The following is a 461,373-nucleotide window of genomic DNA, read 5'->3' as shown; positions in this document are numbered from 1 at the left end:
ACTGCCGGCTTATTTTTTTGCCAATGCCTTCTCCTGTGTTGAGCTGTATGTATTGGGTTACTTGTAAAAAGTGTTGAAAATTCTTTTCAGGAATCACAAAAGAAATTCAGAGGCGGGTTTAAAATTTGAATTCTGCTTATAATACATTAATTTTGTATTCCAAAATTTTTTTGCTGTATGGATTATCTGAAAGGACTCAACGAATCTCAATATGAAGCCGTTACCACATTGCAGGGCCCGCTGATGGTGCTTGCTGGCGCGGGTTCCGGTAAAACACGTGTGCTTACCATGCGTATTGCCCACCTGATTACCAATGGTGTCGATCCTTTCAATATCCTTGCTCTTACCTTTACCAATAAGGCCGCAAAAGAAATGAAAGAGCGTATTGCCAAAGTGGTAGGGACCAGCAATGCCAAAAGTTTATGGATGGGTACCTTTCACTCGGTTTTTGCAAGGATCCTCAGAAATGAGGCCCACTATCTAGGATATCCTTCTAATTTTACCATTTATGATCAGCAGGATGCCCTGAACGTCATCAAGAAAGTCCTTAAAGACATGAATATTGATGCGGATCTGTACAAGCCGAAAAAGGTCCAGGCCAGGATTTCTACCTATAAAAATAACCTGATTACCGTTAAGGCCTATTTTAATAATCCTGAACTGATCGAAGCCGATGAAAAGGCCAACATGAGATTCATCGGACAGATCTATCAGCGGTATGTTGAAGCATGCTTCAGGAATGGAGCTATGGATTTTGATGATTTATTGTTGAAAACCAATGAACTTCTTACCCGTTTTCCTGAAGTGCTCGCCAAGTATCAGGACCGGTTCAGGTATATTCTCGTAGATGAGTATCAGGATACCAATCATTCCCAGTACCTCATCGTAAAAGCTTTAGCTTCCAAATTTGAAAATATCTGTGTGGTAGGGGACGATGCACAGTCCATCTATTCTTTCCGTGGCGCGAACATTTATAACATCCTGAACTTTAAAAAAGATTATCCGGATGCCGTAACCGTCTCTCTCGAACAGAACTACCGTTCGACCCAGAACATCGTAAATGCTGCGAATGTAGTTATTGCCAAAAACCTGCAGCAGTTCAAGAAAAACGTATTCAGCGAAAATGAAGAAGGGGACAAGATCAAAGTGTACCGTTCGCTTTCCGATGCTGATGAAGCCAATTTCGTAGCCGGAAATATCTGGGAGCTCAGGAACCGCGACCAGAGAAAGTATGATGACTTTGCTATCCTGTACCGTACAAATTCCCAGACCCGGGCGTTTGAAGATGCATTGAGGCGTAAAAATATTCCCTATAAAGTATATGGAGGTTTATCGTTCTACCAGAGAAAAGAAGTAAAAGATCTTTTAGGGTACCTTCGTCTGCTGATCAATGAAAATGATTCGGAGGCGTTGATGAGAATCATTAATTATCCTGCCAGAGGAATCGGGGAAACTACCCAGAATAAGCTGATCGTTTTTGCGGATGCACAGAATGTTTCCGTTTCTGCCGTACTGAATAACCTTCCGATGTATGCGCCTCAGTTAGGCCTGAACAATGGTGTACTTACCAAACTGAATGACTTCTGGTCCATGATCAAAGCTTTCCAGGTACTTCTGAAAACAGAAACTGCGTACAATGTTGCCATGGAGGTTGCAAAGCGTAGCGGGCTGATCAAGTTCCTGAAAGACGACCAGACCCCGGAAGGGATCTCCCGTGTAGAAAACGTACAGGAATTAATGAACTCCATGCAGGGATTCATTGAAGAACAGATGCAGCTGGAAGACGGTGATCCGAGCTTGTCTAACTTTCTTGAAAATATAGCCCTGTCTGCCGACACGCAGGATAAGACGGCAGAAGAGGACATGGTTTCACTGATGACCATCCACCTTTCCAAAGGCCTTGAGTTCCCGGTAGTACATCTGGTAGGATTGGAAGAAAATCTTTTCCCGAGCTTTATGAGCTCATCTACCCGTGAAGACCTTGAAGAAGAACGCAGACTGTTTTATGTAGCGCTTACCCGTGCCGAAAAGCAGGTGTTCTTCTCTTATGCGGTATCAAGATTCCAGTGGGGAAAAATTACAGATGCAGAACCTTCACGTTTTCTGAGCGAAATCGATGATGAGTATATAGAATTCGTAAATCCGGCGATTGAAAAAAGATTCATCAACAATTCCGGGATTAAGTCCAATATCTTTGATGAGCATCCATCTGAACTGAAGAGTTTCAAAAGAATTGAGAAAAAGACCATTGAACGCGGCGAAACATCTAAACCGGTTGCTGAAGCGAAAAAGCTGAGGCCGATAAGCACAGCTAAGATCGTCAACCCGAGCGGAGCCTCTTCCCAGGATATAGAAGTGGGCGATAAGGTGAGGCATGACCGTTTCGGCATCGGGGAAGTGACGTTCCTGGATGGTACAGATCCGCAGAATATCAAAGCCAAAGTCATTTTCCAGCACGAGGGAGAGAAAAATCTGATCCTTAAATTTGCCAAACTGACCAAAATTTAAAAATTAAAAAACTGATAAAAAACATTTTCTGTCATTTATAAGTCTATTAATTTTGTAGACTAATAAATATGAATTATTTTTGTTGCCGCGAAAGAGCAGATTAATTCATAAAATCAGAAATGTATGACAAATAGAAAGACTATTTTATCAGCGTCTGTGGTGTTTTTTCTGGGCACATTTGCATATGCCCAGAAAAATGACAGCGTGAAAACGGGAAATGTGGAAGAAGTTGTAATTTTAGGATCCAGGGGTGGGGCCAGGTCAAAAGCAGACAGTCCGGTTCCGGTGGATGTTTTTAATCTTAAGGAAGCTTCTGTTACTTTACCGCAGACTAATATCGCACAGATCCTTAATGCTGTTGCTCCCTCATTCACATCAACAATCCAGACCAACTCGGATGGTACAGATCACCTTGATCCTGCGCAGCTCAGAGGATTGGGGCCGGATCAGGTATTGGTGCTCGTCAATGAAAAAAGAAGGCATACCTCTGCATTGGTGAACGTTAACGGTACACCAGGAAGGGGAACTGTAGGGACAGACCTTAATGCTATTCCTTCATTTGCAGTGAGCAGAATAGAAGTATTACGAGATGGTGCTTCTGCTCAGTATGGTTCAGATGCCATTGCGGGAGTCATCAATTTAAGCCTGAAAAGAGATACCGGGAAACTTACCGGCCAGGTAAGCTATGGCGGAAACCTGACGCCTGCTGCGAACGACCACACCGGAGATTTTGATGGGCAGAATATTCAGGTTGACCTGAATTACGGGAACAAAATAGGAAAGAGAGGAGGGTTTTACAATATTACATGGACATCCCAGTTCCGTGATCCAACCTATCGTGCCGGAACCGAGAGCGGAAGCTTATATAATGCATACAATGCTGTTGAACAGCGGGCCCTGAATAACGGAGTAAACCTTTCATCTCTGTTCAGCAATATCAATACGACTCCGAATACCCAGCAGATCATTAATTCCATCCACCAATATGCCCAGCAGGTGGACTATTTTTCTGCCGCTTTCCAGTCACAGATACAGGCTGCCAATTCCATCAGTGCACTTCAGGGATTGTTAGGGCAGGATTTCACCAATCAGGAACTGGCATACAGAGGACAATCGCGTAAAGATTTCAATATGCAGGTGGGACAGTCGAAGCTCAATAACCATCAGCTGTTCCTCAATATGGAAGTCCCATTGAACGATCAGTGGAAAGTATATACTTTCGGCGGTTACAGTTTGAGGCACGGAACATCAGGCGGTTTTTACAGAAGGCCTAACCAGAGCAGGACCTTTACCGGGCTGTATCCTAACGGATACCTTCCGCAGATTGGTACTGATATTCAGGATATCTCCTTAGCAGCAGGAGTGAAAGGAAACTGGAGGGGATGGAATATCGACCTGAGTAATACATTCGGCCAGAATTCATTTGATTATACCATTAAAAATACCGGTAATACCTCCATGAGGTTTGCCTCCCCGAATGAATTCAGGGCTGGAGGATTAAAGTTTTCACAAAATACGATCAACCTGGATTTTTCAAAGAAATATGATGTCTGGAACGGGATCAATGTGGCATTCGGAGGTGAACACCGATATGAAAACTTTACTATTACAGCAGGGGAGGAAGCTTCCTACGCTACTTATGATGTCAACGGAAATGTATGGACGGGCAATAGCCAGCGCCCGACAGATTTCTTTGGAAACCCTCTTACAGGAGGCTCTCAGGTATTCAGCGGCTTCAGGCCGGCAAATGCAGTAGACAAGAACAGGCAATCGGTTGCTGCTTATGCAGATGTTGAGATGAATTTTAACAGATGGCTTTTGGTAGATGCGGCAGCCCGTTACGAGAATTACTCGGATTTCGGGTCTACCTTTAATTATAAACTTGCTTCCAGGATTAAGCTGGATGACAATTTTAATTTCAGGTTTGCCGGCTCTACAGGATTCAGGGCACCTTCCATTCATCAGATTTATTATAATGTAACTTCTACCTTATTTACCAACAGTCAACTGCTGGAAGTGGGGACATTCAGTAATGATTCCGCCATTGCAGGACTTCTCGGAATTCCTAAACTGAAGCAGGAAACATCCAAATCGGCGAGTGTAGGGTTTACCTACAGGATTCCTTCCGTTAATCTGAGCTTTACGGCAGACGGATATTTTACCAGGATTAATAACAGGATCGTCCTTACCGATCAATTCACTAAGGCTATAGTTCCTCAGAAAGCAAAAGATGCCTTTGACCAGGCGGGTGTTAATGCAGGGCAGTTTTTCGCCAATGCGATAGATACGGAAACCCGCGGTGTAGATGTGGTTATTTCGCACCAGAAAAGATTTTCGGACCTGAGGCTGGATAACAATTTTGCGATTAACCTGAACCAGACAAGGAGGGTAGGAAATATCCATTCTAGCGGATTGCTGCAATCTGCAAACCTTGAGAATATTTATTTTTCTGAAAGATCAAGGGTTTACCTTGAGGAAGCGGTTCCAAGGGTGAAAGCGAGTTTATCCCACAACCTGTCATGGAAAGGCGCTGAGTTTTACCTGAGAAATACTTACTTCGGAGCCGTAACGGCAGCAGACCCCGTTGATGTCAATGGTGACGGCATTATCGAATTTAATGAACACCAGAAAATAGGAGACAAAATCATTACGGATATTTCCGCAGCTTACCGGTTTACCAAAAATATTGGACTGACCGTAGGGGTCAACAATATATTTGATATTTATCCTACTAAAAACCTTCCGGCTTCCACCAACAATGACCAGTTTATTTATTCGAGGTCAACATCACAGTTCGGCCAGAATGGGAGGTATGTATTTACCAGACTCAATTTTAATTTTTAGTGTATATTCATTTTTTTGGTTAGCGGGCTCATCTCCTGAGCCCGCTTTTTCATGCTCCTTTGTCAGGATCATACCGCAATATTGTTTATCTTCGTGTTAAAAGAATTGATTATGCGAAGGATACTTACCATGCTGTTTATGTTCCTGATTACTATGCCGCTTCTGGCTCAGGAATATCAGACATTAAATAACATCAGCTATTACGATCAGAAAATCAGCGCTTCGGATGCCTACATCAGTGAGCGGTGCGTATTGGATGTCTATATCCCGAAAAATATTAACAATTTTCCTACGGTGATCTGGTTTCACGGTGGCGGACTTACCGGTGGTGAAAAAGAAATTCCCGAAGCCCTTAAGAATAAAGGAATAGCTGTGGTAGGGGTTAATTACCGTCTGTCGCCCAAAGTAAAAGCCCCGAAATATATTGAAGATGCGGCGGCTGCCACAGCATGGGTATTTAAAAATATAAAGAAATATGGAGGCCGGGAAGATCTGGTTTTCATTTCCGGCCATTCTGCCGGAGGATATCTTGCTGCTATGGTAGGGCTGGATAAAAAATACCTTCAGAAATATGGCCTTGATGCCAATGCACTGGCTGGGATTATCCCGTTCAGTGGACAGATGATCTCTCATTTTACCATCAGAAAAGAAAGAGGTATTGATGAATTGGATGCCAGAATTGATGATATGGCTCCACTTCACTTTATCCGGGCCGACGCTCCGCCTTTGCTGCTGATCACCGGCGACCGGGAAAAGGAACTCTTGGGAAGGTATGAAGAAAATGCTTATATGAACAGGATGATGAAGCTGAAAGGACATAAAGAAACTACTTTATATGAACTTCAGGGTTTTGATCATGTTGGAATGGCTCAGCCTGCATTCCCTCTGCTGCTCAATGAAATCAAAAGGGTTGAAAAGCTAAAAAAATAACCTTTGTATTATAGAGAAAGCTTTGCAGAATGTACTTTTGCAAAGTTTTTGCTTTTAAAAGGCCAATACCTTTAGAAATAAAAACTCAACCGTTATACATGAATTTTAGGTTTAAACATGGCCTCCAACTTCCTTAATTCTTCATTTTAACATGGGAACATTTTACAATAATGCCGTCTGCGATATTTATATTGGCAGGAGTGCCGGTGCCAAATTAATCCAGGATATCAGGAATGCAAAAAAGAATGTGAAGATCGTCTCTCCTTACCTGTCTCCGTCTTTGATTAAGGAACTGATATTCCTTCATAACAAAGGCATTGAAATCAGCCTGATCACGACAGATGAAATTGAAGACTTTTACGGTAACGAAAAGAACATCAATAAGCTGATCATCCAGGAGCAGCAGGTAGATGAGGATGCCAAACAATCCTACGACAGCCTTAAAAACCTTTCGGGTATACTCCTTTTTGTAATGATTGGTCTGGCTATAGTATTGATTCCGCTGATTTTTTTTCTGCAACAGCCCAAATTCGGTTTTGGTTTTATTGCGGTTGTCCTCTTATTTCTGATCAGGAATTATATTGTAGGGGAGATCAGGAATAAGAAAATCTATCATTATACCTACAGGCAACTGTTTCCATTTAAAGTATTTGTTTCACCCGGCCAGGGAAGTGGTTCTATCAACAAGACATTCATTCACAGCAAAATTTACCTTATTGATGACGAAATTGCGTATATGGGTTCCCTGAACTTTACCGCGAAAGGCGTGAAAGAAAATTATGAGACCAGGATAAGGACAACCGACCCCAATGCTGTACACAAAATTGTAGAGGAAGTAAACCGGTTGTTATCCGATTCGGAATTAGCGGAAAGAGATGTACAGTACTGGGGAAGCCAGCTGTATTCAGAACCGATCAATTGATCAATAGTGAATCTGCTTCGCAGTCAATAGTGAATCGTAAACCTGCCTCAAAAATTGACAAGCGCAGCGAATTGACCATTGACTCATTCACAATAAATTACCTCTCCACCAGCTCCTTAACTTCTTCCCCATAAAAATCGGTTACGGTAGTTTTGATTTTCAAAAGCTCATACCATTTCCTGAAGGCACCCACAAATACAACCAGCATCAGGACCATAGCTATAGCAGCTAATACAGCCAGAAGATACTGTTGTTTGGGAATATAAATTTCTGTTACCTGTACATATCCGGCCCAAAAGGTTATGATCGCCATGAATATTCCTGGGAGGGCGGAGCAGAGGGCATATTTTCCCCTGTTCATGCGGATGAGCATGGTAGTACAGACAATCAGCCCACAGGCAGCGAGAAGCTGGTTGCTGATCCCGAATAAAGGCCAGATGCTGCTTACATTTCCCGTATAGACCAAATATCCCCAGGCAAAAGTAAAGATGAGGCTGCTGATAATGATTCCGGGCACCCAGTTTTTATCATTGAACTTAGGTACCACTGAGCCCAGCATTTCCTGTAAGAAAAATCTTCCTACCCTAGTACCTGCATCGATCGCTGTGAGGATGAAAACGGCTTCAAACATGATGGCAAAGTTGTACCAATAAGCCATCAGCTGATCCATATACGGGATTTTATTGAAGATATGGGCCATTCCTACAGCCAGTGAAACTGCACCGCCGGTCCGTCCGTGAAGATCAATGCCTATCCTTTCAGAAAAATAATCGATATCAACACCATGAAGCGATGGGTGAGCTGCCAGGAAAGCGTCATAGGACTCTTTTGGGGTGTTGATGGCAAAATAATCTCCTGGCATCAAGGTACATGCAGCAATCAGGGCCATTAAAGCCACAAAACCTTCCACCAGCATCGCGCCGTAACCTACAAAAAGGATTTCTCTTTCCCTGTTCAGCATTTTAGGCGTTGTACCGGTTGCAATAACGGCATGGAAACCGGATATGGCACCACACGCGATCACGATAAAAATAAACGGCAATACAGGCCCGCCGATGACCGGTCCGCCCCCATGGATGAATTGCGTTAAGGCAGGCATCTGAATGGTCGGATGAATGACGATGACTCCAATAGCCAGCATAATGATGGTTCCTATCTTCAGGTAAGTGGAAAGATAATCCCTTGGAACAAGAAGAAGCCACACCGGAAGTACGGACGCCAGGAAGCCGTACAGCGGGATCGCAATGGAAATCGTGCTGATGTCCCATGAGAAAAGATTATTCATCGTTTCATTCTGCATCAGGTTATGGCCGCCGATGATTCCTGCAATCAATAAAACTCCGCCCAGAATACTTGCGAACGTAACCGAATTTTTCCTGTACCGCATAATCAGCCCCATAATAATGGCGATAGGCATGGTAATTACCACTGTAAAGAGCGACCAGGAAGCTTCATGCATTGCATTGATGCATGCAAGTGAAAGACCGGCAAGCGTCAGGATCAGAATAAATAAAATGGCAAATCCGGCCACTGTTCCTGTTGTTTTTCCGATTTCTTTGGAAGCAATTGTGGCCAGACTCTGGCCTTTGTGCCTCACGGAAGCAAACAAGACAACCATATCATGAACGCCACCACCGAGAACACAGCCGATCAGGATCCATAAAGTACCCGGGAGATAACCGAACTGCGCAGCCAGCACAGGACCTACCAGAGGGCCCGCAGCTGCAATCGCAGCAAAATGATGCCCGAAAAGCACATTTTTATTGGTAGCCACATAATCTTTACCATCAGCAAATTCTATGGCAGGGGTGGTATTATTGTCATTCAGCCTGAGCACTTTATTAGCCATGAATATACCGTAGAAACGATAAGCAATGGCGAAAATAAGTAAGGATGTAAAAACCAGTGTCAGGGCATTGATATTGTTTAGAGATTCCATATCATGTATCTTTTATTTGATAAAATAATGTAACGTATGATTCAGTTTAATGTGAATGCTGTAGGCATCCGGCCAAGTTAACTATTTTAAGTATAAAAACACCGATATGTATATCAAATTAGCAAATTGCTAAATCTATATCAAGGTATATGCTTGATTATTAGTATTTATTATTTGATTTAATATTGTTATGTATAGTTGTTTACAGAATTTAAAGCAAAAAAAATTATCCATTGCTAAAGTGGTAATGCTGTAGCCATCGATTCAACATAGTAAAAAATGGTGTAGAAGTCGTATTGATCAGGTTAAATTATTTTGCAGCAGCTTTTGTTTCTGCTGATTCCGGCTGTGCAGTATTTTTTTTCTGTGAAACAACAAAGTCAACCATCTGGTCTGTAAGGCGCTTAAGGTAGGCTTTATCCGTAGTCCAGAAGCCATGTACGCCTTCTTCTACCACTACAAGTATATTTTTGACCCCGTTATCATTTAACTGATGGCTAAGTTTTTCTGACTGCTGAAGCGGAACGATTTTATCTTTATTGCCCTGCAGGATCAGCGTAGGAATTCCGTGGGAGGAATACGTCACCGGAGAGATGGTTTTGAAGTATTCGATCACTTTCCTTTTGTCTGTTTTGATCTCGTACCCTGAAATTCCGCGGATCAGGTTTTCCCTGAGCTTAACAATTTGTTTTGAAAATAATCCGATCAGGAAAGCCGGAAACCTTCCCACCCTTGTGTGAAGTAATTTATTGAGGTCTGCCGGTCCGAAATTATCAACAACATAATTCACTTTGGCAGAATAAGGTGCCAGTTCCGGTGCACCTTTGAATTGGGTATCATCAGTATAGGCGGCCAGTAGGGAAAGGTGTGCTCCTGCTGAAGCACCGAAGAGCCCTATATTTTCGGTATCAAAATGGTATTTCTCTGCATTTTTTCTCACCCAGCGTATAGCATCTTTACAGTCCTGTACCGGCGCAGGGAAATGGACATCCGGGCTTACCAGCGTATAATCAATGCTGATAACCGCGTAATGCCTTTCAACCAGTTTCAGGATCATATCCTCAATATAAGTATCCGCAGGGATGGATTTATTCCCTTGTACCCATCCTCCTCCGTGAACATAAATCAGTACAGGAAGCTTCTCATCTGCCGCTGTTTTTGGCCTGTAAATGTCCATGGCAATGGATTTGCCGGTTTCACTGGTTTTATAAACGATATTTTCAGACATTGTGGTCCTCGAAGGCAGAAGAGTGCTCACCGGTGCTGGAGCCTTATCCGGACTTTGAGCATGGAAAAAATGAAAGAATGCTGTTAAAACAATAAAAAGCAGGTTTATGGCAAATCTGCGTAAAGAAGTAGCGAAGGCTGATGAATTCATAGAGTACTCTTTGAAGCGTGTTATCGTACTAACTCCTCAAAAAGTCTACCAAAAGTCTGATCAAGGTCTTTAGATTTTCCGGGATGTGGCCGAGAAGTCTGTATGACCGCACTTCTTACGGCAGTCAGCCATCGAAAGCGTTCCGGGATATCCAATGCGGCAATAGGGCCTCCGTCCCGGTCTCCATGGGCGACTTTCTGAAAGCTGACCAAATTCCGGATGATATCCTCATAATCCAGCTTACTGTGCATCAGCCTGAATTTATCGGGACACAGGTAGAATTCAACCCGGATGTATTTTTTCTTCTTTGAGAACATGATCAGTCCGATGTTGAAAAATTCCTCCCGTTCCACTTTGGGTACCAGGCGGATTACGGCATATTCGTAAATATTATCCTCTTGCATGCTGAGCTTCATTTACAAAGATTTGAGAATGTTCCAGACGGGTTTTCATAAACCGGAAATATATGTCACGGATTTCTTCCGGAGACTCTTCCGCATCGTTCCAGTGCAGCCATTCTTCAGGAATAAGATTAACGATATCACGGAACAGGTTTTCATTCAACACAGAATGGGCAAACTGATCCGCCTCATTCAATCTGGAGGCTTTGGGCAGTAACACATGGTCTTTTACATATTTGAACGGTGTTTTTGCAGCGGTATCAAAATTCTGCCAGGAATGATGGAAGTAGAATGATGCTCCGTTATCAATCACCCAAAGTTCCTTATGCCACATCAGCATGTTGGTATTTTTGTAGGTGCGGTCTATATTGGTGATAAACGCATCCAGCCATACGATCTTAGAGGCAAGGAGCGGGTCGATAACAATTCCCGGATCATACGCAATGGCTCCGGAAAGATAATGCAGCCCGAGATTCAGCCCTTCCGAAAACTTCAGCAGGTCCTGTATTTCCTCATCGGCCTCAGTCCTTCCGAAATCAACATCCAGATGGGCAAAGACAAGTTCGGGTATATTCAGCCCCAGTGCCTCGGTTATTTTTCCACCAAGGAGTTCGGAGATCAGCATTTTCACACCGTGTCCGGCCCCGCGGAATTTCAGTACATATTTAAAATCATCATCCGCTTCTGCCAGAGCAGGCAGAGAACCTCCTTCTCTAAGCGGAAGAATATAGCGCATGACGGTTACGGTTCTAAGGTCCAACATAACGCAAAAATAAGGTTTTCCTTTGTGTATATTCCTATTTTTAATATTTTAGATGAAATTAGTGGTGCACCAGAATGGAAACTTTTTTAAGCCTGAGGCATTTTCCGGATTGATGGCAGGTAGCTGCTTCTTCAAAAGCACTTCAAAATAAGATACCGTATGAATATAGTAAAACAACAGAATATCATCCTGAAGAATCCTGAAACCAGGGATTTCCTCGCCGATGCGCTGTATCCCGAATCCGGAAATCAGCTCCCGCTGGTGATCTTTGTGCATGGCTACAAAGGTTACAAAGACTGGGGTGCCTGGAACCTGATGGCAGAAAAGCTGGCTGAAGCAGGTTTCTTCTTTGTCAAATTCAATTTTTCCCATAACGGAACCACGATTCAGGATCCCAACAATTTTGCAGACCTGCAAGCATTCGGGCAAAATAATTATTCCAAAGAACTTTCAGATTTAGGGGTGGTGATTGATCATTTCTCCGCAGACCCGAGGGTAGACCGCCATAAGATCATTCTGATAGGCCACAGCAGGGGAGGCGGTATCTCCATCATCAAGACATTTGAAGATGAACGCATCAACGGATTGATCACTCTGGCCAGTGTTGATACCCTGGAGCGATTTCCTAAAGACAATCAGCTTGAACACTGGAAAGAAAAAGGCGTCTTTCATGTGCTGAACGGACGAACCCATCAGCAGATGCCGCACTATTACCAGTTTTATGAAGATTTCCAGCAGAATTACCACCGTTTTGATGTGGAAAGGGCTACGGAAATGGCCAAAGCACATTTCCTGATCATCCACGGTACGAACGATGAAAGTGTGGATGTAAAAAATGCAGAGCATTTATATCTTCTGCATCCTAATTCAGAACTCTTCCTGATAGAAAATGCAGGACATACTTTTGGAGCCAGGGAACCATGGGAAAACCATGCATTACCCGAAGATCTTGATACCGTTACGAAGAAATGTATTGAGTTCATCCGGGACAAGATGTAACTTTATACATTCAAATATGTCAATGCTGTTTCTAAAATAACAAATAAAAAAGGAGTGAAAATTTTCACTCCTTTTTAATATTGCCGAACGCTGCCAAGCTATGCTTCAAGATTCATCTTATTCTTCCTGTGTGAGCAGTTTCCAAGCTTCCTCAATATTGTTTTTAAGGAGCAGGTTTTTGGCTTCCCTGTGGATGTCTTCATCTGCATAAAAACTTACTCCCGGAAGCTGTTCTATATTGGCCAGCATGCCCAGGTCATTTCCGGTGAATACTCTGCTGTATTTAATGTCATCGGGAAGCAGGTCGAAACCAATCCCTTTTGTTACCAGAGGTTTTGGAACTTCAAACAGGTTATTCTCATTATTCCTGGAATACCAGTTTCCGCCAAGACGGGCAACCATATCCAGTCTTTTCTGATCCAGATTGCCTTCCGCATTAAGGTATTCTTCACGGATATGTATTTTCTGCACTTCACAGATCACCAGGTTACCGGCCCCTCCCTGTTCTCCGAGGGATTTCACCTCCAGGACTGTACATTCAAAATTCACCGGGCATTCTTCAATGAGTTTCGGCTGTACCAGATCTGCATCCTTCATCGTGAGTCCGGACTTTACGAATTCATTGACACCCGTTTCATATTCTGTCGAAGCCAATGAAATTTGCTGTACAATCGGGAAATTTACTGTTCCGATCACCACTTCAGCCACTTCCAGGATATTTTCCAGTGTATGTTTGGTGGTATTATCGCGTACTCTTCTTGATGGTGAAAAAATCAGAACCGGCGGAACCGTACTGAACATATTGAAAAAGCTGAACGGGGATAAATTGCTGTTCCCATTCCTGTCCACCGTAGAAGCCAAAGCTATCGGACGCGGAGAAACAGCAGTCTGCATGATCGTCTGCAGCTGCACTGGGGATAGTTCGGATGGAATTACTGTTTTCATAGTTTTTTAACACTTAAGTTTTTTAAGTTTAAAATTGCATTAGTAATGAGTACACTTAAGTTTTGAAAATCGAAGATTTTCATTCTTTTGGTAAAGTTTGAAAAGATTGAGAAGCAAATGATTGACACCCTTCATAATATACATTAATAACATTGAAATTTATCAGGATAGAGCGTGGGACTTTCAAGAGATTCATATAATTTATTGTTTGAGCTTTATGAATCCGATGAATCTCAGATACAGACTTGATTTCAAGAACAATTAAATCCTCTATAAGAAAATCGCATTTTAATTTACAGTTTATTTCTTGTCCTTTATAATGTAAAGGAATTTCAAGTTCACTTTTGTACTGTAGCTCCAACAGGTCAAATTCTTTTTTAAGGCATTGATGATAAACATCTTCATATAATCCTGGTCCAACCTGTTTGTGAACCTCAATACATGCTCCTATAATTTTATAAGAAAGATCGTTAATGAATTTTTGAGTTATCATCATAAAATGAATACGAAAATCGGAGATTTTCAAAACTAAAGTGAACTTAAAATATTAAGCTTTGAACTTAAATTTACTTAAGTGTTTAAATAAATTAAACTGCAGGGATAATTTTACCGCTTACTTCACCGAAGCCTACACGAACACCGTCTTTTTCTGCCCAGGCTTTCATCGTAACGGTATCGTTATCGTTGATGAATTTTCTTTCTTCGCCATTGCTCAGGATGATAGGATTCTGACCTCTCCAGGTAAGTTCCAGCATAGAGCCGAATGATTTGGGATCGCTGCCGGAAATGGTTCCGCTTGCATACATATCGCCCACTTCTACGTTACAGCCGTTTACGGTGTGGTGAGCCAGCTGTTGGGCCATGTTCCAGTACATATGTTTGTAATTGCTTTCGCTGATGCGGTTTTGGTCTCCGTTTTCAGGTTGGATGTACACTTCAAGGTTAATGTCGTAATTTTTATCGCCTTCAAATTTCAGGTAATCCAGTACTTCAGGGTCCTGCTTAGGAGAGGTGGTTCTGAATGGTTCCAGGGCTTCGAGGGTTACTACCCAAGGCGATACGGACGAACCGAAGTTTTTAGCAAGGAAGGGGCCTAAAGGTACATATTCCCATGACTGAATGTCCCTTGCAGACCAGTCGTTGAAAATAACCATTCCGAAAATAGCCTCTTCAGCATCTTTTGTAGAAATGCTTTCACCCATTTCGGTATTTTTGTTGAGAATGAAGGCCATTTCCAGCTCAAAATCCAGCTGTTTGCAAGGCCCGAACACAGGCTGGTCTGCATCGGCAGGTTTCGTCTGGCCTTTCGGGCGTATAATTTCAGTTCCGGAAACTACAATGGAGGATGCCCTTCCGTGGTATCCAACCGGCAGGTGCTTCCAGTTCGGGAGCAGGGCATTGGCAGGATCACGGAACATTTTCCCTACATTGGTCGCATGCTCAATGCTGCTGTAAAAATCGGTATAATTGGGCACATGGACAGGCATCATCATTTTTACCTTATCAAGATCGTAGAATGCTGCTTCAATCGTTTTCTGGTCTTTGGATAAAATAGATCCTTCCTGAAGCAGTTCCTGGATTTTAGTACGTACTGCATTGGTAACGGGTTTTCCAAGTTCTATGAACTCATTCAGGGTATAGGCTTCAAAGACGTTGTCATCAAGCCCCTCAACCTCTTCAAAATAGGCAAAGTCATATAAAGTGGCAAGGTCAATAACCTGATCCCCGATCCTGGTACAGCAGCTGATGTATTCTTTATTGAATACGGCTACCCCGAAAGGGATGTTATGGATGGAAAAATCTGATTGGGAGGAATACTCTACAAATGATTTCATAAATTTAATTTTTGTTGGATCTGTATCCGTTATAATTCTGGCTGGTAATCATTCAGCATGACAATGTATGGCCTGGATTTGTTGGCCAGCATGGGTTGATCTGATTCCGAACCGGATGGTTGTTACTTATTTTTTGAGCCCGAGTAGGATGCTTCATCAATCCAGCGGTCTCTGGTGTTGACATCGATGAGGTACAGGATATTGTCCTGTTTGGTCAGCAGGAGGGTTTTGGTGACGGGCATCGGAATTTTCTTGTTCTCCAGCTTGTCTGCCCTCAGCGAAACAATGTTATTCTTTCTGACGATATCACCGGTAAAAACATTGGAGCTGCTTTGTCCCGTAGATTTATCGTCGAATACCTCCACATACGTTGCCTGGTTACCTTTGATGACAATAAAGTCTCTTTCCGTATGGTCTTCAGCATCTTTGATGAATATAAACTTTTTATTATCGATATTCTCGTGTTCAAGATGCTGGTTGATTCCTTTTCTTTCTTCAAGTCTGGTAAGGATCTGGTTCAGGGTTCCGTATTGGGCTTTCAAGCCTAATGTTGTCCCGAAAAGCAGGATTCCGATGCATATTTTTCTCATAATCGTGTGTCTATAAAAAAGTTTTGCCAAGATTCTGCATCCTGACAAAACTTATATTGTTATTTAATTAAAGGTTCCCTCTTCTGGCTTGTTCCTTCTCCAGTGCTTCAAACAATGCCTTGAAGTTCCCTGCACCAAAACTCTGTGCACCATGCCTTTCAATGATTTCAAAGAAAAGGGTAGGTCGGTCTTCCACAGGCTTCGTGAAGATCTGAAGTAAGTAGCCTTCTTCATCATGGTCAATAAGGATGCCAAGATCCTGAAGTTTCTTGATATCTTCATCAATATGGCCTACACGTTCCGGAACCATCTCATAATAAGCCTCCGGCGGGGCAGAAAGGAACTCAACACCACGCTTCTTCAGTTCAGTTACCGTGTGGATAATGTCCCTGGTAGCGACAGCAATATGCTGAACGCCCTCGCCTTCATAAAAATCCAGGTATTCTTCCACCTGCGACTTCTTCTTACCTTCTGCCGGCTCATTGATCGGGAATTTGGCATATCCGTTTCCGTTGGACATTACTTTAGACATTAGAGCAGAATATTCTGTGTTGATCTGCTTATCATCAAAAGAAAGGATGTTCACAAATCCCATTACTTTTTCGTACCATTCTACGGTAGGAACCATTCTGTCCCAGCCTACATTTCCCACACAGTGGTCTACATATAATAAACCGGCCTCTTCAGGATTATAGTCGCTTACCCATGGCTCATAGCCCGGCATGAAAGCACCTGAATAGTTCTTTCTCTCCACAAACATATGCATGGTTTCTCCGTAAGTATAAATGCCGGACATTCTTACCTCGCCGTTTTCATCCTTCAGGGTAACCGGTTCCAGGTATGGTTTCCCGCCTCTCTTGGTTGTTTCCTCGAAAGCCTGGTAAGCGTCGTCTACCCAAAGTGCCAGGATTTTTACTCCGTCACCGTGTTTTTTTACATGCTCATTGATCAGAGAGTCAGACTTCAGTCCTGTGGTTAGAACCAGTCTGATTTTGCCCTGCTGGAGTACATAGGAAGCACGGTCTCTTACGCCTGTTTCAGGACCGGCATAGGCCACTGACTGAAAACCGAAAGCGGTTTTGTAATAATGAGCAGCCTGCTTGGCATTTCCTACATAAAACTCAATGTAATCTGTACCATTGATCGGCAGAAAATTCTCGGCCTGAGCAATTTTTTCGGCAAATGTAAGTGTTGACATATTTCTATTTTACTTTTATTTATTGGAATGCAAATTACGAATTTCTGACTAATACGAAAAATATAAACAAACAAACGTTAGGTAAGTATAACGGAGGCTTGATAAAGCGATTGGAGCGTAAAAAATATCCCGATAATCATCGTTGACACAGCTCTTTCATGATTCCCGGTCCGAAAAGATTGCGGATGTTGCATTCACCAAAATTTTGAATCTCATAAATATGAAAGCATCAGGTAAGCCTTGGCGTTATAAACATCACCTCTTACAAAGAGATTTAATGCTTAAATCTTTCAAAGGCTGCTTTCTCCAGCATTTCCCGGTCATCCGGATGGGCGATGCTGATCAGCTCCTGCGCTCTCTGCTTCAGGTTCTTTCCATAGAGGTAGGCTGTTCCGTATTCGGTGACTACCCAGTGAATATGCCCTCTGGTGGTAACTACTCCGGCTCCCGGTTTTAAATACGGGACAATTCGGGAAACCCCTTTTTTGGTTCTGGATGTAATGGCAATGATCGGCTTCCCGTCTTCACTCAGCGCAGCACCCCGCATAAAATCCATCTGGCCACCGATACCGCTGTACTGCATGGTCCCGATAGAATCTGCGCAGACCTGTCCGGTAAGGTCAATTTCAATAGCAGAGTTGATGGCCACCATCTTCTTGTTCCTCATGATGTTGATGGGGAAGTTCACATCACTTACATCTTTAAATGCAAAAATGGTATTATCATCTACGTAGTCGTACAGCCTTCTGGTACCGAAGCAGAAGCTGGTAATTGTTTTATTGTCGTTATAGCCTTTATACTTGTTGTTGATAATGTCATTTTGAATCAGGTCGATCACTCCGTCGCTCAGCATTTCAGTATGGATGCCCAGGTCTTTATGGTTGTGCAGGCATTTCAGGACCGCATCCGGGATAGTTCCGATTCCCATCTGAAGGGTTGAACGGTCATCTATAAGCTCAGCCACGTTTTTACCGACTTCCATCTCTTCCGGGCCTACCTTGGATCCGTAGTCTACTGTAGGAAGTTCTTCTTCATGCCATACCAGTTTATTGATCCTGCTGATGTGGATCATACCGTCACCGTGGGTTCTCGGCATCAGAGGGTTCACAATGGCTACAATAATTTTAGCCGTATCTACAGCAGCCCTTGCCACATCCACAGAAGTCCCCAGAGTGCAGAACCCATGTTTGTCCGGTGGGGAAACGGTAACGAGTGCCACGTCCAGGGGCAGGATATTTTTTCTGAATAAGATTGGGATTTCACTTAGAAAAACAGGGACAAAATCTCCCCGGTCTGAATTGACGGCATCCCTTACCGGAGAAGAAACGAATAAGGAATTGACAAAAAATTTCCCGGCATATTCAGGTTTGGCAATTTCCACATTCCCCTGCTGGGTGATGGAAACCATTTCCACATTGTCGAGCCGGTGGGCCTGCCTGGCGAGTTCATCGATTAAATAATTGGGTGTGCATGCACTTCCGTGAAAAAATACACGGTTACCGCTTTTTACGGTATAAATAGCTTCTTCTGCGCTTATATATTGATCCATAGTAAAACTTTAATAAGTATGTCAGATGTTTTTTTATTCATTTAAAGATAGCTTATATTATTTGTATCCATTATAAATAAGCAGAGATTTTTGTCATGTTTAAGAAAATTTAAGTGAATAAAAAACGATCAGCTGTACGGCAACTGATCGTTAAATCTTATCTATTTTTAAAAACTTTAAAATATATAGGCTCCTGATAATTTATTCCTGTAAACGGTCTTTCAGCGTAGGGTCTTCCTCGTCCAGCCATGAGGTTTTATAAGAAGGATCTTCTACTTTCAAAGCTTCTTCTGTAATTTTAAGTGGACGGAACGGATCTACCATAACGGCATATTCCTCCGTGAATTTTTTCCCGATGCTGCGTTCCATGGCTCCAGGATGCGGGCCGTGCACAATTCCGCCCGGGTGAAGCGTAAAGTCCATCAGGTCGATGTGGTTGCGGCTCATAAAGTCGCCTTCGGTATAAAACAGGACTTCATCGGAATCAATATTGGAATGGTTGTAAGGAGCCGGGATTGACTGCGGATGATAATCGTACATCCGGGCACAGAATGAACATACCACAAAATTATGGCCTTCAAAATTCTGGTGTACCGGAGGCGGCTGATGGATTCTTCCGGTAATAGGCTCAAAATTTTTGATATTAAACTTGTAAGGATAGAAATAGCCGTCCCAGCCTACGACATCAAAAGGATGGGTAGCGTAGATAAAATCTGTAATCTGGTTTTCTTTTTTTACTTTGATCAGGAATTCTCCTTTTTCATCTTTAGGTTCCACGAAAACAGGGGCAATGATATCCCTTTCGCAAAACGGGGAATGTTCAAGGAGCTGGCCGAATTCATTCCGGTACCTTTTGGGTGTGTAGATCGGTGAATGGCTTTCCAGGATAAAAAATACGGTATCATCAGAATGCAGTTCAATCTGGTAAATGGTACCTCTTGGAATGATCAGGTAATCGCCTGTAGAAAATTCAAGGTGGCCGACAAATGTTTTGAGGATCCCCTTTCCGTTATGTACAAACAGGAGTTCATCGCATTCTGCATTTTTATAAAAATATTCCATGGATTTCCTCGGTTTGGACAATCCCATTTTCAGGTCATTATTCACCATCAGAAACTTACGGCTGTCCAGAACATCATCTTCGGGAGTTACATTCATCCCTTTAAACATTCTGGGAGTTACATTCTTGTCAATGGCAATTTTCGGTGCTACGTCTCTGGGTTCACTGATCGATTTGATCTGGGTGGGGCGGTGGATGTGGTACAGCAAAGAAGAAATTCCATGGAAGCCCTCAGTTCCGAAAAGCTGTTCATAATAGAATTTGTCTTCAGGAGATTTGAAAATGGTATGCCTTTTCTGAGGGATATTTCCCGACTGATGATATCTCATTGTATTTGTATATGGAATGTACCAAAAGTAATCATTTTTTATGAATTGGGATAAGCCGCATCCGATATAAAGTTTGTATATATGAAAATATTTGTTAGTTTTGTCTAACAAATTATATTTTATGGTTAGAATATTATTTTTGATGTTGTTGATTTTTCATCATATTCCTTTTCTCAGAACAATGACAGTATTACTTCAATGTATTCCCAAAAGAAGGACTCTGTGAGTTCCGGAAAAAAAATAAAGACCGGGCAGATAGATGATGTTGTGATGACCGGTACCATAAAGGCGGTAAGCAGGTCCAAAAGCCCGGTTCCGGTAGAAATATACAGCCAGAAATTTTTTCAGAAAAACCCAACCCCCAATATTTTTGAGGCGATATCCATGGTAAACGGGATCAAGCCACAGCTGAACTGTTCGGTCTGTAATACCGGCGATATCCACATCAACGGGCTCGAAGGTCCGTATACCATGATCCTGATCGACGGCATGCCCATTGTAAGTTCACTGTCTACGGTGTATGGTCTTAGCGGAATTCCGAACAGCCTGGTAGACCGGATTGAGGTTGTGAAAGGCCCTGCTTCTTCCCTGTATGGTTCCGAGGCTATGGGCGGAGTCATCAATATCATTACCAAAAATGCCCTGACGGCACCCAAATTCAGCACAGATATCATGACCAGCACGTGGAGTGAAAACAATATTGATGTTTCCACAAAATTCAGACTGGGAAAAAATGCCGCTTCTTTACTAAGCCTGAATTATTTTAATTTCAGCCGGAAGATCGATGACAACAAAGACAATTTTACCGACGCTGCATTGCAAAACAGGATTTCCGTATTCAATAAATGGAATTTCAGGAGGCAGGAAAACCGGATGGCCAGCTTTGCACTTCGCTACCTGTATGAGGACCGCTACGGAGGTGAGATGCAATGGAACAGGCAATATCGTGGCAGCAGTGAGGTATACGGGGAAAGTATCTACACCAACAGGGTGGAAGCATTCGGGCTTTATCAATGGCCGGTAAGGGAACAGGTGATTACCCAGTTTTCCTATAACTACCATACCCAGAATTCATTTTACGGGGCCAACCCTTACGAAGCAATCCAGAAGGTGGCTTTCATCCAGACTTACTGGAACAAATCTTTCAGAAAGCATGATCTCATGGCAGGACTGACTTTCAAAAAGACTTTTTACGATGATAACACACCGGGGACACTTTCAGCGGACGGACTAACCAATCAGCCGATGAATTCGCCAATACTTGGAGCTTTTGTGCAGGACCAGTGGGAAATAACAGGGAAACACACTTTGCTGCTAGGCTACCGGTACGATTACGACCGGATCCATCATTCCGTACATTCTCCGCGGCTGGCCTGGAAGTTTTCTCCGAATCCTTATCATGCGCTGAGGTTCAACTTCGGTACAGGTTTCAGAGTTGTCAACCTGTTTACGGAAGACCATGCCGCACTTACAGGTTCCAGGGAAGTGGTAATACGTTCGGACCTTAAGCCGGAGCGCTCTGTAAATGGAAATATCAATTATATCTGGAAAATACCTGCCGGAAATCGTATGCTGAACCTGGATGCCTCGGTTTTCTATACGTATTTCAGCAATAAGATTGTAGGGGATTTCGATTCGGAGCCGGATAAAATTATTTTATGATAACCTGCATGGATATGGAATTTCCCGTGGAGCTTCGGTAAATGCAGAATACAGCTTCAGTATCCCCTTGAGTTTCAATATAGGCATTACATATCTGGATGTATACCAGAAATTTGACAACGAACGCAATAAAGTACAGCAGTTGCATGCTCCGAACTGGAGTGGAACCTATGCATTCACATATAAGTTTCCCAATGCTTTAACCTTAGATTTTACAGGGCAGGTATACGGACCCATGCGTCTTCCGGTGCTGCCTGATGACTACCGTCCCGAATATTCACCCTGGTATACATTGGCCAATATCCAGGTGTCCAAAAGTTTTGGCTCAGGATTCGAAGTCTATTGCGGAATCAAGAACCTGCTGAATTTTACTCCCAAAGATCCGCTGATGAGGCCGTTCGACCCGTTTGACCGGTACGTGAATGACCCGGTAAACAATCCTAAAGGGTATACTTTCGATACAGCTTATGGGTATGCTCCGATGCAGGGGATCCGGGGATTTCTGGGAATTAAATATACCTTGAAATGAAAACTGTCCTGATCGTTTTACTCATAATTCCGTGTTGGGTTTTTTCGCAGATCCGGACGATTTCTTTTTCAGACCTGGAAAGGTTGCGGAAGGAACACCCAAAGCCGGTCATTATCCATCTGTATACCGACTGGTGTACTGTCTGTACAATGGAATGCTTTGAGTTGACTAAGGATGAAAAGCTGGTAAAAGCACTTAACGAAGGCTTTTATTTCATGAGCTTTGAAGCGGAAAAAACAAAAGAAACAATCCGTTTCCAGGGAAAAGACTTTCATTATATTGCTAACGGAAAATCGGGCATTCATGAATTTGCTTTGGCTTTGTCAAGAAACAAAAGTCAGCCGGTTTATCCGTTATGGGTATTTCTGGATCAGGATTTCAATCTGCTGGACTATCATGAAGGGTTTTTAAGTCCTTCCGGGCTCAGGAATAAGTTAAAGGAAATTCCTGAAGCTTATTCAGGTTCAGAGGCAAAGCCCTGATGAAGGGTTCCGTCATTTCAGCAGCACAGCTATAATGGCGAGGATTGCGGGAAGTGCCTGAACAAAAAAGATCTTTTTCGTTGAAGATATAGCCCCATAAATTCCTGCTACAGCAACACATCCTAAGAAAAACAAAGCGACATTGGTCTGCCATTCGGGATCTTTGATCAGGAAAGACCAGATCAGCCCGGCTGCCAGGAACCCGTTGTATAATCCCTGGTTGGCGGCCAATCCTTTTGTGGGCTTAAACAGTTCAGGTGGTAAAGCAGATTTAAAAACTTGCTTTCCTTTGGTTTCCCACGCAAACATTTCCATCCACAGAATGTATAGGTGTTCAATGGCAACCAGGGCGGTAAGTATTTTGGTGACAATTTCCATGATGCTAAGTTTGAATTGTAAAGCTAAAAAAATAAACTTAAGTTTGGGTATTATTTGTAATGGAAACTTTAAAGCAACATCTGAAGCATTTTATCAGCCTAAGCGAAGAAGATTATACGTCTGTATTTTCTTTTTTCAGGGTTATGGAAGTAGGGAAGAAGCGGGACATTATGAAACAGGGTGAGTTGTGCAAATCCCTGTATTTTGTGGAAAAAGGCTGCATCAGGAAGTTTTTTGTCAATGATAAAGGTGTGGAGCAGACTACGGAATTCGCATTAGAGCATTGGTGGATGAGCGATACCTTTGCATATGAGCGGCAGCAGAAAACAGATTTTACCATTCAGGCTGTAGAGCCTTCTGTGATATTGGTGCTGGATTATGAGCAGCAGAAGCTGCTGATTGCCCAGCATCCCGCCATGGAACATTATTTCAGAATGGTTTACCAGCGGGCTTGCGCGGCTGCAGAACGCCGTATCCGCTACCTGTACGAATATTCAAGGGAGGAAATGTACATCCATTTCAGTACTCAATATCCCGGGTTCGTCCAGCGGGTTCCGCAATACCTCATTGCTTCTTTTTTAGGCTTTACCCCGGAATATCTCAGTGAGATCAGGGCAAAATTACGTTCTTAAACCAGTTTAAGTATTTTTCATCTGTTAAGCCTGAACTTTGCCATCATGTTTAACCTAAAATTATAATAATGAGTACAAGAATCAATATGATTGCTACAGACGCCGAGGCCTACAAAGCCATGAGAGGCCTGGAGGAATACCTGCAGACCACATCGCTGAACAACATTCAGAAAGAACTGATTAAAATAAGGGCATCCCAGATCAACGGATGTGCTTTCTGCCTGGACATGCATACCAGGGATGCAGTACAGTATGGCGAAACACCGCAACGGATTTACCTGCTGAACGCCTGGAGGGAAGCTGCTGAATTTTATACTGCCGAAGAGCAGGTGCTTCTGGCCATGACCGAAGAAATTACTCTGATCAGTAAGCAGGGATTAACAGAAGATACTTATGCTAAAGCTGAGGAAATCTTCAGTGGAAAACAGATTGCAGAAATCATCATGGCCGTGATTACCATCAATGCCTGGAACAGGATTGCGATAAGCACGCATCTTCGGGTGCCTAAAGATTAGTATAGATTGAAAAGAGCTTCCTTTGAAGCTCTTTTTTCTTAGAATTATCCGTTTACAGATTACAGTTCAATTGCAGAACATTGGCATTCAGAGGTTGCTCAATTTTCCGCTCCAGCTTCTGATCGTTGACATGGACATAAATTTCCATAGACCCTGTCCCAACGTGAAGAGACAATATATGTCCGCCATATGCATTGAACCGGTCGTCGGTAGCTACCCCATGAATATGAATAGACGGGCCTTTATCATTCCATGCAATGGAACCGGTAAGACTTCCCATTTCCACTTTTCTGAAGGTCTTAGGATTGAATTTTTTAGCTTTGAAATCATAGAATCCGAATTCTACTTCTCTGGCAAAACCGATTCCGCTAAAACTTGCTGAAGGAATATGCTCAGTTCTGGCAAGATGCTCAATTTGGCCAATGACATCATCATTCTGCCTTAATACCATCAGATATCCTGTTGGTGTTTTGATGTAACGGCAACTCTCTTTTTCCTGTACACCCATGCCGGATGATCCAAATAGGAATGTGAACAATATTATTTTAAAATTTTTCATGAAATTAGTGTTTAACTGAGACGATACTGTGTAATATATTATTGATTCACGGGAAATCAGCAAATCGTTTAAATTTTATCATTTATTATTTGATGGATATAATCATCATGTATTATGCTAAATACAATTAAATTTTTTACAATAAGTATACTGTTTTATAGTATTTAGTATTATTTAATTTTTAGTATGTTAAAAATAAATCTTTTTTTTGTGATTTTGTGTTAAATTGATTTTGAATCTAGGCTTTGCTGTTTCAAAGAGTTTCTTCCTTACCAGGTTCCTGTTGCTTCTCGGCATGACATATGTAGCATGGTTATTGTACTAGGGAGGTTAGCTTAATAAATACAAAAACACGAAATGGACAGAAACCTAATGGCACCTGATGAGTTGCAACGTATTCAGGCTCTTCATTCCTATGGTATTTTAGATACACCTTATGAAAACGATTTTGATGATCTCACTGAACTGGCATCTGTTATTTGTCAGACACCGGTGGCATTGATCAGCCTCGTAGATGAAAAACGCCAATGGTTTAAGTCAAACAAAGGATTGGAAGTCAGGGAAACAGACCGGGCATATTCTTTTTGTGCTCATGCTATCCTTCAACCGGAAAATATTATGGTAGTTGAGGATGCCCGTACAGACCAACGTTTTAAAGATAATGTGCTTGTTACCGGGAAAACCAATATTGTATTTTATGCGGGAATGCCCCTCATAGACAGCCAGGGAAATGCATTGGGTACTTTATGCGTGATTGATCATCAGCAAAGGCAACTTAACGAAAGCCAGATCAAAAGCCTGAAAATACTTTCCAAAACCGTGATAGAAAAACTAGAGCTCCGCAGGCAACTGGCCACAATGTCTGAGGAAAAGGAAACCAGGAAATCTAATCCAGTCTATTCTCAACATACCTACACTGCTTTTAATCAAAGCCGGCTTACGCAAAGGGCCATTGAGCAGATGAATGATGCTAATGCGCTGATCATCCAGAATGAGCAGCACCTTCGCCTTGCCGTAGAGGCGGCTAATCTTGGAACCTTTATGCTTAATATCAATACCGGCCATCTTGAAACGAGTGCTTACTGCAACGATATTTTCGGACTGGGTGAAAATGTATGCATTACCATCACTCAATTATTGGATATGCTCGAAGAAGACCGGGGACGAATTCAGAAAGCATTAACAGAGTCTATTTCTTCAGGGCGCATTTTTGATGAAGAGTTCCGCATTGTCAACAGGGCAGATCATAAAATTCGCTGGATTAAGGTAGCCGGAAAAGTTTTCCATAAAGAAACCGCGAAAGGAAACACGTTTTGTGGTACCGTATCCGATATTACAGAATGGAAAAAAATCGAACGTAAAAAAGGCGATTTTATCAACCTGGCCAGCCATGAGCTAAAATCTCCTCTCACTTCCATCAAAGCATTTACCCAGCTCCTTCAGAGGAAACTTAAAGATTGTGAAGACAGTAATATCAGCCATCTCATCCGCAGAAGCGAAAGCCAGGTAAGAAGAATGGAAAACCTTGTGGACGGCTTTTTAAATTTTTCAAAGCTGGACAATGGCCTCCTTACGCTGAATAAAGCACCATTTGATTTTAAAAACTTTGTCTCGGAAATTATCGCGGATCACTATACGCTGAATAAGAATAATCATAACTTTGAACTGATCACTGATGCAGAAACCGTTTTGTCTGCGGATAAGAATAAAATCCAGCTCGTTATTACGAATCTTATGGAGAATGCCATTAAATACGCTCCTTCCGGCACTCCAATTCAGGTAAGAATTTCTTCCGACCATCATGAGGTGAAATTTGAGATCATTGATCAGGGGCCCGGAATTGCCGATCAGGATGCGTTAAAAATCTTTGACCGGTTTTACCGTGTACAGAACGCTGATACAAAACAGATCGCAGGCTTTGGTATAGGATTGTATATCTGTAAAGAAATCGTTGAACTGCACCAAGGCAATATCGGGGTTGAAAGTACTTTGGGAATAGGCAGCCGCTTTTGGTTTACGCTTCCTAAATAGCGGTAACGTTTTTTTAATTTTCTTACCATCATCATGTTCCTTATATGCTTCATACAGGCATAAACAGCAAGAGTATTAAGATCACTTTAAAGGGTCGTTAAGCCCTAGTGAAAATAATACTCTCTAACTTTTAGGCATGATCAGGTATTCCCGACCATCTGTTGTATTCCAGTTCTTCTACATACAATCATTCTTTTCTGTGATATAGGAAGATAAACTTGCAGCATGGCCCAGTTCTTTTTCAAAAACTGATCTTAAATGATCTCTGTAAAGTTTCATATCCCTCTCAACTGCCGCATTTTTTTCCACATCATAAAAATGGAAACTTTCCAGTTTTTCCATGGAAACAAAAGCATTCATCCTGTGGAACCCAAATAAAGGCCCGTCATCCACATGCGTTTCATTGAAAAACTCTCCCGGTAAGGTGAAGGCTGTAGACGGAGCATTCCAGCTGGTAGTCACCATATATTTTCTTCCGCCAAGCATGCCGCCGGTGCCGTAATTGATCTCTGGTTCTGCGGAAGACCTCCCGTCACTCAGATAGATTCCTTTGGCATGCCCTGCCGTAAATACCTCATCAATATATTTTTTCAGGCCGTTAGGAAGCTGGAACCACCAGATGGGAGTATGATAGATAATATAATCTGCCCAGACAAATTTCTGTACTTCTTCATCTTTGTCATATCCTTCATCTACATGGGTCACTTTAACCTCAATATTACCCAAGTCCTTCAATACTTGTATGGTATTTTCTGTGATGGTTTTATTATAAAGGCCTCCTGAGTGCCCGAAATGCTGTGCACCGTTAATAATAAGTACTTTTTTCATTGCTGTTGTTTTAATATGGTGCAAAGTTAAGTTCATTAATAGTATTATAAAAATAATATAATTTATACCTTTATATTATAATTATAATATTTAACGATGGTTAATCTGGAATGGTATAGAACATTTAAAGCTGTTTATAAAACAGGAACGATGACCGGTGCTGCGGATCTCCTGTTTATTTCGCAGCCGGGCGTAAGTCTTCATCTCAGCTCGCTTGAAGCTTATGTGGGATATAAGCTGTTTGACAGAACAGGCAGGAAGATGATTCCTACTGAAAAAGGGAAAGTGCTTTTTAATGCTGTAGCTGAGCCTATATGTAAGCTTGAGGAAGTGGAAAAGAACTTCCAGAAGTCTACGGAAAAGCATACACCGACTATCAGTGTCGGAATGTGTTTTGAAACCTTTCAGACGACACTGGAGCAATACGTTTCCAGTCTGCCGTTCAATCTGATCATCAGGTTCGGGGAATATCCGGAAATGCTGGATCAGCTGGATAAAGGTATTCTCGACCTAATCATTACACCCAAAAGGGGCGTTTCTCTTAACATCGAACATGAAGCTTTCTCTTCGGAGCAGATGATTCTGGTAGGGGGTAAAGAGACTGATGCAGAGGGCTTTTATGATGTTTTGGAATCAAAAGGTATCGAATATGCGGAAGAATGGCTGAAGGAACAGAAGTGGTATGGTACTACCGGGGACATGGAACATCTTTTTCAGTTCTGGATCCTCAATTTCGGACACAAACCGGATTTCCGGCCTAATTATATTGTCCCGAACCTCAATTCCATCATCCGTTGCCTGAAAAGCGGTGCCGGATTATCTGTGGTGCCGGATTTCCTGTGCAAAAATGAACTTGAAAACGGGGAAATAAAGCTGGTGTGGGAGGGCGAAAAGAAACTGCAAAACACTCTGTACTTCGGATGCCGCAAAAAAAATAGCTATCCGGATGAAATTGCGCACATCAAAAAACTATTCAGGCAGGTAATGAGTTGAATCGCATGATGCCTCGCAGCAATTAAAAAAGTACAATGGATAAAAGCACCGGAAATAAACTGAATCAGTAAAAATGGTAACCACCATATAAATTTTTTATCGGAAATTTGTTAGATATACAATTAAACAAAATATTATGCACAAGAAAACATATGCAGGGCAGCCTGTGATTACATTAAACAATGGAGTGGATATTCCTGCACTGGGTTTCGGGGTATGGCAGATAGATGATCTTAAGCAATGCGAAAATGCGGTCGTTAAAGCTATTGAAACTGGCTACAGGATGATTGATACCGCTGCAATCTACCAAAATGAAACAGCTGTCGGGAATGCCGTCAAAAACAGCGGAATAGATAGGGAGCAGCTATTTATTACCTCAAAACTTTGGGTCCAGGACACTTCTTATGAGAAAGCGAAAAGTGCATTTCAGCAGACACTGGATCGTTTGCAGCTGGATTATCTGGACATGTACCTCATCCACTGGCCGTATGCAGACTTTAAAGGAGCATGGAAAGCGATGGAGGAGCTGTATGATGAAGGGAAAATCAAAGCCATTGGGGTCTGTAACTTTACCGTTGAAAAGCTTGAAGAGCTGAAAACAACCGCTAAGGTAAGTCCGGTGATTAACCAGATCGAGCTTCATCCGGTTTTCCAGCAGAAAGAACTCCAGGTATATAACAGGGAGAATAACATTATTACCCAGCCTTGGAGCCCTTTAGGCAACGGGAATTCAGAACTGCTTAACAACAGTTCCCTGAAGTCCATTGCAGAAAAACATCATAAAACCGTTGCCCAGGTGATCTTAAGATGGCATCTCCAGGAGGGCTTCTGTGTGATCCCGAAATCAGTAACGCCGTCCAGGATCGAAGAAAACTTCAATGTTTTTGATTTTGAGCTGAGTGAAGATGAAATGAATACCGTGCGTTCACGGGATACCGGGAAAAGATTGTTCTTTGACCCGAAAGATCCTGAATGGGAGAAAAAAATGCTGAATGCGGTGGCAGATATCTGATCTGACGATTTACGATAGATATTTTTGTAAACTTTTATACGTTTTATTTAAAATAGTACTATGCTTTTCCCGGAAACCATCAGTAAAAAGCTCGGCATATCTTATCCGGTTATCCAGGCACCTATGTTTGGGGTAAGCACCCCCGAGATGGTGGCAGCGTCTGCTGATGCAGGATGTTTAGGTTCTCTGGCGCTGGGCGATTTGCCGGCAGAGCAATGTATTTCTTTAATCCGTAAAACCCGCAGTCTCACAGGAAGGCTCTTCGCCGTTAATATTTTCGTGCATGAGATTCCTGAAATAACAGCAGAATTGCGGGAGAAATATGCTAAAGCGAAAGCATACATTGAAGCTTTTGCAGAAGACAACGGATTAAGCGTGAGCCTGACGGCCCTTGAAGATCTTACCACCAATTCATATCATGAACAGATTGAAGCTATCATTGATGAAGGTTGTGAGATTCTCAGTTTTACGTTTGGGATTCCGGATGAGAAAAGCATTGTCAGATTAAAGGAAAAAAATGTACTGCTCATCGGGACCTGTACAAGTGTAACGGAAGCTCAGATGCTGGAAAAGGCCGGAATTGACCTTATTGTGGTGCAGGGTATTGAAGCGGGCGGTCACCGGGGAACTTTTGCCACAGAAAGCCTGCCCCAGATCGGAGGGATGTCATTATTGCCACAGATTGCGGACCATGTTGATACGGCGCTGATTTATTCCGGCGGTATTTACAATGCACAGACGATGCAGGCAGCAAAGGCTCTTGGAGCAGAAGGCTTCCAGTTAGGAAGTATGTTGCTGGCCTCTCAGGAAAGCGCGCTGCAGCCCTTTGAAAAGGACCGGCTGAAGATGGTAAGTGAAAATGACATAGTGCTGACGAGGACCTTTTCCGGACGTTATGCCCGGGGCATCAGCAATAAGTATATCCGTAAGCTCGAAGGCTCAGGCTTTATTCTGCCATACCCGTATCAGAATAAACTGACAGGCGCTTTAAGAAATGCGGCAAAGCTCCGGCAGGATACGGATTTTGTGAGCATTTGGTTGGGACAGTCCATTCACGATTACAGTAGACAATCCGTTAAGGATATCCTTGGAAAACTTATTGACGATTACAGCAGATTACCATAAATAAAAATCCTTTCAGCGATCATACTGAAAGGATTTTTTATATTTAGAGTACATCATTAAACAGATTAAATCAGTCATCTTATTCAATAAAATGGTTGATGCTAATGTACTTACTTTGTCAGGTCCAGTCCTCCGAAATTCCCTGAACTCATCATCAGGTATACGCCTTGTGTTTTATCGAGGGTATTCCAGTAAGCGTGAAGGTCTTCTGCACGGGTAAATACCTTTAAGGACTCGTTTTTGAATTTTTCCCTGATCAGCTCCGGAGAGATAGGCTCCATCCTTTTGATCTTCAGGGCATCTTCAGAATAAAAAACAACAGCTTCATCCAGGCCATCCATGGCATGGTCATACTGCTCCAGAAAAGCAGGGTTTAGGCTGGAATACGTATGGAGTTCCAGAAATCCGTAGGTTTTTTCTTTCTTAAACTGTTCCGTGAAGGCTTTTACGGCTGCTTTTACCTTGCTAGGTGCATGGGCAAAATCTTTATATAGGATCCCATTGTCGGATCTTTCTACTTTTTCCAGGCGTTTTGAAGCACCCTTGAAGCTCATGATAGCTTCGTAAAAATCTTCATCCATTACCCCCAGCTGACGGCAGATAAGCCTTGCGCCCTCCATGTTCAGCAGGTTATGGGCTCCAAAAACAGACAATGGAATATCACCGATTTCGGTCTTCAGGAATACTTTCCCGTTGCTGATTTCATATTCAGGCGTATGATACGGTATTTTACGGAAATAGTTTTCGGCCTGGTCAACCACCTTTACTACCTCCGGATCTTCTTCGTTATATACGAGTACACCACCTGGCGTAATCGTAGCCACAAATTTCCGGAACTGTTCAATATAATCATCAAAAGTGGTAAAAACATTGATGTGGTCCCAGGCAATGCCGCTCATCAATGCTATATTTGGCTGGTAGAGCAGGAATTTGGAACGGAGGTCGATAGGAGAGGAGAGGTATTCATCACCTTCCAGTACCATGAAATCGTTGTCTTTGGTAATCTTGACCATACAATCAAACCCTTCCAGTTGCGCACCTACCATAAAATCCACATCTTTCTGATGAAAGTTCAGGACGTGGAGAATCATGGAAGTAATGGTTGTTTTCCCGTGCGAGCCTGCAATGACTACCCTGGTTTTGTCTTTTGACTGTTCGTAGAGGAATTCGGGGTAAGAATATATTTTAAGTCCCAGTTCTTTGGCTCTCGCAAGTTCGGGATTATCCTGGTGGGCGTGCATGCCCAGAATCACCGCATCGATATCGGGAGTGATTTTTTCCGGAAACCAGCCCATTTCTTCGGGAAGGATTCCTTTTTGCTGAAGCCTGGACATCGAAGGTTCAAAAATGATATCGTCTGAACCGGTAACCTGATATCCTTTATCTTTTAACGCAATGGCAAGGTTATGCATGGCGCTCCCGCCAATGGCAATAAAATGGGTTCTCAATGAAATTACTGTTTTTTTACGTTGTTATTGATCATTTCCTGGAAGGCATTCATGATGTTGTTCCAATTGGTTTTATAGTTCGGCATTACCAGGCTGGCATCTGTTTTACTGCCTTCATTAGGGCCTTTTTTCACATTCACTGTAGTGGTGATATTATCATACAGCTTTTTGTGGTCTTCCTGTATTCTCCTGAAATTGTTTTGGGAAAGCGTGTGGTTAAGTTTATTCAGGTCATCATTAGAAACCTTAAAGTCCTGTTTGTATTTTTTTCCCTGTCCCTCAAAAGAGTAGTGCGCTTCATTACCTTTAATAAGCAGGTTTTCGTACACCGGCGCAAATCCTCCGCTCCGCGAAAAGCTGATGTCAAAATCTGAATAAACCTTCTGACTGTTGCAGGAAGCCAATGTAATAGCGGCAAACAAGATTCCTGTAATTCTTTTCATAAGTAATATCCTTTATTGGTCTGAATCCTTTTGTTCTGTTTTTTTAGCTTTAAGTTCTTCATCATACTGGTGCAGCACATTGAAGTCTTCTGTCTGTTCAATGGCTGTCATGATCTTAAGAAGAATCTCATGAGCATTTTCTTTGTCATAATCTATTTCAAGCGGGCGCTTGAACTCCATGGTCGGTTTTACCCCTGTTACTTTTACCCTCAGTCCTTTTTTATCAAACGCTCTTCTGAAGCCGTTTATTTTAATTGGGATGACAATAGGCCGCTGGTTTTTCACCAGTTTCGCCGTTCCGCGCCTTCCCTGGGCAAAAGCTGAGGTGGTCCCCTGTGGGAAAGTGGCTACCCATCCGTTATCGAGGGCTTTCATAATATTATCCACTTCGCTCATATCCACCATTCTGTTAACGTTCTTTCCTTCCGCCCTCCACGTCCGTTTTACGGTTACAGCACCCGCTATTTTGAAGATTTTGGGAAGAATTCCTTTATTCATGGTTTCTTCAGCGGCTACGTAATAAAAGTCAATTTTAGGATTCAGGAGGTAGATAGGATTTTTGATGGTGTTCAGATACCCGTTGTTTACGGCACAGAACGCATGGTACATGGCGGCGACGTCTGCAAAATACGTCTGATGGTTGGAAACGAACAGGACATTGGAGTCCGGAAGGTCTACCAGATGCTCGGTGCCGGTTATTTTCAGCTTGTTGAAGCCGTTAAACCTGCGGTAGGAAACAAATCCCAGAATAAAAATAATCAGCCTCTTTAAAAAGTAAGGGGTCCCGAATGCATCGGTAAAAATATTTTTCTTCGCCATCTTTCAATTAAACACAATGATACAAAGTTACATTTTTTTCAGCAACTGGCTGAATTCGCTCAGGATCATCGCAGTAGCTCCCCAGATAATGTACCCGTTGAAATTAATGACCGGTACCTCATGTCCTCCCGCACCCGGCAAAGGCATGATTTCAGGGGTATCCGGGAGGCTTAAGAATGAAGTGACCGGAAACTCGATTACTTCCTGTGCTTCAGATTCCTGCAGAATAAACACCGGATTTTTTTTGGTATAGGAAATATAGGGATAGACATAAAAATTGCTTGGCGGGATGTAGATGGGCGACATTTCCCTTATAATCCGCACATAATGCTGTTCAATCCCGATTTCTTCCGAAGTTTCCCGGATCGCCGTATGGGCAAAGTCGCGGTCCATTTCTTCACGTTTTCCGCCGGGAAGGGAGATCTGACCGCTGTGGCGGTCGTGCACATTAACGGTTCTCTGGATCAGGGGGAAATGCCATTCATCGTTTTTAAGGTACAAAACAATGTTTACCGCAGCAAATTTCGGGTTTTTGGCAATCACTTCGTCATAGGTAAATACCGGACGGTAGGGCGGTGAAAATACGCCGTGGGCATTTTCGCCGGGCAGTTCAGCGCTTTTAATTTTCCTTAATAAATCTTTTCCGAAACTCATACCTCAAATTTAATAATATATATTCTGGAAAAAACAGATAGACACAATAATTACACCATTTTTATACAGGAACCATACGATCTTGAAAATAGGATTTCCGGTAGTTATCATACAACAGTCTTTCAAACGGGTATAAAAAAACCTCCGCATGCGGAGGTTTGATCTGTTTTTTAATTAGAATACCCTATCAGCTCTTCTTTTTTGGCATTGTATACTTTGTATTCTAAATATTTAAAAGAGTCGCGCGGGACTATGGTAACCCATTTTTTATACTTTACAAACCATTTCATCTGGATGCTTTTAATTCCTTTGGTAAGGTAAGCTTCCACAAAAGGATGCACATGGAGGAAAATTTTTCCTTTTTCTTTCTGCATAATGGTTCTCAGGGTTTCTTCCATACGTTCCACAATGACGATCGGAGCCACGATTTCTCCGTCTTTGTTAGGATTTTCTTCCTTGGTTTCGATCTGTTTTTCCGGACGGTTTCTCTGCCTGGTAATCTGGATCAGCCCGAATTTACTCGGGGGTAAAATTTTGTGACGGGCTTTATCGCGCGTCATCTCCTGCTTGAGGTGCTCATAAAGATCTTTCCGGTGCTCCGGGTTAGTCATGTCAATAAAATCAATGACAATAATCCCTCCCATATCCCTGAGCCTAAGCTGTCTGGCGATTTCAGTGGAAGCCATTTTATTGACCCTGAGAGCGTGTTCTTTATTAACTGCTGCTCCGGTGGTAATGTTGTTTCCGGAGTTAACGTCTACTACGTGTAAGGCTTCCGTGTGTTCTATCACAAGGTAAGCTCCTTTTGAGCCGGGAATGTTTACATGCTTCCCGAAGCTTTGTTTAAGCTGCTTTTCTACATTGTAATATTCCAGAAGGGGAATATGGGAATCGTAGAACTGGACGATATTCTTTCTTTCCGGAGCAATAACCTCCAGATAGTTTTTCATTTCGTCCACCATCTGTTCGTCATCACAGATAATGCTCACGAAATCCTGGTTGAAATTATCCCTTATAATGGCTGAGGCTTTGTCTTCTTCGCTTAAAACTTTAGACGGAACTTTGTTTTTCTGAATGTTTTTAAATGTGCTTTCCCACTTTTGAATCAGGTGATTCATATCATTGTGCAGGTCTGCTACTTTTTTTCCTTCAGCTACCGTTCTGATAATGACTCCGAAGCCTTCCGGCTTGATGCTCTCGATGAGCGTCCTGAGTCTTTCCTTTTCTTCAGATGTACTGATTTTTTTTGAAATGGAAACTTTATTGTCAAAAGGGATCAGAACCAGAAAACGTCCTGTAAGGGAAATCTGTGTGGAAATTCTGGGGCCCTTGGTAGAAATAGGCTCTTTGGTAATCTGAAGCAGAACAAGATCATCTTTGGCAATGACTTTGTCTACGGTTCCGTTTTTGTCAATTTCGGGCTGTATCTCGAAATTTTTTAAGCCTGAAGTGCTTTGTTTTTTAGAAATAGTATCTCTCAGAAACTTACGGTAAGTAAGATATTGCGGCCCCAGGTCCTGGTAATGCAGGAATGCGTCTTTATTGTAACCGATGTTTACAAACGCTGCATTAAGATTGGGCGCAAGCTTCTTTACCTTTCCTATAAACAAATCCCCAACAACAAAATCGCTTTTGTCTTCTTGCTCATGAAGTTCACATAGTCTTCCGTCTTCCAGCAGTGCAATCTTCGTAAGATCATCCTCATGCGAAACTATTAGTTCTTTCTTCATTTTTATAAGATAAATTATATAAGATTACGGGAAAAAGGTATGACTTTCATTATTTTCATATAGGGTAATAAATATAGCAATTAATTTAAAATCACCAATACTTTCCCTGGAATGAAGGTTGAAATTTAATTTTCCGGCGCCATCTTATGGTTGCAAATAAAAATATAGTCGGTGAACCTTTAAAAAAATAAAACCACCAACTATATTATTATATTGTAATCTTGAGAAAGAGGAAAGATTATTTCTTCTTATGTCTGTTTGCTCTTCTTCTTTTCTTTCTCTTGTGGGTTGCAACCTTGTGTCTTTTTCTTTTCTTTCCGCTTGGCATAATGTTAAATTTTTTAGTAACTAGTTAATATTCAGTTAATGTTGTTATTTTACTGCAACTTTGTTTTTTACTTTCTCTACAAAAGACTTTGAAGGTTTGAAAGCAGGAATATTGTGAGCAGGAATCTCGATTGCAGTATTCTTAGAAATATTTCTTCCTGTTTTAGCAGCTCTCGTCTTAATAATAAAAGAACCGAAGCCTCTTAGGTAAACGTTATCCCCATTATACATAGAAGTCCTGATCTCTTGCATAAAAGCTTCTACAACTTTCTGTGTTTCATTCTTTTCTGTTCCCAACTTATTTGAGATGGTGTTTACCAATTCTGCCTTTGTCATTTCCTTTTTTAATTTTAAATTTTAGGTGTGCAAATTTAGTTAAAAAAATTGAATATTAGCAAATTAGTGGGAAAATATTTTTCCGGTAAAGAGTTGAGCGCTTATGGTTTACTCAGTGTGAAAAGAGGGTTACTCTACTTTTTACATGCTGGAATTATAGTAGCCGTTTTCTACGCAAAAACGGATCAGGTGAAGTTTGGTTTTTAAACCCAGCTTTTCTGTAAGCCGGTTGATGTACGTGTCTATAGTACGGGTACTGAGGTTTAGTTTTTCCCCTATTTCCTTGTTGCTGAAGCCTTCATAGCAGAATTTCATCAGCTGTATCTCAGTTGGGGAAAGTTCTTCCTGGCTCTTTCTCTGCCGCTCCATGTATTCCTGAACGGCCAGTGGCTGCTGTTCCCATTCCCTGGAATAGGCTTCATAATCGAAGTTTTCTGAGGCGATCCTGCCTTTGACAATTTCCTTGATCAGATTGCTTTTTTTCTGACAGTAATAAATGTTCGGAAGCTTGGACAGGATATCGGCCATGTCTTCCTGGTAGGTTCCTGAATAAGTAATAATAGGGGTTTCTACATTGCTTTTCCTGATGTATTTAATGGCTTCAATACCGCTGAGTACCGGCATGAAGAGATCAATAATGAATACATCTTCCTGTCTTCTGTAGTTCCTGGTGATAAGCTCATGCCCATTGTTGCAGTCGTTCAGAAGCATGTAAAAAGGATTTTCCGTAAGAGTCCTGATCATTATTTTTTTAAAATAAAAATCACTGTCCGCAATAGAAAACCGCACAGAATTACTTAATAATTTATTCACGTTAATAATCGATTTGGTGTGGGTGATTAAAACTGAGGTCTAATTTAAGAAAAACTTGTCAAAATGAAAATTATTATTCGGATAATTAGAGATAGGGCATTTTACTACAAATCAGATGTTGTACAACAAAAATTTTTTTTTTATTTTCACCATGCCAAATAAACTACAAAATATGTCTTCGAATAGGGAGAAAAAATTAAATCAGTCAGACGTCAGGACGGGGATTCTGAAGTTCATCTTGTCCTTCACTGTATTAGCTGTTGTTGCCTTCATCAGCGTCTTTTTCTTTTTCAAAAGCTATGATGTGCAGAGGCAGGGTATCAAGAAGCAGGCGGACGACTACCGCGAACTGCTTACCCGCAGCGATCTTCTCAGAACTCATGTAGACAGCATCATGTACCGTATGGATCAGCTGGACATCAACAAAGTGGATAATGATATTTTTCTCAGGAATTATATCAGTGACAACATACGGGATGCCCGGAACATCATGGGGAAAGACAGTGCAGATAACTTTAAGCATTATGCCATCCTGATGAAGCAGATCGTGCCTATGCTTGCGCTCAAGAACCAGATCATCAATGTTTCAAATAAGGAACAGACCGCACTCAGGGACCTGAGTGAGTGCAGGGGCAAAGTTGGCATTGCCAACAGGGAACTTAAAGTTGATCCTACCAGAAAATTTACCGGAAACCGAAGAAGAAGATAAAATCTGATATTATGCAGGGACACATCACATTATCCAGAAAAGAAAAACAGTATCAGTTTGTGTATCTCATCCTGATGCTTATTGCAGCCTTACTATTCTTAGGCATCATTTTCCTGAATGGGTTTGAATCGCCTTTTTCAGACGAGGACATGATTTCCGTAAGGAACCTTGAAGAAAAAGCCAAGTTCGATCAGCAGCAAAAATTTACCTATAAGCTGATGGATAGTACTTTCTCGCAGATCAACAGACTCAGCGACGAAACACCACAGCCTTTTGAGGAAAATAATATTATGTACGGTATTAACGATATCGCCAATTATTATGAGAATAATAATGGTATTGCCGATATCAGGAAAGACGCTTATCCGCAGATTGCCAAATTCTACAAAATGTATTTTAATGATAAGAAAATCATTGCCAGCAAAACTGAAAACATCAAGAGTTTTGAAAAACAGTTTGAAGAATGCTCCATAGGCTTCAGGGAAAAGAAAAACCAGCTGTTCCAGAGAGAAAATGCGTTGAAAGGCAGGACCCAATAGTCTACTTTACTAAGAATATGTAATAAAACACATCACACTTATATTATGAATTACTTCCAAAAGAACAAAAAAAACATCATTATCGGTGTCATCGCCGTCCTGCTGATTGCAGCGCTGGTTGCTTTATGGCTGCAGAAGAAGGTCATTCATTCTGCCGATGATATTGTAGGAGTTGTATACCCATCATCTGTAAAGGTAGGCGATACGCTGATGTTTGAAGACAAAACCCAGTTTGCCAAAACAAAACGATGGAATTTCGGTGACGGGACCACTTCGGACAAAAGCAGCGGCATACATTTCTATTCCAAACCGGGCTATTATCAGGTGACGCTGATTATTGATAATGAATACACCAAGTCTTTTCCTGTTATGGTTTCAGCACGAAGCATTCCTAAGCCTAAAGATACCATAGTAGCTCCTACAACCATTGATGCACCATCTCAGGCTATGCAGTATGAAAATGTGCAGTTCCGGGCTATCTCGGAAGCGAAGCAGTTTACCTGGAAATTCGGGGAAACAGGGAAAATAGATTCCAAGGACAAGCTGGCTATTTATTCGTACAAAAAGCCCGGTGACTATGTAGTTACACTCTATACCGATGAAAATATCGAACCTATCCTGCATCACATCAAGATTATTGCCGGCTACGATTCCATGGACGAGGAAGTAAGCGTGGAAGATGCTTATGCAAAGATTGATAATGATTTTAAATACCATCTTCAGCAGATTGCCAATGGTAACAGTTTCAATATGCATTACAATTACCTGTTAAGAACCTATCTGTGCAACAATGAAAACACTGTAGTGAAAGTCAATGACAGTAAGGTAAATAATTTCTACATGTACTGTGCAGGCCTGCAGTTTGATAAAAACAACGTCATTCAGACCGTAAAGGTAAATTTTGATGATGCACAGAACTGTGTAACCAAAGTAGATATTAACCAAAGCAAATAATAAACTTCCGGCACTCTCCGGACCTCACCATCATAAAATAAAATCAGGATGAAAAATAAACTTCCTTTAGCAGCATATTATATAGGCGCAGCAGCACTGGTAACCAGTTGCCAGGTAACGCTGCCGGCGAAGAAAACGCCTGAACCTTCGCAGTACGGTCAGATTGACAATGCTACTGTGATCAATGGATTCCCTAATAAATCCGTTCCGTGGATTGCCATTTCCGACCGTGCAAAAAATACGGCTTACCTAGACAAAAGCGATGAGAAATCGTATAAGGAAGTCAGCTTTATGGAGCCTTTGCTGGTCCTGAAGCATAAAGACGGAATGGTAAAGGTGGCAGAATACATTCCGGATGCGCTCATGAAAAAAGTATCTCCGAAATCCGTAAAGACTTACGGATGGATGCCTGAATCTGACCTGCTTTTGTGGAACAACGCCCTTAAAAGCGAAAAGACCGGCTTTCCGGTGCGCGTCGCTGTGGTGCCGAGCAACAGTGATGTCATCAAAAACTCTGAACGCTATTATAAAAATGACTCCATCATGGTGTTCAATTCACCGAGCCTTATTGAGCAGGCCAATGTGAAAATCCCGAACGGACAGATCGTGTATGTATACAAGCAGGCGGAAAACAACAAAAGGTTCCTGGTGGGTAAAAATCCTACTATTGATATCGACAGCATAGGGAAAAACCTGTACGGCTGGGTAAGCTCCAATGTCATTACAGCATGGGGAGAACGTTCCGCTGTAAAAATGAAAAACAACACAGGAATTACAGAAACTACCCTGGGAATTCATGAAGGAAACCCCGGAAGTTCCACTACAGAAGATAGAACGGCAGTTCTGCTTACGGATGTGAATAAAAGAACGCCGCTGGAGAATATTTTTCCCGTAAGCCTGCCTATCTATGAGGTTCCTGCGCCGGATTCCAAGACAAAATATTTCACCAATATCCTGGATTACAGCAAAAACTATGTGTTCAATGTATTGGGAGAGCCTATCAAGTTTGACCGCTACCGGGAAATTACTGAAAAAGACAAAAGGATCAATATTGTTTTCAACCTTGATATCAGTGCACCCAACGCACCCTATGCGCCTATTGTAAAATCATTGCTTCAGGACCTTCAGCTGAGATTTGAAAAACCATCTTATTTCAGCGCTGTGAGGTATGGGGTTGTTCTTTACAAAAGCAATTCCTGCGGCGATAATGTGGCTGTTTCACCCTTGAATACCGATTACAGCAAAATAACCGCTTTCATCGACGAGAAGAGTAATGAAATGAACTGCCCGAGCAACAGCGATTACCAGCCGGTGAGCGAAGGTCTGATGGCAGCCGGAAACCTTCTTTCCAACTTCCCGGATGAAACCAACATTATTATTACTGTAGGAACTTCCTCTGACAGCCAGAGCGGGAACATGTACGGCGTTATCAATGCCCTTACACAGGCACAGGCAAGGCTCATCATGTTCCAGACCAGTGCAAGGTCATCAGATACGTACAACGATTTCGTGCTGCTTTCAGAAAATGTAGTGACCAACACGGCTAAAAATGTTGCCGAGCTTAAAAAACAGAAGATCATCAATCAGAATGATGTACTGACCAAAAATAACTTTAACCTCGTAGAGGGTGATGAAGGATTCTTTTCGCTGAATTACCCTAAGCAGAGCATGTCCCAGGGCTTTGTGATCTTCCCTAAAAAAGGGGATATCGCCACACCTGGATACCTTAAAAAATCTGTGGATAGCCTTATTGCACAGGTGACTCTGGATAATGAAACGCTGGATAAATCACTTAATGATTATTTCCATTCTTCGGTAGGGGCAGGAAAAACAGATGTGGACCTCAAATACAAATATCTGTATCCGGGACTTACGAATCCGGTTCCTGCAGGTATTGCAGCACAGCTGATCAATTATGGAAACCCTTTCCTGGTGAAAGGATACATTCCCAAGGATCTTAAAGACTTTAAACCAGGCCTTGAAAAGGGGATTCTGGTTTCTGAAGATGAATACGACCAGCTGAAGGCCTTCTATACAGAAGTATACAGAAACACGGGAGCCGAACGTGCCGATTTTAACCAGTCAAAGGCTGTTAAAGAATACATCAGTCTTATCCGGAAGTATAATCCTACACTTACAATGCTGAATAAAGCCAACTTATCTGATCAGCCGATGTCAGTTGCTGTAGGAGTTGTGACGGGCTTTGACAATTCAGAAGAAGAATTGATGTCGAAATACAAGCTGAAAGGCTGGAGGAAATCAAAAATCGTAACCAATGAAACGGTAAGGAATTATTTCAAAAATTATAAAACCCTTGCAGACCGGCTGCTTGCCCACAGGAAGGATCCTGCGGTTAAAATACAGCAGAACGGGCAGACCTTCTATTGGCTTAACGAGTATTTTATGCCCACGATGATGCCGGTGGAACAACCCGAATATACTAAACACTAATAGGTTATAAATAGTAAAAAGCAGAAATTATTTCTGCTTTTTTTAATTTTTTAAGGCTAAAATTTTTATCTTTGATCATACTCCAAATCCTATTGATATGTCAGATCAATCATCACTTCATGACGGCAAACACTTTGTCGTACAGAAAGGACAGGCACAATGCGACCAGGGTGACCAGTTCCCGCAATACAAAGTGACGGCCCATCAGCAGCATTACTGGAATGATTCTGATGGAGATGCAGATTATCTTGCCGTTACAGAAGATGACCTCCAGTTCAACCCTTCCGGACCAAGTTTCGGAAAATGCAAACTCAAACCCAGTTCAGGAGGCAACCTTCCATGCTCTTATGCTCCCGCCGGAAAATGGCAGAAAACCTATGACAAAGTGAAAGTCATGGGTAAAAGTATTGTGACGGAAGCTTCTGAGCTCCAGTGCGTGGTAGGAGGGAAGATTACCATAAAAGATCACGGACAGCGCGGGGTAGTGAGCAAAAAAAATGTGCAGAATGCTGACAACAAAACCGTTCAGCACATCAACCCCCTCGTTAAAATGGACGATTATGGGGAAACAGTACAGGAAAGCGATCTTGATGCTTATTAACCTTTAAAATTCTCTTTCATGTCTAAACAGGGTGTTTCAAAAATATCGGGTAATCCTGCTCCTGTAATCGGGGAGCAGACTACTTATATCGTTTCAGACTGGTATCCTGCCACACCAAGCGAAAAACGCAATCCGGCACTGGTTACCTGGGAGTTATTTAAAAAGCGGCCCGATGGCAGTTTTACCACTACCAATATCAAAAAAACCGGAAACGGCAGTTTTACATTCGGACAGGTGGCCGCAAAGCATACTTATCGCCTGGAGGCTTATCTCCATGAGCCGGAAGGCAAAGGTCCAACAACAATTGATATTACGCCACAGCCGGCGGAAGTCCCAAAAATAAGTAAGGTTGAGCTCCGTTACGTTGATGATGTGCCGGGAACCGTCTTCAGTTATCAGGACAAACTGGTGGCCAAAGCCAAATGTGTTAACCTTACAGGTGAAAAACTGCTCTTCACCCTATGGGAAGATGATGCTAAGGGAGATGGACATAATGCCAACAATCTTTTTGTAGAAAGCAAGGAAGCCGTTGTAGACAAAACCGGGGCAGCTACTGCTGAGTTTGTCCTCACCAAAGCGCTGATGCAACAGGCGGCCAAAGGAGAAAGAAATCCTAAAGAACTCCAGTTTTATGTAACTGTAGAATATTACAAAAATAAAAAGCATGCTACCACCAATGTAGATGTGAAAAATCCCGATTACAAAGCTCCTTCTGCAACGCCCTCACCAGCAGCTGCTCCAAAGGGCAGTTCTTCCCCGGCCAAAACTTCCGCTACACCTAAGGCAGCCGGTTCCCCCGCAGCTTCCAAGTCTGCGCCTCAAAAAGAAGAAAAGGGGATCGTAGATTCTATGACCGAATCTGTAAAAAAGAAATTGGGAGAACTCTGGGACTGGGCAGAATCTAATGGGATTGTAAAGCCGGATCAGAAGCCGGCACAGGCTAATCCACAGGGTAAAACAACCAGCATTGTACAGGAACCAAAAACAGAAAGTCTGCTGGATGCTTACTTTGCTAAAGAGGAGTTTATCAAGGAAACAGATGAAGCTGCCGGGCAGTATCAATATAAATTCAGCAATAATAACAATAATATTGATAAAGATAAAGTCGCCGGAATCATTAAGTCTAAAATAGATCCTATTGTAAAGGCTGAGAAGAAATATACCAAGCTGGAAAATATTAAACAGTCGCTGGCTAAAACTTCGTATAAAAAAGATGAAGTCATTTCAATTAATTTGTTTAAGCTTGGCCCTGAATTTATCCGTATCAATAGCGCCCCTCTGGAAGAGGAAGTTTATGTGGTTGCCAAAGGATTTCTGCTGGAGGGGAAAGAAGTGAGCATCAGGATCAGAGAAAAAGAATCAGTTTTTATAGCAAAAGATGCCGATCTTCCTGTACTTGAGGGCAAGGAAAACGGTAATGAAATAACGGTTCTCAAAGCAGTGGTCAAGAACAATCTGGCTAAAGTCAAAATTAAGCTTCGCCCTAAAGCTGATGAAAAACTTACTGAATGGAAAGGGAAATTAAGCGGCATCAAAGACGGTACTCATACCTATACTTTCGGAGGCAACAATGCCACATCCACTGAAGAACAGAAAAACAATGTGGCTAAAACCATTGCCGATAAAATCAAATCCCAGCTTTCCACCCAAAAGAAGTTTGTCAAAACAGAAACTATTGTAAAGGCTTTAACCAATGATGCATACCGTAAAGGTGATACAGTGACTTTTGATGTGTACAAAACGGTAACGGAATACCTTTGGCTTAAAGCAGAATGCCAGGGCAACCTTAAAAAGCATGAAGGGGAATTCCTTAAAAAAGAAGTTGCCTATTTTGTTGTCGGCAAAAGATGTTTCTGTAACCGTGACATTACGCTTCAGGAGTTTGAAGAAATTCTTAAAAAACTCAGGGAAAGTGAAGGCATAGCCAATACGTCCTCCATGTTTACAGCCAATAACTGTAAACTGGATGATAAGACCAATGAAAGTTTTGTGAAAAAACTGAATGAGGCTTTTACCAAATATGAAATCAATACCTGCATCAGGAAAATACATTTCCTGGCACAGGTGTATTACGAAACAGACCGGCTACAGACCACGAAAGAATATAACGGTAAAGACAGCTACAAACCTTATGTGGGAAGAGGACTCATGCAGCTGACATGGAAAGACGGCTATGCTGGATACAAATCCTATTCTGGAGTAGATGTCGTTACCAATTACGAAAAAGTAGCAGAAGAGCTGAACCTTACCGTAGACACAGCAGGATGGTTCTGGCAGCAGGGAAAGCAGCTGAGCAAGGGAAGTACCTGGACAGTGCCAAAAACCTCTTTCAGTGAATATGACGGATCAACCGGGAAGGAATTTCCTAAGCAGGAGTATACGTATGAAGTGGATGGAGTAAGTAAGAAATATGGAGCCGTAAATTTTAATCTCCTGGCAGATGCCGATTATATTGACACGATTAGCTGGCTGGTGAATGGTGGAGGAAACGGAAGGGCAGAAAGAAAAAAATACCTGAAGGAATTAAAAAAGATATTTAAATACCCGGAAGAATGTATTCATGGATTGAAGACCACACCTGCATCAGGCGGAGGTGCTGTAAATATTCATTTTGAAGGTGAAACGGCGTCGGCAGACGGAATTTCGCAAAGGACAAGAACCATCCTGGAAGAAGTGGGTACTGCGTCCAAAAACAATGATATTTATATTACCAGTACCGCAAGAACGCCCGGAGACCAGGCAAGGATTATGTATGGAAATATAAGCAGAACCAGCGTGGCCACGCAAAAAGGAATTTATGCAAATGCAGGAGATCAGGTTATTGATGTCTATGCAGCAGGAAAAAAAGCAGGCAAGTCAGAAGCTGACATCATCTCTGAGATGGAAGCTAAGATCAATGATCTGGGACCCTCAACTGTATCAAAACACCTGGCCAACCCGGAAGTGATGAACACCTTTGACGTATCCATAAGAAGGCTCTCTAACCCTACAGATTTTAAAAGCGAGATGCAGAAAAGAACGGAACTCCATCAGCTGTTAGATGAAAACGGAGCTTACCATATAGAAATAAACCAATGATCAAACCAATATATCCTATTACCACACTGGGAATTTTTTCTCTCTTTATACTGACGGTATCCTGTAAAAAAAATACGGTATCTGCCGCATCAGCCGCAACACCCGAAACGGTTCAGAAAGTAATGGGCAGTGTTCAGGATACGCTTGTTAATAACAGCGGGATATATATTTTGTATCCAGGTGAAAAAGAAGCGGATTCCCTTAAGAAAGCCATGGGAGAAGAACAATTTTATACAGTGGCTGATGACAGCAACTACTATATGTCTGAAATTTCAGGCCGGTTAAAAGAGAAAGCTGTTTATACCAACCTCAAAACAATCCGCTTTCCGAAAGAGAAGTTTATCTTCAACAAGAAAGACCATAAAAATAACTGGATTGTCATAGAATATCGCGAAGGGAACCAGCCATTGGTTTTTTCATTGGTAGATTACTATAACAGATTGGATGGAAATAAGAAAAAGTCCTCTCATTTATCTGCTATAGATGCCTATATGAAAAATGACCAATTATCCATGACTACTATGGATATCAATGGTGACGGTAAAGAAGATAAGATTTTCAGCAATAAACCGGGTACGGGAGATGGGCTCTTTGTTTTTCTGAACCAGGATGGCGGCTATACTTTAGAGTTACAGTCAACCAATTTTTCCCAGGATGGCGGAAACCAGGTGTCCGGAATCAAAAAAGAGGGCAATGGTTTCTCAGTGACTACAGATTTTCCGAAAGGAATTGACCGGTATACTTATTTCATCAGGTATAATAAAAACTTTGTAATTGATAAAGTGGTGCATGAGATTGATTCATGGCAGGATAAAAAAGTGCAGATCTGCACGTTCAACCCGAAAATTGTTCTGCCGAAACCTACTGATGAAATTTTCAGTGAACTTATAGAAAGCGAAAAAAAAGCGCACTGTACTTCTGGAAAGTAAAACTCTGACTTTTATGGTGTAACTTGGTAAGAGTGAGTATTATGAGAACCACACTGTAATTGATTTTCAAATTTAAAACTTAAAAGATTGTCTATCTGTTTAAAAAAAACGCTGAAACTGTTCTTTGTTATGCTTCTTTTTTCCTGCAAAGGAGAGCCTGCTAAAAAAGAAGAATCAAATGATAGTATTGATGCTCGCAAGGCTGTTGTTAAAACACCAGCAGATCAGACGGTGGAAAACTGTTATGATTACCTCACTGAACTGGTAAGGAGCAGCAATTTTCCTTTTTCAGAATGGAAGATCGATAAAAAGAAAGTAAATCTCCTGATTGATGACGATAATGAAGAGGTGATCTCGTGTCAGCTTATTATTGATACCGAAGGCAGCGGGACCATAGGTTGGATAGAATACCGTAAAAAAGACGGCAGGCTGATGAATACGTCAGCCAATCTTGAACAGCCGGCTGAATTAAAATACGATACCAAATGGAAGGATTTATTTGATTCATGTGCATCCAGATATTAAGTATGAAGTAATCTCACGGTACGTTTGACCATTTCACAGATAGCGATAAATACCTTGAATTTACCAGTCAGAAATAAAAATATCAAGATTAATTTACATCAAAATTACCCGTTATATTCCTGTTGTATTCTTGGGATGTTAAAAATTTTTATCTAAATTGGTCTATATTAAAAGATAGTTCTATGATTGTTCATTTTATCCTTCACGGAGAAACGCTTGAAAGTATCGCTGAAGACATAAAATTGGAAAATCCGCTTTATCTTAAAGAATACCACAACCACCGGTGTGCCAGGGAAGATGTTATCGTTGACAGGTTGATTCCCGGGAAAAGGCTCCTCATTCCGGCAAGTTCAGATATTGCCCGGTATAACCTCAGGAATGATGCCCCGTTTAAAAGCCCGGACAGAAATCCTGAAATCCCTTTTCAGCCTCATCAGCTTAATCAGAAATATTCCGTTGGTATCGTAGAAAAGACTTACCGCGAACAGGAAATTTCCCAACAGGCTGTATTTTATGATGCACTCCTGGAATGGATTGATTTTGAAGATGGACATCACCTTTTCCATTATTCCAAGCTCAATTTTTACAACAGGAAAGACGGTATCCTCGGAGATCTTGCCGAAGACTGCATAAAATCGCTGAATCCCATAGAAATAAAAACGGATCTCAATGGAAAGATTGCAGACATACGGATGAGTCAGGAGGTGGCCGACCGTTTCAGGGAGATCAAAGACAGGCTTCTGAACCTGTATCCTGGGCCATATGCTAAAACCTACATTGAAGAGTTTGCTTATGCTGTTCAGAACCCCAAATTTTTCAGCGAGAGAATGCAGGATGACATCTTCATTAAGACTTATTTTGCTCCCGTACGTACTCCATTCAGGAACGGGACATCCAGTTATCCGTTTTCTTTATCAGATTCCGGAATTTCTTTAACGGTAATCCAGGCTGCAGAACTTTCCAGGCAACCTTCTGAAATAATGTTAAGTCAGAAAGCTGAATCTGAGGCTGGATTTCCTGGTGCCGTATATAGCGGGCAGTATACCATCCGCAAGGAAAGCGGACTGGTCTCCGGCATCCGTATAGATTATGGATATGACGAATACGGTTTCAGAAATACAACCCAACTGATCATTGACGAAAAGCCGTAAGCGGATCGTAGAATTACGACATGCAATCGTAGAAATACGACAAATTTTAAAAAATAAATTTAAAAATTTTCAGAAAAAAATCCGCTGATTTATCTTTGTATAAGAATCATCGAATAAACAGTATTAACGATTAAAATTTACAATTATGGCAAACAATTCAAGAGGAATCTTAAAATTCAACGGAGGGGAAGGTCAGAAATTATTAAAACTGAACTACAGTGTTTCCAGATCAACGGATGTATCAGGACGAGTAGCCTCAGATCCTTCCAACGCAATCATTAAGTTAACTGTGGAAGCTACTGAAAAATCAGACATCCTGGAAAGCTTACTGAACGGAAAATACAAACCTACTTCAGGGGAAATCACATTCAACAAATCCCATGAAGAAGGCACCCTGATCACCCTGAACTGGGAAAACGGATATGTGATCCAGCATGAAGTGGACTTCGATGCGATAGATAGTAACAATATGCTGATCAGCTTCGTAGTAAGCGCAGAAAAAATCAATTATGGTAATTCCTCTTACGACGGTATCTGGCCGATGGGATAATTCGGAAATTATAGCAACGATACAAAGACTGTCTCACGGCAGTCTTTTCTCTTTCGTTCCTGTCCCAGCATCTTAATGTTACGTCATATCCCTAAGACATAAATTTTTATGTTTTGAAAAAAACTAATATCTTAGTAAAAGAATTAATTTTTTAAATGATTAAGTTTTATGCTGCTGCAAACATTAAAATAATTCTAAACCATCACCACATCATATAACATTAATTGAAAAAAATACAACATGGGAGTACTGGTCACCAACGAAACGGTAAAACAGCTTTTTCATATTGCGCAGTCTATTGCCAGAGAAAATTATAATGCCACGTACGGCGCTCCGCATATCCTTCAGGCTTTGATGCACAAGGATATCGGTTTAAATGAGTTTTTAAAAAGCATAGATAAGGATCCGGGCTATTTTTACGAATGGGCGGATGTGCGTATTGAAGACTATCCTAAAACTACACATCTTCCCGATGAAGCTGGCCAGGATGAGACGGTTGACCATATCGTGGAAGAAGCAGACGATATCCGCCTGAAACTGGGTCTGGATGAAATCACACCCGTATGTATCCTTACGGCCATTGTAAAGCCTCAGGTGGCTTTTACCCTTCAGCAGCTCAAATCACTTCCGCTGCGGGAACATGAAATATTCAACCTGTACCGGAAAGATACACCTTTCGCTGCCGGAGAAAACGGTGAATTTTCTTCTATTTTCTCTAACGGTTCAGATTTTTCCGAAGCATCTTTTCCTTCCATTAAAAATTATTGTGTAGACAGGACAGCTCAGGCTAAAAGAGGAGAACTGGAAAACATCATCGGACGCGATAAGGAATTGAGAATGCTTGTGGAAATCCTTTGCCGCAGAACAAAGCCTAATGTCATCATCATCGGGGAACCCGGAGTGGGGAAAACGGCATTGGTGGAAGGGTTTGCGATAGAAATCAATAAAGGTAATGTTCCGGAGATGCTCAAGAATGCAACCCTGCTTGAACTGGATACAGGTGCATTGCTGGCAGGCACCTCCTATAAGGGCGAAATTGAAGACCGCCTGAAAAAAATCATTAATGAATGTAAAAAAATAGAAAAGGCCATCCTTTTCATCGATGAGATCCATACGCTTCTGGATCCTAAAGGCAGCATAGGCAATGTAGCCAACCTTCTGAAGCCTGAACTGGCAAGAGGTGAGATCACCGTTATCGGAGCCACCACCCAGGAAGAATACAGGAAAATCATTGAGCCGGAACAGGCATTTAACAGGCGTTTTGAAGTCCTTACCGTTCATGAACCGGATGAAAAAACCTGTGTTAAGATGATTGACGTTCTGCTGGACGGATATAAAAAGCACCACGGAATAGAAGTGGAAAAAACAGCCCTTCCAGAATGTGTTCGCCTGGCAAAAAGATATGCTAAAGGTAAAAAGCTTCCGGATGCAGCCATTGACCTGCTCGACAGAACTATGGCAGCCATAATGATGCTTGACGAGCTTTCTGAAAAAGAACTGGACAGCTGGAAGAACCATTATGACAGTCTTCTTCTGGAAACGTATCCCGATGAGAAGGATCAGGCAGATGAACTGATCTGGACGTACAACCTGTTGAGAGACAAGATCAGCCCGATCCTTTGGGGATCTTTAAGTGAACAGCCTGCACTGGACAATTCAATGCCGGTGGATCAGATCAGGAAAATTATTGACAGCACATACGAAGAGCTCATTCAGCATGCTTCAAAAAAGAGAGAAAAAGTAGACCGGCTGGAACTGGCTGCCGTTATGGCGGCCAAAACCAATATCCCGATCGGAAAAATACAGGCCCAGGAAAAGGAAAAGCTCCTCAATATGGAGTCCATGCTCCTGAAAAGAGTCGTGGGCCAGGATCATGCCCTGAAAATCCTTTCCGATGCGATAGTTGAAAACCGGAGCGGCCTCAATAAACCCGGACAGCCCATTGGTTCATTTTTTCTTCTCGGACCTACGGGAACCGGAAAAACAGAGCTGGCAAAGTCGATGGCAGAACTGCTTTTCAATGATGAGAAAGCGATGATCCGTTTTGATATGTCTGAATTTAAAGAAGAACATTCAGCAGCATTGCTTTACGGGGCGCCTCCGGGATATGTAGGATATGAGGAAGGAGGAATGCTGGTCAATAAAATAAGGCAGCAGCCTTATACGGTAGTGCTGTTTGACGAAATTGAAAAAGCACACCATTCTGTTTTTGATGTGTTTTTACAGATCATGGATGAAGGAAAAGTACATGATAAGCTCGGTAAGGAGGGGGATTTCAGCAATGCGCTGATCCTGTTTACATCCAATATCGGGAGTGAGGAAATTGTACGTCAGTTTGAGGAAGGCAAAATTCCGGAATCTTCAGCACTGATGCAGATTATGTCAGGTTCCGGTAAATTCAGGCCTGAGTTTCTGGCGAGGATTACAGAGATCATTCCGTTTGCGCCGATCACGGAATCCATTGCGGAAAGGATTTTCAATATCCAGCTGAAGTCTCTGCATAACTCATTAAACCGCCTGGGTATTACCTTGAAAATTTCTGATGAAGCGGTGAAAAACCTTGCACTGGGAGGCTTTAGCAGCAAATACGGTGCACGGCAGATCTCCGGAGTGATCAGGGCACAGCTTGCCAGGCCGATATCAAAGATGATCGTAAGGGAAGAAGTGAAATCCGGGCAGACCATCTTTGCAGACTGGGATAACGAAGAAGACAAGTTAAGCTGGAAAGTAGAAGAAGCGTAAGATTACCGAAGAAGCGTACATCGGAAATGCAAAGCTTCTAAAAAATGATCATTTTAATTCGTTAAATAGCTTACAATGAACAGTTTAAGAGTAGTTTTCACAATCATGCTGCTTTGGATAGGCTCAGGGTCTGTCTTTGGGCAGTTCCTTTCTGCTACAGATACGTCAGAGAACAGCGTGCGGCGTTACAAGACCATCATCAATGCCAACAAGGATATCGTGAAATTTATAGAGTATTCTCTTGTTCAAAAAGGCCTTCCGCGTCACCTGAGAAATCTGGCGCTCATTGAATCCAGTTTCAATACGAATGTTATTTCCGGAGCCGGTGCAGTTGGCGTATGGCAGTTTATGACCTCTCACGCCAACCAATATGGACTCTCGGAACAGAACCGGAATGATTTGTATAAAAGCACGAAAACAGCGGTTGTCTCCCTATCCAATCTGTACAAAAAATACAATAACTGGGTAACGGTGGTTGCGGCATACAACTGTGGTGAAGGCAATATTTCCAAAGCTATGCAGGCAGCGGGGTCATCACAATACCATATTTTCTATAAATACCTTCCTGCTGAAACCATTAATCACGTCAATAAATATCTTAATGCATGCTATGCGACCGGTGAGCTGCAGAGTGTGCTGGCAAATTACAATTCTTCTAGAATGAATACCGTATTTCTCGTGAACGGCGGAAGTAAAATCAGCCGTCCAGAACTTGCGGAAACAGATATCAATGCAGGATTTAACCTGAAAGTCATTGCAGATGAACTGCACGTTAATGTAGACCAGCTGCTCGCCTGGAATCCGGGAATCAACGAAACCCTTCAGCGTAAAGGAGAAAGCTCCTTTTACCTGCCTATGGATCTCATGCCTGATTTCCTGATGAGAAAAAACAAGATCCTTTCCAGGTCTATAAAGGAAAGCAGTCCGGTATCCCAATAATCACATCAACCGATCCAAACACTACTTCATATGAAAACAGAATCACAAGATACAGTAAAAAATCCTTCTTTCCGTCCGTCACAGAATGCTGACGGCATTTCGGAAAACCATCACAACGGAATCAACAGGCTGGTAAAGCTCTCCTTAGTGGTTGAGGGACAGGTCATCAGATATTACAAGCATTTCAGACTGAAGCAAAGCACCAGGAGGCACCATGAATTTACCCTTACACTAGCATATGATGCGCTGGGAAACCGCCAGACACATACCCTGGAAGAAGCAAATAAATTCCTTGGAAAGCGACTTACAGCAGTCATTTCCTATAAAGACATTGAAAACAGCCCTGAAAGAACGTTCGTTGGCGTGATTACCGGAGTGGCCTACAGCCAGGAAAACATGAGCCTGGGCAATATTGTGCTTTCAGGTTACAGCCCGACCATTTTACTGGACGGTGCTCCCCATATTCAGAGCTTTGGAGGGGCACAGCCGGTCAATATGAGCATTATTGCCAATGAAGTAATCAAGCAGGGGATTGATATGGAACGGTTTGATGTAAGCATTGATGCTAATGACTATTCACAGATTATCTATAGCAGCCAGTATGACGAAACGCACTACAATTATCTGGCAAGAATGGCGGAAGCCTATGGTGAGCAGTTTTACTATGACGGTGAAGTGCTTCATTTCGGGAAACTTCCTTCTCAGAATAAACCTATCAAACTTACTTATGGCAGTAGTGCCAGTGACGTCAAAGTTGAGCTGAAGGCGGTTCATACCAAACCTAAGTTTTACGGATATAACAGCAGCAGGAATGAAAAGCTTACCTCGGGCGAGACGCCTGTACAGCATGTAAGTGATCTGGCCAAAACCGCCTATCAGAATAACAGCAGGATTTATAAAACACCTGCGCTGAAAGTGGCTCCTATTAAAGCGTCTACCCATGTGGATGTGGAACATTCCCAGCGAAGTGCGGCAGGAAGTGAAGCCGTGAATGTATTTTCAATCTCGGGCAATACCACCGTGCCTTTCCTGCACCCGGGATGTGTCGTGGATGTGCAGATGAGGAAGCCTGATTCCAATGAGACATCCTACTTTACAAGGGTAATGGTTACAGAAGTGTCTCATGAAATAGATACGATCGGTCATTATAAAGGCAGCTTCGAAAGCATTGCTTCAGATACAGGATTCTTACCGAAACCCGATTATACAGTTCCTAAAGCCGAACCGCAGATTGCCACCGTTATTTCCAATGCAGATCCGGAAGGACAGGGCAGGGTTCAGGTACGATTTGACTGGCAGACCAATGATACTACCCACTTCATCAGAATGATGAGCCCTGATGCGGGCGGAACAGATCAGATTACCCAGAACAGGGGATATGTAGCCATTCCGGAAGTAGGAGACCAGGTGATGGTAAACTTTGTCCACAGCCACCCGGACCGGCCATTTGTGATGGGCGGAATGTTCCACGGCGGCGTAGGATTGGGGGGCGGTGCCGATAACCGCGTGAAATCCATCCAGACCAGAAGCGGGCACAGGATCGTGTTCACGGAAGATGAAAGCATCATTATTACAGATAAATCGGGTAACGAGATCCAGCTGGATACTACGGGAAGCAATATTACGATTACCGCACCCGAAACCATGACGTTCAACTGTAAAAACATGAACATCAACGTCGGGATGAATATGATTACCAATGTCGGGATGAATAAATCAGATACCATCATGGTTAATTATACCGAGAGTGTAGGCTCTATGAAATACCTCTCCACCGGTGCTGATTTTATGACCAATGTTGTAGGTAAGATGAGTCACTATGTGAAAGGGGACATGGAAGTTTATGGCGAAAAAGAACATAAAGTGACCAGCATGAAGGGGGTGGAAGTAAGCAGCCAGGGAAAAGTGGAGCACCATGCAGAAAAGGAAGTTCAGAATAACAGTGGAGAGAAATCTAAAAATCACTAGTTATGAGCATCGAGTATATTGTAGAAGGTAAAGTCACCACACAGACAGGAGGCGATTACCGTACGTACGCTAAAGAAGGCATTAGTCATAACAGTGCTGAAACTGTGGAACAGAAAGGGACGGAATCAGGGGTCAGCTATAATAAAGCCCAGCGGATTAACCCAGCGGATAAGCCTGTGAACACTATAGATGTCAGTCTGAACCTGTTTTTTGACGGAACCCTTAATAATAAAACCAATACCCAGGCAGGAAGCCGTCAGGCTGCTCCCGAAGGAAGTTATGCCAATGATTTCAGCAATGTGGCCAAAGGTTATGATGCAATTGATCCCAACGCACAGAACCAGGTATCTTATTATATTGAAGGAATCGGAACGGTAGATATGAAGTCTGATGGCGATACATTCGGATATCCGATCCGTGGTGCAGGGATGGGTATGTATGAAAGGGGCGTGAAAGCAAAAGCCACCAAAGGTTGTGTAAAGGGAGCGGAGGCCATTCAGCTAAAATTTTCAGGAAAAACGATTGATGTCCTTACGGTTAATGTATACGGCTTCAGCAGGGGAGCAGCAGCAGCACGTAATTTTCTGCATATCGCGAGCAGTACGGCAAAATCTGAAGCCCTCACAGATAAGCAGATTATAGTATACCCGCCTACCTATTACGAGAAATCAGATGCAGAGCCCATGCCTTCGCAATATCTGATCATCAATGAACCAGATTCGCCGCTGCTTAAATATGGGTATTTCGGGGCCTGCCTGCTCAGTAAAAACCTGAAAATTAAAAATATCAGATTTAATTTCGTCGGATTATACGATACGGTAGCTTCTTATGGGGTCAACCATAAAGGAACTTCAATATTCGGTTTCAGCATTGTGGATGATGACTCTAAGCAATTGGGGTTGAATGCCGTAAGGAATGCTTCTTTTGTCCTGCAGCTGGCTTCAGCGGAAGAATACAGGGATAATTTCAGCCTCACGAATATAGATAGTGCCGGGATCAGGGGCTTGCAGCTCACTTTACCCGGCGTGCATTCAGATATTGGCGGCGGTTATGTGGATAATGCAGAAGAAAAGGTTTTGTTGTACGAAGAAATTAACAACAGGACGGAATGTGACCGTTTCAGGGATATTCTGATTGAGGAGGGCTGGTTTCAACCTTCCGAAATATCCGTCGAATCCGGTATTGTTCCTGGCAAGGCCACCATCATCAAGTATAAACTTTGGGGGAAACGAAATGTATCCAATGAGTACGGGAAAGTTTCGCTTCATCATATGTTCCATTATTCCAAGAATTTTGATGTTCAGTATGACGAAAATCTTGTATCCCGTCAGAAAATCAATGATCCTTTTATACAAGGAATAAGCAACAAACTAACCAGTGGATATATTGTTGAGTGTAATAACCTGAGAAACCGATATGTCAGTGATTACAACGCTAATAAAAATCCTTCAGCAGGGCAGTACATTGCTGAATCCGGGCGGTATTCTTACCTCAATTCAAACATTGACGTTCAGGATCTGAAAAAACTCAGGAACCATTATCTCCATTGGTCTGCCAATCTGGATGCCATTGGAATGGGCCCGAGGATATCCGGAGCACGGCCTCTGGCAGAACGCAAAAGATATATACTCAATGGATAAATATAAAATTTTTATTTTTTTGCTGGGTATGCTCCAGCTCATTAACTGTCAGGATATGAATAAGAAAGATATGCCTTTGCCGAGTTATAACGTGCAGATTTCGCATCCATGGAATAATTATCTGGTGACTCCGGTGCAAGATGAGATCATTACGCTGGAGGGTATTCCTGCCCATTTGCCGTATGGCAGCTCATCGGGAACATGGGGCGATTCCGGGAAAGGATTTACCGAGCAGGGCGGAACACCGATTGGGGCTGATATCGTTTATTTCTCTAATTATGAGGATACGTTCTATCATCTTAAGGCAGATTTTCCTGAAGAGAAGATTCAGGATCTTGTTCAGAGAGCTTACGCCAATGACGAATCAAAATCCTCTGATAAGCCTTTAAAGGAATTTATCAACATAAGAGATGAGCCTGATTATAATGAACAATACAACAAGTTCGGAATGTCTTATTATAAATTCGGGACCCTCGTTTTCGGTTTTGCTCCGAAAGGAATGGTTGTGGTGTGGTTCCGTTTCGGGTATGTTGAAATACAGTTAGGAGAGTTTCAGGCTGAGGTGGTAAAGGATGACCGGAAATATGCAGACCTGATGTTTTCTAAAATATCTCAGACCAGGCAGGAAATCAAAGCAAAAATGTTTATTCCTGATGCCTCACCGGCAGAATGGAAAAACTATCAGAAAAAATATTCGTGGGCCCCTTACATCAGTTCGGAAAATAAAGGGCTAAGAGTTTTCAGGTTGCAGTCCGAATACTATAATGGGGAAAAAGAAATTATGCTTCGTCCCTGGGTAACAAAGCCTGCACTTAAAGAGCGGGCTGTTCCAAAAGAAATTGCTTTTTTCTGGGAAACCGGAAAAGGGCAGGCATTTGAAGGACGTGCTTTTTTCAGTTGGGAGAAGGTAAACGAACAGTTCAGCAAAGCAGGTAAAGATTTTAAAATGGATATCAGGATAGCACCGGATAACAGCAGTTTTCAGGTAATGATTAATCAGCAGCCTGTTCAGACAGACAGTACAAGGATTTACCAAAGCGATTTTACTTTTAAGGAATCCTACCGTTAACCGCAATAATACAACACTAAACATAACCGGCCCCAATAATGCCGGGTATATTTTTTTTAGATTCATATGTATAATTAAATCCGTTTCTTTCAGACACAGATATTTCTCCGGAAAGAGGATATTTTGTAATAAATTACCGTTCTGAATAATTCAAATGGATGATAATCAGTTTTTTATTGACTGCATTTTCAATAGTAGTAGAATTACGACATCCAATCGTAGTATTACTACAATAAATGAAATTAAGCATAAAAAACTTTTGTCGTAGGAACAGGACCTCTATATTTGTTAACACAATCAGACACCAAGTCACAAAATATTAACGATTAAAATTTACAACTCATGGCAAGCAATTCAAGAGGAATCTTAAAATTCAACGGAGGAGAAGGGCAGAAATTATTAAAACTGAACTACAGTGTTTCCAGATCAACGGATGTATCCGGACGAGTAGCATCAGATCCTTCCAATGCAATCATTAAATTATCCGTAGAGGCTACAGAGCAGTCAGATATTCTGGAAAGCTTGCTGAACGGAAAATACAAACCTACTTCCGGGGAAATCACATTCAACAAATCCCATGAAGAAGGCACCCTGATCACCCTGAACTGGGAAAACGGATATGTGATCCAGCACGAAGTGGACTTCGACGCTATTGATACCAACAATATGCTGATTAGCTTCGTAGTAAGCGCAGAGAAAATCACATATGGAAATTCTGATTACAATGGAGTATGGCCAGGATCAGGACCCAACTAAACAATCAATTAATCATCTTACTAAATTAAACACAGCAGGCAGAACAGTAAACATGTAAAAATGATCTGTTCTGTCCTGTTTATTCCATAACGGCCTGAACATACCAGCGTTATATATTGTATTTTTTATTTGAAGAATTCATAAACAGTGACATGGAAACCATATACTGTCTAATTACTCAAAACGAAAAATTATGATTAAGAATGATGAACCAAAAATAAATTCCGGACCGGATCAGGTACCGGAAAATCCTGTTTTAAAGCCAGTGCAAAAAGCTGATCAATTACATTCAGAGAAGTTTCAGGAACCAGTTTCGTCACCATCATCTCATAATGGCTATCCGGATGCAGCTGCCCAGAATGATCCGGGAATGTTTATGAATGAGGCTTCAAAGATGACAGATCCTATACTGACAGAAGACAGGATCTGGTCTCAGCAGCCCACCTCCAAAATTCATAATGCCGTTGCCATCGCAGAAAGCCAGATATTGGGAATCAACCGTGTAGTCAGGCTGGAAATTGTTATTGAAGGTAAAATAATCAGTCATTTTAAACACTTCAAACTCAGGCAGAGTGCTGTAAAACATCATGAATTTGATCTGATGCTTGCTTATGACAGCCTTGGTAAGCCTGAAAACCATAATCTGGAAGAAGCTCAGAATTTTTTAGGCAAAAGGATCACCGTTATCTTTAGGTATAAAGACCTTGAAAGCAGTCCTGAAAGAAGTTTTGTAGGTGTAATTACCGAAGTGGGTTTCAGTCAGGAAAAAGGCAGCCTGGGAAATATCGTTCTCAGTGGATTCAGTCCTACGGTTCTTCTGGATGCAGCACCCCACATCCAGAGTTTTGGAGGGAAACATGAAGTCAGCCTGAACAGCATTGCAGACCAGGTCATCAAAGAAGGACTTGGACAGAGTAAATTCGATTACCGGGTAGATGCACAGCATGGAAATGTGCCCTACAGCTCCCAATATGAAGAAACGCACTATAACTATTTAGCAAGAATTGCAGAAGCATACGGGGAACAGTTTTACTATGACGGTGAAGTGCTTCATTTCGGGAAGTTGCCTCCGCAGGAAAAGCCCGTTAAGCTGGTATATGGAAGCAGTGTGGCCGACATCAAAATAAAAATGAAGGCACAGCACGTAAACCCTACATTTTACGGCTACAACAGCAGCAAAAATGAGAAGCTGACTACCGGAAGTTCAAAAATCAATCATACTTCAGATATTGCCAAACGAGCATACGAAATTTCCGAAAAGATATTTACCACGCCATCCCTGAGGGTGGCTCCGATAAAAGCTGTATCCTTTATGGATATTGATGCTTCCCAGAAAGGGACTGCCGGGAGCAAAGCTTCAGATGTATTTGTAACCACAGGGAGTACTACGGTGCCTTTCCTGTATCCGGGATGCATTGCCGATGTAGAAATGCGTAAAACAGGTAGCAATGAAACAGCTTATTTTACCAAACTCATGATTATTGCCACAGAGCATGAAGTGGATTCCCGAGGATATTACACCGGAACTTTTGAAGCCATAGCGTCAGATACCGGATACATTCCCCGCCCGGAATTCGAGGTGCCCAGAGCTGAGCCACAGTTTGCAAAAGTTATTTCCAATACGGATCCCTTAAATCAGGGCCGTGTGCAGGTACAGTTTGACTGGCAGAATGGATCTTCGGCCACAGAATTTATCAGGGTAATGACTCCTGATGGGGGAAGCAGTGAAAAAGTGAGCAAAAACCGGGGTTTTATGGCCATTCCTGAAGTCGGGGACCAGGTTATCGTCAATTTCGTCCATCAGCATCCGGACCGTCCTTTTGTGATGGGAGGAATGTTCCATGGGCAGGTCGGCGCTGGCGGCGGTACCGGAAACAACATCAAAAGCCTCAGCACCCGCAGCGGAAATAAACTGGAGCTGAATGATGGCGAAGGGTCAGTATTCTTAACAGATCAGGGCGGTGCGCACATGAAGTTTGATGGTGCAGGAAACGTTATTTATAATGCTAATAATGACAGCACTAAAACCATAGGTAATAATAAAACTGATAAAGTAGGTAATAATAAAAAGCTCGAAGTAGGTTGTGATCATATTGCAGATGTGGGAAATACACATAAGGTTTCAGTAGGAGGTGAGAACAGTGTGTTTAAAATGGATAATAATGGAGTAATTGATTTAACCGGAGTTAAAAAAATAACCCTTAAAGTAGGCAGTAGTGAAATTATTATAACAGGAACTAAGATTACAGTTAAAAGTACTGAAGTAGAAATCAAAGGGAGCGGAAGTTCTAGGGCTCTATTTAATGATAATACTACTATTGAAGGAAGTCAAATTATAGAAAATTAGATAAACAGTGGAACCTCACAAATATTATTTTAAAAATGGAGATACTCTTAGTTCCATAGCTGATGAGATTGGGCTAGCTATTTCTGAAATAAAAAAATATCATAATGAATTTTCAAGACCTCATGAATGGATAAAGGAAGATTATTCTTTGCCTACTTGGTCAAAGTACATTATCATTCCAGACTCTATAGAAACTCTAAAAAAAAGACGGGAAGATTTAACATCTACCAAAAAAGTTAGGCTTGTCCAGGAAGAAACAGAGTGTGATCAGTATATTATCCGACAGAAAATAGACATGCAGGTTTCTGGAAACAGTATGATAGATTCAGAGACTGAAATTATCTGGAAATTTAAAAAAGTTAAAAAAGAAAACTTATTTCAGGTTGATATTCAGCAAAAATCACATCAGATAAAGTATATTAAATCTATTTACCGACAACTTGCAGAATATATGCAGAAATTTAATAAACCTCTGGAACATTTGGTTGTTGAACTTTTTCAGGAAGGAAATGTGAAAACATTGGTAAATCAAGAAGAAATATGGAATGTGTGGAACGCTTTAAAAAAAGAATTAAAGCCTGAGTTGGGTAACACACTTGAAGAAAAAAATATGATTGAAGGTGGGGATAAAGATTTTAGTAATACATTGCCACTTATTAAAAACAGTATTCTTTACAATTTATTTTTCAATGATGTGTTTCATGAGTATTCTGAACTTGATACTTTTATTGAATTGGAAAAACATGAGTACACATCACAGATTTTTGCCAACGAAAAAGTCACTCTCTGTAGAAAAAGGAAGATTGAAAAAGAAGGGAATATTGTAAAGATAAAATTTTATTCTGAATCCGATCCGGCTAAAAATGGGCATTTGAAACATATTTATAACACAAAGCTAAAAGATTTTTTAAAGGAAAATTATGATTATGCACTTTCTTGGTCCGTAGAGTATCATTTTGATGCCTATAATGGAAAGATGTTTCTATGCCATTCAAAAATTAAAGAACAGGCCAATAGAAAATATAGTCATCTAACGGAACATAAAATAGAACTTATAAAAAGTAATAATAATGCCTAAACTACATGTGCCTGATGGAGCGTGGCTTGTCTGCTCCGAGGGAATGCAAAAACAGCAGATAAAAGTAACAAGTCAAGGAAAGGTAACTATTGCAGGTGGCTACCTGAAAGCTACAGTTGATGATAGACCAGGCGGAAATTTTATATGCGGAAAAATGATGCTGATTGGCGCAATAGCAGGTGCCGCTTTGGGCTTGGCACTTGTTGCAGGATCAATTTTAACGGGAGGTGCATTAGCTGTTGCGGCTGTAGCCGCAGCAGGAGCTGCATTAGGAGCTGGTGTTTCCATGATTCCTTCTATTTGTGGAATGCTATTGAACGAATGGACTCCTTATGATAATAATGTTCTTACTGTTGGAAGACATCCTTTGCTAGAGAATTCACAAATTCCCTGTAGGTTAGGAGGAAATGTGATAATCCTTTATTCTGAAAAAGCAGCGGATGAGTTTACTGATATAACTATTGGCAGAACTGCCATTAATACTATAGGGGTTATTGCCCTTTCTTATTTAATGTACCCCGCATTATCAGCAATAGGAACAACAGCAGCTACAGCTAAAGCTACCGTAGCCACCTTTGGTTGGTCAGCTGGAATAAACTATGTTGGAGGGGTTGTATTTACAACTGGAATATCTTATGGAATAGGATATGGAATAGATCAGGGAAAAGGATGGGGATACTCGCAAATTCCCATGGGAGATGGAACAACACTAAAAAATTATGTAGACGGATTTGAATCTGACCCGGAGAAACTTGTTGAGAATCAAAAATTAAAGAATAGCGATGGAGAAAAAGCTTTTTATGAAAATGTCAATGATATCGGAGGAGCCAATGGACCGGGAAGAGAGACGATAGGTGATAGAACTTCACAATATAGTGTGACGGAAAGGTCTACATCAGTCAGATTAGATGATATAGAAGAACATGGTCCAACAGCTTTTGATCAGTCAGGAAGAATTCAAGCTGCTATTGAAGGCAGAAATCCCACCAATACCCAAGGTATAAATGTAATAAATCAGGATTTTGGCGGTCGATATCAGGAAGTTGAAAGAATTTCTGTCACAACGAATTCACAATATTCACCACTTTCTAAATCGGAAATCCCTTCCAAAATGGGGGGTGCTGTGAAAAATACTTACTTGGACCAAAAAGGACTTCCTTCATTTTCAAAAAACGAAGGACCTAAAGGAGGGGGAATTGTTATGGGATTAATTCAAGATGCTTATAAAGGAGTAACTAATTTTATTTTAAAAGGAGAGGCAGAGGATTTAATACAGGCGCTGCAAAATGAGGAAGCAATGGCAAGGGCAAAGATAAATGTATTGGCAGGTAAAGATTAATTTTCATGAAAGTATCTACAGAGTCTAAAATATATCTAATTACATTGTTTCTTGGCGCGCTTTATTTTCTATATTCTATCATTATAAGCACCTATGATTTTATTAATATTAAACATAAAAACTGGGTGAATGCAGAAAATCAAAGTACAGTATATTCAAGCCGCAGAAGCACTACTGTTACTTATAATTTCATAAAAGATAATGTTAAGATCAGTCGTACATATCCAGGGATTCTAGAAGGAATAAATACTTGGATATGGGGCATAGATAAGAAAGCGCTGATACAAAATATATCTTTTTATATTCGTAAAAAGGATGAACAGAAAATTAAATATAATCGGATACACCATCAAAAAGACATTTTTGGAAATAAACTTGATGAAATTGAACCAATCCCATTTTTTGGCTTAAGAACAATAAATTCTAAAGCAAATGCCTTTTTATTAGTATTAGATATATGGAAATATAATTATTCTATTTTAGTCGCATTTGTTTTACTTATCTTACCCTATTTTATATTTTTTATTCTAAAAAAAATTTTTAAAATAGTAATAGAAAAGAATCAGAATAAAGAGATTGAAAAAAAAATTGGAGGATATCAGATTCTCTTTTTTATTCTTCTTGTTATTAATTTACTTGTATAGAAATGAAAAAAGTGATACAAATTATAATTGGCCTTATTGCATTAGGATTTTTGATAGTTATTATTAAAAACAATTTTTTTATCTCTGCTGATACAAAATCATATGAAGAAGGATGGGATGCTTATGAAAAAAATCAGTTTGAAATGGCGATTTTTAATTTTAATCATGTTGATAAAAATAAACATCCCGATGTGTGGGTGGGCTTAGGTTCTGCATATTTAAAGACAGGGGATTATAACAATGCAATTCAGCATTTACAAAAGGCATATAGTCTTAACTATAAAAAAGGAACCGAAGATTACAGTAAACTTCTTGTTTCATTAGGAATGAGCTATCTGTATGCTGGAGATCCGGAGAAAGCAAAATTTTATTTGGAAAAAGCAAGATCATTAGGATATGATACATCTGTCAATTTTAAAATTTTAGACTCCGTTAAGCAAAATAGCTTTAGAAGCAAATAATATTCTAGTTTAATATCATCCAAAGGCTAAGCAAATTAAATAATTAACTGTAATTGATATTAGTTCGGGAAACGTTAATAAATGTTATAAACGTTCACGCAAAAAAAAGAATTTCCTAACTTTAATACTGCAAACTAAATTCACTTAAAGTATGGAAGCGTACAATTTTGAAACGGCAATCAAGCCCTTTTTTTGGGTAGCCTCAGAAAAGACATTTTCAGTATGTTTAAATGCAGGAACGTATAAACCTGAGATTTTTGAATGGAGAAAGGATGAAGGTTTCGAGGGAAATGGATACGACTGGGCATCACTGGCAAAAGTTTTCGTGGAAGAAAAAAGGCCCGACCTGGCAGGAGACATCAAGTTTGATCCGGAAGCCGATATGTTCTGTGCCTATTCTCATAATCCTGAACGTTTAAAAGAATTTATTACCGGATTTAAAAAAACCTGTGAAGATGAAGTCCAGATCCAGGACCTCTTCCTGAAAGCGGAAATAGATTAATACGATACGATAAGGCCCTCATCCGGGGGCTTTTTTTATGGTCAAAATGCAATATCAAATGATATCGGAGAGGGGTTTACTGGATTTCTTAAACTATTCCATCTGTTTACAAAACGGAGCATTATTTCACAAATGATCTCCTCCGAATCTTGGCTTTCGGACTAAGAAAAGAAAACTAATTTCTTATCTTTGTTGTTTATGGACAATATGGACGCAACACAGGATAAAAGGCTCTTTCTTATCGATGCCTATGCAATGATTTTCAGAGGATATTATGCATTGATCAGGAATCCACGGCTTACCAGTGCAGGGCTGGATACTTCTGCTATTTTCGGGTTTACCAATTCTCTGATCGAACTCATCAGGAGGGAAAGGCCTACCCATCTTGCCGTTGTATTTGATGTGGGAGAAGCCAGCATCAGAACAACGGATTTCCTTGAATATAAAGCAAACAGAAGTGAAACACCCGAGGCCATCACGGCTGCTATTCCATACATCCACCGCATCCTGCAGGCCATGCATATCCCGATTTTAGGGGTAGCAGGCTATGAAGCCGATGACGTCATAGGGACAATCGCCTGCAAAGCAGAAAAGGAAGGGTACACTACATTTATGGTAACACCCGACAAAGATTTTGCCCAGCTGGTAACCGATAAAATCAAAATCTATAAACCTGGTCTTAAAGGAAGCGAGGTGGAAATTTTAGGTGTTGAAGAAGTAAAAGCCAAATACCAGATCGAAGATCCTAAACAGGTCATTGATTTCCTGGCGATGATGGGTGACTCTGTCGATAACATTCCGGGACTGGAGGGTGTGGGAGAAAAAACCGCCATGAAATTCCTGAAAGAATACGGAAGCATTGAAAACCTGCTGGCCAATACCCATGAACTGAAAGGAAAACTAAAAGAAAAAGTAGAAGCTTCTGCCGAGCGCGGAATTTTGTCCAAAAAGTTGGCTACCATAATCTGTGACGCTCCGGTAGAATTCCATCAGGAGCAATACGATCTGGAAACGCCTGATTTTGAAAAAGTAAAAGAAGTCTTTGACGAAATCGAGTTCAGAAGGCTATACGATAACCTTTACAGAGCTTTCGCACCGATTGTGAGCGGAAACACCACTGTTACAAACGTTGAAATTACGGTAACCGAAATAACTCCTCAACAGAAAGTAGCGCAGGCCGTAGGGCAGCTGGACCTTTTTGCAACTTATGAAGAGCTTGATCAGGCTGCGGGAAATAAATCAACCATTGAGCATAACGACCACCTGTATCAGTTCGTCGACAATCCGAAAGCACAAAAAATGCTGGTCAGAAACCTCTTGCAGCAGCGGGTGGTATGTTTCGATACCGAAACAACCTCACTCAATGAGCTGGAAGCCGAACTGGTAGGTATGAGCTTCTCATACAAAAAAGGACTTGCTTATTATGTCCCGGTTTCTGAAGATCAGGGAGAAGCACTCCAGACCTTAGAAATTTTCAGGCCTTTCTTTGAAAAGGAAGACCTTGTCAAAGTTGCTCACAATTTAAAATTCGATTATAAAATCCTCAGAAGGTATAATATTACTGTAAAAGGAGCCATGTTCGACACCATGATTGCGCATTACCTCCTGAATCCGGATGGCAGACACGGGATGGACTACCTTTCTGAAATTTATCTGGGCTACAAACCTGTCTCCATTGAAACCATCATTGGTAAAAAAGGGAAGAACCAGGGAAATTTCCGGGATGCAGACCTGAGGACGCAGACGGATTATGCCGCAGAAGATGCCGACGTGACGTTCCAGTTGTATGAGCTTTTTGCGCCACAACTGAAAAAAGAAAATCTGGAAGACCTGTTCTTCAATATTGAAATGCCCCTGATGGAAGTATTGGCAAAAATGGAGCTTGCCGGAATTTCCCTGGATGAAAAATGGCTGGCACAGGAAAGCATAGACCTGGAAAATGACCTCAAGCAGCTGGAACAAAAGATCTTTGAACTTTCCGGGGAAGAATTCAATGTGAATTCCCCGAAACAGCTCGGTGAAATCCTGTTCGAAAAACTGCAGCTGGATCCTAAGGCTAAGAAGACCAAAACCGGGCAGTATGCCACTTCAGAAGATATCCTTCAGAAGCTGGCTGCCAAACATGAAATCATCCAGCATATCCTGGAATACAGGACCTACCAAAAATTAAAATCCACATATGTGGATGCGCTGCCGTCGCAGATTGAGAAATCCGATAACCGCGTCCATACCAACTTTTCACAGACTACAGCGGCTACCGGCCGTCTGGCGAGTGTCAACCCGAACCTGCAGAATATTCCGATCCGCACTTTGAGAGGGCAGCAGATCAGAGGGGCTTTCGTAGCAGGAGAAGGTAAAAAAATTATCTCTGCCGACTACTCCCAGATCGAGCTGAGGCTGATTGCTGAGATTTCCGGCGAGGATAACATGATCAAAGCTTTTCAGAATGGAGAAGATATCCACGCTTCCACCGCTGCAAAACTATTTAATATCCCATTGGAGGAAGTATCCAAAATCCAGAGGAGTCAGGCCAAAACCGTCAACTTCGGGATCTTATATGGCCAGGGCGCCTTTGCCTTAGCGGAGCAAACCGGATTGTCCAGGAGCGAGGCCAAGCAGATGATCGAAGCCTATTTTGAGACGTATTCAAAGTTGAAAGCCTATATGGCTGAACAGGTTAAAAAAGCCCGGGAAATCGGCTATGTGGAAACCATTTTGGGAAGAAAACGCCATCTGAAAGACATCACTTCCAACAATTTCGTGGTGCGTGCCCACGCTGAAAGAAATGCCGTTAATGCCCCGATCCAGGGAAGTGCAGCCGACGTAGTGAAAATGGCTATGATCAAAATCCAGAAAGAACTGGAAAAAGAAAAGTTAAAGACCCGCATGCTGCTCCAGGTTCATGACGAATTGGTGTTTGAGTCTCCACTTGATGAAGTGGAAGTAGCTACCAATATCATCAAGATGGAAATGGAAAACGCGATTGAAACACAGGTTCCGCTATTGGTTGAAGTGGGCGTAGGCGATAACTGGCTGGAAGCGCATTGATAATATTTAAAAATTTAAAGCAAAAATAAAACTTTCACTGCAAGTGAAAGTTTTATTTTTAATATAGTGGATTATGTATCTAACTACGGAATCGTAAAGTAATAATTTAATATTAAAAGCTATATTCAATTCCTCCAACATACGACAGGGAGAAATAATCATTTTCAACCGAAACAGGTTTAGTAACCTGTCCCTGACTCACAAAAATAATGGCATTGATATCAAATTTCAGGTTGATCTCATTGAGCCTGTTGACGAGGATCGGAAGCCATTGCTCAGCAAAAGAATATCCGGCGAATTTTTCATAGATCGCCCTGTTTCCGTCTTCAAAACCGTATTCTATCAGGTCATGATCAAACCAAACTGTATCCTGTGAAGCTGCAAACTGTGAAATATGAATGTCATCAGATTCTTCAAGAAGATAATAGTTCTCATCTTCCTCTACGAATTCATAAAAATCCTCCTCATTGTTGAAATTTCCTACCCAAAAATCTAATGTTTCTGTCTGCATGACTTAATTCTTTCTTATTTAAATTTGTTTTAAAGAGTCAAAGTTATGATAAAATTTACAGATTATTTCTGAAACAGGCATTTCTTCATATCTTCCTGATACATGATCTTTAATCTATGATAATATTTTTTGAACTGCGTTAGTTCTATTGAATAGGCATCATATACTTAAAGCAGAATTTTTTGCTAAGAAGTTTCTGGCGGGAGCTTTGCTCTCGCCAGAAACTTACAAAGTAATATACTTAATAATAGTTTTTTCTCTTTTTAATTTCCTGAAATATAGAAAGCTGTTCTTCAGTTAAATTATAAAGCTGGATTTTTCGTGGACCAGTAATTGAATCAGCATAATAAACCAATTCAACGTTATTTTTACTCAGAGTCAGTTTTCTAAGCATCATAGGGTGTCGAGTATATTTTTTATCGTAATTTGAATAAAAGAGATTGACGGCACGATCAGGAATGAAATAAAGCTTTTTCGGAAAAAGGAATATCGAATTTCTGTTGATCAATAGGGTAAAACTGCACCATTGAATACTCTTTTTAAATGGTCTGCTTTCACGGATCATTTTTCCTGAAATATTTTTAAATTCTCTGGAATCTGCATGCTTATAGTTGGAAAGGATATGTCTTTTCTGGAAGAAAAAGAACAGAGGAGAAAGTACAGTAAAGATTAGACATCCTAATAACAAATATGGGAATATATCGAAAGGCATGGTTAATATTGCTTGTATAGAGTGCTTTTGTAATAATCAGGATTTAAATTTCAGGTTCTTTACTTCTACCATTTCTATCCTTTCAGCCTGAGCTTTTTCGCGTCCAGATTATTTTTCTTTTAGCCATTGTTCTATATTATGACTGGCCTGCTCATCAGTAAGAAATGCAGACTTTTTTATATTCTTCCCGGGCTTCCGCAATCTTTTCTTTTTGAGTATCGGTTAGAGTTTATTCAGCGGTATCCAGTTCAAAATCCAGAATTCTTTTAAGCTCATCAATAATTCTGGGTTGCTGTAACTGAGTGATTCTATGAATCAAATCAATTTTCAAATCTGATACGTTCATAATGCATGGGAATTTGTATCAAATGTAGAAAATTTTATCTAAACCACCGGCAGCTCAAAATAAAAAGTACTGCCCTGATTCAGCGAGCTTTTAACCCCGATTTCCCCATGCTGCTTCTCAATGAAATTCTTGGAAATGGCCAGCCCTAGTCCGGTGCCGTTCTGATGTTCCCCCGGAACTTGGAAATAGCGGTCGAAAATCTGGCGGTGGTATTTTTCATCAATCCCTTTTCCGGTATCTGTAATGCTGAAAGACACAGTGGATTCTTTTCTCTCTACACGGATGGAAATGCTTTCATCCTGAAAAGAATGTTTGATAGCATTGCTCAGAAAATTGTTCATCACCCAGACGGTTTTGTCAAAATCGGCGGCTACGGTATCTCCGTCTTCAATTTCATAATGGGTGATCATCGAAATATTCTTCTGCTCTGCAAGTTTTTCCACATTCTTAATGGCAGCCTGAACCATTTCTTTTGGAGCACACGGTTCAATATTCAATCGGATATTTCCGGTTTCAACCTGTGACAGATTTAGCAGTTCTCCGGTAATATCAAGCAGGCGCTGCCCGTCTTCATTGATGCTTTTCAGCAGTTCCTTCTGTTGCTCGTTAAGTTCCCCGAATTTCTGGTTTTCCAGCAACTGCACACCCATTTTGATCGCTGAAATAGGCGTTTTCAGTTCATGGGAAATGGTTGCGATAAAATTGGTCTTGGCAAAATCAAGCTCTTTGAACGGCGTAATATTTCTCAATAGAATTACCCTCCCGATATATTTTTTTTCTTTCTCGCCCGTTTTTATAATGTTGATCGGAACGACTTCCTGCTCAAAATAATTTTCTTTGTGATCCGCAACGATTTTGATCGGGTCTTTCTGGGGATGATCCATGTTCTTCAGCAGTTCCCGGACCAGATCATTATTAACGGCAACTTCATGGACCGTTTTCCCGATGATTTCTTCTTTATTTAAATTCGTGATTTTCAATGCTTCGTTATTGATCATATAGATGAAATGGTTTTCATCCAGGCCGATGACTGCATCATGCATATTGTTGACCAGGGTCTCAATCCGTTTTTTATCCATCAGCTGTTTAGACAGGGTACTGCTTTCATATTCCTGAAGCTTTTCAGCCATGACATTGAATGACCGGGCCAGGTCGTTGAATTCTTCGCTGCCCTTAAAATGTACCCTTTCACTGTAATTCTTATTGGCAATCTGCCGGATGCTCGACGTGAGCTGGCTGATAGGTTCTGCAATCGTCTGCGGCAGGTTAAAAAGCAGCACAAAAGCGATCAGGAAACACACGGTTCCCAGGCTGACAATCCAGAACGTGGCATTTTCTGCGGTGATAATGGCCATGTCACTTTTTCGCTCAATTCCTTTCATATTGAGTGTCATGATCCTGACCAGGTCTTCGCGGATCAGTTTTTCCTTTTCATCATCCGGATGTTGCAGGTAGCTGTTGAAGTGCAGGTTCAGGCTTTGGGTGGCTTCCTTTTCGCCGGATTCCGTCAGGTTTTTTTCCTGGAGTTCATTGTTTTTCCGGAAAGCCTGTACGGCAGCTTCCCGGTCGGTTTCAATCCTGTCCAGTGCGAGCAGCATGTTTTTGGAGAATTCAATACTGTTGTAATTGGCATTAAGGATTTTCTCTGTGTCAGATTTCAATTTATTGATGTAGACAGATCCCATCACTGAAAGCAAAACGATCAGTAAAAAAAGAAGGCCGACGCCTAAGGTAAGTTTTGTTTTGAGTTTCATCAGTTTGATTCAGGATAAAATAATAATATCGGTCTGCCGTTCATTCAGGCGGTTCATCAGTGCATAGATCCAGCTGTAACCGAAAATCCTCTGCCATAATCTTGCATGAGGCTTTCCCATACATACCGTGGTGATATTGTGTTCAACAACATACTCCAGAATACCGCTGTACACACTGCTGTTCTTAACACGGACGACTTTCGCGCCCAATTCCTGTGCTAAATTAAAATTATTAATCAAATAACGCTGTTTATCCAGGGCGATTTTTTCAAGGCTTTCCGAAGGCTTCTGAATATAGAGAACGGTCCACGGACTGTTATAATAGCTGGCCAGCCGGGCGGTCTTCCGGATGATGTTTTTAGCTATTTTTCCATTGCTGCTGATGCAGGCCAGAAACTTGACCGGCTTGAAATTTTCAGTCCTGATTTCCGTTTCCACTTTCTTTTCCACGTGGGTTGCCACTTCTTTCAGCGCAAGCTCGCGCAGCTGCAGGATATGTCCGCTCTGGAAGAAATTCTGTAAAGCCGTCTGTATTTTTTCTTTTTTATAAATCTTGCCCTCTTTAAGCCTGGTCAGCAGTTCATCAGCCGTAAGGTCTATATTCACTACCTCATCTGCCAATGCCAGAATCTTGTCCGGTACCCGTTCCGCAACTTCAATTCCGGTAATTTTGCGGACTTCCTCATTCAGGCTTTCGATATGCTGGATGTTCATGGCACTGATGACGTTAATTCCGTTGTCCAGGATTTCCAGGACATCCTGCCATCTTTTTTTGTTCTTTGATCCTTCGATATTGGTATGTGCCAGTTCGTCCACGAGAACCACTTCCGGATGAAGGTTGATGATCGCCTGAAGGTCCATTTCCTCCAGGTTTTTTCCCTTATAGAAGGATGACCTTCTCGGAATTTTAGGAATTCCTTCTGCCAGAGCCTGGGTTTCTTCACGTCCATGCGTTTCTATATAACCGATTTTAACATCGATGCCGTTCCGTATCATGGAATGGGCCTCCTGAAGCATCCGGAATGTCTTGCCCACGCCGGCACTCATCCCGATGTAGATCTTGAATTTTCCTTTCCGGGATTTCTGGATCAGTTCTGAAAAATCTTTTGCTGAAGACATGAATTTAATTTTTTTTAATTGTATTTTCTGCATGGCTGCTTGTTGAAGATGCCTTTCAATTTAACCACAAAAGTCACAAAAGCCTTTTTTACACATAAATTATTAAGATATTACTTTTAAAATAAAAGAACGCTTAAGATGAAATCAAAGATTTTCATAGGTAATATCATGTCATCTTTCGTGCATCCTTCATAAAATCGCGGGAATAATTTCTTTAATTTGGCCTATTAGTTTTCTTAATAAGGAGCAGTCTTATCTTAATGGATATAAACCTAACAGGTTTACCAAACCTGTTAGGCTTTAAATCTACTCACTGATCAAAACCAGGCTGCTAAACTGGTGGTAAGGAAAAAGTTTCCTTTCAATAGTTCGTCATTTTTCATGAATATGGCATCCTTAGAAGTGAATCCCCTGGCCTCTGTACGGAATACCACATTTTTAAAAATAGCATAATCCACATTCAGGGAATAACCGTAGGTCTGAAATCCGTTGGGCGTCCCGGTACTGATAATTACTCCGTTTCTGTCACTGTAATATTCCAAGCGCCCGGCTACAGCCCATTGGTCATTCAGCTGATATTTCATCAGGATATTCGGGCTGTACCAAAGGTTGTACTGGTTGCTGCCTTTTTCCTTTTGTTCGGCTCCGATATCAAAACCGAGCGTTGTGGAAAACTGGTCCGTCAGCTGAAAACTTCCGAAGAGATCATGGAAATACCGCATCTTCTTTTCTGCTTTAGCTTTATCGTTTCCTATAAAAGAGCTGCTGTTCAGCGTAATCTTTTCATTAGGTTTATAGGTTACCTGATGTCCGAAAGAAACTGTTTGGTTGCCTTCCGGCTTGGCAATCCGCTGCCATCCGTTCAGGACCAACCCGCTGATGAACCATTTTCCGTTGTCTGTGGTATAAGAAACTTTAGCTCCGGTCTCAAAATAGGGGCTGTTTTCCGCAGCAAAGCTCCTGGTGAGGTTGACGTTGTCCTTCCCGATGGCACTTTCCCAGCCGATATGCGAAGGCATAATACCGGCATCAATCCAAAGATTTTTTGTTTTAGAAATCCTGATTCCAATATTTGCTTCATTCACATAGCGCAATGCATTCTGCTCAGCCGCCAGGTTGTCCTGGGCATAAGTCCCGGCCATCAGAGCCAGGTTAGCACGCATGTTTTCGGTCTGATAGGCGGCTTTAACAAATCCGAGGTTCAGGTTAACTTCATTGTGTCGGTTATACGAATACAGAAAGTTCTGCCGGATGTGGTTGGCCGGTTCATTGAAATCATAGGTATAGAAGAGCTCCGCATAGCCGGAAAAAGTTAGTTTAGGCTGAACGGCTGCTGAATCTGTGGTTTGGGCTTTAGATAAAAATAAACCTAGTAAAAATGTGGTGGTGATGAATTTTTTCATGGGTTGATAGAGTACAGCAAATACTGTACAGATATATTAAAGAAGTGATGGGTTTAAATGAGGTTGGATGCGATTAAAAATAACCGCTAAATAGGAGACGGTCAGATTAATGGTGCTGCATTTCGTCCAGCGCAATATTTAGTTTCAGGACATTGATTTTGGAAGGTCCGAAAACTGATTGTTCAGTCTGCTTCCGGATAAGGGCTTCAACTTGTTCTGCAGGGAGGTTTCTTTCTTTTGCAATCCTTTTTACCTGGTAAAGCGCACCTTCCGGCGAGATATCCGGATCTAATCCGCTTCCGCTGGCTGTAACCAGTTCTACAGGAACTCTTATATCCTTCATTCCGGGATTCTGCATTGTAAGGGTATCAATCCTTTTACGGACAGTTTCTAGGTATTCTTCATTGCTAGGGCCTTTGTTGCTTCCTGCACTTCCTGCTGCGTTGTAATTGACGGCGGAAGGACGGCCATGGAAATAGCTCGGAGATTTAAATTCCTGACCGATATTAGCATAAAACTTCCGGCCTTTGTACTGAATAGTTTCTGCATTGCCCTGAGTAGGTAATATTTTAGCACCGGCATATACAATGCCCAGGTAAATTCCTACAATCACAAGCATGACAAGAGTAAGGCGTAGTGCGGATATGATATGATTTTTCATTTTGATAAAAATTTAGAGTAATGATATGGGGATAAAAACATGATCAGGATAAAATTCATCCATGAATCAGTTGCATCTTTATATTTTAAAAGAACAGGCTGATAACCAGGTCGATCAGTTTTATTCCAATGAACGGGGCAATAATCCCTCCCAGGCCGTAGATCAACAGATTCCTTCTCAGCAGGGCACTTGCACCGATCGGTTTGTAGGCAACGCCTTTCAGGGCAAGCGGAATCAGAATCGGGATGATGATCGCGTTGAAAATGATGGCTGACAGGATCGCGGATTCGGGACTGTGCAGGTTCATGATGTTCAGCTTTTGGAGGGCCGGAATAAAGGTGATGAACAGGGCGGGAACGATGGCAAAATATTTCGCTACGTCATTGGCAATGCTGAATGTTGTAAGCGTTCCGCGGGTCATCAGCAATTGTTTCCCGATTTCTACGATCTCGATCAGTTTTGTGGGGTCGTTATCAAGGTCCACCATGTTTCCTGCTTCCTTGGCCGCCTGGGTACCGCTGTTCATCGCTACACCTACATCGGCCTGTGCAAGGGCAGGTGCATCATTCGTTCCGTCTCCCATCATGGCCACCAGCTTTCCTTCCTGCTGTTCTTTTTTGATGTAGTTCATCTTATCTTCCGGTTTGGCTTCGGCTATAAAATCGTCTACACCGGCTTTTTCGGCAATAAACTTTGCAGTCAGGGGATTGTCACCTGTTACCATAACGGTTTTTACCCCCATTTTCCTGAGCCTCTGAAAGCGTTCCTGGATCCCGGTTTTAATGATATCCTGAAGTTCTATAACGCCCCATACCTGTTCATTCACCGAAACGACCAGAGGGGTTCCTCCGTTTTCAGCAATCCGGGTTACGGCTTCCTGCGTTTCCTGCGGGAATAGGTTCCCTGCTTTTTCTGTCAGTTTCTTGATGGTGTCATAGGCCCCTTTACGGATTCTTGTGTTTTCAAAATCGATACCGGATGTCCTCGTTTCAGCCGTAAAATCAATATACACCGGATTCGGGACCAGTAATTGTTCAGGTTTCAGCTGGCTTAGTTCGATGATGGATTTCCCTTCCGGGGTTTCATCCGCGACAGAGCTCAGGGCAGCGGCTTTAATGAATTCCTCCATTTCGATCGTATGAGAAGGGTGAAATTGGGTGGCCTTCCGGTTCCCGATGGTAATGGTTCCTGTTTTATCCAGAAGCAAGACATCAATATCTCCGGCTGTCTCCACAGCTTTACCGCTTTTGGTGATTACATTGGCTCGTAACGCCCGGTCCATTCCTGCAATCCCGATTGCAGAGAGCAGTCCGCCGATGGTTGTCGGGATCAGACAAACGAAAAGTGAAATGAATGCTGCGATGGTAATCGGCGTCTGCGCATAGTCTGCAAAAGGTTTCAGGGTTACGGTAACGATGATGAAGGTCAGCGTAAACCCGGCTAACAATATAGTAAGTGCGATTTCGTTCGGTGTTTTCTGTCTTGATGCGCCTTCCACCAGGGCAATCATCTTATCTAAAAAAGATTCTCCGGGACGTGTGGTTACTTTTACTTTGATCCTGTCGGAAAGTACTTTTGTACCGCCTGTGACAGAACTTTTATCGCCTCCGGCTTCGCGGATCACAGGAGCACTTTCCCCGGTGATGGCAGATTCATCTATCGTGGCCAGTCCTTCGATGATTTCCCCGTCCATAGGGATCTGGTCGCCGGCTTCACAGAGAAATACATCGCCCAGTTTCATGTCGGCTGATTTTTTAAGGACCGTTTCCACCTGGAATCCGGGATGGTTTTCCATGATCACTCTGGCCGGAGTTTCCTCCCGGGTTTTCCTTAGCGTATCTGCCTGGGCTTTTCCCCGGGCTTCCGCAATCGCTTCCGCGAAGTTGGCGAACAAAACCGTAAAAAACAGAATGATGAATACCAGGAAATTATAGGCAAAACTGCCCTGTGAACGGTCGCCTGTCAGACTGAACAGGCTTACGATGAGCATGACCACGGTTCCTATTTCCACCAGGAACATGACCGGATTTTTAAACATGATTTTAGGATTCAGCTTAACGAATGACTGATGTATTGCTTCGTTAACCAGATCTTTCTGAAACAGTGTCTGTGACTGATTTTTCATTGCTTTGAATAGATGTTATTTGTAGTGAGTGGGGTGAAAGATTTAAAAATTGAAAGATTTAAAAATTTGAAATTGGCGAAATGAGATTTTTAAATTTTTATTATGTAATAACTAATCTTTAAATCCTTTAATCTTTTTAATATTTCAATGCTTTAATTTCTATTTACTAAAATATTGAAGCTGTTCTGCTATCGGGCCCAGCGTCAAGGCAGGGAAGAAGGATAGCGCGGCGATCAGAAGAATGACGGCTAAGGTCATGAATCCGAAGGTTGCAGTATCCGTTTTCAAGGTTCCAGCACTTTCAGGGATGTATTTTTTCTGTGCAAGCAATCCTGCAATGGCTATCGGACCGATAATCGGGATGAATCTCGACAGCAGCAATACTATGCCCGTTGAGATATTCCACCATGGCGTATTATCGCCCAGCCCTTCAAATCCGGATCCGTTATTGGCGGAAGAAGACGTAAATTCATACAGCATTTCACTAAAGCCATGGAATCCCGGATTATTGAGTGTCTTGGTCCCAAATTCCGGCAGATAGGCGGTTAAAGCAGTACCCACGAGAATAAGAAACGGGTGGAATAGGGCGACGATCATTGCGATTTTCATCTCCTTGGCTTCAATTTTCTTTCCTAAGAATTCAGGGGTACGTCCTACCATAAGGCCACTGATGAATACCGCGAGGATGATGAAAATGAAGTAATTCAGGATGCCCACACCGCAGCCTCCGTAGAAACAGTTAATCATCATGGCCAGAAGCTGGTTCATACCGGAAAGCGGCATGGTGCTGTCGTGCATGGCATTTACCGAACCGGTAGATATAACAGTTGTTGCAATACTCCAGTAGGCCGAAGCAGCACTTCCGAAACGGATTTCCTTACCTTCCATCGCTCCGAGATGAGGATCGGTGCCCATTTGGGTGATCAGCGGATTTCCCTGGGTTTCATTGATGATATTGGGCACGGTGAGTGCTACAAAACCTATGGTCATGACAGCGAAAATGGTCAGAGATAATTTCTTCTTTTTCAAATAGAAGCCCAGTGCAAATACCAATGCAAAAGGGATGATCATCTGGGTAACCATTTCAGTCATATTCGTCAGGTAATTGGGATTTTCCAGCGGATGCGCGGAATTGGCTCCGAAAAATCCGCCACCATTAGTCCCTAAATGCTTAATGGCGATAAAGGCGGCCGCAGGACCCCGCGAAACGTCCACTTTCTGTCCCTCCAGAGTGGTGATATGGTCTTTACCCTCAAAAGTCATCGGACTTCCGTTAGCAGAAAGGATGAAGGCGACAACAATACTTAAAGGAACCAGGATCCTGGTCATCGATCTGACGAAAAAATCGTAGAAGTTGCCCAGTTCCGTGGTGGTTTTATCCTTGAATGCCTTGAACAGTACCGCCATGGCAGCCATTCCTGTAGCCGCAGTGACAAACTGCAGGAACATCAGGTAAAGCTGGCTAAGGTAGCTGACTCCGGTTTCACCGGAATAGTGCTGCAAATTACAGTTGACAAGGAAGGATATGGCCGTGTTAAAGGCGAGATCGGGCGACATATCCGGGTTGCCATCCGGATTCATCGGAAGCCACGACTGATTCAATAGGATTAAAAATCCGATGACGAACCAGACCACATTGATGGTGAGCATGGCAAACATATTCTGTTTCCAGGTCATCTGTTTATCCGGATTGATCCCTGAAATTCTGTAGATCAGGTTTTCAACCGGCTGGAAAAGCTTGTTTAAAAACGTTTTTTTATAGCCATACACATCAGCGATGTATTTTCCTAAAAATACACCGATTACGGTAGTTATGGCGAACATGACAATAATGCCTAAGATTTGTGTATTCATGTTTTCAGGCTAAAATTTTTCAGGTTTTATGAGTACGTAGCAGATGTACACGAAAGCCAGGATGGAAAGGAAAAATAAACTCCACATAATTTTCTATCTGATTTATATTTGATCAAAAAATTCAACGGACCTGTAGATCATCCAGAACAGGAATACACACAGGATAATAAGGCACAGCAGCATCATATCGAAACGATCAAGGTTAATACGGTGAATACTACGTACGAAACCATCAGCATACTGAGTACGGCATGGTTCCGTTTCTGGAATGTTTTTCTTGAAATTGTCATTGTATATTATTTATTCTGTATCCTTAATGCCAAAAGGGATTCCATTTCATTAATTATCTTAATAAATAATTGATTAATAATACTTTATGTGAAATTTGGGAGGCGTCAGGAGACAAAAAAGCCTATCAAAATGATAGGCCTGTTATTAAAATGATCATTGTTTCTATCCTAAAGAAACAAATTTATAACTCTTAACTTTAAACTCATAACTCTTACCGAAGTCCGTACTCTTCCAGCTTTCGGTACAGCGTAGCGATACCTATTTCCAGCAAACGTGAAGCTTCCGCTTTGTTGCCCTTCGTATATTGCAGGACTTTCTGGATGTGTTCTTTTTCCAGGGACTTCATGCTTAGGGAGTCGTTTCCGGGGGAATTTTTTTCAGAATAGTCAGGCAGGCTTTCTGCATCCAGCCGATGATCGTTCATCAGAATAAGACTTCTTTCAACAGTATTCCGCAGTTCCCGGATATTGCCTTTCCAGTCATTCTTCCCTAATATTCTAAAGTATTCCGGATCTACCTGGAGGCCGGAAATATGCAGTTTTTGGGAGAAGAGGTCAATGAAGTTTTTAGCGAGGGCCTTCAGGTCTTCTTTCCTTTCGCGGAGTGCAGGAAGACGGATCTCGAAAATATTCAGCCGGAAATACAGGTCTTCCCTGAAATTTCCCTGCCTGATTTCCTCTTCAAGGTCCCGGTTGGTGGCAGCAACAAGGCGGAAGTCTGATTTTGACACTTTGGTTTCCCCCATTTTGATGAATTCCCTGGTTTCCAGGACACGTAATAATTTAGCCTGGAGTTCCACAGGCATTTCCCCGATCTCGTCCAGGAATAACGTGCCGCCATTGGCTTCTTCTATAAGTCCTTTTTTGTCTTTCACCGCTCCGGTAAAGGCCCCTGCCTTGTGCCCGAAGAGCTCGCTCTCCAGAATTTCCCTGCTGAATGCGGAACAATTGATGGCGACAAAATTATTTTTTTTTCTTTCGCTGCCCTGGTGGATGGCGTTGGCAAAAACTTCTTTGCCGGTCCCGGTTTCGCCGGTCAGCAAGACTGTAGCATCAGTTACAGCTACTTTCTCTGCCAGCTTTTTGGCCTGAACAATAAGCGGTGAGATTCCGATGATGGCTTCAAAACCTTTCTGAGCAGTTGTTTTCTGAGCTTTTTTGGCAGCATTATCTTGTGCTTTTTCCATGGCTTTGTATACCAGCGGAATGATTTTTTCATTGTCGTCCCCCTTTACCAGATAGTCGTAAGCCCCGTTTTTCATCGCCTGAACGGCATCGGTAATATTCCCGAAGGCGGTCATCAATATAATTTCCAGGTGAGGGTATTTTGCCTTGATGGATTTCACAAGCTCAACACCAAATGCATCCGGCAGGCGGACATCGCTTAATACGACATCATATTCAGCCTGTTCGAGCATGGTCATGGCCGAACGTGCCGTTGAAGCCTGTTTGACGTTAAAATCTTCCTGGGAGAGGATCATTCCTAAAAGTTTAAGGAGCTTGATCTCGTCATCAATGATGAGGATGTTTCCGGACATGGTGTGTTGATTTGGAAAAACTGATGCAAACTTATTGAATTTATTTTGGATTAAAGTAAATAAGCTAAAGGTTGAGATTGATGTTGATACCTGGAAGCCTTGTCAAGGTTTAAAACCTTGACAAAGCTGAATGATGGGTAAACCGTATTTACCTGACAGGATTTCCACTTACTAGCCCGGATAGCAGCGGTTACCCCGCAGCAGCTTGGGCCTGGCTGCGGCGCGAGGAGTATGAGCGGATAGCCGGAAAAGCTCCCATATATCAGCCGTTAGATTCAGCTGGTTCCGGATTTGGTTTTCATTATGATGATCATAGATGCAATAACAAGAAAAACAGGGACCTTTCCCTTACGATTGCTTACATTTGTAATGCCTCAGGATTGAGAAAAAAATGAAAAGAGTTTATGAAGGATAAAAAATATAAGGAAACGATTCATACCGATCACAATAACTACGAATACATCACCATTACCCATGACGAAAATAATGTAAGGATTTATACCCTGAAGAACGGACTGAAAGTATTTCTTGCCAGGAATACCGATGCTCCGCGGATCCAGACGTATATCCCTGTGAGAACGGGAAGCAATAATGACCCTGCGGATAATACAGGACTGGCGCATTACCTTGAGCATATGATGTTTAAAGGGACTTCTAAAATCGGGAGCCTGGACTGGGAAAAGGAAAAGGTACTGCTGGATGAAATTTCTGAGCTGTACGAACAGCATAAGGCAGAGCCGGATGCAGAAAAGAAAAAAGAAATCTATACCAAAATAGACGAAGTTTCCCAGGTAGCCAGCCAATACGCTATTGCCAACGAATATGACAAAGCTATTTCTTCCCTGGGTGCCACAGGGACCAATGCCCATACCTGGTTTGATGAAACGGTCTACAAAAACAACATCCCGAACAATGAGCTTGAAAAATGGCTGAAAATAGAACTGGAAAGGTTTTCTGAACTTACGTTACGGCTTTTCCATACCGAACTGGAGTCTGTGTACGAAGAGTTCAACCGCGCGCAGGATAATGATTCCAGGCTGGTGCAGTACGAACTCATGGATGCCCTGTTCCCGAACCACCCGAACGGACAGCAGACTACACTGGGCAAGGCGGAACATCTGAAAAATCCTTCCATGAAAGCCATCCACCAGTATTTTGACTCATATTATGTTCCCAACAATTACGCTATGGTATTGGTAGGAGACCTTGATTTCGAGGAAACCATCCAGTTGATCGACCAATATTTCGGGAGCATTCCTTACCGGGAACTTCCCGAGAAAAGCCAGGTGACAGAGCAGCCGATGACTCAGATTGTTCAGAGGACCGTGAAAAGTCCGACTACGCCAAGGATACAGCTGGCGTGGAGAACGGAAAGCTACGGCACACGCGAAGCCATGCTGGCAGATATTGCAGCCAACATCTTAAGCAACAGGGGAGAGGCAGGACTTCTTGACCTGCACATCAACCAGACCCAGAAAATGCTCTGGGCACAGGCTTTTTCCGTAGGTCTGAAGCAATACGGTTATTTCTCCGTGGTAGCGGTGCCCAAAGAAAACCAGACGCTGGATGAAGCCAAAGATATGGTGCTGCAGGAGATCGAGCTGCTGAAGAAAGGAGAATTTCCGGACTGGATGCTCCCGGCCATCATTAATGATTTTAAACTTCAAAGGCTGAAAACCCTCGAAACCGCAGACGGACTGGCCACCAACCTTTACGATACTTACATTAAAGGCAGGACATGGGAACAGGAGCTGAATGAAATGGAGGAGTATGCATCACTGACGAAGGAAGATGTTGTAGCTTTTGCACAGGGATTTTTTAAGGAAAATTATGTTGCCGTATACAAAGAGAAAGGCATCAATGATCAGCTGATCCGCGTTGAAAATCCAGGCATCACGCCGGTGAAAATCAACCGTGATGCACAATCTGACTTTCTGAAAGAGCTCCTGGCAGAAAGAACACAGGACATACAGCCTGAATTTATTGATTATGATAAAGAGATCCGCAAGGATGAGATAAAAGGCAAGCCGGTAAGTTTTGTCAGAAATAAATACAACGACCTTGCACAGGCGCACTTTATATTTCCTATGGGAAGTGACCACGATCGTGATCTGGGTGTCGCAACGCAGGTATTACAGTACCTTGGTACCGACCGTTATTCCCCGGAAGAACTGAAAATGGAATTTTTCAAGATCGGGGTGACCAATGATTTTAAAACCACGCATGACCAACTGCTTATTTCCTTAAACGGACTGGAAGAAAATATAGAACAGGGAATTGCCCTGCTCCAACACTGGATACAGAATGTAAAACCGGACCAGGAAATTTATCAGCAGTTTGTACAAACGCTTCTGGAAAACCGTGCTGCCATGAAGAAAGATAAAAACCGCATCATGACGGCATTGACGACATACACTAAGATAGGTGCATTTTCCAGGTTTACGGATGTTATTTCCAGGGAAGAACTGGAAAACAGCAGCGTAGAAGTCTTCACCGACCGGATGAAAAACCTGTTCAGCTACCCGTATCAGCTGTTTTTCTATGGAAAAGATTTTGAACGTTTCAAGGGATACATTGAAAATTATATCCAGCCTCAAAGCCTTCAGATTCCTGAACCGAAGTTCTATCCTGAGCCGGAAACCACCGGAAATGTCTATTTTACGGATTATGACATGGTGCAGATGGAAATGAGTAAGGCGGGTCGAGGGAAGGAAGTCGACATCCGTGATTTCGGAAAAATCAATGTGTTCAACGAATATTTCGGAAGAGGATTGTCATCCATCGTTTTCCAGGAGATCAGGGAAAGTAAAAGTTTAGCTTATTCCGCCTACGTTTCTTATGCTGCGAATGCTGAACTCGGACACCACGATTATATTACCACCTACATCGGGACGCAGCCGGACAAGCTCCAGATTGCTGTTGATACCATGGATGAACTGATGAATGAACTTCCGGAAGTGCCGATCCAGTTTGAAAATGCACGAAACGCAGCTCTGAAACAAATTGCCTCCACACGGATTAACCGTACCAATATATTTTTCAATACCTTGCGGCTGAAAAAGCTGGGGATCAGCCATGATTTCAGGAAAGATATCTACAGCCAGATCCAGGATCTGAAATTTGAGGATCTCAGAGCATTTTATGATACGACGATTAAACCTATACGGTTCAATACGGCCATTATCGGTAAAAAGGATAACCTGAACAGGGAAGCTGTGGATCAGATGGGAACCTTTACGGAAGTCAGCCTGAAAGATATTTTCGGACACTGATGTAATTGAAATATACAATGTTTCGGCCGCTCCAGAGGAGCGGCCGAAACTATTTTTACAGCAAAATGACAGGTTATTTAACTACTTTCATTTCATCGATCAGCCATTTGGAATCGGCAAATTTGTCGATGATGAAAAGGATGTATTTGGTATCCACCATGATGTTGCGGCTGAAACGCGGATCATAATTGATGTCGCTCATTGTGCCTTCCCACTGTCGGTCGAAGTTCAGTCCCACAAGATTTCCGTTGGCGTCCAGCGCCGGGCTTCCGGAGTTTCCTCCCGTAGTATGGTTGGTCGCGGTGAATCCTACCGGAACATCGCCGGTTTTATCTTTATAGTTCCCAAAATCTTTTTTATCATACAGGTCGATCAGCTTTTTCGGAACATCAAATTCATAATCTCCTGGAACGTATTTTTCCATTACTCCTGCCAGATGGGTCTGGTAGTTGTAGGAAACTGCATCTCTCGGCGTAGAGCCTTTTACCTTTCCATAAGTTACCCTAAGGGTGGAATTGGCATCCGGGAAGAATTTGCGGTTCTTATCCGTAGCCATCTGCTGCGCCATATAGGTTTTTTGCAGGGCATCGATTTTGGTCTGCAAGCTGGCGAACTGAGGATCAGCTTTTGTGGTATACGCATCTCTCATGGTTAAAAACAGCTCGTATACAGGATCTTTCTTTAATGTTTTGATCAGCTTGTCCGGGTTGGAGAATGCTTTGTCAATGTCTCCGCCTTAAAGTAGCCCCGTTTACTTCAGACCGGCCGCTTATGATGGAGTTTTTAGATATATTTTCAATGGTCTGAAGGTTCTGCGCTTCGTTTTTGTACTGGTCAAAGCCTGCCGGTAAAAACTGGGGTGCAGTCTTATTGGCGTACAAAGCAAGGAGCTTGGCTGTTACTTTGGCATCCAGTTCAGGATTGTAATCTTTATAGAACGACTTCAGCCTGGATTTAAATGATGCCGTACTTTTTTCATCTGTCTTTCCGGCTTCGGCTGCAGTGATGTAATTGTAGTATAGATTAGCCAGCATCAGGGTTTCAGCATTCCTGATTACTTCAGAATAGTAGGCATTGTTCAGTGCAAAAGGAGCCTGGTCGCTGTACAGCTTATTCAGCTGGTCCAGCGTGATTTTGATTTGCTCATTTTTACCGGCCAGCGTATTTTCATACGCTTTCTTTTTGGCTACGGCATTAGATTTTTTCAGTCCTTCTACCTCACCGATCCATTTTTTCCAGTAGTTGGCTACAGATGCATATTTGGATGCATACTGGATCCTTGTTGCAGCATCGGTGCGCATTTTCTCGTCAAGCGTTTTCAGGGCGACATCTCTTACAGCAATTTTTGCCGGATCAATTTCTGTCATGATCTTTTCAACCGCAATAGCAGGCAGGTATTCAGTAGTCCTTCCCGGGAAGCCGAATACAAAAGTGAAATCGTTTTCGTTTTTATCTTTAATGGATACCGGAAGATAGTGCTTCGGAACATACGGAACATTATCTGTGGAATATTCTGCGGGTTTATTGTTCTTATCCGCATAGATCCTGAACATAGAAAAGTCTCCGGTATGCCTTGGCCATACCCAGTTATCCGTATCGGAACCGAATTTCCCGATGCTTTGCGGCGGTGCGCCTACCAGACGGATGTCTTTATACGTCTCAATGGTAAAAGCATAGAATTTATTGCCATAATACATGGGTTTTACAGAAACCGACTGGTATGGCTCTATTTTCTGGCTGTTTTTATATGCTTCGATGTTCGCAGCGATTTTCTTTGAAAGTTCGGGTTCTGTAAGTCGTTCCGTGCCTTCAAGGATCTGAGGCGTTACTTCTTTGATATCGACAATGAAATCAACCGTTACGCCCGGGTTAGGCAGTTCTCCGGTCATATTTTTAGCCCAGAAACCATTGGTGAGCAGGTCATTCTGAACAGTGGAATGATTCTGGATCTGCCCGTATCCGCAGTGGTGGTTGGTCAGCAGAAGCCCTTTCGGGGAAATAATTTCTGCCGTACACCCTCCGTTGAACTGTACTACTGCATCTTTAATGCTGGGTTTCTGAGGGTTGAAGATATCTTTGGCAGAGATTTTCATGCCCAGCTCTTTCATTTCTTTTTCATTCAGCTCTGTCGGGATCCACATTCCTCCGTACTGTTGTGCAAAAGCCATGGCAGCCGGAACAAGGAATACAGATAGAAGTATCTTTTTGGTCATAATCAAAATTTTGCCCTAATTTACAAAGAAAAGGTGAATTGGGGGCAGGAGAGGGGAAAGTTATGGGAATGGGTGATGAATTATGATTGATGATTGATGATTGATGATTGATGATTGATAGCGATGGGTATTGGTGTGATAGATTTTCGAATTTCCAAATGGTCAATTTTCCTAGAAGCAATTGAACCTCACAGCGGCTTAATTTTTGTTCATTATTACAAGCACCACCTAAAATTATTGTTATGAAACATCAGATTCAGGTCATGGCGATCGCAGCACTGGTTGCTCTTGGTTCATGTTCCAAAGAAAAACAGCAGGAAGTATCTTCCACAAACCTGAAAACAGATCCGATGGCGATCCAGAGTCCTGTAGATTCCTCCTCTGCCACTACACCTGTTCATTCACAGGCTGAAAAAGTCAATGCCGACTGGTATGGCACCTACGAAGCGGTTGTACCTTGTGCTGATTGCCCGGGGATTCAGACTACTCTTACTCTTAAAAAAGATAACAGTTTCCACCTTCAGGAAGAATACCTGGAAAGAAAATCCAAAAATGAAGATCAGGGAAAATATATGTTGAATGCAGCAACCGGCGTCCTTGAGCTGAAAGGAAATACTGCCCATTACAAATATAAAGTCGGTAATAATACCCTTACCCAGCTGGATATGAACGGACAACCGATCGAGGGACCCAATAAAGATCTCTATATATTCAAGAAAAAACAATAGTCATATAGCAAACAGAAGCCGAGGATTCTGCTTTTTTTTAGAATTCATAACTGATGATTCTGCTGTTGTTCTTCAGTACTTTTATCAACAACTCATGGCTTCTCTTTTTGCCGGTAATGATCCATGTTATACTGAACGTTCCATGTGAGTATTTTTGTTTTGAAATGCTGGCCTTTAGATGATGATGTTCAAAAACCTGTTCACAATACCGAAGGTCTTCCGGATGCGATACGGTGATCCTGTATTCAGTAATCTTATGGTTTTTATCGATGAGCTTCTCCATGTAGGTCAGCATGCTCAATACCAAAAGGACCAGTAAAGTCCCTAACAGCGCAATGTAAATATGACCTGCACCTACAGCCATACCAATGGAAGCGGTCGCCCAGATCGTGGTTGCGGTTGTAATGCCGTCTATTTTATTGTCCCCTTTGAAAATAACACCCGCGCCCAGGAATCCGATTCCGGTGATGATATTGGCGGCAATCCGGTCCGGATCATCCACACCGATCACTACGGAAAGAATGGTAAACAGACAGGCACCGAAGCAAACCAGGATAAAAGTACGCAGCCCGGCCGATTTATTGCGGTACTCGCGCTCTGCACCAATCAGCAGGCCCAATAAAACAGAAATAAAGATCAGCAGCAGTTCATTTTCAACAGAATGTTCCGGTAAGATTTTCATAACATAACTTCATTAAGCTTCTTCAAGATACAATAAAATTTTACCTTGTAAATATGATTACAGTTATATTGAAAAAAGACTGTCCGGTAAAGGACAGTCTTCATAGATATATATTTTAATGCTTATTTTCAGTACAGTTTACTGCTGTTTCTCAATCAGGTCAAGAAACTGCTGTTCATCAAGGATTTCTATTGTTCCAATGCCCTGTGCTTTTTTAAGCTTGCTGCCGGCTTTTTCACCCACCACCAGGAAATTTAGGTTTTTGGATACCGCAGAAATATTTTTCCCGCCGTGTTTTTCCACCATTTCTTCGGCCTGTTCACGGGTAAACAGGGAAAGTTTACCGGTAAACAGGAAGGTTTTTCCATCTAGGATATCGGATATGACTTCATTCGTGCTTTCTCCGCGTTCCAGCTGCACGCCATAGGACTTCAGGCGTTCAATCATCAGGATATTTTCCGGGTTGCTGAAAAAATCAGCAATACTTACAGCAATCTTGGTCCCGATATCCTCCACCTGGCAAAGTTCTTCCAGAGTGGCATTTTTCAGTTCATCAATGGTTCCGAAATTTTTCACCAGCTTTTTGGCAACGGTTTCCCCTACATGCTTAATCCCGATGCCATACAGTACCTTTTCAAAAGGTACATTTTTAGACTGTTCAATACCGTTCAGGATGTTCTGGACAGATTTTTCCGCCAGCCTTTCCAGCGGCATGAGCTGCTCCTTGGTTAACGCATAAAAATCCGCCGGATTTTCAATCAGCTTGGCATTATAAAACTGTTCAATGGTTTCGCTGCCCAGGTTTTCAATATTCAGTGCCTTGCGGGAAACGTAATGGATCATCCTACCGATTACCTGAGGCGGACAGTGAAGCTCATTCGGACAGAAATGGATGGCCTGGTCCTCTACTTTTACCAGTTCTGTTCCGCATTCAGGGCAATGTTTGATATATTCGATCTCCTTGCTGTCCGGACTTCTCTTGTCCGGGTTGACTTCAATGATTTTAGGGATAATCTCACCGCCCTTTTCCACATAAACAAAATCATGTTCGTGGAGGTCCAGTTTTTTGATGATGTCCTCATTGTGAAGGGATGCTCTCTTTACAACGGTTCCGGCCAGTAAAACCGGCCTCAGATTGGCAACCGGTGTAATAGCTCCGGTACGCCCTACCTGGTAGGAAACACTTAGCAGTTCGGTTTCCACTTTTTCTGCTTTAAATTTATAAGCCATGGCCCAGCGTGGGGATTTGGCAGTATAACCCAACTGTCTCTGCTGTTTAAGTGAGTTGACTTTTAGTACGATGCCGTCGATCTCGAAAGGAAGGTTGTGGCGCTCATTGTCCCAATAGGTGATGAATTCTTTTACCTCATCAAGCGTTGTACACAACTTTGCCTGCTGAGAAGTTTTAAAGCCCCAGGACTGTGCTTTTTCCAGCAGTTCCCAATGGGTTTCCGCCGGAAATTCTTCCGAAACAAACTGGTAGAGCACAGACGACAGCCCGCGTTTCCGTACTTCTGCGCTGTCCTGCATCTTCAGGCTTCCGCTGGCGGTATTCCTTGGATTCATGAACGGATCCAGCCCGTCTTCTTCGCGCTGTTTGTTGATTTTGTCGAAATTCTTCCGGGTCAGGTAGATTTCACCGCGCATGAAGAACTGATCGGGAAAATCACCTTTCAGCTTCAGCGGGATATCTGAAATGGTTTTTACATTCGGGGTGATCTCATCTCCCTGGAAACCGTCTCCCCGTGTAACGGCCTGGGTAAGTTTTCCGTTTTCATACAGGATGGAAATAGAAGCACCATCATATTTAAGCTCGGCAACAAACTCCACAGGATCATCAATGGTTTTAATGATTCTTTTTTCCCAATCTTCGAGATCATCAAAATCGTAGGAATTATCCAGAGAATACATCCTGAATTTATGGCGGATGGTAGGGAATACTTTCGTAATTCCTCCGCCTACCCGTACCGTAGGGGAATTTTCATCATAATATTCCGGATGCTTGGCCTCCAGGTCCTGAAGTTCCTGAAGGAGCATATCAAAATCATAATCTGAAATGGTAGGAGCGTCCAGATCATAATAATTCTGGTTATGCTGATCAAGTTCCTGGCGGGAGCCGTTCTATTTTTTGCTGAATGTTTTCGGACATTACGTTCTATCTTTTGAGCAAAAATAATTAAAGTAATTCCATTTAAAAAATAAGGGAATTAAATAATCTCATAAAATTAAAATCTTGTAACATTGACTAATGATTTGATTTTGTTCAGAATAAAAATAGGTGTTCAAAATTATTTAACATCCTGTTATAATTTAATTGAAGAAATGTTAAAATTCCCTTAAACAGGAGCCTTGAATACTGTCATAGCTTTGCACTCAGTTAATTTTTGAATATGAGAAAAGTAAAGATTGTATTGGGATTGTTGTTTTTGGGCCTGGGCACACTGAGTTATGCACAGACTACCCAGGCGGCTATCGTTGGGAAGGTCACCGGCGTCAATAATAAAGCGCAGGATAAAGTTAAGGTTACTATCATCAATGAATCTACCGGTTTCCGGACAGAGACCGAAACCAATTCAAAAGGGGAGTATATATTTAAAGAAATTCCTTTGGGAGGGCCTTATACGGTTATAGTTAACGATGACAAGAAAGAAGGCTACATGCTTAACTTAGGCGACCAGGTAACCGTGGATATGAACCTTGGAAATGAAAAAGCCATTGAAGAAGTGGTTATTTCCGGTAACCTCAAAAATAAAATAGGCAACCTCGGAGCGGCTACGGCGGTTACTGCTAAGAATATAGCGATCCTGCCGGTTAACGGAAGAAACTTTACCAGCCTTACCGAACTGTCACCTTTAAGCGGAAAAGGCGGGAATTTATCCGGTCAGCTGGGCTCTTCCACCAACTTTACCATCGATGGGATGACTGCCAAGAATCCAACTTCTGCAGGTTCCACTACAAGCCGTAGCGGTGCACCCTATTCAATTTCCATAGAAGCTGTAAGGGAATTTAAAATTGTGACCAACCAATATGATGTAACATTAGGAAGAAGCGGAGGAGGAACGATCAGTGCGGTAACGAAATCCGGAACCAATACGTTTTCAGGAAGTGCCTGGGAATACCTGAGGACAGGATGGCTGTCCAGCAAATATGACATCAGAGGGAACGTAAGGACCAATGACTTTTCCACTTCTCAGTTCGGGTTTTCACTCGGTGGCCCGATCATTAAAAATAAACTGCATTTTTTCGCTGCCTGGGATCATCAACTGGACTCCAGACCGCTGATCATTGCGGATGTACAGACAAAAGAGGATGCTTTAAGGTTTAATGTAACCAATGAAACCCTGAACAATATCCTGAATATAGCAAGAGCCAAATATGGTGTGGGAAGTTCTCCGCAGTTCGGGACTTTTGATAAAGTAAGGAATTCCGATGCCGGATTTTTACGCCTTGACTGGCAGATCAGCCCAAAACATTTGCTTACCCTGAGAGATAACTTTACATATGACCTGAATAAGAATGGCCTTGTGGACAATACAGCCATTAACTTTTTTGAATCCTATGGAAACGACAGGAACCTCGATAACAGTTTGCTCTTGACCTTACGTTCTAATCTGAAGCCTAACCTGACCAACGAACTGAAAGGTCAGTACCTGTATACGTTCCAGGACAGCTACCAAAATGACCAGCTTGGTCATCCTGTTCCCAGGGCCATTGTTGAAAGGGTACCTTCTACGATTGACGGAACTAATCTTACGACCAATATTCAGATCGGAGGACACCGCTTTGGCCAGGAAAATTTCAGGAACAACGTATTCCAGATTGTAGATAACCTTTATTATAACACAGACAAGATCAAATACACCTTTGGTGTAGACATGATGTATACACATGCAAAATCGGTTTACGGAAGTGAGGTGAACGGAAGGTTCCAGTTTTTAGGAACAGATAATTTTAACAATCTTACTCCATACAGGTTTTACCGTGAAGTTCCTCTGGTAGAAGATCCGTCAGTAAAATCAGGGATTTGGAACCTGGGTGTTTACGGACAGATTCAGACAAAAATAGCGAGAGGGCTTGATTTAATGGCCGGTCTGAGATTCGATTACGGAGGTTATCCTAAAGCGGAATTCAACCAAAAGCTCTATGATGAAATGGGAATACGTACAGACAACCAGATCCGTTCATTCATTATCCAGCCTAGATTTCAGTTTGACTGGAACATCAACGAAGGCAATAAAGATTTCCTGAGGTTCGGAGCAGGGATATTCTCTTCGGATATCAACAATTATATGATTATCAACAACCTGGTTTTCGATGGCAGGCATTTGGCCACGGTAGATGTTAATCCAACCGCCATAGGCCTCACTCCCGATTTTGTAAGTTACAGGAATGATTACAGTACGGTTCCTTCACTATCGCAATATCAGTTACCGACGATTAACTATACCGGAAAAGACGCTAAGATCCCATTGGTTTATAAAGCCAACATTTCTTATACGCATTTCTTTAACGAAAGATGGAGGGCCGGAATTGCAGGGTATGCGGCATTGGGAAGAAACAACTATTTCTATTATGACAGGAATATGGTGGCCAACCCATACTTTACCCTGGATAATGAAGGAGGAAGAGGGGTATTTGTTCCTTTAAGCACCGTTAATGCCAACGGTACCGTGAACTGGAAGGCGGGCAGGATCAACCAAAACTTCGGACGTGTACTTGAGCTGGTAAGCGACGGTAAAGTGAATCAGTTCTCCTTTGTGCTGGATACAAGTTACCGCTACTTCAAAGATGGTGAAATAACGATGAGTTATACCTGGTCCGATATCAGGGACAATACATCCTATAACGGAAACGTAGCCAATTCCGCCACTTTGTTTACCATGATAGAAAGCGATCCTAGAAACCTGAAAATGACCTATTCGGACAATCAGTTCCGTAATAAAGTAGTGTTATACGGGAACTCACCGACTTTTGCAGGCTTCACGATAGGAGTACGGTATTCAGGAATCGGAGGCACGCGTTTTTCTCTTACTGCAGGAGGAAACGTTAACGGGGATTTCGTGGATTCAAACGACCTGGCTTACATTTTCCCTAACCTTACCCAGACCTTGCTGGATAATCCTGAGGTAGGCAAAGCCTTAAAGAATTACATTACCGATTATAACAATAAAATTGCTGAGCGTAACGGAGGGAAGAACGGATTCTACGGAGTTTGGGATGTTCGTATCGCTAAAAAAATCAAGTTTGAGAAAATCGGCGGCTTTGAGCTTTCTGTAGATATTTTCAACGTAGCCAACCTTCTGAATAAAGAATGGGGAGTCAATAAATCATACGGAAATATGTCGCTGTACAGAATTGCAGGATTTGATGCTTCGGCGAAACAATTTAAGTATAATCTGAATACCAGTGGTCTGGCTCCTTTAAGCGGAAACCCATACCAGATCCAGCTGGGAGCCAAATATACCTTTTAAAATTTAATGTAATTTTCACAATGCCTCCAATGGCTTACGGTTTTTAATTGTTTAATTTTGTATTATGAAGAATTTTATTTTAGGTATCACCCTGTTAAGTACAGTCCTAATGAACGCACAGACTCAGATTATTGCCCACAGAGGGTATTGGCAGACCCAGCCCCCTACAACGGAAAACTCATTGAAGTCACTGCAGAATGCACAGCAGTTAAAGATTTACGGCTCTGAATTCGATGTGCACATGACCAAAGACGGTGTGCTGGTAATAAACCATGATGATCATCACGGGAAAATGGAAATTTCAGAAACAGACTTCAAACAGCTTGAAGAACAGAACCTGTCCAATGGTGAAAAGTTTCCTACCTTAAAAAGCTACCTTAAACAAGGAAAGAAGGATAAAGCCTTGCAGCTGATCATTGAAATCAAACCTGCGAAGACTAAGGCACTGGAAGATGAACTGGTAAGAAAAACCATCGAAATGGTGAAGGATATGAAGCTGGAAAATCAGAGTCAGTTTATTTCATTCAGCCTGAATATCTGTAAGGAAATCAAGAAAATCGAACCGAAATTTAAAGTTCAGTATCTGAACGGTGAGCTTTCTCCTAAACAGATCAAAGAGGAAGGACTGGATGGTTTAGATTACCACTACAGCGTTTTTGCAAAAAATCCAACCTGGATTGCTGAGGCTAATGCGCTGGGACTGATTACCAATGCATGGACTGTTAATGACCCAGCAATTTACCAGCAGCTTAAAAGTCAGGGAATTAAATTTGTGACGACCAACATTCCTGATCAACTAAAGAATAAATAAAATTAAGTTCATATTGTATCTATCCTGTTTCTGAAAAGAAACAGGATTTTTTTATGATCGGTAATGTATTGCATACCATGATTATAGAAGATTAATGCTTAATGAAATGTCAGGTGTATGTGATGTAAATTAAAATTTTAAATATTTTATATTAAAAATACTTAATTATTTTAACATGAAGTCAATCAAAGCAGTATACATATATGTTAAAGATAAATTCATATTTCGTTTAATAATTATTTAATAAATGTTAAAACACTGTTAAAGCCATACTCATAATGTCATTCTAATTTTGCGCAAACAAAAATAATATGCGTAAAGAGACACACAAGCTGTTGGTTTTATCGCTGTTAGGATTGGTCAGCGTCAATCTTTCGGCTCAGCAAAAAATTAAAAAAGACACCATCAAAAACATTGATGAAGTAGTAGTGACTGCTTTGGGAATCAAAAGGAATGATAAGTCTTTGGGATATGTAGCTGAAAAGATCAACTCTGAAGAAATCCTGAGGACCCAGAACAACAACTGGGCACAGTCCCTGGAAGGAAAAGTGGCCGGACTGAAAATACAGACAGCCGGAGCCGGTCCGCTGGGAAGTGCGCTGATTAAGCTGCGTGGAGATATTTCCATGAATATGGACCAGAACAACGCCCTGATTGTCGTAGACGGAGTTCCGCTGAACGGAACCACTACCGGGACCGGTTTCTCTGCTTATGGAGCAGGCTCTAAGGCAGACTTGCCGATCGACTATGGAAATGGCCTTAATACCATCAACCCTGATGATATAGAATCCGTTACCGTACTGAAAGGTTCTACAGCTGCCGCATTATACGGATCCCGGGGAGCTGGCGGAGCTATCATGATCACTACGAAATCCGGGAAAACCAAAAAAGGAAAGATTCAGATTACATTGAATTCTTATTCAAGCTATGATACGGTACTGAAATGGCCGGACTATCAGTATGAATATGGCCAGGGAACCATGCAGAAAGATGCCTCCGGAAACTATTACTACTCATACGGCGCTTCAGCAGACGGTGTCAATACCGGTTCTACCAGCAGTGCATTCGGGCCAAAATTCGCCGGGCAATCTTACTTTCAATATGATCCTACCGTGGAAGGTCAGAGCCTTCAACGTCAGCTGTGGAGGCCGTATAAAGATAACATTAAAGGCTTCTGGCAGACCGGAACTACCTTTTCCAATAACGTTGCGCTGGAAAGTTCCAATGAAAATACTTCATTCAGAACTTCACTCACCTATCTGAAAAATGAATGGATGATGCCCAACACCGGATTCGACAGGCTAAATGCCGCGCTTTCCTTTGATCATAAGCTGAATGAAAAACTAAAAGTAGGGGTGAAATTCAACTACAGCAAAACATCCAGCGATAACCTTCCGGCTACGGGGTACAGCAACCAGTCCATCTCTTACTTCATGATTTTCCAGAACCCGAACGTAGACCTGGCCTGGTACTCGCCGATCTGGAAAAAAGATAAATACCAGATCGATCAGATCCACCCGTTCAGTTCCTATATCGATAATCCTTACCTCATCGCCTATGAAATGCTGAATGGCGTAGATAAGCACTTCATCACCGGCAATGTAAACCTTAATTATAAATTCACGAAGAACTTCGAGGTAATGCTGAGGTCAGGGCTTGAGCTGACAAACGAAGAACGTACCCAGAGAAGGCCGTGGAGCTCTGCAAACTATCTTCAGGGAATGTACCGGGAGCAACATATCAAACAGATGGATATGAACAATGACATCCTGTTTACCTATAAAAATAAGTTCAAAGATTTTGATTTCAGTGCTTCCGCAGGGGGAAACATCCGTTACCTTGAATATACCATGGGCGATTATATGGCAGACGGATTGCTGAGACCCGGAGTTTATACCCTTCCGAACGGAATTGCAAATATCAATAAAATTGCCGCTCCCGGAGACCGGCAGGTGAACAGTACTTACGGATTGGTTAACATCAGCTATAAAAACAGAGTATTCCTGGACTTAACTGCCAGAAACGACTGGAGCAGTACGCTTCCTAAGGAAAATAGGTCTTATTTCTATCCTTCGGCGGCAACATCCGTTATCCTTTCCGATATTTTCAATTTGGCATCCAACAACTTCAACTACTGGAAACTGAGGGCATCATGGTCCAGGGTAGGAAACGATACCAATCCTTATATGTTGGTGAAATACTACAACAACAGTAATTTCAACGGCTCTGTGGAATCTCCCTCCTTATATCCGAATCCGAATCTGAAACCGGAAATGCTCACGAATATGGAAGCAGGGATGGATTTCAGCCTTGTTAAAAACAGGATCAATTATAGCATCACGGCATACCAGAATAATAATAAAAACCAGATCATCAGGATTCCGGCCTTATGGGAAACAGGATACAGCAGCAGAGTGATCAATGCTGGGGAAATCAGGAACCGCGGACTTGAAATGACTTTGAACACCTATCCGGTTAAAAATAAAAATTTCTCGTGGAGCGTTAATGCCAACTGGTCCATGAACAGAAATAAGATCCTGTCGCTTCCAGAAGAGTTTCAGGGCGAGCCTTACATCATGGGAAGCGTAGGAGGTGTGGTGTACTATAATGCGGTAGTCGGCGGATCACTGGGCGATATGTACGGTTACGGGCTCATGTATTCGCCGGACGGGCAGGTAGTTTTTGGCAGCGACGGCCTTACTGCAAAGCCTACCAAAACGAAAAAGATCGGTAATGCATATCCGAAATGGAGAGCGGGTATCCAGAACGAATTCAGGTACAAAAACTTTACCTTGAGTTTTTCATTTGACGGACAGTACAAAGGTATTGGCTATTCACAGTCCCACCACAAGATGACCGAACAGGGTAAGCTTACCCATACGCTGATCGGAAGGGATAATCCTGGTGGCCTGATCGTGGGTGAAGGCGTTGTGCAGAATGCAGACGGATCTTATTCCCCGAATACCAAAGGGATTCCTGTGTCCACCTATTACGCGGATTACTACAGGAGAGCCAACGTTGAAACCAACTCTTTCGATACTTCTTTTGTGAAGCTGAGGGATGCACGGATTTCCTATTCTTTCCCCAAGAGCGTTACCGAACAGCTGAAAATCACAGACCTTACGCTGGCATTGTTCGGAAGAAACTTATGGATGTGGACGAAATTCCCTCTCTTCGATCCGGAAGTCGCCACGCTTAATGACAGCCAGATTACACCGGGAGTGGAAATTGGGCAGCTGCCAACAGCAAGAACGGTAGGTATTCAGTTAAATGTTAAATTCTAAATTTTAAAATCATGAAAAAGTTATTATTCAATATAGTTTTGATCGCAGGTATCGCATTCACTTCAGTTTCCTGTGACAGAAGCCTGGATGAGGTAAATGTGGATTCCAGCAGGATCAGTGATCCGATTGCGGCTAAATTACTGGTTCCGATACAGTATAACCTGGCTTCACTCAATTATATGAGAGCCAATGATTTTACTTTTGATATCATGCAGGTTTCCCTTGACTTCCCCAATGAAGGGAACTCTTTAAGCCGTTATTATATCACTGAGAATACCGGTGCAGGATTCTGGAACAACAGCTACAAATGGCTGATGCAGATCCAGGATATGAAACGCGCGGCTGAAAGGGATAATGATCCTAATTACCTGGCTATTTCTATGGTGCTCAATGCGTGGATTTATTCCAACCTTACAGATACGTATGGAGATGTACCTTTTTCTGAAGCGTCAAAGCTGGATGACGGCATATCGCAGCCTAAATTTGACCGCCAGAAGGATATTTATATAAAACTGCTGGATGACCTTAAAGTAGCCAATGCACTTTTTGTGACCACAAAACCATTGAACGGCAGCGACCTTTTCTATAAAGCTGAAACGGATGCCAACGGAATCCTGAACTGGAAAAAATTCTGCAACTCTCTTTCATTAAGATTGCTGACAAGGATCCTCAGTAAAAATGGGGAGGTCAACGTATATCAGAGGATTCAGGAAATTGTAAGCGATCCTACCACTTATCCTTTGTTCCAAAGCAATAATGATACGGCAAAACTGGATATTTCGGGAGTTTCCCCCTTGCTTCCGCCTATCACCAGGCCGCAGGATTTTACGACCGGAAGAGCAGCTTCAGAATTCTTTGTAGAGACGCTGAAGTCAAACAATGACCCTCGTATGTCTATGTTTTTCTCTCAGGCCAAAAACCTGAGTAATGTCAATATCGGTTATAAAGGAGCTCCTTCCGGCTATCAGTTCGGGACGGTATTCAATTACCAGCCTTCAAACATGAACCAGAATTTAGCCAAAGCATCGCTCAAAATCCTGATCTATCCGTATGCGGAACTCCAGTTTATCCTTTCAGAGCTTGCCTTCAAAGGAATTATTCAGGGAAGCGCACAGACGTATTATGAAAACGGAGTGAAAGCGATCATTGAACAGTGGGGAGCAACCGTTCCTGCCAATTATTTTTCCAATACCAATGTTGCTTACAATGGTACCCTGCAAAGAATCATGCTCCAGAAATATGTGGCGCTGTTTTTTGTAGACCAGCAGCAGTGGTTTGAGAAAAGAAGGACGGGATTTCCGGTATTGCCTAATAACGGAGGTTTACTGAACAACGGAAACCTTCCGCAAAGGCTCATGTATCCTCCGAATCCTAAAATCCTGAATACGGACAGCTACCAGAATGCTGTACAGCAGATGGGAGGAGATGATATCAACATCAAAGTGTGGTGGAACAAATAAGTCACAAACAATTAATTTAAACAAGCAACATGAATAAACGATTTTTAATGCCTTGTCTGCTGATCTCTGCGCTGGCATTCTCACAGGCTTCCGTTTCAGGATATGTATATGAGGACGGGAACAAAAACCAGAAGAAAGAAAACCGTGAAAGAGGAATTGAAGGAGTAGCCGTTTCCAATGGGGTTCAGGTCATATTAACCGATAAAAACGGAAGGTATAGCTTACCGGTTCAGGATGGACAGACCATCTTTGTCATTAAACCTTCCGGATATATGACGCCTGTCAATATCAATAATCTTCCTCAATATTACTACCAGTATAAGCCGAAAGGTTCACCGGCCGACTTTAAATATAAAGGTTCCGCACCAACAGGGGAGCTTCCTAAGGAGCTGAACTTCGGCCTCTACAGACAGAACGAAAGCAAAAATTTCGATATCCTCGTATTCGGGGATCCTCAACCGCACAGTGAGAAAGAGCTGGATTATTTCAGGAGAGCCATTGTAAACGAAGTTAAAGGTACCAGGAAAAATGCGGTGTTCGGAATCAGCCTGGGAGATTTGGTGTGGGACAATCTAGGGCTGCAGAAGCCTTATGCGGATGTGATGAAAGAAGTGGGCCTTCCGTGGTATAATGTGATAGGGAACCACGATATGAATTACGAGGCCAAGGAAGATTCGCTTTCGGATGAAACGTTTGAATCTAACTTCGGTCCGGCCAACTATTCTTTCAATTACGGAAACGTCCACTTCATTGTCCTGGATAACATCCTGTACCCGGACCCGAGAGATGGGAAAGGATATTGGGGAGGCTTTCGCGAAGACCAACTGAAATTTGTTGAGAACGATCTGAAACTGGTGGATAAGAACAAACTGATCGTTGTTTCTTTCCATATTCCTTTGGAAAAGACCAGAGAAGAGAATTTCAGGAATTCTGACCGGCAGAAACTATTCGATTACCTGGCTCCGTTTAAAAATGCCTTATTGCTTTCTGCACATACCCATATTCAGCAGCAACTTTTTTATGGAAAGGAAACCGGGTGGAACGGGTCCAGAGACCTTCATGAATACAATGCAGGAACTACCTGTGGCGACTGGTGGTCCGGAACTTCTGATGACCTTGGGTTGCCGACAGCAACCATGAGGGATGGTACAGCGAAGGGCTATTCTTTCATCAGCTTTAACGATAACGAATATAAGATCAAATATAAAACGGCAGGAAAACCGGAAGATTACCAGGTTAATCTGTATGTTCCTAAAGTGATTCCGTTTCCTTCGAGAACATCGGCAAAAATCCTGGCGAATTTCTTCATGGGAAGCAGAAAGGACAAAGTAGAATACAGGATAGACGGAAATCAATGGGAAGTAATGCAGTATGATGAAACCGTGGACCCAAGCTTTGCCATGTCAGTTTTCAAATGGGATGTTACACCGAATATTTTCCCGGGAAGAAGGCCCTCCAATCCGGAAATGTCAAAACATATCTGGACAGGGGACTTCCCTAAGAAACTCTCTTTAGGGAAACATAAAGTTGAGGTAAGGGCAACAGATATGTTCGGCAACCCGTTTACTGCTTCAGAAGAATTCGAGGTTCAGAACCCGATTCTCATTCCTTAAGTTTTTCATTTTTTACTATACTTTCAAGTGAAACCGGTCCTGAAAAGGGCCGGTTTTGTTGTCGGTACTTTCGAAAGACCCAAAAATGAAGATCTATAGATTCCGAAGTTAGTATAATTCCGGTTTTATCAATGATCAATTGAATCTATAGATTATGAGGTTATGTAAAAAACATCATTGTTAATCTATTTTAAAAAAATCCTTTCGTAAATTTGTGTAAACATGTAAAAATTAGGAATACAATGAACTTAAAAGGTAAAAATGCCATTGTTACCGGTGGCGGAAGAGGGCTTGGAAAAGCGGTTGCGGTTGCACTGGCTCATGAAGGAGTGAATATAGGGATTACCGGAAGAAATGAAGATAATCTTAAAAATACGGTGGAGGAGATTGCCAAGTTGGGTGTAAATGCTACCTATGCTGTTTTCAGCATCGATGATGAGCAGGCTGTCCATAAAGGAATTGCTAGTCTGGCTGAAACCCTTGGAAGCATCGATATTCTGGTAAATAATGCGGGGATCGGAGATTTCGGCAGTATAGAGGAAATGCCTTCCGAAACCTGGGGACAGGTGATCAAAACCAATCTTTTCGGAGTATATTATGCTGCGAAAGCTGTCTATCCTTTCATGAAGGAAAAAGGACAGGGAGACATTGTGAACGTAGCTTCAACGGCCGGACTTAAAGGTGGACCGAATATGTCTGCATATGCTGCTTCCAAAGCTGCAGTAGTATCACTGTCTCAGTCGATGATGGCAGAATGGAGAAAACAGAACATCCGTGTCATCACTCTTACGCCGAGTACCATTGCATCGGATATGAGCATCCAGGGAGGCCTTACGGACGGAAATCCGGAAAAAGTGCTCCAGCCGGAAGACTTTGCAGAATGGGTGAGGGATATTCTGAAAATGAACAGGAGGGCTCTGATTGCCAATGGTTCCATTTTCTCAACCAATCCATAAAACAATTCTCAGAATAAAAAACCAGCGAAACGAAGTTCGCTGGTTTTTTTTACCCTGTATAAAAAAAATTATCAATCATCATTCATCACCTATTAAATTGTCCCCTGCCTATATTCAAAACAAAATCCAGGCGTTATTTGGATTTAAAACTATAAATCAAAAAAGTAGTTTTATTTTTGCAGTAAATTACTCACATGCAAAATTACTTAGAATTCAGTTTCAAAATTTCCCCGCTTCAGCCCTGGAATGAAATCCTTATGGCAGAACTTATCGAAATAGGCTTTGACAGCTTTACGGAAGAGATCGACGGAATTTTGGGATATGTTCAGAAAGAAATATTCAATGAAGAAGAACTAAAGGCCCTGCCTCTTTTTGAAAACGAAAATGTACAGATAGAATATACTTTCCAGGAAATGCCGAATATCAACTGGAATGAAGAATGGGAAAAGAACTTCGAGCCCATCAATATTGATGATAAAGTATTGATCCGGGCGGAATTCCATGAATCCGTTCCCGGAATGCATGAAATCATCATCCAGCCGAAAATGTCTTTCGGAACAGGGCATCATCCTACGACCCACCTGATGATCCAGCAGATGATGGAGATGGATTTTAAAGGAAAGAAAGTATTGGACATGGGTTGCGGAACTTCCGTGCTGGCTATTTATGCCAAGCAGATCGGAGCCGGCGATACAAAGGCTATCGACATTGATGAATGGTCGGTAGAAAATTCAAAGGAAAATGCAGTACGGAATGGAGTAGAACTCGATATTGAACTCGGTACGGCGGATAATCTGGGTAAAGAGCACTTTGATATCATTCTGGCTAATATCAACCGGAACATCCTGATTTCCGATATTCCTACTTATGTCAATGTCCTCAACGAAGGCGGTCTGCTGTTGCTTTCAGGACTGTGTTTCTTTGATGTGGCTGATATCCTGGAAGTCTGCAAAGAAAACGGGCTGGAACTTATGAAACAGCTTCAGCGGGAAGAATGGGTAAGTTTGCTGCTGAGAAAATAACGCTTAAAAGATAACCTGATGAAATCTTTATTCACTTTTATGCTGATAGGCCTGGTGCAGGTAATTTCCGCTCAGGAACAGGAATATGCCTATTCTAACGGAGTCTTTAATTTTGAAGACAACAAAACCCAGAAAGTCTTTACAGAATGGGCACGTGTGCGTCAATCGCCGGATGTCAGGGCTCAGGTGTCAGATTCCCTGCAAACCAATCAGCAGGTTTTAGTTCTTCAAAAAGGAACTTCTGCACTTCAGCTGGGAGAAAGGGCAGCTTACTGGTACAAGGTATCCTATCAGAAAGACGGTGTAGTAAAGGAAGGATACATTTGGGGTGGAAACCTGGCCATAGGTTACCGCAACAAAGACGGATATGATTTTCTCTTCGGGATTTCCAAAACCATTGACAAGGCGGATAAAAAATTCAATCAGGTGTACAAACAGAATATTGCTACAGTCAAAGCCATGCAGGGTAACCACCTGGTCAGCGAGGTAACCTTCGATACCGGTTCTGCTGAAAGCCTGAGTTATGCTACTTTCACTATTGAAAGCAATCACAAACTCAAAGAGGTACTGTTTACACTTAAAGCTTCCGTTTCCGGGGAAGCGTGCGGTATTCCGGGCTATGACCAGTATATCCTCTTCAAAGATCAGAAGCTCATTGCACTTCCTCAGCTGATGAATGTAGGGGATGCCGATGTATATTATCATGATGAAAAATTTATTTTCCCCAATGATAAGGGCGGTGTTCCCAATGCTTTTATCCTGAAAATGGATGAAATGGAGCGGGATGACCAGGACCGGGAAAAGAAGAAGAAATCTTTGAAGACCTACGTTTGGGATGGCAATACTTATACGCTGAAATAAATACTATACATAAAATCCCCTGAAAGGCAGCTTGCTTTTCAGGGGATTTTTTATGGAATAAATGGACGCAATGTCAGCATAGAAGCTTTATTTGGCTTTTCAAAATCGACAATTTCCTTTTCTTTAGGCAATTCATTGGTACGAAAATCATTAAACCTTTCTGGTATCCCAATCGGTATTACCAACTAAAGTTACATAACGATAATGATTCAAATTTTCCAGGAAGATCAGGAAATACGAAATTATTTCAGAGAAGTGACCAATATAATATTTTTATAAGAATTTAGAATATAACAGTACCACATTCGGAATAAACAAACAAAAAACCTCACAACGAGCAGTTGCAAGGTTTAGTGAGCGCGAAAGGATTCGAACCTTTGACCGTCTGCTTAGAAGGCAGATGCTCTATCCAGCTGAGCTACGCACCCTAAAAAGTTGTTGAAAAAAGTCGGGGCGGCAGGATTCGAACCTGCGACCTCCTGGTCCCAAACCAGGCGCGATGACCGGACTACGCTACGCCCCGATTGAAGTCATCATTGTAACAAGAATTACCTTGTTTTTTGTGGGTGCAAATATAGGAGTATTTTGTGAATTCGCAAAACTTTTTTAGAAAATTTAATCGCTAGGGTAAAAGGCAGAAAAATAAACAGAGAAAATAATTTTAATTTATGGTATTTAAATTAAAATAGTTCTTTTAATGAGATTAGATTATTAAATATTTTAATTTATTAATAAATATTTAAACATTGTTAAGTATTATTAATAAATAATTGATTTTGTTAACTGTTTTTTTGCTAGATTTGTAGCGTAAAACTAAGGCTGATATACTATGGAAAAAACTCTTATTCCTTTCTTTACTTGCTGGATACCAATCAGAATCAATTATTTTTCTACAATTTAATTCAGATATAGTAACCATGAAAAATTATCGTATTCAAATTAAACTCTTTACCGGTTTATTATTTTTACATGCTATATCAGCATCTGGTCAGCTCACTGCCTCAGGCGTACAGTTATGGCAAAAAGTAAAGGAAAATTCCCGCGATGCAGCACAATGCAGTGACGGAAATATTCTGAACTTCCATTGCGGACTACCGGATAACCAGCTCAGTGACTACATAAAGCACAGCAGGAATAAAAGTCACACCCTTACTGTAGTCTATGCCTCTAAAGAAGATGAGGTGATATGGTATAACGACGGTGAAAAAATCACTTTAGCAAATAATCAATTTAAAAAAGCATACAAGGATAAAAATATTGAGCTTAAGAAAAAGCCAAGCTTTTTTTCCTTTGCATCGAATGCCGACTCAAAAGCGGCCGGATCAGATAGTGTGAATATACGGTTAGCCAATAATAATGTATATGAAATGATCTTTATTCCCCGTAAAGCTAAAGCGATGGAATTAAATAAAATACATTCTTATCTCTCTATTAAATATGGAATCTCACTTGAAAAAGGCAAATACTATGCAAGTGACGGGAAAGTGATCTGGGATCCGGAAATGCACAAGGGATATCAATTCAGGGTTACCGGATTAGGTAGGGATGAAAATAATGAACTGTATCAAAAGCAGTCCTCTAACCAGGAAGATTCTTTTTTGACCATCGGACTGAATGATATAAAAAAGATCAATGTAGAAAATGGTTCTCCAATAGACAATTATAATTTTGTTATCTGGTCAGATGATAATAAGGCTATCTATTTAAAAAGCGAAGGAAACTTCGATATTTTAGAGCGGAATTGGGAAATCAATTTTATAGGGAATACAATTCCCAGAGAGAATTACCAGGTCAGGATCGATAAGGAAAAAATTAATCCGCGTGCTCTACCTGTTGAATATTGGATGTTTGTAAAAAAAGAAAATGGGGAAACTTTAAAGATAACAGGAAAGGAAGAAAACGATTATATAACATTCAGCAAAGTTGAATTTATGAATGCTTTTGACTCCGGGAGTAATGTATATTTTACTTTTGGAACAAGCCCGTTAAAAAATCATAGGGGTAAAGATGACGGTATACAACCATTAGCCGGAGTTAAAGCTTCAGACAACGACTTTTCATCAATGATCAATATGATCAATCTCTATCCAAATCCGGTTAAAAAAGACCAGAACTTCACTCTGACATTCCCATCTATGGAAGACCTTTCCGTATCGGTATATGATGCAGGAGGAAGGCTGATCATTTTAGATAAAGTGGACAGGAATGCGCGGTCTTACGCAAATCATATGGCGAGCCAGGGATCGTATCTGATTATTCTTACCCACAACGGGAAAATCCTTAAAACATTTAAACTCATCGTAGACTAAAACTATATCATGAAAATTAGAGGCACCAGACTTCCTTTCACGAAGAAGTCATGTTTATTCATTTGCTTTCTTATAGGCATGCTTACTTTTGCAGGCTTTACTAAAGAAGACAGACAGAAATTCAGGAATTTCAAAAAGGATTTCATCAGCCGGTTTATACCTCAAAAGGAGGAAACTGCAAAAGCCGGATATGAAAACTTTTCAGGTCAATCACAGAATAAGGATAAAGATCTTACCATTCGGAAATCTTCTTCACAAAACACGCTGCCTGAATCTGAAAATACGACTGTAGGTCTATCTGATGCACAAAATACAATCTCAGTCCCTGCCAATACTTATTTTTCAAAGGAGAAAGAAGGAACTATAGGGGTTTTTTCGGACAAGGAAGAAGACCGCATTTCTGATAATTTCTTTACCATAGATATTTCCGGGCTTACAGGAAAGGAAACCAAAGCTTATCTGGAATATGATCTTTTCGGACTTGCTTCTCATCAGTCGGTAGCAAGGTCTATCAACAGGAATATTGCTATCGGAGGGAATATGATTGTTCCGAATGCCCAGTGGAGTCATCAGAAAGAGGCTATCGGTACTGAGCAGATTATAAAAGGAATAAATACCATTCTTTTTACCTCTCCATCAGACGGCATTAAATATAAAGTAAAAAATGTAAAAATAGTATTTGAGACCGGTCAAAAGAGGTCTGATATCAACATCAGTACAATTTTGTCCGATGGCAGATTGTATATAAAAGGTAACAATGCTATCGACAAGAATATCAGTGTTAATAATGAGCAGATACCGGTCCTTAACGGTGAATTTGAAAAATATAATTCAGCTTTCAGAATCAGATCAAACCAAAGGTTCATTTCTGATTGGTGAGAATGGTATTGAAACTTCATACAAATTTCCTTCTGAATCAAAATCTTTTAAAACATTCAATGCCGACTACTATAAGGCGAAAGATATTAATATCTCTGAAGGTGATGAGCTTAGTATAGCATATGAGGGCATGAATTTGAACATTGAAAAGGGGACTTCCGAGGCTGCCCGCATTGAGCTTTTAAAATTAAGGTCTAAAGATTTTCCGGCTACATCACAAGGTTTGAAAAATGTGACTCTTGGGAACTCCGCTTACAGACTATCCGTAGTCTCAGGCAAACTAAACAAAAAAGTAAAGCTTACCATGCCCTATGATGAGAAACGTTTAGGGCTTGTTTCACCAAAAGATATCAAAGTATTTTATTTTGATTATGCCAGGAAACAATGGGTGATTGAAAAAGCCTCAGCAGTTGATAGTAAGACTAAAACCGTAACTGTTGAAGGTGATGGAAATACAGATTACATCAATGGTGTTATTTCTGTACCCGAATCTCCGCAGCTCAATGCATTTGCACCTACGAGTATCAGTGGGCTGAAGGCTGCTGATCCTGTAGCAGGAGTGCAATTATTATCACCACCTTCACCCAATCAGAGAGGAGACGCTTCTATGAGCTATCCAATTGTTATGCCTTCGGGTGTTCATGGGATGCAGCCTAACCTCGCAATATCTTATAACAGCAGTAACGGTAATGGCGTAATGGGAGAAGGTTGGAGTATTTCCGGGGTTTCCGGGATAACATTAGATACACGTTGGGGCACTCCCGGCTTTGATCCTAATTATGAAACCGAACTTTATCTGCTGGATGGAGAAATGTTGGTTTATGAAGGGGGGTACCTTCCGCACAGGCATATCAATGGAAATGGTGTGCTGGATGTTACAAGACAGGCTAGGAATACTTCAGGTAAAAAGAATTTCTATCTGAGGAAAAATAACGGATTTACCAGAATTGAAAGATATGGCAGCTCACCAACCTCCTATACCTGGATCATTACCGATACGGATGGTACCAAAAGATATTATGGCGGCGACGGAATGTCTGTAAATAACAATGCAGTTGTAAAAACTGATCAGGGACAGATTGTACAATGGGGAATTACTAAAGAAATAGATGTTCATGATAATAATATCAAATACTATTATGACAATAAAATACTGCAGGCAGGTCAATATCCCGTAACCGGGGATAATTTAAACCTTGCCAACGGGCGGCAATTCCATATAGAGCGGATTACATACACCGGAAGAAATGATAATGACGGACCTTATTCCGTATCTTTCAGTTATAAGGATGCTTCCAGGCCGGACTATTCAATCAGTGCCAAAGAAGGGGTGAAAAGAGTAGAAACAGCCCGTCTGGATAATATTACGGTAAATTACAACGATACGTCGGCATCGCTTAACGGCATAGTAAAAAACTATACTTTTTCCTACCAAACCGGAGCTTTTTACAAAACGTTATTACAATCCATCAAGGGTCCAGGTGTTAATTATCAGCTGGAATATCACAATGATATAGGGAATGCTCTTTTTTCTGCTGACCAGAATGTTCAGGCACCAACTCCGGATGCATTTTCGGGAGCTGTAAGCAGTGCCCTCACACCTTCTAAGATCAGTGCCGACCATAATTTCGAATGGGGCTGGTCCCTGCGTGCAGGAATTGGATTCGGTCTTTTAAGGCCGCATAAAACCGGGGATAAGAATTTTATGGTGAGCGGATTTCTTGGGGAATCTTATCCCGATGTAAAAAAAGGTATCGAACTCATAGATTTCAACGGCGACGGTATTACAGATATTCTTTATCGTAAAAGAAACGGGGACAATGGGCTTAAGATTATTCCGGGAAGCCTCGATGGTAATGGTAATCTTCAGTTTACTTCCGCCGAACAGAATATTTTAAACTTAAAAAGTAATTTCTCCAGGACCACAGGAAGCACCTTTACTACTGGCGGCACCGTGTTGTTTAACTGGTGGAAAATGGGATTTGATTTTACCAAAAGCTGGTCTAAGAGTAAATCTGTTACTCCTGTATATCTTATTGATGCCAATTCAGATGGCCTGCCGGATATTGTTAAGGATAACAAAGTATGGTTTAACCATATTAAAGATAATGGGCAGCCTGAAATGGTAACGACCAGTGATATGACTGAAAATATGGTGCTTAAAGGAAATGTTGCTGTACCTTATACGGAGCCGGAGGAAGATGACGATGATGATGACGGCGAAGAACCCGTAAAAGCAAAAAACGATGTCGTAAAAGTCTGGATTGCTCCGAAAGCGGGATTCATTAAGATTTCGGATCAGATTTCTATGGCAGACCCTCTAAAAGAGGCAACCGCTGTTTATTCAGTAGAGATGAAAGATCCGTTTAATATGCCAAAGAATGGCAGGCTTTTTCTTACTACGCTTACTGGTAATAGCGCACCTGTTTCAGTATATCTTGAACACTACAATGATTATCCTTCAACACCGCTTGGAATAAGCCATTCAGACAGAATCGCAGTGAAATCGGGAGATAAAGTGTATTTCAGGCTGCACAAAAAGAAAGGGACGAATTATGTGGTCAACACCACTCCCAAAATACAATATGTTGATAATTTGGGGTATAATATCGGGGATTCAATGGAAGAAGAGCAGGATGGTTTCCAGCCGAACGCACTGGAGTATCAACAGAAATTCCTGCTGAACAATCTTACCAAGACACTTAAATTTTCAGGATCAGGTACGCATAGTATAGAAGTTCCCGCATTTACAGTTTCTCAGCTGAGGGATGATGTAACGTATCAGATCACTTTATCTAAAGAAGATATTGTAGACCCTGCAACGGATATTAAGGTGTTGTATACCAAAACATACGGACAGACAACAGGTCCTGTATCCATACAGGATGTCAGTCTTAATTTCAATGCTCCTTTAGGAGTTCCGGGAGGATGGCATCTCAAATTCTCCGTGCTGTCAGATTCTTACATGAATAAAGAACTGGAATGGAAAAATATTAAAGTAAATAACGGTCAGACCCAGACATCCGCTTATGATGTTGCAGAATATCCATCGTATTATATTACGGATTTTAAACCGAAATTCCACGTGTCAAACCTCAGTAATCTGCCTCAGGGAAACAATGATTATTCAATATCGGTTAACAAGAACATCGGTTTTTCACCTTCATTGAGCGGTAATTTTACCTACATCATCAAAAAGAACGGCCTTGTGGTGGGCAAGAGAAAAGTCGGAATCACAAATGCCGGAATTACTGAAACAACTATAAGCGGATCTGCAATCAACGGGCTTGATCCAATCCTCTTTTTTACAGGCGATCCGTATCAGTCTGTGCAGCTTCAGGATAAGATCAACATACTGGTATTCTGCAATACACCAATGGACCGCGCGGCTTATGAATCATTGCGCGCTCAGCTTCAGGATCAGGTATTTAACGTATACTACGGATCCTCTTTCCAGCTTGCAGGATCGACTTCAGAAACTTCTGTGAATACGGGAGAGTTTAACGGAATAAGTGCCGTATATCACAACTGGGGGCAGTTTGTATACAATGAAAAGAAAGATGTTAAGCAAGGACAGAATCCGATGTCGCCACCTGACCCTAAGGATGAACCGCCAACAGCTCCGGTAGCATCTAATGGTCCGGATTATACTTTGAACCCGGATACTCCGAAAGACCAGTACGGAGCGTTGATCAACAGTGATTTCCTGGATGCCCCGTTCTCACAGTTTAATTACGATTACTCTTCTTGCTCAGGTATCACGGATCAAAATGAATATACTGAGTGTGTAGGCGACATTATTCAGAATAATTTTCAGAATATAGCCAATACCAATATCATGGCAGGATTTAATCCTATTGTTCCTCTGATCACTTATTATGTAAAAAATGGAAGTGCATCTACTGAAAAATGGGTGAACAATCTTTTCACGGAACAATATTCAATGGCAGCCAGCTTCCGGGATGAAGAAAGCATCACTCCGTTTTTTGTTAATGACGATCCGGATGAACCGGATACGGAATTACAGGGGGATTTAAATACAGAAATGTATGCCATAGAGAAAAAGCAAAAAAGCAAGGCAAAAACTACCAACTGGGGTGCGGGTCTCACTGTAATTTCTCACTCTGTTTCCCAGCTTAGAGGGTACGGAAATATCAATACACAGGATTTCTTTGATGTTAATGGGGACGGGTATCCTGATATCCTTTACCGTGATCAGGCACAGCTTACCAATGCATTGGGCGGTCTTCAGCCTGCTTTAGGCAGGAACCTTGAGAACAATGGCGATTCTCCTATCTCAGATAATGACAGTTTTCAAAGAACAAATACGGTTGCCTTTTCCAACACGGCAGTAAAAACCGTTGGAAGGATGATCAGTAATAAAGATTCTGATGCCAAAGGTGATGAGTCGACAGCCTGGTCAGGAGGATTAGGGTATTCAGATTATCCGGATTCGTACGAAAAAGGAAACAAGTTTTGGGCAGATATTAATGGCGATGGACTGGTAGATCGTGTTGAAAAGGACGGGTCTGATTTTAAATACAAGCTGAATTACGGAACAGGATTGGTCAATAACCCCTATGAAACCTATCCGGGACTTGATACCAATGTCTCAAAACCGGTAGGTTCTGTCTCTGCAAGTATTGGTGGCGGGCTTTCCGGATTGATTTCCCAGGGAACGACATTCAGTTCCGGATGGGGGGTGTCAGGAAATGTAAGTGCGTCAGCATCCAGCGGTACGGGGAAAAGGACCTTCCAGGATATTAATGGCGACGGATTGGCAGATCTTATTACTGTTGATAATAATGGCAATACCCAGGTAAACTATAATATGGGGAATAAGTTCGCACCGGGAACCCCTCTTTCAAAAGTAGGATCACTCATAGATTATGGGAACGAAAGTAAAACATATAACGGTGCATTAACCCTGAATGGAGGGTTTTATGTGAATGCACCGATGATCACGATATTCGGGATCACGCTCTTATATTTCAGGGCAGGATCAGATATGAGCGGGACTTTGGGAACCTCTATCTCAGAAATCAACAAAGGGCTGCGTGATGTCAATGGTGATGGATATCCGGATCTGGTCATCAATAACGGTAATGGACTTCAGGTTAATTATTCCAGGATAGGAAGGACCAACAAGCTTGCAAAGGTAACTGAGTTGAGTACAAAAGGCACGTTCACCATAGATTATAAATTTTCTGCTCCTACCTACAATGACCCTCATTCAAAATGGGTGATGAGCGAAGTGAAGGTGCTTAATCCTGACGTTACTTCATCTACTTATACCCAAGCTACAGCAGATAAGGACAGGGTGACCCGTTTCAGCTATGAAAATTCCCGGTATGACCGCAGGGAAAGAACGGTTTATGGGTTTGAAAAAGTAATTGCTGAGGAAATGAACGGAAGCAGTGTATACAGACGGTCAGTGCAGACCTTTTATAATACTACTTATTTTAATAGCGGACTGATAAGGAGGAGTGAAGTCTTTCCTGCCGGTGTGCTCAGCAACAGTTCAGATCATCTGTATAAGATGTATAATTACAGTAATAATTACAGTCAGATTACAGAAATTCCATCCTCACAATTCGAAACATATGATGTCGGAGGCAAAGAAGGTAACAGGCTTGCCTGGATATTGCCTGTTGGTGGTACACAGACGACCTATGAAAATGGGGTTTCGCTCTCTACGTCTACATCAATGGCATACAATAACAGAGGCCAGCTAATCAATTATGCATATACCAGTAATGTCCCGGCAGGAAATTATTCATCGGCAATTTCATACCATAATTATAGCACCTTACTAAATGCTAATATTTTAGATGTACCGGCGGAAATCAGGGTATTTGATGGTTCCAACAACCTGATCCGCCAGAGAAATACCCAGATTAACCAAAACAACGGTGATATCAGTCAGGTGAATGTTGCGCTGACGTCCTCTGGCACAACAGCCTCTACTGATTTAACGTATGACACTTTTGGAAATATCAAAACCATCACCTATCCTACCGGATATGCTTTAACCTATGATTACGATGCATCCGGAAAATATGTGCTGAAAGTGACCGATAGTTTCCAGGTAGTTTCTTCCGCAACGTACGATCCTAAATGGGATGCTGTGCTGGAAGCCACAGATACCGGCGGAAGCAAAATAAAGTATTCCTATGATGCTATGGGCCGTATAACGACTGTCCTGGGACCAAAAGAAGCAGGTGTGTCTCAGTATACCGTCCAGTATAGTTACTTCAATTCTCCCATTACGATAGGAAATACGCAGCCTAACCTGTACGGTGCCGTAACGCAGAACTATGATCCGCTTCATCAGAATAATCCGATTGAAACGATAAGCCTTTCCGACTTTACGGGCAAAACCGTACAGGTTAAGAAGGATATAGAAATGGCTGGTGACGAAAAAATGTCCGTATCCGGCATTGTTCTGTACGATGCGCTGGGAAGGCCTGTCAAACAGTATCATCCTACCTTTGAGAATAAGGATACGGCAGTCAATAAAAGTATAAAACTAACCACCGCGCAGTACTTTACTTCACGCCAGTATGATGCTCTGGACCGGGTGATTTATGATTTTGATGAAGACGGAAACCTTACTGAGAACCAGTATGCCATAGATAACGGAATGTTTAAGCATATCATCCTGCAGATGCAGAATCAGTCTGTACAGCAGAGAGCCGAAACTTTTGCCAATGCAGAAGGCAGGACCGTAAGGACCAATAATTTCATCGGAAACCAGGCGCTTACCACCAGGTATAATTATAACGGTGCCGGGGAACTCACGTCTGTTGTGGATCCTGAAAACATTACGACCAGCTATTTTTATGACCTGGGCGGAAGAAGGATTCGGGAAGAACATCCGGATCATGGAACCAATGCCTATCTGTATGATGCTGCCGGCCACCTTACCGGAAAAACGACTTCCAACCTTGCCAATTCAGGGATGTCTCAGACTTATATAACATACCGGTACAATGGGAACAGGCTGATGAATATCAATTATCCTAATCTGCCTGACGGAAGTGCCAACCCTAATAATGTGACCTATCAGTACGGGACTTCAGGGTTTTCTACCGGAAGGGTAGCCCGAAAATCAGACGGTACGGGTGATACGGATTACTTTTATGGGAATATGGGGGAATTAATCGCTGAAAGAAGGACAATTTCCGGTTATAATATCCCGACGGTGACTTTTACCACGAGCTATGAATATGACAGCTGGAACAGGCTGTTATCGATGAGGTATGCCGATACGGAGTCGATACAGTATTCCTATGACCTCGGCGGTAACCTTAAAAGGATGGCCAGCAACCAGTTCGGGGATTATATCAGCGTTATTCAGTATGACGAGTACGGGCAGCGTACCAAAGTCATGAACGGTAACGGAACGTATTCATCCTATATCTACAACCCATCGAGGAGGCTTTTGCAGAACAGCATCCTTAAGAAAGATAATTATGCCGTATTTCTGGATAACAATTATGAATATGATCTCGTAGGAAATATTGTAAGGATTGCCAATGGCAGTACAATAACGCCCAATCAGCTTGGCGGAGGATACGATTTTTCCTACCGGTATGATTCACTGAACCGTTTAACCTCTTCACAGGGAATGGTACAGAAAAGCATCAAGGACCAGCATCCGGACCCGAACAGCATCAATGCCAGTTTTGACCTGTCAATGGAATATAATGCTACCAGCGGGATTGTTAAAAAACGGCAGAGTGTAAGCAATCAGGGCAATACGGATCCTTTAAATACGTACGATAACGATTACAGTTATGTAAGCGGTACGCATAAGGTGGGAAGGATTACAGATCAGGCTACCGGTATAGACAATCAGTTCAAATATGATCACAATGGCAATCCCGGGGTAGATATTTTACCGGACAGCAACAAGTTTATGTACTGGGATGAGGAAGACCGTATGAAAGCATTTTATTCTGATGAAGCCGGGGTGTACCAGTATTATGCGTATGATGACAAAGGAGATCGTGCTATAAAATACACCCTGGGTGAGCAGGCCAAATTGTATCAGAACGGGGCGCTGGTAGACGGATCTATGGTGCTGAACGCCTATTCTATTTATCTGAATCCGTTCATGGTAGTAACATCTGACGGTAAGTACACCAAGCATTATTATGCCGGCAGCGAGAGGATAGCCAGCCGCCTTTCCGATAATTCCGGACAAATTAACAAAGCGGCTGATGCTTCATCCAACGGTAAAAGCCAGGACCCTGAGCCGGATTCTGAAGCAGATTTCAAACATTATGCTGAAAAGGCCGGCCTGGATATGCGGAGCATTGATACGGAACTGAAAGCCAGTGCGGCTCAGAATGGCCTGTATTACCTTCATGGGGATCATTTGGGAACCGCGACATTTGTGACGGATGACAATGGTGAGGCAACGCAGTTTTTTGTAAATTTACCTTTCGGGGAAACGTTGATTGAGCAGCAGGTAGCCGGAAAATACAGCAACCCGTATAAGTTTAATGCAAAAGAATTAGACAGCGAAACCGCTCTTTATTACTATGGCGCAAGGTATTATAATCCTAGGTTGAGCATCTGGTATGGGGTGGATCCGCTAGCGGAGAAGTATCCGAGTTGGAGTCCGTATGCTTATACATTTAACAATCCAATAATCTTTACTGATCCAGATGGTAGAGAGCCTTATAAGCCTACACCTAAGGAAGCTGCTGCAATGGCTGCACATGTTTATGGTGACAAAAAAGATAATATTCTGATTGGTGGCTGGAGAGTTTCTAAAAAAGATTTTGGAATTACATTAGAAAATCAAAAGTCAGGGTTTAAATCTCAGGTCTATGAAAGAGTAGTAAATGGAAAAGTAACAGAATATACTTACGCAACAGCTGGTACAGAAGATTTGGCTAAAGATGGTCTTGCAGATGTATCGCAACCATTAGGTGCATCAAGTCAATATTCTTTATCTGCTAAAAATGCTACTACACTGTCAAATGAGTTAGGAGATATGGAGCTTTCTTACACTGGTCATTCATTAGGAGGTGGTCTTGCTGCACTTAATTCAAATCTTACAAGAAGAGAAGCTATAACCTTTAATGCTGCAGGTGTGGGAATAGCTACAAAGTATCTGAATGGGCAAAATAATTCTGATATGAAAGGTTGGTTTGGGGGATTTACAGCAGCCTTCAGGACAGAAGGAAAAATAGATGCTTATATAATGACAACAGATCCACTTAATAATATACAAGATAATAACTATTTGATGCCAAACGTAAATGGAAAAAGACATTATATCTTGCCGACTACTAAAGGGTCCTTTTACAATGGTCATAGTATGGACAATATACTAAAAGAATTTGGTATTAGCCCAGATAAATACAAAAAATAAAATGAGAAAAATCATAATACTATTTTCACTGTTATTGATGGTCGAAGCTTGTAATAAAATCGACCAAGATAAGAAAGTTGATAAGAATAACCTTTTAGGAGCAGATTACAGACTATTTCAGGATACTCCTGCTTGGAATTTAGCTAAAGCTGTTTGGGGTGATGATGTGGATAGAATAGATGAAGAAGTAAAAAAAAATCCTCAAATAATCAATTATCAGGAAAAAAAATATGGAAATACCCTTTTGAATCTTAGTATTTATAATGATAACTATAAGGGCTTCAAAGAACTATTAAAACTAGGTGCAAATCCAAATATTGCTGATTTAATGCATTGTAGCTCTCCTTTGATTACCGCCTGTGAAAGTTTTGATGATAAAACTAAGTATGTAGAGGAACTGATTAGATACAAAGCAGAAGTGAATTTTATAGAATGTGACGAGGGAAAGCAGGAACAGAAAACAAACAGAACACCATTGATTTGCGCTTCTTTCACAGGAAATTTGCGTACAGTTAAAACCCTTATTAGGAATGGAGCAAAAATAAACTTTACTAACAATAAGCAAGCTGGATCAGCACTTGGGATAGCAACTTTATCACGTAATTATGATATTGTTCTATATCTTTTGCAACAAGGAGCAGATTGTAGAATGGTTTTATATAAAAAATATGGAAATGATAATAGTGAAATATCTATTTACATGAAAGAATGGATTAATGATGAAGCTGATCATTCAGTTAAAGAATATTCTGAGATAAAAAAACTTTTGAAGAAAAAAGGATGTTTATAAATTATGGCAGTGTCTATTGCAAAAAATGACTCGCAATTTAAACTTAAATATTTATTTGGGCTCCAGTGACGGCACTATACAAGAAGGCCTTGTGGAAGTAATGGGTCATGAAGAATTATGCATTTGGTAAATATTTGGAAAAACCTAAAAAAGTTGGTCTTAAAAGTTTTGAAGAATATCAACAAACAACCGCTAATGGTAATAATGACCATATTTCTCTAAGGGATCAGGATGTAAGTCATCCTGGATATAAAAAATTTGAAAGTATAAAAAAGGACTTGATAAAAAGAAATCCTAAATACAAACAAATTTTTGATGCAAAACTTAAACATTATGAGAAAAGTTATAAAAGCTATAAGAAAAATTAGAGTTTTAATTTTTGGATTGTTTTTCTTCATCCTTTCTTGTGGAAAGAATAAGGATCAGAAGGTCTTATTAAAGAATAATATTGAATCTAAAAACACTATCCTTTTTACCTATAATTCTGATGGAATTCAATGGATTTTAACGACTTATGAAAATGGGAAAAATTATACATCAAAAAATTATATGATTAAGAAAAAAGATGGATATTATGAAGATGTTGATTTAATTACTAATGACAGTATTAGAGATTATAAAAAAGTATTAGTTCTATATAATGATAATTACACTTATGATATCCCTGTACCTATGCCTTCTTTTGATGGTAAAGTAAAAGTATCTATAAAACAGATTAATCCTAACAAATATTTATATACTTCTAATTCCGGAGGGACAGGTATTCGTTTTTTCTTTGATGGAAATTATAAAATTTACAAAGTTATACGAGTTTTAAGTCCAAAAGATAGTTTGATTTATGAATGAAAAGATGAGTATTTGTACGATAATTTTTTCATATATGAAACTTATACCTTATGATAATATTTGGTTATAAATATTATATAGCCTCTTAAAATTACTTTTTGGAGAGACCAGGGTAATGCATCAGGAGCGAACAGTTTACAGCAACCCGTATAAGTTTAATGCGAAAGAATTAGACAGCGAAACCGCTCTTTATTACTATGGCGCAAGGTATTATAATCCTAGACTGAGCATCTGGTATGGTGTGGATCCGCTGGCGGTATACGATCCTGTAATGCAAAGTCAGTTTTACGGTGATGGTGAGCATAATGGTGGGGTTTATAATCAGGGTAATCTTAATCCATATATTTATTGTTATCAGAATCCCATTAAATATATTGATCCTAATGGGAAGCAGTCATTAAGTTATAATATATATGGAGATAACTCTGAAACGAGATCACAGGTTGCTGGTCAATATTTGGAGTTAACTAAAGAAATTAATATGATTGCAGCAGGCCTTACGGATGGTTTCCTTACAGGTGGATTGGGAACAAGATTTATGCTTGCATACGAAGTTGGGAGTGCTTATCATAGCATGGAAATGCAATCTTACTGGAGAAGCAGAGGAAATGAAACTGCAGCTCAAAAATATGAGCAAGAAGGAGCTGGAGCAACTAAGAATTTAGTGATTTGGGGGGCCTTAGAAGGTGTTGGTGCTATTGCAAGAAAAGCTTTTTCACAATCTTTATTTGATGTTTTACCGACGAATATGAAATTTGACAAAGGTGCTCATGAATTAGCTAAGGAAATTGGAGGAAAAGCTCAAGCTAGATTCAGATATTCAAACAGAGAGTATGATGCTATCTCCGATACTTGGATTGGACAGCATAAGCCTGGGCTTACGAGCTCATTTGGCAAATCTTTTAGAAATCAAGCAAAAGCAACGTTTGAAGATGCAAAAGCTACCGGAAGGGGGGTCTACTATAAATTTGATTCAAAACCTGCACAAGAAGTAATAAATAAGCTAAGTGAATATTCTAAGAGATACAATGTGAAACTTGAAATAAAATATTAATATATGTTTGAATATAAAGGTTGGATTACTTTATCATTTGATTCTTATGAAGAAAATTTTCTTAAATTAAAAGAACAAATAATTTTTTTAGATGAGTGTATTGATAAATATAATAATTCTTCGCAGTTTGCTAAAATTGTAAATTGCAACGAAAATTATGTTCTGTCATTAATCGCTGTAACAAATCATGAGAATGGTATTTTAGAAGATATAAAAGCTTTATTAAGCCTGATTGCAAAAGTTCTACCAGCTTCGTATGGAGTAATTTTCTATAGAGACCAAGAAGGGAGCCACAGCAATAATTATTTTGTAATCAGATTATCAAAGGGAACAGTTGAAGAATTTACAGATGTGATTTTAAGCCCATGTTTGCCTGTTATTGAGAACTAACTTTTATCACGGTATTATTTATTAACTACTGATAGTTCAAAAACGGCTTGTAAGGGGTCAATAAATATCAATTACAAGTGCTATCAGTTTTAATTAAGTAGCAGGTAGCCGGAAAATACAGCAACCAGTATAGGTTTAATGCGAAAGAATTAGACAGCGAAACCGCTCTTTATTACTATGGCGCGAGGTATTATACTCCTAGGTTGAGTATTTGGTATGGGGTTGATCCGCTGGCGGTATATGATCCTGTACTACAAAGTCAGTTCTATGGTGATGGTGAACGTAATGGCAGCGTTTATAACTATGGGAATTTAAATCCTTATGTTTATACTTATCAAAATCCTATCAATTTAATTGATCCAAATGGTAAGCAAACAGCTTCTAGAGCAAATGGAAGAGCTTATAGAGGTATTGGAATTCCGATTCCTAATATAACGACACAGCAAAAAGCACAGGCAGCAATGGCTCCTATGAATGCTAAAGAAGGAGAAGTTTATAAAGCTTCAAAGTATAATCCCAACTTCAGAAGATCATCTGAATTAAAAAAAGCTGTTCGAAATTTTAACGCGAAAAATACCAGATAAACTATGTTATATAAATTTTTTTCCGTAGTTATTTTAGTTTTTCTCTATTCATGTGATGGTAGTGGTTCAATAAAAAAAGAACATTAGAAATGTAAGTTTTGATATCCCGGCAGATTTTGTATTGAACAAAGTCAAGAGTATAGATACAGATATCTATGATATTATTTTTCATGAAAGAAAAATTGGATCTATTTATTATGGTTCTTATTATAAACCTTTTGTAGAAGATTATTCAGTTACTGAAGAAAAAGAAGTTTATAATAAGGTTAGTTCGAGGGGTGCTAAAATTTATTATTCTAAATATTTAGAACAGGATTATAAAAACGGTATTTTCAATGATAACTATTATTATTATGATACGATCAATAAAAATGTTGCTCAAGTAATGCTTCCGAAGAAATCTGACAAAGGATTAATTGGGATTTATTTTGACAGTGTGGATGTTGATAAGAACAAATTTGTCATCATAAGCAATGACTTAAATGAAGAGAATAAAAATACATTTTTAAAAATATTTAAAACAATAAAAATAAAACCAACTCATTGACTAAGTTTTGTTTATCATACGTTTTAAGTATAAAAACTTATATTTAAACGTTGGCGAGGGAAAATTAAAAGTATTCTTTTACTAATACATTCAAATGGACTGTATTAAAATACATATTATCCAAGAGTAAATCATTTGCAATTATATTCAAAAAACAGGCGGCTCCACTAAAGAGTCGCCTGTTTGTTTATAAATATCCAATAAGGCTAAGGCTGTCCACCGCCTCCCGCAGCACCATAAACCTGTCCTGTAGCATAACTTGCATCCGAAGCAGCAAGCTGGACAAATATAGAGGCTAATTCGGCAGGTTGTCCGGGTCTGCCCAGAGGAGTGTCTTTCCCGAAAACCTGTACATTGTCCTGGGTTTGACCGCCGCAGACCTGAAGCGGAGTCCAGACTGGTCCGGGTGCTACGCCGTTGACACGGATGCCTTTTGGTCCGAGCTGTTTGGCCAGAGACTTTACATAACTGGTGGTTGCCGCTTTTGTTTGGGCATAATCATATAAGTTTTCCGACGGGTCATAGGCCTGGACAGATGAAGTCCCGATGATGCATGAACCCGGTTTCAGATGGGGCAATGCAGCCTTGGTAATCCAGAATGGAGCATAAATATTCGTCTTCATGGTCCTGTCGAATTCCTCAGTACTGATATCAAGGATAGAATCATGGCTTTGCTGGTAACCTGCGTTGTTAACCAGGATATCCAACCCTCCGAGCTGCTGTACGGTCTGGGCAATCAATTGTGCACAGAAGGCTTCATTACGGATGTCTCCCGGAATTGCGACCGCCTTACGGCCGGCCTTCTGGATTAATGCTACGACTTCACGTGCATCGGATTCTTCTTCCGGAAGGTAATTGATGGCAACATCGGCTCCTTCACGGGCGTAGGCAATAGCTGCAGCTCTTCCAATTCCCGAATCGCCTCCGGTAACCAGGGCTTTTCTTCCCATAAGCCTTCCTGATCCTACATAGCTTTCTTCACCATGATCGGGTACGGGAGTCATTTTGCTCCCAAGGCCAGGAAACGGCTGCGGCTGCTTCTTAAATGGCGGTCTTGGATATTTAGTGGTAGGATCGGTAAGTCCGGGTCCTGAACCGTTTTTAGGGGTAGTTTTACTAGATTGGGCCATCGCTGCCGGAGCAACTGCTGCAAAGGCCAGGGTAGTAGCTAACTTGCCAATGGCATTTCTTCTGGTAATTTGCTTTTCCATACGTCTATATAATTTGGTGTTGTTGGTAGTAATATCCGAAGATAGTAGCAAGCAGCATTCCAATGTATGATTTATATCGATTTAAAATATTTTTAGCATCAAATTCTATTTTATGATTTAAAATATAAAATAATTACATTGAGGCTAAAAAAAATGAAGTTCAGTTCAGTTGAGTGAAAACTTTTGTAGTGAGTAAATTAAATATTATTGGTTTTAAATTTTGATTCAAATTCGATATCAGCACAGCATAACTTAAGTATCTTTACATCTGATATATTCATGATCAGCTTATTTATTCCATCTGAAAACCTATTCAAATGATATCGTTAGAGCATTTAGGAACAAGAATCTGTATCATCGGTCCCAGTTCAGGAGGAAAATCTACCCTGGCAAAAGCATTGGCAGAAAAATTACAGGCTGAGGTATGCCATCTTGATCAGTTGGCGCACCTGCCGGGAACCGATTGGGAACCCAGGGATCGAATCCTGTTCAAGAAAGAGCATGACCGGTTTCTGTCAGAAAACAATGTATGGATCATTGAGGGAAACTACAGTTTTTTAATGCAGGAGCGGTTTGGTGCTGCTACAGCAGTTATATGGCTGGATTTTAAAGTGACCGGTTCTGTATTGCGGTATATTATTCGTTCATTTAAAAATTCAGATTCGCGGCCGGGAAATCTTGAAGGTGCAACCCGACAGTTTAGCTTCTCGCTGATCCGGTATATAATATTCAGGGCGCCTAAAAACCGAGGGAAATACAGAGAACTGATAGCAAACACTAACGTCCGGTTGCTATATTTAAATTCGTTCCGGGAACTGAAGGACTATTACCGTTTCTGGAAATTAAAAAGATAACCATCAGATATTAGATTCCTATATCAGAAAATCATCAGGCTTATAGTTTCCGACCGCTATGCTTTACTTTGCTTTAGAATATGTTGTAACAAATGCGTTGAATTTCTCTCTATAATTCCTCCCTACAGGAATTGTACAATTACCCATTACAATTTCAGAATTGGTGTAGCCGGTAACATACTTCGGATTAAACAAAAACGAACGGTGGATCCTTATAAAACCGTTCTCTGAAAGCCGTTCTGTTAAATCCGTAATCGTATATTTAGTCAGGTAAACCGTATGGTTCAGGCATAATTTCACATCATTACCCTGACTTTCGATGAATATAATATCATCCGTTCTGATCTTTCTGTTGATCCCGTCGGCTCTGATCATGATCGCACTCTCAGGTTTTTCAATGACTGTATTTCTTGCTACTTTGTCAACAGCCCTGAAAAACCGTTCAAAAGTGATCGGTTTAAGAATATAGTCAACCGCTTCAAGCTCGAACCCTTCAACAGCAAATTCTCTGAAAGCGGTGGTGAAAATCACCTTCGGTTTCACAGCCAGCGATTTCATCAGGTCGATCCCGCTTAGGTGAGGCATCTGGATGTCCAAAAATATCAGGTCTACATCCTGTTGCTGGAGAATTGCATGTGCTTCTATTGCATTCCTGGCTTTCCCGACAAGCTGAAGCTTTTCTATTTTTCTGATATGGTTTTCCAGTAGTTCGATAGCCAGGGGTTCGTCATCGACGATGATGCAGGTAATCATAATTTGGCAGGGGTTATCATTTCTACACTAAAGTATTTTGGATCTTCACGGATATTCAGTTGAAAATTATTCTGATAATACAGCTTCAACTGCTCTTCAATATTTTTCAGTCCTATTCCCGCTTCAGTATCATGTCTCTCCCCGAAGCAGCTGTTTTGAACCCTGAGTACTGACTCCATCTCATCTGCATGCAGCTCCAGCGAGATGTTAAGGCCGCCTTTTGCGTTACCGCCATGTTTGAATGCATTTTCAACCAGCGAAAGGTACAGTAGAGGAGGGATCATATTTTCAGTGGACACATTAACAGCCTTTTCAATGTGAAAATTGCTGCCATAACGGAGTTTTTCCAGTTCCATGTAACGCTCAATGACTGCCATTTCATCGGTAATCCTGATTAATTTTTGCGGTCCTTTGTAAATCACATAATCAAAAATGTCAGCCAGACCGGCAATTGATTCAGGAGTATCTTCGGGGTGGTTAAGAGAAAGGGAATAGATATTATTAAGCGTGTTGAACAGAAAATGAGGGTTCAGGCTGGATTTCAAAACCTTCAGCTCAAGTTCTGCTTTTTCTTTCTGTAACCGTATACGGTCCTGTTTTTCATTTTTATATCGCAGGATATGCATGAAACAGATGAAAATAAACGATATTGTGATTATCGGGAAGGCATAATGAGTCAGCAGGTAATTGAGATCGGTTATGATTGCTCCCAGACTATCCTGAGGCTCGGACGAGAAAAAAGGTTCAGCAGCATAAACAATGAAAATGCGATTGAGGACAGAGAAAAGGTAAACGGCGATAAGTGTATTGATGATAAACAGTACGTATCGTTTACGGTCAAAAAAATGACGGACAAGAAAGTAGTATATCATATTGGCCGTGACGATTTCAAACAGCAGATGACACAGATTATAAAGGATAATTTCCTTTAGACTTTCATCTCCGTTATGGCTGTAAGCCTGGGCCAGTCCGAAAAAGAAAAGAGCCGTCCAGAATACTGCCTGGTAGCCTATCACCGAAAGTGAATGATCTTTTTGTGCCTTTTCCATAGTACAAAACTACAGATTATGAAGGGATAAATTCCGGTAAATAATACAGAAGGATTGAATTAAGGATGAACAACACCATTTTTCATGCAGACGGCTCCCGCATCCAATAAAAGATTTCATTGGCCGCAAAAATATGATCTTAAATGAAAGCCGCTCCGGTTTGAGAAGCGGAACGGCTTTTTATTTTTTATAATGATTAGATTATTTAATTTTAACCAGTTCGACACGGCGGTTTTTCGCCTTATTGTCTTCGGAGTCATTCGCTACCAACGGACGTTCAGCACCAAAACCTTTGGCCGATAGACGTGATTTTGATATGCCTTGACTGATCAGGGCTGCCATAACAGCATTAGCGCGGTCATTAGACAGCTTTTTGTTATGTGCCGCATCTCCGGTATTGTCTGTATGCCCTTCGATGGAAATATTTAAATTGCTGTCTTTCTTCAGGGCTTCTGCAATCTGGCTCACGACATCTTTGCCATCAGCTGTAATGCTTGATTTATCTGTATCGAAATTAATGTACAGGATGGACTTTCCTTTTTCAGCCAGGTCTTTTACGATGTCATCTGCCGTAATCTTACTCATGGTCTGCTTAAACCCTTTTTCCTGTAAGATATTAAGTTTTCCCGAAGCATTAGTAGCAGAATATTGGACAAAGATATTGCCCTGGTCTTTGCTGCGTATCACATACACCTTGATCTGCTCGCCGTCATAGCCAATGTCTCCTTCACCGCCTTTATTAGGATCCTGTTCATGGTACCGGTCATATTCTTCTTTGGTAATGGTTCCGTCAAAAACTTTCACTGCTCCTATGGACTTCAGGTAATCTTCCATGCTTTTTTCAAAGTAGCGCTGCGAAAACTGAGTCCCTTCATCAGCCTGCACAAAGGTTTTGTACAACTTCCCTTCAAAAGGCTTCATCACGCCGTTGATCGGGAAAAAGCATACATCGAAATCTTTTTGTAAAGGTTTGTTCATTTCTTTCAGCCCTTTAGGCAGCGTGAAAAAAGGAAAAGTACCCAGGTCGGCATTGGAGTAAGGGATTTTTTCAATGTCAAATGCAGCCGTGCTGTCACTTTGCGGCTTTTGTTCAGACGCCTGCATTTCTGTTTGGCTGGTTGCATCTGTTTTTTCCTTTGACTTCTGATTGCAGGAGAGGACCGCGATGGCCAGGGCTAATACAAGTGCTGTGTTTTTCATTGTGTATAATTTTGATTGGTTTTTGATAAATTCTAAGCTTGAACTCTATTGAGATCATAGAGTACCCATGAAATGATTATAGGAATAGATTCGGCTGATTATGATATCGGAGCTGCTCATTTTTTCCTGCTTTTCAGCTGAAAAACATTGCCTTCCGGATCGCTACCGTCGCAGAGCCAGAAATCATAGGAATCAAAGGTCTTGATTTCCCTCATATTGATCCCATTAGAGATCATTTCGGCTCTCGCTGCCTGGATATCCTGATCGATTTCGAAAACGATTTTGGTATTGTTGTCAAACTGATGACCGGAAGGTAATGGCTGCAGGTATTGTTCACCCATTTTGTGTAGCCCGATAGAAATATTCCCGGCATTCAGCAATGCCCATACAGGATCTTCCTCTATAACCTCAAGGCCGAAATGATTCGTATAGAATTTTTTTAAATGATCGACATCCCGTACATACAATATCACATCAGACAACCGTGCTTTCATATTTGAATTTGATTTGGTATAACAAATATAATATTTTTGGTTGTTTGCGAAGAAAATTTCATTAGCCATTACTGCTGTACAACTTTAAAAAATGATGTTCCTGCTGCATGGTCCATATTACTGGCGTGAGCCAATATCGCGCTCCCGCTGATCCCCGCTGATCATATGGGTCAGTTCGTTACAGTACTGAATCTTATTATCTTCAATATGAAACTCAGCGATCACCTGAATTACCGCAGTCCTGTTCTCAACAGTTGTTATATTGACGATATGACGGGTAAAGACGATATGATTTTCCTGGACAATCGTTTTGAAATCTATTGAGATGCCTTTAATGGACTGTTTCTGGATTCTCATATGCCTGCAGAACCGTTCGTAATCAAGTTCCTTTCCATCGACGTACTGTCTGTAATTCTTGCTGAAATACTGGTCAACCGTAGCCTGGCTGTAATGTAAATCTTCAACCACGGCTTTAAAACTGTCTTTAATTAAATCTTTATAATTGATCATTTGTCTGGCTAAGGGTTAGGGTAGGGAGATTAGAGATTTATTCCGACTGAGTATTTGTTCCGGCGGTTATTTTATTTCCCTTTATATTGGGCAGGAATGCCGTAATGATGCCCATCAGAGGTAAAAAGGCACATATTTTAAAGACATATTCAATGCTGGTATCATCTGCAATGGCTCCCAGTACAGCAGAGCCGATACCTCCCATACCGAACATGAATCCGAAGAAAAGTCCTGCAACCAATCCGATTTTGTTAGGCAGCAGATCTGTGGCAAACACCAGAATCGCCGAAAATGCGGAAGCAATGATGAGTCCTATTAATACAGCAAAAGCTACTGTCCAGAATAAACTCAGGTAAGGGAGGCAAAGTGTGAAAGGAGCTGCTCCCAGGATGGAAATCCAGATGATTTTCTTCCTTCCGTAGCGGTCGCCCAGTCTTCCTCCCAATAATGTGCCTACCGCCACCGAAGCCAGGAACATAAACAGGTACAGCTGGGAATCCTGCACTGAAACATGGAATTTATCAATGAGGAAGAACGTAAAGTAATTCGTCATGGAAGCCAGGTAAATGTATTTCGAAAATACAAGAGCGAGAAGGACGCTGATGGAAAACATGATTTTTCTTCGTGACAACTGAACAGTGATCACAGTATCTGAATGTGAAACTTTCTTCTTAAAGGATAGCCTTTCAGCATACCAGTTTCCGATCCTCCATAATACAATAATACCAATCAGTGCAGCTACAGCAAACAGGCCTACATAACCCTGACCTAAAGGAAGGACAATCAGAGCAACGAGCAGAGGTCCTATTGCACTTCCAGAATTTCCGCCTACCTGAAAGATCGATTGAGCAAGCCCTTTCTGTCCGCCTGATGCTAACTGGGCAACCCTGGATGCCTCCGGATGAAATACTGATGAGCCCATCCCGATAAGTGCAACCGAAATGAGAATAACGTAATACTGATGTGCTGCCGCCAACAGCAGCAATCCGGCCATCGACAAACCCATACCAATCGCCAGTGATCTCGGATTGGGCTTTTTGTCTGTATAATAACCAACGAAAGGCTGAAAGATAGATGCCGTAAGCTGAAATACCAGAGTGATCATCCCAATCTGAGCAAATGACAAACGGAATTCACCCTTCAGGATAGGATACAGTGAAGGGATGGTAGATTGGATAAGGTCATTCAGGAAATGCGAGAAACTGATCATAAACAGAATAGGGTAGACTATTGCTGTGGTCTGTACGGCATGGGATTTTGAATTTTCCATAATGTAAATGTTTATATTCATCATATCATCTGATGAATTTGATTAAAATTTTTAATATATTCTGTCCACAATAAATTGAGCAATGCGGGCAGCTGTTTCAGAATCTTTCTTTTCAATAGCTTCGTAAAGATCTGTATGGATTTTCTGTGAAAGCTTGAAAAATTCCACTTCATTTTTATGGCTTACTTCAAAAAATTTCATCAGATGCCTGCATGCTACGCTGTAAATTTCTTTTAAAAGCCTATTGCCGCAAGATTCGGCTATCGCCGTATGAAAATTGATGTCAGCCTGATAACATTCCGAGGCATTATTTTCGTCGGCCAGCCTGCCCCTGTCATCTAAATATTGTTTAATAGTCTTCAGATCTTTTTCGCTGCGATAAAGAGCGGCCTTCGCTGCTATTTTTGCATCCAGTATAGAACGGACTTCCTGGATTTCTGCAGCATTGGATTTCTGCATCTGAGAATCCAAAGATTCTTCAGCATTCCTTGACATGATAAATGTCCCAACACCCTGCTGCACCTGTAAAATCCCTTGTATAGATAAGATTTTTATCGCTTCCCGGATGCTGGAGCGGCCGACGCCATAGATTTTCATCAGCTCAGGTTCAATAGGCAATTTCTCACCCACTGCATAGTCACCATTAAGAATCTCATTCGTTAAACGGTCGGCTACTTCCTGTGCTAATGTCTTTTTAAGGATTTGCATATATTTATATCATCATATCATCTGATGAGTGCAAAGATAGTAATTTTTTCGGATAGGATAAAGACATTTTTATATTTAAATAATGTTAATTCCAGATCAAACATATTTAACTTATCATTTGCTAATATAAATTAATCAGTAATCAATTTAAATCTGATTTATAAAAATCTAGTTTTAGAATTAATCAACTTGATTTTTTAATTATATTCTCAATAAATAATCAATTATATCTCATTATAATGAATAAATAAATTGTAAATAGACTGCTGGAAGTGCATATTTGTGTTAATTTCAAGCTAATATTTGCGATATAAATATCTGTAAATGAGTATTATAATGGGAAATAATAATTTGGATAGTTAAAGTTTGTTAAAATATTTATTTCATACTATTTTGAATTATAAAAGAAATTATCTTTGAAATGTTAACAAATAAAATGTTCTATTTATGAAAAACTTTAAAAAACTTACAAGAGAAAATTTAAGAGGTATAAAGGGGGGACGCGCTTGCTCTATCGCTATACAGGGTAGTGATGGACAATGGACTACGCGTACTGGTACTTGTCAGCCTGTTGGGCCTGTTGCCGGTGTTGGTTCTTCTTATTGCGAAACTGGATTAGGGAATATCAATTTAAGTTCAAATGGTGGTGTATCACACTGTAATGATTAATTAACTTTTAAAATAAAATTAATATGAGTAATTTAAAAAAACTTACGCGAGAAAATTTAAGAAATATAAAAGGTGGACGTGCTTGTTCTGTAGCTATACAGGGTAGTGATGGAACATGGGTAACTAGAGAGGGGACTTGTGATGTCTCTTTTGTACCTGTTGGGATGGGGCAGTCAAGTTCACCTGTAGCTTATTGTAATACAGGCCTTGGCTACCATCCTGTTACATCAAACGGAGGAGTATCTCGCTGTAATTAGATATTATCAAATAAATAGAAAAGGATATTTAATATTCTTTATTAGGAGGTATAAAGACCTCCTTTTTTATATTACATTTTTTATGAAAAATTTTAAATTACCATTAATCCTATTGATTTTTTACTCAGTATTTTCTTGCTCAAAAAAAGATAAGCAAACAATTATCAGGGGCTGCATTCCAAATTTGCCTGATGGTATTTTATATTTGTACAAAGATGATTCATCACAAAGAATCGATAGTGTTAAAACTGTCAATGGCTCTTTTGGTATAATTCATCATTGGAAAAGTACATCTATTCCCACTTATCTTGGAATTGATCATATAGATCAAAAAGGGATTTTACGCTCATTCAACTTTCCAACTAATGCGAATTACAAGAAAGGGAAATGGGAATCTCAGTTTTTTATGAGTGATTCTTTAATTCTAATAAATGGTACAATTAAAGATTTCAATTTAAAAGATATAAAGCTTCCAGAAAAATACAGACTGGTTACAAGTCCTGGAATTAAAGCAGGTAGGCAAACAAATGCATTATTTAATATTGATGGAGATCTGTTTGAAAATGTTAATTCCAAGACTATTCAGATTATAAAAGAAAAAATAATTCAATACCCTGATTCTTATCATTTACTGTATAAGATTAATGAAAATAAAAATAGTTTTTCAGCAGAACAGGTTGAAGATTTCCTAAAATCTTTTAAAGGAGACATCGTCGGAAGTAATATTTATAAGAATCTTGATACTTATAATAATAAAAGGTTTAACGAAAATAAAATCTCTCTTCCTTTACTTGAAAATAACAACGGCTCTAGGAAAGAAATTATAAATAAAAAATTTAATAAGCATCTGATAATTTTCTGGGCTAGCTGGTGTGCCCCTTGTCGACAGGAGATTCCTGTTTTGAAAAAACTATATTCCTTATATCATAATGATGTTGAATTCGTTTCAATATCTATTGATACAAATAAGCCGTCTTGGTTTAAAGCATTAAAAGAAGAAGATATGAAGTGGAAACAATTAGTGATAAATAATCTATCGGAAAAGGAAGCTTTACAAATTCGTTTTAAGCTTAATCAAGCGATACCTTATAACGTTTTAGTTGATAATAAATTAAAAATATTATCCTCATTCACTGGTTTATCAACTGAGAATGAGTTAGAAAAATTGATTCAGAAATGAAAAATATACTATAAAAGTGAATATATTTAAGACAATAATAATATAATCAATGCAGTAAACATCGAACCACCAAAAAACAAAAAACCTCACAACGAGAAGTTGCAAGGTTTAGTGAGCGCGAAAGGATTCGAACCTTTGACCGTCTGCTTAGAAGGCAGATGCTCTATCCAGCTGAGCTACGCACCCTAAAAGTTGTTGAAAAAAGTCGGGGCGGCAGGATTCGAACCTGCGACCTCCTGGTCCCAAACCAGGCGCGATGACCGGACTACGCTACGCCCCGAATATAGCTTTGAAAAGCGGAGGGTAAGGGATTCGAACCCTTGCGACACTTTCGCGTCGACAGTTTAGCAAACTGCTCCGTTAACCACTCCGGCAACCCTCCTGTAACTTTATTTTCTAATGATCGTTATTCCGTTATTGCGAGTGCAAATATAGAATAGTTTTCCTTACATACCAAATAATTTTCAGGAAAAATTTGTGTATTTTTGAGGTATATAAACGACCAAAAATAAGACTGATGCGTAAAACATTATATATCATAGGATTAAGTGCTGTGGTTTTTTCCTGTACTTCCCAGCAGAATGTTAAAAAAACTGCATACAAGCGTAAAACACCGGTAACACAGGCAAAAACAGCCGTTACAACCCAGCCTCAGGCGAAACCGAAGCCCCAAATAACTACAGACCATGGCGTGGAATTTTATACCACCAATATTGCTGATATTACCAAAAATGACAACACCATCAGTTACGGATCCATCGTCTCTGCAAAACCCGCAGGTTACAAGGTCACCAAAACCTATTTTCCTGCTATAGCACAAAATTTCAGACAGAAATACCTTATCCTGCATTACACGGCTCTGCCGGAAGATAAATCCATCACCGTGCTGACCCAGCAGGCGGTTAGTGCCCACTATCTGGTCAACGATAAAGAAGACAACCAGATATATCAGCTGGTGGATGAAAATAAGCGTGCTTACCACGCAGGGATCAGTTCATGGAGAAACGATAAAAACCTTAATGATACTTCAATAGGCATTGAGATCGTTAATAACGGATATACGGCAGACAGTACGGCCCGAAGGATTTTCGTGCCATTTAGCGAGGATCAGATTAAAAAAGTGGCAGCCCTGGCCAAAGATATTGTAACCCGGTATCAGATTCCGCCAACCAATGTGCTGGCTCATTCTGATATTGCCCCGACCAGAAAACAGGATCCGGGCCCGATGTTCCCCTGGAAAAAACTCTACGATGAATATCAGATCGGAATGTGGTATGATGAGGCTACGAAAAAAACCTATTATGACCTTGCGTTGGTAGAATTTACCACACGCTACAATGAACCTGCCTTCATCTTCATGATTCAGACAGCATTACAAAAATTCGGATACGGCGTTGAGCCGAGCGGAAAATGGGATGATGCTACCAAGAAAACCATAGAAGCATTCCAGTATCATTTCAGGCCTCAGAATTATGATGGAATAATGGATGCGGAAACCTGGGCTATCCTCCAGGCGCTGAACGTTAAATATCCTAGAAAATAAAGTACTCAAAGCGCATCGTTCGATGCGTTTTTGTTATCTTTACAATACTAATTTTAAATGCGAAAAATGGGAGATTTCAGAAAAGAAAGCGATCTGCTGGGAGTGCTTGAAGTGCCTGCGGATGCTTATTACGGAGTTCAGACCCAAAGGGCTATCGATAATTTTAAAATCTCAGGACAGCTGCTTTCTTCATATCCGGAATTCATCAGAGGGCTGGCTTTTGTAAAAATGGCAGCGGCAAAGACCAATTATGAACTGGGACTGCTGGATGAAAGCCTGTATTTTAAAATAGTTGAAACCTGTCACGAAATTATTGCAGGCCGTTTCCATGAACAGTTTCCCGTGGATATGATCCAGGGAGGCGCCGGCACATCGATTAATATGAATGCCAATGAGGTCATCGCCAACAGGGTGCTGGAAAAAATGGGCAAGGACAAAGGACAGTATGAATTCTGTTCTCCCAATGACCATATCAACCTTTCCCAGTCTACCAATGATGCCTATCCCACAGCCATCAAAATGGGGCTTCTTCAGATGAATGCAGTTCTGGTGGAAAAACTTCAGAAAATTGTAGGGGCATTCCGCGACAAAGGAAATGAATTCAGAGGAATCATCAAAATGGGAAGGACGCAGCTCCAGGATGCCGTTCCGATGACCCTTGGACAGGAGTTTGAAGCTTTTGCCGCTACGCTTGAAGAAGATATTTCCAAGCTGAACAATAATGCCGGACTTTTTGTTGAGGTCAATATGGGTGCTACTGCTATCGGTACCGGGCTTAATGCTCCGGTTGGCTATGCAGCATTATGTGCGAAAAACCTGGCCGAAATTACCGGGTATCCCGTAGTATCAGCACCGGACCTGGTAGAGGCCACTCCTGACACCGGTTCGTATGTGATTTATTCTTCTGCCTTGAAGCGTCTTGCTGTAAAGCTGTCTAAAATCTGCAATGATTTAAGGCTTCTTTCTTCAGGTCCGAGAGCCGGGCTTTTTGAAATCAACCTTCCACCAATGCAGCCCGGATCTTCCATTATGCCTGGAAAAGTAAACCCCGTGATTCCGGAAGTGGTCAATCAGGTGTGCTTTAAAGTGATTGGAAACGATTTAACGGTAACTTTTGCCGCAGAAGCAGGCCAGTTGCAGTTGAACGTAATGGAGCCGGTATTATCCCATGCGATTATGGAGAACATCCATTTCCTATGCAATGCATTGGACACCCTCCGCGAAAAATGTATTGTGGGTATTACGGCCAATAAAGAAGTATGCCTCAATATGGTTAAGCACAGCATAGGAATTGTAACCGCACTGAATCCTTACATTGGATACAAACAATCTACAGCGATTGCGAAAGAATCCCTGGAAACCGGAAAAAGCGTCTACGATCTGGTCCTGGAAAAAGGAATGCTTTCCCAGGAAAAGCTGGATGAAATTCTCGATCCTTCGCATATGCTGAAGCCACATAACAAATAACAATAACAGGATTTGAATGGCGGTCAGTTCTTACTTAAACCGGCAGCTATTCATCTCCAATATGACACTTATCCTTTTACTGTGAGGTTTTTAATTATTATTCCTGCCCATAACGAAGAGAACAACCTGGGCTTTACCCTGAAAGCATTGCAGCAGCAAAGCTATGGGGATTTTAAGATTGTTGTGGTGAATGACGGGTCCACAGACCGTACTTCAGATATAATCAGCCAATTTACCGATACTGATAGCCGTTTCGGAACCATCAGCCTTGAAAAATCCGGTCATCAGCCGGGTTCCAAAGTGGTTAGGGCATTTAAGAAAGGGCTTGAAACACAGAAAATGGAAGACTATGGCATCATCTGCAAATTTGATGCAGACATCATCCCTCCTGAGCATTACCTTGAGACGGTTGCAGAGGCATTTGAGAGACATCCTGATTATGGTCTCGTAGGCGGATTACTGTATGTTGAAAAAGAAAACAATTGGGTATACGAGGGTAATTCCAACAGGCATCATGTAAGAGGTCCGGTAAAGGCTTACCGTAAAGAATGCTTTATGGCCATGGGAGGCCTGAGAGAAACACTTGGATGGGACAATATAGATTCCATACTGCTTGAACATCTGGGCTGGAAAGAAATAGTACTGCCTGAACTGCATGTAAAGCTGATCAAGACCAAAGGTGCGGATTATACCATAAGGCCTGCCGAATATTACGGTAAATACTTTTACTTTTTAGGCCTGAACAGGACCCTTGCCTACATTGCTTCGCTGAAAGAAGCATTTAAAAGCAGGTCGCCTGCTTTTTTAATACAGATTATCAGGGCTTATGAAAGATGCCGTTCCGGTAGAGAAACACTAAAAATATCGCCTGAAGAGCAGAAGGCGATCAATGAACACCGCTGGAATGCCCTTAAGAAAAAGTGGCTGAAAAGTTAAAGGGATTTACGAATAACCGCAATAGAATTTACATTGAAAAAACTCGCCTACATAGAACTGGATACCCATGCGGAAATTGCACAAAACTTTGCGGATGTGATGCAGGGTTCCACAGAGTTTACCATTGACTACTATTTTTCTGAAAAAATATACCGCCAGTTCAGTACCGTGGAAACAGAGAATATGATCCTGTCAGACAGTTCCCTTATCCTGGATCAGCTAAAGACGAAAAAATATGACCTGATCATTATAGGCACGGTCCACCGGTATTTTAATACCTTTAAAACCCTTACCGAGCGCTACCGTACAGCAATCATTGTGCATAACCTTAATTTTTCCGTGGCTTCCTCTTTCGTTTTGCTGAAAAGCATATTCAGTGCAGACCGTATTTACCGCCTGAAATTATTCCTTAAAGAAGGCCTGTTGCTTGCAGGGAAAGTGTATCAGGCTGCGGAAAAACTTCTGGTACTCGATCCGGCTTTATCATCCGGCCGGTATCTTTACCTGCCCCTGTTTTACACAAAGGGAATTCAGCGTTTGGAAGATAAAATCCTTACGATCGTAATTCCGGGAGGGGTTTCACAGCAGCGCAGGGATTACCGCAGGGTTTTTAAGATGATCAGAGAATGGGAAAATACTTTCCGGAACGGTAGTGCCCCTGCTCAGCCTATAGAATTTGTTTTCCTGGGAAAGGCACCAGGATCTTCACTTCATGATCTTACCGATCTTGAAAGGTCTTTGGAAAATATATCCATCCGTTATTTCAGGGAAAGGGTCTCTCGTGCTGATTTCGAAGCCTGGATGCAGAAAGCGGACGTTTTGTGGTGCCCTGTACAGAGAAAAACTGAATTCTTCAGTCAGGAAGAACAGTATGGTACCACCAAGATGACGGGAAACATAGGCGATGCCATTACTTACGGCAGGCCCGCGGTATTTCCTCCAGGATATCCTTCTTCACTTGGATTTATTGTGCCGGAGGAGCAGGGCCTCCTGCAGCAGCTGAATCATCTTAAACAATATGATTTCGATTTTGAAAAGTACTACAGTCTTAAAAAGATCCGCACCGATCTGGAAAATCTTTTGAAAAACCTGACTACCTGAATTTAAGCAGGCTTTTGATGAACTTTGCGTTGATGTAGTCTTCTACGGGAAATATTTTGGTAAAGTAGTTTCCGGTAAAAATCAGGATTAGAACAACAGCCGGTTTGTAAATGAGATTGATGAAATTATTGTCGGCATTCGGTAAAATAATCGCCACGGTAATCGCCAGAGTACAGATAATTGAAACGAAGATCATTTCAATAGACAATGGGGAAACCTTAAACATCAGGTAATTGAAAACAATTTTTATGACGTTATAAGCCGTCAGGGAAATCGCGGTAGATAATGCGATACCGATTAGTTTCAGGTCCGTGTGTTTCAGGAAATAGAGGTTCAGGACAATGGTTAATCCCGCCAGTAAAAGCATCACCACAATATTGAATTTATAATATTTGGAGAGTGAGATAATGTTTCCGTTGAACCCTGTGGCCAGGTCCACAAGCACAGCAGATCCCCAGATCCAGATCACCGGTTCGTATTCTCTTAACAATACGCCGTTTTTAGGCATGAAATGAGTAAGGTAAGGGAATCCGACCATAATACATGAAAATAAAACAGCACCTAAAAAGTAAAGCGTTAAAGATGTCTTTTTATGAAACCGGTCCAGTCCTTCCATGTCACCGTCAATCAGGTTTTTACTGATGATCGGTGCAGAAATATTAAACAGGCCCAGCTGGGGGATGGAAATCAGTGAAATCAATGCATAAAGCGTTGAATAAATACCGTTTTCCTCCATACCTAAAAACTCTCCGATCATGAAATTATTGATGGCAAGATAATTTCCAAAAGTTCCTAAAAAGCCAAAGAAACTATAGGCTGCAAATTCCTTGTAGAAATCATCTTTTTTAAAATAATCTGTACTAAAATCAAATCTGATCTTTTCAAGTTTGTTTGTATAGAAAGCATATCCGGCAAACATAAGTACAAACATTCCGAAAAAGAAAATCAATGCAGTGTTTTCAGGGACGGTTGAATTTTCGGCATATCTCGAAGCCAAGTACATAAAGATCAGAAAAGATCCCAGATTAGCGATTTTCGGAAAAAGGTTATCGAAAATATTTGAGACAACGATTCTTTTATAGTTTGAGATATACTTATTGAAAATAGCACAGAATGAAAGCATTAAAGTAAGAGGAAGGATGATTCCCCTGCTGTTCCAGGCTTTGGTATTCTTAAATCCGGGAAAAAAATAAGGAATAAGAAAAAAAACAACCAGAAAAATGATAAAATTGATAAACACTGCCGCCAGAGAAAGAGATAGCATGTTTTGCCGCTTTCCGTCTTTATCTGTTTTTGGGAAAAATTTTACATTGGCATAAGAAATCCCGAAAACAACAAACGGAACAAGCATTTCAGCAGTAGGCATGATATATCTGAGGGTACCGTAGAACGTCAGATTATTCATGAAAATAAAAATTGAGACGGTACCTAGCAGGAAACCGACATAACCAATAATAGAATACTTAAACCCTTGTCTTGCTACTACACTCATTTTTACTGGCTTTTAGGGGTGAAAATAATATTATTGATGTATTCTTTTTTGTTTTTTTCATCATCTGAATTATCGTGCAGGATGGTCTGGGTGAGCTTTTTCAGCGTAAATGTATCACGGTCCAGGTAACAGGCTTCGTATCCCCAGCTTTCAATAAGAGCAATTTCATCCCATACCGGTGTATCATGATGCCTCTGTTCCATTTCTACCATAAGGGTGGGAGAGAAGCGGGCAATGGTATTTCTGGCCCCGGCCAAGGTCTTCATTTCGTTGCCTTCCACATCAATTTTAATAAAGTCAAGACGCTGAATCGGCAGCTGAGCTGTCCAGTAATCCAGTTTTACTACGGTGACATTCTCAGTATGGCTTTTCTCTTCACCCTTCTCCTTGTATGATGTATTCAGGGTTCCGCGCGATGCAACTTTCTGCCCGTTGATGACCGGCACTTTAAAGGTAGCCGTGGTATTTTCATCAGAGAGTGCTACCGGAAAAATCCTCATGTTCGGGAAAAGTCTCATAAGCCTTTTATGAAGAGCCTCATTAGGCTCAAAGCCGAAAATATTCTCATGCTGAAGATGATCTTCCAACTGATACAGAAAAGTGCCTACATTGGCTCCTATGTCAAAAATTACGGCATCTGCGGAGAGATATTCTTTAATCCATACCAGTTCCGGTTCTACATTACGCACTGAAAAGTTGTTCCGGCTGAGCTGGGAAATGTTTTTAAAGAACCTTTTTTTATAAAAAGCAGGACTTATGTACTGGAGTTTTTCCGCAATTCTTTGGTATAGGGACATATTTAGCCTTTTAACTGGCAGCAAAGATAAACAAAAATGCCAAGAACTGTTAAAGCATCCTTGATATTGCATCAATGTTGCATGCTGTTCAAATGCGATCAGAATTTGTATTTTCCCGCCTGACCCATCAGGATAAAGCAGCATTCAGAAAGTCATTGAGAGGCTTCATGGTTTTATAAATTCCGGCCAGGTTTTTCACGGACTCCACATTCAGGAGTTCTTCATCTTTCAGGTCATATACGACGATAAAGTTTTTGAGCTTAAGGAATTCTGCCATCGGATCATCTTTCTCAAAACCCTGCGGGACCTTCACCAGTTTGCTTTCCTGATCCAGTTCCGGGAAATGTTTTTTGAAATCCGGGTTATTGAGGATCGTAAGGAATTCATCGCTGTATAAAGATATTTCTTTGCGGATCAGTTTCAAAACACCAGCGTCCGGCATGTAGATTCCGCCGGCCATAAAAGATTTTCCGGGTGCTATATGAAGGTAATAGCCGGCTTTCTGGTTTCCTTTCCCCATGCCCATAGAAGCCCCGAAATTGGTTTTGTACGGAGACTTGTCTTTTGAAAATCGTGTATCCCGGTAAATTCTGAACAGAGCCTTCTTGACATCGGTTTTAGCCTGTTCTTCATCAAAAAGGGCCATTTCCATGACCAGATCCTCCAGGAACTCAATGATGTTTTCTCTGGACTGTGTATACAGATCTTTATGGTCATTAAACCATTCACGGTTATTGTTCCGGGTTAATTTTTTCAGGAAGCTGAAAGTATCCGGGGCAAGTTTTGCTGGCATAATATTTTAGTGTTTATATCAAATATAAGCAAAAAGATGATGAATATGAATGACTAAAGCATGTTTTAATTGATGCTTATAATAACGTTATTATTAAATTAAACATAAAAAAATACATCTTTTTTTGCGGATAATTTATAAGTATTTCAGGAAAGAGATGTTAAATTACCATTAATGTAACATCAAATTAAATGATATTCAAATATTAATTGTATCTTTGCAAAAATTTTAAAATATTTAATGAATTTATTTACGGAGACCAATTTAAGTCCTGACATTCTAAAGGCAATTGGCGAAATGGGTTACGAAAGCCCGACAGAAATCCAAAAACAGACTATCCCTTTTATTCTTTCAGATATCCGCGACTTGATCGCACTTGCGCAGACTGGGACAGGCAAAACAGCAGCATTTTCGCTTCCGATTTTGGATATGATTGACGATACGAGTCGCAAAATCCAGCTATTGGTGCTTTGTCCGACACGCGAACTATGTCTTCAGATTACAAAAGACATTAAAAATTACTCCAAATACATGAAAGACATCAAAACTACAGCAGTTTATGGTGGAAGCAGTATTATGGACCAAATGAGATCCCTTAAGGACAAGCCGCAGATTATTGTAGGAACTCCGGGAAGGGTGATCGACCTTATCAACAGAAAAGCACTTGATTTTTCTGCTATTCACTGGCTGGTTTTAGATGAGGCCGATGAAATGCTTTCCATGGGATTCAAAGACGAACTGGAAACTATTTTAAGCGAAACGCCTGAAACCAAGCAGACTTTCCTGTTCTCTGCCACCATGAGCAAAGAAGTGGAAAGGATTTCAAAAAATTACCTCACAAAGCCGCACAGAATTTCGGTAGGCTCCATTAACGAGGTTAAGAAGAACATCAAACACGAATATTATGTTGCCGGGTACCGTCAGAAAAAAGAGGCATTAAAGCGTCTTATTGATTCTAACCCAAACCAATATTCCATTATTTTCTGCAGGACCAGAATGGAAACCCAGGAGGTGGCCGATTTCTTAATGCAGAACGGTTACGCAGCAGATGCGCTTCACGGAGACCTTTCCCAGGCGCAGAGAGACACAGTGATGAAGAAATTCAGGCTGAAAAACATCGACATCCTTGTTGCAACGGATGTAGCTGCAAGAGGACTGGATGTAAACTCTCTAACCCACGTGATCCACTATTCTTTACCGGATGATCCTGAAGTTTTCGTTCACAGAAGCGGAAGAACAGGTAGAGCAGGAAAAGATGGGATTTCAATCTCCCTGATCAAACCTGAAGAAAGCAGAAAGCTGAAGCAGATTAAAGCGGTTACTAAAATTGAAATCAACGAAGGGAAAATCCCTACCGGAGATGAGATCATCAAAGCTCAGGTAGCAGGTGTTTTCGAAAGCCTTTTTGAAATCCACGAGGATTTCTTCGAGTTCGATGATTCCCTGATTCCTGATTTGTCAGCATTCACCAAAGAAGAGCTTGCGCATAAATTACTTCAGTTCCAGCTAAAAGACCTTGCCCTGTACTACAAAGACAGACATGATCTTATGGAACAGAAACTGAGCAGCAGAGACGATGACAGAGGTTCAAGAAGAGACCGTGAGAGAGGCAGAGACCGTGACAGAAGTGAACGCAGCGACAGAGGAGAAAGAAGAGACCGTGGAGGAAAGCCGAGAAAACCGAACGAAGACATGGTGCGCTTTTTCTTCAATCTGGGTAAAAAAGACCAGCTGAAGAAACTGGATATACTGGATATCATCAATAAAGCTACCTCTGGAAAAAGCAAGAAAAGAGCAGAGATCGGAGATATTGAAATCCTTGAAAAATTCTCTTTCTTCGAAGTGGAGAAAACATTTAAGGATAATGTACTCAGCAACATTCCTTCCATGAAATTTAAAGGTAAAGAAATGAGGGCTGAAGTAGCCAACTAAATCTTTAAAAAATATAATAAGAACCAGCTTTTAGCTGGTTTTTTCTTTTGATAATCAGGCGGTAGTGTAATGTTAACAAAACTTAATGTTGTATTCTTCCGTGTCAGGTCCTTTTTTAAGAAATTTGCACAAAATTATAAAAACGATACAATGGGAATTGGTAATATTTTCCACGCTTTTCAGCCCAAAGATAAAATCTTTTTCGTCCTTTTTGAAAAGGTAACAGAAAACCTGGTGGCTATGTCTGAAGAATTCAACAACGGCATCAAGGATTTTGATCTTAATGATGATACCATGTTGAAGAAAATGAGTGATTACGAGCATAAGAATGACGAACTTACGCATGAGATCTTCGTAGAGCTGGGGAAGAATTTCATCACACCTTTCGATAGAGAAGATATCCATACGCTGGCTACCGGACTGGATGATATTGCCGATTACATCTATGCTTCCACGAAATATATTTTCCTGTACAAGTCTCCGGAAATGAAGGCTTATTCAGATTTCTCGCTGCTGATCCACAAAGCTTGTCTTGAGATCCAGATTGCGATGAAGAACCTTAAAGGCTTCAAGAATATGGAGCAGGTAAAGGAAGCGTGCATCAAAGTAAATTCCATTGAAAATATTGCGGATGACCTTCTTTCCAATTCTATGGTAGAACTTTTTGAAACCAATGATGCCATCAATATCATCAAAGTTTCATCCGTACTTAATTATCTTGAGGTAGTAACCGACAAAGCGGAAGATGTTGCCAATACAATTGAGAACATCATGATTAAATACGCTTAAAAGAATACAACAGAAATGGAATTTCCTATTTTACTTACGGTTATTATTGCTTTAGCCCTGATCTTTGATTATATCAACGGTTTCCACGATGCGGCCAATTCAATTGCAACCATAGTTTCTACAAAAGTTTTAACGCCTTTCCAGGCTGTTCTCTGGGCAGCACTCTGGAATTTCGCCGCTTTCTTTATTGCCGCTTACATCATCGGTGAGTTTAAGATCGGTAACACGATTGCCAAAACCGTTAATGAAAATTTTATTACCCTTGAAGTGATATTTTCCGGATTGGTAGCCGCTATTGCCTGGAACCTGCTTACATGGTGGTTCGGGATCCCTTCATCCTCTTCCCATACGCTGATCGGAGGTTTTCTCGGAGCAGCCCTGATGCACGCTTTCATGATGGATTACCATGAGGTTGTCGCTGCGCAGCCCGGACTTGGATTTTGGGATACGCTTAAAGAAGCCGCTCATCAGGTAACGACCCAGAGTGTGGTGAAGTTTGACAAAGTAATCCCTATATTCCTGTTTATCTTTATGGCACCGATCATCGGGATGATTATTTCCATCATCATTACGCTGATCATTGTGCATCTGTATAAAAGGTCAAACCCGCATAAGGCAGACCAGTCTTTCAAAAGGCTGCAGCTGGCTTCTTCAGCACTGTTCAGTTTAGGGCACGGTCTTAATGATGCCCAGAAAGTAATGGGGATCATCGGGGCTGCCCTGATCTACTACCATGTGAATATGCTCCAGGATCCGATCTACCTGAACATCCCTTCTGCAGAGCGTTTTGATTATTTTGCAGAGCATTACCTTTGGGTACCTCTTGTTTCTTTCCTTGCCATTGGCTTGGGAACGATGAGTGGAGGCTGGAAGATCATTAAAACAATGGGTACAAAAATTACCAAAGTAACATCGCTGGAAGGCGTAAGTGCCGAAACAGCCGGAGCCATCACATTGTTTATTACAGATCACTTCGGTATACCGGTATCTACCACCCATACGATTACCGGATCCATTATTGGGGTGGGATTAACTAAGAGGGTTTCTGCCGTAAGATGGGGGATTACCGTAAGTCTTCTTTGGGCATGGGTATTAACCATTCCTATTTCCGCTATCGTGGCCGGGATAACTTATCTCTTGGTAGTATTTCTTTCTTGACACAAATTTAAATATCAAACAAAAAACTTTGTCCATCTGGGCAAAGTTTTTTCGTATAAGTAGTTTTGACTGGTGATATACACTTCTTTTAAAAAGTGAAAGTTAAGCCGATATGCAAAAGGAAATGACAAGCGGTTGGCTATCATGTTTTTTTTGCCATAATAAAATGATCAAAGTATGATTTTCAGAAGATTTTTTGATTATAAATGTTATTAAATGCTTCTTTTGGGTTCTTTAAAAATCGTATTTTTGCTTAAACGATTAGATTGTATGGAATTTTTAGACCGATATCAGCAGATTGTTGCTGAAGCTATTGCCAGATATACCTTTAAAGACAAGCCGGCAGAGCTGTATGAACCCATGAACTACATCATTTCACACGGAGGTAAACGGCTCCGTCCTATTATGGTGCTCATGGCATGCGATTTATTTGGCGGCGATCTTAGGCAGGCCATTAAACCGGCACTGGCTATTGAGTTTTTCCATAATTTTACGCTGATCCATGATGATATCATGGACGAAGCACCATTAAGAAGAAATAAGCCCACCATTCATACCCTGCACGGGATTAATGTGGGAATCCTTTCCGGAGACGGACTGATGCTGAAAGCCTATAAGTTTTTTGAAGACCTGGAACCCGATATTTTTAAAGCCTGCATCAGGATCTTTACCCATACCGGACTGCTTTTATGCGAAGGTCAGCAGTATGATATCAACTTTGAAACCCAGGAAGATGTTACCTTTGATGATTACATCAGAATGATTACCTATAAAACGGGGGTATTAAGCGCTTCGTCATTTGAAATCGGTGCCCTTATTGCCAAAGCAGATTTTAAGGATGCTAAAGCAATATTCAACTTTGGGAAACATATTGGTATTGCCTTCCAGATCATGGATGATTACCTGGATGTTTTCGGAGACCAGGCACAGTTCGGTAAAAAACATGCCGGAGACATCTACGAAAACAAGAAAACCGTGCTTTACCTTCTGGCGAAAGAACATGCGACAGAGGAGGAACGTAAGGAACTTGACTATTGGTATTCCAAAAAAACGGACAATATAGATAAAGTTTACGGAGTAGAAAAGATATTCAGGAGAGCAAAGGTAGACGAAAAGGCCCTGCGCCTGATTGAAAAGCATAACGAAATAGGACAGAGCTACCTCGAAAAAATTGATATACCGGAAGAAAAGAAAAAGCCGTTTGCAGAACTGGCGAATTATCTCTTGAGAAGAGAGAGCTAATCTTGTTTTGAGAATGGAGCAGCCTCTCATTTTTACAGGGTAAAAATTACAGAATAAAATAATGAAATTCCGTACTGAAGTAGAATTTAGGGAATCCCAGAAGAAGATTCAGGTTGAAGATAAAATATTTTCAATCGGTTCCTGCTTTGCTTCGGAAATGTCGGACCTGTTCCGCCGGGGGCAGATACAAACGCTTAGCAATCCTTTCGGGACTATATTCAATCCCTTTTCTATTGCGAATGCTGTAAAACGGCTGCACGATTCTGAATTTTATACAGAAGAAGATCTGATTGTCTTTAACGAGGAATACATCTCGCTGGACCACCATACAGGTTTCGACAGCCGGTACGTCCATCAGACCCTGGATAAGATTAATCATCATATTACGGATGGAAACCAGTTCCTGCAGGAAACGCGCTGGGTACTCATTACGTATGGGACTAATCGTTTATTTATGAGTTCCTGCCAAAACAGAAGCTGGTCGCCAACTGTCACAAAATCCCGCAGAAATTCTTTGAGAAGAGGCTGCTGACCCACCAGGAAATTGTTGATGCCATCTACAATACCGTACTAAACCTTGATGATATCTGTAAGGACGATGTACAGATCCTGTTTACCGTATCTCCGGTACGCCATACCAGAGACGGCATGGCTGAAAACCAGCTGAGCAAAGCCAAGCTTATAGGAGCAGTCCATGAAACCATTGAGCAGTTTGACAACTGCCATTATCTTCCTGTGTATGAGATCATGATGGATGACCTGAGAGATTACCGGTTTTATAAAGAAGACATGATCCATCCCAGCCTTCAGGCGGTGATGTATATCTTTGAAAAATTCGGTGGCGCATGGTTTGCGGAAAACACGAAAACATTCATCAAGGAAAATTTCAGCATCCATAAGGCTCTGGCTCATACAACAGCAGATGAAAAAGACCCGAAGTATATTGAATTCAGAGAAAAGCTGACCCTCAGGATAGATCAGCAGCAGAAAAAAGTAAAACATAAAATATTCCTGTAGACAAGTATGCCGGCAATAAAAAATATAGAAGGATTAACAATAGACCAGGTCAATCAGGAGCTGGCTAAAGGGGCAAAGTTCATTATGTTTTCCTACACGATATCCATTATCTTTCTTACAGTGAGGAAAAGAAGTGATATTTATTTCATCAAAGCTGGTGAATCCACAGCATCTTACAGCTGGAAATACAGTCTGATCAATTTCCTTTTCGGATGGTGGGGAATTCCTTTCGGCCCGATCTTTACGATTGGAGCATTATACACGAATTTTACCGGAGGAAAGGATGTCACACAGGATGTACTCAACCAGGCTAATTTATAGTACTATTCTGGGATTGGAATATTTTAAGCTTACGTGATGATTGATTTTACGACCCTTGATTACCTGAAGGAAGGAAATGAAACTCAGAGACGGGCATATGAAGTGCTGACCAGGCACCGGATTTTTGAAAAATTAAAAGAGTACTCACCTGTTTTGGCCGGAACCGTTCCTATCGGGATCGATGTAGAAGGAAGCGATCTGGATATTATCTGTCAGGTAGATCTTACCTGTGAAGAAGATTTTTTAGATGAGCTGGCGTTGAAAAAGATTGTCCCTCCATATGTGGAAGTAGCTGTTGAGACTATGGTTATCAACGGAGAGAGATCCATTGTTTTAAATTGCATGCTGGAAGGTTTTCCTGTTGAGATTTTCGGACAGGATATACCGCCGATTCGGCAGAATGCTTACCTTCACATGCTTGCTGAGTACCGTATTTTAGAAGAGAAGGGGGACGGTTTTAAACAAGAAATAATACAATTAAAGAAACAGGGCATCAAAACAGAACCCGCTTTTGGGCTGTTGCTGGAATTGGAAAATCCTTACGAAGACCTGTTAAAATTTTAAAGAAATGATTGATACACATACGCATTTATATGCAGAAGAATTCGATGAAGACAGGAAAGAAGCTATTCAGAGGGCTGTAGACAAAGGAATTACAAAGTTTTACCTGCCCGCAATAGATTCCGGATCTCATGTCAAAATGCTGGAACTGGAAGCGGAATATCCTGGAAAAGCTTATGCAATGATGGGATTGCATCCCTGCTATGTTAAGCCTGAAAGCTGGGAGGAAGAATTGCAGACGGTTAAAAATTATCTGGACAGCAGGAATTTTCCGGCTGTGGGTGAGATCGGTATCGACCTGTATTGGGATAAAACCACGCTGGACATCCAGATAAAGGCCTTTGAGAAACAGATCGACTGGGCTATAGAAAAAGACCTTCCAATCGTAATCCATACCAGGGAAAGCTTTGATGAAACGTTTGCAGTTCTGGAAAGAAAAAGGCACCCGAAACTGCGTGGGATTTTCCACTGTTTTTCCGGAATGCTGGAGCAGGCAAAGCATGCCATAGAGCTCAATTTCATCCTTGGAATCGGTGGAGTGGTCACATTCAAGAATGGTAAGATCGATCAGTTCCTGCGTGAAATCCCTTTAGAAAATATCGTTCTTGAAACGGATTCTCCTTATCTAGCTCCTGTGCCGCACAGGGGTAAAAGAAACGAAAGCAGTTATCTGGATCTTATTGCCGGTAAGCTGGTGGATATTTACGGAAAAGACTTTTCGGAAATTGACAGGATTACGACGGAGAATGCAGTCAAAATCTTCGGTTAATCACAGATAGATCTTCAGATAAACAATCAGCCTTCCATCCGGAAGGCTGATTGTTTATTTTTTTCTCGTGAAATTTTTATTCTTGGGCTTTTTAAAACCTACGGAAGCTTTATCCTTTACCGCCGGCTTTGGTGGCCTTTGCATTCCCGCTGCCATTGGCTTATTATTGGAGTCCCTTTTCTGTGCTACAAGATCGTCCGTATGGAAAGGATGGTCCTTAATTACCGGTATCTTTTTTCCAATCAGCTTTTCCGTATTTTTAAGGTTGACCAGGTCCAGCCCGTCCACGAAGGAAATAGAACTTCCTTCTGCTCCTGCACGCCCGGTTCTTCCGATACGGTGAACATACGTTTCCGAAACATCAGAAAGCTCAAAATTAACCACATATTTAAGCTCATCGATATCAATTCCCCTGGCTGCAATATCCGTGGCTACCAGAACCCTTGTTTTACCGGATTTAAAGTTATTCAGGGCGTTCTGGCGCGCATTCTGGGATTTGTTCCCATGAATGGCTTCTGTAGTGATATTATCTTTCTGCAGCTTCCGTGCAATTTTATCCGCACCGTGCTTGGTCCTAGAAAAGACCAGTACAGAATCTGAAATATCGTTCTTTAAAATATGGGTAAGGAGATTCAGCTTGTTTTCCTTTTCAACAAAATATACCGATTGCTTAATGGTTTCTGCTGTGGAAGAGACAGGCGTTACCTCTACTTTCACAGGATTATCTAAGATGGATCCTGCCAGTTTCTGGATCTCTGCAGGCATGGTAGCAGAGAAAAACAAGGTCTGTCTTCTTTGCGGAAGCAGCTTGATGATCCTTTTCACATCATGTACGAATCCCATATCGAGCATACGGTCCGCTTCATCCAATACAAAAATTTCAAGATTCTTAAGGCTGATGATTCCCTGGGCAATAAAATCCAGCAGCCTTCCCGGCGTTGCCACCAAAATATCCACTCCTTTTCTCAGGGCAGCTTCCTGGTTTCCCTGTTTTACACCACCGAAAATAACCAGGTGTTTCAAAGGTAGGTATTTTCCGTACGCCTGTATATTTTCTTCAATCTGTATAGCCAGTTCCCTGGTAGGGGTAAGAATAAGCGCTTTAATATGTTTTCCGGGAGTTTTTCTCTGAGTTAAATTCTGAAGGATAGGAATGGCAAATGCTGCTGTTTTTCCTGTCCCTGTCTGGGCACACCCTAAAAAGTCCCTTCCTTTAAGAATTTCAGGAATTGATCTTTCCTGAATAGGGGTAGGGTTGGTGTATCCTTGTTCCTCAATTGCCTTAGCAATAGGTTCTATGAGTTGTAAGTCTGTAAAAGTCAAATGAATTGTTTTATCATTAAAAAATTCCCTCATTTTGAAGGAATTGGTTTTGCAAAGGTAGCTTAATATTTTTAAATGGAATTACTTCACACGGGTCCACTGCTGATTCTTTCTCAGATTTTCGAAAAAAGTGTAGAGTTCAGAAAGTTTTTCGCTGCCTCTTTTCCCGTAATCTTCAATGTTTTTGGAACTTCCGTCAGCAAAACGGACTCTCAGATAAGAAGTGGGTAAATCAGTAACATTGTGGCTTCCGTACCTGTCATTCAGGGATTTTACGTTCAGATCGTCCAGTAAAGTAATCAACTTATGATAGTCAGCTTCCTTGATGGTTCCTTTGAATGTTCCTTCACGCGGCTTGGAAAAGTCATTTTTTGAAGGGCGGTCGCTGAAATTAAAGTGTTCCGCTTCAAATACCGCAGTACGGTTCGCATTGATGGTCATTTTGAAAACCGGGCAGAATCCGAAACATGGTGTTGCTTCATACTCAATTGTGGAATATTTTGAAGTCGTCTTTTGTGAACCGCAGGAAAACAGAAGTACAAATGCACAGAGGCTTAACAGATATTTCATAATTTAAATTTGAATGATCTGCTTCAATAAATGTTCCAAATAACTAATACAGGACTGTGATAATGCCACAGTGGTTTAATAAAAAACCCGGACGAATCTCCGGGTTATATAAATTTAACTGCTTATCAGACTTTTATCCATGCAGCTGCTTCCAGATGGCATCCTTCAGCTCTACAAGGCCTTCACCTGTAACACCGGAAAAAAACAAAGGCTGTTTGTTTTCCGGGAATTCCGCAGCGATTTCTTTTTTAAGCTCATCATCCAGAAGGTCAGATTTGGATACGGAAACAATAAAATCCTTATCCAGAAGTTCCGGGTTGTATTCTTTCAATTCATTCTCAAGGATTTTGAACTCCTGAAAATGGTCTTCGGAATCTGCCGGAATTAAGAATAAAAGGATTGAATTCCTTTCGATGTGGCGCAGGAAACGGTGTCCCAGTCCTTTGCCTTCGGCAGCACCTTCAATGATTCCGGGAATATCCGCCATGACGAAAGACTTATAATTTCTGTAATCTACAATGCCCAGGTTAGGGGTCAGGGTCGTAAATGCATAATCCGCGATCTTGGGTTTAGCTGCAGAAACTGCGGAAAGGAGCGTGGATTTTCCGGCATTCGGAAAACCTACAAGGCCTACATCCGCTAAAATTTTAAGTTCGAAAACCACGTATCCTTCCTGTCCCTCCATACCGGGTTGTGCGTACCGTGGAGTCTGGTTGGTGGAAGATTTGAAATGCTCATTTCCTTTTCCTCCCATTCCGCCTTCCATCAGGATGATTTCCTGTCCGTCTTCCAGGATTTCGCCGATGATCTCACCGTCTTCGTTTTTGGCAATAGTTCCGATAGGAACCTCGATATATACATCTGCGCCATAAGCGCCGGTTAACTGATTTTTTCCTCCGTTTTCCCCGCGTTCAGCTTTTACGTGACGCGTGTACCGGAGCGGAAGTAAAGTCCATTCATTGGCATTCCCCTTCATGATGATGTGGCCTCCGCGGCCTCCGTCACCTCCGTCCGGTCCTCCCTTGGGAATGTATTTTTCACGGCGGAGATGGGCAGAACCTGCGCCTCCGTGGCCGCTTTTACAATGAATCTTTACGTAATCTACAAAATTTGACATTTTTTATCCTTAATGAGTTATGAGTCCTGAAGCATGAGGTATGAATTGTAAAAAACTTATAACTCATCACCCATAACTTTTACTTATTTTACTTTTTCCACTTCAGCAAAAAGCTTTTCGGAAATTTCGTTGATATCACCAACGCCGTTCACTTCCACATATTTCCCCTGCTGTTTGTACAGCTCGGCTACTTCCGCTGTTTTGGTATAATATTCTTTGATCCTGTTTTGGATGATCTCTACATTGCTGTCGTCTGACCTTCCGCTGGTTTCCCCTCTTTTCAGTAATCTTTCAACCAAAATCTTATCTTCCACAACCAGGGAGAGGCAAATATCAATCTCATCATTCAGCTCATCCTTAACAATCTTTTCCAGAGCTTCTGTCTGGGCAACTGTTCTTGGATATCCATCGAAAATAAATCCATTGGTATCCGTTGGTTTTCTGAGCTCATCGATCAGCATATCCGTGGTAACCTGATCCGGAACCAGCTCACCTTTGTCAATATATGATTTTGCGAGTTTTCCAAGCTCAGTATCATTTTTCATATTGAATCTGAAAAGGTCGCCTGTTGAAATCTGTTTCAGATTGAATTTCTCGATCAGGTTTTGTGCCTGGGTTCCTTTACCGCTTCCCGGAGGGCCGAACAGAACAATGTTTATCATAATGTTGTTTCGCTTCTGGCAATAGGCAGCGGGCTTTTGACTTGCTGCTTTTTGCTGTTCAGCATTTTAAATTAATATTACTTTTCTTCGATTTACTTTTTAGGGGTCAACAGCCGGTAACTGTTTAATGATTGATCTGTCCTTCTTCCAACTGGTACAGATTCGGCAGGTTTCTTCCCAGTTCATCATAATCCAGCCCGTAACCCAGAACAAATTTGTTCGGAATTTCTTTTCCGATGTAATCCAGCTTGAAATCTTTCTTATAAACTTCAGGTTTCAATAGGAATGAAGCCAGCTTTACAGATTTAGGGCGCTGTGTCTCCTTGAAATATTTAAACAGGCTTTCCACCGTATTTCCTGTGTCCACAATATCTTCTACCAGGATGATGTGGCGGTCTTTTACATCTTTCGTCAATTCCATTTTCTGGTAAACGATGCCCGTAGACTCTGTACCCACATAAGAACTCATCTGAATAAATGCAATCTCACATGGTCCCGGATAATGTTTCAGAAGGTCTGAAAAAAACATGATGACTCCGTTCAGAACCCCTATGAAAACAGGAACTTCATCCTTATAATCTTCATAAATCTTTAAAGCTGTTGCCTTTACAATTTCCTGAATCTCGGTATCTTCCAGATAAGGAACAAAAGTTTTGTCGTGAACTTTAATACTTTCCATAAAAATTTTAGTAGGCGGCAAAGTTACGGATTTTTGATCAAAGTTTTAATGACTTGGGAAAGAAGGATGTAATCGTAAAAACCCATAGCCCATGCCAATACTGAAAAAAATCACTATATTTGTCTTATACATAACCCAAAAAATCAATCATGTAGGATATCGTTTCTTTCAGATTTAATTATGGAGCAGCATTACGGCTGCTGAAGTTCAACTTTAATTAAGAAAGAAATCATGTTTTTTCTACATAACATATCCTTTGGGTTTCCGGCAGGAAATCTGCTTTTCGATTCCATCAACTTAACCATACCTTCATCTTCTAAATCAGCTTTGGTGGGCAATAATGGTATGGGAAAATCTACCTTGCTAAAAATGATGTCCGGAGAACTCGCTCCGCTGGAAGGAAGTGTACATGTCCAGGGAGTGCTTTTCCATGTTCCGCAGATGTTCGGAAATTTTGATCATCTTACAGTGGCCGAATGCCTTAAAATTGACCATAAACTTAAAACTTAATGCACTTCAAAAAATTACAGAAGGTGAAATAAATGAGCTCTATTTTGAACTCCTGAACGATGACTGGGATATTGAAGAACGCTGTAAACAGGCATTGGAATACTGGAAAATGGACCCCATTAGTCTCCATCTGAAACTTAAAAGGCTCAGTGGTGGTCAGAAGGCCAAAGTTTTCCTGGCCGGAATACAGATCCACCAGCCCGATATTGTCCTGCTCGATGAACCGACTAATCACCTTGACCCGGAAGCCCGGAATATCCTGTACAACTGGTTGGATAAAACCAGTGCAACCGTAGTAATGGTAAGCCACGACCGTACTTTGCTCAATCTGGCAGACACTGTTTTTGAACTGAGTAATCAGGGGATTGCTGCCTATGGCGGGAATTATGATTTTTATGCGGCACAAAAAGAAGTTGAAGAGGAAGCGTTGCAAAATGATATCCACTCCAGAGAACGTGCTCTGAAGAAAGCCAAAGAAAAAGAACGCGAAACGCTGGAAAGGAAACAAAAGCTTGATAACAGGGCAAAAGGCAAACAGGAGAAATCCGGTGTTGCCAGGATTATGATGAATACGATGCGTAACAATGCGGAGAAAAATTCTTCCCGGCTGAAAAGTATCCATGCAGACAAAATCAGCGATCTTTCCGGAGACCTGCGCGATCTCCGCTCTGGAAGGAAAAATGTGGAACAGATGAAAGTCAGCTTCCATGATCCGGACCTGCATGAAGGGAAACTGCTGGTTTCAGCAGAAGGAATTAATTATACATATGACCGGGAAAATCTTTGGAAAGAAAACCTGAGTATAGAGATCCGCAGCGGCGACAGGATTCAGATTAAAGGCTCAAACGGTTCAGGAAAGACCACACTCATCCGATTATTGTTGGGAAAGCTACAGCCATCCATCGGGAAAATTTCAAGGTCAGATTTTAATACGGTATATGTTGACCAGGAATACTCCCTGATTGACAAAACCGCAACCGTTTATGATTTTGCCCGACAGTTCAATGATACTGCTTTGCAGGAATCCGAAATAAAAACATTGCTGTCGAGGTTCCTGTTCGGCAAGGAAACCTGGGATAAAAGATGTGGAGTGCTGAGCGGGGGAGAACGCCTGCGGCTTTTGCTGTGCGCATTATCCGTAAGTAGGAAAGCACCCGATATGATCATCCTCGATGAGCCTACCAATAATTTAGACCTTCAGAATGTAGACATCCTGACGAATTCCATTAAAGAATACCAGGGAACACTGCTGGTGATTTCGCATGATGAGATTTTTGTGAAGGAGATTGGAGTGAGGCATGAGGTTGTATTGAAGTAGTAAGGGTATATGTCCGCAATATCTAAACCTCACAGGTTTCAAAAACCTGTGAGGTTTAACATGCTATTTCCAATGGAATGATCAAAATAATCGCCTGGTAAGGGAGAGATGTTTTTTAAACATTGCTTTTTAAATTTAAATATGCCAATTCCTATTGGTGGCCACAATTGATTTAACAGCATGGAGTTATCAGAATAATGATTTTCATTTCACCCAAAAATAAATTCCCCCTCAAATTTGCCCACACAATTTTTTAAAAGTAATTTTGCATGAATCTAAAATAAAAGTAAAATATGTCAACTTACGTAGTTGTAGGTCTTCAGTACGGAGATGAAGGGAAAGGAAAAATCACAGATGTTTTATCGGCCAAATCAGATTATGTGGTGCGCTTCCAGGGTGGAGACAACGCAGGTCACACAGTATATGTGGGCGATGAAAAATTTGTGTTGCACCTTCTTCCGTCCGGAGTCCTTCAGTGCAAAGGGAAATGCATCATTGCCAATGGAGTAGTGGTGAACCCTAAATCTTTCATTAAAGAGGTAAATCAGATCGAAAGCAAAGGCCTGAAAACAGACCACATTTTCATCAGCAGGAGAGCGCATGTTATCATGCCATACCATATTCTTCTGGATACCTACCGTGAAGAAGAGCATGGAGGGACGCAGATCGGGACGACCAAAAAAGGAATCGGACCTTGCTACGAAGATAAAATTGCGAGAGTGGGCATCAGAATGATCGATCTTCTGAACCCTGAAATTTTAAGAGACAAAATAGAGAAAAACCTGAAGGTTAAAAATTCCCTGTTTGAAAAATATTACGGAAAGCCCGCTCTGGATGTTGAAGAAATTTACAATGAATTCCTGGAAATCGGAAAACAGCTTCAGGACAGGATCGTAGATACAGAACTGGAGCTGAACCAGGCGATCCAGGAAGGTAAAAATGTTCTGTTTGAAGGAGCTCAGGCCCTGATGCTGGACATCGACTTCGGAACTTATCCATACGTAACGTCATCTTCTCCTTCTACCGGAGGAGTATGTACGGGAGCAGGGGTTCCACCGACTTCTCTTCAGAACCTTATCGGGGTTGCTAAAGCTTATTGTACAAGGGTAGGAAATGGTCCGTTCCCTTCTGAACTGGATAATGAGCTTGGGGAAAGCATCAGGCAGATCGGAGGCGAATTCGGGGCAACAACCGGAAGGCCGAGAAGAACAGGATGGTTAGACCTGGTTTCCCTGAAACATGCCTGCATGATAAATGGAATCAATAACCTGGTGATCACTAAACTGGATGTTCTTACCGGAATTGAAAACCTGAAGATTGTTACCCATTACAAAACAGAAGATGGTAAAATCATAGACTATTTTACTTCTTCCACTGAAAAACTATACAATTACGAACCAATTTACCAGGATCTTCCAGGCTGGAATGAAGATATTACGAAAGTACGAAGCTATGATGAGCTTCCGGATACGGCTCAGAAATACATTGAGTTTATTGAAAAATATCTGGGAATTAATGTTTACTTAGTTTCCGTTGGCCCTGAAAGGAGCCAGAACATCATCAGAAAAGAATTATTCTAATACAGAATACCATATTTTAATCATATGTATAAAGACTGCTGTGAGGCAGTCTTTTTTTATTTATCATTGTCATGGTACCTGATTTAATTATCCCGAATTACAATATCCGCTTATATTCATATTATTTACCACATAGTTAAATTTTCAGTATTATTGATTATCTATTGTTTTGTTATGTTTTTATTAATATATTGGCTTATGTTTTGATGCTGTCATAGTGTTATTGAATGACCTGTGATAAGTTGATAATTTGTATAACCCGTCTAAAATATGTATTGTGATGAAAAACCCGTTTAAAAATGAAGAGTTCCGTTTTAATGAACTGCTCTTTGAACACCGCAACAAAGAATATGGTGCATATGTATTAAGAAATGAATCCGACAGAATATTAACTAAAGCTCTCTTTGCAGGAGCAGGTCTTTTGGCTGCCATTTCTTTAACACCATTGGCTATTAATGCATTTAAAAGTTCTGATGGAGAAAGTATAACTACAGTATGTCCTGTCGGTCCTTTTAATATTAAGGAAATACCAGATGTTGTTGTGCCTATAACACCAACACCTCAGGCTGCACAGCAAAAGAAAGTTAAAACCGTTGATAAAACCGTACCAGACCCCAAAGCGCAGGTGACCAAAGAAAAAGTGGTTGAAAAAATTGAGGGGGCAGTCGCAGGAACCAGAAATAATAGTGAAGGTGAAACTGCTCCGGCAAATACCTATGTACCGCCGGCTCCGGCCATCAATACAGGACCTGTTTCCATTCCGGCAGTAACCACTCCCATTCCTGAAAAAGTAGACCCGAATGCGGTTTCTACTGTGGTTGATGTGGAAGCCAGTTTCCCTGGCGGCATAGATTCTTTCAGGAATAAAGTACTGAATAACTTCGATGGTTCAGGAATCGAATCAGACGGTGTCGTAAAGACCATGATTACATTCATCGTGGAACGTGACGGATCTATCTCTGCGATCAAAGCAGACGGTAAAAATGCAGATTTCAACAGTGAAGCATTAAGAACCATCAAAAACATCAAGGGAAAATGGATTCCGGCCAAAGTAAAAGGCCAGGCGGTAAGAAGCTATTTTAAATTCCCGATCTCCATGAAGTTTGAAAATTAACACTCCAGACCAATCTTGATACTTATCCACAAAGAATTTTTTTTGTGGATAATTTTTTTTAGGGCTAAAAGGCTTGTTAACAATATTTTAACTCATTTTTCGTTTTCATCGTTCACGAGGAGCAAAGAAAAAAGTGTATTTTTGAACCTTAAAGTTCTAATAATGGCAAAAATCATAGGGATCGCTAATCAGAAAGGAGGAGTCGGAAAGACAACCACAGCTGTTAATCTGGCTGCGGCATTAGGGGTGTTGGAAAAGAAAATTTTAATTATTGATGCTGATCCTCAGGCAAATGCAACTTCCGGACTGGGAGTTGATGATGTTCAGTATTCAACCTATAACCTTCTGGAGCATAGTGTGGATACCAGAACCTGCATCAAAAGAACCGCAACTCCGAACCTGGACATCGTTCCGTCGCATATTGACCTGGTTGCAGCAGAGATTGAACTGGTAGACAAAGAAGACCGGGAATATATGCTTAAAAAAGCATTACAGCCTGTACGTGATGATTATGACTACATCATCATCGACTGTGCGCCGAGCTTAGGTCTGATTACCGTTAATGCTCTTACAGCGGCTGATTCCGTAATCATTCCGATCCAGTGTGAGTATTTTGCATTGGAAGGACTGGGTAAACTTTTGAATACCATTAAGAACGTTCAGAAAATCCACAATAAAGACCTGGATATTGAAGGTTTGCTGCTTACGATGTACGACGGAAGATTAAGGCTTTCCAACCAGGTGGTGGAAGAAGTAAATGCCCACTTCCCTGAAATGGTTTTTGAAACCATCATCAGCAGAAACGTAAGGCTGAGCGAAGCCCCGAGTTTCGGAGAGAGCATCCTGAATTATGATGCAGAAAGCAAAGGTGCCATTCAGTACATTCAGCTGGCAGAAGAAGTACTGCTGAAAAATGAAAATTTAGTAAAGAATTAATAAACAGCTGATAGCACATGCTATCGCTTTACATATACTATGAAGGACAAAAAAAGAGCGATGGGGCGTGGTCTGGGTGCTATTCTTAGCGCCGAATCCAAAGCGACGATCAACTCAGCTACCGATGAAGGTGCCGATAAGTTTGTAGGGAATATTGTAGAAGTAGCTGTTGAGGATATCTATCCGAATCCCACTCAGCCAAGAACCTATTTTGATGAGAAAGCATTGAACGAACTGGCACAGTCGATCAAAAATTTAGGCGTGATCCAGCCAGTTACCCTGAGAAAGGACGGTGAAAAGTTTGAAATCATATCCGGGGAAAGAAGGTACAGGGCCAGTAAAATGGCAGGCCTTGCCACAATTCCCGCATACATCCGTCTGGTAAACGATCAGGAGCTGCTTGAGATGGCTTTAGTGGAAAATATTCAGAGGGAAGACCTTGATGCTGTAGAAATTGCCCTGACCTACCAGAGATTGATGGATGAGATCGGCCTCACCCAGGAAAATCTTAGCCAGAGAGTAGGCAAGGACAGAAGCACCATTACCAATTCCATAAGGCTTTTAAGATTAAGTCCGGATATTCAGAACGCCATCAGAAGCGGAGAAATCTCTGCCGGACATGGCCGTGCGATCATCAGTCTGGACAATGAGGAGCTTCAGCAAATCCTTTTTGAAAAAATCATTAAAGAACATTTAAACGTACGCCAGTCTGAACAGGCTGCTGCCATACTGAAGAATCCTAAGTCACCGGCTGCCAAGAAAGCGGCAAAGGCAGAATTGCCGAATCACTTTAAAAGGGCTGAAAAAGCCATTGCCGACCTTCTGGATGTAAAAGTGGAGATCAAAACAGCCGGAAACGGTAAAAAAGGGAAAATAGTCCTGGACTTTAAAAATCAGGAAGAGCTGGACTATATTCTGTCCCATATCAAATAAATGAATAAAGCACTCTTTATATTCTTTCTCTGTCTGTCTGCCTTCGGCTATGCCCAGGTTAGGCCCAATGATACGATCCGGGTGGAAAACCATCCGAAGGACAGTGTATCGGTTGAAAGAAACAATACAAAAACAGAATCAGCTGTAGTGGCTGACCTTGAAAATGCCAACGGACCTACCGGTAAGACCGTGAAACTGAATCCTACGAAAGCGGGTCTGTATTCTGCCGTACTGCCGGGACTCGGCCAGTTTTATAATAAAAAATACTGGAAAATCCCTATTGTATGGGGTGCTGTGGGAACCGGGGTAGGAATTGCAGTCTGGAATGATAAGCAATACCGCAAATACAGGGAGTATTACATTGCAAAACTGAATGGTACGCCTAATCAGTTTGTGGATGAACATCCTTGGCTCGATAAGGTGGCTTTGGGAAATGCACAGGACAGGGCAAAAAGACAACGGGATTATGCCATTGCGATTTCAGGGCTGATTTACATTCTCAATATTGTGGATGCTGTGGTAGATTCTCATTTATATGAAAGCCGCCATGATCCTGACCTCACCTTCAATCCGGCAGTAATCCAGGATCAATACGGGATAAATCCTCCAAAGACAGGAATAAGTTTAAGTTACAGATTTTAAGGCCGTAGTAATAATTACGGCCTGTTAAAAATAATAGGACAATGAAAATAGCATTAGTGGGATATGGTAAAATGGGCAAAATCATAGACGGGATTGCCACACAGAGAGGACATGAAGTCGTAGCCCGGTTAAAAGAAACCCCAACTGCTGAAAACCTGAACAACCCTGATGTGGTGATTGAATTCTCGCTGCCGGAAGCCGCTTTCAAAAATATCAAAGCATGCCTGGAAAATAAAGTTCCCGTAGTTTGCGGAACTACAGGGTGGCTGGAAAAAAGAAAGGAGATAGAAGACCTTGCCGTTCAGAATGATACCGCATTCCTTTATGGTTCCAATTTCAGCCTTGGTGTCAATTTGTTTTTTGCCCTTAATGAAAAACTGGCCGGGCTGATGAAAAACAGGGATGAATACGCCTGTCAGCTTGAAGAAATCCATCATATCCATAAAAAGGACGCTCCCAGTGGTACTGCTATATCCATTGCAGAAGGAATTATCCAGCATCATCCCAAATTCGATGCCTGGAAACTGGAAGAAACCCAGGACAATCAGTTGGGGATTTTTGCCATTAGGGAAGATGAGGTTCCGGGAACGCACAGTGTGTTTTACAGGAGCGAAGTGGATGAGATTGAAATCAAACATACAGCATTCAATAGAAATGGGTTTGCTCTGGGAGCAGTGATCGCTGCTGAGTGGATCCGGGATAAAAAAGGAAATTTCGGAATGAAAGATGTTTTAGGACTTTAATCCTGTAACAAACACCTGATTCCGGGGACTAATATAAAGTTGCTAACACAAATTATAACAGACAGGCACAAAATTTATGAATTACTTTTTAACTTATGCAGTATATGTTGTTATTTTATCCCTGCTGATGGGGATTTCAACATGGAAGCTGTTCAAAAAAATGGGCTATAATCCGGTTTTCGCATTTGTCCCGTTCTATAATTACTTCATCATCCTGAAAGAAACCAAACACCCGAAATGGTGGGCTCTTCTTTCCTATCTTCCGATTGTAGGACCAATCATGATGTCTGTTTTCCATATTTATCTCATGAAGAAATTCGGAAAAAGCCTGACACAGCAACAACTGCTTACGGTATTCCTTCCGTTTATCTATATGGCCGTGGTCAATTATTCCAAAGACACTGAGCTGGAAGATGAAAGCATGAATGATATGTTTCTTACTGAAGAGGAGAAAAATGCCAAAAAGAAAGATTCATTTATCGGATCAATTACTTTTGCCGTAGTCTTTGCCACCATCATCCACGTATTTGTTACCCAGCCTTTCGGGATTCCTACAGGATCTATGGAAAGGACGTTGCTGGTAGGGGATTTCCTTTTCGTTAATAAATGGAGCTATGGCTACAGGCTTCCGATGCGTCCGGTAGCAATACCTTTCCTGCAGGGAACTATTTTTGATACAGGCCAGCCAGGAAATCCCAAAGACGACCCTAAATCTTATGTAGATGCGGTGAAACTTCCTTATGAAAGAATATTCCAGTTAAATAAACCGCAAAAGAATGATATCGTTGTGTTTAACTATCCTCAGGATTCCGTACATACGGCAACAGACAGGAAAGATCCGTATGTAAAAAGATGTGTTGCCGTTGCTGGTGATACTTTTGAAATGAGAGGCGGAAGACTGTTTGTGAACGGCAAGCCGGAAACAGTGCTTGGCGATCAGGAGGTGCAGCACAGATATATAGTAACAACAGGAAGCCAGCTGGATATTCCTTCCCTGTACAATATTTATGGTTTTTTACCGGTTCAGGAACAACAGACTGATAAAGGTTTCATTTACGGTTTCCAGGGGCTTACCGACAAGGTTGCAGCAGACATCAAAGCTCTTCCGCAGGTGATCGATATCAAAGAGGATATTCAGGAGAAAGGACTTGCTGCTGTATTCTACAGAGATGAAGCTAAAAAGAAGATTGATACCACACAGTCTATCTTCCCGATTAATAAACCTTGGAACCAGGACTGGTATGGACCCCTTAAAATTCCTAAAAAAGGAGATGTGGTAGCCATCAATAAAGAAACCCTTCCTGAATACCGTTGGATTATTTCTGAATATGAACATAATAATCTTGAAGAAAAAGGCAACCAGATTTTTATCAATGGCCAGCCTGCAACCACCTATACCATCAAACAGGATTATTATATGATGATAGGAGATAACAGGGATGCTTCCTTAGATGCCAGGTTTTTTGGTTTTGTTCCGGAAGAAAATATTGTAGGAAAACCCATGTTTACCTGGATGAGTTTACAGGGAGCATTCAAAGATAACAGTTCCTCTTATCAGGCTCCGTTTAAGATCCGTTGGGACAGGATGTTCAAAGCAACAAATACCGGCGAATCCAATAAAGCCTCTTACTGGTGGATTGCAGCGATGATCCTGATCCTGTTCTTCGGATGGGAATACTTTGTAAAACTGTTCAGAAAGAAAAATACAGGAGAAGATTAATCAGTTAATTAAATTATAACAGAATGAAGTATTTGAAGAAATACTTCATTTTTGCATCATGCATATGAAGAATATATTATTACCGGTATTTTACCTGCCGCCTATTTCGTGGTTCTCCGTGTTTTTAAATCCTGAGAATAAGATCGAGCTGGAACAGTATGAACATTTTCCTAAACAAACCTACAGGAATAGGGCCAATATCTATGGCGCTAACGGGAAACTGCCTTTAATCATTCCCATCAGGCATAACGGGAAAAGAGTACTGAAGGATATTGAAATGTCTGATTCTGAAGACTGGAAGTCCCTGCACTGGAAGTCCGTTAAGACGGCATACCAGAGCTCGCCCTACTTTGAGTATTACGAAAACAGGCTAAAAGAAATATATGACTACCAGGGGAATTCACTCCTTGGTTTTAACCTGAATGCCCTTCATATCATCCAACAGATACTGAAAACAGATCAGGCATATATTTTGAATGAAGAATACATCAAAAATCCGGAAGGAATACATTTCAGGGACCGTTTTTCAGCGAAGAATCCCTCGGATTTTGCTATGGAAGAATATTATCAGACGTTTTCAGATAAACTGGGGTTTCTGGAAGATCTGTCTATTTTAGACCTGATCTGTAACAAAGGACCCGAATCTGTTACTTATATTAAAAATATTAAACAATCTTATTAACATGAAAAAGATTTTGTTGGCTGCTGTTTTCCTTACAGGTTTCAGCTATGGTTTTGCTCAGCAAGCACAGGAAAAAAAACTCGATCCTAATGAAGACAAGGATCTGATGACATGGTACCATAAAGATTTTGCTACTACAAAAGTATATGGAATCAATACCCAAAATGCATACAAATTCTTAGAGTCCAAAGGTCTTAAACCTAAAACCGTTATTGTAGGTGTTTTAGATAGTGGCGTTCAAATTGACCATCCGGGACTGGTGAAAAATATCTGGACCAATCCTAATGAAGTTCCCGGAAACGGAAAAGATGATGACGGCAACGGATACATTGATGACGTTCATGGATGGAACTTCATCGGCGGAAAAAACGGCGATATCGATGTTGATAATATGGAAGTAACCAGAGTGGTTGCCAAATACAAACCTGTTTTTGAAGGTGATGACTCTGCTAAAAACAAAGCCAATCAGGCTAAAATGCCGGAAGAATTTGCGATGTACATGAAAGCTAAAGAGCTTTTTGCCGATAAAAGCATGGAAGCAAAGCAAAGTCTTCAGACGTATACGATGATCAATATGCTCATCCCTAATATGGTGAAATTGCTGAATGGTAAGGCGGTAACTCCTGAAACCGTAGCTGCTATACCGGCTCCTACCGATCAGAAAGATGCAATCGCATTGAATGTTCTAAAGCAGGTTGCCCAAAGCCCGGATTTTAAAGGTAAGTCATCTGCGGAATTTGAGAAATCGATCTCTGAACAGATGAAAGAAGCTATTGATCATTATGAACCTCAGAGCAAACAATACGATCTTAGTTATGATCCAAGAAAAGAGATCGTAGGAGATAATTATGACGATTACTCTGAAAGAAAATACGGAAACAACCATTATGAAGGCCCGGATGCAGAGCATGGAACTCACGTTGCAGGTATTATCGCGGGGCTTCCTCAGGGGAAAGAAGTACAGTATGGCGTTGCCTCCAGAGTAGCGAAGATCATGTCTGTAAGAACAGTGCCGAACGGAGACGAGAGAGATAAGGATGTGGCGAATGCCATCAGGTATGCCGTGGACAATGGCGCTAAAGTGCTGAACATGAGTTTCGGAAAACCACTTTCTCCGGGTAAAAATGTCGTTTGGGATGCATTTAAATATGCACAGGATAAAGGAGTCCTTTTAGTAAAGGCAGCAGGTAACGAAAATGAAGATGTGGCGGAACATATTGCATATCCTACTAATTTTAAAAATGCTACAGACGAAAAACCTTTTGTAAACAACGTTTTGGTTGTAGGGGCAAGTACCAATAATAATGATGCTTTACGCGCAAGCTTCTCTAATTATAACAAAAAAATGGTAAATGTATTCGCGCCGGGAGAGCAGATTTATTCTACGGTCCCAAAGAATGAGTACAGATATCTTCAGGGAACATCAATGGCTTCTCCTGTAGTTGCGGGTGCAGCAGCAGTTCTTCTGGCCTATATGCCTGAACTGAAGCCTGACCAGATCATTGAAGCCCTGGTGAAATCAAGCAATCCTAGTACGGTAAATCAGTTTAACGACTATTCTCAGGCCGGAGGCGTGATCGACCTTGAGAAAGCTGCAGAATATGCTTACACACATTTCTATAACGGTAAATCCGGATCTGCTAAAAAAGCAACAAAACCAGCCAGGAAGGCGGTAAGAAAATAATTCTGATTCTGCTTTAGAAATTTCAACATAAGAGTCCGGGGAAACCCGGACTTTTTTATTTCGTTAAATTATTTTGGCACGGTTTTTTGTGAATGTATATTAACTATAATAAACTAGAGTATGAAAAAATTATTTCTTGCAGGAATATTGGGAACATCACTTTTTGCCGTGTCTTGTTCCTCTGTTAACAGAGCTGCAAATTCTCAGAATCAGAGAGCTGAATTTTTAAATATGAAGGGAGACTGGGAAATTGTAAGTGTGGATTATGATAAACAATATAAAATCAAGCCTTTTGATGAAGGAGCAGATATCCAGTGCTTCGTAGGCAGCCACTGGAGATTGATTCCAAATAATTATACGGGAGCTTATACCTTAAGAGGAGGCGGTTCATGCCCTTCTGTTACACAGCCCATAAAATTTGAATCCAAAGGAGGCAATACTTTTATGTTTAAAAAGATTGCTGCCGGAACCAAAGCCAAACAAAATACAGTAGGGTATTCCCTGAATATTATTGACCAAAGCACAGATCAGTTTTCATTGGAACAGAATGTTCCATTTGACGGAAACAGTGTAAGGGTCGTATATCATTTCCAGAGAACAGGAATGAAATAAAAAGAGTAATAATAAAAATTATAAAGATGAAATTAACTAAAACATATATCGGAGCACTTTTCATGTCTTCAGCATTATTGCTAACAAGCTGTGAGACCATCCAGAATTCTAATCACCAGCAAAGAGGTACTGCGGTAGGCGTAGCTTCAGGGGCAGTTATCGGGGGTGTATTAGGGAATAATGTAGGAAGAGGGAAAAATGCGGCTTTAGGTGCTGTACTTGGAGGAATCATCGGTGGTGTAGCCGGTAATGTAATCGGTTCCAAAATGGACAAGCAGGCTAAAGAAATTAAGGAAACTTTACCTGGGGCTGAGGTAGAAAGAGTAGGAGACGGTATTAAAATTACTTTAAGCGAGAGCATCGTAAATTTTGCTTTTGACTCTTCAGATCTTACTGAAGCAGCAAAAACCAATCTGGATAAGCTGGCTCAGGTTTTGATCAATAATCCTGATACCAATATCAATATCTACGGACATACCGACAGCAAAGGTTCAGATAGCTATAACATGAGCCTTTCTGAAAGGAGAGCGAATTCTGTAAAATCATATCTGATGGGCAAAGGGATTTCTTCATCCAGGTTATTTGCTAAAGGTGAGGGTGAAAGCATGCCTGTAGCCAGCAATGATACTGAGGCAGGAAGAGCTAAAAACAGAAGAGTTGAATTTGCCATTACAGCAAATGAGAAAATGATTAATGACGCCCAACAAGGACAGTAATTAATTCACATATAAATATTTTCCAAATAACCGCTTCGGCGGTTTTTTTTGTATTTTTATACAGAAAATTTATTTAAATCCTTATTTTTGTATCTGAAACCACATAAATGAAGAAATATGTAAAGCTGCTCCGGATGGAGCAATGGGTGAAGAACCTGTTTGTTTTTGTTCCCCTATTTTTTTCAGGCAATATTACCAATATTGATCTTCTTGCCAAAAGTATTGTTGCATTCGTTATTTTTTCACTTACGGCCAGTGTGGTTTATATCCTTAATGATTATAATGATATTGAAGCAGACCGGAAACACCCTGAGAAAAGAAGGCGTCCGCTGGCAAGCGGTGCCATATCGAAAAAACAGGCTGTTGCGATTCTGATTGGCTTGCTGGTACTTAACAGTATGGCCATATTTATTGCTCAGATGTATTTCCATCAGAACCTATGGAAGTTTACAGTAATTATAGGTTTTTATTTTGTTATGAATATTGCCTACACCTTCAGGCTGAAGCATGTGGCAATTGTAGACATCTCCATCATAGCGGTAGGCTTCGTGCTCCGAGTGCTGTCAGGCGGATACATTACCGGGATCAAGACTTCACAATGGGCTATACTGCTCACCTTTGTACTCGCATTGGTACTGGCGATAGGAAAAAGAAGAGGAGAACTGATCAACGCTCAGGTTTCCGGCAAGACACGGAGAGCCCTCGACGGATATAATGTTCAGTTTGCAGATATCACCCTTTCTATTTCCATCACCCTGGCTATCGTATGTTATCTCATGTTTACCTTATCACCGGAAGTCCAGATGCGGTTTCATGAGAGGGTATTTTATACGGTCATCTTTGTGGTTTTTGCTTTTCTGCGGTATCTTCAGCAGACTCTGGTTTACAACAGGACTGAATCGCCAACCAAAATTGTTTACAGGGACCGGTACATTCAGGTAACCTTATTGCTGTGGGTTGCTGCATTTTTAATTCAAATCTACTTTAAAAAATGAAGCCGAATTTTATACAGAAAGTCACCAACTGGGGCAATTTTCCGGTAGTGGAGAAGGAAATGAAATCTGAAGACAGCTTTAGTAAAATAAAGGAATTTATACTTGGCCATAATGAAGTGATCGCAAGGGGAAACGGCAGATGTTACGGGGACGCTTCATTGGGTGAGCATATTTTTTCAACCCAAAAACTCAATAAATTCATCAGTTTTGACCGGCTGAACGGAATCATCGAGTGTGAATCCGGAATATTGCTTTCCGAGGTGCTCGAGATTGCTGTTCCGCAGGGCTATTTCCTGTATGTGACACCCGGAACCAAATTTGTAACGGTAGGTGGTGCTATTGCCTCCGATGTTCATGGCAAGAACCATCATGCCGAAGGGTGTTTCTCAGAATATGTCATAGAATTTCAGCTTATGACGGAAACCGGTACCATAATTACCTGTTCAAGAGAGGAGAATCAGGATAAATTTTGGGCAACGATTGGCGGAATGGGACTTACAGGCATCATTCTGACAGCAAAGTTTAAACTTAAAAATATAGAAACCGCATATATCCGCCAGGAAAGCATCAAAGCTGAAAACCTGGATGAGATATTCCGCCTTTTTGAAGAAAGTGAAAGCTGGACGTATACGGTAGCCTGGATCGATTGTCTGCAGAAAGGACCCAATATCGGCAGAAGTATCCTAATGCGCGGAGAGCATGCCTTTCAGCATGAACTGCCGCAGAACCTTCTTGGAAATCCTTTACGGCTTAAGAAAAAATTCGAGCCTTCTGTCCCGTTTTACTTTCCGGGATTTGTATTGAATTCCCTTACGGTTAAGATCTTTAATCTGCTGTACTATAAAAAACAGTCTAAAAAGGAACTGAAGAACTTTATCGATTATGAGACGTTTTTTTATCCTTTGGATGCAATCCATAATTGGAACCGTATTTACGGGAAGTCAGGATTTATCCAGTATCAGATGGTCATTCCGAAAGAAAATGGAAGAGAGGGAATGAAGAAGATCCTTGAAACCATTGCCAATAGCGGAAACGGATCCTTTCTGGCAGTACTGAAACTCTTCGGGAAAAATAATCCGCAGGCTTACAACTCTTTTCCGCTGGAAGGCTATACGCTTGCACTTGATTTTAAAGTCAATTCAAAACTTAAGAAACTGGTGGAAAAGCTGGATGACATCGTACAGGAATTCGGAGGCAGGATTTACCTCACCAAAGACAGTATGAGCCGCTCATCCCTTACCGGATATCTTAAAAATATTCATAATCCTAAATTTGTGTCTCTTCAGCACAAAAGAATCATAAACAACCAATCATCATGATAGTTCTGGGAAGTACATCCGAGGTAGCACAGGCTTTTGTGGAAAAAGCCCTTCAGGAAGGTGAAAAATTCGAAAAAATTTATCTTCTGACCTCTAGCAGGGAAACAACGCAGCGGTTTGCCAGGCATATTGATGTGAAGTTTCTTCAGCAGTCTGAAGTCATTGAGCTGGACCTGATGAAGGAGATTGATTACAATAGGTTCGATGCCATTCATTCCCAACTGCTGTTCTGTGCCGCGGGATACCTGGGTGAAGGCTCTGAAGAAGGATTGTATGACAACAGGAATACTGAAAAGATCATTAACATCAACTATTCCCGTCTTGTTCCGGTCATCAATTACTTTGCACAGAAGTTTGAAAGCCGGAGGTCCGGGACCATCATCGGGCTTTCTTCAGTAGCCGGAGACCGTGGCAGACAGAGCAACTTTATCTATGGCAGTGCAAAAGCCGCATTCAGTGCTTACCTGAGCGGGCTCAGGAATTATCTTTTTGAAAAGAAGGTCCATGTGATGACGGTTAAGCCCGGGTTTATGGCAACAAAAATGACGGAAGGCATGTCTCTGAATCCTGCCCTCACCGCAACCCCTAAACAGGCGGCGGCACATATTTTCAAAGCCTATAAAAACAGAAAGAATATTGCGTACGTTTTGCCGGTATGGGCCATCATCATGTTGATCATCAGGAATATTCCTGAATTCATATTCAAAAAACTAAAACTATAAATCATGAAAAAATTATATTGCTTTGATTTTGACGGAACCATTACCTATAAAGATACAATGTTCATGTATCTCAGATTCTATGATCCTGCCAGGTTCAGGATGCAGTTTCTGAGGCATGTGCCCCTTTTTATCCTGCTTAAATTAAAGCTGGCAGAAACTGAAAAAGTGAAAAAAAGCTTTATCGGTTCCATCCTTAAAGGCCAGACCCAGGAAAAGATTGAAAAAAAAGCACAGCAGTTCTTTGAGCAGCACTATCCTAAAATCGTAAGGGAAAATGCGCTGGACTTTATCCACAATATGGATCGGGAAAGTACAAGGAGCCTTCTGGTTACAGCTTCACTGGACATATGGGCAAAACCCTTTGCGGAAGCCCTGCAAATGCAGCTTATTGCTACCAAAGCGGAATTCCGGAACGGTGTGTTTACCGGGAATTTTATCGGCAAAAACTGCAATGGTAAAGAGAAGCTGGTAAGGATTCAGGAAGTAATTCATGATGCTAAATTTGATAAAATTATCGCTTTCGGAGATACTTCCGGAGATAAATACATGCTCAGGTGGGCAAATGAAGGTCATTACCAATTTTTTCACTAATTTTGAATGATAAAAATGGGTTATGAAAAAACTGTTTGCCATAGGTTTAGGAACGGTCATCAGCTGTTCCGGTATGCCTTCAGATAAAACTTCGCCAATGCAGGACAATGCGCAGATCATCGTATCAGAATCACAGGGAGGCACGGGAAGGCCGGGATTTACCATTCTGAAAAATGAACAGGAATTCCAGTCAGTAATCCGTAAAAGCCAGTTTGGAATTGTTGAAGCGGGAACTGATGTGGCAAGCAAGATCCCCGCATTTCCAAAGGACAAAACAGTTGTTCTGTATAATCTTGGGACGTTCAATTCCGGAGATCATACCGTAACACAGGTCAAAAGTATTTCTATACGGTACAAGGTACTTTATGTGGAGGTGCCTCAAAAAGAATCCGGCGGAATGGAAATCCAGGTGATTTCCCATCCCTGGTTTATCTTTGCCGTTCCTTCAGGATATCAGTTTAACTCCGTAGAATTAAAATATTCAAAGTAAAATGAATAAAATATATTTAGATAACGCTGCAACTACGCCTCTTTCAGAAGAAGTTATCGATGCCATGGTAGATACCATGAAAATGAATTTCGGGAATCCGTCTTCAACCCACAGCTTCGGGCAGGAGGCTAAAATCCTCATCGAAAATGTAAGAAGGCAGATTGCAGATTATCTTCATGTAACCCCTGCGGAAATTATCTTCACTTCCTGCGGGACAGAATCCAACAATATGATCATTAAGTCCAGTGTGGAGCACCTGGGCGTTGAAAGGATCATCAGCTCTCCTCTGGAACACAAATGTGTTTCTGAAAGCATCCTGGATATGAAAAACAGGAAAGGAGTAGAGGTAAATTATATCCGTCCCGATGAGAAAGGGGATATTGACCTGGGCAGGCTTGAAGAATTACTGAAAGGCTCTGATAAAAAGACCCTGGTAAGCCTGATGCATGCCAATAATGAAATCGGAAACCTTACGGATATTAAGAGAGTAGCAGAATTATGCAGACAGTATAATGCCCTGTTCCATTCAGATACGGTACAGACAATGGCTCATATGAACCTGGATTTTTCTGAGATCATGGTAGATTTTGCATCATGCAGCGCCCATAAATTTCACGGGCCGAAAGGCATTGGTTTTGCCTTCATCAGAAAAGCAACCGGCTTAAAAGGTATCATTACCGGAGGACCTCAGGAAAGAAGCCTCAGAGCGGGGACAGAAAATGTAGCAGGAATCGTAGGGCTGGGCAAAGCATTGGAGCTTTCCCTTACGCATATGAACGACTATAAAGACCATATGCAAGCTATAAAGGATTATGCGATTGAAAAACTAAGCGCAGCAATACCGGGAATTAAATTTAACGGTAGGAGTTCTGAAAAAAATAATAGCCTGTATACGGTTTTAAGCGCATTATTGCCCTATAAAAACCCGCTTATCGGTCTGCAGCTCGATATGAAAGGTATTGCGATTTCCCAGGGAAGTGCATGCTCCTCAGGTGCTTCAAAACCATCCATGGTGATGATGATGGTTTTAACGGAAGATGAGATGGATGCGTGTACGCCATTAAGAATCTCATTCAGCCATCTGACGACTAAAGCTGATATTGATTCACTCACTACTGCCTTAAAAGAAATCTCAGAAAATTTCGTTATAGAAAAAACAAATGTTGAACATAGATAGTCTTATTTCTTAAAAATCGTAATTTTGATTCTGCAATTAAGACCATCTTAATCTGATCTAATATTAATTTAAATAAAAATAAAAAAATGGCTTTAGAAATTACAGATAGCTCATTTCAGGAAACAGTTTTAAAATCTGATAAACCGGTATTGGTTGATTTTTGGGCAGTATGGTGTGGACCGTGCAGAACTCTGGGACCAATCATTGAAGAAGTGGCAACAGATTTTGACGGGAAAGCTGTAGTAGGAAAAGTGGATGTGGACAACAACCAGGAAATTTCCATGCAGTATGGGATCAGAAATATTCCTACAGTACTGATCTTTAAAAACGGAGAAGTAGTGGATAAGCTTGTAGGCGTAGCTCCTAAAGAAGTAATCGCTGAAAAACTAAGCGCACACTTATAAAAAAATAAGTTTGATAATGAACGCCTTCCGCTTTTGGAAGGCTTTTTTTTGTGAAATAATTTGCAGGGAATGAAAAAAGATGTAATTTTGCAATCACAAAAAAGAAACGACGTTCTTATTTTCAACAACAATGATCCGGTAGTTCAGCTGGTTAGAATGCCGCCCTGTCACGGCGGAGGTCGCGGGTTCGAGTCCCGTCCGGATCGCAAAAGTTTTTCAATTTACTTTTAAAACAAAATTGATCCGGTAGTTCAGCTGGTTAGAATGCCGCCCTGTCACGGCGGAGGTCGCGGGTTCGAGTCCCGTCCGGATCGCAGAAGTTTTGTCAATTTCTTTTAAAAAAAATTGATCCGGTAGTTCAGCTGGTTAGAATGCCGCCCTGTCACGGCGGAGGTCGCGGGTTCGAGTCCCGTCCGGATCGCAACTATTCGATTACAATAGTATACGTGCTGTAAAACATAGATTTTACAGCACTTTTTTTATGTAGTCGCGGAAAAATCATTCTATGCTTAATCATTACATGATTAATAGGGAATATTCAATGCTGTTACATTCTTTATTTCATCCAGTACAAATGAGCTCTGCATCTTAACAATCCCCTGAACCTTTGTCAGTTTTTGAAATGCAAAGATATTATAGTGGTCAAGGTCTTTGAGTATAACCTTGATCAAAAAATCATACATCCCACCGGTGGAATAGCATTCCACTATTTCTTCAATATTTTTGATTTCCTCCTGAAAACGCCTGATATGTTCATCATCATGCACTGCCAATGATACATTGCAGAAAGCAATTAGTGGCAATCCCACTTTCTTGTTATCCAGTAAAGCAACATACCTTTTGATGTAACCTTCATTTTCAAGACGTTTTATACGTTCGTAGATAGGCGTTTTTGATATATGCAGCAGGTCTGACAGTTCTTTGATGTTCAGTTTTGCATTGTTCTGTAGGGCATTCAATAGCCCCGCATCGGTTTTGTCCAGTTTTGCCATGGTATATTTTCCTGTTTTTGATATATGTTAAATTTTAATTTAGGATTTTTGGATCAAATCTCACTTTAAATTAGGAATATTTCCTGATTTTATTATCACTTGTAGTATAAAAGACTGATAATAGTAAATTTACAAAAATATAAATTATCAATATGGATCATATAAAACCAGAAATGAATATAAAAAAATGTGTGCTGATCATTGATCATACACAACCTACTGGAATTATTGCCAATACTGCAAGTGTTCTTTCCATTACACTGGGCAAATGCACGGAAAATATTATAGGACATGATGTCTACGACAGACAGGGAGAGAAGCATCCGGGGATAACACAGATCCCCATTCCGATACTGGGCGCTACAGCTGATAAAATAAAAGAAATCCGAAAAAACATCTTGTCGCTTCCTATTGAGGACATGGTAGTGGTAGATTTTTCTGATATTGCCCAGCAATCCAAAACCTATGATCATTACGAAAGCACAATGCTTATGGCAGATGAAAACCATATTCGTTATATTGGCATAGCCCTGTATGGTGATAAAAAAATAATAAACAAAGCCACCGGAAATTTAAGCCTGATCAGGTAATATATAAGATCAGGGCATGTTCTCTTAAGATATACAGCTGAATAAGTGATTGATTATTAAAGCTATGATCTTTAGAAATCTTTGTTTTTTTCAGCCTTGGGAAATTGTAATTCACAGTATTTTAATGATAACAATAACTCGTAATTATCAATTGGCAGCGGGCGTTATTACGATATTTTCAATAGCACTTTTTATATTGGCATTTAGGTCTGATATTTGTAATATGTAGCGAAAAATATTTCGTCTTATCGTAGCTATGAAAAACATATCTGTAAAAAAAATATCACTATCAGCCCTGTGTATGATGGTTATGCTTGTTTCATGTAAAAAAGAGGTAGAAAAAATTAAAGATGCCGTACAGGATACCTCTTCCTCTGTTACGCAGGATTATGAGGATAAAAAAGACTCAGCGGTTGTAAAAAAAGATTCAGTAATAGAAAAAGAGTCTATGCCGCCGGCAATGCAGGAGAACGGTTTTTATAATGCCTTTGTGCTTCCAAAAAGTAAAAAGCTGAAGGATTCTATGTTTGCCGTATTCAGTAAGAAATATACAGAAAAAGAGCGGTACGCTATTTTAGCCCTGAACCGTCTTGATTCCAAGAACAAGTGGAATGCTGATACGCTTGTGGTACCGAAAGAGATAGATACCACATTGATGGCATATTCACCATTTCCTATGCAGCTTGATGTCCTTAGTAATGTGAAGAAATTCATCGTCTTTTCTTATCCTATTCAGGCTTATGGTGTATATTCCAACGGAAGCCTTGTAAAATGGGGCCCGACAAGTATGGGTAAAAAATCCGCTCAGACGACGCGTGGGCTTACATTTGCCAACTGGAAAAAGAAACTGGCCATCTCTACCGTGAAAAGCGAATGGAAACTGCCTTATAACTTTAATATCTTCAATATGGGCGGTATCGGATGGCACCAGTATGACCTTCCGGGGTATCCTGCTTCGCATTCATGCCTGAGATTACTGATGAAAGATGCCCAATGGCTCTATTCTTATGCGGATACTTGGATCTTGAATCCTGGCGGTGCCACAACAAAAGCCAAAGGAACAGCAGTGATGGTGTACGGGGACTATCCATGGGGGAAAAGAAAACCATGGAGAAAACTCTTGGATGATCCCAATGCCAACAATATCTCTGTGGAACAAATGACCAAAATGATAGAACCCAATATTGAAAAGATCCTGAAAGAACAGGATAACAGGGAAAAAGTAGCGGACTCCATCAAAGCAGCCAGAGCAGAAGTATCGGCAAACAGAGAAGCTGCTGATACGGTTCGGCAACCGGCTGATTAAGCATTGGTTTCAAAAGGAAGAGTGGATTCTTCGGCAAATCTTCTCAGTTTTTTCATTTCTTCTCTTCCTTTGTATTGTCCGAACTTAGCTGCGGCATAAGTTAATCCAATGCAGAACAACATAACGAAGGAAGCGGATAATGCCCATGGATACTCGTGGCTGTTGATCTGTTTTTCTACATAGTACATGGAAAAAAAAGTCATCCAGAGAACGGAAAAGAAAAAATAGAGGAACATAAAAAATGTCCAGACTGAATGGCTGGGACCAAAGATCCCCCGGATCACCGTTTTGTCATCTTCCTGTTCAATTCTTAGTGCCAGGTTAGGTTTCCAGTAATGGTCATATTCGGTTTCAACACAAATGGTAGCTACCTCTTGATTGATATTGCCCGAAAACTCGTCTTTATGCTCGCCAAGGTATTTTTTCAGGTTCTCTGAATACTCTTCTTTATCCAGATCGGTAAACATTTTGAATCTGGGACGGGTCCTTATTCTGTCTATGGTTGTTTCTTCAGTCTTCATGATGATTTCTGTTGGTAAAGGATACTTATGGCATACGTGCAGCTCGCCTTACGAATGCACTTGAATTAGTATAACAAAAAACATTCCCGTCTCTGAGAATGTTTTTTGTATTTTAAGTTTGCCCGTCTTATTTTGAAAAGAAATCCATCAGGTCCATATAATTTTTCTGGTTGACCCCGTGGCCGCTCATATATTCCCTGAACGTAAAGTAACAGCCGAGATCATACAGCAGGTCTGCCGCCTTGCGTCCCCATTCCAGCGGGATGACAGCATCATCTGTCCCATGTGAAACAAAGAAACGAAGCCGTTCGAGCTTTTTCTTATCTTTAACAATATGTTCAAGAAGTTTCTCTTCAGGATAGCTGCTAAGGCAGGCAACATGGCTGAACATTTCAGGATAATGCAATGCCAGTGCATAACACAGGATTCCTCCCTGGCTGAAACCGCATAAATGTGTTTTTGAGCTGGTGAGTCCATAATCATTAACGACTTTAAGGATACTTTCCAGCACAGCGTTTAAAGATTCTTTGGCCTGCGCTACGTTGACAAATTCATCAGGGTTATTAAAGTTGATATCATACCATGAATACCCTTCAAACTGGGTGGCATGGGGAGCCCTGAAACTTACAATAAGCCAGTCTGCAGGTAAGGTTTCCCTGAAGCTGAAAAGGTCCTGTTCATTACTTCCATATCCGTGCAGCATAAATAGGACAGGGGTGTCCTGGGTAAGCAGCTCCGGCTCTCTGATCAGATAATCTAAATTCATAGGAGCAAAGATAAATAATAATCGGATTACCCAGATATAACTACAAGAACCACTCTTGATCACTGTTTGGATTTATTTTTAACTCTTTGTAAATGAAGCGTTTTATCTGAAAATTTTTGTACGATAGAGGGGATGGATATTTTTATTGATTTAATATTAATAGGAAATCTTTATTGGAATATTTTCATAAAACGTATTTTTATATTGATAAAAAAGCTATATTTGGAACATTAAAAAATCTATTTGGAGAAATGAAGCAATTTTACAAATCAAAAAGTTTACTCAGACTTTCTTTCCTGTTCGCCGTCTTATTTTCTGTAGTTTCTGTAATGCATTCATGTAAAGATGATAAAGAAGATGAATTTACGGACCATCTTGTAAAGTTTGAATCAAAAATAGTGAACGGTACAGGTAGTGGAACTGGGACTTTCAAAACTGTGGTAACGCAGGTGGGGACAAGCCAGAATACTATTTTTGATCCTACCGGTACTACCTGGAGCAGTGGCGATATATTTGTGAATTCAAGCCAGTCTCAGCTGAACCTTGCTGCCAACGCAGTTCTTCCGAATGCAGATTCCAAGCTTATTGTGACCATCTGGGTAGACAGTGAAGTAGCGAAAAGTGATACCGTAACAGGATCAGGAACTAAAAATGCAGCTGTTGCTTACAGTTTCCTGGAACTGTAAAAATCAGATTATAAAAGAAAGAATAAAATATTAAAGACCGCATGAGTGCGGTCTTTTGTTTTGTATGAAAGTTTCTGCGTGGCTTCGGAGAAGCCGCGCAGAACTGATTATATTGCTTTGATGATAAAATAGTTTTTCTTCCCTTTTTGCAGTAACAGGAATTTATTGTCAATAAGATCATGTTCGCCGGCTAAAAACGTATCATCGATCTTTTGTTTGTTAACGGAAATTGCATTACCCTTGATTTCACGTTGGGCTTCACTCTTAGATTTTAGAAATCCTGATTTTTCTGAAAGAAGATCAATGACAGGTATGCCCAGTACATCAGCCTTTACTACTTCTTTCTGGGGCACTCCGTCAAAAACATCCAGAAAGGTTTCCTCATCCAGGTTTATGAGATCTTCGGCGGTAGAACGCCCGAAAAGAATTTCAGAAGCTTTTAATGCCTTTTCATATTCTTCCCTGCCATGAACCCATACTGTAACTTCTTCAGCAAGCTTTTTCTGAAGTTTTCTTTCATGAGGAGCTGTCTTATGATCTTCGACCAATGATTCAATTTCTTCTTTATTTAAAAAAGTATAAAATTTAATAAACCGTTCAGCATCTTCATCAGTAGCATTAAGCCAAAACTGGTAGAACCTGTACGGTGAAGTTTTCTTTTTATCCAGCCAGTAATTTTCACCGCTTTCAGACTTTCCGAACTTGGAGCCGTCTGCTTTGGTAATTAAAGGAACAGTGAGTGCAAAGGCTTCTCCCTGTGCTTTCCTTCTGATCAGTTCTGTTCCGGTAGTGATGTTTCCCCATTGATCTGAACCGCCCATCTGAAGTTTTACCTGGTTATTCTGATACAGATGAAGGAAATCATACCCCTGGATAAGCTGGTAAGTAAACTCCGTAAAGCTCATTCCGTCTGCACCGCTCTCTCCGGAAAAACGTTTCTTCACAGAATCTTTTGCCATCATGTAATTTACGGTAATGTTTTTACCTACATTTTTGGCAAAATCAAGGAAGGAGATGTTCTTCATCCAATCGTAGTTGTTCACCAGCTCTGCTTTGTTCGGTCCGCTCCCTTCAAAATCCAGAAATCTTGAAAGCTGTTTTTTCAGGCAGTCTACATAATGCAGCAGTGTTTCTTCGTCCAGAAGATTTCTTTCGGAAGATTTCCCGGAAGGATCCCCGATCATCCCGGTTGCACCGCCTACCAATGCTACAGGCTTGTGGCCGTGCTGCTGGAAGTGGGCTAAAATTTTAATCTGAATAAGGCTTCCGATATGTAAAGAATCGGCGGTAGGATCAAAGCCGATATACGCGGTAGTGACTTCTTTATTCAGTTGCTCATCGGTTCCGGGCATCATGTCGGCAAAAAGACCACGCCATTTCAGTTCTTCAATAAAGGAGTTCATTGTATTTTCTTTAAAATTTTACTGGGCAAAGATAATAAATTCGGCGGTACCGCACTGAAGCGCATGCAGGAAAGGCATAAATTACACTATTACATAAGAATGCCTGAAGGCTGGTAGACTCTTTGCACTTTCTGGTAATTAAACTATATTTGTTTATAATGAATGACGAACAACTATTCCTGCTGATCCGCAAAGCAAAAGAGAAAGACCAGAAAGCCCAGACGAAGCTGATTAATATCTTCTGGGTAGATGTTTTTTCTTTTGTCATGAAAAAGGTGAAGGATGAAAACGATGCAGATGAAATTACGGTGAATGTTTTTTCTAAAGTCCTTTCCAAGCTGGATATGTTTGATCCTCATTTCCAGTTCAAGACCTGGATACTTACCATTGCCCAGAATACCGTCATTGATTTCTGGCGGAAAAAGAGCCGCGACAATCAGGGTCCGACAGAGAATCTTGAAGAAGTCAGGAATCAGTATGCCAAATCCCCCGAGGAGCTGATGATCTCAGATGAAGAGCAGAAAAAAATAATCAAGACCATTGAATCTCTGGATGCGAATTACCAGGACATTATCAGGCTCCGTTTTTTTGAGGAAAAAAGCATTAAAGAAATTGCTGATGAACTGGGGATTTCAGTTGCCAATACCAAAGTAAGGGTCATGCGTGCAAAGAAAGTCCTCGCCGAACTGCTGAAAAATAATGAGTTTGAAGATTCCTAGTGTCATAATTACCTCATTTCTTACAATATGATACCAGCCTGAAAAATGAAATTATCTGTTTCATCAATAGGCCTCTTTGATGCTTTCGATAAAAAAATGCTTAACTTTGACCTTCAATTCTAGAGATGGAAAATTCAGTTCAAGATACTACCGTACAAAAACCAAAATGGATTCGCGTAAAACTTCCTACCGGAAAAAATTACAGAGAACTCAGAACTTTGGTTGATAAATATAAACTCAACACCATTTGCCAAAGCGGAAGCTGCCCTAATATGGGGGAATGCTGGGGAGAAGGAACCGCAACATTTATGATCTTGGGGAATATCTGTACCCGGAGCTGTGGATTCTGTGGAGTGAAAACCGGCAAGCCGATGGATGTTAACTGGGATGAGCCTGAAAAAGTGGCCCGTTCAATCAAGTTAATGAAGATCAAACATGCTGTGCTTACTTCCGTAGATCGTGACGACCTTAAAGACATGGGTTCTATCCTTTGGGCAGAAACCGTTAATGCAGTCAGGAGGATTTCACCGGGAACAACGATGGAAACACTGATCCCGGATTTCCAGGGTATTACCAAACACCTGGACCGGCTGGTAGGCGTAGCACCGGAAGTTATTTCGCACAATATGGAAACGGTAAAAAGGCTGACCAGGGAAGTAAGGATTCAGGCTAAATATGAGAGAAGCCTTGATGTATTGCGTTACCTGAAGGAAGCCGGGCAGAGAAGGACTAAAACCGGGGTGATGCTTGGTTTAGGAGAAACCCGTGATGAGGTATTCCAGACCATTGAAGACATCAGAAATGCTGATGTAGACGTTATTACACTTGGGCAATACCTTCAGCCTACCAAAAAACACCTGCCGGTAAAGAAATTCATTACTCCGGAAGAATTTGATGAATTCGGTGATTTTGCAAGAAGTTTAGGATTCAGGCATGTGGAGAGTTCTCCTTTGGTAAGGAGTTCTTACCATGCAGAAAAACATATCCATTAAAAATAAAACGCTCCTCAACGGAGCGTTTTTCTATTGAGTTATCGTCTCATATGTTCTTTCCTGAATTCTGAAGGAGTCTGCTCCATATGCTGCTTAAATAGTTTATTGAAATATGAAAGGCTTTCAAAACCTGCCTGGAAACAAGCTTCCGTAACAGAGTTGCCTTTCAGGAGCGAGATTTTAGCCTGGTTGATTCTGTAATTATTAACAAAACCGGTAAAGGTCATATCCGTCTGTTTTTTGAAATACCGGCAGAATGCAGGCGTGCTGAGGCCAATAATCCTGGCAATTTCATTAACATCAGGTTTTTTGTCATAATGCTCATCAATATAATGGTAAATCGTTCCCATCCGGATCTTGTCATTCATAAACCACTGTACCCGGGTATCTTCCTGGTTAAGCACTTTAACCTCTTCGGAATGAGCGAGGATCTGCAATATTTCAATCAGGCTCATCACGGCTTCAAAAGGGTTCTGGGATTCCATAATGCGCAATTTCTGAACCACGGTTTCTTTGGTGGCTCCAAAAAAAGAAAGTCCAAGGCATGACCGGTCCAAGAGTTCCTTTACCGCACTGAACTCTGCCATAGCGGTCAGGTTTTGGGTAAATTCTTCCTGCATCTGGAGCACCAGCTGCCGGCATTCTGTCTGGATGCCATAATCAAAGTTAAGATGCGGAACATTGGAGCCTATCAGCAGGAGGTCGTGATCGGTAAACTTTGAAATATCTTTTCCTACGTGTCGGATTCCATTGGAAGCTTCCACATACACCAGTTCGGTTTCAGGATGGTAATGCCAGTAAAAACAGTTCTTAAGAGATGGTGAGAATAGTTTAAAGGATTTACCTTCTTCAAAATCTATGATTTCCTTTTGGATCTTCATTGGCTCTCTTTTGATGTTTTATTAGGTTAAATTTAAAATAAAAGATTAATACAGAGCAAATTTTTATCATTAGCGGTGGAGTAGAAACCATAATTTCTGTCGATTTTTGCAGTTTGAAATACAATATTACGAGTCATGGCAACCATAGATAAAAGAATTATACCGCTTGCAATAGGTGGATTAGGCATTGGGACAACAGAGTTTACCATTATGGGACTGCTGCCCGATATAGCCAAGACATTACAGATCAGCATTCCGGAAGCCGGGCATCTGATTTCTGCTTATGCGCTTGGGGTAGTTATTGGTGCTCCGATACTGATAGGATATTCGGTAAAATTTCCTCCTAAAAAAGTACTGATGTCCCTTATGGTTATTTTTACCGTTTTCAACGCTTTGTCTGCCATAGCTTCGGATTATTCAATGATGCTGGTCATCAGGTTTCTTTCCGGCCTGCCGCATGGTGCCTTTTTCGGAGTTGGAACTGTAATGGCTTCCAGGATGGGCGGAAAAGGGAAAGAAGCTTTTTATATTTCTCTGATGTTTACAGGCCTTACCATTGCTAACCTGGCCATGGTGCCTCTGGTAACATACATAGGGCATACGTTTCACTGGAGGTGGTATTTTGCCATTGTTGCCGTGATAGGTTTAATCGCTTTGTTGTTTCTGAAATTGTGGCTTCCGGATCTCCGGACCAATCAGAATACCCACTTTATGGAAGAGCTTAAATTCCTGAAAGGCAAGCAGGCGTGGCTGGTACTTATGATTACAGCCATCGGTTTCGGAGGTCTTTTTACCTGGTTCAGTTATATTACGCCCCTGATGACGGTAGTAGCTGGAATCAAAAGCAGCCAGATGGCCTATGTGATGGTGATTGCAGGAGTGGGAATGGTGGCCGGAAACCTGGGCGGTGGAGTATTATCGGACAGGATGAGCCCTGAAAAAACCTGTTCCCTTTTGCTTTTTCTGATGATGTTTTCATTGGCCGGAGTATTTTTCTTCTCTCAATACCAGAATATAGCCCTGATCCTAACTTTTGTGTGCGGAGCATTATCCATGTCAGTCGCTTCACCTATTAATATCATGATGATGAAAGCTGCACCGAAAAGTGAAATGATGGCTGCAGCGTTTATGCAGGCTGCCTTTAACATTGCGAATGCTATGGGTGCTTTCCTCGGTGGTATCCCGTTGGAACATGGCTATACTTTCAATTATCCGTCTCTTGTGGGTGTGGTAATGACAGGAATTGGGCTGGCCATTAGTCTCCGGTACAAATATGTGTATGCATCAAAATCAACATCAGATATCAATGCATCAGGTAATCCTACGTATAACCGGCAACATTAAGATAATTTGTATGTTATGCTCAGCACTAATTTAAAAAAATAATGATAATTTCATTTAAAGTGAATTATTTTTAAGTATATTTGTATATGAAACTAATAACGATGGAAGCAGGGACATGATAATTTTTTGTCCTGGTTTAAAACCCTAAGCAGAATAATCTATCATACAATACAAGCTTATTCTGATGGCCATTAAAAAATCCGTCTCAGTTTTGCCTGAAACGGATTTTTTATTTTAATCTGTAACTTATGCTTCTACTTCGTTACCATTTGTACACCAGTAAAGTGCATTATATAAATTTTCTTTCGGAAAGGATTTGCATTCACCCGGCATCAGTACACTGAAGGCATCTGTAAAGTTCTGAACACCCTCTTTGTCGGTCACAATAGCAGTACGATTCCATTTTGTGAAATTCTTTATGCCTAACAGCGCATCTTCAATCCATGCACCCATAGTAAATTTATCCAAATCCGTATCCAGATACAATAAATAATTAAGCTCTCCATACTGATCTACCTTCTGTTGAACACGAGGAATAACCAGCTGTTCAAAATCTTCTTTCGTTACTTCTCCGGTTGCATTAAAAGCCGCAACATTTTCAGGAGCTTCGGGAATAATCTTTATCATATCGTTATTATTTAATGTGGTTTGATTTTAGATCACATAACAATAACTAAGCCAAGTATAATGAAACTATCTTCATAATAAATAATTTTATATGATAACATTAATATAGAGGTAAAATGTTATGAATTATTGATTTTTTTTAATACTATTTTATGTATTTATGAATGTGTTTAAAATCAGCAGGTTACATGAAATACCGGTAAAATTTCGGGTCCTGAAATACTTTCCAAAAAACAACCGATTCACCTCGAAAAAGATGAAAAGGCATCCGAATACAATTGTAATCATTATTTTTGTTAAAAATTGACTCATGAAGAAGTTCATGCTAATGGCTGTTATCAGCCTGGGGATGATATCCTGCGCTACTCAAAATAAAAAAGATACTATGGATTTACCGAAGGAATGGAAACACACCACAAACATCTATGAAGTAAACACAAGGCAATATACCAAGGAAGGAACCTTTAAAGCCTTTGAAAAGGAAATGCCCCGATTGAAATCCATGGGGGTGAAAACACTCTGGTTTATGCCTATTACTCCTATTGCCCAGGAAAATAAAAAAGGAAGCCTCGGAAGTCCTTACGCTGCATCAGATTATACGTCCATCAATCCGGAATTCGGAACCATGAATGATTTCAAGCATATGGTCAACGAAGCCCATCGACTTGGTTTCAAAGTCATTATTGACTGGGTAGCCAATCATACGGGCTGGGACCATATCTGGACCAAAACCCATCCTGAGTTTTACCTCAAAGATCCGGACGGATCGTTCCACCGGGCTTCAGGAATGGATGATATCATTGAACTGGACTACAGTAAAAAAGAAGTCCGCCGGGCCATGATTGATGCCATGAAATTCTGGGTACAAGAAACAGGAATTGACGGTTTCAGATGCGACCTTGCTTCATGGGTTGAAGCCGATTTCTGGGAAGAAGCACGCCCGGAACTGGACCAGGTAAAACCTCTTTTCTGGCTGGGAGAATTTGATGAACTGGAAAATCCGGAGCACGGGAAAGTTTTTGATGCCAGCTACTCATGGAAATGGATGCATGTATCCGAAGATTACTATAAAAAGAATCTTCCTTTACAGGATCTGAAGGATTTGCTGATTAAGTACTCCAATATCGGTGACAGCTCGATGAGAGCATGGTTTACGGCCAATCATGACGAAAACTCCTGGAATGGAACAGAATATGAAAAATATGGCGTGATCACCAAGCCTATGGCGGTGTTTTCAGCGACATGGAATGGTGTTCCTTTATTATATTCAGGACAGGAATTACCCAATATGAAAAGGCTTGAGTTTTTCGAAAAAGACCCTATTGAATGGACCAATACATATCAGATGGCTGATTTCTATAAAACCCTTCTTGAACTAAAATCATCCAATCCGGCATTGCGCGGCGGCGATCCTGCCGTCACCACTTATCTTCTCAATACCACAGCGAATGATAAAATCCTGGCTTACCTGAGAAAAAATGGCAAAGATGAAGTGCTGGTAGTGCTCAATATGTCTAAAGAACCTGTGAATTTTAGCATTCAGGATGATCATGTATCAGGGAGTTTCAGGAATGTATTTGATAAAACCAAAAGAGATTTCGGTACCGGAAAAGACTTCAGTTTCAAAGTTTCAGATTATGCTGTCTTTGAAAAATAGAATTAGTACTGATAAAAATACTAAAAAGCAGGCAGCCGATGGCTGTCTGTCTTATTTTATGAATGATGAAATTAAATTAATTTAGTACATTTATAATGATTATAAACATATGGATAAGTCAATAATACGCGAAGTCCTGGGAAATAAAATCTCAGATAAGATAATCCATCTTGAACGGCTTATTGAAGAAGCCAGAGCTTCCAATAATGACACCAAAAGCTCCATGGGTGATAAATATGAGACCAGCCGGGAGATGTTGCAGCAGGAAATCAATAATCTCCAGAAGCAGCTGAACGAAGTACTGAATCAGCAGCTAGTATTCAGAAGGATTGGTACAGAGCCTTGTTCCCAGGGGCAGAACGGCGCTTTAGTGAAAACCAATAAAGGACTTTTCTACATTTCTGTCTCAGCTGGTGATTTGATGGTGAATGGGAAAAAAGTAACGGCTGTTTCACAGGAATCCCCATTGGCAAAAATGATGTTTGGCAGGAAAATGGGAGATACCTTCGAGGTTAATACCATCGAACAGACTATTCAGGAAATCTGGTAATCAAAATCCTTTGCGGTATGAAGATAAAAATCATCCTTTCCATCATTTTTATGGCACTTTTTGTGTACTTACCCGCACAGGTTAAAGCTTATGTTTCGGGGCGGACTTATGATATTCAGTCTGTAGATATTAGTATCGATAACCTTATCATCAGCATCAATGGTGAAGGACAGATCATCAGGTTTTATCCCAATCCTTTAAACGGGACATTTGATTATTATGACGACCAGCTTTCTGACCGTTACCGTGATGGGAAACTGAAAAGCATCGGCAATGTTAAAATAGAATATTGGGATATGCCAGACAAGGATGATCCCAAGTACGGCAGGATTAAGAAGATTGGAAACGTAGACGTACAATATTGGGAAGATACAATATCCGAAAAAGAAAAACTCGGCAAAGTGAAAATGATTGGTTCCATAGCCATTGATTATTGGGGAAATGACCTTACCGATAACAGCAGGCTCAGGAAAATAAAATCCATCGGCAATATTATGGTTGATTACGGACTAAAAGATTTCACTGATCAGAGCAAATACAGAAAGCTTATCAGGTTCGGACCGGTAAAATTAGATTACTGGAATGACAATATTGTCTCCAAGAATAAATTCGGCCGGCTGAAATCCATTCAGGGGAATACCGAGGAAATAACAGTTATACTGTTATGAACCAATGACATGAACATATAACAAATCGCATAAATTTTTTAATAATGGGAATACTTGAAAACAAAGTAGCGCTGGTTACGGGTGCCGGATCAGGGATTGGTCTCGCTGTTGCTGTAGCCTATGCCAAAGAAGGAGCGAAAGTTATTGTTTCCGACATTAATGAAGAACACGGGAACAAAGTGGTTGAACAAATCAAGTCAGATGGGGGTGAAGCATCTTTTGTAAAAGCAGATACATCAGATCCGGCACAGGTAGAAGAGTTGGTGAAAAAAACGGCAGAAATCTACGGAAGGCTGGATATAGCCTGTAATAATGCCGGAATCGGCGGTGAGCAGAATCTTACCGGCGATTACAGCATCGACAGCTGGAAAAAAGTACTGGACATCAATCTTGATGGGGTGTTTTACGGCTGTAAATATGAGATCCAGCAAATGGAAAAAAACGGCGGAGGGGTGATCGTCAATATGGCTTCTATTCATGGTACTGTGGCCGCTCCGCTTTCTTCAGCATATACCACGGCAAAACATGCTGTTGTAGGTTTAACAAAAAATATCGGGGCTGAATACGGACAGAAAAATATACGTTGCAATGCTGTAGGTCCTGCATATATTGAAACTCCGCTTTTGGAAAATCTTAGCAGTGATTTAAAAGATGCACTGGTCTCAAAGCATCCTATGGGAAGATTAGGCAAGCCGCAGGAAGTGGCAGAACTGGTTCTGTTTTTGAGCTCGGATAAGGCTTCTTTCATGACGGGAGCCTATTATCTGGTAGACGGCGGCTATACTGCTGTTTAGATTGTTGGTCACATCCTATAGATCAAAGCATTCTTGACCTGAATGCTTTTTTTATGACTTCTCATACCGGAAAATACGGTAGATTTTTCTAAATTTGAGCATTAAAACTCCTTCTGAATGCAAAACTACTTAGATCTTTTACAGCATATTTTAGACCGCGGAACTGATAAAACGGACCGGACCGGAACCGGTACGAAGAGTGTATTCGGATACCAGCTGAGATATGACCTGTCTGAAGGATTTCCGCTGGTGACCACCAAAAAAGTACACCTGAAATCCATCATCTATGAATTGCTCTGGTTTCTGAAAGGAGATACCAACATCAAATATTTAAATGACCACGGGGTGTCCATCTGGGATGAGTGGGCTGATGAAAACGGTGATTTAGGACCTGTATATGGTGCACAATGGAGAAGCTGGAACGGTGCAGACGGAAAAGTGGTGGACCAGATCACTGAAGTGATTGAGCAAATAAAAAAAAATCCGGATTCCAGAAGGCTGATCGTTTCTGCATGGAATGTGGCTGAAATTCCCAATATGGCATTGGCTCCCTGCCATGCTTTGTTCCAGTTTTACGTGGCAGACGGAAAATTATCTTTACAGCTGTACCAGAGAAGCGCCGACGTATTTCTTGGCGTTCCGTTCAATATTGCCAGCTATGCCTTACTGCTGATGATGGTAGCACAGGTTTGCGGACTTGAAGTGGGAGATTATGTACACAGCTTCGGGGATGTCCATATTTATAATAACCACTTTGAACAGGTTAAAAAACAACTATCCAGAGAGACCAGGCCGCTTCCGACCATGAAGCTGAACCCTGAAATTAAAAATATCTTTGATTTTGATTTCGAAGACTTCACTTTAGAGAATTATGATCCGCATCCGGGAATTAAAGCTCCGGTTGCCATATAGCAGTTGACTACATTATTACAATCATGGAAAAGGTCAAACTTTCTTTACTGGTACTTTTATTCAATATCATTGGACATGCACAAAATTTTGATGTTGTCCCGTTAGGAATCTACGGCGGTGAACAGGAAGACAATCTGTCAGCGTACCTGCTGGGCGCCCCTGAAGAAAAAGCCTTTTTATGTCTTGATGCCGGAACCGTCAATGCAGGTATCCGCAAAGCCATTCAGCTGAAAAGCCTTGACGGATCTGCAGAATCGGTATTAAAGGACCAGATAAAAGGATATTTTATTTCTCATGGACATCTGGATCATCTGTCAGGACTGATCATCAATTCACCGGCTGATTCCAAAAAAAACATATTTGCCTTACCTCCGGTTATCCAGATCTTACAGAACCATTATTTTATATCGGATACCTGGATCAACTTTGCCGATCAGGGACAAAAACCAGCGCTTGGAAAATACCATTATAATGAGCTGAAGGAAGGAACAGAAATTTCAGTACCTGAGACGCCGTTTTTTATAACAGGCTACGAGCTGAGCCATGTTAACCCTTATAAGAGCAGTGCTGCACTTGTGAGAAGAGGGGATCATTATATTCTTTATCTTGGCGATACAGGAGCAGACCGCATTGAAAAGTCTGATCATCTCGCAAATCTTTGGTCGGCAATAGCACCTCTTATTAAGAAGAAACAACTAAGCACCGTATTGATCGAAGTTTCTTTCCCAAATAGCCAGCCGGAACATCTGCTGTTTGGGCATCTTACTCCCAAGCTTCTGACTGAAGAACTGACTGAATTGAAACAAAAACTGGGATACGCTTCCCTTGAAGGACTTACCATCGTAGTGACCCACAGAAAACCGACGAAAGATAATCCTGAAATCATCCGAAAAGAATTATTGGAGAACAATATCCTGAAAGTACATTATGTTTTTCCGGAACAGGGCAGAAAGATAAGTCTTCCATAAATGATTTAAAACAGATAAAGAACCCGCATTATTTGTGGATCATCAAGATACAAGATCTGTTTTATAGAAAATAGACAAAGATGAAAGCCAGAGATTTAAAGACTCCTGTAACATCTTATGAAATTTTTTAACTTATCGGTAAACCTGAACAACATGTTTAAAAAGTTACTTCTTATTTCCGCTATAGGCCTTTCCGGTATTGCATTTTCCCAAAATACAGTAAAGGAAAAACTAAGCAACTATCTGGATTCTTTATGTCTGCACCATAAAGTGATGGGAAGTTTTGCTTTTGTAGATAAAAATCAGGCAAAATTTGTAAAAGTGGTAGGCCTCTCTGATGTAGAACACCAGCAGAATGCTAACATGAATACACAGTACAGGATCGGGTCTATCAGCAAAATCTTTACCGCTGTACTGGTTATGAAAGCTGTGGAGGAAAAGAAAATTTCTTTAGACGATAAACTGTCCGGGTTTTATCCGGAAATTCCCAATGCACAAAAGATTACCATTGAACATATGCTGCAGCATAGATCCGGTATCCACAACCTGACGGACGAACCTGAATATATGCAGTATTATACCAAGCCTCACACAGAAGCTGACCTTATTGGTATTATAAAAAAATACAACAGCGATTTTGAGCCGGGTGCAAAATTTGAATACAGCAATTCAAACTATATCCTTTTAGGGATAATCCTCGAGAAAATATACAAAACATCGTATGCAGAACTGGTCAGTACCAAAATTGCCCGGCCGCTGAAACTAACGTTAACGAAAGTAGGAGGTGCAATTGATCCTTCAAAAAATCAGGCTGAATCTTACGAATATATAGAAGGAAGATACAGGAAAATGCCGGAAACGGATATGAGTATTCCGGGAGGAGCCGGAAACATGGTGTCTACACCTGTTGAGCTGCTGGAGTTTATCATAGGGCTTGAAAAGGGAAAACTGATTAAAAAGGCAAGCCTGGATAAAATGAAAAGTTTTAAAGATGGCTATGGCTATGGTCTGATCAAACTGACCTATGATAAAAGTTCCGGATTTGGCCATAATGGCGGGATTGATGGCTTCCGTTCGGCCGTATATTATTTCCCGGATCTTAAGGTTGCTGCCAGTTATATTGTGAACCAGTCCAGTATAGATCCGGATGACATTTTTGATAATATGATGGCTGCTGCTACAGGAAAGGATTTTAAAATACCAAGTTTTGCCGTCATACAGGTCCCGGAAGCTGAACTGAAGAAACTCACCGGGAATTATGCAAGCCCCGGTGTTCCCCTGAAGATCAATATTTTTATTCAGAACAAGGTCCTGATGGCCCAGGCAACCGGGCAGAGTGCATTTCCTTTGGATGCTATTTCCGAAACCAGTTTTAAATATGACATGGCAGGCATCGTCATCAACTTCCATCCTGAAAAGAAGCAGTTTGATATTATTCAGAGAGGAGCTAAAACCACTTTTACGAAAGAATAAATATGAAATATTTAAAAATCAATACCGAGAATACAGCTGACCATGAAGCTTTGAAAAATGCCATTTTACAATTGAAAGGTGTAAGTTCAGCGGAGATCATCGATGATGAAAATCCGGAAAGCGAACTGAAAAAAGCTTTTGCCAAGACCAAGGAACAGCTGAAAAAAGGCGATTACGAAACACTGGTGAATGATATTTTCGATATTCTAACTAAAAATAATGCTAAATAATAAATGAAAAAAGCGATTTTATCCATTGCTGTACTGGGCGGACTTTTCTTTTCTGCACAGCTTTACGCACAAACCGAAACTTCCGGGAGGGAAAAAGTATACCGGGCTACCCATACCAAGGTTACGGAACTTAAACATACCAAACTTAAAGTAAATTTCGATTATCAGAAGGAACAGATGAACGGGGAAGAATGGCTGACTGCTTCGCCTTTCTTTTATCCGACCAATGAGCTCACATTGGATGCGAAAGGAATGCTTATCCATGAAGTGGCTCTGGACAACAACGGAAAAAAATCTCCTCTCAAATATGAGTATAAGGATGATCTATTAAAGATCATGCTGGATAAAACCTATCAGAAAAATCAGGATTATACCGTATACATCAAATATACAGCCCGCCCTAATGAGGTAAAACAGCAGGGAAGCGCTGCTATCAACGATGCAAAAGGACTATATTTCATCAATGCACAGGGCAAAGAGGCGGACAAGCCTACCCAGATCTGGACGCAGGGTGAAACCGAATCTTCATCTGCCTGGTTCCCAACCATCGATAAGCCCAACCAGAAAACCACTCAGGAAATCTATATGACGGTACCTGACAAATACGTAACACTTTCCAACGGGATTTTAAAGGATTCCAAAAAAGAATCAGACGGGTTGCGGACCGATCACTGGGTGATGGATAAGAGGCATTCAACCTACCTGTTTTTCATGGGCGTAGGCGAGTATGCAATTGTAAAAGACAAATGGAGAAATATTCCGGTCGATTATTATATCGAGAAAGAATATGAGCCATATGCAAAACAGATTTATGGCAATACCCCGAAAATGATCGAATTCTTTTCCAAAAAGATGGGTTATGATTATCCGTGGGCTAAATATGCCCAGATCTCAGGAAGGGACTATGTGAGCGGTGCTATGGAAAATACCACGGCAACCCTTCACGGAAGCGGAGTTCTGCAAAAACCCGGGCAGCTTATCGATGAGAATGCTTGGGAGGATACCATTGCCCACGAATTATTTCACCATTGGTTCGGGGACCTGGTAACGGCAGAAAGCTGGAGCAATCTTACCGTAAATGAATCTTTTGCCAACTATTCCGAATACCTCTGGAATGAATACAAATACGGAAAAGACCAGGCAGATTACCACCAGATGACAGATGTCAATATGTACATTCACAATCCCGGTGATTTCAAGAAAGATCTGGTGAGGTTCAATTATGATTCCCGTGAGGATGTTTTTGATCTCGTAACCTACCAGAAAGGCGGCGGAATCCTTCATATGCTGAGAAACTATCTTGGAGATGATGCCTTCTTTGCCGGTATGCAGGACTACCTTAAGACCAACGAATACCAGAATGCGGAAGCCCATCAGCTGAGGCTTTCTTTTGAGAAAGTTTCCGGTAAAGATCTGAACTGGTTCTTTAATCAGTGGTATTTCGGAAGCGGAAATCCGAAGATCAAATATTCCTATACTTTTGAACCGGTTAAAAAACAGGTGGCGGTAACCATCGAGCAGACTCAGGATGAGCCCTTCCAATTCCCGCTTGCGATTGATGTCTATGATAACGGGAAGCCGAAAAGATATAATGTCTGGGCTAATGCACAGGCCAAAAATACCTTTAATTTTGATGTTTCGAAAAATCCTGACCTGGTCAACATCAATGCAGACGGTGTATTGCTGGCTGATATTACCGATACTAAAACGCCGGAACAGTATCTGATGCAGTTCCAGGGATCTAAAGAATTCAAAAGCCGGTACAATGCGTTGAATGGAATCAAAGATCAGGTAGGCAAAAATCCGGCAGCAACGAAATTGCTTGCGGCCGCCCTTAAAGATCCGTTCTTCAGGACCAGGATCAAGGCACTTCAGCTGATGGACCTTTCCAATGCAGAACAAATGAAAGCAATGGGCGCAGAGGTTGAAAAATTAGCCACGAACGATCCCAAGACACTGGTACAGGCAGCCGCCATTGCAGCACTGGCAAAAACCAAGGATAAAAAGTACCTCCCTGTTTTTGAAAAAGGAGTAAATGCCGTTTCCAATGCTGTGAAAGGAAGTTCAGTTGCCGCCATTATCGGTATAGACCCCCCAAGAGCGGGTTCACTCGCAGACAAAATTGATCTGGAAGGGGCTCCGGACAGCATGGTGGAAGCCCTGCTTCCGGTTATCGTTAAAAACAAAGTGACCGCTCAGATGCCGAACATTGCACAGTATGCTGCATTTTATCCGTTCATCAAATTTCAGAATCCTGAACTGGGTAAAGTGGCGGAAGAAGGCTATAACTGGATCATGACTTCCGATAACCTCAAAGCAACGGAAAGCATTACCAGAATTCTCGGTCAGGCCAAAGGGCAGATGGGGGATAACCCACAGGTAAAGATGATGATTTCCCAGATGCTGAAAGACGGGCTGAACAAAAAAATGGAACTTCTGAAGCAGAATCCGCAGAACGCGGCCAGCATCAATAAACAGATTGATCTTCTCAATAAAGCTATTGCAGATTTTAAATAGCGGAAAACAATATCTGAAGCACTTCTGAAAAGGAGTGCTTTTTTTTGGCCATAACAATCCGTAACATCATATTACTAAAGACCGGTGTCAATCAATATTGCTTGAAGAAATTCATTAACATCGTGTACGTAGGTAAGGGTGATGTTTTAAATTAACCTTCAATTTTTTTCAATCTGTTAAATATCATAACGGGTTAAACATTTACATTTTTTAAATTCGTATAAAATTTGTGAAAATATGACTTTTGGAATTGAAGCGGCGAGTTATTATGTGCCGTCACTCTATCTTGAGATTAAAGAACTGGCAGAAAAAAGAGGGATTGAGCCCGCTAAACTGGAGAAGGGTCTGGGACTGCATAAAATGGCTTTGCCAGACGTTCATGAAGATGCCGCTACCTTTGCCGCTGAAGCTCTACTAAGACTGATCAGGTACGAGCAGATCAATCCGAAAGATATTACAAGGATTTACCTGGGAACCGAAAGTGCCCTTGATGCTGCAAAACCAACCGCTTCTTATGCCATCCAGATGGTAGAGCAGGTGTTACAGGATCAATTCGGGGAACGGTGTTTCAGAAACTGTGATGTGGTGGATATGACATTTGCCTGCATCGGCGCTGTGGATGCTTTGCACAATTCTCTTGATTTTGTACGGGCTAATCCTGACCAAAAGGCCGTGGTCATTGCCAGCGATTACGCAAAATATGAACTGGCTTCATCAGGAGAATATACCCAGGGCGGTGGAGCTGTTGCTCTTCTGATTTCTTCAAAGCCTGATCTTATTGAGATCCATAACCAGTGGGGGGTGGCAACCGAAAGTGTATTTGATTTTTTCAAGCCGAGACGTCAGTTCCTGAAAGAAAACCTAAGCAATGCGCCTGAAACATTCCCAGATAAAATAGAAATTTTTACGGATGAACCCGTTTTTGACGGTCAGTATTCCAATCAGTGCTACCAGGACCGGATCAGGGAGGCTTACCGGCATTACCAGAAGATTTCCGGCAAAGAAAAGCCTTATGAAAACTGGAAGTACCTGATTTTTCACCTTCCGTATGCCTTCCATGGCAAAAGGGTCTTCACGGAAATTTACAGCATGGAAAATGGCCTGCCTTACAGCACACCTGAAGAGCAAAAAACGGTGGCAAAATCTGAAGAATATACCCGCTTTATCAATGATAAAATAGAAAAAACACAGCGGGCCTCTTCCGAAATCGGAAACATGTATACAGCCTCTATCTTTATGGCACTTCTGTCCGCACTACAGACTTCCTTTGATGAAAATGAAGAGCTGGCCGGACAGGAAATCGGTTTTCTGGGGTATGGAAGCGGATCAAAATCCAAGGTATTTGCCGGAACAGTCTCACAAAACTGGAGAAATGCCGTTTCAAAATGGGATCTATTTAACCATTTAAAGCAGCGTACTGCCATAGATTTTAACACCTACGAAAAGCTTCACAGAAAACAGCTTGGTCAGTCGGTGAACCCGGATTATAAGGGTTTTGGATTGCAGTCTGTGGAATATGATAATCCTGTGTTGGTGGGAGCGAGGTATTATGGGTATCAACGTTAATACTTACTTCTGAAAAAATGTAAACACCTCTGATTCAGAGGTGTTTATTTATTTTTAACATCTTTAATGTAATTTTAATTTCTCTTCCAAAACTGTTAAAATATTGTATATGATCATAAAATATGTTAATTTTGCACAAGTAAAAATCATGAGTAGAATATAATGAATGTTGAATACATAGGGATTGGAATATTAATTTCTAGTTTTTATCATTTCTATTATGATTAATAAAATAGTAATAATTTATATAAAGTACACGATAAAATGAAAAAACAATTATTGGCTTTGAGTCTATTAACTTCCATATTTACAATGGCTCAACAAGCAGACAGGGTCTTTGTGCATGATTCAAGAAATACAAATGATCTGCCTTCGGCATACAGCCGCGAATTAAGAGCGGAATTTAAAGACAGGAGTGTGATAGGTGTGCCGGGTTCAGGGACATATTCCGGGATGCTGACTATCTCACCATGGCAAGACAGTTCCGGAAATAAAAATCATCAGCTAAATTTTAATGATGGAGGGGTGTTTTTCAGAAGTGGCTTACAAACCGACAACTATTGGGGGACCTGGAATAAACTTGTTATGGAATCTAATGAAGGAAAAGTGAGAATTGGTCTTAATGATACAGATACTACTTCACCTGCTTTGTTAAGAGTTTATAGCCAGGATAATTCAATGATTGAACTTGCGAATGCATATGGAAAATTTCAAATTGCTAAATCATTCTGTAATGGATGTTATGGGGGAAATATCGGTGATACAGTATTAAGGAATAATACCGGCTCCCATACTATAATTCTTGCATTGCCCAATAACAATAACGACGGTAGTTCTTACATCGGTATACAGGATGGAACCCGGGGTACCTGGGTAAAGTTCCTGAATAACGGAACAGCCAGGATTGATGGGAAAGTCTATGCTAAAGAAGTTGAAGTTAAAGCTGATGTTTGGGCTGATTATGTATTCGATAAGCATTACAAACTTAATACATTGGAAGAAATCGAAAAGCATATTGCTGAAAAGGGTCACTTACCCAATATCCCCTCTGCAGCTGAAGTAGAGAAAGATGGAATTAATCTGGCTAAAATGGACGCTAAGCTTTTAGAAAAAATAGAAGAGCTGACATTGTATTCCATTGAACAGAATAAGCAAATAAAGAAACTTCAGCAGGATAATGAGATGCTGAAGCTGCATGCTGAAGAACTTAAAGAACTGAAAAGACAAATCCAGGAACTTATTTCAACTAAAAAATAATACCATGAAAAGAAAAATATTATCTATTTCCTCTTTATTGATCGGATTCTTAGGTTTTTCCCAGACTGAAGTCTATTTTAAATACGATGAAGCAGGAAACCAGCGCTACCGCGGAACCAATGCCGCAGCAAAAAAAGCCCAGGATGTTCAGCTTGCTGAACGGTCAAAGACACAGAAAACCACTATAGCTGCAGTAAAACAGGATCCGGTCATTGATGAGAAATCATTCTGGAAGCAGATCAGGCTGTATCCGGTTCCGGTCAATGACGTTTTAACCATAGACTGGACGGAAGAAGTAGATGGGCTGATAGAATCAGTTTCCCTCTATCAGCACAGCACCGTACACTGGAAATTCCAGCAGCAGAACCTTCCGGATCTGAACAGGAAACTGAAAATCAATATGACCGGTTACGACTGGGGAATCTATGTCCTTCATTTCACCTTGAAAGATGGAAGGGTTTTCAGCAGAAATATCACTAAGCGATAAGAAAAACTTTTAACGAAATTAAATAATAACAACAATGAAAATGAGATTATTTTCATCATTTATACTGTCGTTGTGTTCAGTCCTGGCCTTTTCCCAGACCATCCTGTACCAGGCAGAAAGCACTACCCGGACGGTCCAGGATCCTCAGATAGTGGTATTAGCCCAGGGATTTCGGGCATCAGGAGATGTGTCGAATCCTTTCATAGCCAAAATTGGTCCTGCTACGGAGAATCCCGGCGGTGGACCTGTGGATTCAAACGCAGGAGCCAACAATCCTTCCGGGACGACAGCTCCTGATGGACAGAGTTTCCATGATACAAAAGGGAATATAGAAGTCAATGGAGGAGGACAATTACAATTTACTTTGCCAATTGCTTTGCCACCAGGGGTGAAAAGTGTAGCACCTCAGGTTAACCTTGTTTACACCAGCGGTTCAGGAAACGGGATTGCCGGATACGGCTGGAATCTATCCGGAACCACTACAATTACCAGAATTGGTAAAAATATTGAAAAGGATGGTGAAATAAGAGGGATACAGCTTGATTATTCGGATTATTATAGTTTTAATGGTCAGCGATTGATTTTAAAGTCAGGTGAGTATGGAAAAGATGGTGCTGAGTATGTAACTGAGAAATATTCCAATATAAAAATTAAATCCATTGGAACTGTTACGGGACAATTGTGGCAAGGACCTGAATACTGGGAAGTGACTTTTGAAGATGGCTCGCAGTCATGGTATGGAGCAATAGCTTCTGGAAATAGTACTGCAAGAACACCTTTAGAATATAATATTGTCAAGTGGAAAGATGCACAAGGAAATTATATTTCGTATCATTATTCTCAGGCTGCCTCTACTAATGTTGCTGTTGTTTCAGATATAGAATGGGGAGGAAATGAAATAACAGGCAAGCCACATTTTAATAAAATTGAATTTAGTTATTTTAATGAAAGAACTTTAAATGAAATCAATTATTTAAATGGAATTAAATTTACACAGAATAAACAGCTAAAAGAGATTATTGTAAAAACTAATGACAATCTATTTAAAAGATATGCTGTAGAATATGTCAATAATGAAACTAGCTATCAGTTTGCCAATAAGATAACGGAGTATAATTCCAATGATCAAGCTGCTAATCCCATTACAATAGAGTATGAACCTTATCAGTCCGGTAATGAAGAAACTACCAAAGAGAACAGTATCGCTACTAACAATACAAAAAAGTATGGCGATTTTGATATGGATGGTATTACAGATTACCTTGAATATATCCCTAATCCAGGAACATCTCCATCGGGTCCTGTAGGAGTTATAAATTTTAAAAATTCAGTTTATAAGGATGTACCAGTTACGCCATTACAATATGAGCTTAACAGGTTTACGGCTGGGGAGTTTGCAAAAGCTACAGCAATAACCTTCACAAAAGATGGTTATGTAAAAAATAAAGTAGGTATAGTAATACCGCATAAAGTAGAAACTTCGGACTCTGACAAACCAAATTTTGAATTACTAATATATACCGTTGATACTTCAGAGAGTAAATTTAAATTAGAATATTCAAAAGTAATACCTTACAGCATATACAATCCTGGCGGTACATTAAGTGGAGGTTCCGAATGTACTGCATTAGTACCACTCAATGTAACTTATTTGGATAGTTATGATTATGATGGGGATGGTATTTCAGAACTAATGATAGGATTTAACAGAAAAAACAGATGTACGAGTGCGCCACAGTCTAATAAATCTTATAATAGTTCTACTTCTGACACAACAGAATTTTCTGAATCACAACCAGCTACTCTGAAACCTGAAATCAATTCCTCTAATACAGAATTTGGAGATGATATTGCTTCAGGGACAGAAACTGGAGGAAATGAGACAAATATAGCTCCACCAGATGGCAGTACTGTAGATATTTTCACATATTATTCATCATTTTTAGTTGATATTGATGAAAATACTGATATTAATAATAGTATCTATAAATATGAGGAGGGAATAAATGTGAATAATTCATCCGATACTAATAAAAATAATCGTTTTGCCGATTTAAATGGAGATGGAATACAAGATATTATCCAGATAAAATCTGACGGAACGATCACTGATGTTTATAATTATCGTAAACAGTCCGCCGGAAGCTATTTGAAAATAAGTATTGGAAACTTTTCAGGACAAAAATTTGAAGGAATTTCTTCCGGAGCTTTATTCGGAGATTTCAACGGAGATAACAAAGTGGATGTTTTGGTTCCTCAAGCTAATAAATCGTATAACTGGAACGTATATATTTCTGACGGTAGAAAGTTCAATCAATCCTCAATAAACAATTTTATTTATTATAGCTCCGGTGGTGAAGTTTTAATGGAGAGCAGCCATAATAATTTGGAATCAGGAGGAGGTTGCTCATTTTCTGAGAGCAGATATTTTCAATATAATGTTGCTGATTTGGATGCAGACGGCAAATCAGATGTTATTGTTAGTTATGTGTTTATCAATAATCATGAGTGGAGCTCACATCATGATCAGGAGAAAACTGTTTTACGGACTTTTGTCTATTCAGTTAATAAAACAACAACAGACAATTCTGCAAGTTTTGCTAAGAAGTTTGTGTCAAGTGCAGGTGGAGATTATAATGTGAGTTTATTAGATTCACCTATTCAAACAAATGGAGATTTACAGTTTTATAGAGTAAGAGACTGGAGAAGAGAATATGCTGAAAAAGTTATCCCTTTTGGAACTTTAAGTTTAAACCGAACTAACCAACAGATCATATCAATAGGTAGACCAGACGATTGTTCGGGAGTAGTAGGTTGTGCTTACAACTATGTGACTCAATATGGGTATGCCTACACTCCTGCTTTAGCAAGAATAAGGTCTATCAAACAAAATGAAATTGTAACACAGGTTTCTTACCAAGATCTTGATCCTAAAGTGGATAGTAACTTTTACAGACCTGTCAAAAAGGAATTATTTCCTTATTTTGAACTGGAACAAATACCTTTGTCAGTAGCTGTATCCCAATTAAGGCAAGAAGGAAAAAAGCAGGATTTCCGGTACAGAGGCTTTATAAACCATTTTACAGGTAAAGGTATGATAGGTTTCCGTCAGGCAGCCCGTTCTTCATGGTACGCCGATGGTTTTGAAAATACAAAAATTTGGTCAGGAACAGAGATGGATCCTTTGCAGGAAGGACTTCCAATAAAGGAATGGTCTATCAGAACAAATAATGAAAATCAAATATTTCCGACGGATATTTCTGAGAATAATACACAATTGTTAAGTTTTAAGTCTACATTATATGATAATTATAAATTATTAAATGGGCAGGTCATAACTGGAACTATTGCAGACTCTGATAAACCGAAAATTGTAATCGCTACTGTTGTAAAAAGTACAAAAACAAAAGACTTTTTAACTGGTGTTTTTACAACAGGAAGCATTAGTTACGGAGATTATTACCTTCCGGCACAAAGTATTACCAATATTAATAACGGTTTTGCGATAGCCACTTCTAATTTTACGTATACACACAATTTAGCCGGAATTGGCCCGGATTATTTTGTAGGCCGTCAGGAATCCAAAACAGAAACGGTACAGGCATACGGTGATACCAAATCTGAAAAAGAAGAATATATTTATGAAAATAACTTATTGAAAACATTAAAAACATGGAATAGGGATAATTCAGGGTATTTGCAGGAGACGTATAATTATGATGGTTTTGGAAATGTTACAAAAAAAGTAATCAGTAATAGTATCGATTCCCAAACACAAACTACAACAACTGAATATGATGCAAAAGGAAGGTTTGTGATAAAGAAAACTGATAATTTAGGATTAGAAATCAATATTACCTATAATGATTGGGGGCAAATTTTAACACAAACTGATCCATTAGCTAACACTCTTACCAATACATACGATGCCTGGGGCAAGCTCCTGACATCTAAAACCAATGTAGCAGGAACAACAACTTACCAGTATGACAGAGACAACAATTCCAATGTTATAATTATTCAAAATGACCCTAATGGCAATATCTCTAAGAAGTATGCAAATAAGTTAGGACAGGATTATAAATCGTCTACTAAAGCGTTTGGGCAGGGCCAGTTTATTTCAAAAGAGATTCAATATGATATTTTAGGCAGAAAACTGAAAGAATCAGAGCCGTATTTTGAAGGACAAAATGCCAGCCAATGGAATATCATTTCTTATGATGATTCTGTATTCCCTGCAAAAGTAACTGCTACCGCATTCACCGGGAAGCAGATAGAAACTTCTGTTTCTGGTTTAACTACTACTGTTAAAGAACTGAATGGTTATGGTAGGACAACATCCAAAACTGCAGACGCTTTAGGGAATGTCATTTCTTCCAGTGATAAAGGAGGAACTATTCAATTTGCTTATAATGCAGCCGGAGACCAGATAGAAGCTAAATATGCTGAGAATACTGTAGTAACCAAGTATGATTCTTGGGGAAGAAAATCTGAATTCAATGATCCATCTAATGGATTATATAAATATGAGTATGATGGTTTCGGGCAGCCTAAGAAAATCATCAGTCCAAAAGGAAACAAGGAATATACTTACAATAATTTTGGTCAGTTGATTTCTCAAAAAGAACAGTCAACAACAGACGGAGGTCAGGCCACAGATAAAATTATTTCTTATACCTATGATAATAAAGGCAGAGTAATTTCAAAAAGTGGGACTTCAAAAGGGAAAGCGTATAGTTCGAGTCTTTCCTACGATCCACAAGGAAGATTACTGTCTTCATCAGAAAGCAGCAACGGAAAATATTTTATCGAAAAAGGAATTACTTATGATGATAAAGGAAGGATAATTTCTTATGAAAAGCAATTATACTCTTCCGGAACCCTTACCAAAGTTCAGATAGAAAATGTATACAGTGCATGGAACGGAGAACTTTATCAGATAAAAGACAAAAACTCTGGAAAAGCATTATGGGAGCTTGAGGAAACCAATACCAAAGGTCAGGTTTTAAAGGCTAAGTTAGGTGCTGCTGATATCAATAATACCTACGATTCCAACGGCTTCTTAACTAACGTAAACCACTCATCAGTGGTGAAGCCAAGTATCCTTCAACTTTCTTATTCATTTGATGCTATAAAAAATGAATTGAAAAGCAGGGTAACAGGAGGGGATTTTAATATAACTGAACTTTTTGACTATGATGATAATAATAGATTGGTCAACTGGACGAATCCAGTAACAGGAATTAAACCATCAAGTAATCGAAATGTCTATGATGTTAAAGGTAGGATCATGGAGAATGATCAGGTGGGAACCATGAAGTATGAAAATTCTGCTAAAATCTACCAACCTACCGGAATGACCTTGAATGTAGCTGGAGAACAGAATTATAACAATGACCTAATCCAGAGCATTGTCTATAATGAAAACAATGATCCTGTTTTCATTGATGGAATGAAAGGGGATGTAGCTTTTCAGTATGGACTCACAAGTATGCGGCAGATGGTTACATACGGTGGTAGTTTCAGTACTGATGGGGAAGGAAAGTTCACAAAGTACTACAGTGAAGACGGAAGCTATGAAGTGGTAAGAGACAATACGACCGGTCAGGAAAAGCATATCATTTATATCGGAGGAACACCTTATGAATCTAATATTGTATATTTAAAGAACTTTACGGAGAGCAGCGGTTTTTACAAATTTTTACATAAGGATTACATCGGAAGCATCCTAGCCATCAGTGATGAAGCAGGAAATAAGCTGGAGCAGAGGCATTTTGATGCATGGGGTAATTTCACCCACCTACAGATAGGAAATGGAGCAATTGTCACTGATAAAAACATCATTGATCAATCATCATTAATCATTGATAGAGGCTATACCAGCCATGAACATTTCGCAGAGGTAGGAATCATCCATATGAACGGTAGATTGTATGATCCTTTATTAAGAAGATTTTTAAATGCAGATGAAAACATACAGGAACCTTACAATACCCAAAACTACAATAAGTATGGATATGTAATGAATAATCCACTGATGTTTAATGATCCTAGCGGAGAGTTTATTGTGGAATCTGCACTTTTATCAGCTGTAATTATAGGAGCTATGGTAGCATCATTTAGCTATACGATCATGGTTTCTATTACAGGACAGAATTGGGATTTGGGAGGATTCTTAAAATCGACTTTATTCGGTGCGGCTTCTGCTGCTGTTACTTATGGCATAGGAAGTGTATTTGTCAACTCAGCAGGTACAGCAACCCAAATTGCAACAGAACTTGGAAAATTAGGAACTATATTTGTTCAAGGAACAGCACATGCTTTAGCGCAGGGCATATTATCCTTAGTACAAGGACAGGGCTTTGGAAGTGCTTTTGTTTCAGGTTTTTTAGGAAGTATAGGGGCGTCAGCATTTACTGCAGTTGCCGGGAAGTTTGCAAACAGTGCCGTAGGAACCATAGCTTCGGGAGCAGTTTTAGGAGGCGTTGGTTCTGAGCTTACTGGGGGGAATTTCTGGCAGGGAGCTTTAATTGGAGGAGTTGTTGCTGGGTTTAACCACGTAATGCATACAATAGATTTCTATTCACCTAAAGAAGTGTTAACACAACATTGGGATGCAAGATATTCTAAAGATGATAAAAGGTGGGTCCTAAACAAGGTAGCCGAAGGATATCAAACAATAAATGAGTCAGGTGCTGCTGATGGGTACCAAGTGGTAAATATATATGGCTCCGGAGGAAAAGTTGTTGGTTCAATAAAAGGGAATGATGCTCTATATAGATTCAATGTTGCAACTAAAGGAAATTATACCAATGTTTACAATATGAAAATTCAAGCTATGTCTACCGTTACTCTAGGACAAGGTATTAAATATTCAGGAACTGCTGTTGGTTTTGTGTCAAAACAATTATTACTTCCAACAAGAGGAGGTTCAGCACCTGGAGTATTTATTGGAGAAGGAATGTGGTGGACTGGATTTGGAATAGAGTCTTGGGGTAATTACCAGCTAGGCAATTATAATAAAATATGGAAAGGGATCTTAATGAAAGGAGCTATTAAGGGAGGTCCTAAAGCATGGAAAGAAATTCAGAAACAATTAAAGTAAACTGGATGTGCAATTACATAATTCAAAATAGTATTTTTTTATTTTTTATTTTTCTTTATATATTTTTTGTTTTAGATTTTAAATTTAGAAAATCTGATTTTGATTATAAAAAATATTATAAAAAAAGGAAAAAGCAGTCAGTATGGTCTTGGTTTACAGATGTAAATGGTTGGCAAGCTGCAATATTTTCATTCATATTTACGATAGTCTATTTTTTTATAGGGCGTGGAGTTATAACAGATATCTTAAGTATCTTTAATATTAACTTATGTAATTAAAAAAGTAACAAATATTTTCTCTATTAAAACAAAACTCCCTTATTGGCGTGAGCATCCCCAGTTCATACCAATAAGGGAGTTTGAAAAAATTAATAAATAGATTTAAATTGCAAATGCCATTCGAGCAAGATGCTCTTGCTAGATGATGCAAAGAAAGCATTAATAGTTGTAAATGTGAAAAAGGGATTAGATCAAGATTTGACAATATATCTATTAGAAAACAATGAACATGGATGAGTTTTGAAAACAAGTATTAGTTCTAAAAGCACAGTTTGACCTTTTCCCAAAAAACCGGATCAATTAAAAGTAGAGATTTTTCGAGAAATAATTAATTTTAAATAAAGAAAAATCTAATGAAAAAGAGCAGATTTACAGAGAGTCAGATTGTATTTGCTTTGAAACAATCTGAGACGGGAGTAAAAGTTGAAGAAGTTTGTAGAAAGATGGGTATAAGTGAGGCAACTTTCTACAATTGGAAGAAAAAATTTGGAGGTTTGGGAATTACAGAACTTCGTCGTTTACGCCAATTAGAGGAAGAGAACAGTCAACTCAAAAAATTGGTAGCCGACCTAAGTCTGGATAAGCAAATTCTTCAGGATGTGCTGAAAAAAAAGTTCTAAAGCCGGTTCAGAAGCGTGAACTGGCGAGGGTTATACAAGATGCTTACAGAATTTCACAGAGAAGAAGCTGCCGCCTGATATTTTTACAATCCAGTGTTTATTATTACCATCCACATCGAAGGGATGATACAGCACTTAGAATGCGACTGATAGAATTATCTAACATCCGTATTCGCTATGGTATTGATCGTTTACATATTCTGCTAAGACGTGAGGGTTGGAAAGATAATCATAAACGCGTTTACAGAATCTATTGTGAAGAAGGGTTAAATCTGAGACGAAAACTAAACAAAAGAATAAAATCCTCACGATCCAGAGTTCCTACTAATGGTACAGCCTCTACTTTACATGAATGCTGGAGTATGGACTTTATGAGTGATGCCCTCTTTGACGGTAAGAAGTTCAGGATTTTAACTTTAGTGGATAATTATAGTCGAAAATCATTGGCAATCCATTGCGGAATTTCCCTCAAAGGTGAAAATGTTGCAGAGATATTAAAAAATGTTACCTTTGAACAACAGGCTTCTCCTAAGCGGATTAAGATTGATAATGGTCCTGAGTTTATCAGTAAAGCATTAGACAGATGGGCTTATGAAAAGAAAATAGAGCTGGATTTTTCCAGACCGGGAAAACCTACCGACAATGCATTTATTAAGAGTTTTAACGGATCATTACGGGAAGAGTGTCTTAATGTTAATTGGTTTCTTTCCTTAGAAGATGCACAGCAAAAGCTGGATATTTGGAGGGAAGATTACAACACCTACAGACCTCATAGCTCGCTAGGGAATTTGACACCAAATGAATTTATCTCTAACAGTCAAAAAAAACAAATTTCTCTACTTTAGACTGTTCCATATATCGGGGGGAGGTCACTTTTATTGATACATTTCAAAGGTAGTATTTGCAAAGCTATATGACCGTAAAAATGCTCTTATTGCTGCTGACATGCTTAATGATCAGGTAGTCCCTTTCTTTGAGCAGCAGGAACTTCGTTTACTCAGAATTTTAACAGACAGAGGAACGGAATACTGTGGGATAAGAGAACAGCATGAATACCAGCTCTATTTGGCCATTGAAGACATCGATCATACGAAGACCAGGGCTAAAAGCCCTCAGACCAATGGCATTTGCGAACGTTTTCACAGGACTATACAAGACGAGTTTTATGCCATAGCTTTCAGAAAGAAAATTTACAGAAGCATTGAAGAACTGCAATTAGACTTAAACAGCTGGCTGTCGTATTACAACAATGAAAGAACGCATACAGGAAAACATTGTTACGGTAAGACACCGATGCAGACGTTTTTGGATAGTAAAACTATAGCAAAAGAGAAATTATTGGAAACACTTGCTGAGGAACAAAAAATCCTTACTTTTGGAAGTAAGGACAGTATTGGATAACTGACAATTATTTTTAAACCCTAACTGTCAGATAAAGTCGTGGCTATTACAGTTGATAAAACTCAGATTTTATCAACCAAGTGATATAGCCCCAATAAAAAGATCGCTCATTTCATAATGAGCGATCTTTTTATTGGGGCTATTGAATTTTATAAATAAACTATCGTTTTATTTCAGACTTTTTTTCTGTTTCTGTTGTTGCTTTTTGAGTTGATGTGTAAGTTACTTTTGAAATATCAACAGTCATTTCTTTTAACCGTTTTGCTACATTATCAGGCATTTCTTGTTGATATCTTCCTCCAATTACTTCAGAAAGAAACTTCTCTATTTCAGCGTACATCGCTATTTTGTTTACCGGCTTATGGAAACCATGACCCTCGTCATCAGCAAGGATGTAGTTTACCTTTTTGCCTTTATCACGAAGGGCGATTACGATCTGATCGGCTTCGGCCTGTTTTACCCTTGGGTCATTAGCGCCCTGAACAATCAATAAAGGTTTATTGATCTTATCTGCACTAAATAAAGGACTAGCATTATACATACGTTTTTTACCTTCTTCAGTTCTTGGGTCACCTATCATACCATACAGGAATGCACGTCCGGATTCCCAGTAAGCAGGAACAGAATCCAATAGGGTAAACAAGTTGCTTGGTCCTACAATATCCACTCCGGCAGCATATACATCTGGAGTGAATGCTAGACCTGCAAGAGTTGCGTACCCACCATAACTTCCCCCCATAATAGCAACCTTGTTTTTATCTGCAATTCCCTGATCGATCAAGTATTTTACACCCCATGTAATATCATCTTGCATTAGTTTTCCCCACTGAAGATCTCCACCATTCAGGAATTTTTTACCATATCCGCCGCTTGCTCTGAAGTTGGGCTGTAAAACAGCATATCCTCTGTTGGCTAAAAACTGTACTGCTGAATTGTATCCCCAGTAATCTCTTGGGCCTTTTGGACCTCCATGTACAAAAACAACTAGTGGAACATTCTTTCCTGTTGATCCTACAGGTAATGTCAGATAAGCCTGAATGTCAAGTCCGTCACTGCTTTTATAACTGATAGGGTTCATAGCAGCAAGAAACTTTTCAACTTTTTTCAATTCTGTTCTTGGAGTATATTGGAAAGTTAATTCCTTTGTTTTTGCATCAAACAAATAAGCATCAGAAGCATATTTGTCTCCTCCTACAGAGATCAGGAATTTAGAATAATCATTGGTAGAGCTCGCAAAACCAACTTCTCTTCCTGGGAATTTACTTTGCAGGAATTTATAATTAGCTTCCCATGTTTTATCTTTCCAGTAATATTCGGTTTTATCTCCTGTATAAGAGGTATAGACTATTTTTTTTGTATTTCTGTCCAGAAAAAGTTCTCCGAAATCTAATTTATCCTTAGGGTCACTTTCTATCTTAGTGATCTGTTTAGTTTTCGGGTCCATCAGGAATAGTGTAGACTTATCCAGATCTCCTTTATTGGTTATCAGATAAAATTTAGAATTATCCTCGTTCCAATTGGAGATGTAAGCATTTTCTGTTACCAGTGTTTCATAAATAGGAGTTAGTTTATCGCCCTCTTTGTAAAAAAACTGTGTAGTTCCTTTATTATCTGTTTTGGAAAGAACTCTCAATTTTTCATCCCAATCAAAATCATAGCTTGTGATACGGTCTTTATTCTCGTAGATCTTTTTCAGTTCACCTGTAGAAATTTTCAGGGAATATAAATCATGCCATGCTTTATCACGGTTATTTAATCCAACCATCAAGAGATCCGGATCTTTTCTGCTGGCTAAGTAAATCTGCGCAGTGACCTCTTTAAGCGGTGTTATATTTCTGGATTCAGGAACTCCTTTTGTTACTTTTGTCATAGGATCTACTGCAAAAATATTCATATTTTCATCACCATTATTATCTTTTACATATAAAATGTATTTTCCATCCTCCGTCCAGAAATACCCATTTAAAGGGCGTTTGCTGTTTGTTAATGGACGTGCTTTCTCAAAGGGTTCATCAATTTGTTTTACCCAGATATTCATAATTCCTTCGTATTCTTTTGTAAAGGAAATCCATTTTCCGTCCGGACTTAACTGTCCTCCGCTAATTTCCGGGTTTCCAAAAAAAAGTTCTCTATCTAGTAAAGGGACTTCCTGCGCCTTTGTGGTCACTAGACCTACAAATAAGACTAATAAATAAAATATTTTTTTCATTTTCTATGTTTTATGGTATAGCATTGTCATCAATGTCTGTGACTCTATATCTTATATCTTATTTGTTGGTATTAATTTATAAATGTTACAGCATCGGTCGGAACTTTTGCATAATTTAAAATAAAAATGCTTAAAGAACGGATTAAAAAGTCTTTGATATGTACAAAAGAAGATAGAATTGGAGATAGAAATCCAAATTAAAATATACTCAAAGAAAAGAAATAAAATCATATCTAATAGCGACAAGAAATATCCCTCAAAGTAGACAAAATTGGGCAACTATTTATCGTTTAATTAAATCAATAAGTCATTCCTCAATAGCTGAATTGTAATGTAGAATTAGAAATTTAATTGTTATTGTTATTTTGATTTGTAAATTATCAAATAATTGTATAATTGACAATCGAATTTTTCTGTTCGCTGGTGGAATTATATTTAATTTGTGACGTTCCATGATAAGATGCTCTGGCTGCAACTTTTAATCAACCATGGATGGATCACTACGCTTGGCATTAAGATAGTTACCTCCGTGATTAGATTCTTTAAAATAGAAATATACTCATAACACTATGAAAGAACAACCTGCTTCATTCTACACTGGCTTTTTGAATAAAATCAGGTCAATCCATTCGTTGTCTGAGGATGGCGAGCGAAAATTGCTTGATTGTGTAAGGATACGTCATATTGAAAAAAATGATTCTCTTTTGAACCCAGATCAGGTTTGCAAGAATATTTACTTCATAGAACAGGGATTTGCCCGGTCGCTATGTTTTAACAAAAGCAAGGAAATCAACTTGAATTTTCATTTAAAAGGAGACTTTGTAACTAATTTAACCAGCTTGCGTAATGGAACACCATCGAAATACGAAATCCAGATGACCGAAAAATCCGTTGTTCTGAGTTTTGAAAAGCAAACCCTACAGCAACTTTATGAGGTATCGCTGGAAATTGCGTGCTTTGGTAGAATGCTGCTGGAACAATTATTGGCAGAACAGGAAGAACAGACCAACCTATTTAAACTTAAAACGCCAGCCGAAAGGTATGCTTTCCTTTTAAAGAGCCGTCCCTTGTTATTTCAAAAGGCAACACTAAGCCAGATTGCCTCCTATATTGGTGTTTCAAGGGAAACGTTAAGCCGCATACGAGGACGTAAATAATTCAAATATGTGACAATTGCCGCACATTTTTTTTAGTAAGTCTTTTAGCTTTGCTAAAAAAAAGATATGGATACTTTAAAAAGCAAAAGGGAATTAATACAACAGTTTATAACTGATATATGGAATGAAAGTCGGTTTGATCTATTAAAAAATTATATTCATGCTGATTTTGTAGATCACTCGCTGCCTGCTAACCTGCCCCCGAATGCAGAAGGTTTAAAAAGCTGGATCATAGGTACAGGCAAATCTTTTAAACATCGGTCCGTAATAGAAGAGCAGGTAACGGAAAATGATAAATCGATGATTAAATTCAGAATGTATCTGAAACATATCGGAATCTGGCGTAATATTGAACCGGCTGGTGCAGAAGTGTCAGTTATTGGTTATCGATATTTTAAAATTAAAGAAGGTAAGATTATCGAACACTGGGCATTGCTCGATGGCAATTCTATTGAAAATCAACTCAAAGATGCAGCGATGGGCTGCAAGTCTCAGGATTAGGGTAATGAGTAATCATTTTGATTGAGTAGTAAATAACCGGTTATGTACTACGGAATAGGAATATTGTTCAGATTAATGTATGTATAGCAAATTTTGAAAAATCAATATATAACATGAATTATGTAGAAAATAATAGTCAAACGAATCGTTGTAAATATTAAAATCCCTGAATGCCGCACGTGCCAGTAAGGATTTAGAAAAAGAAAAAAAAGATTTAAGTTCTATCACATCCTCCTCTCCCGATAGCTCCCCGGCGTCACGCCTACCCATTGCTTAAACACCCGCGTAAAATAATTCGCATCTGAAAAGCCGGTCTGGAAAGCCGTTTCTTTGATGCTGTTCTGGGTGGCCAGCAGTTCTTTGGCGCGGTTGATGCGTTCCTGTAAAATGAAATCGTTGGGGGAGATGCCCAGCTCTTCTTTGAAAAGCTTGAAGAAATTGGATTTGCTGACGTAAACAAATTCAGCAATCTTTTCTATGGTCAGTTTCTGATGGAGGTTTTTGCGAATGTAGTCGACGGCTAAACTGATGCGGGATTTATTCCTGGTGATATTCTTTTCCACCATGCTTCTGGCCTGGGTTTGCATCAGACGGATCAGCAGCTCCTTAAGAGCGAAATCGGCCATGATATCCTTTTGAGAATTATCGTCCATGGCGATGCGCATAATATTGTTGGTGGCAGAGGCAAGAGAAGGGTTGTTGAACAGGAAATATTCATCCAGTTGAATGTTCCACTGCGAGGTTTCGTCAATTTTGGGAAGGTGATAGTTCAGGTTCTGAAGAGAATTTTCGATAAAATCGGGATTAAGGCTTAGGGAAATGCATTGTGATGGGGTTTCATCCGCTTCGGGAAAATCAATGACCATAGTTTCACCGGGAGCAACGAGGATGCTTTCACCGGGAAAATAATCGAAATAGCCCGTTTTATCTTCCAGTTTCATGTGCTTCTTACCGCGGAGCATCGCGGTAAAGGCAATATGGTCAAAATGCAGTTTTACGCCGTAAGCAGCCCTGTGAGTTTCATAAATGCTGAATTCGCAGTTGTTAAGGTTGAACGTGGTTCGGTGTTCAATCAGAGTGGATAGCTGCTTTTCCGCTTTCAGTGCGGGTCTGTTGAGTAAAACCTTATTAGAATTCATAGCGAAACATTTTAATGGTGATATTAACCCAAATATAAACAATTTTAACACAGTAGTTTTGTTAATGAAATGATAAAATTGATGGGTGCAATACGATTGTGAAGTTTTTCTGTACGATTATGCTATTTGTTTTTTCACGAGATGTGTAATTTGGTTACAATATAAAATTAAAATTCAAATAACACAGTTATGAGCACTACGACAGAACAACAATCCGGCACACTTTTACAGTGGCCTGAATTCAAAGGAAAATATGACAACTATATTAACGGACAATTTACGGCGCCGGTAAACAGGCAGTATTTTGATGTCGTTTCTCCGGTAGACGGTAAAGTATTTACGCAAGCGGCACATTCTTCTAAGGAAGATCTGGAACTGGCAGTAAATGCTGCGGAAAAAGCTTTTCAGACCTGGAAAGACACTTCTTCTACCGAAAGAAGTATTATCCTGAATAAAATTGCAGACCGGATAGAGCAGAACCTGGAGTACCTGGCTACCGTAGAAACTATTGACAACGGTAAAGCGGTACGCGAAACCCTGGCTGCGGATATTCCGCTGGCGATTGACCATTTCAGGTATTTCGCTTCCGTAATCCGTGCTGAGGAGGGATCACATAACGAACTGGATAAGGATACCGTATCCCTGATTGTCCACGAACCGCTGGGCGTTATTGCACAGATCATCCCGTGGAATTTCCCGATCCTGATGGCGGTCTGGAAGCTGGCTCCGGCACTTGCAGCAGGAAACTGCGTCGTACTTAAACCTGCTGAAAGCACACCGATCTCCATTATGGTTCTGATGGAACTTATTGGGGACTTGTTGCCGGCAGGAGTTGTTAATATAGTCAACGGTTTCGGAGCAGAACTGGGAAGAGCGCTGGTTACTAATCCTAAAGTGGCCAAAGCAGCATTTACCGGATCTACCGCTACCGGAAGGCTGGTGATGCAGTATGCTACGGAAAATATTATTCCGGTAACCCTCGAATTGGGAGGAAAATCTCCAAACGTCTTCTTCAGCTCGGTGATGGACGCTGATGACGAATTCCTGGATAAAGCTATTGAAGGTGCGGTATTATTTGCCCTGAACCAGGGGGAAATCTGTACCTGCCCGTCCAGGCTGCTTGTACAGGAGGATATTGCAGATGCATTCATTGAAAAAGTGATTCAAAGGGTAAAAGCCATTAAAGTAGGGAATCCTTTAGATAAAACCGTAATGATGGGAGCGCAGGCTTCTCAGATCCAGAAAGATAAGATTCTTTCGTACATTAAGCTTGGGAAAGAAGAAGGAGCGGAAGTGCTTACCGGAGGAGATGTGAATCATGTAGGAGACGGACTGGAAAACGGATATTACATCCAGCCGACCATCTTTAAAGGGAATAACAGAATGAGGATCTTCCAGGAGGAAATCTTCGGGCCGGTATTGGCGTTTACAACTTTCAAAGACGAGGAAGATGCTGTAAAAATTGCCAACGATACCATTTATGGTTTAGGGGCTGGAGTCTGGACAAGAGATGCGCATCAGCTGTACAATATTCCGAGAAAGATCCAGGCGGGAAGGGTTTGGGTGAACCAGTACCATTCCTATCCGGCGGGAGCACCGTTCGGAGGCTATAAGCAATCGGGAATCGGTAGAGAGAATCATAAAATGATGCTGGATCATTACCGTCAGACCAAAAATATGCTGATTTCTTACAACAAGAACAAATTAGGTTTCTTTTAATTTTTAATAATCGATGGCGTGTCCGTCTTCCCCGTCTTGCAACGGTGAAGGCGGCCGGGCTATCCAGGGCTCCACTTTGTTCCGGTGCTTTGCACGCCCGCTTTCAGCGAGCCCCTTTCTATCCCTCACGCAGACAGCTATGTTTCCTTGCCTGAAGAATTCAGGTAAGCAGGAGCTGAAGTGAAAATTTTTAAAGGAAAACGATCAGATTCATATAAAAACTGAATCGGAAACAGTTTGATTTTAACATCAGCAACTGAAAAAAAGTACAAATTAAAACTAAAATCAAAAAAATTAAACTATGATCCCAAAAACAATGAAAGCCGCCCTAGTTCAGGGCTACGGGCAACCTTTAAAAATAGAAGAAGTTGCTGTAAGAGAACCTGGTAGATATGAGGTGTTGGTGAAAGTAATTGCCTGCGGCGTTTGCCATACTGATTTACATGCAGTCGATGGCGACTGGCCTGTAAAACCAAAAATGCCATTAATTCCAGGGCATGAAGGAGTAGGCATTGTCGTTGCCTGTGGTCCGGAAGCCCAGGTAAAAGAAGGTGATGCTGTAGGTGTTCCCTGGCTATATTCTGCCTGTGGATGCTGCGATTATTGTATTACAGGCTGGGAAACCCTGTGTGAAGCTCAGAAAAACGGAGGCTATAGCGTAGATGGTGGCTTTGCGGAATATGTAATTGCCGATTCTAGATATGTAGGACATTTGAAACCGGATGTCAACTTTTTGGAAATTGCCCCGATTCTGTGTGCCGGAGTTACAGTCTACAAAGGATTAAAAGAGACCGAAACAAAGCCGGGAGAATGGGTTGCTATTTCAGGGATCGGAGGATTAGGGCACGTTGCGGTTCAGTATGCCAAAGCCATGGGAATGCATGTGGCAGCTATTGATGTGGCGGATGATAAGTTGGAATTGGCAAAAAAGCTGGGAGCTGATCTTGTGGTAAACGCAAAAAATACAGATCCGGGAGAGTACCTCCACAAAGAAGTAGGCGGAATGCACGGTGCATTGATTACAGCCGTTTCTCCCATCGCGTTCAAACAGGGAATTGATGTATTGAGAAGGAAAGGGACTATTGCCCTGAACGGATTGCCGCCGGGTTCATTCGAGCTTCCGATCTTTGATACGGTACTGAAAAGAATTACCGTAAGAGGATCTATCGTAGGAACAAGAAAAGATCTTCAGGAAGCGTTGGATTTTGCAAACGAAGGCCTGGTAAAAGCAACGGTAACTTCTGCAAAGCTGGAAGATATCAACGAAGTTTTTGATAAAATGAAGAAAGGGCAGATTGACGGACGGATCGTTCTTGACATTGCCGGAAGTTCAAATTAATTGATATAAAGGTTTTTAAGAGTTCCGGTGAAATGAAATTTCGCCGGAATTTTTTAACTTTAGAAAACAAGAAATTAAAAATATAAAAATGGAAACTAAGAAAGTATCAAGGCTTTCAGCCACTGAAAAGGCATTGGAAGTAATCTGGGAGCTTGAAAAAAAAATACGGAGACCTGATGTTTTATCAGGCGGGCGGATGTTGTGAGGGAACCCAGCCCCAGTGTTTTGAGAAGGGAGGTTTTTTCCCAAGGATGAACGATGCCATGATCGGAACGATCAACGGTCATGAATTCTGGATCGACCGCGACTTATTCGAATACTGGAAATATTCACACTTCACGCTGGATGTCACCGATGGTTTCGGACCGGGAGGCTTTTCCCTGGAAACCCCTTTAGGTAAAACATTTCGGGTGGAATACCGACTATTTACCCCTGAAGAATATGAAAACCTGGAACAGGTAAAAAGAAGTGAATAGCTCTAAGACACTACATTCAAAATCCATAATCCAAAATTTCTTAACCATCCACCTTTACAAACCTGTTCACGAACATGGCAGCCACCACCTGTCCCACGGCATTCAAAACCGTAGCAAGAGGATCTACGAGCGTTCCGATGATGATAACGGCCGGAACCGCTTCCTGCGGTAGCTTATAGACTGAGATCATCAGCATTTCCCCAATATATCCGCCATTAGGAATACCTCCGGCGACAATGCTTACAAAAACGGTAATTCCGAGCGCCAGCAGTAAATTTGTTGGCTCAAAAAAATCACGGCCGATAATCATAAACGCAACATAAATTTTAATGATGGAAGACATGGAGGATCCGTTTTTATGCAGGGTAGTACCGATAGGGATGACCAGGTTTGAAATCGCATTAGGAACTCCTATTTTTGCTGCAGCCTGAAGATTGGCAGGCATGGTGGCAAAGCTGCTGCAGGTACTCAGGGCCGTCAAAGTAGGATAGGCAGCATTGCTCCAGAAATTCCTGATTCCGCTTTTAGCATCTGAAATAAAAGCATAGAGGGAGAAAAATACAAAGAAATAAACAATTCCTGCAACATAATACAGGCCGAGAGGCTTGGCATAAAATCCAAACAGTTGCGGTCCCAGAGTTGCCACCTGATAGGCAAAATACGCACCCAGCCCAATAGGTGCCAGTTTCATAATGATCAGCAGCAGTTCTTTCATCACTTCATAACCAGACGCCATAAATTCCCTGAATAAATGTCCCTTCTCACCCGATTTTCTGGCGGCAAAACCCGTGAGGAAAGCAAAGATAAGCAGGGCAAGCATATTCTTGCGGGAAAACAATTCTGTAAATTCACCCACTGTAAAGAAACTGACGATCCTATTCCCCCAGCTGTCTTCAGAAACCGTTTCCACAAGCGCTTCCGCACTCCCGCTGATTCCTGAAATCGGAAACAGATAAACGGCACCTATGGTAAAGAGAGCCGCAATGAGGATGAATAGAAGAAAAGTGAGAATCATAGTCAGTACAATTTTCCCGAATTCAGATTGCTGTTCAAGGGAGGCAATAGAATTGGCCACGGCAAAAAAGACCAGCGGGACGACACTTACAAAAAGAAGGTTCAGGAAAATATCGCCCAAAGGTTTCAGGTAAGTTACGGTTCCCGGAGCAAATATTCCTATGATGCTTCCCAACATAATGCCGGATAACAGCCAGAGAATCCCGGAATAGTTCTTTAATACCTCTTTCATATACTGCTTTTTATCAAAGATAGCTTTATTTAACACTTCTGTAGAAGATTCCAGCATCAAATTTGCTGAATTTAGAAAAACACTGTTCTATGGCTTATATAGATTACTATAACATTCTCGGCGTAGATAAGAACGCCACCCAGGATGACATTAAGAAAGCTTACCGGAAACTAGCCAGGAAGCTTCATCCTGATCTCAATCCAGGTGATAAAGAAGCAGAAAGAAAGTTTAAAGAGCTCAATGAAGCCAATGAAGTATTGAGCAATCCAGAAAACCGTGCAAAATATGATAAATATGGCGAGCACTGGAAACACGGTGAAGAATATGAAAAAGCACAGCAGCAACAGCAAAGGCAGTATCAGGGGCAGAATTTTGGAGGAGGCTTTTCAGGTGCCGATTTTGGAGAAGGTGAAGATTTTTCAGACTTCTTTCAGAGCATGTTCGGTGGCGGCGGAGGTTTCGGAAGAAGTTCACGGGGAAGCGCTTCAGGTAAATTCAAAGGCCAGGATATACACGCTGAGCTCAACCTGAGCCTTAGAGACGCTGCAGTTACCCATCCCCAGACATTTGAAATCAACGGGAAGAAAGTAAGGATCACCATTCCGGCGGGTGTTTATGACGGGCAGCAGATTAAACTGAAAGGACACGGCGGACCAGGAGTTAACGGCGGACCGGCCGGAGACCTTTATATTACGTTTACCATTCCTCCTGACCCTGATTTTGAAAGGGTAGAGAATAACCTGAAAACAAAAGTGACCATTGATCTGTGTACCGCAGTGCTCGGAGGCGAAGTAAATGTAAAAACCCTTGAAGGAACTGTTAAACTTAAAGTAAAACCAGGAACACAGAACGGGACAACCGTTCGGCTGAAAGGAAAAGGATTTCCCGTATACAAGAAAGAAGGGCAATATGGAGATCTCCTGGTGACCTATGATGTAAAAATACCGACCCATCTTACCGATAAGCAGAAAGAACTTTTTGAACAACTGAAAAATTCCTGAGCCATGACTGAAAAAATATCGAGGGAAGAACTCGTAAAAATATACAATATAGAAATTACATTTTTTAACGATCTGGTAGATAATGGTTTGCTAACCGTAAAGACGGAAAACAATACGAGCTACCTGATGTACGAGGATCTGCCAGCATTTGAAAAATTTGCCAACTGGCATTACGACCTGGAAATCAACCTTCCGGGGCTGGAAGTTATCCATGACATGCTGAAAAAACTTGAGGATATGAAACAGAAAAACCGTGAGCTCATGGCCAGGCTGGCTGCCATTGGCAGTCGGTATGAAGAAGGATAATTGGTAATTGCCTAATTTATACCGCGGTCAGTCATCACAAATTTCAGGATCATGAATCTTTAGTGGACAATAATCGGTTCATATCAGCCCAATTGGTTAGCTTTGCAGGTACAAATAATCGTATGACTGAAGAAAAAGTAATTGTACTGAACCCTGAACGGGCATATTTTGAAGAAATTTATTTCAATGGTAATCAGGGAAGCCTGTTTTTCTCGCCAACAACAAAGGGGAAAACGGTAACTACCATACTCACGGCGCTGATCCTTTTGATTTTATTTCTTTTCAGGGATGAATTCAGTAAGGAGAAATCGGGAATTTTATATTTCGTCAGCTTCCTGTTTCTGTTATGTGCCGTTTTCCTGTCCGTCAGCATCAATAAAGTGTCAAGATGGAAAAAACAGGTCAATGCTTACCTGGATATTTTGGACCGATGCAAAATATATGAAATCAGGGTAAACGGAAATTTTTTTACCGTTAATATTGATGGTGAAAAAGAAACCAGCGAATGGAAAGATTTTACCGCTTTCGACATTCAGCCAAAATATATAGCGCTGGAGGGCAAATACAATTATATGTTTCCGGTAGCATCCATGAGTAAGGAGGATCATCAGTTCCTAAAGAAAATAATAGCGGAAAATATAGTTGATAAATAAAGAAATAAAAAAAACAGAGTACAAATCGATGTACTCTGTTTTTTTATGATAAGTATGGGGATCAGTCAAGCCAGCCCATTTCTCTCATCCATTCATCATTATATACTTTTCCTACATATCTTGAACCATGGTCGTGAAGCAAAACAACGATAATATCATCTTTTGTGAACTGGTCTTTCATCTGTACCAGTGAAGCAATGGCGCTTCCGGCAGAGTAGCCGCAGAAGATCCCTTCTTCCTTAGCCAGTTTCCGGGCATAAATAGCTCCGTCTTTATCTGTTACCTTTTCAAAATGATCAATGATGGACATATCATAATTGTCAGGGATGATATCTTCCCCGATTCCTTCTGTGATATAAGTGTAGGCATGATCATAATGAAGTTCACCGGTCTCATGGAATTCTTTCAGGATAGAACCGTAAGTGTCCACACCAATAACCTTAATATCAGGATTTTTCTCCTTAAAAAACATGCCGCACCCGGTAATGGTACCTCCCGTTCCGGCACCAACCACAAAATGGGTCAGTTTGCCTTCCGTCTGTTCCCAGATTTCCGGTGCAGTAGACTCGTAATGAGCGGCTCTGTTGGATAAATTATCATATTGGTTAACATACCATCCGTTTTCTGTTTCAGTAGCCAGTCTTTTGGAAACCGAATAATAAGAACGCGGATCTGTAGGTTTTACGTCAGTGGGACATACAATAACTTCAGCACCTACGGCACGCAGGATATCGCATTTTTCTTTGGACTGTTTGGAATTCGTTACAAAAATACATTTGTAGCCTTTGATGATGGCGGCAAGGGCAAGCCCCATTCCGGTATTTCCGGAAGTCCCTTCAATAATGGTCCCGCCTGGCTTCAATCTGCCGTCTTTTTCGGCATCTTCAATCATTTTCACAGCCATCCTGTCTTTTACTGAGTTCCCGGGATTGAAGGTCTCCACTTTGGCAAGAACCAATGCAGGGAAATCTTCTCCAAGGACCTTATTCAGCTTTACCAGGGGCGTATTTCCTATCGTTTCAAGAATATTGTTAGCGTATTTCATAAATGGTCATATAACGCTGCAAAGATACGGCTTTAAATTATAATGAAAAACCAGAGAGATGCTGATGATCAGTCAGAATCATTATGATATGAATTGGGAGGCTCAATCAAGACATCTTATATCATGACGAAACCTCAAATTCTAAAAATCAACACTCTAATATCTGAAGTCTAAAGTCTGATATCTAAAACCTAATTATACTTAATTGCCTTTACCGGAGAAATCTTGCTGATCAGATAGCTGGGAACGATCAGGGCAAGGCCGGAAATGATCAGGATTCCCAGAGAGATTGAAATGATAGCTACAGGATTAAGGTCCACCGGAACGGTGCTGACATAATAGTTTTCAGGATTCAGGCGGATGATGCCCAGGAATTTCTGAATCAGCAGCAATCCGAGGCCGATCAGGTTACCGTATAGAAGCCCCGGGATCATGATGATCAGGGTGTAATTGATAAAAGTAGCACGGATCTGCGCATTGCTTGCTCCCAATGTTTTAAGAAGCCCGATGGAGTTCGTTCTTTCAATAATCAGGATTAAAAGGACCATAATGATATTAATGACCACAACAATCAGCATGATGATGATGATCAGGGCGATATTCGTATCGAAGATGCTGATCCAGTCAATAATTTGAGGATATTTTTCAGTCGCTTTTTCAGCATAGTTTTTATAGCCGATGAGTTTTTCAACATCAGGAAAAACGGTGTCAATATCATCGATATTATTAAGGAAAATATCAATGCCACCTGCTTCATTCGGCTTCATATCCTGTATCTTCCTCACCTGATTGATGTCACCGATCACAAACTGGTCATCGATCATTTTGATGTCGGTTTTATAGATGCCTACCACTTCAAATTTCCTGTAAACAGGTTTCTGGTCTGTTTTTGAAAATATGGTAACAATGCTGTCCTTTACTTTCAGGTGAAGATCGTTGGCAACCTTCTGTGAAATGGTAATGCCATTGTTGTAGCCCTGTTCCGTTATCTTCGGCGTAGTTCCTGCAATAAGAAATTTTTTGAAGCGCAGGCTGTCGAAATCTTTTCCGACCCCTTTAAAAATAACCCCGGCAAAATTATGCTCATTACGCATGATCCCGGTAACCATAGCGTATTTCTGAACGCTCTGTACATCCGGCAGTTCCTTGATCTTATTGATTTCAAGGCCCTGGTTGTCCAGAACGGAAGTGTTATAAGAAGAGTTGGACCGCGTAGACTTTACGGTAATGTGGCCGCTGAAATCTGCAAGCCTTTCCTTTATGGCTTTCTTTGAGCCGAAACCTGTGGAAACCGTAATCAGGGAAACAATGATTCCCAGCGCTACGGAGAGCCTGCCGATAAAGATAATCACCCTTGAAAGGTTATTTTTGTTATCTTTGGAAAGGGCTATTTTTCTGGAGAAATATAAGGGAAAGCTCAAGTTTATGAATTTAGATTTCAAAATTAAAAATTTACTTTTTATTTGCCTAATTTTTTTAGGAGTATTCAACCAATATTATTCTCAGGCTCAGAAGGAATCAAGCTTTAAAACAGGGGCAGATCAGCCGGAAAAATATATTCCCCTGCTGAGAAATAAAACAGTTGGGGTAGTAACCAACCAGACCGGACTGATGCTGGACAGAACCCATCTGGTGGATTTCCTGATCAAAAATAATATCCGTATCAAAGCTATCTTTGCCCCTGAGCACGGTTTCCGGGGAGATGCGGACGCGGGGGAAACGGTAAAGAACGGGACCGATGCCAAAACCGGTATTCCTATCATTTCCCTGTATGGAAACAATAAAAAACCAACGCCTGAGCAATTAAAAGGAATTGATATTGTTGTATTCGATATTCAGGACGTTGGCGTCAGGTTTTATACCTATATTTCAACGCTTACCTATCTTATGGAAGCTGCGGCTGAAAACCATGTTGAAGTGATGGTGCTGGACAGGCCCAATCCCCATGACGGATATACAGACGGACCTGTATTGAAACAAAAGTGGTCTAGTTTTGTAGGCCTCCATGAAGTTCCGGTAGTATACGGACTCACCATTGGTGAATACGGAAAAATGGTGAACGGTGAAAAATGGCTGAAAAATGGTATTCAGGCTAAGTATACCCTGGTATCGATGAAAAACTACCATAAAAAACAGCGCTACGCTATCTCAGATAAGCCTTCTCCTAATCTTCCGAACGATAAGTCAATCAATCTTTATCCAAGCCTGTGCTTTTTTGAAGGTACCCAGGTTTCTGTGGGTAGGGGAACGTCTCTGCCTTTTCAGATTTACGGCTCTCCATGGACGAAAGGTTTGCCTTATTCATTCACTCCAAAGCCCAATTCCGGAGCTAAAGACCCTTTCCTGAACGGTAAATTATGTTATGGTGAAAACTTGTCTGAGTATCCTGAAGACCTGCGTGAGCTGAACATGGAATGGGTGATCAAAGCGTACCGCCATTATAAAAATCCTGAACAGGACTTTTTCCTGAAAAACCTTTGGTTTGATAAGCTTGCAGGTACAGATGAACTGAGAAAGCAGATTATTGCAGGTACATCGATTTCAGATATTAAAAAATCCTGGCAGCCCGATCTTAAAAAATTTGAAAAGATCAGGAGTAAATATATCGTGTATCAGGATTAATCAAAATTCTGAGGAGGCTGGTTATCATTCTTGCCCCGGTTGTAAATGATAAGTCCTATGGATAGCCCGATTACCCCTGCAGAAGCCGTTAATAACGCTCTTTGAAGCTTGTCAGGGAGATCATTCCCAATGTAATTCATCAGGAACAGGATGACAAAGGTGATGGCACAAATGATCAGGTGTTTTTGTCCGAATAGTTTCATGTTACTTAAGTTTATAGGAAATCATTACACCCCCTCTGTAGGGCAGGATTTCACCGCTTTTATTGAATCTCTGTGCAGAATCGTAGCGCCTTCCGGTGCTTCTTTCATAACCTTTGTAAAAATCCTGTGACGTCCCGGCTGTAGCATAGACATCAATATTCCATCTTTCTGAAAGATTAAACTGGTACCCGGCCGTAATTCCCAAAATTACTGAATACCCTTTCTGATACAATTCTGAATTTTCGAACTTTTCACCGGTAATTTCATTTATATAAGTCTTAGATTTCCAGTAATTCCACTTCTGTAATACAAAAGCTGAAGTTGCTATATTGGCTCCAACATACCAATGCTTGAAGGCTTCATCAAAATAATACCTGCCCTCCATGGAAACCGAATAGTACTGAAACTCATGACCTGCAAATGATTTCCAAGGGGAAATAAAGACATCTCCCTGTAACGTATATTTTTTGCTGAGCTGGTATTCCATGCCTGCATTGAGAACGCCTATCGGAATAAAGAGTGCATTTCCTTTGATATAAAGGCTTTTGGCCGGTTCCTGTTCCTGAGCCTGGATTTGTCCGGATAAAAGAAGTGTTAAGACTGCTGTTATGAAAGTGTATTTCATCCTGTGTTATTTGATCTGATTAAGTAAATCTTCTGAAAGAGAGGCATCCTTACCGGACTGGATCGCCATTTTTTTTGCCATCTCTGCATAAGTTCTTGCCATTTCCATATTTCCGGTTAAAAAATACAGTTTCGCAAGGATATAAGTATTCTCAGATGTTTCTCCTCTCATGACAGATTTTTCCGCCCATTCAGCCGCTTTTTTAAGGGATGCCTGATTCTTTACATGTTCTGAAAACATCCATGCCGCTTTGAGCAGTTCATTTGGCTCAAAGGAATCTGAATTTTTATAGTATTCCAGGGCTGCCTTTTCATATTCAGGAAAATTGGCATTCTGCTCATAATAAGCCAGTTTGGTCTGGTTAAGTTTTATAGTAGCATCATACGTACCTACCAGAGGCTCGGCTGCTTTCATAAAATAAGCACTGTTGATGGTTTTCGTTTTATCATCAATAGACTGTTCCACGATTTTTGCCAGTTTCAGCTGATTATCGAACTGCTTATAAGTATCTTCCGGAAGCTGTTGGATGATTTGGGCTTTTCTCGCCGTGAAAACTTTATAGTTGGGATCTTCACTTGACTTCAGGAAAAAGAGCAGGTAGCCGATATCTTCTTTAGAAAGTTCATCTGTGGCTTTTTTATTTTCAAAATATCGTTCAGATGCCTTTTTAGCAAAATCAAAATCGGAACTGGAGTTCAGTTTCATGATGTTGATCAGGAATTCAGGGTCTTTTTCCCCTTTGGCAAACCTCTCTTTTAAAGACCCTTTTTTATTGTTGGGTGCATTAACGTCCTGTGCCATAGACAGGAATAAACTTTCCTCCATGTATCCGAAGTTTTGAGAAACCAGTTCTCCGTCTCCGTTCAGGAAAAGATAGGTAGGGTAGGAGCGTACTCCGAATTTGGCAGCAATTTCCCTTCCTTCTCCTTTTTCCATGTCGAATCTCGCATTCACAAAATTGGTATTGAAATAGTCTCCGACAGATTTCTTGGTAAATACATTCCTCTCCATCATCTTACAGGGACCGCACCAGGAAGCATAGGCATCAATAAAAACAATTTTATTCTCTTTCTTCGCTTTTGCAATAAGATCTTTGAATGGTACATCCTGAAACTGGATGGATTCCTGGGAAAATATCAATACCCCTATAAACAGAAATAATCCGGAGATGATCTTCTTCATTGTTCCAAATAAATTAAAGGGCGAAGATAATTAATTTCCTTGTAACCCCCTACCCGGTATTATGTTAATTATTGTTAGGGTTTTCAGAGTATGAATTTTCTTATTAATTGAAACCATCAGGATCAATGTTGGTTTTTCAGTTTTTTATGTTCTTTACCCCATGCATCCAGTTCATCAAGAACCGGGATTAATTTTTTCCCTATTTCCGTTAATTCATATTCGGTTCTCGGAGGAATTTCTGCATATACTTTTTTAGAAATCAGTTGTTCTTCCTCCATTTTTTTCAGCTGCATGGTGAGCATCCTTTCACTGATGTTCGGCATCATGTTTTTGAGTTCAGAGAACCTTAGCCTGCCTTGTCTGAGACAATAGCAGATAGAAAGAATCCATCTTCCGCTGATCAGGTTTACTGCATAGATTTCTGAGCAGCTCCGTTCTAGATTTTTCTTATTCTCATGGTTGGTAGAAGACTCCTTAATTTTCATACTTACATTTTTGTTCGTTTCATACAATTTGCCGTCGTATTGGAAGCTGTTTTTTGATTACATAAATTTACAAAATAAAAGTCACAGGGATAAAACCCGAAAGTACATAATTTTACATTTAAAAAAACACAAGCATTATGGATTTAAGCAGAATAGACCCGAATCTGAAAGAAAGCATAGACCAGTTTCCGTTCTCACTGGAAATTGATGAAACAGAATTCCTCCATCGTCCTGAACTGGTTCAGGAAGAAAAAGAAGCCCTGGCCAAAGCATATCTTTTTAAAGGACCGGATACTATTAAAGTAAAAGATATTTTTGTAAAAAGTTCCGGTGATGATCACCAGATAAGGCTTCATATTTACCAGCCGGAAGGATTTGACAGAAACAGAACCATTATTTATTTTCATGGGGGAGGCTATATTTTCGGTCTTCCGGAGCAGGTAGACAAGCAGATGTTTGAGCTTGCAGAAAATCTTCATGCCACCATTATTTCTGTAGATTACAGGCTATCTCCGCAGTATAAGTTTCCGGTTCCTGTGCAGGATGGCTTCGATGCGTTGCAATGGACGATAACAAGCGGTGAACAGCAGCTGGGAATCGATCCTGAGAATATCACTGTTTTCGGAGGCAGTGCCGGTGGCCATCTTGCTGCTGCAGTTACCCAGATGGCAAATGATCAAGGAATCAAGAATATAAAACACCAGTTTTTACTGTATCCGGTGATCCACAACAGGATGGATACACCTTCCATGAAAGAATTTACGGATGCGCCGATATGGAACCGGAAGTATGCTGAAATTGCGTGGGCCCATTTTTTAGGGAATGAAGATAAGGATAAAAGTATACGATATGCAGACCTTACCTATTACGATGATTTCCAAAACCTTCCGAGAACGACTATAGTAGCTTGTGAACTGGATCCCTTAAGAGATGAAGGTATTGAATTCTCCCAGCTGCTGTACCAGGCGGGGGTTCATACTGAACTTTGGGTGATTCCCGGAGCGATTCATGTCTTTGATCTTTTTGAAGCACCTCTGACTGACCGGTATAATGAATTTCTTTACAGCCGTATGTTCTGATTAATATTTCAAAATAAATTACAATGGGCACACTAAGTGATAAGAAACCGGCTCTGATTCTGATCGATGTTCAGAAGGGTTTTCTGGATGATGAGTACTGGGGAGGCAACAGGAATAATAAAAATGCAGAAAAAACCTGTGGAAGGCTGCTGGAAAAGTGGAGGGAACTTAAGCTTCCGGTTTTCCACATCAGGCATAGTTCTTCAAATAAGCATTCCAGGCTTCATGAGTCACATCCCGGATTTCAGTTCAGCGATGAAGTATTGCCCCTTCCCGGTGAACCTGTCATTACCAAAAATGTGAACAGTGCATTGATTGGGACCGATTTGAAAGAAAGGTTAGACGCGCAGGATATCCACACTCTGGTCATCGTGGGAATTACCACGAACCATTGCGTTTCAACAACAGCTAGGATGGCTGGGAACTTCGGGTATGAAACCTATGTGGTTTCTGATGCAACGGCTGGCTTTGACAGGATTGGGATTAACGGTGAAAAATATGATGCCGAGCTGGTGCACCTTACAGCGCTCGCCAATTTACATGGTGAGTTTGCGACGGTTTGGAATTCAGAAAAGGTGTTGGCGGAATTGGAGTAAATTGGTTTTGATATGAATTATGGTTTTGTTTCTTTGAAAAATGGTATTTCTTCCTGCTTTGTTTGAAACCTTCTTTTCTGTAGTGGATTAATGTTTCTTATTGATTTTAACATCACTTTTATAGAACTCTTATATCTAAGCTATGATATAGTCTATGTATAGTTCAACGGATTGCAAGTGGTTTGATAGCATAGTTAAAAGGGTAGAGATTTTTTTATAAAAAAGAGTTTAAAACACTCTGAAATCAATAGTTCTTAAATCAGCAAGAACTAAATCAATCATCAATACCTTTTCCAAGTATAATTTTATCATAAAATTTTGCTATTCTTTCCTGCCTTGTTTTTGATTGCTTTGCCTGGCCAAAATAAAGTAAATATCCTTTTTGCCTTCCTGGGGTTAAATTATAGAAAGCATTTGATAAATTTTTATCTTCATTCAATGCTTTTTGAAACTCTTCTGGAACAGTATATTCTGAAACAGGTTTTAATTCTACTTTGTCACCTCTTTTTTCAACTTCAATTGCATCTTTTATGAAATTTTCAATAATTATTTTTTTGGAAATTATTTCGTCGACATTTTTAAATCTCAATTGCCTGGCAGACTGAACATTTTTTGTTTGTTGTATCAAAAGACCTTGCTGATCTTTTAAAAGGACGCCTTTATGAAAAAGCAAAGCACAATAATCTTTAAATCCGTGAATCAGAACTATATTATTGCCCAAATATGTATAACACGGATGCATCCACTTAAAATCTTCCTTGAGTTGTTTATTCTCAAGTATAATTTCACGGAGGGTATTATATTCTTCTTTCCATCTACTGGATGTATTAAAAAAACTTTCTACTTGTATCATAGTTTTAAGGAATTATTTTACGATTATCAGGCCTAAAATACCACGAGAAGACCGTTACAGTTAACAGAATTAATGATGGTATTGTTTCAGTAAAGTCTTTCCTGCAATTAAATGAGAAACTATTGCACCGGACATTGCGAAAAAGAATCCTGCATAATCCCATTCTTAATTAATTTCATTGTTGTTAACAGAATAATAATAACTCCTAATATCTTCCAAACTCCTAAAATTGATAAAAGATAAGAGGATAACCTAAAATCTGTTACTATTTTATTGTAACCACCGATCTGAAACAATTGTTGAATTCCTCCAGTCAACATTCCTAATGATAAAAGTGTTGTAGAAATCCAATAAATGATGTTTTTTTTTTCTCCATATCAGAGTTGTTCACTTATTATTTTTTGTAGATTGTTGTGAGCCATATTTAAGCCCATTTCAAATGGCAGTTTAAGTTGTTCTGCTCTATGTTCTTTGGACTGATAAATAATGTGGATAGTTATTTTACTTGTATCATCAGTAAGTTTTTCAAATCTTAAAAACTCAAGTTGAACACCAATAGGCATATTGGCCATTTCAAAAGTTCTAATTATTATATCATTCTCAATATATTCGTGAATTGTACCATCTGCTTTAAAAACAACATTTCCACCTCTTGAAGTTTCAAATTCATAACTTCCGTGTTTCCGACTTTCCAGTTTGATAACTTTCGTACCCATCCATTTTTCTAATAATTCTTTTTCGGAGTTTGCTTTGAACAGGAGTTCAACAGGGAGTTCAAAATCTCTTACAATTGGTAAGGTCCTGAGCATCTTCAGCTGCAATAATTTTAGTTTTTAGATCCATATTAAATCTGTTTATGATTTTTCATTAGATTTTCTAAAGAATTAAATTTGTCATCCCACATTTTCCTGAAAGGTTCAATGAAATCTGCAATTTCTTTCATTTTATTGTGGTTTAGTTTGTAATATACTTCTCTACCTTTCTGTTCCTGGGTAATAGCATCACATTCTGAAAGCACCTTTAAGTGCTTTGAAACGGCTTGTCTTGATATTTCAAAATTTTCTGCTATTGTATTGGGAGTCATTGATTGAATTGAAACCAGTAAAATAATTGCTCTCCTGGTAGGATCAGCAATGGCGTGAAAGATATCTCTTTTCATAATGTGCAACTATATGGTTGCGAATATACGTGCAACCTTTCGGTTGCGCAAATAAATTCTAAATTTTAATATTAACAAATCTTAATTGCTTTAAGGTATATTGCTATTCTTAATACATTTCATATCATGACCTTTTAAACATGATGTTCAATTGCTCTACACCATTGTTGATATGTATTTATGAAGAATTAGGTTACTTACAAAGTAAAAAAATGACGGGTCATCTAAAGATTTAGACAATTTGAATTTTTTTTGAAACGTCCAATAAACAAAAAACCCTTAAATACTAAGATTTAAGGGTTTGCAAGAAATTGTTGTGTTTCTCGTGGTTTCTCCAGGAATCGAACCAGGGACACATGGATTTTCAATCCATTGCTCTACCAACTGAGCTAAGAAACCATTATAGTTTAATGTGTTACTTTATTGTTTTAAAGTGTTGCAAAAGTATGATATTTTACAATACCTCGCAAGTGATTCGTCCAAAATTTTGGTAAAATGAAGCATTGCCGCAGTTTGCTTGCTTCAATGCTATAGTTTTCAGAGGATTGAAAATCGTAGAATTACTACACTTTTTAAAATTTAACTGCAAATTATAGCTCCCTATTGTAATTCCATCTAAATTTGATGCTATACAAAATGAACAATCACAGAATATTAACCATTAAAATTTACAGATCATGGCAGAAATGAATTCAAGAGGAATTTTAAAATTCAACAACGGTGAAGCACAAAAGCTCCTAAAACTTAATTACAGCGTATCGAGATCCACGGACGTATCAGGACGTGTCGCCTCAGATCCCTCTAATGCTCTCATCAAGATTACGGTAGAGGCTACTGACAAATCAGATATCCTTGAAAGCCTTCTGAACGGAAAGTATAAACCTACGGTAGGAGAAGTAACCTTCAATAAATCCCATGAAGAAGGAACTTTAACGACACTGAAATGGAATAATGGCTATGTCATCCAGCACGAGGTAGACTTCGATGCTGTGGATAACAACAGTATGTACATCACTTTTGTGGTAAGCGCAGAACAGATTGACCTGGGGAACTCTTCTTATGATGGAGCATGGCCTAACAGATAAATCGAAATACAAAATTAATACATCAGGCAGAATGGATACAGTGTTCATTCTGCTTTTTTATTGTTGACAGGCTTTGGTGTACTACATACAGCCGTAAAGAAAACAAAAAAAACTCTGATTAATCAGAGGATTTCAAGTGGTTTCTCCAGAAATATATTGATCATCATTTATCTGCCTGTTATTTATTTGTAATCGTCCCAACTTGGTAACCATTCTAAAAGATAGATTGTTTTAATTTTTGTTTATATTTTTCAGGACTTACATTTCCTAACGCTTCGTGCGGCCTGTTACAATTATATTTAATCTATTACTGATTTGCTTTTCCTTCAGCATCCTGTAAGTTTTTAAAGACATACATATTAAGAAGCTTATTTCTACAACTTTTATTTAGTCTTTCAATAAGGCTATTTTGCGCAGGCTTCCCAGGTTTTATAATTTTCATCGTTTTTTGAGATATAATTTTATCTATTAGTACTTGGAAAATCTGATTTTTCTAAAAGCAATTGGTGATTTTTTTCAACTTCTGAGTTTTCTATTTTAAATATATTCTCAATAAAAACGAATAAAATTCAAAAATAAACATACTGTAAATCAATAAATTAAACTTAAACATCAAAAATAAAAAATAAAAATATGTCAGGTTAACAATAAACCCCCGACTATACTTACGAATGAAATTAATATTAACATTTAAAAATTAAGAAAATGAATTCAAAAACAAAATCAATCTTAGTAGGTGCAGCAATCTTAGGTTCTTTTACCACTTCTGCAAAAAGCTTTTCAAGTCTTGGAAATGGATATGAAGTAAGGACTTCTTTATCTGGTAATTCAGTAGACTTAAAAAATATTTCTGATGGGAAATGTGGTGATAAAAACTCCAAAGACGGGAAATGTGGTGAAGGAAAGTGCGGTGGTAAAAAAAGTGAAGGAAAAACCAAAGACTCAAAATGTGGAGGAAACAAAGCTCAAGGGAAAACTAAAGATTCTAAATGTGGTGAGGGAAAATGCGGAGGAAAAACAACTACAGGAAAAGCGAAAGCTACTCCAGCTACAACTAAAAAGTAAGTAATGTTTGCATCTGAGGGATTAGTTTTCTCTCAGATGCATTTTAAAATTAAAAAATTATGGTTGGTATAGGGTATAGAAAAGATTTTTCTGAAGAATTTATCACAGGAAAAATATTAAATCCAGACTTTATAGAAATAGCTCCAGAAAACTGGATGGAAATTGGAGGGTATTGGAAAAGACAATTGGATATCGTAAGAAATCAATATCCCCTTTTCTGCCACGGTCTTTCTCTTTCCATTGGAAGCCCGGAACATCCGGATATTGATTTCCTGAAACGGATTAAAACTTTTTTAAATGAAAATGAAGTTGTTTTATATTCTGAACACCTTTCTTTCTCTAAAGTAGATAATGCCCACTTATATGATCTTCTTCCGATTCCTTTTACCCAAGAAGCATTAGATCGTGTCGTAGAAAATATAAGTATAGCACAGGATGTTTTAGGAAGAAGGCTTATTTTGGAAAATGCAAGTTACTATACAGTTCTTGAAGCTGAAATGTCTGAAATAGATTTTATCCGTGAGATTATGGAAAGAGCCGATTGTGAAATGTTATTGGATGTGAATAATGTATATGTAAACGCATTTAATCATCAATATGACGCTAAAAAATTCATCAAGGAACTTCCTCTTGAAAGGGTAAAATATATTCATATGGCCGGACATTACCAAGTAAATGAAAATCTTATCATTGACACCCACGGAAGCGAAATTATAGATCCGGTGTATGATCTTATGGATTTTACGGTTTCCAAACTTAAAGGAGATGTTCCTGTGTTACTGGAAAGGGATTTCAATATTCCTGAGCTGGAAATCCTTCAAAAAGAAATTGAACAGCTAAAAAGAATAAAAAAGAATGCCTTACAAAAACAACATGTCGAGTCAGAGTAATGAGCCATTTTCTGCACAGAGGAAGCTTGGGTATTTTTGCAGAACGAATAAAGATATGCCAACAACTTCTCTGCAGGATAATACCCAATATTACAGAGATCTTGTCTTTAATGTGGTAGAAGATACTCTGGAAACATCTTTTCCTATTGCCAGAAAAAACCTGGGAAAGAAAAAATGGAAAAAATTAGTTCAGCATTTTTTTAGTAATAATGCATGCCAGACCCCTATTCTCTGGAAACTTCCTCTTGAATTTTATGAGTTTTATCAAAAGGAAGCACTTCCGCTAAAAGAGCAAATCCCCTATTTTCTGGATCTGCTTCATTTTGAATGGATAGAAACTGAAGTATACATGATGCAAGATATTTTGGTAACAGAAAAATTTTCTAAAGACACAGAGTATGCTAATAATATTCTTGTAGGAAATCCGGAAATTAAAATTTTGACACTTCAATATCCTGTACATTTAAAAAGAGGTAAGAATATATCTGAAGAAGATTGTGGACAATATTTTGTGAGTATTCATCGAGGCTATGATGATAAACAAGTCTATTTTAATGATCTTTCTTATCCCTATGTAGAAATGCTGGTAAGGATTCATGAAGAATATTCTACGATTGAAGATCTAGAAAACATACTGGCCAAATATGAAAACGAAGCATCAATTATTAAGGAAAAAACAACAGCATTTTTAGACTTCTGTCTGAAACAACAGATCATCTTAGGATTAAAAAAAACATCACATGAAGAATAAGTATAATCATTTTTTAGACCAGACAAAAAGTTTTGTATTGCTTTTTATAAGACTTATTTTAGCATACGGATTTTTGAATCCTGCTATGATGAAATTACAAGATATTGATTCTATTGCCGAATGGTTTCAATCTATAAACATTCCAATGCCTGTACTTAGTGCCTACCTTGCCACCAGTACTGAGGTATTAGGTGTTATTCTTTTAACCCTCGGATTATTTACCCGATTCATAGGAATCCCTTTAATTATAACGATGATCGTGGCTATTTTCAGTGTACATTTGGAAAACGGTTTTGAAGCAGGTAATAATGGCATTGAGATTCCATTATACTATATTGTTATGTTGCTGGTATTATTGGCCAATGGTAGCGGAAAAATAAGTGTCGATCATTTATTAGAAATGAAAAATTTAAATAAAATTAATCGGGAAAATGTAGATGCTATTTAAATTTCAATCAATAAACCTGTTTAAACTTTATTTTTAATGTAAAATGAGAATTACTATCGCTAAGGTGAATAAATGCTAATTCATTAAAATTTAACTCGTGAGTACGTTTTCCAAGAAGCTGATGTGGTGTTTCATATTATTGAATATTTTTAGTTCGTTAATTTTGAAACTCATCTCCCGGATTCCAGTTTAGTCTGGCCATTATAAGAAAACAAAAAAACCTCTGATGAATCAGAGGCTTTCAAGTGGTTTCTCCAGGAATCGAACCAGGGACACATGGATTTTCAATCCATTGCTCTACCAACTGAGCTAAGAAACCATTATATGGTTGTTGTGTTACTTCATTGTTTTAAAGTGTTGCAAAAGTAATACGTTTTTGGATATGAAGCAAATATTAACGGCACTTTTTTAACAGAAATTAAAAACCTACTGATTCTCAGCCGGATTATTTTCCTGTTCCTTCCGGATCTGCTCGCTCATCTCTTCCAATACAGGTTTAATCGTACTTTCGGGAAGGTCACTGATCCTGATGTACATCAGCCCGTCTATCGCATCATTGAAATTCGGGTCTACATTAAAGGCAATTACTTTGGCATTCTGCTTAATATATTTTTTAATCAGGACAGGAAGCCGGAGTTCCGGTTCCAGGTCATCAATGATCTTATCCAGTTTATTGAGGTCAGATTCCATTTCATCGAAGAACAGGTGCTTATCGCGATCACGGAGCTTGACCTTATATTCGTTTCTCGGGGTAATGTATTGAGCTACCGCAGAATCGAAATAATTCGAACGCATGAATTCGATCATCAGGGACTTTGAGAATTCAGAAAATTTATTGGATATGCTCACTCCGCCCATCAGGAACTTATGATCCGGGTTTCTCAGGCATACATGCACAATTCCCCTCCACAAAAGAAACAGCGGAAGAGGTTTTTGCTGGTAATCCTGGCAGATATAAGCCCTTCCCATTTCAATGACTTTCTTAAAGAAAGGATGGATATCCTGCTCAAATTCAAACAGGGAACTCGTATAAAAACCTTTAATACCGGATTTCTTCATCACTTCTTTACCCAGAGCCATCCGGTAGGCTCCTACCAGGCGTTCTGCTGTATTGTCCCAAAGGAAAAGGTGGTGATAATGCTTATCGTATTCATCCAGGTCAAATGGGAGGTTGCTGCCTTCTCCTACGGCGCGGAAAGTAAGTTCACGCTGGCGTCCTATTTCCCTCATAATGGAGGGGATCTCCTCATAGTTGGTAAAATAGACTTCATAGTTTCCGTTCCTGAAAAGCATTTTATCTGTATCTTTCAGCTTACGGATGTCCTGAAGTATATCTTCTTTCGGGGTTTCATCAATAATGTTCTGGACAATATTCTCCTCTTTCAGCAGCGGGAATTTTACCGACAGGTTTTTCAGGTTGATAGCCTGTGCCAGGGATTTCCTTTTTTCGTAATAGGATTTCATCATGTACACCTTACGTTTCAGGAACTCTCCCAATTCTTCAATGGTTTCCATTTCATCCATGGCTTTTACCGAAATCGGCTTACCGAAACGGATCCTGATAGGATCTTCACGTTCATTCATCATTTCCGCAGGCAGCATCAGCGTCTGCAGGTTCGGATGTAGTTTGGACAGCTGATAGAATAGACGGCTGTTTTTGGCGTGGAAATACATCGGTACCACCGGTACCTTGGCCGCACGGATCAGCTTTAACGCCGGTTTTTCCCAGTCTTTATCCAGGATTTCACCGTAAGGATTGTTCTTATTGGACACTTCCCCGGCAGGGAAGATTCCTACACAGCCTCCGTTCTGTAAATGCTTAAGGGTTTCCCGCATGCCGGAAGCACTGCTATAAGCTTCCTTTCTTCCTTCAAAAGGATTTACGGAAATCACATACGGTTCCATGGGCTTTATTTTTTCCAGCAGGAAATTGCCCATGACTTTGAAATCAGGCCGGACTTCAGTAAGAATCTTGCACATTAAAATTCCGTCAATAGCACCCAGGGGATGGTTGGAAACCAAAATAAAGGGTCCTGTTTTGGGGATTTTTGCAAGATCTTCTTCAAAAGCGATATAGCTGAGGTTTCTTTCTCTTACAAATGAGTCGAAAAAGTCTTTTCCTTCCTTGTCCTTCAGAGTATTGTACAGCTTATTGACTTCGTTGATTTTGGCAATACTCATGATGGCAGAGGCTATAGGGTTCTTGAGAAACCCTAATTTGCTTAAACCGGAAGCTTTGATCAGATCGTTTTTCGAAATTAAACTCATGTGTGTTTAGTCGCTATTAGTTCTATTGTGTTACCATTTGAAGCGTATTTTTGGAAATCTGTTCCAGTAACACGTTTTTTTCCTGGTAAAATTGATCGATATGGTCCATTTTCGCGTTTCTTACCGTAAACAAAGATACATTTTTAATCATTTCTGTTTTAAATACTTTCTGAAGCTCAAGATTCAGCTCGTCAGCAGTATTGAATTTATCTTCCAGGCATAACGCAAGTGAGATGGCAGAATTCTGCATCAGGGACACTTTAATTTTATATTTGGACAGGTACCCGAAAATCAGGCTCATATGGTCTTCTGCAATGAATGAAAAATCACGGGTGGAAATTTTCAGCAGGGTCTGATTCTCCTTTAAGATATATGATTCTTCACTCAGGTTCTTTTCAGAAGCACCTACTTTGGTCCCTTCTTTTGTAGGGTCAATGAAAGATTTTACGTAAAAAGGAATGTTTTTTTGCTGTAAAGGCTGTAGAGTTTTAGGGTGGATCACACTTGCCCCGTAATAAGCCATTTCAATAGCCTCCTCATAAGAAATATGGGACAATAACGATACATTCTGGAATTTTCTAGGGTCACCGGTCATTACTCCCGGTACGTCTTTCCAGATCGTCATGGCTTCAGCATTAAGGCAGTAGGCAAAAATAGCAGCCGAATAATCTGAACCTTCACGCCCCAGAGTTACGGTGAAATTATTGTCATCCGATCCTATGAATCCCTGCGTGACATAGCAAATATCCCTGCTTAAGGTAGAAATGAATTCTTCCGTTTTGTCCCAGTCTACAACACCTTCACGGTAAGAATTATCTGTTTTCACATAATCCCTTGCATCCAGCCATTGGTTCGTAAACTGAATTTCATTCAGGTATTCACTTACAATTTTAGTGGAAATCATTTCCCCGCAGCTTACTACCTGATCGTAAACAAAGTCGTAGTTGGGAGATTTATTCCTTCTCAGGAATGAATCTATATCATCGAAAAACAGATTGATTTCAGCAAAAACGGCATGGCCGTCGTTAAAAAGTCCTTCTGCAATTCCGATGTGTTTATGTTTTATCTTTTCAATTTCGGCCTGATAATTATCTTTCTTGAAATAAAGTTCTACCACTTTTTCAAGATCATTTGTTGTTTTACCCATAGCAGAAATAACCAGCAGGCATTTGGAAAACCCCTGGCTTTTAAGCACCATAGATACATTCTTTACACTTTCGGCATCTTTCACTGATGCACCGCCAAACTTGAAAATTTTCATTAAAATATTAAAAATAAAATTGTTAGATAAAAATAGGTGTTTTTTTTTCGGTTGTCAAAATTATACATTTACGTTGAGATATGAAAATGCAGGCTGAAAACTCAGAATTAAGATTTTATTAAAATGTAAACCGGCCGGATGTCGGGAGTTTTTACTTTCTTAGCAGGTTAAAAGGTAAATGCTGACCTGAAAAAAATAGTGAAAGTGATGATTTTTAACTATGTATGTGGCTGAAAAACAGATAGTAATGTCTTTTATTCTAAAAAATTTCCATATGTTATAAATTTTACGAAATTTGAGGCAAATCATAAAAAGTAAAATATGCCAGATCAGATACTACAGACGTTAGGGGAATTCATCATTGACAAGCAGGACGATTTTCAGTATTCAACCGGAGAGTTTTCACGGCTTCTCAGCGCGATAAGGCTGGCTTCAAAAGTAGTTAACCGGGAAGTTAACAAGGCCGGTATTGCCGATATCATCGGAAAGGTGGGCAGCGAGAATATACAGGGAGAAGAGCAGCAGAAGCTTGATGTGATGGCTAACGATATTTTTATTACCGCTCTGTCCCAGAGAGAAGTGGTTTGTGGGATCGCCTCTGAAGAGAACGACGATTTTATCGATATCAAATGCATGGGCAACGGCCACCTGAGCAAATATGTTGTTCTGATCGATCCGCTGGACGGATCTTCCAATATTGACGTTAATGTGTCCGTAGGGACAATCTTTTCTATTTACAGGAGGGTAACAGAGCCGGGAACGCCGGTTAAGCTCGAAGATTTTCTGCAGAAAGGAATTAATCAGATCGCAGCAGGATATGTAGTTTATGGTTCTTCTACCATGATTGTATATACAACCGGTAACGGGGTGAATGGCTTTACGCTTGATCCTTCCCTTGGAACCTATTATCTTTCGCATCCGAATATAAGATTCCCTAAAAGCGGTAAAATATATTCTATCAACGAAGGAAATTACATCAAATTCCCGCAGGGAGTAAAAAATTACCTTAAATACTGTCAGATGGAAGAAGGGGACAGGCCGTATACTTCAAGGTATATCGGTTCACTGGTAGCCGATTTCCACAGGAATATGCTTAAAGGCGGCATCTATATTTATCCGTCTTACTCACAGGCGCCGAACGGTAAGCTGAGATTACTTTATGAGTGCAACCCGATGGCCTTCCTGGCAGAACAGGCAGGCGGCAAAGCTACCGATGGGTTCAGGAGGATTATGGAAATTGAACCTACCGAACTTCATCAGAGAATACCTTTTTTCTGCGGGAATATAGAAATGGTAGAGAAGGCAGAAGAATTTATGAGAATTGACAGTGTGAAGGAATGAGAGCAGACTATTTCAGATATATGTTAAAATTTAAACGCCCGGGAGGAACCTCCCGAGGCGTTTTACATGAAAAGGAAACCTTTATCCTTGAAGTTTCAGACGGAGAAAGAAAAGGCATAGGGGAGTGTGCGCTTTTTAGAGGCTTAAGTTTCGATGACAGGCCGGATTACGAAGAAAAACTGCAGTGGTTATGCCTCCATATTCAGGAGCATCCGGATGTCCTGCATGAAAGGCTGAAAGATTATCCATCCATATGGTTTGGCTATGAGCAGGCTATGCTCAACCTGAAACATGGCGGCAACCTTTATTTTCCAAGTGCATTTACCCGGAGGGAAGCATCGATCACGATCAATGGCCTGATCTGGATGGGGGATATTCAGTTCATGGAAGAGCAGATAAAGGATAAGCTTGATCAGGGTTTTCATTGCATCAAGCTTAAGATAGGAACCGATTGGCGGTCGGAGCACGGGATACTTCAGGAGCTTAGGGGCAGATTTTCAAAAGACATACTGGAGCTTAGGGTAGATGCTAACGGAGCATTTTCAAAGGAGCAGGCACAAATAGTATTGCAGCAGTTGGCAGACCTTGATATTCATTCTATTGAACAGCCTATTAAAGCCGGGAATTGGGCGCATATGGCTGAGCTCTGTGCTGATACTCCTACGCCTATAGCACTGGATGAGGAACTGATCGGAATTACAGATACAGAGAAAAAAGTGGAATTGCTGGAAACCATAAGGCCGCAATATATCATTTTGAAGCCTGCCCTTGTAGGAGGATTCAGAGGGAGTGATGAATGGATTGAACTGGCAGGAAACCGGAATATTGACTGGTGGATCACTTCTGCTCTGGAGAGTAATATCGGTCTCAATGCCATAGCACAATACACCTATACTAAGAAAAGCAATAAGCCTCAGGGCTTAGGCACGGGAGGCTTGTTTACAAATAATTTTAATAATTATTTGAACTTGAGTGGGGAGCATCTGTATTTTAGGTAATAAATTTTTCGGAAAAATGTGTTTCATCTTTCGTCAATCCAGCCGTTAAATTTCGTTGGTCACGAAAATGGCTCGTTTAATGTTTTCTAAGAAATGTGAAAACTTTAGCTTAAGATTTTTCATTATTTGAAATTTTGGTTTACCATGTAATTCTCTACGAAAGGAGAAGTTGCAATATCTGTGCCAAGGCTTAATATTGAGTGTATTATTAATATTAATGTTACAAAGATTAAGCCATTTTTAACGAAAGATTTAGTCGGATAAGATATTCATGATCAGAGGATTATTAAGTTTACGTGCTTTTCTGGGAAAAAATCCCTGTTTAATGAGTTTTGTTGCCTTAAAGCCCATAAACAGGAGCTTTTTAAGGTATAAGATTTTTTGAAGTATGATTTTTATCAGTTTATTTTTTGTGTCACTCTAAAAGGGCCATACTGTCTTGATATGTCACATAAATTAGAAAAAATGATTGTTGATATGACACGGCTTTATGAGCCTGCAACACTTCTTCCGTTCTGCAAGTATACAAGAAGGTTTTTATAAACCCTAAATTTTCCATAACTTTGTGAACCTTTTTTACATAAGAAGCTAGTAATGGAAGAAGAAAAAAAATCCCTCAATTTTATTGAGCAAATCATAGAAGATGATCTGGCAAACGGTCTGGACAGAAATCAGATCCGTTTCCGTTTTCCGCCCGAGCCTAACGGTTATCTGCATGTGGGCCATACAAAGGCCATCTGCATCAACTTCGGTCTCGGCGAAAAGTACAATGCTCCCGTAAACCTTCGTTTTGACGATACGAACCCTGAAAAAGAAGAACAGGAATTCGTGGATTCCATCATTAAAGATGTGGAATGGTTAGGTTTTAAATGGGATAAAATCCTGTACACATCAGATTACTTCCAGCAGCTTTATGATTGGGCTGTACAGCTTATTAAAGATGGAAAAGCCTATGTGGATGAACAGCCGTCTGAATTGATTACCGAACAACGGAAAAATCCTGCGGAGCCCGGAGTGGAATCCCCTTACAGGAACCGTCCTGCAGAGGAATCTCTGGATCTGTTTGAAAGAATGAAAAACGGTGAGTTCGAAGAAGGTTCCATGTCACTGCGTGCAAAAATAGATATGGTTTCGCCTAATATGAACATGCGGGACCCTGTAATGTACAGGATTCTGAAAAGGCCTCACCACAGAACCGGGGCAACATGGAAGATTTATCCGATGTACGATTGGGCACATGGAGAATCCGATTATATAGAGCAGGTTTCACATTCACTGTGCTCGCTAGAGTTCGAGAACCACAGGCCGCTGTACAACTGGTATCTGGAGCAGGTGTATGACGATTCCAAAATTGCTCCTAAACAGAGGGAATTTGCCAGGATGAACGTTTCGTACATGATTACATCCAAACGCAAGCTGCAAAGGCTGATTGCCGAAAAAGTGGTGAACGGCTGGGACGATCCTAGGATGCCTACCATTTCAGGGATGCGCAGAAAAGGATATACGCCCGCTGCCATCAGGAACTTCATAGAAAAAGTAGGGGTTGCCAAAAGAGAAAACCTGATTGAGATCCAGTTACTGGAATTCTGTGTACGTGAAGACCTGAATAAAGTAGCCAAAAGAGTGATGACGGTAGTGGACCCTGTTAAACTGGTCATTGAAAATTACCCGGAAGGAAAAGAAGAATGGCTGGAGACGGAAAATAATCCGGAACAGGAGGATGCAGGAACAAGGGAGATACCGTTTTCAAGAGAATTGTATATAGAGCGTGAAGACTTCAAGGAAGAAGCTAATAATAAATTCTTCAGGCTCAAATTAGGAGGCGAAGTACGTCTGAAATCTGCTTATATCATCAAAGGTGAAAGGGTAGAGAAGGACGAAAACGGAGAAATTACGACGATTTACGCTACTTACGACGAAAAGTCCAAATCGGGAAGCGGAACGGAGGAAAGCCTCAGAAAAGTTAAGGGAACCATTCACTGGGTTTCAGCGAAACATGCCATCCCGGTAGAAGTAAGAAATTACGACAGATTATTTACCGTAGAGCAGCCTGATGCTGAAAAAGATGTGGATTTCCTCAACTTCATCAATCCTGAGTCTGTAACCTCGGTACAGGGATTTGCAGAACCGGGACTGAAAGAGGTAGCTGTAGGAGAACCCCTTCAGTTCCAGAGAATTGGATACTTCACAAAAGATCAGGACTCTACCGGAGACAGATTGGTCTTCAACAGAACTGTGACTTTAAAAGACTCTTATAAGCCGGAGTAAAAAATATTTATATCAGTATAAATGGACAGGGCTTATTTTAAGTCCTGTCTTTTTTATGGGGAGAGACTTTTTGGGCAGCTTTTTCCGTCTCCCACTCCCGCTTTTTTTATTTGCCTTAGCGCAATGCCATATAATAAAAAAGAGCTCCGTTCAAGCCGGGCTGCGGCTGTCAGGCTTGAATACTTAAACACAATAAATGCAAATGATTAAAAATAAAAATTATGAAATTGATACGTCTATACACCAACTCCTTTAAAGGACTTTCTACCGAAAGCTGGATGCTTGCACTGGTGATGCTGATCAATCGCTCAGGCTCCATGGTACTGCCTTTCCTGGGTGTTTACATGATCAACCACCTTCATTTCAGCATAGAAAATACAGGAGTCGTACTGAGTTTCTTCGGCATCGGCTCCGTAATCGGTTCCTGGCTGGGTGGATTCATTACCGATAAAATAGGCGAGTATAAGGTGCAGTCCCTCAGCTTGCTGCTGAGTGTTCCCTTGTTCTGCCTGATTCCTGTCTTTAACACAGAAGCAGGCGTAGCAGCTATCATCCTGCTCCAGAGTATTGTCAGCGAATCCTTCCGCCCTGCGAATTCCGTGGCCATCACAAAATATGCGAAACCTGAAAATATTACCCGTGCATTCTCCCTGAACCGTATGGCCGTAAATCTGGGCTTCTCTATAGGGCCGGCTTTGGGCGGTATTTTGTCGGCGATCTCTTACGAGTTCCTGTTCTTATGCAATGCACTGGCAGCACTTCTGGCCGGCATCCTGTACATTATTTTCTTCAGGAAGCGTAATAAGCTGGCCAGGCTGAAAGTTAAAAAAGTATATGAAACTGTTGAACTGAAAAAAGAAAGCTCACCCTACCACGACGGCAAATTCATGGTATATTGTCTCTTGTGTATGGTATTTTCCATTTGTTTCTTTCAGCTGTTCAGTACCCTTACGATTTTCTATAAAGATTCCGCCCACCTGAGCCAGCAGAATATTGGCTATATTCTGGGTTACAGCGGGTTCCTGGTGGTATTGCTGGAAATGGGATTGGTACAGGTAGCGGAAAAATATTTCAGTCTGGCTGCAACGATGTTCCTGGGAGCATTGATCTGTGGTTTGTCCTATGCGCTTTTAGGTTTTAGTCATCATATGGTTACCCTGGTGGTTTCCATGAGCCTTCTGTGTGTGGGAGAAATCTGGGCACTGCCCTTTATGTCGACCATCACAGCATTACGTGCGGGGAAAAATAACAAAGGAGCCTATATGGGGCTCAACGGAATATCCTTTTCTATTGCGTTCATTATTACCCCTTCCTTAGGAACCTGGATTGCTGAAAAATTCGGCTTTACAGTGCTGTGGATCGGAACCGGATTGGTATTAATCATTGTTGCCATTGCATTTTATTGTGTTGTTCCGTGGATGCTCCGTCATAAAAGAGTCGTACACGATTAATCTGCCAGATTTACCATTAACCCTTTAATTTTAAGTACTTTAAAGGATTAATGGTATTTTATGAAAGGAATAATAATGCAATTCAATTCAATTACCTTTAATTTTAACGATCAATGGTGATGATGATCATGTCTTTTCTCTGCTGGATATTGACCCGTTGCCCTTCCTTAAATCCTGACCGAATAAGCCATTTTCCGGTAAGTCTTATTTCAGGAACAGTCACCATACCATAAGTGCGGATTTGATATTTTTTCTGAACTTTTAATTTTCTTGATCTAATCATTGTCATATAATTATATGACAAATATAAAGACAAATAATGATATGTCATATAAAAATATGACGTTTTTGTCAGCAAATTGGCTGACATTTGAATCATGACCAGAGATCAACTAAAAAAAGCATTAGGTGCGCGTATCATTGAACTTCGTGAACAGAAGGGCTGGAGCCAGTCTGATCTTGCCCGTGCCTGCAACAAAGACCGTCAGGCAATTGAAAAACTGGAAAACGGTAAAGTCAATCCTACCCTGTATACTTTGCTGGAATTGGCCAATGCGCTGGAAATTTCCTTGCCTGTACTGGTGAGATTATCCTGAAAATAAGATCATTCTTGACTGCCAACAATTAATATATCGCTTATATTGTTAAAGTCTGTTGATAATTTGCTCTTATCATCATAATAAGAACGGTTTTTGCTCATCTATAGCGATGACAAAACTATACCTTCTGCTTACTGTATTTTCCGGTTCTGTCCTGTATGCTCAGGAAAAAGATTCTGCCACACTGATATCGGAAGTGCGTATCGATGCCTACAAGAAGCCGGTTCCGTTCATGGCCTCTACCAAGTCGGCCGCCGTTATTTCAGGAAACTTACTAGATCAGAACACCCCGGAAAGATTGCTGGAATCCTTTAATCAGGTTCCCGGAGCCAGAATGGAAGAGCGATCTCCGGGCAGCTACAGGATTTCCGTCCGTGGCAGTACACTCAGGTCTCCGTTTGGAGTGCGGAATATAAAAGTTTACCTGGATGATTTCATCCTGTCCGATGCTTCAGGGAATACGTATTTCAATATGATTTCACCGGAGCTGATCAACAGGATGGAAATATATAAAGGCCCGGAAAGCGGTGATTACGGAGCGGTAACGGGTGGCACTGTTCTTCTTCAGACCCGTAAGACAGAGCATGCGTCTGCCGGTGCCGCAATTGGCAGTTACGGAATGTTCAACCAGAATATAGATGTTTCCAGGCGGCTCGGTAAGCACTTTATAGAGGTCTTCCAGAATTATTACCGTACAGATTCTTACCGTGAGCAATCTGCCGTTCAGCGGAAACAGATATTTCTTAAAGATCATTTCCAGTATTCAGAAAAAGGAAATGTAAAAGCAATGGTACTTTTGGGCGATCTTAACTATGAAACGCCGGGCGGACTCACGCTGGAACAGATGCAGACCGATAGAAAGCAGGCGAGGCCTGCTACCAAAACAGCACCGGGAGCAAGGGAACAGAACGCGGGCATCCGCAACCGGATGATTCTTGCCGGATTGTCCCATGAGTATCAGTTCACCCCGGAATTGTCCCATTTTATAATGGTTCAGGGATCTTATGTAGATTTCGAAAATCCTTTCATTACCAATTTCGAAAACCGTTTTGAGAAGAATGTTGCTTTAAGGACTCATTTCAATTATGAAAAAAACTGGGAGAACATATCATTGGCCTACCGGCTGGGCTTTGAAGGCGGACTGAACGATATTCTGGTAAAAAACTACGACAACAATAGGGGATCTGAAGGGAATCCGCAGAGTTTTGACCGGATTAAAAACAGGTCTGGGTTTTACTTTGTCTCACAGAAGCTCAATATTCAGGACAAACTGTTCACAGATGTTTCCCTAAGCCTGAATTCCAATACTTATGAATGGGAACGTCTCTTTCCGCGCAGCGAACAGGGGAATGTACATTTTAAGAACCAGTGGCTGCCGAATTTCGGACTGACGTACCTGATAACCAAAAGGCTTTCGGTCAGGGCTAAAATCGGGAAAGGGAATTCCGCGCCGACCAATGAGGAAATCCGGTCTTCCAATCAGGAATTCAATCTGGGACTTCACTCGGAATATGGCTGGAATAAGGAAATCGGGATCCGGAAAGAGTTCGGGAATGCCGTTTTTGTAGAAGGCAGCTATTTTGATTTCAGGCTGAATGATGCCATTGTAAGAAGGCAGAACGAAGCCGGACAGGAATATTTTGTGAATGCAGGGGGAACCGTCCAGAAAGGGCTGGAACTGCTTCTGGAATCAAGAGATTTTAATCTGAGAAATCGTTTTCTGAGCCATTTCAGGTTCCGGTTTTCAGGAAGTTTCTACGATTTTACTTTTAAAGAGTACCGTCAGAACCAAAACGACTTTTCCGGAAATGATTTGACAGGCGTTCCTAAAACTACGGTCAGTTCCTTACTGAACTTCACCTTTTTCAATAAATTGTCCGTTGATTACTCCCATTTTTACACTTCAGGAATCCCTTTGAATGATGCCAATTCGGTCTGGTCGGAATCCAGTTTCGTAGGCAATATCCAGTTTAGATATACGCTCTATTTTGAAGGCACAAAAGTGAGCCTGCAGTTACAGGTTCAGAATCTTTACAATGAGGATTATGGTTCAGGGTTCGACATTAATGCCTTCGGAAACCGGTTTTATAATCCGGCAGCAAAAAGGAATTTTGTTTTCGGTGTGAATATCGGGTTTTAGTACAAGATTAAATTACCTAAATTTTTTGTAAGTAAATCCTGATCTGCATGATAGAGAGATCAGTTTGATTTTGAAATAATATCATTTACAATCATCTCCGCATGTATCCTTGAGTTTTCAATAAACCACAAATGGGTATCCTTGCCTCCGCAGACAACTCCTGCCAGATACAGGTTCTTTACATTGGTTTCCATCGTTTCCGGATGGTAGAAAGGATTTAAACAATCGCCCTGCAATTCTATCCCGGAATTTTTGAGGAAATCAAAATCAGGAAGATAGCCGGTCATAGCCAGTACGAAATCATTGTCGATTTCCTGAAGAATTCCGTTTTCATCCCCGAAAATAACAGAATGCTCTTTAATTTCTACAAGTGCCGAATGAAAATGCGCTTTTATGCTGCCTTCTGCGATCCTGTTTTCAATATCCGGTTTCACCCAGTATTTCACGTTTGGGGAAATTTCTGCATGGCGGATGATCATGGTGACTTCAGCTCCTTTTCGGTATGTTTCCAGAGCGGCGTCTACTGCTGAGTTGCTTGAACCCACAACCACAATTTTCTGCTGTGCGTAAGGATAGGGTTCAGTGTAGTAATGCTTTACTTTCGGCAATTCCTCTCCGGGAATCTCCATCAGGTTGGGAATGTCGTAAAATCCGGTTGCGATGATTACATTTTTAGCCTGATAAGAAGTTTTTGTTGTTTTGATTTGAAAATAACCGTCATGTCGCAGCACATTCAGCACCTTTTCGTACAGATGGATGTTGAGGCCTTTCTGACGGGTAATGCCCTGGTAATATTCCAGCGCTTCCTGCCTTCCCGGCTTGGTTGCAGCAGAAATGAAAGGGATCTCACCGATTTCAAGCTTTTCTGCGGTGGAGAAAAACTTCATGTATAACGGATAATTATATAGGGAATTGACAATTGTGCCCTTTTCTATAATCAGATAGTCCAGGTGATGTTTACGTGCTTCCAGTGCACAGTTCAGGCCTATGGGCCCGCCTCCGATAATGAGGATATCCAGCATTTCCATATCACAAAGGTACAATGTATTTACAAATTACAGAACATCTGCTGCAAGAAGTAATCCCCAAAAATTGTAAAGACCAACGATACTTTTAGCACCTGTAATGCTTCATAGATGGCATCGGATTTGGTGCTTTATAGCAAACAAAAAGCAAATGAAAAAAATACTCATGTCACTAATCATCGCAGGAAGTATTCTGGGGTGTAAAAAAGCGCCGAAAAAGCCTGCAGAATCCCAACAAGACAGCACTCATGTCCAGCAGAAGGTTTCAGGAGAAACCCAGAAGGATGATAATAGGAAAGAAGCCATTACCCAACTGAATAAAGAGATTCTTGAGATTCTGAAAAATAAGCAATATCATAAACTGTCTGCCTATATTCATCCTGAAAAAGGCATTACCTTCTCTATGTATGCCTTTATAAGTCCTCAAGAGGACAAGCATTTCTCCAGGGCAGAATTCGAAAAGTACCTGCCAACTAAAACCCTTTTCACCTGGGGCGCCATGGACGGATCCGGGGATCTGTATAAAGCAAGCATCAGTGATTACCTGTCTAAATGGGTTTATTGCAAAGATTTTACCACCGGGAAATTAACCTATAATGAATTCGGCGTTGTGGGGAATTCCTTAAATAACCTCAGAGAAATATACAAAAATGCTGATTTTACAGAAAATTATATCAAACCACCTGATGAAGAGCATCCAATGGACTGGAATACGCTTCGTATGGTATTTGAACCATATCAGGGAAAATACTACCTAATTGCTATCATCAATGATCAGTGGACGATTTGATTCAGGACTTCTGCCAATGTTCCGGTTAAATGTTTCCTTGAAAACTGACTGATATTACGGTTTTTTTCAGGGACAATACCATTTTTCCAGTTGTTATACTGGTCAAGGATAAAGCTTTTCACACTTTCAGTGCTATTATAGCTGAAATGCTTTCCTGACTGGCTTTCATCCAGGATTTTAGCTACATCGGCATCTTCCGGTCCGAAAGAGATGATCTGTTTCCCTGTAGCGAGGTACTCGAAAATCTTTCCGGGAATAATGCCTTTGGAGGGTGGATCGGGGAAATTCGTAATCAGGAGAAGGTCAGCATGGTTCATTTCTTCTACCGCTTTATCATGTGAAAGATAGCCTAGGTTGGTTATATGGTTCTTAAGATTTGAGCTCAGCAGGGCATCTAGAATCCTGTCATCGATCTTGCCGGCAAATTTCAATTGGAAATTACGTGTAAAATCAGGCTGTGTTGCCACGAGTTCCATAAGTACCTTCCAGAGGACCTCAGGATTGCGGAGCTGTTCTAGGACACCGATATAACTCAACGTAAACTTGTCTTCAGAAGCTGTTTTACCAGCGTTTTTTTCTCTTCTTTCTGCATCGCTTTCATCAAATCCATTGGTAATGCATAAAGCATGGGCTCCCTTTTTACGGAAATTTTCTGCATCGCTGTAGCTGGTGGCTAAAGTAAGGTCTGCCTTTGCGAAAACTTCCCGTTCGAGCCGCCGGTGTTTCATGTCAGAGCGGGAGGTAAGTTTAAGGTGCTTATAGTACGAAATTTCCGTCCAGGGGTCCCGGAAATCAGCAATCCATTTCAGGCTTTCAAACTTTTTTTTAAGTCCTAAACCGATAAGATGAAGCGAGTGGGGCGGTCCTGAAGTGACCACTACATCAATTTGATGCTCTTTTAGATAGCGTTCCAGGAATTTTACAGAAGGATTGACCCAGAATACCCGTGCATCGGGAATAAAGAAATTCCCGCGCACCCAAATCGAAAGCCTGGACTTCCAGCTTTGGTTTTTGCCGACGTCAAACTGGCCGGCTTTGAATTTTTTATTGTTCTTATTCAGCTTTTCTGCCAGCTGATAAGGTTCCCAGATTTTGGTTCTGATGGTTTCGATGCCGGGAGGAACATCATTAATCAGGCTCTCGTCTACCAAAGGATAACTTGGGTTTTCAGGAGTATAGATGACCGGTTCCCATCCGAACTCAGGAAGGTATTTGGCAAATTTCAGCCATCTCTGTACCCCAGGTCCGCCTGCAGGGGGCCAGTAATAGGTGATGATAAGAACTTTTTTCTGCTGCATAATGATAAAACACGGTTGTGATTCCCATGATACGGGGCTGTCATTTTCATGAAGCCCCGCATTATAATTTATATTTTTTCTTCAACGGTAATTTTCCGGTCTTTATTTTTCTTCATCCAGAAAATTCCTCCTGCACTCAACAGGATAAACAGCCCGAAGCAAAGCAGGGATATCCATTTTCCTTTTTCAATCACCTCAGGTTCAAATATCATTCTGATATTGTGGGCTCCGGCTGGCAGATAGACGGCGCGTAACAGATAATCCGCCTTGATATATGGCACTTCTTTTTCATCCACAAACACTTTCCATCCGTGAGGATAGTAAATTTCAGAAAATACAGCTAATTGAGGTGTTTTAGACTGCGATTTGAACTCCAGTTCATTCGGTTGGTATTTCGTCAGATTGATGAAGGCAGCCGGGTCTGCCTGAACAGGTTTGCCGTCGAAATATTTTCTGTCTGAAGCGGCAACAACCGCCGTTTTTTTGCTGTCGATAATTCCGATGGACTTGATCTCCTCATTCGGGGTATTGACAAATTTAATGTCGCTTACCAACCATGCATTTCCATTGGCTTTAGGGTTTGGAAGTGCCTGAGGCTGATCCGGTCCTCCTACTACCCAGTATTTGGCATTGAGCAGGTTCAGGACATTCGGTACCTTTACCGAATCCATCACCTGGAAATATTCATTGATCACATCATCATATCTCCTCAGTTTTACCGCATGGTAACCTCCGATGGATGATTTGAAATAAGAGGTATTGGTTTCGCTGAAGGTGCCCAAGATATTATTGAAGATACGGTAGTGGGTCTGATCCTTTTCTGCAATGGTTTCCAGGGTTTTATTCACATTAACATGCGCCAGTAGAGGCTCCAGGTTAGGATTCCCCTGTACCTTTTCCTGAAGAAGCTCGGACGTCTCTGTCTGGAAAGGATTTTCCGCGAAAATTTTATCTACATAGTTTTCATCATTCAGGTAGCGCTTGTTAACAGTCCATAAATCAAAAAGGCTTACTGCCCCGATAATGATCAGCGCCACATTCTGGCTGAGCTTGTTTTTCAGCACCATGAACAATGCAGCAGCAGCTATGGCCACATAGAAAAATGCTTTAATTGCATCTGTCCTGAAGAGCTTATACCGTTCTTCCACCAGGTAATCCAGAAGGAACGGCGGGAAGTACATCTTTTCATTGGCCGTATGGAAGCCCAAGAGAGATTTCCCGAAGAATAACAGGATCAGCAGCAGGCCTAAAGTGGCTCCGCTGACATACAACAGAATCTTCTGCTTGTATTCCTGGGTCAGTTTTTCATCCGTGAAAAATTTATAGAGACCAATCATTGCAATCAGCGGGAAGAGAAGTTCTACCACCACCAGAATGGATGAAGGAGCCCTGAATTTGTTATAAAACGGCACGTAATCTATAAAGAAATCTGAAAGAGGCATGAAATTGCTTCCCCATGCCAGAAGAATAGTCAGTACCGAAACTCCGAGGATCCAGTATCTGTATTTCCTGTTTGCAAAGAAAAATCCTAAAACCGCAAGGAAACAGACAATGGCGCCCTGATATGCTGGTCCGGAAGTCCCGGGCTGTTCTCCCCAGTAGGTCATGCCGCTGAAACCTTTAGAGATCCGGTCCATTTCAGCCTGAGTGGATACATTTTCCTGCACCAGCTCCTGTACATGGTTCATCATTTCTTTCCCTTCAGGCTCCTGTGTACCGCCTCCCATTAATCTCGGGATGAAGAGGTTCAGGGTCTCCAGCTGGCCGTAGCTCCACATCAGCATGCTTTCTTTGTCCATGCCGGATTTGCCGGACGTATTGCTTTCATTCGTCAGGATCTGCTTTCCCCGTACTGTTTCTTTTATATATTCAGAATTCGCCATGATTCTCTGGGAGTTCATTCCAACCCCGATCAGGCCTGCAGCGGCAATAATTCCCGAAGAAATAAGGAAATGTTTCATCGGCGTTTTCTTCTGGATGGCCCTGATCAGTTCCGAAAGGAATAAAAATCCTAAGGCTAAAAACAGGTAATACGTCATCTGTGGGTGGTTTGCTGCAATCTGAAGTCCCATGAACAGGGTAGTCACAATAAATCCCCAGATGTATTGTCTCCGGATATAAACTAACAGTATCCCGGCGAGAAGAGGAGCGAAATATTCAATGGTATTGACTTTACCATTATGCCCGGCAGCGATAATGATATAGAAATAAGTGGAAAGCCCGAAAAAAGTAGCTCCCAGGAGAGCATACTTCCAGTTTCTTACGGCTACCATTCCTAAAAAGAAAAATCCGGCAAAAAGCAGGAAAAGGTAATTGACAGGTCGTGGAAGGAAATTCAGCCAGCTGTCGATCTTTTTGATCACATCGCCTTTAAACTGGCTTCCCATCTGATAGGTAGGCATTCCTCCGAACATAGAGTCGCTCCAGTAAGTTTCCTTTCCGGTATCGGCACGGTAGTCCAGAAGCTCCTTGGCACCACCCCTGTACTGCACGATGTCATGCTGAAACAGTTGTTTTCCGCTAAGCACAGGATTGGCGTATACAAAAGCAAGAATGATGAATACCACCAGACTAGCCAGGATGAAAACCAGATTTTTATTTTTTTTAAGCATACATTAATTTAATTTGAGAACCCCTTCAGAATCCGAAACTCTGAAAGGGTTGGGTTATTTATTTTTTCTCTTCCTTTACTTCTTCATAATCCACCGTTTCCGCATCCCAGTTCAGGCCTTTATCCTTATTTGAGTTTTGAATATCCTGCTGCTGTCTGTCTCTGGTGTTCTGGTTCTGGTTAAACATATAGCTGTGGAACTTTTTAAAGAAAATCCTTTTCAGGATGTTCCACACAAAATAAATAATGATGGTAATAAGTACCAACTCAAAAATATACTTCATGATTTTGATTGTCTGTATTATTTTGCAGACGGATTTACCATCACGGAAGAGTTGGTGACACTCTGCATAGACTGTGACTGCTTCCCGTCTGAGATGGTTTCTACCTGCGTTGTTTTAACATTGATGTTCTGATTGGTAATCCAGCCCGTGTTTTCATCAAACTTTATTGTTCCGTTCTGGGTCAGTTCGCTGCTCAGGCTATGGGTAACCGGCCCCTGTGCCTGTTTTTCGGTTTTCTTAGGAATACCGCCGGTTACAGAAATTTCTGCAATACCGTTTCCAACGCTCTTCAGCACATAGTTGGAAGTCACTTTAATTTTCCCGCCGGCATCCGCATTTTCAGAAGTAGACCATTTTTCTCCGATCTTCACTCCCTTTTTAGGAATGATCGTAAGGTTTTTATTGAATTGGTCCCGCAGTACTTTTTCATTGAAGGTCTCTTTCAGGCTGGCAACAATGCCTGCCTTCTGGTCGGCATCCTTGATCAGTGTTCCTACTGCATTAGCAACCTTCGTATACACAGGCTCGAAACCGGTAATAGAAATTACTTTTCCTTTATCGTCCATTTTCATGCTCAGCTTGTTTCCGGTAAGCGCACGGTTGATGTTCCAGATCATTTTAAGGTCATCTTCTTTGGGAATCGGCTGCTTGGTATCCACAACCACGGTTTTGCCTTGAGAAGTCTGGGAATTCCTTTTGGCAATAAGATTGAGGGTAATGTCATAAACATTGCCTTTGACATCATTTACCGTAAAAGTCATTTCATCGGTAGACTCACTGATTCCGTTCAAGGTTTTACCTTTAGGATCGGTCATGGTTTTTACATCTCTCTGATAAGTAGTGAGTGGATACGTCTTTCCTTTTTCAAGCTTAAAGGTCTGCCTGTAGATGCCTGCTGAATCCTTGATGGCGGGATTGGCTTCCACTTTGGCCACAGAATCTGCGGGAACTTCTACCGTAATGGTCTTTCCGGTTTTGGGATCTACTTTGGTGATTTTGGCGGTTTCCTTTTTACATGATACCAGAGCTATGGATATAAGCGCGATTGCTGCTATGTTTTTCATTAAACTGTTTTTGCTTGTTGTTGATTAATTGATTTTTACCGTCTTCTGTCTTACGGCTTCATAAAGAATGGCCCCGCAGGCTACGGATACATTCAGTGATTGGGTTTTTCCTTCTATCGGCAGTTTTATTTTTTCATCCGAATGGTGAAGCACTTCCTTGGAAATCCCGGTTTCCTCATTCCCCATAACGAGGGCGCAGGGCTGGGTGAAGTCTACATCATAGATCACCTTCTGTGCTTTTTCGGTGGCTGCATATACTGAGATCCCGCTTTGCTGAAGGAAGTCTACCGTATGAGCAAGGTTCGACTGCTTACAGATTTTAACGTTATAGATGGCTCCTGCCGAAGTCTTGATCGCATCAGAATTAATTGGGGCTGCGCCTTTTTCAGGGATAATGACGGCATCAATGCCCACACACTCTGCCGTACGGCATATCGCACCGAAATTCCTCACATCGGTAAGCCTGTCCAGGATCAGTAGAAAAGGGGTTTTTCCCTCTTCGAAAAGCTGAGGTACCAGGTCCTCAATTTTATGGAACGGCACATCTGAAATAAATGCCACCACACCCTGATGGTTTTTTCTTGTAAAACGGTTCAGCTTTTCTACCGGAACATAGTTCGGACGGATTTTATTCTGGGCCAAAACAGCCTTTAGTTCTGCATAAATAGGTCCCTGCAGCGCGTTCTGCACGAAGATTTTATCGATGGTTTTTCCTGCTTCAATAGCTTCGATCACGGGACGGAGCCCGAAAATAAAATCGTCTTTTTTATCGTTGGTCGTATTCATTAATTTCTCTATAAAAGTTGTCCTGATTTGTAATTTTATACCTGTTTCTGTTTCCGGAAGTCTTTTGGACATCTATCATATGGAATATCAAATGGTATTACAGGAATTTTAAATTTTAAAAGTGTACTGAGTTTTTTTGTGTACTAATATTTTTCTCCCAAAATAGCCCTCTTCTGAGCCATGGCATAGCCGTAGTGCAGGCTTTCGTGCATATTATTGAAAATAATAGCATCCTGGATACTTTTCAGGTCCATTCCGAAACTTGTGGTGTAAGGTGTGTAGTCCGAAAAAAAATCACTGTCGTAATCTTTCATAAGGATTTTGGAGGTTTCCGTCAGCAGGAATTCAAGGTCCTCGACTTCAGATTTCTGAACATTAAGATTGGGAAGCGTGCCTTTCTTGTAGGTTTCGATCCAGTACTTATCTATTCTGAAAGGGTTTCCGCTCAGGTAATAATGCAAAAGCTGCTGTGTGGCCACCGTATGGGCAATGTTCCAGTAGATATTATTGTTGAAACCGTCCGGAATCAGCAAAAGATCTTCATGAGAAGTATTCTGTAAAATATCCAGAAGGTTTTTTCTGACCTGTCTGTGGGCCTGAAAATGATAGTTCATTTTGCATAAATTTAATCACCAAAAATAGTTTAATAAACTGGAAATGACAATTTTTGAACCTGGGTTTCCTGTAAAATTTATAGATTTTTATGAAAAAATGAAATTATCGTGTCGTATTGGGTTCTATCGATTGTTCCTGAGCTATTATCGATGCCGGAATATTTAACAAACTTTAACTAGAAAATGGCATTGATTATGTTGATTAATGCAAGTATTTATCAGAAATTTACCCATTATTTTAAAACGAATTATGTCAGATACATATCAGGCTGAAGATATCCGTCAGTTGACGGAAAAAGTAAAGGAAAAAAATTATCTCTTTACCCTGCTGCGCCAGGAAATCAATAAAGTGATTATCGGCCAGCAATACATGATAGACCGCCTGCTGGTGGGGCTTTTGGGTAACGGCCACGTCCTGCTGGAAGGGGTGCCGGGGCTCGCTAAGACTCTGGCGATCAAAACCCTTGCCGACGCGGTTCACGGAGAATTTTCACGGATACAGTTTACTCCCGATCTGCTGCCTGCGGATGTGGTGGGAACCATGATCTACAATATCAGGGATAATGACTTCTCTATAAAGAAAGGTCCTGTCTTTGCCAATTTTGTATTGGCAGATGAGATCAACCGTGCGCCGGCTAAGGTACAGTCGGCACTTCTGGAAGTCATGCAGGAAAAGCAGGTGACCATAGGAGATGAGACTATGAAACTGCCCAAGCCTTTCCTGGTATTAGCAACACAGAACCCGATCGACCAGGAAGGAACTTATCTTCTTCCTGAAGCACAGAGCGACCGGTTTATGCTGAAGTGTAAAATAGATTACCCGGAATTTGAAGATGAAAGAACGGTCATGAGGATGGTATCAACATCGCATCAGCCTAATGTGAATCCGGTGATTGGCCTTCAGGATATCGTTGAGGCCAAAGAGATCATCAACCAGATTTACCTGGACGAAAAAATAGAAAAGTATATTCTGGATATGGTATTTGCTACCCGTTATCCTGAAAATTACGGTCTTTCAGAACTGAAAAACTATATCGGATTCGGAGCATCTCCAAGAGCATCCATCAATCTTGCCATTGCTTCGAGAGCATATGCTTTCCTCAGGGGAAGAGCATTTGTAATTCCGGAAGATGTGAAGGAACTGGCCAAAGATATTCTAAGACACAGAATAGGGCTTACTTTTGAAGCGGAGGCGGAAGAAATCTCAACAGAGGAAATTATTAACCGGATCCTAGCGAAAATTCAGGCGCCGTAATGAATGAAGTCATCATAAGAAAGGCGGTCCGGGAAGATTGTGCTGCAATGCTGGATCTCATCAAAGAGCTTGCTGAATTTGAAAAAGCCCTGCATGAAGTTACCCTTGACCTGGCCCAATTCACTGAGGACGGTTTCGGTACATCGTCGGTCTGGGACGCTTTCGTAGCTGAGTTTAACGGAGAGATTGTCGGGATTTCATTATACTACAACCGGTATTCTACCTGGAAAGGGAAGAGGTTGTATCTGGAAGATCTGGTGGTAACGGAAAGGATGCGCGGGAAAAACATCGGAAAACTGTTGTTTGATGCTACACTGGAATATGGTAAGTCCAACCAGTACACCGGAATGGTTTTCCAGGTGCTGAACTGGAACGAGCCGGCTATTACCTTCTATAAAAAGTATGATCCGAAATTTGATGACGAATGGCTGAATGTTTCCATAGAATTTGATAACAGAATATAAGTCAGGCTTAGTTTTGAACGCCGTATTTGACCATGCAGATTAAAGATATTGTAAAAAAAGTAAAGCAGATAGAAATCCGTACCCGAAAAAAGACGGAGGCTACTTTGATGGGGCAGTATCACAGTGCTTTTAAGGGACAGGGGATGACTTTTTCAGAAGTGCGTCCTTACCAGTTCGGAGATGAGATCCGGAGGATCGACTGGAATAAAACGGCCCGTTTCCGCGAGCCTTTCGTGAAAGTGATGGAAGAGGAAAGGGAACTGACCATGATGCTGGTGGTAGATGTTTCAGCCTCCATGGATTACGGAACCAAAACCCAGCTGAAAAGGGAATATGTGGCAGAGATTGCTGCCAGTTTAGGATTTTCTGCAGCCGGGAACAATGATAAAGTAGGGCTGATCCTGTTTGCCGATAAAGTATACAAAGTAATCCCGCCCCAAAAGGGAAGAAAGCATATCCTCTCCATCATCAGCACCATTTTAACGGCTGATTATGTTCCTGCCGAGTCTAAAGTAGACAAAGCCCTGGAATACATGATGGGTATCTTTAAAAAGAAATCCCTGGTGTTTCTCTTTTCTGATTTTGAGGATGCGTACGACTCCAAAATGCTGAGGGTGGCTTCCAAGAAGCATCAGTTGTTGGGAATGCGTATTTATGATGAAAAAGACAATGCTATTCCGGATGTTGGCTATGCACTGCTGTATGACTCAGAAACAGGTAAACAGGTTTGGGCCAATACTTCAAGCGCACGCTGGAGGTACACCTTTGCCGAAGCACAAAAGCAGAAATTAAAGGCCCTGGAAGAGGATTTTGCCAATAGTTCAGCCAGCTTTATGAATATCAGTACAGGTACGGATTACTCCAGGATGCTGTACAATTATTTTCAGAAAAAATAAAACCTGTATCTAACGGATGTAATATCTGATATTGAATCTTAGGACAACAGGTATATTGTTTAAAATGTAATACAACCATTGAAGAAACTATTATTTATATTTTGCTTTCTTATCTGCGCTCAGGTATTTCCGCAGATCCTTTCTTCCCATCTCGAGAAGAAGACCATTGCCTTAGGTGAAGTTGACCATTTCACGGTAAAGATTGATAATCTTAACGGAAGACAGGTAACAGCTGCTGCCAAGAACGAGCTTCTGCCTTTTCATTTTGAGGAAACCAAAGACAGCATCGGTCAGAATGCAAACAGCTACGAGAGAAAAATTGAGTTTGCCGTATTTGAGGAAGGTAAATTTACCATTCCGGAACTTGAATTTAAAGTAGGTGACCGCGTTCTGAAAACCATTCCTTACGAAATTGATGTCATTAATACTGCCCAGAAGGGAGATCAGATCAACGACATTATGAAAAACAAAGAGGTAAACCTGGAACTTAAAGATTACTGGGAACTCTATAAATTTTATGTGCTGGCTGCCATAGCCCTTATTGCCCTGATTATTGTCATTGTTGCCTTTGTCAAGTGGGGCAGAAAAGTAAAAAGTTCACCGGTTGTGGCGACCAACCAGACTTTAAAGGAACTGGATTCCCTCAAAAAGAAAAAATATATTGAAGCCGGAAATTACCGTTCCTTCTATGTTGAGCTTATCGATATCTCCAGGAACTTCATTACCCGGCAGTACCATCTGCCCGCGGATGTTTTGCTGACCGATGACCTGATTGCCGTAATGAAAAAGAACAATACCATTTCGATAGAAAATGAAAAAGTAGTGGAGGATATTTTCCTGAGGGGGGACCTGGTGAAATTTGCCAAAACCTTCCCGGATCAGGCAACCATGGAAAAAGATTTGGCGGACATTACCGCATTTGTAAAAAGATCATCCAAAGATCTTGAATTTGAAAACTTAAGGAAGGATGTTTAATTTCGAGTTTTACAGTCCGTGGTTTCTGCTCCTCTTCATCCTGCTGATCCCAGTGCTATTCAGGGATATCAGCAGCCGGAAGAGAAAGGGCGTTAAAGTGCCTACGGTTAAAAATATGCAGGCAAGCGGAGGCATACAGGCCGTATTGTTTTTCCTGAAACTGTCTAAGTACATCATTCTCTCCGCACTTATTATTGCCATGGCGAGACCGCGAACCTTTACCATTTCGCAGGACCGTGATGATACCAAGGGAATCGACATTATGCTGTCTGTAGACGTATCGCTGAGTATGCTGGCTAAGGATCTTACACCTGACCGTCTTACGGCTCTTAAAGATATTGCCATCAAATTTGTTGAAAAAAGGCCCAACGACCGTTTAGGCCTGGTAACCTATTCAGGAGAGGCCTTTACCAAAGTACCGGTAACATCGGATCACCAGGTGGTCATCGATGAGCTTAAAAACCTGAATCCTTTGGAGCTTCAGCCCGGAACAGCTATCGGAGAAGGGCTTTCTGTGGCGGTTAACCACCTTAAGAACAGCAAAGCCAAAAGCAAGATCATCATTCTGATGACGGATGGGGTAAACACGATAGAAAATGCCATGTCGCCGCAGCTGGCTGCGGAACTGGCCAAAAATAATAATATTAAAGTATATGCTATCGGAATCGGGACCAATGGGTATGCATTGATGCCTACCCAGCTGGATATTTTCGGTGAACTGGTATTTACCGAAGCCGAAGTGAAAATTGACGAACCTGTTCTGAAGGAAATTGCCCAGATGACAGGCGGAAAATATTTCAGGGCTACTTCAAACAGCAGCCTGGAAGAAGTATACAACGAAATCAACCAGCTTGAAAAATCAGATGTAAAAGTTTCCAAACTGTATAATTATGAGGAATATTTTAAGATTTTCCTCTGGATTGCTTTGGCAACTCTGGTTCTGGATGCATTCATGCGATGGTTGTTTTATAAAATTTTAAGCTGATGGAGTGGTATTTGGGAAATTACTGGTATGTATTGCTGCTGTTGCTGTTGCCGCTGCTGGCTGTTCTGATGGTGCGGTACCTGAAGTGGAAAAAAAAGAGGAGGGAAGTCTTTGCCGACAGCAGGTTCCATGAGCAGCTGTTTGAGAAAAAATCCGGTTTCACGAAATTTTTTCCGGCTTTGTATCTTATCGCCACCCTGTTCCTTATCTTCTCAATCATTGATCTTCTGAATGGTTCCGAAGTGGTAAAAACCAATCAGAGGCTGAACAATGTGATTTTTCTCCTGGATGTTTCCAATTCCATGAATGCAGAAGATATACAGCCAAGCCGCCTGACTGAAGCCAAGAACCTGATGGTGGGGACTATGCAGAAAATGAAGAACGATAAAGTGGGCATTGTCATCTTTGCCGGTGAAGCCAGTTCCATCATGCCACTTACAACAGATTATAATTCAGCAGAGACTTATATTGATGCCATTGAGACCAATTCCATGCAGATCCAGGGAACAGATTTCCTGAAAGCCATACGCATTGCTGCAGATAAATTTAAAAATGTTGCGAAAGGCTCCAGGAAAGTGGTGCTGTTGAGCGACGGGGAAGATAATGAAGGAAACGAAGGAGCCGCAATACAGCTGGCTAAGAGAGAGGGAATTACCATTAATTCCGTGGGAATAGGATCAGATGAAGGAGCTCCGGTACCTGAATATGTCTTTGGACAGCTGATGGGGTATAAAACGGATATGAACGGCCAGACCGTAATTTCCAAAAGACAGACCGGTGCGCTGAGAAAAATGGCTGATGCAACAGGGGGGACTTATATCGACGGGAATAATATCAATGAAGCACCCGAAAGAATTATTGATGCTTTGTCCAGGAATGCCTCTTCATCGGAAACGCTGGTGAAATCTCAGAATGCCAATCACTATTATCAGTATTTTCTGGCGGTGTCTATCTTTTTCTTTATGCTGATTTACCTTTTTAATCCCAAGAGAGATCTCAATGTCTGACAAAGGATATATTCGCTTTTACTTTAACCCAACTTTAACAAATAATCCCCTGTTTATTAACATATAAAGGAATAATTTTGCACAAGATGAATACTAAATTTATTTTTTTATCGTTTCTTATTGCTTTGGTGTTCCCAAAATTTCTTTTTGGGCAGAAAAGCTATAAGACATTGGTATTCGAAGGGAACCAGAAATTCAACGGTAAAGATTATTCCGGGGCATCCGGAAAGTATTTGGACGCTCTTAAATCCAACCCCAAAGATTTTACGGCTCATTATAACCTTGGCAACGCTTTGTATAAACAGAAAAAGTATGACGAAGCCAGGGCTGAGTTTGAAAAAGCACAAAGCCTGGCCCAGACCATTCCTGATAAGGCGGCAGCACTCCATAACTTGGGTAATACGTATATGCAGACCAATAATCCTGAAAAGGCGGCGGAGTTTTACAAGCAGTCCCTTAAACAACAGCCTTACAGCGAAGCTACCCGGAAAAACTATGAGATTGCCATGCTGAAGGATAAAGAAAACAAACAGAAGAAAAATCAGCAGCAGAAATCCGGCAAAGGAGGCGGTGGGAAAGATCAGCAGCAAAATGGTGATCAGAATGGAAATCCTAAAGACCAGAAGCAGGATCAGGGCAAAGGACAGCAGAATAAAGGTCAGGGCCCGCAGGGAGATAACCAGGACCCTAAAAAAAATAATGAGGGCAGCATGCCTAAAGAAGTGGAAAATTCCATCTTGAATAAAATCGGCGAAAAAGAAAAAGAAACCGCCAGAAGAATATTAAACAAAAACTCTTATTCGGTGCCTGAAAGCAACGAAAAAGACTGGTAATGCAGTACAGATTAACTTACATACTTGCTCTTCTCCTATCCGTAACCGCTTACGGACAGGTGAACTTTACCGTAACACCTGATAAAACTGATTATAACGGAAAGGACATCGTTAACCTGACCATCGTACTGGAACTTAACGGAAGTGAGTATAATCAACAGACTCCGATCAGGCTTCCCGACCTGTCAAAATTCAACATGATTGGGACAGGATCTGTCAACAGTGGTTATATGGATCCGGAAACGAATACCGTAATCACCCAGTATGTCACCCGTGTGGCGCTGGAACCGAAGAAAAAAGGCAAGGTGAAAATTGGGTCTGTCCTTGTAACCATCAACAATAAGATCTATAAAACGGAGCCTTTTGACATTATGGTGCGGGATGTGGAGAAAAAATCCCTGGCAGCATCCGGCGATGTTTACCTCAATATGGAAATACAGGATAAGGAGGTATATCAGGATCAGCCAACCATCGCTGTTTTAAAGGTCTATTCAAGAAATATGGACAATTTCAGGAAGGTGAAAAATATCCGTCTTCCTCACCAGGATAATATGGACGTGCAGCCTGTGAGCTTTGCCAGATCTGAAATTGATCCGTCAGCTCCCGGAAACCTGTCTTCCCAGGTGGTTGCCATGTTCATGATTTTTCCTAATGAGTCCGGTTCAGTTGAAATTCCGGCGGTAACCGCATCGCTCAGTTCGTACTCCAATAAGAATAAACTCACCTCCAATAAAGTAAAGCTCAGCGTCAAAAAACTTCCGGAGGGATCTCCTGAAGGCTTTAAAAATGCAGTGGGCGACTTTAATATCAGCGTATACAATGTTACCAAAGAGAAGATTGAGGCTAAAAAGCCGGTGAATGTAGTGGTAAAAGTAAGTGGTGAAGGCAATCTGACCAATATGGAACTGCCCAAAATACTTCCTTCGCCTGATTATGAAGTTTTTGCCCCTAAGATCACTTCCAATGTTGTTCCTGGAAATGCAGGTATCAAAGGGGAGATTCTGGCCAATTATATTGTGATTCCGAGGAAGGCAGGATCGCTTTTGGTAAAAACGGAACCATTTTCATTCTTTAATCCTGAGCATAAGGAATATGTGGATCTCGGACAGAAAATTCTGACCTTGAATGCCATGTCCCATGAGCAGGTACTGGAAGCCCGTACAACGGTGGAAAAGGTGAACGAATATACCAACAATCTGCTTGAAACCGTAGATACACCGGTACTAAAAACGACTTCATTTAAAGTAAAAGAAAAAGATAAATTCCATTGGAATATACTTCTGGTCAACTTGTTAATCCTTTTAGGATTACTGGCCGCATACCTTATATTCAGAAATTGGAAAAAGAAGCAGCGTAAGAATGAAAAAGCTGCTCCGGCAGATTCCCTGGGTTCTGTGGCAGAAACTGAGGAACAGATCAGGGAAACTATGAAGACTGATATCAATGACTACTTCAGTTATTTGGAAAATCTTAAAGATAGCGGCGATTATCAAAGATTTTTTCAAACGGCAGATGAGCTGGATGCTGAAGTAAGAAAGCAGTACGGACAGGATTCTACAGAGGATATGAGGACTTTTCTGGAATCGCACAAAGGCACTGTTTTAGCAGAAGAATACAGGATTCTCTTACAAAAGATACAGATTGAAAAGTATGCTCCCGTAAAATCTGCCGACGCATTGGATGATCTGCTGACCGGTATTGTTAATTTCTATTCACAGATTAGCAAATAATCAGTTTATTTTCATATTTTTGCGAAATCTTTAAAACAACACGATGGAAATTTTTAATGGTTTTTCAATAAAAGAAATAGTCACCTGCTTTATGGTGCTTTTTGCCGTCATTGATATCATCGGTTCCGTACCTATTGTAGTAAGCCTGCAACAGAAATTCGGACAGATAGAGGCCGGCAGGGCAGCGATTACAGCAGGTCTTATCATGATAGTGTTTCTCTTTGTGGGAAATAAAATCCTTAAGTTAATCGGAGTAGATGTCAACTCCTTTGCCATCGCCGGTGCATTTGTGATTTTTGTCATAGCACTTGAAATGATCCTCGGCATTGAAATCCATAAAACCACCGAAGTAAAGGCGGCATCCATCGTTCCCATCGCGTTTCCGCTGGTAGCAGGGGCCGGAACATTAACTACAACATTATCGCTGAGAGCTGAATTTCATGATATCAATATTATTTTAGGTATTATTCTGAATACAATTTTCGTATATTTGGTGCTGAAATCGGCGAAGTGGATGGAGAAGAAAATGGGAGAGGCAACATTGGCAATCCTTCAGAAAGTTTTCGGGATCATCCTGTTGGCTATTTCAATCAAATTATTTACGGCAAACTTTGCACAGCTTGTGCAGAATTATATTAATTTTTAAAAATCATGCAGAAGATTTATAAAGTATTTTTGGTAGTGTTCGTTGTTTTTACAGCGATTAACGTTTACGCTTTAGACTGGCAATCGGATATGTTATCCGAAGACAACTCAAAATTCGTATTTTCAATTGCGTCAGCAGTGATCGGATTAATTTTGCTTTTCGTTTTACATACCTGGAGCAAGGTAGGAGTTAAAAAATAATCGGAATATTTTTATATATTGACCTCTTTCAGCCTGAAGGAGGTTTTTTTTATGACCATGATCCACCGCCGCTATTCTGTATTAACATAAAAAAAACAGACATTTTAGCCTGATTTATTTGTTAAACCTTTCATACACTATGGGTGTAAATAGCCTATTTATACAAGCACCAGATTTTTTAAAATCGCTTCAGATTTAAGCTCTGTTTCCCTCCATTCTTTTTCAGGGGAACTCTGGCTGGTTATACCGCCTCCTACAAACATATGAACCGAATCTTTGAATAGTTTTGCACAACGCAGGTTAACGTAATATTGTACGGTCTCATCGTTTTCAATCCTGATATAGCCGGAATACAATTCGCGGGGATATTTTTCAATACGCTCAATCTGCTCTTTACAGAAGGCTTTCGGAATTCCGCATACCGCAGGGGTAGGATGGAGGTCTGCAATCAGCAGGTCCAGATCTTGAGGCCTGATTTTAGCTCTAAAATCGGTTCTCAGATGTTTGATATTGCCTGAAATATGATCGTAGGTGTCTGAAGTTATGACTTCGCTGGAATAATGGTCTAGAATCGCTTTGATATAATCCGAAACCGGCTTTTGTTCTTCAATTTCCTTTTCAGTCCACTGCTCTGAAACCGGAAGGGTCCCCGCCAGGCTCATGGTTTCAAATTCGTGGGTAGATTGATTGAACTTTCCAAGAACTTCAGAGAATGCACCCATCCATGAATGTTCACCGTGAATAAAAATATACCGGAAAGCATTGGGATATGATTTACAAAGGTTTTCAAAGCTTTTTTTCAGATCGATTTCCCTGAAATCCGCAAAAATTTTCCTTCTGGAATACACCAGTTTTGGAAGATGGTTTTCTTTGATAACTTCAATTACTTGTTCCAGCTGGTTAAGATATTCAGGTTTGGTTTCGGAAATGTATCCACTTTTATCTTCGGGTAAGAATTTGCTTGAAATAACTGTATCAGCAAACTCTCCGGTACTTATTTCAACAATACTGCCGGTAAAATCAATTTGGCTTAAACCGTCAAAAGTATTAAAACTGATATTTTTTTTCTCGAAACTTTCGTCAGCAGAGTACAGTTTTTCATCGAATGGAAATTTGAAATAGACCACGAAACAAGAAGGATTTATTTATGGATAATTGCATTCGTCATCGTAGTATGGCTGATCAGCTGTCCTTTCTCATCTCGGATCTCAATCTCTGAAACATGCATGGATTTACCTTTCCTGATGAACCGCACAAAACCGGTGACTATTCCATCTTTTTTACTTCTCAAATGATTGGTGTTGATATTGGTTCCTACACCATAATATTTATCCCCATCGATAAAGATATTGGACAGGCTTGATCCGAGGGTTTCGGCGAGTACGCAGCTTGCTCCGCCGTGCATGATCCCGAAAGGCTGATGGATTCTTGGTAAAACAGGCATGGTTGCCGTTAAGGTTTCATTTTCAAGATCAATATCCGTAAACTTAATATCAAGTGCTTTTGGGAATGTTTCGTCACCCCAATCGTTGATGTATGCCAGTATTTCTTCCTTGGTACCCTGCATGGTTTTGTATTTAAGTCGTTTGAGCGTTATGAGTTGTGTAAGTGATGAGTAATAAGCACTGAGTAATTGTTAGAATTATATTACAACTTTAATGAGCTATAATTCATAATCCAAAATTCAAAATCTGATATCTAACATCTAATTCCCCATAATATTCGGGTTCCAGTTGGCCGGAACTTTCGGAACAATATCATTCTTAATATAGTAATCCTGTATTTCTGCCATAATTTCCTCGTACGGAACTGAAATAATACGTTCATATGGAATAGTATACCCCAGATAAACCGTTTTCCGCTTAAAGTCTCCGGCGGCCAGAACAATGGGAACTTTAGCAGCCAGTGCCATATGATAGAATCCTTTTCGCCATTTCGGGACCCAGCTTCGTGTTCCTTCCGGGGTAATCACGAGACTGAAGTCATCTTTTTCAAACTGTTTGGCTACAAAGTTGACCAGGTCATTTTTCTGGGTCCTGTCAATGCCTATTCCGCCTAACCCCCTTACCGCACTTCCGTACCATGCTTTGGTATGGGCGTCTTTAATGATGATTTTAAGCGGCTTTTTCAGGGACCAGTAGGCAAGATTGCCGAGAATGTATTCCATATTATGTGTATGGGGTGCAACAACAAGGATGCACCGGTTGAGTACATTCACATCGCCCTGCAGAACGACTTTCCAGCCCATAAGCTTCAGCATCAGTTTGCCGATCAGTGTTTTCATAGATCTTACATTAAAGCAAAAAAGTATAACCAAAGTGGTTATACTTTACAAATATATTGAAATATTATTTCTTAAAACAAACCGGTGATGAAATCAACGATTTTTATAACGATTTCTAATGCGACCTGTACCATTGTGATGATGTTTTTTTTGTTTGGATTATTAATTTGTACGAAGGTAAAACTATTTGGTGAAATATCAATAGGAAAACGGCAGTTTTTTTATTTTTCTGAGAGAAGAAGGGTGTGAATTTCAAACGGTTGCTATCCATTCACACCTTCAAACCACTCTCTGCCGGTTATTATTTGGTTTTTATGGAGATTTCATTTTTTCCCTCATTTAATTTGATATCTACATTTCCGTTTTTAAAACTTTTCTTGATATTGGTTTTAATGGAATCCATTACTTTATTGGCTTCGGATTCAGGTACTTTTTTACCGTTGATAATGATGCTGTCCTTATCATCTGAATTGTATTCGATGGTAGATCCGTTCACCGTAATTTTATCTTTTTCAATCTTGATGTTGCCATCCTCGTCTGTGTCCTGGTCATGATCATTGATTCCGTCTGCATTGAGATCTCCGTCGAAGCTGATGCCGTCATTTTTTGCAGGAATCACAACCGTTTTTAAAGGAAGTACAAGTTCATAGTCAACATTGTAATCTCTGAATCTGTGTTCGTACGGATATTTGATGTAGTTCGGAAGGACAATTCTGTTGTTTATGATATCAACAGGAACACTTACATTCAGTGGGAGATTGTATCCTTTAGCTTCTTTTTTGATGATCAGATAAGGCGTCTTCACGTCGGCTTTTCTTGTCACATCAAGGTGGATCCAGTCTTTATGGTATACCGAGGCTTTATCGGAATAGAGATCATCGTCGTACGCTGTGAAGTTCTGTGGAATGGTTACCTGCTTAACATCTACATATAATGTATCTGACTTTGTATTAATGGCAATCTCTTCGGTATCTTCCTTATGTCCTTTGAAGATCATCTCTCTTTTGGCCATACTGACGCCGAAATAGCTTCCCAGGGTAATCAGAGCAAGGAAAAGTGCTCCCAGTACCCAGCCTATATTTTTCAGTTTTGTCTTTGGAGAGAAAATTTTAATGCTCAGCAGGCTGAAGATAATAGCCGGGATCAGGCAACCGATGATCATGATCGCTACAAGAACTTTATCCATACCATCATCATCCATAAAAAACCGAATCTCATTAGCGCCCGGGAAATTGGAATTGATCCCGAACAGCCCGAACAGTACAAAAGTACCTACAATGCTGCCTACAGCCAAAATAACAAAGATTCCGCCGATAATGTATTTCAGTACATTCCAGATTCCGTTGCCGGCATTGTTGATGTAGGGTTTGTTTTCAATATAGATCTCTCCGACCCTCTGGGTAGACTCGTTGGCAAATTGTACCAGCTTGTTGGACTCATTCTTAAGATTGTCGAAGTTCATAGGCTTTCCCTTCATTTTCAGGAAATCAGCAGCGGTTTCTGCTTTTGGAAGGACTGCCCAAAGGATCACGTATAGTAAGAACACCAGGGTAGAAGAAACAGCTGCTGTAAAGATTCCGAGGATGAAAATTCCCAACCAGATCGCTCTCATTGCGGTAATATCCATTCCTACATAGTGCGCAAGCCCGGCACATACCCCGGCGATTTTCTGTCTCTCCGGATCCCGGAACAACTGGCGTCTATAAGTGGCTTCGGTTCCTGCTGTATAGGTTTTGCTGGTATTTTTTTCAGAGTAATAAGCCTCTTCCTGTTCCTCGATCTTTTCAGGGGTCCCGATCTGGGCAATTACCCTTTCTACGTCTGTATCATTGATGACTTCGCGTTTGGACATGGAATCCCTGAAGATTTCCACCATCCTGATTTCGATGTCGTGCATTACCTCGTCTGCTTCTGCAGCATCCAGGGAGCTTCGGAGAGCATTGAGATAATCGCTGAGTTTTATATAAGCATGCTCTTCTATAGTAAAAGAAAAACCTGCGAGTCCTATTGAGAGTGTCTTGTTCATAGCTTTTTTTTTAATGGTTTTGAGTGATTTGGTTAACTGAGTTGGTCAGATCATTCCAGGTATTCTGGAGTTCGTCTAAAAACAGTTTTCCTTTTTCTGTAATCTGATAATATTTTCTGGGTGGTCCGCCGGTAGATTCTTCCCAGCGGTAAGAGAGGAATTCCCCGTTTTTCAGTCTGGTCAGAAGAGGGTAGAGGGTTCCTTCCACCACGTCCAGTTTTCCTTTTTTCAGTTCATCAATAAGATCAGACACATACATTTCCCGGTGATTGATGAGACTCAAAATACAGAATTCCAGAATCCCTTTCCGCATTTGCGCTTTGGTATTTTCGGTATTCATTTTTAATAAGTTTTAATGAGTTATATTTCAGGCTCCGGTTCCTAGCTAGTTGAACCTTCTCTGATTTTACATTACAAAGATATATAATTAAAATGGTATTATGCAATACAAAGTAGTGAAAAAATAATTTATTTTTTATTAATTATTTGATAATCAATGATATAAATTTTTATGAATTTTAGGAAGACTCCGAAATGAATTATTTAGATTGGATTTTTTACAATTTTTCCGGATACTTTTATGGGTCTTAAGGTGACCAAAGCCTTTTTTTCAACCTGGTCATGAGAAGATTTAAAGCTGTACAGCTGATAAAATTTACGGACAATCAAAACCATTTCCATCATGGCGAAATGTTCGCCGATGCACAGCCGTGGTCCAGCTCCGAAAGGGTAATAGGCAAAATTCCTGGCATTCTCATCATCGAAACGTTCAGGAATAAACGCTTCCGGATCAGTCCAGTATTTAGGGTTACGGTGCAGGCCGCCGATGTACAGAATAATCTGGGTGCCTTTTCCCCACGAATAGTCTTTGAAATGGTCGTCCTCAAGTGCTTCACGGTCAATGCCCCATGCCGGCGGATGCAGCCGCATCGCTTCTTTAATGATATTGAGGGTATAGGATTTTTTCATGAGCGAGTCCGGAGTGAATGCCGCTTCACCCAATGTGGAAATTTCATTCCTTAAAGTTTGTTCCGCTTCCGGATGCCTGCTGATTTCAAAAAAGATAAAGCTTAAAGCATTGGCTGTGGTTTCGTGCCCGGCGATAAAAAGGATGAGCATTTCGTCTACAAGCTGCTCATCGGTCATTGGAAGCTGCGTGTCCTCATATCTGGCATGGATCATCATATCGAGCAAATCGTTTTTCTCTTCACCGGATATGCGCCTTTTATCAAGAATTTCCTGAATGATCTTTCTGGCGCGCTCACTTTTCCAGATGTTTTTCCGGGTAATCCCAAAGCATATCCATTGCTTTTGTATAAAAAGGTAAGCGGACTTCCCTGGTGAAAACCTCCTGGATTTCAGTAATGATCATACCCAGTTCACGGACTTTAGCCTGATCGATATCGGAACTGAACAGGGTTTTGGCTACAATATCAAATGCCAGCTGATGGAAAAAATGGTACAGATCAGTTTCTTCATGCGCTTTAAATAACAGCATGGACCGATCAATTTCTTCGTCCATAATAGAAACCAGGTTGCTGATCTTAGCCTTGCTGAAGCCCGGCTGTATGAGCCTCCGCTGTTGAAGCCAGTCTTTCCCGTTGTTGGTGAGCAGCCCTTTACCCAGGTATTTTCTAAGGGTTACCGACTGGATTTCAGATTTATAATAATTCCTTTGGTTTTGCTTAAGGATGTATTCCACAAACTCCTGGTCCTGGCTAAAAATAAACTTTTTATCGGCAAAAGAAGCATTGATAAAATAATGGTCACCGGCAATGCGATGGTTCCTGCTGATAACTTCCAGCGGATGGTTAACCCCTTTCAACAGCGAGTATAATTTATTGAATCCTGTAATTTCTGTAGGGTAACGGAAGGGTGCCGGCATATAGAATATTTGTTACCTAAAGGTAAAGAATATATGTGATACCCTCAAATGAATTATTTTTGCAGAATGAAAATACAAAAGGAAATTGATTTTATCTTAGCCGTAGATGCTTTGAAAAATGTACAGAGAAGAAATTATAATGCTGATGATTCCCGCCGGGAAAATACAGCAGAACATTCATGGCAGATCATTATTCTGGCGCAGATCCTTTATCCGTATGCGAAATGCAGGGCTGATATTGACCTTCTGAGAGTGATCAGGATGCTTTCCATCCATGATCTGGTAGAAATTGAAGCCGGAGATACATTTTTGTTTGATGAAAAGGCAATGGTAGGGAAGTTTGAACGCGAAAAACAGTCGGCCAAGAATATTTTCGGGATCCTGGATGAGCCTATCCGGTCAGAATTTTTCAACCTCTGGCTGGAGTTTGAGGAAGAGCAGACTCCGGATGCCATCTTTGCCTGTGCTATAGACAGAATTATGCCGTTCATCCTGAATTCCCATACTTCAGGGAAAAGCTGGACCGAAGCCGGTGTTACAGAAAAGCAGGTGAGGAATATGCTTGAAAATGCCATCGGAAGAGCTTCCGATGAAATGGGTGAGGCATTTGAAATGCTGCTGACGAAGTGTCTGGATAATCAAAAGATTATTAGAGAACTGTAAGACATAAATTCCGGCGGCCATCGGCCGCCGGAATTTAATTGTACCTATAAAATAGGGGTCGGTTTCTTGAATTCATCAATGGATACGAAGGTGAAATCCCCAACAATAGCCTTTTCACGCTCATAGGAATACATCTGCTCCGTGTAGATTTCAACGCTTACCTTCATACTGGTTGTCCCCACATGTGCTACTTTACCAATCAGTTCAACGATAGTCCCGGCAGGAATCGGTTTTTTAAAATCGATCTTGTCGCTGCTTACCGTAACGACTCTTTTCCGAGCAAAACGGGTGGCGGTGATAAAGGCTACTTCATCCATCAGCTGCATCGCAGTCCCTCCGAAAAGGGTATCGTAATGATTGGTGGTGTTAGGGAAAACGGCTTTGAAAATTCTGGTTTCCGATGCTTCAATTCTTTCTTCTGTTGTCATTATTGCATTATTATATTTAGCGAAGAAGCCGTTGAGCAGAATAATGACAGCAGGAACATAGGATGTTCCCGTAAGCATTCATCAGATCAATCAACTTCAGATCGCGGAAGTTTTTCGTATAAAGGAAAGGCAGGTCTCCTGGCTTGTACCGTCTTTATTCCCTTCCCATGCCTCTGCACAGTGGATCATCAATAAAGATTTTAAGTACTTACAGTTGCGCGACAGCTCGTGATTTGCACACGATTCCCTTTTCATCTGCGTTAAGCAGAACCGGTTCCTGTGATGAATAAGCGATAAAACTTTTCAGTGCAAAAGTACGGATAAAACGTGAAAGGCAAAGGTTATTCAGGATTTTTATAGATGATCTGACTGATCACCCTTCCTTCTTTGATGGTCCACAGCGTAGTATAGCGGTTTTCGCCTGATCCGTTGATCATATAAAGGAAGATATGGTCATTATCAATGGAAGTTACACCTACATTATTGAAATCCATGGTAGGCTGGAACATATTTTTAATGGCTTCCCGCACAAATACAGAACCTCTTCCGGGCTGCTGAACGCGGATGGATTTGATTTCCGTCATGCCTTCCGGAAGCTGGCTGCTGATACCCCATGGCTTTACTTTATCGATGGTCAAGATGTTTCCGTTGGCATCTTTTTCCTGCTTTCGGTAGCCGGCATTGGAAGGATACACATCAATAATCACTTTCGTCCTCTGGGCTGCTGGAATCTTAGGATTGCTGTTATCCGTAAAAATGAGCGACCTTCCGTTTTTGGATTTGGATGGGGTAAACTGGGGAAGCTGGTCGATAAAGGCAATACGGTCTTTATTCACCATTCCTTCCTTATCCAGGGTTTCGTAGCGGACAAATGGCTTGTCGTCATCCTGTTTTTCAGGATATTTGATCCAGATCCACTCCGTTTCCCCGGGTGCGGGTTTTACATATACGAAAACATCACCTTTACGCATCCGGATCTTATCGACAATCTTGCGGTAATTGTCTTTAGGTACCCGTACCATGGCGTATCCTTCTTCAGCTTTTACCACTCCGAACGGTACTTTAGACTGCCCCTGTATAAAAGCCAGGGAAAAAATGGTGAAAAAGGAAGCGTATAATGTTTTTGTTGCGGAATTCATCATGAATCTTTTTAAAGCTCAAAGATATAAAATTAAATGCTCTCCGGCAGATACTTATTCTTCTGTGATTCTGCAAAATCTTTAACAGGCTTGAGGATTCCGCAGGAGAGAAGATACACTTCATCCGAAATATCCCAGACCTACTGAAAATGATAATCTGAAATCATAATTCTTTCTTGTTATGAGCGTTTTATATGGTTTAAGGATAAGATACACACTGGAAGCTGATCAAAAAATAAAAGAGTGCTCGGAAATGAACACTCTTTTTAATTATACATTAGCAGGATCTTGTCAAAGTAAAAAAACTTCATCATGTCTGAATTAAGACATTTCAAATTCTTAATTTTTCAACACGATTATATCCGCTCCAGTTCGTCAGAATTAATCGTTGTCTTAAAAGTCCCGTAGTTAACGATTACCTTATTTTTAGAAACTTTTTCAATGGTTCCGACACTCGTACTGCCTTTGATCCGTACCCTTTGTCCTTCTTTCATCCATAAAGCCCTTTCGGTCTTGATTTTTTCTTCCAGTTTTTCATTGGTCTCAGCAATCCTTTCCTGCACATCTTCTTTTTTCAGCTGCTGGGTAATTTTCCGTTTCACGATCTGCAGGCGTTTGGATTCATCCTTATCGGCACCTACTTTTCTGAATTTTTCCTGCTCCAGGATTTTCACAAAATCTTTTACGACATCTTTTCTCGATTTTCCTTTGATATAGCTGTCGATGAACGCTTCAATCTTATTCCCGAACTGAAGCTTGCGGTGTTCTTCCTCATAGAGCTTCTGGAAGTTGAACAGCTTCTGCTGGAGCTGATCATTGAGCTTTTGCAGGTTGTCCCGTTTATCTTCCACGGATTCCTTTCTTTCCGCGAGATCAGATTTCAGTTTTTCAACTTCAAATTTTTCCTGCTGGAGCTTAACAATCGTCTTATCCAGGTTTACAATATCATGTTCAACCTTTTTCTTGGCAGAATGAATGATGAACCTGGGGATTTTATTCTTTTCAGCGACTTCAAATGTGAAGGAGCTTCCTGCCTGCCCCACTTCTAACTTATACATCGGTTCCAGGGTTTCTTCATTGAAGAGCATGGCTGCATTTTCTGCATTCGGAAGCTGCTCCACCACCAGTTTTATATTGGTGTAATGCGTTGTAATGATGGCAAAACTCTTTTTATCATAGAAAAATTCAAGGAAGCTTTCTGCCAACGCTCCGCCTAATTCAGGGTCAGATCCGGTACCGAACTCATCAATCAGCAAAAGGGTATTGGCGTCTGCCTCACGAATGATGCCGCCCATTTTTTTCAGTCTTGAAGAGTAGGTAGAAAGATGGTTTTCAATCGACTGGTTATCCCCGATGTCAGTCATGATCTTTTCAAAGAAAAACATCTCTGATTTCGGATGCACGGGAACCAGGATTCCGCTCTGGATCATCAGCTGCAACAGTCCAACGGTTTTCAGGGTGATGGATTTTCCTCCTGCGTTCGGTCCGGAGATACAGATGATCCTGTTGTGATCTGTCAGGGTAAGGGTCTGCGGGAAAATCGTTTTGTTTTCTGCTTTGTTTCTCAGGAAGAGCAAAGGATGGAAAGCTTCCCTTAACCGCAGGGTTTTATGACGGTTGATTTTCGGCAGAACGCCATTGATCAGTTCGGCAAACTTCGCTTTTGCTCTGGTTAGATCAAGGTCGAAGATATACATCTGATACCTCCAGAGCTGAGGCTGGAATTCCGAAAGCTCTGCCGTCAGTTTCCTGAGGATTTTATCGATTTCTTTCTTCTCTTCTTCTTCACTTTCCTTCAGCTTGAAATAATGCTTGACAACACTGTCCGGCTGGATGTAAGTTATAGAACCGGTTTTTGAAAGTCCGAGCACTCTTCCCGGAACCCTCTTTTTAAATCCTGATTTTACAGCTAAAACCCTCTGGTCTTCTATAATCGTTTCGCGGATATCATCCAGGAACTCACTCTGTCCGTAATTGAATAAAGCCCGATTGAAGTTTTCCTGAATGGCTTTTTTAGCATGCTGGATTTCCGTCCTCAGTTCTTTCAGGATAGGAGAAGCCTCACTTTTCACTTCACCAAAACGGTTAAAGACCTTATCTACTTTATCTATAATTTCTTTTTTGAACTCCAATACCGCAGCATCGCTCATTAATGTGGGAAAGGTTTCCGGCATGGTAGGGAAAAACTTCTGAAGCTTCCCGATCTGTTCCGTAAGCGTTTTTATCTTGATGAACGCGCTGTTTTCCAGGCGGTAATTTTCAATCAGCATCAGTTTCAGCTCATTTTCGATATCTTCATATTCATCGAACGGTATCGCATTTGAACTTTCAAAACTCGACAGGTATTCTGAAGTTTTTTTCAGGGAAAGTTCTGCCTCATCAATCGTCATCGGCAGGAGCTGAAGAATTTTCCCTCTCGTTTTCGGAGAATAGGCAAATGGAGCAATTTCCGCGAGCAATTGCGGAAACTCTAATTCGTTTAAATCTTCTTTATTTATATACACAGTACAAATTTAGTGAGAAAATATGAATGTTAATTTGAAAATGCTTTAATTTGAATTTTTGGAAACCCCTCAAAATGATTAATCCTGAAAGCGTACGCCATTTAATCTTATGAAACTGCAAACCGAACGTTTAGTATTGAAAGAAATCAACGAAAGCCATACTGAAGATATCCTGAAAATCCGTAGCAATGCAACCATTAATCGCTTTGTGAAAAGGAACTCACCTAAAAACAATTACGATGCATTGCAGTTTATTTTAACCATTAAGGAAAGAACCAAAAACGGGCAGACCTTTTATTTTGGGATTTCATATAAAGACCAGCCCAACATAATCGGCACCATCTGCTTCTGGAATTTCTCTGAAGACCGCACCACCGCTGAGATAGGATATGAGCTTCTTCCCGAATATCACAGGAAAGGTATTATGTCTGAAGTTCTGGATGCTGTTTTGCCTTACGGGTTTGATTATTTACAACTCAAAGAAATTTTGGCCATCACCCATTCGCTGAACGAAGCCTCAAAGGCTTTACTGCTGAAGCATCATTTTGTTGTGGAAAAAAACAGCAAGGACGAGGATTTTCCGGAACATCAGGTTTTCAGCCGTAAGAAAATACAGGGTAATTTTTAAAATCAGTATATTTGTTTAAGTACAAATTGACATCCAATGAATCTGTCAACCGAAAGAAATGAGCTGATAAAACCGATCAGTACTCTCCAAAATATTTTTATCATTGCTAAACAGAATGAAATCATTAATAAGTTATAAATACCAACAGATTTTTAGATGTCACTGCTATGGTTGCTGATCAGTATGGAAGCTCAAACCTTCTTATAAAGGCAAGAAAATTGATAAGCATTACAATGACCGTAACTTTCGACGAATATTTTAAATTAATAAACCAACCAATAGAATTTAATTTTCAAATTAATTCATCTTCAAATTTTCAAATATACCTATGACCTGGACAGATGTTTTAGCCCCGATAAAAAATACGCCTTACTTTACAAACCTTTGGGAAAAAGTAAAACAGGAATATGCATCCACCAAAGTATTTCCTCCGAAAAACCAGATTTTCAGGGCACTAGAAATTACTCCTTTTGATGATGTGGAGGTCGTTATTTTAGGCCAGGATCCTTATCATAATGACTATCAGGCTAATGGTTTGTGTTTTTCCGTTTCCGAACAGGTTGCGGCACCGCCTTCGCTGAAAAATATTTTTATAGAACTGAAAGATGACCTGGGCGTTGTAAGGACTTCCAAAGAACTGGACGACTGGGGCAGGCAAGGCGTCTTGCTTTTGAATGCTACGCTTACCGTACGGGCACACTCACCCAATTCGCATAAAGATCTGGGATGGGAGAAGTTCACCGACTTCATCATTAAGGAAATTTCAGACAAAAAAGAAAATGTCGTATTTGTTTTATGGGGTGCGTTTGCACAGAAAAAAGCCGAACTGATTGATCCGGCTAAGCATTTTATCCTGAAATCTGCGCACCCGTCTCCGTTTTCCGTACACAGGGGATTTTTTGGGAGCAAACCTTTTTCAAAAATCAATGAATATCTTGTTTCAAAAGGAAAGAAACCTATTTCTTGGTAGCATTTGTCGCAGACTTCTGAATGATGATTCCGATTTTATATTTACCTCTTAAAGCACTGGTGCCTTCTGCCGAGGTAGGATAGGGGTTAATCGTATGCAGTGAAATGGTATATCCGTTAAAGTCGGCAGACTGGTGGTAGTTCCTTCCCGGATTTTCCGTACTGGCCAGGTTAAGGATAACCGGGCGGGTAGCGGTACCCATGACTTCTACCTGAGCTACAGCAACGCCGGCCCAGATGCAATTCACGCCCTCCGGACAGCGGCTGTCTTCAGAAACTCCTTTGAATGTGACATTCATGTCATATTCTTTCAGGAACTTGTTTTCACCTTCCGAAAGATTGATCAGGGCATTATCTTTTGCAGAACTACTGTTCATAGCTGTTTGTGGAGTATTAATTGAAGAAGCATTTTTTGCGTTGGCTCCTTTCCGTGTATTGCAGTTCAGTACGGACATCAGGCCGATACTGAATAAAATGGTTTTAGGAATCATACTCATCAGATTATGTTTAACATATCCAGGATAACCACCAAAAACATTGCCACACCTACCACCAGACTGAAACCGGTGCCATAAATGAATCCTATAAGAGCTCCTTTGGTTGATTTTAAAGCTTTATTCATGTCTTTGCTGTCGTGGAGCAATTCACCAATGAATACTCCGGCAAACATCCCGATTAGGAAACCCAGTGGAATCGGTAAAAACATTCCCACAATAGTTCCGATCACAGATCCTATACTTCCCCAGCGTGTTCCTCCATATTTCTGGGTGGTTTTGGCCGGAATGACGTAATTCAATACCACTGAAATAGCAGTCAGGGCTCCGAAAACCCAGATATACAGCATCGGCAGATCAGCATCAGTCCCGAATTTATAGATCAGCAGTCCGCAAATGCTCAGGAGCAGACCGGGCAGCACAGGAAGAAAAGTTCCTAACATGCCCAGAAATAAAAGGACCAGGCAGAGAATATCAATAAGTATAGTGTCCATAATATGTAAGATATCTTAAATGGTGCATAATTAACTGAATCCGCTACCAAAATAATTCCAAAAATAAAATGCAGATCATGCTTTACGATGTTTTGAATGGTATCCAGATAGCCGGGCAAACCTATGAAATCATAAAATTCCACTGCAATTCATGTCATGCAGGTAATTTCGAGAAGATTTGGAAAGACTTTTGCTGCAATATTTAGTTGTTAAGATTTGTAAATTTGCTCTTATGAAAGACGAAATACAGGATACCAAAGATTTTTTCCAGGACTTAAGCTACCAGTTATATGAATACATCAGCCGCATATCGCCTTCGGGTCTGGACTGGTTTTTTCACATGATTACAAAATTAGCATTGTTACTGGCTGTCTTTTTTGTGATAGATTTTATCTGTAAACCTGTGATCAATATTATCTTCCGGTTTTTTCATGATGAGCAGAAATATCCTATCATCAAGTCCATTTATGATTCCAAGATTACCAATTCTGTAGCGCATCTTATTGCCTTATCTGTAGTGGCAAGCATTAATCCCTCAATTTTTCCGCCACGATCGATTCCTAATACCAATATATTCATCATCAGGTCAGTCAACCTCGGTTTTGTACTGACGCTTGCGGGAATGCTGTACAGATCGCTCACCGCTTTCAGGGGATATTTTATCATCAAACAGGATTTCTACAAAATAATGGCGTTGAATGCCATTTCAGAAACCGTAAAAATACTTGGGATCTTCATATTTTCTGTGGTAGGGATCTGTGTTATCTTTGGTATAAAAGGTACCACTATCGTAGGGAGTCTTGGAGCCATAACGGCTGTTCTGGTACTGGTTTTCCGGGATACGATCCTGGGATTTGTGACCGGAATTCATGTAGCTACTTCCAAGAACCTTAAAGTAGGAGACTGGGTAAGCATTCCTAAATATAATGTGGAAGGGAATATTGCCGAGATCAGCCTCCTGACCACCAGGATCAATAATTTTGATAAAACTTTCTCCACCATACCAACGTATGATCTGCTGACCACCGAGATCAAAAACCTTCAGTACATTTCTGAGAATAACGCCAGGAGAATTAAGAAATCTATCTATTTTAATATCAATTCTTTTAAATTCCTTACCGACGAGGATATCGAACGACTGAAATCGATCAATCTTATATCTGATTATCTTACCAAAAGTATCCTGGAACTGAGGAAAGAAAAAGAAAATATGCAGCACCCTGAAGAGATTATTAATGGACGGCAACTGACCAATATAGGACTCTTCAGGTATTATGCGCAGAAATATATTGAGCGGATTCCTGAATTGGATAAAGAAGGTCCGATGATTGTACGGCAGCTTAACATAACTCCACAGGGACTTCCGTTAGAAGTATATTCCTTTACGACAGATACGGAATGGATCAGGTTTGAGCAAATCCAGTCGGATATCTTTGACCATCTGCTGGTGGCTTCAAAAGAATTCGACCTTGAGGTGATGCAGGTTAAAACCTAGATGGCAAAATCTGTACTCAGTATGATAAAAACATTCACTCTATCAAAGATTAAGGATCTGCTGATCATCGATACCGTTAAATGTTTGCCAAAAAAGCCCACTTTAAGTTGGCTTTTTTTTATTTTTGTACCATGACAAAGTTAAGCGTAAACATCAATAAAATTGCAACCTTAAGAAATGCAAGAGGGGGAGAGACTCCCAGTGTTACAGAAGCTGCCGTAAAAATTCAGGAATTCGGGGCACATGGAATCACCATTCATCCTAGACCCGACGAAAGGCATATTACCAGGAAAGATGTTTATGACCTGAAACCTTTGGTGACTACAGAGTTCAATATAGAAGGCAATCCTCACCGCCCGTTTATTGAGATGGTCCTGGAGGTAAAACCCGAACAGGTGACGCTTGTTCCGGATGCTGATGATGCAATTACTTCCAACGCCGGATGGGATACCAGAAAGCACCTAGATTTTCTTACCGATATTATTGCGGAATTTAAGAATGCAGGCATCAGAACTTCGATTTTCCTTGATCCGAATCCGCAACTCGTGGAATATGCCGCCAAAACCGGAACAGACAGAATTGAGCTGTATACGGAAGCCTACGCCAGAGATTATTCAGCAAATAAAGAAAAGGCAATACAAACTTATTATGATACTGCTGTAGTGGCGTCTGAATATGGATTAGGCATTAATGCCGGCCATGATCTGAGCCTTGACAACCTGAAATATTTTTCAGACCATATCCCAAACCTGCTTGAAGTATCTATCGGTCACGCTTTAATTTCTGAAGCATTGTACATGGGTATGGAAAATACCGTTCAGGCCTATCTGAAAAGACTGGCCAGGTGGTAGGCTGCGGACAGGATTAAATGTCAGACATCTGACATCAAACTGAAATTCAAAAATCCAACATCTAGTATCTAACATCTTGACAAAACATAATGGAAATTTTACATTCAAAAATATTCGGTGAACAATTAACTTCAACCCCGCTCCTTGTTTTCCACGGGCTTTTCGGCATGCTGGATAATTGGGGAAGTTTCGGAAAAGAAATGGGAGAACTGCTGCCCGTACATCTGATTGACCTCAGAAACCACGGCCGGAGTTTTCATTCAGAAAATATGTCCCATGACGACCTGGCTGGAGATATTGTAGCGTATATGAACCACTACGGGATCGATAAAGCACATGTGCTGGGCCATTCCCTGGGAGGGAAAGCAGTGATGCAGTTTGCCATCCGGTATCCTGAAAAAGTTGAGAAGCTGATCGTGGTGGATATTGCCCCCAAAGCTTACCCGCCGCACCATCAGGGTATCATCAAGGCGTTGGAAAGTGTCGACTTTAATACCGTAAAATCACGGACGGAAGTTGAAAATGTATTAAGCCAGTACATTCATGAAAAATCAACCATACAGTTTCTGACCAAAAACCTGTACTGGGATGATGATAAGAAACTGAACTGGAGGTTTAATCTTAAAACACTGTCTGAAAAGTACAATGAATTTGTGGCCAACGCCATAAAGTTTGGGGTCTTCAACGGAGAAACCTTATTTATTGCCGGTGAGAAATCCAACTATATTCTTCCGCAGGATGAATTTGCCATCAGGCAGCAATTTCCTAAAGCTAAAATAGTAACCATTAAAAATGCCGCTCATTGGGTACAGGCTGATAATCCGGTAGATTTTAGTCATGTGGTCAAAGAATTTTTAAACTTAAATTAATAATATTCCTATTTTAATTATATTAAGTTAAAATTTTATTAAAGTATGGGTTTATTTCTCGGCGTATTGAAAATTTTGTATATTAGGCCAATCAAATTACAAAGTTTTTAATACCGTGAAAAAAACTAAGAAACCATTTTTTGCCTCTTTCCTTGAAAAGCAGGTGAAAGATTCTCAGACGATTAAAGGAGGCTCCGGAACGGGAGTTCTTAAAGACCAGGTGACGGGCGTACAGAATGACGATATTACCAGCCCGGGAAATGACACTGTATCGATGAAATATCCTTCGGACAGTGATGAATCGGGAGGATAGACCTCTAAAAACTATCAAATCATTTTAAACCAACCAAATCAAAACATTATGAAAAACAAGAATTCAAAGAAAAAGCCCTTCTTTGCTTCATTTCTTGAGAAGCAAATCAAAGACCCTGAAACTGTAAAAGGAGGAACAGATGTCAGCATTCCTGAAAGGGATGTCATAACAAAACCTTCCGTAGACACCGTAACATCCCCTAAAGATGATATGATGCATACCATGAAATATCCTTCAGACGGTGATGATGATTCCGCTACTTTGTAACAGAGAATCATTCAACTGATGATCTGAACAATGATATCAAAGGAAACTTATCCATTAAGTTTCCTTTTTTTAATAACAATGGTAATATGATTCTCTGCATCACCCATTCCGGCGATTATTACAACGTCGATCTTTTCTTTGCCTATCTGAAGTCTAAAGGCATCCCTTTTTTCAGGCTTAACTCAGATCACCTCAATCATCTTCAGAAGATCAGCATCGGTCAGGATTCATTTGAACTTACTGATGAGGATGGTAATACCGTGCACTCCGATGACATCAAAGGAGTCTGGAACAGGAAAACCTGGGGTGTTCAAGCCCCTGAAGAAATGGAAGAAGAGTATAGGCCTGTGTTCATTAATGAATACAGGAATCTGACGTACAATCTCATCACTTCCCTGGAACATCTCCCGTGGATCAATCCTTATGAATCTGAAAGGAAAACAGACGGCAACAAAATGTACCAGCTCAGGGTAGCACAGAAAAACCAGCTGAACGTTCCGGAAACACTCTTTTCCAATGATGCTGAAAAGATTACATCTTTTTTTTACCGCTGCTGCAATGGCAAGGCGGTAGCCAAGCTTCATGGGGTAATGTCAAAATCCATGACCGGAGAACAGATGCTTTCCACGATGATCATTGAAGAAGACAGTCTTGACAGCATTGAAGATATCGCATACTGCCCGATGATCTTTCAGCCGTATATAGAAAAAGAGTATGAGCTGAGGATTGTCTATGTGGACGGAATATTTTTCACCGGTAAAATCAATAACGCTGACCATGCAGACTGGCGGGTGGCCAACAGCAATTATTTCTGGTCTGCCTACACGCTCCCGGAAAATATCTGCCAAAACCTGACTGCTATGATGCGCGAACTGGTGCTTTGTCTGGGCGCTATAGATATGATCCGAGGAAAGGACGGAAACTATTATTTCCTTGAGGTTAATCCTCAGGGAGAATGGGGAATGCTGCAGAAAGAGCTGGATTTCCCTATTGCAGAAACCATTGCCGATTACCTTATCAAAAGAATAAACATCCATGAATAACAAAATTTTAATCATTACCCATACGGGAGATAATTTTTCCATAGAAAAAGTAACAGAATACATAGAAAATAACGGTTTTGAGGTCATTCGTTTCGACGTAGACCTTTATCCCATACAGAACAGACTTTCCACCCTTTTTGAAGACGGAAAGTGGATCAGTGTCCTGGAAACTTCCGAAACAAAGTACCGGTTGGACGACATCGCTGCTGTATGGTACAGAAGAGCCTACAATATCGGCAGCGGCTTGAAAGAGGAAATGGATGCCAAATTTTATGGCGCTGCCATGGGTGAGATCCGCAATACCCTTTTCGGTTTCCTGGAGTCCATAGATGCGTACTCGCTGGGTAAACCAAGCGTATATCGGAGACTCGACAGCAAAGAAGAACAGCTGAAAATTGCAGACAAAATAGGGCTTAAAATTCCTGAAACCTGCATGACCAATAATCCTGAGCAAGCCAGGCAGTTTATCCTTAAGCATAAAAATGTCATCGGGAAAATGCAGACCGGATTTGCCATTTACGAAGATGGGGTAGAAAATGTGGTATTTACCAATGTTATTGATGAAGATAAGCTTGAGGAATTGGATTCGCTACAGTATTGCCCGATGCAGTTCCAGACCCGCATTGAAAAGAAAAAGGAACTCCGGGTGACCATAGTAGGGCAGGATATTTATGCATTTGAAATAGATTCCCAGAAATCTGAAGCCGCTAAAATCGACTGGAGAAAAGATGGGATCAACCTTATCGACCAGTGGGTGGAAACACAGCTTCCAAGGGAGATAGAACTGAAGCTGCTCGAACTTCTGGACGTCTACCATGTAGATTACGGAGCCATTGATATCATCCTTTCTCCGGAAGACGATTACTACTTTATAGAAATCAATGCAGCCGGGGAGTTTTTCTGGCTGGACAATCTTACTGATGGAAACCAGATCTCCAAAAGTATCGCCGATCTACTCTGTGATAAGGCTCCAAGGCGTAATAACAGTGTTTTGGCTTAACTTAAATACTCCATTTATAACATAACCTTTCTTCGGAAAGGTTTTTGTTTGATATAAGAACAGTAAATCGTATTATTGCTGAAATTCAATTGCATTTTGCATTAAAAATCGCAAATTTGCAAACGGGTATTGTATTAGTGATAAAACTTATGAAGGCATACACGCGATATGCAGCAACAGGAAAATAAATCTAACTACATAAAAGAACAAGAAATGGTTTTGGTAACGGGTGCAACCGGAATTCTGGGAAGGGTAGTGGTTCTTGAGCTGCTTAAGAGAGGGAAAAAAGTCCGTGCAGCGAAACGTTCCGGAAGCAATCTAAAGGATGTAAAAAACTCCTACCGCTTTTATACGGAGGATCCTGATGCCGCATTCAGTGCTATTGAATGGGTAGAGCTTGATTTTGATGACCTTACATCACTTCAGACAGCGCTGGAAGGTGTGGAGGAAGTATATCACTGTGCGGCAAAAGTAAGTTTTAATCCCAAATATGAAAAGGAGATGTACCATATCAATATTAAAGGTACAACCAATCTTCTGTATGCCTGCGAACAGTCATCTGTAAAAAAGTTTCTGTACATCAGTACCATAGCAGTTCTGGATGGATTTAATGAAGAGGGTGAGCTGGACGAAGGTTCAGATTTCAATGCCAAGGAAGAACATTCTGCCTATGCCATTTCCAAACACATGGCAGAAATGGAGGTATGGAGAGCCTCTGCGGAAGGTTTACAGATAGCAATTATCAATCCCGGGATGATTATCGGCAGCGGCGGATGGAACCAAAGCAGTGGCCAGCTTTTCTCGGTATTTGAGAATAACCGTTTCACTTTTCCTGGTGGATCTGCCTATGTGGATGTCCGGGATGTTGCTGAAATAGCTGCTGAACTGATGGATAGAAATATATTCGGGGAAAGGTTTATAGCCATTTCCGGAATGAAGAAATATGAAGACATCGGAAAGATCATCAGGAAAAGGCTGGGACTGAAAGAGCCGGTAGTGCTTAAGAAAAGGCAGCTTGGTGTAGGAAGGATTGTCAACGTTTTATTGGGGTGGCTTATTCCGCCTTTACGCATGGTGACCAAATCCAATATTGCATCCATAACGTCATTCAATACTATATCCAACCAGAAAATAAAAGACAGACTTAATTTCCGCTTTATCCCCGTTGATGAAAGTCTGGAATTTCATTTGAACAATTATATTAACGATAAAAAAAGCTGATCCTATACATGAATCTTGCAGAGGCTATTATTGCCCATAATGTAAAAAAGCATCCCGTAAAATCAGCCATTGGGTTTAAAAAGAAGGAAGAACCCTGGAAAGAACTGAGCTGGAAGAAGTTTTCCGAAATTATTTTTAAAACCGCCAATGCCTTAAAAACCGCAGGAATTCAGGAGAATGATAAAATTGCCATCTATTCTGACAATTCTGCAGAATGGATGATTTTTGACCTTGCTTCCATGGTGATCGGAGCAGTTTCCGTTCCGGTATATTCTACCAATAATGCCGGACAGGCAGAATATATCATACAGGATTCAGGAGCTAAAATAATTCTGGTGGGTAACCAGGCACAATATGATGCCTGCCTGGAGCTTCTACAGAAAGATGATAATGAGCTTCAGGCTATTATCGTTTCAAAAAAAGCAGTCTGGATTAAAAAAGAATTCAGCAGCTATTACCTGGAAGATTTCATTTCCAAAGCTTCTCCCAAAGCAGAGATCTGCAAAAAGGAAGAAAATGACGTAGCAACACTTATTTATACTTCAGGCACCACAGGAACCCCAAAAGGTGTCATGCTGACCCATGGGAATTTTAAAAAGGCCCTGGATGCTCATTTTGAATTCTTTAAGTTTAAAAACTTTGAAGAAGAACTTTCCCTGGCCTTTTTGCCGTTGAGCCATGTTTTTGAAAGAAGCTGGACATTATTATGCCTGTATGGCGGAGCAAGGGTCTATTTTCTGGAAGATCCCAAGAATATTGCCAAAGCGCTGGAAGAGGTAAAGCCCACTATGATGTGTTCTGTGCCGAGGTTCTTTCAGAAGATCTATGCAGCAGTACTTGATAAAGCGGAAAAGAGCTCTCCTTTGAAAAAGAAAATATTCAATTGGGCACTCGCTACCGGCTGGGAAGCCTCAGAATTCAGGAGAAATGAAAAACCCCTGCCTTTAGGACTTAAAATCAGGCAGGCAGTAGCTGATATGCTGGTTTTTAATACAATTAAAGATAAGATGGGCGGTAGGTTGTGGTTTCTGCCTTGTGGAGGTGCCTCACTTTCTCCTGAAGTAACCCAGTTTTTTGAATCTGTGGGAATCCATATAACCGTTGGGTATGGGCTTACAGAAACTACAGCTACATTAACACTCTTTCCTTTAACGCATTTTGGACACGGGACCAGCGGAAAGCCTTTGCCGGGAGTGGAAATCCGTTTCGGGGAAAATGATGAGATCCAGGCCAGAGGAAACGGGATCATGAAAGGCTATTATAAAAGGCCTGAAGAAACCCGCAATGCATTTACAGAAGACGGATGGTTCAAGACCGGAGATGCCGGGAAATGGGATGACCACGGAAACCTGATCATTACAGACCGTATCAAAGACCTGATGAAGACTTCCAACGGCAAATATGTTGCACCACAGCAGATTGAAAACCTCCTGACCAATAACAATTTCATTCAGCAAATTATCCTTATTGCAGAAGGCCGCCAGTTTGTCTCGGCCCTGATTGTTCCTGATTTTGAATTCCTGAAGGACTTTATCCGTGATCATAATATTCCGTTCACCAGCTGGAAAGAGATCGTGAAAAATGAAACGGTCATCAGCTTCTATAAAGAAAAAACAAAACAGCTGCAGCATGACCTTGCTGAATTTGAAAAGGTCAAGAAGTTCACACTGATGCCTGCTGAATTTGAAATCAACAGCGGCGAAGTAACCCCTACCCTAAAAGTAAAAAGAAACGTAGTTCTGGATAAATACAGGGATATCATTGAAGATATGTACTCATAACCTCAGAACTCCAAATGATCAATTATCCTCAAAATATGACGACCACACAAGAATTTCTGGGAAAACAGGATTTCAGTATCTCCTCAAAAACAGTTTCAGGCAGCTGCCCGTCCAATATTGCCCTCATCAAGTATTGGGGCAAGTACGAACATCAGATCCCTGCCAATCCCAGCATCAGTTATACCCTGAACCATTGCAGGACTAATACGGAAATTGAATTTTCAGCAGGAGAGCCTTTTTCGGTTCAGACCTACCTTTCCGGTACGGAAGAAGTGAAATTTGCAGAAAAAATAGAAAAATATTTTAAAAATATAGAATCATACCTTCCGTGGATCCTGAAAGGGAAATATACCATCCGGACAGAGAATACTTTTCCCCACAGCTCTGGGATTGCCAGTTCGGCTTCCGGTTTCGGGGCTATTGCCAAATGCCTGATGGCACTCGATGAAGAATTTTCTGGGAAAATTTCTGAAGATGCATCTTTAAGAAAGGCTTCATTCCTGGCCCGCCTCGGCAGCGGAAGTGCGTGCAGAAGTTTGTATAACGGGCTGATTGTATGGGGAAATTCAGATGAAGTGGAAGGAAGCTCGGATCTATTTGCCGTTCCTTATCCTGAAACGGAAATCCATGATGTTTTCAGGGATTTCAATGATTGGGTACTGCTGATCCATGAAGGTCAGAAGAGTGTATCCTCAACAGTAGGACACGGGCTGATGAATACCAATCCATACGCAGAAAGAAGATTCCAGGAAGCAAGGGAAAATTTTATCCCGATGAAAGAAATCCTGAAAACAGGGAATATGGAACGCTTTATCACCCTGGTAGAACACGAGGCACTGACACTCCATGCAATGATGATGATGAGCGAACCGGCATTCATCCTGATGAAAACAGGTACCCTGGAAGTTATCAATAAAATCTGGGATTTCAGAGCAGAGAGCGGGTTGCCTTTATTTTTTACCTTAGATGCCGGTGCCAATGTTCATCTGTTATTTCCGAACAATGGCTCGGAAGACAGGATAAAAGCATTTATAGAAGCTGAACTGTTGAAGTACACACAGAAAAACGGAGTGGTAAAGGATGTCATGAAATTCTAGATCCGGCGTCCGGCAGGATATAAAAATAAAAAAAGCAGGTCACTCTACAGGCCTGCTTCATTATTCTATTTTAATCTTCGGTAACAACAGCATCCCGGTTGCCGTCTTCCTTCTTACCTTCTTCAATCATTTCTTCAGCTTCGGCTTCTTCTTCAGCGGTGGCTTCTTCAATCTGTTCTTCCTGCTCGGTATTCTGGTGGTCTATGAAAAATTCACAGTATACCGGAAGATGGTCTGATCCGAAATTCTCCATGGTGGTCAGCTTGCGGATAAAAATATCCTCGCTGTGGAACATCAGGTCGATCGGGAATCTCAGGAGCTTATACTTTGCATGGAAAGTAGAAACGAAGGCGCGCCCGATCCTTGGATCGATCAGTTCACTGGTTTTCCTGAACAGGATAGAAGACCTGGACCAGGCAACATTATTGAAATCACCGACTACAATGGTTGGTTCTTTTATTTCCTGAACTCTTTTTGCGGTGCTCAGCAGGTCGCCATCCCTTTCTTTAGATGTTTCTTCTTCGGTAGGGCTCGGTGGTGGCGGGTGGATCCCGAAGAATACAAATGAAAAGCCGTCCTCAGTTTCCAGATGCGCTTCGATAGTCGGAATGTCATCGGCAACAAAATAATGTGTTTTTGCATCCTTGATTCTGATCTTGGAATAAAAATGCATGCCGTAGGTATTTTCCAGGGTAACCTTATGATGGAACGGGTAATCCTGTTCCAGTACGCGTAATGCTTTTTCCCAGTCGCCATTGCTTTCCATGGTGAGGAAGATTTCAGGCTTGCATTTTTCAATCAGCTGAATGAAACGTTTATATTCGGTATTGAACTGGTAGACATTTGCGGAAATAAAATGGATGTCCCTGGAAGAGTTCCTGCCTTTACCCGATCTTTTGACAGGATACAGCGGTGTGTATTTGATCAGGATGATTCCATGATGAATGAACATCAGGATGAGCAATCCCTGAAAATACCACAACAGGGGTGAAGGAGAGACCAGGAAGCCCAGCCCGAAAGTAATAAGGGTAAAAAACGTAATCTGTATTTTCCCGAATTCCGGAACCCGAAAGATCCAGTGGGAATTCTGTATTTTAGGAAGTAAGGTTAAAATAAGAAGCAGTATCGTTAATCCTGCGTAGACGTTCCACATATGTTTAATTATGTGCATAAAAGTAACTTATTTTTATAATTTTTCAAAAAGATTTTCATTACTTTTATTCCCATCAATACTTTCTGCCGTGCATTTAAAAATCCATCACATTGCCATCATCTGTTCAGATTATGCTGTCTCTAAGAAGTTTTATACGGAAATACTGGGCCTGAATATCGTGCGTGAAGTTTACCGTGAAGAACGGCAGTCTTACAAGCTTGATCTGGCCATAGGAGACCAGTATGTCATCGAACTTTTTTCTTTTCCGGACCCTCCGGAAAGGCCTTCAAGGCCGGAATCCTGCGGTTTGAGGCACCTTGCTTTCTCCGTAGAAAATGTGAGCAATACGCGCACAGAGCTCATTAAGAAAGGTGTAGACTGTGAAGAGGTCCGCATCGATGAGTTTACGGGAAAAGCATTTTTCTTTATTCAGGATCCGGATCAACTGCCCCTGGAATTTTATGAAAGATAAATAATTAGCTTGCGTAGCCTGTGAAAAAGCTGATTACCATAATGGCAAGGACCACCGAAGAAATGAATACATACACATAATCTTTTTCCTTGAGGTAACCAATCCAGGCAAAAACAATTCGCATGAGAGGGGTGAGGATCAGCAGCAAAATGCCCAGCTGGATGATGGCCATGCCTTCACCTTTACCCAGTGAATGCCAGAATTCTCCCCATATTTTCTCAGATGAAGAGCCCATCTGAAGCGAGGTGTATTTTTTAGGCATCTTAAAACCTTCCGTAAAAAGCTTGATAAACCCTACCAATGATGTGATCACAGATAGAATGACTCCCAGTCTCAGAAGATTGCCTACGGAACGGTTCAGGTCTATATCAGTAAAATCTTTTCTCATCTGAAGCTCTGGTTAATTCCGTTATACATCATATATATAGACAGGATGGTGATGACGATCGCAAAAAACGTCTTTAATTTCTTGGTTTTGGAGACCATCAGGGTCTTTGATCCGATGAAGCTTCCTACTACGACACCAATCAGTACCGGAGCTACGATTACCGGAACGATTTCGCCCCGCTGGAAATAAATCATCGCACTGGCTACAGCCGTTACACCGATCATAAAATTACTGGTGGTGGTAGACACTTTAAAAGGGAGCTTCATCATATTGTCCATAGCAAGAACTTTAAGTGCTCCTGATCCGATGCCAAGCAGTCCTGACATTGCTCCCGCAAACATCATCATTAAAAAACCGGGTACTGTATTCCTGGCAGAATAACTTTTTATGATGCCTTTATCCGGAAATGTTCCGTACAATTTCAGCTTTTCTTCCAGGCTCCCTTTAATAATGGGTTCCTGATGGTCCGGCTTTCCTTTAAGATTTAATATTACCGTCAGAAGAAGGATGCTGGCAAAGATAATCCCGATGGTATTCGGATTCAGCATTCCGGAGACCAGTGCGCCTACAATAGCGCCTGAAGTAGTCGCGATTTCGAGGAACATGCCGATCCTCATGTTGGTGAAACCTTCCTTGACAAAAGCAACGGCAGCACCGGAAGAAGTTCCGATTACTGAAATAAGGGAAGCCCCGATTGCATAATGCATAGGTACACCGAAGCCCAGCGTAAGAAGAGGAATGATGATGACACCTCCGCCCAATCCCGTAAGCGAGCCCAGCAGTCCTGCCGAAATAGCTCCCAGGAATAGAATGATGATTTCTGACATGCTACAAATATAAAACTATTGTGGTAGTCTGCCAAACGTTTAAAAAAGATAAATTTGACGTATTTTTGCACAAATGAACGGCAAATGAAACTATTCTATATCATTCTGGGAGCCACCCCAAAAGGCAGAAATATCGAGCAGCATGACGTGTTCTTCGGGATTGCGGAAAACCTCAAAGACCTGGTTCCTGAGATGAAAAAGTTCTGGCAGGAGGCAGATGGTAAAATCCATATCGATGCTTATCAGGAAGTGCGCTTTGCAGACGGATATGAGTTAAAAATTACAGAAAGAACAGGAAAAGATTCAGACGACCAGTTGTACTTTATCAACCTTGGCGGTTATAAGCCCGGATACTTTGAGGAATTTCATGAGCAGCATCTCATGGTAGGCAAATCTATGGGGGAAGTTGTGAAACGTGTCAAGAAAACCGAATTTTACCAGACGATGGGTTTTAAAGGTGCAGAAAGCCATATCGATGAAAAACATGGAGTAGACATTGACGATATCTTCAGGCTAAATGACATTCTGCCGGAAACCATGAAAGAAAAGTATTCTATCGTACTGGAAAAATCTGAAGAACAAAACCAGAATAATGTCATGCACTTAGGCTACCTGAGAATTGAAAAGCTGCAATGATCTGATGCATGTTTATCACCTTTACTATTAAATCAATACAAATATAACAGATACAGAACAATGAAAATAGGAATTTTAGGCGGAGGGCAGCTCGGAAGAATGCTTATTCAGGAGGCTTTGAAATATGATGATCAGTTTTACACTTTAGATCCGGCTCCGGATGCGCCCTGCCATACGATTTCCCATTTTACACAGGGGAATTTCAATGATTACCAGACGGTAATGGATTTCGGAAAAGACAAAGAAGTAATCACCATTGAAATTGAGCATGTGCATGCAGGAGCGCTGGCTGCACTGGAGGAACAGGGAGTAAAAGTAGTTCCCAATTCCAAAATCATTACCATCATTCAGCAGAAAATCCTCCAGAAAGAATTTTATAAGGCCCATGATATTCCAAGCCCTGAATTTCAGGTAGTCCGGGATTGGAACGAAGACATCACCATGCCACTGCCTTTTGTACAGAAAATGAATACCGGAGGATATGACGGTAAAGGAGTACAGGTCATCCGCACAGAGGAGGATCTGCAAAAGCTCTGGAAAGAGCCGTCTGTCCTGGAAGCTTTAGTGGATATTGATAAAGAGCTTTCTGTGATTGTTGCCAGAAACGAAAACGGGGAAACCAAGACTTTCCCGGTTACTGAAATGGTGGCTGACCCGAAGCTGAATCTTCTGGATTTCAATATTTGTCCTGTACACCTGAATGATGACATTGCCGGGCAGATTGACCATATCACAGCAAAATTCCTGGAAGCAGTAAATTCCCCGGGATTATTTGCTATTGAATTATTCCTGGATAAGGAGGGTAAAGTATGGGTAAACGAAACGGCACCAAGGCTTCATAATTCAGGGCATCAGAGCCAGGAAGGAAATGCCAATTCCCAGTTTGAACAGATGTACCGGGTGGTTAAAAACCTGCCTCTGGCTGATACTGATACCATGACCTATAGCGGTATGCTGAATCTGGTGGGTGCGGAAGGACACAGCGGAAAAGTAGTTTACCAGGGAATGGAAGAAGTGCTGAAACTGCCGAAAACCTATGTGCACCTTTATGGTAAGACAGAAACCAAGCCGGGAAGAAAAATGGGGCACATTAATGTGCTGGCTGAGTCCAGGGAAGAACTGATGGATAAGCTTGTTAAGGTCAAGGAAATGGTAAAAGTTATCGCCGGATAAGATTAACAAAGGCTGCCTGAACAGGCAGCCTTTGTGTTTTTACATGACTGATTTTTCGGTCAGCTATATCAGTTTATTTGAATATCTTCTTAATGACGTTCCCAATTTCCATAAAATCACCGTGGTTGCCTACCGAACGTTTCTCTGCATATTCCTGGTTATATTCAGAAAAAGGATAGATCAGCAGGTAATTGTTGTTTTTCAGGTATTTGTTCAGGAGCTCAGGGATAAATCTCATCCGTGGAACATAAGATGCCATGCCTCTTTTGGCCATCAGGATAATAAGGGCTTCGTTTTCTTTCAGTCCGGCTGCCGTCTGTTCCCCGTCGTGCCATGTATTCATGATGATGAATTCAGCCTCAATATTCGCTTTTTTAATAATCTTCTGGAGGATTTCCAGGATAACTTCAGGCGCGTAGAACGTCATGGTAGCCCCTGAGTTTCGGGCGATATTCCAGACCCTGAGCAATGCATGGAAAAAACCGGGTTCCAGATGCCCGTTTTCCGGGATCATGACCGCATATTTCTTAATGGTGGATAAAGGCTGTGCCGCATGGTACACCAGGACATTCACATCATCATTCTGAAGGTAGCCGTTATACAGGTTATACACAAACGAAGGAGAAAAGCCTTTGACATCTTCCAGGCCGATGATCAGATCCGTAATATTCTGTTCTTTGATGACATTATTCACCCCGTTGATCACATCGTTATCATATCTCTTCAGTGCCTGAAGTTTGACATCGGCTGCTGCTGCCGTATCGGTAGCCTGATGAAGAATCTTTTCCGCATTCTTCACTGAAGACTCATTTTTATCTTCATTGATTACATTCAGGGCAAAAACATGGTCTGTATTGGAGTGTGCTTTGATCAGCATTCCCAGGTTAACCATTCTTTCAACTGTTTCCGGATGATTAACGGCCAGCAAAATGTTTTCCTCTTCATGGCTGTTACCGGACACGGTATCTTCATTATCGCTTTCCGCAATTTTCTGGGCACTGGCCATGGATATGAATGAAGAGATAGTACATGAAACCAAAATAAGAAGAATACTTCCGTTCAGGACATGCTCATTCAGCAACCTTACCGGTTCACCGGTTTCCGTTTCAGACAGGATGATGTTGTATCCTACCATTACAGAGGCCAGTGTTGCGGCCGCCGAGGCAGAGCTTAAACCGAAGATCAGTTTTCCTTCCTCTTTGGAGAGTCTGAATGTTTTTTGGGTTGCTACGGCAGAAAGGTACTTACCGCCGATCGAAGCAATCAGCATAATAGCTGCTACTTCAAGCGTTTCCCAGCTTTTGAAGAATACTTTGAAATCAATCAGCATTCCTACGCTGATCAGGAAGAACGGGATAAAAATAGCATTTCCAACAAATTCCACCCGGTTCATAAGGGAGGAGGTGTGCGGAATCAACCTGTTCAGGGCAAGGCCTGCGAAAAAAGCTCCGATAATGGCTTCCACACCAGCCAGTTCAGCGAGCATCGCCGCCAGGTAAATCATGACCAGTACAAAAATATACTGGGAGATCTTGTCATCTACTTTTTTAAAGAACCATCTTCCGATAATGGGGAAGATCAGAAGTACGATCAGCCCGAAAACAATGAAAGAAACGGAGAGCTTCACCCAGAATTCCGTTCCGACCTCTCCCTGGGACATCCCTACAATCACGGCCAGTACAAGTAACGCAAGGATATCGGTGATCATCGTACCGCCTACCGTAATATTTACCGCCAGGTTTTTGGAAATCCCGAGTTTGCTCACCAAAGGGTAGGCAATCAATGTATGGGAGGAGAATAGGCTGGCAAAGAGGATAGAGGTCAGCATAGAAAATCCCAGAAGGTAATAAGCACCTAAATATCCCAGCACAAAGGGAACCGTGAAAGTATAGATTCCGAATGTCAGGCTTTTCCATTTGTTTCTTTTAAAATCCCCCATATCAATTTCAAGCCCTGCAAGGAACATGATGTAGAGGAGTCCGGTTGTCCCTGTCACAACAATACTGCTGTCCCTGGAAAGGATGTTGAAACCGTTCGGCCCTATTACAGCCCCCGCAATGATCAGCCCGAGGAGATGCGGAACTTTGATTTTATTCAGCAGCAGGGGAGCGGCCAGGATAATGATTAAAACAAGCAGGAATTTCAGGACCGGGTCTTCTATGGGAAAACTCAGATTATGTATGTTCAGTAAAATCATAGGTGTTTATTTTGCAGCGCGTACCAGTTCAACGGAAAATTTAGCCATGCAGTTGTTGTCTGCGGCAATTGTTCGTGTTCCTTTGATCTTATTGGCAGAAATATCATTCAGGACAACATTCATATCCACCATTTTTTTTGAGGTTGAATCGGTTTTAAAATTGAGTCTTATTTCATTTTTATCCATCTTTCCGGAGTAGATCCGTACCAGGTTATTGTTGTTGATAATTTTCGTTACCAGCTGGGTGGAATCACTGTCGAATTCCCAAGTATCCGTACGCTGGTCTCCAATGACGTAATCGCTGCAGTTGGATTCCGTACAGATGACCTTTCCGATCCATGAACCGGCAATTTCAGGAGGCCATGAAGCAATGGTCACAGAATCTTTTTTGGCGAAAATACTGTCCCTCATTTTGATGAGCGACTGGTATTCCGATTCTTTCTGGGCAAAAAGTTTCTCTTTCTCCAGCAGCTGCTGCTCTCTGGCTGCAAGGCTCGCTTCTTTGTCTTTATCACGGCAACTGATGATCAGGAGTCCAAAAGTGAATAAAATAAGTATTGTGCTTTTTTTCATATTATAAAGGTTGATGCATCAATATAAGGAAAAATATACAGAAATGAAAATCATGAGCGGGCTAATCTGATCTTCTGCTGCTTGAACATGGAGCGTTTATAATTGATCACAAAGACGCCCAGGATGATCAGGACAGCGGCAACAATAAATTTCCACGTAATTTTTTCATCAAGTATCAGCCAGCTTAAAAATATTGAAATCACGGTATTAATATAAGCCAGTATGGAAACCTGTACGGCAGAAATTTTGGTAAGCGCATAGTGAAAAGCAAAAAATGCCGCTACAGAGCCGAATACCGCGAGATAAACCATCGCTGCCACGCTTTTGAAACTCCAGTTTCCGAAATTATAATCTTCAGAAAACAGAAAGGCAAAAATAATCTGGAGTATTCCGGCAAAAGAAAACTGGTAAAACAGGTTGAGGAAAATGTTTTCTGTCTGTATATTGAGTTTTTTGGTAAAGATAGTCCCGGATGCCCAGCCGGCGATCGCAATGAAAAGAAAGATGATTCCTTTGGCATATGCCGGATTGGCCAGGTCACGAACTCCATGCCAGAAGATAAACACAATCCCGCTGAAACTCAGCGATACCCCAACCAGCGATTTTAAGGTAATTTTCTGTAAGCCGAAAGCAGCGCTCCCAAGAAATACAATAATAGGGGAGCAGGCACTGATCAGGGATGTGACGCTGCTGGTTACGGTTTCTTCCGCTACTGTTGTCATTCCGTTGGCGACTACAAGCATCAGCAGTGAAAAAATAATCTGGTAGCCAAGGTTTTTCCATCCGATCCACTGAAGCTGTTTCCTGTATAAAAGGATAAAAAAGATGACGACTGCCGCCAAAAACTGACGAATACCGGCAACAAACCAGGCCGGAATGGTTTCTACGGCTACCCGTATCGACAAAAATGTTGTTCCCCAGACAATGGCAACGGTGAGAACGGCAAACAGGAGTTTGTAATCTTTCAAAATAGTATGGAATTGGTGTGTTGTAACGGAATGATTCAATTTTTAAACCAAAAGGGGCTTCAACAATAAGTTTTAAGCCTTTTGCAGGTCCGGCCTATAATTTTTATCTTTGAGCTTCTAATATAATTAAAGATGATAGGAATAATTATGGGAAGTCAGAGCGACTTGCCGATCATGGAACAGGCCGCAGGTTTTTTGCAAAGCCTGGATATCCCGTATGAACTTACAGTAGTTTCTGCACACAGGACACCGGAACGTATGTTCGATTATGCCAAAACGGCCCAGGAAAGAGGGTTGAAGGTGATTATAGCCGGAGCAGGCGGAGCTGCACACCTTCCGGGAATGGTGGCAAGCTGTACCACGCTTCCTGTGATCGGGGTTCCTATCTTATCCAGCAATTCCATCGATGGTTGGGATTCCGTGCTTTCGATCCTGCAGATGCCGGGTGGAATTCCTGTAGCTACCGTAGCCTTAAACGGTGCTCTGAATGCCGGCATCCTGGCCGCCAAAATCTTGGGTAGCGGTGATAAGGCAGTTGCAGCTAAACTGCAGCAATACCAGGATTCTCTGAAAGACAAGGTGTTGGGAACTGTAGATGATATCAAAACAAAGCATCCTAATCGTTACGATCAGTAGAGATATATTAACTCCGGCCCCGCCAAAGGCGGGGCCGGAGTTAATATAATATTCAGGAAAGAATTCCCACCGTAAGGTAAGCCTAGATGTTATTCCTGAAGCATATTGTCACGGGTATTTTTCTGGACGGCGATAGCTCCGAAAATAGCCAGCAGGAAAGCGAAAGCGTAAAAGCCTTTTTCACTTGGGAGAATCGTGGCATTCCACAGACCTATTGCCAGAAGCACAATAGACGAAAGCGTGGCAAACCAGCATATTCCGTAATAGATATCGGTTACCGGAATGTTTTCCAGCCGGTCCCGTACTGCTTTCTGCAGGGAAACAACGGCAAAAAGTCCGTACAGCAGGATCGTAAAATAATATCCTTTCTCATTCAGTTGCATCTCTGCTCGGGCAAGGCCTATGATAAAGCCGATCATTCCGGCTCCAAGGGCAATCCAGGATGCTGCGATAAACGCATTTGATACTCTTTGTTTTTTCATTAGTTAATTATTCAAAGGATCAAATATATTATTTTTATCTGATTGTTGTCAATAACTGAAATTATGGAATTTTATTGTACAGGATTATTTTTAGAAAAGATGGAGGATTGTTACATCCGGATTATAGGGCTTTATATAGCAGCATGAATACAAAAAGCCCTCCATAAGAAGGGCTCATATTTTTATCAACTATTGATTGATTAGTATCTGTAATACTCAGGTTTGAACGGTCCGTCTACGGTTACCCCGATGTATTTAGCCTGCTCCTCAGTAAGGGTTTCAAGTTCTACCCCTAATTTTTTAAGGTGAAGGGCAGCAACTTTTTCATCCAGATGTTTCGGAAGAGTGTATACTTTATTCTCATACTGATCAGAATTAGCCCAAAGCTCGATCTGAGCAAGTGTCTGATTAGAGAAAGAATTGGACATTACAAAGCTTGGATGCCCTGTTGCACATCCTAAGTTCACCAGTCTTCCTTCTGCCAGGATGATGATTTCATTTCCGTCTACATTATATACGTCCACCTGTGGCTTTACTTCATACTTGGTAGAACCGTAGTTTTCATTCAGCCATGCCATATCGATTTCATTATCGAAGTGTCCGATATTACAAACGATGGTCTTGTCCTTCATTTTTTTGAAGTGAGAGCCCTGAACGATGTTAAAGTTACCGGTAGTGGTAATGATGATATCTGCATTATCAACCACAGTATCCAGTTTTTTCACTTCATATCCCTCCATTGCAGCCTGTAGTGCACAGATCGGGTCGATTTCCGTTACGGTAACGATAGAACCGGCACCTCTGAAAGAAGCTGCTGTTCCTTTACCTACGTCTCCGTATCCGCAAACAACCACTCTTTTACCGGCCAGCATTACATCGGTAGCTCTTCTGATGGCATCTACCGCAGATTCCCTGCATCCGTATTTATTGTCGAATTTCGACTTGGTTACAGAGTCATTAACGTTAATCGCAGGCATCACCAGCGTACCGTTCTGCATTCTTTCATATAATCTGTGAACTCCCGTTGTTGTTTCTTCGGAAAGGCCCTTGATATCTTTGGTCAGTTCAGGATATTGGTCAAATACCATATTAGTAAGGTCACCTCCGTCATCCAGGATCATGTTCAGCGGCTTTCTGTCTTTCTCCGAAGAATAACGTCTGCTCAATACACCAGTCAAATTCTTCTGCATTCATTCCTTTCCAGGCATACACAGGGATTCCCGCAGCAGCGATGGCAGCGGCAGCATGATCCTGAGTAGAGAAAATATTACATGAAGACCAGGTAACTTCAGCTCCTAATGCAACCAGTGTTTCAATAAGCACGGCAGTCTGAATGGTCATGTGAAGACATCCTGCGATTCTTGCTCCTTTAAGAGGTTGCTGAGCTCCGTATTCTTCACGGATTGCCATCAGGCCAGGCATTTCAGCCTCAGCAAGAGTGATTTCCTTTCTTCCCCATTCTGCCAGGGAAATATCCTTTACTTTATAAGGAACGTATTGCGTTGTTGTTTCCATCTATATGAAATATTTTTCGCAAATTTACGAACTAAAATCCTGTTGACCAAAAATATGCCGCTCTACCGAGATTTTTCAGATGACAATGCTACGATCCTGGTCTGGAAGTATGATGAAGCCGAAAACCTGGATCCGGACGAACTGCTGGAACCCGAAAATGCTGAAAAAGTAAAAGACTACCATCCTAAAAAACTTCTGGAGGTCCTCATGGTGCGTAAGCTGCTTCAGGTATTAAAACCAGGAGCCAAAATCCTGTACAGGGAACGTGAACCTTTTCTTTCTCCCAAGGATGCAGAGATTTCCATTACGCATTCTTTCCCTTTTGCCGCTATTGCCATCTCTAAAAATAAAATCGGGATCGATCTGGAACGGTTTACCTCAAAAATACTCAGAGTGGTGGATAAGTTTACCTATGAAAATGAGCGGGACTTTATTCCGGCGGGTCAGGCAGAAACGTACTATACCATTATCTGGAGTGTCAAGGAAAGCATGTACAAAATTCATCATTCCAAATACTGGTCCCTTAAAAAGAACTATGAAGTGAGGCCATTCCAGCTCAAGCATCTGCACCAAATCCGATGCAGGGTTTATGATGAGGTCTTTTCCGATGAATTTAAGGCACGGGTTGAGTTTTTTGATGATTACTGCTTCACGATTGTGGAAGAGTAGCGTGGGATTCGTTCCTGTATTTTTCAATGACTTTTCGCTGTTCCCTTGCAACGTCATAAATCAGTTCCAGAATATCATGAATATTTTTAAGTTCGGTAAGATGGGACACTTTATCAGGATCTCTCCGGTCAAAAACTTCACGTTCCAGGATTTCATTTTTACGCTGTATGAGCAGTTCTTCAATTTCATCATCCGGCATCAGGCGGCTTTCCATCTGAAGTGCTTTATCAATATCTTCCCCGTTTAGCAGTGTGAAGATCTGATGCATTTCTGCCTCGATCTTTCGACTCCAGCTTTCTGCATCGATTTCGGGATACTTTTCCTTGTTTTTGGAATATTGTGACAGCGAGGCGATGTAGGCCGTTAGAAGATGTGAAGTGGCAACAAACTGATGGACAACTTCCAGTTTTTTACGCTGGTTTTTAGGCTCCGAAATCATCCTCTGGAAGTTATCGGAAAGGTTCGCCAGTGAAATGATGGCATTTTTACGTTTTACCTTATAATCCTGCATATTGAACCCATCGGTTAAAAATTTGGACATCACACTCTGGAAATAGATCAGGTTGCTCTCCACGCATTTTTTCATCAGGTCCAGGTTTTGGGTATGCTCCCAGACCGGAAGTATGCTGTATGAAACTAAAAATGCAATGATCCCTCCTATAGCCGTATCCACAATCCGGTCCTTGAAGATAATATTGATGTGCCCAGGGCTTAAAAAATTGAAGCCGAGAAATACATACATGGTCATAAACAGGACTGCCCAAAAATACTGTATCTTAAGAAGGCTGAAACAGAGGATCATACTTACCATCAGAATAGCAAACAATACAGGGCCTGAACTTACAAAATACAAAATTCCATAAGCAAGCACCGCTCCGACCACGGTGCCGTAAAGACGAAGCAGGTTCCTCTTTTTTGTGATAGAATAGGCAGGTTTCAGGATGGCAACCGTGGTAATAAGGATCCAGTACGTATGGCCGATCCCGATGAACTGAAAAAGTGAAAACAAATATCCGATCAGCAGGGCAGTAGTAACCCGTACAGCATGCCGGAAATGGGAAGAAGATAAGGAAATATTGTTCCTGAGGACTTTAAAATTGATCTTTTCTTCATTGGGAACAAAGTTCTTGATATCCAATCCTGTAGACAGGCTTTTGGCCAGCTTGATGTCCTGGGAAAATATTTTATAAATATCACTGATATCCTTGGTAATCTCATTAATGCGTGCTAAAATCTGTCTCAGGATCATGAAGTTTTCCAGGGTACCGGCATTCATCTGTTTGTTCCTGAGTTCAAAATAATGGGAGTTGATCTTTTGAAGTTCCAGTTCAAGGTTTGATACCGGTTTCGCTTTGGTCCCGATTTGCAGTGAAAGCCCTATGTTCGTAATTTCGTTGGAAAGAAGAATGAGATAATCATGAATGTTTACCAGGATCATGCTGTCTTCAAAGCTCTGCTGAAGCTTCTGGTAATTACTTTCCGAGGTCATGAGCTTTTCGTGCAGGTCCATGGAGCTTAGGAACATCAGCATCAGGAGGCGGCTTGTTGTTGTGGATTCATTAACAATCGTCCTTGTCCTGAATACCGTTTCCCGCGTGTCTTCCTGAAGGTTTTTAATTTCAATCTGCTTTGCAATAACCTGGGAGCTCAGCTTATCAAAGTCCGGATTTTTCTGGTAATAACCGGCTTTTATTTTTAGAAACTCACTCAACTGAAGGTAATTTTCACCAATCATCTGGCTGGCTAGTTTATAGGGCTGAATGGTAGTTACAATAAGGAAAATGATCAGGAACCAGATACAGCCTGCCGCAAAAATCAGAAGGCTTCTCGCGATATTGCCGCCTGTAAGATGGCCATCAATGAAAATTGCCATGACGACCAGCGCAAGGGAACCTACTGCCGCAAGCCGCTGCCCGTAGATTCCGATCAAAGAGAAAAACATTCCGAATACTATAATTTCCAGGAGCACCAGGATTTTAAAATTCATGACCAGGCTGGCAATCAGCGCCACAACCAGGAAGCAGGCTACCGCAAAGCTCAGGGCATTCCTCCTTCTGATAAAAGGCCCGGGCTGGTCTGTAAGAGCTACGAATATTGTTCCCAGAGGAAAAAGGTAGTAGTCTTTCAGTACCCCGAAATGAACGAGAACCAGGGAGGGAAGAACCGCTGCCAGGGTAATCCTGATACCAGAGTATACAGACTGGCCGGTAACGAATTTTTTGAGTTCCGCTGAATAGTTCATCGTGCAAAAATACTTATTGATATATAAATGTTCTTATAAAAATAAGACTTTATCTTTTGTCTTCCCATATTGTCCGGACATTTTCCTGAATTAATCTGTCAGATGCAGTTTCGGATGCTTGTAAAGCATTCAGGCAGATCATATAAAACAGAAAAGCCTCATCTGATGAGGCTTTGTATGTTTAAAAAGTATTTTGATTAATAATCTACATTAGATGTTTCGTCTCCGATATTCCAGGTAAGCCCGAAACGAAGAGTATTATCCAAAGCAGTATTGATCTTGGACATGTTGATCAGGTAGGATACATCCAGACCGAATGAACGGTATTTCAGCCCGATACCTGCAGTGGCAAACTGTCTCGCTCCCTGCTGCTCGCTTTCGTGGAAATATCCTCCTCTTACGGAGAAAGCATTGTCATAAGAGTACTCCAGTGCACCGCTGTACATGATACTGTTTTCGTTTTTGAATGATTTTCCGATCCCGGCAATAGGTCCTACGTTCGGAATGGCATACATCGGCTGTCTGGTATTCGGGTCAATGCCCACATACTCCGATCCCGGAACCAGGATCTTGGAACCTTCAACGCTTAATCCCACACGGTTTACATCATCCAGGTACATGTCATAACCTACCCCCAATCTTGCCATGGTAGGAAGATAAGATCTCGATTCTTCATTTCCTGTATAATCCAGTTTCGGACCCAGGTTCTGGATGGCAAAACCTGCATTAACCTTACCATCATAACCTCCAAAGCTGGAGAATCTTGGGGAAGTATAGTATCCTGAAACATCTACTGCAAATGAATTAGCTGGCTTAAGCGTGGTATCTGTGTTGAATCCTCCGGCTAAGTCGGAACGGATATATCTACCGGTTACCGCCATGGAATAAGAATCGGAAAGTTTCAGCCCGTACGCGATGTCAATGGAAAATTCGTTCGGTTTTGAAGTTCCCATGGAAGTTACGTCATTACCTACCAGCTGCGTAAGATCCACTTCTCCCATATTGAAGTAATAAATACTCGCAGAGATGGTAGACCTTTCTTCCTGGCCAAGGAATTTGTGAAATGCTCCGTACAATAAGAATACATCATTGGTAAGTTTGCTCATGTACGGCGTATAGCTTACACCAACAGAAGAACTCGTTCTGCTAAAAGGGTATTTTGCTGCATTCCAGAATTGAGAAAATGCGTCCGGAGAAGTTACAACACCCTGGTCTCCCATACCTCCAGAGCGTGCATCCGGTGCAATTCTTAAAAATGGAGCCCCGGTAAGTACCGGTCTTACTTGACTTAAGTCCTGGGCGTAGCTTAGAAAACCAGCACCTAACCCAAATCCTAAAAGCAGTTTAGTAGTTAAATTCATATGTTGTCTTTTATATATTATCAGTCTTTTATAATTATTCTTAACTATTATTATTTTAATTTATTTCAAAAGTACCATTTTTTCTACAGCTGTAGCACTTCCTTTGCATTTTTCCTGATTCTGACTTTTTGCAAATATCTTAAAAATATACGTACCTTTTGCTACTGTTGATCCAAAATCATCTCTACCATCCCATTCAATAGCCTGTCTTGGCGTTCTGAAGCCCTGAAGGAAGGGTTCTGCCATCACGGTCTGGGATATGGTTTTCACCAGTTTTCCGGTAATCGTGTAGATCTGAACATTCACATCCAGGATATCATCACAGTTATGTTCAAACTGGATGTACGTCTTATTGGTGAACGGATTCGGCCAGTTGAGCGGACGGTTGATGATCAGGTGCTGGTCAGCCTCATCCTTAACTTCAAAATTTAACGTAGCAGAAGTCGAATTATTGTTGATGTCCCAAACTTTAAAAGTAAGTTGGTGCTGTCCTAAAGCTAAATTCCTGAAAGGATAGGTTACATTGCCCTTCTGATAATCTGCAAGGCTCGGACTCAGACACCCGTTTCCTTCGCCTGAAGTATAAAAATCATTCAGGACAATAGTATTGATAATCTGGCCATCCAGATATACGGTAATGTCATGTCCGATCCCGGACCCTGTAGAGTTGATCCCTGTATCATCCGTTACACAGGCAAGCAGGGTAGGGTTCTGATCCGTAATCCCGCCGTCTGCAAAATTGGTATTGTTCATATACAGTTTTACCTTAGGCGGCTGGTTGTCATTAATTCCGTTAGGATTAATGTCTCCCACCTGTACAGACATATTATTGAAAACGTCAGACGATTTGTTATCCGCATAGCTTAGGATTCTTCCCTGTCCTACCGCGTAATTGATGTCTTTCGGAACATAAAACTCTATGGTAAATACTCCGTTTACCGCCATGCCGGATGCTTTTACAATGGCACTTCCTTCTTCGGTATACTGAAGAACCGGTGTTAGGTTACCGTCATTATTCAGGGTTGTCTTGTTAAGCCTTTTATCGAAGATGTTAATTACCACACGTCCGTTGAAGCCTGTATTTATGGTACCGTTCGTATTGTTGATGTGACCTTTGATCTTAACGAAGTCAAGGCCTCTGATCAACCCCGGAACGGGCGTTTCAATATTATCGATGACTAAAAGCCTTCTGGGACGGCTGAGTTTCATGGCGGGATCACCCAGAACATTTACTTTCAGGTGGTTTCCGTCACTTCCTTTCTGTTTCTTGGCGTTCAGGTGAGCATAGCCCAGGGTATCGAAGTCATCATTTGTTAGTTTAAAGATGTTCTGGGTATACAGATTGGTAAAATCAATTCCGTATCCTACGGCAATAGCCCGGCTGGAGGTAATCATCGTGGCCGGTCCGCCTTGTTTCAGCTTGATGAACTGTTCGCCGGCAGACGCTGTTTCCGGGTCATCCCAAAGGGTGAATTCACAGGTAATGGTGGAAACAAAAGGGAATCTGCTGTAAACATTAGAGAAATTATTGGAATTCTGAATTTCATCCAGCGTTAAAACCCTTTCCTGCGCCCATCCGTTGATTCCTCCGTGCCCGAAATAGAAAAGGTAAAGGCTGTTGCCGATATCGTTGGATATGGCCTGGTTTACCTGAGGATAACGTTGTCCTCCTGCGGTGCTCTGGGCCTGGAAAGCATCCAGGTACAGCTTTCTGATATTGTATTCCTTAAGGTTGGTATTCGTAGGCTGTTCAAAAATATCCACCAGTGAATTGTTCATCACTGTATGGAAAGGAACTCCGCCATCATTATCATCATCCACTACAAAATCCAGCTTCATCCTCCATTCGCCGAAAGGGGTCGACTGTCCGGAAAGAGAATTGTAATAAGCAAGCGTCTTGTCTATCATATTTCCTGCCTCCGATACATTGGCAGCAGGAATCCTGCCCACAGGAAGGTCCGGAAGGTTATTGCTGATGTAAACAGAAGTTTGCGGCTGTGTCATGACAATATAGTCGTCCGTAACAAAAGAGCTTACAAAATCTCCCGATTCTTCACTCTCATAGCTCGGGACAACATTGGTGTTGCCGGAAATCCTGTTTTTATAATCGTAAGAAGCATCACCGAGAATCAGGACGTATTTCAGGATGCCTGCAGGGGTATTCAGTTTTGTTACAAAATCCCTGATAGCGGTAAGATCTCTGCTTCCGCTGCCGAATTCATTGTAAATTTTATCAATATCAACGATCTGGACGTTATAATTGTTTTTTGTCTGATGGTAGTTGGCCATCCTCTGGGCCTGGCCCATCATTTCAGGAACGGTAATGATCAGATAATCCACATTCTGCAAAGCGGAAAGGTTCTGATTGTTGATTCTCCCTACAAATTCCGGACTGTACGCAGCATCAGATTTAAATGCTACGAATTCATTGTTGAAATTCTGGTTGGTCGCTGCATATCCGAAGCTGAACGTGGCATTATTACTAGCCTTGTTTACTTTCCTGGTTGCATTGGTGATATCGGTTACATCCCAAACCTGCTCAATGCCGGAAGCATTGGCAATGCTGAAACCGTATAAGGTATTGGAGCCGCTTGCCAGGGAAAAGTCCCTGAAACTCATCTGTGAGCCGTTGAAACTGAGGTTATCCTTATACTGCACTTCTACATAATCTAGATAAAAGGAGCCGTTTGGATTGACCGTTATATTAGGATTGAGGTTAAAAGTGATCTGATTTCCGCTTAAACTGGAAATTGTCCCGGCATAGCGTACCGGAAAAAAATCATAATTGACATTGGATCCGTTGGCCGGAACAGCAATAGTGGTTGTATTCTGATTGTTAATAGTAAATTCAATACTGTTTTGCTGAGCCTTATAGCCCACTACCTGAGCGCGGTAACGGATCTGGTCGCCGCCCTGGATGGCAGAATTGGTGGTGAAGCTTACCGTTTTGCTTGTCGTAAAGGGCGTTTCATCTACCCATAACCTGCCTACCTTCATCAGGTTTTTCTTGTCGTTGTCTATGAACTGGTAATTGTCATACCTGGTGATCAGCGGAGTAGTAGGGAGGTTGGCATCTGCAATCTGAACCCTTTTACCGGCACCTTTGTCAAAATTAATATAGTAGTAAGCGTAATCTTCGTAGATGTTTTTAAGATGCTCGGCATTGTCATTACGGGTATCATGTCTTTTAATACCGTTTCCGTTGGACGTATTGTAGAGGTTGTAACCGTCAGGGCCCTGAGCGTAGAACAATGCGTAATCGTTATCATTCCAGACGCCGTCATCTTCTCCCACTACCTGGATGGCGTTTTCCTGCAAGGCACTGTATTTAACGTCCTGGTTATATTCAGGGAGCATGACGCCCCCGTTTCCATAGATTCGGAAATTTTTAGGGTTTACAGAAGAAGGATTGATGCCGTTGGCACTCAGAAACTGTGAGGTGATCTTAAAAATTCCTGATTTATCTACCTTTATTTTATAGAAATTCCCGGAAGACAGCGGATTGTTGGTCGTTCCTACTTTCGCTGTGTTGCCGGAAGGAATGGACTGGGCAGATTCTGAAACATCGAATGAGGATAACCTTTGTATCCTTCCTTTTACATTTTTAAATAAAGATACGCTTATACTGGCATACCGTTCTCCGTCAAGGTAGTAATAGGCGACATCGGCAATATCATGATCGGGTAAGAGGTCTTTTTGAATTTCAAAAATGTCCTTAGGGGAAACACTCTCCCAGGAAGGATTTGAAATTTTCAGCTGCTTTTCTCCAACCTTTTGTTTTGTTACGATAAAAATGTTATTTTGGCTGTAGGAAAAACCTTCGTTTTTGAAATGAGGAAGATTGATTTTTGTGTCGCCGAAGTCCTGAATTTTTGAGCCGTCCCATTCGATAGATGTTCTTTGGCTCCAAAGTGTTGATACGGAAGTAATTAGAATTAAAAACGTAATTTTCAGTTTCATGTTTGTTATTGAAATTGCTAAATTACAAAATAAACGAAAATTTTAGAATTAAATTATAAGACAATAAAATTAATTTGTCAACGTTTTTCAAAAAAATCAAATCTTTATTTGATTTATTGAATAATTTATTTTTTCTTTGTACTTTGAAAATATTTATATCGACTATGAAAAAACTAAAGTTGTTTTCATTAATTGCATTAAGTTCTACACTTGCATTAACCAGTTGCGGAGGATCTAATAATGGCGGCGGTACTAAAAAGTTTGTCAGCAAAACAGGTTGGAAACCAAACGAAAAACAAGGTTGGTTTTTTGCAGGAAAGCAACAAAAGCAGAAAGGGTGGCCGGGAATGGTATATGTAGAAGGTGGAACTTTTACAATGGGATTAGTGAAAGATGATGTTATGCACGATTGGAATAACTCGCCGCGCAGAATGCAGGTAAGTTCGTTCTTTATCGGGGAAACTGAAATTACTAACTACGAATACCGCGAATACCTAACATGGTTGAAGTATGTGTTCCCACCAAGCGATCCAAGCTTTAAAGAAATCTACAACGGTGCTTTGCCGGATACTTTATTGTGGGATAACAAGCTATCCAGAAACGATTACAACGAAACGTACTTCCGTTCTCCGGAATTCGATTACTATCCGGTAGTAGGGGTTTCATGGACTCAGGCCAACAGATACTGCGAATGGCTTACAGACAGAGCTAACGAAAAGGCTCTTATGCAGGCGGGTATCATTGCAAAAGACCTGTACATGAACGAATCCAACAACCAGGGAGGTACAGCTTTCAACATGGATAAATTCAAGTCGAATGATCCTGAAATCCAGGGCTATATCAATGAGAAAAGGCTCCAGCAGAGAACAGGTATGAAAACTACCAACCAGAGGCTTCTTGCTGCCAACAGAGCACCTTCTGCCGCTATGGTAACCAAATTCAGACTTCCTACCGAAGTTGAATGGGAATATGCAGCGCTTGGTTTAGCTAAAAACAGAGAATACAACCAATATTTAGGTAAAAAACCTGAAATCGATCAGTTGAGAGGTACTAAAGGAAGAAACAAAGGGATGTTCCTTGAAAACTTCAAAATGGGTGCCGGTGATTATTCCGGTATCGCAGGATGGAAAAACGACGGTTCTGCAAGAACTTCAGACGTAAGAAAATACCCATCCAATGACCTTGGTATCTATGGTATGTACGGAAACGTTTCAGAATGGACGGCCGATGTTTACAGACCAATCATTGATGAAGATTTCAGCGACTTCAACTACTACAGAGGAAACATGCCTCAGGCTATCGTAAGAAACGGAGACGGTACTTACAAAATGGTAGACGAGAGCAACATTAAATACGATACTTTGGACGACGGAAGACTGGTTTACAGAAACCTTCCTGGACAGTTTGAAAGACAGACTATTGCTGACTTCAGAAACTACAGAGACGGAGACAGACAATCCTCTCTTGAGTACTATAGAGCGTCTGATTCTTCTGCGTCTTTTGATATGTACAATTCTCCACAGAGAAGGTTTATCGTAGACGTAAGCGGAAAAGTAGTGCTTCAGAAAGATACCAAAAACAGAACTTCTGGTATATCTAACGACATCAGAGTAATTAAAGGAGGTTCTTGGCAGGATACGGCTTATTGGCTGGATCCGGGTCAGAGAAGATACAAAGACGAGAATAAAGCTTACGGCTGGATTGGATTCCGTGTAGCTCAGGATGCTATGACGAATGACAAGAATAGAACGAGAAGATAATATTATCAAAATACTTATGAAAAACCTTCCGGATTTCCGGAAGGTTTTTTATTTTTGAGCCATGAATGCAGAACAGTTTTATCCGTTATTCCTGGAATCCGGAAAGGTAACCATAGACAGCAGGAAAATAGAGCAGGGCGACATTTTCTTTGCTTTTTCCGGGGAGAATTTCAATGCGGCTGAACTCGCGGAAAAAGCTGTTGACGATGGTGCTATAGCCGTTATTGTGGAGCAGCAGCAATTTGAAAACCGTCAGAGGAATATCTATTATGTTCCATCCACGCTGGAATTTTTACAGGCGCTTGCCGTTTACCACAGGCAGCAGCTGAAGATCCCGGTGATTGGTCTTACAGGAAGCAATGGAAAAACAACGACTAAGGAACTCATTCATGCTGTACTTTCCCAAAAATTCAACGTCCAGTATACATCAGGAAACCTGAACAATCACATCGGGGTTCCCTTAACCCTGCTTTCCATAAAGCCGGAACATGAAATGGCCGTCATTGAAATGGGGGCAAACCATCAGAAGGAAATAGAATTTCTCTGTAGCATTGCACAGCCGGATTTCGGATATATTACCAATTTCGGAAAGGCCCACCTGGAAGGTTTCGGAGGGTTTGAGGGCGTCATCAAAGGCAAATCCGAGCTTTATGATTACCTTAAAAGCCACAATAAGGCCATCCTGGTGAATGAAAGCGATGCCATTCAGAAGGAAAAGACAGCAGGCTATGCCCACAGGATTACATTTGGTACGGAAGATTCAGACTATGTATTCGGGTTGCTTACTGAAGAGCAGTTTGTAGGCCTCAGTTATCAGGGAGTGCATGCCATTTCTAAGCTTACCGGTGTTTATAATTTTACCAACCTTTGTGCCGCTGCTGCACTGGGATTGCATTTCGGGATTGCTTTTGAGACGATCAAAGGAGCTGTGGAAAGTTATACACCTACCAATATGCGTTCGCAGATCGTTAAGAAACCTGGTAAGACATTGGTTTTGGATACTTATAACGCCAATCCGAGTTCAATGGCTGCGTCTTTGCAGAACTTCATTACTTTTGAAGGCAGCAAAACCATCATTATCGGAGATATGCTGGAACTGGGAGAGGAGAGCGGACAGGAACACCGCAGCATCCTGGACCTTGCCCGGCAGCTTGGCTTTGATCAGATAATTACCGTAGGGAAAAATTTCAGATCCGTTAATCATGATGCGGCAGCTTTTGAAAGTACGGCAGAACTGATGGAGTATCTGGCAGAGCATCCGGTTCAGTCGGATAATGTCCTGTTAAAAGCTTCCCGTGGAATTGCCCTTGAAAAAGCGGCGGATCTTATTTAATCCTTATTTCGGAATTCTTCGATAATCAGTCTGATATTCTGAAATGTGCTCGGGAAAACCTCATTTTCGATCTGTTCATTGTTTTTCCAGGCTACTTCTGTAATGCCTTCCTCAATCTGAGGGGTTGAAGTGTCTTCGCCGCTGAAGCTCATTTCAAACCAATGTGTACACTTGAGGATCTTTTCGCCGTTTCTTTCCACATAGACGTGATAGGTGGTATTGATAAAACGGATCAGGTTTACGTTGCGCAATCCGGTTTCCTCTTCAATTTCACGCACTGCAGATTCTTCACGGGATTCTCCTTTTTCCATTTTACCTTTGGGAAGGTCCCATCTTCCGAGCCTTTTGATAAAAAGGATTTCACCATGCTGGTTGCTTACGATACCGCCGGCTGCTTCTATAATTCTGAACAGTTTGCGGAACTCGTCCCAGATCTCATCGATAGATTCGCCATATACATTTAGCTCTTTTACCGACGTATTCTCCAGGAGGTCCAATGCCATTTCTAAAGTTGTGAAACTTTCATAGCTAAGCTTTTTTTCCATTTCCTCAGGCTGCCTAGACAGTAATAATTTTTTTTCGTTCACAAAAACTTTATACATTTGTAAGAATTAAGAATTAAATACAAAAATAAAAAATGAATTTAGAAGGACGAAAAATAATTGTCAATAAATCATCTAAAGAATTAACCGAATTACTGAAATCACCTGAAAATTATAAAAACTTTATGCCGGACGGCCTTCAGAAATTTGAAACCAGAGAAGACGGCTTCAAATTCGGACTTCAGGGCATGCCGGAAATTGCACTGAAGATAGATGAGGTAACCGATGAAAAAGCTGTATTGAAATCCGCGAGTTCCAGCCTTGACTTTGCCCTTACGGCAACCTTAAAGCCCCTGAATGAAAACCAGACGGAAGTGCAGATGCTGTTTGAAGGAAAATTTAACCCCTTCATCAAAATGATGGTAGAAAAGCCGCTTCAGAATTTTATCAATACCTTAACGGATAAGATCGAAGCTTACCAATAACCATAAAACCTTCATCGATGAAGGTTTTATTTTTTTTATATAGAGGTTATATCAAATACAGTTGTTTCCGGTCTTATTTTTTAAAAAGCCCGGCTTTCAGGTCTGAACCTATTGATCCTTCTGCTAGCTGAAGGTAATTCCGTTTACTCTGATCTTTTTCAATAATTACGGTTCCGGTGGTCTGTACGTTTTTCATTTCCAGAAAATCTGTAGGAGTGGCGTCACTGTCGCTCAAAGGCCCACTTCCATATCCTGCCAGTTTTTTATAATTGGTAAAAATACAGTCAGAAGCTTTATACCGCCGTGTGCTTCCTTTTTCCCTTATCCATATGGTACTGGTATCAGCAATGATGTTATGATGAAAGTCGAAATCATCACCATAAGTCCCCTGCGTTGTCCAGACCCCGCAGAAATAACCGCCATACACTAACGAGTCACGCATTGCGCTACGGCTGCCTGTTTTTCCGTCGTTTTTCCAGAAAACAACGGGAATCTTACAGTTGAAAAATACACAATGATCAATCACCAGGCCATAACCATTGGCTATAACGCCTACATGCAATGGCAGTATATCTGCATTCCCAACGAAGAGGCATTGTGTTACCAGCAGATCATCCAGTTTCTTTCCATCGCGCCATACCGGATAAGACCGGCGTAAATTATGACCATCGATATACGTATAATCAGGGCTGCCGGTAAACCGAAGGCCTTCGATTGTAACATGGCTTACTTCTGGCTGTATGCCTTTTGCCTCTTCTCCGCCTACCCCAGGCTCAAGAGGTACAGCTGTTATGATAACTGGCATTTTTTCCGGTGTCCAATCCGCATCATCCGGCATAACTTCAGCACGAATAATAAGACGATTCGTAAAGCTGTACTTATCATTGTTAAACAGGACTGTCTGGGTGAGCAGATGGATGCCCTCTGAAAGGATGATCGTGGTCGCTCCCTGTTCTTTATTCAGGTTAACACGCCTCGCTGCCTCTGAAAGGGTTTTTAATGGCTGTGCTTTTACACCTGAATGGGTGTCGTTTCCGGTCCGGGGATTAACATATAATTGTTCTGCCTTTAACCAGAGCAGGTTCATCACGAAAAATAAAAGACTAAGCCTTGTAGATTTTATCATATTTCCTTTTTTTCGTAAAATTAGGAACAGATATGCCCTGCAAAAAGGTCATTTTATCTTTAGAATTGTCATTTTATATTTTTTCGGTACTGTTGGGGAGTTGTATGGGTGAATTTTTTGAAAAAGCGGTTAAAATTGGATGGATCTGAGAACCCGAGTTCATAGCTGATCTCTTTTGCAGATTTATTTTGATGCAGCTGTTTCTTTATTTCGGATATCAGCTTATAATGGATCATTTGCTGTGCCGATAATCCACTGAATTGCCGGCATATCTTATTGAGGAATCCCGGGCTTACGTTAAGCATTCTGGAATAAGCCTCAACGGTTTGGTCCCGCAGGAATCTCTTTTCCAGTAAAGAACGGAATCTGTAGAAATCCGGATGGACATAGGTATCCCGTTGGACAGAGTAAATCTCAGCGTAATAACGGTTAAGGACGATAAGCAGCTGGTATAAAAGTGACCTGATCAAATGATTGCTGTCATTCTGAATCTGCTTGAATTCCTGTTCTATTTCATGTAAAAGTTCCAGACATTTCCCAAATGAAGTTTTGCAGATTTCCATTTTGGCAGGATGTGAATACTGATGGAAGTACTGAAAACGGTACAGAAATAGTTCGTCCGAAAAAAAAAGATGGAGAAAATCTTTTTCAAAGAACAAAGTATAACCTTTTACCTTATCCTCAATTTCCCAGCGGCGGACCTGACCGGGACTGGTGAAAATAATAACTTGTGGATGTATTGATATTTTATTTTCGTCCTGTATAAAGGTTCCTGAACCTTCCTGGATAAAAATGATTTCATAAAAGCTAAGTTGGTGCGATGTACTGTCTAAAACATAATTTTTTAATGTTTCAATGCGCCCGATATCGATTAACAGTTCGGAGCCGTACTTATAGGGCAGAAAATGATAAGTTTTGATGTTGGGGATTGATGCCATGGCATATACCATTTCTTGCTGAGCAAATGATTTTGGTAAAAATACAAATTTTCATGATCCGAAGTATTAATAACACAAAATTGACTTTTTGTGCTGGCCGCAGCTTTCCTTCTAAGCCATCAACCCTGAGCAATGATCAGACCTACTTCCCGTAGCAGAAGACAGGACATTAACCTCGTTAATCATTTTTAAAACGCCCATAAAGGCGAATATCAAAGCTTCCTTGTAATCGATGATCCCTTTTTCCGGGATGATGACTTCGGCTTTTGTTTTTGCCTTTATTTTGTCCATCAGAAATGTGTTGTAAGCACCTCCGCCCGTAACCAGAATATCTTTTATATTGTTTGTGTTGATGACATGGGCGATCTGCTGAGCGGCATGTTCCGTAAAAGTAGCCAGGGCATCTGTGATTTCCATATTCCCGAAAGTGGGGAATATATGCTGATGGCACCATTCTATTCCTAATGATTTAGGATGCTGCTGATGATAGAATTCCAAGGCATTAAGTTTTTTAAGCAAATTTTCATCTACTTTCCCTCTTTCCGCCAATGCTCCGTTTTCGTCAAAACTTTTGTGAAGCTGCTGCGCGAGATGATTTAAAACAATATTCACCGGAGCGATATCAAAAGCAATTCTCTTTCCTTCCGATGATAAGGAGATGTTGGAAAATCCACCAAGATTCAGGCAGGCGTCGTATCCGGAAAAAAGCAGTTCATCACCTATAGGAACCAGCGGGGCGCCGTTTCCTTTCATCAGGACGTCCTGGGTTCTGAAATCATAGATGACCGGTAGGCCGGTTTCCAGTTTGATGGCCCTTCCGTCACCGATCTGTAAGGTAAATCTTTTCTGAGGCTGATGGAAAACAGTGTGTCCATGGGATGCGATCAGGCTGATGTTTTCAAGCTGATGCTTATCAATGAATTCCTTAGCCTTTTTTCCAAGGTAAAAGCCGTATTCCGAATGCAGTTCAAGCAAATCTTCAGAGGAAAGCTGAATGGCGTTTCTAAGTTTGTTTTCCCAGTCTTCAGAATAGGCCACCGTTTCGGCCTGAAGGATTCTGAAGGTCCAGGTGGTTCCTGCTTTTTCAAATTCGGCAAAACAGATATCCAATCCGTCTAAACTCGTTCCGGACATCAGTCCTATAGCCTGGAAGATCATACCCGGAATTATCGTTTGTTTTCTGAAAGTTGTTTTGCACTGAAATTCCCGGTATTATCGAAGAACGTATATTCGGAAAAATCGTCTTTGGCGGTCATTCCCTTAGCGCCCACCAGGGTAGAACCGTCTTCCATGGTCACGTATACCGTATCATGTGTATAAATCCGGTTTTTTCTCTGGTCCCAGTACACGCTTTGCATGGCAAACCGCTGTCCTTCATTGGTGGTGATCCTCACATTGCCCTTGGCTTCATAGAATTTTTTATATTCGAAAATGCGGGCATATTTTGCGGTAATCTTTCCCGGAACCTTAGGTTTTTTCTTGTCGAAAAATTCAATGTCGATCCCTTTTTTGGCCACGATATACGGGCTGTCAATCAGCTCATATTTTTCTATGATCGGAGCAAAGGCCTTCATCGTTACAAACCCTGAATCCCTTTTGGTGATATGGGCATTGTTGATGATCTCTGAAGGAAAGTTCCGGCTCTGGTTGTCTTTGGATTTGGTAAGGTCTTCCTCACAGGACATGGTCATAAAAAATATAGCACAACTGAAAAGGTATGCTATATTTTTTTTTATGAATATGTTTCTCAGGAATTTCATCTTAGTTGAAGAGTGATTTTCTGAACCATTTGTCGGCAAAATTAAATCCTACCTTGATGTTGATGTAATTCTGATTGATCAGGTTGTTTTTAAGTGTACCTCTTTTTCCCACTTCCAGACCGAGCTCAAGCCCGCTCATACGGGTAATGCTGCTGTTTTTAAACGGAAGAAGGACCCCTCCGGTAACTCCGAATTTATTGATGTTGGTTCCGGCAATCTGGAGATTTCCTTTTTCATAAAAAGCTCCGTAACGGTATACCACTCTCGAAAAGTAACTTCTGAAGTTGTTATAGTTCGGCAGAAACCATCCTCCGGCAGAAATCCTGTATGAATCCTGCAGATCCAGGCTGCTTCCGAAATAGGCAATGCTTTCGCCTTTTTTATAGTCTCCCTGAACGGAAAGGAACCATCTGTTTTCTTCACCATACCCTAAACCAAGGGATGCCTGAAGAGGCAGAAGGTTTTTGGAATTCGTGCTTTTCTGCTCGATAATGCTTTCGTTGCTTTTGGTAGTCGCAGCAGCATCAGAATAGAAATAGGTGCTGTTGACGTAATCCGTCGTCATATTGCTGGTATTCCCGAAAGTAGTGGTGGCACCGATGGTAAATTTACGGTCGGTACGGGTATTCAGGTGCTGGTAATTGGCTCCTAACGTAAAGTTGAAATTATGGATGCTGTTGCTGGTTTCGTAACCATTGATCAGCTCTGCATTGGAGTACGCCAGCTCATTAAGGTCATTAAGCTTCCCGAAATATAAGTTCGCTCTTGCCCCTACGGAAAACTGGTCGCTTACCTTATAGGAAAGTGCGGCCTGCGCCGTATTCAGGGTTCCGCTTCCTCTGAACCTGTTGGCTACAATATTACCGTCAGCCAGTGTCTCAGAATGTATGATATCATAGCTCTTTGAGCTGTATGGCTGATAGGAGAATCCCATTTTCACTTTTGGTGACAGAGGGAATGCCAGTGCAATATTGGAAAGATACGTAGAATGTTTGGTAGCCTTCGTATTATTATAGTTGGTCTTGAAATAATTGTTTTCATTGGTTGCTTCCAGCCTGATGCTTGTAAGATCAAAATTGGCGTTATTTGCAGGGTTGGCAAAATTGAAGCTGCTGCTAAAATCGCTGATAAAAGCGGTAGATATACCTCCCATAGAGGAAGTTTCGATCGTATTATCATATTTTACATCTCCGATTCCGTATGTTGCATAGGGTGAATTACTGATACTCTGTGCATTTAGGAAATACCCAACTGATATGAATGATAGTACAAAGATTTTTTTCATTCTTTATTTTTAAAATAATGCGCAAATATCTTAAATATTAATGAATTGTAAAAATTTCCTGAGGTTAAAGTTTGTTAAGGGGGCAAAGCGGTGAATAGTATGTGATCAATCAGCTTCACCGGCAAGAATGTAATGGGATTATTATCCATATTATGATTATAAAAACCGGACTTGAATTTTTAGTAAATAGATAGAAGCAGTTTACACGACCAGGTAGAGTCAAGTGCTTTTTTAACAGTTAAAAAAGCCATTTATAAATAAATCGATTCAGATCATGCCGTCCAGGAAAACATTCCAATATCACGAGGGAACATGTAGAGCTTTCAATAAGCCACCAGATTATTTTAAATCATGATGGATTCACTTATAAAATAAAATTAACGCATAATAAACAGCAAATTTTTATCTTTGGGCCATGAATTGGGAGCACATTGCCGGACAGGAGAATCTGAAAAAGCTTCTCCGGGACAGTATCGATGAAAACAGGGTTAGCCATGCCCAGCTTTTTGTAGGAAAAGAAGGGTACGGAACCTTTCCTTTAGCACTGGCCTATGCCAGGGAAATCCTGCAGCGTGAGCATGAGCATGCTGCTTCAAAAGTGGAGCATCTCAATCATCTTGACCTGCATTTCAGTTTCCCGGTTTATACCGATAACAAAAACTCCTTAAGCAAAAGTAAGTTCGAGTCCTTCAGGGATATGATGATCAGTTCTCCTTATTCAAGCTATGACGACTGGACGGCTTTCCTGGATTCGGAAAACAAGCAGCTTTTTATCTCGGCTGATGAAGTGGATGATCAGAATCAGAAATTCTCCCTGAAAAGCTTTGAAGGAGGTACAAAGATCCTGATTGTATGGCGGGCTGATAAAATGAATGTGGCTGCGGCCAATAAATTCCTGAAGTTCCTGGAAGAGCCACCTGCTAAAACCGTCATTATCCTTACCGCAGAAAGCAGTAACGATATCCTGCCGACCATCCTTTCACGGACACAGATCGTAGAAGTACCAAGAATCACAGATGAGGACCTTGAACAGTATCTTACCAGCCGTCACTCCGTGAATGCAGAAAAAGCAAAAGAAATCATCCATGAAGCTCAGGGAAACATAAATGATGCCCTTAAGCTGCTGCGTTCAGGAAGTAAAAATGAAGAATTCGAAAGGCTGTTTGTCCAGTGGGTGCGGGATGCGTTTCAGGTAAAGAAGAAGCCTCAACAACTGAGGAGCATCATCTCCTGGGCAAGGGATATTGCAGGGTGGAACAGGGAAAAGCAGAAAAATTTCCTCGATTACTGTTCAGAAATATTCAGACTGGCTTTGCTTCAGAACTACCAGTCGGAAAACCTGGTGTACAAAAAGATCAATGCCAACGGTTTTAACTGGCCCGGATTTTCAAAATTTATCAGCGGTGCGAATATTGAGAGCATTCTGGAAGAGATCAATACCGCAGATCTGCACCTTACCCGTAACGGAAATCCTAAAATTATCTGGACGGACCTTGGAATAAAGCTGTCCCGCTACATTCATAAAAGCACCTGAAAAAATTATCTTTTTTAATCATCATATCATCAGGACAGATTGTTGTACTGATGTTTAACTGCTTTTTAGTCAGTTTTTTATATGCGATGCCTGATTTGTGTTTTCATCAATTATTTTTTGGATTGATTATTGAATAGCATCGATTAGCTCTGGCTTTAATCCATATTATATTTTAGTTTAAGCATTGATTTTCATAGTATAATATTAAATAAAAATTAAAAATAAATTAAAAATCAATCAATCGTTTGATTTTATTTAAATCTTGATTATCTTTGCACCCGGAAAATAGAAGTATAATATAAATGGTATCAAAAGAAGAAAATATACTGTTTGCTGCAGAGCGCCTTTTTGCCGAAAAGGGGTTTGAAGGAACCTCCACCCGGGAAATAGCCAAAGCAGCTAATGTAAATATCTCTATGATCTCCTATTATTTCGGTTCTAAGGAAAAGTTGTATGAAAAGCTTGTGGAATACAGGATGAATGAAGGGCAGTTCCTTTCTAAGGATATCATGGAAAGGACCGATATCGATGAATGGGTAAAAATAGAGAAACTGGTAGATCAGTTTACAGAAAGGGTAAAGGTACACAAGTGCTTTTACAGGATCATGCAGCGGGAACAGCTCCATACCAAAAGCCTGCAGATTATAGAATTTCTGAAACAGACGAAATTGAGTTTTATCGGACTGTATTCGCAGATACTGGAAGCGGGGCTGAAGAACGGGGTATTTACCAAGCGGCCTCCCATTTACCTGTTGCATTCTACCGTGAGCGGAACTCTGTTCTATGCATCGAATGCCAAGGAAATGTATAAGGAATTTTTAAACAATACTGATGATGAAGATGTTTTTGATGAAAAATATTACAGCGAACTCAATACACACATTAAATACATATTAAAAGACCTTTTAGGTTATGAAGAAAATAAATAACTCCGTTATTGCACTGGCCCTGTTTGTGGGCGTCGCAAACACAAATGCTCAGGAGAAAAGAACCCTTACCCTTGACGAAGCTGTCCGATTGGGTATACAGAACAGCAAAAACCTGAAAATCGATGCTGCAAAAATCGAAGAGGCTACGGCAGATCTTCTGGAAGCTAAAAACAGGCAGTTACCGGAACTGAAAGTATCCGGAAAGTTATATGTACCTCCCTCTGAAACCCAATATCAACATTAAACTACCGGGTGTTGCCGGAGGTGGTCCTGAAGTCCATCAGGTTGCCTACGGGTCGGCTAACCTTAGTATTCCGATCTACAGCGGTGGAAGAATAAAATATGGGATTGAATCTGCAAAATACCTTGTAGAAGCTTCCAAGCTCAACACCGAAAGTGATAAAACAGCTATCGCTTATAATGTTGCCGAGGCTTACAATAACCTTTTCAAAGCCAACCAGGCGATAAAGGTACTGGAAGAAAACCTTACTGCATCACAGCAAAGGGATGAGACTTTCCTTAAGCTTGAAAACAATGGTGTCATTGCGAGAAATGACCGTTTGAAAGCCAATCTTCAGACGTCCAACATCGAGCTCCAGCTGCTGGAAGCCAAAAACAACTATAATATTGCCAATATCAATATGGACCTGTTGTTAGGGATTCCGGAAACTACCGAAATAGAAGTAGACCAGAACTATATCGAGAGAAGGCGAAGATATTAAGCCGGTAGAATATTATATCAATACCGCAAGGGAAAACCGTAAAGATCTTCAGGCCCTGGAAAAACAGAGACAGGCTGCTGCGCTCGGAACAAAATCCGCAAAAGCAGAGAATCTTCCTTCCATCGCCTTTACAGGAGGTTATGTGGCGGCAGATATACCTAAGTTTCTGACCATTTACAACGCAGTGAACGTGGGCGTGGGAATTTCATATAACCTGTCTAATATCTGGAAAGAAAACTCATCATTAAAACAGTCTAAAGCCCGTGAAATGCAGCTGGCAGCAACCAATGAACTGCTCAATGATAACATTAAGCTTGATGTTAACAGAGAATACCAGAATACAGATTATTCCAAAAAGAGAATTGCTGTCTTCGAGAAATCTGCTGAGCAGGCCAATGAGAATTACAGGATTACCAAAAACAAATATGACAACGGCCTTGCCACTATGACAGAACTATTGGATGCAGACGCAGCACAGATCGCGGCCAATGTAGGGGTGATCAATGCAAAAGCAGATGCAGCGCTGGCCTACAGAAAACTATTACAGACAACAGGAACTTTAACAAATAAATAAAAAATCAAGAACGATATTCAACAATGGAAAATAATACTACACCATCAGCGGAACCAAAAAAGAAAAAAAGTCTGGTTTTCCCTATTATCCTGGCGGTTGTTTTAATCGGAGGAGGAATTTACGGGTATAATACCTACACTTATAGACAGTCTCATGAAGAAACGGATGATGCACAGATCACTTCCAATATGGCGCCGGTAATTTCTAAGATATCGGGTTATGTAACGGAAGTGAAGGTGAAAGATAACCAGTTTGTAAAAAAAGGGGATACTTTAGTGATCTTGGACAATAGGGATCAGAAAATGGCGCTTGAGCAGGCTGAGGCAGCACTGTCAACCGCAAAAAGCAATATCTCCAATGCCCAAGCTTCCACTACAGCAACTTCCAAGAACATAGGTTCTTCACAGGCAGCGGTAACTACAGCCAATGCACAAATTGAAGCTGCTAAAGTCAATGTTTGGAAAACCACTCAGGATCTTAAGAGATATGCCAACCTTGTAAAAGACCATTCTATCACCGAGCAGCAGTATGAGCAGGCTTTAGCGGCAAAACAGACCGCCGACAGACAGCTGCAGGTTTTAATTGACCAGAGAAACCAGATCGCACAGCAGACCAATATCGCCTCTTCCCAGACGGCAGCCAGCTCACAACAAATCAGCGTAGCAGGTTCGGTAGCTAAACAACGTGAAGTAGATGTGGAGAATGCTAAGTTAAACCTCTCATATACCGTTATCCTGGCTCCTGAAGACGGCTATGTCGGAAAAGTTCCTATCCAGGCCGGACAATATCTACAAGCCGGAGCACAACTTTTTGCTTTGGTTAAAAATGACCAGAAGTGGGTAGTGGCCAACTTTAAAGAAACCCAAGTTGATAAAATGGTAGAAGGACAGAAGGTGAAGATAGAAATTGATGCTTTCCCTGATCAGGAATTTGAAGGAGTAGTAAGCTCATTCTCACCTGCAACAGGAGCTACGTTCTCTATTCTCCCTCCCGATAATGCCAGTGGTAACTTCGTCAAAGTGGTGCAAAGGCTTCCTGTGAAGATTGATTTCGTGAACCTTGACAAGAACATTGCTAAAAGGCTGAGAACCGGGATGAACGTGAAAGTGGAGGTTTCCCTTAAATAGTATGATGTATTGATGTAATAAAGTATTTATGTATTCATGACCGGCTCATTCCTTATCCTGCGCTTACAGCAGTATTGATAGGAATAGATGATTATAAATACATTGTACATTGTTATACTTTACATTGCCAAAAAAAATACATCGTATAAAATTATGCAGGATTCATTAGTAGAATACGGAGCCCGGAGGGTGATCATCACGATTACCGCTATTCTGTGTGCTTTGCTTGAAATTGTAGACTCTACCATTGTGAATGTGGCGCTCAACGAGATGAAAGGGAATCTTGGAGCTACGCTTTCCGAAGTGGGATGGGTTATTACCGCCTACGCTATCGGTAACGTAATCATTGTGCCGATGACCAGCTGGCTGTCACAGCAGTTTGGGAGAAGGAACTACTTTGCAGCGTCCATTATCATCTTTACCGTCTTCTCATTTCTCTGCGGAAATGCAACCAACATCTGGGAGCTCGTGTTCTTCAGGCTGATGCAGGGGATAGGAGGAGGAGCACTCCTGGTAACTTCACAGACGATCATTACGGAATCTTACCCGATTGAGAAAAGAAGTATGGCGCAGGCCATTTATGGGCTGGGAGTAATTATCGGCCCTACATTGGGCCCGCCGTTAGGAGGGTATATCGTAGATAACTACAGCTGGCCGTATATTTTCTATATCAATATTCCAATCGGGATTGCAGCTACCTTGATGACGCTTCAGTTTGTAAGAAGCCCGAAATATGCAGAAAAACGTAGAATATCGGATGTAGACTGGATCGGGATTGCTTTACTGGCAGTTACCGTAGGCTCTTTGCAGTTTATCCTGGAAAGAGGACATGAAGAAGACTGGTTTGAGAGCGGCATGATCATAACCTTTACTGCAACTGCAGTCATAGGATTTATTCTCTTCCTCTGGAGGGAGCTTACTTTTAAATATCCTATTGTGGAACTGAGGGTGCTCAAAAACGGGAACCTCCGGATCGGTACTATAATGTCTTTTGTGCTCGGATTCGGGCTGTATGGTTCCACCTTTGTTGTTCCGCTTTATACCCAGAGTATTCTGGGCTGGACAGCCCTCCAATCGGGTGCATTGATGATCCCGGCGGCACTGACTACCGCTTTCATGATGCCGATTATTGGAAAGCTCCTCACCAAAGGGGCCAAACAGCAGATCCTGGTAGCCCTCGGCTTTTTCATATTCTTCATTTACAGTTTCTGGGGATATAAAATCCTTACCCCGGATACCGGGAAGGATGCTTTCTTCTGGATGCTGATCGTAAGAGGAGCCGGATTAGGGTTATTGTTTATCCCGATTACCTCACTTTCACTGAGTACGCTGAAGGGGCAGGAAATCGGTCAGGGAGCTGCTTTTACCGGAATGATGAGGCAGTTGGGAGGTTCCTTCGGGATTGCGGCAATCACCACGTTCATTGCCAATGAAAGCCAGAAACACAGGGTCAACCTGATTTCCCATCTGGATGAAAACAGTTTTGATGTGCAGCAACGTCTGAACGGATTGAAAGCAAGCTTTATCGCGAAAGGGATGACGCCGGATGCGGCCATGAATGCAGCATATAAGATGATGGATCTCTCTGTAACCAAACAGGCTACCGTACTTTCCTATATGGACGTGTTTCTGTATCTGGGATTGGTATTCCTGATCTGTATCCCGTTCATCCTATTTATTAAGGAAAGGAAAAGCAAAGAAAAAATAGATCTCAGCAACGTACATTAACTTTATGTAACCTTATAATAAACCTCCGATACATCTTTCGGAGGTTTTTGTTTACATGGACGAGTCCTTAAGACTGGCCTTATGCATCGTTCCCCATTTGTCCAGTTCTTCTATTACGGGTTTTAATTGATAGCCGATTTCCGTCAGTTCATATTCAACTCTGGGAGGAACTTCCGCGTAAACGGTTCTTGTGACAATTTTATCTTCCTCCAGCCTTCTCAGCTGAAGCGTAAGCATCCGTTCGGTAATGTTCCCCAGACTCTTTCTCAGTTCCCCAAACCTCAGTTTTCCGTTAATAAGATAGCAGCATATAGCAAGCGACCACTGTCCGCCAATGAGCATTGATGCATAAAGTTCAGGACACTCTTCTGTAAGGGCTTTCTTATTGGCAAAATTTGTTGATGTCTCTTTTATTTTAGTCATTACTTACATTTTTTATAGTACCGTACAATGGGTTGCCTATGTTGAAAATGTAAGTTACATCTATTATTTTTGAAATAGAAATTTAGAATATGAAAACATTGATCATCGTTATCCATCCAACTATGGAGATTTCTGTTATTAATAAAAGGTGGGTTGAAGTATTGAATCAGTTTCCGGAGAAATATACAGTATATGAATTATACAAAGCCTATCCGGACGGAAAGTTTAATGTTGAAAAAGAACAGAAATTAATTGAAGCCTATGATAGAATCATATTTCAGTTTCCGTTATATTGGTTCAGCAGTCCGCCATTCCTGAAAAAATGGTTTGACGAAGTACTTTTATATGGCTGGGCCTTCGGAAGCAGGAGTGGCTTTAAAATGCAAGGAAAGAAAATCGCTTTAGCTATATCAGCCGGGATTGATGACGAGGATTTCAGTGCTGCAGGCAAGTATAAATATACAATGAAAGAACTGCTAAGACCCTTTGAACTGACTTTTGAATACGTGAAAGCCGATTACCGCGAGCCATTCGTATATTATGGTCTGGAACAAAACCCTTCATCAGAACATATTGAAGCAAGCATTCCTCTGTATCTGAAGTATATTGAAAAATTATAAAGTCAATAATATGTGCCGCTTCATGAACCGGCAGGCCAAAAAGAAGTATTCAGGTAATTTTGAATGAAGCAGATATAAATTGTACAGTTTTTATGTGCACGTAAAATCTCCGCAGCTTGCAGAAATACCAACTGCAAAATTCCCCTCCCTCGGAGGGGTGGCGAAAATTCAGAGAAATTTTGACGGGGTGGTTTTTAATAACGATTAAAGTGGTGTGATCCACTTAGGAAAAATAATCTGCTAATCTACGAGAAATTAAAAAACCACAAAAGTCACAAAAGTTTTTTTGACACATAAGAATCTTAAGAATCCAGCTTTGAAAACAGAAGAACACATAAGGTTTTAAAAACCTATGGTTTTTATGTGTACGTAAAATCTTTGCAACTTGCGGAAATACCAGCTGCAAAATTCCCCTCCCTCGGAGGGGCGTCAAAAATTCAGAGAATTTTTGACGGGGTGGTTTTTAATAACGATTAAGGTGTTGTGATCCACTTGGGAAAATAATCTGGTAATCCACGAGAGTTTAAAAAACCACAAAAGTCACAAAAGTTTTTTTGACACATTAGAATCTTAAGAATCCAGCTTTGAAAACAGAAGAACACATAAGGTTTTAAAAACCTATGGTTTTTATGTGTACGTAAAATCTCCGCAGATTGAGGAATACCATCTGCAAAATTCCCCTCCCCTCGGAGGAGTGGCGAAAATTCAGAGAATTTTTGACGGGGTGGTTTTTAATAACGATTAAAGTGGTGTGATCCACTTGGGAAAAAAATAATCTGCTGATCCAAGAGAAATTAAAAACTATAAAAGTCACAAAAGTTTTTGACACATGAGAATCTTAAGAATCCAGCTTTGAAAACAGAAGAACAAAGAAGTTTTTAAAAATCTACATTAAATTATCCTACTGACTGATAGTTGTCACAAACTCATCTTATCTTTGTTTCAAATTAATAGTTACAAATGAGTTATTGTTCAGCCATAGAAAATATGCAGCCTGAAAGCAGGAAAGCACTTCATAAAAAGTACCACGATTATCACTACGGGTTCCCGATTCATGATGATAATGAATTGTTCGGAAGGCTCGTCATGGAAATCAACCAGGCCGGACTGAGCTGGGAAACAATCTTAAAAAAAGAGGAAGGATTCAGGGAAGCGTATCACAATTTTGATATTCAAAAGGTAGCTGCGTATGAGGAGGCAGACCGTGAACGGCTGCTTTCCGATCCGGGCATTATCAGGAACAGACTGAAAGTGAATGCGGCTATTGAAAACGCCAAAACTATTTTGGCATTACAGGAAAAATTCGGTTCCTTCGGGAAGTGGCTGGACCATCACCACCCTAAAACGCTGCCGGAATGGATGAAGCTGTTCAAAAAGACCTTTAAATTCACCGGAGGGGAAATCGTCAACGAGTTTTTGATGAGCACCGGATACCTGAAAGGCTGCCATGATGAAAGCTGCCCGGTTTATCATGATGTTTTGAAGCAGAAGCCTAAATGGGCGGAAATATAGTGCTTATAAGTATTTTGAAGACTTTGGTAATCAATGCAAGTGCGAATCCTGATCACCTTATTTTACCTGGCTTTTGATCCTTTCTGTTACCATAGCAATTATTCTTTTGTTGAATGTTTTGCTGTCCGAAATATAACTTTCCAGTTCCTGCTCTGTCAGCATGCCGATACTGACTCCGATTAGTGTGTTTTTCAGTACCGTATCTTTCTGCAGGCTTTTTTCAATCAGATGGTGTTTTTGTTCTGTAGTCAGGGAGCTGAATGCTGGTATCTGCCGGGAGGCATAGCTTGAAAACAATCTCAGATAAAGATCGTTCTGAAGTTTCAGGACCGGTCGCAGGACCTGATTCTGGAAATGCTCTGCCGGAGTACTCGATTCATTATTAGCTATAGATAAGGGAGTTCTTAAATCGGGCTTACTGATCATAAGGTGAAATTTATAGTCAATATACGAACTCTTTGCCATTCAGCCATTATCCGACGGTTGGGGTATCTGCTTCCTTCATGATCTTTTTTTCCTTCATGGTCAGCATCATCCTCTCATACTTGTATTTCTCCCAGTCAAACTGGCTGAGAAAGTCCAGGGCCGCCTGGAAGCCACGGTTAAAAAGTTCCTCCTTTTCCGGTCTCTTCATAAAGAAGTTCAGCCAGCTGCTTTTGCCGCAATTTACAGTCTGAATGCTGAACAGGTGATAAAAGGTATGCTTGGTAAGAAACGATTTATCATTGAATCCTCGTAGGGTGTCAATGATATTTCCGGCATAAGAAAAAGGAGTCTTTAAAATCTGTTCGCTGGTTTTTCCTTTTTCAGAAAGGATATCGGAATCACTGGTGAGCTGTACGCCGAATAAGGGCATCCTCGGGTAAAAAACTTCCTCCGCATGGAACAGGTCGATCGGGAAATTGGAAATGCTGCCGCCATCGATGAAAATCCCCACAGGATAAATGTCTTCCGGTTTTGTGTTCATCCAGAATTTCCAGGCATACTTTACAGAATCATCATCCTTAATAATTCTCTTCTGGAAAGGTTCAAAAAAGAACGGGACCGACATGGAAGCACGTACGAATTCTGCCGGGCTGATATGTTTCAGCTCTTCCTCAGACCAGTACAGGTTGGCCATTGTGGGAAGTTCCACCTTTATTTTGGCATTGATGTCTGTAGTTACTACAATGTATTCAGATTTCAGCTGATAGAAAGGATTATTCTTATAGTAATCATTATTTACGGCGCTTTCATAAAAAATCCTGTACCGGGTCTGGTCGATATGTTCCAGATTATTGTTTTTAATTTTTTCAATATTTTGAAGGGCGATATTGTAGTACTCATACCCGTTTCCGTACCGGTAATTCACATTAAGATCATATTCTTTCTGAACGAATTTCCTGTTCAGGTCAGCGACAGTTGTAATGCCGAACCCATCCAGGGTTTTCCGGATTGTATCCAGGAAAATATCACCGGGATTCAACCCGCTGTTATGCTTTCTGAAGCTGTTGTAAAGCATCTTGATAATCAGAGAAACGATTAAAACCGGAATCAGCGGAATCAGGAACAGCAGTTTGGCTTTTAAAGGTGTTTCCGAAGACAGGGCAAAGGGAATACTGATCAGGGTAATCATAATCACTGCTGCGATTACAGCATTGATGGTGAGGAAATGTTTATTATTGAGCATGGCCCGGACAGTTCTTTTGATAAAGGGCCGGCCGTCCATGAAGTCTGCAAAGTTCCAGCTAAACAGGATATCCCTGATGATTTCGCTTTTCATATCTGCTTTGGTCCTGCATGCGGCGATAAGCATTGTGTTGATAGCTCCTGCGCTCGTGCCTGCCACTTTCAGGAAACGGATCCCGAAAATTTCCAGTCCGTACAGGTAGCCTACCAGTGCTGTTCCCCATACACCACCACCTTCCTGCACAAATTCTACATATTGATGGCCTTCAGCATCCAGGATGTCAGAAAATTCCTTGCCTGAAATGGCGCTATGCAGTGCCGCCAGTTTTTCTTTGGATGCTTTGGAAAGGATATTTCCGTCAAGGATGGTTTGAAGTTCTTCGGTAGTCATAGTTTTTTGGTGTTAGGTGGCGAACGTTAATATGAAAAGATTTCTGCCGCGGTGCCATGAGAAATTAAGTCCTGCCGCATAATTACCATTGCTTCCGCCGGGCATAAATAAAGGTGATGATCACAATCAGCGCCATGAGCCCAAGCGTAAAATAGTAACCGTATTTGTGGTGGAGTTCAGGCATATTATCGAAGTTCATCCCGTATACCCCAGCAATAAAGGTAATTGGTAAGAAGTATACCGAATAAACCGCCAGGACTTTCATCACTTGGTTGGCTTTCTGATCAGACAATGCCAGGAACATAGAAATAAGATTGGTAATCTGGATGTTGAGGTGTTCAAAATCTGCAACCACATCCTTATGCTTGTCTTTTAAATCGATCACTTCTGAAATCTGGAGTTCCAGCAGCCTGAATTTATCAATGGCGTCCGTGGAAACCGTAAGGACTCTGGAGTTCAGTCCCGACTTACGTTTCAGCTTGTACAGCCTTCTGATCTGGTTGGTATGATTGGTATTTTTAAGGAAAATCTCGTTTTCAATATTGTCCATGGTTTCCATCAGGCTGATAGACTCGTCGTCGAAAGTTTTCATGATGATCAGGGCAATCATCAGGGCAATATGAGCAGGACGGATTTCTTCCTTTGTTTTTTCCAGCTGTTGCCGCGTTTCGGTAATGCTTTTGGTTTTCATCCTGTGAACCGTAATCAGCGTATTGCCTACAATGAAGATTCCTATTTTTGTACTGATGTCACTGATGGTATTCAGGTTTTTCCGTTCCATTTCCGTGCTTTCGCGCAGAAGGAAGAATTTTACATCTCCATCCTCCTCATATTTGGGCAGGTGGTTAGGATCCATCGTGTCTTCCAGAAGAAGGGTATTGATGTTGTATTTTTCATGCAGGAGGTCTAAGTCTTCCTGTACAGGTGCTTCCACATCAAGCCATTCGCATTGTGGACCACGGTATAAAGTATTCATTGGCATATGGTAAAAATACTACTATTTTAAAATAGTATGTATGCAATAAGTTCTATATTTGCCAAAATTAAAAAAACGATATGGTTAAAAGTTCAATAAAGGGAATCGGATTCTATGTCCCGGATAATGTTGTTACGAATGATGATCTAGCGGAATTAATGAACACCAATGACGAATGGATCACGGAACGTACCGGGATAAAGGAAAGAAGGCACCGAAAGAACAGGAATGATTCCCAGGAAACCACGGCCTACCTCGCTTTTAAAGCTTCAGAAAAAGCCATAAACAATGCAGGACTCACTGCTAAAGATATAGACTATATTGTTTTCGCCACCCTTTCTCCGGATTATTATTTCCCGGGCTGCGGCGTATTGTTGCAGGAAATGCTGGGCTGTGATACCATAGGAGCCCTGGATGTAAGGAACCAGTGTTCAGGTTTTGTCTATGCGGTGAGTGTAGCCAATGCTTTCATCAAATCCGGAACATATAAAAATATTCTGGTGGTAGGTGCGGAAGTCCATTCATTCGGGCTGGATTTTTCCGATGAAGGAAGAGGTGTTTCCGTGATCTTCGGGGACGGTGCGGGAGCCATTGTCCTTTCTGCGACTCAGGATGAGCAGGCTGGTGATATACTAGCCACGAACATGCATTCTGAAGGTAAATATGCAGATGAACTCTGTACCCAGTTCCCGGGATCCAAATTCGGCTGGAGCGACAGGATGAGAAAAGAGCCTGAGCAGGTGACTTCCAAAGAAGTTTATCCGATCATGAACGGAAATTTTGTCTTCAAACATGCGGTAACCCGTTTCCCGCAGACGATGCAGGAAGCTTTGGACAAAGCTGGAAAAACAATAGAAGACCTGGATATGTTTATTCCGCATCAGGCCAATTTAAGGATTGCCCAGTTTGTGCAGCAGAAATTCGGTCTGTCGGATGATAAAGTATTCAACAACATCCAGAAATACGGAAACACGACTGCCGCATCTATTCCCATCGCTTTAAGCGAAGCCATTGAGAGCGGTAAGATCAAAAGGGGAGACCTTGTCCTGCTTTCTGCTTTCGGAAGCGGATTTACATGGGGAAGCGTCCTTTTCGAATATTAAATAAGAATTTTTTTAAATAAGAATCCGCGGTCTGAAGATGAACTGCCCCCAAAAAGTTAGACACTTTTTAGGGGCATTAATTTATGTATAGAAAAGAAAGATTTAGCGTTGCTTTCAAATTGGAATGTATCGAACTTCACAAAAATTCTTATCGTTCGATTGAATCTATAGCAACAGAAAAAGGATTTAACGAGAGTAATCTTCGCAAGTGGATCGGCTTTTATAACAAGTACGGAATATCGGGATTAGAGCCGAGAAAAAACAAAAGCTATTCCGCAGGGTTCAAGCTTAAAGTGTTGGAAGCCATCAATACGGAGTTCATCTCACAAAGAGAAGCTTGTGTCAGGTTTGATATCCCTGCCCAGTCTACCGTCTTGAATTGGCAGCGTGATTACGAGAAAAGTGGTATTTTAGGTTTGGAAAACAAACCTACAGGAAGACCAAAAAAAATGAGTGATTACAAACGTAAGAAAAGGAAGTCCGACAAGCCATTGACAAGGGAAGAAGAACTTTTATTGGAGAACGAAAGGCTGCGTGCCGAGAACGATTTTCTAAAAAAGCTAGACGCCTTAACTCTCAAAAAGAACAAGCAGAGGCCATCGAAGAATTAAGGCAAAAATATGATCTGTCAGTCCTACTGGATTGTACAGGTATGGCCAGGAGCAGTTTCTATTACCATCAGAAAATGCTTCAGAAGAATGATAAATATGCAGAGATTAAAACCTTGATAAAACAGATCTATCACAGGCACAAAGGGCGGTTCGGATACCGTCGCATCACTTTGGTAATGAAAGAAAAAGGAATTATCATCAATCACAAGACAGTCATGAAACTAATGAAAGTTCTGGGACTCAAAAGTATCATAAGGGTCAGGAAATACCAGTCCTATAGAGGTGAACAAGGCAGTATAGCGCCGAATGTTTTGGAGAGAAACTTCCAGGCAGACCGCCCGAACAGCAAATGGGCAACTGATGTGACGGAGTTCAATGTCTCTGGAAATAAACTGTACCTGTCCCCGATAATTGACCTTTATAACGGAGAGATCATCAGTTACGATCTTTCAGAAAGGCCAGTCTTTGCACAAGTGGTGAATATGCTCAAAAAGGGGCTTAGGAAAATCAGAAATACGGAAAATCTCATTCTCCATTCGGACCAGGGCTGGCAATATCAGATGAAAGCCTATCAGATACTTTTGAAAGAAAAAGGAATCATCCAAAGTATGTCCAGAAAAGGAAACTGCCTGGACAATGCCGTGATAGAGAATTTCTTCGGGACGTTAAAATCTGAGATGTTCTACACCAAGAAGTTTGGAACAATTGATGAACTTAAAAAAGAAATAAAAGAATACATTAATTACTACACAACCACGACAGGATAAGACTCAATCTAAAAGGAAAGAGCCCGGTAATGTACCGAACTCTTTCATCTAATAATATTGTTTAATTTTGTCTAAAATTTTGGGTGCAGTCTAAGAGGCCGCGGATTTTTTATACTTTGATAGGGCTTTAATTTTTCAGCAGCTTTTCGATTAGCTTATTCTGCATTTCCATCAGCTGATTGATCTGATGTTGGTTATTAATTACATTCTCCAATAGATTTTGATCAGTACTGTTGATTGTTGTATCACCAATATTTCCTACAGAAGAATTATTACTTGTTTCTATATTATTATTAACAATAGTATCACCTTCCAGAAAATACTGAGGTTCTACTTTGAAAAAGTCGGCCACTTTCTGCATAAACATAAAGTCTAATTTTTCAATGGCTCCATTTTCAATTTTACTGAGATAGCTTTGGGAGACATCAAGCCGGAAAGCCAGATCTTCCTGGGATATTTCTTTCTGCTCCCTGAGTTTTTTTATTTTAAATCCTATACTGCTGTTCATAATAATGAAAATTGAACTGTAAATATAATGTTTTTACCAGAATATTTTTATTCCAAACGGAATAGCATTTTATTCCTTTTGGAATTGTTAGCTAGGGAAATGTTTTACATCTTTAGAAAAAGTTTCGCGAAATACTTTTAGTGTAGAAAAATTATTATTAATTTCAAAATTCAAAACCATACAGAAAAGAATTTTACTATTGCTTTGTATTATTGCTGGTTTGATAGATATTCATATTTTTTATAAATATAGCTGATCAATTATTTATAGTATTAATAAGAGGAAAATCATTCTTTCTAACGTGAAGATTATCTGTTATTTTATAATAATTCAAAATTATGATTCGTAAAATTGTCCTTTTAATATTTGTCTTTAGTTGCCTGCTTTATTCAGCTCAAAAGGATAAGGCAAGCCTTGAGGTTGTTTACTATTTTAAAATAATTCCGGATTCATTAAATAGAGCAAATTTTACTGAGTCTGATATGATTTTAAGGTGCAATAAATACAAATCGATTTATTTCAGTCCAGCAATGGCAAGTTACTATGCGTATTTAAAGGATTACGCCCAGACTATAGATCCGAAAAAGATTGATGTTAATGCCAATAGACCAGCAATACCTAAAGTCAGACATAATGTATGGAAAGATGGTGAAGGTATAACTACTACCGTTCCTTTGGGAATGTACTTTTATACTTTTAAAGAACCTTCTTTAAATTGGCAGTTAATGAGTGAAACAAAAGAAATTCAAGGAATGAAATGTCAATTGGCAAAAGTTGATACTGAACATGATACTTTTTATGCCTGGTATACTACAGAAATTCCTTTTTCGGATGGCCCCTTTAGATTTAAGGGATTGCCAGGACTTATTCTAGAGGTGTACAATAAAAATAAAACTATAGAATTTTCTGCTGCCAGTATTAAAAAATCTGAAAAAGAGATCATAAAAATGGAAAGAGTTTCGACTATCGATCTACAGGATAAAAAGGATTTTTTTAAAGCAAGAGATAAATGGTTGAAGTATCCATTCAACAATATAGTAAATAAAGATATCGAAAAAAGAGGACTGGAAGAAGTGAAAAAACTTAACGTTTTTTTAGATTAATATAAACTTTTAAAAATGGATTTTATGAAAAAAAATTTTGTTATCGGAGCTTTAGCTTTTTCTGCTTTGTCATTTGCTAATCAAAATGTTGAATCAGCTATGCTAAAAGAAAATGCTAACAGAGGATTATTCGGAGGTGTTTATACTGTTACTTTTACATTACCATGTAATGGTCAGACAATTACTGCTTATTACTACACAACAACTACTGAAGGTACGCAGGCCTTTAATCAAGATTTAGCTTGGGCAGTAAATGTTACGGTTGACGAAAACTGTGGCGCTGGTGCATCAGGGGTCAACAATACAGGGTTCTAGTAAACCTTTAAATTTAGAATTGATGTTGAACTGTATTTATTTACACTTTTGAAAAAATAGATATTACATCAATTATTCTAATTAATAAAGAAGCCGTCTCAAAATGAGACGGCTTCTTCTGTATTACTTGATGCTGAGACTTTTCAGCAGTTTTTCAGTATCCGAATAATCTTCCCCTGAGGCCTTCGCCAGCTGGATCGACTTTTCAGCCCAAATCTTGGCATTTTTATTATCCCCTACTTTATGATACAGGTTGGCCAGCGTATCTGTATTGGCATAATTCTCCTGCTTCTTCACCGATTCCTGCGCCCAGATAATTGCTTTTTCCAGGGAGGCTTTATTGGTCACATTTTCAAAGAAGTTCCACGCAAGGGAATTCAGCTCCTCAGAAGTGGCAGCAGAAGGGTCTTTGTACAGTTCCATGCTCAGCTTCTCATAGGTTGCCATATCTTTGTCCTTTAATGCCCTGCTGGATTTGGCTCTTTTCAGAATCTTTTCAGCTTCATCCTTCGTCAGGAATTTCTGGGTCTCCGCTAAAAAATAAGTGTCATTCCACTTCTTGGTATTGGCATCATAAGCTTTTTTTACGATGGTATTCAGCTTGATGTTCTTATCAATCATCTCATACCGCTCAGCAGGAAGGACTTTCGTAATATCCGCCTTTTTAGACTGGAAAATAGCATACAGAGGGCTCTCCGTACTCTGGATACCGGCCAGAAGCATCTGCACATCTTGCTGGTCAAGGGCTGTTTTGTCTTTGAAATAACGTTCCAGCACCCTTGCTGCAAACGGAGCATCATTATAGATGGTAAGCCCGGCCAGGTTTTTAAGGAATTCAGGATCCTTTTCTCCGTTCTCAAATTTCTGCTTCAGTGAAGTCAGTCTTTTACTCGGATCTTCCGCATCCTTGGCAAACTGGATGAAATCTTTTTCTTCCACATAGCCTAACGTACGGTGTACTTCTTCACCGTTACCGTTAATGAAAAGATAAGTAGGGAAGGCTTTTACGTTGTATTTTTTAGCCAGGTCCACCCCTTCGCCCTTTTCCATATCTATTTTTGCATTGATGAAATGCCCGTTATAATAATCTCCTACAGCCTGAAGCGGGAAAATATTTTTAGCCATCAGTTTACATGGTCCGCACCATGAAGCATAGGCGTCTATAAACACCAGTTTATTTTCTTTCTTGGCTTTAGCCAGGATATTGGCAAAATTACTGTCTTCAAATTTAATCCCCTGCGCCAGTGCCAATGCGCTGATAAACAGAGAGGATAATAGAGCTGTTTTTTTCATGTGTATTTTCATTTCGATACAAATGTAATCATTAAGTTGACACATAAGTCGGATGAAGATGAAAATTGTTACGCCGGAAATTCATAATTATTTTTTTGTCTGGATATTACTTAATTTGGTCTTGTTTGCGGCAGTGGATAAAAATTATTGTAGTCTCCAATTTTTGTATCTTTATGATATGAAAGCAATCCGGCTATGGCAGGATTAAGTCTCCCGGATCATATCGCTTTCATCTACAAGGCTTGACCTTAACAAATACACTTATGGAAAATAATTATCAAAGATTTAGCCTGAAGGTTCAGGACTATATCAAATTCAGACCTGACTATCCTGAGCAGATGCTGGAAAAACTCGAAGAACAGTTGAACCTGGATAACCGTAAGATTATTGCTGATATCGGCTCCGGAACAGGGCTTTCATCAAAACCTTTTTTGGAACATCATTATACCGTCTATGCTGTAGAGCCTAATGATGAAATGAGGAAAGCCGCAGAGGCTATTTATAAGGATTCTGAGAATTTTATCAGCGTAAATGGTGCTTCTGAAAACACCACCCTGGAAGATTCCAGTGTTGATGTCATTTTCTCTGCACAGGCGTTTCATTGGTTTGATCTTCCCAAAACCAAAATAGAATTTGAGCGCATTTTAAAGCCCGGAGGCCACATTGTTTTGGTATGGAACGAAAGGGATGCGTCATCTCCTTTACTGAATGATTATGAAAAAGCACTTTATGACAATATCAGCGAATATAAATTTGTTAATCATAAAAATATCGATGAAGAGAAGATAAAGGCATTTTTCAGCCCCAAAAAAGTAGGGTATATGGAATTGGATCATCAGCAGTGGTTTGATCTCGAGGGGTTCAAAGGCCGTGCACGGTCGTCCTCCTATACGCCGAGATCGGGTGCACTCTATGATAAGATCATGCATGAATTGGAACAGATTTTCAATAGATATCAAACCTCCGGTCTGGTAGATTTCAGATATAAAACAAAGATATATTTCTGCTGAATACCAGCATTAAACATACAAAAGAAGCTGCTTAAAAAAGCAGCTTCTTTATGATTATTATCGCACTTTAGCAGTATTGTCTGTTTTTATTTTCGCGGTATCTGCGGATGCTCCGTGTTCGGAATGGCTTACGGCGGTATCCCCCAGATTGTTTCTCATAAAATTTTTATCGCGTTCATCCTTGAACTCCTCTCTTTTTTCTTTATCCTGTGCACAGCTTCCCAGGAACATCGCTGCCATGGCAGCGCCCAGCCATAATTTTTTCATAGTATATTTTTTTAGTGGTTTGCAATGTATCTTTATCATAACAAATAAAGGACCCTTTATACAGGGACCAAAAAAATCCACAGAAAAGATCTGAGGATTTTCAGGTGCAAATGATGTATCTTCAGATTATTTTGCCGGAGCAGTAGTTGCTGAAGAGTCTGTTCTCATTTTAAGGCTGTCCGGGTTAGACATCTTGGTGCTTGTGGTATCAGTACCCATTGTTGAAGCACTGGTATTGTCCATAGTAGCACTGGTATCTGTTGCGGTAGAATCTGTTGCGCTGGTTGACATGGATGATTCTTTAGTTCCGCAGCTTACTGCAAAAATCCCGATGCTCAGGATTAGAATAACTTTTTTCATAACGTTCTATTTTAATGTATCCTAGCGTAAGCAATAACCATTCCCATTTGAGATTTCTAGAATAATTTACATTAAGTTTATATTAATGATTCATTGTTTTTAACTGCTTATTATGGGTAAGTTGATTATTTGCATCATAGCTAAGAGTCAGGGAGGTTTAATGAGTATGAAACGACAACAGTCATAAAAGCTAGTTGACACTTAAGAATCACGAAGAAAACAGCTTTGAAAACAGGAAGAGCACATTAGTTTTTAAAAACCTACAGTTTTTATGTGCACGTAATATCTTTGCAGCTTGCAAAAATACCAGCTGCAAAATTCCCCTCCCCGGAGGGTTGGCGAAAAATCAGAGAATTTTTGACGGGGTGGTGTTAATAAGGATTAAAGTGGTGTGATTCACCTGGGAAAAATAATCTGTTAATCTGCGAAAGATTAAAAACCACAACAGTCACAAAAGCTATTTGACACTTAAGAATCTTAAGGAGCCAGCTTTGAAAAAAGAAGAGCACATCAGTTTTTAAAAATCTACGGTTTTTATGTGCACGTAAAATCTTTGCAGTTTACGGAAATACAAGCTGCAAAATTCCCCTCCTTAGGAGGGGTGGCGAAAATTTAGAGAATTTTTGACGGGGTGGTTTTTAATAACGATTAAAGTGGTGTGATCCATCTAGGAAAAATAATCTGCTAATCCAAGAGAGATTAAAAAAACACAACAGCCACAAAAGTTTTTTTGACACATAAGAATCATGAAGAAAATAGCTTTGAAAACAGAAGAGCACGTTAGTTTTTAAAAATCTACGATTTTTAAATGCGTGAAAAAATCTGTGTGATATGCTGTGATCTGCGAGAAAATATAAAACTACAGCAGTAATAAAAAGTTTCTTAGTAACCCAGTGGCTAAGGCGTTAAAAGCTACAAAAGAGCATCACCTGCAGCAATGAGTACTCAAAAGGCTCGGCCGGAACGAAGTTCCGGCCGAGCCTTTAAATTATTTAGATGTATACATCGATAACTACCCTAAATACGGATATTTATAATCTTTAGGCGATACAAATGTTTCTTTGATACTCCTTACGGAAGTCCATCTCAGAAGGTTCATTTTAGAACCTGCTTTATCATTGGTTCCTGAAGCTCTTCCTCCTCCGAAAGGCTGTTGGCCTACTACGGCACCGGTCGGCTTATCGTTGATATAAAAGTTTCCGGAAGCATTTTCCAGTGCTTTATACGCTTCGCTGATCGCGTAACGGTCCTGTGCGAATACAGATCCGGTCAGGGAATACGGTGAAGTGGAGTCAACCAGTTTCAGCGTTTCTTTCCATTGTTCATCTTCATAAACATAGATGGAAAGGATAGGACCGAAGATCTCTTCTACCATGCTTTCGTAATGCGGATTGGTGGTCTCAATCACCGTAGGGTGTACAAACCATCCTTTAGAGTCATCATAAGTTCCTCCGATTACTACATTGGCATCACCGGCATTATTTGCTCTGTCGATATAGCCTTTGCATTTTTCAAAAGAATTTTTGTCGATCACGGCATTAACGAAGTTGGACGGATCTTCAGGAGAACCTACTTTGATGGATCCGATCTGCGTTTCCATTACTTTTTTCACGTCTGCCCAGATGGACTTAGGGATATAAGCTCTTGAAGCAGCTGAACATTTCTGTCCCTGATATTCAAATGCACCTCTTACCAAAGCGGTAGCTACTGCTTCTACATTGGCTGAAGGGTGGGCAATAACAAAGTCTTTACCTCCGGTTTCTCCTACAATTCTCGGATATGTTCTGTACTGGTGGATATTGTCACCGATCATTTTCCACATACCTTGGAACACCTTAGTAGAACCGGTAAAATGAAGACCTGCAAAATCACGGTGTGCCAATACTTTTTCAGCTGTTTCCTTACCATCTGTGAAGATCATGTTGATGACTCCGGCAGGAAGTCCGGCTTCAGTTAAAACATCCATGATTACTTTTGCAGAATAAACCTGCTTGTCAGAAGGTTTCCATACTACTACGTTTCCAAGCATTGCCATACATGTTGGCAGGTTTCCGGAAATAGCGGTAAAGTTAAATGGGGTTACTGCAAAGCAAAATCCTTCAAGAGGTCTGTATTCTACGCGGTTCCAGATTCCGTTATCGGATACCGGCTGTTCAGCATACATTTCTGTCATGAATTCTACATTGAACCGTAAAAAGTCGATGAACTCACAAGCGGCATCAATTTCAGCCTGGTGAACATTTTTAGACTGTCCGATCATCGTCGCTGCATTGATGACATCGCGGTAAGGCCCGGCAAGAAGGTCAGCGGCTTTCAGAAAGATGGAAGCCCTCTGTTCCCAACCCAGTTCATTCCATTGCTGTTTGGCTGCTAAAGCTGCATTGATGGCATCATCCACATGCTGCATGGTTCCTTTGTAATAAAAGCCGAAATCATGCGCATGATCCTGAGGAGACTGAAGGGCTACCTTTTCATCGGTCTTCACTTCTTTTCCGTTGATGATCATAGGGATCTCGGTTTTTTCTGCCCACATTTTCTTGTAGGTAGCCAGAAGGCTTTTTACTTCAGGAGAACCCGGTGCGTATGAGTTTACCGGCTCATTAACAGCAAGTGGCACTTGCGAAATTGCTTTTGACATATGATGTTGTATTATATTTTAATTTGTGATGATACAAATTTACAACATTTAATTCGGAGAAAAAATTGATTGACTTCAATTACAGCTTTTCAGATTCCAGGATTTTCAGAACCAGTTTTTCTTCCTGAGTCAGGTCAGCTTTGCCATCATTTTTCTCTATTATTTCCAGCTCGTCAAGATATTTTTTGATCGTGTTGTTTTCATACAGATTGATGACGAGGGGATGAACATAATATTTTTTGCATACCGCAACCGTATTTCCCAGGCGGGATGCTACGATATCCAAGGCTTCTTTTACCTTCTTCTTGTATTCGGCATTGGTTTCCGCGTATCCGATTTCCTTAAATGCGATCAGTGCATTGACGGTTCCGGACCAGGTCCTGAAATCTTTCGCCGTAAAATCCTCACCGCTGATTTCCTTGATGTATTCATTCACCATTCCGGAATCTATGCTGTGCCGGTTTCCATCGTCATCATAATACTGGAAAAGTTCTTTTCCGGGGATGTCCTTGCATTTTTGTACCAGCCTTGAAAGCCTGCTGCTTTTCAGGTCTATATCATGCATGACGCCTTTTTTCCCCTTAAAGCAGAATGATAATTTCTTACCTTTCACCTTAACGTGTTTATCTTTGAGAGTGGTAAGCCCGAACGATCCGTAAAGCTTTTCGTACGCGCTGTTGCCGATCCTGATATTGGTCCGCTGCATCAGGCTTACAATAAGTGCAAGGACCTTTCTCTTTTCAAGATTGCGCAAAGCAAGGTCCTGTTCGATATGCAGCCTGATCTGGGGCAGTGCATAACCGAACTGAAGCATGCGGTAAAACTTGGTGTGGTTTCTTAAAGCATTCCATAAAGGATGATAGCGGTATTGCTTTCTCTTTTTGGCATCAATTCCCGTTGCCTGTAGATGGCCGTTATCCAGCGCGCAGATCCATACATTTTCCCATGCCGGTGGTAGTACAAGCTTATTGATCCGGCTGATCTCATCCTTGTCCTTAATTTTTTCACCGTCTTTATAGTAGGAAAACTTTTTACCCCTTTTTTTCCGGATAATACCGGCGGTTTCCGCATCAGAGGTATAAATAAGATGTACCGCCTTTGCAGAAGCCACCGGATCTTTCATAATTTTGACAATTTTTGAAGGCTTCAGGTGAGAAATGATATCTAAGTCTGAATTTTCCATAAAGTCCGGTTAAGAGTTTTTACACCTTGAAAATAACCATAATAAAAGTCCTATTACGGCTACAACGAGAATGATTCCCCACCACATTCCGGCCTTAAAAATTGTTTCTACTGCTTCACAGCTGGTTAGCATCAGTAAACTCAAAAAGGTAATACTGTATAAGCTCCATTTTTTCATAATAATTTATTTTTATTGGTGATTAATTCTTTTTTAAACCCGGTGATGATCCGGTTTCCATTTTTTAATGGATTTCTTTATATCGTCCCCTGAAACAGATTCGTGCAGTGCCCTGTAGAGTAGTTCTTTAAATTCATCATCATAGGCAAATCTCAGGGCGGCGATCTGGTCAAACTTCAGCTTTTCCTCCACCTCATCAGACCTTTGTCCGAACAGCTCAAAATACCTCTGTTTGAACTCCAGCCTTACCAGCCGGTTCTGAAGTCCCAAAGCATAATGCTGGCGTAACATTATAGCAAGGTAGAGGAGAAGGAAAATAACAACAGAAAACAGGATCCAGGTAAGTTGGTTGCTTTCATCACTACATATCTTATAGATCCCGAAGACTTCCAAAACCATAAGTGCAGGAAGATAAATAAAGTGATGTGGCGCGTAGAATTTCCTGTGATTGCCGTAGTGCTGTGTTTCCATATCTAGCATGTAGCAATAATCTTTCCAAAGGTGAAAACATCAGTTCCAATAGCGGTTTTGCGGAGTTTAAAAATGATTCATGCTGTCATATTCCTGCTCTTTATTCCTGTTTTTTTATATTGGATTTAATCCCCTTCTGAAATCAAATTTTCGTAACTTTCGGTTTTAAAAAATTAAAAAAATGACTTCAAAGGAAAAAGTGGCTGCACTCCGGGAAGAGATGCAGAAAAATAATGTTGATGCATTTATCGTCTATTCTGCTGATCCGCATATGAGTGAATATTTGCCGGAAGAATGGCAGGAAAGATCCTGGCTGTCCGGATTCCTTGGATCTGCCGGATTTGTGGTGATTACCAAAGACAAGGCAGGGCTCTGGACAGATGGAAGGTATTTCACCCAGGCTGCCATTGAGCTCCAGGGTTCCGGGATCGAACTGTTCAAGGACGGGATGGAAGGCACTCCTCACTATATCGACTGGATTATTTCTGAAATTCCGGAAAACGGAAAAGTGGCAGTGAATGCACTGGCAACCTCACATGCCAACTGGGAGCTGCTCTATGAAAAGCTTCGGGCCAAAAATATCACCCTGGTAGACCTTCCGCTCCTGAAAGAGCTCTGGAAAGACCGCGGAACGCCGTCAAAGAACCCAATCTATGTACATCCGGTAGAACGTGCCGGAAAATCGGTAACTGATAAAATTTCTGCTATCCGGAATGCGATGGAAGAACAGGGAGCTACCGTACATATCATCTCCAGCCTGGATGATGTGGCGTGGACCCTTAATCTGAGGGGAAGCGATGTACAGAGTAATCCGGTATTCCTGGGCTATCTGATCATTACCATCAATGATGCCATTCTCTTTACCGACCTGGATAAACTGAGTGTGGAAGCCAGGAAACAGATGGACGAGTCATTTGTGAAAATGATGCCGTACGAGGAGTTTTTCGGCCACCTCAAAATTTGCAGCGACCAGAAAGTCCTGGTTTCTCCCAATAGCAACCAGTCTATCTTTGAAGCATTGAAATATGCCAATACCATTATCAAGGGTCCGGTTCCCGGCAACCTTATGAAAGCCCAGAAAAATGATACCGAGCTGGAAGGTTTCAGGACGGTAATGGTAAGGGACGGCGTAGCGATGGTGAAATTCCTCTACTGGCTGACGCATCAGGCAGGTAAAGAATCTATGAACGAGTATTCCATCGGAGAAAAACTCAGGGATTTCCGTGCACAGGGTGAAAACTTTGTCGGGGAGAGTTTCGGAAGCATTGTCGGATACAAAGATAATGGTGCTATCATGCATTATTCCGCAAAAAGCGAAGGAAGCCATGAAGTGACCAACGATTCGAGCATCCTGGTAGATTCCGGAGGCCAGTACCTGGAAGGAACCACCGATATTACAAGGACACTGGCTTTAGGAGCTGTTTCCGAGGAATTCAAAAGAAACTCGACTTTAGTATTGCAGGGGATGATCCGTTTATCCATGGTGAAATTCCCGAAAGGAACAAAAGGTGTGCATCTGGATGCCATTGCCAGGCTTCCGTTGTGGATGGAAGGCAAAGATTTCAACCACGGGACTGGCCATGGGGTGGGAAGCTTCATGAACGTTCATGAAGGTCCTCAGAACATCAGGAAAGACATGAATCCGCAGGAACTTCTTCCGGGAATGGTGTGTTCCAGTGAACCCGGATTTTACGTAGAAGGACAGTACGGCATCCGTCATGAAAATTTAATAGCCGTTCAGGAAGCGGAGAAAACCGATTTCGGGACTTTCTATGAGTTTGAAACGCTTACGCTGTGTCCGTTCTTTAAAGATACCATCGTTAAAGAGGTGCTTTTGGAAGAAGAAATTGCATGGCTCAATGCTTACCATAGGAAATGTGAAGAAAAACTGGGCCCATATTTAGAGGGTGAGGTGAAAGAGTGGTTTGCAGAACTTGTAAGTCCTTTATAATCAGTAATTACAAGTTGAATATAATCAAATCCTGCTTCAAGCAGGATTTTTGCTGCCTCCGTAAAAACCCGGAGGCAATTTCCGGGATTTCCCTGAGGCGTAGAAATAAAATGAACCGTATCTTTGTCACATATCAGAGAAACATCATTTCACTCTTCATATAACTCAGTATTTATTTAAAGCAGTACCAATCGCCCCGGAAACGGGGTGATTTTTTTTGCTGTTAATTTTTTTAAATCTGTCTTAAGGCCCATAGATTACATAGATTTAAAAAATTGTAGATTTTAAAAACCTCATGTGTTCTTTCTGCTTTCAAAGCTAACATCTTAAAAATTCTCATGTGTCAAATAACTTTTGTGACTTTTGTGGTTTTGTTATTTTCTCGCAGACCAGCAGATCAAGCAGATTTTTCACGCATTTAAAAATCGTAGATTTTTAAAAACTAATGTGCTCTTCTGTTTTCAAAGCTGGATTCTTAAGATTCTTATGTGTAAAAAAAACTTTTGTGACTTTTGTGGTTTTGTTATTTTCTCGCAGATCAGTAGATTAAGCAGATTTTTTCACGCATTTAAAAATCGTAGATTTTTAAAAACTAATGTGCTCTTCTGTTTTCAAAGCTGGATTCTTAAGATTCTTAATTGTCAAATAACTTTTGTGACTTTTGTGGTTTTTTAATCTCTCGCAGATTAGCAGATTATTTTTCCCAAGTGGATCACACCACTTTAATTCTTATTAACACCACCCCGTCAAAAATTCTCTGAATTTTCGCCACCCCTCCAAGGGAGGGGAATTTTGCAGCTGGTATTTCCGCAAGCTGCAAAGGATTTTACGTGCACATAAAAACTGTAGGTTTTTAAAAACTCATGTGCTCTTCCTGTTTTCAAAGCTGGATTCTTAAGATTCTTAATTGTCAAATAACTTTTGTGACTTTTGTGGTTTTTTAATCTCTCGCAGATTAGCAGATTATTTTTCCCAAGTGGATCACACCACTTTAATTCTTATTAACACCACCCCGTCAAAAATTCTCTGAATTTTCGCCACCCCTCCAAGGGAGGGGAATTTTGCAGCTGGTATTTCCGCAAGCTGCAAAGGATTTTACGTGCACATAAAAACTGTAGGTTTTTAAAAACTCATGTGCTCTTCCTGTTTTCAAAGCTGTTCTCTTCATGATTCTTAAGTGTCAAATAGCTTTTGTGACTTTTGTGGTTTTTATTCCCTCGCAGATCAGCATGTCCTGCAGATTTTTCACGCATCATAAAAATCGTAGATTTTAAAAACTTCTGTGTTCTTCTGTCTTCAAAGCTTTTATCTTCATGATTCTAATGTGTTGAAAACTTTTGCAGTTATCGACTTCGTCAAACCTTTGTTTTGTCTTCAAACTTCACAGATCTTATCTTAAAAATTCTAAATGACACTCCTGAGAACACTAGCCATCAGGTTGTAGAAAAACTCATTTGTTATCATGGTCGTTGCGAGCGTCAAATCAAATATAGAAATCTAGGTATGCTTTAAAATGATGATATAACCCATAAAAATGTAAAACCTTGCGGCAAATTAGTCCTTCCTTGCGGACAGCTTAAGTACAGTATAGTACATAATGCCGCCTATAAAGTAGCATACCGCATCTATTATATCAGCAGTATAAATATTTGAAATTTTCGGACCGATCACTTCAAAGGTTAGGGTAAGGTACAGTGCAGAAGATAATATAAAGCGTAACGATGGATTCCAGGTACGATCTATATACAAATTGACAAAGATTTTAATGGTGTAGCAAAACATCGGTACACTATATAAATCAGTACAATGGCTGTTGATATAGGGGATGATAATGCCGTTTTTTCTGCATAACAGCACTATGATCCAAACCAATAGCCCTATGAAGTAGTACTTTGATATTTTGACGCTATAAATCATGCGTGTGCTATTGCCATTATTATACTAAGCAAAACCTGTAAGACAGTTAGGATAACCTCACCTGCAGATTTTTTAGGTTTGCTTTCGTTTTCTTCTTTTTGGGCTTTTTCGTAATCAAAATTATATGGATTCATCAGAGATATTTTTACAAAGCTACAGAATTAGAACAAATGTTCTAAATGATTTTTATCATTATATTTGTACCTATATGAATACAAAGGACAAAATCATACAGAAGGCATTGATGCTTTTTAACGATAGGGGATATACTGTAGTTACCACCAGGCACATAGCCCAGGAGCTTGAAATAAGTCCAGGTAATCTGCATTACCATTTTAAACATTCCGAAGAAATTGTCAGCGTACTGTTAACTGATTTGATTTATCAGACCGAGTTTCTAATGAATAGCTTTAAAAGTGGCTCAGGAATCAGCATTCCAAACCTTCAGCATTATTTACGCTCTGTGCTTGAACTTTTTTTTGATTACAGATTCATCTTCATTAATTTCAATGATGTTTTCAGGGATGTGCCGGAGCTTAAAAGTAAATTTTTGGAGGTTTACAGTAAAAGAAAGAAGCAGTTTGAAGAGATTATACGTGAGTTTCAGCAAATGAAAATATTCCGTGAGGATCTGCCTTCAGAACTCATTGAAAGTGTAATTGCACAGATTTTTATCATTGCTGACAATTATATTTCTTATAATAGAATGATTAATGAATTTGAAAGAAGCGAGGCCGTCCGATATTATTCGCAAATCATCATGAATCTATTTTTACCGCTTTTTGTGGAAAAGGACAGAACGTATTATCTTCAAAATTACCTTTCATATTAATTGGATTACGGTTATCTATCGTTATATTGCTTTGAGGATATTCCATAGTCTTCCTGTCAGTGTCGGCAAGTAGCACATGCTCTCACCAATATTTGACATGTATATAGAAACCATAAATCTTTCGCAGATTAGTAGATCACACAGATTTTTTCCAGGCATATTAAAACCGTAGGTTTTTTAAAAGCTTATGTGCTCTTCGTGTTTAAAGATATTACGTGCACATAAAAACTGTAGGCTTTTAAAAACTAATGTGCTCTTCATGTTTTCAAAGCTGTTCTTTTCATGATTCTTAAGTGTCAAATAGCTTTTATGACTGTTGTGGTTTTTTAAACTCTTGTGGATTAGCAGATTATTGTTTCGAAGTGGATCACATCACTTTAATCGTTATTAAAAACCATCCCTTCAAAAATTCAGAGAATTTTTGCCACCCCTCCGAGGGAGGGGAATTTTGCAGCTTGTATTTCCGTAAACTGCGAAGATTTTACGTGCACATAAAAACCGTAGGTTTTTAAAAACTTCTGTGCTCTTCTGTTTTCAAAGCTTTTATCTTTATAATTCTCATGTGTCAAATAGCTTTTGTGGTTTTTATTCCCTCGCAGATCAGCCTCTCCCGCAGATTTTTCACGCATCATAAAAATCGTAGATTTTTATAACCTTATGTGTTCTTTCTGTTTTCAAAGCTTTTATCTTCATAATTCTAATGTGTCAAAAAACTTTCGCAGTTATTAACTCTCGCTAACCTCTGGTTTGTGGTTTTTCATGTAAAAACCCTCACCCCAAACACACGCCCACACTCAAACTCTCCACCTGATAAAGGCACATCAGTTTTTCTCCATAGACTCAGCATCGCAAGTCCTCCTTATTTGGCCTGAAAAACTTAACTTTGCAGTATGAATAACGATACCATTTGTGCACTGGCCACCGCCAATGGAGTAGGAGCCCTGGGAATCATCCGGGTTTCCGGAAATGAAGCACTTCCTGTAGTGCAGAAAAGTTTTCCCGGAAAAAAACTGGAAAAGCAGAAATCCCATACGTTGCATTACGGTTATTTCATGGATGGAGAGGAATCCATTGATGAGGTAATGCTGTCGATTTTCCTGGCACCGAAAAGCTTTACCACGGAAAATTCTGTGGAGATTGCCTTTCACGGTTCGCCGCATATTGGGAAACGTATTCTTGAAACCCTGATTAAAAACGGAGCCCGGATGGCCAAAGCCGGGGAATTTACGCTCCGTGCATTTATCAACGGCCGTATTGACCTTTCCCAGGCGGAAGCTATCGCCGATGTGATTGCTTCTGAAAATGAGGCGTCACGAAAAGTAGCCATCAGCCAGCTGAAAGGGGGGATTACGAATGAAATATCCGTTTTGAGGACAGACCTGCTGAACTTTGTTTCCCTGATTGAGCTCGAACTTGATTTTGCGGAAGAAGACGTTGAGTTTGCCGACCGGTCGGCCCTGAACCTGCTGCTGGATAAGATTGAATCGAAACTGCATTCGTTGATTGACAGTTTCCAGTACGGAAACGCAATTAAGAACGGAACCGCTGTAGCGATCATCGGAAAACCGAATGCCGGGAAATCCACCCTGCTGAACGCTTTGCTGAAGGAAGAGCGGGCCATCGTCAGCAATATTGCCGGAACCACCCGGGACACGATTGAAGAGGTGCTTCACATTAAAGGCCACGCCTTCCGCCTGATCGACACTGCCGGACTACGAGAAACCATGGACGAAATCGAGGCAATTGGCGTTAAAAAAGCCCGTGAAAAAGTGGCCAATGCTAATGTGCTGATCTATCTTGCCGATGCGGGGACAGAGGATTTCTCTGAAGATATTGAAATGATCCGCTCCTTAGTTCGGGAAGACCTCAAACTGATCATCTGCGCCACCAAAATTGATGAAGTTTTCCCTGCACAACATGAAAAAGCGGAAAGCATTTTCCGTGATGCTATTCCTCAGGAGTTCGATTTCATTAAAATCTCCGCGGTTGAAAACCAGAATATCCAGGACTTGAAAAACGAGTTGTCCTCTTATGTGGAACAGCTGAAGTCTCAGGAAAATAATGTAGTCATTACCAACCAGCGCCACTATGAGGCCCTACGCAAATCCATGGAAGCCGTTCATAAAGTGAAAGAAGCCATCACCTTCCGCATCTCCACCGAACTGCTGGCTTATGAGCTGAGGAATGCCCTGGAGTACCTCGGTGAAATTTCCGGGGAAGTAACGAATGATGAGGTGCTGGGGAATATCTTTTCGAAGTTTTGTATTGGGAAATAATTTAGCTTTTCTTTGATTTTATTTTCTTTATTTTGTTTGATTATCAGATATTTATATAAATTTTATTTTCTCTTTTTGGAGTTTATTTTTATATTTGTACACCTGCTGTACACCTCGAACTATAAAAAGTAGCACAAAGGTGTACAAATGTACACCTCAAATAAAAGATATGAATATTACTTTAAAACAGAAAAATTTAGCTGATGGAAGGATTAGTCTTTTCATTGAGTATTACAAAGGGTCTTCTATTAATGCACAAGGAAGAAGAGTTCACCTGCGGAATTTTGAGTATTTGAAACTGTATTTGCACCCCGATCCAAAGTCGGCTAAGGAAAAAAAAGAGAATAAAGAAACTATGGCTCTTGCCGAAAGCATTTTGGCAATCAAAAAAGCTGAATATGTTCAAGGTCGCTACGATTTGAAAGATACCGTAAAAAGTAAAAGGACTTTTTTAACATACTTTGAGGAGTTAACAGAAGAAAAGCAAAAGCAAGACACTTCTAATAATTACGGTAACTGGTTTTCTACTCTACAACATCTCAAAAAGATTGTTCCAAAAAATATGACTTTCGATGAAATTGATGAAAAGTTTGTCAAAAAAGTTCATCGGTACTTTGAGAGTGATGCTCGCACCAAAAGTGATCTCCCACTTTCCCAGAATTCAAAGCATTCTTATTTCAATAAGTTTAAAGCTGCACTCCGAAGTGCTTTCGATAATGGATATTTAACGATAAATTATGCTGCAAAAGTAAAATCGTTTGAACAGGCTGAAAGTCAAAGAGAATATCTGATTTTTGATGAATTACAACGTTTAGCCAAAGCGGAATGTAAATATCCGGTTTTGAAAAAAGCTTTCCTTTTTTCGTGTTTATCAGGACTACGTTGGTCAGATATTAATACATTGACTTGGAAAGAAGTTCGTGATGAAGGTGATATATCAAAAGTCAATTTCAGACAAGAAAAAACGGATGGCGTAGAATATCTTTATATCTCAAAACAAGCCAGAGAATTGTTAGGAGAAAGACAAGATCCGCAAGAAAGAGTTTTCAAAGGTTTGAAATATGGAATGACCTACAATACTGAAATTATTCGCTGGTGCAATCGAGCTGCGGTTCCTAAGCATATTACTTTTCACTCAGCCAGACATACGAATGCAGTTCTGTTGTTGGAAAACGGTGCAGACATTTACACGGTTTCTAAAAGACTGGGACACCGGGAATTAAGAACAACGCAGATTTACGCAAAAATTGTGGATAGCAAAATGAAAGAAGCTGCTGAGATTATTCCAGAATTAAATATCGAGTTGTGAAAATTCCGTTTTCTATTTTAAACTCAATTAAAATCGCTTGCGAATTCAGTTGAATCCAGATTAATCTTTTTTAACCTTTTGACAGATAAAATCAATCCAGAGTATTCTTATTTAGCCCACAAGCTATTGGTAGTCTTTTATTTATGGTTTTTATTGTTGACTTTTGTTTCGTTAAATCAATTAAAAGAAACAGATGGAAAATAACGAAATCATAATTCACAAGCTCAACCGAATTGAAAAGCATATTTTCGGACTCAAAGCAATTCTAAATGTAGAAGAGCTTTCAGATTACACAGGGTTCAAGAAATCTTATATTTACAAATTGGTTCATACCAACTCTATCCCATTTTCAAAACCTTCCGGAAAAATTCTATTCTTTGAACGAAAAAAAATTGACGAATGGTTGCTGAAAAACAGTCATAAATCAAATGACGAGATCCAACAAGAAGCAATAGAATTTTCTTTACGCAAAAAATAAAACCTAACTACTGCCATAGTTAGGTTTAAATGTTTGTTTTACTGGAAGTAAAGAGCAAATATAAAAATTATTTGCGACTCCTTCCAAAATCAAAAATGCTTTATGGAAGAAAATAAAATTCTGTATCAAATCGAGACAGAAACGAAAACCATATTTGACAGAGCGATTAATTATTTGAATTCAAAATATTCAATTAGATTCAATACAATATCTCTTGAGTTCGAAATTAAACTTGTATCGGATAAAAAATGTTCAGCACTCAACTTGAATTCTTTGTTTATAGAACTCGTTAGATCCGGAATCGATATTCCAATTAATAAGTTGGAAATTCTGGTCAGAAGTCATTTGATCCAGCAGTACAATCCAATTCGGGAATATTTTGAAAATTTGGAAGATTGGGATAAGGAAAATCATATCGGTAAGCTTTGCAGTTATGTAAAGACGACTGATGATAAATCCTTCCAAAAATATTTCGAAAAATGGCTGACCAGGACTGTAATCTGTGCGTTGAGACCAGGATACATCAACAAACAGTGTTTTGTGCTGTTCAATACTAAGCAAAATAGTGGAAAGACGAGTTTTCTGCGTTTTTTGATCCCTGCAGATCTTGAACAATATTATACAGAAGACATTGGTGTTGATAAAGACGGCTTGATTTCCTTATGCAAAAACCTTCTGGTTAATATTGATGAGCTTTCGGTAATGTCAAAAACGGATGTCAATATTCTTAAGTCCTTCATTTCTAAAAATACCGTCAATGCACGTTTGCCTTACGATCGCAAATCGTCATTGATGCACCGGACAGCTTCATTTTGTGGCTCTACCAATCGGTCGGATTTTTTAACCGATGAAACCGGAAGTGTACGGTGGCAGATTTTTGAAGTTTTAGAAATCGACTTCAATTATTCCAAGGAAATCAATATTGAAAAAGTTTGGACTCAAGCATACTATAATGCTTTTGAAAGGAAAAATTATAATCCGGAACTCACGGCTGAAGATATCCAGGAAAATGAAAAGCGGAATGAAAAATTCAAGCAGGTATCCCTGGAACAGGAAATTATCCTTAGTCATTTCGAAAAATCCAAACTGCAAAGTGAATTTCTAACACCTTCGGACATTATGCTTGCTATGAATAATGCGCTAGGTGTACGTCTAAATATAATAAAAATTGGTAAAGCCTTGACTGCATTAAACTACGACAGAATAAAACATCCTAAAAGACAAGTCTATGGATATTTGATCCGAAGGAAAATTGACGAATGATATAATCTAAAATTACTTACCACTTACCTGAAGATTGCGAAAACCACCATTGACACAAAGTTTATGATAAGGTAATTTACAAAAGTAAACTTACCTAATTACCTGAAATATAGGTAAGCAGGTAGCGGAAGGTAGAATGTAAAATATGTAAAACCCTCGATGAATAAAGGCATAGGTAATAAGGTAAGTGAATTACAAACTTTATAAACAAAACACAAAATTTTATGAACTGCAAACAATTTAACGGCATATCGTTGGAAGAAGTCCTCCTTTCTCTCGGACACCTTCCCACTAAACAAAATGAAAAAGAAGCCTGGTATCTCAACCCTTTTGCCAGCGAATCCCAGGCCTCTTTTAAAATCAATAAAATCCTAAACTATTGGTACCTCTTTTCAGAAGGAATTGGTGGGAATAATACAGACTTTATGAAGAAATATCTGAATACTTCCATCAATGGGGTTTTGAATTGGGCTGACAATCAAAATTTTTCTTCTTTTCAAAAGCAAAACATTCCTAGTCTGAAGTGTAATGGCCAAAGCAGAAATTATGAGATAACTAATGTGAAAGCGGTCAGGCATTCTGCACTATTAGAATATTTAAAGAGCAGAAAAGTTGAAGATCAAACAGAATTTCTACAAGAGATTCATTATCGGATAGACGATAAGAATTATTTTGGGATAGGTTTTAAAAATGATTCTGGTGGTTATGAAATCCGCAATAAATACTCTAAGATTTGTTTGGGTAAAAAAGATGTTTCAACAATTAGAAACAATTCAAATTTCGTTAGGATTTTTGAAGGTTTTTTTGATTTCCTTTCATTTAAAACTGTAGAAAATCAATTAGCAAAAGAACCGTCTGATTATCTCATTTTGAACTCTGTTTCGATGATCCAAAATATTAAAAATTCTCTTGAAAAATATGAAAATATTGAGCTTTATTTTGATAATGACCAAGCCGGGAATCGTACTGTAGAAATCATCAGTGATGTATTACAAAATGTAAAAGACTGTCGAGCTCTCTATTCTAATTTTAAGGACTTGAATGAATATCTTAGTAAGAAAACTGAAGAAGTTCAAAATCAATATAAATCTGCATTTAAAAGATGAGAAATTCAAAAACTTTTGATGTGAACTTATTTGAGAAAATGTTTAATTTAAATTCAAAAAATAAAATCGGCGCAAATACTATAGCTGTTTTTACTTTTATCCTATATAAGTGTGAAGATCCACGAAAAGAAATTGTTCTATCAGACTATCAATTGGCAAGAGAGCTTGGTCTTTCCAGGCAAACGGTCATCACTGCAAAAAATAAGCTCAAACTTTTAGGACTTTTAGATTACAATAGAAATCGGGGTTTTCCAAATCGTTTTATTTTAAATGGAAACCCAATGCCAAAAGTAACACCAAACACCTATGAAATAATAGATAAACCTATTGATGAATTAAAAACCATTGTGGAATCGGAAATTAATACCAATAGCTCATTTTCAAAATATCCGAACTTAAAACAGTTTATGGATTTTGCAAAAACTTTAAAAGACTATTCAGAAAAACTAGATGATTTATTGATTCAAAAATTTCAAAAATGGAAAGAAGCAGATTGGAAAAATTCGCTTGGAAGACCTATTTTGAATTGGCAATCTACTCTTGAAAAAAATATAAATACACTTGATGTTTCACATTATAATAAAGGTTCTTCGCTAATTAATCTTCCAATTATCAAGAGACCTAAGCTAGACTAAAATCAACCATTCCGACTGGTCTAAATTAAGGTAGACTAAATAAAATTTCTGTTTTACGAAAATTACATAGCAAGATGTGTCTTTGTATATACAAAATTTTCATTTTGTACTATCAAAGACTCTCTTGCCTTTTCTGCGAAAAGGGTGAAAAAACTTCGGAACTCGTTTTTTTTGCTGTGGAAATTCTATTTTTTGAGATGATAAATAACTATTGATTTTTTGGTGTACAAACAAGAAATAGCTGTCAAAAAGAAAAATATAGCAAAAATTTAATGAAAATCTTTAATTGGCAATAGTTAGCAAATACAATAGTGGGTTAAAGTAATTCAACAAGTTAGAAGATTTCATATCTAATACGTTTGTTTGGCTTTTACCACTTTTTTCCTAAATCGAAATTTTCTTCTTTGATTTCTGCGACTTCGTTAAATTTCACAACCTTTTCTGCAATGTAAACAATTAGATTACGTTTAAAATTTTTCACTAATTTTGATTGTAAAACTAATTTTCAAAACTATGATTTTCGACATTGACCGAGAAAGTAAGAAACTTAAAGAATTTGTAAGTAAGTATGACAGTGAGACGTTCGCTCCTGATATAGCTACATTATTCGCTTATATTAATACTCCAAGAATTGAAATGTATCCTTTTCAAGGGCTGGATTCTCCATTAAAGCAACTTTCATATATTCTCGCTCTTAATTTAACTTCTAATGTAGATAAAGTGACAGAAATTGAAGTTAGATCTAATGAAGAATGGAAAGAAATTGTAGTATTGGCAATCAAGTGTAAAGCAGGATACTACGATTTATTATTAAATGATTTGAAGAGTATTGATAAATTTGATAAATATTATGAAACGGTACTTCCAGTTTTTTTTGATTATTTTGACACTGCAAAACTGAATTATGAAGAACAAGAGTTAAAAAGAATTGATTTATTATTTACTCCATTTAATAAAGTTCTAGAGCAGTCAATTAACTTAAACGTTCAGGAGATCTTAATGATCTACAATTTGGTGGATCATCAGTTATTTATCAATATAAATAAGCCATTTAAATATCGAGAGGATCCCGAATGTAAAGAATTTAGTGATTATCAAAAACAACATAACATTTTGCCACAAGACTGGGAATATTCGGGAGATAATGAAAATATTAAATCATTTATTAAATACTTCCAAAATCGGGGAGAAAGATTAAAAATCTCTTTAGAAGATTTATATCCACATTTTGATAATGAGAAAATAAATATATTTTTTAAACTATTTACAATTGACCGTAATGAAACTTCGTTTTTGTACTATACAAATGATAATCCAGTACTTTCAAATCCCATAATAAAATTAAAGGACTCAAGATACTTACTTTTAGATCCTAAACTATTACTTTTTGCAATTTATGACAGGCTTTACAAAGTAATTGACAGTCAGGAAAAAAAAATTGCTGACAAGTTTAACAGTCATAAAGGAAACTATCTGGAAGACAGAGTGTGTTCAATTTTTCAAAGATACTTTAAAAAAGATGCTCATATTTATAAAGAATACACGACTTCAATCGGTGGTTCGGGCCAAGATGTGTTAGTGCTTGGAAAGAGTATTGCAATTATAATCGAGGTTAAAAATAAAAAATCTGCAATTCCGCATAGCTACCCAAAGGATATAAAGAAATTGTATGAAACAATTTCGAAATATTTTAAAAACTCAATTCAAGAGGGATATGATCAATGTTATAGAGTTAAAGAATTGTTTGACAAAAAGAAAATCTTTGATATTTATAATGAAAAGGGAGAAAAACTTTATACAGTTAATCCAAAGAGATATCCAAATGTTTTTAGCATTGTAGTTACAGAAGAAAGGTTCAAAAAACCTCAAATTGATTTAAGTAAACTGCTAGATTTAAATCCGAACGATGATTGTTATCCGCTTTCAATCTCTGTTGACGATCTCGAAATAGTATTACTCACTCTGAAAAAAAAGAAATTAGGTTTAAGCAACTTAATAGAGTTTTTATTTTTAAGGGAACAACTACATGGCAGAATTGATTCAAATGATGAACTGGAAATTTGGGGAGCTCTAATAAACTCAAAAAAATTTGAAATACCAGCTGATCCAAAACTATCATTTAAAACTTATCCAGAAATGTCATTCTTCTATGATGAATTGTATAAAACTGGGCTTGGCTTCGAAAACGAAAAGAATTTTGATAAGAAAAAATCTGGCAATTGGGATTTTTATGAACCATATAAATTTCTTAAATAAAAATGTGGCTTTTTACAGCTTCCATTTTCAAGTGGAAAAAACAAAACTATCTCTTTTATTCTTAGAGAAGCCTAGAAACATGAATTAAGGAGGAGATTTTTTATTCAACTTAAGATTCTTGAAATTAAAATAGCTTATTTCCTGAAATCTCCAATTCTTATTTTCTCAAAAAAGAACCCACGCCGTTGTATATACTCTTGAGTATTTAGTGAGTGTTCAAGACCTCACCCTACGGGTGTACAAGCACCCTCGTTATTTTTGTTATCCAATAATCAACTCAATACCTGCTTTTTCAGCTTTGTATTTTATCTTGGTCTGCAATTCATAATAACTCCAATTGCGAAGTACAAATTGTTTTTCTTTTGCAATCCCAATTTTGTCCTCCTGATTTTTAAGTATAAGTGTGCCAGCTTGTTGACGGATGCAGAAATCTATAAGCTGTCGACTGTACAAGTGAAGTCGGTGACTTACATATCTGCTTTCCATATTCACTGTTTTATGCAGTGCCTTCTGTTTGCGTTTGACTCCATTTCCCGAACGGGCGTAGGCGATTCCCTCATGAATCCTTTTTTGATTTGCCTGAATCGCCAACCTGCGATACAAAAACTCTTCTTTTGATCCAATGTTAATTCGCACATTGTTAGCTTTTGCCACTATAGGATGTTCCAGAGATAATGAAGCTTCTGCAATGATCTCGGGTTTTAAAAGATGTTCTTCCTTTTCAAATTCAAAAACTGCAAGCCAGAAGATTTTCCTGTCTTCCAGTTGGATCTGAGAGGTACACAGTTTTATCTCTTCTTTTAGCAGGCGTTCCATAATCACTCGCTTATCAGTGTAGTCTTTTCCTAAGTATGTTTTGACAGGTATCGCAAACATATTGAAACAAAAGGCTTTCGTTTCTTCGTCATATCTCATTTTGCTGATGCATTTTACCGGAAGTGGAATCGGAATGTCTATTTTATAATTTCTAAGTGATTTTGTTCCTTGCCAATAATCGGCTTTGTTTTTAGAGAAAGTTGATTGAATTGTATTGTTAAGGCTTCCCAGAATATCTGTCGGGATTTCCCCCTTGAATCGGTCAAAGACCATTCTTGCTGTGCTATTTGTTTTCGAACGGTCAAACATTCCCATCTGATCTTTTTTTTCATCAGCTAGCTTATACTGTACTTCTTCTGTAAGATAAAAGAAATCTTTGATCATTTCCTGAACATATAGATGCGAAGCTATTAAGTTTGCCGCTCGGAAACATCGGTTCTGATATCGGTAGAGTTTTTCCCATATTTCATTTTTTTGATCTGACGGTAGATCAATCAGCAACTGAATTTTTCGGGTGAGTGTCATCGTGGATTTTTCCATATCAAATAGTTATTTCAGAGTTGTTTTGATTCTGTAAATATTGATAAGCGTAAAGAAACTCCCGATGGACTTCCTTCTCAGAAAGTTTGAGTTCCCGTGCAATTACTGCAAATGAAGATTTCTGTTCACATCTTCTGCTCATAATTTCAATTTGTTGACTGCTGAGTTCATCTTGTTTAACGTTATTTTTCTGAGATTCAATCGCTAGCTTCCCATTAGAATTTGTCTTTAAGATTTTCTTTAGATCATTTATTGCCCCAGCTACTTCATTGCTTATATCTTTAACACTACTTCCCATTGCTTCTGCAATAGGTTTGTATCGGAAGCCATATTGAAGGCATAGCTCAATCAGATGCTTTCTTTTGGGATTTATTACCTTCAAGACCTTATTGACTTCATCAAAATCTTTTTGATCGGACTCCTGCTGAAGTAAATGTTCTTTGTCTTGGAGAGGATCATATCCTACAAGATAATCCTGATAGTTCTCAAAACTTTCAAGTGAAGCCGTTAATCGTGCGAATTTATTTTTCGGAGCAGTAAAGTAAGATATACAATCTCTTTTCAGAACGAATCGTAAAAAGCCTAAAATATGATTTGGAGTTTCGATGGAATCACGATGTAACCATAATTTTAGAAATGTATCCTGCACAAGTGTTTCCACGACAAAATCATCTTCAAGCATTTTTTTTCCTATCCAGAAAAGAAGTCTTTTGTACCGAAAATGAATATGTTCTAATGAGACTGGATTGCCTTTTTTCAGCAGTTCATATAACTGATAATCATTGAACATCCGAGGCAGAGAATTTGTTGTTTTCATAAGCAGTATATTTAGCAGAATAATTGCTCGAAGAAATGCTTAGATTCAGTACGAATTATCCGTACCATTTAAAAACTATCTCACTACATCTTGCCTCCAAATAAATGGCGTGAAACTCAACATATCCGAACTGGGGCACTGGTATACCTTATATGCAGATAAGTGAGCTCACGCCTAGGTCGTGAGCTTCCTTACTTATCCTCTCGCATATTAAAAATTACCAGTTTTCAGTTCGAGATTCTAAGCAATAGCTTCTAATTTCTTTGAAGTATCGCAAAGTTACATTTCAGTAACTTCTTTTGCAAATATAAAAATATTTTCTAAAATATGTACTATAGTACATAATATTTTTTGATGTTTTTCATTCACTTTGATTTATGAATGAATCATTAGAGGAAATAGAAAGATATGTTATAAAACGTGTTAAAGAAATACGAGAATCAAAGAGCATCACCCAAGAGGAGCTCTCACTTTCTATTGGGAAGAATATTGGATTTATTTCACAGATAGAAGCTCCATCTAAAAAAGCAAAATACAATTTGATCCATCTAAATTTAATTGCAATAGCATTAGGATGTTCCATTAAGGATTTTCTTCCTGAAGAACCAATCCGAGATAAGAAATACGATATTAAAGAAATTAAAAGTAAAAAATCCTGACGAGAGTTGGGATTTTTGCTTTTCAGGGGATAAGAAAAAGTCCTTGAAAATTAAGTGATAATACTGAGTTCTCATTTTGAAGTTATTTTTATTTTTACAATTTGAGGAAAACATATTTAGAAATACCAGCTTCCTTATGTCAAATTAAATTTGAAAAAGGCAAAATAGCAGAATTATCCCATTTCTTAATATTATAAAAAGACTATAATCTTCTATATTTTTCAAACCGCTTTAATACAGATGTTCAAAATAACACTTTTCAAATGTTAGCATCTAATATAAGAAGTAATTACATAATCGCAACTTTAAGTGGAATTAATATAGTAAGAATGACGATTATTAAATTTGCTATTCTTACAATAGGTGCTAAATCAAAAAAACATAGAAAATTGCAAGCAGATAGTTTGGATATGATTTTAAAGATTGAATTAATATGAATTTTTCAAATTTAATTATTAGTCTTCTTTTAAATTTCTATATTTATGTATATACGGAAACCCGTAATTGACTTGATGTTAAATTTTATAATTTTAGCCACTTTATAAATCCTTTTAATTATTGAAAAGGATTCAGGCATCATAATAAAATATACTAATGCAAATAGATCCCAAAATTAAACAGCAATTACAAAAAAATTTAAATTCAATTCTAAAATACAGAACAGCCAGAAGAAAACAAGAAGAGATTATTAATGATATTTTAACAATTTTGCACAAAATTAGGAAAGACACTTTTCTTCCATTTGTGTTACAAATGATGAATTTTATTCAATTTAGAGATTCTTTGGAAGAATTTAAAATTTTAAAATCACCTCTCAAACAATTTGCGTATTTAATTGATTTGTATTTTTCCAAGAATCATTTAGAAACAGAGGATGCACCAGACGAAAAAAACTGGAAAAAAATCCTTGAACTTCTAGATGAAATAGAAATGACCTATTTCGGTGAAATTGGATTTTTTGAAGAAGGTCATACTGATGATTTTCAACTAGATAAAATTAGTGTATCATTAAAATCTTTTTTTGAGTATTATGCAAACGGGCAATTGTCATTTGAAGAACAAACCATAGATCGAATTCAATCAAATTTTTCAAGGTTTGACGACGCTATCTTTCAAGAATATGGTTTTAAAACAGCGGATCTTATTACATTCTGTCTTTCAGTAAATAATATATTACAGGAAAAAGCAGATAGAAGTCTTTATTTTAAGCGACATCCTGAAAAATGGAAAGAATTAACTTCTACTTTTATTGCTAGAGGGATAGATGATCCAATGGACTGGGCAAACCAGCCGGAATTGAAAGATTTTATAGGGTTTATGATGAGACCCGGATATATTTTTATCCTTACAAAAGAAGATTTAAGTTCGACAAATTTATCTGACTCAATAATTGATAGTTTAATTGATTTTTTTAGATATAATGAAAGTAAGGCAAAAAATCAAACCATTTATTATGCAGATAACCGGCAATATTTTGAAACTCCATTAATAACATTGAAAGATGATGAAATACTTTTTCCAAATGGAAAGTTTTTATTAGAAGCTTTTTACAACAGAATCAACTTACAATTGTCTGAGACTAAAAAAGAAAAATATACTCAATTTAAAAATAAGATGTTAGAGAAAAAATGTTTCGATATTTTCAAGAATTTCTTTAAGGAAGATGCAAAAATTTTCACATCATTTTATTTTGATAAATCTAATAAAGCAGAACAAGATTTGGCAATATTTTATAAAGGAACTCTTTTAATAGTCGAAATTAAAGATTTTAAATTTAGAGCACCTTTGAGAAATCCTATTAAGGCATTTGATAAAATTAGATCTGATTTTAAGGGCGGTATTCAAAAAGCTTATGATCAGTGCAAAAGATTAGAAGAAAAGATTGAAGAAAAAAAAGACTTCAAAATTTATGACTTAAAAACAGGCAAAGAGTTATTTGAAATTAGACCTCAAAAAATTAAAAACTTTTATTCTATAATAGTCACGCAACATAAGTATGGTGGGATACAAACTAATTTGCAAGAACTATTAGTAAAGGACAGAAATGATTTGTATCCGTGGTCAGTTTGTATTGATGATTTAGAAATATTTCTACTGACTTTTTTGAAAATAAAAAAAGATTCCGCAATAAGTTCTTTCTTTGATTATATTGATTACCGAGAAGCCTTTCAAGAAAGATTGATTTGTAGTGATGAACTTGAAATGTGTGGTTTATTTTTAACTTCTCCAGCATTGTTTAAAAAATTTGCTAAAGCCGAAGAGACCATCACAACTGATATTAAAATGTCGGATATATTTGATGCACATTATCAAAATGGATTAGGTTTCGAAAATGAAATAAATTTTGTTGAAAAACGAAAAACACGATTAAGAGCTTATGCGAAAAACTTTGATGTGAGTTTTGTTTCAGGAGAAGATTTGCAATAATAATGGTTTACAACAATATAATATTATGATAGAATTTATGCAGAATGCTTCTGCTTATCAAGTAACTTGGGGATATAGAGTAAAACCTGTCTATAGGATTTTAAGCAATGAAAAATATCTGAACGACTTCTTTGAAAATGGGAGTTTATTTATTTCCTGTTTTAAAAACTTCAAAAAGTATGATGATGAAATGCAAGGGGATTCTAGTGAGGGAGACGCTATGGTTGGTGGATTTACGGAAAAAGGAGATGGTAATTTTATAGTATATGAAGGAGGAGTTAATGCTTTTGTTTTATGTGGTACAAATGTTTTGACAGAAGATGTGATAAAGGATTTTAACGGTGTAGGGGCGATAAAAATTAATAATCCTACATTATTTGGAATGGAGGTGGCAAGAAAGTTACCTTTTGTTTTATCAGGTATAGAAGGAGATTGTATTTACGATGATTCTAAAGCTCATATTCTTGAAGAAGAAAAAAATAAAGCGTTTCAAACCATAAATTTTAAAAATCCAAGAGAAATCGAACAGAAGATTTTACAAATTACAACAGGGATTGAAGTATTTACAAAATATAAAAAATACGAACATCAGCAAGAGCATAGACTTTTGTGGTTCTCAGAAAGATCGATTGAATCAGGTATTGTCATAAATTGTCCTGAAGCTATTGAATATTGTGAAAAAATATTGTTTTAGTAGATCCCCGATAAAATCAAAATAAAATTTTATGAGTTTTACTTTTTATATTGTAACAAATTTATTTCACAAAAATAATTTGTAATTTTCCTGTTGAAAACTAATAATTAATAACCGATATATGGAATATTTTGATCCATCAAAGAATAAAATTTTCTTTGGAAATGATGATAAGCTCGTAACTTGGATAGAAGAAAATATCAAACAAAATAACATTGTTGATAAAATTCGGTTGATGTTAAAAAATTATTTGGAGTTGGATAATGTAAGTTTTCTTTTCGGTTCCGGCACATCAATTCATTTAGGAGCTGTCGCAATAAGAAATTTTCCCATTGAAGTTGAAGCCTATATTAAGGAAAAAGATAAAGATATTCCTGGGATTTTCGCAGAATTTTTTTCCGTTATAAAACAATTGCAGGCTCAAAAATTAGAATTCGGAAAAGCAAACTTAATTAAAGGAACTCAAATCTTTGAAGACGAAAAAAAATGGAGATTCGAGATTGAAGATGATATTATTCGGGATATTGAATCAAAAGAAATTGCCATTGAATATGAAAAAGTTTTAAATTATTTAATTGCTTTAGAATATGTTCTAAATGAAAATAAAAGTAATGAAAGAAGTGATAAATATTCAGAACTAATAAAAGTAATTAAAGAGGGATTATTCACTGTATGTGATATAGATAAAAGAAAAATACCATTATCTGAATTAAAAAAAATAGTAAAACGTAGTAAAAAGCAAGCATTTAAAAATGCATTAAAAAACAAATATTATTTCCACGAAATGTTTTTAAAAGCTCTTTTACAAAGGCCGTTAAACTTAAGAAGAGCAAATATTTTTTGTGCAAATTATGACTTAGCTTTTGAGTATGCCTTTGACAAATTAGGAATTCATTATATAGATGGCTTCGCTGGTTTTCATAAAAGATTTTTTAAACCTGAGACTTTTGAATACGATATTTTCTATCCCGGCTCAACTACTTCAGGAAAAGTTCAGAGAATTGAAAAAGTAGTTCGATACTGTAAACTTCACGGTTCGTTATCATGGGTAAATTCTGAGGTTAGAAATTCAAATAATTTATATGGAATTGAAGAAAAGCCTCTAGAATTAATAGAATCTCTTAATAAAAAAGGGGAAATTATCATTTATCCTTCTGCTGTAAAAAAATCATATACCCTAGATTTACCTTATTCGGAACTGTTCAGGCAATTCGCAGCCACAATTACACAATCTCAATCAGTACTTATTACAGTCGGTTATTCTTTTGGAGATGACCATTTCAACGATATTATTTATCAAGCTTTATCAAATCCCACATTTACTTTAATTGTAGTTGATTTTCAAGGTACACGGAATGAATATATAAGAAATCTTAAAGAATTAAATGATCCTCGAATTATTATTTTAGAAGGAGAGTTTTTTGGAGATTTTCTAACGTTTGCTGATACATTGATGCCAAACTTTAATAATATTGATAATAATGAGAAAGTTGCAGCTACACTCAATAATTTATTAGGAAACAATTTAGAACCTACTAAAAAAGAAGAAAATGAGTGAAAGACGTATTGGTAAAATTATTTCAGTAGATAGTTTCCGTGCATATATACGTTTAGATGATGATCTTAAAAGTTTATATAAAAGCGGATATGAAGATATTTATGAAGTTGCAAGGATTAATTCATACGTGATTATTCCTATTGGAGCTGATAAAATTGTTGCAATGGTTACAAGTGTAAGAGCTATAGACGAAACTGAATTAGATAAAAATAAAGATGCAATATTTTTAACTAAATCTTCCAGATATTTAGTTGCTACTATGATTGGTACTATTGAAAATGGTGGTAGATATATTCAAGGTGTTTATAACTATCCTATACTTGATAATCCCGTGTGGTATGTTACAAGGCAGGATTTAGATAATATATTTGACCAAAAAGAAAAAACGGAAATTAATTTTGAGGAGGATTATTACTTGCCAATTGGTACCTCACCAGCATTTTCTGACTATAAAATAAAAATTAATCCCGATAAATTATTTGGTAAACACGCTGCTATTTTGGGAAACACCGGATCTGGAAAATCCTGCACATTTGCTTCTATTATCCAAAGTCTTTTTGACTATGATTATAACGGTAAAAAATTACAAAATGCTCATGTTATCATTTTTGATACTAATGGAGAGTACAAACAGGCTTTTCAAGGAACTAAAGATTTGCCTTATAAAAACTTAATCGAAGTAAATTCTTTTAATATAGATAAAGACGGATTGAAAGTCCCTTTTTGGTTTATGAATTTCTCTGATTATGATTACCTTTTTGAACCTACATCAGGAACACAAGCACCTGTTTTTAAAAGAGCGTTAGGACTTGCAAAAAATCAAACAGTATCAACAGTTAAAAAAATAATTCCTCAAACATATCTTTCAAAACTAAATACGATAGCTCTTGAGTGTGATGAAAATGGATTTAAGATTAAAAATACTATCTATTCCGAATTGGAATCTTTCGGTAAAGAACTACGTGCGTTAGATACTGATTTCGATAAGACGAATTTACTAAATGCCTTAAGGGAACTTATAAAGGAAAAAACTAAACTTACGAAGCCTGGGCAGTATATAGAAGGTGTAATAAGTAGTGCTGTATTAAGTGAGTGTTCTTTAACTCTTAAAGCGGAAATATTAAATTATCAAGCAAGTGTACGAGATGTAGAAGTTGCAGAAGAACGAAATATTGATTTACCGATATATTTTGAATTTAATAGCCTAATATCTAGATTTTTTGATGAAGCCATTAATGAACAAGAAAATAATGGAAATAGATTAAGAGAATTTGTTTCAACTCTAAGATTAAGGTTGCAATCTTATTTAAGTGATGAAAGAATCTCCCAACCATTATTATTAAGCAATACTAATAAAATAACCGACGCTCTAGCTAAGTTTATATCATTCATCTTAGGAGATTTTTGCAAAGTGTATAAGGCCACAGATACTGATGTTTTCACCAATTTTTATAAAACTCAGATTGGCAAAAAGGATGCTGAAAAGCTATTGGAAAATAAATCAAGTCAAATAACTATAATAGATATGTCTCTTTTACCTTATGAAGTATTAGAAACAATTACCGGATTGATAGGAAGGCTTATCTTGGAATTTGTATCACGTTTCCCTGAAAATGACAGAGGAAAACTCCCTATTGTTATTGCTCTTGAAGAAGCACAAAACTATATTCCGGAAAGGAACAAAAATGATAGGGAATCAATCGCTAAAAAAGTATTTGAAAGAATTGCACGAGAAGGTCGTAAATATGGTATTTCTTTGTTAGTGTCAAGCCAGAGACCTTCAGAACTTTCGAAAACAGTATTATCCCAATGTAACTCTTTTATTATTCATAGATTGCAAAATCCTGAAGATCAAAAATATGTAAGACAACTAGTTTCCGCAGCAAACGAAGATATTCTTCAACAATTACCAATTCTTCCTCAACAGCACGTCGTGATTATGGGAGATGCCGTAAGAACTCCAGTTCAGGCTAAAATGAACACTGCGTATCCAAAACCTAATAGTAATAATCCCAAATTTATTGAAAATTGGATCGCAGATGGTGATATGAATTTTCCTGATTATAAAAAGATTTCTGAAGCTTGGGAGAAAGGAGAAAAATATATTAATACTGATGATAGTTCTGAAAATTAATTTATAGAAAGGTACTATTTGATAACCTTCGTTTCAGAGGTTTTTTTGTATCCTGAGCCGAAATACAAAGATGGAAAAACGATAATGAAAATATTAGGTAAGTAAATGGTTATGTAAGAATAAAATTTAACTGAGAATTACAAATGTAGAAGAATCACGACTAAATTATTGATTGTCTTATCTTATATTTGAATCAGAAGCTACAAGAAATATTTGCAAATGCTGATTATAGGAAAAAATAAAGAAAATATATGATTTTTTAAAAATCAACCTTGAAAGTAAATCATCATACCAAAAATCTTTAGGATTATGCTTAGAATCTACTGTGATAAAAATATTTATTCTTCAATAAAAGAAGGTAAAAGAAATTTCAACCCTGAATTAAAGGAGTTGATGGATGAACTTAATGAAATCCTTATTTTCACCTATTCTCACGCACACCATCAAGATTTATCAAACTCGGACAGTTCTTTTTGGGAAGAGGATTTACTGTTATTAGAGCATTATGTTAAAGATCATTATTTTGATTATGATGCAATCAAAAAAAATACGAATTGTTTATTGGCAAAACCAACGGAATCCTTTTATGATACTGATTTTAGTATTGTAAAAAATTCCCTCAATCCAGATAATAATTTAATGGATAGTCTTTTTCCAACTATCGAGGGAGAAGAAGATGATGAGATTTCAAAAATTGCCAAAGATCTATTTCAAAATCTGTTAAATATTCCTATTCCGAATCTTAATCAACCTGATCTAACAGGAAAAGAAAAAGAACTTTCTGAAAGATATTTACCGAGTAATGAAAACCTTACCGTGGGATCATTGATGGAGCATTTTTTCAAATTTGGGAATAAACTCCTAACGGACCGACAAGAAGTTATTGAATTAAAAAAAATGATGGAAGAATATGTAAGTAGTGATAAATACAGTTTTGAAAAATGGAAGGACCAATTTGATGAAAAGTTTAAAGAAAACTTCGGAGGTCAAAGTTTTACAGATTTAATGAAACAAACTTTTGACGCAGTTAAAGATTATAATGAATATGACAAATTTGTCCTTTTTTTTAATTCATTGGAATTACATAATGTTACGAAAGATAAACCATTAAGAAAATCACAAGCTTTAGAAAGCATTCATACAGATGCAAATCACGCCTGGTACGCATCTTTCTCAGATGTTTTGGTTACTGATGATAAGGGATTAGCAGCTAAAGCTTACATCACGTATAAGTTTTTCGAAATACAGACTAAAATTTTTACAACTGAAGAGTTTCTGAATAACAGAACAATATTTTTGCAACAAGAAGAAAATGATTTGAAGACTTTTTTTAAAACTTTAGATTACGAATTAAAAAATAGTTTGGTTTTAAGAAATAATACTAATTCTAGTATTGAAAATGATATGATTTTAAAAAATCATCATAAGTTTTTCAATTACTTTAATAGGATTAGTAATAGTAAAGGTTCTTTAAAATTATATTGTCAACGCCACTTAAATGCTAACTTCATTATGTTTAGAGAGGCAAAACTATTAACAGATAAACTTGTGAAGTTGTTTGGTGTAGATGTAGAAAATAAAGGATATTATAATTCTGAAAAAGATGATCCAAAAGATGATGTGCTCAGAAAATGGACATTCGAAAATATAGAATTAATCTTTGGAACTGCATTAAATAATGGTGGAAATTGTTATTGTTTAGAAATTGTTATCCATTAAAAAAATCAAATTTACTTAGCAATTTTAGCTTTTAATCTAAAGAAAATCGCTAGAATTTTTTTCTATATTAAAATCTCCTGATTCAAAAGTAAAGTTTATCACTTCATCTCTAATACTATTAACTTCGGAATGTAAATCAATACTTTCAAACTTATAATTTACAGTGATAGGAGTATCGGGCTCAACATTTTCATATTTTTCAGAATCCATATTATAATGAAATGCGGGATATAACTCAAGGGTTGGAGATTTTCCATTTGATTTAGGATAATCAAAAGATGCTGACAAAGGCAAATATATTTGTGCTACAATATTAGCAAAATTTACAACCAAAGTTAATTCAGGATGAAAACCTTTATCTGTAAAGATTTTATTTGCTTCGTATAATTGAACAGAAGGTTTGCCAAATTTTTTACGTGTTAGTTTTGTAATGAATAATGTTGAGAAAAAGACTATTTCTGTATTATCATTTTGTAACCAGTCGAATAACAATTGATATTTACGTATTTTAATTTTAGGGAGAAAAGAAAGGGCTATTTTAAGCAATGACTTATAAACGTATATAGGCTTTATCGCAGGATTTCTAAAACGTATTGACATTGTTTTATTTTCTATATCTACTTTGTAGTCATCCAAAGAACTTAAAAAAAGGTTTATTTTTCCGTCATCTGTATATTTCACTGATGTTCTTGTTTTTTCATCATCGTTGTCTTTTCGTGCTTGAAAATTAGGAATTTTCTTTTTTCCTTTAACTCCTACAACAGATAAGTATGGTAAGAAAAATTTTGATAAATGACTTTCATATTTACTAAACTTTTCATTACATAAATCACATTCGTCATAAATCACAAAATTATTTTGTCCTAATAATTCAGGACAAGCGTGAGCGATTTTTTTAAAAGCTACATCATTTTCATTTTTTCCACAAAATCTACAAGTTCTTAAATTAGGAACATTTTTAGGTAGAGTTTTAGAAGAACCAATTATAGTATAAATTTCGGCAAATGAATTTCTGAATTGATGAGAGTCGTTTTTCATAATAATTAGATTAATCTGTCAAATCTTGTTCTTTAATAACATATACAAAGATTATTAAACCATTCCGCAATATAAGCTGTTTTTAGAGCAATTATAAATTGTTTAATTTTTTTTAACAATTGAGTCATCATCCGTATTCAACTGGTTAAACTTTTTTGAATTGATTATTTATTTAAAACAATCTAATATAAAAACAGTAGATTTCTTAAATTTTGCAGTGGTAATTAGGTGGTTAATTTGATCATGTGTCCCACATATCTTGTAATATTCAGTATATTTGTAATACAATAATATTATTTATAGATAGATTATAAAATTAAATACTACTATTATGTTATTTATTTCTTTATCAAAGGTTCAAAAAAAACTAGTTGATAATATCCGTGAAAGACGATTGCAACTGAATCTAACACAGGAAGGCTTGGCTGAAAGATCGGGTGTTCCTTTACCAACGCTTAGGAAGTTTGAGCAAAAAGGCTTAATTTCTTTGGATTCATTTTTAAAATTACTTTCAGTGGTTGGTGGATTAGAAGAAATGCTTGATGCTTTAAAAGCAAAGGAACAGAGTTTTAAATCTATCGATGATGTTCTAAAATCAGAGGAAAAGCCTATTAAAAAAAGAGGAAGCAGAAGATGAAAACAGCCATCAAAGAAATAAAAGTAGGATTGAATTTTGGTTCTGGAATTCAACCCGTTGGACGTTTGGCAATTCGTGATGGTATAATCTATTTTCAATACGATGAAGAATTTCTGCAAACCAATTTAGAAATTTCACCTATAAGACTTTCTTTGCAACGAGACGTGATAGAGCTTCCAAGAGATCCATTTGAAGGTTTGGCTGGTGTTTTCAATGATAGCCTGCCTGACGGTTGGGGTAGATTACTTTTTGACCGTTTGCTTCGCTCGCAAGGGATTTCTCCATCTGATATTTCACCACTAGATCGTCTAGGATATGTCGGATTGCACGGTATGGGTGCGTTGGTTTATGAGCCGGATCAAAGTCCAGATGGTAGTAATGAGATGATTGATTTGGACGTGTTGGCTACTCAAACAAAAGACGTTTTGCAAGGTGATTCAGAAGAAGTGATTGCAGAACTTTTGGCTTTGAACGGATCCTCTGCTGGAGCACGGCCAAAAGCATTGATCGGCGTTGATGCAGAAAGAAAAAATATATCCTACGGAGCGAATTTGTTAAGCGATAATTTTGAACCTTGGATGGTAAAATTTCCAAACTCATTAGATGGAAAAGATGCGGGAGCGATAGAATATACTTACGCTTTAATGGCTGTAGATGCTGGAATTAAAATGCCTGAAGTTCATTTGTTTCCTTCACAGAAAGGGAATGGCTATTTTGCTGTAAAGCGTTTTGATAGAGAAGGAAATCAGCGTCTCCATATGCATACGGTGAGTGGACTCGTTCACAGTAATTTTAGGTTTCCATCTCTTGATTATGAAGATTTATTATCATTGACGAGTGTTTTAACCAAGGATATTCGAGAGGTAGAAAAAATGTTTCGGTTAGCAGTTTTCAATGTGATGGCACACAATAGAGACGACCATGCTAAGAACTTTTCGTTTCTAATGAATGAATTTGGAGAATGGAAATTGTCACCCGCTTACGACCTTACTTTCTCATCTGGACCAGGTGGCGAACAAAGCACTATGGTAATGGGAGAAGGACGAAATATAACCTTCAAGCATCTGATTAAATTAGGAAGGGAAGCCAAACTATCAAAAGAATTTTTAGAGAATGTTATTGAGCAAACAAGTTCTGCACTTAGTAAATGGTCAAATCTGTCAAAAGATTTTGGAGTTAGTAAATCTAAAAGAGAATTAATAACAAAATTGATTAAAACATTTTAATAGAAAATTTGAGCTATTCTTGTTAGAGTTGTAAAATATTTTCGCCCCAACAATAGATAAAAATTGAGGTGTACAGGCGAAATCTATCAATTATCATTGTAGTATTTGGGAAATATTAATTGACTAATTTATAGTATTTTATAAGGTTGGAGGTGTACAAAAGTAGTACAAATGTACTTTTAAATTTATCGTGAAATGTTGTAAAATATTGGTTTGCAAATACTTAACATGACGAGATTCGTGCGAAAATGTAGAAAAAAAAGATGTTGCAGCATCTTAATTCTGTACCACTTTTGTACACCTTAGATTGTGTAAACTACCATTAATAAACACTTCTTTAGATACTGTATCGGGAAATAAAAAGAACAGATAAAACAAAATAAAATAGAGCAACTATTTGTAAATCAATACTATAATGCTTTTTAAGTTTTTAGGCAGTTTTATTGGTTTTGAACTGTTTTGTTAAAGTTTGCCCCTTATTTGCCCCTCTAAGTAATAATATTTTATTTTTTTTAACCGGGGAGAAATCATGTCACTTAAGGTATCTTAATGCGCCTTATTGCACTGATAATGATAATCTCGCATAAAAATAATGTATTATGAGTTCAAATTTTAAGATTAAGGCTATTTGTGAATATTGCCGAAATGATTTCATTGCAAAAACAACTACAACTAAGTATAAATTTTCTAGCAGAGCTTACAAGGCGAGGAAAAGAGAACAGAAAATTCAGGCTTGTAGTGATCAAAGAGGCAACCACAAAATAGAACATGGTATAGCTCATTGATCAGAGTCGAATTTGAATATACATTTCATAGTTTTGCCGCATGATATTAAGAGAAGTTTTTGAATTGGAAGACTGGTTATTATATGGAAATAACTATTTTACCAACCATATCTCCTTTCTCTATCCTTTTAAATGCTTCTTTAACTTCCTCTATCTTATAAACCGTATCAACAACGGGATGAATATTGTTTAGCTCGATGGCACGGTTCATTTTTGTAAAACTTTCTGCACTTCCCGTAGCTAACCCCTGAATACGTATAAAGGACATATTGATGGAATGTTTGTGGATATCAATAGGTAATGCCGAACCTGATATAAATCCGGCAGTTGCCAAATAGGCATTTTCTTTGAGTGAGAGTAAGGATTGGGCAATAGTTTTCGTACCGGCAATATCCAATGTAACATCTACACCCTCTCCGCTATTGAGACGCAAAACTTCTTTGTGCCATTCAGGATATTTCGTATAATTGATGACGGCATCTGCTCCAAGTTCCATTAATTTTTGCTCTTTCTCTTTACTGCTGGTCGTAGCAATCACTTTTGCTCCGGCTGCTTTAGCCAATTGCAATGCAAAAATGGAAACCCCCACCTGTGCCTTGTGTCAGTACAGTCTGCCCAACATGCAGATTGGCCTGATTTATTAATGCGTGCCATGCTGTTACGGCAGCTATAGGTAATGTAGAGATTTCTTCAAAACTTAAATTGTCAGGTGCTTTTACAATACCATACTGGGGCAGGCATACATATTCTGCCAAAACACCTTGCGTTTGCCATGCAACCCTTATATTGTATTCTTTTTGAAAATCACCTCTGGTCCAGTTCTGTACATACTGGACCGCTACACGGTCACCAACCTTCCATCCGCTTACTTCTTCTCCCAATGCTTCAATAACTCCCGCCCCGTCTGATACAGGTATGTAAGGAAGGTTAGGCAAGCCTTTATAGAAATTGCCACTTGTCAATAAAACATCGAGGTAGTTGAGCGATACGGCTTTTATCCTTACCAAAACCTCACCACGCTTGGGGCTTGGTTTCGCGATTTCTTTTACCTTTAAGTTCTTTATTCCGAATTGGTCTAATTGTACAGCTTTCATATATTTTTAATTTATCGTCTAGGGTTACACCTTATACCCTGATAACTATTTTGCCAGTACTTTTTCCGCTTTCGGCATAAATGTGTGCCTGGGCAATTTCGTGTAAAGTAAAGCTAACGGGGTCAATCAGAGGCATTACTTTTCCTTGCTCCATCAGTTCTGTTATGTGCCTTAAAATCGCGCCGTGTTCCTTTTTACCGTCTTCATCATTGTAGAGTATAGGGATAATCATATAGACAGTATGGAGCGTCAGTGCCTTTTCGTGGATGAGCGATAGATCAATTTTATCGAGTGATACGGTTGTTATTACGGTACCTTTCCTTTTTACAGCTTCAAAGCTGTTTGCGAGATGCTGATTTCCTATGGTATCAAACACCATATCAAACCCTTTTCCTTCTGTATGTTTATTGACAAAATCCTCAACAGTTTCTTTCCTGTAATCAATCGTATAGTCCGCTCCTAATTTTTTAGCAATCCCATCCTGTTGGTCGTTAGAGATAGTTGCATATACTTTGGCTCCCAAAAACTTTGCGAATTGTAAGGCAAGATGTCCTACACCGCCTACACCTCCATATATCAAAACTTTTTGTCCCGGAACAATTTTGGCCCTTTGAAAAATGGCTTCGTATGCGGTGATGCCTACTAAAGGAACAGCCGCCGCTTCGGTAAAGCTCATTCCATTAGGCATTTTAGATAGTAATCTGTAATCTGCTGTTGTGTATTCAGCCAATGCACCATTAATTCCCACTACACCGCCGATGCATCCATATACATAATCTCCCGCCTGAAATTTCCTGACATTTGTACCGGTCTTTTCAACAATACCTGAAACATCACCATGCAGGATCGCGGGGAAGGACGGAACCAGGTGCGGTAAATCGCCACTTCTTATTTTATAGTCGATGGGATTTACAGATGTCGCTTTTACTTTTATCAGTACTTCATCGTCGTTTATATGTGGGATAGGAAGCCTTATTGCCTGAAATGTGTTTTCCGGCTTCCCAAAACAGTTCACTACGATCGCTTCCATCATTGAATTAATGTTAAAATTACGAATACAAAGTTAGACTGACAGTTTTTTCTATTGCCGTAAGAAGATAGGATAAAACAGTATCGTGATTGGATATGCGCACAGGAGATGAAATATTTTTTATCTTAGTGTGATGGAACAGATACATGATACTTTTGCGATTGAAATTGCCGAGTATGACGAATGGCAGCATAGAAGCCGTAAAAACAATTTCTTTGAACTTGCTTACATACTAGATGGTAAAGGCTTTCATAGTGTGAACTATGTAGATTATCCATATAAGGAAAACGGTATTTTTTTGCTGCCAACGGCAAAATGCCACCAATATATTATCAAAGAAACGACAACGTTTTTGTTCGTACGTTTCACCGGAAATTATTTTGCTTCCAATACCAATAACCAGGTGGATTATAGTTGCTGGTTCAACAGGCTGAATTTCATTATGGGCAACCATAATCATCTTTCAGGTGAGCTGATTGAAGATGACGATGATAAAAAACAGCTTAAAAGGCTTTTGGACGTGATACTTTATGAATATAGCAGGAAAGACATCTGTTCTTCATTTATCATTCAAAACACACTGGTTTCAGTACTGGCCGTCATCTGTCGGAATATCCAACAGCGCAATTGGGATGGAAGGACATTCAATGATGAAAAATTTGTCGATCTGCTCAACTTCATCAGCTTTAATATTCTTGATGCTGAAAAATTATCAGTCAAATACCTGTCTCAAAAATTCCATATCTCGGAAACTTATTTTAGCGAATACTTTAAACGGAATGCCTCGGAGCGGTTTCAGGATTATGTATTGAAATCCAAGCTGAGGATTGCTCAATCAAGAGCAAAATTCAGTGATACTCCTATACAAGAAATCGCCCTTGAATTGGGGTTTACAGACAGTAGCCATCTCAATAGAATAATGAAAAACCACTTTGGAAAAGGGATGAGAGAAATACGAAAAGAAATGCAGGGTTAGAATTCTCCGGTTAAAGAATGCGATAAAAATTTAAAGAAAGTAATTGAGCCCTTTCTACCGCCAGTGATAGAAATGGGAAATATAATGGATACAAACAAAAAAGTAAAAGCAAGGGCTAATTACAAAATTCAGATGTATGGCGGCATGTATTTTTTTTAAATGGCTGACAACACTGATAAACCAATTACAGCGTTCTATATTTTCAATAAATAATACATAAATCTTCAGGATAGCATTCTTGCCTATTTGGCATGAAATAAGGTACAGACCGCAGACTGTGCCTCCATACAATTTAACTACCTAAAGATTTAAAACCAATACTGAAAATATGAGCTAATTTTCTGATCACTACTTACGGATATTATTTTACTGTATTGATTGATCATAGTCGAATTTCAATAGAAAAAGTAATGGACAAAATAAACAAACGCTTTTTTATTATTCAAGTGTCCTGTCCTGAAATAGCGATACACAAATTTTTATTTTTATGGAAAACAATCAAGAAAATCGCTATTTGAAGCGAACCCAAAAAGACTATTCGGTGTCTTTAAAGCTTCAAATAGTCCAAGAAATAGAAACAGGCGGGCTTTCTATTTCTGAAGCAACCAGGACTTATGGTGTTCAAAGTAGGAAAACAGTTGTAGAATGGCTTAGGAAATTCGGTAACTTTGATTGGGAGAATCAAAACCCATCTAATATGCCAAAGTCACCCGAACAAAAAATAATGGAACTTGAAGCTCAAGTTAAATTATTAGAAAAGCAAAAAGCTCTTTTGGAAAGGCAAGCTTTTGTAGCCGATAACAAAGCCATCATCTTTGATATGATGATTGATATTGCCGAACAAGAGTATAAAATCGACATCAGAAAAAACTTACCTCCCGAACAATCGACCATTTTAAAGAAAAAGAATAACAAACAATAAAGTTTGCCTGTACTTTGTTCGGGATAGACAGACAGGTTTATTATAGAAAAATAAAACGTCGTTTTAACAAGCAAAACAAAGCCCGGCTGGTTATTGATATGGTTTTAGAAATTAGACAGCAAATGCCTAGAATCGGATCCAAAAAGTTATATTATTTATTACATCAAGACTTAAAAGCATTAAAAATTGGCCGAGATAAATTTATTGATATCCTTAGAACTAATCATTTACTAATCATTTCAAAACGTTCTTATCATATCACCACAAACTCGCATCGTTTTAGAAAATACACCAAACCAAATAATAGATCCGGAAATAAACAAGCCTGAACAAGTCTGGGTGTCTGATATAACTTATATAGGGAAAAGAGACAAACCTTGTTACCTAAGTCTGATAACAGATGCCTATTCTAAAAAGATCGTCGGTTAAAATGTATCTGATAATTTAAATACAGAAAGTAGTTTGGTCGCATTAAGATTAGCTATAAAACAAAGAAAAAACAAGGATTTAATTTTGATACATCATTCCGATAGAGGACTGCAATATTGTGCCAATGAATATCAAAAAGTATTAAGCAAAAACAGAATAAAACCAAGTATGACACAAAACGCTGATCCGTATGAAAATGCTGTGTCCGAAAGAATAAACGGTATTTTAAAACAAGAATTCAATATTGATAAGTACAATAAAGACTTGCCTATTATGAAACAAATAATAAGAAACAGTTGAAATCTATAATGAAAAAAGAGGTAGTATCTCACAAACTTTTTAACTTACACACTTCATGGGATAGTGTCAATATCGTAGGGAAACTGGATGCATTTATTTGCAGTAGCCTTCTCGTCACTAAAAAGACTTGCCATACAATGGGAAGCCTTTTTTATCTTTCTTTACCGTTCATGTTCTTCCAGAAAGCTATGCTTTATGTTTTAATTACAGTAAGAAATTCGTGGATTGGTACTGTCTCCACATTGAAACTGATATTTTCCTTGTGGATATTTCGGTGTAGGATTATCTGTAACTTCAAGCGGAGCCATCGATTGACCGCTATAGGAAGGCATGGTAATCTGCGAAGCGGAACCATTACCTAAAGCAACATTTTTAGCATTGCTGTTCCCATTGAAACTATAATCCATCATGGCATCCAAAAGACGGTATACACCATAATAGTCCAACGCATCAAATACTTTTCGGGAACTTGGCATTGCGTGGTCCGTTATATAATTATATCCGTTAATAGTGGACGATTTAATATAAACGAAATCTTTTTCAGCATTAGAAATATTGATATTTTTAAAAATATCGATTGCCATCCTGTGATCATTTACATCATCTTCATCATAGACTTGGGTGATCATTTTGGTATTAGAAGGAAAACTTTGCAATTGCTGTTGGGTACTTAATGAGCTGTTCCAGTTAAAAGAATACCATGGAGCCATAGTAAAAAGAAAACGCCCGTTCTGCCCCCAGCCTTTTTCCGTAAATGCTTTATAGGCAAGATCAATACTTGCTCCACCACCGAAAGAATGCCCCATAAAGCCTACTTTCTGAGTATCAATAATATTGGGATAATCTGCGGCAGCTTTTATGAAGCCTTCCCACAGGGTTTGGTAACGGTGATCAACACTGATATCAATGGTGCGATAAGGCACAAACACTACCACATAACCTTTTTTGGCAATAAAGTTATACAGCTCTATATTGTATTCTTTATCCTCACCACCAAAGGGATGTGAAAAGAATATAGTAGGTCGAGGAGAAGTAATCCCTTTAGGATAGAAAATTGAAACCTGTGTTCCCGTATACTGTGGATTACTAAAGTCTATTTCGGCCACTTCATAATTTCCGTCTGTGCCATATCCTGATGCCGGTTTCTGAATAGGTCCCTGAAAGCTGTTGCCAAGTTTTGTCTGAATAGGAGCAGCTTCGTCAGTGTCGTTAGTGCTTTGAGAGCATGCAGAAGTGGTAATAAAAAAAATCATTACCCATGGATAGAATAGTTTTTTCATTTTCTTTTGTCTTTAATATGTTGAACCATCTGATCTTTAATTTCCTCATATTTCTTGTATTGTCCTGCATCCAGAATTTGGCTCAGCGCATTGGATTTTTCTTTCTGTAAAGCTTTTAGTTTTTTGAATTTAGCGAGTTTACCTTCATTACTTTGCAGAATCGGGTCATTCTTTTGGGCATACTGAAGATTAAGAGCAGAGACCTGCTCAACTTGCTTGGTATTTAATGCTAATTTACCTGTCATCCACTCCGTCATCATCTTTGCACGCTGTTCGGGAGTACTGTCCTTTAATTTTTTTGCCTGTGCCGTTACATTTGCAAATGTCATACATAGAAATGCTGTCACAAGAATGGGCCATTGTTTTTGTTTTAAAATCATCTTGGAAAATTTTAATTTTGATGAAACAAATGTAACAAGAACAATTAGTTCCTTTAAGATAAAAAAGGATGAGGCTGCTAAATTCCGGGGTGAATTCATTATTGATCCAGCCACTTTCTAAAATGCATCGCTTTTGCCTTACTGACAAGGATTTGTTCCTGAGGTAGCGGATGTATTTTGACCAGCAGTCTCCCATTAAAGAAATATTCTACTGCATCTACAGAATTCTTGTTGATAATGAATTGGCGGTTAGCCCGGAAAAAGAGAGTAGGATCGAGCTCATGTTCCAGCTGTTCCAGGGTATATTCCATTACATATTGTCTGCCATCAGCCATATGTGCATATACTATTTCATTTGCGGTATGGAACCAATTGATTTTAGCCGCGTCAACAGGGATAAGCCTGCCGCAGTAATGAATAAGGAAGGATTTTTTATATTGCCTTGTTGTATATTGCAGCTCCTTTAGTAGAAATTCTGTTTTGTCCTGTCCATTTTTTGAATCATCAGCAATAAGCGTGTCATATTTAAGTAAAGTCCGCTGTATTTCTTCTCCATCAAAAGGTTTTAGCACATAATCAATGCCGTTGTTACGAAAGGCCTCGATAGCATAATCATTATATGCCGTAACAAAAATAACGGGTTTTTTTATGCTTACCTGTCTGAAGATTTCAAATGATAACCCATCAGAAAGCCTTATGTCTGAAAATATAAGATTATAAACACTATTGTTTAATCTGAACCAATCCACTGCTTCTGCTATACTTGGTAAAGTCTTCACAATTTGGATTTCCGGGTTGATTTCTTTCAGGATATACTCAAGATTTCTTGCGGTTGCAGCTTCATCTTCGATAATTACAATATGTAAATATTTTTTCATAATAAGGGAAGCTTTACGATGAAATGTTCTTTCGTCTGGAAAATCTCTATTTCTTTATGGAGTTGTAGTTTGTATCTCTCATTCAGGTTGGTAAGACCAAGCCCGGTGCCTTCTGTCTCACTGATGGAGGGCTGGAGATTATTTCGGATAATAAGCCATTTGTCTTCTTCAAAAATCTCTACGGTTAAAGGATTTGAAAGGGTAGCTTTGTTATGTTTAACAGCATTTTCCACCAGGGGTTGCAGTGATAAATGAAGAATTTGTTTATTTATACAATCTTTGCTGATATTGACATGAATCTGAAATGCATTTTCCAGCCGCATTTTTACCAGTTGGATATAAGATTTCAGATGTTCAAGCTCTTTCTCGAGACTTACCATATTGTTACCTGAATGAACCAGCGTATATCTGAAGATTTTGGAAAGATGGAGAATATAGTTTTGAGCCAGATTTGGATTTTCTCTTACTATAGCAGAAAGGCTGCTCAATGTATTGAATAGAAAATGCGGGTTAAGCTGTTCCTGGAGCAATTGTAGTTGTGCCTTAAGGTAAGCGGAATTCAGCTGTTCGTTGATAAGGTCCTTATTTCTGCTTTCACGCATCAGAAGAATAAGGCGGATAACGACTGCAATCATGATACTGCTGAGCAAAAACCGGGCAAAATATCCTCTGATTCTTCCTCCTGTAAGTTGGGGAGTTCCAAAAAGTAAAGAATGGATCGTGCTTCCCAGTATAATAGCTGCCACCAAAATCAAGACATTGAATGTATAGAGTCTCCAATATTGTTTGTTTTCTCTATAAACACTCAGAAACTTACCCTGGGACAGATTGAGATACAGTAACAAAATGCAGAATCCCATATTATACAAAAACTGATAGCCATATTCCCCAATATTGAACTGCCAGTAACGGGCGATAATCCCATCACTGTTAAGGGCCATCAATTTTGCAGAATTGACCATTAGTGTGATCAAAAAGGCACTATAAAGATATATTTTTCTCTCATTCTTATTCATTAATACAAAGAAAGCAAAATATTAAAACCGATGATATAATAAATAGGTGAAGCGGTAAAAGTTGGTGGTGAAATAATACAATTAACAACTCATTAGAAAAACTACTTTTTTACTGTGCGCAGTTAAAATCCGTATACATGAAAAATTTGAAAATACTGGCTTGACAGCAACATGTAAGAATACCCCGGATTCTGAAAGGCAGAATGCATAACGGTCTGCCAGGCATCTCCGATTCTTTTTAAAACATGGCTGGATTTTGTTTTCATGCTTTGCTGTTCTGTATTTTTAGAATTGAACGCTTCATAGATATTAGCAACCAGAATCGTATCCGGATCTACTGATGATACCAGCTGAGTCTGGATTTTAATGGTTGTCCACCCCTGATCGACAATTTGTTCTAAACTTTTTATAATATTTCCCCGATCTTGAACAATTTCATATCCAACCAGTATGGAGTGCTCTGAATAGAGGTTAGACAAGCTGTCGAAGTCAAATGCATTCCATAGTTTTTCATAATTTGAATTGAATTCATCTGCAATGTTCCGTATATTTTCCATCATTGATTTTATATACAATAAATATAAAAAATATTTTCTGGAAAAAATTAAATAATTCATTCCCATCAGGAAGGTAATGGTCATAATTCCAGGGTATTATAAAGATCAGAATAGCCGGTATGACCCGACAGGTAATTGTTTAAAGCGAAATGAGGTGACCGGTTAAATGTATAATTTTCCTGCCTACTATTTTCTTTTTAATATTCGGATGGTATTCCATCTACCTTTTACAATAAGACTGGTCTTCGGAAAACTCATTAATAGTATCCATTAGGATAAAATCCTTAATTTAAGGCGATAAACTAAACGGCAGATGACGATAAAAATCAAATTTAAAAAATCTGAGATTTTTGCAAACCTACTGTTAAACTTTGCAGGGCTTTGCATAGGCTGTATTATGATATTTCATAACCATACTGTAGCATCTGGAAAAAGTTTGATGATTAAAGTAATTGTGTTTGCAGCTCTGACTGCACTTATTTTTAATCTTTTGGTATACATGCGTCGTTTTATAAAAAGTTTAAACAATGTGGCTGCACTGGAAATTGATGACTCTGGAATTTGCAGCAATATATCAAAGCAAAAATCTTTAGGCTGGAATGAAATCTCCTACTGTACGATAAAATCCGTACAGATGTCAAGTGGAAGACATTCCAAGATCCTGGTTTATAGTTACGATCCATCACTGTCAATGACCATCGATACTGATGTTTTGGATATTGACAAGAATGAATTACTGGATATCCTCAATCAAAAAAATGACCTGAATCGATAACTGTCTTTTAATATCAATTTCAAATGAAAAACGCACCGATTATATTGAAAGTCCTTTACTATATTATACCTGTTCTGATATTAAGCTGTTTCCTAAGCTGCAAGAGAGAGCATGTTCAAAGTCACAGAAGCGGAACAAATCTTCCGGAAGTCAGGGAAATGAAGAATAGCAAGGCCTGGATATTCCTCACTTATTTAGATTCTCTGGTAAAACTTCCTGCGGCAGAATTTAATGAGGCAGCCATGATGTCTGTCCACAAAAAATATGCAATTGAATTGCCATTGGTCATATATGACCCAGCCAAAGAGCAAAATAGGCAGGATATCATCATACAATATTATAAAAATAATAATACCTCCAATGAGGTGGAGACTGGAATTATACTGCTTATTCCTGAAACCATTACAGATTCTCTGGTTGTTGGAGATTTTACCCGCTATTTTGGGCCTATTACAGATGAACAGCCACTGATAGGAATTACAGAACAGCCACGTCCGGTACGTATAAGGGTTTCTCCGGACAGAACAATAAAATTAACCTTTGAAAATAATAGGAACAGGGATCAGGCGGGCGTTACCAGGGTGGAGATTTTAAACTACAGATAATTAATCCCGGCTGACGGAGTAGGTCTGATAAATGTATGAAAATGTAATGAACGACCACACAGGATTGTCATACTAATACAACCCTTACAACGACAGCCATGCTTAAAAAAATATCCTTGTCACTTACATTGCTAATGCCCTTGTTCGCCTTATCGCAAAGTATCAGTGGAACAATCAGGCAATCCAAAAGTACAATTCCTTATGCGGAGATCATTGCCAGGAAGGGTCAATATAAACAGTCTGCAATTTCAGACGCCAACGGATATTTTAACCTGAAATTAGCTGAATATGGAACGTATAGCATGGAATGCATATATGATGGAAAGACAATCTATCAGGCACAGATAGATGTTAATGGTAATATAAAGCATGACCTGTTAGTAACTGATGGCAATGAAAAACAAATAGAAGGTGTCACAGTGACAGTAAGAAAAAAGCTGATCGAAAGAAAGGCGGACCGCCTGATCTTTAACCTGTCAAATTCGATAGCCTCACAAGGCATGGATGGCCTGCAGGCGTTGGACATGACCCCACAGATAAAAGCAGATGAGAATGGAGGAATAACGATGATTGGCAAAAGTGGTGTTGCGGTGATGGTCAATGAGCAGATGCTGAACCTTTCCGGACCTGATCTTATCAACTATATCAGGAGTATTCGCTCAGAGAGTATTGAAAAAATAGAAGTCATTACAGCACCACCTGCAAAATATGAAGCACAGGGGAACAGCGGCCTCATTAATATTGTGTTAAAGAAAAATCAAGACCTGGGATGGAATGGTAGCCTGACCTCCAGTCTGATACAGACTACCTATACGGGAATCGCAAATTCTGCTACTGTGAACTATCAGAACAAAAAGCTACGGACTTCCTTAAAGCTGAGGCAAAATGATACCCAGAAACATTCGTCAGAAAATTACAGGATCGTCGGATTGGATGGTTTGAACAGTTCTGATGACAGGAGGGATTTTGGACAGGGAAGAGGCTTGAACTTCAGTTCGGATTATGAGATTAATAAAAAGTCCAGTCTTGGATTGGTGTTTGATTACGGATCTGGCAAATCAGGAATGGACATTACAAATACTTCAGATTATTTTCAAAATCAAAACTATACAAATACATTAAGGACCTATGCGGAACACCGCGATAAAAACAGGCAGGCCACAATAAGCGCTTACTATGATCTTAAGTTTGGAAAGCAGAACAACAAGCTGAGCATCACAGGTAATTACTTCTCCAATACGCCGACCAGCAATATCGATTTTACGACTGTTGATAATTCGGATCATGATTATGTTGTAAGAACTCCATCCCGGCTGGACTATAAGATCTATTCCGGTCAGGCCGACCTTACGCTGCCTTTTGAATTTGCCAAGACCGAAGCCGGAATAAAATTCACCAATTTCGACAATAACTCAGACCTGAAGTACCAGAACTTTACCGGCCAGGATTATATTACTGATCCTCAAAAAAGTGATCTTTTCAATTATAATGAAAAGAATTACGCGGTATATGCAGGAATGGAAAGACAACTCAGTGAAAAATGGAATGCGAAAGTCGGGCTGAGATATGAATATGCCATCATCAACGGAAACTCTGTTTCATCGGGACAACGCTCAGAAAATTCATATGGCAAGTTTTTTCCCACAGCCTATCTCAGCTACAAAGCCAATGAAAATCATACCTTCAATATCAATTACTCTAAACGTATCAACAGGCCAGGCTTCCGTGCACTTAACCCATTTCGATGGTATACGAACGTCAATTCTTATTATTCTGGCAATCCAACCCTTAACCCATCGTTCAGTCACAATTTTGAACTGTCTTACCTGTATAAAGGAAAGCTTTCTGTTTCCACCTACTTCCAGAGGGAAACAAATGCCTTTGGCCAGTTGGTCATGTTGGAAGGTGAGAATAAGACCAGCCGGTTTTATAACTTTTTCAATAAAAATAGTACGGGTATCTCTTTGAATTATTCCGATACGTTCCTAAACTATTGGGAAGCCAGTTATGCGGCATATTTCTCTCACATGAAGACACAGGTCTTTGCCACCGATGCCGCCTCAAGAAAAGGCAACAGTACAAGCTTTGATATCAGGAACAGTTTTTCTTTAAAAAAGGATAAAAGCGTTCAATTGATTATGAACTACTGGTTCCGCCTTCCTTCCAGCTTGGGTAATACCTACTCCTATTTTGTAGGCAACTTTACAGCAGGACTAAAATTGAGTTTGATGAATAAAGACCTTATGATGAATGTTTATGTCTCAGATATCTTCAGGCAGGCCAAGAGCCACGGTGAAATTTATTATGTAGATTCCATGCATTACTTTAATAATTACTACGACGGAAGGAGTCTTTCCGTATCCCTTACCTATAACATTGGAAAACGCAAACTAAGAGAAGGGCGGCAGCTGAGGTTTGACGAAAAGAACAGAGCGAACTGAAGCAATACAAATATAGAGGGGATGCAGAAAATCCGGTGATATGATCCACGTAAAATCATAATATGTAATGTGGATAAAAAGCTCAAAACAGACTCCGGAAAATCTGACAATTTTTTTACTACTGATTTTTATCGCCCGCCTTTTGCCTTGATCATTCACCGCAAACCAATCATCGTTTTCGTATACGGCTGCCTGGTGATTCTGTGCTGTATACAATATCCTTATGACGGCCTCTCTATCTGGTAATTCTGGTGTAGTAGATGTATATGCTATTTTAGATTTCGACGTATCCGGCTTAGGGATTGAGAAGTGATTTTAAGATAAGAAGCAATATACTGTTGCGGAACAAGCAAAGCCAGATCCGGATACCGTCTGATAAATTCGCAATACTTGGTTTTAGCATCCCCGAAATTCAAAAAGTCATTATCTTTTATCTTATTCAGCAGGCTCATTTCCGTGATCGTCTTAATATAGATATAAAGATTGGGAATCTCATTGCTTAATTTTTCAATTGTTGTTTTGCTGATCAAATAAATGGTACAGTCTGTGACACATTGGATGGACTCCGTAGAAGCCTTAGCAGTATAATAACTCTCCAGGTCAACGGTAAATTGTCCTTCCCGGATAAAGTATTTCGTAACCTCATGACCATCGATCTGTGGTGAGTACATTCTAAGGATACCCTTTTCCACGAAAGCAACTTCCCGTGCGATATCATTATATCTTTGAACAAAATCACCTGCTTTTATAACTTTTTCCTCAAAATAGGAAGCGAATTGGCGGAGGTCACGATCAGATAAAATCCCTCCGAAGGCAAGTGTTGACAGAAGTTTTTCCATAATTATAAGATTCCTTGTTCAAAAAGGCTTCTGGCGCATGACAAGACAGCCTCTTCTGGTGGTATCGGCTGCCAGTTTAACTCAGTTTTGGCTTTGTTGACATTCACTCTTCTCTTTACACCCAGATCAACCATAACAGGTTGCAAAGAAGAATCAAATTTAGAAAAAAGTTTGATGATAAAATTGGGCAGTTCTTTCGTCGGTATTTTGTTTTTCGGATAGGCTTTTTTAAGTATTTCAGCGATATCCTTCAGCATCAAAAACCCTGAAGACAGCAGATAACGGTTATTGGCTGCGGATGGGACTTCCATGGCTTTAATGAGGGCATCTGCAACAGACCGTACATCTATGATTTCAAAACCGATCTTCGGAACAGCGGGCATGCTGCCATCCATCAGCTTGACGACAATATTTGCTGAAGTACCGTAATCATTTTCCAGTACAGGTCCCAGAATAGCGCCCGGTAATACCGTTACCAATTCCATTTCTGAAGGATTTTCTTTCATAAATTTCCAGGCAGTAGCTTCTGCTATCGTTTTGCTCTTAAAATAAGGAGTAAGGTCTTTCGCACAATTTATATCCGTCCATACCGACTCATCCATGATCTGTTGAAGCTGTTCTTTAGTTTTACCATATACAACTGCTGCTCCTGAAGAGGTCAATACCACCCGTTTTATCTTGTACGAAGCTGCTGCATTTAAAATATGCAATACACCTTCTTTGGCCGGAAGAATCAGTTCATCCTCGTGCTTGGGCATTTCTCTGGGAAATGGGGACGCAATATGCTGTACGTAATCCATACCCTCCATCAGATCAGACCATACATTGCCGGTACTCAAGTCTGCTTCTGCAAAGGATAAGCGATCTACAAAACGGGTATGTTTTGCAATAACTTCTTTGATTGATGGTGCCCTGTTGAGATCTCTCAATGTACCTTTTACGTGGTATCCTTTTTCCAAAAGCCTGATGGCCGTATGTGCTCCCAGAAAACCGCTGATGCCGGTTAATAAGACTTTTTTTGTATCCATAACATAAATGATTTGATACAAAATTGGACAATATACAAACGGCGCCAATTACCATTTGTTAAAAAATACAGAAACTCTACGATTGCAATTCCTAAATAATTTACCCATGGCAGGAATACCTGTGTCTATCTATTTTTACGGGATAATTATCGCCTGAAAAGAATGCTTAAGAAAAGGAAAATGTAGTTTCGTTATATTGAAAAATAAACCATTTAACAATTGTATACCCAAAGATAATGGATACTTCTACTGGTTTTTTATCACCCGCCTTTCGCCTTTATCATTCACCGCAAACCAATCATCGTTTTCGTATACGGCTGCCTGGTGATCGCCGCCATGCCGGTTCACATCTATACCCAATACCTTCCCACCATAGTAGAAGGCTATGTTTCCTTTAACAATTGTGTGGCCTGCAATAATCCGTTTTACCTTGAATATTGCTAAGGTTTTTGAAACCTCTTCTTCGGTCGCTTTGGGCTCAAAGAAATATCCCCTGTACCAGAATAACGAACTTTTCCCCATAAAAAAGGGATCGATCTTCGGGTCACCTACGCCCTGGAGCACCTTCACCCGATCATAAAATGGACGGCATAATGTATTGATTTGTTCTACTGAATATCCCAGCTCATTAATCACCGGTGAAACGCCCGCATGCATACACAGGTTGTCCCCGATTTTCTCAATCGTATTCTTCGTCCTGAGCCATCTTCCAAGCTCCGAATTCTGATCAAACAGTGCCATATAGTCTACGCCCATCAGCTTTGCGCTCTCCGGATATTTGGAATGCACATAACGCAGATCTCCTGACAGGTTCATGATGTCATGGTTTCCCAAAATAGTGTGCACATAGCCACCTGCTTTTTTAGCCAGCCCCTCCAGCCTGTAGATCAGCCACATCGTCTCGGTTACCGCAGGTCCGCGGTCGAACAGGTCCCCGCAGATGACCAGATGCCCCTTCCCATACATCCAGTTGTACTGTTCATCGATCACCTTATTGGCAATCAGCAGATTTCTGAATCCATTAAACTCTCCCTCTATATCAGAAACCACGAACATTTTTGCCGGTTGCTCGAAGACAGAGGGTTCATTCTGTAACGATTTTTTTAGGGAAACCGAAAAATTCAGTTTCGGATCTGCAAAATGTACCTGAACTTTTCCTCCTTTTATTTCATTTCTGGAGGCAACACCATTGGTTACGCTTCGGTTCCAGGCCCTCCCACCTTCATAGGATACATACGGTCCGTCATAAAGCTCTTGTCCAAAACCTGCCACGCTACAAATCAGCATGGCGATTAAGAATAAATATTTTTTCATTTTCAATTTATTGCTCATTAAACGTAATGATTAAATGTACTTATTTTTACGGACTCTGTCTACAAAATCCGAATTTTAAGAAAAAATAATTTCAGCGAGATAATACTCATCTGTGAAGCATTAACTGAGGTTCCTGTAGATCTTTTCCCATAAATATGCCTTGATTTACGGTTATTTTCCGGCCTCATTTTTCTTAAAAGAACTCCTGATCCGGTCGCGGTGCAGCAAACCCCATTCAGCGATCTTGTCTGAAAGTTCTCTCAGAGACATCCCGTAATCTGAAACACTATAGGTAACCGCAGGTGGTTTGGTATCGCTTACATGGCGGTTAATCAGGCCGTTTATTTCCAGATCTTTCAATTCGCGGCTGAGTACCTTGCCGGACAATGGTTCAATGTCATTCAAGATTTCCGAATAGCGCATCGGTTTATAGCAGAGCCTGGCTAAAATGGATAATTTCCATTTTCCGGCCAATAGCTCCATCGTATCATCAATTGCCCGTACCTTTTTAAGGCATTCATCGAAGGGCGGATATGATGGGTCTGTATTTTCTGTTTGCATAGGTTACCTTTATGTCACAATAGTGACTCGTTTGTCACCATTACTTTTGGTTACAAAGTTACTTATTGTCATCAGATAAATCTACCTTTGTTAAAAAAATAAGTGTTATGAGTTTATTGAAAGATCTGGAGTGGCGCTATGCGACCAAGAAAATGAATGGCGAAAAGATCCCTCAGGAAAAATTGGATTATATATTAGAGGCCGCGCGCCTGGCGCCATCTTCATCAGGATTGCAGCAGTATAAGGTGATTGTCATCTCAGATAAAGCTTTATTGGAGCGTGTAAGGCTGGTTGCCTATGATCAGAGCCAGATCACCGATTGTTCGCACCTGCTGGTTTTCGCTGCATGGGACGGATATTCTGATGAAAGGATCTCCAGGGTGTTCAATTATATGATGGATGAGCGCGGACTGCCTCATGAAACTATGGATAGTTACAAGCAGGTGATACTGGATCTTTACGAGCGTTCCGGACAGGAGTGGCAGGCCCACCATGCGGCGAAGCAGAGCTATATATCTTTTGCCATGGCCATCGCTGCTGCCGCTGAACAGAAAGTGGATGCTACACCCATTGAAGGATTTCTGCCCGAAAAACTGGATGAGTTGCTGAACTTAAAAGGGACCGGGTATAAAAGTACTGTCATACTTCCTTTGGGATACAGGGAAAGCGAACAGGATTGGCTGGTTAATATGAAAAAGGTACGTACACCGAAAGAACTGTTCATTACCGAGATGACATTAGCGGATTCATCCGATAATGTGGATCTGCCGAAGCCTATGAATCTTGACGATTTTGCACAAAAATCTGAATAAAAAATCAGTCCATGACTTTAGCCGCAGCATTATGTTGCGGTTTTTTTATTCCGGAGCATTGGCTCTTTTACGGAGCTGTTTTTATCATTGTATACAGAACAGGCTTACTGATACTTCATGAATTTACTGATAATCGGTCACTGTGAACAAAGTAATCATTGTATCACTGGGAGATCATACTTATTACATTCTGTACCAGCCTTATAGTGGTATAATAAATTTTAATAAAATTTTTACAAGGATGTAAAATATTAAAAATTTATATCTAAATTAGTATCAAAACACAAACGATGAATCAATTTCAACAGCAAGAATCAAGACCTGATTTTAATTTAATTGTTTTAAGCTTTAAGATTGTAAACATTACGCGGCCGACTTCTCAGGAGCATCTGGTTGTTTATCCACAGTCCCCCTGAATTCATGAAAAGCTGATAAAAAACACTGGCAAACCCCCAATTTCCGAACTACCTGTCAAACTACCTGAAGCGTTTGATAATCAATTTTATTTTCATTTTTGCAACATTTCAAAATCTGTTTTGTTAAAAAATGATATATGGCCTATGGTCTTGCAGATATGGTCAGCTTGATTTTTTTCGATTTCTGATGGTTTATTATTGGTATTCAAATTTTCATTTTTTGAATACATGCTACACTTCCAATAGATTTACTGAAAAGACCGGTTTCAATAATCTATTGTATTGTTTTGGTCCAGTGTTCTAAGGTCAAAAAGCATCTAAAATTATCTAAATTAATATAATTCCTGTATATGTTATTATCAGCAGACAATGATGAATTTAAACAGAAGTACTCTTTTGAGGAGATATTTCAGATATACAATCAGCTTATATTCAGCCTTATTCTCAGAAAAGTAAGGGAAAGAAATCATGCGATTGAAATTACACAGGAAGTTTTTATCCATCTCTGGAGCTACAGGAAAAATCTGATCCCGGAGAAAATAGAAGCGATCATCAACAAAACCTGTCGGCAGGCTATTTCAAAATTTTACAAGCGTCTTCCCGGCCAGGGTACAACATTTTATATAGAAGAGCTCAACCTGTATTTACCGGATGAATCTGAAGAGGCACTCGAACAAAAACTTAAAAGAGAATTTCAGCTGGACCAGCTGCATGCTGCCATAGAAACACTGCCGTACAAACGGAAAATGATTCTCCTAGCGAATAAGATTGAAGGCAAAACGCAAAAGCAGATTGCTTCCGAAATGAATATATCAAGATCTGCCGTGGAAAATCAGATCCACAAAGCCATCCAATTTCTAAAATCCAAGCTTACTAGTTAATTATAGTTAAATTATATTAAATTTTGTTAAAAATAAATAGTATAGGGGTGTGATTTTACTTTTCTCTTCCTATTACATAATAGAAAGGAAATTTAATTTGCCATGAAAAAGAAAAAAACTAATGACCATCAAGATCTATCTCCTCTCAGCCAGAAAGAGATCAAAAAGATGTGGAACAACATTAACACGAGTATCGGAGATAAAAAACCTAAGAAAAAGCTTCACGGCAAGCAGGGCGGAAATACATTGATTATGATCTTTAGTTTCACGGGTTTGTTAACTTACGGTCATTTCATTAAACCGGAATCGTTTTGGGCTAACGAAAATCTTCAACCGGTAATTCTTAAAGGCAGGTCAGAAATAAAGCTCCCTGAAAATGCTGCATCAATAATCGATCAGTTTTTCCATGATGAGTTAAGGAAAATATTCCTGAAAGAAGATCCTGTCTCTGATGTTACCAGTCCTACTCAACAACCTTTTCTGCTTAACAATATTTCTTCTGGCATAAACGTTCCGGTAACAGTTTTTAACTGGAGTTCTGGCTGAAAGGTTCTGTACAGTACCATTAATAATACAGGGAGAGACTGCACACAAAAGCAGAAAATCCTGGAGTACATAGATACTTTTAATGCTCAATGCAAGGTCCGGAAACCTCTGGAATGGGCAATTTCAGCAATTGGGAAAAGAGCGATGATCTCCTGAATGGGAGTCGCATCCATGACTTCATCAAAGTAGGATTTTACATCCCGACCATTTACTGAAAGTGTTAATCTCTTAATAATTCTTATCCAATATCACACAGATCAAATGAAAAAAATATACTTATACATGCTTTTTTTTGCCAGCATAACCCTTTTTGGGCAGGTGGGCATAGGCACAAAGAATGTAGATGCAAACATCATTTTGCAAATAGAAAGCCAGCCCAATCCCGGGCAAGCCTATTACGGAGGGCTGCTAATTCCCCGTATATCCCTCTCATCTACCACTACATTTTCCCCGTTGACAGGAACAGCAACTACGGGACTCATCATTTATAATACTGCAACTGCAGGTAGCGGCACAACTGCCGTTACGCCCGGCTTTTATTTCTGGGACAATACCAATCTGTTATGGCAGAAAATAACCCAGAAGTTATCCAATGAAACTGCACTCTTTTCCAATCAGGATAATACAACAGACATCAATGCAGGAAACGGAATCTATGCGGATCTATTTGCCAATGTACGGTTCAACAATAATACCGCTTTATATGAAAAGATTAATGCAACAACGCTCAGAATCAACGAAATTGGTTACTACAAGGTGATATTAAATCTGGACCTGGCCTCCAGTGGCGGAGCAGACAATTTCGGGGTGGAAATCGTCGTGAATAATAGCGATAATATTGTCTCGGATAATATTTACGTTCCGGGAAGATGGGATAATGAGGACGGGGAAGAAGATAATTTTCCTAACGGCAGGTCGTATGTTATTTATGTTCCTATAAATGTCGCTGGCTATACATTAAGGGTAAGGACATACGAAATTGATCCCTCAACTGATGTACGCTTTAAAAATGTCAATACTTCTACCATTTCAATTGAAAAAATCAGATAACTATGAAAAACTATTTATCAGCGATACATATAGTAGCCGTATTTGCTTCATCTACGGCTATAGCCCAAGTAGGCATCAATACGTCCACTGTGTCGGATGGCGTAAGTCTGCAGATAGAATCTTCTACAAAAGGGATTTTATTTCCCAGAATCGCCCTGACCTCCCGAACTTCCACCTCACCGCTGGCTTCATCCATTCCTACCGGAACTATTGTATTCAATACGGCGACAACAGGGAATTTTCCCAATGCAGTATCACCGGGACTGCACTGGTGGAGTGCTGCCGACCAACAGTGGACGAATCTTAATACAAACCTGAATACTGTATTCATGAAGTATACCAACTCAGAATCATCGACTAACTATAATACAACTGCCTGGCAAAACGTGAAGATTTTCGGCAATAAAATCATCAATGAAAGCAATTCGATATACACTGTAAATACGGCAAATCAATCCGTGACCATAAACAGGGCCGGTTTATATGCCATCTCGTCATTGCTGTCATTCGATAAGAAAGATGGGGGTGATGAAGGACGCCTGTCCTTATCTGCTCAGGTGTTCGTTAACGGAATAGCAGCGGGAACACAGCAGGTCATATCACCGGGATACACCAATTTGGTTACAAATGGCAGAGGGCTGTTTTCCCACTCTTTTACCGAGTATCTGAACTTAAACGGCGGGGATGTGTTGACTTTGCAAGTGAAAAAAACAGACGGCACCTATTCCAACGGGTATGGTACAGCCGAGGTAAGGTTTCTCCAAAGTGGGGATTCAAGTATTTCAATACAGAGGATTCGTTAAATAATCAGGTAAACCAAAAAACAATGAAAAAAATATATACAATAATCACACTGCTGCTCGTTGCAAAAATTTTAGGACAGGTCGGCATCGGAACGTCCAGTCCCATATCATCATCAGCATTAGATATTACTTCTTTAAGCAAAGGCGTATTAATCCCCAGGGTTGCATTGACATCTACTGATACCAAGGCCCCATTATCGGGCACTGTCCCGGAGGGGGTCTTGGTTTTTAATACGGCTACCTCGGGAACTTCCAGTACCGCAGTTTTCCCGGGCCTGTATGTTTGGGCCAATAATCAATGGAATTTACCGGCAGAACTGAATTCCACTAAAGCGAAAGCCGTAAAATTCAACAATCTTCCTTCCAGTACGACGAATTTTAACCCCGGCACAACTACACAAACGGTGACAATTGATATTTTTGGTACACAGGTATTCAATGATGATCCTTCCATTTTTGAGAAAGTGACCGATAATTCTTTGTTAATTAAACAAACAGGGCTTTATCTGATTTCCGTTAATCTCGCATTAAAACAAAACCCGGCTGTCGACCAGTCCAGAGTAGCGGATTATCTGTATTTTAATGTTAATAGTAATCTTGCTTCTGCAAAGATTATTACTCTGGTCCCGCAATATAATCCATCACGTGTAAATATCAACGGGAGGTTCGCTTTTGGCTCAAATTCGTATGCCTATATATCATCGGGAGATACTTTAACATTCCTCTCGCAGCGTTATAAGAATGGAACAAATTATAATGGAACGGTGAATTTTGATAATACCAGCCTGTCAAGTATTACGATCATTAAAATTCAGTAAATTTTTAATGGCTACCATGCATGAGATTCCGCTTATCATGGCAGTTGTTGAGAGATGGAAAAATCAGTTTTCATATTATGTATGTAATTAGATGCAAGTTACTTTTATAAAGGATATGTCTTGCGGGGAATTCAGATTGGAAATTCGATGAATAATACACAGAGAGCAGCAAAATTTTACACCTTATTCCCCGTCAGAGCACTGAATTTATTCCCCAGCTTATCCTTATAATAATTTCCTTCTTTCTTAAAACTGGTTGCATCCACGCCTTTCAGCAGTTTATTTTGGAAATAGGCATTTTTGTCATCTTTTCCGAAATCACGGCCGATGAGGATAAACGTTTTTACATCAGCACCAGGAATAACTTCCTGGTCATAATAGACATGGTTTTTGTCTTTTGAATAATAGCTGAACATATACGCATCATCTTGATCACCATCAAAAGTCAGTAGCTGGAAGGAAGGCGCATCAACTTCAGCATACTTAAAATTTTTGCCCAAGATAAGTATGTCTTTATTGTTTACGCAAATAGTTTGCTCATTAATCACACGGATGGCATGTATTGAGTCGAAGGACCTGGTTGTACCATCAGAACCCTGCTGAAAAGAAGGATAGTAGATGGTATTCCCGAATCTCATGTAATAGTCATTAACAGCTTCAGCATTTCCAGAATTAGGAAGGATTGATTTAAAGCCTCCGGTATTAGGTGTTGTATACACGGAATCTTTATCTTTCATAAAAAAGCTATTGATGAATGCAAAGGTTTTCCGGTCCGCATGTACTAACTTATCAGAATAGAAGTAATGACTTCTATCCCTTGCCCAGTTTGGATGGTTGTCTATCAGTTCATAAGTCTTCGGATCTGCACCTTCAATAATTTTAAAGCCATAGTGCTGAAGAATATAATAGACATGAAAACGATCTTTGGGGATCTTCTTGTCAACATAAAAAGAATTCCGGTCTACCTGCTTTTGTTTTATTGCACAAAAATAGACGGCATTTTTATCCCGGGCTATATCCTCTGCCAGTACTTCAAACGATTGTGCATCGGCTTCCGGCATGGGGGATATGCCTAAACTGAACCAGTTGCCATTCATACAATAAGAAACTTTTCCTTTGGAATCGATAAAGTAAGACCTTGATTTCTGCTCGTTGGCCAGCTTGCCAATATTACGGCATGAAGTACAGATGCTGAGTAAAATAAGGGCCAGAAAGAAAACATAGTTTTTCATAGTGCATTGTGATTAGGAGTTTTGATAAAAGTCTTTCTCATACTAAGATATAGAATTTTACCATATTGTTGGCATGAACTACTTCTGTTGATATGATCCACAATTTTCTCATAAACTTAAAACGTGTATTCAATTGATATCAATGATTAGAGATATAGATGTCTGTGAATATTATTCTTTTTTAAAATAAAATCATTTAAATTTTAACATATTTTAATAATTTCTGCCATTAAATTTATTTAGAATTAATAAAAATAATATCTTTGCATCAAAACAAAGTATGAAGAAATTATTCTGTCCGGTAGTTCTGTTACCGGGATTTTTAGCCTTTGCGCAACAACAAAAAGACACTGTGGCTCACTCAAAAATTATTGATGAAGTTATTGTTTCCGGGATCAGGAAATATGCAGAAAAGAAATCTGATTATGTGGCCAGGATGCCGCTTAAAAATCTCGAAAACCCACAGGTCTATACTGTCCTGCCAAGAGAATTGATGCAGCAGCAGGTGGCCACGGACCTGCAGAGTTCATTAAACCTTCTGCCGGGCGTTAATAATGTGTCCGTAAATGTAGGCAGCGGAGGTATAGGATTAGGGCTTACCATGCGCGGATTCAGTTCCAATGCTTCAGCCGGAGCGCTCCGGAACGGGATGGCCACTAATTTTGTTTCTCTTTCGGACCCTGTTAACCTGGAAGCTATTGAGGTCATCAAAGGGCCCTCAGGGACATTATTCGGTTCTGCATTGCTGGTAGGATACGGAGGATTTGTCAACCGGGTGACCAAAAAGCCCTTCAATCATTTCAAAGGGGAAATAGGGTATATCGCAGGAAGCTGGAGCAGTAACCGCGTTACGGTAGATATCAATACGCCTTTAAATGCAGGCAAGACTTTTTTAGCACGTCTGAATGCTGCCTAATGCAAAGGTTTATGACATATTTTGATTTGCCCATGAAGCTGATTTCCAGTTTTATATTTAGTATTTTACCATAACAGGGAAATCTGGTTTTGGTGCGGAATCGTAATAACTGGAAGCCTGGAAGTTCAAATATCAATATTCTGATGCTTGGATATTTAAAACAATCATATCACAGACCCAAATAGATTAAAGAAAATATTTATCTTTATCATGATAGCCTTAGTTTGATGTTACAAAGTTGGTGATTGTGCAGATCAGAACATTAAAGCCATAAAAATCAAAAAACACCAAATGAAGCCATCAGTGTTTTTAAATACGGATTAAATTGTCTGAATAATTTTTATTAAATAGCTTCAATAATCTTAATATCAATATGTTACAATTTAATCATACTTGGAAACTGAATTTACGCTGCCGGATTCTGATCCATTTTAAATAAAAACCTGAGTATCTCAATTGAAATACCCAGGACTTTCTAATATATTACTTATCAACGATGATGCAATCGCCTATTTTTTTATCAGCTTTTGTACTGAAATTTTGCCGTCTTCATAAGTCGCTTTTACAAAATAAACACCTTTCGGGGAATCTGAAATATCAATCTGTTGCCCAGAAATTTTTGCGGCTGTCATCTGTCCGGCCATATTGCTCACTTCCACAGATTTAATCTTTTTTGCGTCTTTTATATACGCTATTCCTTCTGTCGGATTCGGATATATGCCGAAAGTATCAGAAGTTTTAACGTCATGTACGGCAAGAACATTCATTGACATTCTTTTTACCATTGTGCCACTTTCGGAATAAGCTACCACCACATAATTATTTACGGGATCAATAGCGATGTCGTTATAGTTAGAAGCTGCTGTTGAAATAAAAGGATCTCCGAATCTTTCCCAGTTTCCTGATGAAGTATTAAAGCGATATACGCTGTTTCTGCCATTGTTGCTGTTAGAGCTGTCCCAAATCGATGCAACCACGTACGGTGCACCTGCTGGCGTTACCGCGATGGCAGTATTGTTTACTATACTGTCCGAAAAGTTGGCAGCGCCGATCTGTACCCAGACATTTCCTGAAAGTTTCTTTACATTCAATTTTCTTCCTCCTGCAGTGTTCGATACGTATACGACATAGGGAATATTATTTCCATCTAGCGCAATATCGGAAAAAGAACTGTCCGAACTGTATGCATTACCTACCGGACCGCCTCCTACGAGGGTCCAGGTATCTGATGAAGTTGCATTGGCGTTGATTTTATAAACATTGAATACCCCAGAAGTGATCTGCGAGGCATAAAGCGTATTATCTGAACCCACTGCTATTTTAGGGAAAGTAGCTCCACCAGGAAATCCGGAATTTCCTACCTGTTCCCATGCTCCGCTGCTGCTGCTGTATCTTCTTACCGTTCCGGATCCGTCGGAACTGTATGCAAAAAGCACGTTGGATGGTGATGTTGTGATCGAGTGGAAGTTGATGCTGCTAGTTGTAGCCATCGGAAGCATGCCCCATGATCCTCCACTGAATTTTCTGATCTCCATTCCCGTACTCGGATAGCTGGCCTGGTTGCTGTAATAGATATTTCCCTGAAGATCAGTTGTTAACGAATTATATGTAGCAATGCCGGTAGTAATTCCCGCTGAGCCTCCTACATAAGACCATGAGGTCCCGTTAAACTTCTGTACTGAGCCTTTCGTTACGGTTGTGTCATAGTACGAGATATAATAATTTCCCGAAGCATCTACAACCAGATTATTATAGCTGCTGTTGCCTGCTGAAACCAAGGCAGATGAACCTGCGTTGCTCCACTGTTGGGCAGAGGTAAGAACGGTAAGACCTACTCCGCAAACCGTAAGAGCCTTTTTAAAATTAAAAAAAGTGATGTTTTCCATAGTAAATAATGTTTTAAGAAATGTGAAAAATTTTACCGATTTCAGATCTTAATAAATTGCGGTTTTGGTGGGATTGTCCTTGTGAAGAACTGTGAACAAATTTATAGATTGATTGGAGAATTCATACTTTTTAAGTAGAAATTATCAAGAAAATACATACTCATTTGGTACTTTTTCATTATTTAACGGTGTAAATGGTGAAGAATTGAAAAAGTATTTAATTTTTACTTTGAATTTTAAAGACAATAAATACTCGTTAAATTTAATATAATAGATGATGAATATTTAAAAAATTGATATTTATTTAGCATTAAAATTATCATAATCATAATTGAGAAATATGGAAAGCAGAGGGTTTATATAAAGATAAAGTTAGATACTGTCGATCCAGTGATAGATATCCGTCTGCTGAGGAATTTCCAGCTTTTTGCGGAGCCTGTATTTTTTATTTTGAACGGTCCGTGTTTCAATAAAGGTATATTTCGCAATTTCTTTGGTGGTAAGCTTTAATTTCAGGAGCGCACAGAACTCAATTTCAGACTGTTGAAGATCAGGATTTATTTTCAGCAGTTTCTCAGAAAATTCAGGAAATACACTTTCAAAAGCAAACATAAATCCAGGGTCATTATTTTCAAGAAAACTGATAAGGTTTTTGTAAGTTTCACGCAGATTCCTTTTCATTTGAGGTTCCGGAATTTCCTTGTCTGCATTTAATCTCTCCGCCTTATTTTTCTTGCTGATTCTAAAAAAGAGAAATGCAAAAGTTCCCGATACCATTACCAGTAAAATCACCAACAGCAGAGGCGTCCTGTCGGAAGACAGGTTCAGCTCCTCTTTATCTTTACTGATTACTTCCTGCAGAGAATTATATTTACTCTGAAGCATCTGGAGATCATACTGCTTGGCTTTATTTTCATAGAAATTAAAGCTGTCTTTCTGGTTTTTACGCAGGTAAATTTCTTGTAAGGATGTATAGATACTGTTTATATTCAATTCAATGCCGGTACGTTTTCCGATTTTTAAGGCCTTGTGAAAATTTTTTACTGCCTTCTCATAATCTTTCCTGTGTTCATAATACTGGCCGATCACAATATAGTTGTTGATCATGGATTTGTCATCAGAAATATCTGCGGGTTTTATTTCGATGGATTTTCGTGCAAAATAGTAGGCGGAATCCACGTTGTACGGCATATAAGCATTTGAAATATTGGAGTAGTTGAGATACTGAAACGAAGCAAATTCATTCCTGTCTTTTAGTTCGGAGCCGCTCCTTATTTCCTCCTTGAGTTTTTTTACTGCATTTCCGGGCTCATTCTTATCCATATAAACATTGGCAAAGCTGCTCAGGACGTTGGCTTTTGCATAAAATATCTTTTTGCTTTCCGATTTGTCTTGTTGCAGGGTAGTGTAAGCGTTGTTCAGATGAAAAATCGCTTTATCGTAAAATTTATTTACGGAATAGATTTCTGCAAGATAAACGTCCGCCATTGCTCCATAATATTTGCTATCATAATTACCTGAAACTTTTTGGAGCCGTTCTGATGCAATAATAAGACTGTCGATCTGGTTTTTGTTGTAAAAATACCTGCATTTTCTTTCGAGCAGTTTCATTTCCGAAAGTGAGTCTTTAAGTTTCCTGGATTCTTTAATCAACCCGTCCAGATCAAAATAGGCTTTATTGATATTGGTATTGAATAGCCTTGAATTTTCTGCAACCCTACTTTTTAACCCGGAAAGATCTTTCTGCGACTGAGCATGAGTTTTTACGCAGGTTAAAAGGATAAATAAGAATAGCAGTAAAGACTTTTTCACAATATATTGATGCTCAGGATTTATTGTTTTTATCAATGATCAGGTAAATTTATGAATTTTATTGTTAAGCTGGCAATTGATTATGGTAAGTGTAAGGATTTCTCTGTATTAAACTGAATATAAAAATATAAATCTCAAAAAGGACGGATCTCTGGAATTTTCTTTGTTATGGTCCATTTTCACGACTCCTTTTTAGCGGGAAAAACAGGAGTCTGGATTGTGGCCCTGTCAACGATCGTGTTTGTCATAAGTACGCTTACAGGCCTGATCCTGTGGTGGCTTAAAAAATGGAATAAGACTACCCGGCAGGCTAGCTTTACGATCAAATGGAAAGTCCGTTTCAAAAGGTTTAATTATGACCTCCATAATGTGTATGGCTTCTATTCCCTGACGGTATGTTTTATCTTGGGGACAACAGGGCTGATTATTTTCTTTGAGCCACTCATGGATGCCACTGTGAAAGTGGCAGGCGGCACTACGGAACACCTTATGGATACTCTTCCCAAAGAAGATTCTGTTAGAACCCGGAAAGATATTGATCCGTTTGCCTATACCGTAATGGAGGAAAGCGGCGAGAGTGAAGTCAGCATCTCAAACTTTGAAAGGAACAAAGTGGGAGCATATGTATTTACCTCTGGAAAAGTAGGGCTTAAAAGCATCGAATACGCTTCGGTAAAGGTGTATGATAGTTATACCGGAAAGGAGATTCGTGTTGATGCCGTTTAAAAATAGCCTCCTATATTGAGGTTATTTTAATTTAAACAAAAGCTTGCAGATTAAATCCTTCGGTAAATGATATTTGACTTTAACTATTTGAATTGTAAAAGCATACTCCTTGTTCACAAGACTAAATTTTTTTATAATTGAGTATTCTCAGCAAATCAGCAGCAACCTGTACTCACCGTCATTTTCTACAGGAGCCCGGTGGACACAGGGTAATACTTTTTGCTCCGGATGGTCTACTGCCAGGCGCCAAAGGTTCCCGTTTCCAAGATTAACCGGGCAGGCATTCGGTTTGGGCTGATAATGGAGGTCGAAGAAACAGTCTTTCAGAAATGCTTCAAAGTCAGCTTCCGGACCGTCGTGCAGTCGTTTAAGCTGCTCACGGATTTCAGGAATGAGGATTTTTTGGGTCACCTGGCCATTCGGCAGGATATCGCTGGCTGCCCCGTGATACGTACACAGAAAAGTATCAGTCATGATGGGAGAGCGGTCGACGTGGTAGGAATAGACATCGGTCGGGAAAAAATCAAGCTCCTCATCCCGGTCATAGCATTTCAGCAGGTTCAGGGAAGGCTGTGCACCGAAGTCCTGCAACAATTGCAGATCATTCAGGATGGTTTTCCGGGCCATATTCCCCTGCTCCGAAAGCTGCAGGGTCAAAAGGTCTTCGGCAGAAACTTCTGTAATGTTTTCCTCCAGCCGGAGTTTGGATACCACTTCTTTAAAATCCCCGGCTATATTCCGTTGCCAGCACAGCGCATTCATACTGCCCTGGAATTGGGTGCCGATCAGTTCAGCAATGGTGGAAACGATTCCTATTTGAGGGCTTTCAGAAATAATGTTGTTCATCATATTAACGGTACCGGTATACGTTGGGTATGCAAAAATAACGAACAGGACGGAAACATTGCGGGAATTAGGGGTATTTAAACTTATAATTTTTTTTACTCATATTTTCCAGCCTCCGGACTGTTGCTGAATGTTCCACATATTCCGGTAGATCCCGTTGAATTCCATCAGTTCATTATGGGTTCCTTGTTCTGCTGTTTTTCCTTCTTTCAAAACCAGGATCTGGTCAGCATTACGGATGGTAGCCAGTTTGTGTGCAATGACAACAACGGTTTTGGACTGTACCAATTCCTGGATCGCCTGCTGGATATATACCTCATTTTCAGGGTCCAGGCTTGCGGTGGCTTCATCCAGTAAAACAATTGGGGCATCTTTCAGGAGCGCACGGGCAATGCTGATGCGCTGTTTCTGTCCGCCGGACAGCCTGCTGCCACCTTCACCTACTGTAGTATTCATGCCTTCCGGCAGTTCCCAGACAAAATCCAATACCCGTGCCCTGTCTGCGGCATCAAGGATTTCCTGCCGCGTTGCATCGGGTTTCCCGATCTTAATGTTGTTATAGATCGTATCGTCGAACAGGTATACCTCCTGAAATACTTCACTGATCAGTCCGTAAAAATGATCCTGATTGATATTCCGTATATCCACACCTCCAATGGTTATACTTCCTGAACTCACGTCCCAGAACCGGGCAATCAGCGAGGCGACCGTCGTTTTTCCCGAGCCTGAATGTCCTACCAGGGCCAGCATGGATTTTTCCGGAACCGTAAAATCTAAATTCCGTACGGTCATGGCATCCAGATACCCGAAACTTACATCATGAAAAACAATATCGAACCGGGAAGGCATTTCGTGCCGACAGGTTTCCATAGTCTGTTCATGCATGACATGGATCACACGGTCCAGGCTTTCATTCATATAGCGTAGCACAATATAATCTACCAGAACGATCTTAAGGGGCTGATAAAGATTGTACCCCATAATTAAAAATGTAATCAGCACGGGAATGGTGATGGAATGCCCGTTCAGGTAATACAGGCCAAGTGCAGCCATCGCCAGAAAACCAATTTCGAAAATGATGCTTGCTGTCATCACAAAAGGTCCGGCAATGGCTTCCATGGTAATGCTTTTCCGGCGTACCTCTTCAAAAGCATGTTCAAGACCCTGATGTTTTTCTCCCGTAAGTCCATAGGACTTCAGATGCCGGATACCCTGAACATACTCCAGAAATTTAGCACCCATAGTGTTGCGGGCAGCGATCTGTTTCCTGCCCAGTTTCTGAATGAAGTAATTGGCCAGTGCCAAAAAAGGATAGATAAGCGGCAATACTGCAAGCAGGCACAATGCCAGACGCCAATCATAAAGGAGCAGAAAAACGGAAAGTACTACAGTACCGAAAGCAGCAGATGCCAGATTACCCATGCTGTGCCCGAATATGCCTTCAAAATTCGCCACATCCTGTAAAATAATCGATGCGATCTCTCCCGGATCCTTTTTTTTGAAGAAGCCTAATGAGAATTTCTGAATCCGGTTGCCCAGCATTATGCGCAGCCGGGTAGAAAGATCATATACCCAGAGATTGGAGAGTACCATGGATTTCGATGCAATATAAAACTGGATGACCAGCATTACTGCCATAACACCTACAACAGTCCAGATCACTGATGTATTGGGATGTTCCGAAAAGAGCTCCCAGACTACGATCAGTAAAATGCCGGACGGCATGGCCACGAAGATACTGTGGAAGATTGACCAGAAAATTACTTTCCAGGTCTCTTTACGGTTAAAGGAGGTGACGTATTTCAGATTTTGAATCATAATGTTTGGTATTGATTGCTGATGAGCCGGTGAGGTTTCAGGCTTGACTCAATGAACAGGTATTGATAAGAATTTAGTTAGGTATTATCCACATGATGAAGGAACATATGCATTCTGTATCCGTATAGAATCAGCTTTCCTCATTCTCAATATGCCTTTCTGCTGCAGATTTGTCTTCGGCCACGCCGGATTTCCAGTAGGAGTAGGCATAGACTTCCTTTTGTTGCCAGTTGCTCTCTTTGCGCAGGAAATTGCGGATTTCTTTCACAGTGGAAAACTCGGCAGCCACATAAGCAAAACGGTCTTTTTCCGGGAGCATGATCCCTTTTGCGGTTTCTGCAAGTCGGCTGCCTTGTTCAGGATGTTCATTATGCAGCCATATAAACTGCATGTCAGCCTTGGTCTCAATTTTCTGTTCATCCTCTTTCCCGTGTACCTCAATGATGCAGATCCCCTGGGCGGTTTCAGGCAGATCTTCCAGTATGGCACTCAGAACCGGTATCGCTGTGGCATCACCCAGCAGGAGATAGTTTTTGGCCGGCGTATACAATTCCGTTTTACCGTCTTTCATCATCACGCCCAGCATGTCGCCGGTTTTTGCTTTGATTGCCCAGGCAGAGGCGGGCCCTTCATCACCGTGGGCAACGAAATCAATCCACATTTCATTGGTGTCCGTATCGATTCCCCTGTGGGTATAGGTGCGTACAACAGGGCGTGTTTCTTCAGGCTGTGGTTTCCACTGCATGGTTTCATAATCAAATTCTGGGAAATAGATTCTGTCAGTACCTTTAGGCGGGATCAGGATTTTGTTATTGATTCCTACAGTGGTATTGGCGAATAACGGTATGTCTGCTCCGGTGAGGTAGATACGCACATAATGCGGCGTCAAGAATTCTTTTCTGCTTACCCTGAGTTCAGCCTGTATTGTTTTAAAATTAAGAGTGCTCATTGTATAATTGCTTGTTAATATTTCTTTAGTCTTTGCTGGTGCGTCTGGCATGTAGGCTTATATGACAAAATCCCTGGCTCTTATGTGGGCGTTCCACATCCTCTGATAGAGATCACTGTGCTCCAGGAGTTCGGCATGTTTGCCTTTGGCTGACAATTTCCCTTTGTCAAACAGCAGGATTTGGTCGGCATTGGTAATAGTACTCAGCCGGTGGGCAATGATCAGGACCGTTTTATCTTTGATAAGCTGGCTGAATGCCTGCTGGATCTTGTATTCGTTTTCGGGGTCTGCAAAAGCGGTGGCTTCATCCAGGATCAGGATTGGTGCATCTTTCAGCAGGGCCCTGGCCAGCTGGAAACGCTGCTGTTCGCCTCCGCTCAGGTGGACTCCTGATTGCCCGAACAGCGTATCGTAACCTTCCGGCAGATTTACAATCAGGTCATGTATCTGAGCGGCCTTTGCAGCACGTTCCACTTCTTCCCGGGTTTTATCCATCCCCATTTTAATGTTTTCATACATAGACTGCTGGAACATAAAACTGTCCTGAAATACGAATGAGATCATATTCATCAGCTGTGGAGTGGGATATTCGCGTATATCTTTTCCGGAAATATAGATTCCGCCTTCCTGTATGTCCCAGAATCTTGATAATAATTGTCCTACCGTAGTCTTCCCGGCGCCTGAAGGACCTACGAGGGCGGTGATGGTTTTTTCCCTGATCTCAAAACTGATGTTCTCCAGTACTTTTTTCTGATCCTGATAGGCAAAATAGACATGGCGGAACTCTATATGGTAATGTTCAGGTTTCTGGAGCAGCGGTTGTTCTTCAAGGCAGTCCTGATCAAGCAATTCATCAATCTGCTCTACTCCGTGGTTGATGACTGACAGCTGCATGCCCATATTGCTCAGGACAAAAAGCGGTTTGATGTAGCCAGTTCCTAAAATCAAGAATAACAGCAGCGTGGCCAGTGAAATCCCATGATCGAAGTACAGGTATAACCCAAGTGCCAGGACGGGCAACATGGCGTTGCTTGTAAAACTCACGAATATGGCAAATCCCGGTGTGCTGTTTTTTATCCACTGTGCTACAAAGCCATTGAAACGTTTTACCGTGGTCCCGTACTTGTCAAAAGTTTCTGCGGACTGCCCGAAAATCTTCATGACGGGCATCGCACGTACATATTCTACGATCCCGGAATTCATATCTTCCAATGACTGGTGGTAATCCTTGATGATCTGCCTGTTTCTGCCTCCATACATCCGCGGGATCATAACGGCAAGTATGAGCAGCGGTACAAAGCTGATGGCTGCCAAGCGCCAGTCCTGGGAGAACAGGTAAGATATCGTGATAACAGGAAGCGCAATACCTTTTACAAAATCCGGAATCTGGTGGGCTATGAAATTTTCGATCCGTTCTACGTCATCGGAAAGAATCTTCTTCAAAGCACCTGAATTACGGTGGGTAAGATATCCCATGGGCAGCCTTCCTATTTTGGCGGCAATGTATTTCCTTAATTCAAAAAGGATGTTAAAAGCGGCGATATGCGATAAAATTCCGGACAGATAAAGGAAAAGCATGCTGATTAAAGCCGCAGTTACCGCATAGGCAATATAAGACCTCATCAAAAGATAATCCGGGTTTGGCTGGGTAAGTTCTTTTATAATATAGAAGGTCAGCACATAAGGGACCAGGCTGAGCAATGCATGTATAACAGCGAGGAGCGCAGACAATATGAGTGCCGCCTTCCTGCTGCCGGCAATCTCCAGCAGGCGGCTTATCCCGTTTTTTCTTTTTGTTTTCCTTTTCATCAATAAAAATTTGATTAGTTATTAAGAATGATTCTAAATAATTTCTAACTTTGCAAAATTAATGTGTGGAATATGATAAAAGGGATGTAAGAAGGATAAATATGTCCGCAAAAAGGAATAAATAATACACAAAAGATGAATTTACGTTTATATGACAAAGAACCCGGCCGTATTCTCCTGGAGAGGGACTATTCAGATTATTTTTTTTCAGCAGAAGAAAATAAAGACCAGATTACGGAACATTTAATATCTATCGATCATTTTTACGGCAAAGGATTTTACAGGGAAATTTATTTTGATGGCGTTCATATCGGTTTCGGTAAGGCCAATCTTGCGGATAAGGTATTGTTGGGTTTCGAAAGCGATTTTGAAACGATAGAAATGCATTTTGCCCTTAAAGGAACAAAAAGTGCTGTATCCGAAAACTTTGGCGGCACAGTCAGTTTTCAATCCAACCTCCACAATATCATCTATGCCAACGGAATGTGCGGAGACATGCAATGGGAAACTAACCATATCAGCTCGTGCGAGATCAACCTCAGCCCTAAGTACTTCAGCAGGTTCCTGCCGCAAAATTCCGATCTGTTTGAGCAGTTCCGCAAAAGGATGGAAAAAAAGCAATCAGGCCTGTTAAGCACAACCCATTTCGGGATCAGTGAGCAGATGTACCGGATTATCAATGACATTATGCGCTGCCGGAGAGACGGAATTTTCAAAAGGATGTTTCTTGAAGCAAAAGTCATTGAATTGCTGATGCTCCAGCTGGAGCAGGCTTCAGGTAATGAAGCATTTCAAAGTTCTGTCAGGAGGAGAGATGCGGATAAAATCCATACCGTGAAAGAATTTATTCTGCAGAATCTGGACGCTTCGTACTCGCTCATTGATCTTGCTCATATGGCAGGAACCAATGAGTTTACCCTTAAAAAAGGATTTAAGGAACTGTTCGGGACCACCGTTTTTTCATTTTGGAATGATGCTAAAATGGAACAGGCAAAACATATGCTGACGGATCAGGATCTGAATGTCGGTGAAGTTTCACAACTTATGGGATATAAAAACCAGCGGCATTTTTCAGCTGCTTTCAAAAGGAAATACGGTGTAGCGCCCAGCCATTTGAGGAAGCGGTAATCCTCTAAGTCGATTTTACAGGATGTCAGCTCCCACCTATGGCGGTATTGTTTTCTTCTTTCACAAAACAGATTCTTTTTAGTCATCATTTGGCGGTCATACAGATCATATAAGCTTTCCTAGGCTTGTGATTGAGACACAAAATGTGTATATTTACTAATGTGGTATTAAGATTGATGATTCATTAGAACTTCAGACCAAACCTCAAAAGAACATCTGATAAAATCTGTTAAAACATGAAAGCCGGTATCCTGGAGAACAATTCCGTACAGAAAATAGAGATTGTCAAAGTAAAAGACAGCCTGAGCTTTCCGTGTACCGATGATATTTCCGTAGAGGAACCCTTAGAAATCCGGGTATCTTATCAATCCGAATTTGAGAAAACCACCCGGAACATTTCTGTAACCATGCGTACGCCGGGAAATGATGCCGAGCTTGCAGTAGGATTTCTTTTTACTGAAGGCATTATCTCGGATCGGGAACAGGTGAAAGAGGTATATCATTCTCAGGCCGTATGTTCCAGGACCGGTGAAAATACGGTTATTGTCGAGCTAACAGAAGGCCATATTCCCAAACTGATGAACACCGAACGGAATTTTTACACTACTTCCAGCTGCGGTGTTTGCGGAAAAGGATCTATAGAGTCCATCAGGACAGTCAGTACTTTCCGGACTTTGGAAAAAAAACAGCAAACCGTAACACTAAAAACACTTTATCAGCTGTCTGAAAAACTCAGGACATTCCAGAATAATTTCAGTGCGACCGGCGGCATCCATGCTTCGGGACTATTTGATTTAAACGGGAATCTCCTGGCTTTGCGTGAGGATGTAGGACGGCATAATGCGTTAGATAAACTGATCGGGAATGCGCTCATGGCCGGACAGCTTCCTCTCAGCAACCATATTTTATTGCTCAGCGGAAGGGCAAGCTTTGAACTGATCCAGAAAGCTGCCATGGCAGGAATTTACGTGGTCGCTGCAATAGGAGCACCTTCCAGCCTGGCCGTTGACCTGGCTAAAGAATTTGACATGACTTTGCTCGGGTTCCTCCGGGATACCAGGTTCAATGTATACCATCAGAGCAGACATGTGGAGATAAAGACAGATTAGCGGATACTATGAACCATTAAAGGAAAAAGCATCAACGAAAAAAGTAAGATCATAAAAGAAAAAAAGGCAAAGAAGCAAAATCATTGAAGGATGGATTGCTAAAAATGGATAAAATTTACCTTTACAGATAGGCGATCTGCCATCTTAGCATCATGAACACCCTGAATGATACTTCGCAGTAAAAAGAAACACATCATAATTGATCAACTAAAAAATTCTGAGGATTTACAGCAATGAAAATAAGAATTAAAGACAACAGCTTAAGATTCCGCCTCACACAGTCGGAGGTGGCAGAACTGGGCAAAAACGGAATGATTTCCGGATCTACGGAGTTTCCAGGCCGGAACTTTGTCTATGCGATTGAAAGAACGGAAGACGGAAATCTTTCTGCCGTCTTCACAGATAATCGCATGGTCCTTAAAATGCCGGCAGTTATGGTAGAGGAATGGATTTCAACCGATACCGTAGGCTTCAACGGACAGGCCGGAAAGATCAGCCTTTTAGTGGAAAAGGATTTTGTGTGTCTGGACAATACCCTGGAAGACCAGAGCGACAACTATCCGAATCCGAACGCAAAATGCTAACACACATCAAATCACAACAGTATGGAAAATAACGGATTAGATAAGAAAACAGATCAGACTTACAGCCAGTCACCTTCGGCAGCATCCCCCTACAAACTACTCGACCTGAAGCTGGAATCCCCGAAAAAATGGGCGGCAGGTGTTCCGGCTGTCATGCATTCGCTGGAGCAGCTTGTACGCGATGCCTCTGTGCTCCGCGGTGGAAGGGCACTGTTCAGCATGAACCAGTTTGACGGTTTCGACTGTCCGAGCTGTGCCTGGCCGGACCCTGACCACGACCGTTCAAAGATTGCAGAATACTGCGAGAACGGAGCTAAGGCACTTGCCGAGGAAGCAACCTCCAAAACCATAGGAGCAGAATTCTTCAGGGATAACTCCGTATATGACCTGGCAAAAATGACGGATTACCAGATCAGCCAATTGGGAAGGATCTCGGAACCGATGTACCTTCCGAAAGGAGGAACCCATTATCAGCCCGTCAGCTGGGATGAAGCTTTTGCTAAAATTGCTGAAAAACTGAATGGTCTGGATTCTCCTGACGAAGCCATATTCTACACCTCTGGAAGGACCAGCAATGAAGCCACTTGGGTATACCAGTTATTCGGGCGGGAATTCGGGACCAATAATTTCCCTGATTGTTCCAATATGTGCCATGAAACCTCCGGATATGCCCTTACCAGAAGCATCGGATTCGGAAAAGGATCCGTAAAGCTCGAAGATTTTTATGAGTCCGATCTCATCATCATCATAGGACAGAATCCTGGGACCAACTCCCCGAGGATGCTTTCCGCGCTTACCAAAGGAAAGAAGAATGGTGCCCGGATCATGGCTATCAACCCGCTTCCGGAAGCCGGATTGATGGGCTTCAAAGATCCGCAGAAGCCTCTTGCCGCAATCACCAAACCGTTTGAACTGTCAGACCTGTATCTTCCGGTGAAAATCAACGGCGATATGGCTTTGCTGAAAGCTTTACAGATCCTGGTGCTGGAAGAGGAAGAGAAAAACCCGGGCAAGGTCATCGACTATGATTTCATCCATGAAAAAACGGCCGGATTTGAAGCATTAGTGGAAGAGCTTAAACGGTACGACCTTAATTTCCTTGCTGCTGAATGCGGTATTCCTGTTGACCAGCTGAGGGAGGCGGCGCAGATGATCGCAGCCAGAAAACGAATTATCGTTTGCTGGGGAATGGGCATTACACAGCAGCACAACGGGGTAGACATGATCTATAATATCGTCAACCTGCTTCTCATGAAAGGGAGCATAGGAATCAAGGGTGGCGGAGTCTGCCCGGTCCGGGGGCATAGCAATGTCCAGGGCAACAGGACATTACTGGTGAATCACAAGCCTACCGAAGAACAGTTGGACACCCTGGAGAAGTTTTATGGATTTAAAGTTCCCAGACAGGGGGGCTATGATGTCGTGAAGGCAATCAAGGCCATGCATCAAGAAAAAGTAAAATTTATGTTCTGCATGGGTGGCAACTTATTGTCGGCAGCACCGGATACCACGTACACGGCTGAAGCCATGCGTAAACTGGATATGTCGGTAATGGTTTCCATTAAACTGAACCGTGGCCATCTCATTCATGGCAAAGAAGCATTGATCCTTCCGGTTATTTCCAGGAGTGAGAAAGATATCGTCAATGGTGAGCTCCAGCACATCAGCACGGAGAATTCCATGGGGGTAGTGGAATGGTCAAGAGGGGTACTGGAACCCGTTTCAGAACACCTGATCAACGAAACTCACGTGGCGTGCCGCATGGCAAAAGCAGTATTGGGCGAACGTTCCGTCATTGACTGGGACCGCTTTATCAACAGCTATGATGCCATTCGCGATGATATTTCCCAATGCATCCCCGGATTTGAACACTACAATGAAAGGGTCGTACAGAAAGGAGGTTTTTATCTGCCGAACGATCCGCGGGAAGGAAAATTCACTAGCGAACATTTCCCGGGAAAAGCAGCATTCAGTATCACGCCGGTTCCGGACAACTCCCTGGCAGATGACGAATACCTGATGGCCACCACACGCACCCACGACCAGTTCAATACCGTAGTTTACGGCCTGGATGACCGCTACCGAGGGATTTTCAATGAACGGAGGATCGTGATGATGAATGAGCAGGACATCGAAAAAGCCGGTTTAAAAGAAGGCGATAAAGTAGATCTGTTCAACTATGATGACGGGATCGAACGTATTGCCCCGCTTTTTATCGTGGTCAAATATCAGATTCCACAAAAAAGTACCATGACCTATTTCCCTGAAACCAACGTCCTGGTCTCTATCAATAATGTCGTTGACGGAGCCAATATGCCCGCCTCCAAATATGTCCGCATCAAAATCCGGAAACATAATCCTGAAAATTATCAGAAGGTGGATGACCATATTGTGGCTGCTACGGGAACTAATCCGGGGTGATGGAGGAGGTTAGAGTCGGAGAGCTGGAAAGTTATAGAGTGGGGGTGTGGATTTAAGGGTTTATTGAGAGTGAGTACGAAAACCTCAATCCACAGGTTCGCTGGAGTTAAAAGTCAAAGAAGCTTTTTAATACAGAAGAATTATTTGAAGGATAGCTTGCAATAAAATTACACCCTGATATGATGATGTCCTTTTTGAAAGAAACGGAAGAAATAGAAAGGATTATAAAAATGGAGCATACAGCAGGAGCATATAGTTTATTTTTACATATGTTCCTGAAATCTACAGAAGAGATTACTTTAATTCCTAATCGTTTAAGTAAATTTGGAAGTAGAACAACTTATTCGGTTCTGTCTGTGCCTATTGATCACAAACCAATTATTTTTAGTAACCTGACCCATGGGAAAGAGATGATATAAAATAAAGAGTAGGAATTTTTTTCTTATCAATGATTTTTAAATGTTAACACCTAAATAAATTAAAACATATGAAAAAAATAATCGCAATTGGATTATTATCGTTGTCTTCTATTCTATTTGCACAAAAAACAATTATTCCTGGAAGCTCCGATATAAAAACCAGTTATTTAAAACCTGAAAAATCTGTATTTAATATTTTTTATGTTAAAAAAGATAAATGGGACAATAAAGGGAAAATAATAAAAGACCTTTCAGTAGATGCTAATAACATTATCAGTACCTATAACTATACAGATGAAAATAATGAATGGTATAGAAAAAGGGTTACCAAAGCTTCTGCAAAGACATTTGCACCCATAAGCTTAAACTCAGAATCCACAACCAAAGTGTTTGATATTAATTTTGGGCAAAATGTTACCGGAAAAATTCATACAAAAGATAGATCAAATAAAGATTCTTCTATAAATATTCCTATAAAGGACCAATTTATTGAATACTTCATGTTTGAAGAACTGTTGAGATCTTTGCCACTTAACGTAGGTTACAAAGCAACCATTCCATGTTTTTATTATAATGTTGATGATCCCGGGAAGCCTGTAACTAATTATGTCATCAAGGAGGTTAAAAGTTACATTTACAATTCTCCTAAAACAGGTGCGCACGATACTTGGCTGGTCAGTGTTCTGGAAGAATCTACAGGTGCCATTTATTATTATATTATTGATAAAAAAGACCATAGGCTTTGGCAACGGGAGATGCATGTAGGCGATGGTGTATGGGAGATCTGTTTCAATGACGAATTGGATTATCAGCCTATCAAAAATAAATTTAATAAGGATGAGGCAATGACAAAGATCCAAAATGGTAACAGCTCTATCATAGGAACGGCATTTGCAAGAGATCGTTCTTCAAAATTGGCTGTATTGAATATGAACAAGGCTCAATATGCACCAAAAGGCACGGTTGTATCCTTACTCCTCAATTCTCCGTATATTGAAGAATGGAAAGAAGTAAACAAGCAAATAAGAAAACGTAAAAAATTACCGGAAGTACCTATTGACCCAAATGTTGCCGCATGTATTAAAACCACAAAGGTGTATGATGATAAGGGGCATTTTGAATTTACCAATTTACAACCTGGAGAATATCTTGTGATGACTACTTTTGGTTATACGCATAGATATTTGTACAGCTATTATGCAGGAGAAAACGTAACCATGCATGCCAGTGGAGCTGTCTTAGGTTCTACACCTGTATATGGAACGGCAAGTGCCTCTACGGGAGCAACAGCGGATATTGAACAGAAAGTGACTATTGAGAAAGATGGTGACAAAGTTGAAGTAAAGCTGAAAGATACTATGTAGTTAAATCATTGTATTGACGTGTGTATGAATATCACATAATTGAATCCATATTTTCGAAATTGTACAAACCTCAAAAACGAGTAGTTCGGATAAGGGGCTTAATTATTGGCAGGGAAATTTCTGATGATAGATGCCCTGCTGATAGATGCTGCTTTGCGAGAAAATAACAAAACCACAAAAGTCACAAAGTTTTTTTGACACTTAAGAATCTTAAGAATCCAGCTTTGAAAACAGAAGATAAAATAAGTTTCTAAAAATCTACGATTTTTATGTGCACGTAATCTTTGCAGCTTGCAAATACCAGCTGCAAAATTCCCCTCCCTCAGAGGGGCGTCGAAAATTCAGAGAATTTTTGACGGGGTGGTTTTTAATAACGATTAAAGTGGTGTGATCCACTTGGGAAAAATAATCTGCTTAATCTGCTAATCCACGAGAGATTAAAAAAACCACAAAAGTCACAAAGTTTTTGACACATGAGAATCATGAAGTACAACAACTATGAAAACAGAAGAACACAGAAGTTTTTAAAAACCTACGGTTTTTATGTGCACGTACTCTTTGCAACTCGCAAATACCAGCTGCAAAATTCCCCTCCCTCGGAGGGGTGGCGAAAATTCAAAGAATTTTTGACGGGGTGGTTTTAATAAGGATTAAAGTGGCGTGATCCACTTGGGGAAAATAATCTGCTAATCCACGAGAGATTAAAAACAACAAAAGTCACAAAAGCTTTGCAAATAGAAGAGCACATAAGTTTTTAAAAATCTACGATTTTTATGTTTGATAAATTGAACGTTGATAGAGTTTATTTAATAAAAGATATGGTTAATTGCAACTAATCCCGGAATTAAACCGACCTAGGAGTCTGTAGCGTTAAGACCGGAAGCCTTATAAACGTTAAGAAAATTCTATTGTCCGAAGCGTGGGATTGAGTTGGAATCGAAGCACCCCCTATTGCTACCACGCAAGTTTAGAATTTTTAGTGCATAAGGTTTTCGGTTAGCGAAAGAATCCAGTCTTGATCTTTTGGTTCGTTTTGCATCAAGGCAAACCCGCAGGGTTCGCTGATTCAAATAAAAAAATAAACTTGAAAGAAGCAAAATTATGTATAATAAACTCGAAGAATAGAAGTGAGATTTATAAAACCACAACAGTCACAAAAGCTTTTGACACTTAAGAATTATGAAGATAAAAGCTTTGCAAACAGAAGAGCACAGAAGTTTTTAAAAACCTACGGTTTTTATGTGCACGTACTCTTTGCAACTCGCAAATACCAGCTGCAAAATTCCCCTCCCTCGGAGGGGTGGCGAAAATTCAAAGAATTTTTGACGGGGTGGTTTTAATAAGGATTAAAGTGGCGTGATCCACTTGGGGAAAATAATCTGCTAATCCACGAGAGATTAAAAACAACAAAAGTCACAAAAGCTTTGCAAATAGAAGAGCACATAAGTTTTTAAAAATCTACGATTTTTATGTTTGATAAATTGAACGTTGATAGAGTTTATTTAATAAAAGATATGGTTAATTGCAACTAATCCCGGAATTAAACCGACCTAGGAGTCTGTAGCGTTAAGACCGGAAGCCTTATAAACGTTAAGAAAATTCTATTGTCCGAAGCGTGGGATTGAGTTTGAATCGAAGCACCCCCTGTTGCTACCACGCAAGTTTAGAATTTTTAGTGCATAAGGTTTTCGGTTAGCGAAAGAATCCAGTCTTGATCTTTTGGTTCGTTTTGCATCAAGGCAAACCCACAGGGTTCGCTGATTCAAATAAAAAAATAAACTTGAAAGAAGCAAAATGAACGAATTAATTTATATGACCACAACAGTCACAAAAGCTTTTGACCCTTAAGAATAATGAAGATAAAAGCTTTGAAAACAGAAGAACACAGAAGTTTTTAAAAACCTATGGTTTTTATGTGCACGTAATATCTTTGCGGCTTGCGGAGATACCAGCTGCAAAATTCCCCTCCCTCGGAGGGGTGGCGAAAATTCAGAGAATTTTTGACGGGGTGGTTGATAAAAATCCCTTACTTGGCATCTGTTACCCAAAAGTCATTGAACCGGTCTAAAACAAATCAGGTAAGCTAATCACTGGATATCCTATATCCCATCCATATTTCTCTTTTTCAGCATTTCCCTGACCTGATCCGCCTCTTCAGGCGTATTGGTATTGATCAATGCATTCGGATGCTCTGGTTTCAGGATTAAAACGTCATTCTGCATCAGAAACCTTCTCGGCGATCTGTTCCCGGAATGTATAAAGTCCGTCAAAAGCGGATAGCTTTCAGGTTCCCAGATGGTAACTAAGGGTTCCGGAAACCCATCGGCAGGGCTTTCATACGTCGTGGCTATCCTGGCTGTATTTCTGTACCTGACTAGGATAGCCAGTGATGCCTTATCCAACAAGGGCATATCACAGGCCACAACGAGCCAGGCCGCATCTTTTTGAAACTGAAAAGCTGACAGGATACCACTTAGAGGACCCATATCAGAGAAAATATCGGTTAATGCACGATAAGCGGGATCAATATCAGCCTTCTGATCCGGCCGGCAGGAAATATACACCTCGTGACACCAATTAGCCAGGAGATCTGCGGCAGCATACCGCTGCTCCTTTCCATGCCAGTTCATGGTATCTTTTGGGATGCCCATCCGGCTGCTTTTTCCGCCGGCAAGGACAAGACCATTAAGTGTCGTTGAAGAAGGAAGAGTTGATAGAGTCATTGTACCGCGTTCTCATTATTGATCTTACCATGCATATCCTCTGCCATTATCGTTCAGCCTGCACAGCTGACGGGCATTTTTGTTGTTTATTGGATTTTCTGCCGGCAATACCATCAAATATAGAGAATTATCCTGACTTCTAATGGCTGGGCTGTAAGCTGTTAGCCGGATATCAGTGCGCCGTTGACCGGTGGGGGAAAACTGCGGGATAGGATGTGTCGTATATATAAGTAAGCAGACATAGTATCGTAATCATCACTTTTTACGCACTGCTTCAGAAACCAAACGTTCAACTTTTTAATCCCCACCTTATGGCACTATTCATTTTCATCACCATACACTGGTATGCGTCGCTGTTTTTCCAGTCGGTTTTCCATCACCGGTATGCGGCCCATAACCTTTTTACCATGTCGAAATTCTGGGAGCGGGTGTTTTACCTGGGTTGCTTCATCACCCAGGGCTCATCGTACATCAGCGCTTATACATACGGACTGATGCACCGGTTGCATCATGCCCACACCGATAAACCTGAAGATCCCCATTCCCCTCACAACGACCCGAATCCTTTCCTCATGATGTGGACAACACGGACCAACTATTTCCACTTGTATATCGGGAAAACCGATGCGCCCGAAAAGTATAAAAAGAACCTTCCGGATTGGGAACGCTTTGACCGTTTTGCCCACAATTATATTACCCGGATCCTTTGGATCGGTGTTTATGTAGGAATATATGCCTTACTGGCAACCGCATGGTGGCAATGGCTGTTCCTGCCGGCAACCATCATTATGGGATCACTGCAGGGAATGGCTGTCAACTGGTGGGCCCATAAATTCGGATACGAAAACTACCGCATGTCCAATACCTCTAAAAACATCCTTCCGGTAGACTTCCTTTTCTGGGGCGAAGCGTATCACAATAACCATCACAAGCATCCCCAAAGGCCGAACAATGCCTCCCGCTGGTTTGAATGGGACATGGGATTCCAGACGATGCGGGTGCTCGAGAAGTTGGGAATCATCAGGATTAAAGTATAATTCAACCTATTGATGCTAGTCATGTGTATGGTAAGCGATCTGTTCATATGATACTTTAATTCAAATAGCCAGCCGCAGAAAAAAATTCCCCTCCCTCGGAGGGGTGGCGAAAATTCAGAGAATTTTTGACGGGGTGGTGTTAATAAGGATTAAAGTGGTGTGATCCACTTGGGAAAAATAATATGCTAATCCATGAGAGAATAAAAACCACAAAAGTCACAAAAGCTTTTAACACTTAAGAATAATGAAGGTAAAAGCTTTGAAAACTGAAGAACACAGAAGTTTTTAAAAACCTACGGTTTTTATGTGCACGTATTCTTTGCAGTTTGCGGAAATACCAGCTGCAAAATTCCCCTCCCTCGGAGGGGTGGCGAAAATTCAGAGAATTTTTGACGGGGTGGTTTTTAATAACGATTAAAGTGTTATGTTCCACTTGGGAAAAATAATCTGCTAATTTACGAGAAATTAAAACCACAACAGTCACAAAAGCTTTTAACACTTAAGAATAATGAAGGTAAAAGCTTTGAAAACAGAAGAGCACAGAAGTTTTTAAAAACCTACGGTTTTTATGTGCACGTACTCTTTGCAGTTTACGCAAATACCAGCTGCAAAATTCCACTCCCTCGGAGGGGTGGCGAAAATTCAGAGAATTTTTGACGGGGTGGTTTTTAATAAGGATTAAAGTGGTGTGATCCACTTGGGAAAAATAATCTGCTAATCCATGAGAGAATAAAAACCACAACAGTCACAAAAGCTTTTGACACTTAAGAATCTTAAGAATCCAAACTTGAAAACAGAAGATCACATTAGTTTTTAAAAATCTACGATTTTTATGTGCACGTAAAATCTTTGCAGTTTACGCAAATACCAGCTGCAAAATTCCCCTCCCTCGGAGGGGTGTCGAAAATTCAGAGAATTTTTGACGGGGTGGTGTTAATAAGAATTAAAGTGGTGTGATCCACTTGGGAAAAATAATATGCTAATCCATGAGAGAATAAAAACCACAAAAGTCATAAAAGCTTTTGACACTTAAGAATTATGAAGATAAAAGCTTTGCAAACAGAAGAGCACATAAGTTTTTAAAAATCTACGATTTTTATGATGCGTGAAAAAATCTGCTTGATCTGCTGATCAGCGAGAGATTAAAAACCACAACAGTCACAAAAAAGCCTTTGATACATAAGAATGATGAAAGAAATTAGCTTTGAAAACAGAAAAGCATGAAAAATCTGTGGGTCATTATGCGGCATGTACAAATAAAATCAGTCGGATCCACCTGTTGAAGCTCAATTTTAAACATTTTTTAATCTTTCCATATTTGCGGGGAAGCTTAAGTTCACTACATTTGTACTGCAATGAAAAGGAAACTTTATCAATATCTATGCAGTTTGCTGTTTGCCGCTTTAACCGTCTTAGGATTTTATTATGGGCAGCTTCAGCAGTATATCTCTGCAGATCATGATGATTCCGTTTTTGAGCTGGGCCCGGAGACGCGCATGACACAGGACAAACATTCTGTAAAGTCTTTGGTATTGATCAATGAGCATGATACAGACGGTTTTGTGACCAATGAACACCCGCTCTACAATAAAATCCGTGCTAATATTTCCGAAAACGATCCCGAAAACGATGATACCGTAGAAACCGGGGCTTCCTCAGGACTGCTGATGCTGTTCAGGGATGGATTCTGGAATTTCATTTCGGATTTCGTCACTACGTTTCACAACCATAAAATTGCCGTTTCACTGGCTCATTCCGAGCTGTTAAAGCCTCTTTGTGATGATCTGTACATCCAGTACAGGGTCATCCGGCTGTGATTTCACGCTACTTTTCCGAAAAAATCTAACGGCTTTCACTTTGTGATGAAAGTCTGACATCCTATTTTTCAAATTTCAAATTATTATTTAAATGTATTAAGATCATGGTCAAGAAAAGTCTCATGTATGTAAACCTGTGCCTGATATTCTGGTGCGTAAGCTGTCAGTCTGAAAAGAAAGAAAAAACGGAGGCAGCAACATTTAACGTTACGAGCCCTCTGGTAAAAGACACCCTGATTGATAAAGAGTATGTGGCGCAAATCCGCTCCATCAACCACATTGAACTCCGTGCACAGGAGAAGGGCTACATCCAGTCGATCTATGTAGACGAGGGGCAGTCTGTAAAAAAAGGACAGCTGTTGTTTAAGATTATGCCCAATCTGTATGAATCTGATGTAAACCGGGCCAGGGCAGAAGCAAAATATGCCGAAATCGAATACCAGAACACCAAAAACCTTTCCGACAAAAATATTGTGGCACCCCAGGAAATGGCAATGGCCAAAGCGCGGTACGACAAAGCCAAAGCTGAACTGGCATCTACCGATACCCACCTGAAATTTACTGAAATCCGTGCCCCTTTTTCCGGAATCGTAGGAAAGCTGCACGTGCGCAAGGGAAGCCTTGTGGATGATGGGGAGCTGATTACCGAACTATCGGACAACAGCAAAATGTGGGTGTATTTCAATGTTCCGGAAGCGGAATACCTGAACCAGATGACGGACCGTAAAAACGAGCTGCTTCATGTACGCCTGAAAATGGCCAACGGAAAAGAATTCAGCCAGCAGGGTGTGGTGGAAACCATAGAATCCGATTTCGATAATGAAACCGGAAACATTGCCTACCGGGCCACTTTCCTGAACCCGAACGGACTCCTCAGATATGGGGAAACCGGAAATATCCTCATCACTTCTCCGTATCCCAATGCGGTAATGATCCCTCAGAAAGCGACTTTTGAGGAGCTGGAGAAAAAATATGTGTATGTGATTACCAAAGACAACAAAGTGAAAGCCCGCGAAATTAAAGTGGCTGCCGAGCTGCCGCATATTTATGTTGTGGCTTCGGGATTGGGTAAAGATGATAGAATTTTGCTGGACGGGCTGAGGCTGGTGCAGGAAAACCAGAAGATCAATTCCAGGTTCCAGAAGCCTGAAAAAGTAATGTCGAACCTGGATCTGTATGCCGAGTAACCCAAAAGCAGCATTATGTTTAAGAAAGTAATACACAGGCCGGTTTTCGCCATTGTGATATCGGTCGTTATCTTATTTATCGGGGGACTGGCAATCAAGCAGCTCCCTACCGAGCAATTTCCTAAAATTGCACCTACTACGGTAGCGGTTTCCATCGCCTATCCGGGGGCGAGTGCGGATGTACTCGTGAAATCATCACTGATTACCATAGAAAATGCCATCAACGGGGTTCAGGGGATGCGGTACATCACCACGGATGCCACAAGTGCCGGGGAAGCCACGGTGAATGTGGTCTTTGATCCTGGAACCAATCCCAATGAGGCGGTCGTACTTGTAAAAACCAGGGTTGACCAGGTGATGCCGCTCCTGCCGGAACTCGTGCAGAAAGAAGGGGTAGTGGTGAACCCGATCCAGCCAAGTATGCTGATGTACGTCAACCTGTACAGCACCAGCAAGGACATGGACGAAAAATTCCTGTACAACTACGCTACCGTTAACATCATCCCGGAAATCAACAGGATCCACGGGATTGCCAAGTCCCAGATCCTGGGAAGCCGAAGGTATGCCATGAGGATCTGGCTGAATCCGGATAGGATGCGTGCCTACGACCTTTCCGTGGATGAGGTGATGAAAGCCATTGGGGAGCAGAGCATCATCGGGCGTCCGGGAAGGATCGGGCAGAGTTCGGGGATTGCGGCGCAGTCGCTGGAATATGTGCTGACCTACAAAGGCCAGTACAACACACCGGAAGAATATGAGAACATCATCGTGCGTTCCAATTCCGAAGGGGAAAACATCAAGCTGAAAGATATTGCAAAAGTGGAGCTGGGAAGTGAATTCTTTGATATTTATTCCAACCTGGACGGCCATCCTTCCGCTTCCATCGTATTGAAGCAGAATTACGGAAGTAATGCCAATGATGTGATCAAAGACGTGAAGGCCAAACTGGAGGAGATGAAAGCCAACTTCCCTCCGGGTGTCGATTATAAAATCAGTTATGACGTTTCGCAATTCCTCGATGCTTCAGTAGAGCAGGTAATGCATACGCTGAGGGATGCCTTCATCCTCGTGGCGATTGTGGTATTCATCTTCCTTGGCGACTGGCGTTCAACGCTGATCCCGATTATTGCCGTGCCAGTTTCCCTGATCGGTACCTTCTTTGTTATCCAGCTGTTCGGGCTTTCTATCAACCTTGTGACGCTCTTTGCTTTGGTACTGGCGATTGGGATTGTGGTGGATAATGCCATTGTGGTGATCGAAGCCGTACACGCGAAAATGGAGGAGAGCGATATGTCTCCGTATAAAGCGGTAAAAGAAGTGATGGGCGAAATTGCCGGAGCAATCATTGCCATTACGGCGGTTATGGTGGCGGTATTCATTCCGATCTCCTTCATGACCGGACCGGTGGGAACTTTTTACCGTCAGTTTTCCATTACTATGGCGAGCTCCATTGTGATTTCTGCGGTAGTAGCACTCACCCTGACGCCGGTTCTGGCTGCGATGCTGTTGAAGAACAACCACGGGAAACCTAAAAAATCCAACCTGTTCACAAGATCACTGGATTCCTTTAACCGTGGGTTCGATAAAATTACCGGGAAATATGCTTCCTTTTTAAGAAAGATCGTCAGCCGCAAATTTGTGACCTGGGGAATCCTGATTGCGTTCTGCGTAGGGATATTTATTGTGAACAAAACTTTGCCGGGAGGATTTATCCCGAATGAAGACCAGGGAACCATTTACGCCATCATACAGACGCCGCCGGGATCTACTTTGGAGCAGACCAATAAAGTGTCCAGAGCTTTGCAGAAAATCTGTCAGGGCGTGGATGGTGTGGAATCCGTTTCTTCTCTGGCCGGATATGAGATCATGACCGAAGGCCGTGGTTCCAATGCCGGAACCTGTCTGATCAACCTGAAAAGCTGGGGTGACCGTAAGCATGATGTGAAGGAAATCATGGAAGAGCTGGAAGAAAAATCCAAAAACCTCGGAGCCACCATCGAGTTCTTTGAACCGCCGGCAGTGCCCGGATTCGGATCTTCGGGAGGGTTCTCCGTGCGTCTGCTGGACCTTAACAGAACGACTAACTATCAGGATTTCGATAAGGTGAACAAAGATTTCATCGCTCAGCTTAAAAAACGCAAGGAACTCACCGGGGTATTTACCTTCTTTGCTGCGAATTATCCTCAGTACGAACTGGTTTTCGATAATAATGCAGCGATGCAGAAAGGTGTTTCCATTGGTAAAGCCATGGACAATCTCAACATCCTGATCGGAAGTACCTACGAACAGGGATTCATCCGGTTTGGACAGTTCTTCAAGGTATATGTGCAGTCGTCACCGGAATTCAGGAGGCTGCCTACCGATATCATGAACCTGTACGTGAAGAACGACCATGACGAAATGGTTCCGTATTCCGCATTCATGACGATGAAGAAGACCCAGGGACCTAACGAGATCACACGTTACAATATGTATAACTCCGCAGCGATCCGCGGGCTTCCGGCGCCGGGTTATACCACGGCAGATGCCATCCAGGCGATCAACGAGACTGCGGCGAAAAGCTTACCTCACGGCTATAAAGTGGCCTGGGAAGGACTGTCTTATGATGAAGCGCAGCGCGGTAACGAAGCCATTTATGTATTCCTCGTGGTACTCGTATTCGTGTACCTCGTGCTTGCGGCGCAGTATGAAAGCTTTATCATTCCGTTTGCCGTATTACTGTCCCTTCCGGTCGGAGTATTCGGTTCTTTCTTATTGCTGAAAGCGATGGGGCTGGAAAATGACATCTACGCTCAGGTAGGGCTCATCATGATTATCGGGCTCCTTGGTAAAAACGCGGTATTGATCGTGGAATTTGCCGTGAAAAGAAGGCAGTCGGGAGATTCCATCCTGGAAGCGGCGATTGAAGGTTCAAAAGCCCGTTTCAGGCCGATCCTCATGACCTCCTTTGCATTTATTGCCGGACTCGTACCATTGGTATTTGCCAGCGGGGCCGGGGCAATCGGGAACCATACCATCGGGGCTTCCGCATTGGGCGGAATGCTGATCGGGACCCTGTTCGGGGTAATTGTGATCCCGGGGCTCTACTACATTTTTGCCAAATTATCAGACGGCAGGAAGATGATCAAAGACGAAGACGAATCACCATTAAGCGAAGACATGATCCATTATGAATAAGAACAGAAAAAAAATATATCAATACGCAGGCTGGTCGGTACTGCTGCTCGGCCTTGCGGCATGTAAGCCCGTTGAAATCCAGCAGCGGGCGGAAAACAGGACCGTACCGGAAAAATATGCCGGTGCCGAAAATGACACCACCAATTCCGGGAAGCTGAAATGGAACGAATATTTCAGCGACCCGAACCTTCAGGCCCTCATTACCGAGGCCCTGAAAAACAACCAGGAGCTTAACATCATGCTTCAGGAAATCGAAATTTCCAAAAATGAAATCAAAGCCCGGAAAGGGGAGTACCTTCCTTCCGTAGGCCTGAAAGCCGGAGTCGGTGTAGACAAGGTTAGCCGCTACACCAATATCGGCGCCATGGAAGCCAATACCGAGATCGAGCCCGGAAAAGAAATGCCGGATCCGCTCTTCGATTTCGGGGCCGGTGTTCAGGCGAAATGGGAAACCGATATCTGGGGCAAGCTTCACAACGCCACCCGTGCGCAGGTGCAGCGTTACCTGGCCAGCATCGAAGGCCGGAACTTCATGGTTACCAACCTTATTTCCGAGATTGCCGATTCCTATTATGAGCTGCTGGCACTGGATAACGAACAGGTAATCCTGAATGAAAATATCAAGATCCAGAACGATGCGCTGAACATCATCAAGGAGCTGAAAAAGAACGCCCGTTCCAATGAGCTGGCCGTGAAAAGGTTCCAGGCACTCGTGCTGAAAACCCAGGGCATGCAGTACGACATCCAACAGAAGATTGTGGAGACCGAAAACCGCATCAATTACCTGGTGGGAAGGTTCCCGCAGCCGGTAGAACGCAGCCACGACAATTTTGATAATGTGGTTCCGCCGGTGGTTTATGCCGGGATTCCTTCCGAGCTGCTGGAAAACCGTCCGGACATCAAGGAGGCGGAATACGAACTCGCCGCAACCAAACTGGACATCAAGTCGGCGAAGGCGAGATTTTATCCTTCACTGGATATCGGGGCCGGGATCGGGCTGCAGGCCTTCAATCCTGCCTACCTCATCAAGCCGGAATCGTTCCTGTTCTCGCTGGCCGGCGAGTTGACCGCACCGCTGATCAACCGCGCCGCCATCAAAGCCGCCTACTACAACGCCAATGCGAAGCAGGTGCAGGCCGTCTACCATTATGAGCAGACCGTCCTGGCCGCCTACATCGAAGTGGCCAACCAGCTGGCGAAAATTCAGAACATGAAAAGCAGCTACGACATCAAGGCGCAGGAAGTGGATGCTTTAACTCAGTCCATCGACATTTCCAACGACCTGTTCAAATACGCACGGGCCGATTATATGGAAGTGCTGCTCACCCAGCGCGATGCCCTGGAATCTAAGTTTGAACTGGTGGAAAAAAGGATCAACCAGCTGAAAGCCAGCGTAGCCATCTACCGGGCATTAGGTGGCGGCTGGGACCAGAATCCCCTCACACCTCCCGATATCATTAAAAAATAATAAACTCTATCGCTAATTTTTTTTCTTACAGGGCTCACCGGATGGTGGGCTCTGTTTTTAATATGAAATTTATAATTCAATGATAGAATAATTCTTGAAAATAAAATTGTTAAATATTCATCAAAATAACAAAAATAGCAATTGGGCATATTAGTGCAAGAAAATAAATTAAATAATACATGAAGAAATTGGCAAAATATGTTTTAATGCTAAAAAAAAATTTAAAATTAAATTTATATTCTGTACTATTTTCAATTTTGAAAATATGGTAATCATACTTGGAATGATTAATATCATAATTGTGTAGAATAAGATTATAATCATTGATAAGCTTTAAAATATCTTTATTTTCTACAATATCAATATTATTTTTCCAATAACATACTTTATCATATAATAAATTAATTTCCCTTGCACAAGAATGAAATTTATGCGATAATTCATTATATTTTCTTGAAGGTATATGTAAAGAAACAACTAACAAAATAATAGATGCACATATAGAAAAGAAGTTTAAATTTTCATTTGATAAAATGGGATGTCTATTAGGTAACAATATTATTAGATTTGCACATAATAGATATGCTGACATAATATGAATTGTAATAGTAGAATATCTATCCAATCTATCATATCTTTTCGCTGCGATAAATCTGCAACCTTTGGTTTCCCATAGTTTTCTATACCATCGATTTAATTCTTTTTCCATAATTTTATTTGTAAATAACAGAGTCACTTGGGATTCAATGAGGCAAATTTTCCTAACGGAAATCTAACATTGCTAGCAATGATTATATTACAAATACTTATTTTTTTAATAAGTTCCAAACGTGTTGGAAGTGACTCTGTTAAGCTATATATTTATATCCAATGTTTTGCTCGTTTTTTCTAATTTGGTTTTGTTGATATTTAGAAAAAAAGTAATCAATTTCTTCATCTGTATAATTTTTTATAGCAGAAATCTGTCCTCTGAATAAAAGAAAATCTCTTTTTTTTCTAATAGAGTCTAGATTATCATAATTATTAATATATTTAAAATCTTTTGATTTTATTGAGTAATATGTTCGTATTAGTTTTTTTAAATTCTTAGGACGTTTGTTTTCAAATGGTTTTAAATCAATGAAAAATTTTGATATAATTTTATCAATTTTAAATAACAAATCTAAATCATTTATTTCTGAAAAATAAAAAAGCCATCCATAATTTTTATTGTTAGCTATAAGTCCTGTAATCATATCATTTAATTCCTCAATAAAAACAATTTTCAATTTTTCAAAATCATTTTTAAGATATTCGGGCCTTCTTTCTTTATTTACAAAACAGGTTTTAAACCATGATATTTTTGCAGCTATACGTCGTAAAAAAATTTCTATGTTTTTTTGAGCTACAGAAATTTTTGTTGAAGAAATGCTATAACTAAGAAAAGTAAATGATGCATAGCCTAAAGAATTTTGTTCTGTTTTCTCTTTATTAATATCAAGCTCTAATTTTTCCAATTCTTTAATGAAATTATTAATTCTAAACTCAGAGAAGGAACTGTTATTCATTAATAAAATATCATCAACATATCTACGATAAAAATATTTTCTTTTACAAATCATTTTATCAAATTCTAATAAATAAATTTGAGCTAAAATATTTGAAATAGATAAACCTTGAGGTACACCTTTTTCTACTTTATATTTATAATATTGATTTCGTTTTGAATTTTGCGGTACAGTAATATTTGTTATAGCTAAAAGAATTAGAGCCTTAATATTTTCTGGTACTTTTTTATCATCAAGTTTAGACATTAAAATTTGGTGATTCAGTGTATCATAAAATTTTTCTAAGTCAAGCTTTAAAAAATAAACTTCTAATGTTCTGTTTTTGAGAAAATCTTTTACATCTTTAATATAACTATTTGGAAGTTTTCTGTTTACACTTTCCTTAAATATATCATGCAAAATTTCCTTTATTATGAGCAATACCATTTTATCCCTTATTGTGGGAATAGAAATTATTCTAGGATGCTTATTTCTACCTTTTAACTTTAATAATTCTAAGTATGGTGAGAATTTATAAACCCCTTTTTTTACTTTAATAATAATTGCTTCAAGATTTTCATCTAAATTATTTTCAAAAGTTTCAACAGAAATTTTATCAATACCTTTTGATCTTGATTTTTTTATATGTTTCTGAAATAATTCTTTTAAATAATGTATTTCAAAATAGTGATCTGGTTCCATCTCTTAGAATTTTATCTAATTATATTCATTTAGAGGTTTTAATTAATTATAAGTTTAAACTAATTTGATTGATAAAGATTTTTAACAATAAAGTAGACATAAGAATTAACAACAAGATATAATAGCTTAAATAAGTTTTAATATGAATTTCCATATTATAATCTTATCAAATAAAATTAAGTAATTTAAAAAATACTTAAATCAGTATTTTCCCTGATTTTTAAAAAAATATTTGTTGTTTAAATATTTTTAATAATTGTTTTATGTATATATTTTAATGCTGCTTGTTAAAAGTATTGTATCAATGTCATTATGTTAATGATGATAATGCAGCTTCTATTATTTTAAGAGTAATATAAAATTAATTTGAACAGTAATCAAAGATATAAATATATATTATCATAATTATAGACTTCCTTAAATGAAGAAGTTTTAACTATTGTTAGTATCTAATCAATAATTTTATATTTTTCAATATTAAAATCAAACTCAAAAAGTTCTTTTGGATGAACTTGTAAAGCAGCAGCAAACTTTATCATAGTTTTTAGCGTCAGGTTTCTTTTGCCCTTTTCGTACTTGCTGATTTCAGCTACATCAATACCAGTTAGAAACTCTAAATCCTGTTGAGTTTGTTTATTTTGGGCTCTTATTTCTGATATTCGTTGACCAATTAGAATCTGTAATTCTTTTTGAAGATCCATTATCGCTAGCTTTTCCAGCAATTTGCATTTATAAAATAAAAATCTTATTGGGATATATGCCAATATTGAAATTTTTATTATATTTGCATCATAAGTTACAACTAAAGTAACTTTGCGATACTTCAACGAACAATAGAAGCTATTGCTTAGAATCTCGCCATTGGAAACTGGTAATTTTTAGGAACGAGAGGATAAGTAAGCGGCTCACGACCTAGGCGTGGGTCTCTTCCTCTTATCTGTTCCACGGTATACCAGTACCTCAATGGCAGATAATGTAGAGATCCTGCCTTTTTTATTTTCTGTGTTCTCCACATTTATCTAAGCCAGCCTCCAAAACATAAGTATCATGTAGAGTGTGAAGTGTGTTTTTTTACATGATGTGCCGGCTGTTGCAGCCGTGCGTATTTGCTGCTTTCCGGTGCCCGGCGGCCACTGCTTTTGATCCTTTGGTTACCCGGTTCTTTTTCTCGCCAAAGGGCATCAGGAAAGCTTTTTTAAAACACCGGCAGACGGTTCATCGCCTGTCAGCACAACAGAACAGGACAATCCAGGGAAGTGTTCCGGGAGCCTCCGCGCCCACCGGCAGCTGCCCGATCAAAAAACATTTGCTATGAAAAAAAATACCCCAGATTTCTTGTCCGGAGGGCATACCCGCCGCATCAAACATTCCGGGCTCAGGCTCATCACCACATTTTTCAACCTTTATGAACTACCCGAAGCCAAAAACCTGCTGTTCGAGATCATGCAATACGCCATGAAACGCCGCGCGTGCATCAACCGCGATCCCGTGGAAGTCCTGGAGTTCTGCCATTACGTACGGTCTTTTGTCCGCGGCAGCTACCTCATGCAGTTCAAAACCAAACAATGGCTCCTCGATGAATCCTCGGATCGCCCCTCCGAACTCCTGCAAGGCAACCTCTCCGATGAAGAATACCACCATCCTTTCCTCACCTTCAAAAATGCCTTCACTGCCTACACCCTCGATGAGTTCGACGATTTCCTCAGCGAAGCCGTCTATTTCTCCCTCGGCGCCTGCCACACCCTGCCCGGAAATAACCTCATCACACCCTTCATCCACCTGACGAAAATGCTGGATGCCGGGAAGGTGTTGCTGGAGCGGGGGATTAGGAGGAGGTGAGTTGTGGGGTGGAGGGTTTTTAGAGTGGGAGAGTTGGAGGGTTTTAGAGTTGGAGAGTTGGAGGGAATTGGCGAAAGCGAGAAGATCTGGAAGCAAATTGTAGATGAGCATTTTTATGAGTGGATGGAGAGGAAAAATTAAGTCATGCAAAGACCATGAATGATTATCCTTTATTAATAATGTCAAGCCGCTGACTAAGCATGCTTCATAGAATCAATGTATTGATTCCTTTCTTTGCACGCTTGAAATATGCGTTTGGAGAATAAAACTTTGCGTTAAAATGTGAGTAGGCAATTTTACTAAAAAGTGAATTTTTAAAAAGGCGAAAGGTTGATTCTATAACGCAAAGATCATTTATTATTCTTCTTTAATTAAGAATGCCAAGCTATGGCGGCGAAGCCTCTGACTAAGCATGCTTCATAGAATCAATGTATTGATTCCTTTCTTCGCACTCTTGAAATCTGCGTTTGGAGAATAAAGCTTTGCGTTAAAATGTGAGTAGGCAATTTTACTAAAAAGTGAATTTGTAAAAAGACGAAATGCTAAATATGTGACGCAAAGACCACGAGTCACCCTGCTTTATTTAAGAAGGCAAAGCTATGGCGGCTAAGCCGCTGAAGAAGCAAGCTTCATAAGAATCAATGCATTGATTCACCTCTTTGCTCTCTTGAAACAAGGGTGTGGAGAATAAAGCTTTGCGTTAAAAGGTATTTGCTAATGAGTAGATTTTTTTAAAAGACGAAATGCTAAATATGTGACGCAAAGACCACGAGTCACCCTGCTTTATTTAAGAAGGCAAAGCTATGGCGGCTAAGCCGCTGAAGAAGCAAGCTTCATAAGAATCAATGCATTGATTCACCTCTTTGCTCTCTTGAAACAAGGGTGTGGAGAATAAAGCTTTGCGTTAAAAGGTATTTGCTAATGAGTAGATTTTTTTAAAAGACGAAATGCTAAATATGTGACGCAAAGACCACGAGTCACCCTGCTTTATTTAAGAAGGCAAAGCTATGGCGGCGAAGCCGCTGAAGAAGCAAGCTTCATAAGAATCAATGCATTGATTCACCTCTTTGCACTCTTGAAATAAGGGAGTGGAGAATAAAGCTTTGCGTTAAAAGGTATTTGCGAATAAGTGTATTTTTAAAAAGGCGAAAGGCTAAATCTTTAACGCAAAGATCATCTATGATTCTGCTTTATGTAAGAAAGCAAAGCTATGGCGGCGAAGCCGCTTAAGAAGCATGCTTCATAAGAATCAATGCATTGATTCCCTTCTTTGCACTCTTGAAATATCATTTGTAGAATAAAGCTTTGCGTTAAAAGGTATTTGCCAATGAGTGGGTTTCTTAAAAAGACGAAATGCTAAATATGTGACGCAAAGACCATGAGTCACCCTGCTTTATTTAAGAAGGCAAAGCTATGGTGGCGAAGCCGCTTAAGAAGGATGCTTCATAGAATCAATGTATTGATTCTTTTCTTTGCTCGCTTGAAATATGCATTTGGAGAATAAAGCTTTGCGTTAAAAAGTAAAGTTTGTAGTAAGCAATTTTGTAGCGGGTGAGTTTTTATAAAGGTAAAGGCAGATTTGTAAAAGGTAAATAAGCAATTATTCCAATTCAATAAAATTATTATTGCCTTTATGCTTCCGCTTATAGTATTCCTTCATTTTATTTTTAAACTCTTCATTGGTCAGGCCATCTTCAGTAGATGTAACTTCTATATTCATTAATTCTTTCTGAGAATTATTTCTGAATCCGTCAAGGACTTTTTTAAATTTTGCCTTGTTGATGTCAATCATTTTTTCAGGAACAATAACTAATTTTTCCTTTAAAGATTCAACGGCTATCAGAGTGAAGGTGTGGGTGTTTTTATAATCTGAAATTTTCACGATCAGTCCGGGAAGCCCACTGAATTTATAGGGCCCATTCTGAAAAGGAAGGTCTTTTGCGAACCATGCCTTCCATTTCCTTCCCCTGAAATTACATACAGCTTCCTGAGCATTATAATCCAATATCTTATCTGATGCCCTATTGACTGTCCATTTAAACTCGACTTTATCTTTGACTGCATAGGCAAAATCGGATATGTTAAAGTATTCTGTTACTGTAGGATCAGCTTTATGCTGAACAATGCGATAATCAAAATCAGAGTACAGAAAATCGTCATTAATATACAATGTGTCATGAGACTTGTGTTTAACATTGTAGAATAGTGCCTGATCATCCCTAATATCAAGATAATAAGTTTCTTTAATTTTCTTCTCTACATTTGTTGAGTCTGGTGCATAGGAATATTCATAGACAAATCTGAATGACTGCTGAGCATTCATCAGGTTGGTCATTAATAGTATTGTCAGGATGTATATAATCTTTGCTCTCATAGTAATTTAAAAAAAGCTGGAGTTGACTCCAGCTATTACGTTATTTTTCACATTTTGGCCCGGTCTGGGTGTAACTGTAACACTTCGTTCTGCCGGATTTTGGACACGGCCCGTCGCCCACGCTGGTAATGACCATATCTTCACCCCAAAGTGTTCCTGTGTAATTCAAATGACAGGTTCTAGCTGTTTCGTCACCATCACCACCCGAAATTAAAGATAATTCTTTTCTGGAAAGTTTTTGCAAATTTTTCATGATTTTTTTTTAAAAAAGTTAGTATGTCAAATTTAGAAAAGAAAAACACGTAGAATATGAAATTTATTTGCGTTTTTATTGCGAATTTATATTTTATGTTTAAATTTGTGTAAAATTCACCATAAGATGATTAAACACAGGTTAATTCTCGTTAGAAAGAATAAAAAACTCAGCCAGGCCTATATTGCAAAAGCTTTATGTATGGATACTTCTAATTATAATCGTAGGGAAAAAGGTGAAGTTAAAATTTCAATTTCAGAATGGAAGAAACTGGCAGATATCCTTGGTGTTTCTATCGATGATATCTTGGAAGAGGATACACCTCAAATATTTATTTCAAATGATAATCCCATCAATAAAGCTGAAACAAACCATTATAATATTCCACTTTCACTATGGGAAATCCAGAAAAAGTACATACAAAAACTCGAACAGGAAAATCAAGAGTTACGTTATCATATAGCCGAGAAAGATAAAAAAAGTTAAGTTTGAGGAATACTATTGAGCATTAAAAAAATGCCTTATATTTCATAATGTATATAAGTGTTTTAGCGAAATGCGATTAGCTAATTCATACATTCACGGTTTCAACAGTTCGGCCCATACCTTAGTATTGCTCTTTCGCTAATTCCCCTTTCGTATCATCAAATATCTTTTTCGTATCCTCAGGGAAATAGGATAAGGTTAAATTTGATTTCCTGAACAACACATTATTATTATGAAAAATCCCATATTGAAACTCCTGTTTTTATTGGTTTCCGGACTCCTGTTTTCCCAGGAATACAAACCCCTGACCCTTAAAGAGGCCGGAAAGCGGCTGCTTCCGCAGTTTGCGATTGCAGTGTATACACCAATTACAGAAATCACGCTGGATGAGATTAAAAAACAGCGGAAGGAGAATGCCGATAAACCCTGGCCCGAGCTTAAAAATAAGGACAGTGTGGAAGTCACCCAATCTAAAATTCCCGGAATGGATCCTAAAGATCCTGAAATTCCGGTAACGATTTATAAACCAAAAAATGCGAAGAACCTTCCGGTATTCCTGTGGTTCCACGGCGGCGGATTTATTTTCGGGACCCCGAAATGGGACCACCAGCGCTGTGCCGATTATGCCGTAAAAGGACATATGGTCGTGATCAGCGTCGATTACCGACTGGCCCCGGAAAATCCGTTTCCGGCAGGCCTTCACGATGCCTACGCAGCCTTGAAGTGGGCATATGAATACGCGAACAGCATCGGCGGCAACCCGGCGCTGATCGCCGTAGGCGGCTCCAGCGCCGGGGCCGGACTGTCCGGAAGCCTGGCCCAGTTCGCCAGGGATAAAAAAGGCCCGAAGATAGGTCTGGAAATCCTGGAAATCCTTCCGGGAGACTTCCGTACCGACTATCCTTCTGCCATTGAACTGAAAAGGGTACCGGGACTGAAAAGCGAAGATTTTCCGATTATGGAAAGCCTCTACATCGGTAAAAACGGCAACCCGAAAGAAAAATATGTCCTGCCGGGGAACATCAGCGATGTGTCCAATCTACCACCTACCGTGGTCTTTGTCGCCGGAACAGATCCGCTTCGGGATAGCGGCATCGCTTATGCAGACCGCCTCATTAAAGCCGGCAACTTTACAGAACTGCACGTCTATGCAGGCTATGCCCACGGCATGCCCCTGCCCGGAAGCACCGATATTATATTCCGGATGGTCAGGCAATTCTTGAAATAACAGGCCGTACAACACAAATGACAGGATACCTATAAGCTGATCGCAACCGGACCCGTTATCCATCCGGTCTACCCTGATACAGATGCAACGGAGCATCAAAAACACAATCATGCAACTCTGTTGTCCTGTTTGGAAAAGGGGATCAGCTATATGTATTCTGGGAAACAGATCAAGACGAAAAGGACAAATGAAAATCATCCATACAAAAAAGAAATAACCTGACATTCATGGTGCATCAGACACGACTATTAATATTTGGTTTTTATATAGTTTTTTCAATGGCATTTTCCCAATCCAACGATTGGGAAAATCCTTCTTATATAGGGAAAGGAAAAGAAAAACCACATACCGGCTTTGTGCTTTTTGATCATGCCGCTTCTGCTTTGAAACGGGACTACACCGCATCAGCCAATTACAAAACCCTGAACGGAAACTGGGATTTCCAATTCCATCCGGATTACAGGCAGGCCGACTTTGATTTTTCAAAACCCGTCCCCGGACAGTGGAAAAACATCCGTGTACCTTCCAATTGGGAGCTGCAGGGTTTTGGCATTCCTATTTATACCAATATCCCGTATCCCTTTCCTAAAAACCCGCCGTTCGTCGGGAATGATAATCCGGTTGGGATCTACCGCAAAAGTTTTGACAAGCCTTTTGGAGACGGGCAGACCATTTTGTATTTCGGTTCCATTTCCGGGTGTGCTTTTGTGTGGCTGAACGGGCAGAAAATAGGCATGACCAAGAATGCTAAAACACCCGCCGAATTTAATATCACCCGTTACCTGAAGGAAAAAGGCAATGAACTGGTGGTAAAAGTCTTCCGCTGGAGCGATGGCAGCTACCTGGAAGACCAGGATTTCTGGCGGCTTAGCGGAATCGAACGGGATGTTTACCTGTACCGGCTTCCGGATGTTTCGGTATGGGATTACTTCCTTAGGGCAGACCTTGATTCTACATTAAAGGACGGCCTGTTTTCCGCTGATATTGATGTACGGAAGTTCCGAAACGCCAATAATGGCGAAGCCTTGCTGGAATTGCAGCTGCTGGATCCTAACGGTCAAAAGGTCTTTTCAGGAAAGAAAAATATTATCCTGAAGAACGATTCCATGCAGACCATCCGTTTTGCAGCCCGCATCCGTAAACCGGAACAGTGGAGCGCAGAATTCCCAAATCTCTATACCGTTTTACTTTCTTTAAAAACCGGAGATTCCGAAACCTATATAGCCGAAAAAACCGGGTTCCGGAAGGTGGAGATCAAGGGCGGGCAGCTGCGTGTGAACGGAATAGCGATCCGGGTTCACGGCGTCAACCGTCATGAACACGACCCTGAAACCGGTCATTATACCTCAAAGGAATTGATGCTGAAAGACATTCTGCTGATGAAATCATTCAACATCAATGCCGTCCGGCTGTCCCATTATCCTAATGATCCCGAATTCTATAAACTCTGTGACCAGTACGGTCTCTACCTGGTGGATGAAGCCAACATCGAATCCCACGGCATGGGTGATGCCAACTCCCCGGGCCTGGATACGCTGCATCATCCCGCTTACCTTCCGGAATGGGAAAACGCCCATCTCGACAGGACGGAAAGGATGATTAAAAGAGACAAGAACCACCCGTCCATCATCCTCTGGTCCTTGGGTAACGAGTGCAGCAACGGCCCGGTCTTCAAAAAAACATACCGGATGGTAAAAGCCTACGATCCGGGTCGGCCGGTGATGTTTGAACAGGCCCACGAAAACTGGAATACCGACGTGATTGCCCCGATGTACCCGTCATTTGAAAGCATGAAGCAGTTTGCACAGCGGAAAGATCAGCAGCGGCCATACATCATGTGCGAATATTCCCATGCCATGGGGAACAGCAACGGCAATTTCGGGGATTACTTCAGGGTGATCCGTTCATCTCCCTACATGCAGGGCGGTTTTATCTGGGACTGGGTAGACCAGGGACTGAAAACCAAAGACCTGAACGGCCAGGTTTTTTACGCGTACGGCGGAGACCTGGGCAGCTTCCTGTATTATAACGATGAGAACGGAGTCGCAGACGGGATCTTAAGCTCGGACAGGACGCCGGATCCAGGTGCTTATGAAGTCAGGAAAGTGTATCAGTACCTTGATTTCTCACCTAAAAATATCCGGTCAGGTATTTTTGAAGTTACGAACAACTACAATTTTGCCGGTACCGAAAATTTTGATTTCCTCTGGGAAATTGTTGGAAACGGAAAAGTGGTTAAGACCGGAACATTCAGCCTTAAACTGAGGCCCGGCCAATCCGGAACCGTTAAGGTTGATTACCCTGAAATCAGTGCAGATCAGGAATACTTCATCAATTTTAAAGCCGTCACAAAGCACCGTTGGTGCATCCTGCCGGAAGGAACCGCCCTCGCATGGGAACAGATGAAGGTTTCCGGTGATTTCTTCACCAGGAAAACAGAAGCTCCGGGAGCTTTAAGCATCACCGAAAGCCCGCGCGAGATCAGCTTTTCATCCGGAAATACCCATGGTGTTTTTAACAAAGAAAAAGGCAGGTTCACACAATATTCCAATGGATCGGTTACCCTGAATGAACTTCCGGTGCCACATTTCTGGAGGGCGCCCACCGATAATGACTTCGGAAATAAAATGCCCGAAAAACTGGGGTTCTGGCGGAATGCTCACCATGAGCTGAAGCTGGAAAAAGTAAGTGTTTTTCCTAAAGGCCCGGAGGGTTTAAAGATCACCTGTGATTATTCCCTCGGAAATGCAGCCTATCAGATCCGGTATACCATCAGGAATAATGCGGATATAGCCATGACTTTTTCTATCCAACTTCAGACTGAACTCCCTGAAATGCCGCGCTTCGGCAGCCGGATGGTCCTTCCCGGAAATTTTCATCACCTCACGTATTACGGACAGGGTCCTTACGAAAATTACCAGGACAGGAATGAAGCTTCCTTTGTAGGAATCTACAGCGACACTACAGAAAACCAGTATTACAAAGGCTATATCCGCCCGCAGGAAAGCGGAAACAGGACCGGCGTCCGCTGGCTGGAACTCCTGGATGATGATGGCCACGGGATTGCTGTAGCAGGCCTTCAGGAACTGAACTTTACCGCCATCCATCACAGTACGGAAGACCTGGACCCGGGCTATACGAAGAAACAGCAGCATCCTACGGACCTGCCGCCCCGTAAAAATATCTATTTGAATATAGACCTTAAGCAGCGTGGCGTAGGCGGGGACGACAGCTGGAGGTCGCTTCCGCATCCGCAATACCTCCTTAATGACCAACATTATGAATTTTCCTATATATTTAGGCTCAAATAATACCTTCAAGAAATCACCTATGAAAATTACAATATTCATCAGCTTTTTATTTTCCCAGATATTCTTTTCCCAGGGTTGGAAAACATCCTCTACGGCTCTTCGCGGCAGGGAATACCCCAAAATCAATGCCTTGCATGAAGCCAGCTTCAGAGTCTATTTTCCAAAAGCAAAATCTGTGGTCCTGGAGGGCGGTGACGGCATGAAGGAGATCAAATCTAAGGCTGTAAGAGACAAAAACGGCTACTGGAACATCCATACTTCAGCTATGGAGCCAGGGTTCCATTATTACTGGTTCAATGTGGACGGGAAAAGGACCAATGATCCCAATACCCAACTCTATTTCGGATACAGCCAGCCTACCAGCGGGATAGAAATTCCGTCAGGTGAAGACTTTTTCTTTCATAAAAAAGTGCCACACGGTACAATTGTGGATGACAGCCTGTATTCTGAAACTACGCAGCAGCAGCGGAAGTTTAAAGTTTACCTTCCTCCCGATTACGGCAAAAGCAAATTCCCGGTCCTCTACCTCTACCACGGAACCGGAGAAGATATCACCGGCTGGGAAAAGCAGGGCCACATCAACAATATCCTCGACAATCTTTTTGCAGCAAAAAAAGCTACAGAAATGATTGTGGTGATGGATTACGGGGTAGCTTTAACCCCCGAACAGGAAAAAATGCCGGATAATTACCCAAGGACGGTCCTTTCCTCCAAAAACCTTGATCAATGGCTGAACTCAGAATTGATCCCCTACATAGATGAAAAATACCGGACCACAAACCAGAAGGCGGTAGCCGGCCTTTCCCGCGGCAGTTACCAGGCCATGCTGATCGGCGTACTCCATCCGGATACATTTTCTGCGATTGGAGCCTTCAGTCCTGTTATTTATGAAGCTACGGAAAACGAACCGTTTAAGGAACTGCCTGTTCAGAATTTGCTGTCGTCAGATAAAAAACCGTACTTCTTCATTGGAATCGGGGAAAAAGAGGGCAGCCGTTTTGAGGATTTCAACCGTACTCTGACCGATTTTTTCCACCGCAATAACTATGCTTTCACGGCCTATCAATCTCCCGGAACCTACCATGAATGGCTCACTTGGAGGAGGTGCCTCAATCAGTTCGCTCAAAAAATATTCAGGTAATTTATATGATTTTTGTCATATATTAAAAAAATGTTAACTTACCCGAGAGATAAAAATTATTTCTATGGAACTGGTTCTTCCTTACCTTGAAGCTGAGGGCTTTAAATACGGCCTGCTTCAGAATTACAGTTTTGATCAGAAGGATTTCCTGAATGCTACTTTTCTGGAAATGCCGGAAGATCTGGGTTCGGGAAAACTCATCCTGTTCAACAAAAAGAATTTCCATTTCTTCCGGGGCAAATGGGATTTCGGGGAAAAGACCATTTTCCATTCTCCCCATAAAGTAGGCGATAATGGACTGATGGATTTCCGGATCAGCACAGACGGTAAGATCAGCAGCAACTTCATCAACGGAGAAAAAGAATTTGAGCACGATACCACCAATGTAGACGGCATGAGGATTTTTGTCCCGAAAAGCCTTTTTTCAAAAGACAATGGTCTTTTAAAGGAAAAACTGGAAAATGCCGAACGCAACTACCTGAGCCGCGATAAGCTGAAAACCATCTTCGATACCCCTTTTGAAGATTATTCCGGCAGCATCATCCTGGAAAGCCGCATCCTGGAATTCCTGAGCTACTGGATCCATTACCTGCTCTCTGATGAGAAGACCTTTGAAAGCAAAAAAGCGCTGGAAGAAAAGATAAAGCTGGCTAAAGATTTCGTAGATACCCACGCATTCCGCGATCTGGCCATCAAGGAAATCAGCCGTTACTGCGGGCTCAACAACTGCGACCTGAAAAAAGGATTTAAAAATTACACCCAGCTCCCGATCCGCCAGTACATCATCAAAACCCGTATGGAAACAGCCAAAAAACTGCTTCTGGAAACTGAAAAGCCTATTGGCGAAATCGGGGATTACATCGGGTATAATAACCGCGGACATTTTTCACAACTCTACCAGCGGTATTTCGGTAAACTGCCTTCCGAAGAACGCCTCTGAAAAATTAAACAGTAATACACGAACGCTCATCAACCATTATTATTAGTGTGTTTTTGAGCGTTCGTTGCATTATACACCCTATTACAAATTCCTTTTTCGTATCATGAAATTTCCTTTTCGTTTCATTGCCTGTCAGTGAGATGATTAATTTGGAGTTAAGATAAAGAAACACGGAAAGTGCCTGTATAAAGGCTTTTTCGTTTGAATGTTAACCCAATATTAACGGATTCTATGCTGAACCTATCATTTTTAGTGGAACAGAGTGCTAAAAGGAACCCCGAAAGACATGCCTTAAGTTCCGGGGTAACCACTTTAACCTATGAGGTCTTCCATAAAAAGATCTGCCAGGTAGCCCATGCACTGGCTAAGAAAGGCATTGGCCATGGGGATAAGGTCGCTCTTCTGTGCCCGAACATTCCTCAGTTTGCCGTGATTTTTTTCGGCATCCTGAAAACCGGTGCCTCCGTGGTGCCTCTGAGCATCCTGATGAAGGCAGATGAAATCAGCTACCATCTTTCAGATTCTGAAAGCATCCTGTTTTTCTGCTTTGCCGGAACACCTGAGCTGCCGACCGGACAGTTTGGTAAAGAAGGTTTTGATAAAACAGAAAGCTGTAAGCATTTTATAGGCATCGGGCCTGTTTCAGGTGATATCCTCAGCCTAGATGACTTCATGAAGGATGAGGAAGAATCTTTTGAGTGCCGAATGACCTCCGCGGAAGATACGGCGGTGATCCTCTATACTTCCGGAACCACCGGCAAACCTAAAGGCGCAGAGCTGTCCCATATCAATCTGTTTTCCAATGCCGAAACCTGTACGGGAGTAGTAGGGTCCAAAGAATTTGAGGCCCAGCTGGTCGTACTTCCTCTGTTCCATATTTTCGGGCTAACCGTGATGATGCTTGCGGGCATCCGCAAATCCCTGCACCTTATCCTGCTTCCGAAATTCGAGGCTAAAACGGTTTACCAGCTTATCAGGACATTTAACATCCGGATCTTCGCCGGCGTGCCCTCCATGTACTGGTCTCTCCTGAATGAAGAGGATTCCGAAGAAAACAGGAATACCATTAAAGGACTCAGGATCTGCATCTCAGGCGGAGCTTCGCTTCCTGGAAAAATTATTGACGAATTCAAAGGCAGGTTCGGCGTTCCTATCATTGAAGGCTATGGCATGTCTGAGGGATCACCGGTCGTTACATTCAACCAGCTTGAAGTAGGTGTAAAAGCCGGTTCCATCGGCACCCCGATCTGGGGTGTGGACGTCAGGATCGTAGACGATGAAGGAAATGAGCTTCCGGAAGGTGAAAAGGGAGAGCTGATATTCCGGGGTCCCAATGTCATGAAATCGTATTACAGGAGGCCTGAGGAAACCGCCGAAGTTCTGAAAGACGGCTGGCTCTTTTCCGGAGATATAGCGGTAAAAGATCATGACGGGTTCTTTTTTATCGTCGACCGGAAAAAGGAATTGATCATCCGTGGCGGCATGAATGTATATCCGCGGGAAGTGGAAGAATTGATGATCAAGCATCCCGATATTTCCCTGGTAGCCGTAGTAGGCCATCCGGATGAAAAGCTGGGGGAAGAAATAAAGGCCTTTGTGGTAAAAAAGCCGGGAAGTACCGCTTCTGAAAGTGACATTATAGCATGGACCAAACAGAGGATTGCGGCATACAAATACCCCCGGATCATTGAGTTCATCGAAGAACTTCCCTTAAGTGCCACCGGGAAAATCCTTAAAAAACTTTTAAAAACATAAAAAAGATCATATGATAAATTATTGTAAAACCCTTATGCTTGCACTGGCCCTAACCGGTGCAGCCTCATGCTCTACAGCAACGAAAACGCCTGAGAAAACTTCCTCGTCACAGCACCGCTGGTCTTCTGAAGTCCTGAAAGATGTGCGGTATGGGGATTTTGAAAGAAACGTAATGGATGTTTACCTTCCGGAAGACCGTTCCCCGAAATCAGCCTTTGTGATTAATATCCATGGCGGAGCCTGGACCCAGGGAGACCGTAAATTTGACAATCAGCTTTCCGAATACCTGGTTTCCCATGGTATTGCGGTGGCCAATATCAATTACCGGTATGCCAATAAAGAAGATACGCACCTTTCCGGAGCTCCTGGATGATGTGGACCATGTGGTAAAATACCTTTCCGATCATTCAAAAGAATGGAATACCCGCAGCAGCGGCTTCTCCATTACCGGAGGAAGCTCCGGAGCTCATGTTTCAATGATGTATGCATATACGAAAAACCCGGACATCAAGACGATTATAGAACGTTGCGGGCCGGTAGATTTCACCGATGTCGAAACCCTAAAATATGTTAAGGCTGCCAATCTTTTTGAAGTCCTGGATAAAATGTCAGGGAATACTACCGTATGGAATCCAGGAGATGCAATTCCGGCTGCCTATGCCAAAACAAGCCCTGTAGCCTACGTGAACAAAATCCCGATAATGATCATCCATGGGGACAAAGATGAGGTAGTGCCAATCCCGCAGGCCTATATCCTTGAAAAAGCACTGAAAGCCAAGGGTACCCCTTACAAGCTGGTGGTAGTTCCCGGTGCCGGCCATCAAATCGAGAAAAAACCTGCAGACCAGCAGACGGTGTTCACGGACATGGCTGTCTGGTTAAATAAATATGGAATCAACTAACGATTTATTATGAAGAGAACAACTCAAGTACTGCATTCTAAAATAAGCATTGCACTGCTTTTTTTTACTGCTTCTGCAACGGTACTGGCACAAGCACAAGAGCAGAAAAAGGCTGATACCACGAAAACAGCCAATATTGATGAAGTGATTGTCACCGGGGTATTCGATAAAAGGACGCGGATGAACGCCCCGGTCGCTATTTCGGTGCTGAAGAGCGAACTGATCGAACGCCAGGTTCCCAACAGTGCCGCGGACCTGCTGAAAAATGTTCCCGGAGTTTATGTGAACTCCTCCCTAGGCGAAATCCGGAATAATGTTTCCTCACGGGGGATTTCCGCAGGATCTGCAGACGGGACTTTCGCCTATGAATACATTTCTATGCAGGAAGACGGCCTCCCGGTTACCAATACCACTTATTTTAATTACGGCCCCGATTTTTTCCTGAGGGCAGATGCTACCATAACACAGATTGACGCCGTACGTGGCGGACCGGCTTCCATTACGGCTGCCAATGCGCCGGGGGGGATTTTCAATTACATATCTAAAACCGGCGGTAATAAATTCTCCGGTGAAATCCGGGCAAAGTATGGGGTACAGGGAGCTGACAATTCCGGTTTCCACAGGATCGATGCCGATTTCGGCGGACCGCTGGGAGACAACTGGTTCTACAATATCGGTGGATTCTACCGCTATGACCTGGGAGCCAGGTATCCCGGGTATCCTTTTAATAACGGAGGGCAGGTGAAAGCCAATATCATGAAGAAATATAACCGCGGCAGCGTCAAGGTATTCCTGAAATACCTGAATGACCATAACGGATATGCACAGCTCATCCCTACAAGAAGCTATACGGATCCTGAACCTGCGGAAGGTTTCAGCAGCAGTTCTTCGCTGTTGATCCCAAAACTGCAGTACAATTCACAGGATTTTATTCATGGCGGGAATGTGGATTTCAATTCCGGAAGACTGGTCGGGAACCAATACAGATCTGTGGCTGTTAACTGGGACCATGACCTTGGAAATGACTGGAAACTGTTCCTGACCAGCAAGTACGCCGATAACAGCGTAGCCCAGAACAGCATCGGGAATACCTTTGTTACTTCCCTTACGGATAACGTGCCTTATGCTTTGCTGATGGGAACTGTCGGAGTGGGAACTTATTCTTTCCGTGATGCCCTTACCGGCCAGGAGCTGGCTTCTGTGAATGCAGGAGTAGGTGCTACCGGTGTTACCTACAATGTGACCAAAAATCTGTTGCCCGGGCAAAATGTACAGAATAATTCCATCATCTTATCACCCCTGAACTTTTATGAGAATAAAGTAAAGGAATCCATGTCCCAGCTGACCATCAATAAGAAATGGAGGAATATGAATTTTTCTTTCGGAGGCTATTACGGTTATTCCGATGTCTGGAGGTTTTCCGGAATCAATGGGATTGCACTCACCACACTGGAAAACCGTCCGAGAATGCTGACACTGGATTTCACCGGCGGATTATTGTATCCTACCGCTTCCAATCCCTTTAACCTGATTCCCGGAGCCTTTAAGGTAACAAATAAGGATGGTTTCGCCCAGGGAGCGGGAAGCACGGGAGATTTACTGGAATTCCGGGCAAAACAGCAACAGGGGGCCGCATTCTTCGGGCATACCTGGGATATTACCGAAAACCTGACGGTAGACTGGGGGGTACGCTATGAAAAAGTATGGATCAAAGGAGACAACACACGAACTTTCCTGACCAATACGGCAACACAGAACGGAACAGTATCCCTGCAAGGCGGACCTGATAATAATCCATATACTATTTACGACAACAATACCCTGGTACGGCTCACCAATGTGAGCTACAGCCGTCAGATCGATAATTTTTCCTATTCTGCGGCCGTTAACTATAAGTTCAATAATAAGTTTGCCGTTTACGGCAGGTATTCCCAGGGAAGCAAAGCCCCGGATCTGGATATTTTCTTTGCCTCCAACAGGGAAGAAACCATCGGCTTGCTGAACCCGCAGTCCAGGAAAACCCAGCAGGCTGAGATGGGGCTGAAAGCAAAGACGACTTACTTTGATGCCTTCGTAACGCCATTCTATAGTGTTCTGAAAAATATCCCGGTAGGAGCTATGGCGGATAACGGTGCCGGAGGATTCTATACCACACCCACGCTATACAATGAAAATGAAACGTGGGGCGTGGAAGTGGAAACCAATATAAAACCCAGTTCCCATTTTACCATCCGTGCCGTGCTTACCCTGCAGGACCCTAAAGTAAAAAAAGGCTTCTACTGGAATCTCAACAAGCCGGGAATTGCCGACGACCAGATTGTTTCCTATTCCGGAACCACCGTTGCCTATACTCCGAAGATCATTGCCAACATCACCCCGAATCTCACGATAGGCAATGCTTTCGCATTCGTTACCTGGAGTTACCTCGGCGAAAGGGAGGGCAGCAATACCAATATTTATAAGTTGCCTGCATTTTCCCAGTTCGACCTCGGAGTAGGGTATAATTTTACGAAAAACCTGAGTGCTATTATCAACGTCAATAATATCCTGAATAAATACGGGGTAATGAGCTATCAGCGCCCGGGATCCCTGGTACAGCAGCTGGCAGGATTTGAAAGCTTTACGCAGGCGGAATACGATGCGGCGGTCGCGAACAATACGCCTTATTTCACTGTGGCGATTCCACCGACTTCGGGATACCTAACTGTTACTTACAAATTTTAAATCATGCGTTTCTCATATATCAGTTTTATTTTTGTTTCAACGGTATCCGTTGCAGTTTCTGCCCAACAGTCACAGTTGGGCAAAACTGCTGTTAAAGATGTCGTTCGCTCAATGAGCATTGAAGAAAAAGCCAGGCTTTTGGTGGGAACCGGCATGCCGGGATGGGTAGGACTCACTAAACTACCTGATCCCCCGAAAATGAAAGTCCCCGGAAGTGCGGGCAAGAACCAGGCATTCCCAAAATACCATATTCCCGAACTGATTCTGGCGGACGGTCCGGCCGGGCTCCGCATCCGGCCGGAGCGGGACGGCAGTACCCAAAAATATTATGCCACCGCTTTTCCTGTTGCTACGGCACTGGCGAGCAGCTGGAATCCGGAACTCGTTAAGGAAATAGGCTATGCCATAGGCAACGAGACCAAAGAATACGGCGTAGACCTGCTTCTTGCTCCGGGAATGAATATCCAGCGAAATCCGCTGAATGGCCGGAACTTTGAGTATTTTTCCGAAGATCCGCTCATAAGCGGAACGATGGCTTCGGCTTATGTCAACGGCGTTCAGAGCAATGGAGTGGGGGCAACCCTGAAGCATTTTGCAGCCAACAACCAGGAAAGCAACCGTTTTGGGGTAAATGAACATATCTCGCAGCGGGCGTTGCGGGAAATCTACCTTAAAGGTTTTGAAATCGCGGTTAAAAATGCGCAGCCATGGGCCATAATGACATCCTACAATAAAATCAACGGCGTATATGCGTCTGAGAATAAAGATCTGCTGACCGGTATTTTAAGGGACGAGTGGAAGTTTAATGGCCTGGTGATGACCGACTGGTTCGGGGGGTATGGAAGCGAAGATGAGGTGCGTGCCAACAAGGTTTCTGATGTGGCTGCACAGATCAATGCCGGAAACGACTGGCTGATGCCGGGAACGCCGCAACAGATTGAGGAAGTTATTCGGCAGGCAAAATCCGGAAAACTTACACAATCTGCCATGGATGAGAGTGCCGGACGTATTTTGAAAATTATTGTTCAGTCACCGGTTTTCGGGAATTACCGCTATTCTGACCATCCTGACCTGAAAGCCCATGCGCAGATTGCCCGGCAGGCCGCAACAGAAAGTATGGTATTGCTCGAAAATAAAAACAACAGCCTTCCGGTGAAGCTCAACGGAAAGAAAATTGCGCTTTTCGGAAATACCTCTTATAATTTTATTTCCGGCGGTACCGGAAGCGGAGACGTAAACGAGGCTTATGTTATTTCATTAATGGAAGGCCTGAAAAATAAAGGTTCTGAAATAGATCGCCGGCTTTCCGTTAAGTATCTTCCTTATATCAGGCGGGAAGACAGTCTTCAGATCGAAAGGAGGAAACGTGAAGGCGGCCTTTCAAAATATATCAGGATCCGGGAAATGGATTTTTCCGACCAGGAAATCGTTAAGGCGTCAGAGGAAAATGATTTCGCCATATTCACCATTGGCAGGAATGCCGGCGAAAGCGGTGACCGTCCTGTATCTGACTTTTACCTTCAGGATGATGAAAAATCAATGATTGAAAAAATCAGCCGGGCTTTTCACGGAAAGAACAAGAAATTCATCATCATTATGAATATCGGAGGCGTCATCGAAACCCAAAGCTGGAAAGACCTTGCCGATGCAGTGTTGCTGTCCTGGCAACCCGGTCAGGAGGCAGGGGATGCCGTAGCGGAAATCCTCTCCGGCAAAGTGAACCCGTCCGGAAAACTCGCCCAGACCTTTCCAAGAGATTATAAAGATGTGCCCTCTGCCGGATCTTTTCCTGGAACTCCTGCGGATTTTCCGTTAAATTCTGTTTATAATGAAGGCATTTACGTGGGGTACAGGTATTATGATACATTCCATGTCCCTGTTGCTTATCCGTTTGGGTACGGCTTATCGTATTCGAGTTTTGCCTTTTCGGGACTGGAAACAAAAGATGACCCTGCCGCAAAAATGCTGCGTGTCAGTTTTACTGTGACCAATACCGGAAAAGTTCAGGGAAAAGAGGTTGCGCAAGTGTATATCTCTGCTCCGAAAGGAAGTCTTGACCATCCGCTCCAGGAACTTAAGTCTTTTGTGAAGACCGAAAACCTTCAACCCGGTAAGTCGCAGTCTTTCTCTATGAGCATCCCATATTATGATCTGTCTTCCTTTAATTCCGTAACTTCATCCTGGGAAATGGCCCCCGGAAATTATGAGGTAAGGCTCGGAAATTCATCGCAGAATATAGTCCTGAAAAAAAGTCTCCGTATTTCCGTTTCGGAAGTTATCCTTAAAACCGGAAACCTCATGAAGCCTGATGTAAAATTTCAGGAAATCAAAAATTAAAATCTTATAAAAACGTCATAATGAAAAAGTTTATCAACCTGTTTTTTGCAGTTATACTGATGATCATCCTGCTTCTGTGCACACTTTTAACCCTTTCGGTTTACCTGAAATGGCCTATGTATGTAAGCGGGTACAGCAGCCTGTTCGAAACACAGTTCAATTCGAGATTTATCCTTCTTGCACTGGTCTTATGCATCATAGCTTTCCTGTATTTTAAAAAACAGGATACAGGAAAGAAAATATGGAAGTTTAACCTGATTCTGGGCATCCTGTTCCTGGCCGGTCAGCTTATTTTTATGCTGATCATGCTCCGCACAGCTACCAGGTATGATGCAAAGGTCTCAGTTATTACAAGCCTTAAAGGCTATGAGAAACCTATCAGGCCTAATGAAACCCACCATTACCTGACGATCTACAATGAAAAGCAGCTTTTTGATGTGTACCGTCCGGCCAATCCTTCAGGAAAACCTACGATTCCGGTTGTGCTGGTTCACGGAGGGGCCTTTATCGAAGGGAAGCGGGACCAACTCGGATATGCGGCCAACTGGTTTACGCAAAGGGGCTATACTTCTTTCGGGATTGAATACCCTCTGGCAAAAAAAGACCGCCAGACATATGAAAGTGCAGTTAATTCCGTAGCCACCTGCATGAGTTACATCAGGAAACATGCTCAGCAGTTCAATATCGATCCTTCAAAAATGATCCTTGTGGGCGGTTCTGCGGGAGGAGGGCTTGTGATGCAGGCTGATATAGGCTTACGGGACGGTGTTGTCCATTCCTATGACGGAAGCCGGGTAGCTCCGCCAGCTGCTGTTATTGCGCTGTACCCGCCGGTCAGCCTTTCAGATCTGTACCAGAAACTCCGGGAAGGAAAAACCGTAGACCTGTATGACCCGATGAATAAGTATATGGGAGGAAGTCCTGCCCAGTTTCCGGAGCGCTTCCGGCAGCTGAACCTTATTGACCATCTTTCAGAAGGGATTTCTCCTACACTGATCCTGACCGGTGAAATTGACCATGTAGTGAATGTAGAAGCGATAAGGAATTTCGTGAAGAAATCCAGGGAACTGAAACTTCCGGTCACATATGTGGAAATGCCTTACGGAGAGCATGCCTATGATGCCAACCCGAACTCCATTGCGGGACAGATGACCTGGGCGGAGATAACAGCTTTCCTTAAACGGAATCACCTGGCAGAATAAATATGGAATGCATCCGGATCATAACATCCGGGCACAAAAATTTCCCGCAGATCAGGTAAACAATCCTGGCCTGCGGGAAATTTTTATCTTTCATTTATCCGGAAAGCTGAACTTATATCTTACCAACAGTTTCTCCGGCATGAAATGCTGATCCGGAGCCATAAGCTCCCTCCAACAATTCAGACAGCAAGCTGCCTGTTAAATGAGTGATACGGATCTTAACTCAACTGGTAGTTACGGATAACCAGGTCCAGAATGAAATAGACATAATCCTGATCTGCTTCCTTACGGTTGATCAGCTTATTTTTATAGTCATACGAGTACAGTTTCTTGATCAGGTCTTTATACTTTACCAGATTTTCATCCTTAATTTTCACCCTTACGTTGCCGTCTTTGCGGTTAATCAGCTGATCGTCCAGCGTCCGTACTTTGAAGAGAACGTGAGACAATTTCAGAGCGTTGGGGCGCCCTGCATATCTTTCTATGATGTTTATCTTGAATGAGTCAAATACAATAGTATTAAAAACAATGTTAGAACTAGATCCCGGCCCTTTTAATTCAAACTTATAGTTCATGAATTTGATTTTTACAAATTTAGTGAGAAAGTAAAAAATAGCAAAATATCAGATAAAAATTATCCGATTTATTTATCAAATCATTGATAAGAAAATATCAGGCCATAAGAAATTTAAATTTCAATACCATGCTTATCAGCAGAAAACCTTTCAAATGTCTGATGATATATCAGATCTTAGCGGGATTTCAGCTGTGTATGGATTTCGGACCAATCTTTGAAGTGTAAGGATGTTATTTGTTAAATATGGGTGATAATTTAACATATTTAATTTTATAGATTATTACTATTGAAAATTTTTCTTATTTTTCATTTTATGATTTAAATATTATATTTAATTAGATTAAAATTCGTTTTTAGTCATTATTTTGATTAATTTTTTAATATATATTGGTAATTGTTAAAATATTATTACTGTATAGTAGCTTGTGTAAGTAAAATTTATTAAAATAAAAATAACGACATATTAAATTGTTGATTATCAGTGATTTGATTGTTGATTGGTTGCTATTATATTGTCATTCAGTTTTTTTTGTGGCATACCCTTTGAGATTTTTATGGGTATGACACCCACCACAATCACAACCAAAACAGATCCTGTTCTGATATCAGAAAATCATCAGGAAATAGCAAAAGAAGCTTTCAGGACATTTATTGACGATGCTTCCTTTCCCTGTGTTGCTGCCAAAGCTGCACTTAACAGGGACCAGATGAAACTTTTTGTTGCCGGGCATATAGCCTGTCCGAAAGATGACCGGCAGATCCTGGAATTTATCTATGATTTTGTAGATTCTTACCGAAATGCTGAAAATCATTTCCATACGGCCTGTGTTATTTTCCCTGACGCCGGCGGAATAGATGAGATGATGTTTGAACGTTTACTATGGATGCGCCTCCAGGCACTTTCCGATCTTGACGGAGAAAATTATCCTTACGATCAAAGAGTCAGCCCGGATCCCCAATCTGACCAGTTCAGTTTCAGCCTGAAAGAAGAAGCGTTTTTCGTGATCGGTCTCAATCCGGCCAGCAGCCGGCCTGCCCGCAGATTCAAATATCCGGCTATTGTCTTTAATCCCCACCAGCAGTTTGAGGAACTGCGTCATCTGAAACGGTATGATAAAATGAAAAATATCGTCCGTAAGAGAGATGAGGCACTCAGCGGATCCATTAATCCTATGCTTCAGGATTTCGGGGCGTCCTCTGAGGTATATCAATATAGTGGAATGCAATACGACAGCAGCTGGGAATGTCCTTTTAAACCTAAACATTTATGAATACTATACCACCACGCAGCGGAACAGCCTTTATCCTAAAAAAGGGAGAGCGTCTCAGGGTAACCGATATCCAGGGGGAACAGGTTTCCGATTTTATCTGCTTTAATCAGCATGATACCAAAGAATATCTATCTTCCGGCAGGACCATCGATTATGCCGAAACCATTTTCCTGACAAAAGGCAATCCGTTTTATTCCAACCGGAGCAATATTATGTTTGATATTGTGGAAGATACTGTTGGCCGGCACGATTTTCTCCTTACGCCGTGCAGTGCAGATACATTCCGTATTATCTACGGCGATGCAAATCCGCACCGGGGATGCTTCGGAAATCTTTGTGAGGCGCTGCAGCCCTTTGGTATCAGCCCGGATGAAATTCCCATCTGCTTCAATATCTTTATGCATGTCGCGGTAGATGGTGAAACAGGCAGGATCAGTGTGCTGCCGCCAAAAAGCAAAGCCGGTGACCACATTATTATAGAAGCCAAAATGGACCTGATTGTAGGAATTACAGCCTGTTCAGCAGAGATGTCAAATAATTATTCCTTCAAGCCTATCGGTTATGCCGTAGAATCACACTAGTCTGCATAATAAGGCTGTATGGTGGCGGTCTGTGCAAAATATTGTAATTTTAATGTCAACAAAAGATTCTCATTAAAATGAATGACACATTCCGTAACCATCTGTGTGAGATTATTGACCTTACTGATGCCGAATATGAACTGATAAAAGGTTATTATTCCTCTTTCAGGTTCCGGAAACATCAGTTTGTCATTCAGGAAAATCAGCATGTTGACTATATGTATTTCGTATCGGAAGGTCTTCTGAAGTGCAGCCTTACCGATGCTTTAGGTAAAGAGCATATCCTTCAGTTTGCGTGCAAAAACTGGTGGATTTCAGATTTTCAGGCTTATTTTAAGCAGGAGCCATCTACGCTGTCGGTTCAGTGTCTTTCCGATTCGGAGCTTATCGGCATATCATACCAGGACATGGAAGCTTTGCATTTACAATTTCCGAAAATGGAACATTTTTTCAGGGTTAAATCTAATTTCGGATATATTGCTTTGCAAAAGCGGATCGTTTCGCTGATGTCCCATTCTGCCAGAGAACGTTATGACGCATTCCTTAACCAATACCCGGATCTTGTCCAGAAGATATCCAAACAGCTGCTGGCAAATTATCTGGGCGTAAGCAGGGAAACGCTCAGCAGGCTGCAAATGTGACCTGCATCACATTTTATTTGTGAGGTATGTCCTTGGTATACGGTTGGGATCTCTATAATTTTACAGTATGAACAGTCATGGTTTAACGGGTTTTGAATTGCCTGGATCTATGTGGCGGTTTCAGGAATGTAAATTAATCTAAAAAATATTTATTATGGCAAACGAATTAAGCAAAGCACCAGTTTTTGACGGAACAGGATATGAGCCGTCACTATTTTCAAGATCTCAGTTTATCGCTCCTAAGACAGATTATAAGGCAGCAGCTTACCAAAACCGGAATACAGATACAAATAAGAAAATATTAGTGGTCTGTACGGAAGAAAAATACATGACGATGGCCAACGGAAGGAAGTTTTCTACCGGAAACCATCCTGTGGAAACCTTTGTGCCGATCCTTCATTTTCAGGATGCCGGATATGAAGTGGATTTTTTCACACCAGAAGGAAATTCTGTAAAGATGGAATTATGGGCACTTCCTCTGCAGGACGCTGCCGTTGGCGATATAATCGAAAAATACTCGGAACAGCTTGCTCATCCTAAAAGCTTAAGAGACTTTGCCCAAGGAGATTTCAGGTCAGAAACGGAATATGTCGCCGTCTTCCTGCCCGGCGGTCATGGAGCCATGTTAGGGCTGCCTGAGAACGAAGACCTTAAAAAATTAATCCATTGGGTAGTGGAGAAGGATAAGTTTATGTTTGCGATCTGCCACGGTCCGGCTGCGTTGCTGGCTGCCGCTTATCAGGAGGATCCTGAGAATTTTCCTTACAAAGGTTACAAAATCAACGGATTCCCGGATTCCATAGATGAAACGCTTCCTGAAATAGGATACCAGCCAGGAAAAATGCCTTGGTTCTATGGTGAACGGCTCAAAAACCTGGGGGTTGAATTCTTAAATGAAGGTATATCCGGAGCTTGCCATACAGACAGGAAACTGGTTACGGGAGACAGCCCCATGGCAGCAAACCAATTTGGGGAAATGTGTGCAAAAGTACTTTCTGAAAGCACAGCAGATTCCGAATAAGTAAATACAATTGAACTGATCTGAAGGATACCATATCCTTTAGTTCAGGTAAACATCAGCATATCCATTTCTTGGCGCAAGCAAGACCCGGGTATGCTGATTTTTTATTACAATGGGAAGGGAGGTTTATTCAGGATGTTCATGATGCAGAATCACATATTCCCATGGAGCCATATTCATGACCATGGTTTCCGGCACGGTATGCGGCTGGCCGGTAAAAAGGCTGGTATAATGGCCTGTATCAAAGGAAGTGTCAAACTGTACCATAACCGAATCTTTGCTCAGGTTCATAAAGATTAAGACTTTATCACCGTTTTTTTCGCGTACAAAAGAGATCACCTGGTCCATCTTATCATTCATAATCCTCACCATTTCTCCGCCGTAACTTCCGTTCCAGAGTGCCTGATTCCGGTGTTTAAGATTGAAAAGAGTAGTATACAGGGCTTCATTTTTATGTGTTTTCCATTCAATCGGGTCCTTTTCAAAAAATTCAAGCGAGCGGTCCAGTCCTGCTTCCTGACCGCTATAGACTAAGGGCATTCCATCCATCATCACTGTAAAGACGGTAGCTGCTTCCAGGGCATCACCAAAATTGCTGTAGTTGGTTTCCTTCCCATGAATTCTTGTCATGATTATCAATGAAATTCAGCCGGATCCCATCTTTTGGGAAAATGGAGACATGCTCGGCAAGGTAAGCTTCGGTAAGTATTTTCACACTTCTTTCATTAAGGGCGAGCTGATGGAGGATATTCCAGAGCGTCCAGTTATAGGTGACGTCAAACGCTCTGCGGTGCAGTTCACGGTCTTCAGCTTCTGCCAGCATCAGCACAGGTTTGATGGCATCCAGTTCCGTTCTTGCATTTTCCCAGAAATCAATAGGGATGAAGCTGGCAATATCACAGCGGTAACCATCGATGTCATATTCCCTGATCCAGAATTTCAGGGCGTCCGTCATGTATTCCCGGAGTTCAGGATACCTGTAATCCAGTTCAATAATATCATCGTAGTCCCTCCACCGGGTAGACTGGAAGGTATCTTTCCTGGATTTCCTGTACCATTCCGGGTGTTTGCTCACCATTTCATTATCCCAGCTGGTATGATTGGCCACCCAATCCAGGATGACGTACATGCCTTCCTGATGGATGGCCTGTACCAGATGCCGGAAATCTTCATTAGTCCCGAATTCCGGATTTACTTCCAGGTAATCTTTGACTGAATAGTAACTTCCCAGGCTGCCTTTGCGGTTTACTTTTCCTATAGGCTGCACCGGCATCAGCCAGATGATGTCAATGCCCATTTTCCTGAGTCTCGGAAGCTGTTTTTCCACAGCTTTAAAAGTGCCTTCTTCTGAAAACTGACGGATATTAAGCTCATAAACGGTAGCGTTTTTGATCCAGTCCGGGGGTATGATTTCTACATACTTCTTAGGCAGATAACGAGGGTGATAAGGGTGCTCCATAGTTGTGTAAAAGTAAAATGATCAGTTGATGTTGATTTGGAACAAGAAATAAATGTACCATTTTAGACGGATTCAGGATTTAAAACAGGTATTTTTATCCCGAAACTTCTTTTGACAGAAATGGTAATATTGTAACGGATGTCATGGTTAGCATCCTTTCATTCTAAAATATATAATGTTTATGATGCATAAAGGCGGCTTAACGGGAAAAAATATTTCTTAAACAGACCATTAAGGTTTAATTTTTGCAAATATCACCACAGCAGCAGAAGCTGCCTTAATCTGACACCAAAAAAATAAAAATATGATTCCGAAGAAAATACACTACTGCTGGTTTGGCGGGCATCCGAAACATGAACTGGCTGAACACTGCATTGCTTCATGGAAGAAAATCCACCCTGATTATGAACTCGTGGAATGGAATGAGAGTAATGCACCGCTTGAGGACAATAATTATGTGAAAGAAGCATTTGAGCAGAATAAGTGGGCTTTTGTATCCGATTATGTACGTTCCAAAGTCATGTATGACCATGGCGGAATCTATATGGATACTGATATGGAGCTGAAACTTCCGCTGGATGAATTCCTTGATGAGAAAGCGGTTTGCGGATTTGAAGTAAAAGGCGTTCCTTATTCCGCATTCTGGATGGCAGAACCGAAACACAAGCTGGCGGAAGATTTTGTTGACTATTATAACCGTCAGGATGGCTTTGTAGAGCGCATCAATACAGATATTTTCTCTGAAATGCTGGAAAAAGAATACGGTGCAGACCGTTACAGCGATACCATACAAAAACTTAAGCATGATGTTACTTTATATCCTTCCGTTTATTTCTCCCAGGATCTCCCGAGGAATTATGTGAGTCATCATTTTAACGGATCGTGGTTTGGGGGTGACGAAGAAAATACCCATAAGAAGATGGTGAATACTTATGGACTCCTCGAAAGGCTGGTGAATCAGCCTGGAGCTGCAAAATCTATAGATAGTATCATCCATGAACATAAGATCATAGATGTGAATCAGGTGCTGGATCTCTTTCCGAAAGAAGATATCAGGAAATACCTTGAAAAAAAAGAATCAGAGAGTCCGGGTGAAAAATCAGCGTAGTTGATTTTAAAAGGACCAAAATTAAACTCCGGAGCTGAAAGTTCCGGAGTTTTTATAGTATATTTAAAGTGAGGTCAGTCGGTTACAAGCCGGCTTCAGAGCCGATGAGGTTCTCGATTTTAATCAGTACGTCATCAATATCGAAGGGTTTGCTGATAAACATATCTGCATTGCACGCTTTGGTTACCTGTTCCGCTTTTGCATGTGCGCTGATGATCATGACAGGAATACCGGAAGTAGCCGGTTCGCTCTTCAGTTGATTGCAAACTTCGGTTCCGGATCCGTCCGGCATCATCACATCCAGAATAAACAGATCGGGCACTGCGGATGCACCCCTGTTGTTAAATGCTTCTACGGTAGAAAAAGAACGTACGTCGTAATCTTCAAATGACAGGAGTAATTGCAATGCATCTCTGATGCCTGTCTCATCTTCCAGGATATAAATAGTTTTCATAGTGTTGGCTTGGCAAAAACAAAGCCAATTTTTAAAGAATTAAAAAAATAATTTAAATTTTATTTTTACAGATATCCGTAAGCATTTAGGAACAAAATATTATTCCTTATCATCTGTGAGTTTTCTGATCATACCGTTGAAAATATACCCATGGAAGGGCAGTACGGCGTACCAGTACAATCTTCCCCACAGGCCTACAGGCCGGAAGGTAGCTTCCTGGACCAGGCTTCCGTCTTTAATCCTGAATTCCAGCCACGCTTCACCGGGCACTTTCATTTCTGCAAACAGTAGCAGTCTTTTTTCTTCCCTGCTGGCATACAGGACGCGCCAGAAATCTACACTGTCACCCACACTGATCAGCGTTGAATTTTTCCGCCCGCGCCTTAGTCCCACACCGCCGAAAAGTTTGTCGATGCTTCCTCTCAGGTTCCAGAGGTAATTCGCGTGATACCAGCCGTTTTTTCCTCCGATACCAAAGATCTTATCCAGGGTCTTCTGTTCATTTTGGATCTTCCTCGTTCTTTTATCTTTGAAAACGCCCATGGTAGGGACTTCCAGGAAATCCCACACATTTTTGGAGTACCGGTAGCTGCCGAAAGAGTCGTACCAGGTAGAGAGCACGTCGTTCTGTTCGATCTTGTCGAAGCTCAGCCGAAGGCTTTCGCGGTAGGTAAGTAAGGTAATGCCCAGCCGTTCGGCAAGGTCGTTTTTCTCTGCCACAACGTTGATTTTCATGCTTTCCACAAGATTTTTGGCGAGTACATAAGACGTGGAGGTGATAAAATACAGCCAGTAAGATGATAATTTAGGGCTGAGAACAGGCACAGAAATAATGGTGCGCTTCAGTTTCCGCTCCTCCGCAAAAATCATCAGCATCTCCTTGTAAGAAAGCACATCCGGGCCGGCAATATCAAAATGCCTGTTGTAGGTAAATGTTTTTCCCATAACACCCATCAGAAATTCGATGACATTTCTGATCCCGATAGGCTGGCAAAGGGTTTTCAACCATTTCGGGGCTACCATTACAGGGAGTTTTTCCACAAGGTCACGGATGATTTCAAAAGAGGCGGACCCCGACCCGATGATGATTCCTGCCCGAAGCACAGTCAGGGCATAGGCGTCAGATTTCAGTTCATCCTCAACATCTTTTCTTGACTGGAGGTGTTTGGAAAGGTCTTTTTCATTTACAATCCCGGTCAGGTAAATTACCTGCTGGCAATTTGTTTTTTCAATGGTTTGTGAGAAATTTTGAGCGGAAATTTTTTCAGCTTTGCTAAAATCTGCATTAGCAGACATGGAGTGGATGAGATAATAGGCAATATCAATATTTTTGTCCACTTCAGACAAGGTTGACGGATCATTGTAGTCATGTTCGATAACGCTTAGCTGATGATCATAATTTTTATACGGTGATATGTCGAAGCGTTTTTTATCCCGCACGGAGCAGATGACTTGATGGCCATTGCTGAGGAGCTGGATCAGAAGCCTTTTACCGATATATCCCGTGGCGCCGGTAAGAAATATTTTCATAGGGTGTTGGATTCATATTAAGTTGTGAGAATGGTGTTAAAAGAGACTGCGCTGCTGGTCAGGCTGCAGGGTGATTTTGACAAAAAGGTACAAATCTGATACCATATGTACGGATATCTCATTCTAACAGGCGAAATCTAAGCCCATCATATATAATAGAGGTCGATATCAAAAAGAAAAGTACCGGTTGATTAATACCAGTTGTCAGGATATGCCATCAATCAGGTGATGAAGGATCAGAATAGGGCAGGATAGCACCAGATTGGATAAGGCAATTGCCATGTTCGTTAGGTGTTAAGTTTTCCTGCTTTTTGAAAGGATATATTGACTAGTTTTAGTTCAATTGTGAGGCAGCAAAGTAAGTATGGCACTGAAAATCATCGACTGCTTCTGAACAGGATCATATGAATTAATTTAAGGATAATAGCAGGGAATATCCCGTATACAGTCTTATCTTTGCACCAGTTTCCTTTTATTACATTACCATCTATGCAGGGCATTGAACCTACTTACCAGATCTATTCCCCGGCAGCCGTCATCGGCCTGTTCAATAATGCCCTGAAGCTGAATGCAACCGTTAACCTGATTTACCTGAAAGGCCGGTATTCTTATGGTGGCGGTAAAGCGTATGTCAACTATTACTATGATTTTTTGTACTCTGAGAGCGATAGTACTTCAATCGGGGTTAAAATGCCGGGCCTGTTGAGAAGTAAGATAGTAAATAATGAACTTTATACCCTTCGCGGATTTATAGAGAAAAGAATTAAGAATTCAAGCATCGAACTGGTTTTTGTGGTTGATGAAATCATTGCCCAGGAGGAAAAGGCTGTTTCAGAAGAAGACCTGAAGCGGTACGATCTTATCCAGAGGAAACTGGAACAGGGTTCCCGGGACCTGGAAACGTTTATCAGGAATAAAATATTACAGTCTGAGAAAGTCAGGATTGCCAATGTGTTCGGCCATAATGCCATTGTACAGAAAGATTTCTATGAGGGCCTTGATGTCTCCTCGAAAGATTTTGATATTGATGAGTATACCTGTAACATCACTTCGGCGACTTCCGTTTCGGATGTCCTGAGCAGGATTTCGGATACCGGCTATGACGTCATCGCCCTCGTACGCGGAGGCGGGGACAAGCAGAGCTTTGAGGTATTCAATAGCCTCAGCCTGGCAGAACAGTTTATTGCACTTCCTTCCATCACCATTACTGCACTCGGCCACACAGCAGATGAAACCCTCCTGGATAAACTTGCGGATAAAAGATATCACCTCCCTCACGATTATGGTGCCGGATTGCACTCCATACTGAATAAACTGACGGAGGAAAAATCCAATTCCAGGGCCCTGCTTATCGAGGAGGTAAGAAAAGACGTTTCCAAACAATTTGTGGAGCAGGTAACCACGCTTACCGGACAGCTCAAAAAGAAAAACGAAGAATTCGCGGAAGCCCAGAAAACCTTTAAAGAGCAGGTAGAACTGCAGACGAAAACCTTCAATGCGCAACTGAAGGTCCGAAATGAGGAAGTTGAAAAGCTTAAAAAAGAAATTTCGGATACGTACGGCAAACAGGTACAGACCTTAACGGAGCAGCTGGCCAAAAGGAATGAAGATGTCCAGAAATTGCAGGAAAATGCAGCTAAGCAGATTCAGGAGCTGAATACACATTTTACAGCGCAGCAGAAGCAGCGTCAGGAAGAAATGGAAGCCGGGAGGAAGGAAATCGCAGCCCTGTATGAGAAAAATATGCAGTCTGCCATCAATGAGAAAACGGCAGCATTACAGGCCGGCCTGGATATGGTACAACAGGAAAACAAGCGTTTGCTGAAGCAGGTGCAGGAACCAAAGGCAGATTATATCAGACTGATAATTGCAGCCGTGATCGCATTGGTTATCGGTTTTATACTGGCAAAAACGATTTGAGAATCGAGTCCGGTTTCAGGTAATGGGAAGCAAAGAAGGATCAGAGGCTCCGGTGCCTAAATTTTCGATACCATATATTGTTATATTTCGCATAAGAAAAACCGAAGATCCAAAATCAGCTTATTGATTCTTAAAAGTTCATTTCATGAATGGCTTTGAGACCTTATTTACTCCTTTGAATACATCGGGATTATTGTTTGTTATAGTATTTAAATTATTCACTTAAAAACAGTATTCAATTTAAATAATTAATGTGTGCGACGCGCCTCCGATTACTTTGGCAGACAAATTGTTACCATAGAGGAAGCAATCGGGTATTGCATCCAACACCAAAACCTCTTAAATGATATACAATATGAAAAACTCAGTCCTAGCCATTTTAGCCGTTGCGGCTATGGTGGCATGTAAAAAAAATGAAACGACAGCAGTAGATACAGCAGGGGATAGCACTGCAATGTCAACGCCTGCTGATTCCGGAATGACTGGCACAGGTACTGATTCAACCGCTATGTCCACCAATACGGATGCGGCTGCAACCGGTACCCTGAGCGACCAGGATAAGACGTTCGCCGATGCTGCTGCCATGGGCGGAATGATGGAAGTAATGGCAGGGCAGCTTGCATCCACTAATGCTACCAATGCTACCGTAAAATCGTTGGCTCAGATGATGGTGAAAGACCATACGAAAGCCAATGATGAACTGAAAGCATGGGCTTCAAAAGCGGGATATTCTTTGCCGACAGCTTTAAGTGCCGATATGCAGAAAAAATATGACGAACTGAAAATGAAAAAAGGAGCCGAATTTGACCGTGCATACGCCGATATGATGGTAACGGATCACCAGACAACCATTGCCAACTTCAAGAAAGAAGCTTCAGGCGGATCTGATGCTTCATTAAAATCCTTCGCAAGCAAAACGCTTCCTACTTTAGAACATCATTTGATGGAATCTGAGAAAGCCAAAAATGCTGTAAAATAAACAGATCATAAATAGTACTGAAATCCTGCTTAAAAAGTGGGATTTTTTGTTGGCCTGCTATTAAATGATCGTAAAAAGCACTTCCATCAGCTGCATTTAGACTACCTTGAATTTCCGGAATAGGGTACTTAAACAGCTGAAAAATAAATTTTTGAGAGTGGTTGCCGGTTCTGGGGTTCATAAAATCAGCTATCAAAACATTTTAGCTGCTTCGGTATCCTTCTGCATAAATTCGTTCAAAATAATCGCTTAATGAAACAACTCTGGAATGATGCACAGGATTGATGTAATTCAGAAACATCTGCTCTGTACTATGGCCGGTGGCCTGCATCAGTAAAGGAGTAGGGATCTTTCCGTAGAAATTGGACGCAAAGCTTCTCCTTCCTATGTGACTGCTGATATTTTCCCATTTCTGCGTACAGATTTCCCTTCCCCGGAAACCCTCCCTTTTCCGCATTCTGACAGTCTCATTGATTCCTGCCAGTGCTGCCACTTTTTTAATCTGGGCATTGTATAAGGAGGTCTCTATGGCCGGAGGGAATGTACCTTCGTATCTATTCATGATCTTCAACACTTCTGGATGCAGGGGGAGAATGATTTCCTTTCCCGTCTTCTGCTGGATGAACGAGATGCATGGCTTATGATCGATCTTGATCAGTTGTCCGGTAGTAAAACGCATGAAATCTGATATCCTCTGTCCGGTATAACAGCTGATCAGGAGCCAGGCCTTCGCGTTGCTAAGCTCAGTAGGGACAACTGTTTTCCGGATTTTACCAATTTCTTTCTCATCAAGGACAAGCACTCTTCTTACCGTTTTAAGCCTGGGAATCTCCAGTTGCCGTACCTGTGTAATGATGCCTTTGCGTTCAGCAAAGTTAAGGATGGTCTTTATAAACTCAGCGGTCCTGTTCAGGGTGCTTTCCGTATACTCTTCTATTCTCCCGAAAGCATAAAACTGCCTGATGAGGGCAGAATCTACTTCTTCAGTAAAGATATTTCGGCCTAAAAAACCTTCAAATTTTTCCATCAGCCGCAGGAAGACCACATACCTCCTGTAGGTAGAAAGTGATAGGCTTTCTCTCTTGGTTTCAAGGTAAGAAGACATCATATAAAGGAATGAGTCTTCAGGATAGACCGCTGTTTTCTCTGAACATATTTTTTTGATTTCCCGGGAGATTTCAGTACGGGAAATATCAGGGTTATTACTCAGGTATTGTGCAAGATGGATTTTAATTCTGTTAAGAAGGGCGTTGAGTTCTTTGTACTTTTTTGAATAAATATTTATCGGGCGTTGCCTTTCACGATCCCATTCTTTTTCCGCAATGGTTAGACGGAGCTTGATCCGGTGTGAAACTTTGCTGTTTATAGTGATAGTTAGGCATATGGTATTATTAAAAGTTGTCGTTTTTTTGGACAAAAAATAAAAAAAATTCATAGTTAAAGAATTAAAAATTTTACTGGACAAGCCCAAAAATAGTACAAATAATTAGTCTTTTATAGACTAATACTACAAAGATAATAATTAAATAATGTTGGTCAAGTGTATATTAGTAAAATATTGTAATATAAATATTTATTATAATTCGTGATAATATTTAATTGATGACATAAATTTTCATGCACTGTACATATTGGGACTTTTATTACAGTATTAAAAATTATTTATAGTATAATATACTGAGGATTAACATGGTAAATTTTAGATTAGTCTATAAAAGACTAACCTTACAAAAGCTATATAATTTTTATCAGCATAAACAAAGCCTATCCAGCGGAGCTGTTTACCTCTTGATATTTTTTGTTTTACGCTCACATTGGGAATTCATGATCATTTCCAAAGTCTGCAGTTATTACCTGATGTAAGAGCAATTAATGGTATTGTGTAAGGTAAATGTCTATTTATTGTGATGTACAGACAGGTTTGTACATAAAATAAAATGGAAAGAAGAATATTCTGTCAATAAATATAAATAACCCATGAATTTCAAAAACATTCACATCGGAAGTCTAATTGAGAAAAAAGTCGCTGAGAGCGAGCTCGAATCGTACCGGATCTGTAAATTTATCCATTGCACAGAACCCCAGATTTCCGAGATGTACAAAGCGCCGTCACTGGATACTGACCTTCTCCTACGCTGGAGCAAACTTCTGGAATATGATTTTTTCAGGCTCTATACCCAACACCTCATCCTGTATGCCCCTCCGGGCCCGGAGAAACGGAATCCTGAAAAAAATGCATCAAGCCTGCTTCCGGTTTTCAGAAAAAACATTTACACCAAGGAAATCATTGATTTCATTCTGGAATTGGTGACGACCGGAAAGAAGACCAAACCGGAAATCATGCACCAGTATAAAATTCCTAAAACCACCTTATACAAATGGATCAGCAAACAAAATAAAAAAAATGAATAAAAAATGAAAACACAGCCCAATTACAAAAGAATCTATATGGATATGTTAACTATGAAATATCCCGAAAAAGCCGCTTCCTGCACCGATATCCTAAACAAAAAAAATATTGACATCATGGATATCATCCATCTGGACCAGATTATCTGTGGTAAAAAAGAGTTTACCGACTCCCGTTTTGACCAGAAGCTTAAGTCCTATGATAAGAAGACCATTTTTGAGATCCTGGAATACCAGAAAAAAAACCGGCTCAATAACAGTCAGCTCGCCAGGCATTTTAACCTGAGCAGGAATAGCATAACAAAGTGGAAAAAACTGTTTCTAACAGAGCTCAATAAGTAAGTTTATTACGCCTTATATCCTAAAAAATGGTATGCAGTCTTATTTTAAATGATGATCTGGAAAATCATGTTTAATATAAAAAAAACTTATCGTATTGATCTGGAAATGCTGATCAGATCCTCAAAGACGGTGAACAGAAAATCTGTTCACCGTCTTACGTGCTGCGTAGCTAGCTTTCAGAATGAAACAGATATCGGGTCTAGAGCGGTACGTCCTTATGATCTGATATTTGGCTGGTGGAAATCAATCAATATAATCGTATTATAAGATGTAAATATTTACAAATTTCGGTATTAAGGATAAAATAATACGCTACTGAATAAAGTTTTTTAAAGTTCACTGATTTAATTTTTATTCCGTTCGGAATTGGCCCATTTTATGCTAAATCAACCGTAAGAAGACTTAACACTGTATAAAGACACTAACACTAAAAAAATATTGATTATGAGCACTTCTACACAATGGGACAATCCTACCCACGTTAACAAAGAGATCGAACGTCAGAAAGCACTGGCAGTGCTTGAAAAGGCTAAAATGCTGAACAGAAAAGTGGTTTTCCTGCCTAAAGGAGCTACCGGAAACCTGAAGCAGAACTCCTTATTCTGATCCAACACGCATACCTTCTTACAGCTACTTTTGAGTAGCTTTTTTTTATGCAAAAGGCTAAGGGATTGAATGATGAAAGAGATTAAAAGATTAGTGAATTTAAACATCAGAACGGTTCATCCTGATGAAAAAAGCAAATCTTGTGATATGTTGATATTGCTAAGATACAATTTCAGTTACCAGCTTTAAATTAAAATTTAATCATAATTAATTATTGTTTTACGATAATTAATCTTACATTTGTATTATAATATCTTTTCTGATGAACCAGACTAAAATTATTTCCAGGATCCTTTATTATCTGTGCATGCTGCTATCGGCGGGATATGTGCTGACATTCCTGTATTCTGCTGTATGCCTGCTGACCGGTTTTTCAGTAAATTCCTATGATCACAGCAGGTACCTTAGGATCAACGATCCGTTTTCCCGATATGTGTCATTAACCGTCGAGAATAATCCTGCGTATATACTCTTTTCATTTTTAGCTGTACTGTTGGCTTACGGGATATTTTTCGGGTTGTCTGCCGGTGTATTCAGAGTGTTTTTCGGGCAGAAACTGTTTACGGAAAAGAATATCGCTGTTCTGAAAAAGTTTTACCTTTACAACATCTTTTTCCCGCTGCCTGCTGCGCTGGTCGCCGCAAGGTTTGTGGAAGTGGAGCATGTGATCTGGGGACTGGTGTTCATCCATTTCATGCTGGGGATTTTCTGTCTCTTTCTGGCCAATATTTTCAGTCAGGGACTTCATTTACAAAACGAACAAGATCTATTTATATAAGATGCCTATTATAGTCAACCTGGACGTGATGCTAGCCAAGAGAAAAATGCAGAGTAAGGAACTGGCGGAAAAGCTGGGCATCACCCCTGTTAACCTTTCCATCCTGAAAACGGGAAAAGCCAAGGGCGTCCGTTTCGATACTCTGGAAGCCATCTGTAAAATCCTGGAGTGCCAGCCGGGAGATATTCTGGAGTACAGGGAATGATGCTGTAAGGCATGATCAAAAGACCGGAATTTTCCGGCAATCCTGTTTTTTGCTTTTTGTGGCGGCTTTCCGGAGCGGCCGTCACTTCTGTATACTTTTTTAACGGTCATCTGAAGCAGCGGAATCGCAGCCAGGATGCGTAATGCCTAAAATCAACACAATGAACCAACTAAAGATCAGTCATCTGACCGTCACGTACAACAATGGCTTCCATGCGGTAAACGACCTGTCACTGGATATCGGAAACGGAATGTTCGGGCTTTTAGGGCCTAACGGTGCCGGAAAATCATCTCTCATGAAAACACTGGCAGGCCTCCAAAAATGCAGTTCGGGAAGGATGACCCTCAACGGGATCGATATTTCAGAAAATCCCGATTATATAAGGCAGAACCTGGGCTTCCTGCCGCAGGATTTCGGGGTATATCCTAAAGTTTCGGCGCAGGACCTCCTGAATCACATTGCCCTTTTGAAAGGAATCAGTAACAGATCCGAACGTAGCGCACAGGTGGAAAGCCTGCTTGAGAAAGTGAACCTCACCCACTTCAGGAATAAGGAAGTCCGGACCTTTTCCGGCGGAATGCGGCAGCGTTTCGGCATCGCCCAGGCTTTGCTTGGAAATCCAAGGATTGTCATTGTCGACGAACCTACCGCAGGCCTGGATCCCGGAGAGCGCAACCGTTTCAATACCCTGCTGGATGAAATCAGCAAAGATGTGATCATCATCCTTTCCACCCATCTGGTGGAAGATGTCAGGAACCTGTGTTCCGAAATGGCCGTTATGAACTATGGGAAGATCCTGAATGCAGGGAAGCCCGATGAGCTTATTGACGCACTTAAAGATAAGATCTGGATGAAATCCTTTGGACCGAATGAACCGGAAACTGCCGGATACCAGATAATCAGCCGTCAGATGATCAATAGGCAGATGTACCTTACTGTTTTTTCAGAAACAGAGCCGGAAGGATTCCATACCGTACCTCCTCAGCTGGAACACGTTTATTTCAAGACACTCACCCAAAACTTTTAGCAATGAATACTTTCCTGTCCTTCGAAATCCAGCGCCTTACGAGGCATTGGTCAGTCTACCTTGCGGCTTTATTACTGATTTGTGCAGGCATATTCTGTGGCATTCGTTTTAACCTTTCAGCGGGGAAGGGAATTTACCTCAATTCTCCTTACAGCATCGGATTCCTGACCGGAATGCTGAGCCTGTCGGTGATTTTTATCGCGATGATCTATTCAGGCAGGGTCCTTTTTAAAGATTGGGATTCCGGTTTTGACATTCTGTTGTTTACCTATCCTTTTTCCCGGAGGGATTATCTCTCAGGGAAATTCCTGAGCTATTTTCTGCAGACCTTCCTTAGTTTCATGGTATTGGTCCTGGGAATGGCAATCGGGCACCAGCTGCGTTCAGGCAGCGAAATGCAGCCCCGTTTCCATCTCTGGCATTACCTGTATCCGTTGCTTCTGTTCGGAATGCTGAATACATTCCTGGTTTGTAGTATGCTGTTTGGCATTGCCATGGTGTTCCGGAAAAAACTACTGGTCATTGTAGGCGGTCTCCTGTTGTATGTAATGTACATGGTGCTGCTCATATTTTCCAATGCTCCGTTTATGTCGGGAAGTATGCCGCAGTCTGAGCTGGCCCGGCAGGTATCCGCGCTTACAGATCCTTTTGGCCTGTCCGCTTATTTTTATCATTCGGCTTCGTGTTCTGTATTGCAGAGGAATACTTCAGTGGTTTCCTGCTCCGGCTTCTTACTGGCCAACCGCTTTCTATATGTTGCGGTCTCATCATTTTTTCTGATTCTTACGTTCCGGTTCTTTTCTTTTTCTGTATCTGTTTTTAACAAGAGAAAAAACCGGTTACCGGCAAAGACAGATTTTGCGCAGGATCGTAGCACGGAATACAAAACCATACAACCCTCTTTCGGAGCTGTTCCGGCTCTGAGGTCTATTGGATCATTTGCCGGCATAGACCTTACCTATCTTTTCAAAAGCGTAGCCTGGGTGGCGGCAACGGTACTGCTGGTATTTTATATAGGAATGGAAATGTATGCGGAAATCGATCAGGGAATCCGTATTCCGCAGCAGTATGCCGGTTCCGGGCTGCTTACGGCCGTCATCCTGAAAAATTTTTATACGCTGGGCCTGCTGGTGGTAGCTTACTTTACTAATGACCTGTATTGGAGAAGCAGTTTATCAGGATTCAGCATTATTGAAAAATCTACCTTCTTTGCGAAAAATAAAATCTACGGGCACTGGCTTTCCATAAGCATTTTATTGTTCTTTTTCACTGCTGTCCTTATTCTTGAAGCAGTGGTGTTCCAGGTCGTCTTCGGTTATCTGAAAATCAGATGGACCGCCTATGCCGGAATTGTCCTCTTTAATACGCTGCCAATGATCCTGTTCTCCGGATTGGTCCTGCTCATTAACGACAGGATCAGCAACCGGTTTCTGGCCCTGGGAGTATCCGTAGTAGCTGTTGCAGTGTTAACCGGACCTGTTTCAAAAATGATGATTCCGTCTCCGGTCTTCAGGATATTTTCAGATTATAAAGGTGTTTACAGTGATTTTAACGGGTTTGGTGATTATGCCATGGCTTTTGCACAGCGGCTGGTATTTGGTTTTTCACTGATCATGATGGTGGATATGGTCAACCGTTGGATCATAACCCGGAAAATAAATGTCAGATATGCAATCACCGGCTTGCTGATCTTGGCTGCAGGAATTTTCAGTGCTATCAGCTTTATGCATGGCTATATTCCCAAAGATAAGGACGATGATATCCGTATAGCCGTCGATTATGAAAAACAATTTCGCAAATACAGGGATATCCCTCAGCCGGATATTGCAAAAGTCCGTACAGAGATCCAACTCTATCCGTCTTCGGGAATGTACAGGATTCATGGGGTGTATAGCTTGATCAATCACAGTCGGCATCCGATCAACGATATCCTGCTAAATTTTCACCCTGACCTTACAGTAGTATCTGCAGTATTAAATCTGGAAGGGAAACCCGTTAGAATTACCGGCAAAACAACTGTGGTTCATCTGAAACAGCCTTTGCGTCCCGGTGGTTCCGCATCCCTTGATTTCGTTATTGCTTATCATTCCGTAGCGGTGAATGGGCATGATCCTTTCAATGCCATTCTGAGTAACGGTTCTTTTATGCGGATCAGCCGGTATTATCCGGTCATCGGATATCAGGAAAGCTATGAAGTCACAGATGATGACCAGCGCAGGAAATTCGGATTGGGAAAATATCCTGGTGTTAAGAAACTTGAAGCACCGAGGGTGTTCAGAAAGGATTTTATCGATCTTGATATGCTGGTCTCTACAGAACCCGGACAAACCGCTATAGGAACGGGTGATCCTGTCAGGGATTTCAGGAAAAACGGGAGGGCATATTTTGAATACCGGGCTGCCGGAATACCGTTTCGTTTTGCCGTTTCTTCCGCGAATTACTCCATTAAAAAAGCAGTGCACAATGGAATCATGATCCGCATCCTGTACCATCCGGACCATGGTGAAAATGTACAACACTTGGTGGAAAATGCCCAACTTACCTTAGATTACTGTTCCGAACATTTCGGGCCTTATCCTTTCAAAAGCATAGGCTTTGCAGAAGTATCGTCTTTTACGGAAGGATTTGCTGCTACGGCATATCCGTCCGCCATTTTCATGCCTGAAAACAAGCTGTTCCATACCCGGATCCGTGCAGGCCGGGACCAGGATGTCATCAATGAGCTTGCCGGCCACGAGCTTTCCCATCTCTGGTGGGGAAACAGTTTGGTAAATCCAGACGATCGTGAAGGATCAGCCATGCTGACGGAAACCCTCGCCATGTATACCGAAATGATGCTGTACAAGAAAATGTACGGAAAGGCTAAAATGATGGAGAAAGTAGAAATGCATGATCAGATGTACAGCCGTGAAAAAGGATTGTCCGGTGACCAGCCTCTGGTGAAGGTTAGTCCCGGACATGACTATATTGCCTATTCTAAAGGTGCTGTGGCGATGGTGAAACTGAGTGAGCTTATTGGTGAAGAACGGGTGAATGCCGCCCTCCGGAATTTCCTTTTGAATCATAAGTATCCCGAAAAGCCGGTCTCAACAGACCTGATAAGGGAATTTTACAAGGTCTGCCCCGATCCTGTTGTCCGTAAAAAGATAGACCGCCTGTTTATGTTTCCCTAAGAGGGGCAAACAGGGCACAGCCTTTGCAAAAACAATCCTATGAAACAAAAACGCCCCAGTTACCTGAATTTTAATGCTGCCGATTACCCCTGGAAACCGGACATTGATTACCGGCTGCATCCGGAATTGTATCGGGTAGGTAAGGGCGAGCAGGGCGTTTTGATCTGTGAGCCCTATAAAAGCGAGATTGGGCAATACTGGCGTTTCAAGACCGTGCCGATCGCCGAAGAAAGCTCCCGGGAAATTTTCAGCCTGTTTCTGGATTACTTGGAAAGGGACGATTTCGTAGGAGCGGATATGGCCAGGAAATATCTGCAGATGGGCTATACCAGGGCAAGACGGTATTTTAATTATAAAGGCGGCAAAAAATATGATGCTGAAAAGGATTATCAGCTGCTGGAAAGAGGCACCGGAGATCCTGAAAAAGCTAAGGCTGCAGCAATATTTTATGATCGATGGAAAGAAGCAGAGGCAGAGCAACGTTATGCGGATATGAAAAAAAAGTGGAAGAGAGATAAAGGGTGAACCGGCAAAGATGTAAAAAGCCCGGAAACTTAAATCCGGGCTTTTATGGGTATGTGTATCCTGTTAATGATGTCTGACCCCTTTCTGGTGGTAATTGGTATTTTTGTTCGCTGCCTGATAGTTCTTAGGAATCTGGTCGCCGTTTTCAGTATAATGTTTGGTTGCAGAACCTGTATTCTGTTCCGGTTCAGGATGTCCGTAGTGGATCTCTTTTCCGTTTCTATACATTTTATTATCGATAGTACGGTATACCTGGTTTTCTCCGTAGGTATTGCCGTCCGGAGCCGTAAAAACTTTAGTGGCTTCAGCTTTCTTTTTTTTACCCGCCAGATAGACCAAAGTACCTCCTGCAATCAGTCCCAGTGTTATTTTCAGTGTATTGTTCATAATGTATATTTTTTATTCAAATAAACAAATTACCTGCCAGTACAACTTATCAGATCGTATTTAGGATAATAAATTAATTTTAAGTGTATTTAGTGTGAAAATTGTTTTGGGAATCATTTTTATGATGACGTGAGGAAAGCTAATTCGTTAATTAGGTTTTTACTTCTATATTTCTGCCATCATAGATAAACACCTATCAATAGCATAGATGTATTTTATAAAATTAAATTGTGCACAATTTAATTTGGCAGTAGATTTGCAATATAATTTACAGGTCAATATAGTACCACTATAAAATAAACAACAATGTCATTATTAGAAGATTTAAATTGGAGGCATGCCGTAAAAGCATATGATCCTTCTAAAAAAGTTTCACAGGAAGATTTAAATAAAATTTTAGAAGCAGCCAGGCTGGCACCTACATCATCCGGGCTTCAGCCGTTTCGCCTGATCGTGGTGGAAAATCAGGAACTAAAAGAAAAGATGGTAAAGGGTGCATTGAATCCTGAGGTAATGAGAGACTGTTCCCATGTATTGGTGTTTGCCGCCTGGGACAGCTATTCCGACGAAAAAATAGACAAGGTATACGATCACCATACCGATGTAAGAGATCTGCCAAGAGGAAGATTTTCAAGCTATACCGATAAGATTAAGGAAATCTACGGAGCACAGACTCCTGAGCAGCATTTTGAACATACTGCAAGACAAACCTACATTGCCCTTGGACTTGCACTGGCACAGGCTGCCGAACTAAAGGTAGACAGTACCCCGGCAGAAGGCTTTAGCAATGATGTGGTAGATGAAATCCTTGAACTGAGAGCCTTGGGCCTTAAAAGTGTAAGCCTGCTGTATCTGGGATACCGTGATGAACAGAATGACTGGCTTTCTGCTATGAAGAAAGTAAGGGTTCCTATGGAGGAATTCGTTATTAAAAAATAAGAACATTAATTTCAGCCTATGGAATCTTCAGAAAACTTAAAGCTGGAAAACCAGATCTGCTTTCCCCTTTACGTGATTGCCAAAGAGATCACCGGTCTGTACCGTCCTTTTCTGGATGAGCTGGATATGACCTATCCGCAATATCTCGTGATGATGGTGCTTTGGGAGCATGATGGTATGACGGTAAGTTGCATCGGCGAAAAGCTGTACCTCGACAGCGGTACGCTTACTCCGTTGTTGAAAAGGCTCGAAGCCAAAGGACTCATCACCAGGCAGAGAAAGAAAGAAGACGAAAGGGTAGTGGAAGTATTTATTACGGAAGCAGGTCAACAGCTGAAATCAAAAGCTTGTTCAGTTCCCGAAAAAATCGTCAACAGCACCAAGGTGGATCCTGAAGACCTGATGCGGCTGAAAGAAAGTGTCCAGAACATCATTAAAACATTAAAAGAATAAAATGAAAGCATTATATACCACAAAGGTAACCGCAACAGGGGGAAGAAACGGACGTGTAAAAAGTGAAAACGGTGTGCTTGATACCGAAGTAAAAATGCCTAAAGCACTGGGCGGGGCCAATGATGACTATGCCAATCCTGAAATGCTTTTCGCAGCGGGCTATGCAGCATGTTTTGACAGTGCCCTGAACCGGGTGATCAGCCTTTCAAAAACTCAAACCGGAGAAACTTCCGTAACGGCGCAGGTGAGCCTGGGCCAGCTGGACAACGGAGGATTCGGACTAGCCGTTGAGCTGGATGTGAACATTCCGGGCGTTTCGCAGGAAGAAGCTCAGTCGTTAACAGAAAAGGCCCATGAAATATGTCCGTATTCCAATGCGACAAGAAATAATATCGAAGTGAAACTTTCGGTAACGAATCAGTAAGATGTGTGAAGTGATTTTGGTGATTCTGCCGGGCCTTAAAGGCCCGGCAGATTTTTTTTACCGGTTATTCAGCGGATCAGCTCAAAGATCCTGGTGACTTCCGAATTCTTGTGTTCAGAATAAAGATGGGCGTGAAATTCATTAAGTTTCCTCAGCAGGACCAACAGCTGATCCTTTTCATTCAGGCTGCCGGAAAGAACTTGGGACGTCATATCCACCTTTTCTACAGACTGGTGAAACATGGCTTCACCTTTTTCGGTCAGCTTAAGCGTTTTGCTCCTTTTATCCGCTTCATCATGGCGTTCTTCAATCAGTCCGTAATCCAGCAGCCTTTTCAGGATCTGCGTCCCGGTCAGTTTTTCATGCCCGCTGCATTCAATAGCTGAAAATACCTTGTTCCGCCTTCTTCTCTTTCCTGCCTCTTGGCCAGATATAAAGCCGTACCCAATTTCAATATTAATGATATCATCCTCCATTTGCTTATTACAGCGATAATTCGTACTTTTAAGTATTCTGGTGCGAAAAATTTTTCGCAAAATGAAGTATTGAACGAAAGATTGAATGCTTCTGAATATAATATGTTTCACTTAAATTATAATCATATGAAAGTAGGTTTAATAGGATTCGGAAAGGCAGGGAAAGCCGTGGCTAATGTCATTCTTCAGCACGAAGAATTTTCCCTGGAATGGGTGCTGAGAGACAGTACAGTGATGGAGAACGGCTCAGCCAAAGAGCTGTTGGGGATTACGGCTCCAGATCCTGCGGTTATTGTTTCCCAACAGGGGCTGGAGATCGGAGATTTCCTGGATGCGCATCCGGTAGATGCCATCATCGACTTTTCTACGGAAGACGGGATTTATACTTATGGTGAAGCGGCGGCTGAAAGACAGATTAAAATCATATCCGCCATTTCTCATTACCATGAACACGAAAAAGAATTCCTGAAGAAGCTTTCGGAAAACACGGTGGTATTCTGGTCACCGAATATTACCTTAGGCGTTAATTATCTGTTGTTTGCCGCCTCGATGTTGAAAAATATAGCCCCGGAAGTGGATATAGAATTAATTGAAGAACATTTCAAAGCCAAAGCCGGAATTTCCGGGACTGCTGTAAAGATTGCAGAAACGCTGGACATCCGGACGGAAAGCATCAATTCGGTACGGGCCGGAGGAATCGTTGGCAAGCATGAGGTAATCTTTGGGTTCCCTTATCAGACCGTACGCCTGGTGCATGAATCGATTTCCAGGGAAGCGTTCGGGAACGGGGCTTTGTTTGTAGCGAGGAACCTGAAGGGTAAAGAGAACGGATTGTACCATTTTGAAGATATCCTTAAACCTTATTTCTTCAATGAGGCACAGCCGCAGTTATCGTAGAAGCTGCAGTATAAATCATATCAGGCCGGTCAT

The 461,373-nt window shown here is 40.5% G+C and carries 405 protein-coding genes, 10 tRNA genes, 10 pseudogenes and 1 riboswitch (1 of these 426 only partly in view); of the genes and pseudogenes, 261 read left to right on the top strand and 164 right to left on the bottom strand.

Going from position 1 to position 461,373, the window contains the following annotated elements:
• Positions 1 to 177: 177 nt before the first annotated feature.
• The 4 genes from QE404_RS11765 (at position 178) to QE404_RS11750 (ending at position 7,204) form a co-directional block, all read left to right on the top strand.
• Positions 178 to 2,508 (top strand): ATP-dependent helicase, encoded by a 2,331-nt coding sequence (locus QE404_RS11765; RefSeq protein ID WP_307450668.1) that lies wholly within the window; start codon positions 178 to 180, stop codon positions 2,506 to 2,508.
• A 123-nt stretch (positions 2,509 to 2,631) separates the two neighbouring features.
• Positions 2,632 to 5,352: a TonB-dependent receptor plug domain-containing protein gene (locus QE404_RS11760; protein ID WP_307450666.1), complete on the top strand. Its 2,721-nt coding sequence runs from the start codon at positions 2,632 to 2,634 to the stop codon at positions 5,350 to 5,352.
• A 111-nt stretch (positions 5,353 to 5,463) separates the two neighbouring features.
• Positions 5,464 to 6,282 carry an alpha/beta hydrolase gene (locus QE404_RS11755; RefSeq protein WP_307450664.1) on the top strand — a complete coding sequence of 273 codons (819 nt, stop codon included), beginning with the start codon at positions 5,464 to 5,466 and terminating at the stop codon, positions 6,280 to 6,282.
• Between the two features lie 151 nt (positions 6,283 to 6,433).
• A complete protein-coding gene (locus QE404_RS11750; RefSeq protein ID WP_307450662.1) occupies positions 6,434 to 7,204 on the top strand; it encodes a phospholipase D family protein in 771 nt (256 codons plus the stop codon).
• 97 nt (positions 7,205 to 7,301) lie between these two features.
• Here the strand turns inward: QE404_RS11750 and QE404_RS11745 are convergent, their stop codons facing one another.
• From QE404_RS11745 to QE404_RS11730, 4 genes are all read right to left on the bottom strand, one after another.
• Positions 7,302 to 9,143, bottom strand: coding sequence for a carbon starvation CstA family protein (locus QE404_RS11745; RefSeq protein ID WP_307450661.1), 1,842 nt, complete (start codon positions 9,141 to 9,143; stop codon positions 7,302 to 7,304).
• Between the two features lie 310 nt (positions 9,144 to 9,453).
• Entirely contained in the window at positions 9,454 to 10,521 is a 1,068-nt protein-coding gene (locus QE404_RS11740; RefSeq protein WP_307450659.1) for an alpha/beta hydrolase, read from the bottom strand.
• 20 nt (positions 10,522 to 10,541) lie between these two features.
• Positions 10,542 to 10,925 carry a DUF3037 domain-containing protein gene (locus QE404_RS11735; protein ID WP_307453393.1) on the bottom strand — a complete coding sequence of 128 codons (384 nt, stop codon included), beginning with the start codon at positions 10,923 to 10,925 and terminating at the stop codon, positions 10,542 to 10,544.
• Complete coding sequence (locus tag QE404_RS11730; protein WP_307450657.1) at positions 10,912 to 11,685, bottom strand: HipA family kinase; 774 nt, start codon at positions 11,683 to 11,685, stop codon at positions 10,912 to 10,914. The genes QE404_RS11735 and QE404_RS11730 overlap by 14 nt, the downstream gene beginning before the upstream one ends.
• A 159-nt stretch (positions 11,686 to 11,844) precedes the next feature.
• Here QE404_RS11730 and QE404_RS11725 point away from each other — a divergent pair, with 159 nt between their 5' ends.
• Positions 11,845 to 12,684, top strand: a complete 840-nt coding sequence (locus QE404_RS11725; protein WP_307450656.1) for an alpha/beta hydrolase family protein — start codon at positions 11,845 to 11,847, stop codon at positions 12,682 to 12,684.
• Positions 12,685 to 12,801: 117 nt separating this feature from the next.
• Here the strand turns inward: QE404_RS11725 and QE404_RS11720 are convergent, their stop codons facing one another.
• The 7 genes from QE404_RS11720 to QE404_RS11690 form a co-directional block, all read right to left on the bottom strand.
• On the bottom strand, positions 12,802 to 13,629 hold the full coding sequence (locus QE404_RS11720) for a flavin reductase family protein (RefSeq protein WP_307450654.1): 828 nt from the start codon (positions 13,627 to 13,629) through the stop codon (positions 12,802 to 12,804).
• A 79-nt stretch (positions 13,630 to 13,708) separates the two neighbouring features.
• Entirely contained in the window at positions 13,709 to 14,125 is a 417-nt protein-coding gene (locus QE404_RS11715) for a GxxExxY protein (protein WP_307450652.1), read from the bottom strand.
• Between the two features lie 91 nt (positions 14,126 to 14,216).
• Positions 14,217 to 15,464, bottom strand: a complete 1,248-nt coding sequence (fahA, locus tag QE404_RS11710) for a fumarylacetoacetase (RefSeq protein WP_307450651.1) — start codon at positions 15,462 to 15,464, stop codon at positions 14,217 to 14,219.
• Between the two features lie 122 nt (positions 15,465 to 15,586).
• Positions 15,587 to 16,054, bottom strand: a complete 468-nt coding sequence (locus QE404_RS11705) for a hypothetical protein (protein WP_307450649.1) — start codon at positions 16,052 to 16,054, stop codon at positions 15,587 to 15,589.
• 67 nt (positions 16,055 to 16,121) lie between these two features.
• Positions 16,122 to 17,252 (bottom strand): 4-hydroxyphenylpyruvate dioxygenase, encoded by a 1,131-nt coding sequence (gene hppD, locus QE404_RS11700; protein ID WP_307450647.1) that lies wholly within the window; start codon positions 17,250 to 17,252, stop codon positions 16,122 to 16,124.
• A 274-nt stretch (positions 17,253 to 17,526) separates the two neighbouring features.
• Complete coding sequence (locus QE404_RS11695) at positions 17,527 to 18,801, bottom strand: acetyl-CoA hydrolase/transferase family protein (RefSeq protein ID WP_307450645.1); 1,275 nt, start codon at positions 18,799 to 18,801, stop codon at positions 17,527 to 17,529.
• A 201-nt stretch (positions 18,802 to 19,002) separates the two neighbouring features.
• Positions 19,003 to 20,190, bottom strand: coding sequence for a homogentisate 1,2-dioxygenase (locus QE404_RS11690; protein ID WP_307450643.1), 1,188 nt, complete (start codon positions 20,188 to 20,190; stop codon positions 19,003 to 19,005).
• A 198-nt stretch (positions 20,191 to 20,388) separates the two neighbouring features.
• On the opposite strand from QE404_RS11690, the pseudogene QE404_RS11685 reads away from it, so the two are divergent.
• Together QE404_RS11685 and QE404_RS11675 are read left to right on the top strand one after the other, a co-directional pair.
• Positions 20,389 to 22,381: pseudogene (locus tag QE404_RS11685) on the top strand (TonB-dependent receptor plug domain-containing protein).
• A complete protein-coding gene (locus QE404_RS11675; RefSeq protein WP_307450639.1) occupies positions 22,378 to 22,863 on the top strand; it encodes a thiol:disulfide interchange protein in 486 nt (161 codons plus the stop codon). Before QE404_RS11685 ends, QE404_RS11675 begins: the two are co-directional and overlap by 4 nt.
• Before the next feature lie 12 nt (positions 22,864 to 22,875).
• Here the strand turns inward: QE404_RS11675 and QE404_RS11670 are convergent, their stop codons facing one another.
• A complete protein-coding gene (locus tag QE404_RS11670) occupies positions 22,876 to 23,241 on the bottom strand; it encodes a DUF1304 domain-containing protein (RefSeq protein ID WP_307450637.1) in 366 nt (121 codons plus the stop codon).
• A gap of 59 nt (positions 23,242 to 23,300) precedes the next feature.
• On the opposite strand from QE404_RS11670, the gene QE404_RS11665 reads away from it, so the two are divergent.
• Positions 23,301 to 23,873, top strand: coding sequence for a Crp/Fnr family transcriptional regulator (locus QE404_RS11665; RefSeq protein ID WP_307450635.1), 573 nt, complete (start codon positions 23,301 to 23,303; stop codon positions 23,871 to 23,873).
• Positions 23,874 to 23,941: 68 nt separating this feature from the next.
• On the top strand, positions 23,942 to 24,388 hold the full coding sequence (locus QE404_RS11660; RefSeq protein WP_307450633.1) for a carboxymuconolactone decarboxylase family protein: 447 nt from the start codon (positions 23,942 to 23,944) through the stop codon (positions 24,386 to 24,388).
• 52 nt (positions 24,389 to 24,440) lie between these two features.
• Here the strand turns inward: QE404_RS11660 and QE404_RS11655 are convergent, their stop codons facing one another.
• Positions 24,441 to 24,947 (bottom strand): PPC domain-containing DNA-binding protein, encoded by a 507-nt coding sequence (locus QE404_RS11655; RefSeq protein ID WP_307450631.1) that lies wholly within the window; start codon positions 24,945 to 24,947, stop codon positions 24,441 to 24,443.
• 357 nt (positions 24,948 to 25,304) lie between these two features.
• On the opposite strand from QE404_RS11655, the gene QE404_RS11650 reads away from it, so the two are divergent.
• Positions 25,305 to 26,978 carry a GAF domain-containing sensor histidine kinase gene (locus tag QE404_RS11650; protein WP_307450630.1) on the top strand — a complete coding sequence of 558 codons (1,674 nt, stop codon included), beginning with the start codon at positions 25,305 to 25,307 and terminating at the stop codon, positions 26,976 to 26,978.
• 177 nt (positions 26,979 to 27,155) lie between these two features.
• Here QE404_RS11650 and QE404_RS11645 read toward each other — a convergent pair whose 3' ends face one another.
• Entirely contained in the window at positions 27,156 to 27,806 is a 651-nt protein-coding gene (locus tag QE404_RS11645; protein ID WP_307450628.1) for an NAD(P)H-dependent oxidoreductase, read from the bottom strand.
• Between the two features lie 96 nt (positions 27,807 to 27,902).
• Between QE404_RS11645 and QE404_RS11640 the strand changes: the two genes are divergently transcribed.
• The 3 genes from QE404_RS11640 to QE404_RS11630 all read left to right on the top strand — a co-directional run bounded on the left by QE404_RS11640 (position 27,903) and on the right by QE404_RS11630 (position 30,936).
• Positions 27,903 to 28,799 carry a LysR family transcriptional regulator gene (locus tag QE404_RS11640; protein WP_307450626.1) on the top strand — a complete coding sequence of 299 codons (897 nt, stop codon included), beginning with the start codon at positions 27,903 to 27,905 and terminating at the stop codon, positions 28,797 to 28,799.
• A gap of 136 nt (positions 28,800 to 28,935) precedes the next feature.
• Positions 28,936 to 29,811, top strand: coding sequence for an aldo/keto reductase (locus QE404_RS11635; RefSeq protein ID WP_307450624.1), 876 nt, complete (start codon positions 28,936 to 28,938; stop codon positions 29,809 to 29,811).
• Between the two features lie 60 nt (positions 29,812 to 29,871).
• Positions 29,872 to 30,936, top strand: coding sequence for an NAD(P)H-dependent flavin oxidoreductase (locus QE404_RS11630; RefSeq protein WP_307450622.1), 1,065 nt, complete (start codon positions 29,872 to 29,874; stop codon positions 30,934 to 30,936).
• 110 nt (positions 30,937 to 31,046) lie between these two features.
• Here the strand turns inward: QE404_RS11630 and QE404_RS11625 are convergent, their stop codons facing one another.
• The 7 genes from QE404_RS11625 to QE404_RS11595 all read right to left on the bottom strand — a co-directional run bounded on the left by QE404_RS11625 (position 31,047) and on the right by QE404_RS11595 (position 37,506).
• On the bottom strand, positions 31,047 to 32,384 hold the full coding sequence (locus tag QE404_RS11625; RefSeq protein WP_307450620.1) for a UDP-N-acetylmuramate--L-alanine ligase: 1,338 nt from the start codon (positions 32,382 to 32,384) through the stop codon (positions 31,047 to 31,049).
• Positions 32,385 to 32,389: 5 nt separating this feature from the next.
• A complete protein-coding gene (locus tag QE404_RS11620) occupies positions 32,390 to 32,827 on the bottom strand; it encodes a hypothetical protein (RefSeq protein WP_307450619.1) in 438 nt (145 codons plus the stop codon).
• A 12-nt stretch (positions 32,828 to 32,839) separates the two neighbouring features.
• The gene (locus QE404_RS11615) at positions 32,840 to 33,646 is read right to left on the bottom strand and encodes a lysophospholipid acyltransferase family protein (RefSeq protein ID WP_307450617.1); all 807 of its coding nucleotides are present in this window, start codon (positions 33,644 to 33,646) and stop codon (positions 32,840 to 32,842) included.
• A gap of 27 nt (positions 33,647 to 33,673) precedes the next feature.
• The gene (locus tag QE404_RS11610; RefSeq protein WP_307450616.1) at positions 33,674 to 34,300 is read right to left on the bottom strand and encodes an NUDIX hydrolase; all 627 of its coding nucleotides are present in this window, start codon (positions 34,298 to 34,300) and stop codon (positions 33,674 to 33,676) included.
• Positions 34,301 to 34,470: 170 nt separating this feature from the next.
• A complete protein-coding gene (locus QE404_RS11605) occupies positions 34,471 to 36,030 on the bottom strand; it encodes a ribonuclease E/G (RefSeq protein WP_307450614.1) in 1,560 nt (519 codons plus the stop codon).
• Positions 36,031 to 36,402: 372 nt separating this feature from the next.
• On the bottom strand, positions 36,403 to 36,693 hold the full coding sequence (locus tag QE404_RS11600; RefSeq protein ID WP_100075298.1) for an HU family DNA-binding protein: 291 nt from the start codon (positions 36,691 to 36,693) through the stop codon (positions 36,403 to 36,405).
• A 141-nt stretch (positions 36,694 to 36,834) separates the two neighbouring features.
• Complete coding sequence (locus QE404_RS11595) at positions 36,835 to 37,506, bottom strand: response regulator transcription factor (RefSeq protein WP_307453902.1); 672 nt, start codon at positions 37,504 to 37,506, stop codon at positions 36,835 to 36,837.
• Positions 37,507 to 37,678: 172 nt separating this feature from the next.
• On the opposite strand from QE404_RS11595, the gene tssO (QE404_RS11590) reads away from it, so the two are divergent.
• The 23 genes from tssO (QE404_RS11590) (at position 37,679) to polA (ending at position 67,526) form a co-directional block, all read left to right on the top strand.
• The gene (gene tssO / locus QE404_RS11590; protein WP_307450612.1) at positions 37,679 to 38,215 is read left to right on the top strand and encodes a type VI secretion system TssO; all 537 of its coding nucleotides are present in this window, start codon (positions 37,679 to 37,681) and stop codon (positions 38,213 to 38,215) included.
• 11 nt (positions 38,216 to 38,226) lie between these two features.
• Positions 38,227 to 38,754, top strand: a complete 528-nt coding sequence (gene tssO / locus QE404_RS11585) for a type VI secretion system TssO (protein WP_307450610.1) — start codon at positions 38,227 to 38,229, stop codon at positions 38,752 to 38,754.
• A 45-nt stretch (positions 38,755 to 38,799) separates the two neighbouring features.
• Positions 38,800 to 39,708, top strand: a complete 909-nt coding sequence (locus tag QE404_RS11580; protein ID WP_307450608.1) for a PKD domain-containing protein — start codon at positions 38,800 to 38,802, stop codon at positions 39,706 to 39,708.
• Positions 39,709 to 39,756: 48 nt separating this feature from the next.
• Positions 39,757 to 42,159, top strand: coding sequence for a type VI secretion system protein TssR domain-containing protein (gene tssR / locus QE404_RS11575; protein ID WP_307450606.1), 2,403 nt, complete (start codon positions 39,757 to 39,759; stop codon positions 42,157 to 42,159).
• A 97-nt stretch (positions 42,160 to 42,256) separates the two neighbouring features.
• Positions 42,257 to 42,760, top strand: a complete 504-nt coding sequence (locus QE404_RS11570) for a DUF4280 domain-containing protein (protein WP_307450604.1) — start codon at positions 42,257 to 42,259, stop codon at positions 42,758 to 42,760.
• 18 nt (positions 42,761 to 42,778) lie between these two features.
• Entirely contained in the window at positions 42,779 to 45,838 is a 3,060-nt protein-coding gene (locus QE404_RS11565; protein WP_307450602.1) for a glycoside hydrolase family 19 protein, read from the top strand.
• Positions 45,835 to 46,767 (top strand): hypothetical protein, encoded by a 933-nt coding sequence (locus tag QE404_RS11560; protein WP_307450600.1) that lies wholly within the window; start codon positions 45,835 to 45,837, stop codon positions 46,765 to 46,767. The genes QE404_RS11565 and QE404_RS11560 overlap by 4 nt, the downstream gene beginning before the upstream one ends.
• Before the next feature lie 87 nt (positions 46,768 to 46,854).
• The gene (locus QE404_RS11555; protein ID WP_307450598.1) at positions 46,855 to 47,292 is read left to right on the top strand and encodes a hypothetical protein; all 438 of its coding nucleotides are present in this window, start codon (positions 46,855 to 46,857) and stop codon (positions 47,290 to 47,292) included.
• A 182-nt stretch (positions 47,293 to 47,474) separates the two neighbouring features.
• On the top strand, positions 47,475 to 48,443 hold the full coding sequence (locus tag QE404_RS11550; protein ID WP_307450596.1) for a hypothetical protein: 969 nt from the start codon (positions 47,475 to 47,477) through the stop codon (positions 48,441 to 48,443).
• 145 nt (positions 48,444 to 48,588) lie between these two features.
• Entirely contained in the window at positions 48,589 to 48,993 is a 405-nt protein-coding gene (gene tssD, locus QE404_RS11545) for a type VI secretion system tube protein TssD (RefSeq protein WP_307450594.1), read from the top strand.
• A 240-nt stretch (positions 48,994 to 49,233) separates the two neighbouring features.
• Complete coding sequence (locus tag QE404_RS11540) at positions 49,234 to 51,735, top strand: ATP-dependent Clp protease ATP-binding subunit (protein ID WP_307450592.1); 2,502 nt, start codon at positions 49,234 to 49,236, stop codon at positions 51,733 to 51,735.
• A 75-nt stretch (positions 51,736 to 51,810) separates the two neighbouring features.
• Positions 51,811 to 52,674 carry a lytic transglycosylase domain-containing protein gene (locus tag QE404_RS11535; protein ID WP_307450590.1) on the top strand — a complete coding sequence of 288 codons (864 nt, stop codon included), beginning with the start codon at positions 51,811 to 51,813 and terminating at the stop codon, positions 52,672 to 52,674.
• 30 nt (positions 52,675 to 52,704) lie between these two features.
• Positions 52,705 to 54,642, top strand: a complete 1,938-nt coding sequence (locus tag QE404_RS11530) for a type VI secretion system Vgr family protein (protein ID WP_307450588.1) — start codon at positions 52,705 to 52,707, stop codon at positions 54,640 to 54,642.
• Between the two features lie 2 nt (positions 54,643 to 54,644).
• Positions 54,645 to 56,282, top strand: a complete 1,638-nt coding sequence (locus QE404_RS11525) for a T6SS phospholipase effector Tle1-like catalytic domain-containing protein (protein WP_307450587.1) — start codon at positions 54,645 to 54,647, stop codon at positions 56,280 to 56,282.
• A gap of 55 nt (positions 56,283 to 56,337) precedes the next feature.
• Positions 56,338 to 57,351 carry a DUF2931 family protein gene (locus tag QE404_RS11520; protein ID WP_307450585.1) on the top strand — a complete coding sequence of 338 codons (1,014 nt, stop codon included), beginning with the start codon at positions 56,338 to 56,340 and terminating at the stop codon, positions 57,349 to 57,351.
• A 342-nt stretch (positions 57,352 to 57,693) separates the two neighbouring features.
• A complete protein-coding gene (gene tssD, locus QE404_RS11515) occupies positions 57,694 to 58,107 on the top strand; it encodes a type VI secretion system tube protein TssD (RefSeq protein ID WP_294208598.1) in 414 nt (137 codons plus the stop codon).
• A gap of 376 nt (positions 58,108 to 58,483) precedes the next feature.
• Positions 58,484 to 60,454, top strand: a complete 1,971-nt coding sequence (locus QE404_RS11510) for a type VI secretion system Vgr family protein (RefSeq protein ID WP_373462510.1) — start codon at positions 58,484 to 58,486, stop codon at positions 60,452 to 60,454.
• A 7-nt stretch (positions 60,455 to 60,461) separates the two neighbouring features.
• Positions 60,462 to 61,532, top strand: coding sequence for a hypothetical protein (locus tag QE404_RS11505; RefSeq protein ID WP_307450581.1), 1,071 nt, complete (start codon positions 60,462 to 60,464; stop codon positions 61,530 to 61,532).
• Positions 61,525 to 62,871: a PAAR-like protein gene (locus QE404_RS11500; protein WP_307450580.1), complete on the top strand. Its 1,347-nt coding sequence runs from the start codon at positions 61,525 to 61,527 to the stop codon at positions 62,869 to 62,871. The genes QE404_RS11505 and QE404_RS11500 overlap by 8 nt, the downstream gene beginning before the upstream one ends.
• A 5-nt stretch (positions 62,872 to 62,876) precedes the next feature.
• Entirely contained in the window at positions 62,877 to 63,515 is a 639-nt protein-coding gene (locus QE404_RS11495) for a hypothetical protein (protein ID WP_307450579.1), read from the top strand.
• Positions 63,516 to 63,517: 2 nt separating this feature from the next.
• Complete coding sequence (locus QE404_RS11490) at positions 63,518 to 63,976, top strand: tetratricopeptide repeat protein (protein WP_307450578.1); 459 nt, start codon at positions 63,518 to 63,520, stop codon at positions 63,974 to 63,976.
• A 151-nt stretch (positions 63,977 to 64,127) separates the two neighbouring features.
• Entirely contained in the window at positions 64,128 to 64,478 is a 351-nt protein-coding gene (locus QE404_RS11485) for an immunity 51 family protein (protein WP_307450576.1), read from the top strand.
• 207 nt (positions 64,479 to 64,685) lie between these two features.
• Positions 64,686 to 67,526 carry a DNA polymerase I gene (polA, locus tag QE404_RS11480; RefSeq protein WP_307453389.1) on the top strand — a complete coding sequence of 947 codons (2,841 nt, stop codon included), beginning with the start codon at positions 64,686 to 64,688 and terminating at the stop codon, positions 67,524 to 67,526.
• Positions 67,527 to 67,638: 112 nt separating this feature from the next.
• Here polA and QE404_RS11475 read toward each other — a convergent pair whose 3' ends face one another.
• The 8 genes from QE404_RS11475 to QE404_RS19345 all read right to left on the bottom strand — a co-directional run bounded on the left by QE404_RS11475 (position 67,639) and on the right by QE404_RS19345 (position 78,098).
• Entirely contained in the window at positions 67,639 to 68,037 is a 399-nt protein-coding gene (locus QE404_RS11475) for an immunity 22 family protein (RefSeq protein WP_307450575.1), read from the bottom strand.
• A 1,096-nt stretch (positions 68,038 to 69,133) separates the two neighbouring features.
• On the bottom strand, positions 69,134 to 70,849 hold the full coding sequence (locus tag QE404_RS11470; RefSeq protein WP_307450573.1) for an ATP-binding protein: 1,716 nt from the start codon (positions 70,847 to 70,849) through the stop codon (positions 69,134 to 69,136).
• A 9-nt stretch (positions 70,850 to 70,858) separates the two neighbouring features.
• Positions 70,859 to 71,968 (bottom strand): sensor protein KdpD, encoded by a 1,110-nt coding sequence (locus QE404_RS11465; protein WP_307450571.1) that lies wholly within the window; start codon positions 71,966 to 71,968, stop codon positions 70,859 to 70,861.
• A gap of 317 nt (positions 71,969 to 72,285) precedes the next feature.
• A complete protein-coding gene (locus QE404_RS11460) occupies positions 72,286 to 73,371 on the bottom strand; it encodes a porin (protein ID WP_307450568.1) in 1,086 nt (361 codons plus the stop codon).
• 106 nt (positions 73,372 to 73,477) lie between these two features.
• Positions 73,478 to 74,032 (bottom strand): potassium-transporting ATPase subunit C, encoded by a 555-nt coding sequence (locus tag QE404_RS11455; RefSeq protein ID WP_294274554.1) that lies wholly within the window; start codon positions 74,030 to 74,032, stop codon positions 73,478 to 73,480.
• Between the two features lie 85 nt (positions 74,033 to 74,117).
• Entirely contained in the window at positions 74,118 to 76,157 is a 2,040-nt protein-coding gene (kdpB, locus tag QE404_RS11450) for a potassium-transporting ATPase subunit KdpB (RefSeq protein ID WP_307450566.1), read from the bottom strand.
• A 159-nt stretch (positions 76,158 to 76,316) separates the two neighbouring features.
• Positions 76,317 to 78,011, bottom strand: coding sequence for a potassium-transporting ATPase subunit KdpA (gene kdpA, locus QE404_RS11445; RefSeq protein WP_307450565.1), 1,695 nt, complete (start codon positions 78,009 to 78,011; stop codon positions 76,317 to 76,319).
• 9 nt (positions 78,012 to 78,020) lie between these two features.
• Positions 78,021 to 78,098 (bottom strand): potassium-transporting ATPase subunit F, encoded by a 78-nt coding sequence (locus QE404_RS19345; protein WP_077415921.1) that lies wholly within the window; start codon positions 78,096 to 78,098, stop codon positions 78,021 to 78,023.
• Positions 78,099 to 78,119: 21 nt separating this feature from the next.
• Here QE404_RS19345 and QE404_RS11440 point away from each other — a divergent pair, with 21 nt between their 5' ends.
• The gene (locus tag QE404_RS11440; protein WP_307450563.1) at positions 78,120 to 78,374 is read left to right on the top strand and encodes a hypothetical protein; all 255 of its coding nucleotides are present in this window, start codon (positions 78,120 to 78,122) and stop codon (positions 78,372 to 78,374) included.
• A 139-nt stretch (positions 78,375 to 78,513) separates the two neighbouring features.
• Here QE404_RS11440 and QE404_RS11435 read toward each other — a convergent pair whose 3' ends face one another.
• Positions 78,514 to 79,839, bottom strand: coding sequence for a sigma-54-dependent transcriptional regulator (locus QE404_RS11435; protein WP_307450561.1), 1,326 nt, complete (start codon positions 79,837 to 79,839; stop codon positions 78,514 to 78,516).
• A gap of 404 nt (positions 79,840 to 80,243) precedes the next feature.
• On the opposite strand from QE404_RS11435, the gene QE404_RS11430 reads away from it, so the two are divergent.
• Positions 80,244 to 83,111 carry a M16 family metallopeptidase gene (locus QE404_RS11430; protein ID WP_307450559.1) on the top strand — a complete coding sequence of 956 codons (2,868 nt, stop codon included), beginning with the start codon at positions 80,244 to 80,246 and terminating at the stop codon, positions 83,109 to 83,111.
• Between the two features lie 73 nt (positions 83,112 to 83,184).
• Here the strand turns inward: QE404_RS11430 and QE404_RS11425 are convergent.
• Positions 83,185 to 85,324 (bottom strand): annotated as a pseudogene (locus QE404_RS11425) (S46 family peptidase).
• A gap of 242 nt (positions 85,325 to 85,566) precedes the next feature.
• Between QE404_RS11425 and QE404_RS11420 the strand changes: the two are divergent.
• A complete protein-coding gene (locus QE404_RS11420) occupies positions 85,567 to 86,052 on the top strand; it encodes a copper resistance protein NlpE (RefSeq protein WP_307450555.1) in 486 nt (161 codons plus the stop codon).
• A gap of 37 nt (positions 86,053 to 86,089) precedes the next feature.
• On the opposite strand, the gene QE404_RS11415 is transcribed toward QE404_RS11420, so the two are convergent.
• The gene (locus QE404_RS11415) at positions 86,090 to 86,734 is read right to left on the bottom strand and encodes an MgtC/SapB family protein (RefSeq protein WP_307450553.1); all 645 of its coding nucleotides are present in this window, start codon (positions 86,732 to 86,734) and stop codon (positions 86,090 to 86,092) included.
• 138 nt (positions 86,735 to 86,872) lie between these two features.
• Positions 86,873 to 88,883 (bottom strand): annotated as a pseudogene (gene ligA / locus QE404_RS11410) (NAD-dependent DNA ligase LigA).
• A 241-nt stretch (positions 88,884 to 89,124) separates the two neighbouring features.
• Between ligA and QE404_RS11405 the strand changes: the two are divergent.
• The 8 genes from QE404_RS11405 to QE404_RS11370 all read left to right on the top strand — a co-directional run bounded on the left by QE404_RS11405 (position 89,125) and on the right by QE404_RS11370 (position 102,212).
• Positions 89,125 to 92,205 carry a TonB-dependent receptor gene (locus QE404_RS11405; protein ID WP_307450550.1) on the top strand — a complete coding sequence of 1,027 codons (3,081 nt, stop codon included), beginning with the start codon at positions 89,125 to 89,127 and terminating at the stop codon, positions 92,203 to 92,205.
• A 64-nt stretch (positions 92,206 to 92,269) separates the two neighbouring features.
• The gene (locus QE404_RS11400; protein ID WP_307450548.1) at positions 92,270 to 93,016 is read left to right on the top strand and encodes a glycerophosphodiester phosphodiesterase; all 747 of its coding nucleotides are present in this window, start codon (positions 92,270 to 92,272) and stop codon (positions 93,014 to 93,016) included.
• 311 nt (positions 93,017 to 93,327) lie between these two features.
• A complete protein-coding gene (locus QE404_RS11395) occupies positions 93,328 to 96,300 on the top strand; it encodes a SusC/RagA family TonB-linked outer membrane protein (protein ID WP_307450546.1) in 2,973 nt (990 codons plus the stop codon).
• Positions 96,301 to 96,311: 11 nt separating this feature from the next.
• Positions 96,312 to 97,760 (top strand): SusD/RagB family nutrient-binding outer membrane lipoprotein, encoded by a 1,449-nt coding sequence (locus QE404_RS11390; RefSeq protein ID WP_307450544.1) that lies wholly within the window; start codon positions 96,312 to 96,314, stop codon positions 97,758 to 97,760.
• 29 nt (positions 97,761 to 97,789) lie between these two features.
• Entirely contained in the window at positions 97,790 to 99,373 is a 1,584-nt protein-coding gene (locus QE404_RS11385) for a calcineurin-like phosphoesterase family protein (protein ID WP_307450543.1), read from the top strand.
• Between the two features lie 242 nt (positions 99,374 to 99,615).
• Positions 99,616 to 100,329, top strand: a complete 714-nt coding sequence (locus QE404_RS11380) for a 3-ketoacyl-ACP reductase (RefSeq protein ID WP_307450541.1) — start codon at positions 99,616 to 99,618, stop codon at positions 100,327 to 100,329.
• Positions 100,330 to 100,523: 194 nt separating this feature from the next.
• Positions 100,524 to 101,351: a 50S ribosomal protein L11 methyltransferase gene (gene prmA / locus QE404_RS11375; protein ID WP_307450538.1), complete on the top strand. Its 828-nt coding sequence runs from the start codon at positions 100,524 to 100,526 to the stop codon at positions 101,349 to 101,351.
• An 18-nt stretch (positions 101,352 to 101,369) separates the two neighbouring features.
• Positions 101,370 to 102,212, top strand: coding sequence for an SH3 domain-containing protein (locus tag QE404_RS11370; RefSeq protein ID WP_307450536.1), 843 nt, complete (start codon positions 101,370 to 101,372; stop codon positions 102,210 to 102,212).
• A gap of 354 nt (positions 102,213 to 102,566) precedes the next feature.
• Here QE404_RS11370 and QE404_RS11365 read toward each other — a convergent pair.
• Both QE404_RS11365 and QE404_RS11360 read right to left on the bottom strand, forming a co-directional pair.
• Positions 102,567 to 102,640 (bottom strand) — tRNA-Arg (locus tag QE404_RS11365).
• A gap of 20 nt (positions 102,641 to 102,660) precedes the next feature.
• Positions 102,661 to 102,735, bottom strand: a tRNA-Pro gene (locus QE404_RS11360).
• Positions 102,736 to 103,129: 394 nt separating this feature from the next.
• On the opposite strand from QE404_RS11360, the gene QE404_RS11355 reads away from it, so the two are divergent.
• From QE404_RS11355 to QE404_RS11310, 10 genes and pseudogenes are all read left to right on the top strand, one after another.
• Entirely contained in the window at positions 103,130 to 104,521 is a 1,392-nt protein-coding gene (locus QE404_RS11355; RefSeq protein ID WP_307450534.1) for a T9SS type A sorting domain-containing protein, read from the top strand.
• A gap of 9 nt (positions 104,522 to 104,530) precedes the next feature.
• The gene (locus QE404_RS11350) at positions 104,531 to 105,400 is read left to right on the top strand and encodes a hypothetical protein (RefSeq protein ID WP_307453900.1); all 870 of its coding nucleotides are present in this window, start codon (positions 104,531 to 104,533) and stop codon (positions 105,398 to 105,400) included.
• Positions 105,339 to 114,788, top strand: a complete 9,450-nt coding sequence (locus QE404_RS11345) for an RHS repeat-associated core domain-containing protein (RefSeq protein WP_307453898.1) — start codon at positions 105,339 to 105,341, stop codon at positions 114,786 to 114,788. The genes QE404_RS11350 and QE404_RS11345 overlap by 62 nt, the downstream gene beginning before the upstream one ends.
• A gap of 1 nt (position 114,789) precedes the next feature.
• Positions 114,790 to 115,578: an ankyrin repeat domain-containing protein gene (locus QE404_RS11340; RefSeq protein WP_307450531.1), complete on the top strand. Its 789-nt coding sequence runs from the start codon at positions 114,790 to 114,792 to the stop codon at positions 115,576 to 115,578.
• A 107-nt stretch (positions 115,579 to 115,685) separates the two neighbouring features.
• On the top strand, positions 115,686 to 115,946 hold the full coding sequence (locus QE404_RS11335; protein WP_307450530.1) for a hypothetical protein: 261 nt from the start codon (positions 115,686 to 115,688) through the stop codon (positions 115,944 to 115,946).
• A complete protein-coding gene (locus QE404_RS11330) occupies positions 115,912 to 116,424 on the top strand; it encodes a hypothetical protein (RefSeq protein WP_307450528.1) in 513 nt (170 codons plus the stop codon). Before QE404_RS11335 ends, QE404_RS11330 begins: the two co-directional genes overlap by 35 nt.
• Before the next feature lie 70 nt (positions 116,425 to 116,494).
• Positions 116,495 to 117,478 (top strand): RHS repeat-associated core domain-containing protein, encoded by a 984-nt coding sequence (locus QE404_RS11325; RefSeq protein WP_307453387.1) that lies wholly within the window; start codon positions 116,495 to 116,497, stop codon positions 117,476 to 117,478.
• Positions 117,479 to 117,481: 3 nt separating this feature from the next.
• Positions 117,482 to 117,868 (top strand): Imm7 family immunity protein, encoded by a 387-nt coding sequence (locus QE404_RS11320; protein WP_307450526.1) that lies wholly within the window; start codon positions 117,482 to 117,484, stop codon positions 117,866 to 117,868.
• Between the two features lie 128 nt (positions 117,869 to 117,996).
• A pseudogene (locus QE404_RS11315) lies at positions 117,997 to 118,452 on the top strand (RHS repeat-associated core domain-containing protein); the annotation flags it as partial.
• 121 nt (positions 118,453 to 118,573) lie between these two features.
• Positions 118,574 to 118,999, top strand: coding sequence for a hypothetical protein (locus QE404_RS11310; RefSeq protein WP_307450525.1), 426 nt, complete (start codon positions 118,574 to 118,576; stop codon positions 118,997 to 118,999).
• A gap of 206 nt (positions 119,000 to 119,205) precedes the next feature.
• Here QE404_RS11310 and QE404_RS11305 read toward each other — a convergent pair whose 3' ends face one another.
• Positions 119,206 to 120,210: an SDR family oxidoreductase gene (locus tag QE404_RS11305; RefSeq protein ID WP_307450523.1), complete on the bottom strand. Its 1,005-nt coding sequence runs from the start codon at positions 120,208 to 120,210 to the stop codon at positions 119,206 to 119,208.
• Positions 120,211 to 120,527: 317 nt separating this feature from the next.
• Between QE404_RS11305 and QE404_RS11300 the strand changes: the two genes are divergently transcribed.
• Positions 120,528 to 121,064, top strand: a complete 537-nt coding sequence (locus QE404_RS11300) for an adenylate kinase (RefSeq protein WP_307450521.1) — start codon at positions 120,528 to 120,530, stop codon at positions 121,062 to 121,064.
• Between the two features lie 63 nt (positions 121,065 to 121,127).
• Here the strand turns inward: QE404_RS11300 and QE404_RS11295 are convergent, their stop codons facing one another.
• From QE404_RS11295 to QE404_RS11265, 7 genes are all read right to left on the bottom strand, one after another.
• The gene (locus QE404_RS11295; protein WP_307450519.1) at positions 121,128 to 121,817 is read right to left on the bottom strand and encodes a LytR/AlgR family response regulator transcription factor; all 690 of its coding nucleotides are present in this window, start codon (positions 121,815 to 121,817) and stop codon (positions 121,128 to 121,130) included.
• Complete coding sequence (locus QE404_RS11290; RefSeq protein WP_307450517.1) at positions 121,814 to 122,866, bottom strand: sensor histidine kinase; 1,053 nt, start codon at positions 122,864 to 122,866, stop codon at positions 121,814 to 121,816. The genes QE404_RS11295 and QE404_RS11290 overlap by 4 nt, the downstream gene beginning before the upstream one ends.
• Positions 122,867 to 123,067: 201 nt before the next feature.
• Positions 123,068 to 124,066, bottom strand: coding sequence for an OmpA family protein (locus QE404_RS11285; protein ID WP_307450515.1), 999 nt, complete (start codon positions 124,064 to 124,066; stop codon positions 123,068 to 123,070).
• Between the two features lie 116 nt (positions 124,067 to 124,182).
• Entirely contained in the window at positions 124,183 to 124,560 is a 378-nt protein-coding gene (locus QE404_RS11280; RefSeq protein WP_307450514.1) for a VOC family protein, read from the bottom strand.
• Positions 124,561 to 124,677: 117 nt separating this feature from the next.
• Complete coding sequence (locus tag QE404_RS11275) at positions 124,678 to 125,070, bottom strand: hypothetical protein (RefSeq protein ID WP_307450512.1); 393 nt, start codon at positions 125,068 to 125,070, stop codon at positions 124,678 to 124,680.
• A 37-nt stretch (positions 125,071 to 125,107) separates the two neighbouring features.
• Positions 125,108 to 126,340 (bottom strand): MFS transporter, encoded by a 1,233-nt coding sequence (locus QE404_RS11270; RefSeq protein ID WP_307450510.1) that lies wholly within the window; start codon positions 126,338 to 126,340, stop codon positions 125,108 to 125,110.
• A gap of 51 nt (positions 126,341 to 126,391) precedes the next feature.
• Complete coding sequence (locus tag QE404_RS11265) at positions 126,392 to 127,048, bottom strand: FadR/GntR family transcriptional regulator (RefSeq protein ID WP_307450508.1); 657 nt, start codon at positions 127,046 to 127,048, stop codon at positions 126,392 to 126,394.
• Between the two features lie 447 nt (positions 127,049 to 127,495).
• Between QE404_RS11265 and QE404_RS11260 the strand changes: the two genes are divergently transcribed.
• From QE404_RS11260 to QE404_RS11255, 3 genes are all read left to right on the top strand, one after another.
• Positions 127,496 to 127,717, top strand: coding sequence for a bacteriocin-like protein (locus QE404_RS11260; RefSeq protein ID WP_307450506.1), 222 nt, complete (start codon positions 127,496 to 127,498; stop codon positions 127,715 to 127,717).
• Positions 127,718 to 127,740: 23 nt separating this feature from the next.
• Entirely contained in the window at positions 127,741 to 127,974 is a 234-nt protein-coding gene (locus tag QE404_RS19380) for a bacteriocin-like protein (protein WP_409013974.1), read from the top strand.
• A gap of 82 nt (positions 127,975 to 128,056) precedes the next feature.
• Positions 128,057 to 129,154, top strand: coding sequence for a TlpA disulfide reductase family protein (locus QE404_RS11255; RefSeq protein WP_307450504.1), 1,098 nt, complete (start codon positions 128,057 to 128,059; stop codon positions 129,152 to 129,154).
• Positions 129,155 to 129,266: 112 nt separating this feature from the next.
• On the opposite strand, the gene QE404_RS11250 is transcribed toward QE404_RS11255, so the two are convergent.
• From QE404_RS11250 to QE404_RS11240, 3 genes are all read right to left on the bottom strand, one after another.
• Positions 129,267 to 129,340 (bottom strand) — tRNA-Arg (locus QE404_RS11250).
• A 19-nt stretch (positions 129,341 to 129,359) separates the two neighbouring features.
• Positions 129,360 to 129,434: transfer RNA gene (locus tag QE404_RS11245), tRNA-Pro, on the bottom strand.
• 17 nt (positions 129,435 to 129,451) lie between these two features.
• A tRNA-Ser gene (locus QE404_RS11240) sits at positions 129,452 to 129,536 on the bottom strand.
• Positions 129,537 to 129,671: 135 nt separating this feature from the next.
• Between QE404_RS11240 and QE404_RS11235 the strand changes: the two genes are divergently transcribed.
• From QE404_RS11235 to QE404_RS11220, 4 genes are all read left to right on the top strand, one after another.
• Entirely contained in the window at positions 129,672 to 130,697 is a 1,026-nt protein-coding gene (locus QE404_RS11235; protein ID WP_307450503.1) for an N-acetylmuramoyl-L-alanine amidase, read from the top strand.
• 66 nt (positions 130,698 to 130,763) lie between these two features.
• Complete coding sequence (gene aspA, locus QE404_RS11230; RefSeq protein WP_307450501.1) at positions 130,764 to 132,164, top strand: aspartate ammonia-lyase; 1,401 nt, start codon at positions 130,764 to 130,766, stop codon at positions 132,162 to 132,164.
• 81 nt (positions 132,165 to 132,245) lie between these two features.
• Positions 132,246 to 133,100 carry a glycosyltransferase gene (locus QE404_RS11225; protein WP_307450499.1) on the top strand — a complete coding sequence of 285 codons (855 nt, stop codon included), beginning with the start codon at positions 132,246 to 132,248 and terminating at the stop codon, positions 133,098 to 133,100.
• Positions 133,101 to 133,133: 33 nt separating this feature from the next.
• Complete coding sequence (locus QE404_RS11220) at positions 133,134 to 134,201, top strand: hypothetical protein (RefSeq protein ID WP_307450497.1); 1,068 nt, start codon at positions 133,134 to 133,136, stop codon at positions 134,199 to 134,201.
• Here QE404_RS11220 and QE404_RS11215 read toward each other — a convergent pair.
• From QE404_RS11215 to QE404_RS11205, 3 genes are all read right to left on the bottom strand, one after another.
• Entirely contained in the window at positions 134,194 to 135,693 is a 1,500-nt protein-coding gene (locus tag QE404_RS11215; RefSeq protein ID WP_307450495.1) for a lipopolysaccharide biosynthesis protein, read from the bottom strand. The genes QE404_RS11220 and QE404_RS11215 overlap by 8 nt on opposite strands.
• A gap of 2 nt (positions 135,694 to 135,695) precedes the next feature.
• A complete protein-coding gene (locus QE404_RS11210) occupies positions 135,696 to 136,490 on the bottom strand; it encodes an FkbM family methyltransferase (RefSeq protein WP_307450493.1) in 795 nt (264 codons plus the stop codon).
• Positions 136,491 to 136,617: 127 nt separating this feature from the next.
• Positions 136,618 to 137,283 carry a DUF2461 domain-containing protein gene (locus tag QE404_RS11205; RefSeq protein WP_307450492.1) on the bottom strand — a complete coding sequence of 222 codons (666 nt, stop codon included), beginning with the start codon at positions 137,281 to 137,283 and terminating at the stop codon, positions 136,618 to 136,620.
• A 240-nt stretch (positions 137,284 to 137,523) separates the two neighbouring features.
• On the opposite strand from QE404_RS11205, the gene QE404_RS11200 reads away from it, so the two are divergent.
• From QE404_RS11200 to QE404_RS11165, 8 genes and pseudogenes are all read left to right on the top strand, one after another.
• Positions 137,524 to 139,215: a DEAD/DEAH box helicase gene (locus QE404_RS11200; RefSeq protein ID WP_307450490.1), complete on the top strand. Its 1,692-nt coding sequence runs from the start codon at positions 137,524 to 137,526 to the stop codon at positions 139,213 to 139,215.
• A gap of 150 nt (positions 139,216 to 139,365) precedes the next feature.
• Positions 139,366 to 140,004 carry a DUF47 domain-containing protein gene (locus QE404_RS11195; protein WP_307450489.1) on the top strand — a complete coding sequence of 213 codons (639 nt, stop codon included), beginning with the start codon at positions 139,366 to 139,368 and terminating at the stop codon, positions 140,002 to 140,004.
• A 15-nt stretch (positions 140,005 to 140,019) separates the two neighbouring features.
• Complete coding sequence (locus QE404_RS11190; protein WP_307450487.1) at positions 140,020 to 141,162, top strand: inorganic phosphate transporter; 1,143 nt, start codon at positions 140,020 to 140,022, stop codon at positions 141,160 to 141,162.
• 270 nt (positions 141,163 to 141,432) lie between these two features.
• Entirely contained in the window at positions 141,433 to 142,404 is a 972-nt protein-coding gene (locus tag QE404_RS11185; protein WP_307450485.1) for a polyprenyl synthetase family protein, read from the top strand.
• Between the two features lie 61 nt (positions 142,405 to 142,465).
• Positions 142,466 to 143,421, top strand: a pseudogene (locus QE404_RS11180) (GSCFA domain-containing protein).
• 6 nt (positions 143,422 to 143,427) lie between these two features.
• Entirely contained in the window at positions 143,428 to 143,742 is a 315-nt protein-coding gene (locus QE404_RS11175) for a hypothetical protein (RefSeq protein ID WP_307450481.1), read from the top strand.
• 36 nt (positions 143,743 to 143,778) lie between these two features.
• Positions 143,779 to 144,306: a DUF4269 domain-containing protein gene (locus tag QE404_RS11170; protein ID WP_307450479.1), complete on the top strand. Its 528-nt coding sequence runs from the start codon at positions 143,779 to 143,781 to the stop codon at positions 144,304 to 144,306.
• A gap of 4 nt (positions 144,307 to 144,310) precedes the next feature.
• Positions 144,311 to 145,072, top strand: a complete 762-nt coding sequence (locus QE404_RS11165; protein WP_307450477.1) for a TatD family hydrolase — start codon at positions 144,311 to 144,313, stop codon at positions 145,070 to 145,072.
• A 54-nt stretch (positions 145,073 to 145,126) separates the two neighbouring features.
• Here the strand turns inward: QE404_RS11165 and QE404_RS11160 are convergent, their stop codons facing one another.
• The 5 genes from QE404_RS11160 to QE404_RS11140 form a co-directional block, all read right to left on the bottom strand.
• On the bottom strand, positions 145,127 to 146,395 hold the full coding sequence (locus QE404_RS11160; RefSeq protein ID WP_307450475.1) for a DEAD/DEAH box helicase: 1,269 nt from the start codon (positions 146,393 to 146,395) through the stop codon (positions 145,127 to 145,129).
• Positions 146,396 to 146,476: 81 nt separating this feature from the next.
• Positions 146,477 to 146,965: a DUF6438 domain-containing protein gene (locus tag QE404_RS11155; RefSeq protein WP_307450474.1), complete on the bottom strand. Its 489-nt coding sequence runs from the start codon at positions 146,963 to 146,965 to the stop codon at positions 146,477 to 146,479.
• A gap of 133 nt (positions 146,966 to 147,098) precedes the next feature.
• Positions 147,099 to 148,082, bottom strand: a complete 984-nt coding sequence (obgE, locus tag QE404_RS11150) for a GTPase ObgE (RefSeq protein WP_307450472.1) — start codon at positions 148,080 to 148,082, stop codon at positions 147,099 to 147,101.
• Between the two features lie 83 nt (positions 148,083 to 148,165).
• Positions 148,166 to 148,744, bottom strand: coding sequence for an adenylate kinase (locus QE404_RS11145; protein WP_307450469.1), 579 nt, complete (start codon positions 148,742 to 148,744; stop codon positions 148,166 to 148,168).
• Between the two features lie 124 nt (positions 148,745 to 148,868).
• Entirely contained in the window at positions 148,869 to 149,423 is a 555-nt protein-coding gene (locus QE404_RS11140) for a phosphoribosyltransferase (protein WP_307450467.1), read from the bottom strand.
• Between the two features lie 231 nt (positions 149,424 to 149,654).
• On the opposite strand from QE404_RS11140, the gene QE404_RS11135 reads away from it, so the two are divergent.
• From QE404_RS11135 to QE404_RS11025, 23 genes are all read left to right on the top strand, one after another.
• Positions 149,655 to 149,933, top strand: a complete 279-nt coding sequence (locus QE404_RS11135; RefSeq protein WP_307450466.1) for an ATP-binding cassette domain-containing protein — start codon at positions 149,655 to 149,657, stop codon at positions 149,931 to 149,933.
• Positions 149,911 to 151,251: an ATP-binding cassette domain-containing protein gene (locus QE404_RS11130; protein WP_307450464.1), complete on the top strand. Its 1,341-nt coding sequence runs from the start codon at positions 149,911 to 149,913 to the stop codon at positions 151,249 to 151,251. Before QE404_RS11135 ends, QE404_RS11130 begins: the two co-directional genes overlap by 23 nt.
• A gap of 293 nt (positions 151,252 to 151,544) precedes the next feature.
• Complete coding sequence (locus QE404_RS11125) at positions 151,545 to 152,831, top strand: adenylosuccinate synthase (protein WP_307450462.1); 1,287 nt, start codon at positions 151,545 to 151,547, stop codon at positions 152,829 to 152,831.
• 280 nt (positions 152,832 to 153,111) lie between these two features.
• The gene (locus QE404_RS11120) at positions 153,112 to 153,945 is read left to right on the top strand and encodes an energy transducer TonB (RefSeq protein ID WP_307450460.1); all 834 of its coding nucleotides are present in this window, start codon (positions 153,112 to 153,114) and stop codon (positions 153,943 to 153,945) included.
• 162 nt (positions 153,946 to 154,107) lie between these two features.
• Complete coding sequence (locus tag QE404_RS11115) at positions 154,108 to 154,881, top strand: ParA family protein (protein WP_307450459.1); 774 nt, start codon at positions 154,108 to 154,110, stop codon at positions 154,879 to 154,881.
• 39 nt (positions 154,882 to 154,920) lie between these two features.
• Positions 154,921 to 155,814, top strand: a complete 894-nt coding sequence (locus tag QE404_RS11110) for a ParB/RepB/Spo0J family partition protein (protein ID WP_307450456.1) — start codon at positions 154,921 to 154,923, stop codon at positions 155,812 to 155,814.
• Positions 155,815 to 156,456 carry a DUF5683 domain-containing protein gene (locus QE404_RS11105; protein ID WP_307450454.1) on the top strand — a complete coding sequence of 214 codons (642 nt, stop codon included), beginning with the start codon at positions 155,815 to 155,817 and terminating at the stop codon, positions 156,454 to 156,456.
• Between the two features lie 41 nt (positions 156,457 to 156,497).
• On the top strand, positions 156,498 to 157,199 hold the full coding sequence (gene dapB, locus QE404_RS11100; RefSeq protein WP_307453896.1) for a 4-hydroxy-tetrahydrodipicolinate reductase: 702 nt from the start codon (positions 156,498 to 156,500) through the stop codon (positions 157,197 to 157,199).
• A gap of 76 nt (positions 157,200 to 157,275) precedes the next feature.
• Positions 157,276 to 158,919: a signal peptidase I gene (gene lepB, locus QE404_RS11095; RefSeq protein ID WP_307450453.1), complete on the top strand. Its 1,644-nt coding sequence runs from the start codon at positions 157,276 to 157,278 to the stop codon at positions 158,917 to 158,919.
• 64 nt (positions 158,920 to 158,983) lie between these two features.
• The gene (locus QE404_RS11090) at positions 158,984 to 159,601 is read left to right on the top strand and encodes a WbqC family protein (protein WP_307450451.1); all 618 of its coding nucleotides are present in this window, start codon (positions 158,984 to 158,986) and stop codon (positions 159,599 to 159,601) included.
• Position 159,602: 1 nt separating this feature from the next.
• Positions 159,603 to 161,285 (top strand): S8 family serine peptidase, encoded by a 1,683-nt coding sequence (locus tag QE404_RS11085; protein ID WP_307450449.1) that lies wholly within the window; start codon positions 159,603 to 159,605, stop codon positions 161,283 to 161,285.
• A gap of 120 nt (positions 161,286 to 161,405) precedes the next feature.
• The gene (locus QE404_RS11080; protein WP_307450447.1) at positions 161,406 to 161,897 is read left to right on the top strand and encodes a lipocalin family protein; all 492 of its coding nucleotides are present in this window, start codon (positions 161,406 to 161,408) and stop codon (positions 161,895 to 161,897) included.
• A 26-nt stretch (positions 161,898 to 161,923) separates the two neighbouring features.
• The gene (locus tag QE404_RS11075; RefSeq protein ID WP_307450445.1) at positions 161,924 to 162,613 is read left to right on the top strand and encodes an OmpA family protein; all 690 of its coding nucleotides are present in this window, start codon (positions 161,924 to 161,926) and stop codon (positions 162,611 to 162,613) included.
• Between the two features lie 107 nt (positions 162,614 to 162,720).
• Complete coding sequence (locus tag QE404_RS11070) at positions 162,721 to 163,608, top strand: decaprenyl-phosphate phosphoribosyltransferase (protein ID WP_307450443.1); 888 nt, start codon at positions 162,721 to 162,723, stop codon at positions 163,606 to 163,608.
• Positions 163,605 to 164,927: an FAD-binding oxidoreductase gene (locus tag QE404_RS11065; RefSeq protein WP_307450441.1), complete on the top strand. Its 1,323-nt coding sequence runs from the start codon at positions 163,605 to 163,607 to the stop codon at positions 164,925 to 164,927. The genes QE404_RS11070 and QE404_RS11065 overlap by 4 nt, the downstream gene beginning before the upstream one ends.
• Positions 164,924 to 165,649 (top strand): SDR family NAD(P)-dependent oxidoreductase, encoded by a 726-nt coding sequence (locus QE404_RS11060; RefSeq protein WP_307450439.1) that lies wholly within the window; start codon positions 164,924 to 164,926, stop codon positions 165,647 to 165,649. The genes QE404_RS11065 and QE404_RS11060 overlap by 4 nt, the downstream gene beginning before the upstream one ends.
• Before the next feature lie 3 nt (positions 165,650 to 165,652).
• Positions 165,653 to 166,240, top strand: a complete 588-nt coding sequence (locus QE404_RS11055; protein ID WP_307450437.1) for an HAD family hydrolase — start codon at positions 165,653 to 165,655, stop codon at positions 166,238 to 166,240.
• Between the two features lie 22 nt (positions 166,241 to 166,262).
• Positions 166,263 to 166,730 (top strand): hypothetical protein, encoded by a 468-nt coding sequence (locus tag QE404_RS11050; protein WP_307450435.1) that lies wholly within the window; start codon positions 166,263 to 166,265, stop codon positions 166,728 to 166,730.
• Between the two features lies 1 nt (position 166,731).
• Positions 166,732 to 167,907, top strand: coding sequence for a cysteine desulfurase family protein (locus tag QE404_RS11045; protein ID WP_307450433.1), 1,176 nt, complete (start codon positions 166,732 to 166,734; stop codon positions 167,905 to 167,907).
• 86 nt (positions 167,908 to 167,993) lie between these two features.
• The gene (gene trxA, locus QE404_RS11040; RefSeq protein WP_294243630.1) at positions 167,994 to 168,311 is read left to right on the top strand and encodes a thioredoxin; all 318 of its coding nucleotides are present in this window, start codon (positions 167,994 to 167,996) and stop codon (positions 168,309 to 168,311) included.
• A gap of 132 nt (positions 168,312 to 168,443) precedes the next feature.
• A tRNA-Asp gene (locus QE404_RS11035) sits at positions 168,444 to 168,517 on the top strand.
• Between the two features lie 34 nt (positions 168,518 to 168,551).
• Positions 168,552 to 168,625: transfer RNA gene (locus QE404_RS11030), tRNA-Asp, on the top strand.
• Positions 168,626 to 168,658: 33 nt separating this feature from the next.
• Positions 168,659 to 168,732, top strand: a tRNA-Asp gene (locus tag QE404_RS11025).
• A gap of 103 nt (positions 168,733 to 168,835) precedes the next feature.
• Here QE404_RS11025 and QE404_RS11020 read toward each other — a convergent pair.
• Positions 168,836 to 169,303, bottom strand: coding sequence for an Lrp/AsnC family transcriptional regulator (locus QE404_RS11020; RefSeq protein ID WP_307450431.1), 468 nt, complete (start codon positions 169,301 to 169,303; stop codon positions 168,836 to 168,838).
• 173 nt (positions 169,304 to 169,476) lie between these two features.
• On the opposite strand from QE404_RS11020, the gene QE404_RS11015 reads away from it, so the two are divergent.
• Both QE404_RS11015 and QE404_RS11010 read left to right on the top strand, forming a co-directional pair.
• Positions 169,477 to 169,893, top strand: coding sequence for a DUF2000 domain-containing protein (locus QE404_RS11015; RefSeq protein ID WP_307450428.1), 417 nt, complete (start codon positions 169,477 to 169,479; stop codon positions 169,891 to 169,893).
• A gap of 256 nt (positions 169,894 to 170,149) precedes the next feature.
• Positions 170,150 to 171,199, top strand: coding sequence for a L,D-transpeptidase (locus QE404_RS11010; protein WP_307453894.1), 1,050 nt, complete (start codon positions 170,150 to 170,152; stop codon positions 171,197 to 171,199).
• Here QE404_RS11010 and QE404_RS11005 read toward each other — a convergent pair.
• Together QE404_RS11005 and QE404_RS11000 are read right to left on the bottom strand one after the other, a co-directional pair.
• Positions 171,196 to 171,720 carry a hypothetical protein gene (locus QE404_RS11005; protein WP_307450424.1) on the bottom strand — a complete coding sequence of 175 codons (525 nt, stop codon included), beginning with the start codon at positions 171,718 to 171,720 and terminating at the stop codon, positions 171,196 to 171,198. The two genes, QE404_RS11010 and QE404_RS11005, sit on opposite strands and share 4 nt — an antisense overlap.
• Positions 171,721 to 171,847: 127 nt before the next feature.
• Positions 171,848 to 172,486 carry an alpha/beta hydrolase gene (locus QE404_RS11000; protein ID WP_307450422.1) on the bottom strand — a complete coding sequence of 213 codons (639 nt, stop codon included), beginning with the start codon at positions 172,484 to 172,486 and terminating at the stop codon, positions 171,848 to 171,850.
• Positions 172,487 to 172,737: 251 nt separating this feature from the next.
• On the opposite strand from QE404_RS11000, the gene QE404_RS10995 reads away from it, so the two are divergent.
• Positions 172,738 to 173,172 carry a hypothetical protein gene (locus QE404_RS10995; protein WP_307450421.1) on the top strand — a complete coding sequence of 145 codons (435 nt, stop codon included), beginning with the start codon at positions 172,738 to 172,740 and terminating at the stop codon, positions 173,170 to 173,172.
• 107 nt (positions 173,173 to 173,279) lie between these two features.
• Here the strand turns inward: QE404_RS10995 and tyrS are convergent, their stop codons facing one another.
• A complete protein-coding gene (tyrS, locus tag QE404_RS10990; RefSeq protein ID WP_307450419.1) occupies positions 173,280 to 174,575 on the bottom strand; it encodes a tyrosine--tRNA ligase in 1,296 nt (431 codons plus the stop codon).
• Between the two features lie 158 nt (positions 174,576 to 174,733).
• On the opposite strand from tyrS, the gene QE404_RS10985 reads away from it, so the two are divergent.
• Complete coding sequence (locus tag QE404_RS10985; RefSeq protein WP_307450418.1) at positions 174,734 to 175,294, top strand: RNA polymerase sigma factor; 561 nt, start codon at positions 174,734 to 174,736, stop codon at positions 175,292 to 175,294.
• A gap of 125 nt (positions 175,295 to 175,419) precedes the next feature.
• Positions 175,420 to 176,286 carry a lipoyl synthase gene (lipA, locus tag QE404_RS10980; protein ID WP_307450416.1) on the top strand — a complete coding sequence of 289 codons (867 nt, stop codon included), beginning with the start codon at positions 175,420 to 175,422 and terminating at the stop codon, positions 176,284 to 176,286.
• 38 nt (positions 176,287 to 176,324) lie between these two features.
• On the opposite strand, the gene QE404_RS10975 is transcribed toward lipA, so the two are convergent.
• Positions 176,325 to 177,167, bottom strand: coding sequence for an AraC family transcriptional regulator (locus tag QE404_RS10975; RefSeq protein ID WP_307450414.1), 843 nt, complete (start codon positions 177,165 to 177,167; stop codon positions 176,325 to 176,327).
• A gap of 135 nt (positions 177,168 to 177,302) precedes the next feature.
• Here QE404_RS10975 and QE404_RS10970 point away from each other — a divergent pair, with 135 nt between their 5' ends.
• A complete protein-coding gene (locus QE404_RS10970) occupies positions 177,303 to 178,511 on the top strand; it encodes an MFS transporter (RefSeq protein ID WP_307450412.1) in 1,209 nt (402 codons plus the stop codon).
• Between the two features lie 246 nt (positions 178,512 to 178,757).
• Here QE404_RS10970 and QE404_RS10965 read toward each other — a convergent pair whose 3' ends face one another.
• Complete coding sequence (locus QE404_RS10965; protein WP_307450410.1) at positions 178,758 to 179,138, bottom strand: SpoIIAA family protein; 381 nt, start codon at positions 179,136 to 179,138, stop codon at positions 178,758 to 178,760.
• 310 nt (positions 179,139 to 179,448) lie between these two features.
• Here QE404_RS10965 and QE404_RS10960 point away from each other — a divergent pair, with 310 nt between their 5' ends.
• The 15 genes and pseudogenes from QE404_RS10960 to QE404_RS10890 all read left to right on the top strand — a co-directional run.
• Entirely contained in the window at positions 179,449 to 180,795 is a 1,347-nt protein-coding gene (locus QE404_RS10960) for an alpha-amylase family glycosyl hydrolase (RefSeq protein WP_307450408.1), read from the top strand.
• A 109-nt stretch (positions 180,796 to 180,904) separates the two neighbouring features.
• On the top strand, positions 180,905 to 181,345 hold the full coding sequence (locus QE404_RS10955) for a hypothetical protein (RefSeq protein WP_307450406.1): 441 nt from the start codon (positions 180,905 to 180,907) through the stop codon (positions 181,343 to 181,345).
• 17 nt (positions 181,346 to 181,362) lie between these two features.
• Positions 181,363 to 182,013, top strand: coding sequence for a hypothetical protein (locus QE404_RS10950; RefSeq protein WP_307450404.1), 651 nt, complete (start codon positions 181,363 to 181,365; stop codon positions 182,011 to 182,013).
• 44 nt (positions 182,014 to 182,057) lie between these two features.
• A complete protein-coding gene (locus QE404_RS10945; RefSeq protein WP_307450403.1) occupies positions 182,058 to 182,807 on the top strand; it encodes an SDR family NAD(P)-dependent oxidoreductase in 750 nt (249 codons plus the stop codon).
• 117 nt (positions 182,808 to 182,924) lie between these two features.
• Positions 182,925 to 183,719, top strand: a complete 795-nt coding sequence (locus QE404_RS10940) for a thymidylate synthase (protein WP_307450401.1) — start codon at positions 182,925 to 182,927, stop codon at positions 183,717 to 183,719.
• A 23-nt stretch (positions 183,720 to 183,742) separates the two neighbouring features.
• Positions 183,743 to 184,687, top strand: a complete 945-nt coding sequence (locus QE404_RS10935; protein ID WP_307450400.1) for an MBL fold metallo-hydrolase — start codon at positions 183,743 to 183,745, stop codon at positions 184,685 to 184,687.
• A gap of 153 nt (positions 184,688 to 184,840) precedes the next feature.
• Positions 184,841 to 186,160: a serine hydrolase domain-containing protein gene (locus QE404_RS10930; RefSeq protein WP_307450398.1), complete on the top strand. Its 1,320-nt coding sequence runs from the start codon at positions 184,841 to 184,843 to the stop codon at positions 186,158 to 186,160.
• A 2-nt stretch (positions 186,161 to 186,162) separates the two neighbouring features.
• Positions 186,163 to 186,390 (top strand): hypothetical protein, encoded by a 228-nt coding sequence (locus tag QE404_RS10925; protein WP_307450396.1) that lies wholly within the window; start codon positions 186,163 to 186,165, stop codon positions 186,388 to 186,390.
• Positions 186,391 to 186,393: 3 nt separating this feature from the next.
• Positions 186,394 to 188,907, top strand: coding sequence for a M1 family metallopeptidase (locus QE404_RS10920; protein ID WP_307450394.1), 2,514 nt, complete (start codon positions 186,394 to 186,396; stop codon positions 188,905 to 188,907).
• 237 nt (positions 188,908 to 189,144) lie between these two features.
• A complete protein-coding gene (locus tag QE404_RS10915; RefSeq protein WP_307450392.1) occupies positions 189,145 to 190,473 on the top strand; it encodes a hydroxymethylglutaryl-CoA synthase family protein in 1,329 nt (442 codons plus the stop codon).
• Between the two features lie 264 nt (positions 190,474 to 190,737).
• Positions 190,738 to 191,730 (top strand): cell wall anchor protein, encoded by a 993-nt coding sequence (locus QE404_RS10910; protein ID WP_307450390.1) that lies wholly within the window; start codon positions 190,738 to 190,740, stop codon positions 191,728 to 191,730.
• 4 nt (positions 191,731 to 191,734) lie between these two features.
• Positions 191,735 to 192,217: a hypothetical protein gene (locus tag QE404_RS10905; protein WP_307450388.1), complete on the top strand. Its 483-nt coding sequence runs from the start codon at positions 191,735 to 191,737 to the stop codon at positions 192,215 to 192,217.
• A 34-nt stretch (positions 192,218 to 192,251) separates the two neighbouring features.
• Positions 192,252 to 199,322 (top strand): RHS repeat-associated core domain-containing protein, encoded by a 7,071-nt coding sequence (locus QE404_RS10900; RefSeq protein WP_307450387.1) that lies wholly within the window; start codon positions 192,252 to 192,254, stop codon positions 199,320 to 199,322.
• A 631-nt stretch (positions 199,323 to 199,953) separates the two neighbouring features.
• A protein-coding gene (locus QE404_RS10895) for an IS3 family transposase (RefSeq protein WP_307450385.1) occupies positions 199,954 to 201,065 on the top strand; the annotation gives its coding sequence in 2 pieces (ribosomal slippage) (positions 199,954 to 200,209 and positions 200,209 to 201,065; 1,113 coding nt in all).
• 26 nt (positions 201,066 to 201,091) lie between these two features.
• Positions 201,092 to 201,621: pseudogene (locus QE404_RS10890) on the top strand (integrase core domain-containing protein); the annotation flags it as partial.
• Between the two features lie 160 nt (positions 201,622 to 201,781).
• Here the strand turns inward: QE404_RS10890 and QE404_RS10885 are convergent.
• Positions 201,782 to 203,830, bottom strand: coding sequence for a S9 family peptidase (locus tag QE404_RS10885; protein WP_307453892.1), 2,049 nt, complete (start codon positions 203,828 to 203,830; stop codon positions 201,782 to 201,784).
• 569 nt (positions 203,831 to 204,399) lie between these two features.
• On the opposite strand from QE404_RS10885, the gene QE404_RS10880 reads away from it, so the two are divergent.
• Together QE404_RS10880 and QE404_RS10875 are read left to right on the top strand one after the other, a co-directional pair.
• Positions 204,400 to 204,987 carry a Crp/Fnr family transcriptional regulator gene (locus QE404_RS10880; RefSeq protein ID WP_307450382.1) on the top strand — a complete coding sequence of 196 codons (588 nt, stop codon included), beginning with the start codon at positions 204,400 to 204,402 and terminating at the stop codon, positions 204,985 to 204,987.
• Between the two features lie 66 nt (positions 204,988 to 205,053).
• Positions 205,054 to 205,488, top strand: a complete 435-nt coding sequence (locus tag QE404_RS10875; RefSeq protein ID WP_307450380.1) for an ester cyclase — start codon at positions 205,054 to 205,056, stop codon at positions 205,486 to 205,488.
• Between the two features lie 224 nt (positions 205,489 to 205,712).
• Here the strand turns inward: QE404_RS10875 and QE404_RS10870 are convergent, their stop codons facing one another.
• The gene (locus QE404_RS10870) at positions 205,713 to 206,627 is read right to left on the bottom strand and encodes an AraC family transcriptional regulator (protein ID WP_307450378.1); all 915 of its coding nucleotides are present in this window, start codon (positions 206,625 to 206,627) and stop codon (positions 205,713 to 205,715) included.
• 189 nt (positions 206,628 to 206,816) lie between these two features.
• Between QE404_RS10870 and QE404_RS10865 the strand changes: the two genes are divergently transcribed.
• From QE404_RS10865 to QE404_RS10855, 3 genes and pseudogenes are all read left to right on the top strand, one after another.
• A complete protein-coding gene (locus QE404_RS10865; RefSeq protein WP_307450376.1) occupies positions 206,817 to 208,346 on the top strand; it encodes an aldehyde dehydrogenase family protein in 1,530 nt (509 codons plus the stop codon).
• A gap of 301 nt (positions 208,347 to 208,647) precedes the next feature.
• Complete coding sequence (adhP, locus tag QE404_RS10860) at positions 208,648 to 209,685, top strand: alcohol dehydrogenase AdhP (RefSeq protein WP_307450375.1); 1,038 nt, start codon at positions 208,648 to 208,650, stop codon at positions 209,683 to 209,685.
• Positions 209,686 to 209,773: 88 nt separating this feature from the next.
• A pseudogene (locus tag QE404_RS10855) lies at positions 209,774 to 210,161 on the top strand (DUF779 domain-containing protein).
• A 40-nt stretch (positions 210,162 to 210,201) separates the two neighbouring features.
• Here the strand turns inward: QE404_RS10855 and QE404_RS10850 are convergent.
• Positions 210,202 to 211,407: a dicarboxylate/amino acid:cation symporter gene (locus QE404_RS10850; protein WP_307450371.1), complete on the bottom strand. Its 1,206-nt coding sequence runs from the start codon at positions 211,405 to 211,407 to the stop codon at positions 210,202 to 210,204.
• Positions 211,408 to 211,496: 89 nt separating this feature from the next.
• On the opposite strand from QE404_RS10850, the gene QE404_RS10845 reads away from it, so the two are divergent.
• The 3 genes from QE404_RS10845 (at position 211,497) to QE404_RS10835 (ending at position 213,367) form a co-directional block, all read left to right on the top strand.
• A complete protein-coding gene (locus QE404_RS10845; protein WP_307450370.1) occupies positions 211,497 to 212,408 on the top strand; it encodes a J domain-containing protein in 912 nt (303 codons plus the stop codon).
• A 3-nt stretch (positions 212,409 to 212,411) separates the two neighbouring features.
• Positions 212,412 to 212,714: a chaperone modulator CbpM gene (locus QE404_RS10840; protein WP_307450368.1), complete on the top strand. Its 303-nt coding sequence runs from the start codon at positions 212,412 to 212,414 to the stop codon at positions 212,712 to 212,714.
• A gap of 122 nt (positions 212,715 to 212,836) precedes the next feature.
• On the top strand, positions 212,837 to 213,367 hold the full coding sequence (locus QE404_RS10835) for a YcxB family protein (protein WP_307450366.1): 531 nt from the start codon (positions 212,837 to 212,839) through the stop codon (positions 213,365 to 213,367).
• 61 nt (positions 213,368 to 213,428) lie between these two features.
• Here QE404_RS10835 and QE404_RS10830 read toward each other — a convergent pair whose 3' ends face one another.
• Both QE404_RS10830 and QE404_RS10825 read right to left on the bottom strand, forming a co-directional pair.
• Entirely contained in the window at positions 213,429 to 214,412 is a 984-nt protein-coding gene (locus tag QE404_RS10830; RefSeq protein WP_307450364.1) for a PLP-dependent cysteine synthase family protein, read from the bottom strand.
• Between the two features lie 191 nt (positions 214,413 to 214,603).
• A complete protein-coding gene (locus tag QE404_RS10825) occupies positions 214,604 to 215,833 on the bottom strand; it encodes an ABC transporter permease (RefSeq protein WP_307450362.1) in 1,230 nt (409 codons plus the stop codon).
• A 4-nt stretch (positions 215,834 to 215,837) separates the two neighbouring features.
• On the opposite strand from QE404_RS10825, the gene QE404_RS10820 reads away from it, so the two are divergent.
• Positions 215,838 to 217,034: an exo-beta-N-acetylmuramidase NamZ family protein gene (locus QE404_RS10820; RefSeq protein WP_307450360.1), complete on the top strand. Its 1,197-nt coding sequence runs from the start codon at positions 215,838 to 215,840 to the stop codon at positions 217,032 to 217,034.
• On the opposite strand, the gene QE404_RS10815 is transcribed toward QE404_RS10820, so the two are convergent.
• The 4 genes from QE404_RS10815 to QE404_RS10800 form a co-directional block, all read right to left on the bottom strand.
• A complete protein-coding gene (locus tag QE404_RS10815) occupies positions 217,031 to 217,237 on the bottom strand; it encodes a hypothetical protein (RefSeq protein ID WP_307450359.1) in 207 nt (68 codons plus the stop codon). The two genes, QE404_RS10820 and QE404_RS10815, sit on opposite strands and share 4 nt — an antisense overlap.
• 1 nt (position 217,238) lies before the next feature.
• Positions 217,239 to 217,862 (bottom strand): DUF3575 domain-containing protein, encoded by a 624-nt coding sequence (locus QE404_RS10810; protein ID WP_307450358.1) that lies wholly within the window; start codon positions 217,860 to 217,862, stop codon positions 217,239 to 217,241.
• A 6-nt stretch (positions 217,863 to 217,868) separates the two neighbouring features.
• A complete protein-coding gene (locus QE404_RS10805) occupies positions 217,869 to 219,044 on the bottom strand; it encodes a thioredoxin family protein (protein WP_307450356.1) in 1,176 nt (391 codons plus the stop codon).
• Positions 219,045 to 219,166: 122 nt separating this feature from the next.
• Complete coding sequence (locus QE404_RS10800; protein ID WP_307450355.1) at positions 219,167 to 219,529, bottom strand: winged helix-turn-helix transcriptional regulator; 363 nt, start codon at positions 219,527 to 219,529, stop codon at positions 219,167 to 219,169.
• Positions 219,530 to 219,666: 137 nt separating this feature from the next.
• Here QE404_RS10800 and QE404_RS10795 point away from each other — a divergent pair, with 137 nt between their 5' ends.
• Both QE404_RS10795 and QE404_RS10790 read left to right on the top strand, forming a co-directional pair.
• Entirely contained in the window at positions 219,667 to 220,608 is a 942-nt protein-coding gene (locus QE404_RS10795; protein WP_307450353.1) for an alpha/beta hydrolase, read from the top strand.
• 23 nt (positions 220,609 to 220,631) lie between these two features.
• Complete coding sequence (locus tag QE404_RS10790; protein ID WP_307450351.1) at positions 220,632 to 221,204, top strand: cysteine hydrolase family protein; 573 nt, start codon at positions 220,632 to 220,634, stop codon at positions 221,202 to 221,204.
• Positions 221,205 to 221,478: 274 nt separating this feature from the next.
• Here the strand turns inward: QE404_RS10790 and QE404_RS10785 are convergent, their stop codons facing one another.
• The 4 genes from QE404_RS10785 to QE404_RS10770 all read right to left on the bottom strand — a co-directional run bounded on the left by QE404_RS10785 (position 221,479) and on the right by QE404_RS10770 (position 223,615).
• Positions 221,479 to 222,057 carry a YdeI/OmpD-associated family protein gene (locus QE404_RS10785; protein ID WP_307450349.1) on the bottom strand — a complete coding sequence of 193 codons (579 nt, stop codon included), beginning with the start codon at positions 222,055 to 222,057 and terminating at the stop codon, positions 221,479 to 221,481.
• Between the two features lie 377 nt (positions 222,058 to 222,434).
• A complete protein-coding gene (locus QE404_RS10780) occupies positions 222,435 to 222,866 on the bottom strand; it encodes an SRPBCC domain-containing protein (protein WP_307453890.1) in 432 nt (143 codons plus the stop codon).
• A 35-nt stretch (positions 222,867 to 222,901) separates the two neighbouring features.
• The gene (locus tag QE404_RS10775) at positions 222,902 to 223,216 is read right to left on the bottom strand and encodes an ArsR/SmtB family transcription factor (protein ID WP_307450346.1); all 315 of its coding nucleotides are present in this window, start codon (positions 223,214 to 223,216) and stop codon (positions 222,902 to 222,904) included.
• A 326-nt stretch (positions 223,217 to 223,542) separates the two neighbouring features.
• Positions 223,543 to 223,615: transfer RNA gene (locus QE404_RS10770), tRNA-Phe, on the bottom strand.
• Between the two features lie 278 nt (positions 223,616 to 223,893).
• Here QE404_RS10770 and tssD (QE404_RS10765) point away from each other — a divergent pair.
• Positions 223,894 to 224,301 (top strand): type VI secretion system tube protein TssD, encoded by a 408-nt coding sequence (gene tssD, locus QE404_RS10765; RefSeq protein ID WP_307450344.1) that lies wholly within the window; start codon positions 223,894 to 223,896, stop codon positions 224,299 to 224,301.
• Between the two features lie 307 nt (positions 224,302 to 224,608).
• Here the strand turns inward: tssD (QE404_RS10765) and QE404_RS19340 are convergent, their stop codons facing one another.
• The gene (locus QE404_RS19340; RefSeq protein WP_371935207.1) at positions 224,609 to 224,743 is read right to left on the bottom strand and encodes an integrase core domain-containing protein; all 135 of its coding nucleotides are present in this window, start codon (positions 224,741 to 224,743) and stop codon (positions 224,609 to 224,611) included.
• Between the two features lie 263 nt (positions 224,744 to 225,006).
• Here QE404_RS19340 and QE404_RS10760 point away from each other — a divergent pair, with 263 nt between their 5' ends.
• From QE404_RS10760 to QE404_RS10745, 4 genes are read left to right on the top strand one after another with little or no spacing between them, the layout of a single operon-like run.
• Complete coding sequence (locus QE404_RS10760) at positions 225,007 to 225,366, top strand: HvfA family oxazolone/thioamide-modified RiPP metallophore (protein ID WP_307450342.1); 360 nt, start codon at positions 225,007 to 225,009, stop codon at positions 225,364 to 225,366.
• 59 nt (positions 225,367 to 225,425) lie between these two features.
• A complete protein-coding gene (locus tag QE404_RS10755; RefSeq protein WP_307450340.1) occupies positions 225,426 to 226,256 on the top strand; it encodes an HvfB family MNIO-type RiPP peptide maturase in 831 nt (276 codons plus the stop codon).
• Positions 226,222 to 227,007, top strand: coding sequence for an HvfC/BufC N-terminal domain-containing protein (locus QE404_RS10750; protein ID WP_307450338.1), 786 nt, complete (start codon positions 226,222 to 226,224; stop codon positions 227,005 to 227,007). Before QE404_RS10755 ends, QE404_RS10750 begins: the two co-directional genes overlap by 35 nt.
• A complete protein-coding gene (locus tag QE404_RS10745; protein WP_307450336.1) occupies positions 226,997 to 227,455 on the top strand; it encodes an HvfX family Cu-binding RiPP maturation protein in 459 nt (152 codons plus the stop codon). Before QE404_RS10750 ends, QE404_RS10745 begins: the two co-directional genes overlap by 11 nt.
• A 246-nt stretch (positions 227,456 to 227,701) precedes the next feature.
• On the opposite strand, the gene QE404_RS10740 is transcribed toward QE404_RS10745, so the two are convergent.
• The 3 genes from QE404_RS10740 to QE404_RS10730 form a co-directional block, all read right to left on the bottom strand.
• A tRNA-Phe gene (locus QE404_RS10740) sits at positions 227,702 to 227,774 on the bottom strand.
• A gap of 107 nt (positions 227,775 to 227,881) precedes the next feature.
• On the bottom strand, positions 227,882 to 229,723 hold the full coding sequence (locus QE404_RS10735) for a lysophospholipid acyltransferase family protein (protein ID WP_307450334.1): 1,842 nt from the start codon (positions 229,721 to 229,723) through the stop codon (positions 227,882 to 227,884).
• A gap of 22 nt (positions 229,724 to 229,745) precedes the next feature.
• The gene (locus QE404_RS10730) at positions 229,746 to 230,984 is read right to left on the bottom strand and encodes an aspartate kinase (RefSeq protein WP_307450332.1); all 1,239 of its coding nucleotides are present in this window, start codon (positions 230,982 to 230,984) and stop codon (positions 229,746 to 229,748) included.
• Between the two features lie 321 nt (positions 230,985 to 231,305).
• Here QE404_RS10730 and fbp point away from each other — a divergent pair, with 321 nt between their 5' ends.
• From fbp to QE404_RS10710, 4 genes are all read left to right on the top strand, one after another.
• Entirely contained in the window at positions 231,306 to 232,325 is a 1,020-nt protein-coding gene (gene fbp, locus QE404_RS10725) for a class 1 fructose-bisphosphatase (protein WP_307453889.1), read from the top strand.
• The gene (locus QE404_RS10720; protein WP_307453887.1) at positions 232,322 to 233,323 is read left to right on the top strand and encodes an o-succinylbenzoate synthase; all 1,002 of its coding nucleotides are present in this window, start codon (positions 232,322 to 232,324) and stop codon (positions 233,321 to 233,323) included. Before fbp ends, QE404_RS10720 begins: the two co-directional genes overlap by 4 nt.
• 594 nt (positions 233,324 to 233,917) lie before the next feature.
• Positions 233,918 to 235,591, top strand: coding sequence for a glutamine--tRNA ligase/YqeY domain fusion protein (locus QE404_RS10715; protein WP_307450326.1), 1,674 nt, complete (start codon positions 233,918 to 233,920; stop codon positions 235,589 to 235,591).
• A gap of 221 nt (positions 235,592 to 235,812) precedes the next feature.
• The gene (locus QE404_RS10710) at positions 235,813 to 237,042 is read left to right on the top strand and encodes an MFS transporter (RefSeq protein WP_307450324.1); all 1,230 of its coding nucleotides are present in this window, start codon (positions 235,813 to 235,815) and stop codon (positions 237,040 to 237,042) included.
• 103 nt (positions 237,043 to 237,145) lie between these two features.
• On the opposite strand, the gene QE404_RS10705 is transcribed toward QE404_RS10710, so the two are convergent.
• Complete coding sequence (locus QE404_RS10705; protein ID WP_307450323.1) at positions 237,146 to 237,325, bottom strand: SymE family type I addiction module toxin; 180 nt, start codon at positions 237,323 to 237,325, stop codon at positions 237,146 to 237,148.
• Between the two features lie 94 nt (positions 237,326 to 237,419).
• Here QE404_RS10705 and QE404_RS10700 point away from each other — a divergent pair, with 94 nt between their 5' ends.
• Positions 237,420 to 237,638, top strand: coding sequence for a helix-turn-helix domain-containing protein (locus QE404_RS10700; protein WP_307450321.1), 219 nt, complete (start codon positions 237,420 to 237,422; stop codon positions 237,636 to 237,638).
• 112 nt (positions 237,639 to 237,750) lie between these two features.
• A complete protein-coding gene (locus QE404_RS10695) occupies positions 237,751 to 239,781 on the top strand; it encodes a TonB-dependent receptor (RefSeq protein WP_307450319.1) in 2,031 nt (676 codons plus the stop codon).
• Between the two features lie 59 nt (positions 239,782 to 239,840).
• On the opposite strand, the gene QE404_RS10690 is transcribed toward QE404_RS10695, so the two are convergent.
• Positions 239,841 to 240,809: a YpdA family putative bacillithiol disulfide reductase gene (locus QE404_RS10690; RefSeq protein ID WP_307450317.1), complete on the bottom strand. Its 969-nt coding sequence runs from the start codon at positions 240,807 to 240,809 to the stop codon at positions 239,841 to 239,843.
• A 148-nt stretch (positions 240,810 to 240,957) separates the two neighbouring features.
• Between QE404_RS10690 and QE404_RS10685 the strand changes: the two genes are divergently transcribed.
• Positions 240,958 to 241,596, top strand: coding sequence for a hypothetical protein (locus tag QE404_RS10685; RefSeq protein ID WP_307450315.1), 639 nt, complete (start codon positions 240,958 to 240,960; stop codon positions 241,594 to 241,596).
• Here the strand turns inward: QE404_RS10685 and QE404_RS10680 are convergent.
• The 6 genes from QE404_RS10680 to QE404_RS10655 form a co-directional block, all read right to left on the bottom strand.
• Positions 241,581 to 242,894, bottom strand: coding sequence for a glycosyltransferase family 4 protein (locus QE404_RS10680; protein ID WP_307450314.1), 1,314 nt, complete (start codon positions 242,892 to 242,894; stop codon positions 241,581 to 241,583). The genes QE404_RS10685 and QE404_RS10680 overlap by 16 nt on opposite strands.
• 68 nt (positions 242,895 to 242,962) lie before the next feature.
• Positions 242,963 to 245,506, bottom strand: coding sequence for a YfhO family protein (locus QE404_RS10675; protein ID WP_307450312.1), 2,544 nt, complete (start codon positions 245,504 to 245,506; stop codon positions 242,963 to 242,965).
• Between the two features lie 58 nt (positions 245,507 to 245,564).
• Positions 245,565 to 245,789, bottom strand: coding sequence for a hypothetical protein (locus tag QE404_RS10670; RefSeq protein WP_307450310.1), 225 nt, complete (start codon positions 245,787 to 245,789; stop codon positions 245,565 to 245,567).
• 17 nt (positions 245,790 to 245,806) lie between these two features.
• Positions 245,807 to 246,853 (bottom strand): DUF6263 family protein, encoded by a 1,047-nt coding sequence (locus tag QE404_RS10665; RefSeq protein ID WP_307450308.1) that lies wholly within the window; start codon positions 246,851 to 246,853, stop codon positions 245,807 to 245,809.
• A 24-nt stretch (positions 246,854 to 246,877) separates the two neighbouring features.
• Entirely contained in the window at positions 246,878 to 247,639 is a 762-nt protein-coding gene (gene rlmB, locus QE404_RS10660; RefSeq protein ID WP_307450306.1) for a 23S rRNA (guanosine(2251)-2'-O)-methyltransferase RlmB, read from the bottom strand.
• Positions 247,640 to 247,782: 143 nt separating this feature from the next.
• The gene (locus QE404_RS10655) at positions 247,783 to 248,253 is read right to left on the bottom strand and encodes a DinB family protein (protein WP_076352382.1); all 471 of its coding nucleotides are present in this window, start codon (positions 248,251 to 248,253) and stop codon (positions 247,783 to 247,785) included.
• Positions 248,254 to 248,503: 250 nt separating this feature from the next.
• On the opposite strand from QE404_RS10655, the gene QE404_RS10650 reads away from it, so the two are divergent.
• The 10 genes from QE404_RS10650 (at position 248,504) to QE404_RS10605 (ending at position 257,244) form a co-directional block, all read left to right on the top strand.
• Positions 248,504 to 249,508 carry an AAA family ATPase gene (locus tag QE404_RS10650; protein WP_307450303.1) on the top strand — a complete coding sequence of 335 codons (1,005 nt, stop codon included), beginning with the start codon at positions 248,504 to 248,506 and terminating at the stop codon, positions 249,506 to 249,508.
• Complete coding sequence (locus QE404_RS10645) at positions 249,508 to 249,972, top strand: GNAT family N-acetyltransferase (RefSeq protein ID WP_307450300.1); 465 nt, start codon at positions 249,508 to 249,510, stop codon at positions 249,970 to 249,972. The genes QE404_RS10650 and QE404_RS10645 overlap by 1 nt, the downstream gene beginning before the upstream one ends.
• A 32-nt stretch (positions 249,973 to 250,004) precedes the next feature.
• On the top strand, positions 250,005 to 250,868 hold the full coding sequence (locus QE404_RS10640; RefSeq protein WP_307450299.1) for a DUF58 domain-containing protein: 864 nt from the start codon (positions 250,005 to 250,007) through the stop codon (positions 250,866 to 250,868).
• A 78-nt stretch (positions 250,869 to 250,946) separates the two neighbouring features.
• Complete coding sequence (locus tag QE404_RS10635) at positions 250,947 to 251,843, top strand: hypothetical protein (RefSeq protein WP_307450297.1); 897 nt, start codon at positions 250,947 to 250,949, stop codon at positions 251,841 to 251,843.
• Complete coding sequence (locus tag QE404_RS10630; RefSeq protein WP_307450295.1) at positions 251,836 to 252,828, top strand: VWA domain-containing protein; 993 nt, start codon at positions 251,836 to 251,838, stop codon at positions 252,826 to 252,828. The genes QE404_RS10635 and QE404_RS10630 overlap by 8 nt, the downstream gene beginning before the upstream one ends.
• Complete coding sequence (locus QE404_RS10625) at positions 252,828 to 253,835, top strand: VWA domain-containing protein (RefSeq protein ID WP_307450293.1); 1,008 nt, start codon at positions 252,828 to 252,830, stop codon at positions 253,833 to 253,835. The genes QE404_RS10630 and QE404_RS10625 overlap by 1 nt, the downstream gene beginning before the upstream one ends.
• Positions 253,836 to 253,921: 86 nt before the next feature.
• Positions 253,922 to 254,668, top strand: a complete 747-nt coding sequence (locus QE404_RS10620) for a tetratricopeptide repeat protein (protein ID WP_307450292.1) — start codon at positions 253,922 to 253,924, stop codon at positions 254,666 to 254,668.
• On the top strand, positions 254,668 to 256,398 hold the full coding sequence (locus tag QE404_RS10615) for a BatD family protein (RefSeq protein ID WP_307450290.1): 1,731 nt from the start codon (positions 254,668 to 254,670) through the stop codon (positions 256,396 to 256,398). Before QE404_RS10620 ends, QE404_RS10615 begins: the two co-directional genes overlap by 1 nt.
• 43 nt (positions 256,399 to 256,441) lie before the next feature.
• A complete protein-coding gene (locus QE404_RS10610) occupies positions 256,442 to 257,044 on the top strand; it encodes a MarC family protein (RefSeq protein WP_307450288.1) in 603 nt (200 codons plus the stop codon).
• 5 nt (positions 257,045 to 257,049) lie between these two features.
• Positions 257,050 to 257,244, top strand: coding sequence for a hypothetical protein (locus QE404_RS10605; protein WP_307450286.1), 195 nt, complete (start codon positions 257,050 to 257,052; stop codon positions 257,242 to 257,244).
• Between the two features lie 158 nt (positions 257,245 to 257,402).
• On the opposite strand, the gene QE404_RS10600 is transcribed toward QE404_RS10605, so the two are convergent.
• The 7 genes from QE404_RS10600 to QE404_RS10570 all read right to left on the bottom strand — a co-directional run bounded on the left by QE404_RS10600 (position 257,403) and on the right by QE404_RS10570 (position 263,439).
• On the bottom strand, positions 257,403 to 258,371 hold the full coding sequence (locus QE404_RS10600) for a chorismate-binding protein (protein WP_307450285.1): 969 nt from the start codon (positions 258,369 to 258,371) through the stop codon (positions 257,403 to 257,405).
• A 14-nt stretch (positions 258,372 to 258,385) separates the two neighbouring features.
• Positions 258,386 to 258,811, bottom strand: coding sequence for a PaaI family thioesterase (locus QE404_RS10595; protein WP_307450283.1), 426 nt, complete (start codon positions 258,809 to 258,811; stop codon positions 258,386 to 258,388).
• A gap of 138 nt (positions 258,812 to 258,949) precedes the next feature.
• The gene (locus QE404_RS10590) at positions 258,950 to 259,528 is read right to left on the bottom strand and encodes a 1-acyl-sn-glycerol-3-phosphate acyltransferase (protein WP_307450282.1); all 579 of its coding nucleotides are present in this window, start codon (positions 259,526 to 259,528) and stop codon (positions 258,950 to 258,952) included.
• Between the two features lie 301 nt (positions 259,529 to 259,829).
• Positions 259,830 to 261,554: a PspC domain-containing protein gene (locus tag QE404_RS10585; protein WP_307450280.1), complete on the bottom strand. Its 1,725-nt coding sequence runs from the start codon at positions 261,552 to 261,554 to the stop codon at positions 259,830 to 259,832.
• Between the two features lie 10 nt (positions 261,555 to 261,564).
• Complete coding sequence (locus QE404_RS10580) at positions 261,565 to 261,894, bottom strand: PadR family transcriptional regulator (protein ID WP_294206000.1); 330 nt, start codon at positions 261,892 to 261,894, stop codon at positions 261,565 to 261,567.
• A 203-nt stretch (positions 261,895 to 262,097) separates the two neighbouring features.
• A complete protein-coding gene (locus tag QE404_RS10575; RefSeq protein ID WP_307454108.1) occupies positions 262,098 to 262,799 on the bottom strand; it encodes a cytochrome P450 in 702 nt (233 codons plus the stop codon).
• Positions 262,800 to 262,815: 16 nt separating this feature from the next.
• Positions 262,816 to 263,439, bottom strand: a complete 624-nt coding sequence (locus QE404_RS10570; protein WP_307453885.1) for a cytochrome P450 — start codon at positions 263,437 to 263,439, stop codon at positions 262,816 to 262,818.
• 66 nt (positions 263,440 to 263,505) lie between these two features.
• Between QE404_RS10570 and QE404_RS10565 the strand changes: the two genes are divergently transcribed.
• The gene (locus tag QE404_RS10565) at positions 263,506 to 264,102 is read left to right on the top strand and encodes an HD domain-containing protein (protein ID WP_307450275.1); all 597 of its coding nucleotides are present in this window, start codon (positions 263,506 to 263,508) and stop codon (positions 264,100 to 264,102) included.
• 44 nt (positions 264,103 to 264,146) lie between these two features.
• Here the strand turns inward: QE404_RS10565 and QE404_RS10560 are convergent, their stop codons facing one another.
• The 3 genes from QE404_RS10560 to QE404_RS10550 all read right to left on the bottom strand — a co-directional run bounded on the left by QE404_RS10560 (position 264,147) and on the right by QE404_RS10550 (position 268,173).
• Complete coding sequence (locus tag QE404_RS10560; protein ID WP_100075041.1) at positions 264,147 to 264,530, bottom strand: acyl-CoA thioesterase; 384 nt, start codon at positions 264,528 to 264,530, stop codon at positions 264,147 to 264,149.
• Between the two features lie 111 nt (positions 264,531 to 264,641).
• Positions 264,642 to 264,820: riboswitch (cobalamin riboswitch) on the bottom strand.
• A gap of 51 nt (positions 264,821 to 264,871) precedes the next feature.
• A complete protein-coding gene (locus tag QE404_RS10555; protein ID WP_307450273.1) occupies positions 264,872 to 265,672 on the bottom strand; it encodes a hypothetical protein in 801 nt (266 codons plus the stop codon).
• Between the two features lie 353 nt (positions 265,673 to 266,025).
• Entirely contained in the window at positions 266,026 to 268,173 is a 2,148-nt protein-coding gene (locus QE404_RS10550; RefSeq protein WP_307450271.1) for an endonuclease MutS2, read from the bottom strand.
• A gap of 109 nt (positions 268,174 to 268,282) precedes the next feature.
• On the opposite strand from QE404_RS10550, the gene QE404_RS10545 reads away from it, so the two are divergent.
• Together QE404_RS10545 and QE404_RS10540 are read left to right on the top strand one after the other, a co-directional pair.
• Positions 268,283 to 268,801 carry a GNAT family N-acetyltransferase gene (locus QE404_RS10545; protein WP_307450270.1) on the top strand — a complete coding sequence of 173 codons (519 nt, stop codon included), beginning with the start codon at positions 268,283 to 268,285 and terminating at the stop codon, positions 268,799 to 268,801.
• Positions 268,802 to 269,129: 328 nt separating this feature from the next.
• Entirely contained in the window at positions 269,130 to 269,771 is a 642-nt protein-coding gene (locus QE404_RS10540; protein ID WP_307450268.1) for a uracil-DNA glycosylase, read from the top strand.
• On the opposite strand, the gene QE404_RS10535 is transcribed toward QE404_RS10540, so the two are convergent.
• A complete protein-coding gene (locus QE404_RS10535; protein WP_307453883.1) occupies positions 269,758 to 270,261 on the bottom strand; it encodes a hypothetical protein in 504 nt (167 codons plus the stop codon). The two genes, QE404_RS10540 and QE404_RS10535, sit on opposite strands and share 14 nt — an antisense overlap.
• A 5-nt stretch (positions 270,262 to 270,266) precedes the next feature.
• The gene (locus QE404_RS10530) at positions 270,267 to 270,758 is read right to left on the bottom strand and encodes a DUF456 domain-containing protein (protein WP_307450264.1); all 492 of its coding nucleotides are present in this window, start codon (positions 270,756 to 270,758) and stop codon (positions 270,267 to 270,269) included.
• A gap of 232 nt (positions 270,759 to 270,990) precedes the next feature.
• Between QE404_RS10530 and QE404_RS10525 the strand changes: the two genes are divergently transcribed.
• The 10 genes from QE404_RS10525 (at position 270,991) to QE404_RS10480 (ending at position 280,695) form a co-directional block, all read left to right on the top strand.
• On the top strand, positions 270,991 to 272,253 hold the full coding sequence (locus tag QE404_RS10525; protein ID WP_307450262.1) for a mechanosensitive ion channel family protein: 1,263 nt from the start codon (positions 270,991 to 270,993) through the stop codon (positions 272,251 to 272,253).
• Positions 272,254 to 272,384: 131 nt separating this feature from the next.
• A complete protein-coding gene (locus tag QE404_RS10520; RefSeq protein ID WP_307450260.1) occupies positions 272,385 to 273,104 on the top strand; it encodes a pyridoxine 5'-phosphate synthase in 720 nt (239 codons plus the stop codon).
• 89 nt (positions 273,105 to 273,193) lie between these two features.
• Entirely contained in the window at positions 273,194 to 273,973 is a 780-nt protein-coding gene (locus tag QE404_RS10515; RefSeq protein ID WP_307450259.1) for an alpha/beta fold hydrolase, read from the top strand.
• A gap of 115 nt (positions 273,974 to 274,088) precedes the next feature.
• Positions 274,089 to 274,286 (top strand): microviridin/marinostatin family tricyclic proteinase inhibitor, encoded by a 198-nt coding sequence (locus QE404_RS10510; protein WP_307450257.1) that lies wholly within the window; start codon positions 274,089 to 274,091, stop codon positions 274,284 to 274,286.
• Positions 274,287 to 274,334: 48 nt separating this feature from the next.
• Positions 274,335 to 274,553, top strand: coding sequence for a microviridin/marinostatin family tricyclic proteinase inhibitor (locus QE404_RS10505; protein WP_307450256.1), 219 nt, complete (start codon positions 274,335 to 274,337; stop codon positions 274,551 to 274,553).
• A gap of 86 nt (positions 274,554 to 274,639) precedes the next feature.
• Positions 274,640 to 275,596: an MvdC/MvdD family ATP grasp protein gene (locus tag QE404_RS10500; protein ID WP_307450254.1), complete on the top strand. Its 957-nt coding sequence runs from the start codon at positions 274,640 to 274,642 to the stop codon at positions 275,594 to 275,596.
• Entirely contained in the window at positions 275,589 to 276,596 is a 1,008-nt protein-coding gene (locus tag QE404_RS10495) for an MvdC/MvdD family ATP grasp protein (RefSeq protein ID WP_307450253.1), read from the top strand. Before QE404_RS10500 ends, QE404_RS10495 begins: the two co-directional genes overlap by 8 nt.
• Before the next feature lie 213 nt (positions 276,597 to 276,809).
• Positions 276,810 to 277,817, top strand: coding sequence for an NAD-dependent epimerase/dehydratase family protein (locus QE404_RS10490; RefSeq protein ID WP_307450251.1), 1,008 nt, complete (start codon positions 276,810 to 276,812; stop codon positions 277,815 to 277,817).
• An 8-nt stretch (positions 277,818 to 277,825) separates the two neighbouring features.
• Positions 277,826 to 279,598, top strand: coding sequence for an AMP-dependent synthetase/ligase (locus QE404_RS10485; RefSeq protein WP_307450250.1), 1,773 nt, complete (start codon positions 277,826 to 277,828; stop codon positions 279,596 to 279,598).
• Between the two features lie 35 nt (positions 279,599 to 279,633).
• The gene (locus QE404_RS10480) at positions 279,634 to 280,695 is read left to right on the top strand and encodes a diphosphomevalonate/mevalonate 3,5-bisphosphate decarboxylase family protein (RefSeq protein WP_307450248.1); all 1,062 of its coding nucleotides are present in this window, start codon (positions 279,634 to 279,636) and stop codon (positions 280,693 to 280,695) included.
• Between the two features lie 70 nt (positions 280,696 to 280,765).
• Here the strand turns inward: QE404_RS10480 and QE404_RS10475 are convergent, their stop codons facing one another.
• Positions 280,766 to 281,866 carry an endonuclease/exonuclease/phosphatase family protein gene (locus tag QE404_RS10475; RefSeq protein ID WP_307450247.1) on the bottom strand — a complete coding sequence of 367 codons (1,101 nt, stop codon included), beginning with the start codon at positions 281,864 to 281,866 and terminating at the stop codon, positions 280,766 to 280,768.
• Positions 281,867 to 281,936: 70 nt separating this feature from the next.
• Between QE404_RS10475 and gloA2 the strand changes: the two genes are divergently transcribed.
• The gene (gloA2, locus tag QE404_RS10470) at positions 281,937 to 282,320 is read left to right on the top strand and encodes an SMU1112c/YaeR family gloxylase I-like metalloprotein (RefSeq protein WP_307450245.1); all 384 of its coding nucleotides are present in this window, start codon (positions 281,937 to 281,939) and stop codon (positions 282,318 to 282,320) included.
• A gap of 4 nt (positions 282,321 to 282,324) precedes the next feature.
• On the opposite strand, the gene QE404_RS10465 is transcribed toward gloA2, so the two are convergent.
• On the bottom strand, positions 282,325 to 282,708 hold the full coding sequence (locus QE404_RS10465) for a DUF1634 domain-containing protein (RefSeq protein WP_307450243.1): 384 nt from the start codon (positions 282,706 to 282,708) through the stop codon (positions 282,325 to 282,327).
• Positions 282,705 to 283,535, bottom strand: coding sequence for a sulfite exporter TauE/SafE family protein (locus QE404_RS10460; RefSeq protein ID WP_307450241.1), 831 nt, complete (start codon positions 283,533 to 283,535; stop codon positions 282,705 to 282,707). The genes QE404_RS10465 and QE404_RS10460 overlap by 4 nt, the downstream gene beginning before the upstream one ends.
• 84 nt (positions 283,536 to 283,619) lie before the next feature.
• Between QE404_RS10460 and QE404_RS10455 the strand changes: the two genes are divergently transcribed.
• Entirely contained in the window at positions 283,620 to 284,171 is a 552-nt protein-coding gene (locus tag QE404_RS10455; protein ID WP_307450240.1) for a DUF1543 domain-containing protein, read from the top strand.
• A 60-nt stretch (positions 284,172 to 284,231) separates the two neighbouring features.
• Positions 284,232 to 285,344: a 5-(carboxyamino)imidazole ribonucleotide synthase gene (locus QE404_RS10450; protein ID WP_307450238.1), complete on the top strand. Its 1,113-nt coding sequence runs from the start codon at positions 284,232 to 284,234 to the stop codon at positions 285,342 to 285,344.
• Positions 285,345 to 285,417: 73 nt separating this feature from the next.
• On the opposite strand, the gene QE404_RS10445 is transcribed toward QE404_RS10450, so the two are convergent.
• The 3 genes from QE404_RS10445 to QE404_RS10435 are packed head-to-tail and all read right to left on the bottom strand — an operon-like array spanning position 285,418 to position 289,082.
• The gene (locus QE404_RS10445; protein WP_307450237.1) at positions 285,418 to 287,541 is read right to left on the bottom strand and encodes a cation:proton antiporter; all 2,124 of its coding nucleotides are present in this window, start codon (positions 287,539 to 287,541) and stop codon (positions 285,418 to 285,420) included.
• A 6-nt stretch (positions 287,542 to 287,547) separates the two neighbouring features.
• On the bottom strand, positions 287,548 to 288,114 hold the full coding sequence (locus tag QE404_RS10440; RefSeq protein ID WP_307450235.1) for a hypothetical protein: 567 nt from the start codon (positions 288,112 to 288,114) through the stop codon (positions 287,548 to 287,550).
• A 50-nt stretch (positions 288,115 to 288,164) separates the two neighbouring features.
• Positions 288,165 to 289,082, bottom strand: coding sequence for a DMT family transporter (locus QE404_RS10435; protein WP_307450233.1), 918 nt, complete (start codon positions 289,080 to 289,082; stop codon positions 288,165 to 288,167).
• Between the two features lie 132 nt (positions 289,083 to 289,214).
• On the opposite strand from QE404_RS10435, the gene purE reads away from it, so the two are divergent.
• Positions 289,215 to 289,718 carry a 5-(carboxyamino)imidazole ribonucleotide mutase gene (gene purE / locus QE404_RS10430; protein ID WP_307450232.1) on the top strand — a complete coding sequence of 168 codons (504 nt, stop codon included), beginning with the start codon at positions 289,215 to 289,217 and terminating at the stop codon, positions 289,716 to 289,718.
• A gap of 89 nt (positions 289,719 to 289,807) precedes the next feature.
• On the opposite strand, the gene yiaA is transcribed toward purE, so the two are convergent.
• Entirely contained in the window at positions 289,808 to 290,200 is a 393-nt protein-coding gene (yiaA, locus tag QE404_RS10425) for an inner membrane protein YiaA (protein WP_307450231.1), read from the bottom strand.
• A 200-nt stretch (positions 290,201 to 290,400) separates the two neighbouring features.
• Positions 290,401 to 291,715, bottom strand: a pseudogene (gene ahcY, locus QE404_RS10420) (adenosylhomocysteinase).
• 54 nt (positions 291,716 to 291,769) lie between these two features.
• Between ahcY and QE404_RS10415 the strand changes: the two are divergent.
• The gene (locus QE404_RS10415; protein ID WP_307450228.1) at positions 291,770 to 292,384 is read left to right on the top strand and encodes a 4'-phosphopantetheinyl transferase family protein; all 615 of its coding nucleotides are present in this window, start codon (positions 291,770 to 291,772) and stop codon (positions 292,382 to 292,384) included.
• Here the strand turns inward: QE404_RS10415 and QE404_RS10410 are convergent.
• The 3 genes from QE404_RS10410 to porU all read right to left on the bottom strand — a co-directional run bounded on the left by QE404_RS10410 (position 292,365) and on the right by porU (position 299,947).
• Positions 292,365 to 294,626: an FUSC family protein gene (locus QE404_RS10410; protein ID WP_307450226.1), complete on the bottom strand. Its 2,262-nt coding sequence runs from the start codon at positions 294,624 to 294,626 to the stop codon at positions 292,365 to 292,367. The two genes, QE404_RS10415 and QE404_RS10410, sit on opposite strands and share 20 nt — an antisense overlap.
• A gap of 197 nt (positions 294,627 to 294,823) precedes the next feature.
• On the bottom strand, positions 294,824 to 295,987 hold the full coding sequence (gene porV / locus QE404_RS10405; RefSeq protein ID WP_294205919.1) for a type IX secretion system outer membrane channel protein PorV: 1,164 nt from the start codon (positions 295,985 to 295,987) through the stop codon (positions 294,824 to 294,826).
• Positions 295,988 to 296,047: 60 nt separating this feature from the next.
• Entirely contained in the window at positions 296,048 to 299,947 is a 3,900-nt protein-coding gene (gene porU / locus QE404_RS10400) for a type IX secretion system sortase PorU (RefSeq protein WP_307450223.1), read from the bottom strand.
• Positions 299,948 to 300,111: 164 nt separating this feature from the next.
• On the opposite strand from porU, the gene gldJ reads away from it, so the two are divergent.
• Together gldJ and QE404_RS10390 are read left to right on the top strand one after the other, a co-directional pair.
• Positions 300,112 to 301,707: a gliding motility lipoprotein GldJ gene (gene gldJ, locus QE404_RS10395; RefSeq protein ID WP_307450221.1), complete on the top strand. Its 1,596-nt coding sequence runs from the start codon at positions 300,112 to 300,114 to the stop codon at positions 301,705 to 301,707.
• Positions 301,708 to 301,768: 61 nt separating this feature from the next.
• A complete protein-coding gene (locus tag QE404_RS10390; RefSeq protein WP_307450219.1) occupies positions 301,769 to 303,040 on the top strand; it encodes a UDP-N-acetylmuramoyl-tripeptide--D-alanyl-D-alanine ligase in 1,272 nt (423 codons plus the stop codon).
• On the opposite strand, the gene QE404_RS10385 is transcribed toward QE404_RS10390, so the two are convergent.
• A complete protein-coding gene (locus QE404_RS10385) occupies positions 303,037 to 303,642 on the bottom strand; it encodes an NUDIX hydrolase (RefSeq protein WP_307450217.1) in 606 nt (201 codons plus the stop codon). The genes QE404_RS10390 and QE404_RS10385 overlap by 4 nt on opposite strands.
• A gap of 35 nt (positions 303,643 to 303,677) precedes the next feature.
• Between QE404_RS10385 and QE404_RS10380 the strand changes: the two genes are divergently transcribed.
• Complete coding sequence (locus tag QE404_RS10380) at positions 303,678 to 304,067, top strand: SRPBCC family protein (RefSeq protein WP_307450215.1); 390 nt, start codon at positions 303,678 to 303,680, stop codon at positions 304,065 to 304,067.
• 73 nt (positions 304,068 to 304,140) lie between these two features.
• Here QE404_RS10380 and QE404_RS10375 read toward each other — a convergent pair whose 3' ends face one another.
• The 5 genes from QE404_RS10375 to QE404_RS10355 form a co-directional block, all read right to left on the bottom strand.
• Positions 304,141 to 305,193, bottom strand: a complete 1,053-nt coding sequence (locus QE404_RS10375; protein ID WP_307450213.1) for a hypothetical protein — start codon at positions 305,191 to 305,193, stop codon at positions 304,141 to 304,143.
• A 68-nt stretch (positions 305,194 to 305,261) separates the two neighbouring features.
• Positions 305,262 to 306,131, bottom strand: a complete 870-nt coding sequence (locus tag QE404_RS10370; protein WP_307450211.1) for a helix-turn-helix domain-containing protein — start codon at positions 306,129 to 306,131, stop codon at positions 305,262 to 305,264.
• Positions 306,132 to 306,242: 111 nt separating this feature from the next.
• On the bottom strand, positions 306,243 to 307,289 hold the full coding sequence (locus tag QE404_RS10365; protein ID WP_307450209.1) for an anhydro-N-acetylmuramic acid kinase: 1,047 nt from the start codon (positions 307,287 to 307,289) through the stop codon (positions 306,243 to 306,245).
• An 8-nt stretch (positions 307,290 to 307,297) separates the two neighbouring features.
• A complete protein-coding gene (lptC, locus tag QE404_RS10360; protein WP_307450207.1) occupies positions 307,298 to 307,891 on the bottom strand; it encodes an LPS export ABC transporter periplasmic protein LptC in 594 nt (197 codons plus the stop codon).
• A gap of 1 nt (position 307,892) precedes the next feature.
• Positions 307,893 to 309,176: a hypothetical protein gene (locus tag QE404_RS10355; RefSeq protein WP_307450205.1), complete on the bottom strand. Its 1,284-nt coding sequence runs from the start codon at positions 309,174 to 309,176 to the stop codon at positions 307,893 to 307,895.
• A gap of 415 nt (positions 309,177 to 309,591) precedes the next feature.
• On the opposite strand from QE404_RS10355, the gene QE404_RS10350 reads away from it, so the two are divergent.
• The 7 genes from QE404_RS10350 to QE404_RS10320 all read left to right on the top strand — a co-directional run bounded on the left by QE404_RS10350 (position 309,592) and on the right by QE404_RS10320 (position 315,790).
• Entirely contained in the window at positions 309,592 to 310,710 is a 1,119-nt protein-coding gene (locus tag QE404_RS10350; RefSeq protein WP_307453881.1) for a DNA polymerase III subunit, read from the top strand.
• Positions 310,711 to 311,012: 302 nt separating this feature from the next.
• Positions 311,013 to 311,639, top strand: coding sequence for a TetR/AcrR family transcriptional regulator (locus QE404_RS10345; protein WP_307450203.1), 627 nt, complete (start codon positions 311,013 to 311,015; stop codon positions 311,637 to 311,639).
• Entirely contained in the window at positions 311,623 to 311,883 is a 261-nt protein-coding gene (locus QE404_RS10340; RefSeq protein ID WP_307453879.1) for a hypothetical protein, read from the top strand. Before QE404_RS10345 ends, QE404_RS10340 begins: the two co-directional genes overlap by 17 nt.
• Positions 311,849 to 312,361: a TolC family protein gene (locus QE404_RS10335; protein WP_307453877.1), complete on the top strand. Its 513-nt coding sequence runs from the start codon at positions 311,849 to 311,851 to the stop codon at positions 312,359 to 312,361. Before QE404_RS10340 ends, QE404_RS10335 begins: the two co-directional genes overlap by 35 nt.
• Complete coding sequence (locus tag QE404_RS10330; protein ID WP_373463149.1) at positions 312,336 to 312,935, top strand: TolC family protein; 600 nt, start codon at positions 312,336 to 312,338, stop codon at positions 312,933 to 312,935. Before QE404_RS10335 ends, QE404_RS10330 begins: the two co-directional genes overlap by 26 nt.
• Before the next feature lie 23 nt (positions 312,936 to 312,958).
• The gene (locus QE404_RS10325; RefSeq protein ID WP_307450200.1) at positions 312,959 to 314,062 is read left to right on the top strand and encodes an HlyD family secretion protein; all 1,104 of its coding nucleotides are present in this window, start codon (positions 312,959 to 312,961) and stop codon (positions 314,060 to 314,062) included.
• Between the two features lie 153 nt (positions 314,063 to 314,215).
• Positions 314,216 to 315,790 (top strand): DHA2 family efflux MFS transporter permease subunit, encoded by a 1,575-nt coding sequence (locus QE404_RS10320; protein WP_307450198.1) that lies wholly within the window; start codon positions 314,216 to 314,218, stop codon positions 315,788 to 315,790.
• 51 nt (positions 315,791 to 315,841) lie between these two features.
• Here QE404_RS10320 and QE404_RS10315 read toward each other — a convergent pair whose 3' ends face one another.
• The gene (locus QE404_RS10315; RefSeq protein ID WP_307450196.1) at positions 315,842 to 316,213 is read right to left on the bottom strand and encodes a winged helix-turn-helix transcriptional regulator; all 372 of its coding nucleotides are present in this window, start codon (positions 316,211 to 316,213) and stop codon (positions 315,842 to 315,844) included.
• 89 nt (positions 316,214 to 316,302) lie between these two features.
• Between QE404_RS10315 and QE404_RS10310 the strand changes: the two genes are divergently transcribed.
• Together QE404_RS10310 and QE404_RS10305 are read left to right on the top strand one after the other, a co-directional pair.
• A complete protein-coding gene (locus QE404_RS10310; RefSeq protein WP_307450194.1) occupies positions 316,303 to 316,833 on the top strand; it encodes an NAD(P)H-dependent oxidoreductase in 531 nt (176 codons plus the stop codon).
• A gap of 960 nt (positions 316,834 to 317,793) precedes the next feature.
• Positions 317,794 to 318,345, top strand: a complete 552-nt coding sequence (locus tag QE404_RS10305; protein ID WP_307450192.1) for a DNA-3-methyladenine glycosylase I — start codon at positions 317,794 to 317,796, stop codon at positions 318,343 to 318,345.
• Between the two features lie 57 nt (positions 318,346 to 318,402).
• Here the strand turns inward: QE404_RS10305 and QE404_RS10300 are convergent, their stop codons facing one another.
• From QE404_RS10300 to QE404_RS10290, 3 genes are all read right to left on the bottom strand, one after another.
• Positions 318,403 to 318,771: a glyoxalase gene (locus QE404_RS10300; protein ID WP_307450190.1), complete on the bottom strand. Its 369-nt coding sequence runs from the start codon at positions 318,769 to 318,771 to the stop codon at positions 318,403 to 318,405.
• A gap of 46 nt (positions 318,772 to 318,817) precedes the next feature.
• Positions 318,818 to 320,404, bottom strand: coding sequence for a patatin-like phospholipase family protein (locus tag QE404_RS10295; protein WP_307450189.1), 1,587 nt, complete (start codon positions 320,402 to 320,404; stop codon positions 318,818 to 318,820).
• Between the two features lie 82 nt (positions 320,405 to 320,486).
• On the bottom strand, positions 320,487 to 321,386 hold the full coding sequence (locus QE404_RS10290) for a magnesium transporter CorA family protein (protein ID WP_307450187.1): 900 nt from the start codon (positions 321,384 to 321,386) through the stop codon (positions 320,487 to 320,489).
• A 74-nt stretch (positions 321,387 to 321,460) separates the two neighbouring features.
• On the opposite strand from QE404_RS10290, the gene QE404_RS10285 reads away from it, so the two are divergent.
• The 3 genes from QE404_RS10285 to QE404_RS10275 all read left to right on the top strand — a co-directional run bounded on the left by QE404_RS10285 (position 321,461) and on the right by QE404_RS10275 (position 323,861).
• Positions 321,461 to 322,483 carry a 3-oxoacyl-ACP synthase III family protein gene (locus QE404_RS10285; protein WP_307450186.1) on the top strand — a complete coding sequence of 341 codons (1,023 nt, stop codon included), beginning with the start codon at positions 321,461 to 321,463 and terminating at the stop codon, positions 322,481 to 322,483.
• Between the two features lie 83 nt (positions 322,484 to 322,566).
• Positions 322,567 to 323,094: a helix-turn-helix domain-containing protein gene (locus QE404_RS10280; RefSeq protein ID WP_307450184.1), complete on the top strand. Its 528-nt coding sequence runs from the start codon at positions 322,567 to 322,569 to the stop codon at positions 323,092 to 323,094.
• Positions 322,998 to 323,861, top strand: coding sequence for an IS3 family transposase (locus QE404_RS10275; protein WP_307454106.1), 864 nt, complete (start codon positions 322,998 to 323,000; stop codon positions 323,859 to 323,861). Before QE404_RS10280 ends, QE404_RS10275 begins: the two co-directional genes overlap by 97 nt.
• 127 nt (positions 323,862 to 323,988) lie before the next feature.
• On the opposite strand, the gene QE404_RS10270 is transcribed toward QE404_RS10275, so the two are convergent.
• Positions 323,989 to 324,369 carry a helix-turn-helix domain-containing protein gene (locus tag QE404_RS10270; protein WP_307450183.1) on the bottom strand — a complete coding sequence of 127 codons (381 nt, stop codon included), beginning with the start codon at positions 324,367 to 324,369 and terminating at the stop codon, positions 323,989 to 323,991.
• 338 nt (positions 324,370 to 324,707) lie between these two features.
• On the opposite strand from QE404_RS10270, the gene QE404_RS10265 reads away from it, so the two are divergent.
• Positions 324,708 to 325,472, top strand: coding sequence for a GLPGLI family protein (locus QE404_RS10265; protein ID WP_307450181.1), 765 nt, complete (start codon positions 324,708 to 324,710; stop codon positions 325,470 to 325,472).
• A 24-nt stretch (positions 325,473 to 325,496) separates the two neighbouring features.
• Positions 325,497 to 325,787: a hypothetical protein gene (locus QE404_RS10260; RefSeq protein WP_307450179.1), complete on the top strand. Its 291-nt coding sequence runs from the start codon at positions 325,497 to 325,499 to the stop codon at positions 325,785 to 325,787.
• Between the two features lie 123 nt (positions 325,788 to 325,910).
• On the opposite strand, the gene QE404_RS10255 is transcribed toward QE404_RS10260, so the two are convergent.
• On the bottom strand, positions 325,911 to 327,080 hold the full coding sequence (locus QE404_RS10255) for a thioredoxin family protein (protein WP_307450178.1): 1,170 nt from the start codon (positions 327,078 to 327,080) through the stop codon (positions 325,911 to 325,913).
• 263 nt (positions 327,081 to 327,343) lie between these two features.
• On the opposite strand from QE404_RS10255, the gene QE404_RS10250 reads away from it, so the two are divergent.
• Positions 327,344 to 328,090 carry a class I SAM-dependent methyltransferase gene (locus tag QE404_RS10250; RefSeq protein ID WP_307450176.1) on the top strand — a complete coding sequence of 249 codons (747 nt, stop codon included), beginning with the start codon at positions 327,344 to 327,346 and terminating at the stop codon, positions 328,088 to 328,090.
• Between the two features lie 57 nt (positions 328,091 to 328,147).
• Here QE404_RS10250 and QE404_RS10245 read toward each other — a convergent pair whose 3' ends face one another.
• From QE404_RS10245 to QE404_RS10225, 5 genes are all read right to left on the bottom strand, one after another.
• Positions 328,148 to 328,357, bottom strand: a complete 210-nt coding sequence (locus tag QE404_RS10245) for a hypothetical protein (protein ID WP_307450174.1) — start codon at positions 328,355 to 328,357, stop codon at positions 328,148 to 328,150.
• A gap of 126 nt (positions 328,358 to 328,483) precedes the next feature.
• Positions 328,484 to 328,717, bottom strand: a complete 234-nt coding sequence (locus QE404_RS10240; protein WP_307450173.1) for a cytochrome C551 — start codon at positions 328,715 to 328,717, stop codon at positions 328,484 to 328,486.
• Between the two features lie 1,012 nt (positions 328,718 to 329,729).
• Positions 329,730 to 331,355 (bottom strand): L-glutamate gamma-semialdehyde dehydrogenase, encoded by a 1,626-nt coding sequence (pruA, locus tag QE404_RS10235; RefSeq protein WP_307450171.1) that lies wholly within the window; start codon positions 331,353 to 331,355, stop codon positions 329,730 to 329,732.
• A gap of 79 nt (positions 331,356 to 331,434) precedes the next feature.
• Positions 331,435 to 332,538, bottom strand: a complete 1,104-nt coding sequence (locus QE404_RS10230; RefSeq protein ID WP_307450170.1) for a DNA topoisomerase IB — start codon at positions 332,536 to 332,538, stop codon at positions 331,435 to 331,437.
• A 210-nt stretch (positions 332,539 to 332,748) separates the two neighbouring features.
• A complete protein-coding gene (locus tag QE404_RS10225; RefSeq protein ID WP_307450168.1) occupies positions 332,749 to 333,186 on the bottom strand; it encodes a DUF6526 family protein in 438 nt (145 codons plus the stop codon).
• 181 nt (positions 333,187 to 333,367) lie between these two features.
• Here QE404_RS10225 and QE404_RS10220 point away from each other — a divergent pair, with 181 nt between their 5' ends.
• Complete coding sequence (locus QE404_RS10220; protein WP_307450167.1) at positions 333,368 to 335,137, top strand: aminopeptidase P family protein; 1,770 nt, start codon at positions 333,368 to 333,370, stop codon at positions 335,135 to 335,137.
• Between the two features lie 1,913 nt (positions 335,138 to 337,050).
• Here the strand turns inward: QE404_RS10220 and QE404_RS10215 are convergent.
• Positions 337,051 to 337,188 (bottom strand): hypothetical protein, encoded by a 138-nt coding sequence (locus QE404_RS10215; protein ID WP_307450165.1) that lies wholly within the window; start codon positions 337,186 to 337,188, stop codon positions 337,051 to 337,053.
• Positions 337,189 to 337,262: 74 nt separating this feature from the next.
• Here QE404_RS10215 and QE404_RS10210 point away from each other — a divergent pair, with 74 nt between their 5' ends.
• Positions 337,263 to 337,886 carry a TetR/AcrR family transcriptional regulator gene (locus QE404_RS10210; RefSeq protein ID WP_307450163.1) on the top strand — a complete coding sequence of 208 codons (624 nt, stop codon included), beginning with the start codon at positions 337,263 to 337,265 and terminating at the stop codon, positions 337,884 to 337,886.
• A gap of 410 nt (positions 337,887 to 338,296) precedes the next feature.
• On the opposite strand, the gene QE404_RS10205 is transcribed toward QE404_RS10210, so the two are convergent.
• Positions 338,297 to 338,518, bottom strand: coding sequence for a hypothetical protein (locus QE404_RS10205; protein ID WP_307450161.1), 222 nt, complete (start codon positions 338,516 to 338,518; stop codon positions 338,297 to 338,299).
• Between the two features lie 258 nt (positions 338,519 to 338,776).
• Between QE404_RS10205 and mnmE the strand changes: the two genes are divergently transcribed.
• From mnmE to QE404_RS10170, 7 genes are all read left to right on the top strand, one after another.
• On the top strand, positions 338,777 to 340,162 hold the full coding sequence (gene mnmE / locus QE404_RS10200; RefSeq protein WP_307450159.1) for a tRNA uridine-5-carboxymethylaminomethyl(34) synthesis GTPase MnmE: 1,386 nt from the start codon (positions 338,777 to 338,779) through the stop codon (positions 340,160 to 340,162).
• 169 nt (positions 340,163 to 340,331) lie between these two features.
• The gene (locus QE404_RS10195) at positions 340,332 to 341,471 is read left to right on the top strand and encodes a site-specific integrase (RefSeq protein WP_307450157.1); all 1,140 of its coding nucleotides are present in this window, start codon (positions 340,332 to 340,334) and stop codon (positions 341,469 to 341,471) included.
• Between the two features lie 193 nt (positions 341,472 to 341,664).
• Positions 341,665 to 341,949 carry a helix-turn-helix transcriptional regulator gene (locus QE404_RS10190; protein WP_027374281.1) on the top strand — a complete coding sequence of 95 codons (285 nt, stop codon included), beginning with the start codon at positions 341,665 to 341,667 and terminating at the stop codon, positions 341,947 to 341,949.
• 321 nt (positions 341,950 to 342,270) lie between these two features.
• The gene (locus QE404_RS10185) at positions 342,271 to 343,212 is read left to right on the top strand and encodes a VapE domain-containing protein (protein WP_307453873.1); all 942 of its coding nucleotides are present in this window, start codon (positions 342,271 to 342,273) and stop codon (positions 343,210 to 343,212) included.
• A 224-nt stretch (positions 343,213 to 343,436) separates the two neighbouring features.
• On the top strand, positions 343,437 to 344,318 hold the full coding sequence (locus tag QE404_RS10180) for a toprim domain-containing protein (protein WP_307450150.1): 882 nt from the start codon (positions 343,437 to 343,439) through the stop codon (positions 344,316 to 344,318).
• Positions 344,315 to 344,953 (top strand): hypothetical protein, encoded by a 639-nt coding sequence (locus QE404_RS10175; protein ID WP_307450148.1) that lies wholly within the window; start codon positions 344,315 to 344,317, stop codon positions 344,951 to 344,953. Before QE404_RS10180 ends, QE404_RS10175 begins: the two co-directional genes overlap by 4 nt.
• Before the next feature lie 513 nt (positions 344,954 to 345,466).
• A complete protein-coding gene (locus QE404_RS10170; protein WP_307450147.1) occupies positions 345,467 to 347,209 on the top strand; it encodes a hypothetical protein in 1,743 nt (580 codons plus the stop codon).
• A 261-nt stretch (positions 347,210 to 347,470) separates the two neighbouring features.
• Here QE404_RS10170 and QE404_RS10165 read toward each other — a convergent pair whose 3' ends face one another.
• Positions 347,471 to 348,565: a hypothetical protein gene (locus QE404_RS10165; RefSeq protein WP_307450145.1), complete on the bottom strand. Its 1,095-nt coding sequence runs from the start codon at positions 348,563 to 348,565 to the stop codon at positions 347,471 to 347,473.
• A gap of 1 nt (position 348,566) precedes the next feature.
• Positions 348,567 to 349,382: an RNA polymerase sigma factor gene (locus tag QE404_RS10160; protein ID WP_307450143.1), complete on the bottom strand. Its 816-nt coding sequence runs from the start codon at positions 349,380 to 349,382 to the stop codon at positions 348,567 to 348,569.
• A gap of 377 nt (positions 349,383 to 349,759) precedes the next feature.
• Here QE404_RS10160 and QE404_RS10155 point away from each other — a divergent pair, with 377 nt between their 5' ends.
• The 6 genes from QE404_RS10155 (at position 349,760) to QE404_RS10130 (ending at position 358,573) form a co-directional block, all read left to right on the top strand.
• Entirely contained in the window at positions 349,760 to 350,041 is a 282-nt protein-coding gene (locus QE404_RS10155; RefSeq protein ID WP_307450141.1) for a helix-turn-helix domain-containing protein, read from the top strand.
• A gap of 594 nt (positions 350,042 to 350,635) precedes the next feature.
• Positions 350,636 to 352,468 carry a hypothetical protein gene (locus tag QE404_RS10150; RefSeq protein ID WP_307450139.1) on the top strand — a complete coding sequence of 611 codons (1,833 nt, stop codon included), beginning with the start codon at positions 350,636 to 350,638 and terminating at the stop codon, positions 352,466 to 352,468.
• Positions 352,469 to 352,493: 25 nt separating this feature from the next.
• A complete protein-coding gene (locus QE404_RS10145) occupies positions 352,494 to 353,162 on the top strand; it encodes a hypothetical protein (protein WP_307450138.1) in 669 nt (222 codons plus the stop codon).
• A 121-nt stretch (positions 353,163 to 353,283) separates the two neighbouring features.
• Positions 353,284 to 354,720 carry an SIR2 family protein gene (locus QE404_RS10140; protein WP_307450137.1) on the top strand — a complete coding sequence of 479 codons (1,437 nt, stop codon included), beginning with the start codon at positions 353,284 to 353,286 and terminating at the stop codon, positions 354,718 to 354,720.
• Complete coding sequence (locus tag QE404_RS10135; protein WP_307450135.1) at positions 354,713 to 356,854, top strand: ATP-binding protein; 2,142 nt, start codon at positions 354,713 to 354,715, stop codon at positions 356,852 to 356,854. The genes QE404_RS10140 and QE404_RS10135 overlap by 8 nt, the downstream gene beginning before the upstream one ends.
• A gap of 309 nt (positions 356,855 to 357,163) precedes the next feature.
• The gene (locus QE404_RS10130; protein WP_307450133.1) at positions 357,164 to 358,573 is read left to right on the top strand and encodes a hypothetical protein; all 1,410 of its coding nucleotides are present in this window, start codon (positions 357,164 to 357,166) and stop codon (positions 358,571 to 358,573) included.
• Between the two features lie 36 nt (positions 358,574 to 358,609).
• Here the strand turns inward: QE404_RS10130 and QE404_RS10125 are convergent, their stop codons facing one another.
• A complete protein-coding gene (locus QE404_RS10125; protein ID WP_307450132.1) occupies positions 358,610 to 359,611 on the bottom strand; it encodes a hypothetical protein in 1,002 nt (333 codons plus the stop codon).
• A gap of 331 nt (positions 359,612 to 359,942) precedes the next feature.
• Between QE404_RS10125 and QE404_RS10120 the strand changes: the two genes are divergently transcribed.
• Positions 359,943 to 360,248, top strand: coding sequence for a helix-turn-helix domain-containing protein (locus tag QE404_RS10120; protein ID WP_307450131.1), 306 nt, complete (start codon positions 359,943 to 359,945; stop codon positions 360,246 to 360,248).
• The gene (locus tag QE404_RS10115) at positions 360,245 to 361,474 is read left to right on the top strand and encodes a type II toxin-antitoxin system HipA family toxin (RefSeq protein ID WP_307450130.1); all 1,230 of its coding nucleotides are present in this window, start codon (positions 360,245 to 360,247) and stop codon (positions 361,472 to 361,474) included. Before QE404_RS10120 ends, QE404_RS10115 begins: the two co-directional genes overlap by 4 nt.
• An 864-nt stretch (positions 361,475 to 362,338) precedes the next feature.
• On the opposite strand, the gene QE404_RS10110 is transcribed toward QE404_RS10115, so the two are convergent.
• The 3 genes from QE404_RS10110 to QE404_RS10100 are packed head-to-tail and all read right to left on the bottom strand — an operon-like array spanning position 362,339 to position 364,386.
• Complete coding sequence (locus QE404_RS10110; protein ID WP_307453871.1) at positions 362,339 to 362,821, bottom strand: zinc-binding dehydrogenase; 483 nt, start codon at positions 362,819 to 362,821, stop codon at positions 362,339 to 362,341.
• Positions 362,814 to 363,353 (bottom strand): alcohol dehydrogenase catalytic domain-containing protein, encoded by a 540-nt coding sequence (locus tag QE404_RS10105; RefSeq protein ID WP_307453869.1) that lies wholly within the window; start codon positions 363,351 to 363,353, stop codon positions 362,814 to 362,816. The genes QE404_RS10110 and QE404_RS10105 overlap by 8 nt, the downstream gene beginning before the upstream one ends.
• Before the next feature lie 31 nt (positions 363,354 to 363,384).
• Entirely contained in the window at positions 363,385 to 364,386 is a 1,002-nt protein-coding gene (locus QE404_RS10100) for a zinc-dependent alcohol dehydrogenase family protein (RefSeq protein WP_307450127.1), read from the bottom strand.
• 130 nt (positions 364,387 to 364,516) lie between these two features.
• Here QE404_RS10100 and QE404_RS10095 point away from each other — a divergent pair, with 130 nt between their 5' ends.
• The 3 genes and pseudogenes from QE404_RS10095 to QE404_RS19335 all read left to right on the top strand — a co-directional run.
• Positions 364,517 to 365,359 (top strand): AraC family transcriptional regulator, encoded by an 843-nt coding sequence (locus tag QE404_RS10095; protein WP_307450125.1) that lies wholly within the window; start codon positions 364,517 to 364,519, stop codon positions 365,357 to 365,359.
• A gap of 487 nt (positions 365,360 to 365,846) precedes the next feature.
• Positions 365,847 to 366,281, top strand: coding sequence for a transposase (locus QE404_RS10090; RefSeq protein WP_307450124.1), 435 nt, complete (start codon positions 365,847 to 365,849; stop codon positions 366,279 to 366,281).
• Positions 366,282 to 366,734: 453 nt separating this feature from the next.
• Positions 366,735 to 367,010 (top strand): annotated as a pseudogene (locus QE404_RS19335) (DDE-type integrase/transposase/recombinase); the annotation flags it as partial.
• Between the two features lie 200 nt (positions 367,011 to 367,210).
• On the opposite strand, the gene QE404_RS10085 reads toward QE404_RS19335, so the two are convergent.
• The 5 genes from QE404_RS10085 to QE404_RS10065 all read right to left on the bottom strand — a co-directional run bounded on the left by QE404_RS10085 (position 367,211) and on the right by QE404_RS10065 (position 371,124).
• On the bottom strand, positions 367,211 to 368,290 hold the full coding sequence (locus QE404_RS10085; RefSeq protein ID WP_307450119.1) for an alpha/beta hydrolase: 1,080 nt from the start codon (positions 368,288 to 368,290) through the stop codon (positions 367,211 to 367,213).
• Positions 368,287 to 368,670: a hypothetical protein gene (locus QE404_RS10080; RefSeq protein ID WP_307450118.1), complete on the bottom strand. Its 384-nt coding sequence runs from the start codon at positions 368,668 to 368,670 to the stop codon at positions 368,287 to 368,289. The genes QE404_RS10085 and QE404_RS10080 overlap by 4 nt, the downstream gene beginning before the upstream one ends.
• Positions 368,671 to 368,768: 98 nt before the next feature.
• On the bottom strand, positions 368,769 to 369,548 hold the full coding sequence (locus QE404_RS10075) for a LytR/AlgR family response regulator transcription factor (protein ID WP_307450115.1): 780 nt from the start codon (positions 369,546 to 369,548) through the stop codon (positions 368,769 to 368,771).
• Positions 369,545 to 370,489, bottom strand: a complete 945-nt coding sequence (locus tag QE404_RS10070; protein WP_307453868.1) for a sensor histidine kinase — start codon at positions 370,487 to 370,489, stop codon at positions 369,545 to 369,547. The genes QE404_RS10075 and QE404_RS10070 overlap by 4 nt, the downstream gene beginning before the upstream one ends.
• A gap of 197 nt (positions 370,490 to 370,686) precedes the next feature.
• Complete coding sequence (locus QE404_RS10065; RefSeq protein WP_307450110.1) at positions 370,687 to 371,124, bottom strand: nuclear transport factor 2 family protein; 438 nt, start codon at positions 371,122 to 371,124, stop codon at positions 370,687 to 370,689.
• Between the two features lie 310 nt (positions 371,125 to 371,434).
• Here QE404_RS10065 and QE404_RS10060 point away from each other — a divergent pair, with 310 nt between their 5' ends.
• The 3 genes from QE404_RS10060 to QE404_RS10050 all read left to right on the top strand — a co-directional run bounded on the left by QE404_RS10060 (position 371,435) and on the right by QE404_RS10050 (position 374,942).
• On the top strand, positions 371,435 to 371,896 hold the full coding sequence (locus QE404_RS10060; RefSeq protein ID WP_307450108.1) for a hypothetical protein: 462 nt from the start codon (positions 371,435 to 371,437) through the stop codon (positions 371,894 to 371,896).
• Between the two features lie 23 nt (positions 371,897 to 371,919).
• On the top strand, positions 371,920 to 372,501 hold the full coding sequence (locus QE404_RS10055; protein ID WP_307453866.1) for a hypothetical protein: 582 nt from the start codon (positions 371,920 to 371,922) through the stop codon (positions 372,499 to 372,501).
• 98 nt (positions 372,502 to 372,599) lie between these two features.
• Complete coding sequence (locus QE404_RS10050; protein WP_307450102.1) at positions 372,600 to 374,942, top strand: TonB-dependent receptor domain-containing protein; 2,343 nt, start codon at positions 372,600 to 372,602, stop codon at positions 374,940 to 374,942.
• A 269-nt stretch (positions 374,943 to 375,211) separates the two neighbouring features.
• Here QE404_RS10050 and QE404_RS10045 read toward each other — a convergent pair whose 3' ends face one another.
• The 4 genes from QE404_RS10045 to QE404_RS10030 all read right to left on the bottom strand — a co-directional run bounded on the left by QE404_RS10045 (position 375,212) and on the right by QE404_RS10030 (position 378,684).
• Positions 375,212 to 375,781 (bottom strand): Crp/Fnr family transcriptional regulator, encoded by a 570-nt coding sequence (locus QE404_RS10045; protein ID WP_307450100.1) that lies wholly within the window; start codon positions 375,779 to 375,781, stop codon positions 375,212 to 375,214.
• A gap of 2 nt (positions 375,782 to 375,783) precedes the next feature.
• The gene (locus QE404_RS10040; protein ID WP_307450097.1) at positions 375,784 to 376,809 is read right to left on the bottom strand and encodes an SDR family oxidoreductase; all 1,026 of its coding nucleotides are present in this window, start codon (positions 376,807 to 376,809) and stop codon (positions 375,784 to 375,786) included.
• A gap of 246 nt (positions 376,810 to 377,055) precedes the next feature.
• Positions 377,056 to 378,123 (bottom strand): metallophosphoesterase, encoded by a 1,068-nt coding sequence (locus tag QE404_RS10035; protein ID WP_307450096.1) that lies wholly within the window; start codon positions 378,121 to 378,123, stop codon positions 377,056 to 377,058.
• 171 nt (positions 378,124 to 378,294) lie between these two features.
• Entirely contained in the window at positions 378,295 to 378,684 is a 390-nt protein-coding gene (locus tag QE404_RS10030; protein ID WP_307450093.1) for a winged helix-turn-helix transcriptional regulator, read from the bottom strand.
• A gap of 107 nt (positions 378,685 to 378,791) precedes the next feature.
• On the opposite strand from QE404_RS10030, the gene QE404_RS10025 reads away from it, so the two are divergent.
• From QE404_RS10025 to QE404_RS09995, 7 genes are all read left to right on the top strand, one after another.
• Complete coding sequence (locus tag QE404_RS10025) at positions 378,792 to 379,496, top strand: nitroreductase family protein (RefSeq protein ID WP_307450090.1); 705 nt, start codon at positions 378,792 to 378,794, stop codon at positions 379,494 to 379,496.
• A gap of 766 nt (positions 379,497 to 380,262) precedes the next feature.
• Positions 380,263 to 380,793: an RNA polymerase sigma factor gene (locus QE404_RS10020; protein ID WP_307450087.1), complete on the top strand. Its 531-nt coding sequence runs from the start codon at positions 380,263 to 380,265 to the stop codon at positions 380,791 to 380,793.
• Positions 380,794 to 380,895: 102 nt separating this feature from the next.
• Positions 380,896 to 381,339, top strand: coding sequence for a hypothetical protein (locus tag QE404_RS10015; RefSeq protein ID WP_307450084.1), 444 nt, complete (start codon positions 380,896 to 380,898; stop codon positions 381,337 to 381,339).
• Positions 381,340 to 381,428: 89 nt separating this feature from the next.
• Complete coding sequence (locus QE404_RS10010) at positions 381,429 to 381,554, top strand: hypothetical protein (RefSeq protein WP_307453864.1); 126 nt, start codon at positions 381,429 to 381,431, stop codon at positions 381,552 to 381,554.
• A 46-nt stretch (positions 381,555 to 381,600) separates the two neighbouring features.
• Positions 381,601 to 382,389 (top strand): hypothetical protein, encoded by a 789-nt coding sequence (locus QE404_RS10005; RefSeq protein WP_307450080.1) that lies wholly within the window; start codon positions 381,601 to 381,603, stop codon positions 382,387 to 382,389.
• Positions 382,390 to 382,391: 2 nt separating this feature from the next.
• Positions 382,392 to 383,192: a hypothetical protein gene (locus QE404_RS10000; protein WP_307450078.1), complete on the top strand. Its 801-nt coding sequence runs from the start codon at positions 382,392 to 382,394 to the stop codon at positions 383,190 to 383,192.
• Positions 383,193 to 383,215: 23 nt separating this feature from the next.
• A complete protein-coding gene (locus QE404_RS09995; protein WP_307450075.1) occupies positions 383,216 to 384,010 on the top strand; it encodes a hypothetical protein in 795 nt (264 codons plus the stop codon).
• Between the two features lie 176 nt (positions 384,011 to 384,186).
• Here the strand turns inward: QE404_RS09995 and QE404_RS09990 are convergent, their stop codons facing one another.
• Complete coding sequence (locus QE404_RS09990; protein WP_307450071.1) at positions 384,187 to 385,242, bottom strand: DKNYY domain-containing protein; 1,056 nt, start codon at positions 385,240 to 385,242, stop codon at positions 384,187 to 384,189.
• 280 nt (positions 385,243 to 385,522) lie between these two features.
• On the opposite strand from QE404_RS09990, the gene QE404_RS09985 reads away from it, so the two are divergent.
• Positions 385,523 to 386,158 (top strand): TonB-dependent siderophore receptor, encoded by a 636-nt coding sequence (locus QE404_RS09985; RefSeq protein WP_307450066.1) that lies wholly within the window; start codon positions 385,523 to 385,525, stop codon positions 386,156 to 386,158.
• Between the two features lie 509 nt (positions 386,159 to 386,667).
• Here QE404_RS09985 and QE404_RS09980 read toward each other — a convergent pair.
• Together QE404_RS09980 and QE404_RS09975 are read right to left on the bottom strand one after the other, a co-directional pair.
• Entirely contained in the window at positions 386,668 to 388,044 is a 1,377-nt protein-coding gene (locus QE404_RS09980) for a T9SS type A sorting domain-containing protein (protein ID WP_307450063.1), read from the bottom strand.
• 372 nt (positions 388,045 to 388,416) lie between these two features.
• A complete protein-coding gene (locus QE404_RS09975) occupies positions 388,417 to 389,856 on the bottom strand; it encodes a helix-turn-helix transcriptional regulator (RefSeq protein ID WP_307450060.1) in 1,440 nt (479 codons plus the stop codon).
• Between the two features lie 147 nt (positions 389,857 to 390,003).
• Between QE404_RS09975 and QE404_RS09970 the strand changes: the two genes are divergently transcribed.
• Positions 390,004 to 390,582: a PepSY-associated TM helix domain-containing protein gene (locus QE404_RS09970; protein WP_373462509.1), complete on the top strand. Its 579-nt coding sequence runs from the start codon at positions 390,004 to 390,006 to the stop codon at positions 390,580 to 390,582.
• Positions 390,583 to 390,729: 147 nt separating this feature from the next.
• On the opposite strand, the gene QE404_RS09965 is transcribed toward QE404_RS09970, so the two are convergent.
• The 4 genes from QE404_RS09965 to QE404_RS09950 form a co-directional block, all read right to left on the bottom strand.
• A complete protein-coding gene (locus QE404_RS09965) occupies positions 390,730 to 391,428 on the bottom strand; it encodes a DUF1826 domain-containing protein (protein ID WP_307453384.1) in 699 nt (232 codons plus the stop codon).
• A gap of 99 nt (positions 391,429 to 391,527) precedes the next feature.
• Positions 391,528 to 393,246 carry an ABC transporter ATP-binding protein gene (locus tag QE404_RS09960; protein WP_307450055.1) on the bottom strand — a complete coding sequence of 573 codons (1,719 nt, stop codon included), beginning with the start codon at positions 393,244 to 393,246 and terminating at the stop codon, positions 391,528 to 391,530.
• A 130-nt stretch (positions 393,247 to 393,376) separates the two neighbouring features.
• Complete coding sequence (locus QE404_RS09955; protein ID WP_307450052.1) at positions 393,377 to 394,195, bottom strand: siderophore-interacting protein; 819 nt, start codon at positions 394,193 to 394,195, stop codon at positions 393,377 to 393,379.
• Positions 394,196 to 394,252: 57 nt separating this feature from the next.
• Complete coding sequence (locus QE404_RS09950; protein WP_307450050.1) at positions 394,253 to 396,004, bottom strand: ABC transporter ATP-binding protein; 1,752 nt, start codon at positions 396,002 to 396,004, stop codon at positions 394,253 to 394,255.
• 135 nt (positions 396,005 to 396,139) lie between these two features.
• Between QE404_RS09950 and QE404_RS09945 the strand changes: the two genes are divergently transcribed.
• From QE404_RS09945 to QE404_RS09915, 7 genes are all read left to right on the top strand, one after another.
• A complete protein-coding gene (locus tag QE404_RS09945; RefSeq protein ID WP_307450047.1) occupies positions 396,140 to 397,132 on the top strand; it encodes a helix-turn-helix domain-containing protein in 993 nt (330 codons plus the stop codon).
• A gap of 236 nt (positions 397,133 to 397,368) precedes the next feature.
• Positions 397,369 to 398,241, top strand: a complete 873-nt coding sequence (gene fdhD / locus QE404_RS09940) for a formate dehydrogenase accessory sulfurtransferase FdhD (protein ID WP_307450044.1) — start codon at positions 397,369 to 397,371, stop codon at positions 398,239 to 398,241.
• A 233-nt stretch (positions 398,242 to 398,474) separates the two neighbouring features.
• The gene (locus QE404_RS09935) at positions 398,475 to 398,825 is read left to right on the top strand and encodes a DUF7009 family protein (RefSeq protein WP_307450041.1); all 351 of its coding nucleotides are present in this window, start codon (positions 398,475 to 398,477) and stop codon (positions 398,823 to 398,825) included.
• A gap of 21 nt (positions 398,826 to 398,846) precedes the next feature.
• Positions 398,847 to 401,246 (top strand): FdhF/YdeP family oxidoreductase, encoded by a 2,400-nt coding sequence (locus tag QE404_RS09930; RefSeq protein ID WP_307450039.1) that lies wholly within the window; start codon positions 398,847 to 398,849, stop codon positions 401,244 to 401,246.
• Positions 401,247 to 401,425: 179 nt separating this feature from the next.
• Entirely contained in the window at positions 401,426 to 401,665 is a 240-nt protein-coding gene (locus QE404_RS09925) for a hypothetical protein (protein WP_307450036.1), read from the top strand.
• Positions 401,666 to 401,733: 68 nt separating this feature from the next.
• The gene (locus QE404_RS09920) at positions 401,734 to 403,029 is read left to right on the top strand and encodes a hypothetical protein (protein ID WP_307453862.1); all 1,296 of its coding nucleotides are present in this window, start codon (positions 401,734 to 401,736) and stop codon (positions 403,027 to 403,029) included.
• Between the two features lie 1,837 nt (positions 403,030 to 404,866).
• Complete coding sequence (locus QE404_RS09915) at positions 404,867 to 405,097, top strand: hypothetical protein (RefSeq protein ID WP_307453861.1); 231 nt, start codon at positions 404,867 to 404,869, stop codon at positions 405,095 to 405,097.
• A gap of 31 nt (positions 405,098 to 405,128) precedes the next feature.
• Here the strand turns inward: QE404_RS09915 and QE404_RS09910 are convergent, their stop codons facing one another.
• Entirely contained in the window at positions 405,129 to 405,752 is a 624-nt protein-coding gene (locus tag QE404_RS09910) for an NTP transferase domain-containing protein (RefSeq protein WP_307450028.1), read from the bottom strand.
• Positions 405,753 to 406,063: 311 nt separating this feature from the next.
• On the opposite strand from QE404_RS09910, the gene QE404_RS09905 reads away from it, so the two are divergent.
• The 5 genes from QE404_RS09905 to QE404_RS09885 all read left to right on the top strand — a co-directional run bounded on the left by QE404_RS09905 (position 406,064) and on the right by QE404_RS09885 (position 414,438).
• Positions 406,064 to 406,789, top strand: a complete 726-nt coding sequence (locus QE404_RS09905) for an acyl-CoA desaturase (RefSeq protein WP_307450025.1) — start codon at positions 406,064 to 406,066, stop codon at positions 406,787 to 406,789.
• Between the two features lie 1,355 nt (positions 406,790 to 408,144).
• Positions 408,145 to 408,606: a hypothetical protein gene (locus QE404_RS09900; RefSeq protein ID WP_307450022.1), complete on the top strand. Its 462-nt coding sequence runs from the start codon at positions 408,145 to 408,147 to the stop codon at positions 408,604 to 408,606.
• 104 nt (positions 408,607 to 408,710) lie between these two features.
• A complete protein-coding gene (locus QE404_RS09895; protein WP_307450020.1) occupies positions 408,711 to 409,793 on the top strand; it encodes an efflux RND transporter periplasmic adaptor subunit in 1,083 nt (360 codons plus the stop codon).
• Positions 409,794 to 409,808: 15 nt separating this feature from the next.
• A complete protein-coding gene (locus QE404_RS09890) occupies positions 409,809 to 412,970 on the top strand; it encodes an efflux RND transporter permease subunit (protein ID WP_307450017.1) in 3,162 nt (1,053 codons plus the stop codon).
• On the top strand, positions 412,963 to 414,438 hold the full coding sequence (locus tag QE404_RS09885) for a TolC family protein (protein ID WP_307450015.1): 1,476 nt from the start codon (positions 412,963 to 412,965) through the stop codon (positions 414,436 to 414,438). The genes QE404_RS09890 and QE404_RS09885 overlap by 8 nt, the downstream gene beginning before the upstream one ends.
• 109 nt (positions 414,439 to 414,547) lie before the next feature.
• On the opposite strand, the gene QE404_RS09880 is transcribed toward QE404_RS09885, so the two are convergent.
• From QE404_RS09880 to QE404_RS09870, 3 genes are all read right to left on the bottom strand, one after another.
• Complete coding sequence (locus tag QE404_RS09880; RefSeq protein ID WP_307450013.1) at positions 414,548 to 415,147, bottom strand: SLATT domain-containing protein; 600 nt, start codon at positions 415,145 to 415,147, stop codon at positions 414,548 to 414,550.
• 139 nt (positions 415,148 to 415,286) lie between these two features.
• Positions 415,287 to 416,666, bottom strand: a complete 1,380-nt coding sequence (locus tag QE404_RS09875; protein ID WP_307450010.1) for a reverse transcriptase domain-containing protein — start codon at positions 416,664 to 416,666, stop codon at positions 415,287 to 415,289.
• A gap of 449 nt (positions 416,667 to 417,115) precedes the next feature.
• Positions 417,116 to 417,367 (bottom strand): helix-turn-helix domain-containing protein, encoded by a 252-nt coding sequence (locus QE404_RS09870; RefSeq protein WP_307450009.1) that lies wholly within the window; start codon positions 417,365 to 417,367, stop codon positions 417,116 to 417,118.
• Positions 417,368 to 417,977: 610 nt separating this feature from the next.
• Between QE404_RS09870 and QE404_RS09865 the strand changes: the two genes are divergently transcribed.
• Complete coding sequence (locus tag QE404_RS09865; RefSeq protein ID WP_307450006.1) at positions 417,978 to 418,505, top strand: hypothetical protein; 528 nt, start codon at positions 417,978 to 417,980, stop codon at positions 418,503 to 418,505.
• A gap of 1,600 nt (positions 418,506 to 420,105) precedes the next feature.
• On the opposite strand, the gene QE404_RS09860 is transcribed toward QE404_RS09865, so the two are convergent.
• Complete coding sequence (locus QE404_RS09860) at positions 420,106 to 420,879, bottom strand: GLPGLI family protein (protein ID WP_307450004.1); 774 nt, start codon at positions 420,877 to 420,879, stop codon at positions 420,106 to 420,108.
• Positions 420,880 to 420,919: 40 nt separating this feature from the next.
• Complete coding sequence (locus tag QE404_RS09855; RefSeq protein WP_307450001.1) at positions 420,920 to 421,132, bottom strand: hypothetical protein; 213 nt, start codon at positions 421,130 to 421,132, stop codon at positions 420,920 to 420,922.
• Positions 421,133 to 421,258: 126 nt separating this feature from the next.
• Between QE404_RS09855 and QE404_RS09850 the strand changes: the two genes are divergently transcribed.
• From QE404_RS09850 to QE404_RS09800, 11 genes are all read left to right on the top strand, one after another.
• Entirely contained in the window at positions 421,259 to 421,618 is a 360-nt protein-coding gene (locus QE404_RS09850) for a helix-turn-helix transcriptional regulator (RefSeq protein WP_307449999.1), read from the top strand.
• Between the two features lie 232 nt (positions 421,619 to 421,850).
• Positions 421,851 to 422,846 (top strand): alpha/beta hydrolase, encoded by a 996-nt coding sequence (locus QE404_RS09845; RefSeq protein WP_307449996.1) that lies wholly within the window; start codon positions 421,851 to 421,853, stop codon positions 422,844 to 422,846.
• A 278-nt stretch (positions 422,847 to 423,124) separates the two neighbouring features.
• Positions 423,125 to 426,157 (top strand): glycoside hydrolase family 2 TIM barrel-domain containing protein, encoded by a 3,033-nt coding sequence (locus tag QE404_RS09840; protein ID WP_307453859.1) that lies wholly within the window; start codon positions 423,125 to 423,127, stop codon positions 426,155 to 426,157.
• 19 nt (positions 426,158 to 426,176) lie between these two features.
• Complete coding sequence (locus QE404_RS09835) at positions 426,177 to 427,298, top strand: alpha/beta hydrolase-fold protein (protein WP_307449987.1); 1,122 nt, start codon at positions 426,177 to 426,179, stop codon at positions 427,296 to 427,298.
• Positions 427,299 to 427,362: 64 nt separating this feature from the next.
• On the top strand, positions 427,363 to 428,238 hold the full coding sequence (locus QE404_RS09830; protein WP_307449986.1) for a helix-turn-helix domain-containing protein: 876 nt from the start codon (positions 427,363 to 427,365) through the stop codon (positions 428,236 to 428,238).
• A 231-nt stretch (positions 428,239 to 428,469) separates the two neighbouring features.
• Positions 428,470 to 429,993, top strand: coding sequence for a long-chain-fatty-acid--CoA ligase (locus QE404_RS09825; protein ID WP_307449983.1), 1,524 nt, complete (start codon positions 428,470 to 428,472; stop codon positions 429,991 to 429,993).
• Between the two features lie 10 nt (positions 429,994 to 430,003).
• On the top strand, positions 430,004 to 430,366 hold the full coding sequence (locus tag QE404_RS09820) for a hypothetical protein (RefSeq protein ID WP_307453857.1): 363 nt from the start codon (positions 430,004 to 430,006) through the stop codon (positions 430,364 to 430,366).
• Positions 430,323 to 430,895, top strand: a complete 573-nt coding sequence (locus QE404_RS09815; protein ID WP_307453856.1) for an alpha/beta hydrolase family protein — start codon at positions 430,323 to 430,325, stop codon at positions 430,893 to 430,895. The genes QE404_RS09820 and QE404_RS09815 overlap by 44 nt, the downstream gene beginning before the upstream one ends.
• Positions 430,896 to 430,904: 9 nt before the next feature.
• Positions 430,905 to 433,619, top strand: a complete 2,715-nt coding sequence (locus QE404_RS09810; protein ID WP_307449977.1) for a TonB-dependent receptor domain-containing protein — start codon at positions 430,905 to 430,907, stop codon at positions 433,617 to 433,619.
• A 3-nt stretch (positions 433,620 to 433,622) separates the two neighbouring features.
• Complete coding sequence (locus QE404_RS09805; protein WP_307449974.1) at positions 433,623 to 435,956, top strand: beta-glucosidase; 2,334 nt, start codon at positions 433,623 to 433,625, stop codon at positions 435,954 to 435,956.
• A gap of 20 nt (positions 435,957 to 435,976) precedes the next feature.
• The gene (locus QE404_RS09800) at positions 435,977 to 437,158 is read left to right on the top strand and encodes an alpha/beta hydrolase (protein ID WP_307449970.1); all 1,182 of its coding nucleotides are present in this window, start codon (positions 435,977 to 435,979) and stop codon (positions 437,156 to 437,158) included.
• Between the two features lie 218 nt (positions 437,159 to 437,376).
• Here QE404_RS09800 and QE404_RS09795 read toward each other — a convergent pair whose 3' ends face one another.
• The gene (locus QE404_RS09795) at positions 437,377 to 437,733 is read right to left on the bottom strand and encodes a prevent-host-death protein (RefSeq protein WP_307449967.1); all 357 of its coding nucleotides are present in this window, start codon (positions 437,731 to 437,733) and stop codon (positions 437,377 to 437,379) included.
• 562 nt (positions 437,734 to 438,295) lie between these two features.
• Here QE404_RS09795 and gntA point away from each other — a divergent pair.
• From gntA to QE404_RS09775, 4 genes are all read left to right on the top strand, one after another.
• Positions 438,296 to 439,006 carry a guanitoxin biosynthesis heme-dependent pre-guanitoxin N-hydroxylase GntA gene (gene gntA, locus QE404_RS09790; protein ID WP_307449964.1) on the top strand — a complete coding sequence of 237 codons (711 nt, stop codon included), beginning with the start codon at positions 438,296 to 438,298 and terminating at the stop codon, positions 439,004 to 439,006.
• On the top strand, positions 439,003 to 439,587 hold the full coding sequence (locus QE404_RS09785) for an urea carboxylase-associated family protein (RefSeq protein WP_307449961.1): 585 nt from the start codon (positions 439,003 to 439,005) through the stop codon (positions 439,585 to 439,587). The genes gntA and QE404_RS09785 overlap by 4 nt, the downstream gene beginning before the upstream one ends.
• A gap of 77 nt (positions 439,588 to 439,664) precedes the next feature.
• Entirely contained in the window at positions 439,665 to 440,228 is a 564-nt protein-coding gene (locus tag QE404_RS09780; protein ID WP_307449957.1) for a Crp/Fnr family transcriptional regulator, read from the top strand.
• Between the two features lie 154 nt (positions 440,229 to 440,382).
• Complete coding sequence (locus tag QE404_RS09775) at positions 440,383 to 441,249, top strand: DJ-1/PfpI family protein (RefSeq protein WP_307449954.1); 867 nt, start codon at positions 440,383 to 440,385, stop codon at positions 441,247 to 441,249.
• A gap of 126 nt (positions 441,250 to 441,375) precedes the next feature.
• Here the strand turns inward: QE404_RS09775 and QE404_RS09770 are convergent, their stop codons facing one another.
• Positions 441,376 to 441,879, bottom strand: a complete 504-nt coding sequence (locus QE404_RS09770; RefSeq protein WP_307453854.1) for an alpha-glucosidase C-terminal domain-containing protein — start codon at positions 441,877 to 441,879, stop codon at positions 441,376 to 441,378.
• Entirely contained in the window at positions 441,833 to 442,708 is an 876-nt protein-coding gene (locus QE404_RS09765) for an alpha-amylase family glycosyl hydrolase (RefSeq protein WP_307453852.1), read from the bottom strand. Before QE404_RS09765 ends, QE404_RS09770 begins: the two co-directional genes overlap by 47 nt.
• Before the next feature lie 301 nt (positions 442,709 to 443,009).
• Here QE404_RS09765 and QE404_RS09760 point away from each other — a divergent pair.
• Positions 443,010 to 443,816, top strand: a pseudogene (locus QE404_RS09760) (glycosyltransferase family 32 protein); the annotation flags it as partial.
• 82 nt (positions 443,817 to 443,898) lie between these two features.
• On the opposite strand, the gene QE404_RS09755 reads toward QE404_RS09760, so the two are convergent.
• The gene (locus QE404_RS09755; RefSeq protein ID WP_307449944.1) at positions 443,899 to 444,270 is read right to left on the bottom strand and encodes a response regulator transcription factor; all 372 of its coding nucleotides are present in this window, start codon (positions 444,268 to 444,270) and stop codon (positions 443,899 to 443,901) included.
• 99 nt (positions 444,271 to 444,369) lie between these two features.
• Positions 444,370 to 445,800, bottom strand: coding sequence for an SDR family oxidoreductase (locus tag QE404_RS09750; RefSeq protein ID WP_307449942.1), 1,431 nt, complete (start codon positions 445,798 to 445,800; stop codon positions 444,370 to 444,372).
• A 489-nt stretch (positions 445,801 to 446,289) separates the two neighbouring features.
• Here QE404_RS09750 and QE404_RS09745 point away from each other — a divergent pair, with 489 nt between their 5' ends.
• On the top strand, positions 446,290 to 447,720 hold the full coding sequence (locus QE404_RS09745; protein WP_307449939.1) for an exodeoxyribonuclease VII large subunit: 1,431 nt from the start codon (positions 446,290 to 446,292) through the stop codon (positions 447,718 to 447,720).
• Positions 447,721 to 448,075: 355 nt separating this feature from the next.
• Positions 448,076 to 448,699 (top strand): DUF4142 domain-containing protein, encoded by a 624-nt coding sequence (locus QE404_RS09740; RefSeq protein WP_307449936.1) that lies wholly within the window; start codon positions 448,076 to 448,078, stop codon positions 448,697 to 448,699.
• Positions 448,700 to 448,901: 202 nt separating this feature from the next.
• Here QE404_RS09740 and QE404_RS09735 read toward each other — a convergent pair whose 3' ends face one another.
• Positions 448,902 to 450,134, bottom strand: coding sequence for a tyrosine-type recombinase/integrase (locus tag QE404_RS09735; protein WP_307449933.1), 1,233 nt, complete (start codon positions 450,132 to 450,134; stop codon positions 448,902 to 448,904).
• 542 nt (positions 450,135 to 450,676) lie between these two features.
• Between QE404_RS09735 and QE404_RS09730 the strand changes: the two genes are divergently transcribed.
• From QE404_RS09730 to QE404_RS09695, 8 genes are all read left to right on the top strand, one after another.
• Positions 450,677 to 451,111 carry a transposase gene (locus tag QE404_RS09730; RefSeq protein ID WP_307449930.1) on the top strand — a complete coding sequence of 145 codons (435 nt, stop codon included), beginning with the start codon at positions 450,677 to 450,679 and terminating at the stop codon, positions 451,109 to 451,111.
• A gap of 3 nt (positions 451,112 to 451,114) precedes the next feature.
• Positions 451,115 to 451,450, top strand: a complete 336-nt coding sequence (locus QE404_RS09725; RefSeq protein ID WP_307449927.1) for a helix-turn-helix domain-containing protein — start codon at positions 451,115 to 451,117, stop codon at positions 451,448 to 451,450.
• A 444-nt stretch (positions 451,451 to 451,894) separates the two neighbouring features.
• Positions 451,895 to 452,056 (top strand): hypothetical protein, encoded by a 162-nt coding sequence (locus QE404_RS09720; RefSeq protein ID WP_307449925.1) that lies wholly within the window; start codon positions 451,895 to 451,897, stop codon positions 452,054 to 452,056.
• A gap of 262 nt (positions 452,057 to 452,318) precedes the next feature.
• A complete protein-coding gene (locus QE404_RS09715) occupies positions 452,319 to 452,834 on the top strand; it encodes a DUF2975 domain-containing protein (RefSeq protein WP_307449922.1) in 516 nt (171 codons plus the stop codon).
• 1 nt (position 452,835) lies between these two features.
• The gene (locus QE404_RS09710; protein WP_040995723.1) at positions 452,836 to 453,039 is read left to right on the top strand and encodes a helix-turn-helix domain-containing protein; all 204 of its coding nucleotides are present in this window, start codon (positions 452,836 to 452,838) and stop codon (positions 453,037 to 453,039) included.
• Between the two features lie 160 nt (positions 453,040 to 453,199).
• Complete coding sequence (locus QE404_RS09705; protein WP_307449919.1) at positions 453,200 to 454,066, top strand: ABC transporter ATP-binding protein; 867 nt, start codon at positions 453,200 to 453,202, stop codon at positions 454,064 to 454,066.
• Positions 454,067 to 454,068: 2 nt separating this feature from the next.
• On the top strand, positions 454,069 to 457,239 hold the full coding sequence (locus QE404_RS09700) for an ABC transporter permease/M1 family aminopeptidase (protein WP_307453850.1): 3,171 nt from the start codon (positions 454,069 to 454,071) through the stop codon (positions 457,237 to 457,239).
• 39 nt (positions 457,240 to 457,278) lie between these two features.
• A complete protein-coding gene (locus tag QE404_RS09695; protein WP_307449911.1) occupies positions 457,279 to 457,764 on the top strand; it encodes a DUF4385 domain-containing protein in 486 nt (161 codons plus the stop codon).
• Between the two features lie 63 nt (positions 457,765 to 457,827).
• Here QE404_RS09695 and QE404_RS09690 read toward each other — a convergent pair whose 3' ends face one another.
• Positions 457,828 to 458,151, bottom strand: coding sequence for a hypothetical protein (locus QE404_RS09690; protein WP_307449908.1), 324 nt, complete (start codon positions 458,149 to 458,151; stop codon positions 457,828 to 457,830).
• A gap of 306 nt (positions 458,152 to 458,457) precedes the next feature.
• Here QE404_RS09690 and QE404_RS09685 point away from each other — a divergent pair, with 306 nt between their 5' ends.
• From QE404_RS09685 to QE404_RS09675, 3 genes are read left to right on the top strand one after another with little or no spacing between them, the layout of a single operon-like run.
• Entirely contained in the window at positions 458,458 to 459,090 is a 633-nt protein-coding gene (locus tag QE404_RS09685) for a nitroreductase family protein (RefSeq protein ID WP_307449906.1), read from the top strand.
• A gap of 18 nt (positions 459,091 to 459,108) precedes the next feature.
• Positions 459,109 to 459,543 carry a MarR family winged helix-turn-helix transcriptional regulator gene (locus QE404_RS09680; RefSeq protein WP_307449903.1) on the top strand — a complete coding sequence of 145 codons (435 nt, stop codon included), beginning with the start codon at positions 459,109 to 459,111 and terminating at the stop codon, positions 459,541 to 459,543.
• A gap of 1 nt (position 459,544) precedes the next feature.
• The gene (locus QE404_RS09675) at positions 459,545 to 459,967 is read left to right on the top strand and encodes an organic hydroperoxide resistance protein (protein WP_307449901.1); all 423 of its coding nucleotides are present in this window, start codon (positions 459,545 to 459,547) and stop codon (positions 459,965 to 459,967) included.
• 68 nt (positions 459,968 to 460,035) lie between these two features.
• On the opposite strand, the gene QE404_RS09670 is transcribed toward QE404_RS09675, so the two are convergent.
• Positions 460,036 to 460,443, bottom strand: a complete 408-nt coding sequence (locus tag QE404_RS09670) for a MarR family winged helix-turn-helix transcriptional regulator (protein ID WP_307449898.1) — start codon at positions 460,441 to 460,443, stop codon at positions 460,036 to 460,038.
• A 126-nt stretch (positions 460,444 to 460,569) separates the two neighbouring features.
• Here QE404_RS09670 and QE404_RS09665 point away from each other — a divergent pair, with 126 nt between their 5' ends.
• Positions 460,570 to 461,340: a 4-hydroxy-tetrahydrodipicolinate reductase gene (locus QE404_RS09665; RefSeq protein WP_307449895.1), complete on the top strand. Its 771-nt coding sequence runs from the start codon at positions 460,570 to 460,572 to the stop codon at positions 461,338 to 461,340.
• A gap of 29 nt (positions 461,341 to 461,369) precedes the next feature.
• On the opposite strand, the gene QE404_RS09660 is transcribed toward QE404_RS09665, so the two are convergent.
• A protein-coding gene (locus tag QE404_RS09660) for a helix-turn-helix domain-containing protein (protein ID WP_307449892.1) crosses the window boundary here: on the bottom strand, positions 461,370 to 461,373 show its final stretch. 890 nt of this gene lie beyond the right edge of the window; 4 of the gene's 894 nt are visible here — the last part of the coding sequence; its start codon lies off the right edge, out of view — the gene reads right to left on this strand; the stop codon is at positions 461,370 to 461,372.

The sequence above is a fragment of the Chryseobacterium camelliae genome, from assembly GCF_030818575.1.
Taxonomy (GTDB): Bacteria; Bacteroidota; Bacteroidia; order Flavobacteriales; family Weeksellaceae; genus Chryseobacterium; species Chryseobacterium camelliae_A.
Note: the sequence above shows the minus strand (reverse complement) of the source record. Positions and strands in the feature narration are given on the sequence as shown.

Bases quoted from the DNA above. Each gene is read 5' to 3' on its own strand.
- QE404_RS11765 (WP_307450668.1), top strand. From the start codon at position 178: ATGGATTATCTGAAAGGACTCAACGAATCTCAATATGAAGCCGTTACC.
- QE404_RS11760 (WP_307450666.1), top strand. From the start codon at position 2,632: ATGACAAATAGAAAGACTATTTTATCAGCGTCTGTGGTGTTTTTTCTG.
- QE404_RS11755 (WP_307450664.1), top strand. From the start codon at position 5,464: ATGCGAAGGATACTTACCATGCTGTTTATGTTCCTGATTACTATGCCG.
- QE404_RS11750 (WP_307450662.1), top strand. From the start codon at position 6,434: ATGGGAACATTTTACAATAATGCCGTCTGCGATATTTATATTGGCAGG.
- QE404_RS11745 (WP_307450661.1), bottom strand. From the start codon at position 9,143: ATGGAATCTCTAAACAATATCAATGCCCTGACACTGGTTTTTACATCC.
- QE404_RS11740 (WP_307450659.1), bottom strand. From the start codon at position 10,521: ATGAATTCATCAGCCTTCGCTACTTCTTTACGCAGATTTGCCATAAAC.
- QE404_RS11735 (WP_307453393.1), bottom strand. From the start codon at position 10,925: ATGCAAGAGGATAATATTTACGAATATGCCGTAATCCGCCTGGTACCC.
- QE404_RS11730 (WP_307450657.1), bottom strand. From the start codon at position 11,685: ATGTTGGACCTTAGAACCGTAACCGTCATGCGCTATATTCTTCCGCTT.
- QE404_RS11725 (WP_307450656.1), top strand. From the start codon at position 11,845: ATGAATATAGTAAAACAACAGAATATCATCCTGAAGAATCCTGAAACC.
- QE404_RS11720 (WP_307450654.1), bottom strand. From the start codon at position 13,629: ATGAAAACAGTAATTCCATCCGAACTATCCCCAGTGCAGCTGCAGACG.
- QE404_RS11715 (WP_307450652.1), bottom strand. From the start codon at position 14,125: ATGATGATAACTCAAAAATTCATTAACGATCTTTCTTATAAAATTATA.
- fahA (WP_307450651.1), bottom strand. From the start codon at position 15,464: ATGAAATCATTTGTAGAGTATTCCTCCCAATCAGATTTTTCCATCCAT.
- QE404_RS11705 (WP_307450649.1), bottom strand. From the start codon at position 16,054: ATGAGAAAAATATGCATCGGAATCCTGCTTTTCGGGACAACATTAGGC.
- hppD (WP_307450647.1), bottom strand. From the start codon at position 17,252: ATGTCAACACTTACATTTGCCGAAAAAATTGCTCAGGCCGAGAATTTT.
- QE404_RS11695 (WP_307450645.1), bottom strand. From the start codon at position 18,801: ATGGATCAATATATAAGCGCAGAAGAAGCTATTTATACCGTAAAAAGC.
- QE404_RS11690 (WP_307450643.1), bottom strand. From the start codon at position 20,190: ATGAGATATCATCAGTCGGGAAATATCCCTCAGAAAAGGCATACCATT.
- QE404_RS11675 (WP_307450639.1), top strand. From the start codon at position 22,378: ATGAAAACTGTCCTGATCGTTTTACTCATAATTCCGTGTTGGGTTTTT.
- QE404_RS11670 (WP_307450637.1), bottom strand. From the start codon at position 23,241: ATGGAAATTGTCACCAAAATACTTACCGCCCTGGTTGCCATTGAACAC.
- QE404_RS11665 (WP_307450635.1), top strand. From the start codon at position 23,301: ATGGAAACTTTAAAGCAACATCTGAAGCATTTTATCAGCCTAAGCGAA.
- QE404_RS11660 (WP_307450633.1), top strand. From the start codon at position 23,942: ATGAGTACAAGAATCAATATGATTGCTACAGACGCCGAGGCCTACAAA.
- QE404_RS11655 (WP_307450631.1), bottom strand. From the start codon at position 24,947: ATGAAAAATTTTAAAATAATATTGTTCACATTCCTATTTGGATCATCC.
- QE404_RS11650 (WP_307450630.1), top strand. From the start codon at position 25,305: ATGGACAGAAACCTAATGGCACCTGATGAGTTGCAACGTATTCAGGCT.
- QE404_RS11645 (WP_307450628.1), bottom strand. From the start codon at position 27,806: ATGAAAAAAGTACTTATTATTAACGGTGCACAGCATTTCGGGCACTCA.
- QE404_RS11640 (WP_307450626.1), top strand. From the start codon at position 27,903: ATGGTTAATCTGGAATGGTATAGAACATTTAAAGCTGTTTATAAAACA.
- QE404_RS11635 (WP_307450624.1), top strand. From the start codon at position 28,936: ATGCACAAGAAAACATATGCAGGGCAGCCTGTGATTACATTAAACAAT.
- QE404_RS11630 (WP_307450622.1), top strand. From the start codon at position 29,872: ATGCTTTTCCCGGAAACCATCAGTAAAAAGCTCGGCATATCTTATCCG.
- QE404_RS11620 (WP_307450619.1), bottom strand. From the start codon at position 32,827: ATGAAAAGAATTACAGGAATCTTGTTTGCCGCTATTACATTGGCTTCC.
- QE404_RS11615 (WP_307450617.1), bottom strand. From the start codon at position 33,646: ATGGCGAAGAAAAATATTTTTACCGATGCATTCGGGACCCCTTACTTT.
- QE404_RS11610 (WP_307450616.1), bottom strand. From the start codon at position 34,300: ATGAGTTTCGGAAAAGATTTATTAAGGAAAATTAAAAGCGCTGAACTG.
- QE404_RS11605 (WP_307450614.1), bottom strand. From the start codon at position 36,030: ATGAAGAAAGAACTAATAGTTTCGCATGAGGATGATCTTACGAAGATT.
- QE404_RS11600 (WP_100075298.1), bottom strand. From the start codon at position 36,693: ATGACAAAGGCAGAATTGGTAAACACCATCTCAAATAAGTTGGGAACA.
- tssO (WP_307450612.1), top strand. From the start codon at position 37,679: ATGTCTTCGAATAGGGAGAAAAAATTAAATCAGTCAGACGTCAGGACG.
- tssO (WP_307450610.1), top strand. From the start codon at position 38,227: ATGCAGGGACACATCACATTATCCAGAAAAGAAAAACAGTATCAGTTT.
- QE404_RS11580 (WP_307450608.1), top strand. From the start codon at position 38,800: ATGAATTACTTCCAAAAGAACAAAAAAAACATCATTATCGGTGTCATC.
- tssR (WP_307450606.1), top strand. From the start codon at position 39,757: ATGAAAAATAAACTTCCTTTAGCAGCATATTATATAGGCGCAGCAGCA.
- QE404_RS11570 (WP_307450604.1), top strand. From the start codon at position 42,257: ATGTCAGATCAATCATCACTTCATGACGGCAAACACTTTGTCGTACAG.
- QE404_RS11565 (WP_307450602.1), top strand. From the start codon at position 42,779: ATGTCTAAACAGGGTGTTTCAAAAATATCGGGTAATCCTGCTCCTGTA.
- QE404_RS11560 (WP_307450600.1), top strand. From the start codon at position 45,835: ATGATCAAACCAATATATCCTATTACCACACTGGGAATTTTTTCTCTC.
- QE404_RS11550 (WP_307450596.1), top strand. From the start codon at position 47,475: ATGATTGTTCATTTTATCCTTCACGGAGAAACGCTTGAAAGTATCGCT.
- tssD (WP_307450594.1), top strand. From the start codon at position 48,589: ATGGCAAACAATTCAAGAGGAATCTTAAAATTCAACGGAGGGGAAGGT.
- QE404_RS11540 (WP_307450592.1), top strand. From the start codon at position 49,234: ATGGGAGTACTGGTCACCAACGAAACGGTAAAACAGCTTTTTCATATT.
- QE404_RS11535 (WP_307450590.1), top strand. From the start codon at position 51,811: ATGAACAGTTTAAGAGTAGTTTTCACAATCATGCTGCTTTGGATAGGC.
- QE404_RS11530 (WP_307450588.1), top strand. From the start codon at position 52,705: ATGAAAACAGAATCACAAGATACAGTAAAAAATCCTTCTTTCCGTCCG.
- QE404_RS11525 (WP_307450587.1), top strand. From the start codon at position 54,645: ATGAGCATCGAGTATATTGTAGAAGGTAAAGTCACCACACAGACAGGA.
- QE404_RS11520 (WP_307450585.1), top strand. From the start codon at position 56,338: ATGAATAAGAAAGATATGCCTTTGCCGAGTTATAACGTGCAGATTTCG.
- tssD (WP_294208598.1), top strand. From the start codon at position 57,694: ATGGCAAGCAATTCAAGAGGAATCTTAAAATTCAACGGAGGAGAAGGG.
- QE404_RS11510 (WP_373462510.1), top strand. From the start codon at position 58,484: ATGAATGAGGCTTCAAAGATGACAGATCCTATACTGACAGAAGACAGG.
- QE404_RS11500 (WP_307450580.1), top strand. From the start codon at position 61,525: ATGCCTAAACTACATGTGCCTGATGGAGCGTGGCTTGTCTGCTCCGAG.
- QE404_RS11495 (WP_307450579.1), top strand. From the start codon at position 62,877: ATGAAAGTATCTACAGAGTCTAAAATATATCTAATTACATTGTTTCTT.
- QE404_RS11490 (WP_307450578.1), top strand. From the start codon at position 63,518: ATGAAAAAAGTGATACAAATTATAATTGGCCTTATTGCATTAGGATTT.
- QE404_RS11485 (WP_307450576.1), top strand. From the start codon at position 64,128: ATGGAAGCGTACAATTTTGAAACGGCAATCAAGCCCTTTTTTTGGGTA.
- polA (WP_307453389.1), top strand. From the start codon at position 64,686: ATGGACGCAACACAGGATAAAAGGCTCTTTCTTATCGATGCCTATGCA.
- QE404_RS11475 (WP_307450575.1), bottom strand. From the start codon at position 68,037: ATGCAGACAGAAACATTAGATTTTTGGGTAGGAAATTTCAACAATGAG.
- QE404_RS11470 (WP_307450573.1), bottom strand. From the start codon at position 70,849: ATGAAACTCAAAACAAAACTTACCTTAGGCGTCGGCCTTCTTTTTTTA.
- QE404_RS11465 (WP_307450571.1), bottom strand. From the start codon at position 71,968: ATGTCTTCAGCAAAAGATTTTTCAGAACTGATCCAGAAATCCCGGAAA.
- QE404_RS11460 (WP_307450568.1), bottom strand. From the start codon at position 73,371: ATGAAAAAATTCATCACCACCACATTTTTACTAGGTTTATTTTTATCT.
- QE404_RS11455 (WP_294274554.1), bottom strand. From the start codon at position 74,032: ATGAAAAATCATATCATATCCGCACTACGCCTTACTCTTGTCATGCTT.
- kdpB (WP_307450566.1), bottom strand. From the start codon at position 76,157: ATGAAAAATCAGTCACAGACACTGTTTCAGAAAGATCTGGTTAACGAA.
- kdpA (WP_307450565.1), bottom strand. From the start codon at position 78,011: ATGAATACACAAATCTTAGGCATTATTGTCATGTTCGCCATAACTACC.
- QE404_RS19345 (WP_077415921.1), bottom strand. From the start codon at position 78,098: ATGTGGAGTTTATTTTTCCTTTCCATCCTGGCTTTCGTGTACATCTGC.
- QE404_RS11435 (WP_307450561.1), bottom strand. From the start codon at position 79,839: ATGTCCGGAAACATCCTCATCATTGATGACGAGATCAAGCTCCTTAAA.
- QE404_RS11430 (WP_307450559.1), top strand. From the start codon at position 80,244: ATGAAGGATAAAAAATATAAGGAAACGATTCATACCGATCACAATAAC.
- QE404_RS11420 (WP_307450555.1), top strand. From the start codon at position 85,567: ATGAAACATCAGATTCAGGTCATGGCGATCGCAGCACTGGTTGCTCTT.
- QE404_RS11415 (WP_307450553.1), bottom strand. From the start codon at position 86,734: ATGAAAATCTTACCGGAACATTCTGTTGAAAATGAACTGCTGCTGATC.
- QE404_RS11405 (WP_307450550.1), top strand. From the start codon at position 89,125: ATGAGAAAAGTAAAGATTGTATTGGGATTGTTGTTTTTGGGCCTGGGC.
- QE404_RS11400 (WP_307450548.1), top strand. From the start codon at position 92,270: ATGAAGAATTTTATTTTAGGTATCACCCTGTTAAGTACAGTCCTAATG.
- QE404_RS11395 (WP_307450546.1), top strand. From the start codon at position 93,328: ATGCGTAAAGAGACACACAAGCTGTTGGTTTTATCGCTGTTAGGATTG.
- QE404_RS11390 (WP_307450544.1), top strand. From the start codon at position 96,312: ATGAAAAAGTTATTATTCAATATAGTTTTGATCGCAGGTATCGCATTC.
- QE404_RS11385 (WP_307450543.1), top strand. From the start codon at position 97,790: ATGAATAAACGATTTTTAATGCCTTGTCTGCTGATCTCTGCGCTGGCA.
- QE404_RS11380 (WP_307450541.1), top strand. From the start codon at position 99,616: ATGAACTTAAAAGGTAAAAATGCCATTGTTACCGGTGGCGGAAGAGGG.
- prmA (WP_307450538.1), top strand. From the start codon at position 100,524: ATGCAAAATTACTTAGAATTCAGTTTCAAAATTTCCCCGCTTCAGCCC.
- QE404_RS11370 (WP_307450536.1), top strand. From the start codon at position 101,370: ATGAAATCTTTATTCACTTTTATGCTGATAGGCCTGGTGCAGGTAATT.
- QE404_RS11355 (WP_307450534.1), top strand. From the start codon at position 103,130: ATGAAAAATTATCGTATTCAAATTAAACTCTTTACCGGTTTATTATTT.
- QE404_RS11350 (WP_307453900.1), top strand. From the start codon at position 104,531: ATGAAAATTAGAGGCACCAGACTTCCTTTCACGAAGAAGTCATGTTTA.
- QE404_RS11340 (WP_307450531.1), top strand. From the start codon at position 114,790: ATGAGAAAAATCATAATACTATTTTCACTGTTATTGATGGTCGAAGCT.
- QE404_RS11335 (WP_307450530.1), top strand. From the start codon at position 115,686: ATGAAGAATTATGCATTTGGTAAATATTTGGAAAAACCTAAAAAAGTT.
- QE404_RS11330 (WP_307450528.1), top strand. From the start codon at position 115,912: ATGAGAAAAGTTATAAAAGCTATAAGAAAAATTAGAGTTTTAATTTTT.
- QE404_RS11320 (WP_307450526.1), top strand. From the start codon at position 117,482: ATGTTTGAATATAAAGGTTGGATTACTTTATCATTTGATTCTTATGAA.
- QE404_RS11305 (WP_307450523.1), bottom strand. From the start codon at position 120,210: ATGGAAAAGCAAATTACCAGAAGAAATGCCATTGGCAAGTTAGCTACT.
- QE404_RS11300 (WP_307450521.1), top strand. From the start codon at position 120,528: ATGATATCGTTAGAGCATTTAGGAACAAGAATCTGTATCATCGGTCCC.
- QE404_RS11295 (WP_307450519.1), bottom strand. From the start codon at position 121,817: ATGATTACCTGCATCATCGTCGATGACGAACCCCTGGCTATCGAACTA.
- QE404_RS11290 (WP_307450517.1), bottom strand. From the start codon at position 122,866: ATGGAAAAGGCACAAAAAGATCATTCACTTTCGGTGATAGGCTACCAG.
- QE404_RS11285 (WP_307450515.1), bottom strand. From the start codon at position 124,066: ATGAAAAACACAGCACTTGTATTAGCCCTGGCCATCGCGGTCCTCTCC.
- QE404_RS11280 (WP_307450514.1), bottom strand. From the start codon at position 124,560: ATGAAAGCACGGTTGTCTGATGTGATATTGTATGTACGGGATGTCGAT.
- QE404_RS11275 (WP_307450512.1), bottom strand. From the start codon at position 125,070: ATGATCAATTATAAAGATTTAATTAAAGACAGTTTTAAAGCCGTGGTT.
- QE404_RS11270 (WP_307450510.1), bottom strand. From the start codon at position 126,340: ATGGAAAATTCAAAATCCCATGCCGTACAGACCACAGCAATAGTCTAC.
- QE404_RS11265 (WP_307450508.1), bottom strand. From the start codon at position 127,048: ATGCAAATCCTTAAAAAGACATTAGCACAGGAAGTAGCCGACCGTTTA.
- QE404_RS11260 (WP_307450506.1), top strand. From the start codon at position 127,496: ATGAAAAACTTTAAAAAACTTACAAGAGAAAATTTAAGAGGTATAAAG.
- QE404_RS19380 (WP_409013974.1), top strand. From the start codon at position 127,741: ATGAGTAATTTAAAAAAACTTACGCGAGAAAATTTAAGAAATATAAAA.
- QE404_RS11255 (WP_307450504.1), top strand. From the start codon at position 128,057: ATGAAAAATTTTAAATTACCATTAATCCTATTGATTTTTTACTCAGTA.
- QE404_RS11235 (WP_307450503.1), top strand. From the start codon at position 129,672: ATGCGTAAAACATTATATATCATAGGATTAAGTGCTGTGGTTTTTTCC.
- aspA (WP_307450501.1), top strand. From the start codon at position 130,764: ATGGGAGATTTCAGAAAAGAAAGCGATCTGCTGGGAGTGCTTGAAGTG.
- QE404_RS11215 (WP_307450495.1), bottom strand. From the start codon at position 135,693: ATGAGTGTAGTAGCAAGACAAGGGTTTAAGTATTCTATTATTGGTTAT.
- QE404_RS11210 (WP_307450493.1), bottom strand. From the start codon at position 136,490: ATGTCCCTATACCAAAGAATTGCGGAAAAACTCCAGTACATAAGTCCT.
- QE404_RS11205 (WP_307450492.1), bottom strand. From the start codon at position 137,283: ATGCCAGCAAAACTTGCCCCGGATACTTTCAGCTTCCTGAAAAAATTA.
- QE404_RS11200 (WP_307450490.1), top strand. From the start codon at position 137,524: ATGAATTTATTTACGGAGACCAATTTAAGTCCTGACATTCTAAAGGCA.
- QE404_RS11195 (WP_307450489.1), top strand. From the start codon at position 139,366: ATGGGAATTGGTAATATTTTCCACGCTTTTCAGCCCAAAGATAAAATC.
- QE404_RS11190 (WP_307450487.1), top strand. From the start codon at position 140,020: ATGGAATTTCCTATTTTACTTACGGTTATTATTGCTTTAGCCCTGATC.
- QE404_RS11185 (WP_307450485.1), top strand. From the start codon at position 141,433: ATGGAATTTTTAGACCGATATCAGCAGATTGTTGCTGAAGCTATTGCC.
- QE404_RS11175 (WP_307450481.1), top strand. From the start codon at position 143,428: ATGCCGGCAATAAAAAATATAGAAGGATTAACAATAGACCAGGTCAAT.
- QE404_RS11170 (WP_307450479.1), top strand. From the start codon at position 143,779: ATGATTGATTTTACGACCCTTGATTACCTGAAGGAAGGAAATGAAACT.
- QE404_RS11165 (WP_307450477.1), top strand. From the start codon at position 144,311: ATGATTGATACACATACGCATTTATATGCAGAAGAATTCGATGAAGAC.
- QE404_RS11155 (WP_307450474.1), bottom strand. From the start codon at position 146,965: ATGAAATATCTGTTAAGCCTCTGTGCATTTGTACTTCTGTTTTCCTGC.
- obgE (WP_307450472.1), bottom strand. From the start codon at position 148,082: ATGTCAAATTTTGTAGATTACGTAAAGATTCATTGTAAAAGCGGCCAC.
- QE404_RS11145 (WP_307450469.1), bottom strand. From the start codon at position 148,744: ATGATAAACATTGTTCTGTTCGGCCCTCCGGGAAGCGGTAAAGGAACC.
- QE404_RS11140 (WP_307450467.1), bottom strand. From the start codon at position 149,423: ATGGAAAGTATTAAAGTTCACGACAAAACTTTTGTTCCTTATCTGGAA.
- QE404_RS11135 (WP_307450466.1), top strand. From the start codon at position 149,655: ATGTTTTTTCTACATAACATATCCTTTGGGTTTCCGGCAGGAAATCTG.
- QE404_RS11125 (WP_307450462.1), top strand. From the start codon at position 151,545: ATGTCAACTTACGTAGTTGTAGGTCTTCAGTACGGAGATGAAGGGAAA.
- QE404_RS11120 (WP_307450460.1), top strand. From the start codon at position 153,112: ATGAAAAACCCGTTTAAAAATGAAGAGTTCCGTTTTAATGAACTGCTC.
- QE404_RS11115 (WP_307450459.1), top strand. From the start codon at position 154,108: ATGGCAAAAATCATAGGGATCGCTAATCAGAAAGGAGGAGTCGGAAAG.
- QE404_RS11110 (WP_307450456.1), top strand. From the start codon at position 154,921: ATGAAGGACAAAAAAAGAGCGATGGGGCGTGGTCTGGGTGCTATTCTT.
- QE404_RS11105 (WP_307450454.1), top strand. From the start codon at position 155,815: ATGAATAAAGCACTCTTTATATTCTTTCTCTGTCTGTCTGCCTTCGGC.
- dapB (WP_307453896.1), top strand. From the start codon at position 156,498: ATGAAAATAGCATTAGTGGGATATGGTAAAATGGGCAAAATCATAGAC.
- lepB (WP_307450453.1), top strand. From the start codon at position 157,276: ATGAATTACTTTTTAACTTATGCAGTATATGTTGTTATTTTATCCCTG.
- QE404_RS11090 (WP_307450451.1), top strand. From the start codon at position 158,984: ATGAAGAATATATTATTACCGGTATTTTACCTGCCGCCTATTTCGTGG.
- QE404_RS11085 (WP_307450449.1), top strand. From the start codon at position 159,603: ATGAAAAAGATTTTGTTGGCTGCTGTTTTCCTTACAGGTTTCAGCTAT.
- QE404_RS11080 (WP_307450447.1), top strand. From the start codon at position 161,406: ATGAAAAAATTATTTCTTGCAGGAATATTGGGAACATCACTTTTTGCC.
- QE404_RS11075 (WP_307450445.1), top strand. From the start codon at position 161,924: ATGAAATTAACTAAAACATATATCGGAGCACTTTTCATGTCTTCAGCA.
- QE404_RS11070 (WP_307450443.1), top strand. From the start codon at position 162,721: ATGAAGAAATATGTAAAGCTGCTCCGGATGGAGCAATGGGTGAAGAAC.
- QE404_RS11065 (WP_307450441.1), top strand. From the start codon at position 163,605: ATGAAGCCGAATTTTATACAGAAAGTCACCAACTGGGGCAATTTTCCG.
- QE404_RS11060 (WP_307450439.1), top strand. From the start codon at position 164,924: ATGATAGTTCTGGGAAGTACATCCGAGGTAGCACAGGCTTTTGTGGAA.
- QE404_RS11055 (WP_307450437.1), top strand. From the start codon at position 165,653: ATGAAAAAATTATATTGCTTTGATTTTGACGGAACCATTACCTATAAA.
- QE404_RS11050 (WP_307450435.1), top strand. From the start codon at position 166,263: ATGAAAAAACTGTTTGCCATAGGTTTAGGAACGGTCATCAGCTGTTCC.
- QE404_RS11045 (WP_307450433.1), top strand. From the start codon at position 166,732: ATGAATAAAATATATTTAGATAACGCTGCAACTACGCCTCTTTCAGAA.
- trxA (WP_294243630.1), top strand. From the start codon at position 167,994: ATGGCTTTAGAAATTACAGATAGCTCATTTCAGGAAACAGTTTTAAAA.
- QE404_RS11020 (WP_307450431.1), bottom strand. From the start codon at position 169,303: ATGGCAAAACTGGACAAAACCGATGCGGGGCTATTGAATGCCCTACAG.
- QE404_RS11015 (WP_307450428.1), top strand. From the start codon at position 169,477: ATGAATATAAAAAAATGTGTGCTGATCATTGATCATACACAACCTACT.
- QE404_RS11010 (WP_307453894.1), top strand. From the start codon at position 170,150: ATGAAAAACATATCTGTAAAAAAAATATCACTATCAGCCCTGTGTATG.
- QE404_RS11005 (WP_307450424.1), bottom strand. From the start codon at position 171,720: ATGAAGACTGAAGAAACAACCATAGACAGAATAAGGACCCGTCCCAGA.
- QE404_RS11000 (WP_307450422.1), bottom strand. From the start codon at position 172,486: ATGAATTTAGATTATCTGATCAGAGAGCCGGAGCTGCTTACCCAGGAC.
- QE404_RS10995 (WP_307450421.1), top strand. From the start codon at position 172,738: ATGAAGCAATTTTACAAATCAAAAAGTTTACTCAGACTTTCTTTCCTG.
- tyrS (WP_307450419.1), bottom strand. From the start codon at position 174,575: ATGAACTCCTTTATTGAAGAACTGAAATGGCGTGGTCTTTTTGCCGAC.
- QE404_RS10985 (WP_307450418.1), top strand. From the start codon at position 174,734: ATGAATGACGAACAACTATTCCTGCTGATCCGCAAAGCAAAAGAGAAA.
- lipA (WP_307450416.1), top strand. From the start codon at position 175,420: ATGGAAAATTCAGTTCAAGATACTACCGTACAAAAACCAAAATGGATT.
- QE404_RS10975 (WP_307450414.1), bottom strand. From the start codon at position 177,167: ATGAAGATCCAAAAGGAAATCATAGATTTTGAAGAAGGTAAATCCTTT.
- QE404_RS10970 (WP_307450412.1), top strand. From the start codon at position 177,303: ATGGCAACCATAGATAAAAGAATTATACCGCTTGCAATAGGTGGATTA.
- QE404_RS10965 (WP_307450410.1), bottom strand. From the start codon at position 179,138: ATGATAAAGATTATTCCCGAAGCTCCTGAAAATGTTGCGGCTTTTAAT.
- QE404_RS10960 (WP_307450408.1), top strand. From the start codon at position 179,449: ATGAAGAAGTTCATGCTAATGGCTGTTATCAGCCTGGGGATGATATCC.
- QE404_RS10955 (WP_307450406.1), top strand. From the start codon at position 180,905: ATGGATAAGTCAATAATACGCGAAGTCCTGGGAAATAAAATCTCAGAT.
- QE404_RS10950 (WP_307450404.1), top strand. From the start codon at position 181,363: ATGAAGATAAAAATCATCCTTTCCATCATTTTTATGGCACTTTTTGTG.
- QE404_RS10945 (WP_307450403.1), top strand. From the start codon at position 182,058: ATGGGAATACTTGAAAACAAAGTAGCGCTGGTTACGGGTGCCGGATCA.
- QE404_RS10940 (WP_307450401.1), top strand. From the start codon at position 182,925: ATGCAAAACTACTTAGATCTTTTACAGCATATTTTAGACCGCGGAACT.
- QE404_RS10935 (WP_307450400.1), top strand. From the start codon at position 183,743: ATGGAAAAGGTCAAACTTTCTTTACTGGTACTTTTATTCAATATCATT.
- QE404_RS10930 (WP_307450398.1), top strand. From the start codon at position 184,841: ATGTTTAAAAAGTTACTTCTTATTTCCGCTATAGGCCTTTCCGGTATT.
- QE404_RS10925 (WP_307450396.1), top strand. From the start codon at position 186,163: ATGAAATATTTAAAAATCAATACCGAGAATACAGCTGACCATGAAGCT.
- QE404_RS10920 (WP_307450394.1), top strand. From the start codon at position 186,394: ATGAAAAAAGCGATTTTATCCATTGCTGTACTGGGCGGACTTTTCTTT.
- QE404_RS10915 (WP_307450392.1), top strand. From the start codon at position 189,145: ATGACTTTTGGAATTGAAGCGGCGAGTTATTATGTGCCGTCACTCTAT.
- QE404_RS10910 (WP_307450390.1), top strand. From the start codon at position 190,738: ATGAAAAAACAATTATTGGCTTTGAGTCTATTAACTTCCATATTTACA.
- QE404_RS10905 (WP_307450388.1), top strand. From the start codon at position 191,735: ATGAAAAGAAAAATATTATCTATTTCCTCTTTATTGATCGGATTCTTA.
- QE404_RS10900 (WP_307450387.1), top strand. From the start codon at position 192,252: ATGAAAATGAGATTATTTTCATCATTTATACTGTCGTTGTGTTCAGTC.
- QE404_RS10885 (WP_307453892.1), bottom strand. From the start codon at position 203,830: ATGAAAAAAATATTTTATTTATTAGTCTTATTTGTAGGTCTAGTGACC.
- QE404_RS10880 (WP_307450382.1), top strand. From the start codon at position 204,400: ATGAAAGAACAACCTGCTTCATTCTACACTGGCTTTTTGAATAAAATC.
- QE404_RS10875 (WP_307450380.1), top strand. From the start codon at position 205,054: ATGGATACTTTAAAAAGCAAAAGGGAATTAATACAACAGTTTATAACT.
- QE404_RS10870 (WP_307450378.1), bottom strand. From the start codon at position 206,627: ATGAATTCTAATAAGGTTTTACTCAACAGACCCGCACTGAAAGCGGAA.
- QE404_RS10865 (WP_307450376.1), top strand. From the start codon at position 206,817: ATGAGCACTACGACAGAACAACAATCCGGCACACTTTTACAGTGGCCT.
- adhP (WP_307450375.1), top strand. From the start codon at position 208,648: ATGATCCCAAAAACAATGAAAGCCGCCCTAGTTCAGGGCTACGGGCAA.
- QE404_RS10850 (WP_307450371.1), bottom strand. From the start codon at position 211,407: ATGAAAGAGGTATTAAAGAACTATTCCGGGATTCTCTGGCTGTTATCC.
- QE404_RS10845 (WP_307450370.1), top strand. From the start codon at position 211,497: ATGGCTTATATAGATTACTATAACATTCTCGGCGTAGATAAGAACGCC.
- QE404_RS10840 (WP_307450368.1), top strand. From the start codon at position 212,412: ATGACTGAAAAAATATCGAGGGAAGAACTCGTAAAAATATACAATATA.
- QE404_RS10835 (WP_307450366.1), top strand. From the start codon at position 212,837: ATGACTGAAGAAAAAGTAATTGTACTGAACCCTGAACGGGCATATTTT.
- QE404_RS10830 (WP_307450364.1), bottom strand. From the start codon at position 214,412: ATGAAATACGCTAACAATATTCTTGAAACGATAGGAAATACGCCCCTG.
- QE404_RS10820 (WP_307450360.1), top strand. From the start codon at position 215,838: ATGAATTTAGATTTCAAAATTAAAAATTTACTTTTTATTTGCCTAATT.
- QE404_RS10815 (WP_307450359.1), bottom strand. From the start codon at position 217,237: ATGAAACTATTCGGACAAAAACACCTGATCATTTGTGCCATCACCTTT.
- QE404_RS10810 (WP_307450358.1), bottom strand. From the start codon at position 217,862: ATGAAATACACTTTCATAACAGCAGTCTTAACACTTCTTTTATCCGGA.
- QE404_RS10805 (WP_307450356.1), bottom strand. From the start codon at position 219,044: ATGAAGAAGATCATCTCCGGATTATTTCTGTTTATAGGGGTATTGATA.
- QE404_RS10800 (WP_307450355.1), bottom strand. From the start codon at position 219,529: ATGAAAATTAAGGAGTCTTCTACCAACCATGAGAATAAGAAAAATCTA.
- QE404_RS10795 (WP_307450353.1), top strand. From the start codon at position 219,667: ATGGATTTAAGCAGAATAGACCCGAATCTGAAAGAAAGCATAGACCAG.
- QE404_RS10790 (WP_307450351.1), top strand. From the start codon at position 220,632: ATGGGCACACTAAGTGATAAGAAACCGGCTCTGATTCTGATCGATGTT.
- QE404_RS10785 (WP_307450349.1), bottom strand. From the start codon at position 222,057: ATGATACAAGTAGAAAGTTTTTTTAATACATCCAGTAGATGGAAAGAA.
- QE404_RS10780 (WP_307453890.1), bottom strand. From the start codon at position 222,866: ATGCTCAGGACCTTACCAATTGTAAGAGATTTTGAACTCCCTGTTGAA.
- QE404_RS10775 (WP_307450346.1), bottom strand. From the start codon at position 223,216: ATGAAAAGAGATATCTTTCACGCCATTGCTGATCCTACCAGGAGAGCA.
- tssD (WP_307450344.1), top strand. From the start codon at position 223,894: ATGGCAGAAATGAATTCAAGAGGAATTTTAAAATTCAACAACGGTGAA.
- QE404_RS19340 (WP_371935207.1), bottom strand. From the start codon at position 224,743: ATGAAAATTATAAAACCTGGGAAGCCTGCGCAAAATAGCCTTATTGAA.
- QE404_RS10760 (WP_307450342.1), top strand. From the start codon at position 225,007: ATGAATTCAAAAACAAAATCAATCTTAGTAGGTGCAGCAATCTTAGGT.
- QE404_RS10755 (WP_307450340.1), top strand. From the start codon at position 225,426: ATGGTTGGTATAGGGTATAGAAAAGATTTTTCTGAAGAATTTATCACA.
- QE404_RS10750 (WP_307450338.1), top strand. From the start codon at position 226,222: ATGCCTTACAAAAACAACATGTCGAGTCAGAGTAATGAGCCATTTTCT.
- QE404_RS10745 (WP_307450336.1), top strand. From the start codon at position 226,997: ATGAAGAATAAGTATAATCATTTTTTAGACCAGACAAAAAGTTTTGTA.
- QE404_RS10735 (WP_307450334.1), bottom strand. From the start codon at position 229,723: ATGAGTTTAATTTCGAAAAACGATCTGATCAAAGCTTCCGGTTTAAGC.
- QE404_RS10730 (WP_307450332.1), bottom strand. From the start codon at position 230,984: ATGAAAATTTTCAAGTTTGGCGGTGCATCAGTGAAAGATGCCGAAAGT.
- fbp (WP_307453889.1), top strand. From the start codon at position 231,306: ATGCCAGATCAGATACTACAGACGTTAGGGGAATTCATCATTGACAAG.
- QE404_RS10720 (WP_307453887.1), top strand. From the start codon at position 232,322: ATGAGAGCAGACTATTTCAGATATATGTTAAAATTTAAACGCCCGGGA.
- QE404_RS10715 (WP_307450326.1), top strand. From the start codon at position 233,918: ATGGAAGAAGAAAAAAAATCCCTCAATTTTATTGAGCAAATCATAGAA.
- QE404_RS10710 (WP_307450324.1), top strand. From the start codon at position 235,813: ATGAAATTGATACGTCTATACACCAACTCCTTTAAAGGACTTTCTACC.
- QE404_RS10705 (WP_307450323.1), bottom strand. From the start codon at position 237,325: ATGATTAGATCAAGAAAATTAAAAGTTCAGAAAAAATATCAAATCCGC.
- QE404_RS10700 (WP_307450321.1), top strand. From the start codon at position 237,420: ATGACCAGAGATCAACTAAAAAAAGCATTAGGTGCGCGTATCATTGAA.
- QE404_RS10695 (WP_307450319.1), top strand. From the start codon at position 237,751: ATGACAAAACTATACCTTCTGCTTACTGTATTTTCCGGTTCTGTCCTG.
- QE404_RS10690 (WP_307450317.1), bottom strand. From the start codon at position 240,809: ATGGAAATGCTGGATATCCTCATTATCGGAGGCGGGCCCATAGGCCTG.
- QE404_RS10685 (WP_307450315.1), top strand. From the start codon at position 240,958: ATGAAAAAAATACTCATGTCACTAATCATCGCAGGAAGTATTCTGGGG.
- QE404_RS10680 (WP_307450314.1), bottom strand. From the start codon at position 242,894: ATGCAGCAGAAAAAAGTTCTTATCATCACCTATTACTGGCCCCCTGCA.
- QE404_RS10675 (WP_307450312.1), bottom strand. From the start codon at position 245,506: ATGCTTAAAAAAAATAAAAATCTGGTTTTCATCCTGGCTAGTCTGGTG.
- QE404_RS10670 (WP_307450310.1), bottom strand. From the start codon at position 245,789: ATGAAGTATATTTTTGAGTTGGTACTTATTACCATCATTATTTATTTT.
- QE404_RS10665 (WP_307450308.1), bottom strand. From the start codon at position 246,853: ATGAAAAACATAGCAGCAATCGCGCTTATATCCATAGCTCTGGTATCA.
- rlmB (WP_307450306.1), bottom strand. From the start codon at position 247,639: ATGAATACGACCAACGATAAAAAAGACGATTTTATTTTCGGGCTCCGT.
- QE404_RS10655 (WP_076352382.1), bottom strand. From the start codon at position 248,253: ATGAACTATCATTTTCAGGCCCACAGACAGGTCAGAAAAAACCTTCTG.
- QE404_RS10650 (WP_307450303.1), top strand. From the start codon at position 248,504: ATGTCAGATACATATCAGGCTGAAGATATCCGTCAGTTGACGGAAAAA.
- QE404_RS10645 (WP_307450300.1), top strand. From the start codon at position 249,508: ATGAATGAAGTCATCATAAGAAAGGCGGTCCGGGAAGATTGTGCTGCA.
- QE404_RS10640 (WP_307450299.1), top strand. From the start codon at position 250,005: ATGCAGATTAAAGATATTGTAAAAAAAGTAAAGCAGATAGAAATCCGT.
- QE404_RS10630 (WP_307450295.1), top strand. From the start codon at position 251,836: ATGTTTAATTTCGAGTTTTACAGTCCGTGGTTTCTGCTCCTCTTCATC.
- QE404_RS10625 (WP_307450293.1), top strand. From the start codon at position 252,828: ATGGAGTGGTATTTGGGAAATTACTGGTATGTATTGCTGCTGTTGCTG.
- QE404_RS10620 (WP_307450292.1), top strand. From the start codon at position 253,922: ATGAATACTAAATTTATTTTTTTATCGTTTCTTATTGCTTTGGTGTTC.
- QE404_RS10615 (WP_307450290.1), top strand. From the start codon at position 254,668: ATGCAGTACAGATTAACTTACATACTTGCTCTTCTCCTATCCGTAACC.
- QE404_RS10610 (WP_307450288.1), top strand. From the start codon at position 256,442: ATGGAAATTTTTAATGGTTTTTCAATAAAAGAAATAGTCACCTGCTTT.
- QE404_RS10605 (WP_307450286.1), top strand. From the start codon at position 257,050: ATGCAGAAGATTTATAAAGTATTTTTGGTAGTGTTCGTTGTTTTTACA.
- QE404_RS10595 (WP_307450283.1), bottom strand. From the start codon at position 258,811: ATGCAGGGTACCAAGGAAGAAATACTGGCATACATCAACGATTGGGGT.
- QE404_RS10590 (WP_307450282.1), bottom strand. From the start codon at position 259,528: ATGAAAACACTGATCGGCAAACTGATGCTGAAGCTTATGGGCTGGAAA.
- QE404_RS10585 (WP_307450280.1), bottom strand. From the start codon at position 261,554: ATGAACAAGACACTCTCAATAGGACTCGCAGGTTTTTCTTTTACTATA.
- QE404_RS10580 (WP_294206000.1), bottom strand. From the start codon at position 261,894: ATGAATACCGAAAATACCAAAGCGCAAATGCGGAAAGGGATTCTGGAA.
- QE404_RS10570 (WP_307453885.1), bottom strand. From the start codon at position 263,439: ATGCCGGCACCCTTCCGTTACCCTACAGAAATTACAGGATTCAATAAA.
- QE404_RS10565 (WP_307450275.1), top strand. From the start codon at position 263,506: ATGAAAATACAAAAGGAAATTGATTTTATCTTAGCCGTAGATGCTTTG.
- QE404_RS10560 (WP_100075041.1), bottom strand. From the start codon at position 264,530: ATGACAACAGAAGAAAGAATTGAAGCATCGGAAACCAGAATTTTCAAA.
- QE404_RS10555 (WP_307450273.1), bottom strand. From the start codon at position 265,672: ATGATGAATTCCGCAACAAAAACATTATACGCTTCCTTTTTCACCATT.
- QE404_RS10545 (WP_307450270.1), top strand. From the start codon at position 268,283: ATGAAACTGCAAACCGAACGTTTAGTATTGAAAGAAATCAACGAAAGC.
- QE404_RS10540 (WP_307450268.1), top strand. From the start codon at position 269,130: ATGACCTGGACAGATGTTTTAGCCCCGATAAAAAATACGCCTTACTTT.
- QE404_RS10535 (WP_307453883.1), bottom strand. From the start codon at position 270,261: ATGATTCCTAAAACCATTTTATTCAGTATCGGCCTGATGTCCGTACTG.
- QE404_RS10530 (WP_307450264.1), bottom strand. From the start codon at position 270,758: ATGGACACTATACTTATTGATATTCTCTGCCTGGTCCTTTTATTTCTG.
- QE404_RS10525 (WP_307450262.1), top strand. From the start codon at position 270,991: ATGAAAGACGAAATACAGGATACCAAAGATTTTTTCCAGGACTTAAGC.
- QE404_RS10520 (WP_307450260.1), top strand. From the start codon at position 272,385: ATGACAAAGTTAAGCGTAAACATCAATAAAATTGCAACCTTAAGAAAT.
- QE404_RS10515 (WP_307450259.1), top strand. From the start codon at position 273,194: ATGGAAATTTTACATTCAAAAATATTCGGTGAACAATTAACTTCAACC.
- QE404_RS10505 (WP_307450256.1), top strand. From the start codon at position 274,335: ATGAAAAACAAGAATTCAAAGAAAAAGCCCTTCTTTGCTTCATTTCTT.
- QE404_RS10500 (WP_307450254.1), top strand. From the start codon at position 274,640: ATGATTCTCTGCATCACCCATTCCGGCGATTATTACAACGTCGATCTT.
- QE404_RS10495 (WP_307450253.1), top strand. From the start codon at position 275,589: ATGAATAACAAAATTTTAATCATTACCCATACGGGAGATAATTTTTCC.
- QE404_RS10490 (WP_307450251.1), top strand. From the start codon at position 276,810: ATGGTTTTGGTAACGGGTGCAACCGGAATTCTGGGAAGGGTAGTGGTT.
- QE404_RS10485 (WP_307450250.1), top strand. From the start codon at position 277,826: ATGAATCTTGCAGAGGCTATTATTGCCCATAATGTAAAAAAGCATCCC.
- QE404_RS10480 (WP_307450248.1), top strand. From the start codon at position 279,634: ATGACGACCACACAAGAATTTCTGGGAAAACAGGATTTCAGTATCTCC.
- QE404_RS10475 (WP_307450247.1), bottom strand. From the start codon at position 281,866: ATGCACATAATTAAACATATGTGGAACGTCTACGCAGGATTAACGATA.
- QE404_RS10465 (WP_307450243.1), bottom strand. From the start codon at position 282,708: ATGAGAAAAGATTTTACTGATATAGACCTGAACCGTTCCGTAGGCAAT.
- QE404_RS10460 (WP_307450241.1), bottom strand. From the start codon at position 283,535: ATGTCAGAAATCATCATTCTATTCCTGGGAGCTATTTCGGCAGGACTG.
- QE404_RS10455 (WP_307450240.1), top strand. From the start codon at position 283,620: ATGAAACTATTCTATATCATTCTGGGAGCCACCCCAAAAGGCAGAAAT.
- QE404_RS10450 (WP_307450238.1), top strand. From the start codon at position 284,232: ATGAAAATAGGAATTTTAGGCGGAGGGCAGCTCGGAAGAATGCTTATT.
- QE404_RS10445 (WP_307450237.1), bottom strand. From the start codon at position 287,541: ATGATTTTACTGAACATACATAATCTGAGTTTTCCCATAGAAGACCCG.
- QE404_RS10440 (WP_307450235.1), bottom strand. From the start codon at position 288,114: ATGAAAAAAAGCACAATACTTATTTTATTCACTTTTGGACTCCTGATC.
- purE (WP_307450232.1), top strand. From the start codon at position 289,215: ATGATAGGAATAATTATGGGAAGTCAGAGCGACTTGCCGATCATGGAA.
- yiaA (WP_307450231.1), bottom strand. From the start codon at position 290,200: ATGAAAAAACAAAGAGTATCAAATGCGTTTATCGCAGCATCCTGGATT.
- QE404_RS10415 (WP_307450228.1), top strand. From the start codon at position 291,770: ATGCCGCTCTACCGAGATTTTTCAGATGACAATGCTACGATCCTGGTC.
- QE404_RS10410 (WP_307450226.1), bottom strand. From the start codon at position 294,626: ATGAACTATTCAGCGGAACTCAAAAAATTCGTTACCGGCCAGTCTGTA.
- porV (WP_294205919.1), bottom strand. From the start codon at position 295,987: ATGAATTTAACTACTAAACTGCTTTTAGGATTTGGGTTAGGTGCTGGT.
- porU (WP_307450223.1), bottom strand. From the start codon at position 299,947: ATGAAACTGAAAATTACGTTTTTAATTCTAATTACTTCCGTATCAACA.
- gldJ (WP_307450221.1), top strand. From the start codon at position 300,112: ATGAAAAAACTAAAGTTGTTTTCATTAATTGCATTAAGTTCTACACTT.
- QE404_RS10390 (WP_307450219.1), top strand. From the start codon at position 301,769: ATGAATGCAGAACAGTTTTATCCGTTATTCCTGGAATCCGGAAAGGTA.
- QE404_RS10385 (WP_307450217.1), bottom strand. From the start codon at position 303,642: ATGTATAAAGTTTTTGTGAACGAAAAAAAATTATTACTGTCTAGGCAG.
- QE404_RS10380 (WP_307450215.1), top strand. From the start codon at position 303,678: ATGAATTTAGAAGGACGAAAAATAATTGTCAATAAATCATCTAAAGAA.
- QE404_RS10375 (WP_307450213.1), bottom strand. From the start codon at position 305,193: ATGATAAAATCTACAAGGCTTAGTCTTTTATTTTTCGTGATGAACCTG.
- QE404_RS10370 (WP_307450211.1), bottom strand. From the start codon at position 306,131: ATGGCATCAATCCCCAACATCAAAACTTATCATTTTCTGCCCTATAAG.
- QE404_RS10365 (WP_307450209.1), bottom strand. From the start codon at position 307,289: ATGATCTTCCAGGCTATAGGACTGATGTCCGGAACGAGTTTAGACGGA.
- lptC (WP_307450207.1), bottom strand. From the start codon at position 307,891: ATGAAATTCCTGAGAAACATATTCATAAAAAAAAATATAGCATACCTT.
- QE404_RS10355 (WP_307450205.1), bottom strand. From the start codon at position 309,176: ATGAAAAAAATCTTTGTACTATCATTCATATCAGTTGGGTATTTCCTA.
- QE404_RS10350 (WP_307453881.1), top strand. From the start codon at position 309,592: ATGAATTGGGAGCACATTGCCGGACAGGAGAATCTGAAAAAGCTTCTC.
- QE404_RS10345 (WP_307450203.1), top strand. From the start codon at position 311,013: ATGGTATCAAAAGAAGAAAATATACTGTTTGCTGCAGAGCGCCTTTTT.
- QE404_RS10340 (WP_307453879.1), top strand. From the start codon at position 311,623: ATGAAGAAAATAAATAACTCCGTTATTGCACTGGCCCTGTTTGTGGGC.
- QE404_RS10335 (WP_307453877.1), top strand. From the start codon at position 311,849: ATGTACCTCCCTCTGAAACCCAATATCAACATTAAACTACCGGGTGTT.
- QE404_RS10325 (WP_307450200.1), top strand. From the start codon at position 312,959: ATGGAAAATAATACTACACCATCAGCGGAACCAAAAAAGAAAAAAAGT.
- QE404_RS10320 (WP_307450198.1), top strand. From the start codon at position 314,216: ATGCAGGATTCATTAGTAGAATACGGAGCCCGGAGGGTGATCATCACG.
- QE404_RS10315 (WP_307450196.1), bottom strand. From the start codon at position 316,213: ATGACTAAAATAAAAGAGACATCAACAAATTTTGCCAATAAGAAAGCC.
- QE404_RS10310 (WP_307450194.1), top strand. From the start codon at position 316,303: ATGAAAACATTGATCATCGTTATCCATCCAACTATGGAGATTTCTGTT.
- QE404_RS10305 (WP_307450192.1), top strand. From the start codon at position 317,794: ATGAGTTATTGTTCAGCCATAGAAAATATGCAGCCTGAAAGCAGGAAA.
- QE404_RS10300 (WP_307450190.1), bottom strand. From the start codon at position 318,771: ATGATCAGTAAGCCCGATTTAAGAACTCCCTTATCTATAGCTAATAAT.
- QE404_RS10295 (WP_307450189.1), bottom strand. From the start codon at position 320,404: ATGACTACCGAAGAACTTCAAACCATCCTTGACGGAAATATCCTTTCC.
- QE404_RS10290 (WP_307450187.1), bottom strand. From the start codon at position 321,386: ATGCCAATGAATACTTTATACCGTGGTCCACAATGCGAATGGCTTGAT.
- QE404_RS10285 (WP_307450186.1), top strand. From the start codon at position 321,461: ATGGTTAAAAGTTCAATAAAGGGAATCGGATTCTATGTCCCGGATAAT.
- QE404_RS10280 (WP_307450184.1), top strand. From the start codon at position 322,567: ATGTATAGAAAAGAAAGATTTAGCGTTGCTTTCAAATTGGAATGTATC.
- QE404_RS10270 (WP_307450183.1), bottom strand. From the start codon at position 324,369: ATGAACAGCAGTATAGGATTTAAAATAAAAAAACTCAGGGAGCAGAAA.
- QE404_RS10265 (WP_307450181.1), top strand. From the start codon at position 324,708: ATGATTCGTAAAATTGTCCTTTTAATATTTGTCTTTAGTTGCCTGCTT.
- QE404_RS10260 (WP_307450179.1), top strand. From the start codon at position 325,497: ATGAAAAAAAATTTTGTTATCGGAGCTTTAGCTTTTTCTGCTTTGTCA.
- QE404_RS10255 (WP_307450178.1), bottom strand. From the start codon at position 327,080: ATGAAAAAAACAGCTCTATTATCCTCTCTGTTTATCAGCGCATTGGCA.
- QE404_RS10250 (WP_307450176.1), top strand. From the start codon at position 327,344: ATGGAAAATAATTATCAAAGATTTAGCCTGAAGGTTCAGGACTATATC.
- QE404_RS10245 (WP_307450174.1), bottom strand. From the start codon at position 328,357: ATGAAAAAATTATGGCTGGGCGCTGCCATGGCAGCGATGTTCCTGGGA.
- QE404_RS10240 (WP_307450173.1), bottom strand. From the start codon at position 328,717: ATGAAAAAAGTTATTCTAATCCTGAGCATCGGGATTTTTGCAGTAAGC.
- pruA (WP_307450171.1), bottom strand. From the start codon at position 331,355: ATGTCAAAAGCAATTTCGCAAGTGCCACTTGCTGTTAATGAGCCGGTA.
- QE404_RS10230 (WP_307450170.1), bottom strand. From the start codon at position 332,538: ATGGAAAATTCAGACTTAGATATCATTTCTCACCTGAAGCCTTCAAAA.
- QE404_RS10225 (WP_307450168.1), bottom strand. From the start codon at position 333,186: ATGGAAACACAGCACTACGGCAATCACAGGAAATTCTACGCGCCACAT.
- QE404_RS10220 (WP_307450167.1), top strand. From the start codon at position 333,368: ATGACTTCAAAGGAAAAAGTGGCTGCACTCCGGGAAGAGATGCAGAAA.
- QE404_RS10215 (WP_307450165.1), bottom strand. From the start codon at position 337,188: ATGAATCCATATAATTTTGATTACGAAAAAGCCCAAAAAGAAGAAAAC.
- QE404_RS10210 (WP_307450163.1), top strand. From the start codon at position 337,263: ATGAATACAAAGGACAAAATCATACAGAAGGCATTGATGCTTTTTAAC.
- QE404_RS10205 (WP_307450161.1), bottom strand. From the start codon at position 338,518: ATGATGCGTGAAAAATCTGCGGGAGAGGCTGATCTGCGAGGGAATAAA.
- mnmE (WP_307450159.1), top strand. From the start codon at position 338,777: ATGAATAACGATACCATTTGTGCACTGGCCACCGCCAATGGAGTAGGA.
- QE404_RS10195 (WP_307450157.1), top strand. From the start codon at position 340,332: ATGAATATTACTTTAAAACAGAAAAATTTAGCTGATGGAAGGATTAGT.
- QE404_RS10190 (WP_027374281.1), top strand. From the start codon at position 341,665: ATGGAAAATAACGAAATCATAATTCACAAGCTCAACCGAATTGAAAAG.
- QE404_RS10180 (WP_307450150.1), top strand. From the start codon at position 343,437: ATGAACTGCAAACAATTTAACGGCATATCGTTGGAAGAAGTCCTCCTT.
- QE404_RS10175 (WP_307450148.1), top strand. From the start codon at position 344,315: ATGAGAAATTCAAAAACTTTTGATGTGAACTTATTTGAGAAAATGTTT.
- QE404_RS10170 (WP_307450147.1), top strand. From the start codon at position 345,467: ATGATTTTCGACATTGACCGAGAAAGTAAGAAACTTAAAGAATTTGTA.
- QE404_RS10165 (WP_307450145.1), bottom strand. From the start codon at position 348,565: ATGGAAAAATCCACGATGACACTCACCCGAAAAATTCAGTTGCTGATT.
- QE404_RS10160 (WP_307450143.1), bottom strand. From the start codon at position 349,382: ATGAAAACAACAAATTCTCTGCCTCGGATGTTCAATGATTATCAGTTA.
- QE404_RS10155 (WP_307450141.1), top strand. From the start codon at position 349,760: ATGAATGAATCATTAGAGGAAATAGAAAGATATGTTATAAAACGTGTT.
- QE404_RS10150 (WP_307450139.1), top strand. From the start codon at position 350,636: ATGCAAATAGATCCCAAAATTAAACAGCAATTACAAAAAAATTTAAAT.
- QE404_RS10145 (WP_307450138.1), top strand. From the start codon at position 352,494: ATGATAGAATTTATGCAGAATGCTTCTGCTTATCAAGTAACTTGGGGA.
- QE404_RS10140 (WP_307450137.1), top strand. From the start codon at position 353,284: ATGGAATATTTTGATCCATCAAAGAATAAAATTTTCTTTGGAAATGAT.
- QE404_RS10135 (WP_307450135.1), top strand. From the start codon at position 354,713: ATGAGTGAAAGACGTATTGGTAAAATTATTTCAGTAGATAGTTTCCGT.
- QE404_RS10130 (WP_307450133.1), top strand. From the start codon at position 357,164: ATGCTTAGAATCTACTGTGATAAAAATATTTATTCTTCAATAAAAGAA.
- QE404_RS10125 (WP_307450132.1), bottom strand. From the start codon at position 359,611: ATGAAAAACGACTCTCATCAATTCAGAAATTCATTTGCCGAAATTTAT.
- QE404_RS10120 (WP_307450131.1), top strand. From the start codon at position 359,943: ATGTTATTTATTTCTTTATCAAAGGTTCAAAAAAAACTAGTTGATAAT.
- QE404_RS10115 (WP_307450130.1), top strand. From the start codon at position 360,245: ATGAAAACAGCCATCAAAGAAATAAAAGTAGGATTGAATTTTGGTTCT.
- QE404_RS10105 (WP_307453869.1), bottom strand. From the start codon at position 363,353: ATGAAAGCTGTACAATTAGACCAATTCGGAATAAAGAACTTAAAGGTA.
- QE404_RS10100 (WP_307450127.1), bottom strand. From the start codon at position 364,386: ATGATGGAAGCGATCGTAGTGAACTGTTTTGGGAAGCCGGAAAACACA.
- QE404_RS10095 (WP_307450125.1), top strand. From the start codon at position 364,517: ATGGAACAGATACATGATACTTTTGCGATTGAAATTGCCGAGTATGAC.
- QE404_RS10090 (WP_307450124.1), top strand. From the start codon at position 365,847: ATGGAAAACAATCAAGAAAATCGCTATTTGAAGCGAACCCAAAAAGAC.
- QE404_RS10085 (WP_307450119.1), bottom strand. From the start codon at position 368,290: ATGAAAAAACTATTCTATCCATGGGTAATGATTTTTTTTATTACCACT.
- QE404_RS10080 (WP_307450118.1), bottom strand. From the start codon at position 368,670: ATGATTTTAAAACAAAAACAATGGCCCATTCTTGTGACAGCATTTCTA.
- QE404_RS10075 (WP_307450115.1), bottom strand. From the start codon at position 369,548: ATGAAAAAATATTTACATATTGTAATTATCGAAGATGAAGCTGCAACC.
- QE404_RS10070 (WP_307453868.1), bottom strand. From the start codon at position 370,489: ATGGCCCTTAACAGTGATGGGATTATCGCCCGTTACTGGCAGTTCAAT.
- QE404_RS10065 (WP_307450110.1), bottom strand. From the start codon at position 371,124: ATGATGGAAAATATACGGAACATTGCAGATGAATTCAATTCAAATTAT.
- QE404_RS10060 (WP_307450108.1), top strand. From the start codon at position 371,435: ATGACGATAAAAATCAAATTTAAAAAATCTGAGATTTTTGCAAACCTA.
- QE404_RS10055 (WP_307453866.1), top strand. From the start codon at position 371,920: ATGAAAAACGCACCGATTATATTGAAAGTCCTTTACTATATTATACCT.
- QE404_RS10050 (WP_307450102.1), top strand. From the start codon at position 372,600: ATGCTTAAAAAAATATCCTTGTCACTTACATTGCTAATGCCCTTGTTC.
- QE404_RS10045 (WP_307450100.1), bottom strand. From the start codon at position 375,781: ATGGAAAAACTTCTGTCAACACTTGCCTTCGGAGGGATTTTATCTGAT.
- QE404_RS10040 (WP_307450097.1), bottom strand. From the start codon at position 376,809: ATGGATACAAAAAAAGTCTTATTAACCGGCATCAGCGGTTTTCTGGGA.
- QE404_RS10035 (WP_307450096.1), bottom strand. From the start codon at position 378,123: ATGAAAAAATATTTATTCTTAATCGCCATGCTGATTTGTAGCGTGGCA.
- QE404_RS10030 (WP_307450093.1), bottom strand. From the start codon at position 378,684: ATGCAAACAGAAAATACAGACCCATCATATCCGCCCTTCGATGAATGC.
- QE404_RS10025 (WP_307450090.1), top strand. From the start codon at position 378,792: ATGAGTTTATTGAAAGATCTGGAGTGGCGCTATGCGACCAAGAAAATG.
- QE404_RS10020 (WP_307450087.1), top strand. From the start codon at position 380,263: ATGTTATTATCAGCAGACAATGATGAATTTAAACAGAAGTACTCTTTT.
- QE404_RS10015 (WP_307450084.1), top strand. From the start codon at position 380,896: ATGAAAAAGAAAAAAACTAATGACCATCAAGATCTATCTCCTCTCAGC.
- QE404_RS10010 (WP_307453864.1), top strand. From the start codon at position 381,429: ATGCAAGGTCCGGAAACCTCTGGAATGGGCAATTTCAGCAATTGGGAA.
- QE404_RS10005 (WP_307450080.1), top strand. From the start codon at position 381,601: ATGAAAAAAATATACTTATACATGCTTTTTTTTGCCAGCATAACCCTT.
- QE404_RS10000 (WP_307450078.1), top strand. From the start codon at position 382,392: ATGAAAAACTATTTATCAGCGATACATATAGTAGCCGTATTTGCTTCA.
- QE404_RS09995 (WP_307450075.1), top strand. From the start codon at position 383,216: ATGAAAAAAATATATACAATAATCACACTGCTGCTCGTTGCAAAAATT.
- QE404_RS09990 (WP_307450071.1), bottom strand. From the start codon at position 385,242: ATGAAAAACTATGTTTTCTTTCTGGCCCTTATTTTACTCAGCATCTGT.
- QE404_RS09985 (WP_307450066.1), top strand. From the start codon at position 385,523: ATGAAGAAATTATTCTGTCCGGTAGTTCTGTTACCGGGATTTTTAGCC.
- QE404_RS09980 (WP_307450063.1), bottom strand. From the start codon at position 388,044: ATGGAAAACATCACTTTTTTTAATTTTAAAAAGGCTCTTACGGTTTGC.
- QE404_RS09965 (WP_307453384.1), bottom strand. From the start codon at position 391,428: ATGAACAACATTATTTCTGAAAGCCCTCAAATAGGAATCGTTTCCACC.
- QE404_RS09960 (WP_307450055.1), bottom strand. From the start codon at position 393,246: ATGATTCAAAATCTGAAATACGTCACCTCCTTTAACCGTAAAGAGACC.
- QE404_RS09955 (WP_307450052.1), bottom strand. From the start codon at position 394,195: ATGAGCACTCTTAATTTTAAAACAATACAGGCTGAACTCAGGGTAAGC.
- QE404_RS09950 (WP_307450050.1), bottom strand. From the start codon at position 396,004: ATGAAAAGGAAAACAAAAAGAAAAAACGGGATAAGCCGCCTGCTGGAG.
- QE404_RS09945 (WP_307450047.1), top strand. From the start codon at position 396,140: ATGAATTTACGTTTATATGACAAAGAACCCGGCCGTATTCTCCTGGAG.
- fdhD (WP_307450044.1), top strand. From the start codon at position 397,369: ATGAAAGCCGGTATCCTGGAGAACAATTCCGTACAGAAAATAGAGATT.
- QE404_RS09935 (WP_307450041.1), top strand. From the start codon at position 398,475: ATGAAAATAAGAATTAAAGACAACAGCTTAAGATTCCGCCTCACACAG.
- QE404_RS09930 (WP_307450039.1), top strand. From the start codon at position 398,847: ATGGAAAATAACGGATTAGATAAGAAAACAGATCAGACTTACAGCCAG.
- QE404_RS09925 (WP_307450036.1), top strand. From the start codon at position 401,426: ATGATGATGTCCTTTTTGAAAGAAACGGAAGAAATAGAAAGGATTATA.
- QE404_RS09920 (WP_307453862.1), top strand. From the start codon at position 401,734: ATGAAAAAAATAATCGCAATTGGATTATTATCGTTGTCTTCTATTCTA.
- QE404_RS09910 (WP_307450028.1), bottom strand. From the start codon at position 405,752: ATGACTCTATCAACTCTTCCTTCTTCAACGACACTTAATGGTCTTGTC.
- QE404_RS09905 (WP_307450025.1), top strand. From the start codon at position 406,064: ATGGCACTATTCATTTTCATCACCATACACTGGTATGCGTCGCTGTTT.
- QE404_RS09900 (WP_307450022.1), top strand. From the start codon at position 408,145: ATGAAAAGGAAACTTTATCAATATCTATGCAGTTTGCTGTTTGCCGCT.
- QE404_RS09895 (WP_307450020.1), top strand. From the start codon at position 408,711: ATGGTCAAGAAAAGTCTCATGTATGTAAACCTGTGCCTGATATTCTGG.
- QE404_RS09890 (WP_307450017.1), top strand. From the start codon at position 409,809: ATGTTTAAGAAAGTAATACACAGGCCGGTTTTCGCCATTGTGATATCG.
- QE404_RS09885 (WP_307450015.1), top strand. From the start codon at position 412,963: ATGAATAAGAACAGAAAAAAAATATATCAATACGCAGGCTGGTCGGTA.
- QE404_RS09880 (WP_307450013.1), bottom strand. From the start codon at position 415,147: ATGGAAAAAGAATTAAATCGATGGTATAGAAAACTATGGGAAACCAAA.
- QE404_RS09875 (WP_307450010.1), bottom strand. From the start codon at position 416,666: ATGGAACCAGATCACTATTTTGAAATACATTATTTAAAAGAATTATTT.
- QE404_RS09870 (WP_307450009.1), bottom strand. From the start codon at position 417,367: ATGGATCTTCAAAAAGAATTACAGATTCTAATTGGTCAACGAATATCA.
- QE404_RS09865 (WP_307450006.1), top strand. From the start codon at position 417,978: ATGAAAAAAAATACCCCAGATTTCTTGTCCGGAGGGCATACCCGCCGC.
- QE404_RS09860 (WP_307450004.1), bottom strand. From the start codon at position 420,879: ATGAGAGCAAAGATTATATACATCCTGACAATACTATTAATGACCAAC.
- QE404_RS09855 (WP_307450001.1), bottom strand. From the start codon at position 421,132: ATGAAAAATTTGCAAAAACTTTCCAGAAAAGAATTATCTTTAATTTCG.
- QE404_RS09850 (WP_307449999.1), top strand. From the start codon at position 421,259: ATGATTAAACACAGGTTAATTCTCGTTAGAAAGAATAAAAAACTCAGC.
- QE404_RS09845 (WP_307449996.1), top strand. From the start codon at position 421,851: ATGAAAAATCCCATATTGAAACTCCTGTTTTTATTGGTTTCCGGACTC.
- QE404_RS09840 (WP_307453859.1), top strand. From the start codon at position 423,125: ATGGCATTTTCCCAATCCAACGATTGGGAAAATCCTTCTTATATAGGG.
- QE404_RS09835 (WP_307449987.1), top strand. From the start codon at position 426,177: ATGAAAATTACAATATTCATCAGCTTTTTATTTTCCCAGATATTCTTT.
- QE404_RS09830 (WP_307449986.1), top strand. From the start codon at position 427,363: ATGGAACTGGTTCTTCCTTACCTTGAAGCTGAGGGCTTTAAATACGGC.
- QE404_RS09825 (WP_307449983.1), top strand. From the start codon at position 428,470: ATGCTGAACCTATCATTTTTAGTGGAACAGAGTGCTAAAAGGAACCCC.
- QE404_RS09820 (WP_307453857.1), top strand. From the start codon at position 430,004: ATGATAAATTATTGTAAAACCCTTATGCTTGCACTGGCCCTAACCGGT.
- QE404_RS09815 (WP_307453856.1), top strand. From the start codon at position 430,323: ATGCCAATAAAGAAGATACGCACCTTTCCGGAGCTCCTGGATGATGTG.
- QE404_RS09810 (WP_307449977.1), top strand. From the start codon at position 430,905: ATGAAGAGAACAACTCAAGTACTGCATTCTAAAATAAGCATTGCACTG.
- QE404_RS09805 (WP_307449974.1), top strand. From the start codon at position 433,623: ATGCGTTTCTCATATATCAGTTTTATTTTTGTTTCAACGGTATCCGTT.
- QE404_RS09800 (WP_307449970.1), top strand. From the start codon at position 435,977: ATGAAAAAGTTTATCAACCTGTTTTTTGCAGTTATACTGATGATCATC.
- QE404_RS09795 (WP_307449967.1), bottom strand. From the start codon at position 437,733: ATGAACTATAAGTTTGAATTAAAAGGGCCGGGATCTAGTTCTAACATT.
- gntA (WP_307449964.1), top strand. From the start codon at position 438,296: ATGACACCCACCACAATCACAACCAAAACAGATCCTGTTCTGATATCA.
- QE404_RS09785 (WP_307449961.1), top strand. From the start codon at position 439,003: ATGAATACTATACCACCACGCAGCGGAACAGCCTTTATCCTAAAAAAG.
- QE404_RS09780 (WP_307449957.1), top strand. From the start codon at position 439,665: ATGAATGACACATTCCGTAACCATCTGTGTGAGATTATTGACCTTACT.
- QE404_RS09775 (WP_307449954.1), top strand. From the start codon at position 440,383: ATGGCAAACGAATTAAGCAAAGCACCAGTTTTTGACGGAACAGGATAT.
- QE404_RS09770 (WP_307453854.1), bottom strand. From the start codon at position 441,879: ATGACAAGAATTCATGGGAAGGAAACCAACTACAGCAATTTTGGTGAT.
- QE404_RS09765 (WP_307453852.1), bottom strand. From the start codon at position 442,708: ATGGAGCACCCTTATCACCCTCGTTATCTGCCTAAGAAGTATGTAGAA.
- QE404_RS09755 (WP_307449944.1), bottom strand. From the start codon at position 444,270: ATGAAAACTATTTATATCCTGGAAGATGAGACAGGCATCAGAGATGCA.
- QE404_RS09750 (WP_307449942.1), bottom strand. From the start codon at position 445,800: ATGAAAATATTTCTTACCGGCGCCACGGGATATATCGGTAAAAGGCTT.
- QE404_RS09745 (WP_307449939.1), top strand. From the start codon at position 446,290: ATGCAGGGCATTGAACCTACTTACCAGATCTATTCCCCGGCAGCCGTC.
- QE404_RS09740 (WP_307449936.1), top strand. From the start codon at position 448,076: ATGAAAAACTCAGTCCTAGCCATTTTAGCCGTTGCGGCTATGGTGGCA.
- QE404_RS09735 (WP_307449933.1), bottom strand. From the start codon at position 450,134: ATGAATTTTTTTTATTTTTTGTCCAAAAAAACGACAACTTTTAATAAT.
- QE404_RS09730 (WP_307449930.1), top strand. From the start codon at position 450,677: ATGAATTTCAAAAACATTCACATCGGAAGTCTAATTGAGAAAAAAGTC.
- QE404_RS09725 (WP_307449927.1), top strand. From the start codon at position 451,115: ATGAAAACACAGCCCAATTACAAAAGAATCTATATGGATATGTTAACT.
- QE404_RS09720 (WP_307449925.1), top strand. From the start codon at position 451,895: ATGAGCACTTCTACACAATGGGACAATCCTACCCACGTTAACAAAGAG.
- QE404_RS09715 (WP_307449922.1), top strand. From the start codon at position 452,319: ATGAACCAGACTAAAATTATTTCCAGGATCCTTTATTATCTGTGCATG.
- QE404_RS09710 (WP_040995723.1), top strand. From the start codon at position 452,836: ATGCCTATTATAGTCAACCTGGACGTGATGCTAGCCAAGAGAAAAATG.
- QE404_RS09705 (WP_307449919.1), top strand. From the start codon at position 453,200: ATGAACCAACTAAAGATCAGTCATCTGACCGTCACGTACAACAATGGC.
- QE404_RS09700 (WP_307453850.1), top strand. From the start codon at position 454,069: ATGAATACTTTCCTGTCCTTCGAAATCCAGCGCCTTACGAGGCATTGG.
- QE404_RS09695 (WP_307449911.1), top strand. From the start codon at position 457,279: ATGAAACAAAAACGCCCCAGTTACCTGAATTTTAATGCTGCCGATTAC.
- QE404_RS09690 (WP_307449908.1), bottom strand. From the start codon at position 458,151: ATGAACAATACACTGAAAATAACACTGGGACTGATTGCAGGAGGTACT.
- QE404_RS09685 (WP_307449906.1), top strand. From the start codon at position 458,458: ATGTCATTATTAGAAGATTTAAATTGGAGGCATGCCGTAAAAGCATAT.
- QE404_RS09680 (WP_307449903.1), top strand. From the start codon at position 459,109: ATGGAATCTTCAGAAAACTTAAAGCTGGAAAACCAGATCTGCTTTCCC.
- QE404_RS09675 (WP_307449901.1), top strand. From the start codon at position 459,545: ATGAAAGCATTATATACCACAAAGGTAACCGCAACAGGGGGAAGAAAC.
- QE404_RS09670 (WP_307449898.1), bottom strand. From the start codon at position 460,443: ATGGAGGATGATATCATTAATATTGAAATTGGGTACGGCTTTATATCT.
- QE404_RS09665 (WP_307449895.1), top strand. From the start codon at position 460,570: ATGAAAGTAGGTTTAATAGGATTCGGAAAGGCAGGGAAAGCCGTGGCT.